The organism is Streptococcus sp. DAT741 (assembly GCF_009866825.1).
Classification (GTDB): domain Bacteria; phylum Bacillota; class Bacilli; order Lactobacillales; family Streptococcaceae; genus Streptococcus; species Streptococcus ruminantium.
The window spans coordinates 171,992-633,364 of the sequence record NZ_CP019557.1; the positions used below are offsets into that span (position 1 = coordinate 171,992).

The following is a 461,373-nucleotide window of genomic DNA, read 5'->3' on the forward strand; positions in this document are numbered from 1 at the left end:
TTGCCATGAGTCTCTTCGGTTCTTGGAATTTAGCTGGCTTCACTGCAAATGACTATATTCGCAAAAATGCGGATGTAGCTGTCTTGCCGAAGGGACCAGATGGAACTCGTGCAACTATCTTTAATGGTTTGGGGCATGCTATTTCTGCTAAAACGAAGAATCCAGAAGCGGCTTGGAAGTGGGTTGAATATCTCAGCTCAAAAGAAGCTCAAGAAATGCAAGCGACCTTGGGTGTAGCTATCTCAGCTTACAAAGGCGCAGCCAACACTTGGGTAGAGTCAAATAAAAATTTTGCGATTAAGAACTACGTGGATATGGTGGAATATGCACAGATCCGTCCGTATTCACAATCAACCATCAAGTGGGAAGATAAGGCTTATGAACTATTGAAACCAGCCTACCTTGGTGAAAAAACAACAGAAGCTGCTGCCAAGGAAACAGCAGATATGATGAATGCAGAATTAGCAACTGAGAAATAGCCAGGAGGTCTAGGGAAGTAAATCTCTTCCCCGGACCTTCTTATACTCTATGAAAAGCAAATGGAGAGCACAGCTTATGTTTTCTATCGAAGTCGGTCTGACGATTTGCTTGGGTCATCTCTGGTGGTGTTTTACACTTAATATTGATGTTCATTGAGTATGCTGATAAAAAATAGAAGGATGGGTAGTATGTTTCGGAAAAAGGGAAGTTTAAACGAGGCAATTTGGGGCTGGGCGATGGTTGCACCGACAATTGTTGGTTTAATAGTGCTCAACATTATTCCCATTTTTCAAACCATGAAGATGAGTTTCCACAAGAGTGGGGATTTTGGGAAGAATGATATGTTTGTTGGTCTAGCAAATTACCAGCGGATGCTAGGAGATGCACAGGTGTGGCAGGCGACATGGAATACCATGAAGTACACGATTTTGGTCGTTCCAGCTACGGTTGCATTGGCCATGTTGTTGGCGGTCCTACTCAATTCCAAAATAAAAGGTAAGCATGTTTATCGGACCATTTTTTTCCTACCTATGGTTGCGGCGCCAGCTGCTGTAACCATGGTTTGGAGATGGTTGTATAATACTGATTTTGGTTTGATTAACTATGTTTTACGCCGCTTGGGGTTTGGAGCTGTTAACTGGATTGAGGACCCTAAGATTGCTCTGTATTCCATTGCTCTTATCGGAATTTGGAGTACAGTCGGGTACAGTATGATTTTGATTTTAGCAGGTTTACAAGAGATTCCTACGGATTTCTACGAGGCGGCTCGTATCGACGGTGCCAGTCCAATCAAGCAATTCTTCTCCATCACCCTGCCACTTGTTTCTCCGACTCTTTTCTTTGTAGTAGTGACTAGTGTCATTCAATCCATGCAAGTATTTGATGTGATTTATATGATGGAGGACATTCGTAGTCCAGCTTATGATAAGACGGTGTCTTTGGTTTATCTGTTTTACAATAATTCCTTCAAGTATTCAGACAAGGGATATGGATCCACTATCGTCATGCTCTTACTATTGATTATTCTTGTGATTACCTTTGTTCAGATGAAGGTACAGAAAAAATGGGTACATTACCAGTAAGGAGGTTCATGTGAAACACTCGGCTTTTAAATCAACTATCTGGATGCATGTCTTTCTGATTATGGTGGCATTGGGAATGCTTATCCCCTTTATCTGGATGGTATTGACATCTTTTAAAACAGTAACAGAATCCACTCAGATGAATCCCTTCCAAATTTTACCAAGCAAGTGGATGGTTAATAACTATACGGAAGCTATTCGAACCAATAACTTTCCTATTCTTTATGTTAATACGATTTTGATGATGTTGTGGCGAATTTTCAGCTCGGTCATGTTTTCTGCTATGGCAGCCTACGCTTTTGCACGACTGGAATTTCCGGGACGAGATTTTTTGTTTGGTCTGGTCCTTTTCCAAATGATGGTACCGCCGCAATTATTTGTCATTCCGCAGTATTTGATGATTGACCAACTCGGTATGCGCAATACGATTTTTGCTTTAGTCTTTCCGGGACTGGTCAGTGCATTTGGAACGTTCCTGTTACGTCAATTTTTCATGGGACTTCCAAAAGAATTGGAAGAATCTGCTAAGTTGGATGGCTGTAATATTGGACAAACTTTTTTCAAGGTGATGTTACCCTTGGCTAAGTCTGGTCTGATTGCCTTGGCGATTTTCACAGCTCTGTTTGCTTTTAAGGATTTGTTGTGGCCATTGATTATCAACTCAGAAGCAGATAAAGCAACTCTGTCCAGTGCTCTTTCTAAAATTCAAGGTGCTTATGCGGTTAATTATCCTCAACTAATGGCAGCAAGTGTCTTGGCTATTTGGCCTATGCTTGTTCTTTACGTGGTATTTCAGAAGCAATTTATTCAAGGGATTGCCACATCTGGTGGAAAATTATAGGAGGCTACAATGGGAATTATCTTTCATCAAGAGACAAGGGAATTCCATCTTTACAATGATTTTATCAGCTATGTATTAACGGTATTGCCAAATGGTCATATTGGGAATCTGTACTACGGAAAACGGGTGACAGAGACAGTTTCCTATCAGTATGTCCGCGAGGATGAATATCGGGCGCTAACATCATTTCTAGTTGATGATGGCTCGTCCTTCTCACTCCAGTATGCCAATCCAGAATTTGCTTGCTATGGGACGACAGATTATTTTTCGCCGGCCTTTGAATTAGTGCAAAAAGATGGTAGTGCCTTGTCACATTTTGTCTATCAAGGGCATAACATCTATTCAGGCCGATCGGTTTTGCAGGGCCTTCCTTATCTTTATTTAGACGAGGATAGTCAGGCAGAGAGTTTAGACATTTATTTGGTGGATAAGAAATCTCAAACTCGTCTAGTCCTGTCCTATACGATTTTTAGAGATTATCCAGCGGTTACACGTTCAGCTCGTTTTGAGCAGCTAGGAGAGGAATCTATTCGTTTAAATCGTGCTCTGAGCCTGACTCTTTGTCTACCAGATATGGACTATGACTGGATTCATCTGGATGGAGCTTGGGGGAGGGAACGACACGTACAAGTATCTCCTCTGCATCAGGGCTGCCAATCTATTTATAGTCTGAAAGGGGCAAGCAGTGCTGAGCACAATCCCTTTATGGCCCTAAAACGCCCAACTGCTGACGAACATCAAGGAGAGGTGCTTGGTTTTGCTCTGGTTTACAGCGGAAATTTCTTAGCCCAAGTTGATGTCAGTTCCTTCCGAAAGGTTCGTGTCAGTATGGGGATTCATCCAGAGAGATTTTCTTGGAAACTAGAGCAGGGAGAGGTTTTTCAGACTCCTGAAGTCGTCATGGTTTACAGTGACCAAGGTTTGAATGGTATGAGTCAAACTTATCATGGTCTCTTCCAAAAGCACTTGGTAAGAGGTTACTGGCGTGATCAGGAACGACCTGTCCTACTGAATAATTGGGAAGCCATGAATTTTGATTTTGATGAAGAAAAGATTATTTCTTTGGCCAAGGCAGCTTCAGATTTGGGTGTTGAATTATTCGTCATGGATGATGGATGGTTTGGGAAACGCAACCATGATCGAGCGGGTTTAGGGGATTGGATAGTCAATCGGGAAAAGCTGCCGAGTGGCTTAACGGGAATCATTGAGCAGATACATGCTATGGGGATGCAGTTTGGGCTGTGGATTGAACCTGAAATGGTAAATAAGGATAGTAATCTATATCAGGAGCATCCAGATTGGATTCTTCATCATCCTTGCCACAGTCCGTCACATGGTCGCCATCAGTATACCTTGGATTTATCAAGAGAAGAAGTTTATCAAAATATCTACAGCCAACTCCATCGCCTCTTATCAGAGCATGAGATTGATTACATCAAATGGGATATGAATCGTTATATGACAGAAGTTTATAGTTGTACACGAGAAGCAGACCGTCAAGGCGAGATATTCCATCGTTATATCCTCAATTTGTATCGTTTGTACGATAATTTGCTTGAAGCCTTTCCAAAAGTTCTCTTCGAGTCTTGTTCCAGCGGTGGAGCAAGATTTGATCCAGGAATGCTTTATTATGCACCACAAACTTGGACCAGTGATGATACGGATGCTATGGAACGCTTGAAAATTCAATATGGCACTAGTATGGTTTATCCCTTGAATAGCATGGGATGTCATGTTTCGGCCTGTCCCAACCAGCAACTAGGACGCTCTACTCCTTTAGCTACTCGTGCGAATGTTGCCTTTTTTGGCAGTTTTGGTTACGAACTTGATTTGTTTGAATGCAATCAAGAGGAACTAGAAGCTATACGAGAGCAAATCACCTTTTATAAAACCTATAGAGAAGTTTTCCAACAAGGGCTTTTCACACGACTTAAAAGTCCATTTGAAGGAGAGGTAACAGCGTGGCAGGTTCAATCCTCAGACGAGAAACAAGTGATCGTCGGCTACTATCGTCGTTTAACGACAGCAAACCTTGCCTATGACCGGCTTCGCTTGTGTGATCTAGATGCGGAAGCTCGTTACCAAGTAGATGGGGTTACCTACACCGGCAGCCAACTGATGTATACCGGATTGTCTATTCAACACGGAGACCATGTTGGAGAAAATAAGGATTTTACTTCTTGGATTAAGGTTCTTGAGAAACAATCTTAGTCTCCCTATCCGCAGACTCAGCATCCCTGCTGGGTCTGTTTTCTAGAAGACGATTTGATGTATAGGCACCTATTTTTCCCTAGCCGATATGAGTGGAATCATGGTATGAGTTGAAAAACAGTTATCATTATGAGAGAATGAGAAGATGGTTTCTCAGTGCATGCATGAAATAACCATACTCAATGAAAATCAAAAACAGATGAGTAAGTGTGTACTGGTTCTAGAAGGGAGTTATTGATGAAAGAAAATACCAAAGGTGTCGGACTTTGCTTCTTACTGGCTTTGTTGGGGCAATGGTTAGGTGGACTATTGCCGTTAGTGGGTGGTTCTGTCTTAGCTCTCCTAATCGGCCTGTTCTTAAACCCCTATATACCTAGAGAAAGTACCTTTCAGTCAGGCTTGACTTTTACTTCCAAGAAGCTCCTACAATATGCAGTAGTTTTCTTAGGATTTGGACTAAATTTGTCAGTAGTCTTTGCAGTCGGACAACAATCGCTTCCGATTATTCTTTCTACTATCAGTCTAGCCTTGTGTTTGGCTTTTCTGATGTGGAAATACTTACCAATCTCAGCGCATTTAGCAACGCTGATTGGTGTAGGGACTTCTATTTGTGGAGGCTCAGCTATTGCGGCGACCGCACCGATTATCAAGGCAGATGATGAGGAAGTAGCTCAGGCCATTTCCGTTATCTTCTTGTTTAACATCCTAGCTGCCTTGCTTTTTCCCAGCTTGGCAACCTGGCTCGGTTTCTCGACAGATTCAGGTCAGGCCTTTGGGATGTTCGCTGGAACAGCGGTCAATGATACGTCCTCGGTGACAGCAGCAGCTTCTACTTGGGATGGGCTGCATGGACTGGGGAGTCAGACTCTGGATACTGCGGTGATGGTCAAGTTGACACGCACCTTAGCGATTATTCCTATTACGACAGGCTTGGCCATCTGGCAAACCCGTGGCAAGACGGTAAACGCAGACAGGAAGTCGCTCTTGGCAAACTTTCCGACTTTTATCCTATATTTTATTTTAGCTAGTTTGGTGACAACAGTGGCAAGTGCATGTGGTGTCGGTCCCGAGGTATTTGCCCCTCTCAAACACCTATCCAAGTTTTTCATCTGTATGGCTATGGCAGCAATCGGCTTGCGAACCAATCTCATCAACCTACTGAAAAAAGGTCGCTCAGCTCTCCTAGTTGGTCTAGCCTGCTGGATTGGAATTACGGTACTAACCTTGGGATTACAAGCAGCATTGGGAATATGGTAATAGTCTACGAAAATTGAATAGAAATAAAGAGGTTGGGACAATAGTCCAATCTCATATATAAAAAGCGAACAAACCAAGATTCTGATTGTCAGAAAACTAGTTTTGTTCGCTTTTTTTGTTCAATTCTAGATCTAAAGGATGATAATTGAGATTTTCAAAATTGAAAAACTTTTTGTCCCACGCTCTTTTACCATTATGTTTTCAGTCGGAAGGTTTTTGGTGCTTTCTTTAGCAGTAGCCAGTATCCAATGGCTACATAGGCAAGCATCCCCAGAGAAACCAATAAAATGTAGGTCTGGCTGCTGATTCTTAGCCGGGTATTGAGATAGGCGATCCAGTAGAGAGCACCACTGAGGAAACGATAGACAGGGTTGACCACTTCCATGTCCTTGGTAAAGGGTTGGAGGATGTAATAAATAAACAAATCATGGAAGGAAAAGAGTGCGGTCAGGCTGGTGAGAAGAAGCGCTGTCAACAGGTAGCTTGAGAGAGGAAGACTGGCGCGAGTCAAGATAAGCAGACTCAGCAATAAACTTCCAGAAAAACAAGCATTCCATTTTGCAGTCTGAGCAAAACGATAGTTAAAACCAGCGATAATGGTCTTTGGCTCACGATAAAATGGATAATGAAGCATAGAAATGTCGCAGTTAACAAAGACCATTTGGGCAACAGCCTTCCCCATAGAGGCAACGTACATAATCATAAAAGCAAATGGAAGAGCCGCAATATAGTCAGTATTTGCTATCTTAAAATCAGCCTTGAAAAACCAGATAATAGCTTCCAAACTAAGTAGAATAGCTAGAAGCAAAACCAGACGAAACCGCAATTTTTTGAATAGGATGGAGTGGTAGCGGTCAAATAGCAGAGCATTTAAGTAAGTCATGCCAGACAGATGGGATAGATCTTTTCCTTTGTCTAAGCTCAGCTTATCTTGCATTTGCAGTCCTTGACGAGTATAATCATTGCCCTTTGTTAATTCCGCAATTTTCTTGTCCATCTGCAACGATTCGTCCATACAATGTTGAAGATAATCTAGATGATTGGTCTGCTTCTTCAAATAACGATAGCCAGCCCAGATTAAAAAAGCTTGACATGCTAGAGCTAGCAAAAGGAATTTGCTAGAGAGTTGATTTTTAAAGAAGAACAGAAGTCCAAGAATAAGGAAAGCACTAATCATAATCCCCCATGACTGCCAAGAATTTTGACGGACCAGTATGCGACGATTAAATAATAAGCGATTAGCAGCGTGTCCAGCAAAATGCCCAGCTGGAATCGTTAATAGTCCCACAGGGAAATAAATCCATTCCCCTGTAGAAAAGCAGTATACCAAAAGAGCAGGAAGATAGTAAAGGCTTGTCAGGATAGGCTCTACAAAGAGCTGACTTTGGAGAAAACTAGAGTGAGATAGATCGAAATTCTGCATAAATTCCCGGTCGGCTTTGGCGATAAAAGGCTCAAAACCCTTGCTAAAGCGATAGCCGTAGCCGACAAAAATCATCCAGGAAGTAAAGCCCAAAAGCCAGACAGTTTCTTGATGGTGGAGTGGAGCAGAATTTTTTTGTAATAGGTTGACCACAAAGGTGGCAATGCCAAAATAAATAGCCAACCAAATTCCTTTTACAAAGAGCCGACTAGGAATGGTCAGAAAGTGGAGAACAAAGAAAAGACCAGACTTGAAATCGTAAGCTTTAAAAATTGTTGCTGGAATCTTCTTGCCCAGTAACGGGAGTTTTCTTAAGTAATAGAAAAATCCATTTATAGACCGAAAAAGATTGTACTTTTCTCGATACCAAAAATAACGCAGTATAGTTTTCATATCAACCTCCTATTCAGCTGTCAGAAGGTCCACGATTTCCTTTTCAAAGTCAGGATCGTGCAATTTATCACTCGAAACAGCCTGCAATTCTCTATGATGAAGAAGAACAATCTCGTCGCAGAGGTCTTGGGCTAATTGTAGAACATGGGTGGAGAAAATGATAACAGAATCCTTTTTTGCCTCGCGGATTAACTGCTTAAACTCATGTGCAGCTACCGGATCAAAGGAAGTCAATGGCTCATCTAACAAGAGAACGGTAGGCTGGACAATCAAGGATAGGAGCAACTGAACCTTATTTTGCATTCCATGGGAAAAATCTTTTAGCAAGCGGTGTTGGTCATTTTCTTCAATACCAACCAAGCTCAGCCATTCCTCGGGGCTAAGATGCGATTTAAGCTGGTTTTTGTGAATATCCATGTAAAAACGAATAAACTCAAAAGCTGTCATAAAAGCAGGCAACTGAGGATGGGTTTGTGTAAAACCGATGTCTGTATTCTCATAGTCATGAGTCTGCCCGTCTTCAAAAAAGTAAATACTGCCACTGTCCAAGGTCAAATTACGGGCGATACAGTTAAAAAGCGTTGTTTTACCAGCTCCATTCCTTCCCAACAAGCCATAAATTTTCCCTTTTTCAAACTGAAAAGAAGCACCTTCTAGAATAATCTTATGATCAAATTTTTTTGAAACAGATGATAAATGTAGCTGCATGGGGATCCTCCTTGTTACATTGTTATAAATCTATCATACAACAAAAAACAAAAAAATTCAAGCAAAGTTTGCTTGAATATCTAGTAATAGGCACGAAAATAGCCAGCCGAATGAGGACACATAATTATGGGATGGAAACTTGAATAACCAAACCTAAAAGTAGCTTATCCAAGCTATGAACTGCCCGCTACCCAGCCGGTTGCCAAACAGTAGGTGATGTTGAACCCACCTGTGTGAGCATTGATATCCAGAACTTCCCCCGCAAAGTGCAGACCGGGAACTTTTTTACTCTCCAGAGTTTTAGGGTTGATTTCTTTGAGATCAATGCCTCCCTTAGTAACAAAGGATTTTGCCAAAGACATTTTACCGCTAATTTGAATCGGTAAGGTTTTGAGGTGCTTGAGGAGGCTGGCTAATTCTTTATGAGTCACCTGCTTGACCTTACAATCATGAGACTCTGCGAAAAAATCGGCCAACCGCTCCGGCATGAGCTCCCGGAGTGCATTCTTAACGGATTTTTCCCGATTTTTTTCCAAATGCTCAGCCAAATCTTGCTCAGAATAAGCTGGCAATATGTCTAAAAAGACGGTTTCTCCACCCTTAATAAAACTTGACAAGCGAAGGGCAGCAGGACCGGACAAACCAAAGTGGGTAAAAAGTAAGTCATGAGTGATGATATGTTTGCCATAGGTAAGAGTGACATCGTCCAAAGAAATGCCCTGGAGTTTTTTGTGGGGGAAATCGGTCAAAATCGGACTTTCAGCAGCTTCAATATCCGTAACCTCAAGGTTAAAATGCCGAGCGATGTCGTGACCGAAACCAGTCGATCCAGTAGAAGGATAGGTTTTACCACCAGTAGTGACAATCAGCTGAGGAGCAGTAAAGGTTTCTGTAGCAGTCTTGACATGAAAGAGCTCACCCACCTTGCGGACGGAGACAACTTCCGTCCCTGTGTGAATCTCCACTCCATTTTCTAGCATCTTCATCTCAAGGCACTTGATAATCGTTTGGGAACGATCAGTAGTCGGAAAGACACGACCGTGGTCTTCTACCTTGAGTTGGACTCCATTTTCTTGGAAAAAATGAATAATATCATGATTGTCAAATTGAGAAAAAACGCTGTATAAAAACCGACCATTACCAGGAATACCAGCTAACAGGTCTTCTAGTGTCCCATTGTTGGTGACATTGCACCGTCCACCACCGGTTCCGGCCAATTTCTTACCCAATCGCTTATTTTTCTCAAGGAGCAAGGTTTTTTTACCATAAAAACTCGCAGCAATCGCCGCCATCATACCAGCGGGTCCTGCTCCGATAATAATTGTATCTACTGTATTCATGCCTTTATTGTACCATAAAATACCAGAGGTGACAGCTGATCCTTTTTTGGTGTCAGAAATGCCTTGATTATTCCCATAAATTTGACAGGGATAGGCTTCTGTGGTAATATTTTAGTGATATAAACTAGAGGAATACAAGTACCGAGGATATTATGGGAATCGAAAAGACAGTCAGCGAGTTAGCTGAGATTTTGGGAGTGAGCCGTCAGGCTATGAACAACCGAGTAAAATCACTTCCGGAAGAGTTTGTAGAAAAAAATGACAAGGGGGTGACCGTTGTCAATCGTGCTGGCTTGATTAAGTTGGAGGAAATCTACAAAACAACCATTTTTGAAGATGAGCCGATTAGTGATGAAGTCAAGCACCGTGAACTAATGGAGATTTTAGTTGACGAGAAGAATGCTGAAATCATTCGCCTCTACAGCCAATTAAAAGCTAAGGATAAGCAGCTTGCAGAAAAAGATGAACAGTTGCGCGTGAAAGATGTGCAAATTGCAGAAAAAGACAAGCAACTAGATCAGCAACAACAACTGACGCTTAAAGCCATGGCAGATAAGGAAGTTCTCAAGCTGGAGCTAGATGAAGTCAAGGCACAAGCAGAGGAAGGGCAGCAAGCTAAGAGTTTTTTTGCTCGTTTGTTTGGAAAATAAAATCAATTCGTTACAAAAAAAGTTGAAGTTGGATGATAATCTATCCAGCTTCAACTTTTTTGTTGCCTTTTTTCAATCTGTAAAGTCCACTCTTCCCTCAATATACCATATTTGACAGAATCCCAGTAATGTCCTTGCCAGTAGCGAACTTTTCGGATTTGAGCCTCCTTCACCATCCCAATTTTTTCAGCAGCTCGCATCATACGGTGGTTCCCAGACCAAGTGGTGAGGCCAATATGCTCCAAGTTGATAGTCGTTTTGAAAATCTGTCCCACCCACATATCAAGAGCTTTTGTACCGTAGCCACCATTCCAATATTGCTCATCGTAGATGACGATACCGATTTCTAGCCAACGGGTCTTTTCATCCTCCCAATGCTGGGTAACGATCCCTATTGGTTGCTGGTCAATGAAGATTCCCCAAACGTTGTGTGCTAAGTGGAAGTCATACATCCTACTCATCCGAAAAGCCTCGAAGTCAGGATACATCTGGTAATCTTCAAAATAGGGGCCATCCCATTTTTTCCATTCAGGTTGGGACTGGCTATAACCGATTTGCCAAATCTGATACAACTGAGTCTCTATCAGCGGAGCAATTGTCACTACTTGGGTCATAATTTTTCCTCCTATGTCAATACCGTACCATTGTAACATAGATAAATAAGGCTTGCAATTCCTACCAAAATGTGGGACACTAGAATCATGAATAAATTACAACGAGAATTTCAAAAAATGTATTACAATCTGGACAAGATTCTCCTTCTTTTTTGTACTCTCTTCACCGTGATGGAGTTTGTCTGGATACCACTCAACTCTTGGATTTCTGAAGGATTATTGGCTATGACGGGCTATGCCTATCTCTCCCCGACCAATCTACTATCAGTTCTTTCGGAAAATCTTTTTGTGACAGGGCTCTTTCTGCTCCTATTTCTTATAAACATAGCCATTGCTTACTTGGAGTTAGCTCTGTTATTTACAGGGGTCTGGCACCTATTGGATGAAAAAGTGAAGCACCTACCGGACTATATGCGAGATGTACGAGATAGTATGTTAGCAATTATCCGTCATAGCAGCGTTGCAAAGGTACTATTTCTCCTTTTATATTCAGTCATTCTCCTACCGTTTTTACGACGAATTTTAAATATTTACTATTTTAACAAAATTGTCGTGCCACAATTTATCCTAGACTACCTGTTAGATACACCTTGGGTAGCAGCAGTCATTGTGATTACCCTCCTCGTTTTTTTCTGGCTAGCGACCCGGTTTATGTATGCCTTGCCGGAAATTTATTTTACACACAGAAGTGTCAAGGAGTCCATTGCCTACTCATGGGAGAAGACCAAGGGATGGCAACAAGTGGAATCATTGGTTAACCTTATCTGGCTAATCACCTTTCCTGTCCTCCTCTTTACAGGAGTGGGCTTTCTCCTCTATGTTGTACAGGTCTTATTTGATAACTATTTACCAAGCATTTCCATTGGTCTAGTAGTCATTTCCTACACGCTACTAAAGTTGCTCTATTATGGCATAATCGCCCTGTTTATGATTGGATTTGTCAGCCTCTTGACAGGAAAACAGTTACCTATCTATCGCCGCAAACGCCTGCGCCACGGACTGCGTTTAGTCATCTTATTGCTCTCTGGCCTATTTTTTGGAATTCAAGGTGTCCTGACCCTCTATTATCCATTCCACACCCTACCAGTCACCATTTCTCATAGAGGAGTGGATGATGGCAATGCTGTGCAGAACTCTGTGGAAGGACTGGAAAAAACATCTAGACTCAAACCAGATTATATCGAGATGGATGTTCAGGAGACCAAGGATGGTCAATTTGTTGTCATGCATGATACAGATCTATTGGCTTTAACGGGCAATCCCGGAGGGACACACGATTATACCCTAGCAGAGTTGACAGCAATGACTGCATCAGAAAATGGCTTGACAGCTCCGGTTCCTTCTTTTGACACCTATCTAGACAAAGCCGATGAGCTGGGGCAAAAATTATTAGTGGAAATCAAGGTGACCAAGGCCGATTCGCCAAACCTAACACGAAACTTTCTGAAAAAATACGGGAGTCGCTTGCTTGCCAAGGGGCATCAAATGCAGTCCTTAGATTATCAGACGATTGCTGACATCAAGCAGTATGACGAACAACTTGTTTCTTTATTTATATTACCTTTTAACTCCATTTATCCAACAACGGTTGCAGATGGTTACACCATGGAATACACTTCCTTGGACAAACACTTTATGCTAAAATCTTGGTTCCGTGGTAAATCAGTCTATGCTTGGACACCCAATAATCGAGAAACGATGACGAAGATGGTCTTGTTACAAGTTGACGGTATTATTACAGATAAAATGACCGAGTTGAAAAAACTGATGGAAGAACTTCAGACCGAATATCACTATGCTGACCTTTTCTTCCTACAATTCCAGTCTTTACTATACAACTTTGAATAAACACAATAAAAGACGCGAAGGTTGGACCCAATCGCGTCTTTTGGCATTAGAATGGCAATTTACCAGCAAAAGCACCAAGTTTTTTCTGTGTTTCATCATCAATTTTTGCAAGAGCAGCATTGACGGCTTGTAGTGTCATATCCTGCAAGGTTTCAAGATCGTCTGCATCAACGACTTCCGGTTTAAAGTCGATAGAAACCAACTTTTTATCACCAGAAAAGGTCGCTCTTACCAAGTCTTGAGCAGATGTACCTGTAAATTGAGCAGCAGCCAATTCAGCTTGGCTCTTCTCCATTTGCTTTTGCATTTTTTGAGCCTGTTTCATCAGATTTTGCATATTCATCATAAGCCAATAGTCTCCTTAAAGTAACTTGTCAAGCTATTATACACTATTTCTAGGAAGTTTGGTAGTTTTGTGAGAAAGAAGGTTAGCCTGTCTTAATATATTAACCTATTTTTTGATTGACTTTAAAGGATACATTCGCTATAATAAAAGAAAAAGTGGTTATAACCAGATACCAAGGAGAAGTTATGTTTCGTTTAGAAAAAGAAGAACTCGAACGATTGGGCGCTATTATTACAGCAAAAGAGATTTTCCAGCAGCCCAGTCTGTGGAAGGAAGTCTATCAGTTGTACGTAGAGAAGTTGGAAGTCATTGAACGCTTTCTTGCTGACCTCAAGGAAAAACATGATAGTCTCCATGTTATATTTACCGGTGCAGGAACTTCTGATTTCGTAGGTCAAAGTATTGTCAATTATCTTAATCAAGTCAACGATCTGAAGCACATTCGCTTTTCTGCTATCGGGACGGTTGAACTAGTTGGACGTCCCCATGATTACCTTCAAGCAGATCTTCCGACTGTCTTGGTATCCTTTGCTCGTTCTGGCAATTCACCTGAGAGCTTGGCAGCCGTAGAAGTAGCAAAACAACTCATCAATCAACTCTACCAAGTCACCATTACCTGCGCTCCAGAAGGAAAGCTTGCTCTTGTAGCTAAAGGAGATGCAGAAAATCTCCTACTCTTGCAGCCATCAGGCTCTAACGATAAAGGTTTTGCCATGACAGGGAGCTATAGTTGCATGGCACTAACAGCACTTTTGGTCTTTTCACCAGCTAGTCAGGCAGAAAAGGCAGACTGGGTAGAGACGATTGTCCGTCTGGGTCAGGATGTTTTAGATCGTGAAGACTATGTGCAGGAATTGATAAACCTTGACTTTGAGCGCGTGATTTATCTGGGTGCCGGTGGTTTTTATGGACTTGCCCATGAGGCTCAGTTGAAAATCCTTGAGCTAACAGCAGGTAAAATTGCGACCCTGTACGAATCACCACTTGGCTTTCGCCATGGACCAAAATCCTTCATCAACGATAAAACCCTCGTCTTCTTATTTGTCTCAAATGATGCCTATACCCGCCAGTACGATATTGACTTGCTCAATGAAGTTCATGGAGATGGTATAGCAACTCGGACAGTTGCTCTTTCAGCAAGTCCATTAGAAGGAACGACAGCTCCAAGCTTTGTTTTGGCAGAAGGCGGTGCAAATCTACCAGATGTGTGCTTAACCTTCCCCTATATCATCTTTGCCCAAACCGTATCCATCATGGCGGCTATCAAATGTGAAAACTTACCAGATACACCATCACCGACCGGCACAGTCAATCGTGTGGTACAAGGAGTTATCATCCACCCGCTAGAAAACTAGAAGAAAATGAGTCATAACCCACTTTAGATTGAAGAAAAAGTCCAGTTTGGACAAACTCTTCAATCTTTTTTTGCAGTCGGCAGTAAAAAACTCCCAGAAATGTTGGAATAATAACATTTCTGAGAGTTTAATGACGAACCATAACTGAAAACTTCAAAATGATAAGAATAGCTGTTTTGATAAATCGGAATCAGGAAAAACACCTACAAACGCTCTTAGAGTATGACAGTTTGTTTTGCTGGTAAGCTAGAATCACTGTAGTGACAAGCATTGACTTACCAACAGTTAGCTATAGGGCAGTACCATGTGTGATTGGTTCAAATCAACACTGATTTGCCAGTCGTGATTATCCCGAATGGTGCATTCAAAATCAGTGGTATAGAGGATAAGGCGGAGTTTGTCGCCTTTTTTCAATTTGTAGATTGTCGGTTGCAAGTCCCAACCAATCGTCATCCACTGGTCTGGGACAACTGCTTCGACAGTCATGAGGTTAGATCGGTTTTGAAGGTTGATAAAGCCCTTAGTAATGACTCGATGAGGAGTATCTACAAAAGGAAGTTCGACCAGGTTTTCTTGGGCGTAGTAACGACCATTGTCCACGCTAGCCCGAGCTATCGGGCTAGGAATAGGTGTCAGTCGCTTCGTAGACCCCACATCCAACAGATGGGCAGACAGGAGTCCCTTGGAAAGACTAGATTTGACCTGTAACTGAAGATGAACCCTACCATTGAGATGGATGTCTCGGTCCACCTCTATATCGACAGTGATCTGATTGGCCTTATCCGTAAAGAGATCTTGATGGAAGGTAGGATAGGATTTGCAGTATGTTTCAAAGGTTTTCTCATCGTATCGGTTTTGAATAACCGCCTCCTCCTGTCCAAGTGGGAAGCGATGTTGATGGTTTCCGCCAAAAGTCTCCAAGCTGATCCAATTTTGCTCGGCTTGGTTGTCCTGCCAGATGACAGAAGGTAGTTGATAGCCATTGTCATAGCCCAGCAATTTCTGGCTGAGCAGGGCATTCATGGACTCGCGGAAGTCGATGGATTGCCAGTTGTTCATATAGACATGGGCACCATTGTGGAAAAAAAGGTGTTTCTTGACATGAGCAGGTAGGGCATGAAACATATTCCAGACATGAATCGGCTTGACGTTCCAGTCCTGTGATCCGTGGGTGAAGACCACCTCACATCTGACCTTGTCAGCTTGGAGCAAGTAGTTGCGATCCTGCCAGTATTGATTGTAGTCGCCGGTGGTACGGTCGAGAGAGTCTCGTTCGGCAGCAAGCCCCTTTTCGTAGTTCTTGCGATTGCGGAGAAAGTCGCCAGCTTGCAGGCTCTTAGAGTAGGTCAGAGCGGTCAAACTATCCAAATCTTCACCGGGATAGCCACCGGGACTGGTCACGAGACCATTTTCACGATAGTAGTCATACCAAGAAGAAATACCAGCTTCTGCGATGATAACTTCTAGCCCCTTGACACCCGTTGTCGCTAAAGCATTGGACATAGTACCTAGATAGGATAGTCCCGTTGTCGCTACCTTGCTATTTGCCCAATCAGCCTTGACCTCTAGCGAGCGCGTGTGATCTGTATAGGCTTTGCTACGACCGCCCAACCAGTCAATGACTGCCTTGTAGCCTTCTACCTGCTGATAGTCACCGGAGGTCATGTAGCCAGTGGAGCCGAGTGTCCCCACGCCTGAGACATGAAGACTGGCAAAACCACGAGCCAGGAAGTAATCATTGAGGGAGTAAGAGCTGATGTGCCCCAGTTTCTCAGTAGCAGAGCTGATAGGCAACTTGCGCTGGTCTAGTGCAAGCCTTGTAAAGCTAGGTTCCTTGACGAGGATGTCTCCAACAGGTTTTTCAGCCAACTCCCCTTCCATCTTGTGGAGAGCCTTGTCACTAGCAACTTCATTGACCCCTTGATGATAGGGACTGTTGGTAATGACAGCAGGAATTTTTCCAGCAAAATGAGGACGAAGGATCGAGACCTTAACCAAGTCGGTCTGCCCGCTCCCTGCCGTATCAATAGGTGCTTCAACATAGACCACTTCACGAATGAGATGATTGGTCGAAAAAGTTGCCAGGGATTTTCCATTGAAAAAATGATAGGTGTTCTCCTCCGGGATAAAATTATCGCTGACCAGGCGGTCAATCAAGGTATTTCCAGATTTTGTCCGAGTATTGAGCAGTTGATAGAGGTTTTCAATCAAGTGACCATAGACGATTGGAAAGTTTGTCTTCTCCACAAATTCCATCACATCGGTATAATCAAAATGAGGAACAAAACCAAGCAGTTGTAAAGCAACCTGATAAAATACCTGCTCTGTCAAATCGCAGTCCGACTGGAAAAACGTCAGCAAGTCCATATCCCAATCCGCAATCATATTGGACAAGGCAAAATCCGTATTTTCCGTCAAAAAATGACATCTTCTAACAAACGTTTCTAGATTTTTTTTACCGCTTGCCTCTGCATCCAAAGGAAAACCAACCGCAGCCAGTTCCTGTAGGCAAGTAGCACCATCTTGTTTGATGAAAGAAAATTGATTAAAACGCATACCCTCTCCTTCTTTCTTAAAATTCATCTGTATTAGCTATTATATCCGATAAGACTCCATTTGTCTAAAATTTATCAGTATTAACTACCGTTGAAAGATGAAACCATAGCCTAGGAAACTTGATACTTAGACGAGTAAAAATGGCTGTCATAAAACTAAAAAATATTAGTGAGGCAAAAAGTCCCATCAGCCAAAACTCAGCCAATTTGAGATGATTTTGACAGTAGCTTAGACTATTTTGATAGGATTTTAGTCCACTTTGTTTTTCCGCCTACCATTTCTCAGACTATCGGAGCTAAAAGTAGCCCGAAATACTATAATTATTTGTAAAATAGTGAAAATTTTTATACAATACAATATTGTAGAGTGATTGAGGAGAAAAACATATCGTGTTGAGAAAGAATGAAGCGATAGTTCCTGTTTTGCGTATCAATAACAGAGCTATCAACCTAGTATTTTTAGAAGAACATCTAGGAATGAAAAACAAATTGGAAGATGGTCCCTTTGCTGAGTTGGGGGACAGTTCAGAAGTCAAGCTCGTCTTGATGGAGTCACCAGGAACAAGGACACGTGCTGTTAGAGGGATTAAAAAACTAAACAAAATCGTGATAAAAGTAGATAATGCCTCAGAAATTGAGACCTTATTAGCCCAAGGAACTCCCTTTAGCAAACTCTATCAAGGGCAAAATGGCTATGCATTTGAAGCGGTATCTCCCGAAGGAGATACTTTCTTACTCTATGCTGAGGACTCAGTTGCTGACTTGAAAGAGATACTACCTCCTGTTCCCTTTATTGCTCAGGAAGAATTTTCAGGTCTGACTACTTTTACTGTAGAATCCATCTGGATCAATACCCCACAACCAAGTACCAGTCAAGCCTTTTATCAAGCCATCCTGCCCAACCAGACCTTCTTACGCTTTGTTCAAGCAGAAGGAGTAGACTTGCTGGCACCTGCAGAACAGGTCTGGGATTTGGACAGCGTGCGTTTCCCAGTAGAACAGAGCTTTGCTTGGACAGATTTGGAAAGTCGCTTGGGAGGTTCATTCTTTAAAGACAGGAAAGAAACCTTTATCCAGACAGTAGACCCTAGCGGTATCGAATGTTGGTTTGAAAAATGAGACAGGTGATTATTGACAACATTCTAGAGCAGATTGAACAAGGAGTCTATCCCGGAGCCAGTCTGGCTCTTTTTTCTAAGGGAAAGTGGCAGGAATATTATCTAGGGACTCTGGATGGCCAACAACCAGTCAAACCGAGCTTGACCTATGACCTAGCCTCTGTTTCCAAAGTGGTTGGGGTAGGGACTCTTGCGATTTTTTTGGTAAATAGCGGAGCTTTGGAGCTAGATAGGACCTTGCAGTCGTACTATCCAGCCTTTGCTGATAGCCGAGTAACCATCCGACAACTCCTGACCCATACTAGTGGCATTGATCCCTTTATCCCCCACCGAGATAGCCTGACTGCCGATCAACTCAAAGAAGCCATTTTACAAATCAAGGTGACCGACGATAGGCATTTTTTCTATACCGACCTCAATTTTCTCCTGCTAGGCTTTTTGTTGGAAGAGCTGACAGGCGAGTCGCTAGACAAGCTGTTTCAGCGGCATATTTTTCAGCCCTTTGGCATGATGCAAACTTCCTTTGGTCCAGTTTCAGAAGCTGTACCAACTGTTCGAGGAGCAAAGGCTGGCGTGGTTCATGATCCCAAGGCACGAGTCTTGGGACGTCATGCAGGTAGTGCGGGACTGTTTTCAACGATTGAGGACTTGCAAATCTTTTTGGAGCAGTACCTGACAGAAGATTTTGCGGCTGAGTTGACCCGAGACTATGGTTTTGATGAAAAACGTGAGCGTTCGCTAGCTTGGGATAAGAAGGGGAGTTGGTTATCGCATACAGGCTATACAGGGACCTTTATCATGTACAATCGCCCCCTACAACAAGCAGTCATCTTCCTATCCAATCGAACCTTTGAAAGGGATGAACGAACCCAATGGAAACAAGATAGAAATCAAATTATGGCTCTGATTCGTCAGACATTGGAAAAAGAAGCAGCAGAAGATTGTTAGCTCTCCTCTCAGCAGAGATGATTGTCCGATCAATCAGTCGAAAAAAGCCCCCAACTACAGCGATAGTTGGGGTACAGCATTGCTATAAGAATCTGACAATCAAAAACTAAAAAGCTGATAGGATTTGAAGTAAGCGTCGTAGACTTTGCTAGTTTTTCTAAAATTTTTTTCTCTCCTCCAAAATTAGATCACTTAACATATCTAAATCTTCAAGCGTAGCTCTTTTTTTAATGAAACTCTTGGCTTGACTGCGACCTGATATGTATAGCTTTCGTTGTCTATTCTCTTCGCTGGCATGATAGTAGCGTCTGTCCGCTTTCTTCTGCTGTTCAAGCGTAGCGTAGCCTCTCCGCTTTTTCTCTTGCATTCCCTCACCTCCGTCCTTGATTGGCATAGGAGGTGCAGAGGTCTTTCAACCTTCTACATTTAATGGTATGTCATAGAGTTAAACCTATGCCAAGGGAGAAATCAATTTTACTGTGATGTATTATATCAAAGACAACAACAAAAAAATAACCGTCCTAACTTTGGCAGGTTGACGGTTATTTTCTAATCAAAACCAGCCGCCGTCTTAACGGCTCTGCTAGGGCAGTTGTTAGCGCAACTGCTTTTTTCTATCTCCATTATACTTCAGATAAGGGAAATAGTCAAATAGTGATCGTCAAAGTTTATCAGATCTGTTTGTCTAAAAAGTATGTTAATACCCTCCAACTACAGCGATAGTTGAGGGCTTTTTTGATGGGTCAATGTGACCATAGGAAGAGGGAAGATGACGGTGGTTGACTCCGAAAATATACCCACTGTCATCAGGCAAAAAGCCAATATTTTTATGAATAGATAAAAAATAGACAAAGAATAGAAAGACGATAGAATGCGCTTTCTTAATTGGTGTATACTAGAGTTGTAAAATTTGCTATCACTATCGCCTTTTTGTGATCGTGATTGGATAGGAGGTACTCGATTCAAGTAATGAAATACAAAAAGCACCGGCGTTATAGTATTCGGAAGCTACATGTAGGAGCTGGCTCGGTCATTATCGGGACAATTCTACTTGCGGGAACACCGATGCAAAGCGTTCAAGCTCAAGAACAAGGGATGCCAACAACCTCCTCCTTGAGTGAACAAAATGGATCAGGGCACCCCTCTGATTCTAGCGGGAAAGGAGGAGATGCAGAGGCTAATTCTAGTGCCTCATCAAAAGACAATCAGTCACTTTCGGCAGGAACTTCCACTCTGCCAGCAGGAGCACTGGATACCTCAGCATCCACATCAGAAAGAACACCTTCTTCAGGGTTGGGGCTGGGTCACCAGTCATCTGCTTCTTCTACTTCCCTGCTCAGCGAAGCTAGAAGTACGTCACTGACGAATAGTCAAGCCGGTAAGCAAAATTCTCTACCTAGCAGTAAGCAATCAACTACGGTCAGCATGGCTTATCGGGAAGATGTCAAAGAGGTGGAAGGCAGTGTTGATTATGAACTGTCCTATGATAGGGATGCAGAGAATAAGGCAACCATCGTCAAGTGGGCGGTGACAATCAATAAGAACGTGGCGGTAATGGCGAAGACCAGAGTTACTGGAAATCTGAAAGAAGCAAAGACTTAAATGACTATAATGCTGAATGGTATCGGCATGTATACTGGTCGGGAGCAGAGAATCATAAACTGACCTCTGACAAGTTTGAAACACTACTCAACATAACAATCGCATCAGGTATCATAAATGTTATCAAAGGAGAAGGAACATTTACTTTTAAGATAAAAGTTCCGGATAATAGTGATGTAAATCCTTTCAACATGCCCTTACTGGCAGGAATTAACCAGTTTAGTTGGTCACATTGGTACCGCTTCAAAGGAGAAGTTCCGAAAGAGGGTGTTCAAAAGCCGAAATTCCCAGATAAAGATATAAATGGTCTAGGTGACGGTACAGCCAAGATTTTCCCAGGACCAAGGCCAGAGCCATCTGTACCTAAGGTGCCAGAGATACCGAAGAAACCGACACCTACTCCTCCGGAACAACCACGAGTGACACCGCCGGCACCATCTCAGCCGAAAGGCGAGATGATACCAATGCCAACTCCACCGATGAAGCCGGAAGGAAGACCTGAGGAAAATAGACCGAAAGGTGAGGAACCACGAGTAGAACTCCCACCAGCAGAGAAGCCACGAGGCGAAATGAAGCCAGCTCCGGTTCCGCCAATGAATCCGGACTCAAGCCCATCTCTGCCAGAGGCACCGAAGAGGGACAACCCACAGAATGAACAACCTCAGATGGAAGTGCCACAGCCAGAGGTAACACCGAAACCACAGGATGAAATAATACCTATACCGGAGTTACCTATGAAACCAGACCCAACACCACCGGCGCCGGATAAATCTCCTGCCCTACCAAGGAAACCGGAGCAACCGAAAGGCGAAATAATGCCGTCACCGGTATTACCGCTGAAACCGGACTCATCTGCACCGGAGTCGCCAAAAATGGACAAACCAAAAGCTGAGAAGCCGAAGTTAGGACAACAACCAGAGGTGACACCGAAACGACAAGATGAGATCAAACCTCTGCCAGTGGAACCAATAAAACCAAGCCCGGTACCATCTGTATCAGCGCAACCAAAAGTAGAAGCACCGAAGGTTGAACAGCCACGAGCTGAGCAACCACAAGCAACGCAATCAAGTCCTAAAGCCAAAGCTGGTGTCAAAGAGCTGCCAAATACAGGTGATGGATTATCCATTCTCCCATGGTTAGGTAGTGGTTTGTTGGGAATGCTAGGAGTTGTCTATATGAGAAAGAGAAAGAAATAACCCATTTCTGACGAGCGGGGTAGAGGAAACATCAGGTTAATCACCATATTTTCTCTATCCTGAACTCCAAGCAAGAAATGTATGAAAGTATATCAAAGATAGTATAAGAGAGGAATTATTCATAATGGATAAGTCAACAAAGAAACAACGTTACAGTCTTCGTAAGACACAGATGGGAGTCGGCTCGGTATTGCTAGCGACTGTCCTTTTGACCGCAGGAACTGCGAAAGCAGAATTGGGGCTTACAGGTGAGCATGGGAGTGGTTTTGGACTTACTGAAAGCATCCAAGGTGGTAATGGTAGTGCAAGGATTATAGATAAAGACAAAAACGATAAATTTCCGAAAAAACCAGAACAGCCAGAACCACCTCAAAAACAAGAACTTGGTTTAGGACTTGGAGGTAGTGGGACAGAGATTAACTCACTAGTTGGTCCAAGCGGTTCTGGTCATGAGGGACAACGTTTAGGTCAAGGACTCGGTGACGGTAATGTACAAATCCAATCAGGTAATGGTACACAAGGTGAGTCAAGAGTAAACGTCCCAGAGAAAACAGAAGAGCCAAAGGAAAAACTCCCTGAAACACCAACACCACAGCCGCGTGTAGCGCCAAAAGAAAATCCTAAACAAGAGGATAAAAACCAGAAGACACCTGCCCCTGTCCAAAAGCCTGCTGATCAGACACCTAAGAAAGGAACCGAGCAAAAGCCTGAGGCAGAAGATCCATTCTTGCTCTACTATACCAAAGAAACTGCAAAACCTGGAGGTAATGTTCCTAAAGAAGGTTTTAAGAGTGAGGAAGAGAAAGAAGCTGGGATCAAAAAGGTTGTTGATAAATATACAAAAGAGGGTTACCCACATAATGATAGATTTGACAACGGGAACAAGACCTTGCTCGTTTTCCACAGTTACAAGACTGTCATCATTTTAGAAACTACTGGTAACCACAGCAGCAAGCACACTTCCGTAATCTATGGTAAGAATAAAGATAGTGAAGTTGACGAAAAAGTTAAAAACTTGATCGGTGAGTTAGGTAAAACTTATACAGTGGAGAAAATGGATCAGAAAAATGACAAGGAAAGAACCATTACTCTAACACTGAGACCGAAAACTGATACAGTACCAGAAGTTCCTAAGAAACCAGATGTACCTAAGAAACCAGACATGCCTCAACCTCCGGTACCAGAAGTTCCTAAGAAACCAGATGTGCCTAAGAAACCAGACATGCCTGAGCAACCGGATACACCTAAGAAACCAGATGTACCTAAGAAACCAGATGTGGCACCAAAACCAGGTGACAAACCATCTGTACCATCTATACCAGAAATGGTACCAGAACCAGAAAAACTTGAGATGGATAAATCAATGAAAGTGGTACCAGGCAAGCCGAAGAAAGCAACGCCAGAAGCACAAGTACCAGAAGCACAAGTGCCACAAGTACCACAAGTACAAGTACCACAGTCTCAAGCACCACAGCTTCCATCACCTAAGGAAGAAGTAGCTAAGGTTCAACAACAACCAAGAGCTATTCAATCAAGCGCTCCAGCTAAATCTGGTGGCAAGCAGTTACCAAATACAGGTGAAGCAGCATCTATCCTCACCTTGGTAGGAAGCGGAATGCTTGGATTGCTAGGCTTGGCTTTCACAAAAAAGAGAAAAACTAAATAGTTTTTTTAAAAAAAATAGGGTATAGAAAAAACCTATACCTGTGATCGTATCTTTCCACTTTTCTACAGTTTCTCTCTAACGAGTTAGATTAGGATTGTAAGCTATTCTATCTACCTAACTTTTCACGGAAAAGATACGATTACAAATGATAGATTTTATAGGGCATAGGGATACACTTATGCCCTAAATCTATTCGAGTCTACTCTAGGGGCTCATTTTACAAAAGGAGTTGTTTATATAAGATAATGATAATGCCGAGGAGTCAAGGGTGACTCCAGTGCTAAGCGAGTTGCTTGGGCTTTGGCAGTAGCGAACTGCACTAAAATACGATATGAGGAGGTAGTTATATGATGAAACGTGCAAGAAAACAATGTTACAGTATCAGGAAGCTGCAGGTAGGAGTCGGCTCAGTTATGCTTGGGACGATTTTGTTAGCGATAACATCCGCGCAGAATGTACAGGCTCAAGAGACTTCCCCTTCCAGTGGGACGGACGGAGCGACACAAGTAACTTCTGGTCTCGGAGTTGCAGGAAGTGACACAACGACTGTTCACAGTATCTCTCAAGATACTTCATCCCAATCTTCAACCCCATCATCCACACCCTCTTCAACAATCAGTTCTGCTGCGGCACCCACCTCAAGCAGCCAGCAATTCCCTCTCAGCGAGGCTAAGAATACCTCAGAAGCTGTGAGTACCTCAGTAGTGGCTGACAGCCTAACAATCAGTGAAAACTCTACCCCCACTACTAAGCAATCCAAGACGGTCAATATGGCCTATCGGGAAGATACTAAATATGTAGATGATAGTGTTTACTATACAACCAGCTATGCAAGAGATAAAGAAAAGAAGGAAACCATAGTTACTTGGGCAGTAACAATGCCTAAAGATGGTGCTTATTGGTATGGTCCAAGATTTGTCTTTGCCTTTCCTAAAGATGTAGAGGTTCTAGATGAGGTTAAAAGTACTTCAAATGCGTTTAAAGACTTTAAATTTTCAGACATCGAGAAAGCGGGCGGACACTCAGGATATTACTGGCTAGCGGATAGTTCAAAAAATTCAGAGCATTTTCGGAAGGAGTGGGACTTACATGTTTCTCCTGCGGCGCCACAAAGAGCAGAACTTTCTTCTGATAAATTTAAAAAGCTCATAGTCATGGATACCGGACTCGCTTATGCTATAAGTGGAGCAGCCACCTTTACCTTTATGATGAAGGTTCCAGATAATAGCAAGGTCAATCCTTACAATATCCCCTTGTTGGCAGGACTTAATCGTTTTGGACGTTGGACATCAAACTATTACCGTTTCAAGGGAGAGGTGCCAAAGGGGAATATTCCAAATCCACATTTCCCAGGGGCAGCCGGGGGGAACGGTGGCTTGACAAATGGCGAAGCCATCATTACTCCCGCACCAAAACAACCAACCCCTCAGCTGCCAACACCTTCAGAAAAACCTAAGGTCGAGGCACCAAGCAATGAGATAAAACCAAAACCAGCCTTGCCAATGCAGTCGACCCCTCCAGCAACAGGTGAGCAAAAACGCCAGTTGGAATCAATCAAAGTCTTACCATTGGTGCCAGAGACATCGCCAGCAATTCCCGAACAACCGAAACCTGACAGACAAAAAGATGAGCTGAAACCAGCACCGGTCTTACCATTGGTGCCAAATGTAACCCCACCGAAAGCTGATCAGTTGAAACCTGAACAGTCAGAGCGCAGGATTATGCCAGCACCAGTTCTGCCGATGAATCCGGACACAGCCCCAGTAGTACCTGAGCAACCGAAGCCTGATAAGCCAAAGACCCAAGGCGAGCTGATAGCAGTACCGATAGTTCCTATAAAACCTGAGGTTGACGCACCGAAAAATACTCCTAAGCTCAATAGACCACAGCTCAGAATTCCGCACATTGAATTGCCTAAGGACGAGAAACCAAAAGGAATGCCGAAGCCACAAGGTGAGCTAAAACCTATCGAAGTGTTGCCACTACGACCAGAATCAGCACCAAGCACATCAGAAAAAATCAAAGCGGCAGTACCACAAGTAGGAGCAAGTCAGGCTGCAAGACCGCACGTGGATTCATCCAAAGTTTCACAATCAACGACAATGCAAACAAGCAAACCAGCCAAGTCTACTACCAAGCACCTACCAGATACAGGCGAAGCACCATCTGTATTCCCATGGCTGGGCGCTGGTTTGATTGGATTGATGGGAGTAGCTTATATCAGAAAAAATAAAAAATAAAGCACCACTTATCAAATGAGATACACAACGATCTCTCTCCCATCAATTATAATAATCCTATAAAGACAAGTACCAAGAGAGGACAACTCGTCCTCTCTTTCTTGTCCTTCTTAAAGAATATCGCCTATCAATTCCAATAATCAGCCCTCCTCTATGAGAAAAACGCTGTAGACTCTTCATAAGAGCGGAAAAGATACGGAGTAATACCCCCATACCTACTGCCTCTCAAAAACCGTAAGAAAGGCAATAACAGACGTATAGACCATAAACTTTACCAGTTATATATTTTTTTACGAACATTTAGTGATTTTTTTAACAGACGACTAGTAAGGTTTATCATTTTAGGGTATAATTGTTGACATAGAGTAAACTTTTTAGTAGAAGGAGAAATTTATGACACGTATTTTAATAGTTGAAGATGATGCCGTTATCAACCAAGTTCTCGCTGAGTTTCTAAAAGAGCATCAGTACGAAATTGTTTCCTGTCTTGACGGACAAAAAGCTTTGGAGTATTTTGAGACTGAAAAATTTGATCTAATCATCTTGGATATTATGGTTCCAAATGTTAGCGGCTTGGATATACTGAAAAAGATCCGTAAAACTTCTCAAGTGCCTGTCATAATGCTAACAGCTATGGATGATGAGTATACTCAGCTTGTTAGCTTCAACCACCTCATTAGTGATTATGTCGTTAAACCCTTTTCCCCTCTTATTTTGATGAAGAGAATCGAAAATGTTTTTCGTCAAAGTGAAACCGCTAACATTATCGAAATCAGTGGCGTTGTCATTGATTTGGAAGCATCGGAAGTCTACGTTGATAATGAAACGCTTCCACTCACTAAAACAGAGTACGAAGTTTTGGAAATGCTAGCAAAACACAAGGGGAAATTAGTAACTCGTGACCAGCTTATGAATGCTATCTGGGGCTATACCGAATTGGAAGGACGTATTCTAGACAATCATATCAAAAACATCCGCAAGAAAGTGCCTCAAATTCCTCTAGTAACCCTAGTTGGAAGAGGTTACAAGATCGAGGAAGAAGAAAATGAACATGAACATAGCTAGAAAACAGTTTATAGGCTTAAGTATCACCTTAGTCTTGACCGCTCTATTCCTACTAGGAATCTCTTATTACACCTTACCAATCTATTACAATCAAACCCAAAAGCAAGTACTTGAAATCCAATACGACCAAGTTGTCCAAGAGTTGAACAATCAATCGAAAGAGGAGATGATTGCCACTCTAGAAAGGCTAGATAAAAAGTACGACGCTCTTTTTTTCTCCCTATCTAGTAGAAATGGAAATCCTGTTTATCCTAGCAGAGAAGCCCTAAGTCTTTACAAGGCAGAGGTTGAAGATAAAGTAGAAGCAGATATGAACGAAATCGGTGTTTGGACAGAAACAGTTACAGCGAAGGATGGTGAGCTATTTATCCTGAGCGGTCAATATATCTTTCCCTCTCTAACCAATATCACTCAGTTCCTCTTGACGCTCTATCCATTTGTCACCCTGATTTTCCTCGTCCTTGCAGGTCTTGCGGCCTTTATCTACAGTCGTTTATCCACCAAGCGAATTCAAATCCTTTCCACACAAACTCGGCGCATGCAATCCTTAGAACCTGGTCTAGCCTGTGACAGTCGTGGCCGGGACGAGGTTTCCAACTTGGCAAAAGATATTAACAGTCTGTATAACAATCTACTCACCAGTATTGAGCATCTAGAGATTGAAAAACAACAAGTGATTGAGCGAGAAAAGCAAAAGTCGGAGTTCTTTCGCATGACCTCTCACGAACTCAAAACCCCTATCGCCAGTATGATGGGGATTGTTGAAGGAATGATGTATGGAGTGGGTGATTTTAAGGACAGGGATAAATATTTAAGAAAATGCCACGATATCTTGCAAGAACAGTCCAAACTAGTTCAGTCTATTTTAGAAGTTTCCAAGGTAACCATGCTCCTCCAATCAGATGGCGCTACTTTCTCCCTAAAAGAAATGTTGGAAGGATTTTTGCCCGCCTACGAGACATTAGCCCTTATCAAGCAACATCAATTTGCTGTTTCGCTAGAAGAATTATCCGTCACAGCAGATAAGATTTACTTGGAAAAAGCCTTAAAAAATCTCCTAGACAATGCCTTTCGCTATACACCTGAGGGAGGAAAAATTGACCTAACCCTTACAGGCAACCAGTTGACCATCCGCAATGAAATTGCTCAAGTCCTTACAGAAGAACAAATGAAGCAAATTTTTCAACTGTTCTATCGACCAGATTTTAGCCGCAATCGCCAAGATGGCGGTACAGGCTTAGGACTTTATATTGTTGACCGCATCCTGACAAGACATCAGTTCGAATACGAGATGTATCAGGAAAATCATTGCATGATTTTCTGTATCCGATTCTCAGAGCAAGGTGCTCAAGAATAGTCACCTAATCCTCTAAGAAAGAGCAGACAATAGCCTTACCTTACGTAAGACAAGAATTTACATTTAATGTAACTCGTAGTGTCAGTCGGAGAAAGAGGTGCAAGGCACGGGAATGGTAGTAGTGAGATGTTGCCAAGCCACCCTACTATACCCGTCCTCAACTCGACTAGCACCCAGTGTCAGCTATTGCAAAAGTAAATACCTATACAAGAATATCAAATCCCCCAACCACGATAGTTGAGGGATTTTTTAGATGAACGGTGTAATTTGTGGTCTATCCAACCATTTGCAGAAGCCGTGTCAGAAGAATATCAACTCATCAGCAGCCATCTTAAAGCATTGATGTTATGGCCTGCTTGAATAAAAAGGGAAGAAAATACTGGTCTTTCAAGCTGTTGACCCAAGTTGCCCAACCATTTTTAACGCCTCAAAATTATGAAAGATGTCCATCATCCAACGCCAAAAAGCACCCAAGGGTGCTTTTTGCGATTATTCATGATACAAGAAGTGATAGTACATCACCCTATGCAGAAACTTTATTTTTTGTTTCTTCTGTTCATGCGGCTTACGCCTAGGAGTCCTAGCAAGCCACTTCCCAGCCATGCAAGCATAGATGGTGCATCACCTGTATTTGGCAAGGTCTTAGCTTGGGCTTTAGAAGCCATTTGTCTTGGTGCTGGACGTTTGGTCTCTCCCTGCACTTTTTCAGTTGCCTCTGGATGTCTCTTATGGCTTGGTACTGGAAGGATTTCAGTTTTCTTACCACCTGGTTTTGGTGTACCTTCAGGTTTTACCATTGGCTTATCTTCACGTGGAGGCATTTCTTCTTTTGATTTTGGTGAGCGTTGTGGATCAGTGTCCGGTACATGAGGACGACTTGGGTCAGTGTCTGGCGCTTGAGGGCGTTGAGGTTTCACCTCTGGTACTTTAGGCGATTGTGGGTCAGTGTCTGGCACTTGAGGGCGTTGAGGTTTCACCTCTGGCACTTGAGGACGACTTGGGTCAGTATCTGGAGTCTGAGGTTTTCTCTCTGCCAACTGTTTCTTAAGGTCTTCAACTTGTTTGTTGAGTTTTTCCTTATCTGCTTCAAGTGTCTTAACTTTACCTTCAGACTCTGCCAGTTGTTTCTTAAGGTCTTCAACTTGTTTGCTGAGGGCTTCCTTATCCGCTTCGAGTGTCTTAATCTTGTCTTCCAAGTCTGCCAACTGTTTCTTAAGATCTTCAATTTGCTTGCTGAGAGCTTCCTTATCCGCTTCGAGTTTATTGGCTTTTTCTTGGCTCTCTGCGAGTTGTTGAGCTCTTTCAGTGAGTTTATTCTCTTTGTCAGTCAGTTCCTTCGTGAGACGTTGTACCTCAGCTTCTAGCTGTTTCTCTTTCTCAGACTGATCTTCTTGTTTGCCTTGGCGCAATTTTTCTAGCTCTTGCTTAGCTTTGGCCAACTCTTGATCCAGATTCGCTTTCTCTTTCTTCAAGTGTTCAACTTCCTCTGTCAATTCAAGGTTTTTCTTGATAAGGTCGGATTTGTCGCTTTCTTTTAAGAGTTCTTGAAGGCGATCTTTCTCTTTGGCAAGTTTATCTTTATCTTGGTTGAGGCGCTCAATTTCCCGCTCTTGATCGACTATTTTCTTGAGGTGTTCTTCATTGTCTTTAATCAGTGTTTGAAGTTTTTGGTTTTCTTCAGTAGTGGAGTCAAGTTTTTTCTGCAGCTCTTGCAATTTTTTCTCTAGTTCTTGCTTTTCTGCTCCTAATTTATCTTTTTCTTGGTGGATTTCTTGTTCTTTTTGCTGAGATTCTTCAAGTTGCTTCTCTAACTCTTTTTCTTTGTCAGTCTGAGTAGAACCTTTTTTCTTCAAATCTTCTAACTCCGTACGTAAGTCTTCCAAGCGTTTTGCAATCTCCTCTTTATCTCCTTTTTTAAGTGTTTTTAAATCCTCTCTTAAATTCTCTACTAGGTGTTCTGCTTGTTTTTTCTCATCTTCAAGTTGCTTAGTTTTGCGTTCAATCTCTCCTTTTTCTTTTTGTGATTCTTCTAATTCTCTTAGGAAGCCCTCTTTTAACTTATCAAATTCCTCTATTTGTTTCTCAAGTTCCTTCAGTTTCTGTTTAAGTTGCTCGTAGTCTTTAGGTATTTCGCCGAATTGACCTTTAGCAAACTTATCACCTATGTCCTCAAGAACAAGTTGTCTAAATCTCTTCGCTGCCTCAGGATCACTGTCTAGAAAAGTGAGAAAATAATCGGCACCATTATCTTTATAGGTGACACGTAATGTTTCTGGTTTTAATTTAGAAATGACATCTCTAATCTTTTGTTTTTGCTCTTCAGTTTTATCGAACTCTTTACCTGTTAGCACTCCAGGTAACTTTTTAACTCCTTCATCATCACGAATAATTTTATTTCGTTCATCATTGTTTATTTCTGTTCTCGAATTCGCCAACACGGTTGGTGTTGAGACATAAAAAGAACCTGCCATTAGGGAGGTGAGCAGAGCTGCTCTACATGACAGCTTTATAATACTTCTAGAGTTCATACGTTGTACCTTTATTCTTTCGTAATATATCCATATTGTATCATAAAAACCGAACTTTTATAGGAGTTTGATCCTGTTATATCTGTTTTTTTTGTGTAGACTATCTGTAGATAATCTGTAGATTATATTGTTGTATATGTCTTTACACCCTGCACAAAACCTTTAAACAAGCATTGTTATCGGTATCATTACGCATTTATTACCTAGTATGTCACCCCTATTTCAAGCGTAGTCCTAGCCAGAAAAGCCATTTGACAAAGAGTTAGAAATAGAGTAAACTATTAGCCCCTGCGCTCTGTCTGTCACAATTTCAGCGTATTTATCATCCTTATGGCTGGGGGCTACAAGAGCGTTTGATACAGACGATCCATCTATGTACAGTAGAAAAGTACAACTGATAAGAGAAGCTTGCCTCACAAGCCCATCTCCCACCTTTCAACAACTCAGTGGTTAATGTCATATTTGACTATTTTTCCCCCATGGAGTATAATGGGGATAGAAAAAGCAGTTGCGTAAACAACTGCTCTAGCAGAACCGTTTAAGACGGTGGCTGTTTGATGATTATAAAAAATAACCGTTAACTGGCCAAAGTTTAGACGGTTATTTTTTGTTGTCGTCTTTGAAAATTTTGTAGCACAGACTGACTAGGGCGACAGTAAAACTGGCAAAACCTAGGATAAGCTGTGTTACTTCAAAGCCTGTCAACTTAAAGCTCCTCCTTTCCGTCAGATTTTGATGAATCGCCCATGGGCATCACCTACCTTTCAGAAATCAGAGCACCGTCTTTATGAGGTTGTATTGCTGTAACAGCTATCTCCTCACATCCCTATAGATGGGAAACTTTTCTGCGATACTTATTATAGCATGTTTTCATGAAAATATTGTTTTTACATTTAAATTTTTTATCATTTGACTATTTTTCCCCCATGGAGTATAATGGAGATAGAAAAAGCAGTTGCGCAAACAACTGCTCTAGCAGAACCGATTAAGGCGGTGGCTTTCTAATAGTTATTCAAAAAATAACCGTTAACTCGCCAAAGTTTAGACGGTTATTTTTTGTTGTCGTCTTTGAAAATTTTGTAGCACAGACTGACTAGGGCGACAGTAAAACTGGCAAAACCTAGGATAAGCTGCGTTACTTCAAAGCCTGTCAACTTAAAGCTCCTCCTTTCCGTCAGATTTTGATGAATCGCCCATGGGCATCACCTACCTTTCAGAAGTTAGAGCCACCGTCTTTATGAGGTTATATTGCTGTAACAGCTATCTCCTCACATCCCTATAGATGGGAAACTTTTCTGCGATACTTATTATAGCATGTTTTCATGAAAAATATTTGTTTTTACATTTAAATTTTTTATCATTTGACTATTTTTCCCCCATGGAGTATAATGGGGATAGAAAAAGCAGTTGCGCAAACAACTGCTCTAGCAGAACCGATTAAGACGGTGGCTGTTTTGTTGTTATTAAAAAATAACCGTTAACCTGCCAAAGCTTAGACGGTTATTTTTTGTTGTCGTCTTTGAAAATTTTGTAGCACAGACTGACTAGGGCGACAGTAAAACTGGCAAAACCTAGGATAAGCTGCGTTACTTCAAAGCCTGTCAACTTAAAGCTCCTCCTTTCCGTCAGATTTTGATGAATCGCCCATGGGCATCACCTACCTTTCAGAAGTTAGAGCCACCGTCTTTATGAGGCTGTATTGCTGTAATAGCTATCTCCTCACATCCCTATAGATGGGAAACTTTTCTGCACTTCAATTATACCATAAGTTGTATGAAAAATCAGATGGTTTTCAGTAAATAAGCTCATATACTAGTGGTTTTTCAACTTATAGATGTTGAGAAAGTAGGTGGCATTACCGATATGATGGTGCTGTCCGTTTGCGATTGATGTAATCTGAGGATAAAAAAGAACTCACAGTTTTAAACTGCGAGTTCTTTTGTGATATTAAGCTTGACCTGACACTTCGGCAGCGTGGTCATCCATTGAAAGAACTTCGTGGAAGACACGTTGTGTCAATTCAGTTTTTTGTTCTTTAGTGAGGTATTTAGTATTTACGCAGTATCCAGAGATACGTACGATTACATCCTCGCCAGCCATAATCTTGTCATACACATCATTCAAGTCCATAACGTTCAAGTTAACGTGCTGGCCACCTTGTTCAAAGTAACCGTCAAGAATGGTTACTAGGTTGTTGACTTGCTCATCAAAGGTCTTACCAAGTGCTTTTGGAGAAACCTGAGTTGTCAAGGAGATACCGTCATTAGCGTGCTTGAAGTTGAGCTTAGAAAGGGTATTCAAGTTTTGCAACCAACCGCCACGTGATTTAGAAGTTGGGTTTGCACCTGGTGGGAAGAATTCTACCTTAGAAGTATTGACAGAGCCATCTTCGTTGAGGAATACGCCGCGGTGAACTGGTGAGTTCGCAGTTTGTTTGGAGTAGGCAACGTTTGAAGTAATGGTCAAGATAGACACAGTTGCTTCAGCATTCTTGTAGAGTTTATGCTTGTTCAAGCGTGAGAAGAATGCTTCCATAAGCCATTTTGCGATGTCATCTACACGGTCATCATCTTCACCGTAACGTGGGAAGTCACCTGTTACTTCGTAGTCGTAGATAAAGCCATCCTCGTCACGGATTGGTTTTACTTGTGCGTATTTGATTGCTGACAATGAGTCAACAGTATTGGCAAAACCACAGATACCGAAGCCCATGTTTGCACGGAGGTGCGTTGGTAAGAAGGCCATTTGTACAGCTTCGTAGTTGTACTTATCTGTCATGTAGTGGATGATGTTCATGGCATCGACATAGGTATCTGTCAACCAATCAAGAGCTTTTTCAAAGTTGGCAATAACTTGATCGTAGTCGAAGATTTCAGAAGTGTTTGGCTCAACACCGTCAAATACTTTGTAGTCTTTGTGAACATCGTCATAACCGTTGTTCCAGCTTGAAAGAAGGGCTTTAAGGACGTTTACACGCGCACCGAAGTACTGGATGTTGTGGCGTTGGTCTTCACTTTCTGGATCAAGTGGTGATACACAGCAAGAGATACATGACATTTCACCGTAGCCGTCTTTTGCCATTGTCGTTACACCTTCATACTGGATAGAAGAGTGTTTGTGGCTCATGGCCATACAGTAGCGGCGGAATGCGTACGGAAGTTGGTCTGACCAGAGAACTGTCAAGTTTGGCTCTGGAGAGTTGCCGATGTTGTCAAGGGTGTTGAGGAAGCGATAGTCCATCTTAGTCACACGGTGACGACCATCGTTACCCATACCAGCCATAGATGTTGTCAGGAAGGTTGGATCACCAGAGTAGATTTCGTCGAAGGCTTTTGTACGAGCGAATTTCACTGTACGAAGTTTTAATACGAAGTCGTCAACGAATTCTTGAATTTCTGACTCTGTAAATGTACCACGAGCCAAGTCACGTTCTGCGTAGATGTCAAGAACGATTGGCACACGACCGAGTGAAGTTGCTGCACCGTTGATCACACGACATACTGCCATAAAGGCGATGTTTGTCCATTGGATCGCTTCTTTGGTGTTCATCGCAGGCTTGCGAACATCAACGCCGTAGAGGTCACCCAAGCGAACAACTTGTTGGAGCGCCTGATATTGGAGGTTGATTTCTTCACGGAGGCGGATAGACTCTTCGTCAATCTCAGTGATGCCATTCCAATCGGCTACTTTTTCTTCCATCAAGTAGTCTGCACCATAGAGAGCCAAGCGAGCGTACATACCAATGATACGACCACGTGAGTAAGCGTCTGGAAGACCAGAAACGTGGTGTGAGTGGCGAGCTCGGCGAATATCAGCAGTGTAGGCGCGGAAGATACCGTCGTTTACAGTTGTTGCATGTTTTGTGTAAATTTCATGGAGTAGCGGGTCTGGAGTATAACCGTTTTCAACAAGCGTTGTTTCAGCCATACGGATACCACCACGTGGCATGAAGTTTAGTTTGAAGAGTTCGTCGTTTTGGATACCAAAGATGAGCTCGTTTTCTTTGTCAATGAAACCAGCAGGGATGTCAGCGATAGAAGTTGCACGATCTACGTCCATTGGGAAGCGAGTGTCTTCGTAGCCTGCTTTTGTTTCTTCGATGATTTTTTTGATATGAAGTGAACGCTCAGTTGGGCCTGTGAGGAAGCTTTCGTCTCCATCGTATGGAGTGTAGTTAGCTTGTACAAAGCGTGTTACGCTTGCTTTGTCTTGCCAGTCTGTACCTTTAAAGCCTTCCCAGGCTTGGGCGAAAATGTCTTCAGTAACATTTTTTGTTTTAACGTTTGTTGACATGAGGGTTCTCCTTTTATACATTTTGGTATCAATACCAACATGCTATTATTATACCATTTGAAAACACTTTCTACAAGATAAAAATGCTTGAAAATAAATGAAAAAACTTTCAAGCAAATATGAAAAGGCATGAAAATGTTTGTTGATATTTTCACAGAAAATTTCTTGTACAGCCTGCGAAAACAGATGGAGCAAGGAATATTTTAGGGATTGCTAGTCTGTAATCTTGGTTGATAAAGGAATCTCAAATGCTGAAACTTCCTATAGAATATAGTATAATGGAACCAGTTGAAGCACTGGGGGAGAAAAGGTAGTCATGTTAATTTTTCCATTGATCAATGATTTATCTCGCAAGATTATTCATGTGGACATGGATGCTTTTTTTGCTGCGATTGAAGTGAGAGACCATCCTGATTTAAAAGGAAAGCCGGTCGTCATCGGTGCAGATCCTAGGTTATCTGGTGGTCGAGGAGTGGTGTCAACTTGCAATTATGAGGCGCGTGCCTTTGGGATTCATTCGGCCATGTCCTCCAAAGAGGCTTATGAGCGCTGTCCTCAGGCTATTTTTATCTCAGGCAATTATGAAAAATATCAGGAGGTTGGAGGGCAGGTACGAGATATTTTCTATCGCTATACGGACTTGGTGGAGCCTATGTCGATTGATGAGGCTTATCTAGATGTGACCGATAATAAGCTCGGCATTCGCTCGGCAGTGAAGATTGCTAAGCTCATCCAGTACGATATTTGGAACGAGCTGCATTTGACTGCTTCGGCAGGGGTATCTTATAATAAATTTTTGGCTAAGATCGCTTCTGATATGAAAAAGCCACATGGCTTAACCTTGATTTTGCCAGAAGAGGCGGTTAGTGTTTTGGCTACTTTACCTGTTGAAAAGTTTCATGGAGTCGGCAAGAAAACGGTTGAACGCTTACATGCTATGGAAGTTTATACAGGAGCTGATCTATTGAAACTACCTGAGATGGAGTTGATTGACCGTTTTGGTCGTTTTGGATATGACCTCTATCGGAGGGCTAGAGGGATTTCTAATGCTCCTGTCAGGGTCAATCGTGTTCGCAAGTCCATCGGTAAAGAAAAGACTTACCGTAAGCTACTTTACCGAGAAAAAGATGCACAAAAGGAGCTAGCCAGCCTTTGTCAACGTGTGGTTGCTAGTCTTGTGAGAAATGGTAAAAAGGGAAAAACCATCGTTCTTAAAATTCGTTATGGAGATTTTTCAACCTTGACCAAACGCCATAGTTTGGAAGATGCGACAGATCAGATGGAAGTGATTGAACATCAGATTCGTCAGCTATTTGAAGAGGTTGGGCAAGCAGAAAGAGGGATTCGTTTGCTGGGAGTGACGGTGACAAATTTTCAAGCTTGAAAGGTATGGGGGATTGAGTTGATTTGTCACTTTTTTATTTCTCATTGGGAGTCTGCTAGTTTATTGAGCCGGAAGTAGAAAGTTCTCGGTTTTTTGTCGATTTTAGAATTGTTAAGAATTTGTTCAGAATCTGGTAAGATTTGAGGGGTAGAATAGAAGTATCAAAAATCTAATCTATTTTTGGTAGTGGGTCTTTCTAGATTGACAGATATAATTGATAGGGGGATGATGGACTTATCCTATATTTCTAGTCAGTCAAGAGTCTCAACATTTTTATCTTTATCACTATCATAGAAAAACTAATGAATCAAAGGAGGATTTCAAATGAAATCAACAACTTTCGGCAAAAAAATGATGGCTTTAGGAATGATTGCAGCGCTTGCTACTACAATGGTTGCGTGTGGTGCTAAGAACAATAAAAAAACGGATTCTAGTTCTCAAAAAACAGAGCAGTCCAGTACTAAAAAAGATATGAAGAAGGATACAAAATCATCAAGTACTGAGAAAAGTACTACCAGCTCATCCACTAAAAAATCTGGTAGCAACTAATTAGTCCACTCCCTCTCGTATATTGCTATAAAATGTAAATTTGCTGAGTCCAGTTGAGTTCTGGGTTCAGTTTTTTCTTTACGTTGAGGGGGAGGTATGCTATTCTAACTATTGAAAAGACCATAGAGACAAGTGGGGGTAAAAGATGCAAGATACCATTTTACTCATAGAAGATGATGCTAGTATTCGTGAAGGTGTTAGGATATTATTAGAAAGTGAGGGGTTCTCAGTAAAAGAGGCTGCCAGTGGTGAAGAAGGGTTAGACTATCTGACACCAACGATTGATTTGGTGATTTTGGATGTGATGATGCCAGGCATGTCTGGTTTGCGGACTTGCGAACAAATTAGAAAGCAGTCAACGGTTCCAATTCTTTTTCTATCCGCTAAGGCTCAGGAGTCTGATAAGTTAATTGGGTTGATGGTTGGTGGTGATAGCTATTTGACAAAACCATTTTCTTATTCGGAACTTTTGGGACAGGTCAAGGCTTTGATACGACGGTTTAAGGTCTATCAGGGTCAGGGGGGAGTGGAAAGCGAAGAACTTCCCTATATTGAATTGAGCGGTGTCAGGGTTCATAAGCGTTTCAATGAGGTTTTTGTGGATGGAAAAGAGATAGAGCTGTCAGAAATTGAGTACCAGATTCTTCTATTGCTAATGTCTCATCCTCGCAAGATCTTCTCGACGCAGAATATTTACGAGAGTGTATGGGATGATCTGTATTTTTACAACTGCAATAGTACGGTCATGGTGCATATTCGTAAGCTAAGGGTTAAAATGGAGCAAGATCCTAAGAATCCAAAGTGGATTAAGACTGTTTGGGGGAAAGGGTACAAGTTTGAAACGGGAGAATAAGGGGCATACGTCGATTTATGTGCAACTCGGGCGCTTATTATTGCTGAGTTCGGTATTGGCAGCAATCTGTTATGTTGTGCTAGATCGGATTGGAATGAGCGTGATAGATTATTATATCTATGATGGGAGATATGTTGAGGAACAAAATGCCCACTACATTTCCAAACTAGTAGAATTTGTAGATAAGGAAAAAATAGCGACAAGTGATAGCAAGAAGTTGGATGCCTGGGTAAAGGAGCAGGAAATCTTAACCTTGGAGATTTACAAGGACAATATTCAGGTATTCACCTCCAATGATCCTAACAAGGAGGAGTCAGCCAACAGGATAGAAATGTCTGAGGAATCTTGGATTGGTTACGCCCAAGTCCAATTTGCGGATGGGGCGGCTGATGTGATGGTGACAGGGATATATAGTTACCAACTGCGTCTCTATACTAGGATTTTTGTGATTATATTATCCTTTATCTTCCTAATAGTCGTTGTTTTGTTGGGAATTCGTCGAAAGGTAGAGGATATTCGTCGTCTGAGTCATGATTTGGAGATTTTAGAAGGTGGAAATCTTGACTACCAGATCCATGTGAAGGGCGGGGACGAACTGGCTGATTTGGCTCAGGGGGTTGAGAGTATGCGACTGTCTTTCCGAAATCTTGTGCAGACAGAGGCTGATATTGTGAAGAAAAATCAGAAGGTGATTACAGAGATGTCTCACGATCTTCGTACACCGGTCACCTCAATCTTACTCTATCTTGAAATCATCAAGAATAAACCAAACATGGAGCCTGATTTGCTCCAACATTATCTGGGGATTATTGAGCAGAAAGCGCAACAGATGCGTCAGGTTTCAGAAAATCTTTTTTCTTATTCCTTGGTTGCTGAGGAAATGACTCTTACACATCTTCTTCCTCTTTCTCATGCGGTGGAAGTGATGTGTGAAGGATTGACTCTTCAAGGATTGAGTGTTGAGGTAGTGGCTGAGGAAGAACTGATGGACATTGAGTTGCCATCAGATAGTATCCTTCGGATTATGGATAATCTTCAATCAAATATTATCAAATATGGAGATCCTGCTTTTCCTGTCCGAATTGGCTTAAAAGAAGACGAGAAATGGCTGGAGCTATCTGTTTCAAATAAAATTGGGGAGCGTTCTCTATCTGCAAGTAATGGAATTGGTTTGCAGAGTATCGAACGGATGGTGGTCCAACTGGGGGGAGATTATGCTGTTCATGAAGAGCAGGGGTGGTTCTGTGTTTGCATTCATTTTAGTAAGTCGCAAGGAGAACTTCAACATCTTTCCTAGGTGGGACAAAAATAAAAAGGAGGCAGGTGCTTCCGATGATTGTAGTATAGAAGTATTTTTAAGTACTGTATGAAACCTAGCAAAGTGCGTTCTCAAATTACGAGAACGCACTCTTTTTTATATTCGCAGGATGTAACGGGTTATTTTAGGGCTTTCAGGCCTGCTTCTAGGGTTTCTTGATTTAATTCGCCGGCAAATACTTTGTTAACAGTTCCATCGCTATTGATGAATACGTGGCTAGGGAAGGCACGCAGAGAGTAGCTATTCAGAGCGCCATTATTTTGGTCATAAAGAACTGGATAAGTGATACCTGCTGCTTTTGCTGTTTCAAGGATTTTTTGTTCGCTGCTATCTGTTGATGAGGTGTTGCCATACTTGGCATCATTTGGTGCTACTACACTCAAAAAGGCGTAGTTTGGATCATTTTTGTATTTTTGATACACTTTTTCTAGGTGAGGCATTTCATCCTTACAAGGTTCACACCAGCTAGCCCAAAAGTTTAGGTAGATTTTCTTGCCTGCATAGTCTGCTAGGCTAACGTCTTTTCCATCTTTATCCTTTAGTTTTAATTCGGGTGCTTTCTGTCCTTCAACAACAGATTGTAAACCATTGTCGTTGCTATCACTTTGCGCATGTTGCTCGTGAGATTTTTCTGTTTTTTCCGTCTTCTGTTGGCTCATGTTAGTATCTTTGTTTTTACTGTTGGCATTGTTGACAGAGCATGCGGTTAATAAGCATAAGCAAGTTCCTAGGGTGAGGTATTTTTTTAACATAATATTGGGTTCTCCTTATATTGTAAATAGTGTTTGATGGTTATCTTCTGATTTTAAACAGGGTGCCGAAGCTTCCTGTTAGGATAGAAATACCGATAATGATGAGTATAACTGCTGAGATGGTCTTGGTGTACTGTAAGAAACGAGTCTGTTTTTTGAAGTAATCCAAGAGTTTTTGAGAAAAGATGGCAACCAGGATGAATGGCAGGATAAAGCCGATGCAATAAACGGACAGTAGGGCAATGCTCCAGATGCCTGATTGGCTACTTGCGTAGAAAAATACGCTGGCTAGGATAGGGCCGATACATGGAGTCCAAGAGAAACTGAAAGTAAAGCCCATCAGAAAGGCGATGATAGGTGTCACCGTTTTTCCAGCTTGGTAAACTTTTGTTTTAGCTGAAAGTTCTTTTGACAACATTGGTAGGCGAATCCAGCCCAATTGAAACAATCCCATAGCGATAATCAAAATACCGCTGATAATCTGAACAACTCGGATGTGTTGGTTCAGTAGACGACTGAGGAAACTACTGGTAAAGGCCAGTAGAAAGAAGGTCATTGCAATTCCCAAGACAAACATGGAAGTGTTAATCACGGTACGCATACGGTTGTTTTGAGAATGTTCACCATTATTCCCTCCTAGAACACCTATGTACACTGGTAAAATAGGAAGGATACAGGGGGAGAAAAATGACAGTAGCCCTTCTAGGAATAAAGCAAATAGCTTGAACACAATAATGTCCCCTTTCTTTGTTATTGATTAACTGTTAGGGTTATGATACAGTTAAAAGCTTAAAAAAGTCTAAATTGTAAATAGCTATTTTTGCTATGCCTAAAAACAGGCTATGTTTAGCTGTTTATTCAAACGGTAAAGAATGGTAAAAAGAAGTGTTCAGTCGCTATTTTGTGAGGACAATCTATATTTTTTCAGATCTTTATGATAGAAAAAAAGCCTTGCTTATGCAAGACTTGGGTTTGTGATTCGCTTCAAGAAGCTTATCAATATCTCTGTATATTTGCTGTGTTACGTTCTGTTAGAATACATGGCACAAGGTCTGCCTGTGACAAGTGGTATCAATGATGTCGGTTCTTTATTTCTACTTTTATTCCTTTGTCAACTCTGTTTGATTGGTTGTGTGTTGTTCTTGCAATAGTTGTTTTACACGGCGAGCCATGAGCAAGACTAGCACGATTTCCAATATATTCTGAAGAAAGAGTAGTCCAGAGAAGAGGGGGTGGAATTGTTTAGAAACACTAATTGCGATATAATCCCATAATCCATGGCTGACGATACACCAGGAAATCTTTCTTGTAAAAATATAAAGATAACCGTACAGCATTCCCATGATGCTGGTTAGGATGACTTGGTACACTACTTGTCCGAATCCACTACCTGCAAAAATATTGATTGCATGAAATCCACCGAAGCACAAGCCAGATAGGACAACTGCCTTTTGAAGGGGCATTTTTTCTAAAAAATAGACGAGTAAGATGCGTCTAAATAGCAGTTCTTCACCGATTCCAACTAGGAGGGTTGCAAAAAGTGTTATAAAAAAGGTCTCATTGAGCTGGAAGTGCTCGAACCAGTAAGCTATGATCACTAGCAGTAAGGGGATAAAAAGGGCTAAGAAATAGCGTTTATCAATGGGAAGGAAGGTTTTCAACTGCAATGTTGCTCGATTTTTGATAACGTAAGCGATTGTTATTCCTGCTAAAACGAGTAGAAAGGGGAATTCTGAGGCTAAAAAACCATCGGATCCATAGCGAATCCCTCGCATGTAGTAGGTGTAGATGTAGCTTAGTAGCATGATTCCTACATAAAGTCCTGTGATAGTGTAAACTGATTTTGCTTTCATGTTGTCTCCGTTGCTTTGTATTTAACAGTGATAAAAAGGAAATAAATTAAAAAGTGTCTTTGTTACAGTGTGTGTTGATAACTGCGTGAGTATTGTGTGAAAGATGGAAGCTACTTATTCAGCTATCTATTTTGAAAAAAGTGGCGAGATCTGTCTGACTGATTCCGATCATAGGGTCAATGGTCAGGATATTCTCTGCGGTCAGGATGAATTCTTTGGGCTGGGAAGTGGTTGTTTCTGGTTGTTCTTCCTCAAGAAGGGAGAGTTGATGATGGGTTTGTTGTGGACGACTTGATTCTTCTTGAGTGACTGGTTGAGCAGGTGTTGGAGTCGAGTTTGCTTGAGCAGTTTTGCTGAATTGACCGTCTGAGGGTGTTGTTTCGTTTTCCTGCTCAGCCATTTCCCCTTGGAAACGTGGGACTAGGTAAGTCTTGCGACTAGTTCCGGTGTTTTTGACGGCATAGTCAAAGGCGGCAATCTCACCTAGTAAAATGAGCTTGCTCCTAGAACGGGTGATGGCTGTGTAGATGAGGTTGCGTTGGAGCATACGGTGGCTGGAGCGAGTGATGGGGAGGATAACCACCTGAAACTCACTTCCTTGTGATTTGTGAATAGACATGGCGTAGGCCAGTGTGATTTTGTACCACTCATTTCGAGGATAGGTGACTTCACTTCCGTCAAAGTCAATAGTGATTTCGTCCTGCTTGGAATCGGTATACTTGGCTGGAAGGAGATCCGTGATATATCCTAAGTCTCCATTGAAGACATTGGCTTCGGCATCGTTGACTAAATGGATGATTCGATCTCCACAGCGAAAGACCAGTTCATTGTGAGTAAATTCCAATTCTCCTTCTTCTAAGGGATTTAGTAGAGTCTGTGTCATGGTATTGAGCTGGTCGATACCTGCTGCTCCACGGTACATGGGTGCAAGGATTTGCACCTCATTGGCTGGAATGCCGGACTTGATGGCAGCTCCGACAATTCGTTCAATCATAGCTGGGATTTGCTCGTTTTGGGCTTCAAAGTAGGATCGGTCGGCCTTTTTTTCTCGGAAGTCATCAGGCAAATTTCCTTGACGGATCTGGCTGGCTAGTGTGACAATGGTTGAGTCATCTGACTGGCGATAAATACGTTCTAGGGTAATGCTTGGGAGTTTGTCAATCTTTAATAGATCGGCAAGGACTTGGCCGGGACTGACTGATGGGAGCTGTTCGGCATCTCCGACAATGAGAACCTGAGTCTGGGAGGAGATATTCTGGAAGAGCTGGTTGGCTAGCCAGGTATCTACCATAGAAAATTCATCAATGATGACAAAATCAGCTTCCAGATAGTCATCTCGGTAAGAGTCTTCCTGTCCTTCGACCAAACCTAGGTGGCGATGGATGGTCGCAGCTGGTAGACCTGTCAATTCGTTCATCCGTCTGGCGGCTCGTCCGGTCGGAGCGGCTAGGAGGACAGGGCATTCTTCGCGACTGCGGGTGAGGTCAATCTTGTGTAAGATAGCATAGACAGCGATAATTCCATTGATAACAGTAGTTTTTCCGGTTCCGGGTCCACCAGTTAGGATAAAGATGGGATTGGTAATGGCTTGAACAATGGCCTCTTTCTGAATAGTATCGTAGGTCAGGTCAGACATGGTTTCTAGTTCTGCTATGGCCGCTTCAACCTCCTTTCGTGGAAAGGGTTTGAAACCATTTTTTCCCATCAGGCGGGTAAGGTTTTTATGGATGCCATGTTCGGCAAAGTAGAGGCTGTTGTCAAAAATTTTCGTTCCTTCTTGCTGGACTTTTTCATCTACAATCAGACCTGTCAATTCTTTGGCAACGGCGGCAGGGTCCAGTTCAATATGGCGGGATTTTTCTAGTAATTCCAGGGTTGCTTCCAATAAATCTCTAGCCTCAACATAGGTATCACCTGTTTCCATGGAGCGATGGATGAGGCTAAAGAGCATACCCGCTCGAAAGCGTTGAGGGGAGTCGCTGGCAATGCCCAGATTCTCCGCGATTTTGTCGGCAATGGTAAAGCCTAAACCTTGCACATCCTCGACGAGCTGATAAGGATTTTCTTCAATGATTTTTAGTGTTTTTTCCTTATACTGGTCTTGGATTTGGAAGGCTAGTTTATTCGGGATGCCGTATTCTGCCAGTTTGGCTAAGATCATTTCGGTGCCGTAATTGAGACGGAGCTTTTCAATAAAGGCCTGCTTATTCTTACTGGAAAGCCCTGTAATCTGGGTCAGTTTTTCTGGTTCGGCTAGTATCTTGTCGATGGTATCCTCACCGTAGAGTTGGACGATTTTCTCTGCTGTCTTGCGACCAATTCCTTTAAAATGCTCGCTAGAGAAATATTTGACTAGACCGGATGCAGTTGGTTTGCTGCGTTCGTAGCGTGTGATTTGAAGTTGTTGACCGTATTTTGGATGGATGATTAGATTGCCATAGAAGCGGTAATCTTCTCCTTCAATAATATCTGCAATGGTTCCTGTAACAATAATTTCATAATCGTCATATTCGGTATTGGTTTCTTCAATTTCGAGGAGGAGAATTTTGTAAAAATTGCTAGGATTTTCAAATATAATCCGGTCAATAGTTCCGGTGAAATAGATTTCATCCATAGTTTATTTTCCTTGTGAAAGGTGTTTCACCTTTATTGAGTATCTGTGCAGTGCTATTTGATTGTTCCGATTCGGTTGAGTGGCCACATACGAAAGACGACTTCACCTTTAATGTTTTCCCGTGTAAATGATCCAACACTTCGGCTATCGAGGGATACGAGGCGATCATCTCCCATTAGGAAGTAATGACCTTCTGGGACAGTGACTGTAAAGCTCGCATAGCCTTTAGCATCTCTGGTAAAGGCATTGGCAGACTGAGCGATAGCTTGGAATTGTTTGTTGTAGGAGTAGATGGTTTGTAGCTTGTCTTTTTTAAAGGCAGTCAGATATTCAGCTAAATAAGGCTCATCCACTTGTTTATCATTGACATAGAGGACATCGTTTTCGTAGCGGATGGTGTCTCCTGGCATGCCGATCACTCGTTTGACAATCAGTTTTTCACTGCCATTTTGATCGGTTTCGCCAGCTACGACAATATCAAAACGGTTGATAGAAGTTGTTTTTAGCATAATCAGTTTTTCTTGGTGCTGAAGGGTTGGATCCATGGAATGACCGTCAACCGACACAGGACTCCAGATAAAGTAGCGGCTAGCAAAAAATACCAACATGAAACATATAAAAAAGCCCCAGTCTGCTAAAAAATTCATCAATGGTGAGCGATTGGTCTGTTTTTTTCTCATAAATTTGGTTTTCCTCATTTCAGTAGTTTTTGTGCTTTTTTTGTGTTGGCAAAGTGGAGTTTTGCGGTTTCGTTTAAACCTGTCATGCCATATTTGTCCAAGATACGGGCAGCTACTTGATCAGATTTGCTACCAGCACCGGACGGTAGGTTGATACCAAGTTTTTGGCTTAGTTGAGCAAGGTTTTCCAAAAACATGGCTCTGGCGATGATGGATGAAACAGCTACTGCCAGATACTTGCCTTCGGCCTTTTCTTCTAAAGTGACTGGCTTGGTAACATGATTGGCTTCATTCTTTAGATATTTGTTATAGTTCTTGTTGGTTGTAAAGGCATCAATGACAATCTTCTCGGGTTTGACTCCCTTTTGCAGGAGTAGGTAGATGGCCTGATTGTGCAGAGCCACCTTGACGGATACGGCATTGTAGCCTTGCTCAATGACCTCGTTGTATTTTTTCGGGGACAATAGCAGAGCCTGGTGGGGAATTTTTTCTTTTAAGAGCGGGGCGATCTGGCAGATTTTTTGATCTGTCATTTTCTTGGAATCATCTACGCCAAGTGACTTCAAAAAAGCATGGTCTTCTGGACAGACAAAACTAGCAACCACCGCTAGTCCTCCAAAATAAGAACCATTACCAACTTCGTCTGTTCCGATCATAGGCATATTTTGACCCATTGGTACTTGTTCGGACTGTTCTGGCTCGTAGCCCCAGAGTCTTGCTTCCTGCTCTGCCATTTCCCCTTGAAAGACGACTTTACCAGAGGTATAGATTGACAAGCTGGTGGTAGCAAGTTTGAAAAATGCTTGGATATAAGGATTTTTGCTGGTCTGCCGATAACAAGCATAATGGTTTATCATAGCTTCTCTTTGTTGGGCAGATACCTTTAGTACGACAGTATTCATGTTCTTATTGTATCACAAATGTTAGTGGGAGTGTGCAGAAAAGACTGTCCTTACTATAACAGTAGAAGAAAATGAGAAAGTCTGTAGAATAGTACGTATTATAAGTAGTTGACGGTAGGGATATTGGTCGTTGTGTGCAGTGGGGAAGGATTATGACAGGCCTGTGACAATTGTATTAGTTGCATGACAGAAATCATCTAAGATTACATGGTGGAGTCAGTTTGTTTAAAAGATGAATTAGGTCCTTGTTTTTCAGTTTTGTTTCAGCTAAGATAGAACCATCTCAAAAGAAAAAGGAATAGGCATCATGAAGCGCAAGCGAACAAACAAACCAACTCACATGAGACGGAAGAGAAAAACACCGATCATAAAGACAAATAAGAAGATACTTTATACATCTTCACTGGCTCTCTTCTTGCTTACTACTGGCATGGTATCACCAAATGTATTGGCTATTGAATGGACTCCGCGTACGGTAGCTGACATCAGTCCAGAAATTATTCGAGAAGATGGGAAAGTAACCTATACTGTAAAGTATGGGGATACCTTGTCTGTAATTGCCACTGCGATGAATGTTGATATGAATCTACTGGCAAAAATCAATCAAATTGCGGATGTCAATCTGATTTTCCCCAACACAGTCTTAACAACGATTGTTGACCAAAATAATCAGGTAAGGCAGGTAGAGGTTGAGGCACCTGTTCAGGGTGGCGCAAGCGAACCCGTTCAAGCAAGGGTTGATTTGACGACTAATCAAATGACTGTTGATGACACCGTTATTCAACTGGACCAAGTACCATCAGTTGATGCTACTTCAACATCGACGGAGCCTTTAGTCCCTGAAGCCGATTCACCGGTTTCGGCTCCTGCGGTAATTACCGATCCGACCTCAGAAGAGTCGTCGGTAGAGTCATCAGTCGATTCATCGGTTTCAGCTCCTGCGGCACCTACCAGTCCAACCCCAGAAGAGTCATCGGTAGAGTCATCAGCCGATTCACCGGTTTCAGCTCCTGCGGCACTTACCAGTCCAACCCCAGAAGAGTCATCGGTAGAGTCATCAGCCGATTCACCGGTTTCAGCTCCTGCGGCACTTACCAGTCCAACCTCAGAAGAGTCGTCGGTAGAGTCATCAGCCGATTCACCGGTTTCAGCTCCTGTGGCACTTACCGATCCGACCCCAGAAGATTCACCGGTGGAGCAACCAAAGAATCACGTAGCAGTACCTTCGACTGAAGCAGAGCTACCGTCTGAGAAGGCCGAGGAAGCGCTCGTTGAAACATCGAGTCAAGAATCCCCAGTGTTGGCTGTTGCTCCTGCTGTAGCAACGAACACCAGTCCGTATGATATTGGTTTACAACCACAAGTTGCTGCCTTTCGTTCAGAAGTAGCAAATGCTTTCAATATTACTTCTTTCTCAGGTTATCGTCCAAATGATCCTGGTGATCATGGTAAGGGATTAGCTATTGACTTTATGGTGCCAGAACGTTCCATCCTAGGCGATCAAGTCGCTGCTTATGCGATTGATCGTCTTCATGCCAAGAATATCAATTATGTCATTTGGAAACAACGTTTCTATGCACCCTATGATAATATCTATGGACCGGCCTATACTTGGAATCTGATGCCAGACCGAGGCAGTGTGACGGAAAATCACTATGACCATGTACATGTATCCTTTAAATAAAGCCGAAAAAAGCCATTTCAGTTTCATCTGAAATGGTCTTTTTGTGTGATTATGTGATTCGTGCAGGCAAAATTCGTGTTCTCTTATAACCAAATTAGCCTGTTATATTATTTTAAAAGATAGATTAGGAACTTTTCCTAAAGGGTTCCCTAGTAAGGTTTGTCGCGACTATGTATGTATAAAACAGTCAGTGCAGGTAGGCTAAGATAAGGCTACCTTTTTTCAGCGAATTAGTCCAAACTCACCAAAATCGCTAATGATTGATAGGGGTTCAAGGTAATTTTTTTACCGAGCTTATCAATGGGATAATTGCTGATGAGAGGTTGTCCATGAGCATAGTCGTCTGCTAATTCTAACTCGACTTTGTCTGCGAAGAAGTTGTTGAGGACGAGGAGTTTTTCATTCTGCAATAAGCGTTCAAAGGCATAGACTTTATCGCTATCATGATAGGCGGCTCTGTAGTCACCTTCAGCAATGATAGGCATTTCTTTACGGAGTTGGATGAGCTTTTGATAGAAGGTAAAGATGGGACCGGTCTTTTCCTTTTCAACATTGATCGTTTGGTAAGATTTTCCGACTTTCAACCAAGGTGTGACCGTTGAAAATCCTGCGTTCTGACTGGAGTCCCATTGCATTGGTGTGCGGGAATTATCACGGGACTTTGCTCGGATAATCTGGAAGGCTTCATTAGGTGTGTGACCTTGATTGAGAAGCATTTGGTAGGCATTGAGTGATTCAACATCAACATAATCGTCCATAGAGTCGTAGTCGGGATCAATCATCCCAATTTCTTCCCCCATGTAAATGTAAGGAGTCCCACGTGAAAGGTGGATGGAAGCTGCTAGCATGGTCGCACCTTCCTTACGGAAATTCTCCACATCAACAAAGCGATTAAGGGCGCGTGGTTGGTCGTGGTTGTTATAGAAAAGGGCATTCCATCCATTGCCAACCGCCATTTCTTCTCCCCAGGTATGGAAGAGGCGTTTGAGTTCCTCAAAATCAAAGTTCATAATGGTCCATTTTTGACCATCCTTATAATCCACCTTTAGGTGATGGAAGTTGAAAGCCATGGACAATTCTTCTCGTTCAGGTGCTGTATAAAGGATGCAGTTTTCAATGGTTGTAGCAGACATTTCGCCAACGGTCATGAAGCCTTCCTCAGTACCAAAGGTCGCATTGTTCATCATTTTGAGATAGTCATGTGTAATTGGTCGGTCGGTGTAGGCTGGCTTTCCATCGTTGATAGGGCAGTCTTCTAGCACCTCGTCTTTACCAATCAGGTTAATCACGTCAAAGCGAAACCCTGTTACTCCCTTGTCTTTCCAGAAGTTAACGATTTTGAAAAGTTCCCTGCGAACGTGGGGATTGCGCCAATTGAGGTCAGCTTGGGTTACATCAAAGAGGTGAAGATAATATTTTCCAGTGTCTCCAAAGGGGGCCCAAGCATTTCCACCAAACTTGGAAACCCAGTCAGTGGGCTGATCGCGCAGGATAAAGAATTCTTGGTAGTATGGATCGCCAGCCAGCGCTTTTTGGAACCATTCGTGGTCGGTAGAGCAGTGATTGAGAACCATATCCAGCATAAATTCAATACCCAGTTCTTTTCCTGTAGCAACCATTTCTTCAAAGTCGGTCATCGTTCCAAAATCAGGATTGATAGCTGTGTAGTTCGCAATATCATAACCATTGTCTCGTTGAGGACTTGGATAGAAAGGATTGAGCCAGATCATATCAATGCCCAGTTCTTTCAAATAGGGAAGTTTCTCGATAATTCCTCGTAGATCTCCTATACCATTTCCAGTTGTGTCTTTATAGGACTTTGGGTAAATTTGATAAACGACTTTTCGTTTGTCTATTGTCATGATGTAAGATACCAAGAACGTTGAGCCAGATCCGGTGAATGGACCATAACGTTCTGTTCCTTTCTTATAATGAAGTTACACAAGGATAGGAGGTGCAAGCTATCTTGCGCCCTCCTATGTCACTAATTCTTTTTGATTGTTAGAATCGTTTCACCTTGTGAAGTGGTACGTGGGAGACTTCCAACTATTTGAATATCAAAATCAGCTTGGTTTGTCACGATGACAGGTGTTTCAACTAGTAGACCAGCTTCTTTAATCATGGCAATGTCAAAGCTGATAAGTTGATCGCCTGCCTTAACTTGATCGCCTTGCTTAACATGAGCTGTAAAGCCTTTTCCCTCCAAGTTAACAGTATCCATGCCGATGTGCATGAGGATTTCTGAACCATTTGTAGCTGTAATACCGACAGCGTGGTGAGTTGGGAAGAGAACAGAGATTTCACCATCTACTGGAGCTACTAGGCTGCCTTCACTTGGGTTGATAAGGCTGCCTTTTCCCATTACACCTTGTGCAAAAACAGGGTCTTGTGCCTGACTCAATTCTTTGATGTCGCCAGCCAAAGGACTAAGGAGGGAAATAGTGGTGGGAGTTGCTGTATTTTCTTTAACAGGAGGAGTATTATCAAGGTCGGCTTTGGTTTCATCTTCAGTCTTGGTTAAGATGCCAGCTTTGCGGAAGATGAAGGTCAGAATAAATGGAATAATAATTGCAACCATTGCAACCAAAGCAAATTGAATCATGTATTGCGCTTTGATGGCCAAGATTCCCGGTAGACCACCAACACCGATGGCATTTGCAGTGATGTTTAAGGTTGTTGATAGGAGACCAGCAATACCTGAACCAATCAAACCAGCGACAAATGGATAGATATATTTGACATTGACCCCGAAGAGGGCAGGTTCTGTAACACCTAGGTAGGCTGAAATTGCGGCAGGAAGGGAGATTTGGGCTTCTTTTTCACTGTGGCGGTTCATGAAGTAGTAGGCCAAAACTGCTGAGCCTTGTGCAATGTTTGAAAGGGCAATCATTGGCCAAAGCCCTGTTCCTCCAGCATCAGCAATCAACTGTGTATCAATGGCATTGGTCATATGGTGGAGACCAGTGATAACAAAGGGAGCGTAGAGAGAGCCAAAGATAGCACCGAAGAGCCATTTGAATGAACCAGTTAAACCAGCTAGCACAATGGATGAGAGTCCTTGACCCAACCACCAACCAAATGGACCAAGCACAGTATGTGCTAGGATAAGGGCTGGAAGCAGAGATAGGAAAGGTACAAAAATCATGGAGACAACTTCTGGAATACGTTTGCGCCAGAAGATCTCGAGATAGGACAAGCTGAGACCGGCTAAGAGTGCTGGGATAACCTGAGCCTGGTAGCCAATTCGGTTAATGGTGAAACTGCCGAAGTTCCATACCCAGTCGCTGGCTATTACCTCAGGAGCTGTGCCCGGTACTGCATAGGCATTGAGTAACTGTGGGGACACCAAGCAGATACCAAGGACGATACCTAGAATTTGTGTGGTTCCCATCTTACGAGAAACAGACCAGGTAATGCCGACTGGCAAGAAGTGGAAAATAGCTTCACCCGGTAACCAAAGGAAGTGGTTCACTCCACTCCAGAATTGAGAAACATCTACAATTGTATTATAACGTGGTGTCCCGTCAGGCATGAATTGTTTTACACCGTCAACAATCTTTTGTCCTAACCATTCCATTTGAACGCCTTCTAAAACATTACGGAAACCGAGGATCAATCCTCCTACAATGATGGCTGGAATGATAGGAGTGAAGATTTCTGCCAACATGGTCATCACGCGCTGAATGGCATTTTGATTGCTTTTGGCAGCAGATTTGGCAGCTTCCTTGGAAACTCCTTCAATACCAGACACAGCAGTGAAGTCGTTGTAGAAAATCGGTACTTCGTTTCCGATGATAACTTGGAACTGGCCTGCATTGGTGAAGGTTCCCTTGACAGGCTTTAGTTTCTCGATTGTTTTAATATCTGCCTTTTTTTCGTCAACTAGGACAAAGCGCATACGTGTCGCACAGTGAGTGACTGCGGTAATATTATCTTTTCCACCGATAGCATCTAAGAGCTGCTGGGCTTCTTGTTTAAATTTTCCCATATATTTTTCCTTCTAGACGGTTACCCATCATTGTAATAGTTGATAGACATGTATAAAAAACATGTTTTCTGCAATTTGTACGTACAAATTGAAGTTTATAATTATTGTATCCGATTTCAAAAAATATTGCAAGCGCTTTTTCTTACTTTTTTTATTTTTTTACAATTTTTGTTATAATTAGAATAGTCATAAGCTATTGAACAGATGGAATTGTGAGGAAAAGATGAAAAAGTATCAAGAAATTTATAATGACTTAAAAGAAAAAATACGGACAAATGTTTACCTAGCGGAAACTTCCTTGCCTACAGAACAAGAACTTCAGAAAATTTACGGTGTCAGTCGCGATACTGTTCGTAAGGCCTTAGCCATTTTGACAGAGGGTGGTCTGATTCAAAAGGTTCAGGGACGTGGCTCCATGGTTCTCAAGCAGGAAATTCTTAACTTTCCTATCTCAGGTCTGACTTCCTATCAGGAATTAACAGATTCTCTTCAATTATCTACACAGACGAAGGTTGTTCACTTGGATATGATAACGGTTGATTCTAGCCTTTCCAGCCTGACAGGTTTTGAGACTTACAGTAAGGTATGGAAAGTTATCCGTACACGTTCTATTGATGGAAAAGTCTCTGTTGTGGATACAGATTATCTTTCTGTAGATGTGGTACCAAAGTTGACGGTGGATGTTGCTGAGAAGTCTATTTACGAATATCTGGAAAATGAGCTAGGCCTAGACATAGCATATGCACAAAAGGAAATCACCGTAGAGCCAACCAATCGAGAAGAACGCAGATTGTTGAAGGCGCAGGATGACTATTTGGTCTTAATCAAGTCGCGTGTCTATCTCGGTGATACCAGGCAGTTCCAATACACAGAAAGTAGACACAAGATTGATAAATTCCGCTTTGTGGATTTTGCCCGCAGAAAGCGAACTTTATAGGTATAGATTAGCAAAATGAACCATTTTGCGGTATAATGATAAGCGAGGTAATGTTATGGCAAACTTAAATCGATATAAATTTACATTTGGTGAGAGACAGCTGACACTGACGACAGAGCATGATAATCTTTTCATGGAAGAAATCGAGCGGATAGCTCAAGAAAAATACCAGGCTATTAGAGAAAAGATGCCAACAGCCGATCCTGAAACCTTAGCGCTCTTATTGGCAATCAATACCCTATCAGTCCAATTAACTCGTGAAATGGCCTTTGAGCAAAAAGAGCAGGAGTTAGCGGCTGTTAAGGAAGGCGCTCTAAAGAAAAATGTGACCTTGGTTGATTTGGATGAGCTTGAGGAGAATGTATGATTTCATTAGCAATTATCCTCATTTTGGCATGGAGTTTCTATATTGGCTATAGCCGTGGTCTGGTGTTACAGGTCTTTTACAGTCTAGGGAGTGTGATAGCGCTGGTGGTTGCGACAGCCACCCACAAACAGTTGGCTGGAGTTTTCCATACTTGGGTCCCCTTTGCTAATGCCACTCAGGGAAGCAAACTCTATTACTTCGATGAGAAGTATCTATTTGATTTGGATAAGATTTTTTATGCAGGTCTATCCTTTCTCTTGATTTATATTTTGGTCTATGCCTTTTTCCGTTTTCTGGGAATTTTTGTCCATTTACTAGAAGGGTTTAATCCAGGCACGCAAACAACCAATCTGATTAGCGGTGGGCTGGCGGTTTTGGTGACTTTTCTGTCCGTACAGATTGTTATGGTCTTACTGTCAACCATCCCACTAGCGGTGGTTCAGGACAAGCTCCATAGTAGCCTTCTTGCCAATATTATGATTCAGTACACACCATTCACCAGTGGTTTCCTTAAATCGCTCTGGTTGAGCAATATAGCAGGGTAGGGTTTTCCTACTCTTTTCTAATCAGTTATATCGTATCCTTTGCTTCATTGTTGGATGGATATGGGTAATTTTGATCTACCCAAACTTAAAAGCAAGTTGCAATCCTAGAATAAACATCGTAAAAATATGAACAATAAAATTATTGAAACCCTTGAATTTCACAAGGTAAGACAGAAAATTGCCCCTTACCTCCTGACAGAACAGGGGGAGGAAGAGTTGCGAAAGCTAGAGCCGATGATAGAGGCACGACGTATTCAGCAAGCCTTTGATGAACTGACAGATATGGCGCAGATTTTCGTGGAAGCTCCTCATTTTAGTCTATCTGCAACCTCTGACATCAATCCAGCTCTGCGTCGTTTGGAATTGGACACCGATCTCAATATCGCTGAGCTGTTGGGAATCAAAAAAGTCTTGGAAGTTTCTAAAACTCTTTTAGATTTTTATGATAATTTGGAAAATGTTCGTCTGACTCAGCTAGATAAACTTTTTGAGAAAATTGAACTCTTTCCACACTTACAGGGGTCTCTCCAATCTGTCAATGATGCTGGTTTTATAGAAGATTTTGCTTCTGAAAAGTTGGCTCGTATCCGCAGAAAAATCCGTGAAGCAGAAGATCAGGTTCGTCAAGTTATGCAAGATGTTTTAAAGAACAAGAGCGACCTGTTATCTGACACCATCTTAGCTAGCAGAAATGGCCGCAATGTTCTTCCTGTAAAAAATACCTATCGCAATAAAATTGCAGGTGTTGTTCATGACATTTCTGCCTCTGGCTCTACGGTTTATATTGAACCACGTGCAGTGGTGAGCTTAAATGAAGACATCAGTCACTTGCGTGCAGAGGAACGCCATGAGCTGAACCGTATCCTGCAGGAATTGTCTGGCATGATTCGCCCACATAGTGGGGTCATCCGCAATAATGCTTGGGTGATAGGACATATTGATTTTGTCCGTGCCAAGCATCTCTTTGCTAGGGATTATAAGGCGATTGTGCCGACTCTATCGGAGGACCAGGATATTGCCTTACTCAATGTCCGTCATCCTTTGATCGTTCAAGCTGTCCCCAATGACCTTTACTTTGGTCATCACCTGACCGCTATTGTTATCACAGGTCCTAATACGGGTGGTAAGACCATCATGCTCAAAACATTGGGTTTGACACATTTGATGGCACAGTCTGGTCTGCCTATTTTGGCTGACAAAGGCAGCAGAGTGGCGATTTTCAAAGAAATCTTTGCAGATATTGGTGATGAACAATCTATTGAGCAAAGTTTATCAACTTTCTCTAGCCACATGACCCATACGGTGCAAATTTTAGCAGACGCTGATCAGGATTCTTTGATTCTCTTTGATGAGCTGGGAGCAGGTACAGATCCGCAGGAGGGGGCTTCGCTAGCAATGGCGATCTTGGATGATTTGCGTTTGCGAGGAATTAAGACCATGGCAACCACTCACTATCCTGAACTCAAGGCTTATGGTATAGAAACCTCAGGCATTGAAAATGCTAGCATGGAATTTGACAGTAGTAGCTTGCGTCCAACTTATAAGTTTATGCAAGGCGTTCCGGGACGATCAAATGCCTTTGAAATTGCCCGCCGTTTGGGACTGTCAGATTGCATCATCCAATCGGCTCAATCCTGGACAGATACGGATAGTGATGTCAATCACATTATTGAGAAGTTAGAAAGTCAAACAGTCGAGAGTCGCCGGCGTTTGGATACTATTCGTGAGGTGGAGCAGGAAAACTTCAAGATGAACCGAGCTTTGCGCAAACTTTACGATGAGTTGAACCGCGAGCGAGAAAATGAACTCAATAAGGCACGCTTGGAAGCTCAAGAAATTGTGGATAGTGCTCTTTCTGAAAGCGAAAGTATTCTTAAAAATCTTCACGAACAGGCTAGTCTTAAACCGCACCAGATTATTGAAGCCAAGGCTCAGTTGAGAAAATTAGCTCCAGAAGTGGTTGATTTATCTAAAAACAAGGTTTTAAAAAAGGCTAAAATGCAACGAGCGGCCCAAATAGGTGATGATATTATTGTCACCGCCTATGGTCAAAGAGGCACACTTATCAACCAGCTTAAGGATGGACGCTGGGAGGCTCAAGTTGGTCTGATTAAGATGACCTTGTCCAAGGAAGAATTTGAGCTAGTGAAGGCAGAAAAGACTGAGCCGATTAAGAAACGTCACGTTCATACTGTCAAACGAGCAAACATCCGTGGACCGAAAGCTAGATTGGATCTTCGAGGGAAACGCTACGAAGAAGCTATGATGGAGCTAGATGAATTTATTGATCAAGCCCTGCTCAACAATCTTGCCCAAGTAGACATTGTTCACGGCATTGGTACAGGTGTTATTCGTGAAGGAGTTACCAAATACCTCCGCCGCAACAAGCAGGTTAAAGAATTTGGTTATGCTCCACAAAATGCAGGTGGATCTGGCTGTACTATTGTGACCTTTCAGTAAGAAAAAAAAGTCTTTTGTCAGGTTACAGTAAAGCAAGGGAGAATGATATGATAATCAGAAAATACCAATCCGGTGATGAAAAAGGCTGGGTTTATTGCAAAGCACTCAGCTATCTCTTTTCCCCATTTTTCGATGATAGAGAGACGGAAAAACCTAAGCTCTTAGACGATATCTATGATTATCGAGTGGAGTGGGTGGCAGAAGTAGACGGACAGATTGTCGGCCTAATTGATATTGATATTTATAATGAAAAAAACAGTCGGTCCTATCTTTATGCTTCCAGCAAGCGTACTGCTTACTTTACGAACTTAGCAGTTCATCCAGATTATCAGGGACAGGGTATTGCTCAAGCTCTTTATAAAAAAGCAGAACAGGAATTGAAAGAGCAGGGTGTAGAGAAGTTAGCTATCTTTACTAGAGAGGGGGATGTAACCTGTCATTTATATCAAAAATGGGGCGGGCAGCTGGTCTGCTCAGATTATTTGATTATCGGTATCCCCAAAAACACTCCGAGTTTTCGATTCAATGTTGAACTCGATACTGCTCGATTAGTCTTTACAGATGAAGCAAACCAATCAGTTTCTTATTATCTGAGGGAGGGTGTTTATATAGTAAGTGAGGAGGCTGGTTTGGAATTGTTTGACATTGAGGCTTGTTATCGGGAATTGACTTATGTGATAGAGTTAACCTAAAAAATGAAATCCTTTTTTTATGGATTTCATTTTTTCTTAATTAGGAGTAGAGAGGATATGAGGTAGCCGTTAGCGTGAATAGAATGCATAGTCGGTATCGGAAATAGCGTACTTAGAGTTCCAACGATGATTGTTCATCATAAATTTATTTCCTCTTAGTGTGTACATACGATTCCTGTTGGAAGAGTCCATTGCATCATTCCAAGTTAAATCAATATGGTAGAATTGCCCATCTACTTTTACAATATTCCAACTGTGAAAACTATTTGTACCCATATAAGGGTCACCATATCCTTGGATGTAGTAGGCTTCCAAACCTGCTAATTGTCCCATGTCTTTGAACATCTGAGAATACGCCTGACAAACTCCTTCCTTATCTGCAATAAAAGCATAAGGAGTATAAATGGATAGTCCTGACTTGGTAACTGGTGTATGTGCGTAAGTAAAGTTGGTCATAATGTAAGATTGAATTTTATCAATTTTGGTTACCTCATTGTCGCTACTATGTATATTTTTACTGACCCATTCTTTGATATGTCGATAGTAAATGCGATGTTGGTCATCGCTCATATGGTATTGGGGAGTTATCATAACATAAGTATCTCTTCCACTTTTGGAGCCTACGATATTCCAATCCAATCCTTTTCGAACCCCTCTAATGTTGGGCATGTCAGATAATTGTGTCTTGATATGGTCTACTATCACCGCTGCTTGTTCTTTACCTTGAAACATGTCTCTATCCAATTTAAATAAAATCTGTTTTGCTCTCAACAAATAGGCTTGATCCATTTTATTTTTAAGCTCAGCAAGATTGGTTGTAGCGCTTAAATCAACAAAGGATGGATTAAACTCTTGCTCTGAAATGGTGCGATGGTCACGATGGTTAAAACCTTCGTTTCCAAAAGCTGGTGTGTAGGGGGTATTTGAGCTAAAAGAAGTCTGTGCGCGTGGTCGCATTTGGGCAATTACTGGTTGAGCATTCTGTAATTGATCTATTAAATTCCTCGATTTCTGCTGTAAAGTCTGGCATAGTGTGGTGCTTTGTACCTCAAATTCTTGAAGCTTAGTAGCTAGATAGTGGGACCAAGATCGTAAGACATCCTTATTCAACTGTTGAAGCTGTAAAGAAGCAGCGGACTCTTCGACTGCTTTGACTGCAATTAACAGTTCACGGCAACGGTTCAATTCGTTGTTAAAAGCATTGATCTGACCTTGCCATAGACTATGCTGTTGTGCCCCGTAGACTGTTTGCTTTCTACTGGCTAACAAATGGTTAATGGTTGTTTCTTGTTGGGCCAATTGTTTTACCTGTTGCTCAAGGGCTTCCCATGTTCTCTGATGGTCTAGTCTCAAGTTCTGTACTTGTTTCTCTAGACGTGCACGTTCAACATCTAAGATAATTGGTTCATCCTCATAGTAACTGTTTGCATCCAGATGATCCTCTGAGGTAATCGCCCTTGAAGGCATCACACTAGTCTCGTCAATATCGTACAAGGTTTGATGTGATTGATAAGAACCATAGTAAATCTGCTCTGCAGAAACGCCATCTGTAGTTCCGAATAACATCCCCAATAGTACCAAACCTACCAAACAGTAATCTTTTTGCTCCATGTCTGTTCTCCTTATGACTCTGTTGCTGGTATCACTTCGTAAAAAACAACCACTGTCTGAATTTATCAAAATAATACCCCTTTATCATAAACGAAAAAAGCTAGCGTTGTCAATTTTGTGGAGATTTAGTCTATATAATCTATATAATTATCAGATAATGGTAGACGTTGCTTCTAACTTTCGTTCTCCAGAAGAGAAAGATATATCTTCTTTTCTTTGAGTTCATAGACCAATCCTTCAGGACCGTTGAACTTTAGTTGATTATTTGGCAACTGCTGAAGTCTAGCAAATCCACCCGGAAGAAAACGATGTAATCACCAACATGATACTCCTGCATATTCCCTCCTAGTAGTAAAAATTTGGATCATAGTCAACATAGATTTCTTTTCATCAGAATTGCCTCCTTATTTTTGCATATGCTACGAGATTTAAACTATTCTGTCTATTGTCCATTTTTTGATAGTTCGTTTACAGTTTGGCAACAATTAACCCATACTATCTCAATTTCCAACCGTAGCAAATATTCGCATTCTATGTCTTTTTGTTGTAGAATGAAGGTATCAAAAACAGAAACGGAGAATTCTATGGTTCAAGTTATTACAGATGCAAACTTTGAAGCCGAAACTCAAGAAGGCGTAGTTATTGTTGATTTTTGGGCGCCTTGGTGTGGTCCATGTCGTATGCAGGCACCAATCTTGGAACAATTGGCGGAAGAAGTAAGCGAAGATGAACTTCGTATCTACAAAATGGATATAGATGAAAATCCTAATATAGCTAGTCAATTCGGTATCCTCTCTATCCCAACCCTCTTGTTCAAGAAAGATGGACAAGTAGTGAAGCAGGTGGCAGGTGTCCACACGAAAGAACAAATCAAAGCGATTCTAGCTGAGATTGGCTAATGGAAAATGATAGCGCTCAGTTTATTTTGTTAGCCCGTAACTTGAGTAGCTACAAAAGTAAACTGGGAGATTATGAAGCAAGTGGTGCAAGACTGCTTGCTTTTTTTCAAATAATATAGATAGAAGCAATGAGCCATTACAAGATAAGATTGTGAAGTATCATCCAAGATGATATAATAAACCTATATCTATTGTCTTTTAGAAAGGTAGTTTTATGTCAACAATTAGCTATAAACCGCTCAATCTTTATCGTCAATTTAAAGAAGCTGCCGAGACATTTCCAGACGTGGCGATTTACTTTGATCAGCCGTACACTTCCTTTCCTGAATTAGGATTAGAAAATACCTATCAAACTGTCTTTGAGGCCATTCAGAAAAGAGCTGCACAGCTCGCAGCAACAGGTATTGGCCGTGGGGATAAGGTCATTCTCTACAAAAGTCCAACCTTTGATACCTATTTATTAGCTGTGGCTGTAACTGCCTTGGGAGCTGTCCCAGTAATGATTTCCTACCATTTACCATCTTCTAATTTGGATGTCTTTGCAGAACGTCTAGAAGGCTCCTATATCGTTTATGATGAGGAAACAAAAGGGCGTGTTGTTGGAATGAAACGGGTCGACCTAGTGACGAAACTGTCAGTATCTCAAGTTCTGTCTCAGGTTGTAGAAGCTGTCGAAGAAAATCTTCTACCAGAAGATGTCATTCAGTATATGACCCATACTTCAGGTACAACGGGTGTTCCAAAACTCATCTGTCACACTGCTCAAACCATGGGGTGGCGGGTTGCTTGGCAACAGACCATTTTTGACAAGATGGTGGAACGTGGACTTTTGGCCTTTCATATCTCACCCGTTCATTCCCGTTACAATATTGGTGTATCTTCGGCGATTGGTCTAGGTTTTCCCCTTTACCCGCTCTCGTCTGCTAAAAAAGATGATGTGGAGCTTGCTCTGCGAGTTCACCGTCCAAGCGCTTTAGAAACTCATCCCAATAACTTTGTCCAATGGTCTCGTTTGGCCAAGGAAAAGCCAGAAATTTTTAGTAGTATCCGTTATTACCACTCGACCTTTGATGCTATCAATATTGGTACATTGCGTACTTTTTTGGAAGCCTCTAAGGAACAAAATCCTGTCTTTATGCAGGTGTATGGTCAAAGTGAATGCGGTCCAATGATTTTACGTTATCATCGATTGGAAAATCTAGGAACTGTTAGTGGACGAGATATGGGAATTGGTTTAGAAGGATATACCGAAGCGCGGATTACAGATGTTGAGGGAAATCCAGTACCAGCAGGAGAAAATGGTCACATCCAATTCTTATCAAGAGGACGGGCTATTACATACTATAAAGAAGAAAATCGTTTCCGAGACAATGTTCATGGTGCATGGTGGGATAGTGGTGATTATGGCTGCATGACTTCTGAGGGGACTCTTCTTTTGAAGGACCGTCAAGTTGATTTGATTAAAAATATTGATAGCAATCTAGCCCTAGAGGATCTCTTGTTGGATAAATTAGACTTCTTATCAGAAGTTGTGATTATTCGTGACGTCAATGGGGCACCGCAGCCGATTGTTGCAGTAGCAGAAAATGCAGAGATGAATTGGGAAGCATGGTGGGAGGCAGTTGCAGATCTACCACTCTTGAAAGAACCAATCTTAATGGCCTACGACGATATCCCACGAACCGCTACCATGAAGGTTCAACGTCTTAAGATGGAAGCTGATATGAAAGAAAAAAATCTATAACTTGCTTTCAGCATGTTTTGCTATATTGGTTCAATTTTGGTATTGTTTGTAGCTTTTAATGGAAGTAGGAAAGAACTTGGTTGAAAAAAGTTTGTTGCAAGGTCTGTTTTTGTTGGCAAGCCAAGGCGGGTCATTCCTAGATTGTAATCTATGTAAACTGATTTCTGATCGTCTTGAATTTTAGCTATCCATCTTCTAGCAGTCTATCTTAGACTGCTATATTGGCATGAGCTGCGTTTGCTTTATCTCTTGTCTCTACGGTTTATTCCTAGGCTAGTGGAGCTAAAAGACCTATGCTTATGAATTGTACAAAATTATCTATGTTGACTTTCTTTGAGACAAACTGAGGAGTCAATGCTTTGGCTTACTATAGATACAAAGGAGTAAGAAAATGAAAGAAATTTACTTAGCAGGCGGTTGTTTCTGGGGAATGGAAGGCTACTTTTCTCAGATTGACGGCATTTTAGAAACCAGTGTTGGTTATGCCAATGGGCAGGTGGAGGCGACTAACTATCAGCTCCTCAAGCAAACTGACCATGCAGAGACAGTCTATCTGGCCTATGATGAGACGACTATCAGCTTGCGGGAGATTCTCCTCTACTATTTTCGTGTCATTGACCCACTTTCTGTCAATAAGCAGGGACCTGATAAGGGACGTCAATACCGGACAGGTATCTACTATACTGATGAGGTGGATCTACCGGTTATCGAGCAGGTGATGACCGAGCAATCTAGCTTTCTTGGCGGTCGTCCCCTAGCAGTTGAGGTAGAACCCTTGGCTCACTATATTCCTGCCGAGGATTATCATCAAGATTATCTCAAGAAAAATCCCCAAGGATACTGTCATATTGACCTTGAACAGGCGAAAATCCCTCTTATTGATATTGCAGATTATCAAAAACCAGACCAACAAGTTTTGAAAGATAACTTGACGGAGCTCCAGTATCGTGTCACACAAGAGGCTGCGACCGAAAGACCCTTTGAAAACGAGTTTTGGAATAGCGATCAGGCGGGAATTTACGTTGATATTACGACCGGTGAACCCCTCTTTCTTTCCACAGATAAATTTGATTCAGGCTGTGGCTGGCCCTCTTTTACCAAGCCAATCAGTAAAGAAGTCGCAAGCTACTATCAGGACCGATCTCATGGTATGAATCGCATTGAAGTAAAAAGTCGAGCAGGTCAGGCCCATCTCGGTCATGTTTTTGATGACGGACCACTGGATAAAGGAGGACTTCGTTATTGCATCAATTCAGCTGCTCTTCGTTTCATCCCCAAGGAAGAAATGGAAGCCGCAGGTTATGGGGTGTTTTTAGAACTTCTTAGATAATTTTCAGAAACTATTCTTGATTTTTTCGGGGAAATAGTCTACAATGAAAGCAAGATAAAACTGAATAACCGGTTGATATTGGGTAGGAGGGAGACTGACTGTCCAAGGGACGGAACTCTGGAGAGACCATTATGGCACCGAAGGGGCAAGGCAGTATATTCTTTGAAAATCTAACTCAAACATCGTCAAGGGATCATTTCTCAGATAAGGAGTGGGTTGATTTTCATCGAGCATACTTGCTGAAACTCTCAGGTAAAAGGACAGAGCGAAGAAAGATAGGAACTCCTTGTATTTTTCGCATCGTTTCTAGAGGTTGAACAATTCAGCCTCTTTTTGTTTTCCAGCAGCTTTATCGGAAAATAAAGTTTTTTCAAAGTCAAATAGGATGTTTCTTTTGATGTTTGAAGACAGGTCACAAATCTGCTTATTAGGAGGAATATATGTTAGGAGTGATACAAAATATCAATAATATTATCTGGGGACCGCCTCTTTTGGTACTCTTAGTCGGAACGGGAGTTTATTTTACAGTCCGCTTGAGCTGGTTTCAGATGGGGAAATTGCCGACAGCATTTCGCTTAATCTTCTCAAGCAATCAATCCGGTCACGGAGATGTATCCAGCTTTGCAGCTCTTTGTACTGCTCTTGCGGCTACAGTTGGTACGGGAAATATTGTTGGGGTGGCAACAGCTATTACAACGGGAGGTCCTGGTGCCCTTTTCTGGATGTGGGTCGCAGCTTTTTTTGGCATGGCGACCAAGTATGCAGAAGGTTTCTTGGCCATTAAGTATCGGACAAAAGATAGTAACGGACAAGCAGCTGGCGGTCCTATGCACTATATTACTTTGGGGATGGGACATAGATGGAAACCCTTGGCAATTTTCTTTGCGGGTTCAGGAGTTCTTGTTGCTCTTCTAGGAATTGGAACATTCTCACAGGTCAATGCAATTACTTCTGCTTTGGAAGCAAGCTTTGGTCTGTCTCCTCGATTGATTAGTCTACTATTAGCTGTGCTAGTAGCCTGTATCATCTTTGGTGGGATTGAAACGATTTCAAAAGTGTCGACCAAGGTTGTTCCTTTCATGGCTATCCTCTATATTGTGGCTACCATTTGGATTTTGATGGTTCATATTGAACAGATTATTCCAACCTTGCAACTGGTTTTTCAGTCTGCTTTTTCTCCTGTGGCAGCCTTGGGTGGTTTTGCCGGTACAACAGTCAAAGAAGCCATTCAACGAGGAATTGCTCGTGGAGTATTCTCTAATGAATCCGGCCTTGGCTCAGCACCGATTGCAGCGGCAGCTGCTAAGTCGGATAATGCAGTAGAGCAGGGCTTAATTTCTATGATAGGTCCCTTTATTGATACGATTATCATTTGTAGTTTGACAGGTCTTTCTATCTTAGTGACAGGTCAGTGGACGGTAGAGGGCTTGGCTGGTGCTTCTCTGACTCAGGTAGCTTTTGCGACTGTTTTTGGGAATCCCGGTGCGGTTGCATTGGCAGTCAGTCTAGTTCTCTTTGCTTTTACAACTATCTTGGGGTGGTCATACTACGGTGAGCGCTGTATCGCCTTCCTTTTTGGCACCAAGTCCATCTTGCCTTATCGTTTAGTATTTGTAGTAATGGTTGCTTTGGGTGGTTTTCTCAAATTAGACTTAATTTGGACTTTGGCAGATATTGTAAATGGACTGATGGCTCTTCCCAATCTGATTGCCTTATTAGCTCTCTCTCCTGTTATCATCAAGGAAACACGTCAATATTTTAAAAAGAAGTAACTTAAGAGGTTGAAAAAATAGACTTACTGCTGAGATGGTTCTTTCTTGTCTCAGTGCGGTATTTGATTTGCAGTAGACTTTAAAGGTTGAAGATGGAAGTTTGTCGAGCAAATCTTGGTAATACACATTTCCTACTCCCTTTTCAGTTTTTTTGATAGGATTTCTGCTATAATGATTACATGAACAATTTTATCATGAAATATTTATCCCAATTTGACCTTGAAGTCATTGTTGTGTCTATTTTGAATAAAGTCTTATCCCTCCTTTTACTTTTTTGTGTTTTTTATATCATTAAGAAAATCACCAAGGCATCGGTCAAAAGACTTCTTGTGCCGTCTCTCAAGGTTTCCACTCAGGAAATAGGACGTCAAAAGACCATTAGCCGTTTGGTAGAGAGCATCCTCAATTATCTGCTCTATTTCATTCTCATTTATTGTATTTTGAGTGTTTTAGGTTTGCCAGTATCTAGCTTACTGGCAGGTGCAGGAATTGCGGGTGTGGCCATTGGTTTGGGAGCGCAAGGTTTTCTTTCAGATTTGGTCAATGGCTTCTTTATTTTGATTGAACGCCAGTTCAATGTTGGCGATGTAGTAAAGCTGACTAACGGTCCAATCACTATTTCAGGTACTATTATCAGCATGGGGATTCGGACGACACAGATACGGGATGCAGATGGAACCTTGCACTTTATTCCCAATCGGAATATCTTGGTCGTTAGCAACCACTCTCGTGGAGATATGCGGGCGCAAGTGGATATTCCGCTTAAGTTTAACACAGATTTAGAGCAGGTCTACCGAGTGGTAGAAGAGGTCAATAGTAGGGAGGTCACTCGGTTTGATCAGATTACGGGTGTGACAATTTTGGGACCTCAAAATACTCCTTCGGGTCAATTCGTCTTCCGAGTCAATCTTTTTGTAGCCAATGGTCAGCAGACAAAGGTTTATCATCAATTCTTTTGCTTTTATCAAGAGGCTCTGCGTCAGGCAGGCATAGATTTGCCTGCTGTGTCAAGATAAGTCGTTGTGTCATTTTGTCCATGAGGATGTTTGTGGACAGGTTTGATTGTAGAAGATATTTTGTAAGATAAAAAAATCCCGAATTGGTATGTCAATTCGGGATTTCGTATGAATATAATGTTGGAGGCTATTTAGTAGTTTACACCAAACCTTGAGTAATCATTGCATTAGCGATTTGTTCAAAAGCAGCAATGTTGGCACCTGCAAGATAATCTGTACCAAGGTCATATTTTTCTGCAGTTTCTTTGGCGGTGTTGAAGATATTAGCCATAATATTTTTGAGACGACCATCAACTTCTTCACGAGTCCATGAAAGGCGTAGGCTATTCTGACTCATTTCAAGAGCAGATACAGCTACACCACCAGCGTTGGCAGCTTTGGCAAGACCATAGAGAACGCCATTTTCTTTGTACACTTTGATCGCTTCAAGGTCTGATGGCATGTTAGCACCTTCAGCTACACAGTAAACACCATTTCTAATCAAGGTAGCAGCCTGTTCCCCATTGATTTCGTTTTGGGTGGCACATGGTAGGGCAATATCTGCTTTTCCATCGTAATTCCATACGGAACCTTCAAAGTATTTAGCAGTTGGTTTTTCAGCAGCGTATGCTGTCAAGCGTGCGCGGCGTTTTTCCTTAACATCCACCAAGAGATCAAAGTCAATACCTGTTTCGTCAATGATATAGCCATTTGAATCAGAAACAGAAATCACTTTTGCACCGAGCTCGGTTGCTTTCTGGACAGCGTACTGGGCAACATTACCTGAACCAGAGATCAAAACCGTTTGATCTTTGAAAGACTTACCATTGGCGGAGAGCATGTTGTCTGTGAAGTAAACCAAGCCATAGCCCGTTGCTTCTGGGCGGATGAGGGAACCACCAAAACCAAGTGGCTTACCAGTCAAGACACCCGCATCGAATTGGCGAAGGCGCTTGTATTGACCATACATATAGCCAATCTCACGTCCACCGACACCGATGTCACCAGCAGGGACATCCAAAGAAGGACCGATATGCTTTTGCAGCTCTGTCATAAAACTTTGACAAAAACGCATGATTTCAGCGTCTGTTTTGCCCTTAGGGTCAAAATCGGAGCCACCTTTACCACCGCCTATTGGAAGCCCGGTCAAGGCATTTTTGAAAATCTGTTCAAAACCAAGAAATTTGAGGATGGATTGGTTAACCGTTGGATGGAATCGAAGACCACCTTTGTAAGGACCTACCGCTGAGTTGAACTGAACACGGTAGCCACGGTTGACCTGAACTTTACCATCTTTGTCAGTCCAAGGTACACGGAAGCTGATAACCCGTTCAGGTTCAACAATACGTGCCAAGATGTTTTCTTCGATGTATTCTGGATGGGCTTCAAACACCGGTTCAAGAGAATTGAAGAGTTCTTCTACTGCTTGAAGGAATTCTGTCTCATGTGGATTGCGAGCCTTCACGGCCTCGAAAGATGTTTGGATATATGTTTTTACATTTGACATAAAGGAACCTGATTTCTTTCTATTTCTTTACTCTAAAAAATCGGTCATCGGTTACTCTAAGACAGTTTATTGAACTCCAATACCGTTCTCACGGTCTTATTGTCGTGCCGATTACTGATTTTCTAGGACTTGATTAAATTATCAGACAATTTAATTTATCTGATAATATTATAACACCAAGATTTTTAATTGTAAAGAGAAACCTATCAAATTTTCTACACAAGAAGATGGCTACTATTGTAAAGACGAACGTTGACAGTCATTCGACCGAAATAGAAGAGAGGCTATGCTATAATGTAAGAAAATGATGGAAAAGGAGAAAAGATGGTTTCAACAGCGACAAGATTAGGTGGATTTGATTTTGACAACTGCTTGATGAATGCAGCAGGGGTTTGGTGCATGACTAGAGAGGAATTGGCAGCAGTCAAGGATTCTGCGGCAGGAACTTTTGTGACGAAGACAGCGACCTTGGAATGTCGTTCTGGTAATCCAGAACCTCGTTATCAGAATGTTCCGCTCGGTTCCATCAATTCTATGGGGCTACCAAACCATGGTTTGGCCTACTATCTGGATTACCTTTTAGAATTGCAAGAAGCTGAGCCAGAGAAACGCTTCATCTTGTCTTTGGTCGGGATGTCGCCCGATGAGACCCATAAGATTTTGAAAAGAGTTCAAGACAGCAACTTTAAAGGTTTGATTGAGCTGAATCTTTCTTGTCCAAATGTCCCTGGAAAACCTCAGATTGCCTATGATTTTGAAATGACAGAGAAGCTCTTGTATACGGTATTTACCTACTTTACCAAGCCGCTGGGAATCAAATTGCCACCCTATTTTGACATCGTTCATTTTGATCAAGCAGCTACTATTTTTAATCAATTCCCTCTTGCTTTCATCAATTGTGTTAATTCGATTGGCAATGGGCTTTACATAGAGGATGAGTCAGTTGTTATCAAGCCGAAAAATGGCTTTGGTGGTATTGGTGGTGAGTACATTAAGCCAACTGCTCTGGCTAATGTACATGCCTTCTATCAGCGCCTAAGACCTAATATTCAGATTGTAGGAACAGGTGGTATCTTGACAGGACGTGATGCCTTTGAGCATATTCTTTGTGGCGCTAGTATGGTCCAAATCGGGACAACTCTTCAAAAAGAAGGGATCGTTGCCTTTGGACGTATTACTGCTGAATTACAAGCAATCATGACAGAAAAGGGTTATGAAACGATTGAAGATTTTCGTGGGAAATTGCAGTATATTGACTGAGATAACAGGGGATCTGCCCTCTAGCCTTTGTACTTTTCAGAAAGATCAAGCTATAAGATAGTAATGTGGCTGATTTTCAACTTCTAAAGGTTTCCCAAACCTTTGGAGCTCTCTACAGCATCAACTTTTGCCTGTCTTTGATTTAAAAAGTTCCAAAGTTTTTATTAACTCTGGAACTTTTTGTTGCAATCTTTTGTATCTTTTTTGATCATGTTTATAGGTCTTTAAAATTTCTTCTTTATAAAATCTACCTTTGCTTCACTTCAGTAGCTCTTTCAGATGATATGCACAGGTTAGCTTCCTGCCTTCGGTTCTCATCAGAAAAGTTTCCTGATCTTTTTAGTTGCCTACACTTGTGAATTTCGTCATTCCATAGCGGAAGAGCTTATAGTTAATTGCAAAGATTAGAGCTACTACGATTGGTAATGCCAAGCCCCACATAGATAGGTCGAAGAAGTAGAGAGCTGGGAGATAGGCTGTAAATGCGTAAGGGAAGATAAAAATTAACAGAAACTGGATAAGTCTTGGGTAAATATTAAGAGGATATTGAGCCATCTGGTTGAGGGAAAAAATTCCCATCGTCAGAGGGAAGGACTCTACAATCCAAAAGGCAAGCGCTGTTGGTCCAAGTTGAATAGCTGCGTAGAGTAGACCGATACAAATGGTAATGAAAATCAGTAACAATAATTTCCAGAAGGACCACTCCATACTAAGTTCATTGGAAGCCTGAATAAGGGCTAGAATACCGATGAGAGTCGTTCCGATTCCTTGGGGCTGGATTCGTTCGCAAATGAGCTGAAATAAGGGATTGACAGGCATGAGGAGCAGTCGTTCAAATTCTCCCTTCCGAATATAGCGACTGCCAAACAACCAAAGATTATCAAAGAAAATCAAATGAATGGATCGTCCTGCTGTTGCAATACCGTAGATAAAGAGCATTTGTCCATAGTTAAAGCCAGCAATTTCCTTGATATTACCAAATAGAATATTGAGGAAAACCAGGTAAACAATTTGTTCAATCAAAGAGGAGAATAGTCCGATAAAAAAATCCATCCGAAAGGACATTTGAGCCATCATAAAGACTTTGAGATTATAGAAATAGAGGTTGATGTACTTCTTCATAATTAACCTCCAAAGATGACGATGCGGCGTTTGGCTTGGGACCAAAGCAAAGCGATAAAGCCAGATAAGATAGGAATCCATAAAGCCTGTAAACCAAGTGCAGTTAAGTTGCTTTCTTTTCCTAATAGGATAGAAACTGGGACGTTGACTGCATAATTGTAGGGCAGGAACCGAAGGATGTTTTCTACAGCCTGTGGATAAAAGCTAAGAGGCAAAAGTGCCCCCGAAGCTAGGTTGAAGAGACCATTTCTAAGTAGCATGACACCCCAAGCATTGACCGTAAAGAAAGCTAGAAAACCAAAAGCCATATCCAACAACTGAACGATGAACATACCTAGTAGCGAGCTGAGGAGGAAAATCAGAATGGTTCGGCCATCGGGCAGATAGAAATCTTGGTGGATCAGCACTATTCCGATAAATATAAAGGAGAACTTAAAGAGTTCTAAAAGTTTGTCGCCTAGGTCTTTGAAAAAAAGAGATACAATGAAGGAGTAGGGTCTCAGAAATTCTCCAGCGATACTTCCGTCTAAAATACGATAGGAAAGTTCTTTGCCTAGTGAAAAGGAGTTGAGACTGGCTAAAAGGTTGGCAAAGATGATGTAGGTGGTAAAGGTCTGCAATGTAAAACCGTTCACTTCTGGTTGAGTAAAGAAAATAGTTTTCCAAACATAGAGAGCCACTAAAATTTTCACCGCCAGAGAAACAAAGCTTGCCACAAAGAATGCCTTATACTGCAAGGCGGTCATCATCATGAGTCGAGTCAAGTAAAAATACTTACGCATGAATACCCTCCTCATAGATTTGTCGGATCATGGTCTCGATCTCTAGTTCTTTCATTGTTACATCTTCAATGACGAAATGATTGAATACCTGCTCAATGACTTGAGCGCTGGTCCATATCTTACTCTGGTAGCGAATTTCAAAGTGAAAATCATCTTTACGCTCAAATTCCAAACCTTCCAGCTTCAATTCTTTCTCAACTGGTTTCTCGGTAGAAAAGAGAATAGTTTTTATAGTTGAAAAGCGTTCTTTGAGGGCTGTGAGCGAACCATCATAGACCTTTTTACCCTCGTCAATAATGAAAATTCGCTCGCAGAGGCTTTCAATATCCTTCATATCGTGAGAGGTAATCAAGAAAGTCGTCTGATAGCGTTGGTTCATATAGCGGATAAAGGAACGAATGGTTTCCTTGACACTGGCATCTAAGCCAATGGTTGGTTCATCTAGAAAGACAACAGCAGGTTGATGGATGAAGATAGCTGCAAATTCACAGCGAACGCGTTGGCCTAAGGAGAGGTTGCGAACCGGCTGTTTCATGATGTCTGCTAAGTCTAGTAGTTCAATTAAGCTAGCCAGTCTTTCCTTGAAGACTGCATCTGGAACATCATAGATTTTGGCATGAAGGATAAAGGATTCCTGTACGGGCAAATTCCAATCCAGATGAGATTTTTGACCGAATAGAACACCGATTTGCTTGTTGACAGTTTTGCGATTTTCCTGAGGGTTGAGTCCATTGATGTAGACCTGTCCTTGGTCAGGATGGAGAACACCCGTCAGCATTTTGATAGTGGTTGATTTTCCAGAGCCATTAGATCCGATATAGCCGATGATTTCTCCCTTTTTTACTTGTAAAGAAATGTCTTGGACAGCCGGAATGGATTTTTTCTTAGGTTTAAAAAAAGCCTTAATAGAACCCTTTAGTCCGACTTCTTTGTCAACGACAGAATAGGTTTTTGAAAGATGTTCTGCTTGAATCATATTTGTTCCTCTTTTTTTATGGAAAACGTTTGCGCGTGTATTATAACAGAAAAAAGCTATAGATGCAAGAGGAGTTTGTATCAAAAATAAATAGAACCAACTGTTCAATTTGAGCAGTTGGTCTTTCATGTTATTTCTGATTGGTGATGGCACTCTTTTCCGGATCGTTATGTGCAATGCGACTGGCAGCCGCAGCTGCAATGGCACAGATGATGTCGTCAAGGAAGGTGTGGCAATGCGGACTATCTTTTCTGTTGAGCTTGGCAATAATACCTGGCTTGGATTTGTCTAAATATCCATAGTTGGTAAAACCAATCGTCCCATAGAGGTTGACAATAGATAGTCCAAGAATTTCATCAATACCATATAGGCCTTCATCATTTATCAAGATTGACTGGAGAGGTTGAGAAATGAATCCCTGCTCAGCTAGTTTATCAATCTCAACTCCAGTCATAATGGCATTTTGTACTTCTCGCTTGGCAAGAACAGCTTCGACATTTTCTAAGCATTCTGCTAGAGTCAAATCGGAGATGTATTTATTTTGTAAGTGCATAACTAAGGTAGCAATATCTTCAAGTTGAATCCCTCTTTCTTCCAACAGGTCACGGGAGTAGTTTTGTAGGTTATCGCTTGTCATCTCCGGACGTCTCCTTTCTCATAATGAAATCTATTGTACCAGAAAAATGTCCCCTTCGCGAATGATTGTATTGTAATATAGCATAATGCTCTAATTATCAAAGAAAACCAGCCTAGTTCATACACATTAAGCTGGTTTTTATCATACTGCAATACTAAAAATCAGTCATGGACAGGCCTTCTAGGAGGGGAATGAAATAAAGCAGTTTGTGTTTTTATTGTTTTTGATAGCAGATTGGAAGGCTCTACCATTTTTTCACATGACAAGGTATTGTCTCGATTTATTAGTTTGGTGTTCGTAGGTTGATGGTAGCATTTGTTGCTCCAAGAGTCAGCTTGTTTTTACTACCTTTTTTTTCAAGGGTTAAGGTCTGCTTATCACCTTCTTGTTTTACAGTGAGTTTTTCGTACTTGTCTTTAGTAAAAATACCAACATGTTCAGCCTGTTCTTTGAAGTAACTCGTATTCCCAACAATGTCCTTCAATTCTTCTTCTGTATTGTAGTGATAACCTAGGTGTTTTGCTAAACTCTTCATATCTGTTTTCGTGCTGATATCGAGATTAAGATCTTGTAAACTCTTATCGGTCAAGTCGAGATTGGTGACGGTCAGAGCTTGATTTGTTGTCGGAGTAAAGATGTTTTCACCTAGTAAGGTTGCATTGGACACGTGTAGATTTTGGTAGCCTTGGATTTTCACATTTTCCAAGCTAGTATCAGAAAGTTTGGCGCTTTCTTCGGAGTTTGAGACTGAGACGCTAATGTTTTTCAGTTTTGATTGATCTACGGAAACATAAGAGGTGTCAATTGTGCCACCATCCATTTGAACATTATTGAGATGCAGTCTAGCTGATAGGTTAACTTCTTTGATATGAACATTTTCAATTGTCAAGGGGCTAGAACCATAATAGTAGGGATAGTGATTTCCTTCTAATTTTGCTAATCCCTTGTTCTTAGGGACTCGAATGATAACGGTCTGTGCATCTGTCCTGTTGGAGGCCAGATGTTCTCCAAAAAATTGCATGATTCCTGTGATAGAAAGTTCCCGATCTTTTGCTGTCAGAGTTAGGACGCCGTCTTTTTCAGAAATTTTGAGTGACGGAAAGATATGGTTTTTAGAGTTGGTATAGGTTATGTGGTAGTTATCATCGGTAGATTCCCGGATGGTAATATTGCGGTGGATAAAATCAAGCTTGAGTGTATGTAGATTCGTATAAGTTTGATGGATTTGTTTAGGTGTAGCGATTTTTTCCAAGCTGGTGATGCCGCCAGAGAAAAATCCGATTCCTGCTAAAATTAAACCCGTAATTAAGCTAACAAAACCGGCAATAATTGCCATTGTCAATTTCTTTTTCATGCTCGTTTACCTCGTTTCAATATCCATTTAAAGCAAGCCTTAACCAGCCACCAAGACCAGTAAGCGAAAAATCCTGTTAGGATATAAAGAAGAATGGAACCACCGATGAGAGAGAGGCCGGAACCCAAACCCATGAGGAAGACATTAAAATCTTGAGAAAGCAGACTAAAACCTTCCCAAATCAAGTAGGCTCCGCCAATGAAAAGTCCTATGCCTAACGCTAGCCCACCAATCAGAAAGCCTAGAACTAGGAAAATGAGAAAAATCAAGGCTCCGCCTAAAAGAAGTGTAGCTGGAATAGCGATTGGAAGAGATAGAATGGCTAAGAAAGCTAACCAGACAGTCTTTTTGACCGCTCGAAATTCCTGTAAGTTTTTCCCAAGGTAGAAAGCTCCACAAATCGCACCAATGAAAATACCAAATATTCCTAGAACAGATCCAGAGGAGAGAAAGAACCAGGACAACAGAAAAGTGAACGCAAGGGCAACAAAGACATAGATCGGATGGTTATTTGGCTTCGTGCTATCCATCAGCTTGTCGCCATCCTTTGTTTCTCCTTCAATATGTCGACTGAGCATGTTATTGATTAGCTCACTGGCAGCCTCTTTAGGAGAGCCTAATTCTTCTATGATAGCTGATTCTTTTTCTGGACCAGCTTCATCAAAATATTCGTTGAAAAAAGTAATAGCTTCTTGGAATTCCTTGTGTGGTAATTTTTTCAAGTATTTTTCCAACTGAGCCATGTATTCAGATCTTGTCATGACGGATGCTCCCTTCTATGATGCCGTTTATTGTATTGGTATAGGTATCCCAGTCATCTTTGAGGCGAATCAATTCTTCGTGACCTAACTGGGTCAGACTATAGTATTTCCTCATCCTTCCCTGATATTCACGGGAATAGGTAGTCAAAAAGTCATTTTGTTCTAATCGTTTTAGAATGGGATAAAGGGCTGATTCCTTTATATTGGAAATCAGTTTGATTGTCTGGCAAATTTCATACCCATAGGAATCATCAGATTCCAATATGGCCATGATGAGAAATTCTGTCAGCACCGCAGGAACTGGAAAATGCATGGCAGTCACTCCTTTCTCTCGTTTTGTTAGCAGTGGATATAGAATTGACATATATATAAAACAACTATATATCAAAAAATACTATATATAAAATATACACCTACAAGAAGAAATTGTCAAGCAGATATATAAAATAAATAAAAAAATACGGTCGAAGTTCCGACCGTAGGGATATATTTTGTTTTGGTAGCCTTCAAGGCTATGCTTGGAGTTCCAGCGGTTAACAGTAAAGAAAAGCTAGGAAATTAGTCAACGTATAATTTTGACTTATTGCTTAGCCAACTATAAAGAAGACCAATCAAGAGACCACCGCCGGCATAGTTTCCAAGTCCGGAGAAGAGGAAGTTGCTTAGGATACTGAGGACGTTCATCCCTTCAACAGGACCGCCATTTGAAAAGAAGGCGAGTGAGAAAGTAGAGAAGTTGGCGATAACGTGTTCAAAACCAAGGAAGGCAAAGATAAAGATGATGAAAATCAACGAAATAACACGACCAGCGTCATCCTTCATACGCATAGTAACAAATACGGCGATGTTCACGACAATATTGGCGAAAATCCCTTCAACAAATTGAGTCAATGGTGTTTTTGCCAATTTAGCCACAGTAGCCTCGAAAAGGTAACTATGCTGGTCAATATGCTGATATGGTGAGGTTAGTGATAAGAGGAAGCAGACAAGTACTGCACCGACAAAGTTGAAGAAGATACAGGTTGCCAAGATTTTCAAAGCTGTTTTTGTAGGAATGACCTTGCGGTGAATGGCAGAAGTCATATACATCATGTTGGATGTACCAAGCTCAGCGTTCATGTATAAAATCATTACCAAGCACCAGCCGAACATGAGTCCATAGCTGAATTTTCCAAGACCATCAACGATATGGTTCAGTTTATCGGCTGTATAAACCGAAATGGCTAAACCAATCGCCAGATAAACACTTGCCATGATGGAGCGAACGGCATAAGCAAAATAATTATTTTCAATCAAGTCTGCTTTTTTCCTGATGCTTTTGTCGATATTATAAATCAGCGTGTCTTGTTGTGCTGCCATAATAATCCCCTTTTACTATATTTATTAAAACGTATTTGCGAAAGTTCTCACAATAAGAGAGTATAACAGAAAAAGTCTGAAAATGTAAGTGTTTTTCGGCAAAAAAAAACAAGTAATCGCTACCAATTTGCAGATATTGAGGAAATGTTTACAGAAGTCCAGAAAGTTAGAGTTTTTTTGCCCATATAATATGAAAAGTATGAACTATCATTTTTAGGGTTCTGCTCTGCTATTTTCTAGAAACTGTGCTATAATAAAGTTAGAAATAATCGGAAAAGAGGATAGACTATGTCAGAAGTAATCGCTTTTGGTTATGGACGTAATCGAGCGGAAATGCAGCTCAAACGTCTCAACCGTCACGGGATTATCGCAGGAGCTACTGGTACAGGAAAAACAGTGACATTGAAGGTTTTGGCAGAACAGCTGAGTGATGCTGGGATTCCCGTATTTTTATCGGATATTAAGGGAGATTTAAATAGTTTAGTGCAGGCTAATAGGAAGGAAATTGACCCTAGTCGCCTTGAAAAAACTCAGTACCTAGACTACACACCGACAAGTTATCCAGTTGAGTTGTGGGATGTTTTTGGAGAAAATGGTACACCGGTTCGCATGACTATTTCAGAATTAGGTCCTGTCTTGTTGACCCGTTTGTTGGGATTGAATGATACGCAAGAATCTATTCTTAATATCGTGTTCAGTGTGGCAGATGAGCGTGGTCTCTTGCTCATTGATTTGATGGACTTGAGGGCTATGCTCAATTTTGTGGCAGAGAATGCAGCAGAGCTGAGTCAGTATTATGGCAATATTCCTTCTCGTTCGATTGGTGCTATCTTGCGTAGTCTGGTCGTTCTAGAGCAACAGGGTGGAAAAATTTTCTTTGGCGAGCCTAGCCTAGAGATTGCAGACCTTATGCGAACAACCACAGATGGGCGAGGTGTGATAAATGTACTTCAAGCGACAGAACTCTTCAATCAACCAACTCTTTATTCCACAGTTTTGCTCAGTCTTTTATCAGAACTCTATGAGGTCCTCCCTGAAGTGGGCGACCTTGATAAGCCTAAGATGGTCTTTTTCTTTGATGAAGCCCATATACTCTTTAAAGATGCTCCTAAAGTTTTGCTCGAAAAAATTGAGTTAATTGTCCGCCTGATTCGCTCCAAAGGAGTTGGTATTTTCTTTGTTACACAGAATCCGACTGATATTCCAGATAGCGTGGCGTCTCAACTAGGGAATCGTATCCAGCATGGTCTACGAGCCTTTACTCCAAAAGAACTCAAGACGGTTACTACAGTCGCTGAAACCTTCCGTCAAGAAGGGAGCGAAAACCTAGCCAAGGTTATTCAAGAATTGGAGGTCGGCGAGGCTGTCGTTTCAACCCTTCAAACAGATGGAACACCAAGTTTTGCGGATCGGGTCATGATTTACCCACCAAAGAGTCAGCTGGGAACTGTGGAGTCTAGTCTTATCCTTTCAGCTATCAACAGTTCTTCTTTGATGGAAAAATACGCTGACGCAGTGAATCGGGAGTCAGCCCATGAGCAGATTTTGGCTATGACGCAGGAAAAAGAAGCCGAACTAATCAAAAAAGCTGAACAGGCCGAGGCAGAAAAACAAGCTGAAAAAGCTGCAAGAATGGAAGAAAAAGCTCAAAAAGAGACCTCTAAAACTGCTCAGAAAGCTAACCAATCAGTTGGTCGGAAAACAGATTCCATAATGGATCGCTTTGCTAAAAATTTAATGAGCCAAGTTGGACGAGAAGTTGGACGTGTGGTGACACGAGGCATTATGGGCATGTTAAAAGGAAAATAAGAAACTCAACGCCCTAGCAACTTGTTTGACTGGACATCAGTTTTCTGGTCTGATAGATCTTTGATTTTCGTTGAATATATAGACAAACTGAGAACGAAACTCTCAGTTTGTTTTCAATCAAAGCTCTTGCCATTTTCATAAAAATTCGATAGGATGAGAAAAAAGAAATCACTAGTTAGCAAGGAGTTGTCATGACAAAGAGGGTACGGGCATTATTGGAACACTACCACCCCCAGCCTTTGGGAGAAAAATATACTTATGCAGTCTGTCTGCCCTTGGTTTGGACTGATGGGCAATGGCAGGTTCTTTATGAAATTCGTAGTGAGTTCATTTCCCAGCCAGGTGAAGTTTCTTTCCCTGGAGGAGGAATTGAAAATGAAGAGACAGCCGAGATGGCTGCTATTCGTGAGTTAGTAGAGGAGCTTAATATTCATCACAGTCAAGTAGAGTTACTGGGAGAAATTGATTATCTGGTCTTGGCTGGCTCAACCATTCGTTGTTTTGTGGGGTGTCTACATCTAGATTGGCATGCCATCCAGCCCAATGAAGAAGTAGAGCGACTTTTTACGGTTCCTTTGACTGCCCTGTTAGAGACAGATCCAGTTTACTATCAATTAGACTCAAAAGTTGTTCCTGATTGTGACTTTCCCTTTGAACGCCTGAGGGCTGGGATCGGTTATTCTTTCAGCCATCATAAGCGTTCTATTCCCTTTTACGAAAATCTTCCGGAGAATATCTGGGGCATGACCGCTCAGTTCACTCATCGCTTCGTCGAAATTCTCAGAAGTGAAGGACAGAGTGAGTGATTTTTCTTAGATTGGCAGGATGTTTCCTCGTCAAATAAAAAACTAAGTACCTTTTACGTATGAAGATAAGATATTAGATTGGTGAAACACATGAAATGAGTCTAATCTGAAAATTCTAGATTTAGAGGAACGGATAAAACAAATCGTTTATCATATCAGATTGTGGAATAGTATGGATTAATGTACGGATAGCATGAACAACTTGTAAAAGGGGAGATTGGGGCTAAAAAATATATTTAAAAAGCTCTCCTAGAATTCTCACCTTCCTGAACCGTGTAAAGGCAGGAATTTTAAATTGGTGTAGAAGAATTAGTCTTCTCTTTTTTGTCCATAAGGATTTAGAAAATACTTTAAAAGTCACCTTAGCTAGAAAGAGTTATTTAATAGAGAAGTTATGAAGTATATCAATTCTTTTGTAATAATGCCCTGCTTTCTTTTGCATGTATATTTTTGTAGTGTGATTAAACTTTGCAATACAACTAGGGTATAAATAAAAGATAAGGATGTAAACTAATGAAATATGTAAAGCTGGATATGGGGTCTCCATTTAATATCAATAGATTTGAAGATAAAACGAACAAAAACTATCCTTGTTACCAAAATGGGAAAAAGTATGCGTTGTGTCCAAGTTGTGGTTCCTCCGTTCAAATCATTGGTGGAAAAAATAATTCAACGCAAAATAGGGCAAGGAGGATGTATGCAGCTCACACACGAAGTAAAATCAGTGGTTTAAGCTTTAATGAAGACTCCAAATTTAACTGCGCAAACTATGAAGGGAATGATAATAACTGGCAAAGAATTTACGAAGTAAGACCTAATACACCAGAAAATTAAGAAGTTCTAAACTTTATTGAGGAACATATTGATGATATAGCCCAAGAAGTTGAAAACATCATTGATTTTAAATGTAAATATGCAAAAGGCAGAAGCAAATTGTTTGAGGCTTTATATCAATCTTTTAGAGCAAATGGAGGTTTGCGTATAGCGCCTAACCAGTTTGTTCCAGAATACATACCTAGAATGATTGTTGAGCGAGCGGAGCCAATAAAGTGTTGGGGAGCGATTCCTCTAGAAAGAACTAGAAATTATATTACACGAAATCAGAGGTTCGATGATTCGCTGATTGGTGTCCAATTTAAACCGGAAATGGATGTTAGAATTGTTGGAACCTTAGATAATGATGTACACCCCACTCAGCTTAATATAAAGCTAATCTTTGGAGATGAGGAGTTGGAATTACATCATATTCCTGCAAGAATAGGTTAGCAGGAGGTAGAAGGTACTTTGTGTGGATAGCAATATATAGAAGAATTAGAATTATTGGTCTAAGAGAATGACTAATGACAGTTGAAATATTTATCAAGCTATGATTTGGAAAGTTTCTTACTAGATTCAATATCAATTGAAAAATTAGAATCATCAGATATTGGGGGCACCTGATAATCCCAAAAGTTTTATCTATACAAAAATAAAAAACATAAGGTTTGATATAATTATAATAAATGAACTATTCCAAATTGTAGAGTTTTGGTTATATAAAAGGAACACCTCATACGAAGTGTTCCTTTTATTATCTGCATGTTCTACTTAAATTTTAATCTTAAAAAGTGTAGAGATTCGATTGATTTATATTGCAATCTACTGAATTTCAAAAAATTAGAAATCGCATAAAATCAAGGTTTTCAGTATGCACTGAAATGTAATGAAACCCTACTTCACTTCAGTAAGGGTTAAATATTTCCTATTTCAGCATCTTATAAACGCTGTTATATCAACGTTTACAGTTATTTGCTTTTGAATTTTCAAGAAAAGGTAGTGATGAAGGTAGTGATAGGCGACCTAACTGGTTAACTTAGTAATCTTTTCAAGATATAGGTCAACTGCTTGAAATTGCTTTTGTGGAGCTAATTCTGCATAGGTATCCATTGTAGTCTTGATTGATTTATGTCCCATTCTGGTTTGTAGCTCTTTCCAGTTTGCCCCAGCATTCAGCATTAAACTTGCATGGGTATGTCTAAATAGATGGAAACCATAGTCAGGAAGACCGAGACTCATCAATCGTTTTTTGAGCGTAGCACGCTCATTTCTATCACACATATAATTCCCGTAAATGGTTGGGAAAATGAGATTCGATTTCGGTAAGTTATGCTTTTCAAAATAAGTATTCATTTCCTCGTGAAAAGTTTCTAATTCAAGAAGAACATCCTCAGGGACAGGTACTTTTCGATTTCCCGCATCTGTTTTTGGTGTCGATTTACAGATAACTTCTCCTTTTGTATGGTGCTTCTTATTAGCATTTTTCCACATCAATGTTTTACTGACTTTAATTACGTTGCTTTCAAAGTCTAAATCGTCAATTTCTAACGCTAGTAATTCATTGATTCGTAAGGCAGAAGCTAGAAGTGTCTGACAGATAATTTTAAATCGGCGATTAGCTCGTGTATTTTGCAAGCTGTCTAAATAGTCTAGCCAAACAGATAACTCTTCATCATGAAGCACCATTACTCTTTTCTTTGGTGATTTTGGTTTAGGTGGAATTTTGACAGATTTTGCAGGATTATAAGTTAATCCTGCATTCGTGATGCCATAATCGAAAATATCACTTAGTTTGTGAACCATTGCCCCGAAATCCTTAGCGCTACCTTTTTTAGCCCTAAGCACTCCTGACTCAGCAGATTTCTTGGCTCTCTTAGCTAGTTTATTCACCCAAAGTTGGATATCAGAAGCTTCGATTTGGTCTACTCTATAGTCCCCAAATTGCGGGATAATGTAGTTGTCTAGGTACCCACGAACACGGTTAATTGTGTTTTGTGAAGTAACCCAGTTGATGAAATTCAAGAACCATTCTTCTGCTAATTCTTCAAAAGTAGTTACTTTTAAAATGTCTTTGACAGTTGAGCCATTTTCTTCAAACTCAATCTTTGCTTTGATAATTTTTCTATCTAATTGTCGTAAAGTTTTTGCTGATAGTGAAGCAGTAACTCGTTTTCCTGTCTTCACATCAGTCCCTATATAGACACCTTTTAGGGAATAGCTGACTTGTCCATTAAATTTTATCTTCTTAGTGACTTTCTTACCGTTGTAATCGATAATTTCGGTTTGCATTTTCTTTTGCATTTTTTGCCTTTCGTATTCGGATAATCAAAAGGCTAAAATAGTACCCTCACATTCCTAGTTGATAATACTATTTTAGCACACTTTACTTTATTTTGGACTTAGAAACTTGATGACGTCTTCTAATTGATAGAAGACTATTCGTGTCCCTTCAATCGGAGGCTCAAGACGTTTTAATCCCTTGTTTTCCCAAGACTTCAAGGTATTGGGAGAAATATTTAAGAGTTGTATAAGCTCCTTTTGGGTCAACAAAGAACTTTGCTTGCGTTGAGTTTGATTATTAATAACTTCAATCAAGGTTATCAGTAAAGACTCGATTTTGTGTAGTTTTAAATCAATCATGTTAGTTAGTTTCCTCTTCTTCTGTAGTTTTCGCTTGTTGGAGGGCTTTTCGGTTGGGGTTGCATCGTCGTGAATCAAGATACTTGGCAAAGAAGTAGGTACGCTCAATGATAAGTCCAAGAAGTGGTGTGTGATTAGCACGAGCATACCATACCAGTTCTTCAAACTCAGTAAAGTCATTCTGCTCAATGATGTCCACGACTTCTTGCATGAAGTCATCTGTGTTCATCTCTACAAGAAACTTATCAAGATTGAAGCCACAGCCCACCTCAACATCATTTACATCATACTGGCTTTTATCCTTATTTTCAGCGTGTGTAAAATAATCGAAGAGTCCTTTTGGAGATTGAACAACCTCCACATGAGCAGGACCATTCAATTTATCTTTGATTAGCTCAGATACCTGTTTGTAACTTTTGAGTGAATCGAAGAAGAAAGCCCCATGCTTGTGACTTTTTTTCAACTCACCTGTTTGTCTGTTAATGTCCTTATCATGCCATGGACTCAAGATGAATGGCACGTGTAATTCTTCAAGAATCTCAAAGTAGTCAGCAGGGGCACTCTCTTTGTAGAAAAGGAATGTCCATTTGCTTGAGCGTTGCTCTTTTGTCATAGAGTGTTATACCTTTCTGATTATTGATTATTGGATAATTGGGGGGGTCGTAGTAACCCCCAATTATCTTGTTCAATGGAAAAGAGGGAGCTATTTGGCTACTGCTTAACGCAATCCATAGCCCCCTCTTTTACCGTCTTTTCCCAACTAACCAAAGGCTATTGCGAACCCGATTAGGTGCAGAGAAATAGTAGTCAGGATGCTGGCTAGAGACTTCTTCTTTCAACTGGGAAGTCATATCTCCCAAGACTTTTTGCCCTTGCTGGTCTCTAGGGACTTTGATAAATACGATAACTTCATCTTTTCGGATGTCTACCACGCTCTTATGAGCACAGCGATTGAAACTACCATTGATTGGATTGTAGGTGGTAATAGTCTGGTTGTCTATGGTGGTGACCTTCTCTGACTTTTCTCGTTGAGTCAGGAAGTTACGGAGCTTGAAGGTGTGGTAGATAGATTTGAAATAGTTGAAAAGATTATCAAATCGGATACGATTCAAGACTTCAAGCGTAACGGCTGCAAACAAGGTACCGAATAAGTAACTCATAGCCATATAAGCGTAATGGCTACCTATTGCTAGATAGCTATTGACTTGAGAGAGGTCAAGTGCGATAGGAAGTGTTAAGTCAAGATTGCTTGCTAGAAAGCTTAATGACCATCCAAGGAAACCTGTTAGGAGTGAAAACAGCATCAAGTAGATATTGAAGTTGTAAGTCCTCATAAAGAATGATTTTTTCATCATTAGTGAATGCCCTCCGTTGTGTAGTATGTTGGACAAAGTAAAGGAAGCACTTGATAGGGATGTTCATTATCAATCACCTGAATCAACCCAGTGCCGTGTCCAGTAGGAATGACAATGCCTTCGGGGTCGAGGTCAGGGAATAAGAATTGGGTTGTTTTCTTATTGATATTGCCAATCTGGATGAGAACATTGAGTTGCTCACGAACAGAAATTGGGATAGTTGTGTGGTCGAAACGCTGGCTAACAAGGAGTAAGTGAATCTTGGTAGCCCGTCCCAGTAGAGCAATTTGCGATAAGAGGGAGAAGAAGGACTCTTTTATGGTCTTATTGACACCCTCTGAGAGAGCCAGTACCTCGTCCATGACGATAGTGAGATGGGTGAATTTATGGCGGGGGTTGTCATATAGAATTGCCTGACGCTGTTGAATCAGATTTAGGCATTGACTCAAACGCTCATTGACTTCTGAAACGAAGTCAGATTTAGAGCGATTCTCCACGGGATGGATGACGGCAATTTTATGTTCACGAGCCCAACGGCTTGGACTATCGAATTTTGGGTCTACGATAATTAAATCAGATTGATTTTTTAGCACAGACAGCAGATAGGTGAGTGTGTAAGACTTACCTGAGCCCGAGTTTCCACAAATAGCCATGTGGTTCACCTTATCAAGATTGAGAGAAAAGTTTTCCATAATTGGAATGTGATTCTTGGGAAGACTTGCTGTGTATTTGTCGAGGTCAGGGATGATTAAGCGTTTTGAGATGCCTACCTTCCACGGAAAGAAGAGCCCACGTTGAACATGAATATCATCTGTCTTGAGTGGAACAAAGTAAGTTGCGTTCTGCTTCAAAAGCGTATAGTGGGGGTACAAGGATGCGTTGGCAATCAAGAAGATTTTGTTATAGAGTTCATCATCTAGGATATAGGCACAAGGAAGCCTAGGGATGAAGATGAAGCCATCCTCTTGAATGACGATATTGAAGCTATTAGTATAGCTCGTCTCCCCCTGCATCAGAGCCCCAAGAGCCATATTTAGGCTCTGGAGCAAGTAGGATTGCAGGACGGTGTCTGCTTTCGTTGCCATTATTTGACCTCCTTGATGCCGTCAGCTTTGAAGTAGACGTTGTAGCGAACCTCAACAGCTTGCAGGTTGTCAAATTCAACCAATCTAAGAAATTCAGGGAGTTTGACCTTATCTTCAAACTTGACTTGGAAGGGTTCGAGCCCTTCTTGGACAAAGGTTGCTTTGTAGGCGATAATCTCACCAGTTGGCTTTCCATCTTCAAAGAGTTGTTGGGGTTCTAGTTCAATGCTAAGGCTGTGAATCGGCTTCGTAGGGTTCACATATTCCGTTGCGGTTGTGGCTGAGTAGCCACCTTTTTTGTGTTTGGTTTTAATTGCCATATCTTTTACCTCCATATGGTCTTGGAATTTGTTAAAGTGATATGCTCGGTTTGAGTCGTGAGCTAGACTGTCTTAGCTAAGTACACCACTATGATAATTGATTTAGCCTTACCTTGATTTCAAGAATTTTGAAAGTATCGCACTTAAAGTTGTGATACGAGTGTCACGAATTCGATTAGCCATTCAGATAAGCTATCAGCGATTTGATAAGAAGTTTCTTCCTCGGGAAAATCAGGGAAGAAATTATATAATGCAGTTGCCAAGGTTGAAAGATTTTGTTGGATGTCTTTCTCTTTTTCTTGAAAGAGTTGTTTTGTGGAATTGAATCCACTAGTGAGAATTAGCTCTGTAAGTTGGATAATGAGTAACTCACAAAAGTCAAGATTAGGAAAAAAGACACTTTTTACATTGGGAAGACCTAGCGTTTCTTGTAGGGCATCCACAGTATCTAAGGTGATGTTGCGTTTCCCTTTTAGAATTTGGCTAATTGCAGGGGCAGAAATCAATCGGATGTCATCATCAAAATAGTAAGACACTTCGTTTTGAGGGATTTCTTGTTCAATCAATTGTTGCTTGATAGATTCTCCGAGCAATTCACAATAGAGGGTTTTAACTTTAGCTTTTAGCATGAGCTGTCCTTTCCAGCCCTCAGACGGAAAGAAACAAATGAGTTATTACAGTTACCGAGTGGATGCAAAAAGGCACAACAAAGAAACGGTGAAACAGTAATATGCAGAGTTAGCCTGTTAGTGACAACTCATCATATTGCTTCAATCCGTCCTTTGGTGCACCTTTGGGACTTCATAAATTTAGTACAAGAATCATCTTGTATTTACATTCTAAATGAAGGAGTAGAAAATGCCCATGAACTGAGAGTTCATATCTGTAAAGCTTGATTTTATGCATTTTTACTCAATTTATGGTTGGAAAAACTATTAAAAATCCCGTGAAAAATGCACTGAGAGTGCAAAAAACACGCAACTTTTTTCAAAGATGCTTTGAAATGGTATAATAGTAAGTAATGAATTGACTAGGAGATTTAATGTGATACAATCTATCAACACAGTACAACACAGCACAGCACAAGGTGGTTTCTACCTTTTTTCAGCAAGCGAAAAAACACCTTCATTTTGTGAGAATGGAGGTGTTTTGTAATGGCTAAGAAAGCAGTTGCGAAAGAAACAACCCTTGAACAGATTCTCTTTAATTGCCGAAATGCTCTTCGTGGTGCGGGTGGGATTGAAAAGAACCGTGATGCAGTCATCGGTTTAGTTTTTATCAAGTTTGCCAGTGATAAGTTCGAGAAACGTCGTTTAGAAATTATTGAACAATATGGAGAGAACGATGTTTTCCTAAACAATAAGAACTTCTACACAGCTGAGAATATCTTTTACCTTAAAGAAGAAAGTCGTTGGTCATATATTGTTCAGGAAGCAAGTTCGAATGATATTGCCGTAAAGATTGATAAGGCCATGTCTGAACTTGAGAAAGAAAATAAGTCTCTAGAAGGAGCTTTGTTGAATGGCTTCTATGCTAATTTAGGAGCTGAAATTCGCACCCTTAAAAATCTAATTGATGAAATCAATAAGATTGACCCTGAAAAGTTCCATGAAGAAGATTTGATTGGTCGAGTTTATGAGTATTTCATGCAGTCTTACGCTGTAGCCAGTACCAAGGAAGAAGGAGAATTCTATACTCCACCTTCAGCAGTTAAGTTGATTGCAGAGTTGATTGAACCTTACTCTGGACGTGTTTATGACCCTGCCTGTGGTTCTGGTGGGATGTTTGTTCAATCAATGAAATTCATTGAACAGCATCATGGTAACAAGAAAAATATCTCTATTATTGGTCAAGAGAAAAACCCTGATACCCGTCGCCTTGCTAAGATGAACCTAGCAATTCGAGGGATTTCATATAATTTGGGTAGTAAACCTTATGGTGAATCTTCTAGCTTTACGGATGACCAGCATAAAGATATGAAAGTCGACTATATCATGGCTAATCCGCCGTTTAATTTGAAAAATTGGCGTAGCGATAATGAGTTGTTAGATGATGCTCGTTGGGAAGGTTATCAAGTTCCTCCTGTCTCCAATGCCAACTATGCTTGGATTCTTCACATGCTTTCAAAACTTGATGTGACAGATGGCGTTGCAGGTTTTCTATTGGCAAACGGCGCCCTGAATGCTGATGGTGTGGAATATGAAATTCGGAAGCAGCTGATTGAAAATGACAAGGTGGAAGCTATCATCGTTTTGCCACGAGATATGTTTTACACTGTGGACTTGTCTTGTACACTTTGGATTCTCAATAATAATAAAAAAGGTGGCGATAAAGAGGGACGTCAACTTCGTAATCGTGAACATGAAATTCTTTTCTGTGATTTGAGGCAATGGAATGAAAACTCAGCTCAATATGTAATTCCAGGGACAAAAACAACACGCAAAACAAAGGTTGTCTTGACTGATGGACAAATAGCTGAGGTTAAAAAGATTTACCATGCTTGGCAAACAGGTCAAGGCTATGAAGATGTGGCAGAACTCTGTCAGTCAGCAACGCTTGAGGATATCCGAGAAGCCAACTACTCTCTTGCTCCATCTAAGTATGTAGAATTTATCGACCATGATTTGGATATTGATTATGATGCGGAAATGGCACGCATCCAAACCGAGATGAAAGAGGTCTTATCGTTAGAAAAAGCCTCTCAAGCAAGCCTGGAAGAAGCCTTTAAGGGGATTGGTTATGACGTTAACTAAACTAGGAAAATATCTAGAGACTTATGATGAGAGAAATCAAGATAGACTGGATGCTGGTCATGTTGTAGGAATTTCCACAAGTAAAGAGTTCATTACGACTAAGGCGAAATTGGACGGTGTTAGTTTGAAATCTTACAAGGTTGTTCCACCGAAACATTTTGCCTATGTGTCTGACACCTCAAGACGTGGAGAAAGGATTTCTCTTTCATACAATGCTTCTAATGAAGAATATCTAGTGTCATCTATTTCAACTGTCTTCAAAGTTAAAGATATCGAAGAATTATCGTCTGAGTTCCTCTTCATGTATTTTAACCGTCCAGAATTTGACCGTTTTGCACGATACAATTCATGGGGCTCTGCTCGTGAAACTTTCTCATGGGATGATATGTGTGACATCGAAATTGACCTTCCTCCTCTTCATATCCAAGAAAAATATGTTGCTGTCTATCAAGCCATGCTCGATAATCAAAAAGCCTACGAGAATGGACTGGAAGATTTGAAGCTGGTGTGTGATGGATATTTTGATAAGTTAAATAAAGACCTTTCATTATATAAAAGATTAGGTACTTTCATTGAAAAAAATGAGCTACGTAATATCGACAAAGAGTTTGGGAAAGAGCATGTGAGAGGGATTTCTAATAAGAAGGAGTTTATACTTACAAAAGCAGATATATCTAAAACGGATTTATCAAAATTTTTGATTGTTCCTCAAAATTTCTTTGCTTATAATAGTCGAACCGATGGACGGGATATGCTAGTTCTAGCTATAAATAAGTTAGATGAGCCAGTAATAGTTACATGGAACTATAATTCATTCAATATTATTGATACCATGCTTCAGCAACTCAACCCAGACTACTTATATGCATTTTTCAAAAGGGAAGAATTTGATAGATTGGTAAGATTTATGTCATGGGGCTCCTCTCAAGAGTTATTTTCATGGGACAGCTTGTGTGATGTAAAAATTCCAGTACCCGATATAAAAATCCAAAATTCTATTGCTCAATTATATAATGTTTATCTTGAACGTAAGGAAATTAATGAGAAACTTAAGCAGCAAATCAAAGACCTTTGTCCAATTTTGATTGCAGGAGCTATTAAGGAGGCGAGAGCCAATGGCTAAATTTACTGAAGCACAGCTTGAAATGGCAATTATCGAGCTTTTCCAAGAAATGGGATATGCCTACATTGATGGACAAAAGCTGAATCGAAAATATGATGAGGTTTTACTTGAGGAAGATTTGAAAGCTTTCTTGAATCGTTGCTACTCTGATTTAACAGGTGTCGAGCTTGATAAAGTCATCAATAAGCTAAAATATCTTCCAAGCAAGCCTATCTATACAGCCAATAGGCAAGCCTTTTATCTCATCAATGAGGGATTCAATTTAATTCGAGAGGATTCTCAAAAAGAGACTCTTCATATTGACTATATTGATTATGATAACCCAGAAAACAATATCTTTAAGGTCGTTAATCAATTTACTGTTCAAGATGAGCGTGAACGCCGTCCTGATATGCTCCTGTTTATCAATGGAATTCCCGTCTCTATTTTTGAATTTAAGACAGCTATTCAAGAAACGACAACGATTTATGATGCTTGGAAGCAGGTATGTATTCGTTACAAACGTGATATCCCTAGTCTCTTGAAGTATTCTCTCCTATCTGTCATTTCAGATGGTGCAAATACGAAATTAGGGTCTATTTTTACCCCGTATGAATACTATTATTCATGGAATAAAGTCAATGATAATGAAAAAGTAGCCAATGGTATTTCAGCTCTATTGACGATGATTCATGGTGCTTTTGCAAAGGATAGAGTTATTTCTATCTTACGTGATTTTATTTACTATCCTGATTCAGATAAAAAAGAGACCGCCATTGTTACTCGTTACCCTCAGTTTTTCGCTTCTATCAAGATGTTAGAGAGCATCAGAGAGCACATGAAACCTCATGGCGATGGGAAGGGGGGCACCTATTTTGGTGCAACTGGTTCTGGGAAGACAAATACAATGCTTTTCCTTTCACGTTTGCTTGGTACTCACGATAGAGAAACTTTTAAATCTCCCACGGTCATCATCCTTGTTGACCGTGAGGATTTGAGCTCTCAGACCAGCGCTTTATTTGAAAACTCAAAGCGGTATTTGAAGACTGATAATGTTAAAACTATTGGTAGTCGTGCAGAGTTGAAGGAAGAGCTGTCGCTTAATCAAAGTGGTGGTATATATATAACAACTATCCAGAAATTTGAGGAAGCTACAGGCTTGCTTTCAGAGCGAACCAATATTATCTGTATCTCGGATGAGGCACACCGTACACAGACCAATGTTGGAGCAAAACTCAAATATACGGATAAAGGTGTAGAGACTACTTACGGCTTTGCTAAGTATTTACGTGATAGCTTCCCTAATGCGACATATACAGGATTTACTGGTACTCCTATTGATGAAACTATCCATGTATTTGGTAAGGTAGTAGAGCAGTATACGATGAGGGAAGCTACAGATGACGGTATCACAGTAAAAATCTCTTATGAACCTCGCCTAGCTCGTGTTATCACGAATCAACAGCAAGTAGATGAAATTGATAATTACTATAAAACTGTTGAAGAAGAAGGTGCAAATACGGAGCAAATCGAAGCTAGTAAACGAGCCATGGCTAATATGACTCAAATTTTAAGCCACCCTGACCGTATACGAAAGGTTGTCCAAGACATCGCAGAGCACTATGAAAAAGTAGTTAGTGAGAAGCCTGATATTGTTCAAAAAGCAATGATTGTATGCTCAAATCGTGAACATGCCTATAAAGTTTACAAAGAGCTCGAAAAAGTTCGTCCTGAATGGTTTGTTGCTAAGAAAACAGAACGTGATGACTTATCTGAAAAAGAGCTTGAAAAATTGACCGCCCTTCCTAAAGTCAATATAGTTGCAACTCGTGGCAAGGATGACGAAGAAGATATGTACAATCTTCTCGGAGATGCCGAACATCGTAAAAGCTTGGATAAAGCCTTTAAGAATACTGATTCAAATTTCCAAATCGTAATTGTGGTTGATATGTGGATTACAGGTTTTGACGTTCCGTCTCTTGCTGTGATGTATATTGATAAACCTTTGAAGCAACATACCTTGATTCAGACAATTTCCCGTGTTAACCGTGTTTTTGAAGGTAAAGACCATGGTTTGGTTGTTGACTATATTGGTATCAAGCGCTCTATGATGGAAGCCATCAGGATGTACGGAGGGGAACAAGAAAGTCCGGTTGATGAACTAGGGGTTAGTTTAAAAGTATTTAGAAATCAATTGAGTCTAATTGATGAATTGGTGGGGAAATTTGATGCAACGGATTTCTTCAAAGGAACGCCTGCAGAACGTCTTCTGTGCTTGAACCGAGCTGCCGAATACGTTCAGATGCTTAAAGATATGGAAACCCGTTTCATGTATCTTTCCCGTAGAATGAAGAGTGCTTATGAAATAGTTTATCCATCTGGTGAACTAATTGATAATGAGGTGGAAAAGGCTCAATTTTACCTTGCTATTCGCTCAATCATTTACAAGCTGACTAAGGGAACCGCTCCTGATGCTGAGACGATGAACAAGCATGTTCAGAAAATGATTGAAGATGCTATCGCTTCTACAGGTGTTGAGGATATTGTCAATAACGATAAGTTAGAACTATTTGACGAGAAATTCCTCGAACAATTGGATGAATTAGAAATGCCAATCACAAAATTCAATGCTTTGTTGAAACTCCTAAAACGTGCTATTGACCAATACGGAGCAACTAACTTGGTTAAAGCTATTGAATTCTCAAAACGCTTGTCCAAAGTTGTTGATAGCTATAATAACCGTGATGAATTGGTATTCTCATCTGAGGAAATGGCTCAATTTGTTGATGGCTTATCAGATGAAGTGATGAAAATCTTGCAAGACCTTCAAGCTGACATGAATTCCTTCCAAGATATGGGTGTCTCTTATGAAGAGAAGGTTTTCTATGATATCTTGGTGAAAGTTCGTGATGAGCATGAATTTGAATATGCAGATGAAAAATGCATAGAACTTGCAAAAGCTATCAAAGAGATGGTAGATGATAAGTCACAATATGCTGATTGGTCGAGTCGTGAAGATATAAAGGCACAGTTAAATGTAGATTTAACAATATTGCTCTATGAGAATGGTTATCCACCACAATGGAATGAAGAAGTCTTTGAACAAGTTTTAGGACAAGCTTCAAATTTTAAAAAATCAATAGACTAGAAAGGGTATATGGCATCACTTAAGCAGTATATAAATGACCATTATTTTTCTGAACTCGAAAAAGTAGGTGGAACATATCTTGTCGAGCATGCTAGTGAATTAGGAATTGATGTTGATTGGGTTACGGGTAGCCTTATTGTTCAATATTCTAAAATTCAGTATGTTTATGCAGGTCAAAGAGACGATAATTTGATTGATATTGATGTTCTGCTAGATGTCTATGCTGAAAATAGTTGGCTAGATGGGCATCCTGACAATTATACTAGTCTCCACAATAGATGGTTTCGTATATCGTGTACAGCCCTAGTTGAAAATGGTCTAAAATATTTTACGATTCATAATATAGCACCTTATCAACGAGGTACAAATAGCCTTTTTGAATATAAGCTAGATGATTCACTCCTTCCATATCTGAGGGACACTTTTGAAAAAGAGACTGATATTATTGCAGAAGGGATTCTAAACAAATATTTCCCTAACTTTTTGAATGAAGCTCAAGCAATCAATCCATATGAGTTTGCTTCTCTTCTAGGTTTAACAATCGAGTATAGGAAGATAACCGAGGATTTCTCTGTATATGGTCGCATTTATTTTGAGGATGATATTTTCAATAACATACCTGCCAAAACCATTGTGATTGATAGTGAGTTAGCTGACAAAAGAAATCAGTCAACTGTAAATATTGCCATTGTTCATGAGTGTATCCATTGGATTTTACACCGCTTGGCTATCGAACTTGAAAAAGGAAGTAATGCTATTTCAGACGATAATAACCTTATCAAATGGGTGGAACAGCAGGCTTGGACGATTGTCCCAAAAGTGATGATGCCAAAGATTGCGACACAAAAGCTAGTCAAAAATTATTTTGAAGAGTGGAGACGTGAAGAACCAGGAATTCAAGTTTCAGATATAGTAGACAGGTTAATTAGAAGAATAGCATCTACTTTTGGAGTTCCTGCTGTTTCTGCTAAGAAACGATTAGCAGAGCTTGGGATTGAGGAAGCTCGGGGAGCATTGGAATATGTAGATGGTCGTTATATTCCTAAACATAGTTGGTCTCAAGGGTTCTTAGGGATAAATCAGACATTTACGATTGGTACTTATGACCTGGCTAAATTGTTAAGGCATAACGAAACCCTACGAAGCCGTCTTGAAAATGGTAGCCTTGTCTATGTTGAGTCACATGTTTGCTTGAATGATGCACGATATGTAGATGAGACGGGAACTAAAATTCAACTAACTTCTTATGCTAGAACCCATATGGATGAATGCTGTTTAGTTTTTGACAAGAACAGGGGGATAACAAGCAGTCAACAACGTTTCACCTTGGTCAAGTTGTTGAATAATGCTCTTGAGCCTAGGCTATCTCCTCAATATCAATATCAGAGCAATCCTTCAAACTTAGGAATTGAAGAAGAAGCGAGTTTGTTAATGAAACAAGGAAAAGTGATTCGAAAAATTAAAGCTGAATTACCTAAAACAAGTTTCGGGGATTGTCTGAAATATTTGAGAAAATGGCGAAAAGTTAACAATGAAGAATTAGCAAAAGATGCCCTTTTGTCAGCTACTTATATCTCTCGTTTACAAAATAATAAGGTGAAGGATATAACGCTGAGAACAGTTGTGGCTCTATGTATTGCAATGTCTTTACCTTATGAAGTTTGTGTAGAGTTCATTTCCCTTTCAGGTCGAAGTCTTCGCACACTTTCAGAAGATGAAGATATGCTTTATAACCTATTCTTGATGGCGACTGAAAATTATACAGTTGAACATTGTAATAACATTTTGATAGAGTGCAAACTACCTAATCTAACAGAAAAAAATGAAATACATTGATTAAATCAGACTAGAGAGCGGATGTGCTATGCTTTATAAATTATTTTCAGATGATTCAGAACGGGATATTTTTCAAAATATTCTTGCTACGGAAGGTGCTATATTTGCTAAGTCAAATGAGGAGAAGTTACTATTTCAAGATTTGAAAAGTACAGAGTGGACTGATAATACTAGTACTAGACCTGATTTTATTTCAGATAAATTCATGATTGAGCTATTTGAAGTTGATGATATTGTCAGTAAGAAAAAAGGGAAAGATAATCCTCAAAGAAAAGCTGATGCGAGGGCATTAAGAACAATCGAAGATTATATGAAACAGTTTCCTGAGGGAACTTTTCATGAAGATGTAAAGATTATTGCTCATGGGGATACTAGATATAACCCAGTCAGCGATACATATACCCCTGATGATTCAATAAGTCATCACAATTATCGAGCTTATCATAATAACTTCACTAGAATTGTTCAAAAGCATCTTGATAGCATTCCAGCATATCGAGATAGCTTCCCAAATAAGAAATTAGGGTTTATGATTTTAGATGATTCAACATATTATATACCTGAGACTTACCTTAAAAGTAAGGTAAAAGTAAAACAAATGCTACAACAGATGCCTTTCTTTGATAAACATTTCATGAAGTTACTCATAAAATCTGATGTTGATTTTTTGATTTGGGCATTTAACAATAAACATGTGTATACAGACAAAAATAAGTTCGGTTCACAACCACTAGTCCCACGGCTGGCAATCATAAGCAAAGAAAACTTTTATACTAAACAATCAAGATACTTCTTTTTGGATAACATGGTCTCCTTAGAAGAATAATTAAAAATAAGAAAAAAGTCAGGTGAGAACACCTGACTTTTGGATTCCTCTGCTCAATCGAAAAGATTTCACTATTTCGACAGTTTAGAGGAATGAAATTTACTTTGGTAATGATGGGTAAATATAAAAAGCCTGACATTGCTGTCAGGCTCTTGATTATCCGAATATATCTTATTTCAAAAAGGTAGTGAAAAAGGTAGTGATTCGGATGATTTGTACTGCAATCTACTGAAATTCAAAATTTCAAAAATCGCATAAAATCAAGGTTTCTCACGTCTATTGACGTGTAGTGAATCCCTATTTCACCTCAGTAAAAATCACGTGCTTACGCAATTTTGGTGAGTATTTTTTCAATTGAAGACGGTCTGGAGTGTTGCGTTTGTTTTTTGAAGTAAGGTACAAGCGTTCACCAGATTCTTTGTGTTCAAGTGTAATGTTTACGCGCATGGTATCTCCCTTCTATTATTCAGCTGAAGCAGCTTTAGCGATTTTACGTCCCTTGTAGTATCCTTTCAAAGATACACGGTGAGAACGTGAGTAATCTCCAGTAGTTTCATCAAATTTCACAGTTGGAGCTGCTACTTTATAGTGAGTACGACGTTTATTTTTCTTCGCTTTTGAAGTGCGACGTGCAGGTACTGCCATTTTTTTCTTCCTCCATTGAGATATAAGGGCATGAAAAAGCGAAGAAAAAAATAGGGAGCCGATGCTGTACAACTTGCGTATAAGTCGGATCATTTCTTTTCTGAACTTTTGGCCCAAATTCGATTTAATTTAATATGACATTCGTCAACTTCAATAGTATATCAAAAGTTTTTTGTAAAGTAAAGTTACTTGACAGATTTTTTTGAAAAAATTAGTGACATTACCACAAAATAAGTATAGCTCGGTTGATTTCAGTGAATTTAGTGGAAAGAAACAAACAGGGTGACTGCAAAACTCAAAAGCCTGACAAAGTTCAATTTATCGGAAGGCTTTTTTGAGAAATAGCGGAGCTTTTATGGTAGAATAAGGGAGATTGCAAGTTATGTTTGGGCAACGTCTTCACCTGTATACTTAAGAAAAGTAGTTCGTCTATTTTCTGGAGAATACAAGCTTCAACCTTCACAAAGTGAGCTATTTGCCAAAAGATTATCTTAACCTAGAAAGGAATGAGCGCAGGCTAAACACTATATAAGAAAGATAAATTACTTTTACAATCGATATTTTCAGCGATTTATCCCTCTTATTTTGTCTTTGAGCCTTCTGCATCTTTTATATTATGAAACTTCAAAAACCTAAAGGGACCCAAGACTTATTACCACAGGATACAGTCAAGTGGCAGTACGTGGAAAATTTTGCTCGTACCATTTTCAAACAATACAATTACGCAGAGATTCGCACGCCGATTTTCGAGCATTATGAGGTTATCAGCCGTTCAGTTGGTGATACCACTGACATTGTTACTAAGGAGATGTACGACTTTTACGATAAAGGGGAACGCCACATTACCCTGCGCCCAGAAGGAACAGCGCCGGTTGTGCGCTCTTATGTAGAAAATAAGCTTTTTGCTCCGGAAGTGCAAAAACCAGCCAAATTCTACTATATGGGACCAATGTTTCGCTATGAACGTCCACAGGCAGGACGTCTGCGTCAATTCCATCAAATTGGTGTAGAGTGCTTTGGTTCCAATAATCCAGCCACAGATGTAGAAACGATTGCTATGGCTTATCATTTTTTTGAGGAGCTTGGTATCAAGGGAACACGCCTCCATCTCAATAGTTTAGGGAATCCGGAGAGTCGTGCAGCCTATCGTCAGGCCTTGATTGACTATCTAACACCACTCAAATGCCAGTTGTCTAAGGATAGTCAGCGACGCTTGGAAGAAAATCCTCTCCGAGTCCTTGACTCCAAAGAAAAAGAAGATAAGCAAGCGGTGGAAAATGCGCCATCCATTTTGGATTACTTGGATGAGAAGAGCATAGCACACTTTGAGACAGTCAAGTCTATGCTGGATAGTTTGGGAATTTCTTATGTCATTGATACCAATATGGTACGGGGATTAGACTATTATAATCACACCATTTTTGAGTTCATGACCGAAGTGGGAGGGAATGAACTGACTATTTGCGCCGGCGGTCGTTACGATGGCTTGGTCACTTATTTTGGAGGACCTGAAACACCAGCATTTGGTTTTGGCATGGGGATTGAGCGTCTCATTCTCGTCCTTGATAAGCAAGGTATTGAGTTGCCTCTTGACACTCGATTGGATGTCTATATCGCTGTTCTTGGTTCGGAGGCCAATAGCGGAGCACTTGAGTTGGTTCAAGCCCTGCGCAAGCAAGGTTTCCGTGCGGAGCGTGATTACTTGGACCGCAAGCTCAAAGCCCAATTTAAGTCAGCGGATGCGTTTGGGGCCAAGGCTATTATCACCTTAGGTGGTAGCGAGATTGAGTCAGGTCAATTGATTGTCAAGCACAATCAGACTCGTAACCAAGTAGAAACAAGCTTTGAAACAGTCCAGACAGACTTTGCAAATATTTTAGAAGAATTAGAAAAGTAGTGGCAAAATGAAAAGACCTACCTATAAGGAACAGTGCAAAAGTAAGCTCCTGTTCTTAGTAGCAAGGTTTTTTTATTATTGCTCTTTTCAGTTATACTACTCATTATCCTAACCGAATTTACTATCATGTAGAGCAACTCTATAAAGGTATGAAAATAAGGGGTTATGTTTGCATCTATAGTGAGAGTACCTGAGAGCGATCCACGTTCTTTTTTTGAGGATGACAGCAACAGCTTACCAAAAGTTTTTGTCTGAATCCGGAAAGATAAAAGCAGTAGAGATAGTCTATAGAAAAACGTTGTACATCATGATGTTTGACTTCAGTGAGGTTAGTCCTAGGAGTGATATTCTTCTAGGTTTTTTAAGATATTTTCTGGTAAGTGTGTCTGAGGTTGCTATTGCTGTGCTGAGATGGTGATATGAACGTTGGAGGGGATGCTGGATCTTTTCTTGACTGCATTAAAGGTTTGCTAATGGTAAATCTGCCCAATACTACTTGTCATCAGTGAGGCGATAAAAAACGAGCTTGGGACAAAAGTCTCTCCGGTTCAACCAAAAAAGCAACGGATTTGGTGCCGTTGCTTTTTGCATTAACGAGATAGACTTGGCAAAATAAAGTTGTCCAATCCTATTTAGAAAGGCTATCTCATGCACATTAACTATAACACAAATCAGACGACATTGCCACTAGAACTTTCTGCTTGTCTGCTCCAAAACCACGTTGTCTTTACGATTGAGCAGGTGGTCAATGAGTTGAGCGATGACCACTATCAAGCCTTCTATCATGACTTTGGTCGTCCATCCTATCACCCTAAAATGCTCTTATCTGCGCTGCTGTACTAAAACAGAGACTCACAGCAAGGTGAATCTCTGTTTTATTTTGGAGCTGAGAACGACTTTTGTCCCAAGCTCTTGGAATTAGTGGGACATATCAGTGAGAATAACAGAAGTCTAACACCATACGACCTTGGATAGTGCCAGCTTCCATTTCCTCAAATACTGCCTCAGCATCTTCAACAGGACGTTTTTGGACAACTGGAACAACTAAACCAATCGCACCGAAGTGGAAGGCTTCTTCCAAATCTTTTCGTGTACCAACTAGAGATCCAACGACCTTGATACCATCTAGGACAGTTTTTACGATACTGAGATCCATATATTCAGACGGCAGACCGACAGCAACTACGTAACCACCAGCACGAACGCTATCAATTGCTTGGTTGAAAGCAACTTTTGAAACAGCAGTTACAACAGTTGAATGGACACCGCCTCCGGTGATTTCCTTGATAAAAGCAGGGACATCTTCTACCTCAAGGCCGTTAATAGCAACATCTGCACCAACTTCTTTTGCTAGTTCTAGTTTATCATTGTTGATATCAACAGCGATAACATGAGCATTGAAAACTTTCTTGGCATACTGAATAGCGAGATTTCCTAGTCCACCAGCACCGTAGATAGCAATCCACTGACCTGGCGCAAGATGAGCTTCTTTAATAGCCTTGTAGCAGGTGACCCCAGCACAGGTGATGGAGCTTGCTTGAGCAGGATCAAGTCCTTCAGGAACTTTTACAGCATAGTCTGCAGTTACAATGCATTGCTCAGCCATACCACCATCGACAGAATAACCCGCGTTTTTCACTGAGCGACAAAGAGTTTCCCGACCGGTAGTGCAATATTCACACATGCCACATCCTTGGAAGAACCAAGCGACACTGACACGGTCACCAATCTTGAGACTTGTCACATCTGGTGCAATTTGGGTAACAATCCCGATGCCTTCATGTCCGAGGATCCGACCAGGAACTTTTCCGAAGTCACCATTGGCAACATGAAGGTCAGTGTGGCAGACACCACAGTACTCAATCTGGACCAGAGCTTCACCAGCTTCGAGTGGACGAAGTTCTTTTTCAACAACGATAACACCAGTAGATTCTGGATTTACTACGACTGCTTTCATAGCAGACCTCCTGTTTCATATGTTTATCATTCACTTATTGAATGTGTTAATATAATATATTTTATATTGTTAATAATATCACAAAAAAAGCAAAAATGCAAGAGGAAATGGAAGCGCTATAATGAATGAAAAATTGAAAATTATCATGTAATTATTATATTTTTTCAAGAAAGTTCGTTGATTGGAAGTGTTATTTTGATAAAAAAATAAGCATTGAGGAAGGAAAAAAGAATTGAAGGGCTGACATGTCTCTTCGTCTGTACTTTTATTGTTTCAGTTTCAGGGATAAATCACAATATTTTCTGAAAACGAGAAAAAAGAGAACGTTTTCAAAAATAAAACAGAAAAAATGTGAAAAAATTAACAATTTCTCTTTACAAATGAAATAAAAAATAGTAGAATAACATTGTGAAAAAGTTAACAAATGTTGACAAATATATTTGGAGGAACACAATGGCTGATAAAAAAGTAGTATCACCAGAAGAAAAGTTGGTAGAAGCACGCAAGCATGTTGACGAGCTTGTTCAAAAAGGTTTGGTTGCTCTTGATGAGTTTCGTAAACTCGGTCAAGAAGAAGTGGATTATATTGTTGCGAAAGCTTCTGTAGCAGCACTTGACAAACACGGTGAGTTGGCAATGCATGCTTTTGAAGAAACCAAACGTGGAGTGTTTGAAGATAAGGCAACCAAAAATCTATTTGCCTGTGAACATGTTGTCAACAATATGCGCCATACCAAAACGGTTGGTGTTATTGAAGAAGATGAAGTAACTGGTTTGACCTTGATTGCAGAGCCAGTAGGTGTTGTCTGTGGTATTACACCAACGACTAACCCAACATCTACAGCGATCTTTAAATCATTGATTGCCTTGAAGACACGTAATCCAATCGTCTTTGCCTTCCACCCATCTGCTCAAGAATCCTCAGCTCATGCAGCGCGTGTTGTGTATGAGGCGGCTGTGGCAGCAGGTGCTCCAGAAAACTGTATCCAGTGGATAACAAAACCATCTATGGAAGCGACATCTGAATTGATGAAACATGATGGTATTGCAACCATTCTTGCGACCGGTGGGAATGCCATGGTTCGTGCAGCTTATTCTTGCGGTAAACCAGCGCTTGGTGTAGGTGCAGGTAACGTTCCAGCCTACGTTGAAAAATCAGCAAACATCCGCCAAGCCGCTCATGATATTGTGATGTCAAAATCATTTGATAACGGTATGGTCTGTGCATCTGAACAAGCAGTTATCATTGATAAGGAAGTGTATGACGAATTTGTAGCAGAATTTAAGTCCTACAAAACTTACTTCGTTAATAAGAAAGAAAAAGCTCTTCTGGAAGCATATTGCTTCGGTGTGAAAGCTAATAGCAAAAATTGCGCAGAGGGCAAGTTAAATGCGGATATCGTTGGTCGCCCAGCAGCATGGATTGCTGAGCAAGCTGGTTTCTCAGTGCCAGAAGGTACCAACATTTTAGCGGCTGAGGTAGCTGAAATCGGTGAAAAAGAGCCATTGACTCGTGAGAAATTGTCACCAGTTATCGCAGTTTTGAAAGTTGATGGTCGTGCAGAAGGTTTGGAAGCCGCTCGTCAAATGGTTGAGTTCCACGGTCTTGGTCACTCAGCAGCTATCCATACTGAAGATGCAGAACTGGCTAAAGAATTCGGAACAATTGTGCGCGCTATCCGTGTTATCTGGAACTCTCCATCTACTTTCGGTGGTATTGGTGATGTTTACAATGCCTTCTTACCATCATTGACACTTGGTTGTGGTTCTTATGGACGCAACTCAATCAGTGATAACGTAAGTGCTATGAACTTGCTCAATATCAAGAAAGTAGGAAGACGTAGAAATAATATGCAATGGTTTAAAGTTCCTTCTAAAACATACTTCGAACGTGACTCTATCCAGTACCTCCAAAAATGTCGTGACGTTGAACGCGTTATGATTGTTACAGACCGTGCTATGGTAGAACTTGGATTCTTGGATCGGATTATTGAACAATTGGATCTCCGTCGTAACAAGGTTGTTTATCAAATCTTCTCAGACGTTGAGCCAGATCCAGACATTACTACAGTTTATAAGGGTACAGAACTCATGCGTACCTTCAAACCAGATACTATTATTGCCCTCGGTGGTGGTTCACCAATGGATGCTGCCAAAGTAATGTGGCTCTTCTACGAACAACCGACTGTTGACTTCCATGACCTTGTTCAAAAATTCATGGATATTCGTAAGCGTGCCTTCAAGTTCCCAGAACTTGGTAAGAAATCTAAGTTTATTGCGATTCCAACAACATCTGGTACAGGTTCAGAAGTAACACCATTTGCTGTTATCTCTGATAAGGCAAACAACCGTAAGTATCCAATTGCTGACTATTCATTGACACCTACTGTGGCAATTGTTGACCCTGCGCTTGTATTGACAGTACCTGCACATGTTACAGCAGATACTGGTATGGACGTATTGACTCATGCAACTGAGGCGTATGTATCAACAGTTGCTAATGACTTTACAGATGGTCTTGCTCTTCAAGCTATCAAGTTGGTCTTTGAAAATCTTGAAAGTTCAGTAAAGAATGCAGACTTTGTATCACGCGAAAAAATGCACAATGCTTCTACAATGGCAGGTATGGCCTTCGCTAACGCCTTCCTAGGTATTTCTCACTCAATGGCGCATAAGATTGGTGGACGATTCCATACAGTTCATGGTCGTACAAATGCTATCTTGCTTCCGTACGTTATTCGTTACAACGGAACTCGTCCAGCTAAGACTGCTACATGGCCAAAATATAACTACTATAGAGCAGATGAAAAGTACCAAGACATTGCTCGCCTTCTGGGCTTGCCATGCTCAACGCCAGAAGAAGCTGTAGCAGCTTATGCTCAGGCTGTTTATGATTTGGGTGAGCGTATCGGTATTCAAATGAACTTGAAAGCACAAGGTATTGACGAGAAAGAACTCAAAGAGCATTCTCGTGAATTAGCTCTTCTTGCCTACGAAGATCAATGTACACCTGCAAACCCACGTTTGGCGATGGTGGATCACATGCAAGAAATTATTGAAGATGCTTACTATGGTTACAAGGAACGTCCAGGGCGTTTGAAATAATTTCTTGGTTGGCTAGGTTCGTTTAGAAAACTATGGCAAGAATATAATTGGAAGAGCCTCCAAAATGTTCTCAAATATCAGCTTATGTGATATTCATTGTGTGATAGATTAAATGGACCCAAGAAAAGATTGAAAACTAATACTCTGTGAAAAGTGAATTCAGATATTGTCGGTTTGATGCACTTCAGTTTTATCAGTATCTGTATCACTTAGTCCGATTTTAAGCATTAGCCTTGTTAAGAAGGAAATGAGAATTGAGAACAGATATATTCTCCTTATAGTGGAAAATCAACGAATAAAACGATCTCAACAAAAACGTATTACCTGTATTCTCGATAAATTTACTTAACTGATAACATCCACTTTTTGAGGGATTATCAGGAGATAAAGGCAATAGGAGTTGTCAATTGAAAAAATTATCCAATTTGATTTTTCAATTGCGTTTTGCTATAATTATAAATGCCTATAAGACTGTGCTTATAGTAGTTGAGATTTTACTGTAATTTGTGGTATGATATTCTTGTTGAGGTATATTCATGCGCAGACTTCCTCTGCCGATAGACTTTCCAAGAATGTTGCGTTCAAATCTCTGGACGTCCAGAGGTTGCAACCTCTTTACCCAAAGATGAACGTTTTGTATTTTATACTTAAAGCTGGAGGGATAATGATGTTACAATCTATGTTTGACATTAGTTTTCAACTAAAGCTAACTACGAACGTGAATTTTATACTCGGTGTTTAAGGGAAGAAGTGTGCAATACGATGTCAAGAAGTTAGGATCACCGACCTAAGGACTCGTATTGCTCCTTTTGTTTTATAGATATGCCTAAATTATTCACATATACTTCTAAGCAGTATAAACACATTGATAAAAAAATTTCTTTTAGTAAAGTAAGAAACTATGTCTTAAATCCTTTGTGCGTGGCAAGACATAGTTTTTTACCATTTATCCATTATGATCTCATATTCGAAAAATATGCTAGGCAATCAAGGAATGGAGAGATAAAAGCTGTTGTAAAGGAAAAGAAGCGCTCTATTTACTATGCGGGACATTTAGACAGTTATATCTATCGCTATTATAGTGACATGTTAAATGAAAAATATGATATCTGGGCGAACGAAAATAATATTGATGATTTATCGGTCGCCTATAGAGCAAATAAGCATTCACAATCAAGTATCCACTTTGCAGCAAATGCTATTTCAAAGATTTTTGAGAGTACAACTAGTCTCATTGTCATTGGTGATTTTGAAAGTTATTTTGATATGCTTGATCATTTTTTGCTAAAGCAACGATTGACAAAAGTATTGAAAGTAAATTATCTTTCTGAAGACTGGTACAATATTTTTAAATCAGTTACAAAGTTTGGTTATCTTTCTAAAAAAGAACTTGAACAAGAGACTACTGGAGCAAAAGGTGCCTACTTTAATAATCTGCAAGAGTTTAGAAGCTATCGAAAAGTTCACAAAGTCCAGCATAATACAAATTTATTTGGCATTCCTCAAGGAAGTCCTATCAGTGGTGTTTTAGCTAATATTTATGCGATTGATTTTGATATGGAAATGAATCAAGTAGCAATCCAGTATGGTGGTTTTTACCAACGATATTCTGATGATTTTATATTGGTTTTACCCTTGAAAAGAGTTAATTCATCGAGAATTATCGATTTTACCAACACTATTCTGGAAAAAATTGAAGAATTATCTAATGGGAATAAAATTAGAATTCAGAAAGAAAAGCTAGAATGTAAATTGTACCATCAGAGACAAATAATGGATATTGCTCAATTTGAGACAAGTCAAATAGATTACCTGGGATTTACATTTGATGGACTCAATGTTAAGATACGTGAAAAAAGTATCGGTAAATTTTATCGTAGCGCAAGAAAATTGATCCATAAGTCGCACGTAATAAAACAGAGAAAGGCTCTAAAAAAATTACCAAATAGACATAAAATATATTCCCTTTATACTGACTTTGGGGTTTCAAAATTATATAGGAGTAACTTTATTGATTATGCTAAACGGGCGCAGAGAATTTTTGATGATATTTCTCCCAGCACTCATAACAGAATGATGGAACAGATTAAAAACAGAAAAAAGATTATTGAAAAAGCGCTGGGATATAAAATACATTCTAAGATTTGAACCAAGGAATTAAAATAAAAATATGTCTTGGGCGTGAAGAACTTAGTACTCTAGGATAGTAAGTCAAAATGAAGGTAACCATGTCTGGAGTTATTCAAATCCTTTATTGTTGAGCCAAATAACTTAAACTCACCAAACTGTAGTAGCTTAGTTCCTCCCAGGGCGAAGGAGATCTGGAGTGGGAGTTGGTTGTGGATTTATAGCAGTAAGGCTATGCATATTTGAATGGTGTTACCACTACAGCGGTATTGTCAGCTAATCTTCATATCGTAGGTGGAGACGCTATTGTCTAGCCTTTATTGATACGGAATGGGAGTATTCGCTGAATGAATATCTGAATAAGTCGAGTAAAAGTCTGGTTGGTCGGATATGAAGGTTCCATGGTATCGTATTTATGATTTTATCTAGCATATCCAGAGCATCTACTTTAGGGAGAAAAACATACTGATAGTCATCGCTGAATCCCCCGTTTTTCGACAAGAAACAGACGATTCCTCAGCAGACTGATACTCTAGCTGAAGAATTGTAAGGATATTGGTGAGAGGTTTGATGCAGTTGCATCAAATTAGTATCACTTTTGTTTATCTCGCCAATTTTCTGTCAATTTATGATAGAATGGAAAAAATAGATTTTTATGAGGGATACCATGACAGTAGTTTATCAATCAACGCGCGATGCTAAAAATAGAGTTTCAGCAAGTCAGGCGATTTTGCAGGGGCTGGCAACGGACGGCGGACTTTTCACACCGATTTCCTTTCCAAAGGTGGATTTAGATTTTTCATTTCTGAAAGACGCCTCTTATCAGGAAGTGGCAAAGCTAATTTTGTCGGCCTTCTTGGATGATTTCACAGCAGATGAGCTAGATTACTGTATCAACAATGCCTATGATAGCAAGTTTGATACGCCAGTTGTTGCCCCGGTAGTCAAGTTAAAGGGACAATATAATCTGGAACTTTTTCATGGCTCAACTATTGCCTTTAAGGATATGGCTTTGTCAATCCTACCTTATTTGATGACAACGGCTGCAAAAAAACATGGTTTGGAAAATGAAATTGTTATTTTGACAGCGACATCTGGCGATACAGGTAAGGCGGCTATGGCAGGCTTTGCAGATGTGGCTGGTACGCAAATCATCGTCTTTTATCCACGCGATGGTGTGTCTAAGGTACAAGAATTGCAGATGACTACACAGGTGGGAGAGAATACACATGTAGTAGCCATTGATGGAAACTTTGATGATGCCCAGACCAATGTTAAACAAATGTTCAACGATGAGGGACTCCGTGCAAAATTGGCTGCAAAAAAACTCCAGTTTTCATCCGCCAATTCTATGAATATCGGCCGTCTGGTGCCACAGATTGTTTACTATGTCTACGCTTATGCCCAGCTAGTTAAGACTGGCGAGATTGAGGCAGGTGATAGGGTCAACTTCACCGTCCCAACAGGTAATTTCGGAAATATCTTGGCGGCTTACTATGCTAAACAAATCGGTCTGCCTGTCGGTAAGCTCATCTGTGCTTCAAACGATAACAATGTTTTGACGGACTTTTTTAAAACAGGTATTTACGATAAGAATCGTCCTTTCCGTGTGACGACTAGTCCATCCATGGACATCCTTGTATCTTCTAATTTGGAGCGTTTGATTTTTCATCTCTTTGGGAATGATGCTGAAAAAACGACTGAGCTGATGGCAGCTCTGAATACTGCTGGACAGTATGACATTCAAGGGGCTGACGCGGATGGTTTGTCTTTCTTTACTGCTGCCTTTGCTACAGAAGAAGAAACTGCTGCGGAAATCAAACGAGTCTATGAAGAATCAGCCTATATTGAAGATCCACATACGGCTGTTGCCTCGTCTGTCTATAAACAGTATGTTGAACAGACAGGAGATCAGACTCCAACAATCATTGCCTCCACAGCCAGTCCTTATAAATTCCCAGTGGTTGTTGTGGAAGCTGTAGCTGGTCAATCGGGTCAATCAGATTTTGAAGCTCTTGCTAAATTACATGAAATTTCAGGTTTAGCCTTGCCACCAGCAGTGGAAGGTTTGGAGACTGCATTCGTTCGCCACACGACAGTTGTTGCGGCTGAGCAGATGCAAGCAGAAGTGGAACGGTATTTGGGTGTTTAAATCAGATTCCGATAAATTGGAAGTTGTATCAAGTATGATTTTTAAACTGAACAAACTGCTCACGAGAGTAGTTTGTTTTATTTTTTAATTAAAATTCACAGATAATTCAAAGAATGATATAATAGGATACAGAAATAGTCGTTGCAACGAATTATTTTAAACAAAATAGTAGGATGAGGGATGGATATGACAGATAAACAGGATCGCATATCTCGTGAGAAGAAAAAGGCCTTGTTGGGTCGTCTAAAAGAACAGATAAGACCCAAGATGTCAATAATGTATCTGGCTGCTTTTTTGGCTTGGATCCAGTTTTTGATGAGGATTATTTCTTTTTATCTGATTGCTCAAGGTGTTGCTGGTTTGTATGCTGGTAAGAACTTAGATATGTTCCGCTTTATGAGTTGGCTGGTGGGATTGAATGCCTTTGGTTTTGCAGTATCATTTCTAGCTAAAAAATTGCAGGGGGTAGGCTCTCAATATGCTAGAGATTCGTTGAAACAGACCTTTTTCCAAGCTCTAGTCACTCGAGATGGACAGTTTGCTTCTCAGGCAACGGCTGCTGATGTTTTCAATATTGCATCGCAGGGAATAGATAGCCTAGATACGTATTATTCCTACTATTTGTCAATGGCTTTGCGAACTCGTCTCAACTGCTTGACAGTTCTCGGGTTGGTTTTTGCCATTTTTCCTCTGGGAGCTGTGATATTTATCCTAGCTTTACCTCTCGTTCCGGTATCAATCATGGCCATGCAGAAACGTTCCAGACGGATTATGAATCGTTACTGGGGTTCCTATATGGATGTGGGTAATCTCTTCTTGGATGATCTCAAAGGACTCAATACCCTCTACTCTTATCAAGCAGATGCCTTATATGAACGTTCCTTTAATGAACAAGCAGAGGATTTCCGTGATGCGACTATGGAATTACTCGGTTTTCAATTGCAGTCCGTTGGTTATATGGATGCGGTCATGTACCTAGGAATTGGTCTGTCTGGTTTTGTGGCTGTCAACAGTCTAGCAGCAGGTAATCTATCACTCTTGAATATGATTTTCTTTATTCTCATTGCGACAGAGTTTTTTGCACCGATTCGTGAGCAAGGTTATGGTATGCACTTGGTTATGATGAATACCAAGATGGCGGATCGCATTTTTGGCTTTTTGGACAGCATAGTAGCCGAACAAGAGAATTATCTTGGTCATCTATCTGCTTTTGATAAGTTAGAACTTGAAAATTTAACCTTTGCCTATGATGAAAAAAGAATTTTTGAGAATCTATCAATGACCATGACTGCTGGTCATATTTATGCGTTGGCAGGTGAGTCTGGTCAAGGGAAAACGACCTTGGCTCAGCTACTGTTGAAACGTTTAGTACCTAGCGAAGGACGGATTTTGCTGGGAAATCAAGATAGTACGAAACTTAGTCAAGCGGCTATTAATCAACAGGTGCTTTATGTATCTGGACAGTCATATTTGTTCAATCAGTCCATCTATGACAATCTTCGTATGACTTGTAGTTGGACCAAAGAAGAGATATTGGGATGGATGGCAGAGCATGGTGTTTTGCAGTTTGTTCATCAATTGCCAGAAGGTTTGGATACGCTAGTGGGTGAGGATGGAGCTTTCTTATCACCGGGTCAACGTCAACAAATTATCTGTGCTCGTGCAATTCTAGCTAAGCGTTCGCTCTATATTTTTGATGAGGTGACATCAAGTGTAGATCAGGATAATGAAGCGGTAATTTATAGCCTGATTGAATTGGTATCTAAAGACGCCATCGTTATTGTGATTACCCACAAAATGAAACAGGTTCAAGGAGCAAAGCAAGTTCTCTTCTTGGCTCAAGGAGAGAAGCCTAGAATTGGAGAGTCCGAACGTTTGTATGCGGAAAGTTCAGCTTATCGCTCTCTGGTGGATCAACAAAGAGAATTGGAGGAAGCGGTCTATGGATAAGGAACAAGAACAATACTCAACTGGAATGCTCATTTTACGACTTTTGAAATCGATGAAGCATCTCCTATCTTGGATTGGTCTGGCAGTTTGTTTTGCTGTTCTTGGACAGGTTGTGACAGTGGCAATTCCAGTTATTTTGGTTTCCCTAGCATTTGCTGGTCTTGCTGGGCAGAAAATTTCCATGATGTGGCTAGTCTTGCTCCTAGTCTTGGCTCTCCTACGAGGAGCCTTTCGCTATGGGGAACATTATTTTGGACACTACGTAGCTTTTCATACCTTAGCCACCTATCGTAAGACGGTATTTGCCAAATTACGCCGTCTAGCACCTGCTAAGTTGGATAGACAGGATGGTGGTCAGCTACTCAAAATGATTAGTGAAGACATTGAGGCTTTGGAGGTCTTTTTTGCCCATACCCTCGCTCCTATTTGTACAGGAGTATTAGCAGCAGTTGGCTTGGCTATCTATTTTGGTGTAGCCGACTGGAAATTAGCCCTTCTTGCTCTGCTAACATATGTTTTTTTAGCTATTTTTATTCCAGTTTGGTTTGCCAAGGGATTGGAATCTTTACTTTATCAACAAAGTATGAGCCGTCAACAGTACGTTTCTTACTTTATCGAAGGTTTGAAGGGGATGAAAGACTTGCTCCAGTTTCAGCAAACAGAACAACATTTTTCGGTCTTAGCTACTAAGAGTCAGCAGGTCAATCAGCAAGAGCGGGAGGTAGCGCAGACCAACTTTATGCAATACACACTATCTTTTTTGGTAGTAGGACTGTCGGTTTTAGGTTTTGCAGGACTTATATTTGACTTGGTGGGAAGAGGTCAGTTGGACTTAGGTAGAGGGGTGGAACTTCTCTTGGCTTTTACGAGTTCTTTTGCACCTTTCTTGGAACTTAGTCGGCTCCCACTTGGTTTTAAGCGAGCTATGAATGCAGGGCGTCATGTTTATGGGCTGCTGGATGAACCTGAAGCTGAGCAGACGGGGCAGCAAGTTTCGGTGACGGTGGATGAAATTGTGATCTCCGACTTGGATTTTGACTACGATGAGCGTGAGACAGGCCTTTTTCGAGAGCTGTCTGTAATTTTTTGCCAGCCAGGAATTATTGGTCTGGTTGGCAAATCTGGAGCAGGAAAATCAACGCTGATGAAACTCATCATGCGCTGGTATGATTGGCAATCAGGCCAGATTTGCTTATCGGGAATAGATAGTCGTCAAATAGACAAGCGACACTTACAAGGTTCCTTTGCCTACGTGCCACAAGTGCCACAGATTTTTAAACAAACTATTCGGGAAAATCTTATCTTGGGTCGAACAGATGTGTCGGATGAGGAAATCTTGGAACTGGCTGAAAAATGTTATATGAAGGAACGTATTTTGGCGGCACCACAAGGCTTGGATACGGTGGTTCAATCGGCTGGGGATTTTTCTGCCGGTGAGGGTCAGCGATTGGAACTCATGCGAGCTCTTTTAAAAGGAGCGGATTGTTATATTTTTGACGAGCCAACCAGTAACCTAGATTCCTTGAACGAGGCACGTTTTATCCAGTTGATCAAGGAATATTGTGAGGGCATGGTATTCTTGATTTCTCATAGAAGTTCAACCATGGCTTGTGCGGATCATATCTTGCGCTTGGAAGATGGACAGTTATTCTCGTCAAAAGAGGAAATGGTGTGTCGTTAATTTGACCTGATAAGAAAAATCTTTTTTAAATATTTTTAGTTTGCACTTTAACACAGGGGAGGGATAGGAGAGTTCTTGTATTTTTTAACAGGACTTTATCTGCTTCATTTTCCCGTCTTCGATACCCCGCTTTTTCATTTCTTAACGATGACTTTTCTGACGTGACAGTCGAAACTAGTTTAATTGTATAGAGTATTTGGTAAAGGAAAGATATATGAACAAGTTAAAAGTAAAAGATTTGATGGTAACAGGGGCATTTTCCGCCCTCTACTTTGTTTGTGTTGGTTTAGGAACCTTGCTAAGTCTAGTTTTTGACCAAACAGGTAATATGATGTATGCTCCTGCTGGAGCTGCCCTTTTGGCGGGGCCGGTCTATATATTATTGGTAGCTAAGGTTAATAAGTTTGGAGCCATTAGCTTGGTCGGAGCTGTAATGGCAACCTTTTTCTTCCTGTCTGGCTATATGACTGCTGCTTTTTTACCTAGTTTGACTTTTGGTTTACTAGCTGAATTGGTGGCAAAATGCGGGCACTACAAACAGAGATGGAGCAACCTTCTAAGCTATATCATTTTCTCCTTTGGTAATTTAGGTCCGATTTTTCTCATGTGGTTTATGAGAGAAGCTTATGAGGCCAATCTCTTAGCACGTGGGAAATCTGCTGAGTATGTGGCCCGTGTGATGTTAGATTTTACCCCGACAAATGTCCTCTGGTTATCCACTACGATTGTTTTAACTGCGGTTGTTGGTGGTCTATTCGGTCAGTATCTCCTCCAACGCTATTTCAAGCAATCAGGTCTGGTATCATGAAACTAGATGCTCGTACCAAAATCATATTGGTCATTTTTGCTAGTTTTACCTATAGTATGCGTTTGACCATCTTAGTAAATACCTTGCTGGTCCTTGGGTTTAGCCTACTTTTCTGGTTTTCAGGAAAGAAAAAAATAGCAGTTATCAGTCCAATAACTTATATTAGCTTGTGGAATCTATCCTATCTACCTTTTTTACCAGCTTGGTTGGCGCACTTGTTGGTGGTATTGACATATATATGGCCTCCCCTCTTAGCCGGTCATCTGCTTTTGATGACCACCAGTAGTTATGAACTTATCCATGGCTTACGAAAGTGGCATTTGCCTGAGGTTTTTCTTTTAACACTAGGAGTCATGTTTCGTTTTCTGCCAGCCATTAAGCAAGATGCTCGTATCATTCATGCTTCCTTGAGGAGTAGGGGAATTTTTTTGCGAAAAAGGGATATTTTTTACCGTCCCCATCAATACCTAGAATACTTCTTTGTCCCTTTGATGATGTCACTGTTGCGAACGGCTCAGGAACTTACTATAGCCAGTCTTACCAAAGGTTTGGCGATGTCTAGAAAGCCACACGAATTTGTCACATCATCTTGGACTGTGCTAGATTGGAGTCTTTGCCTATGTTGTCTCGGTTTTCTTATTCTTGTCCGGCTCTAACTGTGAGGAATCTGGAATTGACCTATCTAGGCTCTTGCAAATCTGCTCTGTCTATTTCTGAATTGACCATCCCCAAAGGAGAATGTGTTGTCTTATGTGGTCAGAGCGGATCTGGGAAGTCCAGTTTTCTAAAAGTGCTGAATGGTTTGGTACCTGAATATTCTCCAGCAACCCTGTCCGGTCAAATCACCTTAAACCAAACTCCGCTCGGTCAATTGGGAGTGGAAGAACTCTCCTATCATGTGGCTTCGGTTTTTCAAAATCCTTCCACTCAGTTCTTTCATAGTCATGTCCTTCAGGAGTTGGTGTTTCCCTGTGAAAATCAGGGGATGGCTAGGGCAGATATTGAGAAGCGATTGGCTTGGGTCAATCGCCTATTTCAGCTAGAATCTTTTTATACCCGAAAAATTTCTAGCCTATCGGGTGGTCAACAGCAGCGTTTAGCCTTGGCTGTTGCAGCTATGCAAGGGGCGGATTTATTGGTTTTAGATGAGCCGACCGCCAATCTGGATAAAGCAGGCATCGCCATGGTTCAGGAAGCCTTACAGGCATTGAAAGAGCAAGGAAAAACGATTATGATTGCGGAGCATCGATTGTCCTATTTGAACCAATTAGCGGATCGCTATTTGTATTTTCATGATGGTTGCTTGGCTTTGGATATGAGGGGAGAGGAGTTTCTGTCCCAGTCAGATGAAGAGAGACAGAAACGCGGATTACGTCGTCTTATGCCAACTACTTTTCATTGGGAGACACCAATACAGTCTAGTCAGAGTCGTTCAGTGGGCACTGGCTTGTCCATCCAGCAATTATCTGTCCGACAAGGACAAAAAGAGTTATTCTACATTGAACAGTTGGAGATGACTGCAGGTCAGATAGTTGGTTTGATTGGCCCAAATGGTTCGGGGAAAACGAGCTTGGCTCGTTATCTGGTTGGGCTCCTTGAAGAGAAATCATCTACGATTAAGTGGCAGGGTCAAGCCTTAACCGCTCACCAAAGGTTGGAGAAGACATCCTTGGTCATGCAGGATGTTCGACTTCAGCTTTTTGCAGAAAGCGTAGACCGAGAGCTTATGCTCGGAAAGAAGGTCCGGTCTATTGATGAAAACTTGGTGACTCGATTTGGTTTGGTTGATTTGCTGGATAGACACCCAGTAAGTTTATCAGGTGGTGAGCAGCAACGAGTCATGTTAGTTGCCAGCTTATTGGCGGATAAAGATATTTTTATTTTTGATGAACCAACCAGTGGATTGGATTTAAAACAGATGGAACAAGTAGCTCAGGCCTTGTTGGACTTGAAAAAAGAAAATAAGCTGGTCTTGCTTATTTCTCATGATGAGGAATTATTGGAGTTAGTTTGTGATAAAATAGTGGATATTAAACAGTTGAAGTCTAGATAATGAAAAAACAAACCTACAAAGAAATTTTAACGATTGCCTTGCCGAGTATGGCTGAAAATATTCTTCAGACATCTATGGGAATGGCAGATTCCTATCTGGTCGCTATTTTAGGGACAGTTGCTTTATCAGGAGTTGCTCTTGCCAATAATATTCTTGCTGTTTATCAGGCGGTTTTTATTGCCCTAGCAGCGGCTGTGTCCTCTTGCTTGGCTCAGACTGTGGGGCAAAATAAGCTGGAAGAGGTCGGCCGTGTTATTGGCGAGAGTTTGAAGGTGACACTATTTATCAGCCTTTTGCTAGGCCTTCTGTCAATTCTTGCTGGTCCCAGTCTGCTTGCAATCTTGGGAGCAGATCTTGAGGTGGGACGGACTGGCGGTCTTTACTTGATATTGGTCGGTGGAGGCATTGTTTTCCTTGCCTTATCAACCACTCTTAGTGCTATTCTGCGGTCGTTAGGTCAACCTCGCCTGCCTATGTATATTGGTTTGTTGACGAATCTTCTTAATATTCTCTTATCGGCTGTTTCAGTTTTTATTTTCCATGCAGGTGTAGCAGGAGTTGCTATTGGGACAATTCTATCACGATTGCTTGCCTGTTTACTTCTTTGGATGCGGTTGCCAGTCTTTCCAACAGACTGGACCTGGTCCATAGATAGAACATTACTAGAACTTGCCTTACCTGCAACCAGTGAACGCTTGATGATGCGAGCAGGAGATGTGATGGTTGTGTCTCTCATCACCAGCTTGGGAACAACTGTTTTAGCGGGAAATGCTATTGGAGAAACCTTGACTCAATTTAATTATATGCCTGCTTTGGGGGTTGCTACTGCAACTCTTATCTTGGTAGCCCGGCACAGAGAGGACAAAGAGACGATTCATCATATTTATCGAACCAGTCTCAGTCTAGCCCTTGTTTTAATGTTTTTAATAGCTGGGTTAATTTACCTAGTCGGTCCCTCTTTGATTGGATTTTATACCAAGAATAGTCAGGTTAGTCTAGTTAGCCAAACGGTCTTATTATATTCCTTTCTGGGAGTTCCTTTCACTGCAGGCACTCTTATTTTAACTGCTCTTTGGCAAGGTCTTGGAAATGCACGTCTTCCTTTTTATTCAACTAGCTGTGGAATGTGGTTGATCAGAATTGGTATAGCTTATATCTTAATGACAGTTTTTCAGATTGGATTTCATGCCATCTGGATAGGGACCAATTTAGATAATGCTTTTCGAGCAGGATTTTTATATTTTCGATATAGGCGAAAAAATAGATAATGGATTTAGTTTTCTTTAAGTTACAGGTTGTATACTATACCCAAGCTAGAGATAGCGAACAATTTTCTTTTTCATAATAAATCTCCTAGAAAACAGTTGGTTGCGGCCAACTGTTTTCGTGTCTTCTATTCTTTTGTAAAAATGGTATAATAGAATTGATTGTATAAGGAGAAGATTATGACAGCAGTAGGAAAATCGACAGGAAAGATTATTTTAATGGGGGAGCATTCGGTGGTCTATGGACAGCCGGCTATTGCTATGCCTTTTTCTGCTGTGGAGATTACTGCAAGGGTCACTGCTCAAGGAGATGCTCTGAGCGTTACATGTGACTTTTACAAGGGCCTGGTTCATAAGATGCCCAAAATTTGGGAAGGGCTTAAGCATGCCATTCGTTTTTCTCTCTACCGTATTGGAGCACCGACAGATCCGGCGATTCATATTGAAATCACCTCAACGATTCCAGCGGAGCGAGGAATGGGTTCCAGTGCAGCGGTAGCTGTTGCGGTTGCCCGTGCCCTCTTTGCTTATTATAAAAAAGAACTGACGGACAGCGAATTATGGGATATTGTCCAGTCATCGGAAAAGATTGCGCATGGGAATCCCTCAGGCATTGATGCAGCAACAACTAGCGGAAACTCTCCTATCTTTTTTATCAAACATCAATCCATCGAGCCTCTCCATCTTCATCTCCACGCATACTTAGTTGTGGCGGATACGGGAGTGACTGGTAATACCCTAGAAGCAATTTCAGATGTCGCAGTTTTATTGAAGGAAAAGCCAGAGGCCATACAGTTGATTGACGAATTGGGGAGCTTAGCTAAAGATGCCAAAGAGGCTTTGGCCAAAGATCAAGCAGAGCTTCTAGGTAGAAAGATGAGTCGAGCCCATGTGCTTTTACAAGAATTAGGTGTGTCTGATCCCAGCCTGGATCAACTAGTGACTCTGGCTCAACAAGCAGGTGCGCTCGGTGCTAAATTAACAGGTGGTGGACGTGGCGGCTGTATGATTGCTCTTGCTAGGACAATAGAAGATGCTCAGTTTATTGTTCAAGCCTTGTCACAAGCAGGTGCACGCCAGACATGGATACAATATTTAGGAGAATAAGATGAATCAGAAAATCGGTATCGCCCGTGCCCATACCAACATTGCTTTGATAAAATATTGGGGTAAACGAGACAAGGAATTGTTTCTTCCAAAGAATTCAAGCTTGTCCCTGACTCTGGCTGCCTTTTATACAGATACCAAAGTTATCTTTGATACAGCATTGACAGCAGATGAGTTTTATCTCAATGAAAAATTACAAAATGAAAAAGAAATTTTTAAAATTTCTCGATTTTTGGATTTGTTTCGCGAATATATAGGTGAGAGGACTTTTGCCCGAGTGGAGAGTCTGAATTTTGTTCCAACAGCAGCAGGTTTAGCTAGCTCAGCATCAGCTTTTGCGGCTTTAGCATTGGCGACTACCACAGCCTTAGGCATCAATTTGTCACCTGCCCAGCTCTCAACCTTTGCCCGTAGAGGCTCAGGGTCTAGCACCCGTAGCTTGTTTGGTGGATTTGTTGAATGGGATATGGGAACAAGTTCAGAAGATTCTATGGCTCATCCGATTGATGATGCAGATTGGGATATTGGTATGTTGGTACTTGCTGTTGATACTGGTCCTAAAAAAATTGCTAGCCGAGAAGGAATGGAGCATACGGTAGCTAGTTCTCCCTTTTATCAAGCTTGGGTGGAGACGGCCCGGTCTGACCTAGAAGATATAAAAAAGGCTATTGCATCCCGAGATTTTGAGAAAGTTGGTCAAATTACAGAGCATAATGGCATGAAGATGCATGCCACAACCCTATCTGCCAACCCACCTTTTACCTATTGGTCAGCCGACAGTCTGCTTGCCCAAGAAGCTGTCCGTCAGGTCCGTGAGGAAAGAGGACTATCCGCCTATATGACTATGGATGCCGGGCCTAACGTCAAAGTTCTCTGTCGAGCAAGTCAGATGGATGAGTTGGTGGAAGCTCTGTCTCATGTATTTCCTAAAGAAAAAATCATTACCAGCTTACCAGGTCCTGCTGCTCATGTCTTGACGGAGAAAGCTTGGCAGGCTTCCCAAGCCACATTTAAAAAAGGATTCTAGTATGAGAGTTCAAGTAAGTGTACCGGGCAAGCTCTTTCTGGCCGGAGAGTATGCAGTAGTGGAGGCAGGTTACCCAGCTATTATTGCAGCGGTTAATCAATACCTGACTGTCAGTGTTGAAGAAGCAATGCAAGGGACGATTCATTCTAGCCAGCAGCCAGATGTCTATCTGGCTTGGAATCGTCAGGATCAGAAAATCCATGTCCAAGGAGATAATCCCTACCAACTAATTACGATGGCTGTTCAAGTAACGGAGGCCTATCTGTACACTAAAGGAGTCGCTTGTCAAGGTTTTTACGCCCTGGATATACAGTCTGAGCTAGATAACCAAAGCTCAGGCACCAAATACGGTCTAGGTTCATCCGGTGCAGTAACGGTAGCAACAGTCAAGGCAATCCTTGCCTATTATGGCTACAGACCAGATAAGCTCCTAGTTTATAAATTAGCAGCTCTAACTCAAGCTAAATTAGGAATGAAAGGATCCTTTGGGGATTTGGCAGCTTCAAGCTTTGGTGGCTTGGTTGCCTATCATTCTTTGGATCGTTCGTGGCTTTTTAAGAAAATGGCAGAGCTATCTGTGGTAGATTTGGTTGAGCTAGACTGGAAGGATCTATCTATTTGCCCTATTTATCTACCTAAGGAGTTGGACCTTGTAGTAGGCTGGACAGGTTCGGCTGCCTCGACAGACCATCTGATTTCGCAGATGGAAGACCAAAAGAATCAAACTGAAAAAGAAGCTATTTATAGTCGGTTTTTGGTCGCTTCTAAGGAATGTGTTGAACAGTTTATTTTTGCCTGTCAGACAGAAAATCAAGCACTTGTTTGTCAGGCGATAACAGAGAACCGTAAGTTGCTACGAGAATTTTCTACAAGTATGGGATTGGTGATTGAAACACCTAAACTAAGCCAACTATGTAACTTGGCTCAAGCTTATGGGGCGGTAGCCAAATCATCAGGTGCAGGCGGTGGCGATTGTGGCATTAGCTTGGTGAATAGTCAGAAACAAAAAGCAGCAATAGAGGAAGCTTGGCGACAAGTCGGTATTTTGCCACTCCCTCTAAGAATTTCAAATGAAGAATAAGGAGAAACGATGTTTTATTTAGAAAAATTTGGTGCCAATCGCAAGGATCAGCATCTTGGCCTAGCCCATCAACAATATAGTTCTCAACCAGCCACGGATTTTACGGAAACCTTATTTGTCCATCATTCTTTACCACAGACAAAGGTGGATGAGGTGGATATTTCGACCCGTGTCGTTGGTTTGGATTTCCAATTTCCATTTTTCATCAATGCGATGACAGGTGGTAGTAAAAAAACGGGAGATATTAACCGCCTTTTGGGGATTATGGGACATTTTGGAAAGATCGCCCTTGCTTCTGGGTCGGTTAGTGCAGCCATTAAGGATCCGTCTGTTGCCAAGACCTTTTCGGTCATGCGTCGAGAAAATCCCTACGGCATCATTTTTGCTAATCTCGGTGCCCACCATGATGTGGATGATGCCAAACGAGCGGTCGATTTACTAGAGGCCAATGCGATTCAAATTCATGTCAATGCTCCGCAAGAGATTATAATGCCGGAGGGAGACCGTGATTTTAGTATGTGGTTGAAAAATATCGAAGCCTTGGTGCGTGAGTTGAAAGTGCCAGTTATTGCAAAAGAGGTTGGTTTTGGTATGAGTCGAGAAACAGTTGCTCAACTGGCTTCTGTCGGGGTTGAAACGATTGATGTTTCCGGAACTGGCGGTACCAATTTTGCCAAGATTGAAAATGTTCGTCGAACGTTCAATGATTACGATTATTTGGAAGATTGGGGGCAGTCAACGGTTATTTCCTTGGTGGAGGCTATGAGTGTTTCTGAAAAAGAGCGTCCAGCTTTGATTGCTTCAGGTGGAATAAAAACGCCTTTAGATATTGTTAAGTCCTTGGCTCTGGGAGCAGATTTGGTCGGTATGTCCAATCGCTTCCTCCAATATGTTAAAGATGTCAGAGGTAATCGCTTTGATGAAGGCTTGCAGGCAATCTCTTCTTTCCAGCGGCAGATAGCTGAAATTATGACCATGTTGGGGGCTAAGAATATTGCAGACCTCCGTAAGAAAGATTTGATTCTAGCACCGAATGTGCAAAACTGGTGTGAGGCACGTGGCATTGATTGGAAAGCTTATGCCAACCGATCACGGAATTAAAATCTATCGAAACCTCCCTTTATAGTGAATCATGATTTCTTCTTTTTCACGATAAGGGGAGCATTTGTGTGTGCGAATGATATTAACAGTTACTGAAAAACAATTCTAGCTTCTCTGGTCTTATTGGTAGGATTGAGGAGGACTTCATCATCACAAAAGATTGTTAGAATAAGCATCCGACTGTCAACTATGGTGATTTTGTAAAACAAAAAGAGACTTGTTCATTTTCATCTATTTATAAAGTTATAAATAAGATGCGAACAGTCTCTTTTCTTTTTATTAACAGCTAATTGTCCTCACTGGAGTCAGTACTTTTTACCTACTCAGCAACAGAAACAGAGATTCCGTTTCGATCAAATAGTTTAGACTTCATATCCATCGTGAATGGAGTGATTGTTGCCTTGCTACACATCGGTACGTCTTGACAATCTGTTACGTTTGCAGCACCCGTAACAATGCCGATCATTTTACCATTGTAGTAAACAGGAGATCCCGAATTTTGTTCAGCAATATAAAAATCAACGGTTAAAGTTCCGTCCTCTTCTACATTCAGTACAGTTCCTTGAGTCTTAGTCATGTCTCCTTTAAAATAACGTGAGTAACCTATGGTACTGACTGTTTTGCCGACAAGAGACTGTAAATTCTTATGAACAGTGAGAGGAGTAGTGCTTGTATCAAGAGGGATAGAGCTAGGTTCTGTCACTTTGATTAGTCCAACATCATTCTTAAAGTCATGGAAACCTGCATAATTCTGCATTGGTTTGAATGGCTTTTTATGGAAAATCGTTTTTTTATACATCTTGAAAGCTACAGTGTGGCTATCAGCGTTTGTTTCCACAGTGGCGCTTTTTGTTGAATTGATGCGACCATTGCGATCTGTCATACAGTGACCTGCAGTTAAGAAGTGATTATTTCCAATGTAGGTTCCTGTACATCTCATTGATCCATTTTCTGACTTATCAATGGTTAATGGATAGATTAAATGATGAGGAGCAACAAGTCTTTCTTCATTCGTAAGTGGTTCCCGTACAGATGCAGTCACGATCGTAACAGGGGCTCTAGATGAAACGCAAAACAATAGAAATGCAACAATAGCTGCTACTTTTTTGGACATACTTTTCTCCTTTTAATTATATGACGGACTCCTTTCAGTTGTGAGCATTAGCTGTTCGTATGCCTTCGTTCAAGTTTATTATATTGCTAATATAGCGCTTTGTCAAAGAAAGATAGGGTTTGGATAAATATGTATATATGGAATGTGATGAATAGTGCTTTTCGGATTCGCTCGGCCTCATAGCATTAAAGAAAAAAATGGAACGAGATATGATTCATCAAGTCTATGTGCCTATTCAGTTTTTTAGAAGAGATAGCATAGTGAACCAAAAGAAAAAGGAGATTCAGACATCAGCGGAGGAAACATAACAGGCTATCAGGTTGATTTCAGAACAATTAGACGATAGTATAAAGGGGCAATGGTCTGTTGCGATTGATAGAGAAATTTCTAAGCAATCCAATAAGTATAATGAATTGTAATCTATGGAACAACAAGTTAAACTTGTTGTCAGATTGCGTAAGCAATCGGTTTTTTCTGTATGGAAAGTAGTTCATTTGTTTCTACTATTGTAGTAAAAATGACATTTCTTAGATGATTGTCGAGATAAATAATTCTAGAGACTGCTTCGTTTTGGATAGCCGATAAGATCAATGGGGGGTAGGTGATTAGCTATCGGATAATAGGGAAAATCAAGAGGTAAACTACATGTGTCGGCTGCGACAAGAGGTCAAATTTTTGTTATACTAATATATAGTAAGAAAATGACAAGGAGTAACGTATGTCGGAAATAAGATTGTATATTTCGCGTCATGGAAAAACCATGTTCAACACTATTGGCCGTGTGCAAGGTTGGTGTGACACCCCTCTCACTCAAAAAGGAGAAGAAGGTATCCGTGAACTTGGTTTAGGTTTAAAAGAAGCAAACATTGATTTTAAGTTGGCAGTGTCTAGTGATTTGGGACGGACGGTACAAACCATGACAATCGCCCTTCGAGAATTAGGAGAACTAGGGAAAATTCCATATTATCAAGACAAACGAATTCGAGAGTGGTGTTTTGGCAGTTTTGAGGGAATGTATGATGCAGAACTTTTTCAAGGCGTTCTTCCGCGTTTGAAAGGAACAGTGGATACGAGTGGCATGTCTTTTGCGGAGATTGCAACAGGTATTCAAGAAGCGGATACTGCTGGTTGGACGGAATCTTGGGAAGTTTTGAGTAATCGAATTTTGGCAGGCTTCGAGTCCATTGCTCAAGATTTGGAAAAACAGGGTGGTGGTAATGCGCTCGTTGTCAGTCACGGTATGACCATCGCTACCCTGGCTCATCTCTTGGAACCTGAGCGTGGAGCTAATGTCTTTCTAGATAATGGTTCCATTACCGTTTTAAAATACGAAGATGGTGAATTGAAAATTGAAGCTTTCGGCGACTTGTCTTATCGTCAAAGAGGAGCTGAATTGATTGCACAGGGAAAATAGTATTCTACGAAGACTAGAACGATATAGATTAGCGTGTTTTGATGGGTAGGATGTTTTTTAGCCTGTTATCTAAAATCTGAGAAGTAGCAAAGTAACTTTTTGTTTCAAAAATAGGAATTTCCTATCTTGCTTTCGTTATCTTCAAACTCCAATGGTTCGTTCGCTCGATGTAGTTAGCCTGCTTTTGATTTTCATTGAGTATAAAGTATCAAAACCAGAGGTGAAAATCTTTGGTTTTTTTTGATAGATATATCGAAGTGCGATATAATTTTTATATATTGAGGCTCGATGCACATTGGAAGGGAGGAGGTAAACAATGAATGATAAACTAAAGCGAATCTATGTTCCTATGACAGAAACAGCCTTTTATATCCTCTTTCATTTGCAGAAAGAGCGACATGGTTATGACATTGCCCAACAGACAAAGGCTATAACAGCAGGTCAAGTTGTCATTAGTCCAGGAACTATGTATGGTACTCTTTTCAAAATGGAAAAGGATGGCTTGATTGATTTTGTACGAGAAGAAGACAAGCGAAAGTTGTATCGGATAACAGAAGTAGGGCAGGAGATTTTGGAAATAGAATTGGTCAGAATTGAACGCCTCTATCGCAATAGCAAGGGGAGAGACTATGGAAACTAAGAAAGAAATTTGTTTCTTTTTCCTACCTGATTTTGAAAAGGAAGAAAGATATTTAGCTGAACAGCACCTTCAGGGCTGGAAGCTTATTCAAAATAAATTTGGCCTTTTATTTATCTTTGAAAAGTGTCAACCAGAACACGTAGTCTATCGGTTGGATTTCAAAACTAAAACTCAAGATAATCTTGAATATTTGCAGTTGTTCAAAGATTACGGCTGGGAGTATGTTGGTCGTTGTAACCATTTTTCCTGCTTTAGAAAGAGTAAGGTATTAGGGGAGATTGAACTTTATAGTGATCGTCAGAGCAAGTTTGAGATGATTGGTAGAATCATTGGCAGACAATTTCTAATGGATTTATCCTTGCTTATCTTGTTTACCTTCCTATTCTATTTTTTGGATATGCCTGCGGCTGTTATTGGTATGGCTACCCTTGCTATTCCGGGATTGCTGTATTGTTTGGTTGGTTTGCTGCGCTTGCGCCAGAAATATGAGGAGGTTGGATAATGAAAAAACAGAAGTATATCGCAACTGTAATCAACTCACTTTGTATCTTCGCAGTTATTTTTCTAAATAAACATCGTTTGGCTACTCTTGTTTTTATATGTCTGATTATGCTCCTAAATTTTTGGAATCTAATGGATTTAAAGAAAAAGTGTAAATAGTCTAGCCATTTTCGTTTTTAGGGTGGAAATGACCGGTATGGATAAGATGCAATAGAATAGTACTAGGTCCTTAGACTGATTTTTAGCACTCTTGTAAAAAGAGTGCTAATTTTTTGTCTTTTTCCCTTGACTTTGCTTCTCTAAAGAGTATAATAGAGATAGAAACGCTAGCACTCTATGCATGAAAGTGCTAAAGATAATTTGAAGTCATCAAAGTACTGGCTATCACTCATGAAAGGAGCGAGCATGATTACACAACGTCAAAATGATATTTTGAATCGAATCGTTGAATTGTTTACACAGCATCATGAGCCAGTTGGTTCCAAAACTTTGCAGGAAATGATAGCTTCTAGTTCTGCCACCATCCGTAATGATATGGCTAAGCTTGAGCAGCTGGGACTGCTTGAAAAAGCCCATACTTCCAGTGGTCGTATGCCCAGTCGAGCAGGTTTTCAATATTTTGTCAGCCACTCGCTCAACCTAGAGCATATTGATGAAGATGATATTTATCAGGTGGTTAAGGCTTTTGACTTTGAAGCCTTCAAGTTGGAAGATATTTTGGAGCGGGCTAGTCAGGTCTTGGCTGATTTGACAAGCTACACTTCTGTCATTCTTGATGTGGAACCAACTAGTCAGCGACTGACTTCCTTTGATATCGTTCGATTGAGTAATCATGATGCCTTGGCAGTTCTGACCCTAGACCAATCTAAACCGGTCACTGTTCAATTTGCCATTCCTAAGAACTTTTTAACAAGGGAGTTGGAAGTGTTCAAACGCTTGGTAGATGAACGGTTTGTGGGACAGACAGTCCTGTCTATCCATTACAAGTTGCGGACAGAAATTCCGCAGGTGGTACAGCGTTATTTTACACCGACAGATAATGTTTTGGACTTGATGGATTATATCTTTTCAAATCTTTTCCAAGAACTTGTTTTCATTGGTGGTAAGGTTGCCTCTCTTACCTATGGCAATCTTGCGACCTATCAGTTATTGGATAGTCCGCAGGTACTTGCTGCTGAGTTACGAGAAGGTTTGGCACCGGGACAGTCGACTAGGATTGTGGTTGCAGAGCATAGAGATCCAGCTCTTTCGGATGTGACGGTCATTCATCATCGCTTTCCAATTCCTTATCGTGGGGAGGCACAGATGAGCCTACTAGGTCCTGTTGATATGGATTATCGGAGGCAGATGAGTCTGATTAACATCATTAGTCGTGTCTTATTCATGAAACTGACGGATTACTATAGATATTTGAGTAGTAATCACTATGAAGTAAACTAAGATATGAAAGTGCGAAGGAAACGATAGAAAAATAGGAGAGTGACGCTGTGTCATCAGATACAAGATAGTCTATCTTTTTTCTAGGTTTTTAGCCTGAACTCAGTTGGTTAAGATGTGAAGCGTTAACGAAACAAAAAAGAAGAGGTGAGACATTTGTCAGAAGAAGTTAAAGATGAAGAAATGTTAGGGAAAGCAGAAGCTACGCAAACAGAAGAAGTTGTCGAAGTTCCTGAAAAATCTGAATTGGAATTAGCCAATGAGCGTGCAGAGGAATTTGAAAATAAATACCTTCGAGCTCATGCCGAAATGCAAAATATTCAACGTCGTGCTAACGAGGAACGCCAAACCTTGCAACGTTACCGTTCGCAGGACTTGGCGAAGAAAATCTTACCAAGTTTGGATAACTTGGAGCGTGCGCTTGCTGTTGAAGGTTTGACAGATGATGTGAAAAAAGGAATCGAGATGGTACAAGAAAGCTTGATCCAAGCATTGAAGGAAGAAGGTGTTGAAGAAGTTGAAACAACAACCTTTGACCCGAATCTTCACATGGCGGTTCAAACGGTTCCTGCAGATGACGATCACTCAGCTGACAGTATTGCTCAGGTTTTCCAAAAAGGTTATAAACTCCATGAAAGGTTGTTAAGACCAGCGATGGTGGTGGTTTATAATTAGCCACTGGTGATTGGTGCTTCAGCACCAATCACCAGATGGCAACCGCTATGGCGGCTTGCTTAGGATCCACACTAGCTCCACTTGTTCGGCTAGATTATTTTTGTCAGCTTAGAATAAATTATGAGTTTTTTTAGCTCTGCTTTGGGAATAACTTTGTCCGCAATGACGGTAAACTAGGCGGTAAGTTAGATATCTTTGATGTCGTTGACGCACCCCAGCAGGGCTGATTAGGTCTTTCATAGCCCAAAGGTGAAGAAAGACCTAATCAGCTACTGCCAACTAAATTGTTAAAAAAGAAAAAATAAACGAGGTAATTATTATGTCTAAAATCATCGGTATTGACTTAGGTACAACTAACTCAGCAGTTGCAGTTCTTGAAGGAACTGAATCAAAAATTATTGCCAACCCGGAAGGAAATCGCACAACTCCGTCTGTTGTATCTTTCAAAAATGGAGAAATTATCGTTGGTGATGCAGCAAAACGCCAAGCAGTAACTAATCCAGATACAATTATCTCTATCAAGTCAAAAATGGGAACTTCTGAAAAAGTCTCAGCAAACGGCAAGGAGTACACTCCGCAGGAAATCTCTGCAATGATCCTTCAGTATTTGAAAGGCTATGCAGAGGAGTACCTCGGTGAAAAAGTAACCAAAGCAGTTATTACAGTTCCTGCCTACTTCAATGATGCACAGCGTCAAGCAACGAAAGATGCAGGTAAAATTGCAGGTCTTGAAGTAGAACGTATTGTCAATGAACCAACTGCGGCAGCTCTTGCTTACGGTTTGGATAAAACAGATAAAGACGAGAAAATCTTGGTATTTGACCTTGGTGGTGGTACTTTTGACGTATCCATTCTTGAACTTGGTGATGGTGTATTTGATGTACTCGCAACAGCGGGTGATAATAAGCTCGGTGGTGACGACTTTGACCAGAAGATTATTGACCACATGGTTGCGGAGTTCAAAAAAGAAAATGGCATTGACTTGTCAGCTGACAAAATGGCCCTCCAACGCTTGAAAGATGCGGCAGAAAAAGCTAAAAAAGATCTTTCAGGTGTGACCTCAACTCAAATCAGCTTGCCGTTCATCACAGCAGGTGCAGCCGGTCCTCTTCACTTGGAAATGACACTTACTCGCGCTAAATTTGATGAATTGACTTATGACCTCGTAGAACGTACGAAAGTTCCTGTTCGTCAAGCACTTTCAGATGCTGGTTTGAGCTTGTCAGAAATTGATGAAGTGATTCTTGTTGGTGGTTCAACTCGTATTCCTGCTGTTGTAGAAGCAGTGAAGGCTGAAACAGGTAAAGAGCCAAACAAATCTGTGAACCCTGACGAAGTAGTGGCGATGGGGGCAGCAATTCAAGGTGGTGTGATTACCGGTGATGTCAAAGATGTTGTTCTACTTGATGTGACACCATTATCACTCGGTATTGAAACGATGGGTGGTGTCTTCACCAAGCTTATCGATCGCAACACAACTATCCCAACATCTAAATCACAAGTCTTCTCAACTGCGGCTGATAACCAACCTGCGGTAGATATTCACGTTCTTCAAGGTGAACGTCCAATGGCAGTAGATAATAAGACACTTGGTCGTTTCCAATTGACAGACATTCCTGCGGCACCTCGTGGTATCCCACAAATTGAAGTAACATTCGACATTGATAAGAACGGTATTGTTTCTGTAAAAGCCAAAGATTTGGGTACTCAAAAAGAGCAGACTATTGTGATTCAGTCAAATTCAGGTCTGACAGACGAAGAAATCGACCGTATGATGAAAGATGCAGAAGCAAATGCAGAAGCAGATAAGAAACGGAAAGAGGAAGTAGACCTTCGTAATAATGTTGATCAGGCCATCTTTGCGACTGAGAAAACAATTAAAGAAACAGAAGGTAAAGGCTTTGATGCTGAGCGTGATCAAGCTCAAGCAGCTTTGGATGAGTTGAAAGCAGCCCAAGAAGCTGGCAACTTGGACGACATGAAAGCGAAACTTGAAAATCTCAATGAAAAAGCTCAAGCACTTGCAATGAAGCTTTATGAGCAAGCGGCGGCAGCCCAACAAGCAGCAGCTGGACAAGAAGGCGCAAGCCAAGCAGGTTCATCAAACTCTGGTGATGACGTCGTGGATGGAGAATTTACGGAAAAATAAAAAGGTTCGGGGAACCTTTTTATCCCGAGCTAAGAAACCCGAAAGCGAGGTAGGTTCGGGGAACCTTTTTATCCCGAGCCAAGAAACCCGAAAGCGAGGTAAGGTAAAGACCGTTTAAAAATCCGTATGAAAATAGGGAACTGACACAGTGTGCTTACACACAAGGAAGTTCATCTCTTTTTTAGGTTGCACTCAGTTAAAACAGGATGTGTAACTGCTTTATCTCGAGCTCGAATGTCATAAATAATAAAATCCAAATCCAGAGGTTGAACCCCAGCCTCTGTTTTTGGGTAATGGAACAAAATTGTCAACTAGGGTGGTGGCTAGCTCTAAAAGGAAATCCTTTAATATTATAGATAGGAAGAGACACACTGTTTAGAGTTGTTCTTTTCAGAAGTTTAGCTCAGTTGATATGCCTACAACTCTGTGAAAAAATAAATGTTACTTAGGTGTTAAACTTTATCAGACTGTTTCCAAATTTTCTTGAGTTTCTTAGGAGCTTGTCCACAGAAAACCTTTTATAGAAAGGAATATAGGTGTTCTTAGTTGAACCCAGGCTCCTTATAAAATTATTGAAAGAAACTGAACGCGTCCTAAAAGCTGTGTGAAAAGTCAAAAAGCCTGGGGATAGACTTTTTGAGGAATGCCTGTCGCTCATTGTTTTTTACAACGGGGCTGAAAGTGTCCACTGGACACTTTTACTCCCTATTTTCACTTTGCTTAAACTTTTACAGAAAGGAAGTGTTCGTAACTGAACCCGAGCTATTTTCTACATTTTAAAGAAAGGAATACAAGTTCGGTAATTTAAACACGGGCTTCTTTCTGAGTTTCGTCTATTATTTAACGAAAGGAAATGAACCCGCCCTAAAAGCTGTGTGAAAAAGATAAATCGTCTAGAAAATCAGGATTTTCTGCCGATTTCCTATTTTCACTTTGCTTTTAACGGGCTTGGTATCTTATATGAACAATACTGAATATTACGATCGTCTGGGGGTTTCAAAAAATGCCTCTCAGGACGAAATAAAAAAGGCTTATCGTAAGCTGTCTAAAAAATATCATCCAGATATTAACAAGGATCCGGGTGCGGAGGATAAGTACAAGGAAGTTCAAGAGGCCTATGAGACCTTGAGTGATCCTCAGAAGCGTTCTGCCTACGACCAATATGGTCCAGCTGGAGCTAACGGTGGCTTCGGTGGCGGTGCTGGTGGTTTTAGTGGCTTTGATGGAGCAGGCTTTGGTGGCTTTGAGGATATTTTTTCTAGCTTCTTTGGCGGTGGCGGTGCGACTCGCAACCCAAATGCTCCTCGTCAAGGCGACGATCTTCAATATGCTATCAATCTTAAGTTTGAAGAGGCTATTTTCGGTGTGGAGAAAGAAGTTTCTTATCATCGTGAGGCGGTTTGTCGCACCTGTACAGGTTCTGGTGCTAAGCCGGGAACTAGTCCTGTAACCTGTGGGCGCTGTCACGGTACGGGTGTCATCAACGTTGATACACAAACTCCTCTTGGAACTATGCGTCGTCAGATGACCTGTGATGTCTGTCATGGTCGTGGCAAGCAGATCAAGGAACCGTGTCAAATTTGTCGTGGAACTGGTCATGAAAAACAAGCTCACACGGTAACAGTTAAAGTTCCCGCCGGTGTTGAAACAGGGCAACGGATTCGCTTGGCTGGCCAAGGTGAGGCTGGTTTCAATGGAGGGCCGTACGGTGATCTCTATGTAGTTGTTCAAGTGCAGGCATCTGATAAATTTGAGCGTGAAGGAACGACAATTCTCTACAAACTGGATCTCAACTTTGTTCAGGCTGCGTTGGGAGATACGGTCCATGTGCCAACTGTTCATGGAGATGTTGATATGGTGATTCCTGAAGGTACGCAGACAGGCAAGACCTTCCGACTCAAAGGAAAAGGTGCGCCAAGCATTCGTGGCGGTGCCATGGGTGACCAGTATGTGACGGTCAATGTTGTGACTCCAACAGGTTTGAACGAACGTCAGAAAACAGCCTTAAAAGAGTTTGCAGCGGCTGGTAATATCTCCGTAAATCCACATAAAAAGGGATTCTTTGACAAAGTTAAGGATGCTTTTGAGGATTTGTAAATACTGAAATAAAGACCGGGGACAATCAGTCTCACTGAAAGAGTCATCATTTTGATGACTTTTTTGCGTATGACAGGCATATTGTACATCTGAAGTGCAAGTCTTCTGCGGATACTCGCTACCAGTGGGCTAAATAACGCTGGTTATCGTGGGGGGTAGATTAGATGGTCTAGGGAGAGACCATTTTAAGTCTGATGTTAGAAACCATGACCGTCAGGGGAAGGGATAGCAAAATCATGGTTCTATGGATGGAAATGTAATATTAAGGCGTATATAGCGGATGAGAGGACTCAGGATTCTAAGTCCAAAAAGATCATCGTAATCTATAGGTGTCAATCACGAGAGTAATTGAATTGGGACTATGGTCTTTGTGAAAAAGATAATTTTTCCTAGAGTCTCAGGATTCTTCGTCAGAGCTCCTATTTTCACTTGAACCTTTTAATGTCCTCATATCTTGAGTAAACGAGGAAAACTAAAAACATAAATGATGGCTATTGTGCACAAATGGCTAGTACAAAATAGAATAGGAGTGAGGGAGCCTATGTCTTCTCATTAACAGTTAGTTGAACCACCGTGTGCTAGATTAGCATGCATGGTGGTGTGAGAGGGGATAGAAATTAGTGCCTACTCGATGATGCTAGAGTTGATATGAAACTTCCCTGATGCTTCGTTGACTTTAGGTGTCGGACTCTACTTTAGTTTATATGATGTTTGTGGTATCAAAAAGGTGATTTTTACGCTAACTAACAGTTCTGTAAGATGTTCATTTTGTTTTTTAGAAAATATAGGGGATGTATAAAATCAAGGCAAAGGACGTAGACCAAAAATAAAGACAGAGCTTTGTTATCGTTGTGGATCGGAACTTTTCAATATAGAGCTACAAGCAGCGATGATTTTATCGCTCTGAAAAAAATAGAAGCATTTTTTCGATCGCTATAAATAGTCTATGTTACAATAAGGGTAGAAAATGAAAGAGAATCTTACTTGATGAAATCTTGGTTAGCAGATATGAATATAAAGAAGTATGAAGACAGGTCTGGACTTGCAGTTTCCAAGCAGGGACCGCTAGTTTGGACCGAGGTCTTTTTGCGTGAGGTTAATCGCCAACCTGAATCAGGAATTTTACATTTTTGGCCGATGGAGAAGACACTGATTCTTGGAATGATGGATCGTCAGGTTTCTCAATTTACAAATGGTTTAGATTTTATCCGCCAGGCAGGTTATACTCCTATTATCCGCAGTTTGGGTGGTTTAGCGGTTGTAGCAGACCGAGGAGTTTTAAATATAACCCTCATTTTACCCAACCCTCTGGGCTATAGGCTGGATTTGCAGCAGTCCTATCAGGTGATGGTAGATGTGATTAGACAAGCATTAGCAGATTTTCCTGTTGAGGTAGTCAGTGGAGAGATTCGTGCTTCCTACTGTCCGGGGACCTATGATCTGAGCATTAACGGTCGGAAATTTGCTGGCTTGGCTCAGCGAATTTACCAGAATGCCATTGCTATTTCGGCTTATATCAGCGTATTTGGTAACCAAGATAGCAGAGGTCGATTGGTGGCCGGCTTTTATCAAGCCAGTTTTGTATCTCAAGCAGTACCGGAACGATTCCCACAGATTGATCCTGCTTCTATGGCGACCTTGTCTGAATTAGTAGGAAAAGAGTTGACCATAGAAGGCATGAAAGAACGGATAGAAAGCGTTTTGACAGATCAGGGAGCTATCTTATCAACCTTTTATCCCTCGTCGGAAAATATGTCTGATTTTATGAGTCTAGCTCAAACAATGAAGCAGACGATGGAGAAGGTAGGGATTTAGGAGAAGAGATGCTTTTTTATCAGTCTTTATTTGAAGCTTTGCCCTTAAAACAATCGGTCCTGAGCAATCGTTTTGTCTTGTCCCCTATGGTGACGAATTCTTCCACTGCGGAGGGATTTGTGACCCAAGATGATCTGGATTACGCTCTTCGTAGGGCTGATGCGGCTCCCTTGCAGATTACAGGTGCAGCCTATGTAGATCCAAGGGGGCAGTTGTTTGAATATGGCTTTAGTGTATCCAAGGATGAGGATGTGGCGGGCTTGAGCTGCCTAGCCCGGACCATGCAGTCCAAGGGAGCCAAAGCCGTTTTGCAGTTGACTCATGCAGGACGTTTTGCCAGTCATGCCTTGAATCGAGATAGACTTGTCTACGGTCCTAGTCCTATGAAACTCCACTCTCCATTTTTTCATGAAGTTAAGGAGTTGACAGTGGTAGATCTAGAGGAAATTGTAGAGGCTTATGGTCAGGCAACTCGACGTGCGATAGAGGCGGGCTTTGCGGGGGTAGAAATTTCCTCTGCTCAGAGACTTCTTATCCAGACTTTTTTTTCTACGTTTTCCAATCAGCGGAAGGATCAGTATGGCTGTCAGAGCTTAGACAATCGCTCTCGCTTGGGTTTGGAAGTCTTGAAAAGGGTTCAGGAAGTCATTGATGAGTATGCGCCGAAAGAGTTTATCCTCGGTTTTCGGGCAACGCCAGAAGAAACCAGAGGTGCCAGTGTCGGTTATTCCATAGAAGAATTTTTAAACTTTATGGATCGAGCCTTGGAACTTGTCAAGCTTGATTACCTAGCGATCGCCTCTTGGGGGCATGATGTTTTTCGTAATCGAGTTCGAGGTGCTGGTTGCTACCGGGGAAGGTTAGTCAATCAAGTGGTTCACAATGCCTTAAAGGGACGGTTATTGATCATGGCAACGGGAGGAATCAATTCGGTAGAGAAAGCTGTAGAAGCCTTGAAACATGCGGATATGGTTGGTTTATCCACTCCTTTCATCACCGATCCTGAGTTTGTTCATAAGATTAAGGCAGGCAGACCGGAGGATATTCAGTTACGGATTCGACCGCAGGATTTATCCCAATTAGCCATACCACATGCTTCTTTTAAGGATATTGTCCCTTTGATGGATTATGGAGAATCCCTTCCGAAGGAGTCTCGCGAACTCTTTCGGAGCTTAGAGAAACATTACGAGGAAAATCAACATGAAAATTAGTCTTTTGGACTATGGTCTACTTGATGAGGGGCGGACTCATCACCAAGCGTGGCAGGATAGTCTGGCTTTGATACAGGCAGCAGAGATGCTAGGGTATCATCGTTTTTGGCTAGCAGAACACCATAATGTTCAGGCTCTGAGCATTGGTAGTCCCGAGGTGGTTATTCCTTATCTAGCTAGTCAGACCCAGCGAATCCATTTGGGATCGGGTGGGATCATGGGGCTTCACTATTCACCATATAAAATAGCAGAGCTAGCAGCCAGCTTGGAAAATCTATTTCCAGGGCGTGTAGACATTGGCTTGGGGAACTCTATCGGTACACCGCTAGTGAAGCAGCATATGAAGAGTCTCTTCCAACCTAACCAGTTTGAGGAATGGCTTCAGCAGTTTACGGGCTATCTGACAGGACAAGATGATAGTATTGGAGTCTCGCCTCGACTGTCGATTTATCCAGAAGTATTTACGCTAGGAATGGGTGGACACTCCCTTTCTTTCTCTGCCCGGCTGGGGTTGGGATATGTCTTTGGTAGTTTTCCTTATATAGACCATGATCCTGTGGAGCAGGCTGGTCGTTTGTCACAGATTTATCGACAGAATTTCCAGCCTTCCAATGTGATGAAGCGACCGTATTTTGCCCTAGCTCTTTTTGTAGTGATTGCACCAACTAGTCAGGAAGCGGAAGACTTAGCCAAATCGTTGGATATTTGGATGTTAGGTAAAAGAGAGTTTAATGAGTTTTCCCATTTTCCTAGTCTGAAAACCTACCAGTCCTATCCATTAACGGAAGAGGATAGGAAAAAGATTGCCCAACATCGCAGCCGTATGATTGTTGGGAATCCAGTTGAGGTAAAGACTCAGGTTGATCGTTTGATTGCAGCGAGCCAGCCAGATGAAATTCTCTTTATTCCCCTGCTTGCAGGGATTGATAATCGCTTAAAAGCAATCGAATTGCTAGCAGATAGTATAGAAAGTGAGTAATTGTATGAAAAAATTTGCCAACTACCTTTGGGTAGAAAAAGAAGATGAAGTGTATACCATTCGCATGACTGCTGAGTTGCAAGACGATGTGGGAACACTTGGTTTTGTTAGTTTCACAGACAAGGATGTATTAGAAGTTCATGATGAAATCTTAAATCTGGAAGCATCTAAAACAGTCATGGCGATTTTGACACCGTTGGCTGGTCGAGTGGTAGAGTACAATATTGCAGCCATCAACCAGCCAACCTTGCTCAATTCAGAAAAACCTGAGGAGAATTGGTTGGTTCGCCTGACAGATGTTTCAGAAGAAGCTTTTCTAGCACTCGAAGATGCCTAGAAAAGAGCAGCAGCAACTCCTTCTCATGATTGGTTTATTAAAGACCGAGAAGGGAGAGGAGCAGGATGAACAACTAAAAAACGTAAGCTTGAATGAACTGATGCAGACATGGAGAGGACTGGTGAATCAGCGTCCGGCTGGTCCTGTCTCTAAGGCTTATATGGAAGCAGAAGCTCAGTTCTTAACTGCTTATAAGCAGGCACACCGAGTAGGGTTGGAAGAGTGCTTACCGACGAGAGAGGAGCAGATGTTTCTCTATGAAGGTAATCTGTGTCATTTGCAGGTTGATGCTATTGTCAATGCAGCCAATAGTCGATTGTTAGGGTGTTTTATTCCGAATCATGCTTGTTTGGATAATGCAATCCATACTTTTTCAGGTATAGAGTTACGTCAGTACTGTGCCAAGCTGATGGAGCAAAATAGTGGTCCAGAGGCTGTTGGAAGGGTCAAGGTGACTCCCGCCTTTTATTTGCCAGCAGACTGGATTTTCCACACGGTCGGCCCCTTTATTGCTCCTGGTAAGCCTGTATCACCCATTCGTCGCTCTCTTTTGGAACAATGTTACCGTTCCTGTTTAGATGAGGCCAAGGCGCGTGGCTTGCATAGCATCGCTTTTCCAGCTCTAGCAACTGGAGAGTTTGGCTATCCAAAGGAACAGGCGGCTGAGCTGGCTGTTTCAATTACTCGAAAATGGTTGAGAGATACAGGCTATCGACTAGATATAATTTTTTCAGTCTTCTCATCAGAAGATAGGCTATATTACAAGCAATTATTAGGGAAAAGAGAGGAAGATGTCCATGTGGCAGACGCTTAAACAGAGAAATCGGAGTCAGGCAGAACAGTTGGCTAGTTTGCTGGAAGAAGCAGATGCTGTTGTAGTGGGAATTGGTGCAGGGATGTCTGCGGCAGATGGCTTCACTTATATTGGCCCTCGCTTTGAGAATGTTTTTCCAGATTTTATTGCAAAATATGGCTTTTTGGATATGTTGCAAGCTAGTTTGTTTCATTTTGAAAGTACAGAGGAGTACTGGGCCTTCCAGAGTCGCTTTGTGGCATTGAATTATCTGGATCAGCCAGTCGGACTCTCTTATGTCCGTTTAAAAGAACTGTTAGCAGACAAACCTTATCACATCATAACGACCAATGCAGACAATGCTTTTGGGGTAGTAAATTATGATATGGACAAGGTCTTTCACATCCAAGGGGAATATGGACTATGGCAGTGTAGTCGTCATTGTCACGACCAAACCTATCGTGATGACTCCCTTATTCGTCAAATGATAGCAGAGCAGGCTGATATGAAGATTCCTTATGAGTTGATTCCGAGATGTCCCCTTTGCGATGCTCCGTTTGAAATCAATAAACGCAACGCAGAAAAAGGCATGGTCGAATCGCCAGATTTTTTTGCTCAAAAAGCGCGCTATGATGCCTTTTTAGATCATTATCAAACAGGTAAGGTTCTTTATCTGGAAATTGGTGTCGGCTTCATCACCCCTCAGTTTATCAAACTTCCCTTTCAAACTAGGGTCCAACAAAATCCACAGTCTCTATTTGTCAGTCTCAATCAAAAACATTACCGCCTTCCTCTTCCTATCAGGGAACGCAGTTTGACATTGTCACAAGATATTGCTCAGCTGCTTGAGGATACTCATACAATCTATTTTAAAGGAGAAAAACGTGTACCTTATTGAACCAATTCGTGATGGACAATATGTCCGTGATGGGGCTGTCGCTCTTGCTATGCAGGTTTACGTCCAGCAGAATATCTTTTTGGATGATGACATCCTCTTCCCTTACTATTGCGATCCAAAAGTTGAAATTGGCAAGTTCCAAAATGCCTTGGTTGAAGTGAATGAGGCGTATTTAAAAGAAAAGAATATCTTACTGGTTCGCAGAGATACAGGTGGTGGAGCAGTTTATGTAGATCAGGGTGCAGTCAATGTTTGCTACCTTATCCAAGACAATGGACTGTTTGGTGATTTTAAGCGAGCCTATCAACCAGCTATCCAAGCTCTGCACGAATTGGGGGCTGTTCAGGTGGAGCAGACTGGACGAAATGACCTTGTGATTGAAGGGAAGAAGGTATCCGGTGCAGCTATGACGATCAGTAACAATCGTATTTACGGTGGCTATTCCCTGCTGTTGGATGTGGATGAAGAAGCTATGTCAAAGGTTCTCAACCCAAACAAGAAAAAAATTGAATCCAAAGGAATCAAATCAGTCAAAAGCCGAGTAGGAACCATCCGTCCTTATCTGGCAAAAGAATACCAAGCTGTCACTACTGAGGAATTTAAAAATCTCATGACCTGTAAGCTATTGGGTATCGATTCAATTGATCAAGCCAAACGTTATGAACTGACAGCAAAAGATTGGGCAGCTATAGATCAATTAGTAAGGGATAAGTACAAGAATTGGGAGTGGAATTATGGTAATTCACCACAATATAGCTACCGTAGAGATGGGCGCTTTACTGGCGGAACAGTTGATATTCACTTAGAAGTAGAAAAAGGACGTATCGCTAAATGTCGTATCTATGGGGATTTCTTTGCCAAAGGCAATATCAATGAAGTAGAAGCCAAGTTAATTGGTACTCGTCTGTTGGAAGAGGATCTTCTGGCAGCTCTGGCTAATCTGGATATGGAACATTATTTTGGAAAGATTAGTGCAGAAGAGTTGGTTGGTCTTATTCTGAGTGAAGGATGAAATAGAAAGGGAGATCCAGATGGAATGGAAAGATGCAACAGCCATTGCTCGGGCTGTTAACCAAAAAGAAGTATCAGCTAAGGAACTTGTCCTTGAGACCATTGATAAGATAGAAAAGCTCAATCCTCAGTTAAACGCAGTCATTATTAAGCAATACGAACAGGCTCTGGCGGAGTCTGAAAAGGAAGATTATCTGGGTAAGCCTTTTGCAGGGGTGCCGTTTTTACTGAAAGATTTGGGGCAAAATGAAGCTGGACAGCCATCTTCTTTGGGTTCGAGATTGTTTGTTGGGCAACCAGCAGGTCATACCGATACTTATGTTCAGCGCCTGAAAAACTTGGGATTCATCATCCTTGGTCGGACCAATACTCCTGAATTTGGCTTTAAAAATATTTCGGATGCTACAATTCACGGACCTGTTAATCTTCCGGCAGATAAAAGTCGTAATGCTGGCGGATCAAGCGGTGGAGCAGCAGCAGCGCTCGCATCTGGCATGGTTTCTATTGCAGCAGCATCAGATGGGGGTGGCTCTATCCGTATCCCTGCCTCTTTCAATGGCTTGATTGGACTCAAAACTAGTAGGGGACGGATTCCGGTCGGACCAAAAGCCTATCGAAGCTGGCAGGGTGCTGCTGTAAGTTTTGCCTTAACCAAGTCTATTCGTGATACCCAGAGACTGCTCTATCATTTACAAGATTACCAAGTCGAAGCTCCTTTTCCCCTAGCAAAATTGAGAGAGGAAGAGATATTTGGTCAATTGCAGCGTCCTCTAAGAATTGCCTACTATACGCAGTCGCCAGTCGGAAGTCAGGTTAGCTCAGACGCCAAACAAGCGGTAGTGGACATCTGTCAGATTTTGTCGGATATGGGGCATGAAGTGGCAGAATTGGCTACCTATCCTCTTGATGGGATTGAAGTCATGAAGTCTTATTATTTGATGAATAGTGTTGAAACAGCCCAAATGTTTGATGACATCGAAGGAACTCTCGGACGAAAGATGACTTTGGATGATATGGAGCTTATGACTTGGACCATTTATCAAAGTGGGCAGACCATCCCGGCTAAGCTATACTCGAAGGCCTTGAAAGCTTGGGATCAGTATGGAGTAGCTATGTCAGCCTTTCATCAGACCTATGATGTGTTTCTAACGCCGACAGTAGCAGATGTAGCTCCTAAGCATGGACAATTTACTTTGTCTGTTGATCTGCGTGACCGTCTCAGACACACTCAAGAATATTCCATGGAAGAGCAGCAAGCACTCATATGGGAGATGTTTGAGGACAGTCTCGCTTTGACTCCCTTTACGCAGGTAGCCAATATTTGTGGACAACCAGCCATTTCACTTCCGACCTATGTACGAGCAGATGGTCTGCCAATAGGTGTTCAACTCACCGCTGCCAAGGGTCGTGAAGATCTTCTCTTGCAGCTAGCTAGCCAGTTAGAGCAAGCAGGTCTATTTTCCTCGTAAGAGCTTGTAGTTTCCGGTTCAATTATTTGCCAAAACGCTTTTAAAATGTTACCTTGTAAAAGTTGGTGGGTTAACACCAGAAAAGAAAAAATAGAAGTAACGGACTTCTAAAGGAGATGACGATGTTGAAAAAAGTTTTGGCCTCAGCGTTTTTGGTTTCGACCTTGGCCTTGGCAGCATGTTCTAGTTCAAACTCAAACACAGGTAGTTCTTCTACTGGGCAAAATCAGTGGAAAAAAGTGGAGGAAGCAGGTGTTTTGAAGGTGGCGACACCCGGTACCTTATTCCCAACTTCTTACCACAATGATGCTAAAGAATTGGTCGGCTACGAAGTTGATATGATGAATGAAATCGGCAAACGTTTGAAGCTGAAAATTGATTTCCAAGAGATTGGTGTAGCAGAAGCATTCACCGCCGTAGATAGTGGTAAGGTTGACCTTTCTGTAAATAATTTTGACATGACACCAACTCGCAAAGAAAAATACAATTTCTCTATCCCTTATAAGTATTCTGTTGGTGGGTACATTGTTCGTGAAGATGGTTCGTCAGGTATCCAAGCGGCAGACTTGAGTGACTGGACCGGCAAAAAAGCTGGTGGTGGTGCAGGCACGCAGTACATGAAGATTGCTGAAAAGCAGGGAGCAGAACCAGTCATTTATGACAATGTTACCAATGATGTTTACTTGCGAGATGTATCAACAGGTCGTACAGACTTTATTCCCAATGATTACTTCACACAGGTCATGGCGGTCAAATGGGCTAAAGCCAACTTCCCAGATATTAAGGTAAAAATGGGAGATGCCAAGTATAACCCAACCGAGCAGGGAATTGTGATGAGCAAGATAGATGATAGCTTGAAGTTGAAAATTGACGAAGCTTTAGAAGCCATGAAGGCAGATGGAACTTTAAAGACCATTTCAGAGAAATACTATGCAGGTCAAGACCTGACAGTTCCAATTGCAAACGCAGATAAGTTGCCAGTTATTGAAGTAAAATAGAGTTGGTCTTTGAACTGGCAAAATATCTTTTGAACACCAACAGATAACAGCGGTGATTTAATTTGTTGATGTTGATTGAGTACAAGAGATGAGAAAGGAAATGGATGAATATCAATTGGCAGGCGGTATTGAATATAAATATTGCAAGAGAAGCTATTCCTCAAATATTGGAAGGCTTACCCTATACTCTCGCCCTTTCCTTAATTGGTTTTTCTCTTGGGACTTTCTGCGGTTTCTTTGTAGCGTTGATGCGGATGTCCAAGTTTTTACCATTTCGCTGGTTGGCTATGGTCCATATCTCGTTGATGCGGGGAATTCCGCTCATGGTTTTACTTTTTTTCATCTATTTTGGTTTGCCATTTATGGGTCTCCAACTAGATGCGTTTGCCGCTTCCATTATCGCCTTTACTTCCATGTCCAGCGCCTATATTTCTGAAATTATTCGTGCCTCCCTTTCAGCGATTGATAAAGGACAATGGGAGGCGGCGCAATCTTTGGGGTTGCGGACCAGTGTGGTTTACCGCAAAATTATCATTCCTCAGGCCTTTCGGATTGCTCTTCCCCCGCTCAGCAATGTTCTTTTGGATATGGTCAAAAGCACTTCTCTGACAGCCATGATTACTGTGCCAGAGATTTTCAATAAGGCTAAGATTGTCGGTGGTGCCAAGTCAGACTACATGACAGTTTATATCTGTGTTGCCTTCATTTATTGGGTCATCTGTACTCTTTACGCAGTTGGGCAGGTTCATCTGGAAAAACGCTTGTCTACTTACTAGGTCAATATCCAGAAAAAAAGCTGGGAAAATCCAGCTTCATTCTTCAGAATTTGTGTCACCATCTCAGTGTAGTGATCGCTTGGTTTTAACAAATAGGGGTCGGAGATAGAATTTACAGAACCTATCTTACCAATGGACGTTTCTCATTCCAAATCTGATTTATACGAATGTTGCAAAACTTGTCCGCTCCATCTCCAAAGGTTTCCCAAACCTTCGGAGTTATGTGAAGGGAGTAACACGTTCTGGATTTAGTTTGATAACCCAAAATGAAGGCTTGTCAACGAACTTTTCTTTTATACAAAAACTAAAAAGAGAACAAGCATTCTTCCCTATGACACAATCAAGGAGAAAATATTTATTTAGGCTACGTGCTCATTGCTAGTAGCCTTTTTTTGGTTCTTTGTCAACTGTAGTGGGTGACTTATAGCTAAGCGCGAGAGGAGACGAACTTCGTCTTCTCATTTTTGATGTTCAAGGCGATTAAGATACGTTTCTTGAAATTGTCAAAGTTCTTGTAACCAAAGGCATTGCGCTTGATGTCTTTGATGAGTTTGTTAGTGGCCTCAAGTTTAGCGTTAGAGTAAGGCAATTCAATGGCGTTAGTGATGTAGTTTTTATAGCGAATAAATGTGCTCAAAGCGGTTTTAAAGGTGCGATTGAGATGAGGTAAAGCGTCTTGAATTAAGCCCCAAAACTGCTCAGTATTCTTCTCTTGCAGGTGGAAAAGGAGTAACTGGTACAGGTCATAGTAATCTTTAAGCTCAGGGACTAGTTTGAAAATCTTATTGAGACATTCTCTAGGAGTTAATGTTTCTCTAAAGGTTCGAGCATAGAACGCCTTAAGAGACAGTTTCCGACTATCTTTTTGAACAAGTTTCCAGTAGTACTTAAGAGCTCTGTATTCAAGAGATTTATCGTCAAATTGCTTCATGATTTCAATACGTGTTTGCTTGAGAGCTCTATTGATGTGCTGGACAATGTGGAAACGATCGAGAACAATTTTAGCTTGAGGAAATAGAACCTTGATGAGAGGAATATAACTTCCAGACATATCGACAGTGACGACTTTAACTTTTTTTCTAGCTTCTTTCGAGTACTTGAAGAAATGATTTCGGATGGTTGTTTGACGTCTGTCATCAAGGATGGTAATGATTTTCTTGGTGTTAAAATCCTGAGCAATGAAGGCCAGTTTTCCCTTCTGGTAGGAGAACTCATCCCAGGAAAGCACTTCTGGCAAAGTAGTGTACTCCTCTTGGAAATGAAATTGCTTGAACTTGCGATAGACAGTAGAGGTAGAGATAGCGAGCTTAGCAGCGATATGGGTAAGAGCCTCTCTGTTGAGCAATAGGTGAGCGATTTTCTGTCTCACTATTTCAGAAATTTGGCAATTTTTCTGAACGAGAGATGTTTCAGAAACAGTTACTTTTCGACAGGACTTGCACTGAAATCGTCTCTTTTTCAAACGAATGAGGCTAGGGAAACCGGCGATTTCAATAAAAGGAATTTTAGAAGGTTTCTGGAAGTCGTATTTGATTTGTTTTCCTTTACAGTGTTTACATTTGGGAGGGTGATAATCAAGTGTAGCGGTGACTTCGATATGGGTATCGTGTTGAATGGCTTTATTTAAGATGATATTTTTGTCTTTAATTCCGATGAGTAATGTGGTATTATTGATGTGTTCCATAAGATACTTTCTAATGAGTTGTTTAAGCGCTTTTCATTATAAGTCTTATGGGACTTTTTTGATACTCAAAAAGCCCTATAATCTCCACAGCGGGTTTACCCACTACAGAAATTATAGAGCCCTTTTTTTGTGCTAAAAATTCAGACAGCTTGTACATTTAAGGAGATAGGAGCTATTTTTTAGCTGATGTGTAAGTGCAATAGTCATATTTTGCGAACCATATCTATTTAAAATTTGATAGGCTTATTCAGCTACTGGTCCTCATTTTATTATCTAGTATCGTAGATAATCAGATAGAGGCAGGGCTTATCGTACTGGATATTGCCTCCTGACCATAAACAAAATAATCCCCTCACTAAGATTACTCCTAATGAGGGCTTTATGTCTATTTTTTTATTATTCTGCGATTGAGGAAGAAACTATCTAGGTGGCCTGTTTCCACTTCCTTTTTCGATAGATCAATATAAATGCAAAAGTCTACCAATTCCTAATGTTCTCACTCGCTGTTTTTACTTATTTAAAGTACAGCAATCTTAATCCGTTTAAAATGACAAGAATTGTCGAACCTTCGTGGCCAATCACGCCGAGAGGAAGGTTGATTGCTTGAGAAAGATTAGAGATGAGAAGAAGAGTGATGACAGAAAGAGCAAAGATAATATTTTGCTTGATGATTGTACGCATTTTTTTGGATAAGCGGACAGAGTAAGGAATACGTGTTAAATCTTCCATGAGGACAATATCAGCAGACTCCATGGCGATAGCTGTTCCGCTTCCCATAGCATAGCTGATATTGGCCTGAGCCAAGGCGGGGGCATCATTGACACCGTCACCGACCATCCCTACATAAGAAAACTCTTTTTGCAGCTCCTGAATAACAGCGGCCTTATCTGTTGGCAAACAGTTGGCAATCACTCGCTCAATACCAATTTGGTTTGCCACATAGCGAGCTGTTTTCTCTTGATCGCCAGTCAAAAGAATTGGGGTGATCCCCATTTTTTTAAGCTGGCTAATCAGTAATTTACTCTCAGGTTTCAGGCTGTCCTCCACTAAAAAGATTGCCATAAGTACATCATTTTGACTGACATAAACCAAGGTTTTTCCAGTGCCCTCGGCAGTATGAATATCCTTTTGTAATTCGGTAGATAGAGCCCTCATGAGACTGGTTGTCACAAAATCTGATTTCCCAATTTTCCATTCTTGTCCCTGATAGCGAGCTATCATCCCCTCTCCAGTTAAATCATAACTTTCCTCTAGGGAAATGACAGAGCTAGCAGCAGTATAGGCCAAGAGAGCCTGAGCGATTGGATGACTAGATTGTTTTTCGACAGCTTGAACGACTTCCTTAATGATTACTTCATCGCCAAAATACATAGCGCCTACCACCTCGGGTTTCCCCTTGGTCAATGTACCGGTTTTATCAAATACAATAGCATCCAAATTGGCGATACGATCTGCAATGTCCCCTCCTTTGATGATCATCCCCTTTCTAGCTGCTCGACTAATAGCAGAAAGTGTCGCCGGTGAAGAGCTGGCTACGAGCGCACATGGAGAGGCAATTGTTAAAAGAATCATGCTACGATAAAAAGAGGTTAACCAATCCCAGCCGAGAACAAAATGTACAAAAAGATTGAAAAGAGGCACAGCAATAAGAACAACCTTCACATAGGTATCTTCCATATTCTCAATGAAAGTGGTCGTTTTTGATTTGGACTCCTGTGCTTGCTGTACCATCTGGATAATCTTGTCAAAAAGAGCATCTCCTTTTTCAGCGGTTACTTGAACAGTAACAGTAGGACCTTGGTTAATAGTACCACCAATAATAGTATCCCCAGCTTCTTTTTCAGCCGGCAAAGGTTCTCCCGTAATCATAGACTCATCAAAAATGGATTGTCCACTGATGAGAGTAGCATCTAAGGGAACAGTGTCTCCCTTGCGGACCTGTAAAAAATCACCGACACGGATGTCAGTTGTATCCAGAGTCGTTATATCCCCGTTTAACTCGATTTTACGGGCGGTTGGTGGAGTCATTTTCATAAGAGTTGCGATAGCGTTTTTACTCTTTTCCATAGCTAACTCTTCAAGGGTAGAAGAAAGAGAGAAGATAAAGATGAGTAAGGCCCCTTCCAACCAATAACCGATAATGCCAGAACCAACGGCTGCTAAAATCATCAGTACATCAACAGACAAATGCTTATTGAAGACGAGTTCGGTAAGTCCTTCCTTGGCAGACTGGTAGCCACCGATGATAAAGGCTGTTATGAATAGTAGCGCTGTGACAGCTTTTTGACCCGTATGGATGAGAAGAAGGCCGATAAGGATAAAAAATAAGCAGAAAGCAGTTGCTAAGATTGGCCTACCCTTTTTTAAAGTGAGTACAAGGTTCATGGCTTTGCTCCTTATTTAGAATAATTATTATCTTTTTTATTTAATTATATCAATTCTAAATAAAGAAGTCAAGATTAATTATAATTGTTCTAAATAACAAAAGTCAGATCATTCTTAGGAAAAAACAAAAAAGCGACGGTCCAAGTCGCTTCGGTGCTAAGTTTTTAAGTTCTGACAATCAGGGCAGATACCGTAGATGGATAAAACCTCTTTGGTAATTTTATACCCTGTTTGGTTGTGGGCTTCTTTTTTTAGGCTAGGGATTTCAACATCCATAAAATCAGTGATTTTACCACAGACCTCGCAGATAACATTTAAATGTTCGTGGCCCATAAAGTCGTAATAGGTCGTGTTATCATTGGTTCGTTTAATCTCTGTCACAAACCCCTCTTCCAGAAGAAGCTTGAGATTGTTATAAACCGTTGCAAGACTCATATTTGGATAATCAGGCAATAAATTTTGGTAAATCATTTCAGCGCTAGGGTGGTCATCACTTTCGATAATATAGGTTATGACGGCTTTCCGAGTTTCAGTGATACGAACCCCTTTTTCTTTTAAATGCTGAATAACATGTTCAAAAGCGGTCTGATTTTCAGCATTGAGGTGGGAATGAAGTTCCATAGCTCCCTCCTTTCATTTGTTCTTTCATAATAATTCTCAGTTACAATACTCGGTTTCATTATAGTTTATTTAAAAAGGTGTGTCAATATAGGAGTAAATCAGCATCTGTGCTAGCACAGAATAGCTTTATTAGCCTTGTTTCCCTCCTTTTCCTATGCTACAATCAAAACATGGCAAGATATAAAGCAATTATTTCCTACGATGGTTATGGGTTTTCGGGTTTTCAGCGCCAGCCCCACGCCCGTACGGTTCAAGAAGAGATTGAAAAAACTCTCAAGCGCTTGAATAGCGGTCGGGAGGTTATTGTTCATGGAGCAGGTCGTACGGATTCGGGCGTCCATGCCTACGGTCAGGTTATTCACTTTGACCTATTTGGCAGTCGAGATGCTGAGAAGCTACGCTTTGCCCTCGATACCCAAACTCCAGAGGATATTGATGTGGTTAAGGTAGAGCAGGTGGCGGACGATTTTCATTGTCGTTATGCCAAACACAGCAAGACTTACGAGTTTTTAGTAGATATTGGACGCCCTAAAAACCCTATGATGAGACATTATGCTACCTTCTATCCCTATGACCTAGACCTGTCTTTGATAGAGCAGGCCATCAAAGACTTGGAAGGGACACATGACTTCACTGGTTTTACCGCTTCTGGAACCTCTGTAGAAAATAAGGTGCGAACGATTACGACAGCAACCGTTGAATATGACCCGCAGCGGCAATTTTTGATTTTTACTTTTTCGGGCAATGGTTTTCTCTACAAGCAGGTCCGAAATATGGTCGGTACCCTGCTCAAGATTGGCAATGGTCGGATGCCAGTTGGACAAATCAAGCAGATTTTGGAGGAAAAGAATCGAGACTTGGCAGGACCAACAGCAGCAGGCAATGGTTTATACTTAAAGGAGATTATTTATGAAGACTAACTATGTTTTGGCTCTTTCAGGCAATGATATTTTCAGTGGTGGTGGTCTCTACGCAGATTTGACTACTTATACTGTTCATCAGTTGCATGGTTTTGTGGCAGTGACTTGTCTGACAGCTATGACGGATAAAGGGTTTGAGGTCATTCCGACTGATTCCCATGTTTTTGCTCAGCAGCTTGTTAGCTTGAAGGACGTTCCTTTTTCAGCGATTAAAATTGGTCTGTTGCCTAATGTAGAAATAGCAGAGCAGGCTTTGGAAGTTATTAAGTTGCATCAAGATATTCCTGTGGTGTTGGATCCAGTTTTGGTCTGCAAGGAAACGCATGATACAGAAGTCAGCCAATTACGTGATGAGCTCTTGAAATTTTTCTCTTATGTAACCATTATCACTCCAAACTTGGCAGAAGCTCAGCTATTGACTAATAGAGACATCAAAACAGTGGAGGAGATGAAGCAGGCAGCTCTTATCTTACATGAGTTGGGTGCCAAACATGTCGTAATCAAAGGTGGCAATCGCTTGAGTAAGGAGAAGGCGATTGATGTTTATTATGATGGTCAAGATTTTATCGTATTGGAGTCACCGATTCTTTCTAGCAACAATGTCGGAGCAGGCTGTACTTTCGCCTCTAGTATTGCAAGTCAGCTACTGCTGGGAAGAAGCCCACTTGAGGCAGTTCGTTTATCAAAGGACTTTGTTTTCCGTGCCATCGAAACTTCAGATGACTATGGAGTGGTGCAGTATGAGAAGTAAAAAGATAAGGATAATGGTCTTGCTATCTCTTTTGATAGCCCTAAGTTTAGCTCTGGCACATGTTTATATGCCGACACCAAATGGTTTCACTTCACTTTTAGATGTAGGAATCTACTTCACAGCCTTCTATCTCGGTAAGAAGGAAGGAGTCATTGTAGGCAGCTTATCAGGACTATTGATTGATTTCTTGTTAGGCTATCCTCAATGGGCCTTCTTCAGCTTGCTTTTTCACGGAGCGCAAGGCTATTTTGCGGGATGGACAGGCAAGCAACGCTATCTTGGTGTTTTCTTAGCTAGTCTCTCCATGGTTGGAGGGTATTTTGCAGCCTCAAGTCTTCTGTATAATGTAGCCACTGCAATAAAAGACGTTCCAGCTAACTTCTTGCAAAACACAGTCGGTCTAGTGCTTGGCTACATCTTGGCTCAAGCGGTAGAGAGAATAGGAGTGATCCGTCATGTCACTAAAGGAAATTAAAGCTCAAACTAAGCAACTTGTCGAGGAAGTATTAGGACTCAGCAATCTTCAAAAGGGACAGATTTTTATCCTCGGCTTGTCATCAAGTGAGGTTATCGGTGGATATATCGGGAAAAATTCTAACCTAGAAGTTGGCGAAGCAGTCGTGGAAACGACTCTAAGCATCCTAGAGCCCAAAGGAATTTATCTGGCTGTTCAAGGTTGTGAACACCTCAATCGTGCCTTGGTGGTCGAGCGAGAATTGGCCATCCAGAAAGACTTGGAGATTGTCAATGTTCTACCGACCCTTCATGCAGGAGGATCTGGACAACTAGCGGCTTTCAAGTATATGAAGGATCCTGTCGAAGTGGAATTTATCACTGCTCAGGCAGGTATCGATATTGGGGATACAGCTATCGGCATGCATGTCAAACATGTTCAAGTTCCCATTCGGACAAGCCTGCGAGAAATCGGGCAGGCTCATGTCACAGCCCTCGCTAGTCGGCCAAAACTCATTGGTGGAGCGCGTGCAGCCTATCAGGAAGATGGAATTCGTAAGCAATAAAGATTCTATAATAGATAAAAGGAGTAGATGATGAGAGCTTTCTTGACAAAGGATTTACAGTGGACACGTCCACCCCAGACATTTACTATCACAGAAACAGAGATTTCCATAACAACAGAGCCGTACACCGATCTTTGGCAAAAAACTTACTACCATTTTGTAAATGACAATGCACCGGTTTTACAGATGGAGACGGAGGAGGAATATTTTTCATTTACTGTCAAGACAGATTTTTCTGCTAGCCATACCCGCTTTGACCAATGTGGAATCGTGGTTTATCAGGACTCCGAAAATTGGCTAAAATGCTCTATTGAGTACGAAAATGAAGACTTCCAGCACCTAGGTAGTGTGGTGACTAATCATGGCTATTCAGATTGGGCTACCACTGAGATTTCAGCAACTGTCAAGTCCATGTGGTTCCGCCTCAGCCGCAGAGGGGCGGACTACTGCTTTGAAAATTCTGAGGATGGAATCCATTTTAGACAAATGCGTATATGTCATTTTTATGAGGGAAGAGGAAAGATTTCCTTTGGACTATACGCCTGCTCACCAGAAGACTCTAGCTTTACAGCTACATTCTCAAATATGAAGCTGACAGATTGTCAATGGCAGCCTCATGATGGACAACAGCCTGATGATGAATTGTGAGAGACAACCATCTTCAAAACAAATATTTCAGTAGGTTTGTTTGGTTTGTAAGCAGTAAGGATACAAGGGCGGTTGCTAGGTAAAGAAACATGGCATTACCCAAAGCAGGTTATAAAATCGTTGAAATCCCTGTCATTTGTGTTATAATGAAGAGTATGCAATAAAATTTTAAGGAGAATGACAGAATGTCTGTATCATTTGAAGCAAAAGAAACAAACCGCGGTGTTTTGACGTTTACAATTAGTCAAGAAGTAATCAAACCAGAATTGGATCGCGTTTTCAACAAAGTAAAAAAAGATATCAATCTTCCAGGTTTCCGTAAAGGTCACTTACCACGTGCTGTTTTCAATCAAAAATTTGGTGAAGAGGCTCTTTACCAAGACGCTGTTAATGCGCTTTTACCAACTGCTTATGAGGCAGCGGTTGCTGAAGCAGGACTTGAGGTGGTTGCACAACCAAAAATTGATGTTGTGTCAATGGAGAAAGGTCAAGACTGGACAATTACTGCAGAAGTTGTTACAAAACCTGAAGTGAAATTGGGTGATTACAAAAATTTGGTAGTTTCAGTAGAAGCTACTAAAGAGGTAACTGATGAAGAAGTAGATGCTAAGATTGAACGCGAGCGTAACAACTTAGCTGAGTTGGTGATTAAAGAAGGCCCAGCAGCCGAAGGCGATACAGTTGTTATTGATTTTGTTGGATCAATTGATGGTGTTGAGTTTGATGGTGGCAAGGGTGAAAACTTCTCACTTGGACTTGGATCAGGTCAATTCATCCCAGGTTTTGAAGCCCAGTTGGTTGGTCACTCGGCTGGAGAAGAGGTAAATGTCGAAGTTACTTTCCCTGAAGATTACCAAGCGACTGATCTTGCAGGCAAACCAGCTCTCTTTGTAACAAAAATCCACGAAGTAAAAGCAAAAGAAGTTCCTGCCTTGGATGATGAATTAGCAAAAGACATTGACGAAGAAGTAGAAACACTTGATGAATTGAAGGCAAAATACCGCAAAGAATTAGAGGCTAGCAAAGAAGTTGCCTTTGACGATGCGGTTGAAGCAGCGGCTCTTGATTTAGCAGTAGAAAATGCTGAAATTGTTGATTTGCCAGAAGAAATGATTCACGAAGAAGTTCATCGCTCTATCAATGAATTCTTGGGTGGTATGCAACAGCAGGGTATTTCACCAGATATGTACTTCCAAATTACTGGTACAACTCGCGAAGATCTCCACAAACAACACGAAGTTGATGCTGAAAAGCGTACAAAAACAAACTTGGTTGTCGAGGCAGTAGCTAAAGCAGAAGGTTTTGAAGCAACTGAAGAAGAAATCAACAAGGAAATTGAAGAGTTGGCAACAACCTATAAGATGGATGTTGCGCAAGTTCGCAGCCTACTTTCACCAGAAATGTTAAAACATGACATTGCCGTTAAGAAGGCAGTAGAACTAATCACTAGCACAGCAACTGTAAAATAATAGCCTGATAAAAGCTCGACTGCGGTCGAGTTTTTTCTTTGGAGAAAAATATTCTCGTAGCATTTTATCTATGTTTGCGCATGCGATTTTGAATATGACCAAGATAGGAAATTCTATCTTCAAAAATGACGTTCCAACAATTTTATATAAAAAAGTTATTGGGATTTTTGATTAGTGTTAGTACACTCTTGAGGAACTCGCATTTTTCAAAATGGATATATATATAAAATAATCTATAAGTGTTTTTCATTTGTGTAGTGTACATTTTCTGGAAATAACTTGACTGGTTAACTTCCTTGTGATATAGTTAACTGATTAACAAGAGGAGGAAAATATGTTAAAGAAAATTATAAAGACATTCTTATTGACCTTGTTGGGTTTGGTTTTAGCATCATGCTCAGTTCAAAAAGGAGCAAATCAAACTCAAACTGGCTTAAAGATTGTCACCTCGTTTTATCCTATTTATTCGTTGGTTAAGGAAGTATCTGGTGATAAGAATGACGTTCGTATGATTGGCTCACGGAGCGGAATTCATTCTTATGAACCTTCTGCTGCTGACATAAAAGCAATACATGATGCAGATGTATTCATCTATCATTCTAGAATTTTAGAGTCATGGGCAGGACGACTAGGGTCGAATCTGCAAGGTTCATCTGTCAAGGTTCTGGAAGCTTCGACAAATTTACCTTTAGCTAAAGTTCCAGGTTTAGAGGATATGGAAGCAGGGCAGGGGATTGATGAAGCGACGTTATATGATCCTCATACTTGGCTAGACCCCATTTTAGCAGGACAGGAAGCCCTTGAGATAGGAGACCTACTTGCCAAAAGTGACCCTACTAATGCTGAGTATTATAAAAAAAATGCCGAAAAACTGAAGGAAGCTGCACAAAAATTAGCTGATAAATATAGCCCTATTTTTGCTAAAGCCAAATCAAAGACTTTTGTAACACAACATACAGCTTTTTCTTATACAGCTCAACGATTTGGACTTAAGCAGTTGGGGATTGCTGGGGTATCCGAGGAAGAACCTAGTCCGAGAAAGCTAGCAGAAATAAAAGAATTTGTTGATACCTATAAGGTTAAAACGATTTTTACAGAAAAAGGTTCGTCAGACAAATTGGCTAAAGCTTTAGCCAGTTCAACTGGGGTTAGCTTGAAGATATTAGATCCTCTAGAAGCTGATCCAGAAAATAATCTATCTTACTTGGAAAATCTAGAAAAAGTCTTAGAAACTTTAGCCCAAGAATTAAAGTGAGGGATTAGAGGTCAGTTCAGATGAAGACAATATCCAAAATGATTTGTTCTTAGAAATTCCTTTTTTCTACTTTGAGCTTTAGTAAGAATGCTCATCTTATCTTTGACTATTTAGCCATTTTAGCGTAAAATAGGAAGGAAAGACAAAAAAGGAGAAAAACCTTGGAACTTAATGTATTTGCAGGACAAGAAAAAAGTGAACTTTCCATGATTGAAGTAGCTCGTGCTATTTTGGAAGAGCGTGGACGTGACAATGAAATGTATTTTAATGACTTAGTTAATGAAATACAAAATTATCTTGAAAAGTCAAATAGTGAGATTCGTGCAGCGCTCCCAATCTTCTATTCTGATTTAAATGTAGATGGCAGCTTTATCCCTCTTGGTGAGAATAAATGGGGACTTCGTTCGTGGTATGCCATCGATGAGATTGATGAGGAAGTTATCACACTCGAAGAGGATGATGAAGACGCACCAAAACGTAAGAAAAAGCGTGTGAATGCTTTTATGGATGGTGATGAAGACGCAATTGACTACGGAAACGATGATCCGGAGGATGAAGACAACTATTCTGGGGATTCATCATCAGAATACGATGATGAATCTCCAGATGATGAGAAGGATGAAGTCGAATCATACGACTCAGAAATTAACGAGATTATTCCAGATGCTGATTTGGAAGATGAAGACGTTGATTTAGGAGAAGACGATGATGAATACTCGGATGAAGAAGTGGCTGACGAGTAGATTTTGATTTGACAAGATTATCAAACTGCGATAAGATATTATCGGGCGCCTCTTTTTGAGGTCGGAGCTCCCTAGTGATTAGGGAGCTGTTTTTGTTTTTTCCTCATGGTACTGAGGGTAAACCCAAGCCTGCTTTCGGTTAACATGAATCATAGAAAAGGAGTTTGCATGACAAAATATATTTTTGTAACAGGTGGTGTTGTTTCTTCCATTGGAAAAGGTATTGTAGCAGCCAGCCTTGGGCGCTTATTGAAAAACCGTGGTTTAAAAGTTACCATTCAGAAATTTGATCCCTATATAAATATAGATCCTGGAACGATGAGTCCCTACCAACACGGAGAAGTTTTTGTGACAGATGATGGTGCAGAAACAGATCTGGATCTTGGACACTATGAACGCTTTATTGACATCAACCTTAATAAATATTCCAATGTTACAACAGGAAAAATTTATAGCGAAGTTCTCCGTAAAGAACGTAAGGGAGAGTACCTTGGTGCGACTGTTCAGGTTATTCCTCATATCACAGATGCTTTGAAAGATAAAATCAAGCGTGCCGCTTATACAACGGATGCAGATGTTATTATTACAGAAGTGGGCGGAACAGTTGGTGATATAGAAAGTTTGCCATTTCTTGAAGCTCTCCGTCAGATGAAAGCGGATGTAGGCTCAGATAATGTTATGTATATCCATACTACGCTTTTGCCATATCTCAAAGTAGCAGGTGAAATGAAGACAAAACCGACTCAGCATTCTGTAAAAGAGCTGCGAGGTTTAGGCATTCAACCCAATATGCTTGTTATTCGCACAGAGCAACCAGCAGGTCAGAACATCAAAAATAAATTGGCTCAATTTTGCGATGTGGCTCCAGAAGCGGTTATTGAGTCCTTGGATGTAGAACATCTCTATCAAATTCCACTCAATATGCAGGCGCAAAATATGGATCAAATCGTTTGTGATCACTTGAAATTAGATGTACCTCCTGCAGATATGACGGAATGGTCAGCTATGGTGGATAAGGTTCTTGCTCTCAAGAAAAAAGTCAAAATTGCTTTGGTTGGCAAATATGTAGAGTTGCAAGATGCCTACATATCAGTCGTTGAGGCTCTCAAGCATTCTGGCTATGCCAATGATACAGCCATTGACCTAGACTGGGTTAATGCCAATGATTTGACAGCTGAAAATGTAGCGGAACATCTTGGACGAGCCCAAGGGATTATCGTTCCTGGTGGTTTTGGACAACGTGGTACAGAAGGGAAAATTCAAGCCATTCGCTATGCCCGTGAAAATGATGTTCCCATGTTAGGAGTTTGCCTTGGTATGCAGCTTACCTGCGTAGAATTTGCTCGTCATGTTCTCGGCTTAGAAGGAGCCAATAGCTTTGAATTAGATCCAGATACCAAGTACCCAATCATTGACATTATGCGCGATCAAATTGGAGTGGAAGATTTGGGTGGAACTTTGCGCGTAGGTTTATATCCAAGCAAGCTTAAACAAGGTTCAAAAGCTGCTGCTGCCTACGATAATCAAGAAGTAGTGCAGCGTCGCCACCGTCACCGCTATGAGTTTAATAATGATTTCCGTCAACAATTTGAGCAAGCTGGTTTTGTTTTTTCAGGAGTATCGCCAGATAACCGATTGGTAGAAATTGTAGAAATTCCAGAAAATAAATTTTTTGTAGCTTGTCAATACCATCCAGAACTCCAATCTCGCCCTAACCGTCCGGAAGGTCTTTACACCGCCTTTGTAACAGCTGCCATCAAGAATGAAAAATAAGCTACTACTCAAATAAGAACAATATAAAAAATAGAAGAGGTGGGAATACACTTAAATTGCCCCAAATGGTAGACAGAAAAACTAACTTTTGGGAGCGATATACAGAATCCTGCCTCTTTGTAATTACTGTAAATGTAAGTAAGAGGGAAAAGACCTCTATTTTCAATGGAATATCTTACTGCTTTGAAGTCTCGTTGCTCATGTTTATCAAGAAAATATTTTAAAAGGCTATCATTGATAGAACTAAAAATGAATAACTAAGTTTTAATTTTAGAGTAGCCCTCTAAAATTGAAAATAATGATTTTTTAAGTATTTTTCAAAAAAGTATTGACAAGAGGATATTCCCGTGGTATACTGTTTCTTGTGTTAAGCGGGGATGGCGGAATTGGCAGACGCGCAGGACTAAGGATCCTGTGACCGCTTTAGGTCGTGTGGGTTCAAGTCCCACTCTCCGCATGGTGGACTAGCTCAGGCTAGTCTTTTTTTGTTGTGACGAAAAGAGTTAATCATAATCCCTAACCTTTGTTAAAATATCATTGCTTTTCTTTTTAATGAAAAGATATGTGAAAATTTTCTCAAAACTAGATGATTTCAGCTAGCATTTTCAAAATAAAAATGGTAGAATAGAAAGGTATGAGGTGTAACCTCAAAAAATATTAGGAGGCTATCGAAATGCCATTAGTTTCAGCAGAAAAATTTGTCCAAGCGGCGCGTGACAACGGTTATGCAGTTGGCGGATTTAACACAAACAACCTTGAGTGGACTCAAGCTATCTTGCGTGCAGCAGAAGCAAAACAAGCTCCAGTGCTTATCCAAACTTCTATGGGTGCAGCTAAGTATATGGGTGGTTACAAAGTAGCTCGTAACTTGATTGCAAATTTGATTGAATCAATGAATATCACAGTTCCTGTCGCAATTCATCTTGACCATGGTCACTACGAAGATGCACTTGAATGTATTGAAGTTGGTTATACTTCTATCATGTTTGATGGTTCGCACCTTCCAGTGGAAGAAAACCTTGCAAAAGCTAAGGAAGTTGTTGAATTAGCACACGCTAAAGGAATCTCAGTTGAAGCTGAAGTAGGTACTATCGGTGGTGAAGAAGACGGTATCGTAGGTAGCGGTGAGTTGGCTCCAATTGAAGATGCAGTAGCAATGGTTGCGACTGGTATTGACTTCTTGGCAGCTGGTATTGGTAACATCCATGGTCCATATCCAGCAAATTGGGAAGGTCTAGATCTTGATCACTTGCGTAAACTGACTGAAGCAGTTCCAGGTTTCCCAATCGTATTGCACGGTGGCTCAGGTATTCCAGATGAGCAAATCCAAGAAGCTATCAAGTTGGGTGTTGCTAAGGTTAACGTTAATACAGAGTGCCAAATTGCTTTTGCAAATGCAACACGTAAATTTGCAGCTGCTTATGAAGCAAACGAAGCAGAGTACGACAAGAAAAAACTTTTCGATCCACGTAAATTCTTGGCAGATGGTGTGAAAGCTATCCAAGCTTCTGTTGAAGAGCGTATTGATGTATTCGGTTCAGCAAACAAAGCATAACAAACCAATTAAAGTCCTTCAAAATGAGGGACTTTTCTCTATTTAAATAATAGAATAAATAGGAAACGTCCTAATGGAAAGTATCATTGCTTGATCCAAAATAATTGTAAATAATTTTAGAGATTAGTATTGATTCCTTTTTCAATGTTTACGTGCAACATTTGGCAGAGCAAAAAGAATGCTTGCCAGAGAGCGACTCAGTATGATTAGCAATTACGAACTTATTAGAAGAGTAACACAGGTGTGGGCTATCTAGACAGTTTTCCCAAGTGAGCTAACAAAAGACACTTGAACTTTGGTGGTTTTGTAATCAAAGGATTCTTAACTCCTTAAAATACAATCGCTTCGTTGTGCCATATCCATAATCTATAATACAAAAAAATGAAAATAATCCTTGCCAAGAACAAAAGATTCTGTTAGAATGTTATGGTATGTGGTGCTAGCACATCCGATATATTTGATCAAATGAGGAGGAAGACATAAATGGCTAAAGTATGTTATTTTACTGGTCGTAAGACTGTATCAGGTAACAACCGCTCACACGCTATGAACCAGACTAAACGCGCAGTTAAACCAAATCTTCAAAAAGTTACTGTTTTGATTGATGGTAAACCTAAAAAAGTTTGGGCTTCAGCTCGTGCTCTTAAATCAGGCAAAGTTGAGCGTGTATAAATATTGTAGAAGTCGTTAGTCTAAACTAGCGACTTTTATAGTATCCCTAAAAAGAATTTTACTTAAATCTCTTTAACATTCTTTCCTCCATTTTGAAGATAGTAGCGAGTCGTAGGTTAGAATTTTAAAGGAAAGGATAAAAAAAGGTATTGACAGTAGCTTAATAAGGTGATAGAATGAATGAGTTGTCACGAGGAGTAATTCATAGTGTCAGATATCAAAAATGAAAAAAAGCAAAAAAAAGTAAAAAAAGATATTGACAAAGTTAAGTAGACGTGATAAACTAAGATAGTTGTCTCGTGAGAAGCGAGGACAAGTAATAAGACCTTTGAAAATTGAAGAAGACGAACCAAACGTGCAGGGTGGACTTTTAAAGATAGAAGTCCGTCAATGAACAAAAACAATAAGTCAGTAGAGACTGACCAGAAAAAAACTTTATATGAGAGTTTGATCCTGGCTCAGGACGAACGCTGGCGGCGTGCCTAATACATGCAAGTGGAACGCAACTTTTCATCCGTTTCTTCGGAAACATCTGAGAAGTTGAGTCGCGAACGGGTGAGTAACGCGTAGGTAACCTGCCTGATAGCGGGGGATAACTATTGGAAACGATAGCTAATACCGCATAAGAGCTTTAGTGGCATCATTGGAGCTTAAAAGGAGCAACTGCTTCACTATCAGATGGACCTGCGTTGTATTAGCTAGTTGGTGGGGTAAAGGCCTACCAAGGCAACGATACATAGCCGACCTGAGAGGGTGATCGGCCACACTGGGACTGAGACACGGCCCAGACTCCTACGGGAGGCAGCAGTAGGGAATCTTCGGCAATGGGGGGAACCCTGACCGAGCAACGCCGCGTGAGTGAAGAAGGTTTTCGGATCGTAAAGCTCTGTTGTAAGAGAAGAACGTGTGAGAGAGTGGAAAGTTCTCACAGTGACGGTATCTTACCAGAAAGGGACGGCTAACTACGTGCCAGCAGCCGCGGTAATACGTAGGTCCCGAGCGTTGTCCGGATTTATTGGGCGTAAAGCGAGCGCAGGCGGTTTCGTAAGTCTGAAGTAAAAGGCTGTGGCTTAACCATAGTACGCTTTGGAAACTGCGGAACTTGAGTGCAGAAGGGGAGAGTGGAATTCCATGTGTAGCGGTGAAATGCGTAGATATATGGAGGAACACCGGTGGCGAAAGCGGCTCTCTGGTCTGTAACTGACGCTGAGGCTCGAAAGCGTGGGTAGCGAACAGGATTAGATACCCTGGTAGTCCACGCCGTAAACGATGAGTGCTAGGTGTTGGGTCCTTTCCGGGACTCAGTGCCGCAGCTAACGCATTAAGCACTCCGCCTGGGGAGTACGGCCGCAAGGCTGAAACTCAAAGGAATTGACGGGGGCCCGCACAAGCGGTGGAGCATGTGGTTTAATTCGAAGCAACGCGAAGAACCTTACCAGGTCTTGACATCCCAGTGACCGCCCTAGAGATAGGGTTTCTCTTCGGAGCACTGGAGACAGGTGGTGCATGGTTGTCGTCAGCTCGTGTCGTGAGATGTTGGGTTAAGTCCCGCAACGAGCGCAACCCCTATTGTTAGTTGCCATCATTCAGTTGGGCACTCTAGCGAGACTGCCGGTAATAAACCGGAGGAAGGTGGGGATGACGTCAAATCATCATGCCCCTTATGACCTGGGCTACACACGTGCTACAATGGCTGGTACAACGAGTCGCAAGTCGGTGACGGCAAGCTAATCTCTTAAAGCCAGTCTCAGTTCGGATTGTAGGCTGCAACTCGCCTACATGAAGTCGGAATCGCTAGTAATCGCGGATCAGCACGCCGCGGTGAATACGTTCCCGGGCCTTGTACACACCGCCCGTCACACCACGAGAGTTTGTAACACCCGAAGTCGGTGAGGTAACCGTTAAGGAGCCAGCCGCCTAAGGTGGGATAGATGATTGGGGTGAAGTCGTAACAAGGTAGCCGTATCGGAAGGTGCGGCTGGATCACCTCCTTTCTAAGGATAAGCAAGTAATGAGAACGTTACGAAATCCGTATGAAGATAGGAAATTCGTATAGAAGTCAGTAGACTTCAAGGGAATTTATCATTTTCACTAGGAATTTAGTTCGAATACACTTGCTCGGAATCCTGTACGTAGTCTTCTTCAATTTTGAGAGGTCTGTGGGGCCTTAGCTCAGCTGGGAGAGCGCCTGCTTTGCACGCAGGAGGTCAGCGGTTCGATCCCGCTAGGCTCCATCGGTAACGAAAGTTACCAAACAGAATACAAAAGTTCAAGTAGTTGAACACGACCTCATTTTCTAGGAAAAGAGATAAACTTCCTAGTGTGCAAGGCACACTTCGTCAGTTTCCTATTTTTCTACAAAAATGTCCCATTGTGGGAACGGTCTTTGTATCCTATCTTTGTCCATTGAAAATTGAATATCTATATCAAATTCCATTTATTTTAAGAAATAAATGAATAGTAACAAGAAAATAAACCGAAACGCTGTGAATTAATGAGAATTCTAGTTAAAAGAACTAGGTTAATAAGGTTAAGTTAATAAGGGCGCACGGTGGATGCCTTGGCACTAGAAGCCGAAGAAGGACGTGACAAACGACGAAATGCCTTGGGGAGCTGTAAGTAAGCATTGATCCATGGATGTCCGAATGGGGGAACCCACTAGCTAGATGGCTAGTATCCACATCTGTTAAGGGTGTAGGAGGGAAGACGCAGTGAACTGAAACATCTAAGTAGCTGCAGGAAGAGAAAGCAAAAGCGATTGCCTTAGTAGCGGCGAGCGAACCGGCAGGAGGGCAAACCAGAGAGTTTACTCTCTGGGGTTGTAGGACTGCAATGTGGACTTATGATTGATAGACGAATGACTTGGGAAGGTCAGCCAGAGGAGGTAATAGCCCTGTAGTCGAAATCGATGATATACCTAGCAGTATCCTGAGTACGGCGAGACACGCGAAATCTCGTCGGAATCCGGGAGGACCATCTCCCAACCCTAAATACTCTCTAGTGACCGATAGTGAACCAGTACCGTGAGGGAAAGGTGAAAAGTACCCCGGAAGGGGAGTGAAATAGAACCTGAAACCGTGTGCCTACAAGAAGTTCGAGCCCGTTAATGGGTGAGAGCGTGCCTTTTGTAGAATGAACCGGCGAGTTACGTTATGATGCGAGGTTAAGTTGAAGAGACGGAGCCGAAGGGAAACCGAGTCTGAAAAGGGCGCATTAGTATTATGACGTAGACCCGAAACCATGTGACCTACCCATGAGCAGGTTGAAGGTGCGGTAAGACGCACTGGAGGACCGAACCAGGGCACGTTGAAAAGTGCTTGGATGACTTGTGGGTAGCGGAGAAATTCCAAACGAACTTGGAGATAGCTGGTTCTCTCCGAAATAGCTTTAGGGCTAGCGTTGACATAAAGATTCTTGGAGGTAGAGCACTGTTTGGATGAGGGGGCCATCTCGGTTTACTGATTTCAGATAAACTCCGAATGCCAAGTAATTATGGTCGGCAGTCAGACTGCGAGTGCTAAGATCCGTAGTCGAAAGGGAAACAGCCCAGACCACCAGCTAAGGTCCCAAAATAACTATTAAGTGGAAAAGGATGTGGGGTTGCACAGACAACTAGGATGTTAGCTTAGAAGCAGCTATTCATTCAAAGAGTGCGTAATAGCTCACTAGTCGAGTGACCCTGCGCCGAAAATGTACCGGGGCTAAAATAGTTTACCGAAGCTGTGGATGACCTTTGAGGTCATGGTAGGAGAGCGTTCTATATGCGGTGAAGGCATACCGTGAGGAGTGCTGGAGCGTATAGAAGTGAGAATGCCGGTATGAGTAGCGAAAGATGGGTGAGAATCCCATCCACCGTAAGACTAAGGTTTCCAGGGGAAGGCTCGTCCGCCCTGGGTTAGTCGGGACCTAAGGAGAGACCGAAGGGTGTATCCGATGGCCAACAGGTTGATATTCCTGTACTAGAGTATGAAGTGATGGAGGGACGCAGTAGGCTAACTAAAGCGGGCGAATGGAAGAGCCCGTCTAAGCAGTGAGGCTTGGTATGAGTTAAATGCTTGTATCTTTAAGGTTGAGCTGTGATGGGGAGCGAAGTTTAGTAGCGAAGTTAGTGACGTCACACTGCCAAGAAAAGCTTCTAGCGATGTATCATACTCTACCCGTACCGCAAACCGACACAGGTAGTCGAGGCGAGTAGCCTCAGGTGATCGAGAGAACTCTCGTTAAGGAACTCGGCAAAATGACCCCGTAACTTCGGGAGAAGGGGTGCTGTCTTATGGACAGCCGCAGTGAATAGGCCCAAGCAACTGTTTATCAAAAACACAGCTCTCTGCTAAATCGTAAGATGATGTATAGGGGGTGACGCCTGCCCGGTGCTGGAAGGTTAAGAGGAGTGCTTAGCGTAAGCGAAGGTATGAATTGAAGCCCCAGTAAACGGCGGCCGTAACTATAACGGTCCTAAGGTAGCGAAATTCCTTGTCGGGTAAGTTCCGACCCGCACGAAAGGCGTAATGATTTGGGCACTGTCTCAACGAGAGACTCGGTGAAATTTTAGTACCTGTGAAGATGCAGGTTACCCGCGACAGGACGGAAAGACCCCATGGAGCTTTACTGCAGTTTGATATTGAGTATCTGTACCACATGTACAGGATAGGTAGGAGCCTAAGAGAACGGGACGCCAGTTTCGTTTGAGGCGCTGTTGGGATACTACCCTTGTGTTATGGCTACTCTAACCCAGATAGGTAATCCCTATCGGAGACAGTGTCTGACGGGCAGTTTGACTGGGGCGGTCGCCTCCTAAAAGGTAACGGAGGCGCCCAAAGGTTCCCTCAGATTGGTTGGAAATCAATCGCAGAGTGTAAAGGTATAAGGGAGCTTGACTGCGAGAGCTACAACTCGAGCAGGGACGAAAGTCGGGCTTAGTGATCCGGTGGTTCCGTATGGAAGGGCCATCGCTCAACGGATAAAAGCTACCCTGGGGATAACAGGCTTATCTCCCCCAAGAGTTCACATCGACGGGGAGGTTTGGCACCTCGATGTCGGCTCGTCGCATCCTGGGGCTGTAGTCGGTCCCAAGGGTTGGGCTGTTCGCCCATTAAAGCGGCACGCGAGCTGGGTTCAGAACGTCGTGAGACAGTTCGGTCCCTATCCGTCGCGGGCGTAGGAAATTTGAGAGGATCTGCTCCTAGTACGAGAGGACCAGAGTGGACTTACCGCTGGTGTACCAGTTGTCTTGCCAAAGGCATCGCTGGGTAGCTATGTAGGGACGGGATAAACGCTGAAAGCATCTAAGTGTGAAACCCACCTCAAGATGAGATTTCCCATGATTTTGAATCAGTAAGGACCCTTAGAGAAGATGAGGTAGATAGGTTGGGAGTGGAAGTGCTGTGAGGCATGTAGCGGACCAATACTAATCGTCCGAGGACTTATCCAAACTAAGTAACGAGGGCGTCAAATCCGCTTGAAAAATAGGAACCTAACGCAGTATGCTTGCATACAAGGCAGGTTATCTTTTTTCCAAGGATTTAGCCCGAGTACAATTACTCACGAGTCAATATTGACAGCAAGAGGTTTTCTTGTTAGAATATAGATATTCAATTTTGAATGGACAATATGAGTAATGAGGAATTTTTTCTCATACGAATTCATTCACAGTTAAGTGACGATAGCCTAGGAGATACACCTGTACCCATGCCGAACACAGAAGTTAAGCCCTAGAACGCCTGAAGTAGTTGGGGGTTGCCCCCTGTGAGATACGGTAGTTGCTTAGCTGGATTCCGCCATAGCTCAGTTGGTAGAGCGCATGACTGTTAATCATGATGTCACAGGTTCGAGCCCTGTTGGCGGAGTAGAAATTATATGGTCCGTTGGTCAAGGGGTTAAGACACCGCCTTTTCACGGCGGTAACACGGGTTCGAATCCCGTACGGACTATATCAGAGCTTCGGCTCTTTTTTATTTTGTATATGTGAACTGCACCCTAAAAGTTGGACAGAAAATCTAACGATTGGGGTGCTTTTCTTATGACATTAAACGCTAACGATAAAGTTGAAATCTATCACTTAAAACAATTAGGTTGGACTTGGCCACAACTCAGCCAAAAATTTGATGTGAATAAAGCTCATCTCCAATACTTGGTCCGACTGATTGACAAACATGGCTTAGACTGTGCCCAAAAAGGGAAAAACAACTACTATTCACCAGAGCTGAAAGAGGAAATCATAAATGAAGTTCTACTAAGAGGCCGTTCTCAACTAGACGTTTCACTGGATTACGCACTGCCAAATATAGGGACACTACCTAATTGGATAGCGCAATACAAGAAAAACGGGTATGCTATTCTTGAGAAACCTAGAGGAAGGATACCTAAAATGGGACGTAAACCAAAGAAAACTTGGGAAGAAATGACAGAGCTGGAGCGACTTCAGGAAGAAAATGAACGTCTACAAATTGAGGTGGCCTATCTAAAAAAGTTGAGGGAACTGCGCCTCAGGGATGAAGCCTTAGCGAGAGAAAGGCAGAAACAATTAGAGAAATGGTTGAGGGAGGATTCCGACTAGATATCCTCCTAACAACAGCTCAATTAGCCCGTGCTACCTATTATTATCAGCTGAAGTAAGCTGAGAAAGATGATAAGGATAGCGAATTAAAGCAGATGATTCAAGGCATCTACACTGAGCACAAGGGAAATTATGGCTATCGTCGGATTCACTTAGAACTTCGTAATCGTGGGTGAGGAAAAAGAAATGGCTAAAACCAGTTACAGTTTATCACATACTAAATGGATGTGCCAATATTATATAGTTTTCACACCTAAGTATCGTAGAAAATCTATTTACTACAAAATAGGACAAGACTTGATTGATATTTTCCGTCATCTATGCAAATATAAAGGTGTTGAAATTATTGAGGGACACATGATGTCAGATCATGTTCATATGCTTGTGCTCATTCCGCCCAAACTTTCGATTTCCGATTTCATGGGATATTTGAAAAGCAAAAGTGCCTTGATGATTTTCGATAAACATGCAAATCTAAAGGTATGGAAATCGAAAGTTTGGGGCAAGGGGTTACTACGTCAGTACAGTCGGATTAAATGAAAAAACTGTTGCGAAGTACATTCGCGAACAGGAGAAAGACGACATTGTACTTGATAAGTTGAGTGTTAAAGAATATGAAGATCCGTTTTCGGGTGGCGGATTCAGAACACGATAAAAGCCCGTTGTTACGGGCATTAGTCAAGTAATAAAAGTACTAACCTGAACGAAGTTCAGCGAACGCCTTTAGGCGTTGCTGGAGGAAAACGGCTTATAGTCGGTGTACAAGCCACCCGTTTTCACGGGTGGTTATGACTGTATTGATTCATGATTTACTGGTATAATAGGATTATGAAAAAATTATCTGATGAATTGTCGGTTTTACCGGGAATTGGTCCTAAATCAGCCGAAAAATTTTTTAAATTAGCCATTTATACAGTTGGTGATTTATTGACTTACTATCCTTTTCGTTATGAAGATTTTGAAAGTAAGTCTATTTTTGATTTGCAAGATGGTGAGAAGGCGGTAATAGTGGGGGTGGTGGTTTCACCAGCTAATCTCCAGTACTATGGTCATAAAAAAAACCGTCTTCGCTTTTCTGTCAAACAAGGTGAAGTTGTTATAGCAGTTTCGTTTTTTAATCAACCTTATTTGGTGGATAAGATTGAATTGGGACAAGAATTGGCTATTTGGGGGAAGTGGGATAAGAGGAAGGCGAGTCTAACGGGTATGAAAATTCTTTCTCAAGCAACGGATGACTTGCAGCCTGTATACCATGTAGCTCAGGGAATTTCACAGCTCAATTTGGTTAAAGCTATCAAAGCTGCAATTAGTCAGAGGTATTTGGATTTGTTAGATGAAAATCTACCTGCTGTCTTGTTGGAGCGCTACAGACTTTTAGGACGTAAGGCAGCTGTGTATGCTATGCATTTTCCAACGAATTTTGATGAATATAAGCAAGCTTTACGCCGTGTAAAGTTTGAGGAGTTATTGTATTTTCAATTGCAATTACAGCAGTTAAAATCAGCTAATCGTCAGGTTTCTAGTGGTTTGCAGATTCATTATGTACCGGAAGCCTTGGATGCTAAAATTAGGAATTTACCCTTTATTCTGACAGAAGCACAGTCACAGGCTCTTAAAGAAATACTTGCAGATATGAAATCTTCTGGACATATGAATCGTTTATTGCAGGGGGATGTTGGATCCGGAAAAACAGTGGTTGCAAGCCTAGCTATGTTTGCAACTGTGACTGCTGGTATGCAGGCAGCTATTATGGTTCCAACTGAAATCTTGGCAGAGCAACATTACGAGAGTCTGTGTCAGTTGTTCCCAGATTTGTCTATTGTCCTATTGACAGGAGGGATGAAGGTTGCAGCACGTCGGACAGCTTTGGAGATGATAGCTAATGGTCAGGTGGATATGATTGTTGGGACACATGCTTTAATTCAAGAGGGAGTCATCTATCATCGGTTGGGGTTGGTGGTGACAGATGAGCAGCATCGTTTTGGTGTGAAACAACGTCGTTTGTTCCGAGAAAAAGGAGATAATCCTGATGTGCTAATGATGACTGCAACGCCTATTCCTAGAACATTGGCTATTACAGCTTTTGGAGATATGGAAGTATCGGTTATCAATCAATTGCCAGCTGGTCGTAAGCCGATTATAACACGTTGGGTGAAGCATCAGCAGTTACCTGTCGTTTTGGAATGGCTAAAAAGGGAATTACCCAATGGAGCGCAGGTTTATTTCATTTCCCCTTTGATTGAAGAATCTGAGACGTTGGATTTGAAGAATGCGGTGGATTTACAGACTGATTTGCAGGCTTATTTTGGTGAACGGGTCATTATTGATCTACTGCATGGGAAAATGAAAAATGAAGAGAAGGATGCGATTATGCAAGCCTTTAAGGAAAGAAAAACAGACATTCTTGTTTCTACAACGGTGATTGAAGTAGGAGTCAATGTCCCTAATGCTACAGTCATGGTTATTATGGATGCGGATCGTTTTGGTTTAAGTCAGTTACATCAATTAAGAGGGCGAGTGGGACGCGGTCATAAGCAATCCTATGCTGTTTTAGTTGCAAATCCGAAAACAGAATCTGGTAAGGAACGGATGAAGATTATGACGGAAACAACGGATGGTTTTGTGTTGGCAGAAGCAGACTTAAAGATGCGTGGTGCGGGAGAAATTTTTGGCACGCGTCAATCTGGTTTACCCGAGTTTCAAGTAGCTAATATTATGGAGGATTATGCTATTTTAGAGGAAGCTAGGCGAGTCGCTAGTCAAATTGTTAATGAAAAAGACTGGCAAGAAAATCCAGCTTGGTCTGTGTTGCTTCCCTATCTAAAAGATAGAGAAGAACTGGATTAGATATGAAAAAGAAAATGGGATAGTTTTTTCTTGTACAAAATAGTTCTAATATGATTTGTCACTGGTTTTTAATGAGCTGTCAAAATTTTCTATGCAATGAAGGGATTAAGAAATTAAAAACGAATGAAAAATAGTCAGTGGTTTTCTACTTGCTATTATCATTCGTTTTTTTGCTATTCAAAAGAGATAAACCTAAAAGTCTAAGAATGGAGTATTTGAAAAAGGAAAGGTGTAGGAGGATAAAGTATTTTCTATTGTCTTGATTTCAAGAGGCTTAGCCTTGGATATAGTCAGCTAATTCCTGATTTTTAAGCCCTGCGCTGAGGGCAATGAGGAGTTTGAGGCGAGCTTTTTGGGCATTTAGTTCTTTGACAAAGAGAATACCACTTTGTTTCAGTTGACTTCCTCCTCCTTCGTAGGCATAGACAGGTTCAGCAATGCCATTGAAGCAGCGGGAAACTAGTATAATTGGGATTTGCTGTTCAAGGAGGTGCTTGATGGCAGGTAAGATGGTTGGAGGAAGATTACCTGCTCCGAGTGCTTCGATGACCAGTCCAGAAATGCTGTTGGTAGATAGTGAATCTAGGAGGATCGACTCCATTCCTGCATAGGCTTTAATAATAGGAACAGTTCCAGACACTTGAGAGAGGTCAAAACGAACTCTGGGTTCCGCAGTTTTAAAGTAGAGGATTTCCTGCTTTGTAGCTAGACCAAGCGGTCCATGGGTTGGTGTTTGGAAAGTCGAGACATTGGTTGTATGAGTCTTTGTCACATACTTTGCGGCATGAATTTCATCATTCATGACGATCAGGACTCCTTTGTCAGCAGATTTTTCATCGGCTGCTACACGAAGGGCTGTGTGATAGTTGTAAATACCATCGCTACCCAACTCATTTAAAGAACGCATGGCACCTGTTAGGACGATAGGTTTTTCTGGGATGGCCATAGTGTCGAGAAAATAGGCTGTCTCCTCTAAAGTATCAGTTCCGTGTGTGATGATAAAGCCATCAAAATGGTTAGCCTCTTTCTTTATCTTTTGGTAGAGCGCCATCATGTGTTCGAGGTTGATGTGGGGGCTAGGAACATTGAAAAAATCCAAGGAAGTAATTTGGATTTCTTCTATCGGTGTATCTATTTTTGTCATAGGATTGACTGGGTTTGAGACGACCTCTCCTTGTTGATTGGCTTGCATAGAGATTGTTCCGCCTGTATGCAATACTAGAATTCTTTTCATAAATTTTCTGATTCTTTCAAAATATGATATACTAATTGTATCATAATTTCCGAGAAAGAAGGTGAGATGGGTTGACAATAAAGGCTGTATTTTTCGATATTGATGGTACTTTATTGACAGATAGTCGTATGGTCAGTAAGTCAACAATTCTTGCTATCAATGCTTTGAAAGAAAAAGGTATTTTAGTTGGTTTGGCTACTGGTCGAGGTCCGCGTTTTATTTTACAATATATGGCTAGTCTTGGCTTGGATTTGGCAATTGCTTATAATGGTCAATATATTTTTTCAAGGGAGGAAGTTATTTATAGTCAGGTTCTAGAGTCGAAACAGATTGAACAGATTATAGAATATGCTCAGCTGCACCGTAAGGAGCTATCTTTCGGGACTGCTAGGGGTGTATTTGGAAGTAAGATTATGAGTGCTGGGATGGGAAATTTTGCCTACCGAGTCACTCGCATGATTCCTGAGTCTTGGGCTACTTTTGTTCATTTTATTTTTAATCGTATTGTACGTTGGATTAGTCCTCAGCAACAGAACGATCTAAAAAATTTTCTACTTCAGCCTATCTATCAGCTAATGTTGTTGGTTAGTGAGGAAGAAACGCAGATGCTGGAAGAACGGTTTTCTGATGTATCTTTTACGCGTTCAAGTCCCTATGCTACAGATATCATCAGTAAGGGGAACTCGAAACTGACGGGTATTTTAAGGATAGCCAAGCAATATCAATTTAGTTTAGATAATGTCATGGTATTTGGTGATTCTGATAATGATTTTGAGATGCTGCAAGAAATCAAGTACTCGGTTGCTATGGGAAATGGGACTGTAAAAGCTAAACAAGTAGCTTCTTTTGTTACGGATACAAACAATCAAGATGGGATTTGCAAGGCGCTAATTCATTTTGGAGTGATTGAGGAGAAAGATGTTTCAGAGCAAGGATAACAATTTTAATAGAGTGAGAGATTTCCATATCTTAATGGATGGACAAATTCAGGAAGTGCCACAGGAATATGATGGGGAGACTGCTGTGCACCGTGTTGGTTTTAAGCTTGAAGAATTGGTAGAATTTTTGTATGCAGCTTCTGAAAGTGAAGAGGATTTTCATGGACGGATTGCCCAGCTTCACCAGCAGTTAGATAAAGCAGTTGAGAAGGTGTGCAGCAAACGGTTAGTGGGTGTCTCTATGCGAGATCAGGTAGATGCTCTTTTGGATATTCTGTATTTTACCTATGGTTCGTTTGTTTTAATGGGGGTTGATCCAGAGCCGATTTTCCATTTGGTTCATGCAGCCAATATGGGGAAGATATTCCCAGATGGTAGGGCACATTTTGATCCGGTTACTCATAAAATTTTAAAACCAGATGATTGGGAAGAACGCTTTGCGCCAGAGGGAAAGATTCAAGAAGAACTGAAGAGACAAATGAAAAGACTTGATCACTAAATCAAGTCTTTCACTTTATAAACTTTTCTCTCCATCTCGCACAATAAGTAAATCAATATTGGCATGGCGCATGATGTATTCAGATGAAGAACCGATAAGGAGTCGCTCGAAGGCGTTGAGACCGGTTGCTCCTAACAACATGAGATCGGCTCCTGTTTCCTTAGGAATATCTACAGCTAACAAGGTTTTTGGATTGCCAAATTCAACGCGAATTTGAACATCAATTAGCCCAGCATTCAGTGCTTCTTGCTTGTATTCTTCAAGAAGAAGTTCTGCCTCTCTTTCTAAAGACTCATAGACAGAGGCATCAAAAGCGATAACATTATGAAGAGAACGTGTATCAATAACATGAGCAATAATCAAGCGAGCTTGGTTGCGCATAGCGACATGTATAGCCTTGTGGAGAGCTAATTCGGCTCCTTTTGAACCGTCTACAGCAACAAGAATTGTTTTATATGATTGGGTCATTACCATCACTCCTTTCAGAAGGCCGGTCTATGATAGACAGTATAGGTTACGCCCTCATTATAAGCCTTTTGAGATAAATTGTAAAGGATTCTTGTACTTTTTAACCTTTTAAAGTACAATAGAACAGATAGAAAGTTGAGGTAACGGCATGAAGCAGTTTAATAAATCAACAAAATTGGATGATGTAGCTTATGACATTCGTGGTCCTGTCTTGGAAGAAGCCATGCGCATGCGTGCCAATGGTGAGCAGATTTTGCGCTTGAATACAGGTAATCCTGCTGAATTTGGTTTTACGGCGCCAGATGAGGTAATCCGTGATTTGATTCATAATGCTCGAAAATCAGAGGGGTACTCTAATAGTAAAGGTATTTTTTCAGCTCGCAAGGCGATTATGCAATATTGTCAGTTGAAGAAGTTTCCAAATGTTGATATTGAAGATATTTACCTTGGAAATGGTGTTAGTGAGCTGATTGTTATGTCTATGCAAGGTTTGCTAGATAATGGTGATGAGGTTTTGGTACCTATGCCAGACTATCCATTGTGGACAGCAGCTATTAGTTTAGCAGGTGGGAAGGCTGTCCATTATATCTGTGACGAGGCGGCTGATTGGTATCCGGATTTGGAGGATATGGAGTCTAAGATTACTTCACGAACCAAGGCTATCGTACTGATCAATCCTAACAACCCAACAGGTGCTCTATATCCTAAAGAAATTTTAGAGGGGATTATTGATATTGCTCGGCGGCATGAGCTTATTATCTTTTCTGATGAAATTTATGATCGAATGGTCTTTGATGGCGCGGTTCATATTCCGATTGCTACCCTGGCTCCAGATTTGTTTGTCGTGACGATGAATGGTTTGTCCAAGTCTCATCGGATTTGTGGTTTCCGGGTAGGCTGGATGGTCTTGTCAGGTCCCAAGAAGCATGTTAAGGGGTACATTGAAGGATTGAATATGTTGTCTAACATGCGACTTTGTTCCAATGTTTTAGCTCAACAAGTGGTACAAACTTCTCTTGGAGGACATCAATCTGTGGATAAATTATTGATTCCTGGGGGGCGTTTGTACGAACAGAGGGAGTTTATAACAAAAGCTATCAATGATATTCCAGGACTTTCTACTATCAAGCCTAAAGCAGGGCTGTATGTGTTTCCAAAAATTGATCGGGAGATGTACCGGATAGATGATGATGAGCAATTTGTCTTGGATTTCCTCAAGCAGGAGAAGGTACTTTTAGTACATGGACGTGGCTTTAACTGGAAAGATCCTGACCATTTCCGTATTGTGTATCTACCACGTGTTGATGAATTGGCAGAGATTCAGGAGAAGATGACACGATTCTTGCGTCAATATCGTAGGTAATCTGGTTTTGAAGGGTGTAAATGGGTTCTACAGCCTTCTTTTCATTTGATTAGAATGATTTTTGTTTTCTAATAACGGTAAATTTTCTGATAATTATTGAAATTTTGTGTATTTTTTGCTATACTGAAAGCAATTACAGAGTAAAGAGGAAAGTATGACAACATTATTAGAAAAGACACGGGATATTACTTCTATTTTGAAGCGTTCCGAAGAGCAATTGGCGGAAGAATTGCCCTACAATGCCATTGCTGATCATTTATCAGCCATCATTGATTGTAACTCTTGCATTATCAATAGTGAGGGTGAGGTTTTGGGGTACCACATGAACTATAAAACAAACAATGATCGTGTGGAAGAATTTTTTCAAAATAAGCAGTTTCCCGAAGAATACGTGAGATCTGTTGCTCGGGTTTATGATACTCAGGTTAATTTGCCTGTAGAAAGTGAGTTGACTGCTATACCAGTTGAGTTGCGTTCTACCTATCCCAATGGTTTGACAACGATTGCTCCTATCCATGTAACGGGGATTCGATTTGGTTCCCTCATTATTTGGCGTAATGATGAGCAGTTCCATGACGATGATTTGATTCTAGTGGAGATTGCAGCAACAGTAGTTGGGATTCAATTACTCAATTTCCAAAGGGAAGAAGATGAAAAGAATATTCGTCGTCGTGCTGCAGTCAATATGGCTGTCAATACCCTTTCTTATTCAGAAATGAAGGCTGTTGCAGCTATTTTAGGTGAGTTGACTGGCAATGAGGGGCAGTTGATGGCCTCAGTTATTGCTGATCGTATTGGTATTACTCGATCTGTTATTGTTAATGCACTTCGTAAATTGGAAAGTGCTGGTATTATTGAAAGTCGTTCTCTGGGAATGAAAGGAACCTATCTGAAGGTTCTTATTCCGGCGATTTTTGATGAGATTAAGAAACGTGATTATTAAGGTGACTAAGGCGCTTATCTCAATTGACTACGTAGTAGATATGGTTGCAGCGAGTGGTAAGTTAACGGTTGGATCGCCAGCGCAGGCTATTTCTGATCGTATTGCGCAAGTCACAAGGGAGTCTTTCGAAAATGGAGACTATATTTTCTTTGCAATTGATGCCCATAGGGAAGAGGATCATTTTCATCCAGAGATGAAGTTATTTCCTCCTCATAATATTATAGGAACACAAGGGCGTAATTTATATGGCCCTCTGGCAGATTTTTATCAGGTATATAAGCATCATGCACGTGTGCATTGGATCGATAAGCGGTATTACTCAGCTTTTTCGGGGACAGATTTGGATGTTCGTTTGAGGGAGCGTAGAGTAGATACGGTGGTTCTAACAGGGGTTCTGTCAGACATCTGTGTCCTTCATACAGCTATTGATGCCTACAATAAAGGTTATCAGATTGAAGTGGTAGCATCAGCGATTGCTACCTTAACGGAGGAGCGTCATCAATTTGCGCTTAATCATCTGCGCTATGTACTCGGTGCAACGATATTAGACTAGTTTTCGTTGAGTATATGCATTGGAGACCAGCCTTTTGGGCTGGTTTTTTGATAGAGAATGGTGGTATACGAGGTGATTTCTACCTTTTTTCAAGTCTAGAAATATGGTATAATGAAAAATAGATTTCCATAGGAGGAAAGTAAGAATGAAGATTTCTGAAGCTGAAGTCCGTCACGTTGCTAAGCTATCTAAGCTGGAATTTTCGGACCAAGAGACAGCCGTGTTTGCAACGACCTTGAGCAAGATTGTTGATATGGTTGAATTGCTCAATGAAGTGGATACAACAGGTGTTTCTGTGACGACAACCATGGCTGATCGTAAGAACGTTTTGCGGGAAGATATTGCCCAAAAAGGCGAGAGTTGTGAGGCTTTGTTTAAAAATGTACCTGAGTCTCAAAATAACTTTATCAAGGTACCAGCGATTTTAGATGGAGGAGGAGAAGCCGAATGACATTTAATCATAAGACCATTGATGAGTTGCATGACCTTCTTGTCAAAAAGGAGATTTCTGTGCTTGAGTTGACTAAGGCAACGTTAGCAGACATCAAGAGTCGTGAGAATGCTGTGGATGCCTTCTTGACGATTACGGAAGATGAGGCTTTGGCTCAAGCTGCTGCTCTTGATAAAAAAGGGATCGATGCAGATAATGTTATGGCAGGTATTCCATTTGCCGTTAAGGATAATATCTCTACTAAGGGAATTCTAACGACAGCAGCTTCTAAAATGCTCTACAACTATGAGCCAATTTTTGATGCGACTGCTGTTTCTCAAGCCTATGATGCAGGGATGATTGTCATCGGTAAGACCAATATGGACGAGTTTGCTATGGGTGGATCTAACGAAAATTCTGCCTTTAAGCCAACAAAGAATGCTTGGGATCAAGCCAAGGTTCCTGGTGGTTCATCGGGTGGTTCAGCAGCAGCTGTTGCTTCTGGGCAAGTTCGTTTATCTTTGGGATCAGATACGGGTGGTTCTATCCGTCAACCAGCAGCTTTTAATGGTATTGTTGGAATGAAACCGACCTATGGAACGGTATCACGTTTTGGGTTGATTGCTTTTGGTTCTTCTCTTGATCAGATTGGTCCATTTTCACAGACGGTTAAGGAAAATGCTCAATTGCTCAATGTTATCTCAGGACATGATGCGAAAGATGCAACCTCAATCCTCAATGGGATTGCCGACTTTACTAGCAAGATTGGTCAAGACATCAAAGGACTTAAAATTGCACTTCCTAAGGAATATATAGGGAAAGGGATTGATCCGCAGGTCAAAGAAACAATTCTCAAGGCTGCTAAGCATTTGGAAAGTTTGGGAGCTATTATTGAGGAAGTGAGCCTGCCGCATTCTAAGTATGGAGTCGCTGTTTATTATATTATTGCTTCGTCAGAGGCTTCTTCAAATTTGCAGCGCTTTGATGGTATTCGTTATGGTTTCCGCGCACCAGATGCGACCAATTTGGAAGAAATTTATGTAAAAACGCGTAGCCAAGGTTTCGGTGAGGAGGTTAAGCGCCGTATTATGTTGGGAACCTTTAGCTTATCATCTGGTTATTACGATGCCTACTTCAAGAAGGCTGGTCAAGTACGAACCTTGATTATCCAAGACTTTGAAAAAGTTTTTGCGAATTATGATTTGATTTTGGGACCGACAGCTCCGACAGTGGCCTTTGATTTGGATACCCTGAACCATGATCCTGTAGCTATGTACTTGGCGGATCTCTTAACCATTCCTGTTAACTTGGCTGGTCTTCCAGGACTATCTATCCCTGCTGGTTTTGTAGAGGGTCTGCCAGTTGGTTTGCAGTTGATTGGTCCAAAATATTCAGAAGAAACGATTTATCAAGTAGCTGCTGCTTTTGAGGCAACGACAGATTACCATAAGCAACAACCAGTGATTTTTGGAGGTGCTAACAAATGAACTTTGAAACGATAATTGGTCTAGAAGTCCATGTGGAGTTGAATACCAATTCTAAGATTTTCTCACCTTCATCCGCTCATTTTGGCGAGGATCCAAATGCCAATACCAATGTGATTGATTGGTCGTTCCCAGGGGTTCTTCCTGTTTTGAATAAAGGAGTTGTGGATGCAGGTATCAAGGCGGCTTTGGCCTTAAATATGGCTATTCACAAGGAAATGCACTTTGACCGAAAGAATTATTTCTATCCCGATAATCCAAAAGCCTATCAGATTTCCCAGTTTGATGAGCCAATTGGCTACGATGGCTGGATTGAGATTGAGCTAGAAGATGGTACGACTAAGAAAATCCGTATCGAACGTGCTCATTTGGAAGAGGATGCAGGGAAAAATACGCATGGTACAGATGGTTATTCCTATGTGGATCTTAACCGTCAGGGTGTACCTTTGATTGAGATTGTATCAGAAGCAGATATGCGCTCGCCTGAGGAAGCCTATGCTTATTTGACAGCTCTCAAGGAAATTATCCAGTATACAGGTATTTCTGATGTCAAAATGGAAGAAGGCTCTATGCGGGTCGATGCCAATATTTCTTTGCGTCCTTATGGTCAGGAGAAGTTTGGTACCAAGACCGAGTTGAAGAATTTGAACTCCTTTAACTATGTCCGCAAGGGCTTACAGTACGAGGTAGAGCGTCAGACTAAGATTCTGCGTTCCGGTGGTCAAATTCAGCAAGAGACCCGTCGCTATGATGAGTCAACTGGTGAAACCATTCTGATGCGTGTCAAAGAAGGTTCGTCTGACTATCGGTATTTTCCAGAACCAGACTTGCCACTCTATGAGATTGATGATGACTGGATTGAGGAAGTGCGAAAAGACCTACCAGTCTTTCCAAAAGTTCGTCGTGCCAATTATGTAGATAAGCTTGGTTTGACGACCTATGATGCAGGGCAACTGACTGCGACCAAGGCGCTTTCTGACTTCTTTGAGGCAGCGGTGGCACTAGGTGGTGATGCTAAACAGGTTTCTAACTGGCTACAGGGTGAAGTCGCTCAATTCCTCAATGCGGAAGGCAGGACCATTGAACAAATCGCTCTGACTCCAGAAAATCTGGTGGAAATGCTTGCTCTAATTGCTGATGGTACCATCTCTTCTAAGATTGCCAAGAAGGTCTTTGTCCATCTGGCTAAGGAAGGTGGTTCTGCCAAAGTTTTCGTTGAGAAGGCTGGTTTGGTGCAGATTTCAGATCCGGCAGTTTTGATTCCGATTATCCATCAGGTCTTTGCCGACAACGAAGCAGCGGTGGCAGACTTCAAGTCTGGTAAGCGGAATGCGGATAAGGCCTTTACAGGTTTCCTCATGAAGGCAACCAAGGGACAAGCCAACCCACAAGTTGCTCAACAATTATTAGCACAGGAATTGGCTAAGTTGTTGGATTAAAAAGAATATGATAAAACCGAGAACTCGTCTTTAGGGCTCTCGGTTTTTACTACATTCATATAAAGTTTTAATAACTACTATCTCGAATGACCAGCCGAGTTCCTAGTTTTATCTTTCGTGGGTGATAGATGCCTGAAGTTGCTATCATGCGATCGAGGAGTTGTGCAGCTTCTTGCCCCATTTCTTCGGTGAAGACGCTGATAGAAGAGAGGGCTGGATAGACTTGACGGGTGATGGCTGTATCGTTAAAGGTAATCAGTTGAACTCGTTCTGGAACGGCAATCTGTCGTTCTTGTAGCGCACGGAGAGCTCCGACAGCTAAGGTATCATTAGCAATAAAGAAGGCAGGAGGGAGTTGCTCGCCCAAGTCCTCTATGGCTTGACTCATCAGTTCGTAGCCTGACTGGGTAGAAAAGTTTCCTTGATAGATGTAGTTCTCTTGAAAAATACCCAAGGTTCCTAGGTAGTTTCTAAAGGCAATTAGGCGAGGGTCTGTCGGGAGTTGGTAGCCGTCTGTTGTTTTTTCTTGACCAACTAGCAAGCCGATGTCTATTATGTTTTGCGAACGGAAGTGGTCGATTACAATCTGAACAGAGTGTTCAAAGTCAGTTGTGATACAGGAAAATCCTTCAGGCAGCGTATCAGAGTCAACAAAAATTAACTGAGGAGATAGACTAGCCAGCTCTGCTATTTGCTCAGAAGAAAATTTACCGACTGCAATGATGCCATCTAGGTTGTGGAGGAGTGGATTTGTCAAATCGTTGAAGGAGCGGACAATCTGATAACCTAATTGACTGGCTGTCTGTTCAATACTAACCCGAATAGAATAATAGTAGAGATCTGCTAACTCTTCACTTTCGGTGTACCATTGGACGATGCCGATGGTACCTTTTTGCTGAGGAGCCTGCTTTTTTAAGTGTTTGATGTAACCAAGTTTCTGTGCCAGAGCTAAAATTTTTTGACGCGTTTCTTGGCTGACAGAGAGACTTGTATCCCCATTCAAAACTCTGGAAATAGTGGCAGGGGATAGCTCTGCTTTTTTAGCGATGTCTTTTATAGTAACCATGATATTCTCCTGTTTATTTATGCTTAGTATAGCATAAAAAATAAAATTAGTAAATTTTTAGTAAAAAATTGACAATTTAACTAGTGAATTGTACAATAAAAGAAAACGATTACAACACACAGGAGGTTCTCATGGAAAAAGAACAACTAAGACGGTCCTTTTTGGATATTTTTGGTCAAGAGGCTGATGCGACTTTCTTCTCACCGGGACGGATCAATTTGATTGGCGAGCATACGGACTACAATGGAGGGCATGTTTTTCCGGCTGCTATCACCTTGGGAACTTATGGTGCAGCTCGTAAGCGTGAGGATCGCCTTTTGCGTTTTTATTCTGCCAACTTTGGAGAAGTGGGGATTATTGAGGTTGGCTTAGACAATCTTGTCTTTGATAAGGCAGATAACTGGGCCAACTATGCCAAGGGGGTACTTAAGTTCTTGCAGGAAGCAGGTCACAGGATTGATACAGGTATGGAAATTTTCATTTATGGTAATATTCCAAATGGATCGGGTTTGTCTTCATCTGCTTCTCTGGAACTCTTGATTGGGATTATTGCTGAGAACTTATATGACTTAGATTTAACTCGCTTGGACTTGGTGAAAATTGGAAAACAAACGGAAAATCATTTTATCGGAGTTAACTCTGGAATTATGGATCAATTTGCTATCGGTATGGGGGCAGACAATAGAGCCATTTATCTGGATACCAATACCCTGAACTATGACCTGGTTCCACTTGATTTAGGAGATTATGTCATTGTTATTATGAATACCAACAAACGTCGTGAATTGGCGGATTCAAAATATAATGAACGCCGTGCTGAGTGTGAAAAGGCGGTTGAGGAACTTAATAGTCTCCTTACGATTCAAACCTTAGGTGAGCTAGATGAGTGGACCTTTGACCAGTATAGCTACCTGATTAAGGACAAAAATCGGATTAAGCGGGCTCGTCATGCTGTCTTAGAAAATCAACGAACTTTACAGGCTAGAAAAGCTTTGGAAGAAGGGGATTTGAAAATGTTTGGCCGTCTAATCAATGCTTCTCATGTTTCTTTGGAACATGATTATGAGGTGACAGGCTTGGAATTAGATACTCTTGTTCACACTGCTTGGGAACAAGAGGGAGTCTTGGGAGCTCGTATGACAGGTGCAGGTTTTGGTGGTTGCGGTATCGCCATCGTACATAGAGATCAGGTTGAGGTTTTTACAGGAAATGTTGGCAAAATTTACACAGAGGTTGTTGGCTATGAGCCAAGCTTCTATGTCGCCGAAATTGCTGGTGGATCCTGTATTCTCTAGCTATTTCTTGTATTTTATTCTGTTGGTTACATCTGTACCTTGTTGAGGGGATGAAGCTCTATCTCTGTTTGATTTTTAGCACTTAATATGCTGTAAAGTAATAACAAGAATGATTAAACTTACTAGATATTGGAGAAATAATGATAAATCTTGTGGATAAATTTGTGGAGCAGGTCATTGCCCATAGTAGCTTTGAAGAAATGGATGCTCTCTATCTGCGCAATAGAGTTATCGCTTTGGTTGGAGAGCAGGTGCTGACTGTAGAGACGAACTTGGAAAATCTGATTGAACTCAAAGATGCTCTCTTAGCTCAGGCTGTCCAAACAGGCTTTATCGGAGAACTGGTAGAAGAGCAAGAAGTGGTTGGCGCTAGCCTCATGGACTTGATAACTCCAAGTCCTAGTCAGGTCAATCGTCAGTTCTGGGAGACCTATGCAACTGCTCCTGAACAGGCTATTGCTGATTTTTATAGCCTTAGCAAGAAAAATGATTATATCAAAGTAGCTGCTGTAGCCAAAAATATCTATTATCAAGTGCCTACAGAATATGGTGATTTGGAAATTACCATCAATCTGTCCAAACCTGAAAAGGATCCCAAAGCTATCGCAGCAGCAACGAAGGCAGAAAGTTCTAACTATCCCAAGTGTCTACTTTGTATGGAAAATGAAGGGTACCAAGGGCGAATTAACCACCCTGCGCGTGCAAACCACCGCATCATTCGTATGGATTTGGGGAAAGAGTGTTGGGGGTTCCAATATTCTCCTTATGCCTACTTTGATGAGCATGCGATTTTCCTCAATACTCAACACGTCCCAATGTCAATCACTTCACAGACTTTTGTACAATTATTGGAACTAATTGACATGTTGCCAGGCTATTTTATTGGATCCAACTCGGATTTGCCGATTTCAGGTGGCTCCATTTTGACTCACAATCATTATCAGGGGGGGCGTCATCATTTTGCTATGGATCAAGCTCCTATTGAGAAAAAATTGACTTTTGCAGGATTTGAAACCGTGCAGGCAGGAATTGTTAAATGGCCGATGTCTGTAATTCGTTTGACTGCCAGTGATAAAGAGCCTCTCCTTGGTTTGGCTATAAAGATTTTGGAAAAATGGCGGAGCTATTCAGATGATTTAGTACAGATAAAGGCTGAGACGGACGGTATTCCTCATCATACAATTACTCCAATTGCTCGGAAACGAGCTGATTTGTATGAGCTGGATTTAGTTCTCCGTGATAATCAGACATCAGAAGAATTTCCAGATGGTATTTACCATCCTCATCCAGATGTCCAACATATCAAGAAAGAAAATATTGGATTGATTGAGGTTATGGGGTTGGCTATTTTACCACCAAGACTCAAGACGGAATTAGCTGAGGTGGAAAAATTCTTACTAGGACAGAGAAGCCAAGTAGCTGATTGCCATCAGGTTTGGGCAGAACGTCTGAAGACTGAAAATCCAGATCTCACTGAAAGTAATGTAGGTCAACTTGTTCGTGAATCTGTTGGGAAAATTTTTTCCCAGGTTTTAGAAGATGCAGGTGTTTACAAACGTACTCCAGAAGGTCAAGCAGCTTTCATGCGATTTTTAGAGACTGTCGGTTTATCTTTGTAAGAGGATTAGAAAGAGTAGGATGATGTACTGCACCCCGAAAGTTAGACACAAAATCTAACGATTGGGGTGCTTTTCTTATAAAATTAAACGCTAACGATAAAGTTGAAATCTATCACTTAAAACAATTAGGTTGGACGTGGCTACAACTCAGCCAAAAATTTGATGTGAATAAAGCTCATCTCCAATACTTGGTCCGACTGATTGACAAATATGGTTTAGACTGTGTTCAAAATGCCGTACTAAAAAAGCTGAGAGAATACGGTCTGATGGACGAAGCAAGGCTCAAAAATATTTCTTGTTCAACTTTCGGGGGGCAGTACACGAAGCCTACTCTTTTTGTTATAATAATAATCAGCTCAAATCAAATATAGGTGTAGTAATAAAGCCAATGCTTGGCTAGAGTCTATTAAAGTGGATTGATTTGAAAATAAGTCGGGGAGGTAATATGAAAGATTCTAAAGCTGGAACGGTCATTACTCTGATTGCTGGGATTGCTTGGGGTCTATCAGGAGTAAGTGGACAATATCTAATGATACGAGGAGTATCAGTTGATGTGATTACTTCTTTTCGTTTGCTAATATCAGGAGTGTTTTTACTAAGTCTAGCTTATGCGACCGCTAGGGAGCGGCTTATAGCTGTGCTGAAAAGTAAGTCTGCCTTGTTAGGAATCTTTATATTTGCTATGTTAGGTCTAGTATTGAATCAGACCGCCTACCTACAGGCTATTTACCACACTAATGCTGGGACAGCTACTGTTCTTCAATATCTCTGTCCCATTCTGGTTTTAGCCTATACTTGTTTGAAGGACCGCCAGAGACCAACTGGTATCGAACTTATTTCGATTGGTTTGGCTATTGCGGGAACCTTTTTGATTGCTACACATGGACAATTGGATCAACTGGCTGTGACTCCTATTGGTTTCTTTTGGGGAATTTTTTCTGCCTTTACCTATGCCCTTTATATCATACTTCCAACTAAATTGATTCGTGAATATGGTAGCACAGTTGTGATTGGACTTGGCATGTTGATGGGAGGCTTTGTGGTGACTGTTGGTTTACAGACTTGGCAATATAGCCTGCCCTTTGATGGTGGAAGTCTGCTTGGCTTGCTGGGGATTGTTGGTGTCGGAACAATTTTTGCCTACACTGCCTTTCTCAAGGGAGTTAGCCTAGTCGGTCCTGTTAAGGGAAGTCTTTTGGCTTCCATCGAGCCTGTAGCATCCGTGTTTTTTGCGGTTTGGCTGGTTAACGAACGCTTCTATTTGATTGATTTTGTTGGAATGTTCTTGATTTTAATGGCGGTTCTCTTGGTTTCCTTAAAAGATTTGCTTGTTTTGGAGAGTGGGAAAATAAACTCTAAAAAGTGAGGGTGGACTTTTGTTCCAACCTCTTTTTTGCTATACTAAAAGAAAAGATTGAAATGGAATTAGCAATGATAAAAGAATTTTGTTCAGAAAATCATGTAGACCTAGTAAGGGCATTGTCAAGTGGTGCTCAGCGTATCGAACTCTGTGACAATTTAGCTGTGGGAGGAACGACTCCAAGTTACGCAGTGATTGACTATGTTTGTCAGCTAGCTCACACATACGATGCAACCGTGATGACCATGATTCGTCCTCGTGGTGGAAATTTTTGCTACGACGAAGCAGAACTTGAGATGATGGTAGAGGATTGTAAGGTCGCTAAAAGGCTGGGTTCAGATGGTCTGGTCTACGGTCTGCTAACGGAGGAGAATTGGTTAGATGAAGTAGCTATGGAAAAGCTCTTGGCAGTATCAAAAGGTTGTCAAATAGTCTTTCACATGGCTTTTGATCACATTCCTCGCAATCGCCAGTTTGAAGCGATTGATTGGCTGGCAGAACGTGGTGTTACGCGGATCTTGACCAGAGGAAGCCTGACAGGGTGTGCTCTGGATAACCTTGCTTGGTTGCGGGAAATCGTTAACTATGCAGTAGGAAGAATTGAAATTTTGGTCGGTGGTGGCTTGACAGTAGATAATGTCCCACAATTACTGGATAAATTACCTCTTGATCAAGTACATGGGACGAGATTATTTTGGTAAGAATGACTTTAGTTTACTTTAAGCTAAGAAAGTTATACTATGTTTAATCTTTTTCATATAATCTCCTTGAAAGCACTTGGTTTATCCAAGTGTTTTTGTCTGTATCTTGCTGGTTAGGCTTGATATTAGACTTGATGACTAAATTAAAGTGAATAACGGTATTTAGTTTACTTTAAGCTAAGAAAGTTATACTACGTTTAATCTTTTTCATATAATCTCCTTGAAAGCACTTGGTTTATCCAAGTGTTTTTGTCTGTATTTTGCTGGTTAGGCTTAATATTCGACTTGACGATTAAACTAAAATGAATAAAGGTATTTAGATTTCTTTAAGATAGTCACGTTATAATACAGTTATTCTTTTTCATAACCCTCCTAAGAGCACCTATAAAATAGGTGTTTCTTTTTTATGTCGAAGGAGTAAAGGTAAAAAAGAATTTTTTTAAAGTGAATATCTTATTGGGAGGACAATACTTTGTATCACTGTGTGGAGAGAGACTGTCAGCTTAAGTAAAAAATAATATTATGAGATTCAGGCAAACGAGACTCGTTTATCCAAGAGTTTTTATTATAAGTAGCTCGCATTTTTTATAGAAAAATGGTATAATTATCTGATAAAAACTTTTGGAGACGATAGTGAGTTTAGAAAATTACATGCCGGATTTTTGCTTGGAAAAAGTCTATGATGTGACGGTTGAAGGGTTAAAAAAACATGGTATCAAGGTAGTTTTTGTTGATTTAGATAACACCTTGATTGCTTGGAATAATCCTGATGGAACGCCAGAGATGCGCCAGTGGTTACACGATTTGCGAGAAGCAGGCATTCCTGTTGTGGTGGTTTCTAATAATAAGTACGAACGTGTCAAACGGGCGGTTGAGAAGTTTGGGGTTGAGTTTGAAGCCTTTGCCCTCAAGCCTTTCACCTTTGGCATGAACCGAGCTTTAAAACGCTTTGATGTCAAGCCAAGTGAAGTGGTCATGATTGGAGACCAATTGATGACAGACATTCGGGCGGCTAAGCGAGTTGGTCTCAAGTCTGTATTGGTTAAACCACTGATCAAGACTGACTCAATCAATACACAGATTAACCGTTGGCGCGAACGAAGAACTATGAAAAAAATCATCGCTAAATACGGGGCGATAGACCATAAGAGGGAAATGTAAGTGGAAGAATTATTTTGTATCGGCTGCGGTGCTAAGATTCAGACGGTAGACAAGTCCGTTGCAGGCTTTACGCCACAATCAGCCTTAGAAAAAGGTTTGGAAACAGGGCAGCTTTACTGTCAACGTTGTTTCCGCCTTCGCCATTATAATGAGATTTCAGATGTCAATATTTCTGATGATGACTTTCTGAGCCTCCTCCATAGTGTTGGTGAAAGCGATGCCTTAGTAGTTAATGTGATTGATATTTTTGATTTTAATGGTTCCATTATCCCTGGCTTATCACGTTTTACTTCTGGCAACGATATTCTTTTAGTGGGAAATAAGAAAGATATTCTGCCCAAGTCTGTCAAGACGGGGAAAGTGACTCAATGGCTGACAGAGAGAGCGAATGAAACTGGTATGCGACCGGTAGATGTGGTCCTAACTTCTGCTCAAAACAAGCAGGCAATCAAGGACTTGATTGAGAAAATTGAAGAACATCGCAAGGGACGAGATGTCTATGTGGTCGGTGTAACTAATGTGGGTAAGTCAACCCTAATTAACGCCATTATTCAGGAAATTACAGGAGATAAGGATGTTATTACCACTTCTCGTTTTCCGGGAACGACTCTAGATAAGATTGAAATTCCTCTGGATGATGGTTCATTTATTTACGATACTCCAGGAATTATCCATCGCCATCAGATGGCTCACTATCTGACAGCTAAGAATCTTAAATATATCAGTCCTCGCAAGGAAATTAAGCCAAAAACTTACCAGCTCAACCCAGAGCAAACCCTTTTCTTGGCAGGTCTTGGTCGTTTTGACTTTGTGGCTGGTGAACGTCAGGGCTTTACAGCTTTTTTTGACAATGAGCTTCAACTTCATCGCACTAAACTCGAAGGAGCTAGCGATTTTTATAAGAAACATGCAGGCAGTCTCTTGGTACCGCCAACCAGCAAGGAACTGAAAGAGTTTCCAGAACTAGTCCGCCATGAATTTACTATTACTGAAAAGACGGATGTGGTCTTTTCAGGTCTTGGCTGGATTCGGATTAACGAGAAAGCTAAAATTGCTGCTTGGGCACCTAAGGGAGTGGATGTGGTGGTTCGCAAGGCTATCATTTAAAACCCTGCCCCCATGAATGCCAAGATGATCCGTTGTCAATCTACCTTGATAGGCTTCATTTTTGCATTGCAGTTACTTTTTCATCTATTTTTGATGTTCATCGGGTAGCATTTTATCTTATTTGCTTGCCTCCAATTGTATCTACGACACTGCATCTTGCTATGTATGAGATTCAGGTCTGTATCAGATTATACTAAAATATTAAGGAAATATTATGCTTACATCTAAACAACGTGCCTTTTTGAATAGTCAGGCACATGCACTCAAGCCTATTATCCAAATCGGGAAAAATGGTCTTAATGACCAGATTAAGACGAGCGTTCGTCAAGCACTTGATGCGCGTGAGTTGATTAAGGTGACTCTACTGCAAAATACGGACGAGAATATTTATGAAGTCGCAGAAATTCTGGAAGAAGAAATCGGCGTTGATACGGTTCAAAAAATCGGTCGTATCCTGATTTTGTTCAAACAATCCAGTAAGAAAGAGAACCGAAAAATTTCTAAAAAGGTCAAAGAAATCTAAGAAGGAGAGCCCATGGCTATTGAACTCTTAACACCCTTTACCAAGGTTGAATTAGAGGTTGAAAAAAAAGAAACCAATCGCAAGCAGGTAGGAATTTTGGGAGGCAATTTTAACCCTGTCCACAATGCTCACTTGATTGTGGCAGATCAGGTTCGTCAGCAGTTGCAGCTGGACGAGGTCTTATTTATGCCAGAATGTGTTCCCCCCCATGTGGATAAGAAAGAAACCATTGATGAATACCATCGCTACTCCATGCTCAAGATGGCGATTGCGGGTATTGCGGGTTTGGGGATAGAAACGATTGAGTTGGAGCGTCGAGGTATCAGTTATACCTACGATACCATGAAATTGTTGAAGGAAAAAAATCCTGAGACCGACTATTATTTCATTATCGGTGCAGATATGGTAGATTACCTACCAAAATGGCATAAGATTGATGAGTTAATTAAACTAGTTCAATTTGTCGGTGTGCAGCGTCCGCGCTATAAGGCAGGGACTTCCTATCCCGTTATTTGGGTAGATGTTCCACTCATGGATATTTCTTCCAGCATGGTACGTGATTTTATCAAGCAAGGACGTGTGCCTAATTTTATGGTGCCCCACGAGGTCCTGGACTATATTGAAGAAAAAGGACTTTATAGATGATTGCAGCAGATTTAAGCTTTGATCGCAAGGCTCTTTTAGAAAAAATTAGTGTAGCTATGACTCCAAAACGGTTTCAGCACGTTCTCGGTGTGGAGCAGGCCGCGATTGAGTTAGCAGAGCGATATGGCTGTGATATGAAAAAAGCCAGCTTAGCTGCGCTCTTACATGATTATGCCAAGGAAGTGGCGGATCAGATTTTTGAGGACTTAATCGTCAAGTATGATCTGGATAGAGAACTGCTTAATTGGGATAATAATATTTGGCATGGAGTAGTCGGTGCCTATAAAGTCTCAGAAGATTTTGGTTTGAAAGATGCAGAGATTTTCCAAGCTATTCAACGCCATACGGTTGGAGCAGGACAAATGACTTTGCTGGATAAGGTTCTTTATGTAGCAGACTACATCGAGCCTAATCGTGATTTTCCTGGAGTCGAGATAGCTCGTGAGTTAGCCAGACAGAATTTAGATAAAGCTGTTGCTTACGAAACAGCACAGACCATTTCCTACCTGGCTAAACAGCGTATTCCCATCTATCCACAAACACTCGAAACCTATAATAGTTATGTTCGCCACTTGAGAGACTTAGATAAAAATTGTCAAGTTTGCAGTGACACAAAGAGAAAGTGAACTTTTTGACCAAGCTACAAAGTTGGTCATTATGAAGATAGAACAACGGCAACTTTTTCAGAAAAGCTGCGTGCTAAAGAGTTAATTGACCATTACCAAACTATCTGGCTTGGTCAATCTGCTCAAAAGAAATACACTAATAAACAATTTGAAAGGATAAGATGAAAGAATTAGATTTAGTAAAACTTGTGGTTCAGGCTGCAGATGACAAGCGGGCTGAGGACCTTGTTGTGATTGATGTACAGGGCGTTACGAGTTTGACAGATTATTTTGTTATTGCAAGCTCAATGAACAGCCGTCAGTTGGAAGCTATTGCGGAAAACATTCGTGAAAAGGTAGTTGATGCTGGTTTCAAAGGGATTCGTATGGAAGGCGACAGCAACGGTGGCTGGATCCTTTTAGACCTTGGAGGTGTGGTCGTCCATATCTTCTCAGAAGAAATGCGTGAACTTTATAACTTAGAGAAGCTCTGGCATGAGGGAAGCTTTGTAGAGCTTGATTCTCTCTTAGGAGTGAAATAATAAAGCAGTCTGAGGACTGCTTTTTGCAAAAGTTTGGCTTTGTTCAAGCCAGCAAAGTGATAGAATCTATCAAAGCAAGAGAGGAGACTAATATGGCAACTTATGAAACCTTTGCGGCAGTCTATGATGAAATCATGGACGATAGCCTTTACGACCAATGGACCGATTTTAGCCTACGGCATTTGCCAAAGAATGCAAAGACAATTTTAGAATTAGCTTGTGGAACCGGAGTTCAAGCTGTTCGTTTTGCTCAAGCAGGTTATGATGTAACCGGCTTGGATCTTAGTTATGAGATGCTTGAATTAGCTCAGAAAAGGGCAGAGATTGCTGGAGTTATGCTTGAATTGGCTCAGGCAGATATGATGGCCTTGGAAGGTGTTGGTGACTTTGATGCGGTGACCTGCTACTCCGATAGTCTTTGCTATATGGGAAATGAGGCGGCGGTTTTGCGTGTTTTTGAAGGTGTTCATTCTGTTCTCAACCATGGTGGTGTTTTCATTTTTGATGTGCATTCCATTTATCAAATGGAGGAAGTCTTTGCAGGTTATAGCTATCATGAAAATTATGAGGAGTTTGCCTTCGTTTGGGATACCTATAAGGGAGAACATGAGTACTCTGTTGTTCACGAGTTGACCTTTTTTGTCAAAGATGAAACTGGTGAACCTGAGAGATTTATCCGTCGTGATGAGGTTCATGAAGAGCGGACCTATCCGATTGAAACTTATGTTGACTTGTTGAAACAAGCTGGTTTTGGTTCTGTAGAAATCTTTGCAGATTTTGAGGACGAGTTTCCAACTGAAACCAGTCAGCGTTGGTTCTTTAAGGCGGTCAAGGCATGATTTCTGGTATCGTAGCAGAATACAATCCATTTCACACAGGACACAAGTACCTGTTGGAACAAGCAGAAGGCGTAAAAATTGTCGTTATGTCTGGTAATTTTGTACAGCGTGGGGAACCGGCCATTGTGGATAAGTGGACGCGGGCTCAGATGGCTTTGGAGCATGGGGCAGATCTTGTGGTTGAAATGCCCTTTTTAGTATCTGTTCAGTCGGCAGATCATTTTGCTAAAGGAGCTATAGATATTTTATATAGACTAGGTGTGGAAAAGCTGGTTTTTGGTACAGAAGAAATGTTGGATTATCAGAGGATTGCTGATATTTATGTGGAAAAATCAGAGAAAATAGAGATGTTTGTGAAGAATTTGCCAGAGAATCTGTCTTATCCACAGAAAACTCAGATTATGTGGCAGGAATTTGCTGGTCTGAACTTCACAGGCGATACTCCCAATCATATCCTAGCCCTAGCCTACGCAAAGGCGGTGGCTGGGACTGGAATTCAACTAAGTCCTGTACAGCGGCAGGGAGCAGGTTTTCACTCGGAAGAAGTTGAGACGAGCTATGCTTCGGCTACGGCTATCCGAAAAGGAGTCGACCAATTACATTTGGTACGTGATTTTTTACCTTCGGCAGCTCTTTTTGAAAAGGCAACTAAAGTCGGTTGGAATCATTATTTTTCTCTGCTTCGTTATCAAATTACGACCCATCAAGACCTGAGTCAGATTTTTCAGGTTAACGATGAACTAGCCAGTCGTATCCGCTCTGCCATTGGTAGTGTGACGAATGTAGAAGAATTGGTAAATGCTGTTGCGACCAAGCGCTACACTAAGGCGCGAGTACGACGGATTTTGACCTACATCTTGGTCAATGCAGTGGAGACCCCGCTACCAAAAGCTATTCATGTGCTGGGCTTTACATCGATAGGTCAAGCCTATCTCAAACAGGTTAAGGACAAGGTGGATCTGGTGACACGAATTGGCAAGGAGCCTTGGGACAGCTTGACCCAGCAGGCAGATAGTGTCTATCAACTTGGTGCGAAAGGCATAGCAGAGCAGACCTACGGACGTGTGCCGGTGAGAAGAAACATTACGGACGTTTTGGTATAGAATAGGATTTTGGAGGTGAGAGTTTGCAACAAGTGGTGTCTCATTTTTATCAGTTGATAGTGAAAGAAATAAAGCATAGAAAGCTTAGGGAAACCTACTATCTTTGGTTTCCTTGGTTGAATCTTTTGTTTGCTTTTATCGCTAGAATGTTAGTTGGGAAACTGCCTTTTGAAGACTTGTTACAATTTGAAAAATTTGAATATAGTTTAGTTTTTTGGCTATTGTTTGCATGTGTTTTACTGAAGTGCGCTGCTATTGTCCGCTATAGCTCAGTTGTGGGAAAAGAAATGTCAAAAGTTTCTCATGTCTGGCTGTTTTTATATCATATTATTCCATCGTTTTTCCTTATTTGGCTTTTTTATCAGGCTTGGAATACGTGGAATATAGTTCCATTTTTTATTTTAGATATATGTGTGTCTTTTTTTGGCGATAAGGTACTCAAATTTAAAGTGTACGCTCATATCTTGACTGATATAATTAGCATCATTTTGCTATTATTTGTTGATTTTGAGTTTGATCGTATCGGTCTGGAGTTTCGCACGGACTTTCTGGGAATCTTTTTTTGTATCTTATTTGTAACATTCCGCTACCTTCTAGTATCTAATTTTTATAGGGGATTTAAACAATTCAAGTTGTTTTCGCTGCGGTGGAACAATGGAAAAATTTATTGGTTTTCTGAGCTAGTATCTTCGATGCTGTTTTTGGTTGTGTTCCATGCAGGATTGGAAACAATTGATCAAGACTTTTCATTCATCTCTATAGCCCTAAGTCTGTTTGTGTACCATATATTTTTATATATACGGTTGTTTATGTATAGGCAATATGGCGCTTCTTACAAAGAAGTTTACTATTTTGTCAATGCTGGAAGTGCATTGGTGCTCTATATCTTCTTTGTCAACTTCATTGCGATTGATATTGTTGTCTGGTTTTTGCCAGCAGTAATCATACTTGTGTTAGATAATTTTCTATATCTGGCTTATCAACAACGAACGAAGCAACCGCAAGAATTTAGTTTAGGTGGAAAACAATTATTTGCAAAATTAAAATTGTTTTCTATTACCACTTTATTCTTCTATCATGTATTTGATAAAAATAGAGAGACTTTGTTTGCTTACAGAATATTTGGTTATTCGTTGAATGATCTAAATAGTGTATTTCTTAGAGAATATGCCAGTTTACCCTTTTTATCATTGATTCTTTCAGTAGTTGTTTCTACCGTTATTTTCAAACTAATTGGTAGTGTTTTATATGCTAACGATTACTTGTTAAAGAAAGGTAATTCCAAAAAGCTTAAGTATAAGAAGCGCTTACGTAGGAGAAAATAAAAATGTTTTTGTTATACCTGAACGTTACGACAGACATTATTTGGAGAAACAACAGGGGGAGTTTGATTGTTGTCAATTTATAAAGGTGCGATAAGGTATGGCAGATCTATAGGTATATACTGGTAAAGGAGAATGATGAGAAGAGGTTTATATAATATCTTAGAAAATAGCCAAGATAGTTTGTTATCACGATTTTATAATCTGATAATGTTGGTGGCAATAGTGGTTAGTATCCTTCCATTGATGTTTAAAAAGAACGAACCATTTCATTTGTTGATAGAATATGTCACAGCAGCTATTTTCTGTTTAGACTATCTTTTTCGGGTGATAACTGCTGATTTTAAACTTCAAAAAGGGAGAGTGTCGTTTTTTCTTTCCCCATTTACATTATTAGCAGTAATAGATTTAATCTGTATATTGCCAACTTTTTTGATGTTTTATAGTAGTTTAAAGCTATTAAAGATGGTAAGGATAGGACGAGTACTAAGGGTTTTCAAAGTCATTCGATATTCAAAAAATATACAAATTTTGACGAATGTTATGCAAAGACAAAAAGAGGCACTTTTACTGGTGGCAAGTCTTGCAATAGGGTACATTTTTTTAACCGCCCTATTGATATTTTCAGTCGAGCCTGATACGTTTGAAACTTTTTTGATGCGGTTTACTGGGCGACCATTTCGCTAACTACGGTTGGATATGGTGATATATTTGCGACTTCAGTATTGGGTAAAGTAATAACGATGATTTCTTCAATTATAGGAATTGCAATCGTTGCCCTACCTGCGGGAATCATTACAGCAGGTTATATGAATGAGATTACAAAGGACGGATAGAAAATAGTTATTTTCTTCTTGACTCTTACCTTACGTTATCCTTTATACTCTTCATAGAGAGGAGATTTCTATGTCAGAAATATTTACGGTTAAGCAGGTTAGTCAGTTTTCCGGATTAACAGTGCGCACTTTACATCATTACGACCAAATTAACTTGCTCAAACCAGCTTTTGTGGCGGATAATGGTTACCGATATTATAATCGGGATAGTCTGCTTCATCTGCAAGAGATAATGCTCTTTCGAGAACTGGATTTTCCTCTCAAAGATATTCGGCAGATTCTGGAAAATACTGATGTTGATCGCCAGCAAGTGTTGCAAGACCACATTGCTCTTTTAGAGTTCAAAAGAAAGCGTCTGGATCATATCATCGGTCATGCCAGATTACTCATAGAAAAAGGGGGAGAAGTCATGGACTTTCACGCATTCGATACAAGTAAACTAGAGAGCTACAGGACTGAGGCCAAGAACCGCTGGGGAAAAACGTCAGCTTATACTGAATTTGACCAGCGCTACGATACTAGCAAGGATGAGATTTTTGTCCGAGAGATGCAGGTGATTTTTGAGGCCTTTGGAAAAATGCAGGGCTTAGAATGCAGTCATCCAGATGTACAGGATCAAGTAGCAATATTGCAGACATATATCACAGATAATTTTTATACCTGCACAAAGAAAATCTTGCAAGGCTTAGGTCTCATGTACGTAGAAGATGAACGTTTTGCAACCAATATTGATCAGGTAGGAGGTGTAGGCACTTCCAAATTTGTCAGTCAGGCTATTGCAGCTTACTGTCAAGAATAAAAAGAACAAGTCTAGTGGAAACTAGGCTTTTTTGATATACTGGAATTAGTTTGAAAGTAAGGAGTTTTTCATGATCCAACCTATTATGAAAGATATTTTTTTCCTCCAGCAGCAATCTGAGGCTGCTACACCGGCAGACTTGCAAGTTGGTAAGGATTTACAGGATACACTTGCAGCAAATAGCCATGCCTGTGTGGGAATGGCGGCCAATATGATCGGGGTCAAAAAGCGGGTTATCGTTGTCAATATAGGTTTTACTAATCTAGTTATGTATAATCCCGTTCTCATTAGTAAGACAAAACCCTACCAGGCAGAGGAGGGATGTCTGTCATTAGAAGGTATTCGCCCTACAACCCGTTATCAGGAAATTGAGGTGGAATTTTGGGATTCTTCTTGGAAAAAGCAGAGTTTACGGCTGACAGATTTTCAAGCTCAGATTGTTCAGCATGAGTTAGATCATTTAGAAGGTATTATCATTTGAAAATCAGTAAAACCGTACTGAAAGTTGGATTTTTTAGATAAAGGTCAAAAAAAAAAGTCAAAAAGGATATTGACCTTTACTGACTAATGGTATATAATAATTTCATAAGGTTATAGAAAAACCTTATGATTTATTGATTAAAAGGTCAGATAAGGTCAAATGAATCTAGTTTGATTTTTATCTTAAATAATTGGTCAGTAAAAGACAATTTTTTGAGGGGGTCAGCATGAAAAAGAGGATGGTTCCTTATTAGTGGTTTTTTATCTAATAAAGGTCAGTAATAGTCAATTTTCTTTAGCAAACAAAAAATAAGATAAACGAGGTAAACAGTATGAATAACAATTTTAACAGTATGGACGATATTTTCAATCAACTAATGGGCAATATGGGGGGGTATAGCACAGAGCGTCGCCGTTACTCCATCAACGGTCGCGAGGTTACTCCAGAGGAATTTGCTCATTATCGCCAAACAGGCCAACTACCAGCGGCAGAAGGTGCAGTTCAATCTCACTCTAAAGGTCAGATAAAGTCAGATGGTGTTTTGGCAAAACTAGGTCGTAATTTGACTGGGGATGCGCGTGAAGGCAAGTTAGATCCGGTCATTGGTCGCAATAAAGAAATCCAAGATACTTCGGAAATTCTGGCTCGTCGTACCAAGAATAATCCTGTCCTGGTTGGTGATGCTGGTGTTGGTAAAACAACAGTAGTAGAAGGCTTGGCTCAGGCAATTGTCAATGGTGATGTACCGGCAGCCATCAAAAACAAGGAAATTATTTCTATTGATATTTCTGGTTTGGAAGCGGGTACTCAGTACCGTGGAGCTTTTGAGGAGAATGTTCAACAGTTGGTTGATGAGGTCAAGCAAGCAGGAAATATCATTCTTTTCTTTGATGAAATTCATCAGATTTTGGGGGCAGGCAGTACAGGTGGCGATTCAGGTTCCAAGGGATTAGCGGATATTCTTAAACCAGCCCTTTCACGTGGCGAATTGACCGTTATTGGTGCTACTACTCAGGATGAGTACCGCAATACCATTCATAAAAATGCAGCCTTGGCTCGTCGCTTCAACGAAGTGAAGGTCAATGCTCCATCGGCAGAAAATACTTACCAAATTTTGAAGGGAATTAAACCACTTTATGAGGCTCACCACAATATTGAATTACCAGATGAGGTCTTGCATGCTGCTGTTGACTATTCTGTTCAATATATTCCTCAACGCAGTTTACCAGATAAAGCCATTGACTTGATTGACGTAACAGCTGCTCATTTAGCAGCACAGCATTCCGTTACGGATATTAAGACATTAGAAGCTGAGATGGCGGATGCGAAACGCTTGCAATTAGAAGCCGCAGAAAAAGAGGACTATGAAAAAGCTTTGAATGAAAAAATCCGGATTGATAAGCTGCAAGAACAGATTAACAACCATACGGAAAGCCAAAAAGTTGTAGCAACGGTCAATGATGTGGCTCAAGCAGTTGAACGGATGACAGGTATTCCTGTATCGCAAATGGGGGCTTCTGATATTGAACGACTCAAGGGCCTCAAACATCGTCTAGCTGCAAATGTTATCGGTCAAGGTGACGCAGTAGAAGCTGTATCCCGTGCGATTCGTCGTAATCGTGCAGGTTTTGATGAGGGCAATCGTCCTATCGGCTCCTTCCTCTTTGTCGGACCAACAGGTGTCGGTAAGACAGAGTTAGCAAAGCAGCTAGCGCTGGATTTATTTGGAAATAAGGAGGCAATTATCCGCCTTGATATGTCAGAGTATAGCGATCGAACAGCCGTTTCCAAGTTGATTGGTACAACAGCGGGGTATGTTGGCTACGACGATAATTCGCATACCCTAACCGAGCGAGTTCGCCGCAATCCTTATTCTATCGTATTACTAGATGAGATTGAAAAAGCTGATGCACAAGTCATCACTTTGCTCTTACAGGTTCTTGATGATGGACATTTAACAGATGGTCAAGGCAACCAAGTCAACTTTAAAAATACGATTATTATTGCAACCTCTAATGCTGGATTTGGCTATGACTTGCCAGAAGGCGAAGAGAGACAGGACATTATGGAACGCATTGTTCCATACTTCCGTCCGGAGTTCCTCAACCGTTTCAATGCAGTGATTGAGTTTAAACATTTAGAGAGGGAAGATCTAAGAGCTATCGTAGACCTGCTCCTGTCTCAGGTCAATAATACGCTGGCTAAAAAAGGCATTAGTCTACATGTTACAGATGCTGCCAAAGAGTTTCTCATGGAAGAAGGTTACGACAAGGCAATGGGGGCTCGTCCGCTTCGTCGTGTTATTGAAAACCAGATTCGTGATAAAGTTACAGATTTTTACTTGGATAATAGTAATGTCAAGTACTTGGAAGCTGATGTGATTGGCGGAACAATTCAAATAAAAGAGCAAAACTTAGCTTAACAATATAGAGTCAGATAAAAATTCGGGTGATGTCATCCGAATTTTCTTTTTCTACTTGTTACCAGTTCATGCTGAAACAGTTTTTTTAGGGCATTCAAAACTTTTTTAGTAAAATCCTTGACAAGTGCAAACGTTTGCGCTAAACTATATTCGTAACCGACAGAAAGGAAAACGTTTTTATGACAAATCGTACCAGTGGAATTTTGATGCATATTACCTCACTTCCTGGGAAGTTTGGTATTGGTACTTTTGGACAGTCTGCCTATGATTTTGTAGATTTCTTGGTAGAGACCAAGCAAACCTACTGGCAGATTTTACCCCTAACAACAACTAGCTACGGAGACTCACCTTATCAATCTTTCTCTGCTATTGCAGGGAATACTCACTTGATCGACTTCGACCTCTTGGTAGAAGATGGCTTGTTGGCAAATGAAGAGTTTCAAGATGTGAATTTTGGAGATAATCCTGCAAAAGTAGATTATGCTCTGATTTATCAAGTGCGTCGGCCAATTTTGGAAAAGGCAGTACAGGCATTTTTGCAAGATGATAAGAAAAAAGCGGCTTTTCTGGAATTTGAAAAGGCCAACTCTTCTTGGCTGATAGACTATGCTGAGTTTATGGCTATCAAGGAGTACTTTGGAAATAAAGCTCTCCAAGAGTGGGAAGACAAGAAAGTAGTTGCTCGCAATGAGGAAGCTCTGGATAAGTATCGTTTGGAGTTGGCAAACCAAATTGATTATCACAAAGTTACTCAGTACTTCTTCTTTAGCCAGTGGAAACAATTGAAAGAATATGCCAACAAAAATCACATTAAGATTATCGGAGATATGCCTATTTATGTTTCTGCTGACAGTGTGGAAGTTTGGACCAAACCTCAACTGTTCAAATTAGATAGTGAGCGTAAGCCACTCTACGTAGCAGGAGTACCAGCGGACAACTTCTCTGCGGACGGTCAGTTGTGGGGCAATCCAATTTATGACTGGCCGGAACATGAAAAAACAGGCTATAACTGGTGGATTTACCGCATTCATGAAAGTTTCAAGCTCTATGATGTCCTTCGAATTGATCACTTTAAAGGTTTCTCCGACTTCTGGCAGGTGGATGGCAAGGCTGAGGTAGCTAAGGTTGGTACATGGGAACCAGGTCCGGGCTACAGTCTTTTCAAGGCAGTAAAAGAAACCCTTGGTGACCTTCCAATTATTGCAGAGGATCTTGGAAATATTGATGCGAAAGCTCGTAAGCTGCTAGCAGACTGTGGCTATCCGGGGATGAAAATCTTGGAATTTGGTTTCTTTGATGTGACAGGTAAAAGTATTGATGCCCCGCACCGCTGCATTCCAAATTCTGTTGCCTATACAGGGACTCATGATAATGAAGTCATCAACGGTTGGTACAATAATCTTGATCCCGAGCAACAAGAGTACGTAGATGCTTACAGCAATCGTAAGCCGATTGAGAAAGTCAGTCAAGCCATGCTTCGAATGCTTTTTGCGACAGTTAGTGATACAGCTATTGCAACTATGCAAGATGTCTTGGATTTGGATGAAGACAGCCGTATGAATATGCCATCAACCATCGGCGGAAATTGGGAATGGCGGATGAAGACGGAAGACTTGACAAAAGAACACAAGGATTTCTTGACAAAAATGACAAACTTATATCAACGAGGAAATGAACAACATGATTAAATTTACAACATTTGCTGAAAACAATACTTCAAAGAAATTAGCTGATTTAACAAACGAAGAAATCTATCTTCAGTTATTGAACTACGTGAAAGAAGCTGCAGCAGCTAAATCAAAAAATACTGGTAAACGTAAAGTTTATTATATTTCTGCGGAGTTCCTTATCGGTAAGCTCTTATCAAACAATTTGATTAACCTAGGTGTTTATAAAGACATTCAAGCAGAGTTGGCGGCAGCTGGCAAGTCATTGGCACAAGTTGAAGACGTTGAGCCAGAACCATCACTCGGTAACGGTGGTCTTGGACGTTTGGCATCCTGTTTTGTAGATTCCATGTCAACACTTGCTATCAATGGTGAAGGTGTTGGTCTGAATTACCACTGTGGTCTTTTCCGCCAAGTCTTTAAGAAAAATGAGCAAGAAGCAGAGCCAAACTTCTGGATTGAAAATGATTCTTGGTTGATTCCAACGGATATTAGTTATGATGTTCCATTTAAAAACTTTACCTTGAAGTCGAAATTGGATCGTCTTGACATTCTTGGTTACAAAAAGGAAACGAAGAATTACCTCAACTTGTTCGATATTGAATCTGTCAACTATCACTTGATTACAGATGGTATTTCGTTTGATAAGACAGCTATCAAAGAAAACTTGACTCTTTTCTTGTATCCAGACGATTCGGATAAAAATGGTGAATTGCTTCGTATCTACCAACAATACTTTATGGTGTCAAATGCTGCTCAGTTATTGATTGATGAAGCGATTGAACGTGGTTCAAACCTACATGATCTTCCTGATTATGCTTACGTACAAATCAACGATACACACCCATCAATGGTTATTCCTGAGTTGATTCGTCTTTTGACAGAGAAACACGATATCGAATTTGCAGAAGCAGTAGCGATTGTCAAGAATATGACTGGTTACACTAACCATACTATCTTGGCAGAAGCACTTGAAAAATGGCCACTTGAGTTTCTTGGAGAAGTGGTGCCACATTTGGTTGATATTATCAAAGAATTGGATGCCCTTATTCGTGCAGAACTTAAAGACCCAGCAGTCCAAATCATTGATGAATCAGGCCGTGTACACATGGCTCACATGGACATCCACTTCTCTAACTCAGTGAACGGTGTAGCTGCACTTCACACAGAAATCCTTAAAACTTCTGAATTGAAAGTTTTCTATGAGCTCTATCCAGAGAAATTCAATAATAAAACAAACGGTATCACTTTCCGTCGCTGGTTGGAGTTTGCAAACCAAGATTTGGCGGATTGCATCAAAGAATTGATTGGTGACGAATACCTGACAGATGCTACTAAGCTTGAAAAATTACTTGCTTTTGCTGATGATAAAGAAGTTCATGCTAAATTGGCCGAAATCAAATTTAACAACAAATTGGCACTGAAACGTTACCTTAAAGATAATAAGGGTATCGAATTAGATGAACATTCTATCATTGATACGCAAATTAAACGTTTCCACGAGTACAAGCGCCAGCAAATGAATGCATTATATGTCATCCACAAGTATCTTGAAATTAAGAGTGGAAATCTTCCAAAACGTAAAATTACCGTTATCTTTGGTGGTAAGGCGGCTCCTGCCTACATCATTGCCCAAGATATTATCCACTTGATTCTATGCTTGTCAGAGTTGATTAACAACGATCCAGAGGTCAATCAATATCTCAACGTTCACTTAGTAGAAAACTACAATGTAACGGTTGCTGAAAAATTGATTCCTGCGACAGATATTTCTGAGCAAATTTCTCTAGCTTCTAAAGAGGCATCAGGTACAGGGAACATGAAGTTCATGTTAAATGGTGCACTGACACTTGGCACGATGGACGGTGCCAATGTTGAGATTGCAGAACTTGCAGGTAGTGAAAATATTTACACATTTGGTAAGGATTCTGATACCATCATTGATCTTTACGACAAAGCAGGCTACGTTTCAGCTGATTACTATAATGGTGATGCTAATATTAAACGTGCAGTTGACTTTATCGTTAGTGATGAAGTGAAAGCTCTTGGGAATGACGAGCGTCTTGGCCGTCTTCACCATGAACTTATCTCTAAGGACTGGTTCATGACCCTAATTGATCTGGCTGAGTACATAGAGGTGAAAGAACAAGTCTTTGCAGATTACGAAGATCAAGAATCTTGGAATAGAAAAGTTGTTCACAACATTGCTAAAGCAGGTTTCTTCTCATCTGACCGTACAATTCAGCAGTACAATGACGAAATTTGGCATAGCAACTAATGCACAAAGAAAAGAATGTTTCCTGTTGTGTGTCAAGCCCCGTCTAAAATAGACAGTGTAAAAAAGAATATTAGTTAGTAAGGTATGACTCCCTGAATTCCATAGGGGTCATACCTTTTAATATTTCTTGTGGTCTATCATAGTTATACCAGTCCATGTATTCTTTAATTTGTTGGCTGAGTTCATCTCTGCTATTAGGAGGAAAGAGCCGTAAGGACTCACTCTTGAGATGGGAAAAGAAATTTTCACAAGAAGCATTGTCATAACAATTCCCTTTTCCAGAATGGGAAATCGTAACACCATACTGATCTAATTTTCTGAGATAAAGTTGGTTGGTGTACTGAAAACCTTGATCAGAATGCAAGACACAAATGTGTGCGGCATCCCAATTTTCATTGAAGACGAGGTCTAAATTTTCAAAAACGAGCTGATTATCGTTATAATCTGAAAGAGTATATGCTAGAATAGAGTTGTCATAACAATCTTTTATGACGCTAAGGAATATCCTTCCCTGTTTGTGGTAAACATAACTGACATCCGTTGTTAGTTTCTGGAGAGGACGTTCTGCTTTAAAGTTTCGGGCAAGCACGTTGTAGTGGACGTGTCTTGCCTTTTCATTTATCTCACGCTGTGTGCAAGAATGATAGCGTTTCTTTCGAATTGGCGACTTCAAACCCAGAATACGCATATAGCGTAGGACAGTTTTAGGATGACAGAAAATATCGTATTTTCTTCTCAGTTGATAACAAATGAAACGATAACCTTTCTGAGTCTCATTAAAAATAGCTGTAATGACCTGTGCTAGGTCAGGGTTAAACCGCTTGTGTTCAGGTTTTCCATTGCTTAACCAGAGGTAGTATGATGACCTAGGGAAACCCAAATAGGCACATAAATGGGAGATGGAATAACGTTCTTTCAATTGTTCAACGACTTGATAAAGGTGGACTCTTCTCACTTTCTGAGGAGAGTCCTTAAGGTTTTTAAAATGTCATTCTCCATACGAAGAAAGGCATTCTGTTCCTCTATTGTCATTTCATCAAGATTGGTTGATTTTGGGCGACCAGTTGATTTAGCACCTCTTAAATCTTGGTGGAGCAATTGTGGATTTTCGCGATATTTTCTAGTCCATGTGAGGACTTGATTGTTTGATTTCAAGCCATACTTTTTTACAATTGAGTCCATACCACCACTTTTCCCACTAAGACAGTTCTTGACTACTTGTATTTTGAATTCAGGTGGATACTTTGTAAATTTACTTCCTTTTTTAGCCATGAGAAAAGAACCTCCTTATAAGAACAGTATAGTACTTTTTATACTGTCCATTATAAGGGGTTCTTTTCAGTGGAGACATTCTTTTTTGGTTAGAGAAATATTGATGAACAAAGAGTATTATCGCTTTGCCATTGATACAAAGCTCACTTTATCAGGCCGGTAGCTGATGGTTCCGTATTGGAAGGGTTGTCCATTTGAAAGATAGGTGACACTGGTGACAACAACGACCATATCATAATTCCCCAAATCCATTAGCTGTCTTTCTTCCTCATTTGCAAAGCGGAAGGAGATTTCTCGCCGTGAATGAGAAATGGTTAATTTTAGTTCTTCTTCCAAGTAGCGGTAAATAGAACTCTCAGCAATTTCCTTGCTGAGATAAGAAACAATTCTACGATCGAAGTAAGAGATTTCATACTCCAAGCGTTCGCCATCAATAGTTCGGATCCGACTAATCCGATAGAAATCTACCCTGTCATCAACTTCAAAGGTTGCCATCAAGTCTTCTTGGCCTTGAACGATATAGAGTGAGGTCAATGTAGTTTGAATCTGGTGTTGAGACTGTTTATTTAGTTCGCCAACTGTTTTGATTTCAGATAGGTACTGCTCCTTCATCAGACCATGTTCCATCACAATAGAAGACTTGCCTTGCCGCTTTTGAATGTAGCCATCCATTTCGAGGAGAGATAGGGCTTTTCGGATGGTGTCCTTGGAATAGGTGTAGATGTCCATCAACTCATTCTCAGTTGGTAAGGTTTGCCCCGCTGGCCAAATCTGGTCTTGAATTTTTTGTTTAATATCTTGATAAACTTTTTTATACTTGCTCATTATTTTTCCATCTCCCTTATCACTAGTGTACCATAAATATGCTTGAAAAGGGAAAACTAGCCAGTATATTTATTTTAACAACCCAACTTTTACGTAAAAGTTAAAGATATTACGTAAAAGATATTGACTAATGCAAACGGTTACGGTATACTATCCTTGTAAAGAAAACGGTTACGTATTTTAATAGGGAAGGAGGAGACTTTAAAAGTTATGAAATTGCTCACAGTGAATGTCCATGCCTGGTTGGAAGAAAGACAGGATGAGAAGCTGGATATTCTAGCGGAAACAATAGTTGAAAAGGGCTATGATCTTATTGCTCTTCAGGAAGTAAATCAGTTAATCGCCAGCGACTTGGTAACGAGAGACCTGCGAACGGATAACTATGGGCTGGTTTTATTAGAAAAATTGCGAAACAAAGGGGAGTCTAGCTACTCCTATTATTGGAGTCATTCCCATATTGGTTACGACAGGTACGAAGAAGGAATAGCATTTTTAACGCGTTTACCTGTTTATGAAGTAGATCCATTTTATTGTAGTCAGAACAAATCCATCGATTCGATCTTATCTCGGAAGATTATGGGATTGACTGTTTCTTATCAAAATCAGCTAATTGACTGTTATTCTTGCCACATAAATTTACCAGGAAATACGAGGGAAAACCAACTGGACAATGTTCGAACGATTGTTGAGCGAACGGGGGACCATCGTCTAAAAATCCTGATGGGTGATTTTAATACAGATGCCTTTTCTGAACAGGCAGTTTATGAAGCAATTAAGGAACTTGGTCTCTATGATACGTACGATCTAGCCCTAAAAAAGGATAGTGGCGTGACGGTGGAAAAAGCGATTGATGGATGGGCTACCCACAGTCAAGCCAAACGTTTGGACTACATCTTTTTGAATCAAAAAATGGACGTTTTAACCAGTCGTGCTATCTTCAATGGAGATAACCATCCTATCATTTCAGACCATTTTGGTGTGGAAGTTGAACTCAGTCTATAAAATGGCTTAAAGCCGAAAAAATAAAGGAGGAAATATGAAAAAATTTCTTAGTTTCGAATTTTGGCAAAAATTTGGAAAGTGCTTGATGGTCGTGATTGCAGTTATGCCTGCGGCAGGTCTGATGGTTTCTATCGGTAACTCGATTCCTTTGATTAGTCCGGAATCAGAGCTTTTGATTCGTATCGGGAATATTGTTGCTCAGATCGGTTGGGGGATCATCGGTAATCTTCATTTGCTCTTTGCTCTAGCAATCGGTGGTAGCTGGGCGAAAGAAAAGGCAGGAGGAGCCTTCTCGGCAGGCCTTGCCTTCGTTCTTATCAATTTGATTACTGGTCATTTCTTCGGTGTGAAAACAGATATGTTGACGGATGCAACAGCAACAGTTAGTACAGTATTTGGTACACAAATCCCTGTTTCTGGTTATTTTGTAAATATCTTGGGGCAACCGGCTCTCAATATGGGTGTTTTTGTGGGGATTATTGCAGGTTTTGTTGGTGCAACGACCTATAACAAATATTACAACTACCGCAAACTACCAGATGTATTGACTTTCTTTAACGGGAAACGCTTTGTACCATTCGTTGTCATCTATCGCTCCATTTTGGTTGCTCTTGGTTTGGCAATTTTTTGGCCGGTTATCCAAACCGGCATCAATAGCTTTGGGAAATGGATTGCTTCTTCACAGGAAACAGCCCCTGTTTTGGCTCCTTTTGTATACGGTACTTTGGAACGTTTGCTCTTGCCATTTGGTCTTCACCACATGTTAACGATTCCGATGAATTATACTTCATTGGGAGGTACATATGATATCTTGACAGGTGCTCAAGCAGGAACACAGGTATTTGGACAAGACCCGCTCTGGTTGGCTTGGATTACAGATTTGATCAACCTTAAAGATGCTGGTGACATGACTCAGTACAATGACCTTCTTTCCACTATCACCCCGGCACGTTTCAAGGTTGGGCAAATGATCGGTTCATCAGGTATTCTCATGGGCTTGACCTATGCGATGTATCGCAATGTGGACGCAGACAAGAAGAAAAAATATAAGGGGATGTTCCTTTCTTCTGCACTTGCGGTATTTTTGACGGGTGTGACAGAGCCGATTGAATTTATGTTCATGTTTGCAGCTATGCCACTCTACGCTGTTTATGCCTTGGTACAAGGTGCTGCCTTTGCTATGGCAGATTTAGTAAATTTGCGAATGCACTCATTTGGTAATATCGAGTTTCTCACTCGTACACCGATGGCTATTAAAGCTGGTATCGGTATGGATGTAGTTAACTTTATTTGGGTGACTGCTCTCTTTGCGATTGGTATGTACTTCATTGCCAACTTTATGATTAAAAAATTCAATCTGGCAACGGCTGGCCGTAATGGCAACTATGATACAGAGACAACAGACATTGCTTCGCATTCAAATGTCGATACAGCAGATGCCAATTCTCAAGTGGTACACATCATCAATCTGCTTGGTGGTCGTGATAATATTGTGGATGTAGATGCCTGTATGACTCGGCTTCGTGTCAGCGTTAAGGAGGTGGCACAAGTCAGTGATGAACACGCTTGGAAACAAGCAGGTGCTATGGGCTTGATTATCAAAGATTCCGGTGTTCAAGCAGTCTACGGACCAAAAGCAGATGTCCTCAAATCAGATATTCAAGATCTCTTAGAATCAGGTGTAGCCATTCCTCGTACAGAGGTAGTTGTTAGTAAAGAAGCAGGAGTCAACACTCAATTCAAAGGTGTGACAGAAACGATCTTTTCAGTTGCGGCAGGTCAAGCTATTGCTATCACAGAAGTAAAAGATCCAGTCTTCTCACAAAAGATGATGGGAGATGGCTATGCAGTAGAACCGGCAAACGGCAATGTTTACGCACCAGTTTCAGGTATTGTGACGAGCGTATTCCCAACTAAACATGCGGTTGGTATTCTATCTGACAAGGGTGTGGAAGTTTTAATTCACGTTGGCTTAGACACAGTAGCTCTTAATGGTGTACCATTCTCTGCCAAGGTGACAGATGGTCAACGCGTTGAAGCTGGAGACCTACTCCTTGTAGCAGACTTAGATGCTATCCGTTCAGCGGAACGTGAAACAACTATTATTGTTGCTTTTACAAACACAGCAGAAATCAAATCTGTTGACCTTGAAAACCTTGGTCAAGTAAGTAAAGAAAGCCAAGTTGCCAGGGTGGAGTTGTAGGCATCCATGAAAAATGGAATATATAAAAAAGATTGAAAAGATGAATTGTCGTCATAACTTTTCAATCTTTTTATTTTGAGGATTCAGGTGTAGGATACCCTGCTTACTCCCCTAAGTTTTTTATTTCCCTTTTTACTTTTTCAGCAATGCATAGGAAATAAATAGACCAAGCAAGTAAAAACAAGGGAATAATACCGCTTCTGAAGATGATAGCAAATGGGGTTTCAAATAGGAAGCCAAACCAAAAGGCAGTACCTTCTCGCTCCCAAAGTCCTGGTGTTAGGTACCACGTTTTGGGTTGCCAGAGATTATATTCATGTTGCGCTGAAGAGAGGGTAAAATATAGACAAAGAAAGATAAAAAAATAACAATAGGCAAATTTTTGATAGCGCAGGTAGAATGCTTTTTTCGATTCCTTATCTGAGAAAATGTTTGTGTCTGAAGTTGCATTCATTTTTTGAAAATAATGGACTCCATTTCGTTTACTACCTTGGATCGGTTCCCAGCCATAATCACTGAAGAGAGATAGGTAATTGGGGTATTCTTCTTTTAAAATTTGCTCACGAAAATCAAGGCGTACTGGCTTGGGGGCTGCTGTACATTTCTCAAAATGATAAGTCGCAAGTAAGGGATTGACCTTCGTTAACTGGTATCCTTGAGATTGAATCATGTTAATCCAATTTTCTTCGTCTTGTAAACTTGTGAATAATTTGCGTTTTTTCATGTGGTTCTCCTTAAAAATCAAATGTTTGTGCAAGATGACTGAGCTTTCGGATTCGCTCGGTTTCCAGTCTAACTATTTCTCGACCTGCTGGTGTGATTTGATAGACCTTTCTTCGTTTATCAGAAGTTGGAACAGAACAAATCCATTTCAGTTTCACTAAATTTTCAATCGCTCCGTACATGGTTCCGGCAGCAATTTTAACATCTCCGTTGCTCATTTCCTCTACCTTCTGCATGATAAGATAGCCATGAGCAGGTTCTGCAAGAGCTAATAAAATGTAGTAAGTCGTTTCAGTTAGTGGAAGGTGTTTATTTCGTTTCATTTGATCCCTCTCAAATAGATAGTCAAACTATATAGTTACACTTTATATTATATATCGTGAAACTATACATGTCAACTGTATAGTGAAATGAACTGAAAAATCTTCTCAATCCACCTCATTTATGGTATAATAAGGCGATTTTATAAAATGTAGGAGGTTCCCCATGGGACGTAAATGGGCCAATATTGTAGCCAAAAAAACTGCCAAAGACGGTGCTAACTCAAAAGTTTACGCCAAGTTTGGTGTTGAAATCTATGTAGCAGCGAAAAAGGGTGACCCCGATCCGGAAACAAACTCATCCCTAAAGTTTGTTATTGATCGTGCTAAGCAAGCACAGGTTCCAAAACACATCATTGATAAGGCTATTGACAAGGCAAAAGGAAATACAGATGAAACATTCGTAGAAGGTCGGTACGAAGGCTTTGGACCAAACGGTTCTATGTTGATTGTGGATACGCTGACATCAAATGTTAACCGTACTGCAGCCAATGTTCGTTCTGCTTTTGGTAAAAATGGTGGAAATATGGGAGCATCTGGTTCGGTATCTTACTTGTTTGATAACAAGGGAGTTGTTGTTTTTGCTGGAGATGATGCAGATGCTATTTTTGAATTGCTTTTGGAAGCAGATGTAGAAGTAGATGATGTGGAAGCAGAAGGTGGCGCAATCACTGTTTACACAGCTCCAACAGACCTTCACAAAGCAATCGTAGCCCTCAAAGAATCAGGCATTGAAGAGTTTAATGTAACTGAACTCGAAATGATTCCACAGTCAGAAGTAATCCTTGAAGGAGATGATTTCACAACTTTTGAGAAGCTCTACGATGCCCTCGAAGATGATGAAGACGTACAAAAAATCTATACAAATGTAGATGGCTTCTAGGACAGCATCCTAGAAGGTTGGAAATGGGAACTGTTAGGGTGTAAACTAAACTCTATAAATGCTTAAAAACAGTCTCTTAATATCGATAAATTCTCTTAGAAATGTTGATGTAGCAGCATTCTAAGAGTTTTTTTGAGATCAAAATTAAAGACATTGTTCAAAATAGATTTTTTCCTCAATCTGGATCATCACAGATGATTTACCTTATATATAGGTTCTTCTTGGAAAGTTGGCAATAGAAAACTGACAGGGGAGTCATTGCTATTGAGATAGGCGATAGAGAGACAACTGAACTGATAGGATAATTGCCTAAAAACATTACAACGTTACAAATTTAAGCTGGAAGAATGAAAATTCCAGTTCAGATTTTTGTTTTTTAGAGAGGCAAACGATATAATTTTAGAGACTCGTTTATTAGAAATGACAGAGTTTTATCATCTATTGTAAAGATTGAGAAGGAGAAATTATGTCAAAAGACATTCGTGTATTGCTTTACTATAAATATGTTCCCATTGAAAATGCAGAAGCTTATGCGGCTGAGCATCTGGCCTTTTGTAAATCCATCGGATTGAAAGGACGTATTTTGATTGCAGACGAAGGGATTAACGGTACCGTTTCTGGTGACTATGAAACGACACAAAAATACATGGACTATGTACATGCTAATCCATTGTTCAGTGATCTATGGTTCAAAATTGATGAAGAAAATGAGCAGGCCTTTAAGAAAATGTTTGTTCGTTACAAGAAGGAAATTGTTCACTTGGGTCTTGAAGACAATGACTTTGACGATGATATTGACCCACTTGTGACAACAGGTGCCTACCTATCACCAAAAGAATTTAAGGAAGCTCTACTTGATGAAAACACAGTCGTACTCGACACCCGTAATGACTATGAGTACGATCTTGGTCACTTCCGTGGAGCCATTCGCCCAGACATCCGCAATTTCCGCGAGTTACCACAGTGGGTTCGTGACAACAAGGAGAAGTTCATGGACAAGCGCGTAGTCGTTTATTGTACCGGTGGTGTCCGCTGTGAGAAGTTTTCTGGCTGGATGGTGCGTGAGGGCTACAAGGATGTTGGTCAGCTTCATGGCGGTATTGCGACCTATGGGAAAGATCCAGAGGTTCGCGGTGAGTTATGGGATGGTAAGATGTATGTCTTTGACGAACGCATTGCCGTTGACATCAATCATGTTGACCCAGTTATTGTCGGGAAAGACTGGTTTGACGGTACGCCTTGCGAGCGCTATGTCAACTGTGGAAACCCCTTCTGTAACCGTCGTATTTTGACTTCGGAAGAAAATGAGCACAAATATGTTCGTGGTTGTTCTGCAAAATGTCGTGCCCATGAGCGCAACCGCTATATCATTGAAAACAACTTGACCCGTGAAGACTGGCTAGAGCGCTTGTCTGAGATTGGCGAAGCATTGCCTGTCATGGCGTAAAGTAGAAGACTGCTAGAGTTTTCATGAGAAGATAAAAACGAGTTTCCGTAATGAAACTCGTTTTATAGTGGTCTCTTGTTGGGAATACCAGCCTTGCGTGGAAACTTATTAGGAGTTTCCTTTTTCTTTTCGACAATAGTTAATGTTCGCGGGTCACCATTTGGTAAACAGTAGTCATGGTTTTCAACAACTTTTGCAAAGAGGAGATTCAAAGCATTTTGAGCCTGTGCCAGTTCATCTTCGGCACTTGAAGCCTTTAGGGCAATGAGTTTACCGTTGAGCTTTAAGTATGGGATGGTTAACTCAGATAGAATCTGCATGCGAGCAACTGCTCGTGCTGTAACAAGGTCAAATTGGGCACGGAATTCCTTGTTCTGTGCAAAATCCTCCGCACGCCCATGATGAAAATGAACATTCTTCAAGCCCAACTCTTCAGCCAGCAAATGTAAGAAGTTGATTCGCTTATTGAGGGAGTCAATGATCGTTACATCCAGTTGGGGATAGAGAATTTTCATGGGTAAGCTAGGAAATCCTGCCCCAGCTCCAATATCTAGGAGACGCAAGGGCTTGTTTGGAATGTGGTCTTGAAGGATGGGGGCGATAGAATCATAAAAATGTTTGAGATAGACCTCATGTTCTTCGGTGATAGCTGTCAGATTGATTTTGTCATTCCATTCCACTAGAAGTTGGAAGTAGCGGTGAAATTGGTTCTTCTGTTGTTCGGTCAATTGGAGGCCTTGTTCTGCCAAAATTTTGTAAAATGTTTCAGGTTTCATGGTTTTATCTTATCATAATTTTGAAAAAAGAAAAACCCAGAAGAGTCTGGGAATTTCATTATTGACCATTGATTTGTTCGGCTGGGGGATTGTTATCAGTGGTTGTTGTATCATTTGAGGCACTAGCTGTTTCGGTTGAGGTTCCAGCAGTAGAATCGCTAGAATTGGTTGTACCGTTTTCTTCAGTCGTTTCTGTTGAGCTGGAAGAACTTGTGCTTGGGGTAGTGTATGTATTGTAGGCATTGTAAAGAGATTGGCTACCTCTAAGGTAGTAATTCGCTCCATAACGTACTAAGCCGCTAGGGACTTCCCAATCTGCTGCAGTATAATCAGAATGCATGAAGAGCATCATGTTGTGATAGACATCTGTTGCAATTCGCATACCACGATCGAGGATAGGTGTCATGCGATTGGTGTAGCCAGTCCAGACAGCCATAGCATACTGACTAGAGTAGCCTACAAAGTTTTCATCTGGAACAACCATGTAACTATTTCTAGCTTCTGGAGTATTAGCTAAGATAGTATCTGTTTCGCTATCTGTATAGTTTGAAGTACCCGTTTTACCAGCCATAGGAACACCGCTGACAGAAGCGTTGAGACCGTAACCATAAGAGAGGACAGCCTTCATCATATCTGTCATCATGTAAGCTGTTTCTTTGGTCATGACTCGAGTTCCCTTAGGAGCATACTCCGTTACTGTTCCATCACTAAAGACAATTTTGTTGACATATTGAGGGGCATAGTACGTGCCTCCATTCGCAAATGCTGCGTAGGCAGCGGCCATTTTTTCGCTACTCACACCATATTTTCTGCTAGTATCTGAAGTGTTACTTGAGATTGCGTTGGAGTAATGAATTTCTGGATAATCGATTCCGATACTATTGAGGAATTTCAAGGCATTTTCCAAACCAGTAGCTTCCAGCGCTTTTACAGCTGGGACATTTCGAGAATACTGTATGGCAGTTTTTATCGAGATGTTACCAAAATACCTCTTGTCCCAGTTGTTTACAGGAATTGTGGATGATGGATAGTTATAAGGACCATCTAGTATTGAATCAGCAGTCGAAGTATATATGCCATTTTCAAAGGCGGGGGCATAGTCCGTGATTGGTTTCATGGTTGAACCAAAGTCACGATTAGTTTCAACAGCCTGATTGAGACCAAATGAAACATTGCTTTCTTGTTTTCGTCCCCCTAATTGTGCAACAACTTTACCATTTGATACGTCCACCACAGTTGAGGCAACCTGCATAAGGTCATCTGGATAGTTGACATAGGTATCTGTATTGTAGATATTCCATAGTCTCTGTTGAGCCTCGGGGTCAACATTGGTGTAGACATCCATACCTGTTGTGAGCAGATTATAGCCGGTCTTGCTTTCAACCTCTTCAACGACTTGCTTGAGATAATTATCCATATAAGCTGGATAGGCAGTAGTATTCAGTAACGGTTGTAATCCTTCTGTTATAGGTGTTAGGACGGCTTGCTCATACCTTGCGCTATCAATATATTTTTCTTCTAGCATTTTTTTCAACACCAAATCGCGACGTGCCTTAGCATCTGCTGGGTTGGTGTAGGGATCATATTGGTTTGGTGCCTGAGGCATTCCTGCAAGGAGGGCCAGTTGAGGGAGAGTCAAATCTTTTAGTTCTTTTCTGTAAAAAGCCAAAGAAGCGGTTCTCATACCATAGTTACTGTTTGACATATAAACCTTATTGATATAATAGGTCAAAATTTCTTGTTTGGTATTGCGACGCTCTAATTGCATCGCTAACCAGGCTTCTTGGATTTTTCGTTTTAGATTTTGATCTTCTACAGATGTCGAGAAATAGGTCAATTTAATGAACTGCTGGTCAAGAGTGGAACCACCCTGAAGAGGCCTACCTCTCAGGTTGTTGATGAGTGAACCGGCAATACGGATGACATCAATTCCCCTATGATTGAAGAAACGTTGGTCCTCAATCGCAACAATCGCATTTACCAAATCTGTTGGAATATCCTCGGTCTTAGCACTTGAACGTTTTTCAGACCCCAAATCTGCAATCAGTTTACCATTTTTATCGTAAATCTTACTAGATGCAGTTGCCGTTAAAGTTTCTTCCGTCAGTTGAGGAGCGCTTTGGATATAATAGACAACCAAGGCAGCTCCGGCTAGACAGACAATAATAGCTCCTGCAAGCAAGATGTTAGCAGTCATTAGAAGCGCTTTTTTAATTGTTGTAGTTTTCAAAAGAGTCACCACCTAATAAGTTTTTTTCAACGATTTCAAGATAAGGAATACTAGGAGAGTATCCCATTTGAATCTCAAAGCCATGTTGTCGGATAAAAGCTAAGGGCATTGATTTACTACCCAGATCTACCTGATAAAAATCAATCAAGTGAATGGCTGGTAAGAGATAGGTTTCTTTCAATGTTGAAAAGTGAAGAAGGACAAAACAAATGCCACCTTGTTTTACAACCTGTTTCATGTGTTCAATCTGATGCGCATGGAAATTCTTCATGGGCATAGCTGTTTTTTGGCGTGTCTCTTTTGCCTCAAAATCAATATAGCATTTTTTAAAAACACCAGAGTAGTCAGTCGTAGAAGCCTGTCGAAAGTAGGCCTCAACAATCTTGGCCCGACTCCGTCTCGGATAGTCAACTTTTACAATTTGCACGGGAGTTGGTTTTTTGTGTATGACAGCTATTCCATGCGTTAGATAATATTGATTGCTATCGTTGATAGCAGCTTCAAAAGACATTCCGCGATTTGCAAAATTTACTCGCTGGGATGAAATAGGACTGGTTCTATTGATTTTTTTTGACACCTTGTGGGGGTAATTGACCATAGAACTCCTTCTTGATAAAATAGATATCACTACATTATATCACAAATAGCGAAAAGAGTACAAGAAATGGATATTAAGAGCCTTTTAGTGACAGGCTATAGACACATGGATTTAGGAATTTTTTCAGAAAAAGATACTCGTTTACTGATTATTAAATCTGTTATTCGACGAGATTTCATTCGTTTTTTGGAAGATGGGACCAATTGGTTTATTCTGACAGGTCAATTGGGATTTGAATACTGGTGTTTAGAAGTTTTGGAGGAATTAAAAGAGGAAGGTTATGATTTTTATGTCGCAACGATATTTATGTTAGAGAACCACGGAGAACAGTGGAATGATGCCAATCAGTTGAAATTGATTCGGTTTAAGCAAGTTGATTTTGTCAAATTTGCCTATCCAAGGTATGAGAATCCTAGCCAATTCAGAGATTATAATCAGTTTTTATTGGATAATACAATGGGAATCTATCTATTTTACGACCCCGAAAATGAAACAAATTTGAAATATTTATATCATGCGGTCTTAAAAAAGGAAGGGTATAATAAGAAAGTGCTTACCTTTGAAGAACTGAATGAGGCTGCTGAAAAATTTTCAAATTCTGAGTGATTTGACTTGATTTTTCCCTATATTTTTTAATATAATAGGAGTAGTGACGTTTTAGATTAGGGAGAGAAAAATGGCAAGTATTAAATTTACGACAAAAGATATTTTAGAGCAAGATTTTAAAATTGGTTTTCGTGGATATGACTCAGATGAGGTTAATGATTTTCTTGATGACATCATGAAGGACTATGATGCTTACGAAGCGATTATCAAGGAGTTAAAAGGTGAAATTGCTCGTTTGAAAGCACAGGTGGCTAACGCTTCTAAGGCGGCTCTTCCTACTGAAGAATCTAATGATGTACTCCGCACAGAACGTCAATCTTCAGCAACAAATTTTGATATTCTCCGTCGCCTCAATCGTTTGGAGAAAGAAGTATTCGGAAAACAAATCGTTCAGGACTAAGAGAAATAATGTGCAATTTTTGGATAATCGCGTGGTAGCATGCTATCATGAGGAAAGTCCATGCTAGCACTGGCTGTGATGCCGGTAGTGTTTGTGCTAGGCGAACAAATAAGCCTAGGGACGTCTTTGACGTTACGGCGGCTAAAATGGCTACGTCCTTCGGATATGCCAAAGTAGGTCTGAAAGTGCCACAGTGACGAAGTTTTTATGGAAACGTAAAAAATGGAACGCGGTAAACCCCTCAAGCTAGCAACCCAAACTTTGGTCGGGGCATGGGATGGATGGAATCGAACAGAAATCCTGACTGCAATGCAGTAGACAGATGATTATCGAAGGTGGTAGAACCTAGTATCACCGGAACAAAACATGGCTTATAGAAAATTGCATAGAATAGGTGGCTAGCTCTGCTAGCTTTTATTGTAGAGGAAAAAAATGAAAAAACAATTTGAATTGATTGCGACAGCGGCTGCTGGTTTAGAAGCAGTTGTTGGTCGTGAGATTCGTAACCTTGGTTATGATTGTCAGGTGGAAAATGGACGTGTTCGATTTGTAGGAGATGTAAAATCTATCATCGAGACCAATCTTTGGTTGCGTTCGGCTGATAGAGTTAAAATTGTTGTCGGGCAATTTCCAGCAAAAACCTTTGAAGAATTGTTTCAAGGGGTCTTTAGGCTAGATTGGGAGCATTACTTGCCGCTAGGCTGTAAATTTCCCATATCAAAGGCTAAATGTGTCAAGTCTGCCTTACACAATGAACCCAGTGTGCAAGCCATTTCTAAGAAGGCTGTTGTTAGGAAATTGCAGAAGCATTTTTCGCGTCCAGAAGATGTCCCTTTGCAAGAAGTTGGTGCAGAGTTTAGGATAGAAGTATCTATTTTAAAGGATGTAGCAACGGTCATGATGGATACGACAGGTTCAAGTTTGTTCAAACGCGGCTACCGAGTGGAAAAAGGCGGAGCTCCGATTAAAGAAAACATGGCAGCAGCAATTTTGCAACTGTCTAACTGGTATCCTGACAAACCGTTTATTGATCCCACTTGTGGTTCAGGAACTTTTTGCATTGAGGCAGCCATGTTGGCAAAAAATATTGCCCCCGGATTGCAGCGCAGCTTTGCTTTTGAAGAATGGCCGTGGGTTGATTCCCAGTTGGTAGCAGAGTTACGAAAAGAAGCACAGGCCATGATTAAGACGGACTTGGTGTTGGATATTGCTGGATCTGATATTGATGCTCGCATGATTGAGATTGCTAAGAAAAATGCTCTTGCAGCAGGAGTTGATCAAGATATTGTCTTCAAACAGATGCGGGTTCAAGATTTGCGAACAGATAAGATAAATGGTGTTATTGTTTCTAATCCCCCTTACGGGGAGCGTTTGTTGGATGATGAAGCGATTGTTGCTTTATATCGAGAAATGGGACAAACATTTGAACCACTTAAGACCTGGTCCAAGTTTATCCTAACAAGTGACGAACAGTTTGAGACTCGCTTTGGATGCCAAGCTGATAAGAAACGGAAATTATATAACGGTACCTTGAGAGTCGATCTTTATCAATTCTTTGGACAACGTGTCAAGCGTCAAACACCAGAAGTACAAGTATAGGAGGACTATTGTGGCAGAAAGTAAAAAGCAACTTCCTTTGGATGAGGAAAAAGTTTTAGATTTTGAAGTAGCAAAAGATTTGACGATCGGAGAGGCAGTCAAAAAACATAAGGAAATTGAAGCTGGTGTAACAGAAGATGATAGTCTTTTAGACCGTTATATCAAGCAGCACCGTGAAGAGATTGAATCGCAAAAGTTTGAAACCAAGGCCAACCATTTACCTTTGATTGAGACAATGGCGGATGAAGAATCAAGTCTTTCTGAAGAGTTGACTGAGGAACTCGTTTCTGCAAATGAGGAAGTCAATCCGGTTGTAGAAGAGCTTTCCGAAGCATCATTGGAAACTTTGGAGGAAACAGTAGTTGCTAGTGTAGTTGCAATGGACGAATTAACCACTTTTTCGGATTCTTCTGATGGAGAACTAGAAGAAGAGGTTTCTTGGGAACAGGAGGAGACGGCAGAGGAAGAACGCAAGAAAAAAGTTTACTTCTGGTCTGCGGCAAGTCTTCTATTTGTGGGTGTAGTAGCTACTGCTTTTATGTGGATGAACTCTGTAAATAAATTAACAACGACTGGCACATCAACCAGCTCAACTAGCACCAGTCAGACTTCATCAAGTGTATCAAGTTCCTCAGATACTAATAGAACAGCTTTTGAGCAACTCTATAAGAGCTTCTTTACAGATAGCAGTCTTGCAAAATTAAAGAACTCAGAATTTGGTAAGCTCGCAGAATTAAAGACTTTATTGGACAAAATAGATAAAAATTCTGATAGCTACAAAAAAGCAAAGGAGCAGTATGATCGTCTTGAAAAAGCAATTGCTGCTATTCAAGCTATCAATACTCAGTTTGATAAAGAAGTGATTGTGAACGGTGAAATTGATACGACGGCTACTGCTAAAGCTGGAGCTAACTTTTCTGCGACAACGACAGGAATTAGTTCAGTAGATAGTTTATTGACCTCGGTTGTGAATTTTGGGCGTTCACAGCTGGAAAAAGCTTCAGCTACGGTAGCAAGTAGTCAAAGCGTCAATACAGGAGAATCTACAAGTGTTCCAGCGACAACAGGCGGAACCAGTGTAGCGGAGAACTCTGCGGTAGCTGCGGCAGGTACGGTATCACATTTTGGCATTCCAACTCCGGCAGGTGTAGCCTTGCAGCGTGATCGCAGTCGTGTACCCTACAATCAGGCCTTGATTGATGATGCAGCCAACACTGCTTGGGTGTTTGGTTCAGGAATACTTGAGAATATCGTTGCTATTTCACAACAGCGTGGCTACATCACTGGTCATCAGTATATCTTAGAAAAAGTCAATATTATCAATGGCAATGGTTACTACAATATGTTCAAACCTGACGGTACCTACCTGTTTTCTATCAACTGCAAGACAGGCTACTTTGTAGGAAATGGTGCGGGTTACTCAGATGCATTAGACTATTGAGAATCATAACCACCTGTCAAGTAGATGGTTTGAACAAGGGCTATAAGCCCATATTACCAGAGCTTGGGACAATCGTCCAATCTCATATATAAAAAGCGAACAAGCCAAGATTCTGATTGTCAGAAAACTAGTTTTGTTCGTTTTTTTCTTCAATTATTGATCTAAAGGCCTTGATAATTAAGATTTTCAAAAATGAAAATCTTTTTGTCCCAGACTCTTTCACTTTGTTCAAGCCTTATCGCTCTTGAGTTGTCACAAACCTCTTAAAGAGGTATTCACATTACTTACCATTATCCCTAAGGGGATCTTTATACTCTTTCACACTCAGCTTGTCGAGTGCAATGTCATTTTTTTCTGTTCTTGAATGTATTTTTGATAGTGGCTTCGTTAAGTCCTACCGGGCTTACGTAGTACCCTTCTGCCTAAAAATGGTGATTGCCAAATTTGTACTTGAGATTGGTGTGTTTATTGAACATCATAAGAGCATTCTTACTCTTTAGATATCCCATGAGACTTGAAACACTAATTCTTGGCAGAATACTTACCAACATGTGTACGTGGTCGGGCATGAGATGACCTTCTATGACATCAACTCTCTTGTAACTACATAGTCTGTGGAATATCTCACCTAAGCTACTTCGATATTGATTATAAATGATTTTTCATCTATACCTGGGGTGAACATAATGTAATGTTTACAACTCCACTTTGTGTGCGATAAACTATGTGTCTTTTGTGCCATATTTTTCTCCTTTTGCTTTACAATTGGCTTGAACCCCTTTATTGTGACGCGTTTGGAGATTTTTTGTATAACATCCAATGCACACCCGCATAGCGGTGGTTTATTGTTTCGCACCTACGGAGTGAAACGGACTAAAATCACATAAAATAAAAAAACGGCTCTTGCCGCTTCAGAACGTAGACAACCCCTTAAGTATAACTTTTGGAAACCTACGATAATGTTGTTCATCTTTCAGCTTTTAGAAACGCTATTATTTCGACGTTTCTGGGAGTTTTTGCTGTCAGCTGTAAAGAAAAAGATTGAAGATTTTGACCAAAATGAACTTTCTCTTTAACCTGAAGTGGCAAGAGCCGCTTTTTGTCTTGCATGATGCTATTCTTTAAAACTAAATTGGTTTTCTTTCAAAAGCATCTGTCGAAATTCCCTGAGCTAAAATCAATTTTGCCCATTCTTTGGCTGAATGAAGACTATGGTCTTTGTAATTTCCGCATGATTCGATAGTTGTTCCGGGGACATCTTCCCAAGTGATACCTTCTGCGATTTCTTCTAAACTTGATTTAATAGCTTGAGCAATGTCACGAGAATCTTGTTTTCCCCACATAATCATGTGAAAGCCTGTTCGACAACCGAATGGAGAACAATCAATTAGCCCATCAGTGCGCTGGCGAATGAGTTTGGCTAATAGGTGTTCAATAGTATGTAAACCAGCAGTATCCATAGCATTTTCATTAGGTTGAATGAGACGAATATCAAAGTTCGTGATAGTGTCTCCTTTTGGTCCCATTTCCTCGGAAATAAGGCGAACATACGGGGCTTTAACACTGGTGTGGTCCAGTTCAAAACTTTCCACAGTGACTTCTTTTTTCATAGCTTCCTCCAATATTGTGATGAACTTATTATATCATATTTGTCAATTTGGAATTGAGAAATCATTTCAAATATGGTAAAATGAATATAGATTTTGTGAAAAATCGAATGATAAAAAAGAGGTAGAAATATGAATATCATTACAGCAGTAGTGACCCTTGTTTCTGCTCTCGCTGGTTTAGTATTAGGTTACTTTGCCATTTCTTTGAAGATGAAGTCTGCAAAAGAAACTGCAGAATTGACCCTTTTAAATGCAGAACAAGAAGCTAGTAATGTTCGTGGTCGAGCGGAGGAACAAGCTGAGGTTATTTTAAAGACAGCCGAGCGTGACCGCCAGACTTTGAAAAAAGAATTACTCTTGGAAGCTAAAGAAGAAGCTCGTAAATACCGAGAAGAAATTGCAGAAGAATTTAAGTCAGAACGTCAAGAGTTGAAACAAATTGAATCACGCTTGACAGAGCGTGCCACTAATTTGGATCGCAAGGACGATAATTTGACCAACAAGGAAAAGACTTTAGAACAAAAGGAACAAAGTCTATCCGACAAATCTAAACACATTGATGAGCGTGAGCAGGAAGTTGCTAAGTTAGAAGAGCAAAAAGCTCAAGAATTAGAACGTGTTGCAGCCCTTAGCCAGGAAGAGGCCAAAGAAATCATCTTGGCAGATACACGAGATAAGCTAACACACGAAATTGCAACCCGTATCAAGGAAGCTGAGCGAGAAGTCAAAGAGCGATCTGATAAGATGGCTAAAGATTTACTAGCTCAAGCTATGCAACGGATTTCAGGTGAATATGTAGCAGAGCAGACAGTTACCTCTGTTCATTTACCAGATGATGCCATGAAGGGACGAATCATTGGACGTGAAGGGCGTAATATTAGAACTTTTGAGAGTTTGACTGGTATTGATGTTATCATTGATGACACACCAGAAGTGGTCGTACTTTCCGGTTTTGATCCGATTCGTCGTGAGATTGCTCGAGTGACTATGGAGACCCTTCTTCAGGACGGTCGGATTCACCCCGCTCGTATCGAAGAGTTGGTTGAGAAACATCGTGTGGAGATGGATAGTCGTATTCGTGAGTACGGAGAGGCAGCAGCTTATGAGGTCGGTGCCCCAAATCTTCACCCAGATTTAATCAAGATTATGGGACGGCTACATTTCCGTACCTCTTATGGACAAAACGTTCTGCGTCACTCTATTGAAGTTGCTAAATTGGCAGGTATTTTAGCGGCAGAGTTGGGTGAAAATGTCAACTTGGCTCGTCGTGCCGGTTTCTTACACGATGTTGGTAAGGCACTTGACCGAGAAGTGGATGGAAGCCACGTTGAGATTGGAACAGAATTAGCTAAGAAGTATAAGGAAAATCCAGTTGTTATCAATGCTATTGCAAGTCATCACGGTGATGTAGAAGCAACAAGTACGATCGCAGTAATCGTAGCAGCAGCGGATGCCCTAAGTGCAGCTCGTCCGGGATCTCGTCGTGAGTCCATGGAAGCATACATCAAACGCCTACAAGACTTAGAAGAAATAGCTAATAGTTTTGAGGGGATTAAGCAATCCTATGCAATCCAAGCTGGTCGTGAAATTCGTATTATCGTTCATCCAAATAAGATTAGCGATGATCAAATCACCATCTTAGCCCACGATGTACGTGAAAAAATCGAAAGCAATTTAGATTATCCAGGAAATATCAAAATCACAGTTATTCGTGAAACAAGAGCAACAGACGTTGCCAAATAAAGCAAAGGAGTCCAGAGGGCTCTTTTTTCGATTAACCTATGATAGAAAATATTCGCACCATATCCAAAATCAGTTGAAATTCGTGCTAAATTTTGGTACACTAGGATGAAAGATTTTAAAGGAGATATCATGCAAGAGCGAGGCTTACTTATCGTCTTTTCCGGACCGTCGGGAGTTGGGAAAGGAACTGTTCGAAAGGAAATTTTTGAAAGCTCTGATAATAAATTTGAATATTCTGTATCCATGACTACACGTCCACAGAGACCGGGAGAAGTTGATGGAGTAGATTATTTTTTCCGTAGTCGTGAAGAGTTTGAGGATTTGATTCGCCAAGGCCAGATGTTGGAATATGCTGAGTATGTTGGGAACTATTATGGCACACCCTTAACCTACGTAAATGAAACGCTAGATAAAGGGATTGATGTTTTCTTGGAAATTGAAGTACAAGGTGCTCTTCAAGTTAAGAAAAAAGTTCCGGATGGAGTTTTTATTTTCTTAACGCCACCAGACTTAGAGGAGTTGCAGGAGCGTCTAGTGGGACGCGGAACGGACAGTGAAGAAGTGATTTGCCAGCGGATTGAACGTGCCAAGGAGGAAATAGCCTTGATGCGTGAATATGATTACGCAGTGGTCAATGATGAAGTGCCATTAGCCGCTGAGCGTGTCAAACGGATTATTGAAGCCGAACACTTTCGCGTAGATCGAGTAATTGGTAGATATAATGAAATTATTAGTTAACTAATAATTGTTGCAGTTGCACAAGTTATAACTGTCGTGAAAAGTGGTAATATGTAAAATAAAAATATCCATTGGTCTTTGAACAACCAACGGATAAAATAAAAAAATCTCATCTAGATTGGCAAGTCAATCTGAGTAAGTACCACCTTTTCAAACGAAGCCGTTATAACAAATTTAGCTAATCCGGTCAAGAGTGATAATTCTTGAACAGGTATATAGAACGATAAAAAGAAAGAAGAGTGAAACTCACATGATGTTAAAACCATCTATTGATACTTTGTTGGACAGGGTACCATCCAAGTACTCCTTGGTTATTCTTGAGGCAAAACGTGCCCACGAATTGGAAGCAGGAGCGAATCCTACTCAGGAATTTACCTCTGTAAAGTCAACCCTTCGAGCCCTAGAAGAGATTGAGTCTGGCAATGTGGTTATCCACCCAGATCCAGAGGCTAAGCGTGAAGCTGTACGTCGCCGTGCAGAAGAAGCAAAGCGCTTGGCAGAAGAAGAAGAGCGTAAAATTAAGGCGCAAATCGCTAAGGAAAAAGAAGAAGGTGAAAAAATTTAAGATTAAAACTCGGTTGGCTTACCATCCGGGTTTCTTTTCACTTTTTGGTATGTAATAGAAATAAAAAATCCGATACTATTGTAAATGAGAACACATATCATTTTGAATGTTACAAAGAGTATAGGAGGATTGAAAGGAGGTCGTATGTTAGCTCAGGTCATCGTAGATGTCCCCTTGATGCAGACAGATCAAGCCTATTCCTATCTTGTTCCTAAAGAATTAGAAAATGGCATCCTAGTTGGTGTTCGTGTCCATGTCCCCTTTGGAAGGGGAAATCGTTTGATCCAAGGGATTGTGGTTGATCTAATAGAGGGAGATGCTCAGCCACCTCAGGTAGGCTTGAAGGCCATTGCAGAGGTTTTAGATTATAGCCCCGTCCTTAATCGTGAACAATTTTGGCTGGCTGACCAGATGAGGAAATCGGTTTTTTCCTATAAGGTTACTCTTTTAAAATCCATGTTACCTAGCCTGCTCAATTCCACTTATGAAAAATTGCTTCGTCCGGGACCAGGATTGGAAACAGCAGAGCTAAACAAACTCTTCAGGGGAAGCACCCAGATTCGATTTTCTGATTTAGGCTTGGGAGAGCAGGGGAAAATCATGCGTTTGGCTCAGTCTGGAAAGGTGTTAGTTGATTATGTTGCTAAAGATAAAAAGCAAATCAAGACTGAAAAATGGTACCGTGTTTGCTTGGAAAAACTAACAGCTGCAGAGATTGGTAACCGAGCCAAGAAACGCCAGCAGTTGAAGGAGTTTTTATTAGCCAACCCTGAACAGCAGCCTCTCTCAAGCTTAAAAGCAGATTATTCAGCAGATACGCTCCGCTATTTTCAAGAGAATGGCTACCTAGAAGTTTGGGAGGTGGAAGTTTCTCGAACTCAAGGAGTGTTTGATAGGGTAGAGAAAACGCAGGCTTTAATGTTAAATGCAGAGCAGGCAATTGCAGTAAGAGAGATTGTCTCTTCGCTTGGTCAAGAAAGCCAGACCTATCTCTTACAGGGGGTTACGGGTTCTGGGAAAACAGAAGTGTATTTACAAGTGATCGATAAGGTGTTGCAGATGGGAAAAACAGCGATCATGTTGGTTCCTGAGATTTCTTTGACACCTCAGGTGACCAATCGCTTTATTTCTCGTTTTGGTCAACAGGTAGCTATTCTCCACTCCGGCTTATCGGATGGTGAGAAATATGATGAGTGGCGAAAGATTGAAAGAGGAGATGCTCAGGTTGTTGTTGGAGCGAGATCGGCTATTTTTGCTCCCTTAACCAATCTGGGGGTTATCATCATTGACGAAGAGCATGAGGTGACTTATAAACAAGATAGCAATCCTCGCTATCACGCGAGAGATGTGGCAAGATTGCGAGCGGACTATAATCAAGCAACTCTTGTTTTAGGATCGGCTACTCCAAGTCTTGAATCACGGGCTAGAGCAAGTCGTGGAGTGTATGGTAGATTAACCCTTAATCGGAGAGCTAATCCCTTAGCGACTATACCTGAAGTTCAGGTTGTGGATTTTCGTGATTATATCGGTCAGCAGGAAGCCAGCAATTTTACCCCGATTATGATTGACAAGATAAAGGAAAGATTGGCGCGAAATGAGCAAGTCGTTCTCATGTTGAATCGGAGGGGATACTCCTCCTTTGTGATGTGCCGAGATTGTGGCAGTGTTGACCAATGCCCGAATTGTGATATTTCTCTTACTCTGCATATGGATACACGAACGATGAACTGCCATTACTGTGGTTTTCAAAAAGGAATTCCCCAAGTCTGTCCAAATTGTCAAAGTTCATCTATCCGTTATTATGGAACGGGAACGCAAAAGGCATACGATGAATTGCAGGAGCTTTTGCCTCAAGCGCGGATTTTGAGGATGGATGTAGATACAACGAAGAAAAAAGGTGCTCATGAGGATTTGCTAGATCGGTTTGGACGAGGAGAAGCAGATATTCTACTAGGAACCCAAATGATTGCCAAAGGGCTAGACTTTCCAAATGTAACTTTGGTAGGGGTTCTAAATGCTGATACGGCCCTCAATCTGCCAGATTTTCGCTCTTCGGAACGTACTTTCCAGTTATTGACCCAAGTAGCAGGACGAGCAGGGCGCGCAGATAAGAAAGGGGAGGTTCTGATCCAGACCTATAATCCCAACCACTATGCCATTGTGTTTGCTCAACAGCAAGATTATGAAGGTTTTTATCGATATGAGATGGGAATCAGAAAAAATCTTGGCTATCCACCTTATTATTTTACTGTTGGCTTGACTTTTTCACACAAGTCCGAGGAATTTGTGGTGAAAAAAGCTTATGAAGCAGTAGCCTTTCTCAAAGAGCAGTTGACGGAAGCTATCCAGATTTTGGGACCAACTCCAAAACCAATCGCCAGAACCCATAATCTCTATCACTATCAGATTATCCTCAAGTACCGTAGGGAAGAACATTTGGAAGTTGTTCTCAACCAGATTCTGGATTGGACACAGGATCGGGATAATCAGGCTTTGCGACTAATTATTGATCATGAACCGCAGAACATGATGTGAGGTCTCTATGACCTTGCATTTTTTATTAGATTGACTACAATTCTAATAATTGGTAACCCGAAAGAGCTTATTGGGAGTTGAAAAGTAAGATGGAAATTGTGTCAAAAGTTGCTAGCAAGGGCAATATTTCTTCTAACTTAAACTTATCTGATAAGGCGAGGTTAGTCGATTTAATTCTTGAAGGTGAATGTGAGGAAGTACTTTTACAGTTATCTCATAGTGGTAGGAGGAAATTTACTGGAATAATAAAAGATAAACCGAATAGATATAAAGTGATAGTTCGCAATTCTGTACCAAGCTGTGCTTGCCTAATTCGATCTTTATTTTTCTATTTTTTGATTTTCATCGGGATGTGTAAGTAAGCAACCTTGAATTAAGGCAAACATAAGTAAAAATGATATAATTAAGAGATAATGTAGTCAGAAATAACTGTGGAATGTAAAGGAGATGAGAAAGCAAGTATGACAAAGTTGATTTTTATGGGGACACCAGATTTTTCAGCGACAGTTTTAAAAGGTATGTTGTCTGATAAAAGATATGAAATTCTAGCGGTTGTGACTCAGCCAGATCGTGCGGTTGGGCGCAAAAAGCTTATTCAAATGACACCAGTGAAGGAAGTCGCTTTGGCCTACAATCTCCCAGTCTATCAGCCAGAAAAATTATCTGGTAGCCAAGAGATGGCTGATTTGATGGATTTAGGAGCAGATGGTATTGTAACTGCTGCTTTCGGTCAATTCTTACCGACCAAATTGTTGGCTTCTGTCGACTTTGCAGTTAATGTCCATGCTTCCCTTCTTCCCAAATACCGCGGCGGTGCTCCGATTCATTACGCCCTCATCAATGGTGATGAACGTGCTGGTGTGACGATTATGGAAATGGTGAAGGAGATGGATGCTGGGGATATGATTTCAAGCGACAGCATTGCCATTGAAGAAACCGACAATGTTGGTAGCCTATTTGAAAAATTAGCCGTTGTTGGTCGTGATTTATTGTTGAAAACTTTACCGGATTATATTGCTGGTAACATTCAGCCAGTCGCTCAAAATCCAGAAGAAGTAACCTTCTCACCTAATATTCAACCAGAAGAAGAAATCCTTGATTGGAATAAGACTGCTCGCCAGCTCTTCAATCACATTCGTGGCATGTACCCTTGGCCTGTGGCTCATACTTATTGGCAGGGAGAGCGTTTTAAAATTCAAGAAGCTATCGCAGTAGAGGGTTCAGGACCGGTTGGTCATGTAATTGCTCGGACTAAGAAAGAACTTATAGTTGCAGCAGGTCAAGGAGCGATTTCCTTGAAGACAGTTCAGCCAGCAGGCAAGCCAAAGATGCCAATAGCGGATTTTTTAAATGGAGCTGGGCGAGATATTGTAGTAGGAGATCAATTTGGTGACAAGTAAGCAAGAAACTGCTAGAAAGTTAGCCTTATCAGTGCTTGAACAGGTATTTGATCAGGGAGCTTATTCCAATATCGCCCTTCATAAAGTTTTGGAAGGCTGCCATCTGTCAGTACCAGACAAGGCACTCGTTACAGAGTTGGTCTATGGAACGGTATCACATAAGATTACTCTGGAATGGTACCTGGCTCATTTTATTGAAGATAGAGAGAAGTTAGACTCTTGGGTCTACTATCTCCTTATGCTTAGCCTTTATCAGATGGTTTATTTGGATAAATTACCTGTCCATGCTGTGGTGAATGAGGCTGTTACGATTGCTAAAAGAGGCAGAGGGACAGATAAGTATGTCAATGCAATCTTGCGTAAAATCAGTCAAACAGCTCTGCCAAAACCAGCGACTATTAAGCGAAAGAACAAACGTTTATCCATTCAGTATTCCCTTCCGGTTTGGTTGGTTCAAACCTTGATAATAGAATATGGTGTTGAGCGAGCCGAACACATTTTCCAAAGTTTGCAGGTTCGCAATAAAGCTAGCGTTCGTGTGACTGCTCCCGAACAATTAGAAACCCTGGCAGCGAAATTGGAAGCGACTCCTTCACTCCTTTCTCCGGTTGGTCTGGTGAAATCACATGGTCACTTTGCTGGTACTGATTACTTTAAAACTGGGCTTTTGACAATTCAAGATGAGACCAGCCAATTGGTAGCGCCAACCTTAAAAGTTGAAGGGACTGAGATTATTTTGGACGCTTGTGCAGCTCCTGGAGGTAAGACTTGCCATATCGCATCACAGTTGACTAGTGGCAAAGTCGTTGCATTAGATTTGTATGACCATAAACTTTCCTTGATTGAGGAAAATGCCCATCGTTTGGGAGTGGCAAATAAGATTGAAACCAAGCGTTTGGATGCTAGCCGAGTTCATGAAGTGTTTGCTGCTGATACTTTTGATAAAATCTTGGTTGATGCTCCATGTTCAGGTATCGGTTTGATACGTCGTAAACCAGATATTCGCTATAACAAGGCAGCAATAGATTTTGATTCTTTAAAACAGATTCAGCTTCAAATACTGGATAGCGTTTGCCAAAGCCTGAAAATAGGTGGTATAATAACCTATAGTACCTGTACAATCATTGCAAAGGAAAATCAAGAGGTCGTTCAAGAGTTTTTACGAGCCCATCCGAATTTTGAGCAAGTGATACTTGAGCATCCACAAGCAAATATTATGGTGGATGGCTGCTTATTGATTACACCAGAGTTATATGAGACAGATGGATTTTTCATCGGTCAATTTAGACGAAAATCCTAGAATAAGAGGAGGAAGTTGCTTAGCAACGATAAAAATTATGGAAATTGCATTACTTACTGACGTTGGGCAAAAACGTTCAAATAACCAAGATTACATCAGTCGTTATAAAAACCGAGCAGGAATTGATTTAGTGGTGTTGGCAGATGGATTAGGTGGCCACCGTGCAGGTCATATTGCCAGTGAAATGGCCGCTACAGATATGGGGGCAGCCTGGGTTGATACACAGTTGGTTACCTTGAGTGATGTTCGTGAGTGGTTGATTACCATCATTGATGAGGAAAATCAAAAAATTCATTCTTTAGGACTAACAGATGAATACAAAGGGATGGGAACAACGCTTGAGGCAGTTGTTGTCATTGATAATCAAATGATTTATGCTCATATTGGAGATTCACGAGTTGGTTTGATTCGCGATGGGGAATATACATGTTTGACCAACGATCACTCATTGGTCGGAGCCTTGGTTCGAGCTGGTCAGCTTACAGAAGAAGAAGCTCAACGTCATCCCCAAAAAAACTTTGTGACACAATCTATTGGACAAGCTGAACCGATTGAACCAGACATTGCTTTGAAAACTCTTGAGGTTGGCGACTATGTCCTGATTAACAGTGATGGTCTAACCAATATGGTATCCATAGAAGATATTCGTGACATTATATTGAGTGAAGTTTCTCTTGAAAGCAAGGCAGAAACTCTCGTACGTTTCGCTAATAATGCAGGAGGTTTGGATAATATTACAGTAGGTCTGCTTCATATTACAGAGGAGGCTAGGTAATGATTCAAATCGGTAAGATCTTTGCTGGGCGCTATCGGATTGTCCGGCAAATTGGTCGAGGCGGTATGGCGGATGTTTATCTGGCTAGAGATTTGATTTTGGATGGTGAAGAAGTGGCGGTTAAGGTACTTCGCACTAACTATCAGACGGATCAAATTGCTATCCAGCGCTTCCAGCGTGAGGCGCGTGCCATGGCGGAGCTTGACCATCCCAATATTGTTCGTATTTCGGATATTGGTGAAGAAGATGGTCAGCAATACCTTGCAATGGAGTACGTCAACGGTCTCGATTTAAAACGCTATATCAAGGAAAATGCACCACTATCAAATGATGTGGCAGTACGAATCGTAGGACAAATTCTTCTTGCTATGCGGATAGCTCATACACGGGGAATTGTTCACAGGGATTTGAAACCTCAAAATGTTCTTTTGACATCAAACGGTGTAGCTAAGGTAACGGACTTTGGTATCGCAGTAGCTTTTGCAGAAACAAGCCTGACACAGACAAATTCTATGTTAGGATCTGTTCACTACCTTTCGCCAGAACAGGCACGTGGTTCAAAAGCGACCATTCAAAGCGATATTTACGCTATGGGGATTATTCTCTTTGAAATGTTGACTGGTCGAATTCCTTACGATGGAGATAGTGCTGTTACGATTGCATTGCAACATTTTCAAAAGCCATTACCATCTGTTAGAGAAGAAAATGCGAATGTGCCACAAGCATTAGAAAATGTAGTTCTGAAGGCAACTGCTAAAAAGTTGAATGAACGCTATAAATCTGTTGCGGAAATGTATGCAGACTTAGCTTCAGCCTTGTCTGTGGAACGTCGCAATGAACCGCGGGTTGAGTTGGAGGGCAATAAGGTTGACACAAAGACCTTGCCTAAACTTTCTCAGGCAAATGTAGATACTAAGTCTCCTATGGCGAATGATTCTGTTCAAAATGTAGCGACAGATAAATCTGTTGGAAAGAAAGAGGGAATTAAAAAGCCAACCAAGCCTGCTTCTAAGCCTAGACCAGGTATGCGCACACGTTATAAGGTTCTAATAGGAGCTATTCTTTTGACTGCATTGGCAGCAGGGTTGATGTTTTTCAATACACCTAAAACAGTTATAGTCCCAGATGTAGCAGGCCAAACGGTTGAAAAAGCCACTGAGATGATTGAAGTGGCAGGATTAGAAGTCGGAAATGTCATCAAGGAAACGACCAAAGAAGTGGGTGAAGGTTTAGTTATACGGACATCACCAGCAGCAAAAACCACCAAACGTCAAGGGAGCAAAGTGGATATTGTGGTAGCGATAGCTGCCTTGGTCACTATTCCGGATGTTAGTAATAAATCAGCGGACCTTGCTCGTCAAGAATTGGAAGCTTTAGGTTTCCAAGTGAGTGTCAAAGAGGAGTATAGTGATAAGGTTGCTCAAGGATTAGTAATAAAGACAAGTCCTGAAGCGAATAGTTCTGCTGAACAAGGAGGCAAGGTTGTTCTTTCTGTTTCCAAAGGTGTAGCACCCCAACTAGTGCCTGATGTCGTTGGAAAAACGCAAGAAAATGCCACCCAGATTCTTCAGACAGCAGGTTTTTCTATTGGAACGATTACCAAGGAGCATCATCCTTCAATTGAAGCGGGACACGTCATCAGTACAGATCCTGTTGCGAATACGGAATTAACCAAAGGTTCACCGGTCAATATCGTAGTTTCTAAAGGAAAAGAGCTAATCATGCCTGACTTGGTCTCTGGGAATTACACCTATTCACAAGCTCGTAGACAATTACAGGCTCTGGGTGTTAACATAGAAAATATTGAAAGGCAAGAAGATAGAAGCTATTACTCAACCACCAGTGATATTGTAATTGGACAATATCCGGCTGCTGGAGCAGTTATTGATGGAACGGTTACTCTGTATGTTTCTGTTGCTGCGAGTGGAACAAACAGCAACTCCTCTACGGGGACACCATCTAGTACCAGTACTTCAACTAGTGGAACGAGTAATGGACAGTAGCAATAAAAGAGGTTGGACGATTCAAGTCCAGCCTTTTTACTAACAGGCAAGTTGTAAATCTGGAGAAGAAGTTCGTCAAGGCAAATAGGCTAATCTAATTTTTACTGTTGAAAAATGGCTCATTGTCAACTGTAGTGGGTGACTTATAGCTAAACGCGAGAGGAGACGAACTTCGTCTTCTCATTTTTGATGTTCAAAGCGATTAAGATACGTTTCTTGAACTTGTCAAAGTTCTTGTAACCAAAGGCATTGCGCTTGATGTCTTTGATGAGTTTGTTAGTGGCCTCAAGTTTAGCGTTAGAGTAAGGCAATTCAATGGCGTTAGTGATGTAGTTTTTATAGCGAATAAATGTGCTCAAAGCGGTTTTAAAGGTGCGATTGAGATGAGGTAAAGCGTCTTGAATTAAGCCCCAAAACTGCTCAGTATTCTTCTCTTGCAGGTGGAAAAGGAGTAACTGGTACAGGTCATAGTAATCTTTAAGCTCAGGGACTAGTTTGAAAATCTTATTGAGACATTCTCTAGGAGTTAATGTTTCTCTAAAGGTTCGAGCATAGAACGCCTTAAGAGACAGTTTCCGACTATCTTTTTGAACAAGTTTCCAGTAGTACTTAAGAGCTCTGTATTCAAGAGATTTATCGTCAAATTGCTTCATGATTTCAATACGTGTTTGCTTGAGAACTCTATTGATGTGCTGGACAATGTGGAAACGATCGAGAACAATTTTAGCTTGAGGAAATAGAACCTTGATGAGAGGAATATAACTTCCAGACATATCGACAGTGACGACTTTAACTTTTTTTCTAGCTTCTTTCGAGTACTTGAAGAAATGATTTCGGATGGTTGTTTGACGTCTGTCATCAAGGATGGTAATGATTTTCTTGGTGTTAAAATCCTGAGCAATGAAGGCCAGTTTTCCCTTCTGGTAGGAGAACTCATCCCAGGAAAGCACTTCTGGCAAAGTAGTGTACTCCTCTTGGAAATGAAATTGCTTGAACTTGCGATAGACAGTAGAGGTAGAGATAGCGAGCTTAGCAGCGATATGGGTAAGAGCCTCTCTGTTGAGCAATAGGTGAGCGATTTTCTGTCTCACTATTTCAGAAATTTGGCAATTTTTCTGAACGAGAGATGTTTCAGAAACAGTTACTTTTCGACAGGACTTGCACTGAAATCGTCTCTTTTTCAAACGAATGAGGCTAGGGAAACCGGCGATTTCAATAAAAGGAATTTTAGAAGGTTTCTGGAAGTCGTATTTGATTTGTTTTCCTTTACAGTGTTTACATTTGGGAGGGTGATAATCAAGTGTAGCGGTGACTTCGATATGGGTATCGTGTTGAATGGCTTTATTTAAGATGATATTTTTGTCTTTAATTCCGATGAGTAATGTGGTATTATTGATGTGTTCCATAAGATACTTTCTAATGAGTTGTTTAAGCGCTTTTCATTATAAGTCTTATGGGACTTTTTTGATACTCAAAAAGCCCTATAATCTCCACAGCGGGTTTACCCACTACAGAAATTATAGAGCCTGAAAAATAGAAGTTTTTCTCTGCTTTTTTCCAACTCTGGATGGAGGCCTTTTTACTAAAATTTGTTACAATAGTTATAGAAAGGATGGAGGACATGAGGAAGGTTCAATTTTTTCTACTAATAGAGAGCATGATTTTTACGATGGCAGCATTTGATGTGGTCGCCAATGAAGCCAGTCGGACCCTGCTACTTTTCTCAGCCTTATTACTGCTAATCTGGTATTTTGGGGGAAGGAGACAACATAGTGTTCTATTGGCTAGCTCTCTTTCCTTAATATTCTTGGTTTTTGTTTTGAACCCCTTCTTCATCATAGGGATTATGTTGCTGGTTGTCTATATGTTAATTAACTTTTTCTCGCGTTATGAAAAGAAAAACCAGTACACCCATATCGTGTTCAGCGATTATCCGTTACAAGTCCAAAAGGAAAAAAATAGATGGTTTGGGAATCACGATCATTCGCAGGACAGGTTTGGCTTTGAAGACATCAATATAGTTCACTTATTTGGAAATGATGTTGTTGATTTGGATAAAACTGTCTTAGTTGGACGAGATAATATCGTTGTCATTCGTAAAACCTTTGGTAGGACAAAAATTATCGTTCCGATTGATGTAGAAGTCTCGCTGTCTGCCACCAGTATTTATGGACGGGTAAATTTTCTAGGAGATTCGCAATGGGATTTGCGAAATGAAAGCATAGCAGTCAATACTGCAGACTATCAAGAAGCACATAAACGGGTGAAGGTTGTTACCAACAGCATCCTAGGGGATGTGGAGGTGATCCGCGTATGAGAAAACGGACGTACCTACTCTTAGCTTGGTTTGCTAGCTTGATTGTTTTTGTTGTCATTGCTTCCATTCTTCCGCTCTTGAATTATTCCCTTTTAGATATAAAATTATGGATTTCAACAGAGCAATTGATTTTCACTTTGATTCTCTTAGTGATTGTTTTGACATTATTTTTAGCAGTTGTCGTGCAAACCGTCAGTTTAATTTCAACTCAAGTTATGAGAGCCAAGATACAGGCTATATTGAAGAATAAAAGTATCCGTACCGACACCGAACATGATCAACTGCTACTCCAATTATCTGATAAGGTAAGAAATCTGACTCGACAAGTGCAGTTAGTAGACAATCAAGATTTGGTTAAGAAAGAGGAAATCGTTGAAGGTGAGCGAAAACGAATTGCCAGAGATTTACACGATACTGTCAGTCAAGAATTATTTGCAACCAGTATGATTTTATCTGGTCTCTCAACCAATCTCATGGCTCTTCCACAGGAAACCCTACAAGAACAATTGATTTTGGTAAAAGATATGATTGAGTCTGCCCAGAGGGATTTGCGTATCCTCCTCCTCCATCTTCGGCCAAGTGAACTTGAAGGAAAGACACTGGTTGAGGGCTTTGAGGTGATTTTACGTGAAGTGAGTGACAAGAGCAATGTTATTGTTCACTTCCAACATGAAGTGGAAGAGCTACCAAAATTAATTGAAGAACATCTTTTTCGCATTGCTCAGGAGATTATTAGCAATACCTTGCGGCATGCTAAAGCCAAACATTTAGATGTATATTTGATTCAAAAAGAAACCGAACTACAGTTGAAAATGACAGACGATGGAGTTGGTTTCCAGCAAGAAATGGATGAAGAATTAAGTTATGGTCTACAAAATATCCGAGAGAGGGTTGAGGATATGGCAGGGACCATTAGCATCCGCACAGCACCAAATAAGGGGGTAGCAATTGATATTCGTATCCCACTATTGAAAGGAAAAGAAGATGAAGACGATTCGAGTGATGTTGGTTGATGATCATGAAATGGTTCGCTTAGGCTTAAAAAGCTATTTAAATTTACAGGCCGATGTTGATGTTGTAGCGGAAGCTAGCGATGGAGAAGAAGGGTTAAGTAAGGCCTTGGAGGTCAAACCGGATGTTGTGGTGATGGATTTGGTCATGCCAAAGATGACGGGGGTAGAAGCAACCTTGGCCCTACTAAAAGAATGGCCTCAGGCGCAGATTCTCATTTTGACTTCTTATCTAGATAATGAAAAGATTTATCCAGTCCTTGAAGCTGGGGCGCGTGGTTATATGCTAAAAACTTCCAGTGCAGATGAAATTTTAGCAGCCATTCGGAAAGTTGCACAGGGAGAATTTGCCATCGAAACAGAAGTAGAGAAAAAGGTGGAATACCACAAACACCATCCTGAGTTACATGATGATTTGACAGTGCGTGAGCGGGAAATTTTGACACTCCTAGCCAAGGGATATGATAACCAACGCATTGCAGATGAGTCCTTTATCTCGTTGAAAACAGTCAAAACCCACGTTTCAAATATTCTCTCTAAACTCGCAGTTAGTGACCGGACTCAGGCAGTAGTTTATGCCTTTCAACATGGCTTGGTGGCACAAGACGATCAATAATGGTATAATGGACAATGGTTAATTTTTGACAAAGGATTATTGGGGATATGGACGCAAAACTAAAGTATAAAGCTAAAAAAATTAAGATTGTCTTTTTTGATATTGATGATACCTTACGTGTTAAGCATACGGGATATATCCCTGCCTCTATTCAGCAAGTTTTTAAATCTTTGAAAGACAGGGGGATTTTGACGGGGATTGCGTCAGGGCGTACACCTTATGGTTTGGTTCCTGAAATTAAGGCGCTTCACCCCGATTATTTTGTCATGATCAATGGCTCCTACGTAGAAGATGCTAAAAGTAAGGTAGTCTACCATCGACCGATGCCTCAGAACTTGGTAGAAGCAGTCTTAAACTGGGCCCAAGGTATTGGGATAGAGTATGGTATGCTTGGTAGTCAGAAAGGGACTCTTTCGGCACGAACCGATCGGATCAACCAAGTGATTGATCTCATTTATGAAGGGTTAGAAATAGCACCGGATTTTTATAGAGAAAATGACATCTATCAACTATTGACATTTGAACGGGATGGAGAAGAAGTTGAACTTCCAGAAGCATTGCAGGCAGATTTACGTAGTGTTCGCTGGGATGCCATTTCGTCAGATATTGTTTTAAAAGACTCCTCGAAAGCAACCGGTGTAGCCAAGATTGTTGAAAAACTTGGTTTAAAACCTGAAAATGTTCTCGTATTCGGAGATGGGCTCAACGATATTGAGCTATTCGATTATGCTGGAATCAGCATCGCTATGGGACATTCTCATCCAGAATTGCAAAAACATGCAGATTACATCACAAAAAAAGTAGAAGAAGATGGCATTTTTGATGCCTTGGAGAAATTAGGTATGGCAGAAAAAGAAAAGTATTTTCCACAATTAGACTTAGCAAACGTTGATGGACCAGTAGCTCATATTAGAACCAATCATGGGACAATGACCCTAAAGCTATTTCCAGAAATTGCTCCAAAGACGGTAGCGAATTTTATTGCTCTTTCTAAAGATGGTTACTATGACGGGATTATTTTTCACCGTATTATTAAAGATTTTATGATCCAAGGTGGAGACCCAACTGGAACTGGTATGGGCGGTGAATCTATCTATGGTTCGGCTTTTGAAGATGAATTTTCAATGGAAGCCTTCAATCTCCGCGGTGCTTTGTCAATGGCTAATGCAGGCCCTAATACCAATGGAAGCCAATTTTTCATCGTTCAAAATCAAAACTTCCCCTACAACGCAAAGGAATTAGAACGTGGTGGATGGCCAAAAGAAATTGCGGCAGTCTATGCTGAAAATGGTGGTACTCCACATCTAGACCAACGTCATACCGTATTTGGTCATCTAGCAGATGAAGCCTCCTTTGCTGTATTGGATACAATTGCGGCAGTTGATACCAATTCTGCTGACCGTCCGAATGAAGATGTTGTGATTGAAACAATTGAAATAGAGGATTAACATGAAGATTGGAGATAAAATCAAGGGTACGGTAACAGGTATCCAGCCCTACGGTGCCTTTGTACAATTGGAAAATGGAAGGACGGGACTGATTCATATCTCGGAAATCAAAACAGGCTTTGTTGACAATGTCTATGATCACCTAAAAATAGGGAAAGAAGTGTTAGTACAGGTTGTTGATTTTGACGAGTACACTGGAAAAATTAGTTTGTCCATTCGTACTCTTGAAGAAGAACAACACAAACTACCACGCCACCACCGTTTTACAAATGATCGTAATAAAATTGGTTTCTCCCCTCTGGCTAAAAACTTACCAAGATGGATTAAGGAAGCAAAAGATTATCTCAAAGAACAAAAAGAAAAGAAGGATTAGGAGTGTGAAAAGAACCCCTTATAATGGACAGTATAAAAAGTACTATACTGTTCTTATAAGGAGGTTCTTTTCTCATGGCCAAAAAAGGAAGTAAATTTACAAAGTATCCACCTGAATTCAAAATACAAGTAGTTGAGGACTATCTTAGTGGGAAAAGTGGTGGTATGGACTCAATTGTAAAAAAGTATGGCTTGAAATCAAACAATCAAGTCCTCACATGGACTAGAAAATATCACGAAAATCCACAATTGCTCCACCAAGATTTAAGAGGTGCTAAATCAACTGGTCGCCCAAAATCAACCAATCTTGATGAAATGACAATAGAGGAACAGAATGCCTTTCTTCGTATGGAGAATGACATTTTAAAAACCTTAAGGACTCTCCTCAGAAAGTGAGAAGAGTCCACCTTTATCAAGTCGTTGAACAATTGAAAGAACGTTATTCCATCTCCCGTTTATGTGCCTATTTGGGTTTCCCTAGGTCATCATACTACCTCTGGTTAAGCAATGGAAAACCTGAACACAAGCGGTTTAACCCTGACCTAGCACAGGACATTACAGCTATTTTTAATGAGACTCAGAAAGGTTATCGTTTCATTTGTTATCAACTGAGAAGAAAATACGATATTTTCTGTCATCCTAAAACTGTCCTACGCTATATGCGTATTCTGGGTTTGAAGTCGCCAATTCGAAAGAAACGCTATCATTCTTGCACACAGCGTGAGATAAATGAAAAGGCAAGACACGTCCACTACAACGTGCTTGCCCGAAACTTTAAAGCAGAACGTCCTCTCCAGAAACTAACAACGGATGTCAGTTATGTTTACCACAAACAGGGAAGGATGTTCCTTAGCGTCATAAAAGATTGTTATGACAACTCTATTCTAGCATATACTCTTTCAGATTATAACGATAATCAGCTCGTTTTTGAAAATTTAGACCTCGTCTTCAATGAAAATTGGGATGCCACACACATTTGTGTCTTGCATTCTAATCAAGGTTTTCAGTACACCAACCAACTTTATCTCAGAAAACTAGATCAGTATGGTGTTACGATTTCCCATTCTGGAAAAGGGAATTGTTATGACAATGCTTCTTGTGAAAATTTCTTTTCCCATCTCAAGAGTGAGTCCTTACGACTCTTTCCTCCTAATAACAGAGATGAACTCAGCCAACAAATTAAAGAATACATGGACTGGTATAACTATGATAGACCACAAGAAATATTAAAAGGTATGACTCCCTTAGAATTCAGGGAGTCATACCTTACTAACTAATATTCTTTTTTACACTGTCTATTTTAGACGGGGCTTGACAGTGAGGCCTACCCTTCTTTTTAGTTTATATTACTCCCATATTCAATGACAGTCAACAAGCATTAGTTGTCAGATTCGTATAGTGTAGTGGATAAATAACGCTCGCCATTGTCTGCTAAGATAGCCAAGACTTTTTTGCCGGCTCCTAATTCTTTTGCAACCTTGATTGCTGCATGAATAGCAGCGCCAGAAGAAATACCAACAAGGAACCCTTCCTGACCACCGATCGCACGTCCCGTAGCCAAAGCATCATCTGATTTTACACGGATAACACCATCATAGGCCTGAGTATCTAAGGTATCAGGGATGAAACCAGCTGAAATTCCCTGAATTTTATGAGGACCAGGCATTTCTCCAGAAAGTACAGCGGACTCATCGGCCTCAACAGCGTAGATAGCAATAGCGGGGTTTGCCTCTTTGAGGACATGAGATACTCCGCTAACAGTCCCACCAGTGCCTACACCTGATATAAAGGCATCCAAACCAGTAGGACCAAAGTCCTCCAAAATTTCTTGTCCTGTTGTATTTTCATGAACTTTTGGATTGGACGGATTGGCAAATTGAAGAGGAACCCAAGCATTTTGTTCTTCAGCAATTTCTTGAGCTTTAGCAATAGCTCCATTCATCCCTTCACTTCCAGGAGTTAAGACCAATTCCGCACCGTAAGCCTGGATGATTTTACGGCGCTCGATACTCATGGTTTCAGGCATAACAATGATAACCTTATATCCTTTTGCCGCTCCGACCCAAGCTAAACCAATGCCTGTATTTCCGCTTGTTGGTTCTACGATTGTATCACCAGGCTTGATGATTCCAGCTTTTTCAGCATCTTCAATCATAGCTAGAGCAATCCGATCTTTCACAGAAGAGCCAGGATTGAAAGCTTCTAGCTTGACATAGACTTCTGCTGCATCTTTGGGAACAACATTATTTAATTTGATAATCGGTGTTTTTCCGACTAGTTGAGTAATATTTTGATAAATTGCCATAGGCACCTCCAAATCATTCTAGTACATGGATAGTATATAGTAGAAAAACTAAAAAGTGTAATATAAAAAAACTATCATCATGATAGTTTTTTTCAATGGATAGGAACTTCAACAACCCTAGAATCCGCTTGTTCTACCAAAACTTTTCCATGGTAAAATTCCGTGAGACTTGCCACAGTTTGTCCAACATCTTTCATGTCAACAAAAATCATTGTAGAAACATCAGTAGTGAATTGAGTTTCATGTTCTTCCAAGCCATGTCCGGATCTCCAATTAGCAAATTCTTGGTATTGAGCATAGGACATGGAAATGAACAATCCTTCTTGTTCCTTGACCTGTACCATACCGATTTCTTTTACCGCTTTAGCAACTGCTCCAGCATAAGCACGAATCAGTCCCCCAGCTCCCAGCTTGACTCCACCAAAATAGCGAGTAACGACAGTCGCTACATTGGTTAGCTCGTGATTTTCTAGGACAGTTAACATAGGTATTCCAGCTGTTCCAGAAGGTTCACCATCATCAGATGAGCGTTTTATTTCCATGTTTTCTCCAAGAATAAAGGCAGAGCAGTTATGGGTAGCCTTGTAGTGTTCTTTTTTTATCTTATTGATAAACTCGCGAGCCTCTTCTTCGTTTGTCACTCGTTTCATAAAGCAGATAAAGCGAGATTTTTTTATCTCTTCCTCAACAATACCATCTTCTTTAATCGTTTTAAATTCTTTCATACCAAGATTGTACTAATTTTTTTCAAAACTGACAAGAAATTCCGAATAAATAAGTGATGAATGAATTACAAGATTACTATGGAAGACTATTTACCAGGAATCAACTAACAGCAGTTGAGAGGGAAAGAGCGCAGATAATTCCAAGTATTACAGAGAAAAAAACTTGTTTCAGATGCGGAACTCCCTTTGAAGAAGAATACCAGTTGCCAAATGGAGCTTTTTATTGTCGAACCTGTTTGCTTTTAGGAAGGGTACGCTCGGACGAAAAACTTTACTATTTTCCACAGAGAGATTTTCCTAAAAATACCTGCTTACAGTGGAAAGGACGACTGACCAATTGGCAACAAACCATTTCTGATGCTCTTTGCGCCAATGTTGAGAAAAGGCAAGCTACGCTGGTTCATGCAGTAACAGGAGCTGGAAAAACAGAGATGATATATCATACAGTAGCTTCTGTTATTGATAGTGGTGGAGCAGTTTGTTTAGCTAGTCCACGAATTGATGTTTGTATCGAACTCTATAAACGCTTGCAGCAGGATTTTTCAGTTCCAATTAGTCTCTTGCACGGAGAATCAGAGGCCTACTTTAGAACCCCCATGGTCATTGCTACAACTCATCAGCTCTTAAAATTTTATCGTGCTTTTGATTTGCTTTTGATTGATGAAGTAGATGCCTTTCCATACGCAGATAATCCTGTTCTTTATCGGGCAGTAGACAATGCAGTAAAACCAGATGGTGTACAGGTATTTTTGACAGCTACTTCAACAGATCAACTTGAGAAAAAGATAAAAGCAGGAAAACTAGAACGCCTTAGTTTGCCCAGACGATTTCATGGCAATCCACTAGTAGTACCACAAAAAATTTGGTTCAGCCAATTTGAACAGTATCTAAAGAAAGGTAGATTGACCCCTAAGCTGGCAAAGGTTATCCAGCATCAGCGAAAGACAGGCTATCCCTTGCTAATATTTGTTCCAGAAATCGGAAAAGGGATGGAATTTACAAAGGTAGTCAAAAAAGCATTTCCTAATGAAAACATTGGTTTTGTTTCCAGTCAGACAGAAAATCGCCTGGAGATAGTAGAAGGATTTCGCAATAAAAACATCACCATTTTAATCTCAACCACCATTCTTGAACGCGGTGTAACCTTCCCTTGTGTTGATGTCTTTGTTATTCAGGCCAATCATTATCTCTATAGTTCATCTAGTTTAGTTCAAATAGCAGGTCGAGTTGGTCGCAGCCAAGAACGACCAACAGGGCTTCTACATTTTTTTCACGAAGGAAGCACGCGGGCGATTGAAAAGTCCATCGCTGAAATCAAACAAATGAATAAGGAGGCAGGTTATGTCTAACTGTTTACTATGCGCTCAGCCCCTTAAAACGAAAACGAGATTTACCGAATCCATATTTTTTAGCAAGCCCCCGTCGGCTGTCTGTTCAGACTGTTTTGCATCTTTTGTAGAAATAGCAGAGCACCACTGTCTGTACTGTTATAAAAGTAATTGTTCAAATACCTGTAGGGATTGTCAGTACTGGCAGGCCCAAGGAAGAACTGTTTCACATACGGCACTTTATGAATATAATGAAGCTATGGCAAGTTACTTTAGTCAATATAAATTCCAAGGCGACTATATTTTAAGAAAAGTTTTTGCTAAAAAGCTTAAAATGGCGCTAAGTCAATATCCGGATTATACTATTGTACCCATTCCTCTCAGCTCAGATCGTCTAGCAGAGCGTGGTTTTAACCAAGTAGAAGGTCTTCTAGAAGCAGCTAATATTCCTTACCAGTCGTTTTTAGGAAAAGATGATAGCGAAAGACAGTCTTCCAAAAGTAGGATAGAACGCCTGAAAACTGATCAGGTTTTCTATCTTCTGAAAGAAAGTGAGGTGCCAGATAAAATATTATTATTTGATGATATTTATACAACAGGGGCTACACTTCAGCTAGCCATAAGCCTTTTCCTGAAAATAGGAAGGAAAGAAATCAAAACATTTTCATTAACTCGGTAAGAAAACGGTTGCAATATTCTTGTAATGTGTTATAATAATAGTGAAGAAAGGCGAAAGCCAAGAAAGAGGTACTAATATGATTAAATTCAGTATTCGTGGAGAAAACCTTGAAGTAACAGATGCGCTTCGTACATATGTTGAAGATAAAGTAGCAAAGATTGAGAAATATTTCAGTGAAAATCAAGACTTGAATGCGAAAGTAAATCTGAAAGTTTATCGTGATAAGCGTGCGAAAGTGGAAGTAACGATTCCGGTTGGTGCTGTGACACTGCGTGCAGAAGATATTTCACAAGAGATGTACGGTTCTATTGATCTCGTAGTTGATAAGATTGAACGTCAGATTCGTCGCAATAAGACAAAGATTGAAAGAAAGCATCGTCAAAAAGTTGCTACAGGTCAAGTTTTCACGGATGAATTAGTTGAACAGACTGGTGAAGAAGTAAAAGTAGTCCGTACAAAACAGGTTGACTTGAAGCCGATGGATATGGAAGAAGCAATTCTTCAATTAGAATTACTCGGACATGATTTCTTTATCTATACAGATGCTAATGATGGTACAACAAATGTACTATATAAGCGCGAAGATGGAGACCTAGGACTCTTAGAAGTGCGCCAATAAGTGTCTGAAATAAACGCCCGATAGGATGATTGTATCTGAATCACTTACAAAAAGGTAAAATCAAAATACAGCCCTCATTGAGAATTATAGTCTTGGTGGGGGCTGTATGATTGAGGGTAAATGGAGTGCACAATCGGTAGAAAAATCAATGCCTCTTTTGAAGATAGTAGTGAGTCGTAGGTTAGAATTTTAAAGGAAAGGATAAAAAAAGGTATTGACAGTAACTTAATAAGGTGATAGAATGAATGAGTTGTCACGAGGAGTAATTCATAGTGTCAGATATCAAAAATGAAAAAAAGCAAAAAAAAGTAAAAAAAGATATTGACAAAGTTAAGTAGACGTGATAAACTAAGATAGTTGTCTCGTGAGAAGCGAGGACAAGTAATAAGACCTTTGAAAATTGAAGAAGACGAACCAAACGTGCAGGGTGGACTTTTAAAGATAGAAGTCCGTCAATGAACAAAAACAATAAGTCAGTAGAGACTGACCAGAAAAAAACTTTATATGAGAGTTTGATCCTGGCTCAGGACGAACGCTGGCGGCGTGCCTAATACATGCAAGTGGAACGCAACTTTTCATCCGTTTCTTCGGAAACATCTGAGAAGTTGAGTCGCGAACGGGTGAGTAACGCGTAGGTAACCTGCCTGATAGCGGGGGATAACTATTGGAAACGATAGCTAATACCGCATAAGAGCTTTAGTGGCATCATTGGAGCTTAAAAGGAGCAACTGCTTCACTATCAGATGGACCTGCGTTGTATTAGCTAGTTGGTGGGGTAAAGGCCTACCAAGGCAACGATACATAGCCGACCTGAGAGGGTGATCGGCCACACTGGGACTGAGACACGGCCCAGACTCCTACGGGAGGCAGCAGTAGGGAATCTTCGGCAATGGGGGGAACCCTGACCGAGCAACGCCGCGTGAGTGAAGAAGGTTTTCGGATCGTAAAGCTCTGTTGTAAGAGAAGAACGTGTGAGAGAGTGGAAAGTTCTCACAGTGACGGTATCTTACCAGAAAGGGACGGCTAACTACGTGCCAGCAGCCGCGGTAATACGTAGGTCCCGAGCGTTGTCCGGATTTATTGGGCGTAAAGCGAGCGCAGGCGGTTTCGTAAGTCTGAAGTAAAAGGCTGTGGCTTAACCATAGTACGCTTTGGAAACTGCGGAACTTGAGTGCAGAAGGGGAGAGTGGAATTCCATGTGTAGCGGTGAAATGCGTAGATATATGGAGGAACACCGGTGGCGAAAGCGGCTCTCTGGTCTGTAACTGACGCTGAGGCTCGAAAGCGTGGGTAGCGAACAGGATTAGATACCCTGGTAGTCCACGCCGTAAACGATGAGTGCTAGGTGTTGGGTCCTTTCCGGGACTCAGTGCCGCAGCTAACGCATTAAGCACTCCGCCTGGGGAGTACGGCCGCAAGGCTGAAACTCAAAGGAATTGACGGGGGCCCGCACAAGCGGTGGAGCATGTGGTTTAATTCGAAGCAACGCGAAGAACCTTACCAGGTCTTGACATCCCAGTGACCGCCCTAGAGATAGGGTTTCTCTTCGGAGCACTGGAGACAGGTGGTGCATGGTTGTCGTCAGCTCGTGTCGTGAGATGTTGGGTTAAGTCCCGCAACGAGCGCAACCCCTATTGTTAGTTGCCATCATTCAGTTGGGCACTCTAGCGAGACTGCCGGTAATAAACCGGAGGAAGGTGGGGATGACGTCAAATCATCATGCCCCTTATGACCTGGGCTACACACGTGCTACAATGGCTGGTACAACGAGTCGCAAGTCGGTGACGGCAAGCTAATCTCTTAAAGCCAGTCTCAGTTCGGATTGTAGGCTGCAACTCGCCTACATGAAGTCGGAATCGCTAGTAATCGCGGATCAGCACGCCGCGGTGAATACGTTCCCGGGCCTTGTACACACCGCCCGTCACACCACGAGAGTTTGTAACACCCGAAGTCGGTGAGGTAACCGTTAAGGAGCCAGCCGCCTAAGGTGGGATAGATGATTGGGGTGAAGTCGTAACAAGGTAGCCGTATCGGAAGGTGCGGCTGGATCACCTCCTTTCTAAGGATAAGCAAGTAATGAGAACGTTACGAAATCCGTATGAAGATAGGAAATTCGTATAGAAGTCAGTAGACTTCAAGGGAATTTATCATTTTCACTAGGAATTTAGTTCGAATACACTTGCTCGGAATCCTGTACGTAGTCTTCTTCAATTTTGAGAGGTCTGTGGGGCCTTAGCTCAGCTGGGAGAGCGCCTGCTTTGCACGCAGGAGGTCAGCGGTTCGATCCCGCTAGGCTCCATCGGTAACGAAAGTTACCAAACAGAATACAAAAGTTCAAGTAGTTGAACACGACCTCATTTTCTAGGAAAAGAGATAAACTTCCTAGTGTGCAAGGCACACTTCGTCAGTTTCCTATTTTTCTACAAAAATGTCCCATTGTGGGAACGGTCTTTGTATCCTATCTTTGTCCATTGAAAATTGAATATCTATATCAAATTCCATTTATTTTAAGAAATAAATGAATAGTAACAAGAAAATAAACCGAAACGCTGTGAATTAATGAGAATTCTAGTTAAAAGAACTAGGTTAATAAGGTTAAGTTAATAAGGGCGCACGGTGGATGCCTTGGCACTAGAAGCCGAAGAAGGACGTGACAAACGACGAAATGCCTTGGGGAGCTGTAAGTAAGCATTGATCCATGGATGTCCGAATGGGGGAACCCACTAGCTAGATGGCTAGTATCCACATCTGTTAAGGGTGTAGGAGGGAAGACGCAGTGAACTGAAACATCTAAGTAGCTGCAGGAAGAGAAAGCAAAAGCGATTGCCTTAGTAGCGGCGAGCGAACCGGCAGGAGGGCAAACCAGAGAGTTTACTCTCTGGGGTTGTAGGACTGCAATGTGGACTTATGATTGATAGACGAATGACTTGGGAAGGTCAGCCAGAGGAGGTAATAGCCCTGTAGTCGAAATCGATGATATACCTAGCAGTATCCTGAGTACGGCGAGACACGCGAAATCTCGTCGGAATCCGGGAGGACCATCTCCCAACCCTAAATACTCTCTAGTGACCGATAGTGAACCAGTACCGTGAGGGAAAGGTGAAAAGTACCCCGGAAGGGGAGTGAAATAGAACCTGAAACCGTGTGCCTACAAGAAGTTCGAGCCCGTTAATGGGTGAGAGCGTGCCTTTTGTAGAATGAACCGGCGAGTTACGTTATGATGCGAGGTTAAGTTGAAGAGACGGAGCCGAAGGGAAACCGAGTCTGAAAAGGGCGCATTAGTATTATGACGTAGACCCGAAACCATGTGACCTACCCATGAGCAGGTTGAAGGTGCGGTAAGACGCACTGGAGGACCGAACCAGGGCACGTTGAAAAGTGCTTGGATGACTTGTGGGTAGCGGAGAAATTCCAAACGAACTTGGAGATAGCTGGTTCTCTCCGAAATAGCTTTAGGGCTAGCGTTGACATAAAGATTCTTGGAGGTAGAGCACTGTTTGGATGAGGGGGCCATCTCGGTTTACTGATTTCAGATAAACTCCGAATGCCAAGTAATTATGGTCGGCAGTCAGACTGCGAGTGCTAAGATCCGTAGTCGAAAGGGAAACAGCCCAGACCACCAGCTAAGGTCCCAAAATAACTATTAAGTGGAAAAGGATGTGGGGTTGCACAGACAACTAGGATGTTAGCTTAGAAGCAGCTATTCATTCAAAGAGTGCGTAATAGCTCACTAGTCGAGTGACCCTGCGCCGAAAATGTACCGGGGCTAAAATAGTTTACCGAAGCTGTGGATGACCTTTGAGGTCATGGTAGGAGAGCGTTCTATATGCGGTGAAGGCATACCGTGAGGAGTGCTGGAGCGTATAGAAGTGAGAATGCCGGTATGAGTAGCGAAAGATGGGTGAGAATCCCATCCACCGTAAGACTAAGGTTTCCAGGGGAAGGCTCGTCCGCCCTGGGTTAGTCGGGACCTAAGGAGAGACCGAAGGGTGTATCCGATGGCCAACAGGTTGATATTCCTGTACTAGAGTATGAAGTGATGGAGGGACGCAGTAGGCTAACTAAAGCGGGCGAATGGAAGAGCCCGTCTAAGCAGTGAGGCTTGGTATGAGTTAAATGCTTGTATCTTTAAGGTTGAGCTGTGATGGGGAGCGAAGTTTAGTAGCGAAGTTAGTGACGTCACACTGCCAAGAAAAGCTTCTAGCGATGTATCATACTCTACCCGTACCGCAAACCGACACAGGTAGTCGAGGCGAGTAGCCTCAGGTGATCGAGAGAACTCTCGTTAAGGAACTCGGCAAAATGACCCCGTAACTTCGGGAGAAGGGGTGCTGTCTTATGGACAGCCGCAGTGAATAGGCCCAAGCAACTGTTTATCAAAAACACAGCTCTCTGCTAAATCGTAAGATGATGTATAGGGGGTGACGCCTGCCCGGTGCTGGAAGGTTAAGAGGAGTGCTTAGCGTAAGCGAAGGTATGAATTGAAGCCCCAGTAAACGGCGGCCGTAACTATAACGGTCCTAAGGTAGCGAAATTCCTTGTCGGGTAAGTTCCGACCCGCACGAAAGGCGTAATGATTTGGGCACTGTCTCAACGAGAGACTCGGTGAAATTTTAGTACCTGTGAAGATGCAGGTTACCCGCGACAGGACGGAAAGACCCCATGGAGCTTTACTGCAGTTTGATATTGAGTATCTGTACCACATGTACAGGATAGGTAGGAGCCTAAGAGAACGGGACGCCAGTTTCGTTTGAGGCGCTGTTGGGATACTACCCTTGTGTTATGGCTACTCTAACCCAGATAGGTAATCCCTATCGGAGACAGTGTCTGACGGGCAGTTTGACTGGGGCGGTCGCCTCCTAAAAGGTAACGGAGGCGCCCAAAGGTTCCCTCAGATTGGTTGGAAATCAATCGCAGAGTGTAAAGGTATAAGGGAGCTTGACTGCGAGAGCTACAACTCGAGCAGGGACGAAAGTCGGGCTTAGTGATCCGGTGGTTCCGTATGGAAGGGCCATCGCTCAACGGATAAAAGCTACCCTGGGGATAACAGGCTTATCTCCCCCAAGAGTTCACATCGACGGGGAGGTTTGGCACCTCGATGTCGGCTCGTCGCATCCTGGGGCTGTAGTCGGTCCCAAGGGTTGGGCTGTTCGCCCATTAAAGCGGCACGCGAGCTGGGTTCAGAACGTCGTGAGACAGTTCGGTCCCTATCCGTCGCGGGCGTAGGAAATTTGAGAGGATCTGCTCCTAGTACGAGAGGACCAGAGTGGACTTACCGCTGGTGTACCAGTTGTCTTGCCAAAGGCATCGCTGGGTAGCTATGTAGGGACGGGATAAACGCTGAAAGCATCTAAGTGTGAAACCCACCTCAAGATGAGATTTCCCATGATTTTGAATCAGTAAGGACCCTTAGAGAAGATGAGGTAGATAGGTTGGGAGTGGAAGTGCTGTGAGGCATGTAGCGGACCAATACTAATCGTCCGAGGACTTATCCAAACTAAGTAACGAGGGCGTCAAATCCGCTTGAAAAATAGGAACCTAACGCAGTATGCTTGCATACAAGGCAGGTTATCTTTTTTCCAAGGATTTAGCCCGAGTACAATTACTCACGAGTCAATATTGACAGCAAGAGGTTTTCTTGTTAGAATATAGATATTCAATTTTGAATGGACAATATGAGTAATGAGGAATTTTTTCTCATACGAATTCATTCACAGTTAAGTGACGATAGCCTAGGAGATACACCTGTACCCATGCCGAACACAGAAGTTAAGCCCTAGAACGCCTGAAGTAGTTGGGGGTTGCCCCCTGTGAGATACGGTAGTTGCTTAGCACTATTGGAGAGAGATCTCCAGAAGGGAGTTTAGCTCAGCTAAGGAGGATTTTATCCGACTTTGTCGAAGCGTTAGCGCACGACAGGGGAACCCACTGAGTTAAGCTGCCAGATATGGGAGTTTAGCTCAGCTGGGAGAGCATCTGCCTTACAAGCAGAGGGTCAGCGGTTCGATCCCGTTAACTCCCATTTTTGTAGAAATACAATAGGTCCCGTAGTGTAGCGGTTATCACGTCGCCCTGTCACGGCGAAGATCGCGGGTTCGATTCCCGTCGGGACCGTTTGTTCAAGGATGCAAGAGTTGTGTTTTTGGATTGAAGAATTAACAGACTCGTTAGCTCAGTTGGTAGAGCAATTGACTTTTAATCAATGGGTCGCTGGTTCGAGCCCAGCACGAGTCATATGCGGGTTTGGCGGAATTGGCAGACGCACCAGATTTAGGATCTGGCGCTTTCGGGCGTGGGGGTTCAAGTCCCTTAACCCGCATAGGAATATATTAGGCCGGCTTAGCTCAGTTGGTAGAGCATCTGATTTGTAATCAGAGGGTCGCGTGTTCAAGTCATGTAGCCGGCATAGTGAAAGGATGCGAACGTAGTTCAGTGGTAGAACACCACCTTGCCAAGGTGGGGGTCGCGGGTTCGAATCCCGTCGTTCGCTTAGGAGAGGCCGGGGTGGCGGAACAGGCAGACGCACAGGACTTAAAATCCTGCGATGGCAACATCGTACCGGTTCGATTCCGGTCCTCGGCATGTAGGATATGATAGAGCACCCTTAGCTCAACTGGATAGAGTACCTGACTACGAATCAGGCGGTTAGAGGTTCGAATCCTCTAGGGTGCATCACTCGCTTAATGGAGACGTTAGGGGAGCTTTATTTTTAATGATAACGGGAAGTAGCTCAGCTTGGTAGAGTACTTGGTTTGGGACCAAGGTGTCGCAGGTTCGAATCCTGTCTTCCCGATTATGATTTATTTTTATTTAGTTGTGTAATCAGATTGAAGAATTGTTCTTTAATCTTTTTTCTTTGTTTCTTTAGCAGCTGTGATTGGTAAATTTTGCTGAAATAGGGTAGGAAATTAAGCCGTTTCTTCTTTACTTGATATTCAAAGGGATGAATAAGTTTAAATTCTTGCAGTTTTTTAAATCGAATGTAAGTTCATTTATGGCTTCCAGTTTTGTATTTGAGTAGGATGGTTTCGATGCTTATGATCGCTGATAAGTTATTCTGTATTCTTCTGCTGAAAATAGAAGACCAGTAGTGATATAGGTTGTAGTAATAGTGAGGGTTATCGGAAAACAAGAAGGACTTTTCCGTATTTGTTGGCTTCAGGGGATGTCTAGATGTCTGTGAGTAGAAGTGTTTGTCAGATGGTTGTAGTATCGCCGGTGAGTTTTCATAGTGTGATTAGGGAAGAGAAGCTTTGATTGTCAAGCCCCGTCTAAAATAGACAGTGTAAAAAAGAATATTAGTTAGTAAGGTATGACTCCCTGAATTCCATAGGGGTCATACCTTTTAATATTTCTTGTGGTCTATCATAGTTATACCAGTCCATGTATTCTTTAATTTGTTGGCTGAGTTCATCTCTGTTATTAGGAGGAAAGAGCCGTAAGGACTCACTCTTGAGATGGGAAAAGAAATTTTCACAAGAAGCATTGTCATAACAATTCCCTTTTCCAGAATGGGAAATCGTAACACCATACTGGTCTAGTTTTCTGAGATAAAGTTGGTTGGTGTACTGAAAACCTTGATCAGAATGCAAGATACAAATGTGTGTGGCATCCCAATTTTCATTGAAGACGAGGTCTAAATTTTCAAAAACGAGCTAATTATCGCTATAATCTGAAAGAGTATATGCTAGAATAGAGTTGTCATAACAATCTTTTATGACGCTAAGGAACATCCTTCCCTGTTTGTGGTAAACATAACTGACATCCGTTGTTAGCTTCTGGAGAGGACGTTCTGCTTTAAAGTTTCGGGCAAGCACGTTGTAGTGGACGTGTCTTGCCTTTTCATTTATCTCACGCTGTGTGCAAGAATGATAGCGTTTCTTTCGAATTGGCGACTTCAAACCCAGAATACGCATATAGCGTAGGACAGTTTTAGGATGACAGAAAATATCGTATTTTCTTCTCAGTTGATAACAAATGAAACGATAACCTTTCTGAGTCTCATTAAAAATAGCTGTAATGACCTGTGCTAGGTCAGGGTTAAACCGCTTGTGTTCAGGTTTTCCATTGCTTAACCAGAGGTAGTATGATGACCTATGGAAACCCAAATAGGCACATAAACGGGAGATGGAATAACGTTCTTTCAATTGTTCAACGACTTGATAAAGGTGGACTCTTCTCACTTTCTGAGGAGAGTCCTTAAGGTTTTTAAAATATCATTCTCCATACGAAGAAAGGCATTCTGTTCCTCTATTGTCATTTCATCAAGATTGGTTGATTTTGGGCAACCAGTTGATTTAGCACCTCTTAAATCTTGGTGGAGCAATTGTGGATTTTCGTGATATTTTCTAGTCCATGTGAGGACTTGATTGTTTGATTTCAAGCCATACTTTTTTACAATTGAGTCCATACCACCACTTTTCCCACTAAGATAGTCCTCGACTACTTGTATTTTGAATTCAGGTGGATACTTTGTAAATTTACTTCCTTTTTTAGCCATGAGAAAAGAACCTCCTTATAAGAACAGTATAGTACTTTTTATACTGTCCATTATAAGGGGTTCTTTTCAGATAAGACTCTTCTTTATGGTGATGTGATATGATAAAGGTTCTGTAGGATGAAAAAATAATCAAGGACAATCTCACCTTTAGGATTAAGAATGAGAATGTAGTCAGCTGACATGTTGCTGGTATTCAATATAATTATAGGAAATCAATAAAAGTTGTCTTTAACCAAAGTGAAAAAGGTTTCAAATTTGATATTTTTTCTCTTTTAACCTGATGAATGCTACAATGTTTTTTATGTGTTCTGTAGGTACTTTTTAATGGGGTGTTTAGTTGCTTTTCATTATAAGTCTCATGGATTTTTTTGATACAGAAAAAAGACTCTATAATCTCGCAGTGGATTTGTCCACTATAGAAATTATAGAGCCTTTTTATTGTTGTAAAGAAGTCAGAAAACTCATCACAGCTATCTTTTTAGGCTCTTTGTCAACTGTAGTGGGTGACTTATAGCTAAACACGAGAGGAGAAACTGTACTGCCCCCAAAAAGTTGGACAAGAAATATTATTGAAAGGATTTAGTTCTGTATTGCACAGGACTAAGTCCTTTTCTACCATTTGTCAAGGATATCAAGGTTTTAAACAAAAAAACAAGTCAAGATGGTAACTTTTGTAAGGTTGCTATCTTATTTTTGTCAGTTATTCAGCTAAAAAAGTGTACAGTGAAAAGGCAACCCTTTTCTGTACAATTTTTATAAAGTGTTTTTTGTTAAGCGGTAACTCGCTTAGCCATGGGTGTTTGGTACTCAAGACTACCGTGGATGCGATGATGATTCCACCAGTGGATATAGTCCTTGGTTTTAAGGGTTAGTTCTTCAAGTGAATCAAAGATTTCTTGATTAATAAACTCCAGTTTGAAGGAACGATAGGTGCTCTCAGCGACGGCATTGTCATAAGGATAACCTGCCTGACTTAGCGAGCGGGTAATGCCAAACGCTTTTAACATCTCGTCAATTAGCCGATTGTCAAACTCCTTGCCACGATCAGAATGGAAAAGATTGACCTTGGTTAAAGCATAAGGAATGCTTTGAATGGCTTGTTTGACGAGTTCTGCGTTCTTATGCCATCCAACTGATAGACCAAATAATTTCACGATTAAAGAGGTCAATGATAAAGCAAACATAAGCCCAGCGCTTACCCGCACGGACATAGGTCAAATCTGTCACAATCGCTTCCAGTGGTTTTTCTTGGTTGAATTGTCTCGCTAAGAGATTTGGAATGGGGGCTTCGTTTTTCCCTTTAGAATATAGCTTGAAGCTAGTCTGCTGGTAAACAGATACGAGATTCAAACGCTTCATTATCCGACGAATGCGACGACGAGATAGAATAATCCCGTCTGAGGCCAGACATTGCTTGATCTTTCGAGCACCGTATCTTGATTGGCTTTCAAGGAAAATTTGTTTCACCTTTTCTTCAAGGTCAGCTTCGGATACTGGTTCGGAGGCTTTGTAGTAGTAGCTGGAATGAGGGAGATTCAACCAACGACACATGGCTGAAATGCTGTATTTATCCTTGTTAGCAGTGACTATTTCTCTTTTTGTGCCATAATCACTGCCGCTTGCTTTAGGATGTCTAGCTGCATTTCAAGTTCTTTGTTTCACTTCCTAAGAGCTATAAGTTCCCGTTGTTCATCGGTAAGATTATCAACCGATTTGAACGATCCCGTTGTTTTAGCTTGTCTCACCCACTTATCAAAGGTAGAGGGGGTTAAGTCATATTCTTTAATCAGCGCACTTCGTTTCATACCTGCAGTGTGAAGGTCAACGATTTGTTGTTTAAAGTCATCTGTAAAATAACGGCGTATTTTTCTAGACATAAAATTCTCTTGTTTTCTTTAGTGTAAAACACTTTATAAACTCTGTCTAGTTTAGTGTAACCGATTCAATAGTTCACTATATGCGAAGTGAGTATATTTTATCATGTTCTAAACAAAGGAGAAACTTATTTTAAATATCCATAAAACGGTTTTGAGTGGTAATAGATGGAGATATAATTTGGTTAAGTATATAAGTTGAGCTGGAGTAAAAAAGGGAGTGAGGAACGTTTACTTACGGGTGAGTTTCACGACAGCTTCGGTCCTGGCTGTGTGAGGAAACATGTCAACAGATTGGATGTAGTCAACAGTGTAGACTTTGCTTAGTTCTACCAGATCACGAGCGAGGGTTGAGACGTTACAAGAGACATAGACCATTTTTGCTGGTTTGTATTTGAGAATGGTTTGCAGCAGTTTGGGGTCTAAGCCTGTCCGAGGCGGATCAACAACGAGCGCATCTGCACGATAGCCTTGGGCATACCACTTTGGGATAATATCTTCGGCTTTGCCGGTTTCGTAGTGAGTGTTGGTCAGTCCTAGTTTTTGAGCATTTTTCCTTGCATCTTCGATGGCTTCAGGAATAATATCCATCCCGCGGATAGATTTTACTTTTTTTGCGAAAGCAAAGCCGATGGTTCCGACACCGCAGTAAGCATCAATCAAATGTTCATTGCCCTCAATGTTGAGTGCCTTTACAGCTTCGCTATAGAGAACCTGGGTTTGCTGGGGATTTAACTGATAGAATGCTCGTGGAGATAGTGAAAATTCATAGTCTAAAACAGCTTCTTCAATAGTTTGGTTTCCCCAGAGAATCTCAGTTTTTTCGCCATAAATGTCGCTGGTCTTTTGCTTGTTCCAGTTGAGTGCGACTGTCACAATAATTGGAAATCGCTTGATTAGTTCTGTAATTAGATGTGTGAGATTGACCTGACAAGATGTAACAAAAATAATCTGGGTCTGTCCTGTTTGGCGCGCTTTTCGGACCATAACAGTTCGGATACCCTGTTCTTTGCGCTCATTATAGATAGGAATCCGGTGTTTGGTTAATAAGTCGGCTACGTAGTTAATAATTTTTTGTGTTTCTTGATCTTGTACGAGACATTCTGTAATTTCAACCAGGTGGTGAGAATTTTCAGCGTAAAGTCCTGCTCTGACTCGTCCTTTAAAGGATCGGGTTTGGAATTGTAACTTAGCTCGGTAGTGGCTAGGCTTCGTCATACCAATTGTTGGATGGATGGTATAGTTTTCGTATCCTGTAGGTTTAAATTTTTTCAGTGCTTGAAGCAGTAAATCCTGCTTGAAGTCCAACTGTTTATCATAGCGAAGGTGCATAATTTGGCAACCGCCACATGTTTCGTACAGACCACAGGCGGGAGTGACTCGAAATTTAGAATGTTTACTGATGTTAAGTAACTTTGCTTGGACAAAATTTTGTTTGACGGAGGTGATTTGGCAGTATACTTCTTCGCCTTTTAGAGCTCCAGGGACAAAGACAAGTGTCTTTTGGTAGAAGCCAATGCCTTCTCCATTGATTCCCATTCGCTTTATTTTTAAAGGAATTCGTTGATTGACTTGTAGATTCATATTTCTATTTTACCGAAAAATCCTGTATAATGAAAGAATGAGAATTACAAAAATTGAAAAGAAGAAGCGGTTTTATTTACTAGAATTAGATAGTCAAGAAAATCTGTACATTACAGAAGATACCATTGTCCGTTTTATGCTTAGTAGAGGAAAGGAAATTTCTGAGAAAGAATTGGTAGCTATTCGTGATTTTGCTCAGTTTTCCTATGGTAAAAACTTAGCTCTTTATTTTTTATCCTTCAAACAGAGGACCAAAAAAGAGGTGACCGATTACCTGAGAAAGTATGAGGTTGATGAGGTGAAGTCGGCTAGGATTTTACAGGTTTTAGAGGAAGAAAAATGGATTGATGATCGGCAATATGTTGAGTCTTATCTGAGACAAAATGTTTTGTCTGGCGATAAGGGACCGGCTCTTATCCATCAGAAATTGGTAGCTAAGGGAATTTCAAAAAATATGATTGAGACTGAATTAGCTGGTTTTGATTTTTCAGACCTGGCTAAAAGAGTTGCTGAAAAGTTGGTTCGCAGGTATCAGGATCGGCTTCCTTTTCGTGCTTTACAGGATAAGCTTATTCAAGGATTGATGAATAAGGGATTTTCTTATGAACTTGCTAAGTCAACAGTGGGAATGTTAGCTATTTCATCGGATGAGGAAATGGAAGATGAACTGATTGCCAAGGAATTGGATAAGCAGTATCGAAAGTACAGTCGAAAATATGATGGTTATGAACTGGAACAGCGTCTCATACAAGTTTTAGCTAGAAAAGGATATGATTTTGATCGCATTCGGACAGTACTTCGCGATTATCTGTGAAAAAAAAGTCGCTTAGGTTAGAAAAATATGGTATAATAATCAGGATAAATTGTAATTGTAGAAAGTTGGTAACAAAGTGAAATTACCAAAAGAAGGCGACTTTATTACAATTCAAAGTTATAAACATGACGGTGGAATTCATCGCACTTGGCGTGACACCATGGTATTAAAGACAACGGAGAATGCAATCATTGGGGTGAATAACCATACTTTGGTGACTGAAAATGATGGTAGACGTTGGGTAACGAGAGAGCCAGCAATCGTTTATTTTCATAAAAAATACTGGTTCAATATCATAGCAATGATTCGTGAAAATGGGGTTTCCTATTATTGCAATCTTGCTAGTCCTTATACTTTAGATAATGAAGCACTCAAGTATATTGACTATGATCTTGATGTTAAGGTCTTTGCCGATGGTGAAAAAAAATTGCTTGATGTCGATGAGTATGAGCGTCATCGCAAGGCTATGAACTATTCGGACGATATTGATTTTATTTTGAAGGAAAGTGTAAAGATACTGGTTGATTGGATCAATCATCAGCGTGGTCCTTTCTCTCCTGCCTATGTCAATATCTGGTATAAGCGCTATTTAGAACTGAGAAGTAGATAAAGTTAGAGAAGAAAATCCTGTTTTACAGGCTTTTTTCTTACTGTGAAAAGGAGGGGCTTATGGCCTTTGAGCAAACAAATGGACGCTATGCAAGTTTTGGTGTGGTTACATCGCTTCCAGGAGAAGTGATTGATAGTTTTTGGTACATCATTGATCACTATTTAAAAGGAGTTATTCCTTTAAAAAATGTTATCCGGTTCACCATTAAAAATCGTCAGGGAAAGATTACCTTGGTTTTCTCTCAAGAGGGGTATAAAAATGCGATTGCTGTTGACTTGAGTAGTCGATTTGATCCCTTCTATCCATCAACGATTTTGGTGATGGACAAGCAGGGAAAAGAGACAATTACTTTACCTGATGAGGTCACTTTGCTATAAAAATAGAGTTAAGAAGTAATGTTAATTTCGAGACATTGTTAATATGTAAAATGTGGTGTAAAATAAACCTATAAGTTTATATAGGCTAGAAGGGAGGACTTATGGTGCGTCAAGTTGTTGAAAAACCTCTTTATTTACAGTTAGTAGATGAATTAGAAGTGGCTATTCGTGATAAAATGGCTCCGAATGATAAGTTATTTTCAGAGCGTGAGCTGACGCAGGTTTATGGTGTTAGTCGAATTACGGTCCGTTTGGCTTTGCAGGAACTAGAAAAACGTGGACTAGTCTATAAGAAACATGGTAAGGGAACTTATGTATCTGAAATTTCAAAAGCCGCGGTTGATCTATCTCAGGCTTATAGTTTTACTGAGCAGATGAAAGAGATTGGTAAGGTGCCGCGGACATCGATTTTATCTTTTGAATTGGTCAAGGCTACGGACTATATTGCACAACATCTACAGGTCAGTTTTGGGGAAGAGGTTCTTGAAATTGAAAGATTAAGACTTGCGGATGAGGTTCCAATGATGCTGGAACGAACCTATGTGCCGGTGTCACTATTTTCTGGATTAACAGCTCAACGAATGAAGGAAAAGCCTTTGTATGAGATTTTTTCGGAGGATTATGGACAGACCATTCGCCTGGCGGAGGAGGAGTTTTATGCTAGTATTGCGCTAGATAATGAAGCTAAAATATTAGGAATTCCTAGTAACGCTCCTGTACTTCATTTGGTTCGGAAAACCTACAATGATAAGAATAGGATGATAGAATTTACATTTAGTATAGCTAGAGCTGATCAGTTTCGTTATAAAATTATCCATCAAAGAGGCTATTAGACAATAAAAAAACGCAGATGGGTCTGCGTTTTTTGTTTAGCGGCGATTAGCTATAATCTCAAATTTATAGTATTTCCAATGCTTATAGGTCTCAGTATATTCCATCACTTCGCCACTGGCATTGTTTGTCGTTGTCTTGTTTTGGAGGACAACAGGTTCTGTCGATTTCAAGTTTAAGTATTGAGCAACTTCTTTCGGACAGGGATTGATAATTTCATTTGTTTCTATAAATGGTTCTTCGGACATATGAATATTATAGTCTAGCTTAAAGCGTTGGTAGATGGATTGGTAGTGTTCAAGTGGGGCATCTGGATTTTGGATATATCGTTGTGGGATATATGAGTTATGGAGGATATAGGGAGTGTTTTCTGTCGAGCGGATACGAATAATTTTGTAGTAAAAATCATTTTTGTCCAGATTGAGTTTTTCGAGAATATCAGATTTATTGCCTTTTTCGCATGAAAGGACAAGGACGGTATCTTTGTTCATTGAGAAGATTTCAATGTCAGAAAATTCCACAAGACGTCCTTTGCGTGAGCGTGATACAAAGGTTCCTTTACCTTGTTGGCGAACGAGGTAGCCGTCTTTAACCAACTCATTTACCGCACGGATAACAGTGATGGAGCTAACGTTAAATAATCTGGTTAACTCAGCTTCTGTATAAAATTTGTCACCATTTTCAAATTTACCAGAGATAATCTGTTGTCGTAAGTCATTTTGTACAAGTTGATACTTAGGTACTTTCATTATTTATTCCTTCCTTCCCAGGAATTATTATACTAAATTTGCTAGTGAAAATCAAAAAATATAGTAAAAAATAAATAAGAAAGCGATTATAAGTCCTTTGTATATAAGAGTGGAAGATAAAATAGTAAAAAAATAAAAAATTTTAAAGAAACAACTGGACATAACCACAAAATAATGTTAATATATTAACAGAAAGTAAGCGGTTGCACAGGAGGGGGAATGAAAGAATTCTGTATTAAAGAACAATTCTATTTAAATGGTGAAGCCTTTAAGATTTTATCTGGAGCAATTCATTATTTTCGAGTTCATCCTGATGATTGGTACCATTCTTTGTATAATTTAAAAGCCTTGGGGTTTAACACAGTTGAAACCTATATTCCTTGGAACATGCACGAACCACGGAAAGGAGAATTTCATTATGAAGGGATACTGGATGTTGAGCGATTTTTAAAATTAGCTCAAGAACTGGGACTTTATGCAATTGTACGTCCTTCTCCTTATATCTGTGCAGAATGGGAATGGGGAGGTCTTCCTGCTTGGTTGATGAAGGAAGAAGTAAGAGTACGTTCGAGTGACTCTGCGTACTTACAGCACGTGGATGAATATTACGCTTCTCTACTTCCTAAGTTAGCTAAACTTCAGCTTGCACAGGGTGGAAATATTCTCATGTTTCAAGTGGAAAATGAATATGGTTCTTACGGTGAGGAGAAGGAGTATCTGCGAGCCGTTAACAACTTGATGAGAAAATATGGCTTGACAGCTCCCTTTTTTACCTCAGATGGTTCTTGGCATGCCACACTTCGAGCTGGGAACTTGATAGAGGACGATGTCTTTGTCTCTGGAAACTTTGGTTCTAAGGCTAAGGAAAATTTTGCTGTCTTGCAAGCATTTTTTGCTGAACACGGAAAAAGGTGGCCGCTCATGTGTATGGAATTTTGGGATGGGTGGTTCAATCGTTGGGGTGAGGAGATTATTCGGCGAGATCCTGATGAGATGGTTGATTCGGTTATGGAATGCCTTGAATTGGGTTCATTGAATCTTTATATGTTCCACGGTGGAACAAATTTTGGCTTTATGAATGGTTGTTCAGCTCGTGGTCAAATTGATTTGCCGCAAGTGACTTCTTATGATTATGATGCTATTCTGGATGAAGCTGGAAATCCGACTAAGAAATTCTTTGTCTTACAGTCTCGTTTGAAGACAGTCTTTCCGGAGTTAGAATATGCCGAACCACTTGTTAAAGAAATGACAGCTTTTCCGAAGGTAACTCTTAAAGATAAAGTAAGTTTGTTTGCTGCGCTAGATTATGTAAGCGATTGCAAAATGGGTTTTTATCCTCAAAACATGGAGAAACTTGGTCAATCAACAGGTTATATTCTGTATAGGACAAAATTAGAACGGGATAAAGTTGGAACAGAAATTCTCCGCGTGATAGATGCGCGTGATCGTATTCAAGTTTATGCAGATGGTCGATGGATTACGACTCAGTGTCAGTCCGAAATTGGCGAAAATATTGAGTTGGAATTTGAGAAAGATCAGCTAGAATTGGCCATTTTGGTGGAAAATATGGGACGTGTCAACTATGGTCATAAGCTGACAGCTCCAACACAATCGAAAGGATTAGGTCGAGGAGCCATGGTGGACTTGCATTTCATTGGTCACTGGGAGACCTACTTATTGCCATTTGATTCCATCGAAAATCTTGATTTCAGTCGGGGATGGGAGAAAGGTCAACCTGCTTTTTATCTATATGAGTTTGAGTTGGATGATTTGACTGATACTTACCTAGACATGACAGGTTTTGGTAAGGGAGCTGTATTTGTTAATAATATAAATATTGGACGTTTTTGGGAAAAAGGACCGATCCTCTATCTCTATATTCCAAAAGGATACCTAAAGAAAGGAGTGAATGAGATAATCGTCTTCGAGACGGAGGGAAGATATAGAGAGAGTATTACTTTTTCGCAGAAACCTGTTTATAAAGATGTAGAGACACTTTAAAAGTGGATATCTAGTACAAAATTTATAAAGATTTATGAAGAAAAGGAGAACATTGTATGGCAATTATTGCTACACGTATTGATGGTCGTTTAATTCATGGTCAGGTTGCTAACTTGTGGACAACGAAATTAAATATTAGTCGTATCATGGTTATTGACGATGTGGTTGCTCAAAATGATATTGAAAAGCAAGGTTTGAAATTAGCTTGCCCACCGGGAGTAAAATTATCTGTTTTACCTATCGAAAAAGCAGCTAATAATATTAGGGAAGGCAAGTATGATAGTCAACGTCTCTTGATTGTTGCTCGTCGTCCAGAAAATTTTCTCCGCTTAATAGAGTACGGAGTGGCTCTTCCAGAATTGAATGTAGGAAATATGTCTCAATCTCCAGAGACTCGTTCAGTCACTCGTTCCATCAATGTCGTGGATAAAGATATTGCAGATTTTGATGCCTTGGCTGCTAGGGGTGTAAAATTATTTGCACAAATGGTACCAGGTGACTCACCCAGAGACTTTATGCCACTTTTGGATAAGGTTAGATAACATTTGGATATTTTTGAAAAATTTTAAAGGAGGATCACTATTATGCAATGGTGGCAAATATTACTTCTAACGCTCTACTCTGCTTACCAGATTTGTGATGAGTTGACAATTGTATCGTCAGCAGGTTCACCGATTTTTGCGGGTTTTATCACTGGTTTGGTTATGGGAGACATGGCAACAGGGTTGGCGATTGGTGCTTCTCTCCAGTTACTGGTATTGGGAGTTGGGACTTTCGGAGGAGCTTCTCGCATAGATGCGACTTCTGGTGCGGTATTGGCAACAGCATTTTCGGTATCACAAGGAATTGACCCTGAACTTGCGATTGCAACAATTGGCGTACCGGTGGCGGGATTATTGGTTTATACAGATATTCTTGGTCGTTTTACAACCACATTCTTTGCACATCGTGTAGACGCGGCTATTGAACGTTTTGACTATGCTAGTATTGAACGTAACTACCTTCTTGGTGCGATTCCTTGGGCTCTGTCTCGTGCCCTTCCAGTCTTTCTAGCTCTCCAATTTGGTGGTGGGCTTGTTGAAACCCTTGTTGCTACAATTGAGCAACCGGATTATAAATGGATTGTGGCAGGCTTAACTCTTGCATCTCGTATGCTTCCAGGTCTTGGTTTTGCAATCTTGTTGCACTACCTTCCTCTTAAACGTAATCTTCATTACTTGGCTGTTGGTTTTGCCCTCACAGCTATGTTGACGGTGCTTTATGGTAATGTTTCAGCCTTGGGAGGTGCAGTTACTGGTATTATTGGTGCTCTCCCTAAGGATGCAGGTGTCGCATTTGTGAACAACTTCAAAGGTCTATCAATGATTGGTATTGCCATTGTTGGAGCCTTTCTTTCAGTACTTCATTTTAAAAATAGTCAAAAAGTAACTATGGTAGCTCCATCAAATGCAGAAAGTGGGGAAATTGAAGATGACGAACTCTAATTATAAACTGACAAAAGAAGATTTTAATCAAATTAACAAACGTAGCTTATTTACTTTCCAACTTGGTTGGAACTATGAGCGTATGCAGGCTTCAGGCTACCTTTATATGATTTTGCCACAATTGCGTAAAATGTATGGAGATGGTACACCGGAGTTGAAAGAGATGATGAAACTTCATACGCAGTTCTTTAATACCTCCAATTTTTTCCATACGATTATCACAGGTATTGATCTTGCTTTGGAAGAAAGTGACGGTGTAGCTTCTAAGGATGCGGTTAACGGTATTAAGACTGGTTTGATGGGACCGTTTGCGCCTATTGGGGATTCCATCTTCGGTTCATTGGTGCCAGCTATTATGGGAACGATTGCAGCTACTATGGGTAAAGAAGGATCTCCGATAGGGATTTTCCTTTGGGTGGCAGTGGCCATTGGTTATGATATTTTCCGTTGGAAACAACTAGAGATTGCCTATAAAGAAGGTACCAAGCTTATTACTACCATGCGTGATCGTTTGACAGCTCTTGTTGATGCAGCATCTGTAATGGGAGTCTTTATGATGGGAGCTTTGATTGCAACAATGATTAACTTTGAAGTGACCTGGGCTCCGGCCATTGGTGAAAAAACGATTGACATTCAAGACTTGCTCAATCAGATTTTTCCACGTCTGGTTCCAGCGCTCTTCACAGGTTTTGTCTTCTGGTTGCTCGGTCGTCGTGGGATGACCTCAACTAAAGCAATCTTGCTTATCATTGTTCTTGCGCTTGCGTTTTCAGCAATTGGACATTTTGGATTTGGTATGGCATAATGACTAAAAGTTTAGTATTAGTAAGCCACGGTCTCTTCTGTGAAGAGCTAAAAAAATCTACTGAGATGATAATGGGACCTCAAGAGGATATCTATACAGTAGCTCTTTTACCCGAAGAGGGTCCAGAGGACTTCCAGAGAAAATTTGAAGAGACCATTGCAAGGCTAGAAGAATTTGTTGTATTCGCAGATTTGTTAGGGGGTACTCCTGCAAATGTTGTATCTCGTAAGTTGCTGGAAGGTGAGCAGTTCGATCTCTATGCCGGAATGAATATGCCGATGGTTATCGGTTTCTTGAATGGCGTTCTTCTTGGTGAGTCTGTAGACTATGTGGACTTTGGTACAAGTAACCTTATCCATGTCAATAGCCTCTTGATGACTAGCGATGAAGAGGAGTAAAAAGCTCCTGTGGAGCTTTTTAGCCCGAGCCTAGAAACAAGAGAGCGAGGTAGCTCCTGTGGAGCGACTCTCTAAATTTATAGAATAGCTGCTGTGGGGCAGACTTTAAGTATCCTGAGGGAGTTACAATAGTGGCTCCCTCATTTGGTCTATGGAGGAGGATATATGATTGAAGTAAAAGAATTTGGCGAAAAAGCTAGGCTCTATTGCTTGAAAAATAAGAATGGTATGTATGTTACACTGACGGATTTTGGTGCTAGGGTGGTAGAGGTGCTTCTGCCGGTTGAGGATAATGGAGGTTTGCGCAATGTTAGTCTAGCCGCTAGCTCAGCTAGGCATTATCGTGAGACAGACTTGTATCCCGGATCGACCATTGTTCCGGTAGCGGGACGAATTTCAGGTGCACGAGCTGATATAAATGGAACAATCTACCACTTTACAGAAAATGAACCAGGTCGCACCCTGCATGGTGGGATTGACACAGCTAATCAACAATACTGGGATGTTGAACTAGATCATGACAAAAATCAAGTAACCTTTGGGATTGTCCTGAAAGATGGCTTTAATGGCTTTCCAGGTGATGTGAGAGTGAAAGCGATCTATACTTTAACAAATCAGAATGAAGTGAAAATTGATTATAAAGCAGTGGCAGACAAGGATACAATTTTTAATCCGACCAATCATATCTATTTTAATCTGACGGGAGATTTTCAGCAGTCTGTAGCCGAACACCGTATTAAAATTGCTGCGAATCATTATGCTCCACTTGGGGAGGATAACCTACCAATGGGTGTCTTAGAAGGTGTGACGGGAACTCCGTTTGACTTTAGAGATTTTGCGCCTTTTGCTCAGGGATTTGATAGCCAATATCCCCAAAATGAGTTGGTAAAAGGTTATGACCACCCATGGTTATTGGAAGAGGTGGATATTCCGGTAGAAGTTTTGAGTCCAGATGGGAAAATTGGGCTTAGCGTTAGAACCAATCAATCATCGGTTGTTATCTATACCTACAATTTTCCTGTTACGGCTTTGGCGGCTTATCACGGTGCCTTTAGTCTAGAATGTCAAGCTTTGCCAAATGCTTGTAATCAGGAAGGATTTGGTTCTATTTTGCTGAAAAAGGATGAGCCTTTTTTATCTCAGACTGTTTATCGCTTTATTTGGTAATTTTGGAAACTCTAGCTGCATGGTGGCTAGGGTTTTCTTTCTATTTTCTTCGGGGAAGTCTTTTATTTTTTAGAATTTATGGTATAATGTACCGGTGTGCTTCTATATGAAGCAGAGATAGTCATTCGGTTTATATGTTATTCCTTTGGTGAACGGGGAAGCTTTGTTTTTTAGATTAACTTCGAGTCATTTGATATGATTTGAAATCGTCTTGCTTGACTGAAACAGTTCGTTCAGTCGATTGTTTTAGATCAATACTTGGGAATGCGATGAGATACCAAGTTAGGTCTATTTTTAATGCGAATGTTTCCCTCTATCTCTAACTTCCAAAAGCAAATTATGAAGACTACAAAAGAGGATGAAAATGACAAAAGAACACGAATTTTTAAAAGAATTTGAAGCTTGGGTCAACACTCAGGTCATGGTTAATGAGATGGCGGTGGAAGAAAGTCGGCGTGTGTTGGAAGAAGATGGAGATGAGCGAGCTGCGGATGCTTATATCCGTTACGAGAGCAAACTGGATGCCTATCGTTTCATTCAAGGGAAGTTTGCCAATTACCATGCAGGTAAAGGATTTCATGATCTACCAGATGGGTTAGTTGGTCAGAAACATTATTAAGGAGCGAGGATAGAAAATTTGACAAAGAAAAAAGTAAATCGTAAGAAGCAATTGAAAAAGCAGTTGGCAGATCTGAAGCGTGTAGGTCGTACAGGTCTGGAAGCTGCGCGTGGAGTTGTAGAAACTGTGGCTCACAAGGCTGAAGCTGTTGTGGAACAAGCCGTTGAACAAGTGAAAGAAGTGATAGCAGAGGTAAGCTCCTCTCCTCATTCTTTGGGGGAATTCTTGGCTCTTCCTGAGTTAGAAGGGATAGCAGCTACACGTTTGGAGACTTTCTATGAAGCTGGTATCCAATCAGTGGCAGATTTTTCTGACCATACAGAAAAAGAATTGCTAGCTCTTAAAGGGATTGGTCCTGCAACGATTAAGCAACTAAAAGAATTAGGAATTAAGTTGAAAAAATAATCTCAATCTGTTTGCTTTGCACGAAGAAATCTGCTAAAATAAATACATTCAGAGGTGTTTTGGGCTTCATTTGTCACAGAAAGCGGTGTTGCTGAGAAATCCGCACAAATGTCAAAACTGGTTGCTGATGATGTGAATCAAATAAGCAAAGTGCAGATAATTTATCTGAACAAGGGTGGTACCGCGGAATAACTTCGTCCCTGTCTAGCAAGTCTAGGCAGGGATTTTCATTTGGAAAGGAGAAGATATGTTACATCATGTTGAAATATATGTTTCAGACTTGGAAACCTCACGTGCATTTTACGATTTTCTCCTGACCAAGCTAGGCTACTCGCTCTATCAGGAGTGGGATAAAGGGCTGTCTTATAAAAAAGCAGAGCAATACCTGGTCTTTGTCCAAACACCAGAGGACTTCCTAGAGGCAGGTTATCACCGGTGCCGTACAGGTCTCAATCATCTAGCTTTTCATGCGGGAACACCGGATGAGATTGACCAATGGCGGAAGGAATTTTTGAGCAGACGAGTCAAACTGCTCTACGATGACCGCTATCCACATGCAGGAGGACCAGACCACTATGCCCTCTATTTGGAAGACCCAGATGGGATTAAGATAGAGTTGGTGGGGGAGGGAAGATGAATCTAATTATTATTGGAGCACAAGCTTCTGGTAAGATGACCATTGGGCAGGAGGTTGCGAAATTGACAGGGATGACCCTCTTTCATAATCACGATTCGATTGATTTTAGCCTACGTTTTATTCCTGAATTTTCTGAGGATATGTTTGACCTCAATACACGTATTACATTTGCTGTTTATGATGTGTTTGCTAGGTCAGGCCGCCCACTAATCGGAACTGCCTTGATTAATTTTAAAAATCTCATAGATGTTCAATTCCTTACAACTGTTCAGACGATTTTTCATCATCATGGTCAGGAAATTTTATTTGTTGAGTTGGAAACTGCTTTGGAAGAACGTCTGCGGCGTAATCGGACAGAAAATCGACTTACCCATAAACCTTTGAAACGACACATTGAAGTTTCAGAGGCTGAGATTCTCTCTACAGCTGATACATGTCGATATACCTCATTAGGCATTCCAGAGGGGATTCAGCATTATCTCAAAATTAATAATACTCATCTTTCTGCCAATGACGTAGCTCAACTGATTATCCAAAAAATGGAGGAGCTTGAGCAAGAACAAACGAAATAGCCAGCCCAAAGGACTGACTATTTCTAGGAGATTATATGAAAAAGAATTGGGCTATTTCTAGCTTGAGGATAGTATAAGCCAATTTTCTTAAAAAATACTAAAGGAGAAATGATGAATTTACTTTTTTTAATTTTAGTCACCTGTTTAATACTTTTGGGAGTCGGAGTAATGTTTTATAGTTGGCATAAGAAGAAGTTGGCATCATCGGATCCATCAATTCCATCAGACATAACAGATAATTCTAATAACAATCTGTCGGTTGAAGAAGATGGAGAATTCTTAGAATTACTTCCAAAAGTTATAACCTTATCCAACCGTGAAGTATTAGATTTCGAAAAAATGCATGAGATTAAGGATAGAGGAGTTCTTTCAAAAGTAAATGCAATCATTCCTCAATTTGCTAATAATGTTTATGACAGCATCAATAAAAAGAAACTTCAGAATATCAATGAATTATTACAAAATGATAAGTTATATAAGGTTGTTATTCCACCCGGTGCAGAACTTTACAAGGCAAAAGATAAAATAGGAGCTTTTAGAGGTGGTTATCATGTTAATGGACAGCTGGCAGGTCAAGCTCATTTAGTAAAGGTGAGTCCAACTGCTCAAAAAGTTGCTAGAACAGGAGAGATAGTTGCAAATGCAATGAATGTAGCCTCTATGGTTGTCGGACAGTATTATATGGCAGAAGTGGATGCTAAACTGGAACAGTTACAAGCTGGTGTTGATAAAGTTATAGAGTTTCAAGAAACACAATTTAAGTCTAAGATTTTATCACTGATTCCAAAAGTGGGGAAGATTACCAAATTTAATATAGAAATCATGGAAAATGATGAGATTAGGCAGAGGAGTTTAGGTAGTCTGGTTCGTTATGAAGATGAGGCAATAGAGCTACTACAACAAGTAAATTCTTTACTTGAAAATTTAATAACATCTAATTTAAATACGAGCTATGCTAAGTATAAAGAGGTTATTTTTGAAGTTGAGAAATTAACAATATTTCAACAGTATTTGATATCAATAATGGAAGAAATTGCCCAACTAACTTATTTACTGAATGGAGGGAAAGTGTCTTCAGAATATTGCTATTCAAGTTTGGGTAATTATTTGGAACAGTCGAATACTGTGAGAGATAAACTTGCTCAATGGCACAATAACCAGTCAAGTCAACTTGGAATTCAGATTCAAAAATCTAGGATAACGAAAAAGGGATTTGAAGGAGCTGTTTTTTACTTACCTGGAATGGTTCAAAACGATTTGAAATATAAGAAAATGAACAAGGATATTGTAGACCGAATAAAGAAACAATCAGTAGACAAGTTGCATTTTAGCAATACAACAGACAATGTGTTCGAAAGGGAGCTGCAGATACTTGTTCATAATGGAAAATATTATTATCTAAATGACTAAAGGAGCAAAACTAATGTCAAAAGAATTATCCCCTAAATACAACCCAGCTGAAGTAGAAGCTGGGCGTTACCAATCTTGGATTGACCAAGATGTTTTTAAGCCGTCAGGCGACAAGAAGGCTAAGCCTTATTCTATCGTGATTCCACCGCCAAACGTTACCGGTAAACTTCACCTTGGTCACGCCTGGGACACGACCTTGCAAGATATTATCATCCGTCAGAAGCGGATGCAGGGCTTCGACACCCTCTGGTTGCCTGGTATGGATCACGCAGGGATTGCTACCCAAGCTAAGGTTGAGGAGCGCTTGCGTGAGCAAGGCATTACCCGTTATGACCTCGGTCGTGAAAAATTCCTAGAGAAGGTCTGGGAGTGGAAGGACGAGTATGCTGCGACAATCAAGGAGCAGTGGGGCAAGCTGGGCTTGTCGCTGGACTATCCGCGTGAACGCTTTACCCTTGATGAGGGGCTTTCTAAGGCAGTGCGCAAGGTCTTTGTAGAACTCTACAAAAAAGGTTGGATCTACCGTGGTGAATTTATCATCAACTGGGACCCAGCGGCTCGTACAGCTCTTTCAGATATTGAAGTTATCCACAAGGACGTAGAAGGTGCCTTCTACCACATGAATTACATGTTGGAAGATGGTTCTCGTGCCCTTCAAGTTGCGACCACCCGTCCTGAAACCATGTTCGGTGACGTTGCGGTTGCGGTTAACCCAGAAGACCCACGTTACAAGGACTTGATTGGTAAAAATGTTATCCTGCCAATCGTAAACAAGGCTATTCCAATTGTAGCTGACGAGCACGCTGATCCAGAATTTGGAACAGGGGTTGTTAAAATCACACCAGCCCATGACCCTAATGACTTTGAGGTCGGCCAACGCCACAACTTACCACAAGTAAATGTCATGAACGATGACGGTACCATGAATGAGCTAGCTGGTGAATTTGCTGGTATGGATCGCTTCGAAGCGCGTAAAGCAACTGTTGCTAAATTGGAAGAAATCGGTGCCCTTGTTGACATTGAAAAACGTGTCCACTCAGTAGGTCACTCAGAGCGTACAGGTGTACCAGTCGAGCCACGTTTGTCAACTCAGTGGTTCGTGAAAATGGACGAATTGGCGAAAAATGCTATTGCCAACCAAGACACAGATGACAAGGTGGAATTTTACCCACCACGTTTCAACGATACCTTCCTCCAATGGATGGAAAACGTTCACGACTGGGTTATCTCACGTCAGCTTTGGTGGGGCCACCAAATCCCTGCTTGGTACAATGAAGAAGGTGAGATGTACGTTGGTGAAGAAGCACCAGAAGGTGATGGTTGGATTCAAGACGAAGATGTTCTTGACACCTGGTTCAGCTCTGCCCTTTGGCCATTCTCAACCATGGGCTGGCCTGATGTCGATGCGGAAGACTTCAAACGTTACTTCCCAACTTCAACCTTGGTGACTGGTTACGACATCATTTTCTTCTGGGTGTCACGTATGATTTTCCAATCTCTTGAATTTACTGGGCGCCAGCCATTCCAAAACGTCCTTATCCACGGACTCATTCGTGATGAGGAAGGGCGCAAGATGTCTAAATCTCTTGGAAATGGTATCGACCCAATGGATGTTATTGAGAAATATGGAGCAGATAGTTTGCGCTGGTTCTTGTCTAACGGCTCTGCCCCAGGACAGGATGTCCGTTTCTCCTACGAGAAGATGGATGCCTCATGGAACTTCATCAACAAAATCTGGAACATTTCTCGCTATATCCTCATGAACAATGAAGGTTTGACGCTGGATGTGGCGCATGACAATGTCACAAAAGTTGCAACAGGCGAGGCTGGTAATGTGACGGACCGCTGGATTCTCCACAATCTCAACGAAACCATTGCAAAAGTTACTGAAAACTTTGATAAGTTTGAGTTTGGTGTGGCAGGTCACATCCTTTACAACTTCATCTGGGAAGAATTTGCCAACTGGTATGTTGAGTTGACCAAGGAAGTCCTTTACAGCGACAATGAAGACGAAAAAGTCGTCACTCGCTCCGTTCTTCTTTACACGCTTGATAAGATTCTTCGCCTCCTCCACCCAATCATGCCATTCGTTACAGAAGAAATCTTTGGACAATACGCTGAAGGCTCTATCGTAACAGCGGTCTACCCAACGGTGAATCCTGCCTTTGAAAATGAAGCTGCTCATAAAGGTGTGGAAAGTTTGAAAGACTTGATTCGTACCGTGCGAAATGCGCGTGCGGAAGTGAACGTTGCGCCAAGCAAACCAATCACCATCCTTGTGAAAACAAGCGATAGTGATTTAGAAAACTTCTTTAATAACAACGTCAACTACATCAAACGTTTCACAAATCCAGAAATTCTGGAAATTTCATCAAGTCTTGCAACACCAGAATTGGCCATGTCAGCTGTTATCACAGGCGCAGAAATCTTCCTTCCACTAGCAGACCTCCTCAACGTGGAAGAAGAATTGGCTCGCCTTAATAAAGAACTCGCCAAATGGCAAAAAGAACTCGACATGGTCGGCAAAAAACTCAGCAACGAACGCTTTGTCGCCAACGCCAAACCAGAAGTCGTCGAAAAAGAAAAAGCCAAACAAACCGACTACCAAGCCAAATACGATGCCACAGTAGAACGCATCAAAGAGATGGAGAAGTTGGGGAGATAATTTACTATAGGCAAGTTTTTTAGAAATACATAAAAATATATTCATTCTTTGTGAAGCGACTTAAGCTTTTTAAATGAACTCTTTTAGGTTGATTTAAGCTATCATCTGTATACTATAGCTATCTTAAAACTTTTTTCTTTTTCATATATCTCCTGAAACACAGTCGGAAGGCTGTGTTTTTTTGAGAAAGGACAATAAAACGTTTTCTGTTGGCACTGTGTCATACTGGTTACTGGTAATTTGAAAAGAAAATTATTTAAAGTGTATTTTTTAGGACTAGGAGGGAAAAGGCAGTAAAATTTTTAGTTTTTGAAACTTGAAATATCTAGTATAATTCCCAAAGATTATCTATTGTAAATATTATAAAATGAATGATTTGTCACTGAGTAGCCACAATCAAATAGAAGTAATTCAAACCTCAATGCTTTTTTATAATTTGCATGAGGAACAAAGAATAAATTATTCAAAATTTGAAGTAGCTGAGCCGATAAATGTAATTCAACGAATATACGATGACATTTCATTTGTTCATCAGATAGCTGATCAAGCAAGTTTATTGCGATTGGAAGGTCAATCTATTGCTACTGAATTATTTGAAAGATTTGCTGCTTCAAAGTAATATTTTAAATAGCATAAATTTTGAAACTCAAGTTATTGTAGGAGTTTTCTTTAAGAATTTACTCTATTTTGTAGTGAAATTTTAAGTTTTTTATAAAAATGTGATAGAATAGAAGAAAATGGAGGTATTTTATGGATCAAGTGATTTTTTCTCCTATTCAAAGTCAAACAATTGTAGATGCTATTTTAAAGGGATATAAGTCCTATCTTGATGAACGCATTGAAAAGCGTAATGCCATGCAGGTTTCTGGTGGTTATGCTTGGACCAAAGCTAATCATATTGACGATGCCCTTGCAAAAGCAAAGTTACCATTCATTGAAAAATTTGAGTTGAAACATGCGGGACAGTCTTGGGAATTTTTAGAATTTAATTCAGACAATCCATTGCTGGGGCGCGTCTGCTTTGTCTTGAAAGGCCTTACGAGATTGCAACAGATTTTTCCTACTGCTGTAAATAGAGGAAAAGGCTATCTATTTGACTATGCTAAAGTCAATACTCCATACCTTGAGAGTCTTTCGAGTAGAGCAAGCGAAGCTGTCTCTTTTCCAGTTCAAATGGAGTTGTTTGATGATGAGCTATTTGAGGCTCTAGGGCAATCTGAAAACTCTGTAAATAACTTTTTCTTTATCACTTATCAAGCTGATGGATCACACCATTTGACGAATATTCAAGTTGTCATGCCAGATTCTAGAACTGGAAAATTGATTCCGCTTCAGGATCTATCGGGCTATATTGCTAAAAGTAGCATTGATTTTAATGATGAAAAGTATAATCAATTAGAAGGATTGTCAGAGGTCAATGATGTAGCTGATTTCGAGATTTTACCTCGTCTCGCTTCAGAAAAAGAGGCTTAGAAAGGTCTAGAAATGTTTAATGGTCGAAGGTTAGAAGACTTGAGGGTTCTAAAAGGTTTAACACGTGCAGAATTAGCTGTAAAACTAGAGGTGAGTGAGCAAGCTATTTGGCAATTTGAAACTGGAGTTACTCTTCCAAAACTGAAAAACAAGGTAGCCATAGCTAGGTTTTTTCAGGTTGATGTAGACTATTTTGATAGTTTGGAAGAACCTGCCGCCTTTTCCCTTAGTCGCATAGCATTTCGCAATGCAGACCTTGAAGTAAAGAAGACCATTCGAATCCAGATGGTCTATTTGGAAAAAATGAATCAGATGATTGATTATTTGGAGAACTTTGTATCCATTCCAAACCAAATTATTTATCATCTAGTTGATACTATCCATCAAAAATTTCGACAGGGAGAATCACTTGAGAGCATTGCAAGTCAGGCTCGCGAGATGCTTGCTATTTCAGTTGATAATGGTGATTTACTTTACTGTTTAGAGAAGTCGGGGATTTATATATCAGAACGACTGATAAACGGGAATGCAGATGCCTACAGTGCATGGTCACGCAACGGTCGTCCCTTCATTGTTTTAGGAGTTGGAAAATCTGCTGTTCGTCGAAACTTTGATTTAGCTCATGAACTAGGTCATTTGCTCTTGCATAGACATGTAGATTTTGAAGAACTATCAAAAGAAGAATTAGAGGAAAAGGAGAGAGAAGCAAATCAATTTGCCTCTTATTTCTTACTACCTCATGAGCAATTTTTAAAGGATTTCGAGAATATTGTAGGTAAACGAGTCAGCAATCCGGATCAGTATGTTTTGCTAAAAAAACGATATAATGTTTCAATTCAAGCTTTGGAATATAGAGCCTATAAACTGGGTTTATTAACTCCGCAACAAAACTCTTATTTTTATCGTCAGATTTCAAAAAAAGATTATAAAATTGTTGAACCCTTGGATTTAGATATTCCCTTAAAGAAACCGAGCAAGATTAGAAGTATATTGGACATCATCCTATCGCACAATATTTTAACGGTGTCAGATATTGAAAGAAGTCAGAAAGTATCAAGACATTTTATTAGCCAATTATTCGCATTTGATTCTCAATTTTTTGAGAAGTATCTATTAACACCGGATAAATTTGATAACGTTATTCCCTTATTTTCTAGGAAACAGGGATAAGGCAACTATTTTGTGAAAGGCATGTATGAATAAAAACACTTCTTATCAGATTCACCTCCCCTCTCTCCTCCCTTTTGGTTTTACATTCTCTGACAATCGTTACACCTATCGTGAGTTTTTCATGGATGGTCAATTTGAAGCAGTTGTCGAGGTTGATGAAGCTGGTCAATTGTCGTCTTTTGTTTGGGATTGTGAAATGGAGGAGGTTTATACTGCTCATCAAGTAACCGCACCATCAGGAGCTTTTGTCCATCAGGTACGTGAAGGCTATCAGGCGATTTTGACTAGAGTGGTCGAAACTTGCTGTATCGCTCTGCCATTTTCCCAGCAACAAAGCAATCGTATCGCCCAGCAAGTCAAAGATAAGTGGGGTGATCTACCTGATTATCCCTTTGTAAAATCACCCGAAATAGGCAGTTTTCGTCATCCAGCCAATCAGAAGTGGTATGCACTGGTGATTCAGGTCAAGCGGGGGCGACTGGACGGGAGCGATGACCAAGAGGTGGTGGAGATTGTCAATCTTAAGGTTGATGCGAGGGAAATAGCAGAGCTACTGAGCCAGTCGGGCATCTATCCAGCTTATCACATGTCTAAGAAGTCTTGGGTATCCGTCTTGCTAGATGGGACGGTGGAGGATCAAACTATTTTTGCCCTCCTTGAAAAAAGTCGGGACCTTGTGGGTCCAAAATCCTATAAGGCAGAGGAAGGTCCTGATTATTGGGTAATTCCAGCCAATCCCAAGGTCTATGATATTGATACGGAGTTTGCGGAGAATAAGATTATCTATTGGACCCAGAAATCAACTATTCAAGCTGACGATATAGTCGCCATCTATGTAACAGCACCTGTACAAGCTGTCCGCTATGTCTGTCGTGTTTTGAAGGCCAATATAGTCAGAGAGGAAAAGTCCGATCAGTCATCTTCAAAGAAACTCATGCAAGTAGAATTGCTTGCTACACTGTCAGATTGTGTCTTATCGAGGGAACGGATGATAGAGCTAGGAGTTAAAGCTGTACGTGGTCCAAGAAGAATGACGAAGGAAATGATTGATTTTCTAATGTCAAAGATGGAAGAGGTTCATTAAATTATCAGAATATTTAATAAGCAGTCTTTACAAGTCGATAAAAAAGAGTATAATAGTTTTATAAATTTTAAGGAGGTAAGGTGTGAAGAAAAGCTTCATTCATCAGCAAGAGGAGATTTCTTTTGTCAAAAATACATTCACTCAGTATTTAAAAGACAAACTAGAAATCGTAGAAGTGCAAGGACCGATTTTGAGTCGTGTCGGGGATGGTATGCAGGATAACTTGTCCGGTGTGGAGAATGCGGTAACTGTTAATGTGAAGCTGATTCCAGAGGCGACTTATGAGGTTGTTCACTCGCTTGCTAAGTGGAAGCGTCATACCTTGGCTCGTTTCGGTTTTAATGAAGGTGAGGGTCTCTTTGTTCACATGAAGGCGCTTCGTCCGGATGAGGATTCATTGGATCCGATTCACTCAGTTTATGTAGATCAATGGGACTGGGAAAAGGTTATTCCAGATGGTCGCCGCAATTTGGCATACTTGAAAGAGACAGTTGAGCAGATTTATAAGGCTATTCGTCTGACAGAACTAGCTGTTGAGGCACGCTACGACATTGAATCCGTCTTGCCTAAGAAAATTACCTTTATCCATACAGAAGATTTAGTGAAAAACTTCCCTGATTTGACACCCAAAGAGCGTGAAAACGTGGTTGCCAAGGAATACGGAGCAGTTTTTCTAATTGGCATCGGTGGCGAACTGGCAGATGGAAAACCGCATGATGGTCGTGCACCTGACTATGATGATTGGACCAGTCCGTCAGAGGCTGGTTATAAAGGTCTTAATGGTGATATTTTGGTTTGGAATGATATGCTTGGTGCAGCTTTTGAATTGTCATCCATGGGTATCCGTGTGGATGAAGATGCTCTCAAACGCCAAGTTGCTATCACAGGTGATGAAGATCGTCTAACCTTTGACTGGCATCGTGCTCTCTTGAATGGACTTTTTCCGTTATCTATTGGCGGTGGTATAGGTCAATCTCGTCTGGCGATGTTCTTGCTTCGCAAGAAACATATCGGTGAGGTTCAGTCTAGCGTTTGGCCTCAGGATGTTCGTGACACTTTTGAGAATATTTTATAAGAGATTGGGTTCAATCTCTTTTCTTTTGCTTTCAATCTGTATACTGAAAACATTTACAACAAGATTATCTGTGATTTTTGAGCTAATATATGTTATACTTTCTTAGTTATAACTCAATGAAAAGAAATCAGACGAGACTGTAATGGTATTGGTAGAGCTGAAATTCGCCAAATCAAGTTGATATCATCTGGGTTTGATTTGCAAAGAGTATAAATTAAATGATAATAGAGGATACCATGACAAAACTTAGAGAAGACATCCGTAACGTTGCTATTATTGCCCACGTTGACCATGGGAAAACAACTCTCGTTGATGAATTATTGAAACAATCCCAAACACTTGATGAACGTACGCAATTAGATGAGCGTGCTATGGACTCAAATGATATTGAAAAAGAGCGTGGGATCACAATCCTTGCCAAGAACACTGCTGTTTCTTACAATGGCACTCGTATCAATATCATGGATACACCAGGGCACGCGGATTTTGGAGGCGAGGTTGAGCGTATCATGAAAATGGTGGATGGTGTCGTTCTGGTCGTGGATGCCTACGAAGGAACTATGCCACAGACTCGCTTCGTATTGAAAAAAGCTCTTGAACAAAACTTGACACCGATTGTCGTTGTTAATAAAATCGACAAACCATCTGCTCGTCCAGAAGAGGTAGTGGATGAGGTTTTAGAACTCTTTATTGAGCTTGGTGCTGATGATGACCAGCTAGAGTTCCCAGTAGTTTACGCTTCAGCTATCAACGGTACGTCTTCACTTTCTGATAATCCAGCTGATCAAGAAGAAACGATGGCACCGATCTTTGACACGATTATTGAGCATATTCCGGCTCCAGTTGACAACTCAGATGAGCCATTACAGTTCCAGGTTTCTCTTCTGGACTACAATGATTTTGTGGGGCGTATCGGTATCGGTCGTATTTTCCGTGGTACTGTGAAAGTTGGTGACCAAGTCACCTTATCTAAATTGGACGGTACAACGAAGAACTTCCGTGTCACCAAGCTATTTGGTTTCTTTGGTCTGGAACGTAAGGAAATCCAAGAAGCAAAAGCTGGTGATTTGATTGCTGTTTCAGGTATGGAGGACATCTTTGTTGGTGAGACAGTGACACCGACAGATGCAGTCGAGGCTCTTCCAGTTCTTCATATTGATGAGCCGACTCTTCAAATGACCTTTTTGGTGAATAATTCCCCATTTGCAGGTCGTGAAGGAAAATGGGTGACATCTCGTAAGATTGAAGAACGTCTGTTGGCTGAGTTGCAGACTGACGTTTCGCTTCGTGTAGAGGCGACAGATTCGCCAGATAAATGGACTGTTTCAGGTCGTGGTGAGTTGCATCTGTCTATTTTGATTGAAACTATGCGTCGTGAGGGTTACGAACTTCAGGTATCGCGTCCAGAGGTTATTATCAAAGAAATCGATGGTGTGAAGATGGAGCCATTTGAGCGCGTGCAAATTGATACACCGGAAGAGTATCAAGGTTCTATCATCCAAGCTCTGTCTGAGCGCAAGGGGGATATGCTGGATATGCAAATGGTTGGTAATGGTCAGACTCGTCTGATTTTCCTTGTACCAGCCCGTGGCTTGATTGGTTTTTCAACTGAGTTCTTGTCCATGACCCGTGGCTACGGTATCATGAACCATACCTTTGATCAATATCTTCCAGTCGTTCAAGGTGAAATCGGTGGCCGTCATCGTGGGGCACTTGTCTCTATCGATCAAGGAAAGGCAACGACTTATTCCATCATGCGGATTGAAGAGCGGGGGACGATTTTTGTCAATCCGGGTACAGAAGTGTATGAAGGGATGATTATTGGTGAAAATTCTCGTGAGAATGATTTGACTGTGAACATTACGACTGCTAAGCAGATGACCAACGTTCGTTCTGCTACTAAAGACCAAACTGCGGTTATTAAAACACCACGTATCTTGACGCTTGAAGAATCGCTTGAGTTCTTGAACGATGACGAATATATGGAAGTAACACCAGAATCCATTCGCCTGCGCAAGCAAATCTTGAACAAGGCAGAACGTGATAAGGCTGCTAAGAAGAAAAAATTAGCTACTGAAGAAGGATAGTTCCAAGGAGAGATAGCATGTTTTATTTAATCCTCGCTATTATGTTAGTGCTCTTTTATGTCTTCGTGGCTCCTCGCAATGTTCGAGGAACCATGAATTTGATTGCAGCAGTTTTTCTACTGGTAGCCCTAGCTACCGCATTGATACTTGGATTTTTAAAAATTATGCAATTTCCAAGAGAGGTTTGGGTAAGTCTGATACTGATTATTATTGGCTTTTGGGCTATGAGAGATATTTATTATCTGGATAGGGAACCTAGAGCTAGACAGAAGAGATCTGCACGAAACCGTCCCTATAGATATAGATGAAAGAAACCGACCTTTGCGTCGGTTTTTCTGTCCTCTGGCTTGAAAAAGACTCTCTGAAAAGGTAAAATAAGGTGTTAGAAAGTATAGGTAATTGCGATGAAGATGGTTAACGTAGTAAAAAATAAAAAGGTATTGGTTCTAGGATTGGCTAAATCTGGTGAATCTGCAGCTCGACTCCTTGACACATTGGGAGCGATTGTGACAGTGAATGATGGAAAGCCTTTGGAAGAGAATCCAACTGCTCAAGACTTGTTGGAAGACGGTATCCGTGTGATTTGTGGTAGCCATCCTCTGGAGTTATTGGATGAAGATTTTGCTTTGGTGGTAAAAAATCCAGGTATTCGATATGATAATCCGATGGTCGAAAAGGCGCTGCACAAAGGAATACCGGTGTGGACAGAAATTGAGTTGGCTTACTTAATTTCTGAAGCGTTGATCGTAGGCATTACCGGTTCCAACGGTAAAACAACAACGACAACAATGATTGCTGAGGTTCTTAATGCAGGAGATAAACCTGCAAAACTATGTGGAAATATTGGCTATCCAGCTTCTTCTATTGCTCAGGCAGCTACGACTGAAGATACCTTAGTTATGGAATTATCTTCCTTCCAATTGATGGGAACTAAGTCCTTCCGTCCTCATATTGCAGTTATCACTAATTTGATTGCCAGTCACATTGATTACCATGGAACTTTTGAAGACTATGTAGCAGCCAAATGGATGATTCAAAATCAGATGACAAAAGAAGATGTTTTGATTCTTAATTTCAATCAAGAATTGGCTAAGGAATTGGCCTGTCGCACGCAGGCAACGGTTGTCCCATTTTCAACGACAGAAGTAGTAGATGGAGCCTATTTGACAGGCGGTAAGCTCTATTTTAAGGATGAATATATCATGGATGCGCTACAGCTTGGTGTACCTGGTACTCATAACATTGAAAATGCTCTTGCGACCATTGCTGTTGCCAAGCTACTTGGAGTAGATAATCAGGTTATTCGTGAGACTCTGTCTGCTTTTGGTGGAGTGAAACACCGCCTACAATTTGTTGGAACAATTGATGGTGTTGCTTTTTATAATGATAGCAAATCCACTAATATATTAGCGACCCAAAAGGCTTTATCTGGGTTTGATAACAGTAAGGTTATCTTGATTGCTGGAGGATTGGATCGTGGCAATGATTTTGATGAACTAGTTCCGGATTTGGTCGGTTTGAAGAAAATGATCCTTCTTGGACAGTCTGCACCACGTCTTCAATGTGCTGCGCAGCAAGCTGGTGTTATGACCGTAACTGCTACTGATATTGCTGATGCTACACGCAAGGCTTTTCAAGAGGCTGAAAATAGCGATGTTGTTCTTCTTAGTCCAGCCAATGCAAGCTGGGACATGTATGCGAACTTTGAGGTTCGAGGGGATGTCTTCTTACAGACATACGAGGAGTTGAAACAATCATGAAAAAAATTGTCTTTACAGGCGGTGGGACGGTAGGACACGTGACTCTTAACCTTCTTTTGATTCCGAGATTTTTGGAAGAAGGCTGGGAAGTCCATTATATCGGTGATAAGAACGGGATTGAGCATGAACAAATTGCAGCATCCGGCTTAGCGATTCATTTTCATTCGATTGCCACAGGAAAATTGCGCCGGTATTTTTCCCTCCAAAATATGTTGGATGTTTTTAAAGTTGGCTTCGGTGTGCTTCAGTCCTTGACCATTATTGCTAAGATTCGTCCACAAGCTCTTTTCTCAAAAGGTGGTTTTGTATCCGTTCCACCGGTTATTGCTGCAAAATTATTAAGAGTTCCTGTCTTCATACACGAATCAGATCTATCCATGGGTTTGGCTAATAAAATTGCCTATAAATTTGCGACAACCATGTATAGTACTTTTGAGCAGCCTGCTAGTCTGGCAAAAGTAAAACACGTTGGAGCTGTTACCAAAGTTGGACAGTCTAATGCTAAAGTAACGCCGATTCAATTGCCAGAAATTCTAAGTCATTTTGATAAACGATTGCCAACTCTCTTGTTTATCGGTGGATCAGGTGGCGCCAAAGTCTTTAACGATTTGATTAGTCAGAATCGTTCGGCGTTGACGGATCGATTTAATATCATCAATCTGACTGGTGATGCCAGTCTCAATCAGTTGGGTACTAATCTCTATCGAGTAGATTATGTAACTGAACTCTATCAACCCCTGATGGATTTGGCAGATGTTGTTATCACTCGTGGAGGGTCCAATACTCTCTTTGAGTTAATTGCCATGCAGCAGCTTCATTTGATTGTTCCTCTGAGCCGTCAGGCGAGCCGTGGGGATCAGATTGAGAATGCTCTTTATACTGAGAAAAAAGGGTATTCAAAGCAGATTGAGGAAAGCCGGCTTACACTGGATAGTCTACTGGTAGAAGTTGAAGATTTGCTTGAAAATAAGGAGTTCTATATTCAAAACATGGCCAATTCTAACGAAATTCAGTCTGTCGATAGTTTTTACAACTTACTCAGAAAAGATATGGGGAGGTAGGGTTGATGACTGAACAAGAGTCTAAAATTGAACAAGAGTCAGCGACTGAACAAGAGTCTAAGGTAGACCAAGAACAGCTATCTCAGCAAGAACAAACTGCTGAAATTACGACTGAAACGATAGAGGAAGACAAGACTGAGTTGGAGAACGAAATCGATTCAGAAGAACTTTCGGTCTCTGATCTACCAAATGCAGATGATGCAACTGAAGAAACAAGTGCCTTTTTTGAGCAATGGAAAGCACGGCATGAAGCCTATTTAGCCAGCCAAGATGAGCCAAAAGAATCTGACATCAGCGAAGAGCCTCAGGAACCCCAAATAACCAAACAACCTATTTTCAAAGGAATCAAGAGGATAAAAAAGGCTCCTGAATCTGAAACAGAAGCTGTAGAAACTGTTAAGAAGCTGAAACTGGATATTCCATCAAAAGTTATTTGGAAAGCAGTTCCTGTTCTCACCGTCAGCTTATTGTTAGCGGCATTGGCGCTTTATTTTATTTCACCAACAAGTAAGAAGAAGCAAATTGAAGTGATTGGAAATGAGCGATTGACAGCTGAACAAGTGGAAAATTATAGCTTAATATCACCGGATGATTATGTTATGACAATCGCTTTGCATGCGAATGCCTATGCTAACAATATCAAAAAGAATAGTTCAACAGTTGAGTCGGCAAAGATTCGTTTTCAGCTACCAGATAAGTTTACCATTCATATTAAGGAATACGCTATTATAGGCTATATCGAACAGCAAAATCGGTTGTATCCTGTGCTGTCCAGCGGTGAGATAAGTGGAGCACCTGTCTCACAAGAAACCTTTCCTGAAAGTTATACAAAAATCCAACTATCGGATAGGGAATTGGTCAAAAAACTTGCTGTAGAACTGGGAAAGATAGATGCAGGGATTCGTGCTAGGATTCAGACGATAAATCTGACACCGAGTAAGGTAACGGCAGATCTTCTCACGTTTAGTATGGCTGATGGAAACACTGTTTTGGTACCATTGAGTGAGATAAGTCAGAAGATGCCTTATTATGCTAAAATTGCATCAGAAGTAAACATTCCAACAACGATAGACATGGAAGTCGGCATTTATAGATATGCAAGTTAAAATAGATAATTTTGTAAAGAAAAAGTAACAAAAAAGACCTTAAAAATCACCATAATTCGATATAATATGGTATAATGAAGGATGACTAATTGTACTATTTTTTTAAATGGACGATGAATTGTTAAAGTTGGAAGTAAGAGAGGACTGATAGAATGGCTAGAAGCGGCTTTTTTACGGGATTAGATATTGGTACAAGCTCCGTTAAAGTCTTGGTTGCAGAATATATTGATAATGAAATGAATGTGATTGGCGTCAGCAATGTCAAAAGTGCGGGTGTCAAAGATGGAATTATTGTAAACATTGAGGTTGCTGCTGGAGCAATAAAAAAAGCTATAGAGCAGGCAGAAGAAAAATCAGGTATTCGTATCGAAAAAGTAAATGTCGGGCTACCTGCAAACCTTCTTCAAATTGAACCGACTCAGGGAATGATTCCTGTCACAACTGATTCGCAAGAAATTACAGACTTGGATGTTGAAAATGTTGTAAGATCAGCATTGACAAAGAGCATGACTCCAGAACGTGAAGTTATCTCCTTTATTCCAGAAGAGTTCACCGTTGATGGTTTCCAAGGAATTAAAGATCCTCGTGGAATGATGGGGATTCGTTTGGAAATGCGTGGTATGTTGTACACAGGACCACGTACCATTCTTCACAATCTTCGTAAGACAGTAGAGCGTGCGGGTGTCCAGGTTGAAAACATTGTAATTTCTCCACTAGCCTTAACTCGTTCTGTACTGAATGAAGGTGAGCGCGAATTTGGTGCTACTGTGATTGATCTTGGTGGAGGCCAAACCACGGTAGCAGTTATGCGCGGTCAAGAATTACAGTACACCAACATCTATCAAGAAGGTGGAGACTATATCACAAATGATATTTCGAAAGTGTTGACAACTTCAAAGAGTATCGCAGAAAACTTGAAGTATAACTACGGTGTTGCCTATCCGCAAGATGCTAGCGACAAAGAGAAGTTTACCGTTGAGGTGATCGGCGAAAGTGCACCGGTTGAAGTAACAGAACGCTATCTTTCAGAAGTCATCGCCGCTCGGCTCCGTCAGATTTTTGATCGTGTGAAACAAGATTTGGAAAGGACACGTGCTCTTGATTTACCAGGAGGTATCGTTCTCGTTGGTGGAGGCGCAATTCTACCAGGGATTACAGAATTGGCTCAGGAAGTACTTGGAGTCAATACCAAGATTTTTGTGCCGAACCAAATCGGTATTCGCAATCCAGCTTTTGCAAGCGTGATTAGCTTTGTGGAGTATGTTGGTGAATTGGAGGAAGTTGAAAATATTGCACAACATGCAGTAAATGGTGAGACTGTTTTGAGACACAAACCGGTTGATATCCCTATCGCTCGTCCACGTGTTAGCCAACCAATCCAAAAAGAAATTGTGAACGAATTGAATACAGTTGATCATGAAGAGGAGCAGGCAGTCCCTGTTTACCATGATGAGGAAGAAATTCGTCCGGCTGCTAAGAGCAACATCACAGACCGCATTCGTGGTTTGTTTGGCAGCATGTTTGAATAAATAGAAAAGAAAAGGTGATTTAAACTATGGCATTTTCATTTGAAGCAGCAGCTAGTCATGGTGCTGTCATTAAGGTGATCGGTGTTGGTGGAGGCGGTGGTAACGCTATTAACCGCATGATTGAAGAAGGTGTGGCTGGTGTTGAGTTTATCGCAGCTAACACGGATGTACAAGCATTGAGCAGTTCTAAAGCTGAGACAGTTATTCAGTTGGGACCGAAGTTAACTCGTGGCTTGGGTGCTGGGGGTCAACCTGAAGTTGGTCGCAAGGCTGCTGAAGAGAGCGAAGAGGCACTGACGAATGTTTTGACTGGTGCAGATATGGTCTTTATTACTGCCGGTATGGGTGGTGGATCTGGTACAGGTGCAGCTCCTGTTATTGCTCGTATTGCAAAAAATCTAGGTGCTTTGACTGTTGCTGTTGTCACTCGTCCATTTGGTTTTGAAGGAAATAAACGCGGCAATTTTGCTATTGAAGGTATTGAAGGTCTTCGTGAACAGGTTGATACCCTCTTGATTATTTCAAATAACAACCTTCTAGAAATCGTTGATAAGAAGACTCCGCTTTTAGAAGCTTTGAGTGAAGCAGACAATGTTCTTCGTCAAGGTGTTCAAGGGATTACAGATTTGATCACTAATCCTGGTTTAATCAACTTGGACTTTGCTGACGTGAAGACAGTGATGGAGAATAAGGGGAATGCTTTGATGGGGATCGGTATCGGTACAGGTGAGGATCGCGTAATTGAAGCAGCTCGTAAGGCTATCTACTCTCCGCTTCTCGAAACAACTATTGATGGTGCAGAAGATGTCATTGTTAACGTTACAGGTGGCTATGATATGACTTTGACAGAAGCTGAAGATGCTTCAGAAATTGTCCACCAAGCTGCTGGCCAGGGTGTGAATATCTGGTTGGGTACTTCTATTGATGAAACAATGAAGGATGAAATCCGTGTAACTGTCGTTGCAACAGGTGTTCGTCAGGATTCTGCTGAAAAACCAGCTCGTCATCGTACAGAAGCTGTTGCACCACGTCACTCCCAACGTTTTGATTATTCGGTAGCATCTGCGACAGCTCCGACTCGTGGGGGCATTCAACAGACAGAGGCATCGAAAGCATCTGCATTTGGTGAGTGGGATTTACGCCGTGAGAACTTAATTCGTCCAACAGATACAGAGACACCATCGGGCGTTTCTGTTGAGAAGTTTACAATGGATCAGGATGAAGATGAGTTGGATACCCCACCTTTCTTCCGCAATCGCTAGGATGAGTATTCAAAAGAATAAGGAGGCTGTCTTTTCAGCAGTTCAATCAGCTGCTAAGAAGGCAGGCCGTCCCAGTGAATCAGTAGAGGTAATAGCTGTCACAAAATATGTTGACAGCTCTATTGCTAATGAGCTAGTGAAAACTGGAATTACTCATATCGGTGAAAATCGTGTTGAGCAGTTTTTAGAAAAATATAACGCTTTGGCGCATCACCAATTAACTTGGCACTTAATCGGTAGCTTGCAGAGGCGTAAGGTTAAGGATGTTATCCATCTTGTGGATTATTTTCATGCTTTGGATTCTGTCAGACTAGCTAAAGAAATTGATAAACGTGCTAGTAAGCCGATTAAATGTTTCCTTCAGGTTAATGTTTCTGGTGAGGAGAGTAAGCATGGTTTTGCTTTGTCAGAAATTGAAAGTGCACTGATTGACATCAGCTCACTAGAGAAGATTGAGTTAGTCGGCTTGATGACAATGGCTCCTTTGGGAGCGAGTGACAAGGAATTGGATAGCATTTTTTCTAAGATGAAGCAGATCCAGAAAGAACTAGCTGCCCGTAATTTACCGCGAATGTCCTTTACCGAATTAAGTATGGGGATGAGTGGAGACTTTGAACGCGCCATCGCTCACGGTGCTACATACGTGAGAATTGGCTCAATATTCTTTGAATGTGGGAGAGAGTGAATACATGGCATTAAAAGATACATTTAAAAACTTATTTAATTACTTTGAAGTTGACGATGTCAATGAAGTGGAAGAGCAGGAAGATGCCTACTCAATGCCTAACGATCGTCCTAAAATGCGTGTTGCCAATACTACAACTTCACCGGTGCGTGAGCAGCAACCAAGAGTAGAAACACGTCGGGAGACACGTTCAGAAAATCAACTTCAACGCCTACACGAAAGGCAGCAAGAATTGATGAGCAATAACAAAGAAAGAGAAATTATCAAGACAACCATTGATATAAAGTTTCCTAAGCGGTATGAAGATGCACCAGAGATGGTGAACCTTCTACTTGATAATGCGAGTATTCTGATCGATTTTCAATATATGTCAGAACAGCAAGCGAGACGTTGTCTAGATTATTTGGATGGTGCTCGTTCTGTATTGTCTGGCAACTTAAAAAAGGTGTCACATACGATGTGGTTGTTGACCCCGGTCAACGTTACAGTCAACATTGAAGAATTGCGCAATGCTAACACTAGCCAAGTAGCGGATTCACATTTTGATTTTGATATAAAACGGTAACGCTATGCAATTGTTGATTTTTCTAATTTTAAAAATTGTAGAAATCTATTCTTATCTTTTATTGGCTTATGCTTTATTAAGTTGGTTTCCAAATTTATATGCGACCTCGCTTGGACGTTTGATTCAATGGTTAGTGACACCAGTGTTAAAGCCTTTTAGACGTCTTAATTTGCAGTTTATGGGGTTAGATTGGACCGTCATGGCTGCAATGATTGCATTAAATATTGGAACTCGTCTTCTACTTCGACTACTGATTTTACTAGTTTAGTCATGAGGAATGAGAAAAACTTGTTGCAGCATTTTGCCAAGGAAGAAAGGGAATTTGTAGAGAAAATTATGGATATGTGCCAGCAGGTCGAAGAGACATATTCCTATAGATTAACACCCTTTCTGCATCCCAGACAAGATGACATTGCATGTAAAATTGCTAACTATTATCAGTTACAAACTTTTTCCAGTCGAGATTTTGTGCCAACGGAACATTCACGGGTTATTATTGCTCCAAGTTATTATGAATTAGATATTCAGGACTTTGAGCTAACAGCTCTGGAATTATCCTATGCTAGAAAATTTCACAATTTGTCACACTCTCAAGTTCTTGGAACTTTTCTCAATCAGTTGGGAATAAAAAGAGAATACTTGGGTGATATTTTAGTAAGCGATGACCAACTGGTTGTTTTTCTAGATCAAAAGTTTGGGAAAATTGCCTTGCAATCCATTACGAAAATTGCTCGAGTTCCTGTAAAGGGAATGGAGAAAGACTGGATGACTATTCGAATGACAGTGAAACAAGACTGGCATTCAAAAGATGTACTTGTTCCCAGTTTGAGACTAGACAAGTTGATTTCAGTAGCTTTTAACCTTTCGAGATCAACTGCTCACAAGCTGATAGAAGGAGGGCATGTCAAGCTGGATTATGTACAAATAGAACATCCCAGCAAACCAGTTGAAAGCGGTCAGTTAATCAGTGTGAGGAAATACGGTAGAATCCGACTAAATGAATTTTTAGGTTTTTCTAAGCAAGGAAAGATAAAATTAAAGTTAGACATTGTTAAAACTTAGGAGGAAAGATGGCACTTACAGCATTAGAATTAAAAGATAAAACTTTTGCGACAAAATTCAGAGGATATGATGCGGATGAAGTTGATGATTTTTTGGATATTGTAACACGCGACTATGAAGATTTGATTCGTAAAAATCATGAGCAAGAATTGGAATTGAAAAATTTACGTGAGCGTTTAGCTTACTTTGATGAGATGAAAGAATCTCTGAGTCAATCAGTTCTATTGGCTCAAGATACAGCCGAAAAAGTAAAGCATGCTGCTGAAGATCAGGCCACCAATATTATCAAGCAAGCCGACTATGATGCAGCGACCTTGCTACATGAAGCGAGAGATAGAGCAAATGAAATTCTTCGCAGTGCAACTGATAATGCAAAAAAAGTTGTTATTGAAACAGAGGAATTGAAAAATAACACGCGTATTTTTCATCAGCGCTTAAAATCAACGATAGAAAGTCAGCTCTCATTGGTTAATTCGTCTGAATGGGAGGAGATTCTTCGCCCAACAGCTAGCTATATCCAAACAAGCGATGAAGCGTTCCGAGATGTCCTTCGTAAAGCGTTGGATGAAGAAGTAGTCGTTGAAGAAGAGAGTTTGGATTACACGCGCCAATTAACACCGGAAGAAATTGCAGAATTAACCCGTCAGGCTGCTACGCTGGAGATGGATGGGACTGTAGAATTTCCGACTGAAGAATAACGATCATCAGCAAAGACACTGTTAATAGAAATATTTTTAGCGAGTAGGAGATGGTGGAAGTCCTACAATCCCTTTCTAGAGATAATCCCTTTGCATGATTTTTCCTGAAAAATAGTAGGGGAAGACGTCTGTTCACGTTACGAACATAGAGGGATAGGGGAGACTCTATCTAAACTAAGGTGGTACCACGAACTTTCGTCCTTATTGGCGGGAGTTTTTTAATTTTCTATGATTATTAGTAATGCTGATAGTATAGAGCTGTGAAAAATAATAAAATAGAATGTAAAAAGGAGTTATGATGAAGTTAAAAGAAACGCTTAATTTGGGGAAAACAGCTTTTCCTATGCGTGCTGGATTGCCAACACGTGAACCTGAATGGCAAAAGGCATGGGATGAAGCAAAATTATATCAAAAACGTCAGGAGTTGAATGCAGGAAAACCTGCCTTTCATCTGCACGATGGACCTCCTTATGCAAATGGGAATATTCACGTTGGTCATGCCCTGAACAAAATTTCCAAAGATATTATTGTTCGTTCCAAATCAATGATGGGCTTCCGTGCACCATTCGTGCCAGGTTGGGATACGCATGGACTACCAATTGAGCAAGTTTTGGCCAAGCAAGGTGTTAAACGCAAGGAAATGGATTTGGTGGAATACCTAGAAATGTGTCGCGATTACGCCCTTAGTCAGGTTGATAAACAGCGAGATGACTTTAAGCGTTTGGGTATTTCTGCTGACTGGGAAAATCCTTATATTACATTGACAAAGGACTACGAAGCTGCTCAGATTCGTGTCTTCGGTGCGATGGCAAACAAGGGCTATATCTATCGGGGAGCTAAGCCTGTTTATTGGTCTTGGTCTTCTGAGTCGGCTCTTGCAGAAGCTGAGATTGAGTACCATGATATTGATTCGACTTCTCTTTACTATGCCAACAAGGTCAAGGATGGCAAGGGAGTATTGGATACAGATAGCTATATCGTAGTGTGGACAACAACTCCATTTACAGTGACAGCTTCACGTGGTTTGACAGTCGGTGCAACTATTGACTATGTTCTTGTTCAACCTGTTGGTTCAGAACGTAAGTATGTTTTGGCAGAGGCTTTGATAGATACCTTAGCTCCTAAGTTTGGTTGGGAAAGTTTTGAAGTCATCTCAAAACATAAAGGAGCTGAATTTGAATACATTGTAACAGAACATCCATGGGATACAGCAGTTGATGAGCTGGTTATTTTGGGTGATCACGTAACGACAGACTCTGGTACAGGTATCGTCCACACAGCTCCTGGCTTCGGTGAAGATGACTATAATGTCGGTGTAAAATATAATCTTGAAGTAGCGGTGACTGTCAATGAACGCGGATTGATGATGGAAAATGCCGGTCCTGATTTTGAAGGTCAGTTCTACGATAAGGTAGTACCGACTGTCATGGAAAAATTGGGGGATCTGCTTCTTGCTAGTGAAGTTATCAATCACTCCTACCCATTTGACTGGCGAACTAAGAAGCCAATTATCTGGCGGGCAGTACCACAATGGTTTGCTTCTGTGTCTCAGTTCCGTCAAGATATTTTGGATCAAATTGAAGCGACAACATTTATCCCGTCTTGGGGCAAAACACGTCTCTATAATATGATCCGTGATCGTGGTGACTGGGTTATCTCTCGTCAGCGTGCTTGGGGTGTGCCCCTCCCTATCTTCTACGCAGAAGATGGAACAGCCATCATGACTAAGGAAGTAACAGATCACGTTGCTCAACTCTTTGAAGAACATGGCTCCATTATCTGGTGGAAATCTGAAGCGAAAGACCTCTTGCCGACCGATTTTAGCCATCCAGGGTCCCCAAATGGTATTTTTACTAAAGAAACCGACATCATGGATGTATGGTTTGACTCAGGTTCTTCCTGGAATGGTGTCATGAATGCTCGTGAGTCCCTTGCTTATCCGGCTGATCTTTACTTGGAAGGATCTGACCAATACCGTGGTTGGTTTAACTCATCCTTGATTACGTCTGTCGCAGTCAACGGACATGCACCTTATAAATCAGTCTTATCACAAGGCTTTGTCCTGGATGGAAAAGGTCTTAAAATGTCTAAGTCTCTTGGAAATGTTATCGTACCAAATGATGTTGCCAAGCAATACGGTGCAGAAATCCTACGCCTATGGGTAACGTCTGTTGATACCTCAAATGATGTTCGTGTGTCTATGGATATTCTAGGTCAAGTTTCTGAAACTTACCGTAAGATTCGGAATACCCTCCGTTTCTTGATTGCTAACACTTCTGATTTTAATCCTGCAACAGATACAGTAGTCTATGAGGAACTCCGTTCTGTTGACCAGTATCTCCTTGTGAAATTTAATAAGCTGGTGGCTCAGATTCGCCAAGCTTATGAAAATTACGATTTTATGGCAATCTACAAGTCTGTTGTAAACTTTGTAACTCTTGATTTATCAGCCTTCTATCTAGATTTTGCCAAGGATGTGGTTTATATTGATAGTGCAAAATCCCTTTCCCGTCGTCAAATGCAGACTGTTTTCTATGATATTTTAGTTAATATTACTAAGCTTTTGACACCAATTTTGCCACATACAGCAGAAGAAATTTGGGCATATTTGGAACATGAAGAAGAAGAGTTTGTTCAGTTGGCGGAAATGCCAGAGGTAACAACTTTTGCAAATGAAGCGCAGCTACTGGCTGACTGGGAAGCCTTTATGAACTTCCGTACACAGGCACAGAAAGCATTGGAAGAAGCGCGTAATGAGAAAATCATTGGTAAATCTCTTGAGGCGCATCTGACAGCCTATGTTTCAGCAGAAACCCAGTCATTCTTGGAAAGTTTGAATGCTGATCTTGCTCAGCTTTTGATTGTTTCTGGTTTGACAGTGACGAGAGAAACTGCTCCAGCAACAGCAGTGGTGGTGGACGAGGTTGCCTTTACTGTTGAGCGAGCGGCAGGTGAAGTCTGTGAGCGTTGCCGCCGCATTGATACAAGTGTTGTCAAGCGTAGTTATGGTGTGACAATTTGTGATCATTGTGCGAGTGTAGTAGAGGAAAACTTTGCTGAGGCAGTCGCTCAGGGGTTTGAGGCATAGAACGAATTTATCAAGTCTATCTCTAAGTGGGATAGACTTTTTCAGTTTCCTTCGGTTTTTTTTAAAATAAACAAGCAAGCTCCAATCGAACTTGCTTGTCTATTTTATATTTTAAACTTTAATTTATATGGTAGAGGTGATGGTTAAGTGATGGGGTTATCCGATCACGATTATTTCTTTTTTATTTTTTTCGTCTCTTGATTTGAGACATTCCCAAGAATCCTAATAATCCACTTCCCAGTACTGCAAGGATAGATGGTACCTCACCTGTATTTGGCAAGACTTTCTTAGGTTTAGATGGCATAGCTTTCTCTGTTTTCTTAGGAGCAGGAGCTGGCTTCTTATCCTTAGGTTGCTCAGGTTTCTTGCCTTCAGGTTGAGTTTGTTTCTCATCCTTAGGTTTCTCAGGTTTCTTGCCTTCAGGTTGAGTTTGTTTCTCATCCTTAGGTTTCTCAGCTTTCTTGCCTTCAGGTTGAGTTTGTTTCTCGTCCTTAGGTTTCTCAGCTTTCTTGTCTTCAGGTTGAGTTTGTTTCTCGTCCTTAGGTGGAGTTGGCTTGTCTTCTTTCTTAGGAGCAGGAGTTTCTTTAGGTGTATCTGACAATTTTGTCAAGACGAGAGTAATTGTCTTAACGGTAGGGTCTAGTTTGTCGTAACCTTCTTTTTTCTCAATCTTGTATGTATCAGATAGACTTTCTGTCAGCTTCTTGATTTCTGCTTCAAGCTCTTGAGGAGTTCCGTAGAACGGACGACTTTGTCGGCTACCGCCATCACCGTTTGTTTCTAATACAATAATGCTCTTATGCTGATTGAAGACCAGTAGGATTCGATTTTCTCTTTCAAATCGGTCAACATAAGGATAACCATTTTGTTTGTATTTCTCTATTGCTTTATCCAAGGTTGCTTTCAGCTCTTCTGGCGTACCTTTGAAGTTCACTTCTTCTGTCTTATCTTTTGTTTGATAGAAGAGTTTGTAGTCTTTCTTCATGCTATCATCTTGCTTAGGCTGAGATGGAGCAGGTTTCTCTGTATCCTTCTTAGGTTCTGGAGTAGGAGCAGGTATTTCGTCTTTCTTAGGTGCTTTCTGTTCAGGAGTTGCTTCCGGAGCTTTGTCAGATTTTGGTGTTAATGTTAAAGTGATTGTTTTTTCATGTTCTTTCTTTTCCTCAGAACGTTTTACATCATAGGTTTTCTCCAGTTCAGAGGCCCACTCTTTAATTTTTTTCTCCACATCTTGCTCTCTATTCTCGCCGTAGAACACAGAGGTTTGTTTGCTTCCATCTTTACCGGTTGTTTCTAGGATAATGTAAGTTTTATAGCGATGGAAGATGAGCAACGTATTGTTTCCGTTATCAAATTGATCATAGTGTGGGTAGCCAAGTTCAGTATATTTGGCAGCGGCTTTTTTAATCTTATCTGCTTTCTCTTCTTCTTTGTCAAAACCTTCTTTTTCAGTCTCACCAAGAGGTCTTGCTTGTCCATTTAGCTCTCCTCTTTCAGAAAGTCCTTTTCGATAGTAGAGCCAGTATTTGTGATCCTTCTCCTGTGTTCCTTCTTTAGATGTTGGTTCCGTAGAAGTGGTTTCTCCGCTCGTAGTTGCAGCAGTTGGTTCTTCACTAGTGACAGTAGCTTTACCGGTTGAAGCAGTCGTGTTATCTGCTGGAGTGTTTGCCTGAACAGCTTGTGTTGAAAGTCCGAATAGCAACGTTGTTCCAATGAGAATCGAGCCGGCACCAGCTTGCAATTTGCGAATACTGTAATGCCTTTTCTTCTGTGGAGTCATAAAAAAAATATCTCTCTTTCTTTATTCATTTTATGTATGTCATTATAACATATTAAAAGATATAATTTCCTTTCTTATGGTCATTGTTATGGAAAAATTATCTTTAAGAATATACTGAAAATTTAATATTTATTGATTTTTTATGCTTTTTATCGATTTATAATCCAGAAAAAAAGAAGCCGCTGGCTCCTTAAATTTCTGCAATAATGGGAATAGACATCTCAATCAACCGATCCGTATGAATCGTCTGAATGGTTGCCGTATTGATGGTTCTTTCATCGATTTTACGATGAAGAAAGAAGTCACGGATCTGCTCGATTTCGGACTGTTGTACTGCACGGTATTTGTTGCTAATCAAGAGTTCGTAGTGACGGGGGGCCTGGGTAAAAATAACGTCCGTATTGCCAGCAGAATACGTCTCTACTAGAAAAGCATCAGTATTAGCTAACTGATTTTGGACAAGGTGGGGATGGCTATTTGTCGTGTTTATAATCTTCATGAGGAACCTCCTCGTAATATAATTGTGGGGATTTTTCAATCCCAAGCTCTATATCTCTGGCTACATTATAGCATGCTGAGAGCATTTTTACTAGCTATTGAGTGAATTTTCTTGCAATTTCCATTGCTCAACACCCCATTTGTGGCTTCCACGTTTGAGTTTTTTTATCGCTTCATCAACCGGAAACCAAGCGATATGGTTAAAATCTTCAAGAGGCTGTCCGATTTGATGGTAACTGGTGACTTGGTAGATATGAGCTGGATTGTAAAAGTGAGTATCACGGTGACTAGAGTAGAAATACTCATCAGCCTGTCCGTAGTAGTGTCCGATTTCGGCGGTAAATCCGAGTTCTTCCATCAGTTCACGCTCTAGAGCAATGAGGTGGTTTTCTCCTTTTTCAATTTCCCCACCGGGGAGGAACCAGGCACCATTTGGTGCTTGAATGAGGATGAGGTGCTCTTTTGTTTCATCGGGAATCACCGCATAGACACCAAAGCGGCTCTGGTAGTCAATACCAGCTTTCTTTTCTCCAAAAACAGTAATATTATCCATAGACAGTTCCATCCTTTTTCATGATTGGAATGAGTTTTCTACATTATACCACTTTTTTACCATTTTTCCTTGTGATAACCTTTACAAAGGAGATATTTTCAAAGTTCTTAGCTGACTTGATTCGATTTTGGTCATTGTGTAAAGGGAGTTTTTGAGAAAAATAGAACCGCTCGATGAGCGGATTCTATCTTTGTTATGTGACTTTAAGTCCGTCACGCTCCGAAGGTGCGTGACCAATAAACCACCCGCTATGCGGGTGCGCATCGAAGGTTATACCAAAAAAACTCCAAACGCGATACAATAAAGGTGTTCAAGCCTATTGTAGAGCGAAAGGAGAAAAATATGGCTCAAAAAGCACATAGTTTATCACACACAAAGTGGAATTGTAAATATCACATTGTGTTCACCCCTAAGTATAGACGAAAAGTCATCTATAATCAATATCGAAGCAGTTTAGGAGAGCTATTCCGCCGTTTATGTAGCTATAAAGGTGTTGAAATTATAGAAGGACATTTAATGCTAGATCATGTTCACATGCTAGTTAGTATTCCACCAAGAATCAGCGTTTCCAGTTTCATGGGCTATTTAAAAGGTAAGAGTGCTCTTATGATGTTTGATAAACACGCCAATTTGAAATATAAATTTGGCAATCGCCATTTTGGGGCAGAGGGTTATTATGTAAGCACAGTAGGACTTAACGAAGCCACGATTAAAAAATATATACAGGAGCAAGAGAAACATGATATCGCACTTGATAAATTGAGTGTGAAAGAATACGAAGATCCCTTTAGGGATAATGGCAAGTAATACTAACGCCTCTTAAAGAGGCGAGTGACGAGTCAAAAGCGGTTAGGCTTGAACAAAGTGAAAGCCAGCGTCTTTAGGCGCTGGCTGGTGATGTGGGCTTATAGCCCCTGTTCAAACCACCCGTTAGACGGGTGGTTATGATTATTTGGTTTTTGTTTGAGCCTTGATTTGGATAGTTCCCTTGCTCGTCATGACTGCTCGCAGGTTCTTTTCACTTGGATTTTCCAGATAAAAATCAGTAATAGCGTCCTCAATTTGATCTTGGATAGTTCGGCGAAGCGGACGAGCTCCCATTTTTGGGTCGTAGCCCAAGTCAACCAATTTTTCCTTGACCTTATCTGTGACATGTAGGTTGATACCGTTGTGAGAAAGCCGCTGGTTGACATCCTCCAACATGAGGCTGACGATTTCTAGTAGATTTTCCTTGCTGAGCGGTTGGAATTCGATAATTCCATCAAAACGATTCATGAACTCTGGGGTAAAGAAGTTGCTGAGTTGACCGAGGACAGATTGTGTCCGTCCTTCTATGCTGGCACCAAAACCAACGCTGGCTTCAACCTTACCTGTTCCCGCATTGGACGTCATGATGATGATGGTGTCTTTAAAGCTGACTGTCCGCCCTTGTCCGTCTGTCAAACGCCCATCATCCAAGACTTGGAGGAACATGTGTAAGACATCCGGATGGGCCTTTTCTATCTCATCTAAGAGGATGAGTGAATAAGGATTGCGGCGAACTTTTTCTGTTAGTTGTCCTGCTTCTTCATAACCGACATAGCCTGGGGGTGCCCCGACTAACTTGGCAATAGCGTGTTTTTCCATGTATTCGGACATATCAAAGCGAATCATACTGTCCGCCGATCCAAAGAGTTCAATGGCGAGTTGTTTGGACAATTCTGTTTTTCCGACGCCAGTCGGACCAACAAAGAGGAAGGAGCCGATTGGGCGATTTGGTGCTCCCAGACCGACACGATTACGGCGGATAGCCTTTGCAATCTTATCAACGGCCTCATCTTGACCGATAACATGCGCTTTTAGATCGCTTGCTAGATTGATGAGCTGTGATTGTTCTTTTTCTTTCAAATCACCAACGGGGATATTGGTCTTTTGCTCGACAATGGCTTCGATTTCTTTTTCGGTAATGAGCGGTGTATCCTCTTCGCTGATGGTAGCCTTTTGCATTTCCTTATACTTTGCAATCTGATCGCGGAAATAAGCTGCTTTTTCATAATCTTCGTCACGTGTGGCTTGAGCCTTACGATTCTCAGCGTCAAGCAAGCGCTGATCAATTTCCCTTGGGTCAACAAAGTTGAGGGTCAGGTTCATTTTGGAGCCGGCTTCGTCCAGTAGGTCAATGGCCTTGTCTGGTAGAAAGCGGTCTTGAATATAGCGATTGGAAAGAACAGCTGCAGCTTCAATGGCCGTATCTGAATACTTAACGTGGTGATAATCTTGGTATTTGCTTTGAATACCCTTGAGAATGGTGATTGTTTCTTCAACGCTAGGTTCTTCTACTTTTACTGGTTGCATGCGTCGTTCAAGAGCAGCATCCTTCTCAATGATGCGGTATTCGTTGAGGGTGGTTGCCCCTACTAATTGCATTTCCCCACGAGCCAAAGCTGGCTTGAGAATGTTTCCTGCATCCATATTACCATCACCGGCAGAACCAGCTCCGACGATTTCATGGATCTCATCAATAAAGAGGATGATTTCCCGGCGGTTGCGGATTTCTTCCATCAGTTTTTGCATCCGTTCTTCAAATTGCCCGCGAATGCCTGTCCCTTGGACCAAACTTACCACATCGAGTCGGATAACCTCTTTTCCTCGCAGTTTTTGTGGAACATCACCATCAACGATTTTTTGAGCTAGACCTTCAACAACCGCAGTCTTACCCACACCTGGCTCTCCGATGAGGACGGGATTGTTTTTGGTCCTGCGGTTGAGAATCTCAATGACCCGTGTAATTTCTTGATCGCGACCAATTACTGGGTCAATGTCGCCTCGGCGAGCAATATCGGTCACATTGATTCCAAATTCTTCCAAGAGACCATTGGGCTGTTGTGGAGGAGGCGTCTGCCCACCACGACCATTGTGACTTCCGCCAGACTGAGTTGGAGGGGTCTGTTCACGTTTTTTGCCAGCAGGTGTATTACCTGGATAGCCTCCCAGATGATTGAAGAACTCGCTAAATGGATCCATATTATTAGGATTTACCATGTCACCTAAGCCGCGTAGGATAGCATTATTTGGATCTGTTTTCATGATTTGATAACAATTGTGACAGAGGTCAACCTGTTGCTGTTTACCGTTTAGATTGGTATAGAGATGGATCGTTGCGTCGTTGATATTACAATTTTTGCAGAGCATGTTTCTACCTCTTTCTGTGAAAAAGTATGACCTATTCCTGAATAGTCAAAAAAGGTCAGTTCTATTTTTATTATAACAAGATTCAGAGAAAAATCAAGAAACTGCTACGTTTTGAAAGGTAAGATTTAGCGTGAAAACACGGACGTCAGTAGGAAAAGGGTGAAAAATTAAGACTTTTTTAGTAAGATGTGGTAAAATATTCCTATAAAAATGATTAGGAGAATGAATATGGAATCACATTTGGTGAGAATTATCAATCGTCTTGAGGCTATGGCTAATGACGGTGGTACCTTGAAACGCAATTTTGAGCGTGAAGGTGTTGTCGTTGCAGAAGTGGCTTATAGCTATGACGAGGAAAATGGTTCAGTCTTTACCTTGCGTGATGTTGCTGCTCGTGAAACGTATACGTTTGACAGCATTGACTTAATCGCCATGGAAATCTATGAACTACTATACTAATAACAAGTGTGAGGCACCCAAGGGTGCTTTTTCTTGTGAAAAGATGAGTGATACCAAACAAAACGGTTGCATAAATATTCAAAAATGGTATAATAGTCCCTAAATGAAAAAATTGGAGTGAGTGGATGAATTTTTCTTTTTTGCCCGATTATTGGGCTTATTTTAATTATGGTGCAATAGTTACTCTTATTATTGCAGTTTTTTCGGTTTTTTTGGGCAGTATATTAGGTGTTTTATTGGCTTTTGCACAAAGAAGTAAGTATAGTGTTTTGGTTTGGGCTGCTAATATCTATGTTTGGATTTTCCGTGGAACGCCGATGATTGTGCAGATTATGATTGCTTTTGCCATGACTCATTTCACAGCACCGACATTTCAACTGGGAATATTGACGGTAGATTTGACTCGCTTGATTCCAGGGATTATTGTGATTTCTATGAACTCAGGAGCTTATGTGTCTGAGACCGTACGTGCTGGGATCAATGCGGTTCCTAAAGGTCAGTTAGAAGCAGCCTACTCACTGGGAATTCGTCCCAAACAAGCTATGCGCTACGTTATCATGCCACAGGCAATTAAAAATATTTTACCAGCCCTAGGGAATGAGTTTATAACTATTGTTAAAGATAGCTCGCTCTTGTCTACCATCGGTGTGATGGAGTTGTGGAACGGTGCCCAAACAGTACAGTCAACTTCCTACATTCCCCTAACGCCACTGATATTGGCGGCTAGTTACTATCTCGTCATGACCACTGTTTTGACAATGATGATTCAAGCATTTGAGAAGAAGCTGAGCAAGGGAGGGCAGATACATGGCTAACGCGATTATTTCGATTAAGGATTTGCACAAATATTATGGTGAAAATGAAGTTTTGAAAGGGATTGATTTGGAGATCCAGCAAGGGCAGGTAGTTGTGATTATTGGCCCTTCTGGTTCAGGAAAGTCAACCTTTCTGCGAACGATGAATCTGTTGGAAGTTCCTACCAAGGGAACGGTGACATTTGAGGGTGTTGATATTACAGACAAGTCCAATGATATTTTTAAAATGCGAGAAAAGATGGGGATGGTTTTTCAGCAGTTTAATCTGTTTCCCAATATGACCGTTTTAGAAAATATTACTCTTTCGCCTATTAAAACCAAAGGGATTGCTAGGGAGGAGGCAGAGAAGAAAGCTTTGGCCTTGCTTGAAAAGGTCGGTTTGCCTGATAAGGCTGATGCCTATCCACAGAGTTTGTCAGGAGGGCAGCAACAACGGATTGCTATTGCACGTGGTCTAGCCATGGATCCAGATGTCTTGCTTTTTGATGAGCCTACTTCTGCCTTGGATCCTGAGATGGTTGGAGAAGTATTGGCAGTTATGCAGGATTTGGCTAGATCAGGTATGACAATGGTCATTGTAACGCACGAAATGGGCTTTGCTCGTGAAGTGGCAGACCGAGTGATTTTCATGGATGGTGGTGTTATTGTGGAAGACGGCACACCGGCAGAGGTTTTTGAATATGCCAAGGAAGAGCGAACCAAGGACTTTCTATCCAAGATCCTGTAGTCTGTTAGGCAGCGATTATCTGGATGGTAAAAAAATTTTTCTGCTTGCTTTTGTGCTTGATTGAGTATATGTTGCTTAAAACTCCGACAATGTTCGGAGTTTTTGCATTTGGAAGCTTTTGGTTGAAAGTAATGTAGTCAGACAGGCAGAATTAAGGTATAATGGAAAAAACTAGAGGAGAGTAAAGCATGAAGACGATTGATGGTAAGGCTTTGGCGGTTAAAATGCAGACTGCTTTGGCGGAAAAAACAGCTAGACTGAAGGCAGAACGGAACTTGGTGCCAGGGCTTGTCGTTATTTTGGTAGGTGAAAATCCAGCCAGTCAGGTTTATGTGCGTAATAAGGAGCGTTCAGCTCTAGCTGCGGGTTTTAAGAGCGAAGTTGTACGTGTGCCAGAAACCATTTCAGAAGTAGCCTTATTGGACTTAATTGCTAAATATAATCAAGATGAGACGTGGCATGGCATTTTGGTTCAGCTACCTTTACCGGATCACATTGATGAGGAAAAAGTACTCTTGGCGATTGCTCCCGAGAAAGATGTGGATGGTTTTCATCCGATGAATATGGGGCGTTTGTGGAGTGGTCATCCTGTAATGGTGCCTTGCACACCAGCAGGGATTATGGAGATGTTCAAAGAATATCAGATTGATTTAGCGGGTAAGTCAGCTCTGGTAATTGGACGTTCTAATATCGTTGGTAAGCCTATGGCTCAACTGCTGTTGGATGCCAATGCGACAGTAACGCTTGCCCATTCTCGAACAAAAAATTTACCAGAACTAGCTCGCCAAGCGGATATTCTAGTGGTAGCTATCGGCCGTGGACATTTTGTGACAAAGGACTTTGTTAAGCCAGGAGCAGTCGTGATTGATGTTGGGATGAATCGGGATGAAAATGGAAAACTAATTGGTGATGTTCAGTACGATGAAGTAGCAGAGGTAGCCAGCTTTATCACACCGGTTCCTGGAGGTGTCGGTCCAATGACTATTACCATGTTGTTAGAACAGACTTATGAAGCTTGTCTGAGGGCGCAACCATAGCTGTTTGTACACAATATTGATAGCTAGAGTCATCACTACTGTAGATGTCTACTTGCTGGGGTGTTGTGGAAGTTACCTTATTTAAGATAAAGGATTTTTATTTTGTTGATTAGAAGTGAGAAAATCAGAGTAGGAGCGTTTAAGGAGACATCCTATCACCTATACCATAGTTTTTTATCTCACCTTCTTCTCCCCCTTATCATTTCTTGAAAGTCTATGCCGACCAGATTAGTGGTCGGTATTTTTATTATCGTTATTTAGTTTACTGTATTCTTCTAAGGACTGAGAAAACGTTGTTTTATTATACTAGCTTTGACTAGTGTATCCCTTCTCCAGAATGAGACTCTAGTTTCTTTGCTTCAACCTCCATCAGTTCATTCCACAGTGCTGGGTTTAAAAGTCAATGAGGCTTTAGTAGTCGCAGTTGGAAAGAAGGATTTTATCCTCTTATGAGATAAAAATTCCCCAGCCATGATGGCTGAGGAGAGGGTGAGAGTTTACGGATTTGGCACAGAGAAGGTGTCACCATGTGCTAAGTCACCATAGGTATAGCCTCGATAAAACCAGCGCTTGCGTTGTTCGGAGGTACCATGGGTGAAGCTATCTGGAACGGTATGGCCGTAAGATTCTTTTTGAAGAGTATCATCACCAACAGCGTGGGCAGCATTCATGGCTTCGTCAATGTCTCCTGCGTCTAGTAGCCCTTGGCCATCAACATATTTAGCCCAGGCCCCTGCATAGTAGTCTGCTTGTAATTCTAGACGGACAGTGAGTGCATTGGCCTCTTTGGTTGATACTGTAGCTCGTTTCTGGTGATAGGCACTAAGGATGTTCAATTCATTTTGTACATGGTGACCGACTTCATGAGCAATGACATAAGCCATTGCAAAGTCACCAGAAGCCTTATATTTACGTGATAATTCCTGATAGAAGGAAGTATCAATATAGATTTTTCGGTCTGCTCCACAGTAGAAAGGTCCAGCTTGAGCAGAACCAAGACCACAACCGGTTCTGGTTTGATTCGTGTAGAAAACGAGTGTTGGTGCTTTGTAGTTCAATCCATTCTTCTTAAATTCTTGTGTCCAAAAATCTTCCGTAGAGGCAAGAACTTTACTCATAAAGGTGGCATCTTGGTCAGAAATCGTGGTACCAGTAGTTGATACTTGACTAGATTGATAAGGATTGCTTCCCGTTGATGGAGATAGTAGTCCCCCAAGGTTGGATAGACCGCCAAAGGCTACTAGTAGGACAAGGACGACTAACTTTCCTCTCCACCCGAGACGAGAAAAGAGTAGACCTAATAACGCATTTCCACCTGAAGAACCAGTCGAGTAAGCTCTTCCGGTACTGGGTTGCCCTCTACGATCTTCGATATTGGAACTTTTTCTCAAATCATCTGTTTTCATAAAAATCTCCTTAGAAGTTGTATTTACCAGCAAAATACCTCAGCTTTTCGCTTACAAGTAAGTTTTTAAAGGATCGCCTCAAAAATGTGACGAGGAATGTGGTATGAAAGCTGTCGAGTTGAGCGCTTTTGCTGTAAATACGGATTCTTGTAATCTTTTAAAACTATTATATAGTAAAACTTCGAAAAAAAACACAGGAAAGCGATCCGAATATATGTGTATCTTCTGTATAATAGTGCAAAATTTGGTATAATGGTAAGGAAGCAGACGGAAGGAGTAGGCATGGTTGAATATTTATCGGTTAGTCATCTAACGAAGTATTTGAAATTAAAATTTGACCGAGATCCCTATTTAGAGAGGGTGTACTTGACAGGGCAAGTATCCAATTTCCGCAAGCGGCCGACCCATCAATACTTTTCGCTCAAGGATGATAAGGCGGTTATTCAGGCTACTGTGTGGGCTGGAGTTTACAAGGGATTGGGTTTTGACTTAGAAGAAGGAATGAAGGTCAATGTTGTTGGTCGTGTCCAACTCTACGAGCCGAGCGGATCTTACTCCATTGTGATTGAAAAAGCTGAGCCAGACGGCATCGGTGCCTTAGCAATTAAGTTTGAGCAGCTCAAGCAGTCCTTGACACAGGAAGGGGTGTTTAAGCAAGAATTTAAGCAAGCTCTGCCTCGATTTACAAAGAAAATTGGAGTTATTACCAGTCCGAGTGGTGCAGTCATTCAAGATATTATCACAACGGTCAAACGTCGTTTTCCGGGGGTAGAAATTGTTCTTTATCCGACCAAGGTGCAAGGAGAAGGAGCAGCCCAAGAGGTTGTTGCAAATATCCAAAGAGCTAATGAACGCGGTGACTTGGATGTACTCATCGTTGGTCGTGGAGGAGGTTCTATTGAGGACCTTTGGGCTTTCAATGAGGAAGTGGTGGTTCGAGCTATTTTTGAATCCCGCATTCCTATTATCTCTAGTGTGGGGCATGAAACGGATACGACCTTAGCAGACTTTGTGGCAGATAGGCGGGCAGCAACACCGACTGCTGCGGCAGAAATGGCTACTCCGATTACAAAGGCAGATTTGTTGGGCTATTTAGGTCAACAGGAAAATCGAGCTTATCAAGCTATGACGAATCGGATAAAATTTCGGAGAAGTCAGTTGGAAAAGATTTGTCAATCGGTTATCTTTCGTCAACCAGAGCGACTCTATGATGGCTATTTGCAGAAATTGGATCGTCTAAGCCATCAACTTCAGATGCGGACGAAGGAAGTATTTCATCAGCAAAAGCAAGCGAGCCTCTTGTTGAACCAACGCTTACGGGGCGTACAACTAAGGCAAAAAGTAGCGGTTTTTCAGGAGAAAATTCGTCAGCAAGAACGGCTGCTGAAAAGCAATATGGCCAATATTTATGATAATAAAATGTCCAGAGCAGACAAGTTGATTGAAGCCTTGACCATGCTGGATACCAGTCGGATTATTGCTCGTGGTTATGCCATTGTCATACAAAATGGCTGTGTGTTAGATAGTGTGGAAACAATTAAAACAGGTGAGAGTGCAATCATCCAAATGAAGGATGGACAGTTGAATGTGGAGGTAAATCATGTCCAAAAAAACGAAGACATTTGAAGAAAATTTAGCAGAACTGGAAGAAATCGTGACCAAATTGGAGCAGGGTGATGTGGCTTTGGAAGAAGCGCTAGCCGAGTTTCAAAAAGGAATGGTTCTATCAAAAGACCTACAAAAAACATTGGCCGAAGCAGAAAAAACGTTGGTAAAAGTTATGCAAGCGGATGGCACCGAAACGGAGTTGGCATAATGGTTGCAGATAAATTGCACCTTTTAGAGAAGACTATGGCAGCCTTTTATCAACCTCAATTGGCTGAGCAGCTTAATCAGTCGGTTCTCTATTCGCTTCAAGCGGGAGGAAAGCGGATTCGTCCTTTGCTTTTGCTGACCATTTTAGAAGCCTTTGGTGTAGAATTGTTACCCGCTCACTATCAGGTGGCAGCCTGTGTGGAGCTGATTCATACAGGTAGTCTTATCCACGATGATCTTCCTGCTATGGACAATGATGATTATCGGCGTGGCTGTCTGACCAACCATAAAGTCTATGGTGAGGCAATAGCAATCTTAGCTGGTGATAGTCTGTTTTTAGATGCATTTGGTTTTCTAGCACAGGTAGATTTGCCGGATGCAATCCTTGTCTCCCTTATCAAGGAACTATCCCAGGCTTCAGGAACTTTCGGAATGGTTGCAGGGCAGGCCTTGGATATGGCTGGTGAAGGTCAGAGTTTATCGTTGGAACAATTACAGGCAATCCATGCCAATAAAACGGGTAAATTGCTGGCTTTTCCATTTGTTGCAGCGGGATTGATTGCAGAAAAAAATGGGCAAGTGTTGCAGCATTTGCGCCAGATAGGTCAATTAGTTGGTTTAGCTTTTCAGGTGCGGGATGATATTTTGGATGTGACAGCAACTTTTGAGGAGATTGGTAAGACACCTCAGAAAGATTTGTTGGTGGAAAAATCCACCTACCCAGCCTTACTGGGCTTAGAACCTTCAAAAGTTTTTCTAGAAGAAACTCTGAACCAAGCAGTTAGTGAGCTAGATAAGGTGGCAAATCTGGTTCCATTTTCAACCGAAAAAATAAAAGAAATGATAGAAAGTTTACGGATCAATGCCTAAGGAAAGAGTAGATGTATTGGCTTTTAAACAAGGACTTTTTGAGACTAGAGAGCAGGCCAAGCGCGGTGTAATGGCAGGTTTGGTCATTTCTGTTGTAAATGGCGAACGCTATGACAAGCCGGGTGAAAAGATTGATGAAGGAGTTGAACTCAAACTAAAAGGAGAAAAACTCAAGTATGTTAGTCGTGGTGGTCTAAAATTGGAAAAAGCCTTGCAGGTATTTAGCATTTCAGTTGAAGGGCAGACAACGATTGACATTGGTGCATCAACCGGTGGATTTACAGATGTTATGTTGCAATCTGGTGCTAAGCAGGTCTATGCTGTTGATGTAGGAACCAATCAGCTCGCTTGGAAATTGCGTCAAGATGAACGCGTCATCAGCATGGAGCAGTATAATTTTCGGTATGCTGAGCTGAAAGATTTTTCTGCTGGTCAACCTAGTTTTGCTTCAATTGATGTTAGTTTTATTTCGTTGAGTCTTATTTTACCAACCTTACACGGAATCTTGATGGACGGTGGTCAAGTCGTTGCTTTGGTAAAACCGCAGTTTGAGGCAGGGCGTGAGCAGATTGGTAAGAATGGAATTGTCAAAGATAAGGCTGTTCACTTGAAAGTTTTGGAATATGTAGCAGTCATAGCAGTTGAAAACGGCTTTTCAGTCAAAGCGTTCAGCTTTTCGCCAGTCCAAGGTGGACATGGCAATATCGAATTTTTAGCTCATTTAGAAAAATCACCTCAGCCCAGTCAGATTGAAAAACAAAAACTAATAGATACAGTTTATCAAGCGCATAAGGAATTAAAAAAAGATGAATAAACGAGAACGCTTAGAAATAATTAAGGATTTAGTGGTTCGCTTTCCCATTGATAGACAAGAAGAGATTGTCGAACGCTTGGAGGCAATGGGAGTCACTGCGACACAGGCAACGGTTTCACGTGATATTAAGGAGTTGGGGATTATTAAAATTCCATCAGCAGATAAGGGATATATTTACGGTTTGCCAAAGACAGGGCGTGTTAAAGCCAAAACACAGAATGTTTTGGACGTATCGGTGATGGACAAGATGATTCATCTCCGTCTGGTTCCAGGGAGTTCGGCAGTTGTAAAGCGTCAGATTTGGGAACAGTTTCAGACGCATATTTTTTCCATCATTGCTGACGACGATAGTATCTTGCTCATCGTTGCAGAAGAGCAGATTGTTCCGCAGATAGAGCGAACCGTTAGAAGGTGGTAAGCATGTTATTGGAAGTGTCCATAAAAAATTTCGCCATCATTGAGCAGGTGTCGCTAAATTTTGAGAATGGAATGACGATTCTGTCGGGTGAAACTGGTGCGGGTAAGTCCATTATCATTGATGCTATGAATCTGATGCTAGGTGCACGGGCAACGACAGATGTGATTCGTCATGGAGCGCCCAAGGCTGAGATTGAAGGGCTTTTCTCTTTTGAGAATAGCAGAGCGATAGAGCAGATTTTGGCTGAGCAGGGAATTGAAGTTACAGAAGAGTTGATTATTCGAAGGGAGATCCTCCCTAATGGTCGTTCTGTTAGTCGAGTTAATGGACAGATGGTCAATCTGTCTGTCTTAAAACAAATTGGCCAGCACTTGGTGGATATTCATGGTCAGCACGACCAAGAAGAGTTGATGAAGTCTCAACATCATATCCGGCTTCTAGATAGTTTTGGGGAAGATGAGTTTTGGATGCTCAAAGATCGTTATCAGGAGGTATTTGAGGCCTATCGTAACCTCCGCAAACGAGTTTTTGAAAAACAAAAAAATGAGCAGGAACACAAGGCTCGAATTGAGATGTTAGAGTATCAGATTGCTGAAATTGAAGCAGCAGATTTAAAAGCTGGTGAGGATGTTCAGCTCCAACAAGAACGAGATAAACTCCTCAATCACAAGCAAATTGCTGACACCCTGACGAATGCTTATGCTCTTTTAGATAATGAAGACTTTTCAAGCCTAAATAATCTACGCTCAGCCATGAGCGATTTGCAGAGTCTGGAAGAATTTGACCCTGATTATAAATTTTTATCAACCAGCCTTACGGAAGCCTATTACGTGGTCGAAGATGTGACCAAACGTCTGGGAGATGTCGTTGATAACTTAGACTTTGATGGTCATCGTCTGCTACAGTTGGAGCATCGTCTTGATTTACTCGGGACAATTACTCAAAAATATGGAGGGACAGTTGATGATGTTCTAACCTATTTTGAAAAGATCACTGAGGAATACAATCATTTGACAGGGAATGACCTATCTGGGGATGACTTGGAAATCCAGCTTAAAATCTTGGAAAAAGAATTAGTTGATTTAGCCAGTCAACTTAGTCAGGCACGTCATGAATTGGCTCTAACCTTGGAAGATATTATTCGCCAAGAATTGCAAGACTTATACATGGAAAAGGCGCGCTTCCAAGTTCGTTTTTCCAAGGGGAAATTTAATCGTGAAGGCAATGAAACAGTTGAATTTTATATCTCAACCAACCCCGGTGAAGACTTTAAGCCTTTGGTAAAGGTAGCTTCAGGAGGGGAATTATCCCGATTGATGTTAGCTATCAAATCAGCCTTTGCTCGCAAGGAAGGAAAGACCTCCATCGTCTTTGATGAAGTGGATACGGGTGTATCTGGTCGAGTAGCCCAGGCTATTGCTCAGAAAATTTATAAAATAGGACAATACGGTCAAGTTTTGGCTATCTCTCATTTACCGCAGGTAATTGCCATTGCCGACTATCAGTTCTTTATTGAAAAAGTATCTGATGAGCATACGACAGTTTCTCATGTGCGTTTATTAGCTAAAGAAGAAAGAATTGAGGAAATTGCCAAGATGTTGGCTGGTGACAAGGTTACCGAAGCGGCCCGCAATCAGGCTAGAGAGTTAGTTGAAAAAGGTTAGGAGACTAGCCTTTTTTTAGTATACAATGGGGGAATAATTAAAGATACAGAAAAGTACTTATGGAAAATAAAATACGTTACTCTGTAAAAAATACCTTGATTACTTTTTTAGACGTATCATTCTCGAAATGACTATAATGGTAAAACTAAAAACTATTTAAGTACATTCTTAGCCGGCTTATTGGTATTTTCGACTGTTTCAATAAATATAAAGTGAAACAATAGTAATTGTATTCATGAGGAAAAAGTTTTAGTAAGATAATTGGGTAGAGAGTTGATGATAAGTAGGCGAAAATATATTTTATACATTAGTCATTGCTTTTTCTCAGTTTATTTTATCCCTTGATTCGCCTTTCTGAAACTGTAGTAACACTCTTTGAGTAGTCTATCCTATCTTCGCTATTGAATTCTTTTGTTCAACGGTGGTATGTTCCTCTTTAGTAGATGTTTGAAAATTTTAGTGCATTTTATCAGAGTATTTGCCACAGTTTCCTTGATTCTTATATGCGATAAACTCATTTTTTGCGAGAGAAGAGTCCTCTATGCAGGTTTTAATTTCCGTTGTTATTTACTGATTGTATAGATGTCTTTCTGATAGTCATTGTTTATGACTTGACTGTGTGCAAGTTTATTTTTCAGGTAGAATTTGTTATAATGGAAAACAAAGCTGAAAAGAGTTGAGGGTGAAGTATGACAAAGATTAAGATTGTTACAGATTCAAGTACAACCATTGAACCTCATTTGATAGAAGAACTGGACATTACGGTGGTTCCTTTATCCGTTATGGTTGATGGTGTCGTCTATTCTGACAGTGACTTAAAAGAAGGCGAATTTTTGAGGTTAATGCAAGAGGCAAAAAACCTACCTAAGACTAGTCAGCCACCTGTTGGGCTCTTTGCAGAGATGTTTGGTGAGTTATCCAGAGATGGTAGTCAAATTATAGCGATTTTACTTTCTCATGCCCTGTCCGGAACAGTGGAGGCGGCTCGTCAGGGAGCTATCTTATCGGGTGCTGATGTCACTATATTGGATTCTAGCTTTACAGATCAGGCAGAGAAATTTCAAGTTGTTGAAGCAGCTCGCTTGGCAAAAGCAGGGGCAGGTAAGGAAGAGATTCTTGCAAGCCTTGAAGCAATAAAAGATAAAACAGAGTTGTATATCGGTGTGTCAACTCTAGAAAATCTGGTTAAGGGAGGACGTATTGGCCGAGTTCAGGGAATGTTGAGTAGTTTGCTCAATATTCGAGTAATTATGGAGATGAAAGATCATCAGCTAACTCCTGTTGTGAAAGGCCGTGGACACAAAACCTTTAAAAAATGGTTGGAGGAGTTTGCAGTAAGTTTAGCGGATAAAAATGTTGTAGAAATAGGAATTTCCTACTCTGGAGTAGCTGATTTTGCAAATGAAATAAAGGGGCAGCTTCAAACATACGTAGCAAAAGATATTTCTGTTTTAGAAACAGGAGCGATTATTCAGACCCATACTGGTGAGGGAGCTTGGGCGATTTTAATCCGTTATGAGTGATAGGTAATTGAGTTAGGATACCTGATTTATCTTTCTATAGTTTAAAAATTAAAAACATTTACCTCCCTTTAAAAGAGTTGTAGATATTTTCTTTTGTAAAAATATTTGATTCTAAGCCAGTTCAGGTGTAGTTTTGGCTGGCAAATTTAGACGGTATAGAAAGATGGATCATTGACTAGTATAACAGCTCAGTTATGGAAAGTACTTATAGGAAAATAAAGTAAATTAGCATTAAAAACTTGACCAAATGCCTAAAATTCGGTACTATATAATAGTGAGTGATAACTCAGAAATTTATTGGAGGACTTAGCAAATGGCTAATAAACAAGACTTGATTGCAAAAGTTGCAGAAGCAACTTCATTAACAAAAAAGGATTCAGCAGCAGCTGTTGATGCTGTAGTTGCAGCGTTAACTGATTACCTTGTAGCTGGTGAAAAAGTGCAGTTGATTGGTTTTGGTAACTTTGAAGTTCGTGAGCGTTCAGCACGTAAAGGTCGCAACCCACAAACTGGTAAAGAAATTGAAATCGCAGCTTCAAAAGTTCCAGTATTCAAAGCTGGTAAAGCTCTTAAGGAAGCTGTTAAATAATCACAGCACAAAAAGCCTATTGTATCAACGTTTCTACGTTGTGCAATAGGCTTTTTTTGTGTTTAGGGGGCAAATAAGGGGCAAAACTTTAGTAGTTTTCCATGATTTCAGTCACATTTGCCTTGAGTTTCTTGGTGACATGGGTGTAAATTTGGGTTGTTGTCTTAGCGTCTGCATGCCCTACACGGTCCATGATAGCTTTCAAGGGAACTCTGTTTTCTGCTAGACGGCTGACAAGGGTATGACGGAAGATATGGCTTATTATTTGCTTTGAACTAACTTTTTAATATGCAACTGTTAGCAAACTGTAAATTGACTATAAATCAAAAATCGGAATCAATGGTTTGATTCGCAAGGCATTGAGGGTATCTTGTTGACTATTCTTATTCCTTTGTCTATACTTATACTATTACCAGAGCAGATAGAGAAGAGCGTTTCTCTATGTAATCGACATAGAGAAACGCTAGCTCTTAGGAGTTTGGTTAAGAATTACGAAAAGGCGAAAGGATATGCGAGCTTTTTCGACAACGTGATGACACTATTTGACAAATTGTTTATTAGAAGAGAGGAGAAAGATGGGGATTGATTTTGAAACATCTATCCGTTGGATGATGGATCGTGTAGGTCGTGTGACTTACTCCATGGACTATCGTAACGGTCCGGATAGCTATGATTGTTCTAGCGCAGTCTATTACGCTCTCACGGCTGGCGGGGCTATTTCTGCTGGTTGGGCAGTCAATACTGAATACGAGCATGACTGGCTAATGAATAACGGATTTGAGTTGGTTGCAGAAAATACAGCTTGGGATGCAAAATGTGGTGACATCTTCATCTGGGGTAGACGCGGGGAGTCAGCCGGAGCTGGTGGACATACGGGTATTTTTGTTGATGGTGATAACATCATTCATTGCAATTATGCTCATAACGGTATTAGCGTAAACGAACATGATGCGACTTGGTCTTATGCAGGACGTCCATATTACTATGTTTATCGCTTGAAAGACCAATCCGAAACTACCACATCCAATCAAGAGACAGATGAGGAACTAGCTCAAGAAGTCATCGCTGGTCTGCATGGATTTGGAGAAGAACGCAAATACTCGCTAGGATCTCGCTATGATGCAGTTCAGGCAAAGGTTAACGAAATACTCAATGGAGGTCCAAATGCGGCTGAGGAATCACCGGTGGTTCAACTTAAAGAAGATGGGGACTTAAGCTTTAATGGCGCTATCCTCAAAAAATCTATCCTAGATACCATTCTTAAAAAATGTGCTGAGTACGACATCCTGCCATCCTATGCCATCACAGTTTTACACTTTGAGGGTCTTTGGGGAGCTTCGGCTATTGGTAAAGCGGATAATAACTGGGGCGGTATGACCATGAACTCGGATGTGGACACCATTCAGCGCCCAAGTGGTGTAACAGTAACTAGAGGCATTGCTCGCCCATCAAATGAGGGAGGTTACTACATGCACTACGCAACGATTGAGGACTTCTTGACAGATTGGTTCTATCTGTTGCGTGCTGGTGGTTCTTACAAGGTATCAGGAGCTAAGACATTCTCAGAAGCTGTCAAGGGCATGTTCCAAGTTGGTGGTGCTGTCTACGACTATGCGGCAGCTGGTTATGATAACTATTTAGTCGGTATGGCCAGTCGTTTGAAAGCGATTGAGGCTGAGAATGGTTCACTTGAAAAGTTTGACACAGTTGCTGATATTGGGAACAGCAGTAGAGATCAGATCGATGTCAATATTGAAGGAATTGAGGTCATTATCAACGGTATAACCTATAAACTAGAAAAGAAACCTGTCTAATATAAAGTAAGTCCTTTGGAAAATATCCAGAGGACTTTTTGTTATCGAGAATCAAGTGTTCACTATATTGTTATCTGGACAATGAAAAAACCAGTCATAACAGACTGGCTTTCAGGAGATTTATGAAAAATTTTAGGATATATCTATAGTATAAAGGATTTTTCAGATTTTTCATCGGTCTTTAGACCTATTTTGTAAAAAAATAAATATGTGATATAATAGGAAAAACTCAGAAGGAGCCATAATATGACTATTCGTATAGCTAATCAGTCTGATATTCCAAGTCTTGTTGGCTTGTTACAAGATATTTTGCAGGTTCATCATCAGGCGCGTCCAGATATTTTTAAAAGTTCCGGTCAAAAATTTTCAGAAGCTGACTTGATTGACTTGCTAGAGCAGCCTAATAAGCCAGTTTTTGTCTACGAACTGGATGGACAAGTAGTAGGGCATCTTTTCTGTGAACTGTCCAGCGTAAAAAATGGTACGTTAGAGCCGATAAAAACTTTGTTTATTGATGATTTATGCGTGGCTAACTCAGTTCGTGGGCAAAGAATCGGAGAGCAACTATATGACTTTGCTTTTTCCTATGCCAAGGAACAAGGATGTTATAATGTCACTTTAGATGTTTGGGCAGATAATACTAGAGCAGTTCGCTTTTATGAACGGCTGGGAATGAAACCACAGAAGCTGCGCATGGAACAATTCTGTGACTAATACCTGCTGAAAATAAAAATAATAGATGTCGATTTAGTTGATTTCCAAACTTCAAAGGTCCTCAAGTCTTTGGAGCTAATTGTAGCTTTTTTTCGTTGAGTAGAAAAAAGGGGCACTAAGCCTCTTTTAATTCGTCCTCAATTTTACCAGTAAACGTTGAGCGGTTTCTAAGTTACTGTGCTTTTCCTTACGAAGAAGCTGGGCAAGAGTGTCTACTTCATGGTCTTCAGCTCCTGCTAAAAGAGCTAGGGATTTTGCATGTAATTTCATGTGACCTGCCTGGATACCAGATGTTACCAAAGCTCGTAAGGCAGCAAAATTTTGGCATAGCCCAACAGAAGCAATAATCGCAGCGAGTTGACGTGCTTTAGGTTGCTCCAGGAGTTCAAAAGCGACCGCTACCTTGGGGTTTAGTCCGATAGAACCACCGACAGAAGCAATCGGCAGGGGCAAAGTGATGGAACCAATCAAACTTTCCCCCTCAATCCGCCAGATGGATAGCCCACGGTATAGCCCATCACGGCAAGCATAGGCATGAGCTCCAGCTTCCATAGCCCGCCAGTCGTTACCTGTTGCTATGACTACTGCATCAATTCCATTGAAAATCCCCTTATTATGGGTTGCTGCACGATAAGGGTCAAGTTGCGCTAACTTACTGGCTAGGGCTATTTTTTTTGCAGTTTCTTGGGCAATAGCAGGGTTATTAGCAAGGCTGGAAATTGCTATGTGACACTCTGCAGTGATCAGGGATTCTGTTGCATAATTGGATAGGATTCCCATAAGCGCCTGTCCTTGGCTGAGTTTCTCTAAGTCATTCTTGATGGCCTCCAACATAGTATTGAGAATATTCGCTCCCATGGCTTCTTGAACATCCACTTGTAGGTAGACGATGAGAAACTCATCCTTACTTTCAATCGTTAGTTCACAAGCACCTCCACCACGCTGAACAATAGAAGGGTGGGCCTGATTGGCAGTTTCAAGAATGGTTGCCTTTTGCTCCAAAATGGCTTTTTTTGCTTGACCATGGTCTGAAACATCAAATAGAGCTACTTGCCCGATCATTATACGGTTGTGAATATAGGTTGAACATCCGCCTGACCTAGCAATCATTTTCGCTCCCAAAGATGCTGCAGCAACGACAGATGGCTCCTCTGTCACCATCGGAACGATATAAGAATGACCGTCCACAACTAGCTCTGGTAGGACAGAGAAAGGAAGAGAAAAGGTTCCTAGATGATTTTCCGTCATCTTTCCAGCAATCTGCTCGGAAAGATTGGTGTCATTTGTCAGACAGTCTAGACTTTTTCCTGAAAATGGTCTGTAGCTATGGAGGAGGTCGATACGCTCCTGACGTGTTTTTTTGTAGAATCCTGAGAAATGAGACATAGTTTCTTCTTTCTATAAAGATACAAAAAGCCCCTGGCTAGGCCAAGGTGCCAGAATAGTTAGTCTTAACGTTTATCTTTTACCGTATCAAAAATGAGGAAGCCTTGCTTCCTATTTTTTAGCTTCAGCCTTGTACAATTTATTGGCTGTGGAAGAGAGGTGATAAAATTACAATGAATCAAGAGGCTTTTCTGTAGAGAAAAAGCTAATTCCATCTAGTTTTTGCGATAAATTCTCTTATGCTTATCAACCTTGATAAGGGAAAAAGTGCTGTGATCTACCGGCAAATCACTAGAAGTTCCGGTCTCGTCTAGTGAAAGTTCTTCAAAGAAGATATTCTCGTACTCCTCAACACTGAGTTTTGTACGTTGGTTGAGTCTATGAAGACGATCTTGTTCTAATTGATTTAAGTAGCCCTCAACTAGATAGCCGCTAAAAATCTCACAGACAGCTCCACTACCGTAGCTGTAAAAGAGAATCTGGTCCTCTGCCTTTAAAACTCTGCTATTTTCCAAAAGAGAAAGGAGCGAGAGAAAGATAGAACCCGTGTAGATGTTACCAACTATTTTATTGTAAACGATTGCTTCTTGGAATCGCTCTGTTAGGTTGGTTAGAGTTTCCTGATCCTGTGCAATAGCTTGCAATCCTTTGAGTCCTTGTTTGGAGAAAGGAATGTGCAAGCACATAGCTGCAAAATCTTTGAGTTTCTTACTGGTTCTTTGTTGGTAATAATCAAAGGTTGTCGTGAGGCAATCCGTATATTGCTCAGTCGAAAACTTACCATCAACACGTGGATACTTATCGTAGTTTGGTCTCCAAAAGTCGTAGATATCGCGAGTTTGGCAGACATTGTCATTATTGAGTACTAGGATACGAGGATTGGCAGTAACCAGCATAGCCACGGCACCGGCTCCTTGAGTCGGTTCGCCACCAGAAGCAATACCATATTTGGCAATATCGCTAGCGATAACCAATACTTTGGACTTTGGGAATTGAGCAATATGACTTTTAGCTAAACTGAGACCAGCAGTTGCTCCATAGCAAGCTTCTTTCATCTCGATGGAGCGAGCAAAAGGCTGGATGCCCAACAGATTGTGAATGGAGACAGCTGCTGCCTTACTCTGATCTACACTTGACTCAGTTCCAACGATGACCATATCAATGGTTTTCTTGTCTTCTTCTGTCAAAATAGCTTCTGCAGCTTGGGCACCTAATGTGACAATATCTTGGGTGATGGGTGCTACAGCCATTTCAGACTGGAGAAGACCGATTTTAAATTTATTAGGGTCAATATTGCGGGCTAAGGCTAAGTCAGCCAAATCTAAAACATAATCGGGTGCCGCAAAACCGATTTTATCAATACCGATATTCATAATTTATCCTTTGTATAATAAGTTAGGGGTAGCTTATTTGTGCATTGGAGATGATAAGTGAGATACCTTGACCACCTCCAATGCAGAGGGCACAGAGACCGAGTTTCTTTTCTTGCTTGGTTAATTCATGAATCAAGGTGACCAAGATTCTACTTCCACTGGCTCCAATGGGATGACCAAGAGCAATAGCTCCGCCATTGACATTGACTTTTTCAGGGTTAACCCCTAGTTCAGCTATGATTGGGAGTGATTGGGCAGCGAAGGCTTCATTAAACTCAAATAGGTCAATCTCTTCAATTGATTTTCCAATTTTTTCAAGTGCTTTTTGACTCGCAGTAATGGGACCAAGTCCCATATAAGCAGGGTCTAAGCCACTGGTTGCATAAGATTCTATGTAAGCGAGAGGCTGTATGTTGAGTTCATTGGCCTTGTCCTCAGACATGAGAACCAAAACAGCACAACCATCGTTGATACCAGAAGCATTCCCGGCAGTGACTGTTCCGCCATCTTTAAAAGCAGGTCGTAGTGTTGCTAGTTTTTCAAGTGACGTTAGGCGAGGATATTCGTCTGTATCAAAAATTGTTTCTCCTTTTCTAGAGACTAGAGGGATAGGAACAATCTCATCCTTGAAGCGTCCTTCTGAAATAGCTTTGGCAGCTTTTTTCTGGCTAGCGTAGGCAAATGCATCTTGTTCCTTGCGACCAATGTGGTATTGTTCAGCAATATTCTCGGCAGTGATACCCATGTGATAGCGATGAAATGCATCAGTCAAACCATCTGTTAAAATGGAATCTTCCAAATTGAGATGTCCAAGCTTGCCACCGAAACGACTGTTTTTTGATAGGTAGGGAGCCTGACTCATGATCTCGATTCCGCCAGCCACTACGACATCATTATCGCCAACGAGGATGGACTGAGTTGCCAGTAAGATAGATTTTAGTCCAGATCCACAGACCTTATTGACTGCGTAAGCAGGAGTTGTTTGTGGAAGTCCGGCACGCAAAGCAATCTGTCGGGCGATATTTTGTCCTTGTCCAGATGAGAGAACATTTCCGAAGATAACTTCATCTACGCAATCTGTCGGTATATGTTTGTTTGTTAAGGCTGCCCTTAGGATCTGTGCACCTAACTCAGCAATTTCAATATCTTTCAGACTGCCTCCGAAGCTGCCAATGGCAGAACGGTAGGCAGACACGATAGCTACTTTCTTCATGATAACTCCTATGCTGGTTATCGTTTGAAAACGATCTCCTTCGTATTGTTAAACTCAGGCAGTAAATCCTTCAAACGATTGTTATGGGAACTGTCGTGTTCAGCCTTACTATTATACCATTATTTTGTCTTTTTTCTAAGAAGAAAGATAGGTCTGGAGACCGAATTTGTAGACGAGGATAATGAAAGCGTACACAGCTTGTGGAAAGACTGGCATTTTTTTACCTTTTCGTGTAAAATAGAAGGGTATCAGAGGGAAACCTCAAAATGTTAAAGGAGAATCCATAAATGGTAAAATTGGTTTTTGCTCGCCATGGTGAGTCTGAGTGGAACAAGGCTAACCTTTTCACTGGTTGGGCTGATGTTGATTTGTCTGAAAAAGGTACACAACAGGCGATTGATGCTGGTAAGTTAATTAAGGAAGCAGGTATTGAATTTGATCTTGCTTTCACATCAGTGTTGAAACGTGCAATTAAGACAACAAACTTGGCTCTTGAAGCAGCGGATCAATTGTGGGTGCCAGTTGAAAAATCATGGCGCTTAAACGAGCGTCACTATGGTGGTTTGACAGGTAAAAACAAAGCAGAAGCAGCAGAACAATTCGGTGATGAGCAAGTTCACATCTGGCGTCGTTCATACGATACATTGCCACCTGCAATGGCGAAAGACGATGAGCATTCAGCACACACTGACCGTCGCTATGCACACCTTGACGACTCAGTTATCCCAGATGCAGAAAACTTGAAAGTAACGCTTGAGCGTGCTCTTCCATTCTGGGAAGATAAGATTGCTCCTGCATTGAAAGATGGTAAGAATGTGTTTGTAGGTGCACACGGTAACTCTATTCGTGCTCTTGTTAAACACATCAAACAACTGTCTGATGACGAAATCATGGATGTAGAAATTCCAAACTTCCCACCACTGGTATTTGAATTGGATGACAAATTGAACATTGTTTCAGAATACTATCTTGGTAAGTAACATCCTTTTTGGAGGATGGTCCGCCTCGTTCTGCTTTGCAGACGAGGCTTTTGGTTTTCTTGGAGGCAACAAGTCAGTATTTTTTGCGATAGTATGCTATACTAATGGTAGTTTATGAAAAAATAAGGAGAAGGTTATGGCTAGCAAAAAAATGTTACATGCCTGTTTGCGTGTTGAAAATTTAGAAGCATCGCAACGATTTTATGAGGAAGCGTTTGGTTTTAAGGAGACCCGTCGCAAGGATTATCCAGAACATAAGTTTACCCTCGTTTACTTGGCGCTTGAGGGAGATGAATTTGAAGTCGAATTGACGTATAATTATGATCATGGACCTTATACAGTAGGGGATGGTTTCTCGCATCTAGCTCTTTCTTCGGATGATTTAGAAGGCGATAATGCTAGACATAAGGAATTGGGCTACCCAACAACAGATATTAAGGGATTGCCGGGAAGTCCAGGTCATTATTATTTTGTTACAGACCCAGATGGTTACCGTGTGGAAGTTATTCGAGCAGACTAATGTGAGAAAGATTGCTTAGGCAGTCTTTTTTTGTATGGGAAGAGTTCTTGTACAAATAGGGAGTATTTGGATTTTTCTAAGCAGGTAGACACGAACCTTTTATGGAGTATTCTTGACAATGGCTTGCAAATCATTTAGCATAGTTCTTATATATGTTTACGTGAGAGGTTATAGTATGAGAAAATTTTTTTGGCTGGGAGTAAATATTGCCCTTATTGGAATGATTGTTGGTCTAGGTTTTTGGCTATTTACAGAGGTTCAAGATAGACAAATAAGACAGTTTATTGAAGAGAAGCAAGAGACTATCCTTTCTGAGGGAAAGGTGAACGTTCAAGAGGGAAACATTGGTACCACACATGTTGTGATGGCCTTACCAACGGATAACTCTGGTCGGGTGATTGGTTCCGTTGAAAGTCGGATGCTTTCCTATGTTCAAAAGCGTTTTGGACATAAAAAACCAGTTGGAAAAATAGATGAGTTGGTATTTATATCTGCAAAAGAAGCAGAGACTAGCTTTACAGGTGTAAAGGCGCGTGATATTCAAGCAGAGCAGTATAAGGTGGAATATTTACAGATTAAAAAGCAAGAAAATCTGTCAGCAGAGTCGGTACTGTTAACAGAAGACAATCAGTTATTCACTCTGGAAAAGTTTTTGCCTGATTTATCAGCAGCAAGAAAAATTATGGTAGCACACTTGAAGGAAGACTTGCAGGCAAAAGGAATGACAAAAGCTGAGTCAGAAGGGATTATAGCTAAGTTCAATAATTTGGATTTGAATACCTTGTCCTTTACCTACAAGGAAAAACAACTGTTTCTACAATTTCCCGATCAGTCCTTTGGCATCGATCATTTAAAAGTACCAATTTCGGATTTATACCCCGTAGTAAAGAGTAACTACCTCGCAGAGTCAGATAAGACTGGTTATGATGAGTATGTCGCAAAGCAAGTTGATAAAAAACAATTACGTCAGATCGCTTTGACATTTGATGACGGTCCAAACTCCAATACGACGCCAGTTGTCTTGGATTTGTTGAAAAAATACAATGCTAAGGCGACCTTCTTTGTTATAGGTAGAGCTATTGCAGGCAATGAAGCCATTCTTCGCAGAATGGTAGCAGAGGGACATGTAATCGCCAACCATACTTGGAACCATCCTGATTTGGTGACACTTTCGCCGGAGCTAGTGCGCAAGGAAATTCAAGATACCCAAGCAGCTATTAAGGAAGCGGCTGGGGTTGTACCGACCATGGTTCGTCCTCCTTATGGTACAATCAACCAATCGGTCGTTGATCAGATAGGATTGCCATCTATCTATTGGTCAGTTGACTCAAAGGACTGGCAAAGTCGCAATCCGCAAGCAATTTTGAATGAGATAAAGGCTCAGACCCATCCAGGAAGTATCATTCTTATGCATGATATTCATCAGCCAACGGTTGATAGTCTGGAATCTGTCTTACAATTTCTAACAAGTGAGCGCTATAATATGGTGACGGTGCCAGATTTGCTCGGGTCTAACCTTAATCCTAAGCATATCTACTATTCCCAAGAATCATCTGGTCCAGTGCATTAAAAGGGAATAAGAGGAAAGAATACAAAAAGCGAATAACCTAGGATGCTGAGGAGTAGAAAACTAGGTTATTCGCTTTTTTACAATTGTATCCTTTCTTTTTATACATAACACATGACAAAAATTAAAATCACAGATGAGGATGAATCTGTGATTTATCAAAACATTACTTTTTAGTATTATACCTTATATAGCGTCTGATTTTTCAATATAACTTCTTGAACAGAAGCATATTTTTTCAATTGTTTGAGTTCACTAGGATTAGATACAAACGTGATGACAGTTCCTTCCTTCCCCATTCGACCGGTTCGACCTGCACGGTGAGTATAGGCTTCTTGATTGAAAGGAAGATCAAAGTTGAGGACGCATTCAAGGTTATCAATATCAATCCCACGCGCTACCATATCTGTAGCCAATAAGAGATTGAGTTCATGGTTTTTGAAGCGTTCAATGATGACCTTGCGGAACTTGACATTGACATCAGAGGCCAGAGAGACCGTATTGGTACCATTGTAGAGTAATTTGTCTTCGCTCGCTCCAAGATCAGACAGACTGTTAAAGAAAGCAAGGGCACGAAAATCAGGGATATTGGCAAACTTACGGAGCATCTCTAGCCGATCGCGCTTGTCTACCATCATATAACAATGCTGGATATGATTTAATTTTTGGTCAGATAAGTCGATGGTCCTGATGTCTTTCGCAATCCTTTCACGATCAAATTTAGCAGTTGCGCTCATGTAGATGAGCTGGTGATTACGTGGAACATAGCCTATAATTTTTTCTACAAAATGGTACTGAGAATCAGAGAATAGCTGATCAAATTCATCCAAAATAATGGTGTTAACAGCCATCATTTTGATTTTTTTTAGTTTCATCAATTCTAAAATACGGCCGGGTGTTCCAATCAAGATTTCAGGGCCTTTTTTTAGGCGTTCAATCTGACGCTTTTGGCTAGAACCCGACAGAAAGAGTTGGGCGTGCAATCCAAGCGCCTCGGACCAGGTCTTGCAAACATCAAAGATTTGACCTGCCAATTCAGTATTTGGTGCCAGAATGAGAAGTTGCTGAGATTTTTTGGGTATCAGAGACAGAAGGGTAGGCCAAAGGTAGGCGAGTGTTTTGCCAGTTCCCGTAGGACTGATAGCTAAAAGAGATTCACCGGTTGAGATTGGATCAAATGCTTGTTCTTGGATGGGTGTGAAGTTCTCAAACCCGAGTTGGCTTAGCTGGTCCTTCCAGCTAGTAGGGAATTTAGATTTCATGAGTATCCGCCTTAAAAGTTATTCCAGCGTCTTGGCGCATGGTATACAATGTGTGGTGAACAGCCTCAGCTACATCTAGCCACTGGTTGGCTAAATCATGGTTTTGTTGCTTGATGATCTGGGCAAAACGCTGAGCTTCTTCTAGCATAGCATGTTTTTCAGCTTGGATGGGGAGAATGATTTGTGTTCCATCATGCTTTGTAAAAATGGCAGAGCTGATATGCTGACAAGCATTGAGAGTAAGAGTTCCTTCATTGGTGTAGATTTCACTAGGTAGGTTGCTGGTGATATTTTTTCCAGCTTGGATACTAATGATATAGTCATCATAGATGAGTTGACCAGCACCGTTCAAATCAATGCTAGAGGGGAGTTGCTGAGCCACATAATGAGTTGATTTTGGAACACCCAATAATCCGATGGCAGCATAGAGTGTATAAACACCTAGGTCCATTAAAGCCCCACCTGAGAAATCTGGTGAAAAAACATTGGGTGTGTGACCATTTAGTAATTCAGGCATTTTAGATGAGTATTTTGCATATCCAAAATAGCCCCCCAGAATCGTCTTATCATTTAGGAAATCGCGAACAACCTCAAAAGCTTTCTCGTGGTAGTTCCTAGCAGCCTCGAACAGGAAGACCTGCTGTTCCTTGGCAATTTGGCGGAGGTGAGCCAGTTCTTGCGGAGTAGAAATCATCGGTTTTTCAACGATAGCGTGTTTCCCAGCAGAAAGGACAGCCTTGGCCTGCTCAAAATGTAAGGAATTGGGGCTAGCAATATAGATGACATCAAGAGGAGCAGAAAGGAAGTTTTCCCATTCTGTGTATAATCGAATGGTTTCATCATTTTTTGAAAAAGCCTGAGCAGTTTCTAATTTACGGGAAAAAACAGCCCGTAGTTGATAGTGTTCACTCAAGCAGGCTGCTTGGATAAATTGATGGGAGATGTCGGAAGTACCAACAATACCTAAATGAAGCATAGATTGAATTCTCATTTCTTTTGTATTCTCCTTTCCATTGTACCACGTTTCATGGTAAAATAGTATCGAAAATAGAAGGAGACAATGATGACTCAGAAACCCATTATTATTGGTGTCACCGGTGGATCGGGAGGTGGTAAGACAAGTGTGTCACGTGCCATTTTGGATAATTTTCCAAATGCTCGTATCTCAATGATTGAACACGATTCTTACTACAAGAATCAATCTCACCTGACTTTTGAAGAACGAATATTGACGAACTACGACCATCCGCTGGCCTTTGATACGGATCTAATGATTTACCATATCAGTGAGTTGTTAGCAGGGCGTTCGGTAGATATTCCGATTTATGACTACACGCAGCATACACGTTCAGACAAAACCTATCGTCAGGAACCGCAGGATGTATTTATTGTAGAAGGCATTTTAGTGCTGGAAGACAAACGCTTGCGGGATTTGATGGATATTAAGATTTTTGTGGATACGGATGATGATATTCGTATTATTCGTCGTATCAAACGAGATATGGAAGAGCGTGGACGTAGTTTGGATAGTATCATTGAGCAATATACTTCAGTGGTAAAACCAATGTATCACCAGTTTATCGAGCCGACGAAGCGCTATGCTGACATCGTTATTCCCGAAGGGGTCACCAATGTTGTAGCTATTGATCTACTCAATACTAAGGTAGAGAGCATCTTAAGAGAGCGCAGTTAAGATATTTGAGGTAGGAAATGCACAGTTGCTGACAATTAGTTGGTGGATATGTAATTGAAAAATCGTGTTAAACTTTAACTCTATTATTTGAGAAAGTGCCCTATTCTTTCTTAAACTTACATCAAATAAAAGTGTTTAGTTTTATTTAAGGTAGTTAGGTTATAATTTAACCATTCTTTTTCATAACCCTCCTAAGAGCACCTAGAGATAGGTGTTTTCTTTTTACGGTTCGGCTATTAAAATATAAGACTAAAGTAAGAAGAATACATCTTTTCTTTCAAAATCATATCTCAGCTATTTATGAATAAAGTGGATAGTGTTTCGTATCTCTATAGGATAAAGGTAGTAATGTTATTAGTCTTTAAGGTTCCTAAAAATATTTTTTGGGATGTTAAATATTTTATTGAAATATTGTTAAACATATTTAGATAGTTTCTATATCCGTAGAGGGATAGTTATAGAAAATACAAATAAAGGAATACGATTACAAAAAGTAGACATAAAATAGACTTACTACATGGGATGAATAGTCAGCAATGATACAATAGTCATATCAGGGAGAAAGGCAGAATGCTTCTCTTTCTAAAAAAATAATAAAGGAGTTACAATTACAAAATTAGTGAATATGTATCATACTATTCAAGGATTTTAGTTTTTCGAACAAGAGGTAAGTATATATGAAAAAATCAAAAATAATGTTCGTATTAGCAGCGAGTATTCTATTATCAACAACCCCAGTTATGGAAATAGGGGCAAATAAAGTGTATGCTAATCAGTCGATTCAAGAAAAGAAGTATAGTGTTGAGATTGTTGAAGAAGAAAAATTTGCTGAATTTTTAGAAGGAGCAAAAAAGGAAGCGAGTGGTCAAGATGTTTTTGTTTATATGTTGGGAAAAGATAATCTTCATAGAAGCTCTGCTGTAAATTTAAGCACCATCTCCGATTCGAAAGAACTATTTAAAGGTGATGATCAAGGGGGACAGGGAAATGAAAATTATGTATTTGTGAAAATAAATGGTAAATATTTAGCCGGCAATAGAGTAGTCATAATGAATGCAAGAGACGTTGTTGTATCTACTAAGCAAGAATATGAAGAAAAATTTAGTGAAAGAAAAAATAAATTAGATGAATTTTCTTATGATACACATCAAATACATAGTTTAGAAAAGATAGAAGACGATGAAAATCTCCTGATGCTATTGGATGCCCATGGAGTATGGATGGGTAAAGAAATAAAAGAAAACAACTTATTCAATGATGTTAAGGTCTATTCTAAAGCCTTAAAAATAGAAAATAAACTAACGGTAAATTATGGAGTTAAGGTACATCAGAATAATGACCAAGAATATACTAAAGAAGGATATACCGAAAATTTAAAGTTTGAAAATTTTAAACAAAATGACTATAAAATAAGAGAAATGATTGACTCTGCAGGTATAAAGGATAGTGATGAAGATCGTGAAAAAATCAAAAAATTCGCAATCCAGATGGGAGAAGTGGAATATGATTTCAGAGGATTGGAAAAAAATGCATCATCAGAATATAATTTAGCATCTGATTTATTTGCGGTGACCATGAGAAAAAATGCAAGGTGTGTAGGATTTAGTACGACTGCTGCTAGAGCTTTTAATCTCATGGGAATTCCAGCCTACGTTGCAGGTGCGAAAGTTGAAACGGGTCAACTCCATGCGGTTACCAGAGCATATTATGACGGTGCATGGCATACTGTTGATTTGACAAGTGATAAAAGAGCAGGCGATACAGGATCAGGCTATTCTGAGTTGATGTTTGACCGTAGTGAAGATAAGTATACAGAAATTGTTAAAAATTTTTCACCCAAAGAAGCTTTAGCACATATAGGGACATTGTCGAATGCCCAAGTTATGACTAATATGACATTTGAAAACTGGGCTAAAGACCAAAAAACAGAAGATTTGGTTTTAATCAATAAAGATGCTATTTACAACAATGCAAAAGGAAAAAGTGCTGTCGAAAGAGATCCCCAAGATCAGATCCAAGAACGATTAAAGAGAAGAGAAATTGAAAAACAAAAAGAAAGAGAGCAGTTCAAACAAAGAGAAGAACAAAACAGAATAGAATGGGAGAAAGCTGAAAAAGAGAAAATTGAAAATAAAAAAGCACAGGAAGAAGAGCTCAGAAGATTGCAAGAACAATTTTTAGAAGCGGAAAGACTAAAAGCTGAAAAACAGGCTGCCTCTAAAAAATAAATACAAGCAGAAAAGGAAAGTAGCAAAGCAAATAGAGCTAAAAACAAAACTATAACCATTGGTTGGACTAAAATGAATAACAAATGGTACTACCTACTAGAAGACGGTAAAATGGCTAAATCAAAATGGATTTACGATAAAAACTATTCTTCATGGTATTACTTGGATAAAAACGGTGAAATGCTGACCAATGGTTGGATAAAACATTCCAATGGTAAATGGTACTACCTACTAGAAGACGGTAAAATGGCTAAATCAAAATGGATTTACGACAAAAAACATTTTTCGTGGTATTACTTGGATAAAAACGGAGAGATGTTGACTAATGGTTGGATAAAACATTCCAATGGTAAATGGTATTATCTACTAGAAGATGGTAAAATGGCTAAATCAAAATGGATTTACGATAAAAACTATTCTTCATGGTATTACTTGGATAAAAACGGTGAAATGCTGACCAATGATTGGATAAAACATTCCGATAATAAATGGTATTATCTACTAGGAGACGGTAAAATGGCCAAGTCAAGATGGATCAATGGTTGGTATATAAACAAGGATGGTTTTTCAGAGAAAAAACAATGAAAATAAATCCTATAAATTTTGGTTCAAAAAATAATCCAGAATATATCAGTATCGGTAAAGTCTTGTAAAAAGTGGATATGCTAGCAGGAGGGAATATGTGAGTTGTGTGTTCTAGTTCGTTCCTTTCAGGCATATTTCCACCGAAAAATGATGACTTGTATACACTGTTTTTCTTGTTTCCTAGTCAGGATTGTGATAAAGTTATAGTATTATGTAGGATGCTCCTTACTGCCAACCTTGCTCAGACGTTAAGAAGGGAGCGAGGTTGGTAGGAGGTTAAAGATTAGGAGAATGTATGACAATCAAACAAATGGCTAGCATGATACTGATGATTTGGAATATGATCGTTTTTATCACCTATGGTATAGATAAAGGAAAAGCCAGAAAGAGTACCTATCGTATCTCGGAAAAAACCTTGTTATTCATGTCGTATTTGGGTGGTGGTCTAGGTGCCTGGGCCGGAGGAACACACTTTCGTCATAAAACACAGAAAAAATATTTTCAACTAGCTTGGGCAGTGGGACTCATGGTGGATGCGGTAATTATGTATTGGATTTGGAAATAGGCGAAAGCCTTTTTCTTTATCACTCAGACTATAAATGTCTGTCCATTTATGCTATAATGTTCCATATGAAGAAACAAGAAAAAATCTCAACTTATCAGCTATTATTAGCTCAACTGGAGGCTCTCTTAGAAGGAGAAAGAAATGCTCTGGCCAATCTGGCAAACGCTTCGGCCTTGCTCAATCAAACCCTACCAAATTCTGTTTTTACAGGTTTTTACCTCTTTAATGGCAAGGAATTGATTTTGGGTCCTTTTCAGGGTGGTGTTTCTTGTGTCCATATTGCACTTGGGAAAGGGGTCTGCGGAGAGGCAGCTGAAAAGCATCAGACTATTTTCGTAGACGATGTTCGAGTGCATGATAACTACATATCCTGCGATGCAGCAGCCTTGTCAGAAATCGTGGTCCCTATGGTGAAAAATGATCAATTATTGGGCGTTTTGGACTTAGACTCTAGGCTGGTTGCGGATTATGATGCCATTGACCAAGAATATCTAGAAAAGTTCGTTGCTCTCTTGGTTGAGAGAACGGATTGGAATTTTGCTATGTTTGGAGAAAAATGCTAATGTACCAAGCTTTGTATCGGAAGTACCGGAGCCAGACTTTTGGGGAAATGGTGGGGCAGGAGGTGGTTGCAACTACGCTCAAGCAAGCCATTGAGCAGGGAAAGATTAGCCATGCTTATCTTTTTTCTGGACCTCGTGGTACGGGGAAGACATCAGCAGCTAAGATTTTTGCCAAGGCTATGAACTGTCCGAATCAGGTTGGAGGTGAACCATGCAATGATTGTTATATCTGCCGAGCTATTACAGAAGGTAGTCTGGAGGATGTGATTGAGATTGATGCGGCATCTAATAATGGTGTAGATGAGATTCGTGACATCCGTGATAAGTCAACTTACGCACCTAGCCTTGCGACTTATAAGGTCTATATTATCGATGAGGTTCACATGCTGTCTACGGGAGCTTTCAATGCTCTTTTGAAGACTCTGGAAGAGCCAACAGAGAATGTGGTCTTTATTCTTGCGACAACGGAGTTGCATAAGATTCCTGCGACGATTCTTTCACGTGTTCAGCGGTTTGAATTTAAGTCCATCCAAGTGGCAGATATTCAAGCACATTTGGCGACTATTTTATCAAAGGAAGGGATTGCTTTTGATGAGCAGGCCTTGATGCTTATTGCACGTCGGGCAGAAGGTGGTATGCGGGATGCCTTGTCTATCTTGGATCAGGCTCTTAGTCTTAGCCAGAGTCAAGAAATAACACTAAGGATTGCAGAAGAAATCACAGGTTCGATTAGTCTGCTTGCTTTGGATGATTACGTGGCAAGTATCCGTCAGTTCGATAGTATTACTGCTATTAGGCATCTACAAACGCTATTTGATCAAGGAAAGAGTATGAGCCGGTTTGCAACGGATTTGTTGCATTACTTACGAGACTTGCTCATTGTACAGACAGGTGGGGAGAACACCCATCTGACAGCAGGTTTTATGGACAACCTCACCCTTCAACAAGATCGGATTTTTTCTATGATTGAGATGGTTACAAAGGGACTTGCGGATATTAAGTCCAGTCCCCAACCCAAGATTTATGCTGAAATGATGACAATTCGTTTGGCGGAAGACGGATCTAATTCAAGGGAAATAGCAGAGTTACCAGCAGATTTGACTCAGCAGTTGGCAACTTTGCAACAGCAGGTTGCTGAGCTGCAAAAACAATTAAGTCAATTATCTAGCAATCAACCAATGACGATTAAACCAGTCTCTCGAAAGCCGCAAGCGCAAAAGAAATACAGATTGGATACTAGTAAGATTCATGCAATTTTGCAGGAAGCGATGGAAAATCCAGTCTTGGCGCGCGAGAATTTGACCCGTCTGCAAAATGCTTGGGGAGAAATCATTGAAAGTTTGTCTGGGGCAGACCAAGCTTTGCTTGTCGGTTCTCAGCCAGTCGCAGCAAATGAGAATCATGCGATTTTGGCTTTTGACTCACCTCTCAATGCTGAGCAGACCATGAAACGGGATAACCTTAACACTATGTTTGGTAATATTCTTAGCAAAGCAGCGGGATTTTCACCGCAGATTTTAGCGATTGCTCAAGAGGATTGGATCCGTGTTCGAGCGGAGTTTTCAGCTAAAGCCAAAGGGAAAAAAATCCAAGAAACTGAAAAGGCAGAAAGTTCTCTTCCAGAAGAATTTAGCTTTTTAGCAGGTACAGTCGAAATAGTGGATGATTAAGAAGGTTGGTGCTAGTTCTTTTTAGCAAAGTGAGTGCTTAAAGAGAGGCGCCCTATCCACAGAGAAAGAAGTTTAACATGTTTTTAATTTTGGGAATTATATACTAGTTTACACTAACACAATATGGTCTAGACAATCCTCGGAATTTCTAGGTTTTAGCTACATCAGGTTGTGGTTAGTGTAAACAAATGTATAGTTCCCTTAATTTTTTGTTCATAGTATGTATCTACTGAGAAAGTGTATTATAAGGAATTTAAGATTCTTTTACGATACTTCTGTTATTCTTGTTACCTTCGTTATTCTCGGATTTATTAGGGAAATTTATCTAGGATACAAGATTTATGAAAAAATAGCCAATACAGCTAGAGAAAGAATTATACCCTACACTTGGAGCAAGCGGGTATAGTTTTTTTTTTTTTTTGAAAAAATTTCTTATAACTCAATGATTTCTGCTGTGAGTAGATCTATCGCTGAGATTGTGGAGTTCTATTTATTCGTAAAAAAAGTCTCATATACCCTATATGAGCTCAGTCACCAGAAAGAGTCACATGGAATAAAGTAACTGCCAAAGAATTAACAGTTATTAAAAGTGTGAGATGGGAATTGAAAGATTGATGTCAGTAGGTTCTATTTCATTCGCTAATTTCAGTCTACATGAACGCTGCAAACATTACTTGCCTCTTGTCAAGCATTTTAAATTCTTCCAATCGTATCTTAAAAAATTACTATCCAATTAAAGATTTATCATAAATTTTTAACTTTGTTTGACAATTTTAAAAAATAGTAGTATAGTTAACTTAAACGTTTAAGATAGCGGTTACAAAATAAAAAGGAGTTTCTAAAATGAAAAAATATCTTGTACTACTCGCTGCTACGGGGCTTACTTTGTCTTTAGGAGCTTGTCGTGCTTCCGAAAATAGTAAAAATGGAAGCCAAAATTATCCGGAAAAGGTTGCAGTAGCAAAAGTTGTTTATTATGATATGGATGGTAAAACAGAGTTAGAGAAAAAAGAGGCTAAATCCACTAAGGAAGCCTTGGAATATATGCCTCAAAAAGAAGGATACGAATTTGAAGGTTGGTATGTGAAGCCAGATTTATCTAAAAAGTTAGTTGAAGGAATAGAACTTCAATCGGACATGAAGCTATATGCAGGTTTTTCTAAGTATCAAGAAGATGTACGATCTTTTGTAATTTTGGGAAATGGGAAAAGCGAAGTGTTGAAGTCTTCTAATTGGGGTGCAGTGATCACTGATGCACATAAAATGATAAAAGAAGATGCAAAAAACTCAAATCTTTACAAATTAACGGTTAAATTGGAAGAAGGAGACGAGTTCCAATTTGCAATAAATGGTAAATGGGAAAATCAAAGAGGATATGGTTATTTAACGACAGCAGAAAAAGATGGGGTTTCCTACTTTAAAAATTCGGGAGGTCTAGGAGATGTGGCAATAAAACGCGCTAATATCAAAGTAGCCAAATCTGGTACCTATACATTTATCTTAAAAACTCATCCAGCGGAAGATACCTATGCGAAAGAAGATCCAAAGTATTCAGAGCTAAAAAAAGAGACATTTAATACAAATCCTTTTGACAGTATCACTTGGGAGTTTATAGAAAATTAAATTGGTAAAAAAGAGTAACTAGGGAAAATTTGATATTGCATAGCTTGGTTCCTACTTGTAGTTTAGCTTAATGAATATTGAATTGTAGGTAAATCAATCACTGGATTATATTGAAGCAAATCTATAACTAAATAAAAGGGAACAATCAATTTCTTTGAAATTACGATTGTTCCCACTCCCTTATACGAGAATATTATGATTATCCATTTCTTGACGTTGCATTGCCCATTCAATAGCTTGAAAAAGATGATTAAATTTTTCTTCGGAAATATTTGGTAGATACAGTTTTTGCTTTGTATCCATCAAGATTTCATTCAGTGTTTGATCAACAATCAAAATATTTCCTGATGGAATTGTTTGAATATCTTCTAAGCGATTTACGAAAAGGACATCAGAAAATACCTGAAGTAAATGCTCCCTTCTTTCGATATTATGAATAGGAATACTGACAAAGGTGAACGGCTCTCCCTTGAAAAAGTTTTCGGCTATGTGGCGCATGTGCAAATAGTCAGAGTTGACTTGAAAGAACAAAGGGTCATCAATAAAACTATCAAGTGTAATGAGGGGAGAAAAATTGGCATTTCCTATTTGATGGAATTCTTCTTTGCTCACATCTGAGGTAACGATGACATCTGCCATATCATATTTTTCAATGAATTGTTCATTTAAGCAGACTAAATGATACTCTTTAGAGTGTAAGTAGGCCGATAGGCTATCAATAAGATAAAATTGTTCTGCATTTTTTAAAAATGATTCGTGTTTATGATAATAGAGTGCGACAGTTTGATGCTTTTTTGTGACTAAGGACTTTGCAGCTCGATTCGGAGTATAGTTGAGTAGATTGATAGTGTGTAAAACTTTTTTCTTAGTTTCAGGACTAATTTTCTGGTCTTCTCGATTGTTGATAACATAAGATACTGTTGCAACAGAAACATTTGCTTCACGTGCAACATCTTTGATGGTTACTTTATTTTTCATAATTTTGTTATATAAAAAAAAGAGGGAAAAGTCAACCCATGAGACAGATGGGATAGATAGGAGAGATATATGAATGGAGCGGGTATATTACATATTCCTGATTCTAGGTATTGTTTTGCGATAGGAACAAAAGACTTAGTTATTAGGATTAGATTGGCAAAAGAGGATAAGAATACGAAGGTTTCCTTGATTTACGGTAAAAAGTATGACTATCATTTAAGTCGGCAAAGTAAGGAGCTATCTATTAGTTATGAAGACCAAATGTTCGTTTATTTTGAAACGACATTGTGTTTGAATGATACTCGGTTGGCTTATATTTTTTGTTTAGAAGACAAAAAAGAGACATTTTACTTTAGTGAAGATGGCTTGACTAAAGAGTATGATTTTGATGAGGGATTTTATAATTTTTTTCAAATGCCCTATATCAATCAAGCAGATGTCTTTCCCAGTTTGAGTTGGATGAAAGAAGCAATTTTTTATCAAATCTTTGTTGATCGTTTTGCTCAAGGAGATTTTAAAAAAGATCAATCTTACATTACAATGCAGTGGGGCGATGCACCGACTCCAAAGAATTTTGCAGGTGGAGACTTATTAGGTATTTTGGAACACTTGGACTATCTCTCAGATCTGGGCGTGACAGCTCTCTATCTGACGCCAATTTTTCAGTCTCCTTCTAATCATAAATACGATACTGTTAATTATTACAAAATTGATGAGCAATTTGGTTCAAAAGAACATCTGAAATTACTAATCGAAGCAGCACATCAAAAAGGAATTAGGATTATTTTAGACGCGGTGTTCAATCACTGTAGCGTACTATCTAAAGAATTTACAGATGTATTGCGTAAAGGTCGAAAGTCTAAATATTATGATTGGTTTTTAATTGAAGGCGATTTTCCTGATGTAGAGGAAGTAAATTATGAATGTTTTGCTTCATGTCATTACATGCCAAAATGGAACACTTCGAATCCTGCTGTCCAAGAACACTTGATACAAATTGGTTTATACTGGATTGGGGAATTTGATATTGATGGATGGCGTTTAGATGTATCCGATGAAGTATCGCATCAATTTTGGAGAAAATTTCGTATAGCTGTCAAAAATGAAAAAAAAGATTGTGTCCTAATTGGAGAAAATTGGCACGATGCTTACCCGTACCTGATGGGAGATCAGTATGATAGCATTATGAATTATGCTTTTACTAAAGCATGTTTGGACTGCTTTGCGACAGAGAGGTTTTCAGCGGAGGGAATGTCAAACCAGCTTAATCATATTTTGATGAGGAATATGGAACAGGTTAATCAAATGAATTTGAATCTGCTTGACTCACACGATACACATCGTATTTTTACACAGTTAGGTAAGTCTAAAGAGAAATTACTGGCAGCTTTATCGCTTACTTTCGTTTTTCCGGGTGTTCCGTGTCTCTATTATGGAACAGAAATTTGTATGGAAGGTGGCTATGACCCTGATTCGCGAAGAACTTTCGATTGGAATAAGGAAAACTGGGACAATGCTGTGTTAGAAAAAATAAAAGCGTTAACTTTTTTGAAACGAGATAAACGTATTCAGGACGGAAAGGTTAAAATTTACTCGAAAGGTCATTTGCTTATCATCGAAAGAACATTAAATAATGACAAATTAGTCTTTTATCTCAACCTTGGCAATCAACCACAAGAAATCCAACTAGGAGAGAAAGTTCTTATTGAAAATGAGCTAAAAAATTATAATTTGTTGATGCCATATGGTTTTGTGCTATTTGAACTAGAGGAGGGAAGTTATGAAATTCAAAACGACTAATAATCTACTAGCATTTGCTTTAATGACCATCTTTTGTCTAACTGGTTGTGGAAAATCTTCAGAGGGAGAACAAGTTAAGCGCAACGAAAATGCTATTTTTACAGGAAAAATAGAAAATGGTGTAACCATTAAGGTTTTGGAAAATGACACAGCTATCTCAAAAGGGTACTTTGCAGACTTGATAAAGGCCTTTAATGAAGAATATGCTGATAAGGGAATAAAAGCAGTTGATGCTAATACGGATCAGTATGTTGATTTGGCGAACGACGGTCCTTATGGTTACGGGCCAGATGTTCTCTACCAAGCGAATGATGTTATCATGAAGTATGCAGATAGTAAGCACATCTATCCTCTTCCGATAGATCAATTAGATGCTTATAAAACTACTTCCCCAAATGCTTGGTCGGCCTTTGAAATAAAAAAGGAAGGAAAAACCTACACCTGTGGAGTTCCTGTTAATGTTCAAGCGCCCGTTCTCTACTACCGCAAGGATTTATTGCCAAATGATTGGAGGGAAAACTGGGATGACAATAAAAACCAAATTCCAGATATGGTAGAGACATGGTCAAAATTAGTTGATTTTTCAAGACAGCGTCATGCAGTTAACCCTACTCAATATGGTTATATGGAATCTCTTTATGACACCTACTTTTCTAGCGGCTATTTATTCTCTTATGGTGCCTACATTTTTGGTCAAGGTAATACAGATACAAAAGATATTGGTTTTTCTAAAGGAGAAGCAGAAAAAGGAGCAAACATTATTCAACAGCTTGCCTCTGTTATGAATGAAGAGAGTATTGATAATACCATTAAGTCTAGTGCTTATAGTAAGTTGGGAGATGGTACTTATTTTGCAACGATGTCAACACCAGATGTATATTCAACTTTCTTAGATGAAATTGTAAAAAATTACGAAAGTCAAGGAAAAACAAAGGAAGAGGCTCAAAAACTGGCGAAAGAAAATCTTGTTGTGACAAGTCTTCCAAAACTGCCAAAGAGTGGTGATTTGAATGATGTCAACTCAGAATTGATAGACAACAAAATGATGGGAGGAATCAATGGTTATGCGATTAGTGCCTACACGAAAGCACCAAATGCTAGTCTTTCTTTTGTCAATTTTGCTACTCGATACCAAATGGTGATGAAACGTTATGAAAAATTAGGAATTGTACCAACTCAAAAAGATGTTGTTGATAAAATTGGGGGAATCTCAAAAGTGTTACACGCAAATCTTGAAAAGGGAAATATCATAACTATGCCCTCAATTTCTGCTGTTTCTCAAATTTGGACACCAACTCAGACATACTTTTCAGACATAACAAAAGATGTATTCCGTCCTGAAAATGAAAAGAAATATAAAACATTAGCAGATTTGAAGTCTGGCTTGAAAGATGTAGACAAGCAGATTAGTGATGCTATTCATACATTGGAGTAGGAGTTTATTATGTGGAGGAAAGGTTTAAAAAGGTTAAAAGAAGCTTATCCTAAAACCTGTCTATCCTTATTTTGTATGGGGTTGGGACAGTTTCTCTATGGACAAAAATTAAAGGGGATTACTTTTTTCTTAGCAGAAGTTGTTTATTTGACTTATTTCGTATCAAGAGGCTATAGAGATATGTGTGATTTCTTTACCTTGGGTACTCAAAAAGCAGATACATGGCTGGGCATTGTAGGAGATAACTCTATCGTTATTCTTTTGATGGGGATCTTAAGTTTTCTATTCATCATGGTATTTGTTTCTATTTACTGGATGAACATAAAAGATGTTTTTGCAGTAGAGGAGCAAATAAAAAGAGGAAAGAAGCTACCCGATTTTAAGCAAGAATGGGCGAGATTAGTAGATCAGAAATTTCCTATCTTCATTTTAACATTACCTGTTCTAGGTATTTTAGTATTTAGCGTGTTGCCTATTTTGTTTATGATTCTCATTGCCTTTACAAACTATGGTGGCAAAATTGTTCCTCCTGAATTAGTAGACTGGGTAGGAATAGATAATTTTATAAAGATTATTTCTCTTACTCAATTCGCTCCAACATTCTTTAAGGTGTTAAGTTGGAATGTATTATGGGCCGTTCTTTCTACAAGTTTAAATTACTTTGGTGGTTTGGCATTGGCACTTCTTTTTTCAAATAAAAGAGTGAGAGGAAAAACAATTTGGCGTGCATTTCCTATCCTTGCTTATGCAATTCCAGGTTTTATTAGCTTATTAGCCTTTAAATTTATGTTTTCATATGGTGGTCCGATTAATCAACTTATTCAAGATTTTGGTCATAAAGCAATAGGATTTTTGGATGTTGATGCAAAATGGTCGGCTAGATTAATTGGTTTATTTGTTAATGCATGGATCGGTATTCCATCTATCATGCTTCTTGCAACAGGGATGTTGTCTAACCGTGATGAGAGTCTTTATGAGGCTGCAAAAATAGATGGAGCTAGTCAATGGGTTCAATTTACAAAGATTACACTACCATATATTCTAACGGCGACTACACCTGTTTTAATTGGGCAGTTTGTCGGAAATTTTAATAATTTTGGCATATTCTATTTTTTAAGAGGAGGACTCTATTTAGATGATTATTTTCTTGCAAGTGACACAGACTTATTGATCAATTGGTTGTATAACTTATCCATTGACAATAACTATTACAGTATCGGCGCAAGCATTAGTTTGATTATTTTTATCATCACCTCTGTTATTTCCTTAGCGGTTTACGTTCGAACATCTTCATATAAGGAAGGAGGAAGATTCTCATGAGAAAATGGATTCGATTTTTTCAAAGTTCAGGTCTTTATTTAGCTTTGCTGATAGTGAGTTTCATTTTTCTTTTTCCCTGTTTGTGGCTGATTTTGGCTTCATTCTCTCGTTCAGGAACAATTTACTCTTTTAAAGGTTTCTTTCCGACTTCTTATAGTTTAAATAGTTTCATTACCTTATTTACAGATACAAATCTATATAATTATCCTAAATGGTTTATGAATACTCTATTTATTGCTAGTGCTAGTTGTATTTTGGGAACGATTTTGGTGATTCTAACAGCTTATACCATTTCGCGTTTTCAGTTTAAGGGAAAGAAAATTCTTATAAAAACAACAATGGTGTTGGGGATGTTTCCCTCTTTCATGGGTATGATTGCAGTCTATCTTTTGATGACACAATTTAATCTCATCAATCAATTATGGGGATTAGTATTAATTTATAGTGCTGCTGCTCCGTTAGGTTATCTAACTCAAAAAGGATTCTTTGATACGATTCCTCATAGCATTGATGAAGCTGCAAGAATAGACGGAGCAACAAGTTTTCAAATTTTTTGGCATGTGCACTTACCATTGTCAAGACCGATTATTACTTATACAGCCTTGACAACATTTGCTTGGCCGTGGAGTGATTTTATTTTGCCCAAATTATTGTTGAAGGAAAAAGATTTATACACAGTAGCTGTTGGTCTCATGAATCTTGATGAAACGCAGTTTGCTCGCTTTGCAGCAGGTAGTGTTTTTATCGCTATACCGATTATCTTGCTTTATTTTCTACTAATAAAAAATATGGTAAAAGGGTTGACAGCAGGAGCAGTGAAGTAAAAGGAGAATAATAATGAATAAAAAACTTCTATCTAAAAGTTTAATTGTTTTGGCAACAGGTTTATTAGCCATTATGTGCTGTACAACTAACTTGATGGCTGAGACATATCGATCTGTTGAGAATAGAGCAGATTTTTCTTCGGATGTTATCTATCAAATTATCACAGATAGATTTGCTGATGGGGATGAAACTAATAACCCCAAAGGAGAAATTTTTGATAAGGCTGATTTACGAAAATATCATGGTGGAGATTGGCGTGGTATTATCAATAAAATAGAGGATGGTTACCTAACAAACTTAGGAATCACAGCCATCTGGATATCCTCTCCCGTTGAAAATATTACAACCATTGATCCAACAAATCAAAGCGCTGCCTATCATGGGTATTGGGCTAGAGATTTTTTTAAAACGAATGCTGCTTTTGGAACAGAAGAAGATTTTAAAGAATTAGTAAGTACAGCACACAAACATGGAATAAAAATTGTTATTGATTTTGCACCTAATCATACCTCAACAGCCGAATATAATGGTTTGGTTTTTCCAGAGGATGGGGCTTTATACAAAAAAGGGGAGTTGTTAGGTAAGTTCTCTTCTGATACAGCCAAAATATTTAATCATGAGGGATGGACAAATTATAGCACGTATGAAAATGGTATTTATCATAGCTTGTACGGACTGGCTGATTTAAATAACTTAAATCCAACGGTTGATCAATATATGAAAGAGGCGATTGAAACCTGGATTGATTTAGGGATAGATGGTATTCGGGTTGATGCTGTTAAGCACATGTCTTTGGGATGGCAAAAAAATTGGTTGAGCTATATTTATGAGAAAAAAGGACTATTTGTCTTTGGCGAATGGTATACAGGAGGAACGGAGGCTGAACCGGAAATGACTCATTTTGCCAATGAAAGTGGGATGAGTCTATTAGATTTTCGATTTGCAAATTCCATTCGTAGTTTGTTTACAAATAGTAACTACACTATGACAGATTTTTACAATGTTATAAAGGCGACAGAAAAAGATTATGAGGAAGTTAATGATCAAGTAACGTTTATAGACAATCATGATATGAGTCGTTTTTCGTCCATAGTTAATGGAAATCAGGTTGCTGTTAATCAAGCTTATGCTTTATTATTGACTTCTCGTGGTGTTCCGACAATTTACTATGGAACAGAACAATATGATAAAGGTGATAGCGATCCACACAACAGGGGAGATATCAGTTCATTTGATACATCAAGTGATGCATATAAAATTATCAGTAAATTGTCCGTTTTAAGAAAGCAAAACAAGGCTCTTGCCTATGGTTCGACGGAAGAAAGATGGATCAATTCAGATGTTCTCGTTTTCGAAAGAAAATTTGGAGAGCATGTAGCATTGATAGCAGTCAATAAAGGAAGTAATAACTATCAAATTGAAAATTTAAAAACAAGTTTGCCACAAGGACAATACAACGATGAGTTATCATCATTATTATCTGGAAATTCTATTCAAGTGGGGGTAGAAGGGCAAGTTTCAAGTTTTTCGTTGGCACCCAATGCAGTGGGAGTATGGGTTTACAATAGCCAAAGCAATAAATTATTATTAGGAGATGTAGATCCATCTATGGGGAAAACTGGAAATGAATTAACTCTTACTGGTGAAGGATTTGGAGATCGCCAAGGAAAAGTTCACTTTGGTAATCATGAGGCACAAGTTACAACTTGGTCAGATACATTGATTAGGGTTACAATTCCTAGTATCACATCTGGAAAATATGATATTAAGGTTTCTAACACGAGTGGTGAGGAAGATGTTTATAAAAATTTTGAGGTGTTATCAGGTAGTCAGATTCCGTTTCGGATGATTGTGGATAATGCTATGACTATTCCGGGAGAGAACTTATATATAGTAGGGAATGTCGCTGAGTTAGGCAATTGGGACACGAATAAGGCCATTGGTCCGTTGTTTAATGCAACTGCTTCTATTGCTCAGTATCCATCATGGTTTTACGATTTGAGTTTGCCAATCAACAAAAATATTGAATATAAATTTATTAAGAAAAATCAATATGGACAAATTGTATGGGAGGGTGGTGAAAATCACTTGTTAGAGACAGGAAATGAAGCTATGATTGTTAGAACACAGTGGCAAAATTAATTTCCATTCCCAAGTTAAAAATTAAATCACACTATTTGTAAAAAGTTAGGTAAAGAAGACCAAAAGTAGTTCAGAGAGGCGTTTTAGATATGACTAGAAACTGGTTTATCTTATCATATAAAAATTGATGTGTGTTCTTAAAAATGTAAATTCAATTTTTTCTATGAAATAAAACGCCTTTGATGAACCTCTTTAAACGTCATTGAATAAAAAAGTTCACGGCTAATTTAGCTAATTTACAAGTTATCGTTTGTGGTAGATATAAATTTATTAAGAGACAAAAGGTTTTTTTGTGCTATATCGAGGCTCTTTATCAAGGAATATATAAGGACACTGTTCTCCACAATTTATAAGAGTTAAGCGTAATTTATATATATGTTATTCGATTTTATACTTTATGCTATAGATTTTCCTACCGAAATTACAAAGTTATTGTTATTGCGGATTGAATTGTGCATATAAAAAACAAAACAATATCAGTCTTGAGACGGATGGCAATTTCCTCAGATTGGTTTATACTGTAGTTAATCCTAAATATTTTTCATATCTCCTTACAAAAACACCAACTGAGTTGGTGTTTTTGTTGTAACTTTTGGGATTGATTAGTGGAGAATTTTAGCTACGTATCTGGAAATACCGTTCAGATTTTGATAGTAAAGTTTTGTCAAAAAAGTGAATAGATATGGAGAACATATTCTTTGAAAATCCAGTCCAGACTTTGTTGGATTCGTGTGATAAATATTGGCTATTCCCAAAATTGAGTCTGGTTTTCATTGAGGATAAAATTTTAGAGGAAAGCATATAAAAAATCAGCCAGTTGACTGATTTTTTGATATAATTTATTTTATGAAACTTCCACAATTTCTTTTTTTAGCCATTACAACAATCTTAGCCATTTATTTTATGAATGCTTCTATTTTGACAGGTGATTTTTTCATTGCGGGTCTCTATGCCTTTATAGCCTATCGAAACTTCCACTTTTCTTATAGAGTGACAAAATTTATCCGATTGATTGAGAAGCAGACCAAGAAGTCAAGCTGATTTCTCCGCTGGAGATGATTTTTGCCTTGCCATTATCCAGCTGGATGACGAGGTTACCTGTATCGGTGACAGCGATGGCTGTACCGTTAAATTTTATTTGATTTTCTACAAAGCTCACTTGTTGGCCAATAACAAGTGATTTTTCTTTATAGAGGGCGACCAGGTCTTTTTCATCTGTCTCAAAGAAGGCCCTCCAGATGGATGTGATGAGCTGGTTACGGGTAAATGGTGGTTGCTCTTCAAAGAGATTGCCTGCGGTATGTTGAAGTTCTTTTGGAAAATCATCAATAAAGACATTGATACCGACTCCGATAATGACATCTGTCACAGTTTGACTTTCCATAGAGGAGATAGCCTCAGTCAAGATACCTGCTACTTTTTTCTGACCGAGGTAGATGTCGTTGACCCACTTAATCTGAACATCTAAATCGCTCAATTCTTGAATGGCTTTTATGACAGCAGCGGCAGCAAGGATGGTATAGGGTTTGAATTCTAAGAAGGGGACATTTGGAGCAAGGCGGAGTGACATGTAGATACCACCTGCTTTGGAAGCATAAAATGGTCTGCCAAAACGCCCCTTGGCCTTATTTTGATGGGGAGATAGGTAGAGAGCAGGGGTGGTATGTCCCTGTTCAATCCCTTGCTTGGCATCCAGTTGGGTAGAGTCGCTATCTACTTTAAAATGAACTGGAATGTGAAGAGCCTGAGAAATCAGCTCAGGCAGAAGCAAATCACCATCCACAAGTTTATAGCCACGATTGCGGGCAGCTTCAATAGTTAACCCCTGCATCTCCAATTGACGAATAGCCTTCCAAACGGATGTTCGTGAAATACCTAATTCCTGAGCTAATTCTTCCCCGCTTATATAATCTTGTCGTTCTTCCAACAAGAGATAAATTTTTTGATAGGTTTTCATACAATCATTATAGCAAAATCTCTCCTAAAAAGTGATATAATAAACTATAAATCAAAATCAATCATAGATAGTTGGAACTTGGAAAATAGGTAGGACTAATGTGAAAAGTGGTAGCTTGGAAATAGATGCGTTTAGATCGTATGAGTCTGGTTTTGAAAGAGTATAAGGAGGTTGCTATGAAAACATTGGATTATATTGTAAAACTGACAAAGACCCCGTCGCCAACTGGTTTCACGACGGACATCATGAACTATATCAAGGAAGAAGTGGAATCTTTTGGGTATGAAGCTGTGAAGACGCCAAAGGGGGGAATTTTAGTTTCTGTCCAAGGGGAAAATAATCAAGAGCATCGCGTCTTGACTGCCCATTTGGATACCTTGGGGGCTATGGTGCGAGCTATCAAGCCAGATGGTCGATTGAAGATGGATTTGGTTGGTGGATTTGGTTATCCTTCTATCGAGGGAGAGAATTGCTTGATACATTGTGCTAAAAACGGTAAGACTTTTACAGGAACGATTCTGATGCACCAAACTTCTGTCCATGTCTATCGTGATGCTAACACAGCGGAGCGAAATCAAACCAATATGGAAATTCGTTTGGACGAAAAAGTGACCAGTGCAGAGCAAACGCGAGCCTTGGGGATTGAAGTTGGTGATTTTATCTCCTTTGATCCACGAACGATTGTGACGGAAACTGGATTTATCAAAAGTCGTCACCTTGATGATAAGGTATCTGCTGCAATTTTGATTCACTTGCTGAAAGTTTATAAAGAAGAAGGAGTGAACTTACCTTATACGACCCACTTCTATTTTTCAAACAATGAAGAAATTGGCTATGGAGCTAACTCTAGTCTGCCAGATAAGGTGGTAGAGTACCTTGCTGTTGATATGGGGGCTATGGGAGATGACCAGCAAACGGATGAGTATACGGTTTCCATCTGTGTCAAAGATGCCTCCGGTCCTTATCACTACGAACTTCGTCAGCATTTGGTGGCTTTGGCTGAAAAGGAAAAGATTCCCTACAAACTAGACATCTATCCCTACTATGGTTCAGATGCATCGGCTGCTATGCGGGCTGGAGCAGATGTCAAGCATGCTCTACTTGGGGCAGGGATTGAGTCCAGTCATTCTTATGAGCGAACTCATCTGGATTCTGTTCAAGCTACGGAGCGGATGGTAGACGTCTATTTGAGATCTTTTATGATTGACTAATATAAAATGAAAAGTCCAGTTGTGCTCTTTTGTTGCTTAGTATATTAGTCAAATACTTTATTCTGTACGAAATAATTCTCCATTCAAATTGTTTTAGATTGTCAAAAAGAGACTCACTGGATAAATCGGAGCAATTATTGAATAGTTACAGTGGTTAGGAGATTGGAAGGTAAGACAGAGAGGAGAAATACATGTCAACAAATCGTTTAGCTTGGGACGAGTATTTTGCGGCGCAGGCACTTTTGATTGCCAATCGAGCAACCTGCAAGAGAGCTAAGGTCGGTGCTGTTCTGGTGAAGGATAACAAGGTGATTGCTACAGGTTATAATGGATCTGTTTCGGGGACGGAACATTGTCTAGACCAAGAATGTTTGATGATTGATGGTCACTGTGCTCGAACGATTCATGCCGAAGTAAATGCTATTTTACAAGGAGCAGAACGCGGCATTCCCAAAGGTTTTACAGCCTATGTGACTCATTTTCCATGTTTGAATTGTTCTAAGCAACTTCTTCAAGTTGGATGCAAACGGGTAGTATATATCAATGAATACCGTATGGATGACTATGCGCAGTATCTGTATAAAGAAAAAGGATGTGAGTTGGTTCATCTTCCTTTAGAGGTTGTCAAACAGGCGATTGCGGATGCAGAGTTTATGTAATAGGAGAGGGAGTTATTCAGGGACTCCTTTTTCTTTCTGTTTATTAAAAAATACTAGGACAGTTTGCTAAATTATGCTATACTAGAGTCGTTATTAAGTCCCGAAAAGGCGACTGTAAGAAGTGGTTTGACAGGATAGGCAAGGAGCTATTTTATTTGTCCATTGGTGGGGCAGTCTTACACTAGTAAGACAAAAAATATGACTTATTTGCAACGACTATTGCTCGTAAATATACTGTAATCGCAAAACTCTTCCTTTCAGTCGGTGCTTTGTAACCTAGTAACTCGCCAAGGAAATCAATTGCCTTTCTATGGAAGCTGCTACTTAGCTGTTTTCCTAAGTGTCCTGTTTGATCACACTAAGTAAATAAATGTTGATTTGCTTGGTTTGGTATAGTAATGAGGATATTAGGTAAGGCAACTCATTTTCTGGTATCTATTTTATTATAAGGGGGACATGTTTATGTCAGAACGGAAATTATTTACGTCTGAGTCTGTATCGGAAGGACATCCAGATAAGATTGCAGACCAGATTTCAGATGCCATTTTGGATGCGATTTTAGCCCAAGATCCAGATGCCCATGTGGCAGCAGAAACGGCTGTTTACACTGGTAGTGTGCATGTTTTTGGTGAAATTTCAACCACTGCCTATGTGGATATTAACCGTGTAGTGCGGGATACGATTGCTGAGATTGGCTACACAAAAGGTGAGTACGGTTTTGCGGCAGAGTCGGTTGGGGTTCATCCTTCATTGGTTGAGCAGTCACCGGATATTGCTCAGGGGGTCAATGAGGCTTTAGAGGCCCGCCAAGATGCCAGTCAGGATCCATTGGATTTGATTGGTGCAGGAGACCAAGGGTTGATGTTTGGTTTTGCGGTGGATGAAACGCCTGAACTTATGCCCTTGCCAATTTCACTTAGCCATCAATTAGTTCGTCGTTTGGCTGAATTGAGAAAATCTGGAGAGATTACCTACCTTCGTCCAGATGCTAAGTCCCAAGTGACAGTTGAATACGATGAAAATAATCAGCCCGTTCGCGTGGATACCGTGATTATCTCCACCCAACATGATCCTGAAGTCAGTCAGGAACAAATTCGTCAAGATGTTATCGAACATGTTATCAAAAAAATCATTCCTGCTAGGTATTTGGATGATGAGACACACTATTTTGTTAATCCAACAGGTCGTTTTGTGATTGGAGGTCCGCAAGGAGATTCTGGCTTGACAGGTCGTAAGATTATCGTTGATACTTATGGCGGTTATTCACGTCATGGTGGCGGTGCTTTTTCTGGTAAAGATGCAACCAAGGTTGACCGTTCAGCTTCTTATGCCGCTCGTTATATCGCTAAAAATATCGTGGCAGCTGGGCTGGCTAGGAAAGCAGAGGTTCAGTTGGCTTATGCCATTGGTGTGGCCCATCCAGTTTCTGTTCGCATTGATACCTTTGGAACAAGTACTGTTGCGGAAAGTAAACTGGAAGCTGCTGTTCGTCAGATTTTTGACCTTCGCCCGGCTGGTATCATTCAGATGTTGGAGCTCAAACGTCCAATTTACAAACAAACAGCAGCCTATGGGCACATGGGGCGTACGGATCTTGACCTTCCATGGGAACGTTTAGACAAGGTTGAAGCACTTAAAAAGGCTTTGGTGTAGTCGGTATATTGAAATAAATGCTAGGACAGCAGCGCAAGCTGTTGTCCTTTTTGTCCATTAAATGGCTAGCTTTTTCTTTTCTATTATGGTAAAATGAAACGTATGCCTTTTTATACGCTTCAAAAACCAAAATGATAGATGTTCACTCGTCTGAGATATTCATGTGAGTTGAGACGGGTGTAAATAAAAATAAACTTCTGTTTATTTCTAGTCTCCTAGTCCGTTGATAGGCTATGTGAGCTATTTTTGAGTTTCATTGGGGATGGGGCAAATTAAGAAAGTGAATGTTAATATGAAAAAGATTGTAATTAGTGGTGGGAAGGCATTGAAAGGTGCCGTAACCGTTAGTGGTGCCAAAAACTCAGTTGTTGCCTTGATTCCAGCCATTATTTTAGCAGACGGTATTGTCACTTTAGATGGGGTGCCTGCTATTTCAGATGTGGATAGTTTGATTGATATCATGGAAACCATGGGGGCTACAGTAAAACGTGATGGTGAAACACTTGAAATTGATTCACGTGGCGTTCAAGATATGCCTATGCCTTTTGGCAAAATCAACAGCCTCCGTGCTTCTTATTATTTTTATGGTTCTCTTCTTGGACGTTTTGGTCAAGCCGTTGTCGGTTTGCCAGGGGGATGTGATTTAGGACCGCGTCCGATTGACTTGCATCTAAAAGCATTTGCTGCCATGGGAGCTACGACAACCTATGAAGGTCAAAATATGCGTCTATCAACGGATGGACGTCGTATGCAAGGGGCTCATATTTTTATGGATGTAGTGAGTGTAGGTGCTACCATCAATACTATTTTAGCTGCTGTTAAGGCTGAGGGGCGTACTGTCATTGAAAATGCGGCACGTGAACCTGAAATTATTGATGTTGCGACTCTTCTCAATAACATGGGAGCTCGTATACGAGGAGCTGGTACAGATATTATCACCATTGACGGTGTAGATTACTTGAAAGGAACTCGCCACCAAGTGATTCCAGACCGTATTGAAGCTGGGACTTATATTGCTCTTGCAGCGGCTGTCGGAGAAGGTGTTCGTATTGATAATGTTCTTTATGAGCATTTGGAGAGTTACATTGCTAAGCTGGAAGAAATGGGCGTGCGTATGACTGTTTCAGAAGATAGCATTTTTGTGGAAAAGCAGGATAAGTTAAAGGCTGTTAGCGTGAAAACTTCTCCATATCCAGGGTTTGCAACAGATTTGCAACAACCGCTTACTCCACTTTTACTCAAAGCGGAGGGAAGAGGTACAATTATTGATACCATTTATGAAAAACGTATCGGTCACGTACAAGAACTGGCCAATTTTGGTGCCAAGATTTCTACGCGAAACAATCACATTGTTTTTGAAGGCCCAAACCAATTAGCAGGAGCATCTGTAAAAGCAACAGACTTACGTGCTGGGGCTGCGATGATTATTGCTGGTTTGATGGCCGAAGGGCGTACCGAGATTACCAATGTTGAGTTTATCCTTCGCGGTTACTCAAATATTATTGAAAAATTAACAGAACTGGGTGCTGATATCCAGTTGGTTGAAGAATAAATACAATGTGGGGCTGAGAATTTTCTCAGCCCCTTGGGTACACTATGACGATTTGGATGCAGTTGGCAAGATTTGCTTGCTTTGAAACAGAGCGTCTGCTCTTAAGACCTTTTTCCTATGATGATAGAACTGGCTTCTATGAGATAGTGTCAAATTCAGAAAATCTTTCATTTATCTTTCCAAGCATTATGGAAGAAGAACTTGCTACAGCTACCATGGTGGAGAAATTTATGCGATCTCCCTTGGGGAATTGGGCCTTAGCCGATAAGGTTTCCGGGCAGATGATTGGAGCGCTTTGCTTTGAAAAAGTAGATGAACGAACATTGGATGCGGAGCTCAGCTATTTTCTTAGAAAAGATTATTGGGGTCAAGGGTTGATGACAGAAGCAGTGCGCAGTTTAGTCTTTTTCGCCTTTTATGAAATCAAGTTGAGGGAATTGTACATTGTCACCCACTTAGAAAATACAGCTAGTCAAATGGTGGCCAAAAAAGCTGGTTTTCAGCAGGTTGAGCAGTACCGTGGTAGTGACCGCTATGGGCACAAGATGAGAAATTATCTTAAATTTCGCTTGAAAAGAACAGATTTTAGTTTAGAAATGTATGAGGATAAATAGATAAATAATGATTACAATTAAATCGCAACGTGAAATTGATGCAATGAAACGAGCAGGAGATGTCTTGGCGGAAGTTCATATCGGACTTCGTGACCTCATCAAGCCGGGGGTGGACATGTGGGAAGTAGAAGAATATGTTCGTAAGACTTGTAGGGAAAAAAATGTTTTACCTCTTCAAATCGGCGTAGATGGTGAATTGATGGATTACCCTTACGCAACCTGTTGTGGGCTTAATGACGAGGTTGCTCATGCCTTCCCGCGTCATTACAAGTTGAAAGAAGGCGATTTGCTCAAGGTGGACATGGTTCTCAGTGAACCGCTGGATAAGGCGGTAGTAGACGTTTCTAAGCTCAATTTTAATAATGTTGCGGCTATGAAAAAAATCACTCAGAGCTATCGTGGTGGCGTTGCAGACTCTTGCTGGGCTTATGCAGTTGGTCAGGTTTCTGAAGAAGTTCAAAACTTGATGAATGTCACAAAAGAATGTCTCTATCGTGGCATTGAACAAGCTGTGGTTGGTAATCGTATTGGTGACATTGGTGCAGCTATTCAAGAGTATGCAGAAGGTCTTGGCTACGGTGTTGTTCGTGATCTGGTCGGTCATGGTGTTGGTCCAACCTTCCATGAAGATCCAATGGTTCCTCACTATGGTACAAAAGGACGAGGGATTCGCTTACGTGAAGGAATGGTTCTGACGATTGAACCAATGATCAATACTGGAACTTGGGAGATTGATACGGATGTGAAGACTGGATGGGCTCATAAGACGCTTGATGGAAGTTTGTCTTGTCAGTATGAGCATCAATTTGTGATTACCAAAGAAGGTCCGGTTATTTTGACGAGTCAAGGAGAAGAAGGAACGTACTAATCTTTTTGCAGTCTCTAGTCTTGTCGCAGGGATTGAACAGCTACACAAAGAAGGAGAAGAGGATGAAAAAAGCTAAGTTTTGGGAAGGATTAAAGACATTCTGTTCTACCTTCTTTTCCCTTTATCAATCTTCAGATATTGATGTGACCAGTGTGGCAGTAGCCTATTATTTATTGATTTCCATTTTTCCAGTCCTGTTAACCTTGGCCAATCTTTTGCCCTACTTCCCATTTGATATTGATTTGATTTTGACAGTACTGGCTGATTTTGTGCCTGAGCGTCTCTACCCTTCTGTTTCTGACTTTGTGGTTTCTGTTCTGACAAAACCGTCTACTTCATGGTTGGGGATTTCTATTGCTACAACGCTTTGGACCTTGTCGTGCAGTATGACGATTTTGCAAAAGGCGGTCAATAAGGCATACGGAATTAACAAACATAGGGATTTTATTATTGGGCGCTTGATTGGTATTTTTCTAGGGATTGGTTTACAAGTTATTATCATCTTGAGTATAACCCTATTGACCTTCGGTCAGGTCATCCTTTCTTCCATTGATAAATTATTTCATTTTGAAAATGGATGGTTAAGAGGGCTTCTTAGTCAAACGCAGCTAATTGGCTTCATGGGCTTGTTTGCTGCCTTGATTATGCTCTACTTTTTCCTGCCTAATGTTCGTATAAAGAAAGTGCGTTATGTGCTACCTGGGACTATTTTTGTCCTTGTGACCATGGCTTCTATTGGACAGTTTTTCTCTATTTATGTGGATAACTATGCCAATAAGCTACTGGATTTTCGAATGATGGCGGCTGTTATCTTTCTTGTCTTTATGCTTTGGTTTATTTTTATGGCACAGGTATTGATTATTGGTGCTATTATCAATGCCAGTGTTCAAAGTATGCAGGTAGAGGAATTTCATGCTAGAGATGGGGATATTGTTTCTATTTTGAATCGGATTAAGGCAAAATTTACCTCTATTGATAAAGAAGGATAGAAACTTGTTCACTGATTGTCAACCTGTTATACTTGGTCTAAGAAGCTCCGGTAGCTTCTTTTTTGTTTTTTCCATGAAAAAGGAGTATACTAAAGAGAGGAGGTGAGTTCAATGAAGTTGATCATTGACCAACATTTTTGGGAGGTTTTCCCAGCAGCACAAATTGCTATCCTGACTGTCAAGGGAATAGATAACCATTCAAAGGCTAGCAAAGAGTCTTATTTTGCAGATTTACTAAAAAAAGCATGTAAAGAAGCAGAAAAACATATTGAAGAAGAGCCTTTTACACAAAACCTTGTCATCAAGGAATGGCGCGAGGCTTTTACCCATTTCAAAACTAAAAAGGGTGCGCGCTCTTCTATTGAAGCCTTGTTGAAACGAGTTAGTCAGGGTAGAGAATTTTCCCCAATCAATCCGTTAGTTGATCTTTATAATAGCATTTCATTGCGCTACGGTCTTCCTTGTGGTGGAGAAGATCTGGAAAAGATTGTAGGGGATCTACATTTAGGAAAGGCTAAGGGAGGAGAATCTTTCTATCCATTGGGAGCAGAAGAGGATTCGCCGGCTTTAGCAGAAGAGATTATCTACTACGACCAGGAGGGTGCGGTTTGTAGAAACTTTAACTGGCGCGAGGCTCAAAGAACCATGTTGACGGAGGAAACTCAGGATGCAATTTTAGTGATTGAATCAATAACACAGGAACGGGCGTCTCTTGCTCAAGCTGCGATAGCAGAATTAAAACAGTTAATCGAGGATTATTTTGGTGTCACTGGAGAAATCCAACTTTTAACCATTGAGAATCCAGAAGTTGAACTTTAAGTAATTGAATAGAAAAAACGAATGATAATAATGAGTCAAAAAGACAGTAACTATGCTCATTCGTTTTTTAGTCATTTGGTTCATCTTGGACGGTATCAGTGGGAAACTCCGTTTTTCAAAATCAAGCTTTATGATATTTGTAATAATCATTTTAAACCGATGACTTCCAGATTATTTACTTTATTTCTGAGTAAGTTGACTTGTTTCAGCGAGCCTACGATCTCTCTAGTTTCATTGTTTATCCTTAAAGACAAACAATTTGCTCAATACATAGTTTAAAACGATAGCTGTGATCTGTGAGAAGAGAGTGGCAATAGCGTTGACCAGCCTGAGATCATTGTTAACAAATTGACCGATAAGGATTGGGAAGGCTTGAACGAGGATAAAGGCCAGCAGCATGTCTAGCCCCATGGTGACTAGGCGGGCAGAGATAAATTTGATGAAACGTGGAAACCAGCCCTGAGAACTTTGTTTAAAAACAATCCGATCATTGGTTACGAAGGCAAAAAGAATCGCAAAGATATTGGCAATCAGGGCGACAAGTACAATCTGATTGATGATTGCAAATAGTGCGATACGAGTTACCATATAAACAAGAGTCGTTGCCACACCAAAAATTAAATAGAGGACCACTTCATTTTCTAAGATTTTTTTCATAATATTTTTCATAGGATTAGTCTACCATTTTTATGTAAATTGTGCTATACTAAACAACGTTGTTGAATACATCCTTAAAAAATCAACAATCCTTGGGGCTTGCTCACTTTACCCAAGCATATTTTAAGCATCTTGCTAAAGGAGAATGGTATGAATACTTCTAAATGGACTGCCAAAGATATGGCAGAAATTGCTCTTGTTGCTGCGATCTATGTCGCTCTGACAATTACTCCCCCACTCAACGCTATTTCTTTTGGGGCTGTTCAGTTTCGTTTGTCTGAAATGTTGAACTTTTTGGCTTTTTACAACCGTAAGTATATTGTGGCTGTAACGATAGGCTGCATGATTTCTAATTTAATCGGTTTTGGAGTGATTGACCTCTTTGTAGGTGGATTCTCAACCTTGATTTTTGTTAGTCTAGGTGTTTTCTTGTTTGATAAATATAGGAAAGAGTATCTCTTTTCTGGTCTGTTTAATAAGGCTTTCTTTTATTTCTCATTCTTTTTTGCGGCAACCATGTTTACCATTGCTTTGGAATTGAAGTTTCTTTATGGGAACCCATTCTTTTTGACTTGGTTGACAACAGCGGCTGGAGAGTTGCTTTCTTTACTGGTAGGAGCCCTTATTATTGATGCATTGTCGAAAAAAATAAACTTTGAAAGATAGTTATAAATGTGAGTGAACACCTTCGGGTGTTTTTTGTTTGTGTTAAAAACTACGCTACTCACGGAAACCAAGATAGACTGAGGTTGGTAGTGAAGGATTTTCCCTTTTCAATGGGGAAGGGAAAATCCGGATATCAAATTTTATGGAGCATCATTTAGAGGTTCCTCGACACCATTAAAAGGCTCATTGTCAACTGTAGTGGGTGACTTATAGCTAAACGCGAGAGGAGACGAACTTCGTCTTCTCATTTTTGATGTTCAAAGCGATTAAGATACGTTTCTTGAACTTGTCAAAGTTCTTGTAACCAAAGGCATTGCGCTTGATGTCTTTGATGAGTTTGTTAGTGGCCTCAAGTTTAGCGTTAGAGTAAGGCAATTCAATGGCGTTAGTGATGTAGTTTTTATAGCGAATAAATGTGCTCAAAGCGGTTTTAAAGGTGCGATTGAGATGAGGTAAAGCGTCTTGAATTAAGCCCCAAAACTGCTCAGTATTCTTCTCTTGCAGGTGGAAAAGGAGTAACTGGTACAGGTCATAGTAATCTTTAAGCTCAGGGACTAGTTTGAAAATCTTATTGAGACATTCTCTAGGAGTTAATGTTTCTCTAAAGGTTCGAGCATAGAACGCCTTAAGAGACAGTTTCCGACTATCTTTTTGAACAAGTTTCCAGTAGTACTTAAGAGCTCTGTATTCAAGAGATTTATCGTCAAATTGCTTCATGATTTCAATACGTGTTTGCTTGAGAGCTCTATTGATGTGCTGGACAATGTGGAAACGATCGAGAACAATTTTAGCTTGAGGAAATAGAACCTTGATGAGAGGAATATAACTTCCAGACATATCGACAGTGACGACTTTAACTTTTTTTCTAGCTTCTTTCGAGTACTTGAAGAAATGATTTCGGATGGTTGTTTGACGTCTGTCAACAAGGATGGTAATGATTTTCTTGGTGTTAAAATCCTGAGCAATGAAGGCCAGTTTTCCCTTCTGGTAGGAGAACTCATCCCAGGAAAGCCCTTCTGGCAAAGTAGTGTACTCCTCTTGGAAATGAAATTGCTTGAACTTGCGATAGACAGTAGAGGTAGAGATAGCGAGCTTAGCAGCGATATGGGTAAGAGCCTCTCTGTTGAGCAATAGGTGAGCGATTTTCTGTCTCACTATTTCAGAAATTTGGCAATTTTTCTGAACGAGAGATGTTTCAGAAACAGTTACTTTTCGACAGGACTTGCACTGAAATCGTCTCTTTTTCAAACGAATGAGGCTAGGGAATCCAGCAATCTCAATAAAAGGAATTTTAGAAGGTTTCTGGAAGTCGTATTTGATTTGTTTTCCTTTACAGTGTTTACATTTGGGAGGGTGATAATCAAGTGTAGCGGTGACTTCGATATGGGTATCGTGTTGAATGGCTTTATTTAAGATGATATTTTTGTCTTTAATTCCGATGAGTAATGTGGTATTATTGATGTGTTCCATAAGATACTTTCTAATGAGTTGTTTAAGCGCTTTTCATTATAAGTCTTATGGGACTTTTTTGATACTCAAAAAGCCCTATAATCTCCACAGTGGGGTTTACCCACTACAGAAATTATAGAGCCCATTAAAATTGTAATCAGGTTATGCTTTTGTCTAGTGCTCCTCAAACTAAGTTGATAGGTTACTGTAAAGAAAAAGGTATTCTTTAGGAAGTGAAAGACTGTTTGTCTCAAATTGGTATGGTAGATGCTAATTTTTGAGGAGCATTATACCGCTTTCATGGTATAATAGGAACTATGGAAGAAAAATATATGAAGATTGCCCAAGAATTGGGTATTAGTTTAAAACAGATTGATACGGTCTTGTCCTTGACAGCCGAAGGGAATACCATTCCTTTTATTGCCCGTTATCGGAAGGAAGCAACTGGTAATTTGGACGAGGTAGTTATTAAGTCAATTATTGATCGGGACAAGGCTTTGACTGCTCTAGAGGAACGAAAGGCAACAGTTCTTGCTAAGATTGAAGAACAGGGTAAATTGACAGATCAGCTCCGTCAGGCAATTGAGGAGGCCGAAAAGCTAGCTGATGTCGAAGAACTTTACCTTCCTTACAAAGAAAAGCGTCGTACCAAGGCGACGGTAGCGCGTGAGGCAGGTCTCTTCCCATTGGCGCGTTTGATTTTGCAGAATGTGGTTGATTTGGAGGAACAAGCAACTGGTTTCATCTGTGAAGGTTTCGATACAGCCGAATCATGTCTAGCAGGAGCTGTAGATATTTTAGTAGAAGCCATTTCTGAAGACACCAAGCTCCGTTCGTGGACCTATCATGAAATTCAGTCCTATTCTAGCCTCTATTCGGAAGTAAAAGATCCAGAAGCTGATGAAAAATTGGTTTTCCAGATGTATTATGATTTTTCGGAAAAAGTAGCCAAGATGCAGGGCTATCGCACGCTAGCGCTCAACCGTGGCGAGAAACTCGGTGCTTTAAAGGTTGGCTTTGAGCATAATCTGGAAAAGGTTATCCGTTTCTTTGAAGTGCGTTTTCCGCAGAAAAATGCCTATATCAAAGAAGCCATTGGTCAAGCAGTCAAGAAAAAGATTATTCCAGCCATGGAGCGCCGCATTCGGACAGAATTGACAGAGAAAGCAGAAGAAGGGGCTATTGCACTCTTTTCAGATAATCTCCGTAGCCTGCTCCTTGTGCCACCGCTCAAAGGAAAAATAGTACTGGGATTTGACCCCGCTTTCCGGACAGGTGCTAAGCTGGCAGTAGTAGACCAGACAAGCAAGCTTCTAACCACGCAGGTCATCTATCCTGTTAAACCTGCTTCCCAGTCTCAAATATTGGAAGCTAAAAAAGAATTGGCTGCTCTGATCGGTCAATATCAGGTGGAAATCATTGCTATTGGAAACGGAACAGCAAGCAGGGAATCGGAAGCTTTTGTTGCCGATGTACTCAAGGATTTTCCGACTGTTTCCTATGTCATCGTCAATGAAAGCGGAGCTTCTGTCTACTCAGCTTCGGAGCTGGCACGTTCTGAATTCCCAGACCTGACTGTTGAGAAGCGCTCTGCTATTTCCATTGCTCGCCGTCTGCAAGATCCCCTAGCTGAGCTAGTTAAAATTGATCCAAAGTCCATCGGTGTTGGTCAGTACCAGCACGATGTCAACCAAAAACTTCTATCGGAGAGTTTGGATTTTGTAGTGGATACAGTGGTGAACCAAGTCGGTGTCAATGTCAATACAGCTAGTCCAGCTCTTCTCGCCCATGTAGCGGGACTTAACAAGACCATTTCTGAGAATATCGTCAAGTATCGTGAAGAAAATGGTGCTTTGACCTCTCGCCAGCAACTCAAGAAGGTACCTCGTTTGGGAGACAAGGCTTTTGAGCAAGCAGCAGGTTTCTTGCGGATTCCAGAAGCGGTCAACTTTTTGGACAATACTGGTGTTCACCCTGAGTCGTATGAGGCTGTAGAGAATTTGCTTGCGCTTTTAGAGATTGATCACTTAGATGTAGCTGCGCAGGAAAAATTAGCCAAGGTTGATATAGCAACTATGGCGGAAGGATTGACAATCGGTCAGGAAACCCTGAAAGATATTATTGCAGACTTACTTAAGCCGGGGCGTGATATGCGAGATGACTTTGCAGCTCCTGTTCTCCGACAGGATGTTCTAGATTTTAAAGATCTACAGATCGGACAGAAGTTAGAAGGTGTTGTTCGTAATGTGGTTGACTTTGGAGCCTTTGTTGATATTGGTATCCATGAAGATGGTCTCATTCACATTTCCAATATGAGCAAGAATTTTATCAAGCATCCGAGTCAAGTGGTGTCTGTCGGTGACTTGGTAACAGTTTGGGTTCACAAACTAGATCAACAACGTGAGAAGGTCAATCTGACCCTTGTGCCACCTCGTGAAGCTCACTGAGTATGTTCGGCAGGTCTCATTGGAGGACTTCGGTAAGGTATTTTGCCATGAAGCAGTTTGGAACAGGCGTTTGCGGTCAACAGGCGGACGCTTTTTTCCGACAGATGGACACCTAGATTTCAATCCCAGACACCTGGAGGAACAGGGATTGGATGTATTTCGGAAAATTGTTCGCCATGAACTTTGTCACTACCATCTCTATTTTGAGAAAAAAGGTTATCGACATAGAGATAGAGACTTTAAAGATTTATTAGAAGCGGTGGACGGTCTGCGCTATGCTCCCAGCTTAAAGCAGATTGCCAAACCGTCCCTACTGTATAGCTGCCAATCTTGCGGGCAAGTCTATCAGCGCAAGCGGCGCATTGACCTAACAAAATATCATTGTGGTAAGTGTCGTGGCCGCCTGATATTGCAGCAGTAGAGAATCAGTCCTTGGGCTGATTTTTTTGTACGCAAATATGGTATACTAGAAAGGAATTGAGGTGAGTGTATGACACAAAAGAAAGAAGAGCGCTTAATTGAGTTGTACGAAAAAGGAATCTTGACCAAGGAAGAGGCACGTGCCTGTTTCAAGGAAATGAATCAAGAGCCAGACTTTCTTTTTGTGGAAGAAAAAGCAAAATTGACGTTTACTTTGCCAAATTTTAAGGTATTTGCTTCTTCAAAGTTGAAACAGGCTTACAGCTTTGAAGGAATCGAATCACTTTTTCTCCAATTGTCAGAAGGTCGATTGATCTTGACAAAGTCAAAGACTGGTCGGGTTGATGTTGAAATTGTCTACAATCAAGGAACGCCAGAAGATAAACTCCCTCGGATTTATGTAGAAAATAAGGGGCTATATTTTACTAGTCCTCACTCCTGCCATTTGTTTATTTATTTGCCTCAGGAATGGATGTCGGTTCTAGATTTAGATTTAGGGCAGGCAGATGCGCGTATGGATTATCTGCCATTTGAGGATATTTCTATCCGTAGTTCAAGGGATAAAAAACAACAGGATATTCGCTTGACAACTTGTGGTGGTTATCCGCAGCATCTCTATGTCCAATTAGCTCAGGCTCCTCTAACTTTGCAGACCGGCAAAGATCAAGGTATCCGTGGTCAGATTGAATCTAGTTCTGGTCAGATCCTTGTTAATCGGAAAAGAAAGACTAGTCCTTATCGGTTTGAAAAGTCTGGTAGAGACCTGCTCTTTATAAAGGCACAAACAGGGGAGAGTGCGTTTTATGTGAAAGGAATAAAAGATGTTAATTGAATTGTATAAACTGAGGCAGGGTAAGGTCTTATCCGGTGTTTTTGCTGGACTAGCTCATAAGTTTGGTTGGGATGTTTGGTTGGCGAGGGTTATTTTTCTTGCCGGTCTTTTTCTAGGTAGAATCCCGCTCATATTGATTGGTCTTTACATTGCAGCAGCTTATTTTTTACCCTATAAAGAAGATCGGGATGCGGATCGCTACGGGACAGGTCCACGTAAGATCAAGAAAGCAGAAAAAATAGATAAATCATGGTTTGAATAGCAAAAAGTGAGGTTGGGTAATCCAGCCTCACTTTTAGAGTTCGTATTGCTATCCTAGCGCAGAGGTTGATTGGCTTTAAGAGTTTAGTCAACTATTAAAGGTTGGAGATAGGGACTGTAAAGCGTATCTCGGCAATTTGTGTTTTCCATCCCAAATCTGACCGAAGCAATGGTGTATATGGTTGAAAATACGAACTTTTTTCTATCTGTCAAATATTTTTCTATTTTCATGTTTTAGACGAATTGGGATGACTGACAATAAGCTCTAGCTCTCCCGTGAAAGTCCATTCAGTCACATCGGCCGGTAGGATAAAGTGGCTTCCTTTTTTCAGCGAGTAGCTAGTATCGCCAACTTGAATGAATCCTTGCCCCCCAATAACGCTGACCAATAAGTAAGGGACGGTCTGCTCCATGGTTACTCTATCCTTAATCAACCATTTATAAACGGTGAAAAATGGACTAGAAACCAAAAGAGTAGAGTCTAGGGTATCCAATGAGAGACGAGCTGGTGTCGCATTAGCGACGGAACCAATTGTCAAAACATCAATAGACTTGTCAATATGAAGCTCACGCAGATTGCCAGCTTCGTCACGACGGTCGAAGTCATAAACTCGATAGGTAGTATCGCTAGATTGCTGGGTCTCTAAAATCATAATCCCTTTACCGATAGCATGCATCGTACCGCTTGGAACAAAGAAGAAGTCACCCGTTTTTACTGGTATACGGGTCAAGAGTTGTTCCCAGTTCTCTTCATCAATAAGTTGTTTGAGTTCCTCTTTTGATTGAGCATTATGACCGTAGATAATTTCAGCTCCTTCATCGGCTTCTAGGATGTACCAACATTCTGTTTTTCCCAATTCTCCCTCATGGGTCAAGCCATAGGCATCATCCGGATGCACCTGAACACTGAGCCAGTCATTGGCATCAAGAATTTTCGTCAGTAAAGGAAAAACTGGATCACTTGGATGGCCGAACAAGTGTTTTTCATTTTTATAGAGGTCATCAAGCCCTCTTCCTTTATAGCAACCATTTGAAATAGTTGTCACACCGTTGGGATGGGCAGAGATTGCCCAGCACTCACCAGTCTTCTCACTTGGAATATCATAGTCATAATTGGTTTTTAAACGATTCCCACCCCAAATTTTTTCGTGCATGACAGGTGTTAGAAATAATGGTTCCATGGTCTTCTCCTTGCTCTATCTTTTATATATAGAGTATAACAGATTTACGAAAAATATGTAGGGAAAGAAAGTGCTTGTCTTGCATATTCAGAACATTTCTAACATTGAGAAGGTTGAGGTAAAGTTCCTTTTGCTAAAATAGGGACTTGTTTTTCCTTGAAGCCAAGGCTTGTGGTATAATAGAATAAAACGGAAAGTGAGGGAACAGATGACCGTTTACGTGAAAGATTTGGTCAATAATCTGCGTATTGAATGTGCCTACAGCACGGAAGAATTGCTTCAAAAGCAAATTACTACAGCAGATATTACACGACCAGGCTTGGAAATGACAGGTTATTTTGATTATTACGCTCCAGAGAGAATTCAGTTGATGGGGATGAAGGAGTGGTCCTACTTGATGGCCATGACAGCTCATAACCGCTATCAGGTTCTCTCTCAAATGTTTCAGCCAGAAACACCTGTCATCATTGTTGCGCGTGGCTTGGAAATACCAGAGGAGATGTATAAGGCTGCTAAGGAAAAGAAAATTGCCATCTGTCGCAGCAAGACAGCTACCAGTCGTCTATCGGGAGAATTGTCCTCTTATCTGGATAGTCGCTTGGCTCAACGAACCAGTGTTCATGGTGTTTTGATGGATATTTATGGTATGGGCGTCCTAATCCAAGGAGATTCCGGTATTGGTAAGAGTGAGACCGGTCTTGAATTAGTCAAGCGTGGCCATCGTTTGGTGGCAGATGACCGTGTAGATGTTTATGCTAAAGATGATGTGACGCTTTTGGGGGAGCCGGCAGAAATTCTGCGCCACTTGCTAGAAATCCGTGGAGTCGGTATCATCGACATCATGAGCTTGTATGGGGCTAGTGCTGTCAAGGATTCATCAGAAGTTCAATTAGCTGTCTATCTAGAAAACTTTGAAGCTGATAAGGTTTTTGACCGCTTAGGTAACTCAGGAGATACTATTGAAATTGCTGGTATTGTTGTTCCACAAATTCGCATTCCTGTAAAGACCGGTCGAAACATCTCAGTGGTTATTGAGGCAGCGGCTATGAACCATCGTGCCAAGCTGATGGGAGTTGACGCAACGAAAATTTTTGAAGAACGTCTATCTAATTTGATTGCACATAATAGGGGGGAAGGTTAGTATGAATCCTATTGCCATTAAATTAGGTCCAGTCGAAATTCGGTGGTATGCTATCTGTATTTTACTTGGTCTGATTTTAGGTATCTATTTAGCAGCAAAGGAAGCACCGCGTAAGAAGATCCGTCAAGATGACATTTTGGATTTTATCCTAATCGCCTTTCCTTTATCTATCGTTGGAGCTAGGCTTTATTATGTAGCCTTTTCATGGAGTGAATATAAGGACAATCTTTTATCTATCTTTGCTGTCTGGAACGGAGGCATTGCCATCTATGGTGGTTTGATTACAGGTGCCATCGTATTGTACTTTTTTTCCCGACATAGATTTATCGAAACGCTAGATTTTCTAGATGTCGTTGCACCTTCAGTAATGCTTGCTCAGGCGATTGGCCGTTGGGGAAATTTTTTCAATCAAGAGGCCTATGGTAAGGCAGTAGACAGTTTGAACTATTTGCCGGGTTTCATCAGGGATCAGATGTACATTGATGGGGCTTATCGCCAGCCGACCTTTTTGTTTGAGTCCTTATGGAATGTGTTCGGCTTTGCCTTAATCTGTATCTTACGCAGACGATCCAAGTTACTCAAACAGGGAGAAATTACAGCTTTTTATCTCATCTGGTATGGTTGCGGTCGCCTTTTGATTGAAGGCCTGCGGACAGATAGTCTGATGTTTTTAGGAGTTCGTGTTTCCCAGTGGGTATCAGGTCTTTTAATTCTGGTCGGTATTGTGATGGTTTTAGTGCGGAGGAGGAAGTCCTCCATCCCATTTTATCAACCTTAAAAGGAGAAGGATATGATTATTGAAGTTTCCATTTTGATGATTGCCTTGTCGATTGTGGCAGTGGCGGTTTACCTTGTTTCACTGTTGAAAAAGTTGGGAGCGGTGACAGATGAAGCGCAGCAAACACTGAAAGTCCTGACCAGCGATGTCAATGTTACGCTTTACCAAACCAACGAACTTCTAGCCAAAACCAATGTTCTGGTGGAAGATGTCAATGGTAAGGTGTCCACTTTAGATCCTCTTTTTGTAGCAGTGGCGGATTTGTCAACTTCTGTATCAGACTTGAATGCTTCGGCTCGTGATTTGACGGTAAAGGCTAAGTCTGCTGGTGCAAGTACAGTAAAAGCAGGCGGTGTTCTCTCTGTCCTGTCAACTCTCTCATCTCTCTTAGGTAAGAAAGGAGAAAAAAATGGTAAGAAAATCTAGTAGTGTATGGACCAGTCTTTTGTTAGGAGCAGCTGGTGGTGCAGCGGCTGCGGCTTTTCTAGCAACGAAAAGTGGTAAAGCAGTCAAAGAAAAAGTCGTCAATTTTGCCAATGTTTATAAAGAAAATCATGAAGAAATCAATGCTGATTTGGTCAGTAAGGCTCAGGACTTTGGCAAACAAGCGACAGAACGTTTTGCTGAAGTGAAGACCCAACTAGAAACTGGGGAATTGACATTAGAAGATTTAGTCAAGTCTGGCAAAGATAGAACGTTGGAAACTTTGGGACAACTCAAGGAAAAAATAACTGAACAAAATTTATCCACAACAGATATTTTAGAAGCTATCAAGACTAAAACAAAAGCCTCAGCAGTTGATGGAGCAGGAGATATTGAAGAGGCTATCGTAGTGTCAGAAGATATTGAAATTGCCATTGATGATGTGGTAGTGGCTCCTGTGCCTAAGGAAGCTCCAGAAACCAAGTCAGAAATTGTACTAGAAAAAAGTGAAGAGCTATAGGGCTTCCTGTTAGCTGAGAATTTCGAACAAAACTAGCTTAGAAAATGTATCTAGGCTAGTTTTTCTTATAATATTTTAGTTGGCATTAAAGATTGTAGTTTTTATGATCCAATATTATATTCAGTTTATTTTTTACCAGCAACAATGGTCAAGGGTATACTTCAACTTCAAGCAGGGTGAGTTAACGGAGTAATAAAAGGTAAAATGCAAATACCACAAAAGCCCATTAGAGTAAATCTAAGGGCTTTTGTCTATCTCAAGAGAGTATTATTCTCTCAAGTTGTTCTGTTTATGAAAGTTGTCATGCCTATTTCCTCTTTTGGTAAATCGCTCGAGCACTGATAGTCGCGGCAAGTGCTAGTCCGACAAACGTCAGTCCTAGTCCGCTGAGACTTCCTGTTGATGGCAGTGGAGTCGATTTTTTCTTCTTAGGAGGAGTGGTTGGCTTGTAGGTGTTGGTAATGGTGACATTTCCGTTTTCAACTTTTCCTACAGATGCTGTGTATCCATCAACCACTGAAACCTCTTTGACCGTATAGACAATATCTTTCTGGTTTGCTTTCTTGTCAAGTCCTGTCCAAGTATGCGTCCACTTGTTATCAGCAGTCAGGGTTACAGGTTCGCCCAACTTTTCACCGTTGGCATAGAGTTGAACTTGGATAGCTTCAGGACGTTTACCGTCTTGATTATTGTTATCCTTCCAGACCTTGGTAACAGTGAGACTCGTCTGACCAGGTGTGTAACTGTTGGTAATGTTGTGACCATCAATGGTTGTTGTATAGTTATCAACGGCATTCTCAGTTACAGTGTAGACGATTTCCTTCCCGTTAGCGTACTTCGGTAGGTTAGTAAAGGTATAAGTCCAATTCGTATCGGCAGAGACTTTCTGACTTTGAACGACTTCACCGTTAGCCAAGAGGTTTACGGTAATAGATTTCGGACGTTTACCGTCTTGGTCGTTGTTGTCATTCCAGGTCTTAGCACCTGAAACTTCCGTTGTTTCTGGAGTGTGGGTGTTAGTGATGGTGGTTCCTTCTACAGATGAGGTATACCCGTTTGGTGTGTTCGCCTCTTCCACAGTGTAGGTAATTTTCTTGCCATTTTTGTATTCAGGCAAGTCTGTGAATGTGTAGTTCCAATCACCGTTGGCATCTGGTTTGATGGTTGTTGTAGAAACTACCTGACCATCTGCCAGAAGGTTGACGATAATAGAAGTTGGGCGTAGACCATCTTGGTTGTCCTTATCTTTCCACACCTTGTTTACCTTGACAGAGGTTGTACTTGGTGTGTAACTGTTTGTGATATTGTAGCCATCCACCTTCATCTCATACCCGTCTACTTTTTCTTCTGAAACAGTGTAGACGATTTCCTTCCCGTTAGCGTACTTCGGTAGGTCGGTGAAGGTATACTTCCAGTCGTTTTCAGCAGTGACTTGTTGGCTCTTGATGACCTTACCATCCGCCAAGAGGTTTACGGTAATAGATTTCGGACGTTTACCGTCTTGGTCATTGTTGTCATTCCAGGTCTTAGCACCTGCAACTTGCGTTGTTTCTGGAGTATGGGTATTGGTGATGTTGGTTCCTTCCACCTTCATCTCATACCCGTCTACTTTTTCTTCTGAAACAGTGTAGACGATTTCCTTCCCGTTAGCGTATTTCGGTAGGTTAGTAAAGGTATAGGTCCAATTCGTATCGGCAGAGACTTTCTGACTTTGAACGACCTCACCGTTAGCCAAGAGGTTGACGGTGATAGATTTCGGACGTTTACCGTCTTGGTCATTGTTGTCATTCCAGGTCTTAGCACCTGCAACTTGCGTTGTTTCTGGAGTATGGGTGTTGGTGATGGTAAAGTTATTGGTTGATGTTTGAGTTACTTTTGAAGTATAGCCATCAATAGCAGAGACTTCTTTGATGGTGTAGACGATGTCCTTTTTGTTTGCTTTCTTGGCAAGCCCTGTCCAGGTTGCTTTCCAGTTGTTCTCTTCAGAAAGGGTTTGAACCTGTCCAGTGGCAACACCGTCTGCGTAGAGTTCTAGTTTGATTTCCCTGCGCAGTCCGTCTTGGTTGTTGTTGTCTTCCCAAACTTTTGTGGCAGTGACACTTGTTTCTCCCGGTGTGTAGCTGTTAGTGATATTGTAGCCATCATAGGTTGTAGTGTAATCTGCGACTGCTTTTTCACTAATCGTGTAGGTAATGGCAGCTCCATTTTTCTTAGCAGGTAGGTTTGAGAACTTGTAAGCCCAGTTGTCGTCTGCGGTGACGATTTTGCTTGCGACCGGTTGACCGTCTGCCAAGAGGTTTACGGTAATGGATTTCGGACGTTTACCATCTTGGTCGTTGTTATCGTTCCAAGTCTTGGTACCTGCAACTTCTGTTGTTTCTGGAGTATGGGTGTTGGTGATGGTAGTTCCTTCTACCGTTGTTTCGTATCCCTCTACCTTTTCTTCTGAAACGGTGTAAGTGATTTTCTTGCCATTTTTGTATTCAGGCAAGTCTGTGAAGGTGTGGCTCCAATCGCCATCAGCATTTGGTGTGATCGTTTCCGTCTTAACAACTTCACCATCCGCCAAGAGGTTGACGGTAATGGAAGTTGGGCGCAGACCATCTTGGTTGTCCTTATCTTTCCAGACCTTGTTTACCTTGATAGAGGTTGTACTTGGTTTATAGGTATTGGTAATGGTGACATTTCCATTTTCAACAGTTCCTACAGTAGTGGTGTATCCCTCTACTTTTGAGACTTCTTTGACGGTGTAGACGATGTCTTTTTTGTTTGCCTTCTTAGCAAGTCCTGTCCAAGTGTGTGTCCATTTGTTGGCTGCTGTTAGTGTCACGACCTCGCCAGATTTCTGGTCGTTAGCATAGAGTTGAACTTGGATAGCTTCAGGCCGTTTACCGTCTTGATTGTCCTTGTCATCCCAAGTCTTGGTTACTGTGAGGCTGGTTTGACCAGGTGTGTAGCTATTGGTGATATTGTACTTATCGTAGGTTGTAGTGTAGCCTTCAACAGCGTTTTCTGTCACGGTATAGACGATTTCTTTTCCGTTAGCGTATTTCGGTAGGTCGGTGAAGGTATACTTCCAGTCGTTTTCGGCAGTGACTTGTTGGCTCTTGATGACCTTACCATCAGCCAAGAGGTTTACGGTGATAGATTGTGGTCGTTTACCGTCTTGGTCGTTGTTATCGTTCCAGGTCTTGGTACCTGAAACTTGCGTTGTTTCTGGAGTATGGGTATTGGTGATGTTGGTTCCTTCCACCTTCATCTCATACCCGTCTACCTTTTCTTCTGAAACAGTGTAGATGATTTCTTTTCCGTTAGCGTACTTCGGTAGGTCAGTGAAGGTATAAGTCCAATTCGTATCGGCAGAGACTTTCTGACTTTGAACGACCTCACCGTTAGCCAAGAGGTTTACGGTGATAGATTTCGGACGTTTACCATCTTGGTCGTTGTTGTCGTTCCAAGTCTTAGTACCTGCAACTTGCGTTGTTTCTGGAGTATGGGTGTTGGTGATGTTAGTTCCTTCCACCTTCGTCTCATACCCATCTACCTTCACCTCTTCCACAGTATAGACGATTTCTTTTCCGTTAGCGTACTTCGGTAGGTCAGTGAAAGTATACTCCCAGTTGTTAGCTGCTGTTACCTCTTGGGATTGAACGACTTTGCCATCAGCCAAGAGGTTTACGGTGATAGATTTCGGACGTTTACCGTCTTGGTCGTTGTTGTCGTTCCAGGTCTTAGTTACTGGTACAGATACTTTTTCAATGTTGGTATTTGTCACAGTAAAGCCAGAAGCCATGTCGCCTGTCACTTCAGATTGGTAGTTTTCGATCGCATCTTCTTTGATGGTGTACTTGATCTCTTTGCCATCTGCATGAAATTTGCGTAGGTCATTAAATGTTGCTTTCCAACTGTTTGAAGCGTTGAGAGTAGCTGTTTTTCCGGTGTCTGTATCATCTGCGTAGAGACGGACTGTAGCGGAATCTTTTGCAGGGCCAATCCATTTCTTGTCAACGTTTACTGATGTTTTAATTGGCTTGTTTGTGATGGTCTTTATAACAGCTTGCCCATTTACGACATCAACAGTTATTTCTTCTGGATTTAGTTCAAATCCATTTGGTGCTGTCAGTTCTTTGATTTTGTACTGACCTGCGACTAATTTTTCTGTCACAGCTTCACCTTGAGCGTCTGTGGTGATTTCATACTCTTCACCATCAGAGATGCGGGTAATTTTAAACTTGGCATTGGCAAGTTTTGTCTCTTGATTTTCAGCATCGACTTTGATGATTTTAATCTTGTTGGTCAAGTCACCAGAACCTGTACCACCAGATGAGGAACTTTGATGACTAGCAATATATTCACTAATAATCTTTTCTTCAGAAATAAGTTGAGCTTTATTTTTTAAAACAGTATACGGTGTATAAGTTGTTTGATAAGTAAAAGAATACTGTTCACCATTTATATTACCCAATTTTATGGTAACGGTTTGGTCATTATCAGAAAAAGCTATCTTATCCTTTAAATCGATTGTTTCAAGTTTTTGTACCAAACGTCCCTTTGAATCGAACGTAACTTTTTCTAATTTAAAGCTATCTTTAATGAATTTTTCTGAGCTTCCTACTAAAGTATCGGTAAAAACAGCATTCGGATAAGTTCCTTTTTCATGGTTGATACGACCATCCCATTTTGCGCGATTCCCTATACCTTCAATTCCTAAGCCCCATTTATTTAATTTTTCGTTTACAATGTCCGTTGGACCATTTGGTCTGATTTTTACGTTAGTAACTTGTCCGCCTACAGTTATAGAAAATGTATTTTCTTCATCCAAACGGATTTTTGAGATAACAAAATTAGCTGCTAACTTCATTGAGCCTTTGACATCATATCTCTTTTCCACCCAATTTGTAAAAGTTACCTTGACACTTCCACCACCATCAGGATTTGGTGTTACATGTGCTTTGGCTACTACACTTGAGCCATCTGGAGACAGTAAATCAAAATTCGTTGCTGACGAATCCGAAGGGAATTTCATTTGGTCTGGTAGTGAGACAGTAAAGTAATCACCTTCTTTTAAATCAGCCCTATTTTGGCTAGCATCCCAATCCATTGTTAAATAGAATCTTTCAGTATAAAAGATACTATTAACTGCATCGCCGCTTCTTCTTTGAATATTTAGCGATGTAATGGTAGTTTTTACTTCTTTTGGTGTTCCTTCCGCCAAGGCAGTACTGGCAGGGGCAAAGACCTGAAACAGTAAGCAGAATAACATTACTATCGTCTTAAATCGACTTTTTAATCCTGTTTTCATCTTTAAATTTTCCTCTTTTCTTTGACGTTTATCTATCTCCAATTTGAGAATCAGCCCGAATACGAATCATGACCACCTCTTCCTTATTTTATTCAGGAAAAAATGCTTTTTTTTTTTTAGCATTTACGATAAAATTTTACCACTTAAACTACAGGAAGTTAAGAACAATCGGTTGACACTATGTGGACTTGTTTTGGGGTTTTAAAATTCTAAAAAAAAGGCTATATATGGTCTATTGAGGAAGGAAGATTATAGAAAAAGATTGAATGACTAAGGTGACTGGAGATAGTATCTGGAAAGGATTAAGGAGGGAAATATGGAAGAATATGAAAGCCTCAATATATTTGTACATGGTCAAAATAATTGACTATAGTTGTTTTTCTGTTAAAATAGTAAAAAATATTGACTAATGTGATAAGGAAATCCATGAGAGTTACCCTTATCTCAAGGATTGTAGCTTATAGCTGTTAGCAGTGTGGAAAAATATAAATCTTAGATTAGATCTATTACCTATAAAGGGTGGTAATTTGGGAGAGATGATTGTTTTTACAAGGAGAACAAGAATGATAAAATTACACAAGCGCAGTAAGACCTACGCTCGGATCTTCGATCAACAAATTGGGCTGTATGAAGGTTATGCCCGAAAGCATGGACTCCATGCCAAGTGCCTATCGATTCTCATGTGGATTTATTACAATCCTGAAGGTGTGACTCAGAATTGGGTTAGCAAGAAAACCTATTCCAGTAAGCAAGTTGTCAATGCAACCATCAAAAAGTTTCAGGAGAGAGGTTGGGTTTTCTTGGAGGAAAATCCGGCAGATAAGCGCCACAAGCGGGTTAAGCTGACAGAGGAGGGGCGAATGTTTGCCAATCAGATTTTACATCCGCTAGAAGAAGCCGAACAGCAGGCCTTGTCCAAACTCAGTCAAAAAGAGCAAGAACTTTTGCTTCAGTTGACACAATGCTATAGTCAGAATCTTGCTCAAATATTATTAGGAGGGGAAAATGATTGATTATCAAAATATATCTTTAGTTTGTAAAGCTAGTGGTCCAATCTTGAAAAACTTAACTTTCACTATCCAAGAGGGAGAATTTTTTGTCTTGATTGGTCCCAGTGGGAGTGGAAAGACAACAACTCTGAAATTGATTAACCGTTTGATTGAACAAACTGATGGTGATATTCTTTTTCAAGACAAGTCATTAAAAGATTATAATTTGCGAGATTTGCGTCTTGAGACAGGCTATGTCCTCCAGCAAATTGCCCTTTTTCCAAACATGACTGTGGCAGAAAATATTGCTCTTATTCCTGAAATGAAGGGAATGGACAAGACTGAAACCTTGGTTAAAATCAGAGAACTCTTGTCTAAGGTCGGCCTGGATCCGGGTAGCTATCTAAATCGTCTACCCAAGGATCTATCCGGAGGGGAGCGACAGCGAATTGGCATTTTGCGAGCTATTATTGCCAATCCTAAGGTTCTGCTTATGGACGAACCGTTTTCTGCTCTTGATCCCATTAGTAAGACCCAGTTGCAGGACTTGATTAAGGATCTACATGAGGAGTATAAGATGACGACTGTCTTTGTCACTCATGATATGGATGAGGCAATTAAGTTAGCTGATCGCATTTGCTTGATGCAGGATGGTCAAGTGGTGCAGTTGGGAACTCCTGATGAGTTAAGAAATCAACCAACTAACGACTTTGTCAAGGAATTTATCAAGACTAGAGGAGGTGCATGATGAATTTGGTTGAAACCTTTCTAGAGCGCAGGGAGGAGTGGCTATCAGCTCTCTTTGAACATTTGCGAATTTCCCTGTTAGCTTTGATTATCGCGATTGCGATTGCTGTTCCATTGGGTTTGATTTTGTCAAATAAGAAACGACTGACTGAATGGAGCTTGCAGATTACAGGGATTTTTCAAACGATTCCTTCGCTAGCTCTTCTTGGTCTTTTCATTCCTTTTATGGGAATTGGTACTCTGCCTGCGGTGGTTGCTCTAGTCATCTATGCTGTTTTCCCTATTTTGCAGGGAACTTTGACAGGTCTTGCTGAGATTGATCCTTACTTGGAAGAGGCTGCTACAGCTTTTGGAATGACGAAATGGGAGAAGTTGAAGAAGTTCAAACTAGCCTTGGCCATGCCCATTCTTATGTCAGGTATTCGGACAGCTTCCATTATGATTATCGGAACAGCAACCTTGGCAGCCTTGGTCGGTGCAGGTGGGCTGGGATCCTTTATTCTTCTGGGGATCGATCGTAATGATTCGGCTCTGATATTGATTGGTGCGATTTCGTCGGCTAGTTTGGCGGTTCTCTTTGGTTATGGAATTCGACTGTTGCAGGATAGAAGTCCAAAAACAATTTTGCTGGCTCTACTAGTAACGTTATTTGCTGTGGGCGCTAGCTATGTGCCTATGTTAAACAAACCATCTAAACAGATTGTGATTGCCGGAAAACTCGGTGCGGAGCCAGAAATTCTCATCAATATGTACAAGATATTGATCGAGAACCATACAGATATTGGTGTAGAGATTAAGCCTAATTTTGGAAAAACTAGCTTCCTCTATGAAGCTTTAAAGTCGGGGAGTATTGATATTTACCCCGAGTTTACAGGGACTATTACGACTACTCTTTTATCCACTCCGCCGACAGGTCTATCTAATAATCCTCAAGAGGTTTACGAATACGCTCGAGAGGCTATTTTAAAGCAAGATGGATTAGTTTACCTCAAACCAATGAATTTCCAAAATACCTATGCTTTGGCGGTGACGAAGGATTATGCCAAGGAAAATGGCATTGAGAAGATTTCTGATTTAGCAAAGGTTCAGCAGACAGCGCTTGCAGGATTTTCTCTAGAGTTTAATGACCGTAAAGATGGGAATGTTGGTCTGAAAAATTTATATGGTCTAAATTTGAATGTGAGGACCATGGAGCCAGCCTTGCGTTATCAAGCAATCGCCAATCAAAATGTACAAATTATAGATGTCTACTCAACGGACAGTCAGATTATCAGAAACAACCTCAAGGTATTGGAAGATGATAAACAACTCTTTCCGCCGTATCAGGTAGCTCCGCTATTATCAAAGGCGACTATGAAAAAATACCCTGAGTTGGCGAAGGTTCTTGGTCAGCTAGCAGGTAAAATTTCGACTGAAGAAATGACTCGGATGAATCATGCGGTTGATGTGGAGGGCAAGTCAGCAGCCCAAGTAGCGCGTGAATATTTGGAAAAAGAAAAGTTATTGAAGTAGGAAGAACAGTATATTCAGGCAACAAGAAAATGTGAGAAAGCTTTATCTGAGTTGTATTCATGACGGAGAAAATCAGAAGTTTTCAGATAATTATATGGCTACTAGTTATAGTACGGTGTTTCTGATGAAAAGGGAAGATTCGTAGTTTTCTTTGAAGACTTGTTCAAACGTAATCACAAGTGTGAAAATTACTAAAGATTTTCGTTGAGAATCTACATTTTATATGTTTTACTTTACAACAAATCTAATTTTTATCTGTATTCTTGTAAAGTAGCTGTTGTTCGTATTTACTGGAGCGAGCTTTTATGCTACGATAGTGTCGTGCTGATAGGCACTAATCTTTTTATTAGAATGAGGTATTATCGATGTCTAAATGTAAAATTGCAAGTGTAGCGATACTTGCTGCCCTTTCCCTATTTGCAACTGCTTCTGTCTCTGCTAATGAAGTTGGAAGCAATAAATTTATTAACATCGCACCGCCAGGAGGCAGAGGGTCAGAAGGATCAAGGCAGAGCAACAAGTGGCTTGATGAGTATATTGAGAAATTAGAACAAGCTGAACCTACAGAAACTCCAAAGACGCTAGGACTTGGGCAAAGCTTTAAAGGGACTGCACACATCTTTTAATTAAGATCATAATTTAAATTTAGATATAATTGTAATTATAAAGAGAGTCTAGGGTAAGAACTAGACATAAAACGAAAAAGCGAACAGATTGGGTTTTAGTTTGGTAAACTTCCCAATTTGATCGCTTTTTTATTTTATTCATTGCACTATGGAGTTTGAACATAAAAAAGTTCAAACGGTCATTTTTTTACTTCAAGCTCTGTAAAAATACCCTACTTCAATCACATTTATGTCTAGAATCTTCATCTAAAAGTCATGCTATTTGATTGTATTGGTTGTTTTTTGAAAAAGCTTCCGCCAATTTTGGAAACTCAATTCCGGATTGGGCAGGAGTTTACCGAGGCTGGCACGCCAAACCTGATAACGAGTGTCAAATAGGAGACGGATCATTCTATCTACCATTTCAGCTTGTTCTGGGGAAAGTGCTTTTCTCAGTCGATCTATTTCTTGCAATTTTTGTAGAGGATTGACGGTTATATCACTAAAACGTTCAATACCAGCCTGGATAAGAATACCAAAGAAAAGGTCGAAAAAATTCTGTAGTTCTTTGTCTGATAAGGTAGCTGTCCATGTTTTTAAAGTCTGGTTTATTTGTAGACTATCTTCTGTCAAGGATAGGTCTGATCTGAAGTCAAGCCCCTCGACTTCCCAAGTAAAGCTGATATGTTGAAGGAGACCGACAGCATTGCTTCGAATGACTTGGACATTTTCTGGTGTTTCAAGCATCATGCCGATGATAGAATTTTGTGGAATGATGGGATAGACACGATTTTTTATCGCCTGATAGTTAGGAGTTTCCAAGTATTTTTTATGGAGTCCAGGAGCATCGAAAGGGTAGATGGCCTGGATATTTTCTTGTAATTTAGAAGGGAGTTGACAAGCTGCGTAGAGTGCTAGATTTCCACCTTTTGAATGTCCTGCCAGATAATAGTTTCCAGATTGGCATGCCATGAGTTTTTTTAGATAGGCACTTGCTGCGCGTTGAGCAGGGATTTCATCCATATAGGTCATGTGAAAGTCTTCTTTCCAGCCAATAATGGTATCGTCTGTGCCTCGAAAGCAAGTCAAAATGATTTGCCGGTCCAGTCTATAACTGATAGCGGAGAATTGTTTTTCTTGATTCAACTGATAATCGTTAACGAAACCAAAAGCCTTGAGATGTTTGAAGCGTTTGGATTTGGCTAAGAGGGCAAACAGGGCTAGTCGGTTTTTAGTTACCATGGAAAAATATGGAAAATTATGTTGATAGGTTTCATCAAATATTTCTGCCAAATGGTCGAGTCGAATTCCTGACTCTTCAAAGGAAAAGGGAACTAGATTATCGAAAGGAAGGTAGGAAAGTTCTGCCAGAGCAAGAAGATCTAGTTTATTAACGGGCTGGTCATAAAAACTATCGTATTGGTTTTCTTCAATGTAGTTTAGTAAATTTGACATAGCATCCTCTTTTTCTTCGTTCATTTTTCGCTATTATAGCGAAATTGAAGCAAAATGACAAATTTGTAAGGGTTATTTTACTTATTTTTCCTCAAATTTTTCCTGTAATGAGCTATAATAATGATAGAGAAGGAGAAGATCATGCAGAAGATTTTAGTCGTTGAAGATGATCGAACCATTAGCCAGCTAGTAGCTAAGAATTTGGTTCATTGGGGCTATCAGGTCCAAGAAGTCAAAGATTTTCATACTGTTTTAGAGCAGATAAGCAATTTTCAGCCACATTTGATTGTGTTGGATATTGGTCTGCCTTTTTTCAATGGTTATTATTGGTGTCAAGAAATTCGGAAAACTTCTCGTGTACCCATTATGTTTCTTTCTTCTCACGATCAGCCCATGGATATCGTCATGGCAATCAATATGGGGGCTGATGATTATGTGACAAAGCCTTTTGAGATGACTGTGCTTCTTGCCAAGATACAAGGGCTACTCAGGAGAAGTTACGACTTTATCGGTGAACAAAGTTTGCTTTGGTTTGAGGAGGTTTCTCTGGATTTAAAAACCATGCAGGTGTACTTTAAGCAGGCTGTAGAAGATCTGACCAAAAATGAATTCCAAATTTTACGGGTACTTTTTGAACACAGTAGGGAAGTGGTCAGTCGTGAGGAATTGATGAGGGAGTTATGGAATAGCGATTTCTTTGTGGACGATAATACCCTATCGGTCAACATTGCACGGCTGCGCAAAAAATTGGCGGAATTAGGTTTGCCAGACTTGATTGCTACAAAGAAAGGAGTAGGCTACGGCTTAGTATGGACTCATGATTAAACAGGATTTTGGAAGAGTGCTGGTCTATTTTTTTAGGTCTTGGCTCTATTATCGTCTCGTCTTCATCATCGCTTACATTATTTTTTCTAGCACCATCTTAGGCTTTAGTTTTCTCTTTGAAGTTGAGAAGGATTTAACTATCTATGTTTTGACTCTCCTGACACTTTGTTGGTTTGGGGCTTTGTTTTGGGATTTGGTGGTAGATTTTTCACGTTTTAAGAAAATCTGGCGTGGACAGGAAGTTCAGTCAGGGACAGCTGGTGAACTTCATCTACAAGAGAAGGTAGAATATTTGAAAGTTCAAAATAAGTTTCTAATGGAAAAGCAACTACAAGAACAAGTGGAATTAGAAGATTATTACACGCTCTGGGCTCACCAGATGAAAACTCCCATTGCAGCAAGTCAACTGATGATTAAGGAAATGGAGGCAGGGAAAATTCGCCATCAGATAGAATCAGAACTTTTTAAAATTGAGCAGTATACAGGTTTGGTTTTGAACTATCTCCGCCTCCAATCTTTTCATGACGATTTGCTGATTGAAAGCGTCGACTTGTATGAGTTGATGAAGGAGCTTGTCAAGAAGTATTCTCTCTTTTTCATCCAGTCTAACACCAGCTTAGTATTAGGCTCTTTAGAGCGAACTCTAAAGACAGACAAACGCTGGCTGGGGCTTTTGGTAGAGCAACTTCTGTCCAATGCTCTCAAATATTGTCAGGGAGGAACCATATCAATTTTTTTAGACGGTGATGATTTAGTTATCCGAGATACAGGGATAGGGATTGCAGAAAGTGACTTAGAACGAGTCTTTGAACGAGGTTTTTCAGGTTTCAACGGTCGCAGAACCCAACAATCTTCGGGGCTGGGACTCTATTTATCACAAAAAATTGCTAGGGAGCTGGGCTATTCCCTAAAACTAACTTCTAAGGTAGGAGAAGGGACAGAGGTTCGGATTGGAATGAGAGAAGAAGTGCTGGTTTTGGATTAGAGTCCTTGAAAAGCCCATCTGTTTTTGTCTCTAAATGACCTGTTTCCTGGGTTATTGGTATTTGTTCAATCTGATTCATTGATATAGCTTACAAAATTGTCACCAAAATGAAAGCTAGAGCGATGGCAATCTTTTTCTAGAAGAGGTAGGATTAAAAGAGAAAAAGAAAAGGAGAGAGATTATGTCACTCTTAGATGTTCAGCATGTTCAAAAAATTTATAGTTCTCGTTTTAAAGTTGGTCAGGTTGAAGCCTTAAAAGATATTCATTTTACGGTGGAGGAGGGGGAATATGTAGCCATTATGGGAGAGTCTGGTTCGGGAAAAACGACTCTGCTCAATATTCTTGCGACTCTTGACAAACCAACGAGAGGAAAGGTTTTGCTCAATGGATTGGATACACAGTCTATCAGAAGTAAGGAAGCTTCGGCCTTTCGGCGGGAAAAGCTTGGTTTTGTCTTTCAGGATTTTAATCTTCTAGACACACTTTCTGTTAAGGATAATATTTTACTTCCTCTAGTCCTTTCACGTTATCCGATTGATGAGATGAACAAACGGTTAGTACATACACTTAATAGTCTAGAAATTGGAACTCTACAAGACAAAATGCCTTACGAGATTTCAGGTGGACAGCAGCAACGGGTAGCCGTAGCGCGTGCAATCATCACACGTCCTGAAATCCTCTTGGCTGATGAGCCAACAGGGGCATTGGATTCCAAATCTTCGGCAACTCTTTTAGATGTTTTCGAACAAATCAATCAGAAGGGACAAACTCTTCTGATGGTGACTCATTCAACCGCTGCTGCCAGTCGTGCTAAGCGTGTGATTTTTATCAAGGATGGTATTCTCTACAATCAAATCTATCGTGGAGAACGAAGTAGTCAGGAAATGTACCAGTTGATTTCTGATACCTTGACTGTTATGGCGAATCGAGGTGAGTAATATGCTAGGATTAACCTTCCGATTAGCTCTCACTAATCTAAGAAAGAACCGTCGTCTATATTACCCCTACATCTTAATGACTATGGTGTCAACAACTATTGCCTATATTTTTGCTTCCCTAGCCTTTCATCCCAATCTAGGTGAAGTCTGGGGAGCAAATCAAGTGACTCATGTATTAGGCCTTGGGATGATTGTGGTTATGATTACCGTTACCAGCATGATTTTTTATGCTAATAGTTTTATCATGAAACAACGTTCTAAAGAATTTGGGGTCTATAGTATTTTAGGATTAGAGAAGAAACACTTATTTCTCATGACTTGCTTTGAGCATCTAGTCTTTTTCATTGGAACTGTTGGGAGTGGATTGATACTAGGTATCGTACTGGATAGATTTTTCTACGCTCTCTTACTCAAAGTAATGCAAATGAAAGTCGTTCTGGCTTCCACTTTCCAGATGAAAAATGTTATTCTGGTAGCAACCTATCTTTTGGCAGTTTTTCTACTGGTTAGCATTTTTAATATCAGCAAATTGGGGCTGACGGATTCTCTCAAACTTGTTCAGGGAAAGAAGATTGGGGATAAGAAGGCAGTTTTTCTTCCATTACAAACTCTCACGAGCCTAATTTTGCTAGCTATAGCTTATACAATTGCTCAGTCAGGAGGAAATCCTTCTCTAGCTTTACCAAGTTTTTTTGGTGCGACTCTTTTAGTTATTTTAGCGACCTACTTACTCTTTCAGGCTGGTGTCATTACTTTTTTGAATTGGTTAAAAAATCGCCAAAGCTATTACTATAAACCAGCTAATTTTATCTCCATATCTAATTTGATTTTCCGTATGCGAAAAAACGCTATGGGACTTGCGACTATTACTATTTTGTCAGCTATGTTTTTAGTGACTATGATAGGTGGACTCAACATCTATATTGGTGGTAAAGATCATATTACCAATCAGAATCCCAATGATTTTTCCATTGACATCGGTCTCAGGCTAAATACTTCTCGTGAGCAGGTTCAGAAGTGGGCAGATGATATTTTGAAGAAAGCACAGATTCCGGTGAAAAGCCAAGTGACCTATGACTATCAGCGATTCTATTTTGCCAATGCAACAACCCAACGGATTAACTTTTTATCAGATGAAGAGTATTCAAATAGGAAATTTTCTAAGCCAGTCGGTATTGGTTATATTATTGACCAAAATACCTATCAGAAAATGACTGGACAAACCTTGGATTTGTCCGCGAATCAGTTGGCGATTTATGGCGATTATCAAAAGGGTCAAGAGGTTGAGATTGGCAGCAAACGTCTTCAAGTTGCTCAAGTATTACATAAGAATATTACCCTGGGACATTTACCAAAACATGCTATTTCTCTTACTCTCGGTCAGCATCTTGTTCTGGTGGTAAACAATTTGGATATGTTCACAGAGCGTGTAGACGCTAGGTATTATTTAGGCTATGAATCCAGCTTGCCAGAAGAAGAGCAAGTCAAGGCGCGGGAGCATTTCTTAACTAGAAACTTTGAAAGTGAATTGTGGGATAGGAGTCTACTGCCAAACGGTTTATCTGTTATCAGCTTGGGCTACCGTGCTTATGCTATGCGTTCCTTCTTCAGTTTGGCAGGTTCCTTGTTCTTTATTGGTTTGCTTCTCTCTCTGATTTTTCTCATGGCGGTCGTACTAGTCATTTACTTCAAACAAATTTCTGAAGGATTTGAAGATAGGAGCCGTTTTGTGATTATGACAAAGGTTGGCTTGGATGAACAACAAACCAGACAATCTATTCGTAAGCAATTACTGACAGTATTTTTCTTGCCAGTTCTTCTGGCCTTTGTCCATCTAGGATTTGCTTATAAGATGTTATCATCTATCCTATTTTCTATAGGGGTAGTCAATACAGAGCTGATATTTAAGGTAGCGGTGGGGCTGTGTTCTGGGTACTTCTTACTTTACTCACTGGTTTACATGATTACAACACGGTCTTATAAGAGAATCATTTCTTAAACTTGGGGGAACCCAAGTTTTTATTTTGCCATTGGCAACATTATTTGATCAATTATTAGTTTTTTATTTGCGCATATATTTTTTATCGTATCCATCTTATTTTAGCTAATATGCTTTACAAACTAGTTCAAATGTGCTATCATTCTATAGAACTAGTATGTAAAACAAGATAGTTGGAAAACTTTGGCTTTATCAAGTTTTTATTTTTAAAACACTAGTTGGTAAAACAAATTAGATAGGAAGGAGGGATAGCATGAAGGAGACACAAATGCTAAAAGGGATCTTAGACGGTTGTGTCCTGCAGATCATCGCCCGACAGGAAATTTATGGCTATGAATTGGTTCAAGAACTGAGGGCTAGTGGCTTTCAGAATATGGTCGGTGGAACAGTCTATCCTCTTCTACAAAAATTGGAAAAAAATAGTTTGATTGTGAGTCAAAATAAGCCTTCTCCAGATGGTCCAGACAGAAAGTATTTTTACCTAACAACTCAAGGACAGGCCTATTTAGAAGATTTTTGGCTCCAATGGAATGATTTGGTTAAAAAGGTAGATCGGTTGGCTACAAACCGTTGAAAAAAGATAACCGTCCTAAGTGTTTTTAGCCCACTTTGTCCGTTTCCTATTTTTATACGGATTTTTACGCTCTTTGTATCTTGGTTTAATCGAACACGAGCTAAAATCCTAGTAAAAAAGATAACCGTCCTAGTGTGCTTAGCCCACTTTGTCCGTTTCCTATTTTTATACGGATTTTTACGCTCTTTGTATCTTGGTTTAATCGAACACGAGCTAAAATCCTAGTAAAAAAGATAACCGTCCTAGTGTGCTTAGCCCACTTTGTCCGTTTCCTATTTTTATACGGATTTTTACGCTCTTTGTATCTTGGTTTAATCGAACACGAGCTAAAATCTTAGTAAAAAAGATAACCGTCCTAAGTGTTTTTAGCCCACTTTGTCCGTTTCCTATTTTTATACGGATTTTTACGCTCTTTGTATCTTGGTTTAATTGAACACGAGCTAAAATCCTAGTAAAAAAGATAACCGTCCTAAGTGTTTTTAGCCCACTTTGTCCGTTTCCTATTTTTATACGGATTTTTACGCTCTTTGTATCTTGGTGAAGGGAGAATGAAATGAATAAGCAACTGGAATATCGTAAACAGATTGAGATGATTGAGGAAAAACTAATCAGGAAAAATAAGGAATATATGGAACGTATCAGCAGTTATATGATGATTGCTTCTATTTTTTATCATCAAGAGGAGGTCGTGATGGAACAGCTTTTGTCCATCTATCAGGATGTTTTTGCTGCTCAGCAGGACGGTTGTTCCGCAGAGGAATTCCTCGGCAAAGATAGCAAACAGATGGCAGACGAACTCTTGTCCTACCTTCCACCTATTGGTCTTATGGAGGTGGCTCGTTTAAGTGTTCTTATTCTTAGTATCTATCTTGGCAGCCAGTTCTTAATGGATTTTGCAGGAACAGGAGTCATCTCTCTCAACTGGATTGGCTTGCTCTGCGATACCGTTCTCAGTCTACTGTTGCCAATAGGTATCTTTCTTACCCTTCGTAGACTGATTTACCAGACTGATAAAATCAAGATTTTAGGGATCTATATTGGTTTTTCTCTCGTCTTTTTAGGACTTTGTTTCTTGCGGCTTTGGTTAGTTCCAAAGAAGCTTGATTTCGTCTTGACTGGTTGGGGATTGGTGGTTCTACTTGCCCTACTAGGAGTAGCTCTGCTATTTTTCCAAGAGCAGAAGTTAGTTCGCTATGTCTTTCTGCCTACCTATGTTCTCACTCTGGCTTGTGGTAGCTTGACTAGCTATCTAAAGCAAGTGGGAGCCTCTGTTCCCATCTGGCTTAATCTCACTTTAATTTTCCTGCCGATTATAATCTTTTGGATAGGAAGTATGATATTCTTGATGAGAAAGGAAAAATGAGATGAATACATTTCAGCTACACTTAAAGCAGATGAACGATTTGCAACGAAAATTAAATAAGGAAAACAAGGCTTATATGAAGCGCCTTCGTACCTATATGACTCTGGCCTCTGGTTTTTACAATCAGGAGGAAAGAACCGTAAGGTTGCTGGTATCTATTTATCAAGATGTTTTGGAAGCACAGAAGGATGGTCAGTCGGCTGAAGATTTTCTTGGTAAGGATAGTCAGCAAATGGCAGATCAACTTCTGTCTGATTTACCTCCGTTGCGTTGGTATTATGGTTTGAGGTTAACAGGGAGTATTGCCTTGGTCTATATCGGTTGGCTGTTTCTAGGAACCTTTAGTTGTACGGGATATATGAAATTGGAATGGCGCTCCTTACTTTGTGATCTTCTCATCGGCTTCATGTTGCCAAGTTCTGCCTTTTTTATCCTAAAGAATCTCGTCTATGAGCCGTCTAAGGCCAAGGCGAGATTTGTGATAGGAATCTGGAGCATCTTAGTTCTTGGAATAATCGGTCTGCGGATATGGCTAAGTCGCCAGTTTTATGAGTTCATCCGTCTGCCATTTTGGGTTTCTGTTCTTATTTTGGTTGGGATTGCCGCAGGAATCTGGTACTATCGAAAGAAAACTTCTATTATTCATGTGTTTATGCCTTCTTACATTCTTACAGTGTTGAGTGGCTTTAGTCAGATTGTAGCTACACATTTCGGCTATGGGGAACGAGATTGGACAGGTTGGTTGCCTTTGGGCTTTATCAGTCTAGCCCTAATTTCCTCTCTTCTAGGTGCACTTTATATGTTGAAAAAAGATGAATTGAGCTAAACAAATTTGCAAGGATGGTGATAGACTAGCTTTTTGAGTGGTCTATCATTTTTTGGTATAATAAATAAAGGAGTTTTTTGTTATTATGGAATATGACAGTTACATAAGATTTCCGAATGACTAAGAAAGTCAATAAAGTTGTAGAATTTAGAGTTTGGAAAAATAGGGGATACATTATAGGTATGAGATTATGGCATGAAGAACTAATAAATAAATTACCACGTCAGCAATTACTAGGACAACATAGAGAATGCGCAGCCTTGAGAGGAGCTGGATGGGGACGTTTGCACGCAACTGTTAACTATGTTTTTGAATATTCTCCCTATAAGTTGTACCAATATCATTGCCTGATTCTTGCGGAAATGGAGCATCGGGGATATAAACCGGATGAAAAATGGAAAAATCCTTTGTATAGAGGAAAAGTTGTTTCTGAATATGAAAAACTATCTGAAGAGGTCATTACACACCCTATTTACCCCGAACACAACGAGGAGTATCTGGAAGAATGTTTGGATAATTTAAAAGCCAAAAATATACATCTGTCCTAATTATACTTGGGTTAGAAAGCCAAGAAGGTACGATGGGATATATCAAAAAAGAGGGCTTTTCCTATTGAAAAGATTGTAAGTCCATAACGATAGCAACAACTCATTATAAGGTTCAAGAAACCTTATTAAATCAACGTTTATAGGCAATAAAGGAGAAAATCATGACATTTGAAGAGATTTTACCGGGTTTAAAGGCAAAAAAGAAATATGTACGTACTGGATGGGGTGGAGCAGAGAACTATGTCCAACTCTTTGACACTATTGAAGTTGATGGTCAAAAACTAGTGGCCACACCCTATTTTCTTATCAATGTAACAGGTGAAGGCGAGGGATTTTCTATGTGGAGTCCGACACCTTGTGATGTGCTAGCAACTGACTGGGTAGAAGTTCATGACTAAGAGAGTCCTTGTCACAGGTGTATCCAGCGGCATAGGTCTTGCGCAGGCTCGGATTTTTTTGGAAAATGGCTGGCGTGTTTACGGACTGGATCGGACCAGCAAGCCTGATTTAACTGGTGATTTTCATTTTTTACAAATTGACCTGACAGATGATCTATCTCCGATTTTTTCATGGTGCCAGACAGTTGATGTCCTCTGTAATACCGCAGGTGTTCTGGATGATTATCGTCCTCACTTAGAGATAGAAGAGGCAGAATTGGAACATATCTTTGCAGTCAATTTTTTCTCAGTAACCAGATTGACCAGTCCCTATCTGCGCCAAATGGTAGAAAACAAGTCGGGCATGATAATCAATATGTGCTCTATTGCTTCTAGTTTAGCAGGTGGAGGAGGTTCAGCCTATACAGCTTCCAAGCATGCTCTAGCAGGCTTTACCAAGCAGCTCGCCCTTGACTATGCCAAATCAGGTATTCAAGTCTTCGGCATTGCCCCAGGTGCTGTTCAGACAGGGATGACCCAGGCCGACTTTGAACCAGGAGGCCTGGCTGATTGGGTAGCAGCTCAGACTCCTATCGGACGCTGGACACAGCCAGAAGAAATTGCAGAGTTGACCTTTATGTTAGCTACGGGAAAATTCTCGTCTATGCAAGGGCAGATTATTTCTATTGATGGTGGTTGGAGTTTGAAATAGATGGATTGTATGGTTGAGGAGCAACCACACAAATACATACGAAGCGGAAGATAAATCTTTCAATCTGGAGAGTTTAGACTCTCCTTTTTGTTTACAATATCAGCTCTTTGTTCTGCTATTTTCCAAAAATCCTAAAATTTGCTATAATGAGGTGATAAGATTGAAAAGAGAGATATTTATGAGTAATAATTATGCCATTATCCTAGCAGCGGGGAAGGGAACTCGCATGAAATCTGACTTGCCAAAGGTCTTACACAAGGTAGCAGGTATCACTATGCTGGAGCACGTTAAGCGTGCTGTAGATGCTGTGGAGCCAGCTAAGACAGTGACTATTGTTGGTCATAAGGCCGAATTGGTTCAGGCAGTTTTAGAAGGTAGCTCGGAATGTGCATTCCAGTCTGAGCAGTTGGGAACAGGTCATGCAGTAATGATGGCTGAGCCGGAACTGGCAGGGTTAGAAGGACAAACCTTGGTAATTGCAGGTGATACACCGCTGATTACAGGTGAAAGTTTGAACAATCTTATTAGTTTCCATGTTAGCCATAAAAATGTGGCGACCATTTTGACTGCTCAGGCAGATGATCCTTTTGGCTATGGTCGAATTATCCGAAATGCAGATGGTGAGGTACAAAAAATTGTTGAGCAAAAGGATGCTAACGATTTTGAAAAACAAGTCAGGGAAATCAATACTGGTACCTATCTCTTTGATAATAAACGCCTCTTTGAAGCCTTAAAGGACATCAATACGGACAACGCTCAAGGCGAATACTATCTGACAGATGTGATTGCAATCTTCCGTCAGGCGGGAGAAAAAGTGGGGGCTTATGTGTTGCGAGATTTTGACGAAAGTCTAGGCGTCAATGACCGTACTGCTCTTGCAAAAGCTGAAGCGGTGATGCGTAAACGGATCAATGAAAAACATATGGTCAATGGTGTTACATTTATCAATCCAGAAGCAACTTATATCGACATTGATGTTGAAATTGGTGCAGAGGTAGTTATTGAAGCCAATGTTGTACTGAAAGGTAGAACCAGCATAGGGGAGCGCACTGTTTTGACAAACGGCACTCGTATCCGCGATTCTAAAATTGCAGCAGATGTTGTGATTAGCAATTCAGACATTGAAGAATCCATCATTGATGAAGGTGTAACAGTTGGACCATACGCTCATATCCGTCCAGATAGTCTATTGAAAAAAGGGGTTCATGTCGGTAATTTTGTGGAAGTCAAGGCTTCTACGCTTGGAGAAGGAACTAAGTCAGGGCATTTGACCTATCTTGGAAATGCGACCATTGGAAGAAATGTCAATGTGGGAGCTGGTACCATCACTGTGAACTATGATGGAAAAAATAAGTTTAAGACCAGAGTAGGAGACAATGCCTTTGTTGGCTCAAATTCAACCATCATTGCACCGGTAACAATTAACGATAATGCTCTGCTGGCTGCTGGCTCTGTGATCACAAAGGATATTCCTAAAGATGCAATCGGTATTGGTCGTAGTCGCCAAGAAAATAAAGAAGGATATGCAACGCGTTTTCCTTTCCATCCAGATAAAAAATAGGTAGTTATATGAAATTTGAAGAAAAAACCATTAATCGGAAAGAGATTTTCAAGGGACATATCTTTGATGTCGTAGTTGATGATGTCCAATTACCAGATGGTAAAACTGGTAAGCGGGAATTGGTTTTCCATAAGGGAGCAGTTTGTGTTTTAGCTTTGACATCAGATGGTAAGATGATTTTAGTTAAACAATACCGTAAGGCAATTGAGCGTACCATCTACGAAATTCCAGCCGGTAAGTTGGAGCTGGGAGAAGAGGATACCTTGGAAGATGCAGCCTTGCGCGAATTGGAAGAGGAAACTGGGTACAGCAGTGATAAACTAACCTTACTGGCAGATTTTTATTCGGCCATTGGTTTTTGTAATGAGCGTATCCGTCTCTACCTAACTGACAATCTGATAAAGGTTGAGAACCCTCGTCCCATGGATGAAGACGAAGTTATTGAACTCTACGAGGTAACCTTGGAAGAAGCCTTGAGTTTAGTAGCAAGTGGAGATATTTGTGATGCCAAGACTATTATGGCTGTTCAATATTTACAACTCATGAGAAAGTAGGTTAAAGCATGGGGAAGCCCTTGTTAACAGATGATATTTTAGAGAAAGTGAAAAAGAAGCAGTATTCTGATGGATTTATGTTTGGGCATTACCGTCCCAATCAAGACGTCCCAATGGATGACTCTGTATTTGAACCCTATCTCGAAGAGGATTATCAGGGTTATGAGGAAGGGCAGACTATCCGTATTCCAGTCACCCCCACGGTGGTAAAAAGTCGCCGTATCGAAACCATCAAACGTGAAGAATTTCGTAGCAAGGTCAATAAAATCCTCTTTTGGGTTATCCTCTTGCTAGTGATATTTGTCTTGGCAGTATTATTTATTTAGGAGAGAAGATGAAGTTTGGAATAATCGCAGCCATGCCTCAAGAATTGAAGATTTTACTTGACCATCTTCAAGAGGGAATTGAGACTGAAGTTTTAGGTCGAACCTATTATCAGGGACGTATCGGTCAACACGAGGTTGTTCTTGTTCAATCAGGGATTGGGAAGGTCATGTCCGCCATGTCTGTAGCAATTTTGGTCGATCGTTTTGCGGTAGATGTCATCGTCAATACAGGTTCGGCAGGTGCAGTCGCTGAGGGCATTGCTGTTGGAGATGTTGTTGTGGCAGACCAATTAGCTTACCACGATGTCGATGTGACAGCTTTTGGTTATGCCTATGGGCAAATGGCAGGTCAGGAATTGTATTTTCCGGCAGATCAAACCTTGTTGAAGCAGCTAAGATCCGTATTGGAAGAGCAGGAAATGGCTAGTCATGTAGGTCTGATTGTGACAGGTGATAGCTTTATAGCAGGTCAGGACAAGATTGCAATCATCAAGGAACACTTTCCAGAGGTTCTTGCTGTGGAAATGGAAGGAGCAGCGATTGCTCAAGCCGCTATCAATGCAGGCAAACCATTCTTAGTCATCCGAGCCATGAGCGATACTGCCCAAGGAGATGCTAATATAACGTTTGATGAGTTCATCATTCAAGCAGGTAAACGTTCGGCACAGATCCTAATCTCCTTTTTAGACCAAATTTAGAGCGATGTCAGAATACAATGATAAAAAGCGAACAACTATGGCTTTCTAATATACTCCCTTTATAGTGGACAGTGAATAGATCAAACTATTTCACCAGAAACGATGAGGGGAGTTTTTCCATGCTTAAAAGAAGTCTCAAAACTGCTGGAGAAAAGTTAAAGGGCCTCATCCCTCTTGGAGTGAGGAGCAAGGCCACGATTTAAATTTTTTAGTTTCTAATTTCTTACTACTTTATATAAGTTACTCTTTAATTGTTTGTTTGAAAATATTCTCTTTTCTTTCCTTGTCAATAGCCAAAAAGTATGCATAAATAACATCTAGCATAATGAGGAGAGGAATTTGTGGAGAAATTCGGTTGCCATAGTTCAGATGCCTGACAGAAGCAACAGGGATGATTTGATCAAAGGGGGGATGGGAAAAGCATCTGGTAGTTAGCAGGGCTGTTGGGATGCCTTTTTGAGTAGCTAAATGTAAGTGTTCCATGACTTCTTCTGTTTGCCCGGATAAGGAAAGTCCAATGACCAAACAAGTTGCGTCCAAAATATTCGTTGTCCAAATGAGATTGTTTTTGTCCGTGATAGCATCGCATACCACACCTAAACGCATAAACCGAGATTTGATTTCTATGGCAACCAGCCCAGAACTTCCGATGCCGTAGAAGTACACTCTTTTGCTGGCATCTATTAGTTTAGCGATTTCCTCAAGTTTCTCCTCATCCACTAAATTATTGGTTGAAGTTAGGATTTCTTCATAATCAACGAGAACCTTCTTTGTTAGGCTACGCTGTAATTTTTCAAAATGTTTTTCTAGATATTGCTGGTTATTTTGAAAAGCAAAGACAAATTCTCGATAGCCAGAAAAACCACATTTTTTAGCGAAACGAGTAAGAGCAGATGGGGAAATGTGGAGATTTTTTATCGTAGTTTCTAAGCTTAGATCGGCCGTCGCAGGATCCAGTTGCGTGAAATAGCTACCGATATGTTTTTCGAGCCGTGTCATCTGATCCAGATGTGACTCAATAATTGCGGTGATGTGTTTTGGTGTTTGCAACATATTCGATTCCTTTAATAGGATGGTTTAAGGATATTATACCACTAAAACCTCCTCATGGATAGGATTTATGATATAATGGAGTCGTAAAAGGAACGTGAGACGATGTATATTGAAATGATTGATGAAACAGGGCAGGTTTCTGCTCAAATGCAAGAGCAAATTACGGATTTGCTCCAGTTTGCGGCCGAAAAAATTGGCAAGCAGAATAAGGAAATGGCTGTGACTTTTGTTGATAATGCCCGTGTCCACGAGGTGAATCTCAAGTATAGGGGGATTGATCGTCCCACTGATGTCGTCAGTCTGGAGTACAAGCCTGAATCTTTGATTGTGTTTAACGAAGAAGATTTATTGGATAATCCTGAGTTGGCAGAGATGATGGAAGACTTTGATGCTTATATCGGTGAATTGTATATCTCCATTGATAAGGCACGGGAACAGTCAGAAGATTACGGTCATAGTTATGAGCGTGAAATGGGCTTTTTGGCTGTTCATGGTTTTCTACATATCAATGGCTACGATCATTATACGCCGGAAGAAGAGGCGGAAATGTTTGGTTTACAAGAAGAAATTTTGACTGCTTATGGACTTACACGAGAATAATACAAAAAATCGGTGGAAAAACAGGGAATTGATTGCTAGTCTTGAGTTTGCGGTAACGGGTTTGTTAACTGCTTTCAAAGAAGAGCGTAATATGAAGAAGCATCTAGTCTCGGCCATCCTTGTGGTGCTGGCAGGGGTTGTTTTTCAAGTAACGGTAACGGAGTGGCTCTTTTTATTACTTAGCATCAGTTTGGTGATCGCTTTTGAAATTGTCAATTCAGCTATTGAAAATGTGGTAGATTTGGCATCGGGTTATCATTTTTCCATGCTGGCTAAAAATGCTAAAGATATGGCAGCAGGGGCGGTTCTATTTATCTCAGGTTTTGCTCTTTTAACAGGGCTTATTATCTTCTTGCCTAAGATTTGGAACCTTATTTTTTAGAACTTTAAGGAGAATACATGACATTTCGGTCAGGTTTTGTGGCGATTTTAGGTCGTCCAAATGTAGGGAAGTCGACCTTCCTAAACTATGTGATGGGGCAAAAAATTGCCATTATGAGCGATAAAGCTCAGACAACTCGGAATAAGATTATGGGGATCTATACAACCGATGAGGAGCAGATTGTTTTCATTGATACGCCGGGCATTCACAAGCCCAAGACAGCCTTGGGCGATTTCATGGTGGAATCTGCCTACAGCACTCTGCGTGAGGTGGATACAGTCCTCTTTATGGTGCCAGCTGATGAAAAGCGAGGCAAAGGTGATGATATGATTATGGAGCGACTCAAACAAGCAAACGTTCCAGTCATTTTGGTGGTCAACAAGATTGATAAAGTACACCCAGACCAGCTTCTGGAGCAGATTGAGGACTTTCGTCATCAGATGGATTTCAAGGAGATTGTGCCAATCTCTGCGACTCAGGGCAACAATGTTAACCGTCTCATGGAGATTCTCAAGGAAAATCTAGACGAAGGGTTCCAGTATTTCCCAGCAGATCAAATCACAGACCATCCGGAGCGTTTCTTAGTATCTGAGATGATTCGAGAAAAGGTTCTGCATCTGACCCGTGAAGAGATTCCGCATTCAGTAGCGGTGGTGATTGAGTCTATGAAACGTGATGAGTTTACAGACAAGGTACATATTCGAGCGACTATCATGGTGGAGCGTGATAGTCAAAAGGGCATTATCATCGGTAAGCAAGGTGCTATGCTCAAGAAGATTGGCTCTATGGCTCGTCGTGACATCGAACTGATGCTAGGTGATAAGGTCTTTTTGGAAACCTGGGTCAAAGTCAAAAAAAACTGGCGTGATAAGAAGTTAGATCTGGCCGACTTTGGCTATAATGAGAAGGAGTATTAACAGGAATACGAGAGCTAGGTTCTGATACTGAGTCGCCTAAGGACTTTTTATAGGAATTTTTGTAAATTTGAGTAGTTTTTTTAAAGGCATCAGCTTTAGCGAATCAAACTCGATCCAAGTCATCGAAAACTTCTATTTTACTTCAATTTAATAGGGATCTATATTCGTCAGGGAAGCCGCAAGGTTTTTACTGCGTTATAGGAGGCATTGATGATAAAACCTGTGACGAAAGAAGATGTTTGCATATGGAGTAGCTTTGCAAGTCAGGTATGGCAGAAAAAAGAAATAAACTTACTAGAGCAGTTCAGGGCTGGCGCCTTTCCAAATGAGTTTCTCTATTATGATGGGGAGAAAAAAGCCATAGCTTGGGTTAGTTTATCACTTCGTTCAGAATACGTTGAAGGGTGTTGTTCTAGTCCTGTTGCCTATCTGGAGGGAATTTGGGTTCGTCCGGATTATCGCCAACGAGGTATTGCTGGTCAATTGCTGATTTTTGCGGAAAAATGGGCACGAACAATGGGGGCAAGCCAGCTTGCTTCTGATGCGGATATTGATAATGTAATCAGTCAGGCTTTTCATATAAAAAACGGTTTTAAAGAAGTTAGCCGTACCGTTCACTATGTTCGAAATTTGGTAGTAGACAAAGAATAGCGGGGCTTGCTTTTCTGGCAAAATCAGATTAAGTAGTCAGTGTTGAACATGCCTACGACTCTTTGAAAAGGGGTGACCATTACCTTAGGTACTTTTTCACTGTCGGTAGGGTTACCATTTTTCTTTTATCTTGTAATTTTACTTAGAAAGGTAGAGTGTTTGCGTACTGGAACCCGAGCTAAAAGCTCAGAAAAATAGACAGAACTCTTCGTGTGTGAAGCACCGAGTGTTGCTCTCCTGATTTCAGTCGCTTTTTACGCTCTTGGTATCATAAATTGCCCGAACTTCCTGAAGTTGAGACAGTTCGTCGAGGTTTGAATAGATTGGTTAAGGGGAAGACTATCCAAAAAGTTGAGGTCATTTATGCTCCCATGGTGAAAACAGGAGTAGATCGTTTTTGTCAAGATTTGGTTGGTCAGGTGATTATGGATGTGCAGCGTCGCGGCAAATATCTTTTGATTTATCTGACAGACTTTGTATTGATTTCTCACTTGCGTATGGAAGGCAAGTATAATTTCTTTCAAAAACAGGTGCCGACAAACAAGCACTTTCATGCTTTTTTTACTTTTACTGATGATTCTACCTTGGTTTATCAGGATGTCCGTAAGTTTGGTACCATGGAATTATTACAGGAAAAGAATTTATCTGCTTATTTCGCTAGTCGAAAAATCGGTCCTGAACCAACAGAAGAAGATTTTCATTTAGCAGAATTTACTGCAAAATTAGCCAGATCCAAAAAGCCTATCAAGTCTCATCTCTTGGATCAGTCCTTGGTAGCAGGCTTGGGAAATATTTATGCTGATGAGGTTTTATTTAGAGCGCAAGTTCATCCTGCTCAAGTCAGTCACAGTCTATCAGCAAATCAGATAACTGCTCTTCGTCAGGCTACTATTGAGGTATTGCAACTGGGGATTGAAAAAGGTGGATCAACGATCCGAACTTATAAGAATGCCTTGGGGATGGATGGAAGTATGCAGGATTATTTACAAGTATATGGAAAGACAGGACAGGCTTGTCCTTGCTGCCAAGAGAAGATCGTTAAAATCCAATTGGGCGGTCGGGGTACGCATTTCTGTCCTCGGTGTCAGGTGTTAGATGATTAGAGTCATCGGAGTGACAGGCGGTATCGCCTCAGGAAAGTCAACTGTGTCGGCCTATCTGCGAGAAAATGGATACATAGTTATTGATGCTGATGCGGTGGTGCATGAATTGCAAGCCAAAGGTGGCAAGCTTTATCAGGTCTTACTGGCTGAATTTGGTGAAAAGATCTTATCCGCAGATGGAAATATAGACAGAGAAAAATTGGGGCAGGCTGTTTTTGCAGATAGCAGTTTTCGGCTTCGTTTATCTAAGTTGCAGGATCGGATTATTCGTCAGGAGCTTTTAAAGAGACGAGATGAACTGAAGCAGAAAGAGGAGATAATTTTCATGGATATTCCCCTGCTCTACGAGGCAGATTATAGCGGGGAAGTAGATGAAACCTGGCTAGTTTATGTCGATAAAGCGCAGCAATTGGACAGACTCATGAAGCGCAATGGGTTTTCCGTTCAAGATGCGGAACATCGGCTGGCAGCTCAGCTTTCTTTGGATGAAAAACGAGCGAAAGCTCCGGTGGTTATTGATAATAGTGGAGTAATTGAGAAGACTTTGATGCAGGTTCAAGGTCTTTTGGAGGGGTTAAAGGATGGATGACGGTAGTAGGTATTGGAAGCAGAACTTGAAGATAGCCTGGTTAGGAAATTTCCTGACAGGAACTAGTTTTACCTTGGTGATGCCTTTTATTTCGGTTTTTGTGGAAGAGCTGAAGGTGGCGCCGGGACAAGTGGAGTACTATGCTGGTCTGGCTGTGTCGGCTAATGCCTTGGCAGCGGCTCTGATGGCTCCTATCTGGGGGAGTTTAGCGGATCGTTATGGACGTAAACCCATGATGGTGCGGGCAGCTTTTGCTATGATTTTTACTATGGGGGGAATGGCTTTTGTACCTAACGTCTTCTGGTTGATCGTCCTGCGTGTTTTAAATGGTGTTTTTACAGGTTACATTCCAAATGCAACAGCCTTAATTGCTAGTCAGGTTCCTAAGGAAAAGACGGGCTATGCTCTTGGCACCTTATCAACGGGAGCCGTTGCCGGAAACTTAATCGGACCGACTCTTGGTGGTATCTTAGCAGAGATGTTTGGGGTTCATACGGTATTCTTGCTGGTTGGTCTTCTTTACGCCCTAGTGGTTATTTTGACAATTTTCTATATCCGAGAGGACTTTGTTCCGGTCAAAAAAGGTGAGGCGATGTCCATTCGGGAAGTTTTGGTGCAAGTGAGAGACCGACAAATGTTGGTTGGTCTTTTTATCGCTTCCATGATTATTATTGCGGCTGCTCAGGCAGTTGTACCCATTCTGACTCTCTATGTTCGGCATCTGGGACAAACGGATAATCTACTCTTTGTAGCAGGCTTCATTATTTCTTTGCCGGGGATGGCATCCTTGGTGACATCGGGGCATTTGGGGAAAATTGGGGATCGAATTGGCAATCACCGACTCTTGTTGCTGGCTTTAGCCTATAGTCTTTTAATCAACGTTTTCTGTGCTTTTGCGACTAGTCCTTTTCAGTTGGGTTTGCTTCGTTTTCTGTATGGTTTTGGAACAGGCGCCCTTTTGCCTTCTGTCAATTCGCTTCTAACGAAGTTGACTCCTAGGGAAGGTATCTCAAGAATTTTTTCCTACAATCAACTTTTTAACAATCTAGGCTCTGTTGTGGGACCAATGATGGGGTCAGCGGTGGCTGCTCACATGGGCTACAACTGGGTATTTTATCTATCTAGCGGCCTAGTCTTGTTCAATCTTATCTGGTCCTTGATCAATTTTAGAAACTACTTGAAAGTAAGGGATATTTAGTGAGAGTTAAAATCAATTTACAATGTTCAGAATGTGGTAGTAAGAATTACTTGACTAGTAAAAATGCTAAGACCCATCCACAGAAGATTGAGGTGCTAAAATACTGTCCAAAAGAGAGAAAAGTGACTCTTCACCTTGAATCTAAATAGTTTTTATGGTATAATGTCAGAAGTTATTGTAGAAAGTGAAAAAAATATGTATCAAGCATTATTAACAATTCTGTTGATTTTATCTGTTATTTTGATTGCAGTGATCTTTATCCAACCAGCTAAAAACCAGTCTAGCAATGTCTTTGACTCTTCTAGTGGTGCTTTGTTTGAGCGGACAAAGGCACGTGGTTTTGAGGCGGTTATGCAGCGTATTACAGCTATCCTTATTTTCCTTTGGATGTTGGATGCGCTCGCACTTGTTATCATTTCAAGTAAGTAGATAAATCAGACTGGGACTTGTTCTTGGTCTATTTTTTTAGTAAAGGTATCATGAAAAACGAAATTATTAACTATATCAAAGAAGTTGGTCCAGTGACCATGGGTCAGCTAGCTGATCAGTTCGGTGCTAGTTCCGCAAAGGATTTTACCGGTTTGGTTAAGCTGGTTTCCAGTATGGAAGGCCACCGTAAGTTGATCTTTGACAATGCAGGTCGGATTGCTTTGCCGATGCCAAAAAGAGTGAAAAATCAGGTGACCTTGCAGGGGATTTTCCGTGCACATAAATCAGGATTTGGATTTGTGACGATTGATGAGGAGGAAGATGATCTCTTTATTAGCCGCGATGATGTCCATTTTGCCATTGAGGGTGACCGAGTGGAAATTGCTATTAAGAAGGTAGCTGATCGGCTCAAAGGGACAGCTGCGGAAGCGGAGGTTATTGATATTCTGGAGCACAGCTTGAAAACAGCGGTGGGGCTAATCATCTTCGATGAGGATAAGCCTGAATATGCTGGCTATATCAAGTCTAAAAACCAAAAGATTACCCAGAAGATCTATATTAGGAAGTCACCTCTGGTATTGACCGGAACAGAAATCCTAAAGGTTGACATTGAAGCTTATCCAAGCAAAAAACGAGATTATTTTGTAGCAACCATTCGTGATGTGGTAGGGCACAAGGACGATGTAGGAATTGATGTGCTGGAAGTTTTGGAATCTATGGATATTGTCTCTGAGTTTCCAGATGAGGTATTAGCAGAGGCAGATCGTGTGCCAGAATGTCCATCAGAATCGGACTTTGTGGGGCGTTTGGACCTGCGTGATGAGGTGATTTTTACCATTGATGGTGCAGATGCTAAAGATTTGGACGATGCAGTTCATATCAAGCAACTCAAGAATGGTAATATGGAATTAGGTGTCCATATTGCTGATGTCAGCTATTATGTGACCGAGGGATCTGCTCTGGATCAAGAAGCCATCAAGCGAGGGACTTCTGTCTATGTGACTGACCGAGTGGTACCTATGTTGCCAGAGCGCCTGTCAAATGGAATCTGCTCACTCAATCCAAATGTAGATCGCTTAACCCAATCTGCCATTATGGAAATCGACCGTAAAGGTAAGATTGTGAAGCACTGGATCGGTCAGTCAGTTATCAAGACAAGTTTTCGCATGACCTACTCGGATGTTAATGACATGATTGCAGGGGATAGGGAAAAGTTAACCAAATATAAGGCTATCGCACCGAGTGTGGAACTTATGGTTAAACTTCATGAGACATTGGAAACGATGCGCTACAAGCGCGGTGCCCTTAATTTTGATACAGCAGAAGCCAAAATTATTGTCAATAAGGAAGGGTTACCTGTCGACATTCAGCTTCGTCAGCGTGGAATTGCCGAGCGAATGATTGAGTCTTTCATGTTAGCAGCTAATGAATGTGTTGCCGAGCACTTTGCTCAGTTGAATCTTCCTTTCATTTATCGGATTCATGAGGAGCCCAAGTCGGATAAATTGCAGAAGTTCATTGACTATGCAACCAGTTTTGGCTTGGCGGTTTACGGGACGGCTAATTCGATTAGTCGGGAGACTCTTCAGGAGTTGATGGAGCGAGTCAAAGACGAACCTTATGCGGATGTGCTGAACATGATGTTGCTTCGTTCCATGCAGCAGGCACGTTATTCGGAACACAACCACGGTCACTATGGTTTGGGAGCAGCGTTTTACACTCACTTCACTAGTCCCATTCGCCGTTATCCAGACTTATTGGTTCACCGTATGGTGCGAGAATATGGACAAAATCCTGCGGAGAAGGCTGAGCATTTTGAACAGGTCATTCCTGAGTTGGCTAAATCGTCTTCAAGTTTGGAACGTCGTGCTATTGATGCTGAACGAGAAGTTGAAGCAATGAAAAAAGCTGAGTTTATGCAGGAATTTGTCGGTCAGGAATTCGATGGTGTCGTATCAAGTGTGGTTAAATTTGGTCTTTTTGTCGAATTAACAAATACAGTTGAAGGACTGATTCATATTACCAATCTTAGTGAATACTACCAGTTTCATGAGCGAACCTTGACCTTGCAGGGTGAGAAGTCGGGTCGTGTCTTCCGTGTTGGTCAGCCGATTCGTATCAAGCTTATGCGGGCGGATAAGATGACTGGAGAGATTGATTTTGCTCACGTTCCGTCTGAGTTGGATAGTATCGAAAAAGCCTCAAAAGCTAAGCGGAGGGCAACTGGGCATTCCAACCGTGATCGTGATGATCGGTCAGGGAGAGGACGGGGGAAGAACCGCAAGAAAGAAGCTAGTGGTCGCGATAGCTCTCGTCATAAGTCAGCGAAAGACTACAAGTCTAAGAGCGGAAAGTCAGCTAGGAAAAAGAAACCATTTTACAAGGAAATTGTGAAAAAGAATAAGAAGACAAGGAGGTAGACATGGCTAAGGGTGAGGGCAATGTGATTGCACAGAATAAAAAAGCTCGTCACGACTATACCATTGTGGATACGGTAGAAGCGGGGATAGTGTTGACAGGAACGGAAATCAAATCCATTCGTGCAGGACGAATCAACCTTAAAGATGGTTTTGCTCAGATAAAGAATGGTGAAGCTTGGTTGGTCAATGTCCATATCGCTCCCTACGATGAGGGAAACATCTGGAATCAAGAACCGACTCGGACTCGAAAGCTCCTCTTGCGGAAGAAGCAGATTGAGTCACTAGGTAATGAGATTAAGGGGACAGGGATGACCCTTGTTCCTCTCAAAGTTTACATCAAGGATGGTTTTGCTAAGATCTTAATTGGCCTTGCTAAAGGTAAACACGATTATGACAAGCGAGAGTCCATCAAACGTCGTGAACAGGACCGGGACATCAAGCGAACGATGAAATCCATCAATAGTAGATAAAACTAAAAGAAGTTGGAGATGAAAAGAACCCCTTATAATGGACAGTATAAAAAGTACTATACTGTTCTTATAAGGAGGTTCTTTTCTCATGGCTAAAAAAGGAAGTAAATTTACAAAGTATCCACCTGAATTCAAAATACAAGTAGTCGAGGACTATCTTAGTGGGAAAAGTGGTGGTATGGACTCAATTGTAAAAAAGTATGGCTTGAAATCAAACAATCAAGTCCTCACATGGACTAGAAAATATCACGAAAATCCACAATTGCTCCACCAAGATTTAAGAGGTGCTAAATCAACTGGTCGCCCAAAATCAACCAATCTTGATGAAATGACAATAGAGGAACAGAATGCCTTTCTTCGTATGGAGAATGACATTTTAAAAACCTTAAGGACTCTCCTCAGAAAGTGAGAAGAGTCCACCTTTATCAAGTCGTTGAACAATTGAAAGAACGTTATTCCATCTCCCGTTTATGTGCCTATTTGGGTTTCCCTAGGTCATCATACTACCTCTGGTTAAGCAATGGAAAACCTGAACACAAGCGGTTTAACCCTGACCTAGCACAAGTCATTACAGCTATTTTTAATGAGACTCAGAAAGGTTATCGTTTCATTTGTTATCAACTGAGAAGAAAATACGATATTTTCTGTCATCCTAAAACTGTCCTACGCTATATGCGTATTCTGGGTTTGAAGTCGCCAATTCGAAAGAAACGCTATCATTCTTGCACGCAGCGTGAGATAAATGAAAAGGCAAGACACGTCCACTACAACGTGCTTGCCCGAAACTTTAAAGCAGAACGTCCTCTCCAGAAACTAACAACGGATGTCAGTTATGTTTACCACAAACAGGGAAGGATGTTCCTTAGCGTCATAAAAGATTGTTATGACAACTCTATTCTAGCATATACTCTTTCAGATTATAATGATAATCAGCTCGTTTTTGAAAATTTAGACCTCGTCTTCAATGAAAATTGGGATGCCACACACATTTGTGTCTTGCATTCTGATCGAGGTTTTCAGTACACCAACCAACTTTATCTCAGAAAACTAGACCAGTATGGTGTTACGATTTCCCATTCTGGAAAAGGGAATTGTTATGACAATGCTTCTTGTGAAAATTTCTTTTCCCATCTCAAGAGTGAGTCCTTACGGCTCTTTCCTCCTAATAACAGAGATGAACTCAGCCAACAAATTAAAGAATACATGGACTGGTATAACTATGATAGACCACAAGAAATATTAAAAGGTATGACCCCTATGGAATTCAGGGAGTCATACCTTACTAACTAATATTCTTTTTTACACTGTCTATTTTAGACGGGGCTTGACAAGATGGTTTTCTTTTTAGATGAAGATAAATGTTCTGATTCAAAAAAACTCTGTCTATGTAATATTTGACAAAGATTTTTCTTTGTGTTAAAAATGAGACGAGAAGATGAAGTACGGTAACAGTTGGGTTTGATTAAGAAGAGAAAGCGAATTTCTGGGCAGTGTCACATACAGGTCTGTAAAAAAGACTTGGGGTTCTGATGTGTCAGGTTTATTGACTCAAAAAGCTTAGAAATAAATCAAGAAATTAGACGAGCAAGTTTAATATATTTTACTCGCTTTAGATTGAAACATATTTGGATAGAGCGAACAGACTTAGATAACATAGCAGAGGCTAAAGGAACATAGGTTTTAAAAATAGTGTTATCGCATTGGCGAAATAGACTAATTTGTTATATTCAAGATAACAAAATGATTGTTTCTGGTTTTGAAGTTGCTCACTGTAAAGAAGCTTAAAAATAATAGTTCATGAATTTAACTATAAAATAATGAATAAATAATAGATTGGAGCCAGTATGACAGTTTTAGTCCCTTATAGACGAATGCCGGTTTGGAATCAAGAAACGGTTCCCCAACATTTTTTGACCAAGCACAATACTAAAGTTGGTACTTGGGCAAAAATTAGGGTTTTGAATGGACGGATCAAGTTTGAGTTAATGTCTAACGCTAATGAAGTCTTAGGCGAGTTTGTCTATGTCTCAACAGATGATATTCCAATGATAGAACCTCAGGTTTGGCACCGTGTGACATTGTTGACAGAGGATACAGAGTTTTTCTTAGAATTTTTCTGTAGTCCGGAGGATTATTTTGCCAAGAAGTATGACTATACTCGTACGCATTCGGAAGTCTTGGAGGCCTTGAATATTATTGAGCCTTGTAAGGTATTGGACCTGGGCTGTGGACGTGGTCGTAACAGTCTCTATCTTGCTCAGCGTGGTTTTGATGTGACAGCTGTGGATAAAGATGAGTCAAGCATTCAGACACTCTTACAGGTTAAAGAGTTGGAAGATTTGGATTTGCAGGTCGGTTTCTATGATATTAACTCCGCTAGTTTAGAGCAAGATTATGACTGGATTATTTCAACGGTCGTTTTCATGTCCTTAGAGCGTGGCCAGGTACCAGCTATTATCCAGAATATGCAGGAGCAAACACGAAGTGGTGGTTATAATCTGATTGTGGCAGCCATGGATACAGAGGATGCACCTTGTCCCGTGGATTTTTCTTTTACTTTTGGAACAGGCGAGCTGAAAGAGTACTATCGTGATTGGAAATTCATCAAATACAATGAAAATTTTGGTCACCTTCATAGACGGGATGAAAATGGGAATTTTCTCAAAATGCGTTTTGTGACCATGCTAGCTCAAAAAACGAAATAAAATATTTTTGAAAGCACTTGCATAGCAAGTGTTTTTGAGTTACAATGTAGGTGTAAATGGGTAAACACACTATAGGAAAGGAGAAGTCTATGAAAAAGACTTTTATTCGCATTGCAACATTTCTGATGTTGGTTTGCCTATTCCCTACCCAGATTGTCCAAGCCTGTGCGGGCTTTATCATTGGGAAAGGATTGACAACAGACGGTTCTGTCCTTTATGGTAGGACGGAGGATTATCCATATTCACCGGATAACGGGGCGCACAATAAAAACTATATTGTTGTCCCAGCAAAAACCTACGCAGAAGGTGAGATGTTAACGGATGAGGCATTTGGTTTTACTGCACCACATTTGGCAAATGAATTTAAATATACATCAACACCTGATGCGGCGCGTGGTGATGGTTCCAACGGTAATTTTGGTGCACATGGCTTTAATGAAAAAGGTGTCTCTATGTCAGCTACTGTGACAGCCATTCCAAATAAAAAAGTGTTGGCTGTGGATCCACTTGTAAAATCTGGGGGATTAGGAGAGTCCATTTTAGTTGACTATGTGCTGCCTCGTGTTTCAACCGCTCGTGAAGGAATTGAATTGATTGCTAAGACAATCGATGAAAAAGGTTCAGCGGAAGGTAATATTGTTGTGATCGCCGATAAGAACGAAGTCTGGTATATGGAAATTTTGTCAGGTCACCAATATGTTGCCATCAAATTCCCAGAAGACAAGTATGCTGTTTTTGCTAACACTTACTATTTAGGTCATGTTAATCTAGCAGATAAGGAAAATGTGATTGCTTCATCTAAAGTGGAAGAAGTAGCTAAGCAAGCTGATAGCTACGCTACCGTAGATGGTCAATTCCACATCGCCAAGTCCTATGGACCCGAAACTTATGCAGAAGGAGATCGTTCTAGGACGTATGCTGGTATCACACTGTTGGATCCACAAACTCCAGTAACCTATGGCGATGCAGTCTATGACTTACTGCGTCAGCCGACAGATCCAAGTCGTCGCTTTGGTCTACAGGATGTTTTTGCCTTGCAACGCAATCGCTTTGAGCATCTTCCTCAATTTCGTCCAGATGATGAAGTCGGGAAGAAAAAACAAGGCGATAATGGGGAAAATGATCAAGCAGCAGATGCAACCTACAAGTACGCTCTTGGTAATGAGAACGTCATCAATGCCCATGTCTACCAAATAAAAGACAGCTTACCATCAGCCTTTGGTGGCATTGTATGGCTAGGGTTAGGTCAGACTCGGAATACTCCTTATGTACCTTTCTATGGCATTGTAACAGATACTCACGAAGCTTTTAAACCGCGTACGGCGACTTATGACACAACTTCTTGGTACTGGACTGTTCAGAATATTGATAAGATGGCAATGGCTCACCCAGAGTTATTTGGCAAATCTATTCAAGAAAAGTGGATTGCTCTTGAAAAGGAATGGATTGCTCAACAAGCGGCTTTAGATGCCCAGTATGCAGGTTTATCTGATGAGGCAGCTCTTGCGCAGGCAGGAAGCATTACAGCAGATACCTTGGTACGGGCAGATGAAATTTTTAAACAGTTAAAAGCAGTAGAAGCTGAGATGAAGGCTAAAATTGAGTCAGCGACTACTCCATCATCTAGTACAGAATCATCGTCTAGCGCAGAATCATCATCCAGTACGGTGCCATCATCCAGTGTAGAATCATCAAGTACTACAGTGTCATCTACAAGCACTGGTACGAGTACAAACCAGTCTACTATAGTGAGCTCAGACAAAGGAGGAGTAACAACTTCGTCTAGTATTGGTGCAGGAACAAGTGTTCCTTCATCAAATAAGAAAGTGAGTACTACGACTAAAAAAGGAAAATCCATTCTTCCAAGCACGGGTGAGCAGGTCAGCATACTCTTAATTGCTCTAGGAGTGGTAGGTATCCTAGTAGTCATTTTCCTCAATCGTAAAAAATCTGACAAAGATTGAGTCATTCTTCTTTTGTGAGTAAATAGATTGGGAGCAAGAGAGTTTCAGTTTAGAAATTGAACCTAATCAGCTAATAAAGTAATTCAGAAAGCGAACAAATTTGGAATGTTTATCAAACTGAATTCCAATCTGTTCGCTTTTTACATTTTACTATCTTGCTTCTCAGTATTGCATTTTTTGGGGGCAATTATTGGGATCAGATTCATTCCCATTTTTTAATCAAAATCATTTACAAATGTAGTCAAAATATGTACAATATGATTACAAATGTAGTCAAAGGAGTTTAAAATGAAGAAAGCAAGCTACTCAGTTGAAGGAATGACTTGTGCTTCCTGCGCTATGACAGTAGAGAAAGCTGTAGGGAAGTTAACAGGGGTGGAGCAGGTTGGTGTGAATATAGCCACTGAGAAATTGACTCTTACCTATGATGAAAAACTCCTAAGTTTTGAAGATATTAGCCAGACGGTTGAAAAGGCAGGCTACCGTTTAGTTGATAATTTGGTAACAGAAACCTATCTGATAGAAGGAATGACCTGTGCTTCCTGTGCCATGATGGTAGAAAAGACCCTTAGAAAATTAGAAGGTGTAGAAGAAGTCAATGTTCATTTGGTTACAGAAAAAGTAAGAATCCGTTACGATCGAGACCAGCAAAATCTAGCTAGTTTAGAGGCTGCTGTCAAAAAAGCAGGTTATAAACTGGTCTGGCAAGCATCAGAGAGAGAGAAAGAAATGAAAAAAAAGCTGACTAAGCAAGAAATTCTGTGGAATCAATTTATCTGGTCAGCCTTATTTACCCTTCCTTTGCTTTATATATCTATGGGACCTATGTTGCCGTTTGGTGGACTTCCTTTGCCAATTTGGCTCCATCAGCCTTTATTCTATACCACCAGTCAATTGATCTTGCTTTTGCCAGTCCTTTATATCGGTCGCAGTTTTTTCAAAAAAGGCTTTAAAATGCTCTTTCAGGCCCATCCCAATATGGACTCTCTGATTGCCGCAGGGACCAGTGCAGCTCTTCTTCAAGGGATGTTGATGCTTGGTTTTCTTCTATCAGGCAGAGAAGTACCTATGCATGGTCAGCATCCGGACTTGTATTTTGAATCGGCCGCAGTTATATTGACTTTGATTACCCTAGGAAAATACTTTGAAGCTAGATCCAAGGGACAAACTTCTGAAGCTATAAAAAAACTGATGAATCTAATCCCTCAAACAGCTCAAGTTTTACGTGAAGGGCAAGAAATGCAGGTTTCGATTGATCAAGTCCTAGTAGGAGATAGATTGATTGTTCGACCAGGTCAGCAGGTTCCTGTGGATGGCAAAGTCCTAGAGGGACAGACCAGAGTGGACGAGTCCATGTTGACAGGGGAGAGTCTACCGGTCAAGAAAATGGTAGGAGATACTGTTTTTGGTGCTACTCTTAATCAACAGGGAGCCATTCAAATGCAGGCAACCAAGGTTGGTCGTGATACAACTTTGTCCCAGATTATTCGCTTGGTAGAGGAGGCACAGGGGTCTAAAGCTCCCATCGCCAAACTTGCTGACCAAGTATCAGCAGTCTTTGTTCCTATCGTTATGGGGTTGGCACTATTATCTGGTCTAACTTGGTATTTTCTAGGGCAAGAATCTTGGATATTCTCCCTGACTATTTCAATTTCTGTTCTGGTTATTGCCTGTCCCTGTGCTTTAGGCTTAGCAACGCCGACTGCCATCATGGTTGGTACGGGAAAGGGAGCAGAAAACGGGCTACTCTTCAAATCCAGCCAAGCTATAGAAGCCTTGCAGCAGGTGGACACCCTTATTTTTGACAAGACTGGCACCATTACCGAGGGGCAGCCTCAAGTGGTAGCCATTCAGCTTCTAGCGGATAAAAATCGAGAACAAGTCCTTCAACTTGCAGCAAGTAGCGAACAGTTTTCAGAACATCCCTTGGCTCAGGCTCTCCTTCAAACTGCAAAAGAGGAGTCTATTGCCTTGCTAGCGGCAACAAATTTTCAGGTACATGCTGGCCGTGGTCTTTCAGTGACAATAGCAGAGCAGACTATTCACTTGGGGAATGAACGTTTGATGAGTGAACAGGAAATTGAGCTTGGGGAAGGTCGTGCAGTAGCGGAACAATTTGCAAAAGAAGCTAAGACGCCAGTATTTTTAGCAGCTAATAAGGAACTCTTGGCGGTTATTGCAATCGCTGACCGAGTGAAGAAGACCAGTCAAGAGGCTATACAGACCCTAAAAGCTATGGGCTTAAAAGTGGTTATGTTAACAGGAGATCATAAAAAAACAGCACAAGCCATTGCCAAAGAAATAGGGATTGAGCAGGTTATTAGTCAAGTGTTACCTGATGATAAGGCCAATCAAGTTCGACTCTTGCAAAGTCAAGGAAAATGTGTAGCCATGGTGGGGGATGGCATCAATGATGCTCCAGCCCTAGCTCAGGCGCAGGTAGGCATCGCTATCGGTTCGGGCACGGATATTGCCATTGAATCCGCTGATGTAGTTCTCATGCATAGTGATATGTTGGATGTCATCAAAGCCATCAAGCTTAGTCAAGCAACCATGCGGACAATTAAACAAAATCTTTTTTGGGCCTTTGCCTATAATGTTGTCGGTATACCTATTGCTATGGGATTACTATACCTTTTCGATGGTCCTTTGCTAAATCCTATGCTTGCAGGTGCAGCAATGAGTCTGAGTTCCGTATCCGTAGTGCTTAATGCTCTGCGTTTGAGGAGTATGAGACTGGAGATTCAAGCTTTTAAGAAATAGTCACTTTCCCATTTCTGTCTTTTTTTAGTTAGCTACTGACTTTTATTTTCTGATGGATTTTAGAAATGAATCAAATTAGTGGATAATATTTTCAAAAACGCTTACAATGATTATTAAAAAAATAAGTTGTAAGGGAGAATTATATGACAACGTTTATTGGAAAAGCAGTGACCTTAGTAGGCCCCCGTTTGCAGGTGGGGGACAAGGCCCCAGATTTTGTCCTAATGGCTAATGATTTGAGTCTGAAAAGTTTGAACGATTTTGGCAAGCAAACAAAGGTTATCAGCGTTGTGCCTTCCATTGACACAGGGGTTTGTGATGCGCAAACCCGTCGCTTCAATCAGGATTTGGCAGAGCGTGACAATACAGTTGTCATTACTGTTTCGGTCGATCTTCCGTTTGCTCAAAAACGCTGGTGTGGAGCTGCAGGATTAGAAGATGCGGTGACTCTATCGGACTACTACGATCACGCTTTTGGTAAATCCTATGGTGTCCTCATGCAGGAATGGAACCTTCTAGCTAGAGCAGTTTTTGTCCTAAATGCGGCCAATGAAATCATCTATGTCGAATACTTGGACAATGTTAACGAACAACCAAACTACGAAGCAGCACTAGCCGTGTTGAACTGAGATAATTTTAAGAGATGATTATTGTCACCTTGCCTAATACGGAAATACTTCCGTCTGGCAGATTTGACTGGATTTTATGGAAAGTTCTTTGTAACACTTTTGTTTTATTGAAGAGGGGACACATCATCTCCTCTTTTTGTTACCTACAGGCATTTAAGGGGGAGCTTAACATTTATGAAGGGTTTGTTGTTTACCCAATATTGTCCTCACTTCTCTTTTTATTTTCTTCTTGATTTGTCATTGCCAACTTTCATAGTTTCTATACGGACGTTATTTGATTTTTGTCCCGTCTTCTAAAGCCTATTTTTTTCTAGGCTTTCAACTTGGGATTTAATGATCTTGAAATTCAATGAAAGAATGATAAGGTAGATGAGAAGAGGGGAGTCTTCTCTTTTATGGTATAATAAACCTAAGGAGAGAGGAGAAGGCCATGGCTTATATCGAAATCAAACAGTCTTCAAAATATTATCGAATGGGTGAGACAACCATTGTGGCGAACCAGGATGTCTCTTTTGAAATTGAAAAAGGAGAGCTGGTTGTTATTTTGGGTTCATCTGGTGCAGGAAAATCTACCTTGCTTAATATTCTTGGTGGGATGGATAGTAATGATGAAGGAGAAGTTTGGATTGATGGCATAGACATTGCTCGATTATCTAGTCATGAATTAACTAATTATCGCAGAGATGATGTTGGTTTTGTCTTCCAGTTTTACAATTTAGTAGCCAACCTCACAGCTAAGGAAAATGTTGAACTAGCAGCAGAGATTGTCAAAGATGCTCTAGATGCCGAGGAGATTCTTGAACAGGTGGGGCTAGGACACCGACTGAATAACTTTCCTGCCCAGCTTTCGGGCGGTGAACAGCAACGGGTTGCTATAGCTCGGGCGGTTGCCAAAAAGCCTAAAATCTTACTTTGTGATGAGCCGACCGGTGCTTTGGATTATCAGACGGGAAAACATGTTTTGCAAATCTTGCAGAACATGTCTCGCAAGGATGGGACAACAGTCATTATTGTAACGCACAATGCAGCCTTGGCTCCGATTGCAGATCGAGTTATTAAAATGCGAGATGCACATGTGTACTCGGTTGAGTTAAATTCGCATCCGCAGAATATCACCGATCTAGAGTATTAGTTGGAGAAAATATGAAAAAGAAAATCTATTGGAAGGATATGGGACAGTCCTTGATTTCTTCCAAAGGACGATTCCTATCTATTTTTAGTTTGATGATGCTAGGTGCTTTAGCCTTGACAGGTTTGAAAGTGACATCTCCCAATATGGAGAAAACAGCTCAGTCCTATCTTGTAGCTCATCAAACAATGGATTTGGCAGTTTTATCTGGTTTAGGGATCAGTCAAGATGACCTTGAAGAACTAAGAACCTTGAAAGGAGTCGCAGTCGAAGCAGGCTACTTTAAGGATGTGACTACAGAGAAAGAGCAGGAAGCCATTCGCTTATTTTCTGCACCAAGAACTATCTCAAACTATCATCTTTTAGAAGGTCAATTTCCTAGTAATAAGGATCAGATAGCCCTATCGCCTTCTTTGCGAACACATTACCAATTAGGTGACCAGTTTGTTGTGACAGAACCAGACAAGAATGGCAGGGTATTGACTCAGACTAGTTTTACGGTGGTTGGTTTTGTCGCTTCATCAGAAATATGGGACAATGAGACCATGGGACTGGCTGCCAGTGGAACTGGTCAACTAGCAGGGTATGGGGTAATCAGTGAAACAGCATTTCATTCAGATGCCTATATGATTGCTCGTTTACGCTATGATGATTTGGTAAATCTTCCTTATTATAGTCAAGCTTATCAAGAACAATTAAGCAAACATCAAAAAGAGGTAGAAAAGCTTTTAGAAGATAATGATGAAAAACGGTTAGCTGCTATTCAGTCAAATGGACAGGCTGAAATTTCTAAAAGTGAAGGAGAAATTTCTGCTACCCAATCACAGCTAAAGCAAGCTGAAGAAAGACTACAAACTAGCCAAAAACAATTGGATAATGGTCGCAGTGAATTTGCACGAGGTCGCGCTAAGATTGTTCAATCTGAAGCAGAATTGAAAAATGCTTTGACCGGTTTATTATCAAATAAGAGTGAATTAGAGCGGACCAAGAAAGAGCTAGATAATCGGAAATCGCAACTGGATCAGACCGGTTCTTTTTTAGAAGGAAACCGCATGGAACTAGAACAAGCAGCCCAACGTCTGGAGCAGGCCAAGCAAGAGTTGGATACTCAAAATACCAAACTTAGCCAGAATGCCTCAACTATCTCAACAGGACGTTTTAACTGGCATCGTGATCAACAAGAGTTGGATAAGCAAATTGCTAGTCAGGTGCAGGAAGGGCAAACTCTTTCAGATTATCCTGAATTGCTAGCAAAACAGGAACAATTGGATGCAGAAAAACAACGTCTAAACCAACTAGAGATAGAACATGAGCAAGCTAATCAGACTTATCTACAAGGGCATGATTATTACCAGTCTAAGGTAAAGGAACATGAGACAGCCTTAGCTCAGTATCAAAAATGGAATGAAGAACACCAAGCTAGTGTAGCACAGTATCAAGCTAGTCTTAGCCAATACGAACAAAGCGTTGCAGCTTATCATGCCGCAGTAGCAGATTATGAATGGAGTCTTAGCCAGTTAGAGTCTTCCAGTTTAAAACTCAATCAAGACGCCTTGCGTTTGGAAGAGGCTGATAAAGAATTGTCCCAAGTACAATCTGAGCTATCAACCAATAAAGCGAAGGCCGATAAACACCTTAGCCAAGCTCAGTCAGAAATTGAAGCTGCTAAGTCTGGTCTTAATAAACTTGAAAAATCACCCTATCAAATTTTGACACGTTCAAGTCTGCCTGGAGGAGATGGCTATACAACTTATAGCAATGCAACCAAGTCTATTGCTGCAGTAGGAAATGTCTTTCCTGTTGTTCTCCACTTGGTGGCAGCTCTCGTCACCTTCACCACTATGGCTCGCTTTGTGGATGAGGAACGGACACGTTCAGGCCTTTTCAAGTCTCTAGGTTATACCAATAGACAGATAATGGCCAAGTTTATCCTTTATGGATTAGGGGCAGGATTAGTAGGGACTTTGGTGGGAGTTGTAGTAGGAAATCTCATTCTATCACCTCTTATCTCCAGTATTATCACAAAAACAACCGTGATTGGTCCAGCAAAACTCCATTTTTACCCCCTTTGGACAGGGGTGGCTATCCTCTTGTCTTTGATTTCTTCTGTTTTACCAGCCTATCTGGTTGCACGACATGAACTAGCAGAAAAACCAGCTCAATTACTCTTACCTAAACCACCGGTAGTAGGATCTACCATCTGGTTAGAAAAATGGCCAGCTATCTGGTCCCGTCTCACTTTTACTCATAAAGTGACGGCTCGTAACATTTTTCGCTACAAACTCCGCATGCTGATGACTATTTTGGGAGTAGCAGGTACTGTTGCTCTCCTGTTTGGTGGATTGGGAATTCGGTCCTCCATATCAGGCGTAGTGAAACGACAGTTCACTGATTTGATTCATTATGATATGTTGGTAGTGGAAAATAGCAGAGCCGCCGAGAAAGACTTGAATAAACTGACAGATTTTCTCCAGTCCAATCAAGTTCGCCAGTCTCTTCCGGTGGTTTTTGACCAATTAAAAGAAGCAGTGCAGGAAAGAGACCAAAGAAAAAATCTTTCTATTAGCCTGTTTATCTCTAATCTGCAAGATTTAGGAAATCTTGTCAGCCTGAAAACTCAATCTGGGCAAACAATTAAATTGAGTGATAGGGGCATTATCTTAACTCAAAAATTAGCTCAAATCTATGGCGTAACAGCTGGTGATAAAATCCCTCTGACCTTGGAGGAGAAGGAAGTCCAAGTTAGGGTTGCTGCTGTAGTAGATATGTATGCAGGTCACTTCATTTACATGACGGATAGCTATTATAGACAGGTAACAGGAAAGCGTAGAACCGCTAACGCCTACCTAGTCCAGCTCAAAGAGGATAAGACAAATCATATAAAAAAGACTGCCCATCAACTTCTAGCCATGCCAGCAGTAAAAAGTGTGGTACAAAATACATCTCTCATGGCTATGTTGACCACCATTGCAGGTTCGCTCCAGACCATCATGACCATCTTAATCATTTTATCTATCTTACTAGGTCTTGTTATCCTTTATAACCTCACTATTATAAACATGTCGGAGCGGATTCGTGAATTGTCAACCATTCGGGTGCTGGGTTTCCACAATAAGGAAGTAACGATGTACATCTATAGAGAAACCATTGTCCTTTCATTGATTGGAATACTGGTCGGCCTAATTGGTGGAAGCTATCTTCATAGGCTTCTCTTAGTCATGATTAGTTCGGACAGTATCCGCTTTAATCCGAATGTTGGATTGGAAGTCTACCTTATTCCAATACTTGCTATCCTTGGCATTCTAGCAGCTCTCGGCTGGTATGTTCATCATCTCCTCCGAAAGGTCAATATGCTAGAAGCATTGAAGTCGGTTGAATAGATCTGCCTATCTAATTTATCTTTTATCACTTTGCTTGCCTTTGCGATTGCAAGTATCTGCAAGTTTAAACAGTCTATTTTTAGGTTAAGTTAGATTGCTTACAGCAATAGTATGATTCTGTTTAGTTATCGCTATTTTAACAGTTAAAACAAAAAATTAGATATTTTAGTTTTGAGGTCAGTAAGAATGGTTCTTTGTCAACTGTAGTGGGTGACTTATAGCTAAGCGCGAGAGGAGACGAACTTCGTCTTCTCATTTTTGATGTTCAAGGCGATTAAGATACGTTTCTTGAAATTGTCAAAGTTCTTGTAACCAAAGGCATTGCGCTTGATGTCTTTGATGAGTTTGTTAGTGGCCTCAAGTTTAGCGTTAGAGTAAGGCAATTCAATGGCGTTAGTGATGTAGTTTTTATAGCGAATAAATGTGCTCAAAGCGGTTTTAAAGGTGCGATTGAGATGAGGTAAAGCGTCTTGAATTAAGCCCCAAAACTGCTCAGTATTCTTCTCTTGCAGGTGGAAAAGGAGTAACTGGTACAGGTCATAATAAGATTTTAACTCAGGGACCAGTTTGAACATCTTATTGAGACATTCTCTAGGCGTTAGAGTCTCTCTAAAAGTTCTAGAGTAGAAAGCCTTAGGAGATAGTTTCCGACTATCTTTTTGAATAAGTCTCCAGTAGTACTTAAGAGCTCTGTATTCAAGAGATTTATCGTCAAATTGCTTCATGATTTCAATACGTGTTTGCTTGAGAGCTCTATTGATGTGCTGGACAATGTGGAAACGATCGAGGACAATTCTGGTATTTGGAAATAATTTCTTAATGAGAGGGATATAGCTCCCTGACATATCGACAGTGACGACTTTAACTTTTTTTCTAGCTTCTTTCGAGTACTTGAAGAAATGATTTCGGATGGTTGTTTGACGTCTGTCATCAAGGATGGTAATGATTTTCTTGGTGTTAAAATCCTGAGCAATAAAGGCCAGTTTTCCCTTCTGGTAGGAGAACTCATCCCAGGAAAGCACTTCTGGCAAAGTAGTGTACTCCTCTTGGAAATGAAATTGCTTGAACTTGCGATAGACAGTAGAGGTAGAGATAGCGAGCTTAGCAGCGATATGGGTAAGAGCCTCTCTGTTGAGCAATAGGTGAGCGATTTTCTGTCTCACTATTTCAGAAATTTGGCAATTTTTCTGAACGAGAGATGTTTCAGAAACAGTTACTTTTCGACAGGACTTGCACTGAAATCGTCTCTTTTTCAAACGAATGAGGCTAGGGAAACCGGCGATTTCAATAAAAGGAATTTTAGAAGGTTTCTGGAAGTCGTATTTGATTTGTTCTCCTTTACAGTGTTTACATTTGGGAGGGTGATAATCAAGTGTAGCGGTGACTTCGATATGGGTATCGTGTTGAATGGCTTTATTTAAGATGATATTTTTGTCTTTAATTCCGATGAGTAATGTGGTATTATTGATGTGTTCCATAAGATACTTTCTAATGAGTTGTTTAAGCGCTTTTCATTATAAGTCTTATGGGACTTTTTTGATACTCAAAAAGCCCTATAATCTCCACAGTGGGGTTTACCCACTACAGAAATTATAGAGCCGTAAGAATATTCTTGCTGGCTTTTTGTATTCTTTGATTAGGCTTTTCAATGTGTTATAATAGTCTCATGGATAAGAACAAATTATTATTGATTGATGGCTCCTCAGTAGCCTTCCGTGCTTTCTTTGCACTTTACAATCAAATCGACCGATTTAAAAGTCCGGCTGGACTTCATACAAATGCAATCTATGGTTTTAATCTCATGTTGGATCATATGATGAAGCGGATTGAACCCACCCATATCTTGGTGGCATTTGATGCTGGGAAAACGACATTTCGGACGGAGTTATATGCCGACTATAAGGCTGGTCGAGCTAAGACACCTGACGAGTTCCGCGAGCAGTTCCCTTTTATCCGCCAGATGCTTGATGCTATGGGGATTAAGCACTATGAGCTGGATCAGTACGAGGCCGACGATATTATCGGTACCTTGGACAAAATGGCAGAGCGAGCAGACCTTCCTTTCGAGGTGACTATTGTCAGTGGCGACAAGGACTTGATTCAACTAACGGACGAAAATACTGTAGTGGAAATCTCCAAAAAAGGTGTAGCAGAGTTTGAAGAATTTACACCGGCCTACCTCATGGAAAAGATGGGGATTACCCCTACTCAGTTTATTGACCTAAAAGCGCTGATGGGAGATAAATCGGATAATATTCCCGGTGTGACAAAAATTGGTGAAAAAACAGGTCTCAAACTCTTGACTGAATTTGGTTCTTTAGATGGTATTTATGAGAATATTGATCGCATGAAGCCCTCCAAGATGAAAGAAAACCTGATTGCAGATAAAGAAAGTGCCTTCTTGTCACGAACACTTGCTACGATTGATACACAAGCACCGATTGAGATTGGTTTGGATGATGTCCTCTATAGTGGTCCTAAGGTGGATGAACTTGGTCAGTTTTATGATGACATGGGGTTCAAGCAATTGCGTGCACAGCTAGGCTCATCAGTTGTTGAGGAGCAGATGCTGGAATTTCAGACTGTTTCAGAAGTTAGCTCTGCCATGCTAAAAAAAGACCAGTTCTTCTATTTTGAAATACTGGGAGAGAATTATCACCGTGAAGACTTGGTTGGACTGGCCTGGGGAGATAAAGACGGTATTTATGTTGGTGGACCAGAACTATTGGACAGCCCAATTCTCCGAGAGTTCTTGGAGAAGGAAACTATCAAGACCTATGATTTTAAGCGTGGTAAGGTCTTGTTAGCTCGAAAATCGCTCCATTTATGTCCAGCAACTTTTGATAGCCGTTTGGCAAAGTACCTCCTCTCAACAGTTGAAGATAATGCTCTGACAACCATTGCAAACCTATATGGACAGACTAGTCTCCTTCCAGACGAGGCTGTCTATGGTAAGGGCGCCAAGCTAGCCCTGCCAGAACGAGAAGAATTCTTCCCACATTTGGCGCGTAAAGTCCAAGTTCTAGTGGAAACAGAAGCCCCTATGCTGGCAAAATTAAAGGAAAACCAACAATTGGATTTACTATTTGAGATGGAATTACCACTGGCTAATGTTCTCGCCAAGATGGAAATTGCTGGTATCAAAGTAGAAGCCGATACCCTCAAGACCATGCAGGAAGAAAACGAAGTGTTGATTGACCAGTTGACTAAGGAAATTTATGAGTTGGCTGGTCGGGAATTTAACATCAATTCTCCCAAGCAATTGGGGAGCATCCTATTTGAAGAGATGGGCTTACCGCTCGAATACACCAAAAAAACCAAAACAGGCTACTCAACAGCAGTTGATGTCCTAGAACGCTTAGCTCCAATCGTTCCAGTTGTATCTAAGATCTTGGAGTATCGTCAGATTACCAAGCTTCAGTCTACCTATGTCATCGGTCTGCAAGATGCTATCCTAGAGGACGGAAAAATTCACACCCGTTATGTGCAAGATTTGACCCAGACAGGTCGTCTATCATCAACAGATCCAAACCTACAAAATATTCCGGTTCGTCTAGCACAAGGACGTTTGATTCGTAAGGCCTTTGTTCCATCTCTGGAAGATAGTGTTCTACTTGCTTCGGACTACTCACAGATTGAACTACGCGTGTTGGCTCATATCTCTCAAGATCAGCACTTGATAGAAGCCTTCCAACAAGGAGCAGACATTCATACCTCAACAGCTATGCGAGTCTTTGGTATCGAAAAGGTGGAAGACGTGACCGCAAATGACCGTCGAAACGCAAAAGCAGTAAACTTCGGTGTGGTCTATGGGATCTCAGACTTTGGACTGTCAAATAATCTAGGGATTAGTCGTAAAGAAGCTAAAGCTTATATTGATACCTATTTTGAACGTTTCCCTGGTATTAAAAATTATATGGAAACCATTGTACGCGAAGCACGTGATAAAGGCTTTGTAGAGACCCTCTATAAGCGACGTCGTGAATTACCAGACATCAATTCTCGCAATTTTAATGTACGAAATTTTGCTGAGCGCACCGCCATCAACTCACCAATCCAAGGATCAGCAGCGGACATTCTCAAGGTAGCCATGATTCGTTTGGATAGGGCATTGACCGAAACGGGACTTGCCACCCGCATGCTACTTCAGGTTCATGATGAAATCGTCTTGGAAGTTCCAAAATCGGAGTTGGAAGTAGTCAAAACAATGGTAAAAGAGATAATGGAGTCTGCTATTAACCTATCTGTTCCTCTAATTGTAGATGAAAATGAAGGACAGACTTGGTATGAAGCCAAATAAGAAAGGAAAACTATGAAAAGGATAATGCTATGTATCGGTTTAGCTAGTCTACTTCTCACGGGCTGTGGACAAGCAGCAAAAGAGACGAAGAAATCCACTAGCTCTTCGGGGGAAGAATTGTCAGCTACTCTGCCTGTTTTACAGGAAAAACAAGATACAACGAATGAACAGCTGAACGTTTTAGCCAATACAGAAAAAGTTGCTGCCAATAGCAATCCTCCTGCTGATGAAACGCAAAAAGGTCACAAAATTCATGCAGCCAATAACGGTGTTGCTGTAAAAGACCAAAATGGAAATGTCAAGGAGTTTTTCCGTTACTATGATGTACCATCCACTTGGACGATCAACAAGGAAAATACACAGGATGAAACAGTAGTAGCAGTCTATGATGTAAAAGAAGGTTCTAGCAACTATATGATTCAGCTTTATAACATCAATGCCTTCAACAAGTCCCCACTGGAAGAGGGACGGAATATGACTGCTGAGGAATTAGAGACGAGAATGACAGAAACGAATCATTCCTTCAATGAAAAGACGATTGTCACGATTGATGGACAGCAGTGGAATGTTGGGCGCCAGTTTATACCTGACAAAAAACTAGCTCGTTTGACCCTCTATCGTATGGAATCAACTGGTTCTTATGATGACTCGGTTGTGGTAGGTTCTATTTACTATTCCCTAGACCCAGGTTCTGATAAGGATCGTACCAACCTCAAAACAGTTATTGGACAGCTTAAAGATGTAGTTCATCAAATTTCTAAAAAATAAGTTCTGGTTCGGCAGAGAAATGCAGGATAGCAGCCTACTTTTAAAGAAACAATAATGAGGAGATGGGAATGACTTACACATTTGCAAACCCAAGTCAAGACCTTGTGTTTGACTATCTAAGAAATGCTAAAACTATTGCGGTAGTAGGTTTGTCGCATCGAGAAGAGACAGCAGCCTATCGTGTTTCTAAGTTTATGCAGGAAGCTGGTTATAAGATTTTACCAGTTAATCCAAGAGTTGCAGGGGAGACTATTTTGGGAGAGCCAGTCTATGCTCGTCTGGCGGATATTCCTCAACCAGTAGATATTGTGAATATCTTTCGTCGCAGTGAATATTTGCCGGAAGTAGCGCATGAGTTTATCCAGATAGATGCCAAGGTTTTTTGGGCTCAGCTAGGACTGGAAAATCAAGAAGCTGAAGAGATACTTCGCCAGGCAGGGCATAAGGCTATTATCATGAACAAGTGCATCAAGCTAGAATATCTTGATATGTAAGAAACATTATTTACTAACTATTGTTAGTGAATCAATATATCTGACTTTTTTATAAAAATGAAAAACTCCTAGAAACACAGCTACTAGCAAGATTTCTAAGAGTTTTCTTTTTTTAGTTTTTTGCTAGGTCAAATGTAACAGGATCGGTTATAAAAAAACTTGTCCAAGGCAACAATATTTGTCAACAAGTTTCTCTTTCTTGTTATTGAGCTAATGTGGTTTGAGAGAAACTGCCTTCCTTCCCTTTCCCCAGTCCGCTAAGGCAGTTAAAAGAAAAGGGCTACAATTAAAAAAGATTGAAGAATATAGTCCAACATGAACTTTTTCTTCAATCCGAACTGTATATAGCTATATGTTAAGTTTTTTAGCTTGTTCTTCCATTATCTCTTTATAGAAATGCACCTGTGCTGCATATTGGTAGGGCCACACGTACAAGCCTGCTAGACCAAATGTGATACCGATCAGGATATACCAGCCTAAGAAAGTTATATCGAGTACAAACCGTTTAAATTTATACCCTCTCATCAATTTTCTACTAGATTTGATAATAGAAAAAGCTCCTGCGTATTCTCCACGTTCCAATTGTTCAAGTAAGATATAGTCAACTTGGGAATAAGCGTAGACTTGAGGGATATAAAGAATCATTCCTACAAGAGTGATTATCAAACCAATAAGGAACACCGCTAAGATTACTGCTAATACATCTTGAGGCAACATAGTAAGATCAGTTACCCCACTTGCAACGACTAAGGCTGCTAGGAGAGTACTGGAACCGCTAACCATTGCTATACCTAAGTAGAAAAGCAATCCCCACAAAAATAATAGGAACTGTTTTAGGATAAAAGTAGAAAATATTTTTCCGAAATCTTTATGATTGAAAAGGGTCAAGACATCTCTAAAGGAAGTTGTTTTCTTTGAGCCTTTGATAACATGGAACACAGTAAAACTGACGGATAAATACAATAAACCTAGTAGTAATCCGTAAAATAGCGGAAACAAGGAGCTAGAAAAAAGATAGCTAGGGTTGATAAGCTCTGTTGTTGTCAATCCCACAAGACTATTGCGAGAAAAAGAAATAAGTTGAACGATGACAGAAATAAGAACAGGAATGCCTGCCAGTTGGTAGATACCAGGTGTTTCATTTAAGGTTTGGCGAGCTTTTTCACGAATACTAGAAATTGTGAACATCTTTAGACCTCCTTACCTCAATATTATAACACAATTCTAGGTGACAAGCTAGGCTTTTTTTGATAGACTGGAAGATGCTGTGGAAATCATTCTAACACGTAATGAAAATAAAAATAGGCTGCAGAAGTTGAAAATGAAGCCACTACAATGTGCACTCAGATAGTATCTCAGACGGATTGAACGCTATTTGCATCAGTAATCCGTAGGTAGGAGGTACTTGCCGTTCAGCGGATCGAAAAGCCAATTTCCATCAAGACGAGGGAATGATACAGGATTGTTTTCAGAAGGTAGAAATTGATTCGACCAGGCAAGAGTATATTCCTAGGACTGTTTTTCCTAGCGGGAGGTAAAAATGACAGATGTTCCAATCAAGTATCACTTGATAAAAAAAGAAAAGCACACAGGTGCTCGGTTAGGTGAGATTATTACGCCACACGGGACCTTTCCAACACCGATGTTTATGCCTGTTGGTACACAGGCAACAGTTAAAACCATGTCGCCCGAAGAATTGAAAGAGATGGGATCGGGTATTATTCTATCCAATACATATCATCTCTGGCTTCGTCCAGGGGATGAGTTGGTTGCACGCGCTGGTGGTTTGCATACATTCATGAATTGGGACCAGCCGATTTTGACAGACTCGGGTGGTTTTCAGGTTTACTCGCTAGCTGATAGCCGCAATATTTCAGAAGAAGGGGTGACCTTTAAAAATCACCTCAACGGTAGTAAGATGTTCCTGTCTCCTGAAAAGGCAATCTCTATCCAGAATAACCTTGGCTCAGACATCATGATGAGTTTTGATGAGTGTCCACAATTCTATCAACCATACGATTATGTGAAAAAATCTACCGAGCGAACCAGTCGCTGGGCAGAACGTGGTCTCAAAGCTCATCGTCGCCCTCATGATCAGGGGTTATTCGGTATTGTGCAGGGAGCAGGCTTTGAAGATCTCCGCCGCCAGTCTGCTCACGACTTGGTTAGCATGGATTTTCCAGGTTATTCTATCGGTGGTTTGGCTGTTGGAGAAACTCACGCTGAGATGAATGCTGTGCTGGACTTCACAACCCCACTGTTGCCAGAAAATAAACCCCGCTATCTGATGGGCGTAGGTGCTCCAGATAGTTTGATTGACGGTGTTATCCGCGGTGTTGACATGTTTGACTGTGTTCTTCCGACACGGATTGCAAGGAATGGTACTTGTATGACGAGTCGTGGTCGTCTGGTGGTTAAAAATGCCCAGTTTGCAGAAGATTTTACTCCACTTGATCCTGAATGTGACTGCTACACATGTAGAAATTATACCCGCGCTTACCTTCGCCATCTGCTCAAGGCTGACGAGACATTTGGTATTCGCCTGACAAGCTACCATAATCTCTACTTCCTCATCAACCTGATGAAAAATGTCCGCCAAGCCATCATGGATGATAACCTTTTAGAATTCCGTCAGGACTTTATGGACAAGTACGGTTATGGCAAAAATGGACGAAATTTTTGATATTCATTCCCTCCTACGAGTATGTGGGAGGGTTAACTGTTGTCTTGGGGACATAAAATACTAACGATAATCAAGATGAAGTACTATGGGGGAGAAAAAGGCTGGAGTAAAAGAAGGCGATGGTTGAGTCAATTAAATTGACGAAATTATGTGTTACAATGTATAATACTAACTAGGGATATTTACTCTGCCTATGAGTAAATAAACCAAATATTTTTATGGAGATTTTAGGAAAGATGTTTAGAAATAATTTGAAAGATATGCTCAAAAAACAAGAGTACTTTTCATTGCGTAAATTTAAAGGTGGTTTGGCTTCGGTTACGGTAGGAGCGGCACTATTCCTGGCTGGTGCGGCAGTTGAAACTATTGTATCACCACAAGCAGTAGTGGTATATGCAGAAGAAGCTACTTATTCAACTAATACAACTTGGACATTAGACAACAAAATTAGCTCGGAAAACACTTATGTTGACCCTGAGTTTAGCACGCCCTATGCAACAGCTGAAACAAGCGTTCAATTAGAAAACGGAAAGACAATTGATGTAGTTGCTAAGATTACTCCAGTTGGAGAATTTCCTGAAGGGATTGCATATCTGGTGGAAGGAGATGATCAATCTTCATACGGAGCCTTGCCTGAAATGTTTGTTGGGAACCCAGCTCCTGAAACCATTCCTGCCCTAGGTATTTATGTTCAACCAGCTCCGTATGATGATACTAAACAGTGGGATTTTAGTGGTGCGCGTGATGAAGCGATTGTAACCTTTACATTTAGTGAACCTGTAACAAATCCAATTATTGATCTATCTGGTATCGGTGGTTCGGCTGACAGTTATTCTGACACCGAAAAAACTGGTAGGGGTTCATTCAATAGTACAATTTTGACCTTATTGACGCAAGATGTGGTGCTAGAAGCAGCTAGTTCAGGGGCAAATCTGACGGTTACAGATAAAGTGATTGAAGCAACTGCAAAAAATACCTACCATCGTTCAGTCGTTCCAGCAGATGCAAGTGGTACAGGAAGCGAACGATACCCAGATATGGTTCCAGCAGGAACAGGATCTGTTCGAGCTGTAGGTACAGTTTCAGAACTTAGCTTTAAATTATCTCATAGTGCGACCCCATATTCAGTATTTCCAGGAGTAGGGAGTGACTATACAGTCAATGGTCGTGTCAATGGCTTCAATAAAGCATGGTCAGACCGCTTTGTTGTAAAGGGTGAGTCTTCAACCGTATCAAATGCAGATCTGTTCCGTCTATCAGTCCGTCTAAACAATACGAAGACCGGTTCAGTTGTTATCAATTATCTTGATACGGATGGTAATATTCTCCAACCACAATATACTGATACAACAAACGCACCTGTTGGAACGGAGTATGATACGACTGAAAATCAGGAAAAGCCGGCTGAAATTGTCAAAGATGGTAAAACGTATGTTCTTGCTCCAGAAGGTTTTTATAATGTTGGAGAGGTTACCTTAGATAACAACTTGCGCTCCTCTAACTTGGAGACATTCAAACTAGCTATAGATGCCGTATCAGGTCAAGTTCTACCTGGACAACGTGCAGTGACTTATGTATATAAATTGAAGGAACCTGTTGCTGAAACTGGTGATGTTGAAGTTAACTATTTTGCTGTAGATGACAATGGGAAGGTTACGCCACTTACAGGAGTAGTTGAAGGCCTGACGAATAAAGATGAAGTTGGGACGACAGAAGTTGATACAAAAGCTGGAAAAGATGGTAGTGAATACGATACTCAAGATCTTCGTCCAACTAGTATTACTGATAAAGATGGCGTCAAATGGGTCTTGTCTGAGGATAGAACCGATGGTGACGGAGAGACGGGCATTGTAAAGGCTGGTGAAATCAAGAAGGTTAACTACTATTATGTCAAAGAATCTGTTAAGACAGGTTCAGTTATTGCTCGCTATGTTGTCCAAGGTACAGAAACTGAAATTGCTACAGATAAGATTATCAAATCGGCTGAAACTCCAGTAGATGAGTCCTATACAGACACTCCACCAGTAAGCATCGAATTTGGTGATAAGAATTATACACTTGTTGGTACTCGTAATAATCCAGGCGATGCACCCAACGGTGGTAAGGTGATTGAGGGGCAACAAACAATCACTTATGAATATAAAGAAGTAGTTACTACTCCAACTCCAGAAGTTAAGACAGGTACAGTTCTTGTTCGTCATATCACAGATCAGGGTGAAATTCTTGCAGAATTAGCAGATGTTGTACGTGACGAAGAAGTTGGAACAAGTTATGTGACTAGTTCTGAAACATTTGAAGGCTATACATTCGTTAAGGTAGATGAAGCAGGAGCTCCAGCAACCGGCACTGTTGAAGAAGGCATTCAGACTGTAACTTATATCTACAAGAAAGTAGAGTCCCCAATTCCAACTCCAGAAGTTAAGACAGGTACAGTTCTCGTTCGTCATATCACAGATCAGGGTGAAATTCTTGCAGAATTAGCAGACGTTGTACGTGACGAAGAAATTGGAACAGGTTATGTGACTAGTTCTGAAACATTTGAAGGCTATACATTCGTTAAGGTAGCTGAAGCAGGAGCTCCAGCAACCGGCACTGTTGAAGAAGGCATTCAGACTGTAACTTATATCTACAAGAAAGCAGAGTCCCCAATTCCAACTCCAGAAGTTAAGACAGGTACAGTTCTTGTTCGTCATATCACAGATCAGGGTGAAATTCTTGCAGAATTAGCAGATGTTGTACGTGACGAAGAAGTTGGAACAAGTTATGTAACTAGTTCTGAAACATTTGAAGGCTATACATTCGTTAAGGTAGATGAAGCAGGAGCTCCAGCAACCGGCACTGTTGAAGAAGGCATTCAGACTGTAACTTATATCTACAAGAAAGCAGAGTCCCCAATTCCAACTCCAGAAGTTAAGAAGGGAAGCGTACAAGTTCGTTACATCACCGAGAAAGGCGAGGTTCTTGAGGATACGACTGTTGTTAAGACTGATGAGCCGGTAGGTACAGAGTATACGACTGAGCAGAAGGTATTTAGTGGTTACACATTCGTTAAGGTAGATGAAGCAGGAGCTCCAGCAATCGGCACTGTTGAAGAAGGTACGAAGACTGTAACTTACATTTACAAGGAAAGCGAGACTAAACCAACTCCTGGGACTACAATCTTGCCAGAGACAGGTGAGAGTGTATCAGTACTTTCTCTAATAGGCTTAGTCTTGTTAGGATCGACTGCATTTACTTCACGTCGTCGTCAGAAAAAATAATAAGCTTCGACATTGATATAGTGATTAGTAAAGTTCTAATGTAGATTTTATTGTGTTTTACTATGTAAAATAACATTGGATAACAGCTTAGCTTACTGGTCATGATGAAGAGTGGTGCCAACAGTTGAAGAAGACGAAATTCGGCTTTCTTCTAGTTTCAAAAAGTTCCAGAGTCAAGAAGACTCAGGAACTTTTTTATGTTATGGCTTCAAACTAGTTTTTCCTGAAGAGAAAAATGAAAAGAAGTAGAGGTGGTATAAGATTCTGTTTACATTCCACTAAATTTTGATTATCTGAAAAATAATAGTGTAGGGAAGGGGCTCACAAATGAGAAAATATTTCAAAATCTATTTGTAAGTGAGAGAGGGAGAATATTGCACTGGATAAGTTAAGTGTAGAAGAATACAAAGGATGGACTCAGAACAAGATAAAAGCCCGTTGTAACGGGCAATAATTAAGGAAACAAAGCATAACTTGAACGAAAGGTTAGATGCTACTGGAACTTGATGGCTTGGAGTCTGTGTATAACTCCCATTTTTTATAGACTTTTTCTTATCCTACTTTGAGGATGTTTATCCTTCAAAATACAATAATTCCTTTGGAGTTTTGGTGAAGAGTTCAAAGCCATTCTTGGTAACATAGCCACAATCTTCTATACGAACCCCTACCTTACCAGGAATATAGATACCCGGCTCAACAGAGAAGCACATGCCCTCTTTAATCACTAAGTCATTACCCTTCATGATAGATGGAAATTCATGTACATTCATCCCTAATCCATGTCCTAAACGATGGTTGAAGTACTCACCGTAGCCAGCTTTTTCAATGATTGAACGAGCTGCATCATCAATTTCCTCAGCTGTTACACCGGGCTTAATCATATTGACCGCAGCCATATGTGCCTCAAGAGTTAAATGATAAATATCCTTTTTAAATTGATCGGGCTGACCAACGGCAACCGTCCGTGTCATATCGGAAGTGTAGCCCAGAGCTTCTACTCCGAGATCAAACAATAGCAGAGCATCATTTTCAATCTTATTTGTAGATGGAATACCATGCGGATTGGCTGCATTGTTACCAGTTAAGACCATAGTGTCAAAGCTCATTTTTGAAATACCCTGTTTCTTCATTTCAAATTCAATCTGAGCGATAATATCTGTTTCTGTTACATTGAGCGAAATAGCATTGAACCCAATCTGCATAGCCTTGTCTGCGAATTCTCCAGCAACCAACATTTTCTCAATCTCATCGCGAGATTTGATGAGTTTCATGGTATTGATGAAGGGAGTGACATCTGAGAAAGATTGATTGAAAATAGATTGAAGACCATGATAACGTGTCAAATTAAGGTTATCAAATTCTGCACCGATGGCTGAAAAAGTTTTTTGCGGCAATTTGCTTTTGATAATCTGCCAAGGATTTTCAGAGTCTATATAGCCAGCTACAGGGAAGTCTACAGTAGCCATCGCACGCTCGACATCTAAAGCAGGTAGGAAAAGGAGAGGTGCGTGATCTGGCATGACAAAAAGCATCATGTGGCGCTCGTGTGGATCGCCATAATAGCCTGTCAGGTAATAGATACTGACTGGATCTGAGAAGATAGCTATATCCATTTTATTTGATTCAAGGTAGGATACGACCTGATTTAATTTCGACATAATGTAGGCCTTTCTGTGTTGAAGTTGGTAATAGAGATGAAAATTTCGTTTATTATATAGATTATTGTTCCAAAAAATGAAAAAAATTGCAAGCATTATCAAAAAAATCCGTTTTTTCTCTTGAAAGTGGTTTCAAAAAATGATAAACTATATATGAGTGAAAGCGTAATTTTCATAGAATAGAACTATTGAAAAGGAGTACATAAGGTATGTTAAACACTGACGATACGGTAACGATTTATGATGTTGCCCGCGAAGCTGGTGTATCCATGGCGACTGTGTCGCGCGTGGTAAACGGAAATAAGAATGTAAAGGAAAACACCCGTAAAAAGGTATTAGAAGTTATTGACCGTTTAGATTATCGTCCAAATGCTGTTGCGCGTGGTTTGGCCAGCAAGAAGACGACCACTGTTGGGGTCGTGATTCCAAATATTGCAAATGCCTATTTTGCGACTCTGGCTAAAGGTATTGATGATATTGCGGATATGTATAAGTACAATATTGTCCTTGCTAACAGTGATGAGAATGACGAAAAAGAAATCAACGTGGTCAATACTTTATTTTCAAAACAGGTGGACGGCATCATTTTCATGGGCTACCACTTGACAGACAAGATTCGTGCGGAATTCTCCCGTTCACGAACTCCGATTGTCCTAGCTGGTACCGTGGATTTGGAGCACCAGTTGCCAAGTGTCAATATTGACTATGCTGTTGCTAGTACGGATGCAGTGAACCTTCTTGCAAAGAATAATAAAAAAATCGCCTTTGTATCTGGTCCACTCGTTGATGACATCAATGGAAAAGTTCGTTTTGCTGGTTATAAGCAAGGACTAAAAGAAAATGGGATTGAGTTCAATGAAGGTTTAGTCTTTGAATCTAAGTATAAGTACGAAGAAGGCTATGCTCTTGCAGAGCGTGTCTTAAATGCTGGGGCTACCGCTGCCTATGTTGCCGAGGATGAAATTGCAGCAGGTCTATTGAACGGCATCAGTGATATGGGAATCAAAGTTCCTGAAGATTTTGAAATCATCACCAGTGATGACTCTCTCGTTACTAAATTTACCCGTCCAAACCTGATATCTATCAATCAACCACTTTATGATATTGGTGCTATTGCTATGCGCATGCTGACAAAAATCATGCACAAGGAAGAGTTGGAAAATCGTGAAGTGATTTTGAATCACGGTATAAAGGTTCGCAAATCAACGAAATAACAGAAGGCTGCCTTGGCAGCTTTTTCAATTTTATTGAGCTAAATAATGCAGGTCTGTGTTACAATAGTAGAAAGAATAGTTGACTGGAGATAGAATGAGTAAGAAAATTATCAATATGATGTCAAGCGCCACGAAGGTCTCAGGACAAGGAGTTGGTTCGGCCTATCTAGAGCAAGTTGACTTGGTAAAAAAAGGTTTGTCAGATAGGTTTGAAGTGACAATCAACCAGTATAAGCCAGCCCATATTACCCACTATCATACGATTGACCCACTGTTTTTTTTGACGGAGTTTTGGTTTACTCGTAAGGGAACATCTGTAGGATATGTACATATGCTGCCAGAAACGGTCGAACAGAGTTTGCAGTTACCTCGTTTTGCCAAGAATATTTTTTACAAGTATATGATTGCTTTTTATAAGAAGATGGACTATCTCGTAACGGTCAATCCTTATTTCATTGGAGAATTGGCTCGTTACGGCATTTCAAGAGAAAAGGTTACCTACATTCCTAATTTTGTATCTAGCCAGGCTTTTCACCCGCTGACAGTGCAGGAAAAAGCTACTAATCGAGCCCAGTATGGATTTTCTACAGAAGATTTTCTTATTGTGGGGGTTGGTCAAGTCCAGACGCGTAAGGGAATTTTTGATTTTTTGAAAATGGCAGAGCGCTTGCCTCAATATCGTTTTGTCTGGGCCGGAGGATTTTCTTTCGGGAAGATTACGGATGGTTACGAAGAGTTGAAAAAAGCAGTGGATAACCCACCAGCAAACGTAACTTTTCTAGGAATTGTTGAGCGCGAAAAAATGAATGCAATCTATAACCTAGCAGATGTGATGATTTTGCCATCCTTTGAGGAATTATTTCCCATGTCTATCTTGGAAGCTATGTGTACACACAAGCCCATCTTGTTGCGAGATTTGGAGATTTATGAGGACATTCTCTTTGATTTTTACCGCAAGGCAGATAATCTAGATGGTTTTGTCCATGAGATTGAACAGTTAGCGAGTCAGCCAGACTATTATGCTCAGGCAGTGGCAGATGCCAAGCGTGGTAATGAATTTTACTCGCGGGATCACGTTTTAAAAATGTGGCAAGAGTTTTACGAACAGGTTCTTCCTAAAGAAGACTAGAAGGGGGTTGGCGTGAGAATTGGATTGTTTACAGATACCTATTTTCCACAGGTGTCAGGAGTTGCGACCTCGATTCGCACACTAAAGACAGAATTGGAAAAATTGGGACACACGGTATTTATCTTTACAACGACAGATCAAGATGTGAACCGCTATGAAGATTGGGACATTATTCGTATTCCTAGTGTGCCCTTTTTTGCCTTTAAAGATCGTCGAATCGCTTATGCTGGTTTTAAAACGGCTCTAAAAATTGCCGGGCGTTATAAGCTGGATATGATTCATACTCATACAGAGTTCTCCTTAGGAATACTGGGGAAAATGATTGCAAAGGAATTGGATATTCCAGTGGTCCACACCTATCATACCCAATATGAGGACTATGTACACTACATTGCTAAGGGAAAGATTATTCGTCCAGGCATGGTCAAATATCTGGTAAGAGCGTTTTTAAGTGATTTAGATGGTGTTATCTGTCCAAGTGAGATTGTAGAGACTCTCCTAACCAGCTATAATGTTCCTATTTCTAAACGGGTTATTCCGACAGGGATTGATCTGGCTAAATTCGAGCGTCCAGAAATTGGAAGGGATGAGATAGATGACTTGCGGACCCAGCTTGGAATCGAGTCTGATGATACCATGTTGCTCAGTCTATCGCGCATCTCTCATGAGAAAAACATTCAGGCTATTGTTCAGGCTATGCCGCGCATTTTATCGGAAAATCAAAAAGTAAAGCTGGTGATTGTTGGTGGAGGTCCTTACCTAGGTAAGTTGCAATCAATGATAGCAGAGTTAGATCTCGCTGAACACGTTCAGTTGACCGGTATGATTGCACCTAGCGATACAGCCCTCTATTACAAAGCTGCGGATTTTTTCATCTCAGCCTCTACCAGTGAAACGCAGGGGTTAACCTTCCTAGAAAGTTTAGCCTCAGGAACTCCGATTCTAGCTCACACCAACCCTTATTTGAGAAATGTTGTGACAGATAAGATGTTCGGAACCCTCTATGTTCGAGAGCAGGAGTTAGCAGATGCAGTCATTGAGGCTATCGTTGCCACGCCACCTATGAATCCTTACGTACTTGATAAAAAATTGTACGAAATTTCGTCAACTAACTTTGGTCGTAAAGTTTTTGAATATTATTTGGATTTGAAAATTTCTTATGACTTCCGAAAAGAACATACAAACCAAGATAGCGTAGCAGAGTCACTCCTGAAAGAGGCCATTCATCTGCCCCAAAAAGTAGTTGTCAAGTCGACGAATACGACTGCTAGAATGTTGAAAAAATCTGTTGAGCAGGTTAAATCTATTCGCAATTTCTTTGAATAACCCCAAATTAGACCATCTTCATTTGTTTCTGTATCGTCAGTGTAGCCGAAAGACGGTCTATTGAAAAATATTTGACAGCGATAGAAAAATAAGAAAAATCTTTGAAAATCGAGGAAAAGATGATATAATGTGTCTTAGAGACTTATCAATTCTAGGAAATCTTTGAGAGAGTGCACGGTTGCTGTGAGTGCATAGAGGATAGGATTGACACTACTCGTTATAGATTTTATGCAAACATAAAAGGGTGGTTCCCTTATCGCCAATCTGAGGTAGTCAGGCTTTTTGTGGTGGCTACGAATGAAGGTGGAACCACGTTACGACGTCCTTTTACGAGGGCGTTTTTTGTTTTTGAAAGGAGGGAAAAAATGGATTCAGTGACAATCCAACGGTGTCAGGCTATTCGAAAAGCATATCATGATCTTGAAATCAAACACCATGGTCAAGAGTGGTCAATAGCTGAAGATTTACTAGCACTTTCTAATGACATAGGTAATCTTAACCGCTTGGTTATGACTAAACAAGGGCGGTATTACGATGAGACGCCTTATACTTTAGAACAAAAATTGGCTGAAAATATCTGGTGGTTGATTGAACTAGCGGAACGTTTGGATGTAGATATTGCTAAAGAAGTCGAGAACTTTTTAACCTTTAAAGAAAAACAACTTGGTATAAAATATAAATAGAAGAAAGGATTAGGGTTCTGCTAGCTAGTCTAACTGAACCCACCCTACAAGCTGTGCAAAAAAGATAGCTTTTCCTAGAAGTAACCTTCTACGTCAAATCTCCTATTTTTGCTTGGCTTGTTACGGGCTTGGTATCTTATTTATGATTAACATTACTTTCCCAGATGGCGCTGTGCGTCAATTTGAATCTGGTGTGACAACTTTTGAAATTGCTCAATCAATTAGCAGTTCTCTAGCAAAAAAAGCCCTTGCTGGTAAGTTCAATGGCCAGCTGGTTGACACGACTCGTGCCTTGACGACTGACGGTAGTCTTGAAATTGTGACACCAGACCATGAAGATGCATTTGCTGTTCTTCGTCATTCGGCTGCTCACCTTTTTGCTCAAGCGGCGCGTCGACTTTTCCCGGATATTAAATTGGGTGTAGGTCCTGCCATTCAGGATGGTTTTTACTACGATACTGACAATGCAGCGGGCCAGATTTCCAATGAGGATCTTGAGCGTATCGAAGCTGAGATGGCAAAAATTGTTAAGGAAAATCACATTTGTATCCGTGAGGAAGTCACGAAAGAGGAAGCTCTTGAAATCTTCGCTGATGATCCTTATAAGATTGAGCTGATTAGCGAGCATGCTGATGATGCGGCTGGTTTGACAGTTTATCGTCAGGGTGAGTTTGTGGACCTTTGTCGCGGTCCCCACGTGCCATCAACTGGTCGTATCCAAGTCTTTAAATTGTTGAATGTAGCAGGAGCTTACTGGCGAGGAAATTCTGATAATGCTATGATGCAACGTGTTTACGGTACTGCTTGGTTTGACAAGAAAGACCTTAAAGCCTATCTTCAAATGCGTGAAGAAGCAAAAGAGCGTGATCATCGCAAACTTGGTAAGGAACTTGATCTCTTCATGATTAGTCAAGAGGTGGGACAAGGGTTGCCATTCTGGTTGCCAAATGGAGCGACCATCCGCCGTACCTTGGAGCGCTATATTACGGATAAGGAATTGGCTTCAGGTTACCAGCATGTCTACACACCGCCATTAGCTTCCGTTGAGCTGTATAAAACTTCGGGTCACTGGGACCACTACCATGAAGATATGTTCCCAACGATGGATATGGGAGATGGTGAAGAATTTGTTCTTCGTCCGATGAACTGTCCGCACCATATTCAAGTCTATAAAAATCATGTACGTTCGTACCGTGAATTGCCAGTACGTATCGCTGAACTCGGTATGATGCACCGCTATGAAAAGTCTGGTGCCTTGACTGGTTTGCAGCGTGTACGTGAAATGACACTTAATGATGGGCATATCTTTGTCACCCCAGAGCAAATCCAAGAAGAGTTCAAGAAGGCTCTCCAGTTGATTATTGACGTTTATGCCGATTTCAATCTCAACGATTACCGTTTCCGCTTATCTTTGCGTGATCCAGAAGACAAGGAGAAATACTTCGATGACGATCAGATGTGGGAAAATGCCCAAAGTATGTTGAAGGCTGCCCTAGATGACATGGAAGTGTCTTATTTTGAGGCGGAAGGCGAGGCAGCTTTCTACGGACCAAAACTGGATATTCAGGTTAAGACTGCTCTTGGAAATGAAGAAACCTTGTCAACGATCCAACTTGATTTCCTGCTGCCAGAACGTTTCGGTTTGACCTATATCGGAGCTGATGGTGAAGAACACCGTCCGGTTATGATTCACCGGGGTATCATCTCAACCATGGAGCGTTTTACAGCCATCTTGATTGAAACTTACAAAGGTGCCTTCCCAACTTGGTTGGCTCCAACCCAAGTCACTATGATTCCTATTTCTGTAGAGGCACATTTGGATTATGCTTGGAAGGTTGCTAAAGAATTGCAAGACCGTGGTGTGCGTGTACATGTTGACGAGCGCAATGAGAAAATGCAGTACAAGATTCGTCAAAGTCAGACAAGCAAGATTCCATACCAGCTTATCGTTGGTGATAAGGAAATGGAAGACAATACAGTCAATGTTCGCCGTTACGGAAGCAAAGCGACACAAACCTTATCTATTACTGAGTTTGTAGAAGCGATTTTAGCTGATATTGAGCGTAAATCACGTCCAATCCAAGACTAATACTATTTAGACACGGTAGATTTGGGGAAAATAATTCTTTTTCTTCAACAAGTTAATTAGTCAGCTAATATTAAGGAATGGATAATAACTAACCTTACTTGATAAGAGTTCTAGCGATGTTGTCACATGAAAAAACCAACAAGGTCGTTAGCTCGGGACTCTTGGAACTTGGCATACAAGTTTTGCAGAGATAGGAAGAGGATAAAGCGCGCTCAGTTGTGGCTCAAAATCTGACTCTCTGCTTAGAAAACGAACAAAGATTGATTTCCAGAAAAAGGAATCAAATCTTTGCTCGTTTTTTATGTATACCAATTTATATAATGCAAATATATGCTGATTAGAGTTATTTTGTTCCAAGCTCTTTTTACTAAATATTACCGGAGTGAAATAAGAAGTAAGCGAACCCTGAATCATAATTTTGAAAATGTGAAAGTGAGCGAGACTGGAAGAAAAGTTTATCTCGGGTCAAACATCCTTGAAACGACCATTCTAAAAAGACTTAGAATCATCGGTAAAACCATTGATTCTAAGTCTTTTATGATTGGTGTCTAATTTTTTGTGACATCTCCTAAGTGATTTGGCTTGGTATTGTACACATAGATATAAAAGGTCGCGGAACTGAAATTTATTCAGTTGCGCTATTGACGTATGGATTTTTTAAGAGCATTATTCAATACTGTTTGCCCAAGATTTAGCTACATAGCGTGATAGGCTTGAGATAGCGAAGTTGATACTGAAGTAAATCAGAGCTACCATAAGATAGAGAGCGAAAACTTGCTCAGCTTCAAAGTAGCGACTCATAAGGATTTGGCTAGAACCAAAAAGTTCTTGAAGAGCGATAACAGAGTAGAGGAAACTAGTATCTTTGATGACTGTCACAGTTTGTGAGATGATGGCTGGCAGTATCTTGCGAATAGCTTGAGGCATAATGATGTAGACCATGATTTGAATAGAAGTAAAACCTTGTGACAAACCAGCTTCTATCTGACCTAATCCGACAGCATTGAGACCACCACGAATGATTTCGGCCATGGCTGCGGTGGTAAAAATAGTAAAGGCGGTGATACCCGCAGGTGTTGATTTCATTTGGAAAATCAAGAAAACTGTGAAAATCCATAATAAATTTGGCACATTTCGAACAAATTCAATGTAGATGGTCGCTATCCATTTTAAAAGTAGATTTTTTCCATTACGCATGATAGCTAAAACCATGCCAAATAGAACCGACAGAACTATGGAAATACTTGAAATATAGAGAGTGAGATTTAACCCGTTACAGAGTAGTTGAAAAGTTGAGGGTTTGAGCAATTCTAAAATATAATCCATTCTTCAACCTCCTTAGTGTGAAAAGGCAGTCTTGTTTTTTTCTTCAATGCGGCGTCCCCAGCTAGCAACAGGGAAGCACATGATGAAGTAGAGAAAGGCGGCGCCAGTAAATGCTGGGATATAGTTGGCATTCATAGCAGACCAAGATTTAGTCATAAACATAATATCTGCTCCAGAGATAATGGCAACCGTAGCAGTGTTCTTAATCAAGTTAACGACTTGGTTGGTCAATGGTGGTAAAATAGTGGGAATGGCCTGTGGCAAGATAATCATACGCATGGTTTCAGCAGGGGTGAAACCTTGAGAGAGAGCGGCTTCTGTCTGACCAAGCGGAACCGCTTCAATGCCTGCACGAATGACCTCTGCAATATAAGCACCATGGTATAATCCTACACAGATAACCGCCGTCCAGTAGATGGAGGGCATGAGGGTATAGTTAGAAATCAAAGGTAGACCGTAGTAGACAATCATAAATTGTACCAAAAGTGGTGTATTTTGGTAGTATTCAACATAGATACGGGCAATTAGTTTTCCGCATATATTTTTACTAGAAGACAGGCTACCGAATACAATACCAAGCAGCATAGCCATGATAAGAGCGCCGACGGAGATTGCTAGGGTAAAGAGAAATCCTTGGAAAAAAATAGGGAAATCATTGAAATAACGGATCCAATTTTCCCAAGCATATGGACTAGTTGTTAACACATTCATAACTTTCAACCTTTCTATTCATCCGTTTCTGTGATTGGTTGGAGACTATTGGCATTGTAAATAGTTTGAAGACTTCCATCAGTTGCCCATTCTTTGATTAAACCATTTAAATAGTTGTTGAGGTCCTTATTGGATAATTTGGTAACGATACCATAATCTGAAGCTGAGAAGCTGAAATCCATAAGTTCAGATTTGGAACTGATGTAGCCAGAAAGGATGGATTGGTCTACTGAGAAGGCATCTGTTCGTCGAGCACGAAGGGAGACAGATAATTCAGGGTAAGAGCCTAATTCTGCAAAGTTAACAGAAATTTTATATTTTTCTGCTAAATTTGTAATCAATTTGCGGGTAATGGAGCCTTGAGCGACACCGATTGTTTTACCATCTAAATCTCCAAAATTCTTAATGCCACTATCTTTGTTTACTAAAAAGCCAACGGCATCGGTGTAGTAGGGGGATGTAAAATTATAGAGGAGCTTGCGTTCTTCAGTGATGGTAAAAGTGGCGATGACGATATCAACTTGGCCATTATCTAAAAGCGGTCCACGGGTCTGAGCTGTTACGGGCGTAAATTCAATATCAACACCAAGTTTATCAGCAATTTTTTGGGCAATATCAATTTCCATCCCCTCAAATTTTCCAGTATCAGGGTTCTTGTAGCCGAAATTAGGGACATCCTGTTTCACTCCAACGCGGAGTACCCCTCTATCTATGATAGTTTGTACTTGATTATTGGCAGATAGATTGTCTGGTACCTCAGTCTGGGCGATAGGTTGTTTGGCAAAGAGACAACAAACAAAGCCGATGAGGAGAAGGGGAATGATAAAGAAGTTACATCTTTTCTTATTCATAGGTACCTCCTAAAGTTTAATCTTATCAGATTCATGGTTTATAATTTTGCTGAGGAACTGTTGGGCACGTGGTTCGGTGGGATGATCGAAAAATCCGTTGACATCGGTCGTGTCTACCAATACTTCACCTTCTGCCATGAAGATGATACGGTCTGCGACCTTGCGGGCAAAGCCCATTTCATGCGTTACGATAATCATATTCATACCATCACGAGCTAATTTTTGCATGACAGTAAGTACATCACCGATGGTTTCAGGGTCAAGTGCTGAAGTTGGTTCATCAAAGAGCAACAATTCAGGCTGCATGGCTAAGCCACGGGCAATGGCTACACGCTGTTTTTGTCCACCTGATAACATAGCAGGGTAAGAATCTTTTCTATCCCAGAGATTGACGAATTCTAGGTATTTTTGAGCAGTTTTTTCGGCGTTGACCTTGTCAATTCCTAAAACCTTAATAGGAGCAAACGTCACGTTTTCTAACACAGTTTTATGTGGGTAGAGGTTGAAATGCTGAAATACCATACCCACCTCCTTTCGAAGGGCAACTAATTCTTTGACTGTGGAGTTTGAAACTGTATGACCGTTCACAATAAGCGATCCCTTGTTAATCATTTCTAAACCGTTGATAGTACGAATAAGCGTTGACTTTCCAGAACCAGATGGTCCAAGGAGAACAACAACCTGTCCAGGTTTGAATTCTAAGTTAATGTTGCGTAAGGCATGGTAGTCACCATAATATTTATTGACATTTTTAAATTCTACTAAAGTCATAAGCTTCTCCTTGTGTAATCGTTTTTTATGTACTATCATCTTAGCATTGCCGATATGGAGTGTCAAGTAAATTCTGACAATTTAATCTATTTTATGTTATAAAATATAACATTATGATGTAAAGTGATTTTGAACTATGAATTTTTTAGGTAAGTTTGTTATAATAGAAGAAATAGAACGAAGGTAAGACACAAATGAAAAAAATACTAATTGTAGATGATGAAAAACCAATCTCAGATATTATCAAATTTAATATGACCCGTGAAGGATATGAAGTAGTGACAGCTTTTGACGGTCGTGAAGCACTGGAGACATTTGAGAAGGAATTTCCAGATGTTGTTATTTTGGATGTGATGTTGCCGGAGTTAGATGGACTAGAAGTGGCTCGAACAATCCGCAAGACTAGCAATGTTCCTATACTAATGCTATCAGCTAAGGATAGCGAGTTTGATAAGGTTATCGGTCTTGAACTTGGTGCGGATGACTATGTGACAAAGCCCTTCTCTAATCGTGAATTACAGGCGCGTGTCAAGGCTCTTCTTCGTCGCAGTGAATTGACAGAAACGCAAGTTAATCTTTCTTCCACAAGTACCTCAGAGTTAGTTATTGGGGACTTAGTTATCTTGCCAGATGCTTTTGTGGCTAAAAAACATGGTAGGGAATTGGAGTTGACTCATCGTGAGTTCGAATTGCTTCATCATCTAGCTAAGCATTTGGGTCAGGTGATGACTCGCGAGCATTTGCTGGAAACTGTGTGGGGCTACGATTATTTTGGTGATGTTCGTACAGTGGATGTGACCATTCGCCGTCTGCGGGAGAAGATTGAAGATACGCCAAGCAGACCTGAGTACATCCTGACCCGTCGAGGTGTAGGATATTTTATAAAGGGAAATGTTTAATCAATTACGGTATCTAATTACTACAGCAGAGTTTTGGTTTGTCGGAATTTTGATTGGTTTTCTGATTGCTTTGACGGTTCTCTTGATTGAAAACTACCGAGATAATAAGCAAATCAAACAACTGAATCAAAAAGTCAATGCTCTCATTGATGGAAATTATGCAGATATTTTAGATTTGAGAGGGAGTCCAGAAATTACTGATATGGCTAACTCTCTTAATGATTTGTCAGAAGTTATTCGGCTGACTCATGATCATTTAGAGCAGGAAAAAACACGCTTGACTTCCATTCTTTCCTATATGAGTGATGGGGTGGTTGCAACGGACAGGATTGGGCGAGTTATCATGATCAACGATATGGCCCAGAAGCAGTTGGGGTTATCGGGAAAAAAGCAGGAACAGTACCATCTGCTAGAGGTGTTAGATTTACCAGATCGGTATACTCTCAGAGATTTGTTTGCTCAGACACCAGAGATTATTATTGAGCACACCAATGAAAATGAGGAATTTCTCACTCTTCGTGCCAATTTTGCTACCATTCGTAGCGAGAGCGGCTTGATTTCAGGTCTAGTAGTCGTCTTGCACGATATGACCGAACAGGCCAAAGAAGAGCGAGAGCGGCGCTTATTCGTATCCAATGTCAGTCATGAATTGCGGACTCCTTTGACTTCTGTTAAGTCCTACTTAGAAGCCTTGGATGAAGGAGCTTTGACTGAGTCGGTTGCCCCGAGTTTTGTCAAAGTATCCTTGGATGAAACCAATCGAATGATACGGATGATTACAGACTTGTTAAGTCTCTCCCGAATCGACAATCAAGTTGGTCAGGTAGATGTGGAGCTGATCAATTTTACGGCTTTTGTAACCTTTATCCTCAACCGTTTTGACCAGATGAAAAATGCCGACTCTGATAAGGTTTACACCATTGTACGTGATTATCAGATTAGCCCAATTTGGGTGGAGATTGATACTGATAAGATGACGCAAGTTTTAGATAATATCCTGAACAATGCTATCAAATACTCACCTGATGGTGGTAGGATTACTTTTAGTATGAAAACGACAGACAGCCAGTTGATTGTGTCTATTTCCGATGAAGGCTTGGGGATTCCAAAGACAGACTTACCTAAGATTTTCGACCGTTTTTATCGGGTAGACAAGGCACGCTCAAGGGCACAAGGAGGCACTGGCTTAGGACTGGCCATTGCCAAAGAAATCATCAAGCAACACAGGGGCTTTATTTGGGCTAAGAGCGAGTATGGCCATGGTTCAACCTTTACCATTGTCTTACCATATAGTAAGGACATTGCTCTTGACGATTGGGATGAAGCTTCTGAGGAAGAATAGGAGAACATGATCGGAAAAGGTTTTAATTACAGTATTTTAGCTTCGGGCTCCAGTGGTAATTGCTTTTATTTGGAAACCGATAAGAAGAAAATTTTAGTGGATGCAGGTTTGTCTGGTAAAAAAATCACCAGTCTCCTTTCGGAAATTGACCGCAGACCAGAGGAGATTGATGCTATTTTTGTGACGCATGAGCATAGTGACCATATCCATGGTATCGGTGTCTTGGCTCGGAAATATGGCATGGATATATACGCTAACGAGTTAACCTGGCAGGCAATGGAAAGTAAGCTTGGTAAGATTGATGTTGCTCAGAAACATATCTTTGAGTTAGGGGCGATGAAGACATTTGGAGACTTGGACATTGAATCCTTCGGTGTCAGTCACGATGCAGCCTGCCCACAATTTTATCGTTTTATGAAGGACGATAAGTCTTTCGTTATGTTGACAGATACAGGTTATGTCAGTGATCGCATGGTTGGAATTGTGGAAAATGCAGATGCCTATTTGATTGAGGCGAACCATGATGTTGAAATTTTGCGAGCAGGTTCTTATTCTTGGAATTTGAAGCAACGTATCCTTTCAGATAAGGGGCACCTCTGTAATGAGGATGGAGCAGATGCTATGATTCGCTCGCTAGGAAATCGGACAAAAAAGATTTACCTTGGGCATTTGTCTAAGGAGAATAATATTAAAGAACTTGCTCATATGACGATGGTTAATCAGCTTGCGCAAGCTGACTTGGGAGTAGGAACTGATTTTCAAGTTTGTGATACGTCTCCGGATACAGCAACCGCTTTAACGAAGATTTGATAAAAAGGTCATGTTTAACATGGCTTTTTGTCTTTCTTACTTTGATGAATACGAGACTACATTTGGGCATGGATAGCTACAATATCAAGGCTTCAAAATAACTAGATATTGCGTTTTGTGACTGTCAGCACAATATGCCTGAAAAATGACTAGGTCAAAAAAATATTTTTTGCTCGTGATGTGATATAATGATGTAGAAACTTTCTAGAATGAGGTTTATGAATTGAAAAAAAAGCGACATCAACCATTTGAACATAGTGGGAATTTTATTGCTGTTCGTCTAAATATCTTATTTTCCATTGTGATTCTTTTGTTTATCATTCTCGTCTTGCGCTTAGCAGACATGCAGATTGTCAATCATGATTTTTATAGTAATAAATTGTCCACAGCTAGCCAAAAAATCATTAGTAATGGTTCTATACGTGGGCAAATCTATGATGCTAAGGGGAAACCTTTGGTTGAAAATCAAATCCAGCAGGTAGTGTCCTTTACACGGTCCAACAAAATGTCAACTCAAGACATGAAAGACGTAGCTAATAAACTCTTGCGGTGGGTTGGTGTTTCCAATGTAACTATCACTAGGAGAGATAAGGCAGACTATTATTTAGCCAATCAAGAGATTTATAAGAAAGTCGTTGCCAGTCTTCCTGATAATAAACGGTATGATACAGATGGAAACTACCTTAATGAGTCAACTATATACTCCAATGCTGTCGATAGCATTCCTGATGAGGCTTTGCAATATTCAGATGAAGAAAATAAGGCAGTCGAATTATTCAAGCAGATGAGTGGAGCTACCTATTTTTCGACAATCAATCTGGTGACAGATCCCCTCTCTGCGGAGCAAGTTGCGCATATCGTAGCGAACGAAAATCAGCTCCCAGGTATTTCAACAACCAACAACTGGCAGCGCAGGATTTTACAGACTTCCTTGAGTTCCATTATCGGTACGGTAACAAGTGAGCAAGCTGGTTTACCTGCGGAGGATGCAGATTATTACTTATCTAAGGGCTATTCTTCCAATGATCGAGTGGGGACAGCTTACCTCGAAAAACAATATGAAGAAGTGTTACAGGGACAACGTGAGAAAAAAGAGATCAATCTCGATCGAAATGGCAATGTCGAAAGTATGAAGACCATTCAAGAAGGTCAGCAAGGAAATAACATCAAATTGACGATTGATTTAACTTTCCAAGATGGAGTCAATGCTATTCTTAAGCGCCATTTTGAAAATGAACTAGCTACTGGTAGTGCCCTTTACTCAGAAGGAGTATACGCTGTCGCATTGAACCCTTCTACCGGTGCAGTACTTGCTATGTCTGGTTACAGCCATGAAAAAGGCTCCAGCAATATTACAGAGAATGCCCTTGGAACCATCACTAGTGTCTTTACACCAGGTTCCATTATCAAGGGGGGTACGATTAGTTCCGGTTGGGAAAATGGAGTCATTCATGGCAACCAAGTGCAGCTAGATGAACCCATTTACTTTGCAGGCTCAGCACCGATTACATCGTGGTATGGTACTTACGGTAGCTTTGATATTGATGCGACTCAAGCTTTAGAATATTCTTCCAACGTGTACATGGTGAAAATTGCCCTTGGGCTTCTTGGGCAGACGTATTCGGCTAATATGTTTCTAAATGATGGAGAGACCTTGAAAAACGCCATGACCAAACTTCGTTCAACTTTTGCTGAGTATGGTCTAGGCGCACAGACAGGTATTGACCTTCCCTTGGAGTCTACTGGTTTCTTGCCAAATGATTATACAACAGCCAATTTTATCACAAATGCGTTCGGTCAGTTTGATAACTATACGCCTATGCAGATGGCTCAATATGTAGCTACGATTGCAAATAAGGGAACCAGGGTTTCGCCGCATCTTGTTGAGGGGATTTATGCTAATAATGCTCAAGGTGGTCTGGGAGAATTGATTAAAACGGTATCAGGGAAGGAAATGAATCAGGTGAACATTTCGGCTGACAACATGGAGCTTCTCCGTCAAGGTTTTTATCAGGTTGTCAATGGTAACGGTCGCTTTAATACTGGTAGTGCCATCGGTCAAGGTGCTTCTGTGACGATTAGCGCCAAGACAGGTACAGCTGAAACTTACACAACGACCCCTTCTGGAGAAGTGATAACAGCAGTCAATACCAATGTAGTGGCCTATGCGCCGAGTGATCATCCAAAGATTGCTGTCGCAGTTGTGCTACCGAACTTGACAAACCAGAATTCAACGACAACCAAGACGATTACCCGAGAAATTATTAATCTGTATCAGTCACTTTCCCCAATGAACTAAGGAGGTCTATGCTTTACCCTACACCGATTGCTAAATTGATTGATAGCTATTCCAAATTGCCAGGTATTGGTATTAAGACAGCGACTCGCTTAGCTTTCTATACTATTGGTATGGAAGACGATGTTGTCAACGAATTTGCAAAGAATTTACTAGCAGCCAAGCGCGATTTATCCTATTGCTCCGTCTGTGGCAATTTAACAGATCAGGATCCCTGTGCTATCTGTCAAGATACAACGAGGGATCAATCGACAATTTTGATTGTAGAAGATAGTCGCGATGTGACTGCATTAGAGAATATTCAGGAATATCATGGTCTCTATCATGTTCTACATGGCTTGATTTCACCGATGAATGGTATTGGTCCAGATGACATCAATCTGAAAAGCCTCTTGACACGACTCATGGAAAATGAAGTAACAGAGGTTATTGTAGCTACTAATGCTACTGCAGATGGAGAGGCGACTTCTATGTATATTTCACGCGTCCTTAAACCAGCAGGGATTAAGGTAACCCGACTGGCACGAGGATTGGCAGTAGGTAGCGATATTGAATATGCAGATGAAGTAACCCTACTCAAAGCAATTGAAAATAGGACGGAGTTATGATGGATTGGGGTTAAAGGTTCCTAATCAATGATGCGAACAGCTTAAACTCTGCATAAGGATTGGAGAAGGAAAATATCGTTTTCCTTCTCCAATCGTTGTCAGCTATATTTTTAAGTCCTATAAGTGTTCAATGGATAATAGTTCTATGTGAACTTTTTGAAACAGTTACTAAATGGACGATTTTCCTATTTGATTTTGGTCAATTATGATATAATAAATCTAAGCAATGCTTAGAGATAAAGAAGGAATGTATATGTCAAAAGAAACCTTGATTTTATTATATGGTGGACGTTCAGCGGAGCGTGAAGTATCTGTCTTATCCGCAGAAAGTATCATGCGGGCTATCAATTACGATAAATTTTTCGTCAAAACCTACTTCATCACACAGACAGGTGATTTCATCAAAACTCAAGAATTTTCTCAGACACCGTCCGCTGATGAAAAGCTCATGACCAATGCGACTATCGTTGAAGCTCAGAAAGTTCATCTGAGCAATATTTATGAAGAGAATGCGATTGTTTTTCCAGTTCTCCATGGTCCAATGGGAGAGGATGGTTCTATCCAAGGTTTTCTGGAAGTTCTTCGTATGCCATACGTAGGAGCCAATATCCTAGCCTCAAGTGTAGCTATGGATAAGATTACTACCAAGCGAGTTTTGGAGTCGGCGGGAATTCCCCAAGTCCCTTATGTGGCGATAATTGAGGATGAGTCAATCGAAGAAAAGATTGTAGAGATTGAAGATAAGCTCACGTATCCAGTTTTTGTTAAGCCAGCCAATATGGGATCGAGTGTCGGCATTTCAAGAGCTGACGATAGAACAAGTCTACGTGCAGCCCTGAACCTAGCTTTTACGTATGATAGTCGTATTCTTGTGGAGCAAGGAGTAAATGCGCGCGAGATTGAAGTTGGTCTTTTGGGAAATGCTGATGTAAGAACAACCCTTCCGGGTGAAGTCATTAAAGATGTTGCCTTTTACGACTACGATGCCAAGTACATCGACAATAAGATTACAATGGAAATTCCAGCTAAGATTGAAAAAACAATCATGGATAGGATGCGAAAAAATGCCTCTAAGGCCTTTCGTGCGATTGGTGGTTGTGGCCTATCTCGCTGTGATTTCTTCCTGACAGAAGATGGAGAAATCTTCCTAAATGAGTTGAATACCATGCCTGGATTTACCCAGTGGTCTATGTATCCATTGCTTTGGGATAATATGGGGCTTACCTATCCAGACTTAATCGAAGAATTGGTTAGCTTGGCTAAGGAAATGTTTGAAAAACGCGAAAGTCACTTAATTTAAAAGCCTTGGAGACAAGGTTTTTTAGCTTGGGGTGGGGAAGTATCAGAGTAATTACCTCAGTTGAGGCGGCTGATATGCTGGTGTATTTTTAGATGATTTATTTCCTCAGACACATGGAGGGGACATGGGTAAAGGAGTATGAGGGAATAGACATCCCCCCTCTCTTAAGTCACCGATATGGTCGGTAGAAGTGAGTGTATAGAAATTGATACAATTTTATCGTTATGAACCCTTGAAATAGCTTGATTTCAAGGGTCTTATGATTATGGCCAGTTTTCCTTATGACTATCTTTTTTACCGATTAAGACAGTGAGTTTTTATTTGCACCCCCTGTGATTAAATCGTTAAAAAGTAGGGGTATTAAAAGTGTTAAATTTTTTGTGAATTTAGCAAAAAAATACTTGTAATAAGTTTCGTTTCATGATAGAATAAAACTATCAAATACAAAGGAGACCAACCTTATGTCAGGACAAATCCGTGTATCCCCGGAAACGCTTCAAAGTCGTGCTCGAGAGTATGGAAAAGCCTCAAATGATATCACAACAATTTTGAACAACTTGCAACGTCTTCAAGACACGCTTCGTAGCGAATGGGAAGGTGCTGCATTCCAAGGCTTTGACAACCAATTTAATGAATTGAAGCCAAAAGTTCAGAACTTTGCAGAGTTGATGCAACAAATCAATACTCAGCTTGATAAAACTGCTCAAGCCATGCAACAAAACGACCAAGATTTGTCTCGTAACTTTGGTCTTAATTAAGAAAAGACAAACACACGTGTTGGGTTGGGGAGGCTTCCTCAGCCCTTTTGTTATGTTATCCCCAAGGAGTAATGTGGTATGACCAGAAAAAATTTAATACTGATAGGCTTATTACTATCAATAGTCTCCATCGTTTCCTACTGGGGAATTATTAAGCCTAGTACCCTTTCAACGGAGTCATCAGAGCAGGTTGTGTCTAGAAATAACTCTCTTAAAATAGCGGTCGTTAATGAAGACGCTGGTATGGTTTACAATGGCCAGCAACTTAATATTGGTGAGTTGTTGACAACTTCCTTTGCTTCTAAGGGCGGTTACTCTGTCGAAGTGGTTAGCCGTTCCATCGCAGAGAGGGGACTTGAAAATAGTGTGTATCAGTTGATGGTTGTGTTACCCACTAAGTTTTCACAAGATTCACTTGCCTTGGAAAGTTCTTCTCCAGCTCAAGCAGAGTTCCAATATCAAATAAAGTCAGATAAAAACCATTTGGTGAAACAAGCTGAACAGGCAGTTGTCGATTTAAAACGTCTATTTAACCAAGATTTGATTCATATCTATTTCCTGAGTATTGTTGGTAACCTTCAAACGGCTCAAGGGCAGGTTGGGAATGTTGTCAGTGCAGATGGTAGAGTCCTGAATGCTTTTGATACTAATTTAATTAGCCCCTTAACCATGTACTCAAGGCAGTTTACAGGTGTCTCGTCATCTCCAACAGAATTGTTGTCTGCTTATACCAGTTTTCAAAAAAGTCTGCTCGAGTCCAATGATGCCTTTACATCAATTATCGATGTCAATAAGGTTTATACAGCAGAGCTGGAACAAATAAAGTCTCTGCAAGAGCAGTGGCAAGAGTCAATTCTTAATAGAGAAGACAGCCTCAAAGCATATGATGATGAATTTTCGAAGCTGAGTGTTGAGGAGCAGTTGAGTCAATTATCTGTTTTAAATGAACGGATGTCATCAGAAAATAGCAATCCTGAGATCTTGGCTGATACACAGGCTAAAGCAAACCAAATGAAGCAAGATGTTGAATCCTTTACGGCGAAACTAAGGGAATTAAATGGCACTATTGATACCGCTCTTTCAGACTATGATGCAAAAATACAGGCAGCTGTTAAAGAGTCTTTGAAGGAGAGTCCCTCTTTCGATATGGAGGCTCAAGCGGATACTTTAGGAAATTACTTAAAGTCAATTGAATCTTTATTAACAGAATCTTTTAAGATGGAGTTTAATCGTTTTTCTGGTTATAGTGATCAGGCGATTGAAGCCATGAATCTCTCTGAAGAGGATAAACGGTATTTGAAGGCACTTAATGCATTTGCGTTGTCTTATGCACAAACCTATGACCTTGCTTCTCCGCAGTTGGAATCCATTAGTAACCAGGAAACATATTTTAATACGGCCAAAAACATTGTCGGACAAGAAGTTGCGCAACCTCAGCAGTTAACACTTCCTTCCATTAAGGGAGAAGTTTCCGAAATCCTAATGAGAGTACCAGAAGGTTATGCACTAAATGTTTCTGGTATCTCCGCTACTCATCTTGGTGGAGGAGAATATAGCTTAGCTATTGGCTCTCCGCTCAAGGAAAGTATTGATATAAGGTATTCACTCATTCCGAATGACGATACTGCTATCAATCTATTTAGCCCTTTAGTTGTGGAATTAATGGTCTCGACAAAGGAAAATTTTGAGTATGATCGGGTAGTGAACCCGCCAGTTACCTTGCCACCGGCAACTGATGGACGATTGGATACTTTTGTCCCAGTTGAAAACTCAAGTACAGATTCTGGAACTGAGACACCAGATAGTAGTGATGTCACCAGTGGTTGGGTTCAAGAAGAGACAATCAGTCGTGAAAATATCGATCGTGTTAATAAGGTCTTTCATCGAACTTATCATGCGTCCTCTGTCTTTTACCCTTATGGCGAGTATGCTCGTACAAACCATCTTGAAAGAGCAGTGGTTGTAGATTTACGTTCTTATTATGAACTGGCAGGTCTTATTAAAGCATTCTATGGTGAACAATTTAGAGATGGCTCTGGAACATTAGAGCCAAGTCCAAGTTCTCTGTTTGGGCGTATTAAACAGAAATACGATAATAAAGAAGAACTTCAGACTATTGTGGTTAAGTTAATTCAAGATACAACTGTTACTGAATTAAAAAATACTTTAAAAACACCCGAAGAAACGATTGTTGAATTTGATGCCCTCATTCCAAAATCAGAAGAATTGTCAACTTATATCGACGAATTGCGGGCAAATACAACCAAACTCCTAGAGGGACTAGCTACAATAGTTGAACAAACTCAGTCAGTTAATGAGACCATTAAGAAAAAGCCAACGTTTGTGGAACAAGAAAAGCGTGACAATACGGACTTGGTTACAGTTTCCATGTCTATCAATAGTGACTTGGAGCGATTGAAAAATGCTAGTCAGACATTGATGGAAAATACGAAGGCTCATCAATTGGTTTCTGAGAGTATTCAGGGGCAAGTTGACCGTCTAGCCACAGATGTCAAAGCATTGGAGACTGAGGGGGCAAACCTATCTGGTCGTGTTGATGAACTTTATGGGGTGATGACCAAAGAGTATGGGGATAACGCAGAGTTTTTGAAATCCTTCTCAACCGTTTTGAGCAATACCAAAATCGGCAATAGTCAGAACAATGCTGTTTATGAATACTTATCTAACCCAGTTGATTCTTCAAAAATCGAATCTTTAGTGGGAACAGTGACTAAACAAGCTGATACCCGTCAAGATGAACGTTCAGGATTTCTTTTGATTTTGATGAGTTACCTTGTTGGCCTTGCGGCGTCCTATATTTTGCAACATAGCGACCGCTCTAAGTGGCCTAAGCTTGTTGATGTCGTGGCTCGTCGCCATTGGACCAACAGCCTTTACCCCTTTATCTTTTTGACAGGAGTAGCTTTCTTGGCAGCGGTTATCATCGGTGGTTTTGCAGGTTATCGTCTAACCCTTTCAGGAAGTCAGATGTTCTTGCTGATGATGCTGTTAGCTGTTCTGACACAGTTTTTTGCCCACGGTATTAGTCATCTTAATCAGTACTTGAAGAGCTATGGTTTCCTCATCAGCCTATTCCTAGTTATGATGTATTTAATTAGTGCGGGCCAGTTGCTCGATTCTCATTACATCAGCCATAGCAGTTGGGTGTCCTTCTTATCCCCGCTGACCTACTTAGAGGGAATGCTGACGGCATTTTTGAATAATAAAGAAGGGTGGACGGTAACCTTTATCCTAACGCTTCTCCTAGCAGGAGCAGTTAGTGGGTTAACCATCTACCATTATCAGGAGCTTGACGAATCAGGAGTTTAATATGAAACGCCATTTCAGTCGTCTCTTTGTCCTGTGTCTTAGTGTTATCGTTATGGAGCCATCATTTGTCTTTGCCAATGATGGCTCTCTCCAAATTAGTGACTTATCCACTGGAGAATATTGTTGAAAGTGAGAAAGAACGAGTTCAGAATTTTTAAAGTTTATTTAATTCGAGGAGTAGCAGACGATGAAAACATGGCAAAAATAGCTAGTTGGTCTTTTATCTAGCCTTATCATTATGATTGGAATAGGAGTGATATACCAAATGAATCAAGAAAAGCAGTTGCGAGAAGAAATGATAAGGATTGTTGAAAGTGAAGAGGTATGGCGGTTGCTCTGATGGAGGTATGTTTATGAAAATCAAGCAGGTTTTAGCAAGTTTGTTTATCCTTATCGGGATGATGAGTTTATTAGGAGGGTGCAAAATGGATAATAAAGATAAAATAAATATTGTAAAGGAACAAGAGAGAATGGCTCTATTTCTCAAGAACAATTATGAAGATATTAGGAGGATTGAGTTTACAAGTTTTTCAAAAAATCAATCGACACAAACATGGACTTCTAATGCTATTGTTAATAGTCAAGTATATGTTTCTTTTTCAATTCAAAGATTGTCAGATGATTCAGATATAGGATTTGGTCAGCATATTAAAAAGAGTAATAATGTTAAATTACAAAAAAAAATAGTTTCAACAACTTCAGACGATATAACTGATATAGAATTGATTTATTGGGAGAAATAAATGAGCACAGATAAGTTATATACTTTTCTTTCAAATCAAGTTTATGAGGTTGATGCAGGAAAGAATTCAACCCCTTGGCGTGCAGGTGATGAATTAAGCTTTGCTGGGGGTGATTATAGAATAATTGATGCTAAAGACAACCCCACCAACGGCATGCAGGCTATGGCGGTAGCACCAGTTGATAGTGAGGGGCGAGTTGACTATACCAATATCACCATCGCCTATGCTGGAACGAATTTTGGCGATCCGAAGGATAGGCAGACGGACTTAAATAGTGTCATAATGGGGCAGAACCAATTTAAGGCACATTCTCATTTGCCAAACACAGCTAGTCAGATTGACACAGCTCTTGAGTTTGCACAGGAAGTGAGAAACGACTATCCCCAAGCAACGATTCAAGTAACAGGTCATTCTCTAGGAGGTTACTTGGGACAGATTGTTGCAATTAAGAACCAATGGTCTGCCACAATTTTTAATGGTCCAGATCCGTCAAATATGTTGACGGCAGAGGAGATAGCTTGGGCAAAAGCGAACACAGACATTTTGGTTAATTACCGTAATGACCGAGACTGGATTGGCAATACTGGTGGGGAATTGGCAGCGACTGTTCGTTATGTTGAACCTTATAAACAGGTTGGAGTTGTAGGAACAGTGGTAAATATCCTGACTCATCATGGTTTGGCGACTTGGCAATTTGATAAAATAGGAGTAACAGAAGATGAAAGCATGGCAAAAATGGCTAGTTGGTCTTTTATCTAGCCTCATCATTATTATCGGAATAGGAGTTGCATACAAAATGAATCAAGAAAAGCAGTTGCGAGAAGAAATGATAAGGATTGTTGAAAGTGAAGAGGTCAAGAAACTTTTTGAAGAAGAATTGAAATCTCTAGATACTAAAGCCTTGACAGAACAAGGAAAGATTAAATCTTATGAAGTAGATTATGATAGTTTTAATAAAAATCCAATGGGTGGATTTTCGGTGGAGTTAATATTAAATAATGATTATGAATTGAGTTATAGATTAGGGATAAATCGTCGTCAACGAAATGATGAACTATATATTTATAGCTGGATTAAATCAGATAAATTAGTTGAAATATTTGGAGATTAAATATGGCTCACAATGAAACATATACAGATTATCAACGTGAACAAATCGCAAGACAACAATATGAAGCGTATAGTGTAGGGAAGAAAGTTACAATCAAGGAGTAACAGAAGATGAAGACATGGCAAAAATGGTTAGTGGGAATTTTATCTAGCCTCACTATTATTATCGGAATAGGAGTTGCATACAAAATGAATCAAGAAAAGCAGTTGCGAGAAGAAATGATAAAAATTGTTGAAAGTGAAGAAGCCAAGAAACTTTTTGAGGAAGAACTGAGATACCTAGATTCTCAGGCCCTGACTGGACAAGGTAAAATCCACTCTTACGAAGTGGATTATGATAGTTTTAACAAAAACCCGATGGGTGGATTTTCTATTAATTTGTATATTAATCAAGATAAAGATATGCGATATACAATCGGTATAAATCGAGATAATCGGACTAAAGAGCTTTATAATTATGGAGGTGGGATTAGTTCGAAGCTTCAAGAATTACTTGGGAGATAAGAAATGACTACTTTTACAGACTATCAGAGACAAATGATTGCTGAGGCAGAATATAATAATTACCAGCATGGTGATGAGGTTGTGATTCCAAATCAAGATAATAGCAAAACAACCATAGGCTATGTTGCCGAAATTGAAAAAACAGGATCTGGATTTAAAGCTTATGTCATCACGGATATTAAACTACCAGAGCATCCTACTCAAAAAGATTTTGACAGAGTCAATCAAGTGACGATGCTGTACGAAGGCTCAACGGCTTCTTTCGAGTCGGTAGAAAAAGGTTGGGATACGTTCCTTGATTGGGTTATTAATGATCTGCCAATGGCCGCAAGAGTCACTGTTCCTGATTGGGTACCAACAAGGGGAACGGTTCAATTACGAAAAGCGGCTGAATTTACAAATGATAGCATGGAAAAGTATCGTCATGCCTATTTTGATTTCTATGGGCACTCTCTGGGTTCAATGAATACCCAGTATGGTGTCACCTCGGTTAATAATGAGCACCTCGACCGTATTTCTGGAGTGTATCTTTATAATGGACCAAATACTTATAGAGTTCTTAGTTCAGAACAAAGACTTAAAGAAAAAATTCTTCATAGTCGAATTTATAATTACATAGATCCGTTAGATATTGTTGGGATAGGGTATGACCAGAAAGAAGGGGCGGTTGGTCAGGTTTTTAAAGTAATGACCACTAAGAATCCTGAAGGTTTTATAAAGCAACATATGTGGGGTGGTTATACATATGACGACTATGGTAATATGGTTGATAAATATGGTTTGATTGTGAGTCAGAAAAATTATGTTGGTCAGGTAGATATTGATGGTGATGGCACAGCAGATATTCGGATTAGTACTGCTAATACTGAGCCACGCAACTTGTTTCTATCGAGTGGCTCGTTGTCGTCATTTGGTAGTGAGACCATCACGATAAACCCAGATAGTTTACGCATGCTATCAAGCAATTTGAACATGCTATGCTTGACTGAAATTCCGATGCTGATTAACTTGTGTCGCTTGTGTCAAGAAAAAAATGCGAAAATTCAAGGTGATTTTGAGACTCGGAAGCAAAAAGTTGAAGAAAGTATTGTCCAACGGTTTAAGGAAACTCGGTTGACAGATGTCTTTTATCAGCTCCACGATTCCCTCGGGCAAGCTATTTCCAAGAAGCATATTTTTGATAACCTGGCTTCAATCAATCCAATCAGCTATAGTTCTGTTCCAAGTTCAGCCTGTCTTGCTTCAGGGGCTTACCTTGATATCAGTCCCTATAATAGTTTGATTACCACCCTCAAAACACAAAGTGGTAGCCTTTATCAACATAGTCAAGCAGAGCAGATTGGGACATCCAGTTCAGGGCTCTCGATTAACCCGACGCCATCTGCTCTCAAGTGTTCAGAAATTTTGGAACAGACTGCCAAGCACTTGAAAGAACAGGCTGAAAAAATCTTTGAAGGAAGAGGGTTGCGAGAAGGTAAGAAAGATGGGATTAGCGAAGCATTGACAGAAGTTCTGGCTGTTGAAGAGAGTAACTTATCACAACTGAATGCCAGTATTAGTAATGCTGCTCAACTAAGCTCGAGCTTAGCCAATCATTTCCAACAAATGGATGAGTGGTTGAGTGGACAGATTACCAGCGGCGGTAATATCGATTATTTAGCCCCATCAACTGTTCCGAGTAGCTACAAAGCCTATCTAGAAGAATCTAACATCTTTGATGATGTTAAGGATGTCCTACAGGCTTTTGATACTCAAGTTGAGCAAAATAGCGACAATTATGCAAGAATTGTAGGGACTGCATTCTCTGAAGCTTTTCGCTCAGTTCAAAGATCCCTAGAAGATTGGCGGTCGAGTATTGGCGTTTTTAACAGTACGGTGGAATTAATAAAAGATTCTTTCACTACTAATATCTATGTTGAAAGTTCCGAAAAAGTAAAGGATAAAATTGTCACAAAACAAATCTATTGGGGAACTCTATCTGAAGTATACGGTTCTCATATCACCACCAATATTAATGAAGCGAGAAGAGTGTTCAAGTCCCTACCTGACAAACTTGAAATTGCCCTTGAAATTTCCAGAACAGCATCTGCGGATATGCAGCACTTACTCCCTGCTTTAACAGCTATTATTGAAGAAGGGGTTTATACAGCTTTTGATTTAGATGAGATTGTTGCTAGCCAAAAAGCGGTCCAGAGTATTACTGACCGTATTATTAGAGAACTATCGTTTGCGGTTAGCACAATTTCAAGTCAAATGACCGGGCAGGCGGCTGGCACTTTGGTACGCCACCTAAGTAAAATCCAGCAGTTGATGACTTACTTTAATCGTTTAGTGGGTGATTGTTTTGGTAACCAAAGTCAAGCAGGTGATTCGCTTCCTGTCGGGATCATTAGTCCAGCGGCTAAGAATTTTAGTCTAAACTAATGGACGAATTACCTAGTCATATATTAGGGGAGTATTAATTATGAAACGCCATTTCAGTCGTCTCTTTGTCCTGTGGCTTAGTGTTATCGTTATGGAGCCATCATTTGTCTTTGCCAATGATGGCTCTCTCCAGATTAACACGGATATTAATCAGGGGAAAGAGACCAAAGAAGTTTATTACATTGAGCAGGAGACAGAACTCTCTAAGCTCTTTAATGCAGAAACTACAGCATTAATTGCTCATAAACAAGAACTTACTTTAAGTGAGGAAAAAAGTCTTAAAGAGGGCATTTTTCTTGAGGATTTGCCCTCAAATAATTGGTCAACGGATTATAGGGAATTGTTATTTAACCCTGAAACAGAGCTTGCGGTGTCAAGTGATTATGGTGTGCAGTTGACTGAGAAAAAGCCAGGTATTTCCTGGCAGATGTTAGCTTTATTTGGTTTGGGCATTGTGGTCATGAGCTGGTCGCTTGTTCAAACCAGACGACAGAAAGGAAACTAATCAAATGTCATCTTATGTCAATATCAGTCTGGACTTATCTCTTGTTGGTTGTCCTTTGCTGGATTTAAGAGTGCCGACAACGATGGCCCTACAGGAATTATTACAGACGGTATCGGAGTCCTATGGCCTGGGCTTGGTTTTTAACAACCCTCTGGCTCGCCAAGGAAAGAAGGGGCAAGTCTTGTCACGTTTTCAAGAGTTAACGGACTTAAGAGACGGTGACCTGCTTGTGATTGAAACATTATAGAATAAGGAGAAGAGGCGTGACAACAGTTATGAGAGAATTGCTTTTAGAAGAGGTTAAAGGGAATCAATCAGTGGCTTTCCAACTCTTGGAAGCTAAACAGCCCTTGTTTGTCAATCAGAAAGTAGCGATTGATGGCGAGAACCTCCAATTGGAATTGGTTCAGCCTGATGGGTGCTATGCCTGGGATAGGCTTGTTGATTTGACACGAGAAGAGCAGCTACGCCATTTTATCAATCTTGGTCAGGTGTTTGAACTTCTTAACCAAACCGTTTACACCTATGATTTCCACCCGAGTAAGGTCCTCTTTACCCTGAATGCTCTGCCGCTTTTAGTAGAGCGAGGGGTTAAAGGTCAAGTACCGCCTTATGAGGCACTGACGGTTGAAGAGTTTTTAACACGCTATCAGGCCATGATGGTGTCTGTATTGGACAAGAAGACCAGCTATGATACCTTAATCAATGGTAAGCTACCTTTTTACCGTGGCAATCTTTTCTGTGAGCAACTGGTGAAGGCAGACTCTTTAGTTGACGTCAGCACATTACTTCAAGCCGAGTATCAGACTGAGAAAGAGAAAAATAAGCAGACCATGACCGTGGTTACCAAGAGTCGCCTGGCTCGTTTGAAAGCAACTAGTATCTTAGCTAGTTTGGGGGCGGTGTTATTGGCGGCAGGTCTAGGCTATGTTCTCTTGTCTTCTCTACCAAAACAAGAGATGATTAGTCAAACCCGTTTAGCCTTTATTCAAAAAGATTATTCCAAAGTGATTACAACCGTTAAATCTGCGGATAGCAAGGCACTTAGTCAGGACGATAAGTACATCGTTGCCTTGTCGGTTATCATGACAGAGCCGTTGACGGAAATGCAACGTCAGGAGCTTAGTAAAATTTCAACGCAGTCAAACGAGGACTACCTTCGTTATTGGATTTTGATTGGTCAGTCTAAGATTGATGAGGCCATTGATATCGCTAGTTTCCTGGATGACCCCCAATTGCTCATGTATAGCATGACCAAGAAAATCGATGATATTCAACGCGATCCTGATTTAAGAGCAGAAGAGCGGACCAGTCAATTAAACACTTATAAAACCAAGCTGGATGAGTTGAAGAAAACCTACCTGACACCAGAAGAAACAGCTGGTGCTGCAAGTGAAAAGACTCCTGCTTCAAGCACTCAGGAATAAGGAGGTGGGCCATGTTATATGTCATTACTGAACACATTGCTTACCCCTTGTTTCCTGGCAGACCCTATGAGTTGAGTGAACTATTAAAGCATCACTTGCCCTTCTCCCAATCAGCAACTATCGAGGTGCTTGACGATGGGTTTCGTTTGGATGAGGAGACCTATTCACATGGTGTGCACCCGTTCAAATTGGATTCAGGGAAGCTGGTAACGGTGGTTTCATTTGCGGGGCGTCAGAGTGTTTACTTGCCAGATGGGATGCTTTACCTATCGTCCGATTACCATGCGACGATTCAAGTGTCGCTCCCGTCGCTGGAAGTTGTTCTCAGACCTCAGGCAGACGAGTGGCAGCTTGTTGCCAACCAAGCCTTTTATCACAATGGCCAGTTGGTGGCGGATAAAGCTTCACTCCAAGACCATGACACTGTTCTCTTTGCCTCAGGCTTATTCCTTTCGGTGATTAATGACCGCTTGGAGTTTGCGGCTGTGGGGGATTATCAGACGAACTTGTTGCCAGCAGAGTTGTCAGAACGAGATGATCGAGGGAAGGATTTCCATCGCTCTCCTCGAATTATTTTAAGAGAACCAGAGAACAAAATTTCAGTAGCGGCTGTTCCCACCCAATCGGAAGATACCAAGCAATCGCTGGTGAAGCTCTTGTTGACCCCAATCGCCATGATTGTATTCACAGGCTTAACAGCCTACTTTTCTAAAAGCGGCGGTATGGTTATCATGATGATGGGGATGTCGGTGATTACCATCGGGACCTCGATTCACTCTTATTTTGCAGATAAGAAGAAACACCGTGAAACGGAAGAGCAGAAGATTTCAGATTACCTGACTTATCTGGATGGTAAATACGAGGAGTTGGCCAGTAGTAAGGCAGAACAAGAAACCGCTCTGCTTTACCATTACCCAGCGACAACCGATTTGCTTGAGATGGCAGCGGCCATTGACCGCCGTATCTATGAGAAGACCCCTTATCACTTTGATTTTTTGACCTACCGTTTGGGGCTCGGTCAAATCAAGGCGAGCTTTAGCATTGATTACTCTGACTCAGAGATGACCAAGCACAATGAGGAGGCCAATCAAAAGGTTCAGGAACTCTTGGCTTACTATCGTCATTTGGACCAAATGCCTCTTCAAAACCAGCTTGGGTCGCCAATTGGCTATATTGGTTCTCGCCGAGTGGTGATTGAGCAAGTGCAACAACTCATGATGCAGGTGGCGACCTTCCAGAGCTACCACGATGTTCAGTTTGTGCCAATCTTCCGTGAGGAAGAGTTGCCACTTTGGAATTGGAGCCGTTGGTTACCGCACACCCAGTTGAAAGTGTTTAACAGCCGTGGGTTTGTCTACAGCCAGCGGACACGTGACCAGCTCTTGACTTCGCTCTACCAAATCATCAAGGAGAGAAAACTGGACAGTGAGCAGGAAAAATCCAGTGAGAAGCAGTATGCCCCACGCTATGTTCTTTTGATTACCGATTTGAGTCTGATGCTTGATCACAACATCATGGAGTACATCAATGAAGACCTGTCTCATTTGGGCATTCACTATGTCTTTGTGGAAGAGGTGATTGAGAGCTTGCCTGAACATGTGAAGACAGTTGTGGACTACCGTGGGGATAAGAAGGCAACCCTGATTTTGCAGGAGGATACCTACCTCAATCAGACTTTTGTGCCACTCCCAGTGATTTCTCTTGAGGATAAGGAAACCTTTGCCAGAAACATGGCAGGGATTACCCATGTTCAGACCATGCGGAACTCTATCCCTGATAGCATCACCTTCCTTGAAATGTATGGAGTGAGCAAGGTTGAGGAGCTAGACCTCTTGACTCGCTGGAAGGAAAATGAGACCTATCAGACCATGTCGGTGCCTCTTGGTGTTCGTGGTCGTGATGATATCCTTTACCTCAACCTGCACGAGAAGGCACATGGCCCTCACGGGTTGATTGCAGGGACGACGGGTTCTGGTAAGTCAGAGTTGGTGCAGTCCTATATTCTGTCTCTGGCAGTTAATTACCACCCTTACGAAGTGGCTTTCTTGCTCATTGACTACAAGGGTGGTGGGATGGCTAACCTCTTTGCCAAACTTCCTCACGTTGTGGGAACCATTACCAACTTGGATGGCAACCAGGCCAACCGAGCCCTGGTGTCTATCAAGGCCGAACTTAAGAAGCGTCAGCGTATTTTCCAAGAAAACAATGTCAACCACATCAACCAGTACACCAAACTCTTCAAGGAAGGCAAGGTGTCTGAACCTCTGCCGCATCTGCTCATCATTAGCGATGAGTTCGCAGAGCTCAAGGCCAACCAGCCAGACTTCATGGATGAATTGGTGTCAACGGCCCGTATCGGCCGTTCGTTGGGGGTTAAGTTAATCCTTGCGACTCAAAAGCCGAGTGGTGTGGTTAATGACCAGATTTGGTCTAACTCTAAGTTCAAGATTGCTCTTAAGGTGCAGGATGTGGCGGACTCTCGTGAGGTCATCAAGACGCCTGATGCGGCTGAGATTACCCAAACTGGTCGGGCCTACCTGCAAGTGGGTAACAATGAAATCTACGAGCTCTTCCAGTCAGCCTGGTCTGGTGCGGATTACAACCCAGACGGCAAGGCTGGTGTTCAGCGTGAGACGACGGTTTATGACATCACCGATAGCGGTCAGTATCGGGCCATTAACAAGGACCTGAGTGGTCTGTCCAAGCAGAAGGATGTCAAGAGCTTGCCGACGGAGCTAGATGCCATTGTGGAACAAGCTCATGAGATTTTTGAGAACCTCCATATTCCTAAGGTTGCTAGTCCTTGGTTACCACCTTTGGCTGACCGAGTCTTATCACAAGACTTGCAGGAAACGGACTTTAGCACCTACTGGCAAGAGTCATCTGGGCTTAAGCCTCTCTTGGTGGGTTATCAAGATATTCCAGAGAAACAGGAACAGTCGCCTCTCTACTTTGACATGGAACAGACAGGTCATATCCTCCTCGTTTCTAGCCCAGGCTTTGGTAAATCGACCTTCCTTCAGACCTTGGCTGTTGATGCCATGCGTAAGCACAGTCCAGGAGAAGTTCATTTCTACCTTTACGACTTCGGAACGAGTGGTTTGATTTCCCTGTCCGATTTCCCTCATGTGGCGGATTACTTCGCCTTGGATGAGACGGAGAAAATCCTCAAATCCATGCGTCGCCTCAAGCAGATGGTCAAGGAGCGTAAGAAGGCCTTGTCCAAGCTTAAGGCCACCAACCTTCGCCAGTACAACCAGCTGTCTGAGACCAGTTTTCCAACCCTATTTGTCATGATTGATGGGTTTGATAGTGTTATGGATGCCCCATTTGCGGATGCCTTCTACGATGTGCTTAACGTCATCGCTCGTGACGGGGCGTCACTTGGCATTTATCTGGTGACGACCTTATCTCGCCTCAATGCCATGCGTCTCCAGCTCCAGTCCAACTTTAAGACCAAAATTTCCCTCTTCTTGTTTGACAATAGTGACCTGTCAGGTGTTGTCGGTCGTTCCAACATTCCTCTGGATGAAATCAAGGGTCGGGCCATTACCAAGCTGGATGAGATTGTCCAGTTCCAAGTAACCCTGCCTTACACTAGTGAAGCCCATGCGGACTACATCATTGAGGTGGGCAATGAGGTTGAAGCTATGAGGACGGCCTACACAGGTGAGTTGCCAAGTGGTATTCCGATGTTGCCTGAGAAAGTGAAGGCAGAAGCCATTGATTTGTCAGCCAAGGACTTTGTCTTTGGTTTGGATAGGGAGTGGGTTCAGCCGGCAGGGTTTAGCTTTGAGAAACCTGTTTTGATGGCATCGGATAGTCCAATTTTTGTGAACAATTACTATAAGATTTTAGACTTTCATCTCAAACGACTTGAGGGTCAATACAATGCGGTGATTTTAGATTCTAGTCAGCGTATTGGTACAGGCTTATTTGCAGGTGTCCAACGCTTTGATAAATCCTTGGAAGTTGAAAATGTGATGAAGACCATTCTTGAGGATTTGAATAAGAGAATGACTGAACCTAGTCAATCTTATGCTAAGTGGTTACTCATTATCCCTGATGTAGCGGAATTAGCTAGAGTGTCTAATATAAGTGAGGCTGATTTTAAGCTTTTAATCTCAGAAGGTGCGACCTATGGCGTGGTTCCTGTTTTTGTAGGTACAGTTCAAGACTTGGTTAACAATACTTATGACAATTACGTTAAGATGATTGTCCACTTGGTGGGGCAAGTGTTCTTAGGTCAACGGATTAGTGATCAGAACCATACTCGTTACCCTTACATTAACAATGAACCGTCACTGAAATCAAATCAAGGCTATTTACTTTACCCAGATGGCTATGAATTTGTCCAGTTGCTGGAAGTATAGAAAGGAAAATCTATGTCTATTTTTGGTTGGTTTGGTGGTGGAACACCTACAGAACAAAAAAGAGACCAGTATCAACGCCTTTATAATAAGCTGTTGTCCTTATCACAAGACTTTGATAACAAAGAGAAACAGTTAAGTCAGCGTGTTGATACTTACTTATCGAATCGCCCTAATATGGAAGCGAGCTATATCCCAGAGGATGTTTTTTCAGATAGTGAATCAACTGCGAGGTCTAAGGTTGTGCTTCTTAAATCACATCAGACGAGTGATGGGGCCAAATTAGCTGAGGCGGTGTCGGCGGCTTACAGTAGGTATCAGTATTACCATCGTTTAGCGATTCAGGAAGCTGAGGAGCGTAGACGAGAAGTAGAGCGTCGCCGTCGTGAGGCTAAAGAAGCAGCGAAAAAGAATCGGGGGTAATTCATGGCAGAATTAAAAATAACTTATGCGGAACTCGAAACAGCTTTGCAATTATCTAAAGATATCAATAAAGAGCTAGCTTCTTCGTATCAAACGGTTGGCGAACTGCGCTCTTATTTGGAAAGTGCTGCGTGGAGTGGGCAAACGAAAAATGCCTTTATGACTTTTTTGAACCTTATCTATCAGTATCACAGTGATTTGATTGGTATCATGAAAGAACATGAAACAGCGGTAACGAGTTTGAAGCAATCCATTGATGACTATAACAGTTCATCGGAAGTTGCCTCAATTAGGGGGTAGGCTATGGCACGAACAGATTATTTTTCAATCCATGAGCTTTATTACCTTATTGGAGCTTTTGACGGTGATACCTTGCTTGGTCTGCCAGGGTTAGAAGAGCTTTCTCTACCGTCAGAAGCTGTTTGGGAGTTTGCCCATGAGTCCTTAAAGGCTAAAGGCCTTGTTGGAGACGATGATGCCTTAACTAAGGCTGGATTTGTGGTTGTGGAAACCTTGAAGGATTATTGCACAGGTTATTCTCTAACTGTTATTAATAATGCCTATGTCATGCTTACAGGTCATCAAGGGGAATCGGTTATGTTGCTTGATGGCCAAGAAGGGTATCAGTTATTGCGGATAGGCCCACTTGCTCGGTTAGCTTTCTTTCAAGAAAAATTACCGTCTCTTTTACTGAGAGAGCCTCAGGCGGATGAAGGTGATTTCTTAACCAAGGAAGAGGTTCTCTCTCCAGAAATCGAGGAGGCACTAGCTGGTGATGACACTGTTGTTATCCAGCACTATCCGCTTCGTCAGATGCTTGAGTCAAAGCATCGGGATGATTTGGTCGTGTCTTGGTTATTCCGAGAGATTGATGGGCAGTTGTATGGGGTTGAAACGTCTAAACAAGTGTTACAACGGTTTAGCCAATACTATTTTCTAGAACGGTGCTACACTTGGTTAGGAATTCCCTTTAGAGAGGAGGATTTTGCCTGATGGGTAAGGAATCAATTCATCATGATGGCGGTGGTGCATCCAGTCAACAGATTGTTATGAATGTTGATGAGATGCATGAGATTATGCGTTATCTGACTACTATAGAGCTATCCTTTCAACAGCATCTGGCTCCGAAACTCCAAGCCTTGTCCCAGACTAAATACTATGAGGGCGGGGAGGCCTCTAAGGCGATGGAGCATTACGCTAAGATGCTTAACAAGGTCAATGAGGTTGGTGATTTATACAGTCGAGCCAATGGTGAGGTTTTCTACCTGATGAACCAATGGCTGGAACAAGATGAGGTTCTGGCACAGAACTTCCGAGATAGTTTGCAGGGCGGTAGTCCCTTGGCTGATAATTTGAGGCAGTTGTTCCCACCAGAGGAAGGAGGAAGCTAATGACTAAAAATGTTGAGCTTCATCTTCACAAGTGGAGCAAAATGAAGGGTGCTTTAGGCTCTGTTACTGAGACTGGCTCCGGTGGTGGTTTTAGTGGTGGCAGTTACAGCAGCTGGGGCGGTCCAGCTATGTCCTCCTATAGTGGTATTGGCGGTAGTGGTAGTCAGGGCTTTGCGAATCGGATCAAGTCCCTGGTTGAGATTACGGAGAAGGCCAAACGGGCCATCAATGAGCTGGATGTGGATGGGGCTATTGGCAACCTTCACTTTCATGATGACCATGTGACGGCGATTACCTTACAGTCCAAACTGACCGCTCTAGAAACCTATGCGGGCAAGGTGCAACAGTACTTGAAGGATAAAATTGACCAGCCTTTCTATGAAAAGTTGGACAAGGTTGGGGATCGGCTAGAGGCCTTGAACATCAGCGACTACAAGACTAGTAACCAGATTGGGTTTAAGAAAACTGAGGTCATCTATAGCGAAGCTGGCCAGTACATGGGTACTCGGGAAGTCTTGGCCAAAGAAGTTGGCCTCAAGGAACTTTATCAGGTTGACAACCCTTATAAGAAACGGCTTCAAGCCATGTATGACTCTTATAAGTCTAGCGATGACTACAAAGAGAGCAAGCTGACCGAGGAGGATTACCTCTTTGCCAGTCATCAGACTAGAGCCTTTACTTATCATTCCCTTAATGATGAGAAGGCGGCTTTTGAGGGGAAACGAGACCTTCTTTTAGCGGCTGGTGTTGTTATTTTGAGCATTTTCTGTCCTCCTGCAGGAGCTGTGGCAGGTGTTGCCTTAGCGGCAGCGGATATGTACTCAGCGGCCTCTGGCAAGGACTGGATGACTGGTCGTGAGCTTGATGATGGTGAGCGTCTAATGCGTGGAGCCTTTGCCTTGTTTGACCTTGTGCCAGGTGTTGGCTACCTCAATGACCTGGCCAAGACAGGTAAGGTGGCAGGTATGGCTGGTATCAAGGCAAGCCTTAAAACCAGCTTCAAGGAAGGCATGGAGCAGGCGGCTAAGAATATTGATAACTTCAAGACTGTGCTCAAGAATGTCGATGACTTTGGGAAGCGGGTTGTCACTAAAATTGATGATTTTGGGAAACAGGCGGCAGATTTACTTCGTTCTGTTCGAGATGATGCCTACCAGTTGGCTGATGGTATATTTAATCCTGACTTCGGTAAACATAATGCCACAGTCATTATGCCAAGTTCACAGATTGATGAGGGATTGGAAGCCAGTAAGCGGTTTACGTTGAATGGTGGGGGAGTTTCCCAAAATTTATCTAAGTATAAATCTTTTGATGAGAATCTTATGGCAGATTACCTAAAGGATATTGAATCCTGGACTAGTCGAAATATCCCAAGTAATCAACTTGAAGAATTGGATAATGCATTAAAAAGTAATGAATATTCAAAACTTTCTCCCGTTGAAACGTCTAAGCATAGAGCGAAATTTAATGAAGTTAAAGATAATTTAATTTCAGAATGGGAGCAATATACTGGACAAGAGTGGCCAACATATACAGAAGATGTGTTAGGTAAGAATGGAAAGATTGTGCGTCGTGCAGGTGACAAATATGATGCTCACCATATTATAGAAAACTCATTTGGTGGCCAACATGAATGGTGGAATATACATCCTGCTAAGTTTCCAAATGAGCATCAAGCAGGTATTCATGGCGGAGATTCAATTTCTAGGAATTTGTTTAAATAGGAGGAATACATGAAATTTAGTAATATAAAAAATAATAAGAATAATCAGTTTTATCAGTTGAACACTCAAGAAATTATCTCATCTGAGAGTGAGCTGGGAATTTTATTTCCAGAGGATTTAAAATTATTCTATGAAAAAATAGGATATGGTTTTATTGGAAGCAATATTGGCAATATTAATCGTATTATGGATCCACAATCTGTTCGGGATTTTCGATATAAAGAAAATGATTTTGAATTCTATCAAGATATTGATATATACGATGAGTTCGCACAAGATAAGTTAGTCTTTTTTGAAGCTAATGAATCAACATTGTTATCAATCGGATTTTTAGATTATAATATGGGAAAAATTTATTATTATGACAAAGAGATTGCTCACAGTTTAATTGATTTTCTTGATAAGATTTCTGTCAATGAAAAATATTATTTCAATATGTATTAGTATTTTTGTAGTTTTAATTGGCAGAGCTTGTTTTTCAGCTCTGCTATTTTTCTAAAGTAAGAGCACTATCTTGCCTTAAAAATTGATGATTTTGGGAAACAACTTGACAATTTAGTGACTAATAAGGTATCATCACTAGCTGACAATGTTGCTGGTAAACTTCGTCATGCGGATGAGACAATCAGTACTGCTGCACAGAATTTCCGCCTTAACATTGGTTTAGAGCCACAATTGATTGATGGCTTTATGCCAACTCCACCTCCAGGGAAATTGTCTGGGCTAGCGGATAACATCCAAGCCTTTGCCAAGAATTTGGATGGCAGTGTGGATGAGGTGGTAATACCAGAGAGTATATTATCAACGAAAGTCCGCTTTGACGAGAGTTTAATAATAGATTATGCAGAAAATATGAGCAAAAAGTATACAGAAATAGATATAAATAGATTGACAGAGTTAACTACTCATAACTCTGATTCTAAAACAGCATTGTTAGGCTATTATGAATTCGAAAGTGTTAATTCATATGAACAGATAGCTTATGCTAATAAATTAACGTATTTTGATGCAGGTTCTAATGGGTGGAGTGCTATGGCGGATGTGGATCCTAGTTTAGCTTATAAAGTCAATGATGAATTTTTAATTAAACAAATTCAAAATAGTAAAGATTTTGTATTGATTTCTGATCCATATAAGGCAAGGCTAATAGCAGATACCACTGGTAGGGGAATATCATATGCAAATGAAATAGATATTCTGATAAACAATGGATATAGGATCGAGACGTTTGGAAATTATTGGAGGGCTATTAAATGACAGAGTTATATTTACCGATAGAAGATAGTTTGGGTTATAAAATCGTGAGAGAGGCTTTATTGAATGTTTTCTATAAAGATTTGGATAACATTGAAATAATTAGAGGAGAATATGAAAATTTTGGATTTAAATTTTCATATAAAAATTACGACACTATCATGTGGCTTGCCTCAACTCGTAAAAATGTACCGTTTGAATATGGAGAAGGTGGGAATTTTACCATTTCTGTACCTAATCCTAAGTATCCAAGTGAATCTTTTTTAGAAACTATCTATTTTCATAATCTATTGACAGATAGGCATCTAAGAGACCAAGTAAAGTATGCATTTGGTAAAAATAAAGGGACAATAGAGAATGCATTATTGATTTTTAAAAATTATGTAGATGTGAATAATATCAGTTGAAAAATAAACCTCTTGTAAACATTATAAAGATTATCTGATTTATCAAATAATCGTTCCTGATTACCTAAACTGTAGTTGTAGCTAATAAATCCTGTTTCTAGCTCTGCTATTTTCCCAAAATAACTACCATAGAACTCTCCTTCCACCATCATCTGGCACCGAAGCTCCAAGCCTTGTCCCAGACTAAATACTATGAGGGCGGGGAGGCTTCTAAGGCGATGGCCCACTACGCTAAGATGCTTAACAAGGTCAATGAGGTTGGTGATTTATACAGTCGAGCCAATGGTGAGGTTTTCTACCTGATGAACCAATGGCTGGAACAAGATGAGGTTCTGGCACAGAACTTCCGAGATAGTTTGCAGGGCGGTGGTCCCTTGGCTGATAATTTGAGGCAGTTGTTCCCACCAGAGGAAGGAGGAAGCTAATGACTAAAAATGTTGAGCTTCATCTTCACAAGTGGAGCAAAATGAAGGGTGCTTTAGGCTCTGTTACTGAGACTGGCTCCGGTGGTGGTTTTAGTGGTAGCAGTTACAGCAGCTGGGGCGGTCCAGCTATGTCCTCCTATAGTGGTATTGGCGGTAGTGGTAGTCAGGGCTTTGCGAATCGGATCAAGTCCCTGGTTGAGATTACGGAGAAGGCCAAACGGGCCATCAATGAGCTGGATGTGGATGGGACTATTGGCAACCTTCACTTTCATGATGACCATGTGACGGCGATTACCTTACAGTCCAAACTGACCGCTCTAGAAACCTATGCGGGCAAGGTGCAAGAGTATCTGAAGGATAAGATTGACCAGCCTTTCTATGAAAAGTTGGACAAGGTTGGGGATCGGCTAGAGGCCTTGAACATCAGCGACTACAAGACTAGTAACCAGATTGGGTTTAAGAAAACTGAGGTCATCTATAGTGATGCTGGCCAGTACATGGGCACTCGGGAAGTCTTGGCTAAAGAAGTTGGTCTCAAGGAACTTTATCAGGTTGACAATCCCTATAAGAAACGGCTTCAGGCCATGTATGACTCCTATAAGTCTAGCGATGACTATAAAGAGAGCAAGCTGAGCGAGGAAGATTACCTCTTTGCCAGTCATCAGACTAGAGCCTTTACTTATCATTCCCTCAATGATGAGAAGGCAGCTTTTGAGGGGAAACGAGACCTTGTTTTAGCTGCTGGTGTTGTCATTTTGAGCATTTTCTTTCCTCCTGCAGGAGCTGTGGCAGGCGTTGCCTTAGCGGCATCGGACATGTACTCAGCTGCCTCTGGCAAGGACTGGATGACTGGTCGTGAGCTTGATGATAGTGAACGGCTGATGCGAGGAGCTTTTGCCTTGTTTGACCTTGTGCCAGGTGTTGGTTACCTCAACGACCTGGCTAAGACAGGTAAGGTGGCAGGTTTTGCTGGCATCAAGGCAAGCCTTAAAACCAGCTTCAAGGAAGGCATGGAGCAGGCGGCGAAGAATGTGGATAATTTCAAGGTTGTTCTTAAGAACGTGGATGACTTTGGCAAGAAGGTTGTGACTAAAATCGATGATTTTGGGAAACAACTTGACAATTTAGTGGTTAATAAGGTATCATCACTAGCTGATAACGTTGCTGGTAAACTTCGTCATGCGGATGAGACAATCAGTACTGCTGCACAGAATTTCCGCCTCAACATTGGTTTAGAACCACAACTGATTGATGGTGTCATTCCACCCTCATCACCAGGGAAGTTGTCCAGCTTGGCGGATAATCTTCAAACTTTTGCAAAGAGTTTGGATGGTAGTGTGGATGAGGTGGTGGAATTTGGTGGTAGAGGTTCGGAAAAGTTAAAGAGCAGTTCATTAGTAGATGAACTACTAAAGAAATTAGATACATTGACTGCTCAAGATATTCCGACTGTTAAATCTGGAAATTTTGAAGAATTTTTTAATAGATTAACTGAAGAACAATTAGAAACGATTTGGCAAGATAAACATCTAAGAAGGAAGATTGAACGCCAGCTTAGATCTCCAGGTGGAATGCACGAGTGGCATTTGGTTTCTCGTGCTCCTCAATTTAAAAGATGGGGAGTTCAAGCAGAAGAAATTCGAAATTTAAGAACTGTAATATCAGAAGTAAAATTTATTAATCCAGCAGGAGTACATGGTGGATTAGGTTCGACAACTGCTCATAATGAATTATTGAGCATAATTGATAGTTCGTTAGATTATGATACTTTTATTAGGAGACTTAATAATTGGGCACATTATCGTTTGCAAGGTGGTATTGAAAAGCTCCCTAAAGGATTACAATTTACATTCAAATAGAAAGATGAGTAGATGATATGGAAACAGATAACACAGTATCCATTTGGATTGGTAATTTTAACTCTAAGAGTGACTTTGCAGATTATTTTGATTTGAAATATGATGATGATGGAGAGGTCAGGCCTTCAGAATTTTTTGAATCATATATCATTGATATTGATGATATTGATGATTATTTAATTGAAAGAGAAGTATTTGATGTTAGTTATTCAGATTTATTTAACATGTTGAGTGGTGCTTCGTATGAAAATAGAATTATTAATAATTTGAAGAGTTTGTCTGTTGGACCAGAAATTCCACCGAGTAATACAATAATATTGATTTATAATTACAGTTACTTAGGGAATGTTAGCTCAACATTAAAGTCACAGTTTTTAGGAACAGTGACTTACAAATAATGTGACCGGTAAGGACTGGGGAACAGGTCGATAATTATGGTAAGCAATTCACAACATTTGGTCTTGATTTAGTAGATGAATCAGTCCTAGGATTATCCAAGGCTGCTCAAGAAGGTTTGGAGAGAGCAAAGGCTTTTTCGTTAAATCTTCCTACGATTGGTGTTGTCGAAGATGCGATGACAGGTCAGCGCATGATGATGGCTGATGTTGTGGAAACAACAGTTGGAGATACTCATTTTGGTAGTAAGTTTCTCAACTCAGCTGAAGATATCGTAAGAAATATAGAATCTGAAAGTTTGATTCGGCTGAAGAATAGAGAATTTTCTATTCCAGAAATAATTAATAATTCTGACGATTATAAGCAGTTTATTTCAAAACTTGCAGAAACTAAATACTTATCATTAGAAGAGCAAGTCGAACAGCTTCAAAAGGCTTTTCAAAAAGTTATTGATAAGACAGATATTAATGTCCCAATAGATGCTAAGTATGTCAAAAAAGTTATGCCTGAAGGATGGGTGGATTATCATTGGCCTGATAAAATGGGGTTTCAAGAGGGAACTATTCAAGGTATTACGAAGCAGACTGGTTTACCAGAAAGGTGGGATAGATTTGGTTCAATGTACGGTGCTAATTTTTCTGATATTCCAGAAAGTGGAGTTTATACTTATAGCCAGCGTTCAATACCATATGTAGAGAATCAGTCAGCTTACCATAGTGGTGTGTTCAATAAATCAAGTTATTTTGATAAGATTGATGCTATTGCTGATGGAAATTTAGAAAAATTGAATTTAGTTCTAGAATCAGAGGGACTGGGCTCTTTAACTGATTTTGAATTTAATGATTATATATCCAATTATAAAAGGAATATAAAGAATATTCAGTCTGCATTGGGAGGCGATATAGAATACTACAAGTATGGTGTTCATGGAAAAGCTGCTCCATGGGAAGAATTAGTTGGAGGGGCTGAACAGATAGTTCCGCCACTTAATGGGATGGATATGATCAATTTAGGGATTATTAATTAGAAAGGATTGGATATGGATATTTCAATAGAAGTATTGCAAAAACAGCTTCCAATAGAGAGAAAGCTTTGTATTGGCGATAGTAATTTGCCACTTGCCTTGGGTTATAAATTCGATGAAATCAATCAAATTTGGTATATATATGAAAATGATGAAAAAGGTAAACAGATGATTCGATATAATAGTAAATCAGAGGAGGAGATTGTAGATATCTTTTATCAATTGGTTCAACTAGAGATAAAAAAATTTAAGAAGTATCTAGAGTGGAATAAGAAATAGTAGTTTCCAGAGACTCATATTTCTCCATTAGAATAAATTAAGGCTAGTGATTAGGATAGATACAAGTATTCTTTGGTTATCTGAAATCAGTTACGAAGGTAGCAGAGCTTGTTTTCAGCTCTGCTATTTTCCCAAAAGGTCATCCTAGAACTCTCCTTCCACCAGCATCTGGCACCGAAGCTCCAAGCCTTGTCCCAGACTAAATACTATGAGGGCGGGGAGGCTTCTAAGGCGATGGCCCACTACGCTAAGATGCTTAACAAGGTCAATGAGGTTGGTGATTTATACAGTCGAGCCAATGGTGAGGTTTTCTACCTGATGAACCAATGGCTGGAACAAGATGAGGTTCTGGCACAGAACTTCCGAGATAGTTTGCAGGGCGGTGGTCCCTTGGCTGATAATTTGAGGCAGTTGTTCCCACCAGAGGAAGGAGGAAGCTAATGACTAAAAATGTTGAGCTTCATCTTCACAAGTGGAGCAAAATGAAGGGTGCTTTAGGCTCTGTTACTGAGACTGGCTCCGGTGGTGGTTTTAGTGGTAGCAGTTACAGCAGCTGGGGCGGTCCAGCTATGTCCTCCTATAGTGGTATTGGCGGTAGTGGTAGTCAGGGCTTTGCGAATCGGATCAAGTCCCTGGTTGAGATTACGGAGAAGGCCAAACGGGCCATCAATGAGCTGGATGTGGATGGGACTATTGGCAACCTTCACTTTCATGATGACCATGTGACGGCGATTACCTTACAGTCCAAACTGACCGCTCTAGAAACCTATGCGGGCAAGGTGCAAGAGTATCTGAAGGATAAGATTGACCAGCCTTTCTATGAAAAGTTGGACAAGGTTGGGGATCGGCTAGAGGCCTTGAACATCAGCGACTACAAGACTAGTAACCAGATTGGGTTTAAGAAAACTGAGGTCATCTATAGTGATGCTGGCCAGTACATGGGCACTCGGGAAGTCTTGGCTAAAGAAGTTGGTCTCAAGGAACTTTATCAGGTTGACAATCCCTATAAGAAACGGCTTCAGGCCATGTATGACTCCTATAAGTCTAGCGATGACTATAAAGAGAGCAAGCTGACCGAAGAGGATTACCTCTTTGCCAGTCATCAGACCCGAGCTTTTACTTATCATTCGCTCAATGATGAGAAGGCGGCTTTTGAGGGGAAACGAGACCTTCTTTTAGCGGCTGGTGTTGTTATTTTGAGCATTTTCTGTCCTCCTGCAGGAGCTGTGGCAGGTGTTGCCTTAGCGGCAGCGGATATGTATTCAGCTGCTTCAGGTAAGGACTGGATGACTGGTCGTGAGCTTGATGATGGTGAGCGCTTGATGCGGGGAGCCTTTGCCTTGTTTGACCTTGTGCCAGGTGTTGGCTACCTCAATGACCTGGCCAAGACAGGTAAGGTGGCAGGTATGGCTGGTATCAAGGCAAGCCTTAAAACCAGCTTCAAGGAAGGCATGGAGCAGGCGGCTAAGAATATTGATAACTTCAAGACTGTGCTCAAGAATGTCGATGACTTTGGCAAGAAGGTTGTGACTAAAATCGATGATTTTGGGAAACAACTTGACAATTTAGTGGTTAATAAGGTATCATCACTAGCTGATAACGTTGCTGGTAAACTTCGTCATGCGGATGAGACAATCAGTACTGCTGCACAGAATTTCCGCCTTAACATTGGTTTAGAGCCACAATTGATTGATGGCTTTATGCCAACTCCACCTCCAGGGAAATTGTCTGGGCTAGCGGATAACATCCAAGCCTTTGCCAAGAATTTGGATGGCAGTGTGGATGAGGTGGTGGAGAGTGGAGGTAAACTGAGAGATAATATACTGCCGCTAGATTTATCAGATACAGGTATTTTGAATATTAAGCCTAAAAACTCTCCAGCACCACAAAAATGGTTGGATAAAGGTGGAAAAATTGAAATAGATTATAGTAAGCTTCCGCCTGAGTGGATTTACACGGACTGGGAAGGTAATATTATTAAATATACAGATGGCTTTCCTGATTTTAAAGGTGGAATTCCTCCTCAAGTTAAAAAGGAATTTATTCTAGAAGATGGTTTTGAAACCAGAGCTAAAGATTTTTCTAAGGCGGGTAAATCTGGCCCAGAGAATACATGGCATCATCATCAAGATGGAAAAACTTTACAATTGGTTGATAGAAAAATTCATAGACGCTTTACCCATCGCGGAGGTATTTCTATCAAGAGAAATGGAGGAAAATAATGAGTTTACAAATTGAAAAATTTGGACATGCTAAAATTGAGGATATTCATGAGTTAGAAAAGGGATTTAATATTGTTTTACCAAAAGACTATAAGCAATTTTTATTAGATTTTAATGGAGGTGAAACAATAGATTATGAATTAAACAAGATTAGTATTCCACATAGTGATGGTGAAATAAATTTAGATTTGTTATTCGGAGTTCGACCTGATGAACAAGGAACGGATATCGGAAAATGGACAGAAGAGTATATTGATGATATTTTGGAACATTCTCTCATTATAGGAGATACAGTCCAGCATGGCTTTATAATTATTTGGATTAGTGGAGATGAAAACGAGGGTGTATATTATTATGACGATACGTATACTTTAGCGTCGTCATCTGATGGAGGTAACACCTATTATCTTGCACCAACATTTACTGAATTTTTAGCATTATTGACGCCGTAGCTTATTCGGTAGTACTTAGTATGTGATAAGCAGAGCTTGTCTTTAGCTCTGCTATTTTCCCGTAAAAATAGGACCTAGGTCATCTATAGCGAAGCTGGCCAGTACATGGGTACTCGGGAAGTCTTGGCCAAAGAAGTTGGTCTCAAGGAACTTTATCAGGTTGACAATCCCTATAAGAAACGGCTTCAGGCCATGTATGAGGCCTATAAGTCTAGCGATGATTATAAAGAGAGCAAGTTGAGTGAGGAGGATTACCTCTTTGCCAGTCATCAGACTAGAGCCTTTACTTATCATTCCCTCAATGATGAGAAGGCAGCTTTTGAGGGGAAACGAGACCTTGTTTTAGCTGCTGGTGTTGTCATTTTGAGCATTTTCTTTCCTCCTGCAGGAGCTGTGGCAGGTGTTGCCTTAGCGGCAGCGGATATGTACTCAGCTGCCTCTGGCAAGGACTGGATGACTGGTCGTGAGCTTGATGATGGTGAGCGTCTGATGCGGGGAGCCTTTGCCTTGTTTGATTTGATACCAGGTGTTGGTTATTTGAATGACCTAGCCAAGACAGGTAAGGTGGCAGGTTTTGCAGGCATCAAGGCAAGCCTTAAAACCAGCTTCAAGGAAGGCATGGAGCAGGCGGCTAAGAATGTCGATAACTTCAAAGTTGTGCTCAAGAATGTGGATGACTTTGGGAAGAAGGTTGTGACTAAAATCGATGATTTTGGGAAACAACTTGACAATTTAGTGACTAATAAGGTATCATCACTAGCTGACAATGTTGCTGGTAAACTTCGTCATGCGGATGAGACAATCAGCACTGCAGCACAGAATTTCCGCCTTAATATTGGTTTAGAACCACAATTGATTGATGGCTTCATGCCAACTCCGCCTCCAGGGAAGTTGTCTGGACTAGCGGATAACATCCAAGCCTTTGCCAAGAATTTGGATGGCAGTGTGGATGAGGTGATGGAAAGTGGTGCTAAGACCAAAGTACCATATGGGGAGCATATTGTAAAAGGTAAATATGGTAAGAAACAACTTTTACCAGACATTCAGTATGTAAGTGAGCAGGGGTACAAATATACAACGGATTCATTAGGACGGATTGTATCGGTTGAAGCAGATGAACTTATATTAGATAGAGCTTCTCGAAATCTATATAGTCAGCGGACTATTGGTGGTGCAGACAGGCTAGCAGACGATGATGGAGGGCACTTAATTGCCTCGATGTTTAAAGGCTCTGGTGATATCGATAACTTAGTCGCCATGCATAAAGATATAAATCGTAGTGGTGGAGTATGGTTCGATATGGAGCAAGAATGGAAGAAAGCACTAAGTGAAGTTCCACCGAAAAAGGTGTCTGTTAATATTGAACCAATATACGCAAATGGTGGACTGAGACCTACTGAATTTAAGGTAAGATACTATATTGAAGGGAATGACCCTATGGTAAGGAGAATTATAAATCAACCAGGAGGCTAAAGTACAATGAGTAGTACAGAACAAAAGATTCAAGAAAAAATAATTGAAATTTTAAAGAGTGTTGACCAAACCATTCCAGTAGATTGGACAGAAGTTTATATAAATATTGAGATGTCTGAGGACGGTGGTGGTGTCTTTTTTGATTTTAAACCTAAAAATTCATCGTCATTTCACTATAGTGTTCTAATTCCTGAAGATTTTAATGTAGATAATAAATACGTTGAAAAATTATTGGATGAACAATTTGAGTTGGGATATGAATTATGGAAAATATTTAATGATAATGACTTGCCAGCTTGGTCTTCAGTAGTTATTTCGTATGTAAATCAGAAATTGAGTACAAACTTTGATTACGCTTCATGGGGGACTTCTGAATTTAGTCCTACGGATAGACGGAATTTTTATAAATATAAATATTTAAAAGTTCCCCCTAGAAGTACTCAGGAAAAAGAACTGTTTAATGAAATGGAACAGTTTCAAAAAGAGAACAATTGATAATCTAAAACTTAGAGTGGAAGCTCCCCCTAAAAAGGTGTCTGTTAATATTGAACCTGTTTATGGTTCAAGTTCAGTTAGACCAGATAGTTTCAATATCAGGTATAGAATTGAAGGCGAGCCTATTAGAATCCGTCAGGTTAATAATAAAGCAGGAGGTTAACTATGTTTGAAAATGAATTAAACCAGTTAATAAAGAAAATGGTTGAAGTTACAAATGCAATGATACCAATTAATTGGAAGGATTTATACATTTATACTGAATTACAAGATGGTGAAGGAGAAACGTTATTCTATTATAATAGTTCAGAGGAGGAAGAGAAATATAAATACTCTCATGATATTCCAGAGGAATATAACATTTCATTTTCAGAGTATATGAATGGGTTTAATGAGTTAATGTCTACTTCACGAGAAATACATAACCTGTTAGATAAGAATGGTCAAGAAAAATGGGTATGTATGACAATTATTGTACATAATCAATCAACATTAAAAGTTGAATTTGATTATGCAGATTGGCTAAATAGTTCTTATACATCCAATCAAAGATTAAAATATTTTCAATATACACATCTTGGGAAAATCCCTCAAAATGAATTAGAAATAAAATTGTTTGAAGAGATGGAAGAATTTCAGAAAAAAAATAACAGTTAAAATTCTATTTCTAGAGGAAGGAGGTATGGTAGCCTATAGATTTGATAAAATAAAGGGCTAATTGTCAACTGTAGTGGGTGACTTATAGCTAAGCGCGAGAGGAGACGAACTTCGTCTTCTCATTTTTGATGTTCAAAGCGATTAAGATACGTTTCTTGAACTTGTCAAAGTTCTTGTAACCAAAGGCATTGCGCTTGATGTCTTTGATGAGTTTGTTAGTGGCCTCAATTTTAGCGTTAGAGTAAGGCAATTCAATGGCGTTAGTGATGTAGTTTTTATAGCGAATAAATGTGCTCAAAGCGGTTTTAAAGGTGCGATTGAGATGAGGTAAAGCGTCTTGAATTAAGCCCCAAAACTGCTTAGTATTCTTCTCTTGCAGGTGGAAAAGGAGTAACTGGTACAGGTCATAATAAGATTTTAACTCAGGGACCAGTTTGAACATCTTATTGAGACATTCTCTAGGCGTTAGAGTCTCTCTAAAAGTTCTAGAGTAGAAAGCCTTAGGAGATAGTTTCCGACTATCTTTTTGAATAAGTCTCCAGTAGTACTTAAGAGCTCTGTATTCAAGAGATTTATCGTCAAATTGCTTCATGATTTCAATACGTGTTTGCTTGAGAGCTCTATTGATGTGCTGGACAATGTGGAAACGATCGAGGACAATTCTGGTATTTGGAAATAATTTCTTAATGAGAGGGATATAGCTCCCTGACATATCGACAGTGACGACTTTAACTTTTTTTCTAGCTTCTTTCGAGTACTTGAAGAAATGATTTCGGATGGTTGTTTGACGTCTGTCATCAAGGATGGTAATGATTTTCTTGGTGTTAAAATCCTGAGCAATAAAGGCCAGTTTTCCCTTCTGGTAGGAGAACTCATCCCAGGAAAGCACTTCTGGCAAAGTAGTGTACTCCTCTTGGAAATGAAATTGCTTGAACTTGCGATAGACAGTAGAGGTAGAGATAGCGAGCTTAGCAGCGATATGGGTAAGAGCCTCTCTGTTGAGCAATAGGTGAGCGATTTTCTGTCTCACTATTTCAGAAATTTGGCAATTTTTCTGAACAAGAGATGTTTCAGAAACAGTTACTTTTCGACAGGACTTGCACTGAAATCATCTCTTTTTCAAACGAATGAGGCTAGGGAAACCAGCAATCTCAATAAAAGGAATTTTAGAAGGTTTCTGGAAGTCGTATTTGATTTGTTTTCCTTTACAGTGTTTACATTTGGGAGGGTGATAATCAAGTGTAGCGGTGACTTCGATATGGGTATCGTGTTGAATGGCTTTATTTAAGATGATATTTTTGTCTTTAATTCCGATGAGTAATGTGGTATTATTGATGTGTTCCATAAGATACTTTCTAATGAGTTGTTTAAGCGCTTTTCATTATAAGTCTTATGGGACTTTTTTGATACTCAAAAAGCCCTATAATCTCTACAGTGGGGTTTACCCACTACAGAAATTATAGAGCCTCTTTTTGCACGTCGTAATCGAATAGCTACTTAATTTAATAGAAACCGAGATTGGAATCATTCCAATCTTTTTTCTTGCACAGTTGGATAAAAAGGAATAGAATGGAGTTTATTCTGGAGGTGTTTATGTATCAAACGATAGTAAAAGGAGAGCGATTGTTTCAAACGTCATCCCAAGGTTACGGGGATCCGATTACGACTTTTGGTGTAATAGATCAGGGAGAAACGCCAGTCAGTCTGGTCAATATCGCTCTGGCTGCCTGTGTAGCCATGTGTATCCAAGGCTACTATGCCAGTCAGGAAGGAAATAAGACTATGTCTGTCCAGGTGGAGAGTCAGTTGGAAAATCAACATTTCAGGCTAAACATTGGAATTGGTGAAGAGGTAGCACTAGAAAAGCAGAAAGAGATTCTTGCTTATATAGAGCAGAAGTGTAAGGTTAAGGCTCTTTTGAAAGAGGATGTGATGATTGAGACAAGATTTTTTGTTCTAGAAAGTGTGGAGTAAGATGTTTTTAGCAATAGAAGAAATGTGGCAGAATAAGTTACGTTATGGCTTGATTTTAGGTCTGTTGATCCTGATTTCTTATTTGGTTTTTTTCTTGACAGGTTTAGCTTATGGTCTGATGCAAGAAAATCGAGCAGCAGTGGATAAATGGCAAGCAGATTATATCTTGCTTCATCCAGATAGTAATCGCTTGATTCCTGCATCAAAGATAGATGTGGCCTTGATTAATCAAGTGAAGGGGGCTGATAAGGCTCTTATCCGCCAACAGGCTGGGGTTGCTTATGTAGATGAAAAGGCCAAGGAAAGGATCACTATTTTTGCAGTTGAGGCAGATAGTTTCATTGCTCCAAATGTTGTTGAAGGACGCTTATATGACAAAAACAGCGAAATTGTCGTAGACAAGACGCTATCAGAAGTAGATGGCTTTGGTTTAGGAGATCAAGTTTATCTATCAGGTGCTGATGAAAAAGCAACCATTGTAGGATATACAGATAATGCCTATTTTGGTGTAGCACCAGTTGTTTATATGAATTTTGCAGCTTTTTCAGAACGAATGCAAGCAGACAAACGACAGCCAACTAGCAGCAATCTTGCTAACGCTATTGTCGTTCGTGGAGAAATAAGGGATGTTCCAGATAATCTCGAAAAAATTGCGATTGCAGATTTTATTGAGAATTTACCGGGCTACAAGGCACAAAATATGACTTTCGGTTTTATGATTGGTTTCTTGATTGTTATTTCGGCTATTGTTATTGGAATTTTCATTTTTGTGTTAACAACTCAAAAATCACCGATTTTTGGTTTGATGAAAATTCAAGGTCTCTCCAATGCTTATATCTCTGGATCAGTGCTAGCTCAGACCTTCCTGTTGGCTGGCTTGGGAACAGTTACTGGGTTAGTTGGAACTTATCTATCATCTTTTATTTTGCCAAGTTCGGTGCCATTTGAAAATAACTGGCTCTTCTATACAGTGATCGGCCTGGCTTTGGTCTTGTTTGCTCTTTTAGGTGCCAGCTTTTCTGTGCGTTCTATCTTTAAGGTAGACCCATTGCAAAATCTATCTTAGGAGATTCACCATGAAAACACTTATTTTTGAAAATATTAGTAAGACCTTCCAAGACGGTAGTCAGACTATTACAGCTTTAAAGTCAACCAATTTTAGTATTGAGGAAGGCGATTTTGTTGCTATTATTGGACCATCAGGTTCTGGGAAATCTACTTTTCTAACAGTAGCTGGAGGTCTGCAAACACCATCGACAGGTCATGTCTTAATCAACCAATCAGACTATTCAGCTTTGTCTGAGAAGAAACGGGCTCAGCTTCGCTATAAGGATATTGGTTTTGTCTTACAGGCTTCAAACCTGATCCCTTTTTTGACGGTCGAAAAGCAGTTGACCTTGGTGGATAAAATCAATAAGAATGTCAATCCTAGCAAACGTCAGGAACTGCTAGCAGAATTGGGGGTTGACCACCTCAAAAATAAGTTTCCTAAGGACCTTTCAGGAGGTGAGCGACAGCGCGTGGCTATTGCACGGGCCCTTTACAATGATCCGAGCTTGATTCTGGTTGACGAGCCTACTGCTAGCTTAGACACCGAACGTGCCTATGAAGTAGTAGAACTTCTAGCCAAGGAGTCAAAAGAACGTAAGAAATCCATTATTATGGTGACGCATGATCAACGTATGATTGAAAAATGTGATAAAGTGTACGAGATGAAAGACGGTATGTTGACTCAAGTTCGGTAAAAAAGTGGTATAAGTGATATAATAGAAGGAGCGAAAGCTCTTTTGATTTTGGAGAAATACATGAAATTACATCTACACGAAATTGCTCAGGCATTGAGCGCAAAAAACGATATAAGTACCTACCCTGATAGGATTCTTAACAAGGTTGAATTTGATAGCCGCAAGATTGAAACAGGAGACCTTTTTGTTCCTCTTAAAGGTGTGCGTGACGGTCATGACTTTATTCCAGTTGCTTTTGATAATGGCTGCGCAGTTACTCTATCTGAGAAAAGCCTTGATGTTCCCCATATTCTAGTTGATGATTGCTTGGCTGCGCTACAAAAATTAGCTGCCTACTATCTAGAAAAAACAGGTGTTGAGGTCATAGCAGTCACTGGCTCAAACGGAAAAACAACGACTAAGGACATGATTCATGATGTTCTAGCAACAACTTACAAAACCTATAAGACCCAGGGCAACTACAACAATGAAATCGGCCTGCCTTATACCATCCTTCATATGCCAGATGAAACAGAGAAACTAGTTTTGGAAATGGGGCAGGATCATCTTGGCGATATTCATCTGTTATCTGAACTTGCCAAACCCAGCCTATCGGTTATCACGCTTTTTGGCGAGGCGCATTTAGAGTTCTTTGGCTCGCGCGAGCAGATTGCGCAAGGGAAATTACAGATTGCAGATGGCATGCCTGATGGAGGCGAATTGATTATTCCGGCTGATCCGGTCGCAGAAGCTCATTTACCTATCAATCAAAAAATCATCCGTTTTGGAGATGGTGCTGATCTGCAGCTAACAAGCCTAATCGAATCCAAAGATAGTTTGAGCTTTACGGTCAACTTTATCAACGGGGAGATTTTCCTTCCCGTGACGGGGAAATACAATGCAACGAATGCTATGATAGCCAGTTATGTTGGGAAGAGTTTAGGTGTGACAGAGGAAGCCATTAAATCCGCTTTGGCCAACCTCAATCTAACTCGCAATCGTACCGAGTGGAAAAAGGCAGCAAACGGTGCAGATATTCTCAGCGATGTTTACAATGCCAATCCAACAGCAATGCGCTTGATTTTGGAAACTTTTTCAACCATTCCAGCCAATGAAGGTGGTAAGAAAATTGCAGTTTTGGCGGATATGAAGGAGTTGGGACAGGAATCTGTTGCCCTCCATAATCAACTGATTTTGAGTCTGTCGCCAGATGTTTTAGATACGGTTATTTTCTACGGTCAAGATATTGAAGGCTTGGCTCAGCTAGCCAGTCAGATGTTTCCGATTGGTAAGGTTTATTTTTTCCGAAAAAATGCAGATCAGGATCAATTTGAGGATCTAGTCAGTCAAGTACAGACAGTTCTTGGTAAGCATGATCAGATTTTGCTCAAAGGCTCCAATTCGATGAATCTGGCGAAAGTGGTAGAGTTCTTAGCAGGTTAGAGAGGGATTGTCCAGTCCCTCTTCTTTTTACCCTTCTTGTCAAATGAACTAGGATTTGATATACTAAACTCAAGTTTTTGAAGGGAGTTTGATGCGTGACTGAATTTTTCACCAATCATATTTCTAAGGCACCATCTTTAAGTCTATCGGGATACCTCGCCCTTATTCTGATTTTTTTTGCCTTAATGTATCTTTCATGCTGTTTCTATCAAAAAAAGTGGTATCGTTCCTTGTTTTGGTGGCTACAGTTTTTCCAAATCGTGAGCTTGTATTCTTGGTACATAGCGGTATCTTGGCCCTTATCTGAAAGTTTACCTTTTTATCATTGTCGACTAGCGATGCTTTTTATTCTTTGGGCAAAACCAGGTCCATTGAAACGTTATTTTGCCTATCTGGGTCTCTTTGGTTCATTGGTCGCTTTTATCTACCCTGTCTTTGATCCCTTTGCTTTTCCTCATTTGACATTTTTCACCTTTGTGGTGGGGCATTATGCACTAGCTGTCAACTGTCTCCTTTACCTGCTATCTGATTCGCAAATGGAAGTCTTGGATAGGAAAGAGGTGGTAAGATATACGGTCACCATGAATACTTTTCTACTTTTTGTGAATGCACTACTTGGTGGAAATTACGGTTTCTTAAGTCATACACCTCTAGTTAATAGTCGAAATATTCCTTTGAATTTTCTATTGGTAACGGTTATATTTTGTTTTGCAATTTTGTCAGGTCAGTCTATGGTAGCCTACTTGAAGAAGAGAGACTGGTCAATCGTTCAGGACTGAGCGATTTTATGCACACCGAAGAAAGATTAGTTTGACAAAATGCATTCTGGCAGATAGCCAAACGAGCAGATTCAGTTTGAATTGCTCGTTTTTTCTTATCATGAGTGGAAATCTTATCACGATAGTCTTTAGAAAAGGACAAAAATAAAAAACACAGAAAATGTTGGCTTCCTGAATAGATCAATAGACCAAGTCAGCATTTCTGTGTTTTATTTATCAGCTAGTAATGATTCATCCCCACTTTTAGGCCTGTTTGAAAGCACCTTGTTTATAACTAATCCAGAAAAATACAGGTGTAAAGACGACCATCAATCCCAGATAGATCATCAGTGTGTAGTCACTAAGTGGACGGATTTCAACTAAATGATGGAGAAAATGTGAACCGATAAAAAAGCCGAATACAGAATAAACAATGAGAGCAAAACGTACCTTAGTGAGTGGCAAGCAGGCACGAATAACAGCTAACACTCCAGTCGACCCCAATATGTAATAAGACAGTGTTTGCATATCACTAGAAGTTAAGCCACCATAGACTTGCATCAGATGAAAAGCAAGAACGCTGATAACAACCATGAGTGCATTGGGTAAGGCTAACAAGAGAGATTTTCTAAGAAAATGTTTTTCAACAGGTCGGATATTTCGTTCAAAACTCAGGACGAAAGGAGGGAAACCTTCAACGAATTGACCGATCAAGGTCATCTG

The 461,373-nt window shown here is 40.7% G+C and carries 395 protein-coding genes, 14 tRNA genes, 6 rRNA genes, 1 other RNA gene, 9 pseudogenes and 2 riboswitches (2 of these 427 only partly in view); of the genes and pseudogenes, 331 read left to right on the forward strand and 94 right to left on the reverse strand.

Annotated features, from left to right (window positions below; genetic code table 11):
- The 5 genes from BZG42_RS01020 to BZG42_RS01040 form a co-directional block, all read left to right on the forward strand.
- Positions 1-479: the 3' portion of a sugar ABC transporter substrate-binding protein gene (locus BZG42_RS01020; RefSeq protein ID WP_120171233.1), read on the forward strand. It extends 796 nt beyond the left edge of the window; 479 of the gene's 1,275 nt are visible here — the last part of the coding sequence; its start codon lies beyond the left edge, outside the window; its stop codon occupies positions 477-479.
- A 189-nt stretch (positions 480-668) separates the two neighbouring features.
- Entirely contained in the window at positions 669-1,562 is an 894-nt protein-coding gene (locus BZG42_RS01025; RefSeq protein ID WP_120171234.1) for a carbohydrate ABC transporter permease, read from the forward strand.
- Between the two features lie 10 nt (positions 1,563-1,572).
- Positions 1,573-2,403 carry a carbohydrate ABC transporter permease gene (locus tag BZG42_RS01030; RefSeq protein WP_024531822.1) on the forward strand — a complete coding sequence of 277 codons (831 nt, stop codon included), beginning with the start codon at positions 1,573-1,575 and terminating at the stop codon, positions 2,401-2,403.
- A 9-nt stretch (positions 2,404-2,412) separates the two neighbouring features.
- Positions 2,413-4,614 carry an alpha-galactosidase gene (locus BZG42_RS01035; protein ID WP_120171236.1) on the forward strand — a complete coding sequence of 734 codons (2,202 nt, stop codon included), beginning with the start codon at positions 2,413-2,415 and terminating at the stop codon, positions 4,612-4,614.
- Positions 4,615-4,851: 237 nt separating this feature from the next.
- Positions 4,852-5,871, forward strand: a complete 1,020-nt coding sequence (locus tag BZG42_RS01040) for a YeiH family protein (protein WP_165437180.1) — start codon at positions 4,852-4,854, stop codon at positions 5,869-5,871.
- Positions 5,872-6,064: 193 nt separating this feature from the next.
- On the opposite strand, the gene BZG42_RS01045 is transcribed toward BZG42_RS01040, so the two are convergent.
- The 3 genes from BZG42_RS01045 to BZG42_RS01055 form a co-directional block, all read right to left on the reverse strand.
- Complete coding sequence (locus tag BZG42_RS01045) at positions 6,065-7,687, reverse strand: hypothetical protein (protein WP_155995553.1); 1,623 nt, start codon at positions 7,685-7,687, stop codon at positions 6,065-6,067.
- Positions 7,688-7,696: 9 nt separating this feature from the next.
- Positions 7,697-8,395 (reverse strand): ABC transporter ATP-binding protein, encoded by a 699-nt coding sequence (locus tag BZG42_RS01050; RefSeq protein WP_155962855.1) that lies wholly within the window; start codon positions 8,393-8,395, stop codon positions 7,697-7,699.
- Positions 8,396-8,568: 173 nt separating this feature from the next.
- Positions 8,569-9,735: an NAD(P)/FAD-dependent oxidoreductase gene (locus BZG42_RS01055; RefSeq protein WP_155995551.1), complete on the reverse strand. Its 1,167-nt coding sequence runs from the start codon at positions 9,733-9,735 to the stop codon at positions 8,569-8,571.
- Between the two features lie 152 nt (positions 9,736-9,887).
- Here BZG42_RS01055 and BZG42_RS01060 point away from each other — a divergent pair, with 152 nt between their 5' ends.
- Positions 9,888-10,385, forward strand: coding sequence for a DUF536 domain-containing protein (locus BZG42_RS01060; protein ID WP_024531435.1), 498 nt, complete (start codon positions 9,888-9,890; stop codon positions 10,383-10,385).
- Between the two features lie 50 nt (positions 10,386-10,435).
- Here the strand turns inward: BZG42_RS01060 and BZG42_RS01065 are convergent, their stop codons facing one another.
- Positions 10,436-10,999 carry a GNAT family N-acetyltransferase gene (locus BZG42_RS01065; protein ID WP_155995549.1) on the reverse strand — a complete coding sequence of 188 codons (564 nt, stop codon included), beginning with the start codon at positions 10,997-10,999 and terminating at the stop codon, positions 10,436-10,438.
- Between the two features lie 87 nt (positions 11,000-11,086).
- Here BZG42_RS01065 and BZG42_RS01070 point away from each other — a divergent pair, with 87 nt between their 5' ends.
- Positions 11,087-12,847 (forward strand): glycerophosphodiester phosphodiesterase, encoded by a 1,761-nt coding sequence (locus tag BZG42_RS01070; RefSeq protein WP_155971164.1) that lies wholly within the window; start codon positions 11,087-11,089, stop codon positions 12,845-12,847.
- A 46-nt stretch (positions 12,848-12,893) separates the two neighbouring features.
- Here BZG42_RS01070 and BZG42_RS01075 read toward each other — a convergent pair whose 3' ends face one another.
- Entirely contained in the window at positions 12,894-13,193 is a 300-nt protein-coding gene (locus BZG42_RS01075) for a YbaB/EbfC family nucleoid-associated protein (RefSeq protein ID WP_024531438.1), read from the reverse strand.
- A gap of 185 nt (positions 13,194-13,378) precedes the next feature.
- Between BZG42_RS01075 and BZG42_RS01080 the strand changes: the two genes are divergently transcribed.
- Positions 13,379-14,548 (forward strand): SIS domain-containing protein, encoded by a 1,170-nt coding sequence (locus tag BZG42_RS01080; RefSeq protein WP_155970271.1) that lies wholly within the window; start codon positions 13,379-13,381, stop codon positions 14,546-14,548.
- 285 nt (positions 14,549-14,833) lie between these two features.
- Here the strand turns inward: BZG42_RS01080 and BZG42_RS01085 are convergent, their stop codons facing one another.
- A complete protein-coding gene (locus tag BZG42_RS01085; RefSeq protein ID WP_155995547.1) occupies positions 14,834-17,104 on the reverse strand; it encodes a Xaa-Pro dipeptidyl-peptidase in 2,271 nt (756 codons plus the stop codon).
- A gap of 389 nt (positions 17,105-17,493) precedes the next feature.
- Here BZG42_RS01085 and BZG42_RS01090 point away from each other — a divergent pair, with 389 nt between their 5' ends.
- Together BZG42_RS01090 and BZG42_RS01095 are read left to right on the forward strand one after the other, a co-directional pair.
- Positions 17,494-18,222 (forward strand): CppA N-terminal domain-containing protein, encoded by a 729-nt coding sequence (locus BZG42_RS01090; RefSeq protein ID WP_155965160.1) that lies wholly within the window; start codon positions 17,494-17,496, stop codon positions 18,220-18,222.
- Entirely contained in the window at positions 18,219-19,169 is a 951-nt protein-coding gene (locus tag BZG42_RS01095; RefSeq protein ID WP_155995545.1) for a serine hydrolase domain-containing protein, read from the forward strand. Before BZG42_RS01090 ends, BZG42_RS01095 begins: the two co-directional genes overlap by 4 nt.
- A gap of 157 nt (positions 19,170-19,326) precedes the next feature.
- Here BZG42_RS01095 and BZG42_RS01100 read toward each other — a convergent pair whose 3' ends face one another.
- The gene (locus tag BZG42_RS01100) at positions 19,327-19,536 is read right to left on the reverse strand and encodes a hypothetical protein (RefSeq protein WP_155962845.1); all 210 of its coding nucleotides are present in this window, start codon (positions 19,534-19,536) and stop codon (positions 19,327-19,329) included.
- Between the two features lie 602 nt (positions 19,537-20,138).
- Between BZG42_RS01100 and BZG42_RS01105 the strand changes: the two genes are divergently transcribed.
- The 6 genes from BZG42_RS01105 to BZG42_RS01130 all read left to right on the forward strand — a co-directional run bounded on the left by BZG42_RS01105 (position 20,139) and on the right by BZG42_RS01130 (position 28,295).
- Positions 20,139-20,771, forward strand: a complete 633-nt coding sequence (locus tag BZG42_RS01105; protein ID WP_155995543.1) for a YSIRK-type signal peptide-containing protein — start codon at positions 20,139-20,141, stop codon at positions 20,769-20,771.
- A 191-nt stretch (positions 20,772-20,962) separates the two neighbouring features.
- A complete protein-coding gene (locus BZG42_RS01110; RefSeq protein ID WP_155995536.1) occupies positions 20,963-21,967 on the forward strand; it encodes an LPXTG cell wall anchor domain-containing protein in 1,005 nt (334 codons plus the stop codon).
- A 124-nt stretch (positions 21,968-22,091) separates the two neighbouring features.
- Positions 22,092-23,633 carry an LPXTG cell wall anchor domain-containing protein gene (locus BZG42_RS01115; RefSeq protein WP_155995534.1) on the forward strand — a complete coding sequence of 514 codons (1,542 nt, stop codon included), beginning with the start codon at positions 22,092-22,094 and terminating at the stop codon, positions 23,631-23,633.
- Positions 23,634-23,980: 347 nt separating this feature from the next.
- Positions 23,981-25,873 carry a YSIRK-type signal peptide-containing protein gene (locus BZG42_RS01120; protein ID WP_155995584.1) on the forward strand — a complete coding sequence of 631 codons (1,893 nt, stop codon included), beginning with the start codon at positions 23,981-23,983 and terminating at the stop codon, positions 25,871-25,873.
- A gap of 393 nt (positions 25,874-26,266) precedes the next feature.
- On the forward strand, positions 26,267-26,938 hold the full coding sequence (locus BZG42_RS01125; RefSeq protein ID WP_120171250.1) for a response regulator transcription factor: 672 nt from the start codon (positions 26,267-26,269) through the stop codon (positions 26,936-26,938).
- Positions 26,919-28,295: a sensor histidine kinase gene (locus BZG42_RS01130; RefSeq protein WP_120171251.1), complete on the forward strand. Its 1,377-nt coding sequence runs from the start codon at positions 26,919-26,921 to the stop codon at positions 28,293-28,295. The genes BZG42_RS01125 and BZG42_RS01130 overlap by 20 nt, the downstream gene beginning before the upstream one ends.
- Positions 28,296-28,831: 536 nt before the next feature.
- Here BZG42_RS01130 and BZG42_RS01135 read toward each other — a convergent pair.
- From BZG42_RS01135 to pflB, 5 genes are all read right to left on the reverse strand, one after another.
- A complete protein-coding gene (locus tag BZG42_RS01135; protein ID WP_155995532.1) occupies positions 28,832-30,823 on the reverse strand; it encodes an LPXTG cell wall anchor domain-containing protein in 1,992 nt (663 codons plus the stop codon).
- A gap of 600 nt (positions 30,824-31,423) precedes the next feature.
- Positions 31,424-31,528: a putative holin-like toxin gene (locus tag BZG42_RS01140; RefSeq protein ID WP_156010763.1), complete on the reverse strand. Its 105-nt coding sequence runs from the start codon at positions 31,526-31,528 to the stop codon at positions 31,424-31,426.
- Positions 31,529-31,872: 344 nt separating this feature from the next.
- Positions 31,873-31,977: a putative holin-like toxin gene (locus tag BZG42_RS01145; protein WP_156010763.1), complete on the reverse strand. Its 105-nt coding sequence runs from the start codon at positions 31,975-31,977 to the stop codon at positions 31,873-31,875.
- 346 nt (positions 31,978-32,323) lie between these two features.
- Positions 32,324-32,428 carry a putative holin-like toxin gene (locus BZG42_RS01150; RefSeq protein WP_156010763.1) on the reverse strand — a complete coding sequence of 35 codons (105 nt, stop codon included), beginning with the start codon at positions 32,426-32,428 and terminating at the stop codon, positions 32,324-32,326.
- Positions 32,429-32,770: 342 nt separating this feature from the next.
- Complete coding sequence (pflB, locus tag BZG42_RS01155; protein WP_024531581.1) at positions 32,771-35,116, reverse strand: formate C-acetyltransferase; 2,346 nt, start codon at positions 35,114-35,116, stop codon at positions 32,771-32,773.
- A gap of 316 nt (positions 35,117-35,432) precedes the next feature.
- On the opposite strand from pflB, the gene dinB reads away from it, so the two are divergent.
- The 4 genes from dinB (at position 35,433) to BZG42_RS01175 (ending at position 39,199) form a co-directional block, all read left to right on the forward strand.
- Entirely contained in the window at positions 35,433-36,500 is a 1,068-nt protein-coding gene (gene dinB / locus BZG42_RS01160; RefSeq protein ID WP_155995530.1) for a DNA polymerase IV, read from the forward strand.
- 324 nt (positions 36,501-36,824) lie between these two features.
- A complete protein-coding gene (locus tag BZG42_RS01165) occupies positions 36,825-37,049 on the forward strand; it encodes a hypothetical protein (RefSeq protein WP_024531583.1) in 225 nt (74 codons plus the stop codon).
- 145 nt (positions 37,050-37,194) lie between these two features.
- The gene (locus BZG42_RS01170; RefSeq protein ID WP_120171256.1) at positions 37,195-37,902 is read left to right on the forward strand and encodes a response regulator transcription factor; all 708 of its coding nucleotides are present in this window, start codon (positions 37,195-37,197) and stop codon (positions 37,900-37,902) included.
- A complete protein-coding gene (locus BZG42_RS01175; protein WP_155995528.1) occupies positions 37,886-39,199 on the forward strand; it encodes a HAMP domain-containing sensor histidine kinase in 1,314 nt (437 codons plus the stop codon). The genes BZG42_RS01170 and BZG42_RS01175 overlap by 17 nt, the downstream gene beginning before the upstream one ends.
- 140 nt (positions 39,200-39,339) lie before the next feature.
- Here BZG42_RS01175 and BZG42_RS01180 read toward each other — a convergent pair whose 3' ends face one another.
- The 6 genes from BZG42_RS01180 to rnhC form a co-directional block, all read right to left on the reverse strand.
- Positions 39,340-39,972: a TlpA family protein disulfide reductase gene (locus tag BZG42_RS01180; protein WP_120171258.1), complete on the reverse strand. Its 633-nt coding sequence runs from the start codon at positions 39,970-39,972 to the stop codon at positions 39,340-39,342.
- A gap of 40 nt (positions 39,973-40,012) precedes the next feature.
- Entirely contained in the window at positions 40,013-40,708 is a 696-nt protein-coding gene (locus tag BZG42_RS01185) for a cytochrome c biogenesis CcdA family protein (protein ID WP_024531587.1), read from the reverse strand.
- Positions 40,709-41,072: 364 nt separating this feature from the next.
- A complete protein-coding gene (locus tag BZG42_RS01190; RefSeq protein WP_120171259.1) occupies positions 41,073-41,825 on the reverse strand; it encodes a CPBP family intramembrane glutamic endopeptidase in 753 nt (250 codons plus the stop codon).
- A gap of 118 nt (positions 41,826-41,943) precedes the next feature.
- Positions 41,944-44,439: an SF1B family DNA helicase RecD2 gene (recD2, locus tag BZG42_RS01195; RefSeq protein WP_155995526.1), complete on the reverse strand. Its 2,496-nt coding sequence runs from the start codon at positions 44,437-44,439 to the stop codon at positions 41,944-41,946.
- Between the two features lie 53 nt (positions 44,440-44,492).
- Positions 44,493-45,119 (reverse strand): signal peptidase I, encoded by a 627-nt coding sequence (gene lepB / locus BZG42_RS01200; RefSeq protein WP_155995524.1) that lies wholly within the window; start codon positions 45,117-45,119, stop codon positions 44,493-44,495.
- Between the two features lie 14 nt (positions 45,120-45,133).
- Positions 45,134-46,021, reverse strand: a complete 888-nt coding sequence (gene rnhC, locus BZG42_RS01205) for a ribonuclease HIII (RefSeq protein ID WP_120171261.1) — start codon at positions 46,019-46,021, stop codon at positions 45,134-45,136.
- Positions 46,022-46,328: 307 nt separating this feature from the next.
- On the opposite strand from rnhC, the gene BZG42_RS01210 reads away from it, so the two are divergent.
- Positions 46,329-47,705: a LysM peptidoglycan-binding domain-containing protein gene (locus BZG42_RS01210; RefSeq protein WP_159780051.1), complete on the forward strand. Its 1,377-nt coding sequence runs from the start codon at positions 46,329-46,331 to the stop codon at positions 47,703-47,705.
- A gap of 230 nt (positions 47,706-47,935) precedes the next feature.
- Here the strand turns inward: BZG42_RS01210 and treC are convergent, their stop codons facing one another.
- Positions 47,936-49,567 carry an alpha,alpha-phosphotrehalase gene (treC, locus tag BZG42_RS01215; RefSeq protein ID WP_155995350.1) on the reverse strand — a complete coding sequence of 544 codons (1,632 nt, stop codon included), beginning with the start codon at positions 49,565-49,567 and terminating at the stop codon, positions 47,936-47,938.
- 122 nt (positions 49,568-49,689) lie between these two features.
- Positions 49,690-51,693, reverse strand: coding sequence for a PTS system trehalose-specific EIIBC component (treP, locus tag BZG42_RS01220; protein ID WP_155995348.1), 2,004 nt, complete (start codon positions 51,691-51,693; stop codon positions 49,690-49,692).
- 223 nt (positions 51,694-51,916) lie between these two features.
- Between treP and treR the strand changes: the two genes are divergently transcribed.
- The 5 genes from treR (at position 51,917) to BZG42_RS01245 (ending at position 56,694) form a co-directional block, all read left to right on the forward strand.
- The gene (treR, locus tag BZG42_RS01225; RefSeq protein ID WP_024531595.1) at positions 51,917-52,630 is read left to right on the forward strand and encodes a trehalose operon repressor; all 714 of its coding nucleotides are present in this window, start codon (positions 51,917-51,919) and stop codon (positions 52,628-52,630) included.
- A gap of 55 nt (positions 52,631-52,685) precedes the next feature.
- The gene (locus BZG42_RS01230; RefSeq protein ID WP_024531596.1) at positions 52,686-52,997 is read left to right on the forward strand and encodes a hypothetical protein; all 312 of its coding nucleotides are present in this window, start codon (positions 52,686-52,688) and stop codon (positions 52,995-52,997) included.
- Positions 52,994-53,542 (forward strand): CvpA family protein, encoded by a 549-nt coding sequence (locus tag BZG42_RS01235; RefSeq protein WP_024531597.1) that lies wholly within the window; start codon positions 52,994-52,996, stop codon positions 53,540-53,542. Before BZG42_RS01230 ends, BZG42_RS01235 begins: the two co-directional genes overlap by 4 nt.
- Before the next feature lie 126 nt (positions 53,543-53,668).
- Positions 53,669-56,002 (forward strand): endonuclease MutS2, encoded by a 2,334-nt coding sequence (locus BZG42_RS01240; protein WP_155995346.1) that lies wholly within the window; start codon positions 53,669-53,671, stop codon positions 56,000-56,002.
- A 47-nt stretch (positions 56,003-56,049) separates the two neighbouring features.
- Positions 56,050-56,694, forward strand: coding sequence for a GNAT family N-acetyltransferase (locus BZG42_RS01245; protein WP_024531599.1), 645 nt, complete (start codon positions 56,050-56,052; stop codon positions 56,692-56,694).
- Between the two features lie 69 nt (positions 56,695-56,763).
- Here BZG42_RS01245 and BZG42_RS10005 read toward each other — a convergent pair whose 3' ends face one another.
- Entirely contained in the window at positions 56,764-58,305 is a 1,542-nt protein-coding gene (locus BZG42_RS10005; protein ID WP_227985612.1) for a transglutaminase domain-containing protein, read from the reverse strand.
- Between the two features lie 584 nt (positions 58,306-58,889).
- On the opposite strand from BZG42_RS10005, the gene trxA reads away from it, so the two are divergent.
- The 5 genes from trxA to BZG42_RS01275 all read left to right on the forward strand — a co-directional run bounded on the left by trxA (position 58,890) and on the right by BZG42_RS01275 (position 65,066).
- A complete protein-coding gene (gene trxA / locus BZG42_RS01255; protein WP_024532380.1) occupies positions 58,890-59,204 on the forward strand; it encodes a thioredoxin in 315 nt (104 codons plus the stop codon).
- Positions 59,205-59,418: 214 nt separating this feature from the next.
- A complete protein-coding gene (locus BZG42_RS01260; protein WP_155995345.1) occupies positions 59,419-60,948 on the forward strand; it encodes an AMP-binding protein in 1,530 nt (509 codons plus the stop codon).
- A 391-nt stretch (positions 60,949-61,339) separates the two neighbouring features.
- Entirely contained in the window at positions 61,340-62,278 is a 939-nt protein-coding gene (msrB, locus tag BZG42_RS01265) for a peptide-methionine (R)-S-oxide reductase MsrB (protein WP_155995344.1), read from the forward strand.
- Positions 62,279-62,385: 107 nt separating this feature from the next.
- Positions 62,386-62,552: riboswitch (glycine riboswitch) on the forward strand.
- A gap of 166 nt (positions 62,553-62,718) precedes the next feature.
- Entirely contained in the window at positions 62,719-64,050 is a 1,332-nt protein-coding gene (locus BZG42_RS01270) for an alanine/glycine:cation symporter family protein (RefSeq protein ID WP_024532376.1), read from the forward strand.
- Between the two features lie 179 nt (positions 64,051-64,229).
- Positions 64,230-65,066: a mechanosensitive ion channel family protein gene (locus BZG42_RS01275; protein ID WP_120171271.1), complete on the forward strand. Its 837-nt coding sequence runs from the start codon at positions 64,230-64,232 to the stop codon at positions 65,064-65,066.
- A 139-nt stretch (positions 65,067-65,205) separates the two neighbouring features.
- Here BZG42_RS01275 and gdhA read toward each other — a convergent pair whose 3' ends face one another.
- The gene (gdhA, locus tag BZG42_RS01280) at positions 65,206-66,552 is read right to left on the reverse strand and encodes an NADP-specific glutamate dehydrogenase (protein WP_024532167.1); all 1,347 of its coding nucleotides are present in this window, start codon (positions 66,550-66,552) and stop codon (positions 65,206-65,208) included.
- 324 nt (positions 66,553-66,876) lie between these two features.
- Between gdhA and BZG42_RS01285 the strand changes: the two genes are divergently transcribed.
- Positions 66,877-67,812 (forward strand): dihydroorotate oxidase, encoded by a 936-nt coding sequence (locus BZG42_RS01285; protein ID WP_155995343.1) that lies wholly within the window; start codon positions 66,877-66,879, stop codon positions 67,810-67,812.
- A gap of 339 nt (positions 67,813-68,151) precedes the next feature.
- Here the strand turns inward: BZG42_RS01285 and BZG42_RS01290 are convergent, their stop codons facing one another.
- The 8 genes from BZG42_RS01290 to BZG42_RS01325 form a co-directional block, all read right to left on the reverse strand.
- Positions 68,152-68,934 carry an ABC transporter permease gene (locus tag BZG42_RS01290; RefSeq protein ID WP_155995342.1) on the reverse strand — a complete coding sequence of 261 codons (783 nt, stop codon included), beginning with the start codon at positions 68,932-68,934 and terminating at the stop codon, positions 68,152-68,154.
- Between the two features lie 2 nt (positions 68,935-68,936).
- A complete protein-coding gene (locus tag BZG42_RS01295; protein WP_155995341.1) occupies positions 68,937-69,716 on the reverse strand; it encodes an ABC transporter permease in 780 nt (259 codons plus the stop codon).
- The gene (locus BZG42_RS01300) at positions 69,709-70,692 is read right to left on the reverse strand and encodes an ABC transporter ATP-binding protein (RefSeq protein ID WP_155995340.1); all 984 of its coding nucleotides are present in this window, start codon (positions 70,690-70,692) and stop codon (positions 69,709-69,711) included. The genes BZG42_RS01295 and BZG42_RS01300 overlap by 8 nt, the downstream gene beginning before the upstream one ends.
- Before the next feature lie 130 nt (positions 70,693-70,822).
- On the reverse strand, positions 70,823-71,329 hold the full coding sequence (locus tag BZG42_RS01305; RefSeq protein WP_155962821.1) for a phosphatidylglycerophosphatase A family protein: 507 nt from the start codon (positions 71,327-71,329) through the stop codon (positions 70,823-70,825).
- 283 nt (positions 71,330-71,612) lie between these two features.
- Positions 71,613-72,683, reverse strand: coding sequence for a DUF4097 family beta strand repeat-containing protein (locus BZG42_RS01310; protein WP_155995339.1), 1,071 nt, complete (start codon positions 72,681-72,683; stop codon positions 71,613-71,615).
- Positions 72,680-73,444 (reverse strand): DUF1700 domain-containing protein, encoded by a 765-nt coding sequence (locus tag BZG42_RS01315; RefSeq protein WP_155995338.1) that lies wholly within the window; start codon positions 73,442-73,444, stop codon positions 72,680-72,682. The genes BZG42_RS01310 and BZG42_RS01315 overlap by 4 nt, the downstream gene beginning before the upstream one ends.
- Positions 73,431-73,757 carry a PadR family transcriptional regulator gene (locus tag BZG42_RS01320; protein ID WP_024532159.1) on the reverse strand — a complete coding sequence of 109 codons (327 nt, stop codon included), beginning with the start codon at positions 73,755-73,757 and terminating at the stop codon, positions 73,431-73,433. Before BZG42_RS01320 ends, BZG42_RS01315 begins: the two co-directional genes overlap by 14 nt.
- Positions 73,758-74,002: 245 nt before the next feature.
- Positions 74,003-74,803 carry a formate/nitrite transporter family protein gene (locus BZG42_RS01325; RefSeq protein ID WP_120171281.1) on the reverse strand — a complete coding sequence of 267 codons (801 nt, stop codon included), beginning with the start codon at positions 74,801-74,803 and terminating at the stop codon, positions 74,003-74,005.
- 288 nt (positions 74,804-75,091) lie between these two features.
- On the opposite strand from BZG42_RS01325, the gene BZG42_RS01330 reads away from it, so the two are divergent.
- From BZG42_RS01330 to BZG42_RS09930, 4 genes are all read left to right on the forward strand, one after another.
- Complete coding sequence (locus BZG42_RS01330; RefSeq protein ID WP_024532157.1) at positions 75,092-76,612, forward strand: helicase HerA-like domain-containing protein; 1,521 nt, start codon at positions 75,092-75,094, stop codon at positions 76,610-76,612.
- 191 nt (positions 76,613-76,803) lie between these two features.
- Positions 76,804-77,418 carry an NUDIX hydrolase gene (locus BZG42_RS01335; protein ID WP_155995408.1) on the forward strand — a complete coding sequence of 205 codons (615 nt, stop codon included), beginning with the start codon at positions 76,804-76,806 and terminating at the stop codon, positions 77,416-77,418.
- 513 nt (positions 77,419-77,931) lie between these two features.
- Positions 77,932-78,252, forward strand: coding sequence for a hypothetical protein (locus BZG42_RS09925; protein ID WP_201443299.1), 321 nt, complete (start codon positions 77,932-77,934; stop codon positions 78,250-78,252).
- Positions 78,253-78,351: 99 nt separating this feature from the next.
- A complete protein-coding gene (locus tag BZG42_RS09930) occupies positions 78,352-78,684 on the forward strand; it encodes a hypothetical protein (RefSeq protein ID WP_201443300.1) in 333 nt (110 codons plus the stop codon).
- Between the two features lie 573 nt (positions 78,685-79,257).
- Here the strand turns inward: BZG42_RS09930 and BZG42_RS01345 are convergent.
- The 7 genes from BZG42_RS01345 to BZG42_RS01375 all read right to left on the reverse strand — a co-directional run bounded on the left by BZG42_RS01345 (position 79,258) and on the right by BZG42_RS01375 (position 84,263).
- Complete coding sequence (locus BZG42_RS01345; RefSeq protein WP_155995412.1) at positions 79,258-80,523, reverse strand: tyrosine-type recombinase/integrase; 1,266 nt, start codon at positions 80,521-80,523, stop codon at positions 79,258-79,260.
- Positions 80,524-80,622: 99 nt separating this feature from the next.
- Entirely contained in the window at positions 80,623-80,874 is a 252-nt protein-coding gene (locus tag BZG42_RS01350) for a MerR family transcriptional regulator (protein WP_155995406.1), read from the reverse strand.
- A 1-nt stretch (position 80,875) separates the two neighbouring features.
- Entirely contained in the window at positions 80,876-81,487 is a 612-nt protein-coding gene (locus BZG42_RS01355) for a replication protein (RefSeq protein ID WP_155995404.1), read from the reverse strand.
- A 130-nt stretch (positions 81,488-81,617) separates the two neighbouring features.
- The gene (locus BZG42_RS01360; RefSeq protein ID WP_155995402.1) at positions 81,618-82,229 is read right to left on the reverse strand and encodes a hypothetical protein; all 612 of its coding nucleotides are present in this window, start codon (positions 82,227-82,229) and stop codon (positions 81,618-81,620) included.
- A complete protein-coding gene (locus BZG42_RS01365; protein ID WP_155995400.1) occupies positions 82,229-83,314 on the reverse strand; it encodes a helicase HerA domain-containing protein in 1,086 nt (361 codons plus the stop codon). The genes BZG42_RS01360 and BZG42_RS01365 overlap by 1 nt, the downstream gene beginning before the upstream one ends.
- Positions 83,314-83,634 carry a hypothetical protein gene (locus BZG42_RS01370; RefSeq protein WP_155995398.1) on the reverse strand — a complete coding sequence of 107 codons (321 nt, stop codon included), beginning with the start codon at positions 83,632-83,634 and terminating at the stop codon, positions 83,314-83,316. The genes BZG42_RS01365 and BZG42_RS01370 overlap by 1 nt, the downstream gene beginning before the upstream one ends.
- Positions 83,635-83,777: 143 nt before the next feature.
- Positions 83,778-84,263 (reverse strand): helix-turn-helix domain-containing protein, encoded by a 486-nt coding sequence (locus BZG42_RS01375; RefSeq protein ID WP_155995396.1) that lies wholly within the window; start codon positions 84,261-84,263, stop codon positions 83,778-83,780.
- A gap of 525 nt (positions 84,264-84,788) precedes the next feature.
- Here BZG42_RS01375 and BZG42_RS01380 point away from each other — a divergent pair.
- The 5 genes from BZG42_RS01380 (at position 84,789) to BZG42_RS01400 (ending at position 93,299) form a co-directional block, all read left to right on the forward strand.
- A complete protein-coding gene (locus BZG42_RS01380; RefSeq protein ID WP_155995394.1) occupies positions 84,789-86,387 on the forward strand; it encodes a type I restriction-modification system subunit M in 1,599 nt (532 codons plus the stop codon).
- On the forward strand, positions 86,374-87,510 hold the full coding sequence (locus BZG42_RS01385) for a restriction endonuclease subunit S (protein ID WP_155995392.1): 1,137 nt from the start codon (positions 86,374-86,376) through the stop codon (positions 87,508-87,510). The genes BZG42_RS01380 and BZG42_RS01385 overlap by 14 nt, the downstream gene beginning before the upstream one ends.
- Positions 87,503-90,637: a type I restriction endonuclease subunit R gene (locus BZG42_RS01390; RefSeq protein ID WP_155995390.1), complete on the forward strand. Its 3,135-nt coding sequence runs from the start codon at positions 87,503-87,505 to the stop codon at positions 90,635-90,637. The genes BZG42_RS01385 and BZG42_RS01390 overlap by 8 nt, the downstream gene beginning before the upstream one ends.
- A gap of 189 nt (positions 90,638-90,826) precedes the next feature.
- Positions 90,827-92,473 carry a helix-turn-helix domain-containing protein gene (locus BZG42_RS01395; RefSeq protein ID WP_155995388.1) on the forward strand — a complete coding sequence of 549 codons (1,647 nt, stop codon included), beginning with the start codon at positions 90,827-90,829 and terminating at the stop codon, positions 92,471-92,473.
- A gap of 28 nt (positions 92,474-92,501) precedes the next feature.
- Positions 92,502-93,299, forward strand: a complete 798-nt coding sequence (locus tag BZG42_RS01400) for a hypothetical protein (RefSeq protein ID WP_155995386.1) — start codon at positions 92,502-92,504, stop codon at positions 93,297-93,299.
- A gap of 297 nt (positions 93,300-93,596) precedes the next feature.
- Here the strand turns inward: BZG42_RS01400 and rpmG (BZG42_RS01405) are convergent, their stop codons facing one another.
- Together rpmG (BZG42_RS01405) and rpmF are read right to left on the reverse strand one after the other, a co-directional pair.
- Positions 93,597-93,746: a 50S ribosomal protein L33 gene (rpmG, locus tag BZG42_RS01405; RefSeq protein WP_002262412.1), complete on the reverse strand. Its 150-nt coding sequence runs from the start codon at positions 93,744-93,746 to the stop codon at positions 93,597-93,599.
- Between the two features lie 15 nt (positions 93,747-93,761).
- Positions 93,762-93,944: a 50S ribosomal protein L32 gene (gene rpmF / locus BZG42_RS01410; RefSeq protein ID WP_002937589.1), complete on the reverse strand. Its 183-nt coding sequence runs from the start codon at positions 93,942-93,944 to the stop codon at positions 93,762-93,764.
- A 616-nt stretch (positions 93,945-94,560) separates the two neighbouring features.
- Here rpmF and hisS point away from each other — a divergent pair.
- Together hisS and BZG42_RS01420 are read left to right on the forward strand one after the other, a co-directional pair.
- Positions 94,561-95,841: a histidine--tRNA ligase gene (gene hisS / locus BZG42_RS01415; RefSeq protein WP_155962811.1), complete on the forward strand. Its 1,281-nt coding sequence runs from the start codon at positions 94,561-94,563 to the stop codon at positions 95,839-95,841.
- 648 nt (positions 95,842-96,489) lie between these two features.
- Positions 96,490-96,681 (forward strand): annotated as a pseudogene (locus BZG42_RS01420) (IS1182 family transposase); the annotation flags it as partial.
- 91 nt (positions 96,682-96,772) lie between these two features.
- On the opposite strand, the gene adhP reads toward BZG42_RS01420, so the two are convergent.
- Positions 96,773-97,798, reverse strand: a complete 1,026-nt coding sequence (adhP, locus tag BZG42_RS01425; protein WP_024532149.1) for an alcohol dehydrogenase AdhP — start codon at positions 97,796-97,798, stop codon at positions 96,773-96,775.
- Positions 97,799-98,251: 453 nt separating this feature from the next.
- Here adhP and adhE point away from each other — a divergent pair, with 453 nt between their 5' ends.
- The 13 genes from adhE (at position 98,252) to fni (ending at position 117,255) form a co-directional block, all read left to right on the forward strand.
- Positions 98,252-100,903: a bifunctional acetaldehyde-CoA/alcohol dehydrogenase gene (adhE, locus tag BZG42_RS01430; RefSeq protein ID WP_120171290.1), complete on the forward strand. Its 2,652-nt coding sequence runs from the start codon at positions 98,252-98,254 to the stop codon at positions 100,901-100,903.
- Positions 100,904-101,725: 822 nt separating this feature from the next.
- Positions 101,726-103,051, forward strand: a complete 1,326-nt coding sequence (locus BZG42_RS01435) for a reverse transcriptase domain-containing protein (RefSeq protein ID WP_155965092.1) — start codon at positions 101,726-101,728, stop codon at positions 103,049-103,051.
- 646 nt (positions 103,052-103,697) lie between these two features.
- Positions 103,698-105,182 carry a threonine synthase gene (gene thrC / locus BZG42_RS01440; RefSeq protein WP_155995384.1) on the forward strand — a complete coding sequence of 495 codons (1,485 nt, stop codon included), beginning with the start codon at positions 103,698-103,700 and terminating at the stop codon, positions 105,180-105,182.
- A gap of 186 nt (positions 105,183-105,368) precedes the next feature.
- The gene (locus BZG42_RS01445; RefSeq protein ID WP_155995382.1) at positions 105,369-107,132 is read left to right on the forward strand and encodes an ABC transporter ATP-binding protein/permease; all 1,764 of its coding nucleotides are present in this window, start codon (positions 105,369-105,371) and stop codon (positions 107,130-107,132) included.
- On the forward strand, positions 107,125-108,813 hold the full coding sequence (locus BZG42_RS01450) for an amino acid ABC transporter ATP-binding/permease protein (RefSeq protein WP_155995380.1): 1,689 nt from the start codon (positions 107,125-107,127) through the stop codon (positions 108,811-108,813). Before BZG42_RS01445 ends, BZG42_RS01450 begins: the two co-directional genes overlap by 8 nt.
- A 214-nt stretch (positions 108,814-109,027) precedes the next feature.
- Positions 109,028-109,621: an MptD family putative ECF transporter S component gene (locus BZG42_RS01455; protein WP_155995378.1), complete on the forward strand. Its 594-nt coding sequence runs from the start codon at positions 109,028-109,030 to the stop codon at positions 109,619-109,621.
- A complete protein-coding gene (locus BZG42_RS01460) occupies positions 109,618-110,277 on the forward strand; it encodes an energy-coupling factor transporter transmembrane component T (protein WP_024532143.1) in 660 nt (219 codons plus the stop codon). Before BZG42_RS01455 ends, BZG42_RS01460 begins: the two co-directional genes overlap by 4 nt.
- Complete coding sequence (locus BZG42_RS01465; protein WP_155995376.1) at positions 110,241-111,674, forward strand: ABC transporter ATP-binding protein; 1,434 nt, start codon at positions 110,241-110,243, stop codon at positions 111,672-111,674. Before BZG42_RS01460 ends, BZG42_RS01465 begins: the two co-directional genes overlap by 37 nt.
- Positions 111,674-112,942 carry an MATE family efflux transporter gene (locus BZG42_RS01470; protein ID WP_024532141.1) on the forward strand — a complete coding sequence of 423 codons (1,269 nt, stop codon included), beginning with the start codon at positions 111,674-111,676 and terminating at the stop codon, positions 112,940-112,942. Before BZG42_RS01465 ends, BZG42_RS01470 begins: the two co-directional genes overlap by 1 nt.
- Positions 112,943-113,119: 177 nt before the next feature.
- Positions 113,120-114,046, forward strand: coding sequence for a mevalonate kinase (mvk, locus tag BZG42_RS01475; RefSeq protein ID WP_155964008.1), 927 nt, complete (start codon positions 113,120-113,122; stop codon positions 114,044-114,046).
- A gap of 1 nt (position 114,047) precedes the next feature.
- Positions 114,048-115,073 (forward strand): diphosphomevalonate decarboxylase, encoded by a 1,026-nt coding sequence (gene mvaD, locus BZG42_RS01480; protein ID WP_120171296.1) that lies wholly within the window; start codon positions 114,048-114,050, stop codon positions 115,071-115,073.
- A gap of 1 nt (position 115,074) precedes the next feature.
- Positions 115,075-116,154, forward strand: coding sequence for a phosphomevalonate kinase (locus tag BZG42_RS01485; protein WP_155995374.1), 1,080 nt, complete (start codon positions 115,075-115,077; stop codon positions 116,152-116,154).
- A gap of 9 nt (positions 116,155-116,163) precedes the next feature.
- A complete protein-coding gene (fni, locus tag BZG42_RS01490; protein ID WP_120171297.1) occupies positions 116,164-117,255 on the forward strand; it encodes a type 2 isopentenyl-diphosphate Delta-isomerase in 1,092 nt (363 codons plus the stop codon).
- Positions 117,256-117,574: 319 nt separating this feature from the next.
- Here fni and BZG42_RS01495 read toward each other — a convergent pair whose 3' ends face one another.
- Positions 117,575-118,369 carry a trypsin-like serine peptidase gene (locus tag BZG42_RS01495; RefSeq protein WP_155995372.1) on the reverse strand — a complete coding sequence of 265 codons (795 nt, stop codon included), beginning with the start codon at positions 118,367-118,369 and terminating at the stop codon, positions 117,575-117,577.
- Positions 118,370-119,087: 718 nt separating this feature from the next.
- Between BZG42_RS01495 and BZG42_RS01500 the strand changes: the two genes are divergently transcribed.
- The 17 genes from BZG42_RS01500 (at position 119,088) to BZG42_RS01580 (ending at position 137,569) form a co-directional block, all read left to right on the forward strand.
- On the forward strand, positions 119,088-119,783 hold the full coding sequence (locus tag BZG42_RS01500; RefSeq protein WP_024532134.1) for a histidine phosphatase family protein: 696 nt from the start codon (positions 119,088-119,090) through the stop codon (positions 119,781-119,783).
- A 316-nt stretch (positions 119,784-120,099) separates the two neighbouring features.
- Positions 120,100-120,423 (forward strand): PadR family transcriptional regulator, encoded by a 324-nt coding sequence (locus BZG42_RS01505; RefSeq protein WP_024532133.1) that lies wholly within the window; start codon positions 120,100-120,102, stop codon positions 120,421-120,423.
- A complete protein-coding gene (locus BZG42_RS01510; RefSeq protein WP_155995370.1) occupies positions 120,413-120,925 on the forward strand; it encodes a DUF2812 domain-containing protein in 513 nt (170 codons plus the stop codon). Before BZG42_RS01505 ends, BZG42_RS01510 begins: the two co-directional genes overlap by 11 nt.
- A 404-nt stretch (positions 120,926-121,329) precedes the next feature.
- A complete protein-coding gene (gene hrcA / locus BZG42_RS01515) occupies positions 121,330-122,364 on the forward strand; it encodes a heat-inducible transcriptional repressor HrcA (RefSeq protein ID WP_024532131.1) in 1,035 nt (344 codons plus the stop codon).
- A gap of 180 nt (positions 122,365-122,544) precedes the next feature.
- On the forward strand, positions 122,545-123,036 hold the full coding sequence (grpE, locus tag BZG42_RS01520; RefSeq protein WP_155995410.1) for a nucleotide exchange factor GrpE: 492 nt from the start codon (positions 122,545-122,547) through the stop codon (positions 123,034-123,036).
- A gap of 319 nt (positions 123,037-123,355) precedes the next feature.
- Positions 123,356-125,185 (forward strand): molecular chaperone DnaK, encoded by a 1,830-nt coding sequence (gene dnaK, locus BZG42_RS01525; RefSeq protein WP_024532129.1) that lies wholly within the window; start codon positions 123,356-123,358, stop codon positions 125,183-125,185.
- Between the two features lie 960 nt (positions 125,186-126,145).
- The gene (dnaJ, locus tag BZG42_RS01530) at positions 126,146-127,282 is read left to right on the forward strand and encodes a molecular chaperone DnaJ (protein WP_024531638.1); all 1,137 of its coding nucleotides are present in this window, start codon (positions 126,146-126,148) and stop codon (positions 127,280-127,282) included.
- Positions 127,283-128,269: 987 nt separating this feature from the next.
- The gene (locus BZG42_RS01535; RefSeq protein WP_155995368.1) at positions 128,270-129,097 is read left to right on the forward strand and encodes a lipoate--protein ligase family protein; all 828 of its coding nucleotides are present in this window, start codon (positions 128,270-128,272) and stop codon (positions 129,095-129,097) included.
- Between the two features lie 8 nt (positions 129,098-129,105).
- Positions 129,106-130,308, forward strand: a complete 1,203-nt coding sequence (locus tag BZG42_RS01540) for an NADH-dependent flavin oxidoreductase (RefSeq protein ID WP_155995366.1) — start codon at positions 129,106-129,108, stop codon at positions 130,306-130,308.
- Positions 130,298-131,287 carry an MsnO8 family LLM class oxidoreductase gene (locus BZG42_RS01545; protein ID WP_155995364.1) on the forward strand — a complete coding sequence of 330 codons (990 nt, stop codon included), beginning with the start codon at positions 130,298-130,300 and terminating at the stop codon, positions 131,285-131,287. Before BZG42_RS01540 ends, BZG42_RS01545 begins: the two co-directional genes overlap by 11 nt.
- Before the next feature lie 4 nt (positions 131,288-131,291).
- Positions 131,292-131,624 carry a glycine cleavage system protein H gene (locus BZG42_RS01550; RefSeq protein ID WP_024531634.1) on the forward strand — a complete coding sequence of 111 codons (333 nt, stop codon included), beginning with the start codon at positions 131,292-131,294 and terminating at the stop codon, positions 131,622-131,624.
- Positions 131,617-132,438: a protein-ADP-ribose hydrolase gene (locus BZG42_RS01555; protein ID WP_155995362.1), complete on the forward strand. Its 822-nt coding sequence runs from the start codon at positions 131,617-131,619 to the stop codon at positions 132,436-132,438. The genes BZG42_RS01550 and BZG42_RS01555 overlap by 8 nt, the downstream gene beginning before the upstream one ends.
- Positions 132,416-133,315, forward strand: a complete 900-nt coding sequence (locus BZG42_RS01560) for an SIR2 family NAD-dependent protein deacylase (RefSeq protein ID WP_155995360.1) — start codon at positions 132,416-132,418, stop codon at positions 133,313-133,315. The genes BZG42_RS01555 and BZG42_RS01560 overlap by 23 nt, the downstream gene beginning before the upstream one ends.
- Positions 133,302-134,327: a lipoate--protein ligase gene (locus BZG42_RS01565; RefSeq protein ID WP_155995358.1), complete on the forward strand. Its 1,026-nt coding sequence runs from the start codon at positions 133,302-133,304 to the stop codon at positions 134,325-134,327. Before BZG42_RS01560 ends, BZG42_RS01565 begins: the two co-directional genes overlap by 14 nt.
- A 19-nt stretch (positions 134,328-134,346) precedes the next feature.
- Positions 134,347-135,795, forward strand: coding sequence for an amidase (locus tag BZG42_RS01570; RefSeq protein ID WP_155995356.1), 1,449 nt, complete (start codon positions 134,347-134,349; stop codon positions 135,793-135,795).
- A gap of 122 nt (positions 135,796-135,917) precedes the next feature.
- Entirely contained in the window at positions 135,918-136,793 is an 876-nt protein-coding gene (locus BZG42_RS01575; RefSeq protein ID WP_155995354.1) for a transporter substrate-binding domain-containing protein, read from the forward strand.
- 104 nt (positions 136,794-136,897) lie between these two features.
- A complete protein-coding gene (locus BZG42_RS01580; RefSeq protein ID WP_155995352.1) occupies positions 136,898-137,569 on the forward strand; it encodes an amino acid ABC transporter permease in 672 nt (223 codons plus the stop codon).
- A gap of 427 nt (positions 137,570-137,996) precedes the next feature.
- On the opposite strand, the gene BZG42_RS01585 is transcribed toward BZG42_RS01580, so the two are convergent.
- The 3 genes from BZG42_RS01585 to BZG42_RS01595 all read right to left on the reverse strand — a co-directional run bounded on the left by BZG42_RS01585 (position 137,997) and on the right by BZG42_RS01595 (position 142,259).
- Positions 137,997-139,253, reverse strand: a complete 1,257-nt coding sequence (locus BZG42_RS01585) for an ISL3 family transposase (protein ID WP_159780053.1) — start codon at positions 139,251-139,253, stop codon at positions 137,997-137,999.
- 513 nt (positions 139,254-139,766) lie between these two features.
- Positions 139,767-141,638 carry a heavy metal translocating P-type ATPase gene (locus BZG42_RS01590; RefSeq protein WP_155995618.1) on the reverse strand — a complete coding sequence of 624 codons (1,872 nt, stop codon included), beginning with the start codon at positions 141,636-141,638 and terminating at the stop codon, positions 139,767-139,769.
- Positions 141,639-141,794: 156 nt separating this feature from the next.
- Complete coding sequence (locus BZG42_RS01595) at positions 141,795-142,259, reverse strand: Fur family transcriptional regulator (RefSeq protein WP_120171313.1); 465 nt, start codon at positions 142,257-142,259, stop codon at positions 141,795-141,797.
- Positions 142,260-142,429: 170 nt separating this feature from the next.
- On the opposite strand from BZG42_RS01595, the gene truA reads away from it, so the two are divergent.
- The 21 genes and pseudogenes from truA to recG all read left to right on the forward strand — a co-directional run bounded on the left by truA (position 142,430) and on the right by recG (position 162,467).
- Positions 142,430-143,179: a tRNA pseudouridine(38-40) synthase TruA gene (gene truA / locus BZG42_RS01600; protein ID WP_024531625.1), complete on the forward strand. Its 750-nt coding sequence runs from the start codon at positions 142,430-142,432 to the stop codon at positions 143,177-143,179.
- Complete coding sequence (locus tag BZG42_RS01605; RefSeq protein WP_155964025.1) at positions 143,169-143,930, forward strand: bifunctional hydroxymethylpyrimidine kinase/phosphomethylpyrimidine kinase; 762 nt, start codon at positions 143,169-143,171, stop codon at positions 143,928-143,930. The genes truA and BZG42_RS01605 overlap by 11 nt, the downstream gene beginning before the upstream one ends.
- The gene (locus tag BZG42_RS01610; RefSeq protein WP_024531623.1) at positions 143,920-144,405 is read left to right on the forward strand and encodes an ECF transporter S component; all 486 of its coding nucleotides are present in this window, start codon (positions 143,920-143,922) and stop codon (positions 144,403-144,405) included. Before BZG42_RS01605 ends, BZG42_RS01610 begins: the two co-directional genes overlap by 11 nt.
- Positions 144,386-144,949 carry a TIGR01440 family protein gene (locus BZG42_RS01615; protein ID WP_155995620.1) on the forward strand — a complete coding sequence of 188 codons (564 nt, stop codon included), beginning with the start codon at positions 144,386-144,388 and terminating at the stop codon, positions 144,947-144,949. Before BZG42_RS01610 ends, BZG42_RS01615 begins: the two co-directional genes overlap by 20 nt.
- A 30-nt stretch (positions 144,950-144,979) precedes the next feature.
- On the forward strand, positions 144,980-145,597 hold the full coding sequence (locus BZG42_RS01620; RefSeq protein ID WP_024531621.1) for a DUF1349 domain-containing protein: 618 nt from the start codon (positions 144,980-144,982) through the stop codon (positions 145,595-145,597).
- Between the two features lie 185 nt (positions 145,598-145,782).
- Complete coding sequence (tig, locus tag BZG42_RS01625; protein ID WP_155995622.1) at positions 145,783-147,066, forward strand: trigger factor; 1,284 nt, start codon at positions 145,783-145,785, stop codon at positions 147,064-147,066.
- Positions 147,067-147,400: 334 nt separating this feature from the next.
- Positions 147,401-148,321, forward strand: a complete 921-nt coding sequence (locus BZG42_RS01630) for a metal ABC transporter solute-binding protein, Zn/Mn family (RefSeq protein ID WP_155995624.1) — start codon at positions 147,401-147,403, stop codon at positions 148,319-148,321.
- Positions 148,322-148,482: 161 nt separating this feature from the next.
- Positions 148,483-149,064: a DNA-directed RNA polymerase subunit delta gene (gene rpoE, locus BZG42_RS01635; RefSeq protein ID WP_120171319.1), complete on the forward strand. Its 582-nt coding sequence runs from the start codon at positions 148,483-148,485 to the stop codon at positions 149,062-149,064.
- Between the two features lie 168 nt (positions 149,065-149,232).
- Entirely contained in the window at positions 149,233-150,837 is a 1,605-nt protein-coding gene (locus BZG42_RS01640; RefSeq protein ID WP_024531617.1) for a CTP synthase, read from the forward strand.
- A gap of 371 nt (positions 150,838-151,208) precedes the next feature.
- A tRNA-Leu gene (locus BZG42_RS01645) sits at positions 151,209-151,294 on the forward strand.
- Between the two features lie 216 nt (positions 151,295-151,510).
- Complete coding sequence (locus tag BZG42_RS01650; protein WP_024531616.1) at positions 151,511-152,392, forward strand: class II fructose-bisphosphate aldolase; 882 nt, start codon at positions 151,511-151,513, stop codon at positions 152,390-152,392.
- A gap of 483 nt (positions 152,393-152,875) precedes the next feature.
- Complete coding sequence (gene rpmB / locus BZG42_RS01655) at positions 152,876-153,064, forward strand: 50S ribosomal protein L28 (RefSeq protein WP_001140948.1); 189 nt, start codon at positions 152,876-152,878, stop codon at positions 153,062-153,064.
- A 435-nt stretch (positions 153,065-153,499) separates the two neighbouring features.
- Positions 153,500-155,058, forward strand: a 16S ribosomal RNA gene (locus BZG42_RS01660).
- A gap of 167 nt (positions 155,059-155,225) precedes the next feature.
- Positions 155,226-155,298 (forward strand) — tRNA-Ala (locus BZG42_RS01665).
- A gap of 294 nt (positions 155,299-155,592) precedes the next feature.
- A 23S ribosomal RNA gene (locus BZG42_RS01670) occupies positions 155,593-158,495 on the forward strand.
- Between the two features lie 221 nt (positions 158,496-158,716).
- A 5S ribosomal RNA gene (gene rrf, locus BZG42_RS01675) occupies positions 158,717-158,832 on the forward strand.
- Together the 16S, 23S and 5S rRNA genes with 3 tRNA genes alongside form the textbook arrangement of a ribosomal RNA operon.
- Before the next feature lie 5 nt (positions 158,833-158,837).
- A tRNA-Asn gene (locus BZG42_RS01680) sits at positions 158,838-158,910 on the forward strand.
- 12 nt (positions 158,911-158,922) lie between these two features.
- Positions 158,923-158,994: transfer RNA gene (locus BZG42_RS01685), tRNA-Glu, on the forward strand.
- Between the two features lie 89 nt (positions 158,995-159,083).
- Positions 159,084-159,793: pseudogene (locus tag BZG42_RS01695) on the forward strand (IS3 family transposase); the annotation flags it as partial.
- 13 nt (positions 159,794-159,806) lie between these two features.
- A pseudogene (gene tnpA, locus BZG42_RS01705) lies at positions 159,807-160,275 on the forward strand (IS200/IS605 family transposase).
- Between the two features lie 173 nt (positions 160,276-160,448).
- Positions 160,449-162,467: an ATP-dependent DNA helicase RecG gene (recG, locus tag BZG42_RS01710; protein WP_155995616.1), complete on the forward strand. Its 2,019-nt coding sequence runs from the start codon at positions 160,449-160,451 to the stop codon at positions 162,465-162,467.
- Positions 162,468-162,741: 274 nt separating this feature from the next.
- Here recG and BZG42_RS01715 read toward each other — a convergent pair whose 3' ends face one another.
- Positions 162,742-163,701: an asparaginase gene (locus tag BZG42_RS01715; protein ID WP_155995614.1), complete on the reverse strand. Its 960-nt coding sequence runs from the start codon at positions 163,699-163,701 to the stop codon at positions 162,742-162,744.
- A 71-nt stretch (positions 163,702-163,772) separates the two neighbouring features.
- Between BZG42_RS01715 and BZG42_RS10010 the strand changes: the two are divergent.
- A pseudogene (locus BZG42_RS10010) lies at positions 163,773-165,138 on the forward strand (Cof-type HAD-IIB family hydrolase).
- 15 nt (positions 165,139-165,153) lie between these two features.
- Here BZG42_RS10010 and BZG42_RS01730 read toward each other — a convergent pair.
- Positions 165,154-165,606 carry a universal stress protein gene (locus BZG42_RS01730; RefSeq protein ID WP_024532177.1) on the reverse strand — a complete coding sequence of 151 codons (453 nt, stop codon included), beginning with the start codon at positions 165,604-165,606 and terminating at the stop codon, positions 165,154-165,156.
- Positions 165,607-165,754: 148 nt separating this feature from the next.
- Between BZG42_RS01730 and BZG42_RS01735 the strand changes: the two genes are divergently transcribed.
- The 6 genes from BZG42_RS01735 (at position 165,755) to gatB (ending at position 171,818) form a co-directional block, all read left to right on the forward strand.
- Complete coding sequence (locus BZG42_RS01735) at positions 165,755-166,969, forward strand: pyridoxal phosphate-dependent aminotransferase (protein ID WP_120171323.1); 1,215 nt, start codon at positions 165,755-165,757, stop codon at positions 166,967-166,969.
- A gap of 154 nt (positions 166,970-167,123) precedes the next feature.
- Positions 167,124-167,912, forward strand: coding sequence for a GTP-sensing pleiotropic transcriptional regulator CodY (gene codY / locus BZG42_RS01740; RefSeq protein ID WP_155995610.1), 789 nt, complete (start codon positions 167,124-167,126; stop codon positions 167,910-167,912).
- A gap of 1 nt (position 167,913) precedes the next feature.
- A complete protein-coding gene (locus BZG42_RS01745; protein ID WP_155962514.1) occupies positions 167,914-168,465 on the forward strand; it encodes a cysteine hydrolase family protein in 552 nt (183 codons plus the stop codon).
- Between the two features lie 145 nt (positions 168,466-168,610).
- A complete protein-coding gene (gene gatC / locus BZG42_RS01750; protein WP_155995608.1) occupies positions 168,611-168,916 on the forward strand; it encodes an Asp-tRNA(Asn)/Glu-tRNA(Gln) amidotransferase subunit GatC in 306 nt (101 codons plus the stop codon).
- Complete coding sequence (gene gatA, locus BZG42_RS01755) at positions 168,913-170,382, forward strand: Asp-tRNA(Asn)/Glu-tRNA(Gln) amidotransferase subunit GatA (RefSeq protein ID WP_155995606.1); 1,470 nt, start codon at positions 168,913-168,915, stop codon at positions 170,380-170,382. Before gatC ends, gatA begins: the two co-directional genes overlap by 4 nt.
- Positions 170,379-171,818 carry an Asp-tRNA(Asn)/Glu-tRNA(Gln) amidotransferase subunit GatB gene (gene gatB, locus BZG42_RS01760; protein WP_155995604.1) on the forward strand — a complete coding sequence of 480 codons (1,440 nt, stop codon included), beginning with the start codon at positions 170,379-170,381 and terminating at the stop codon, positions 171,816-171,818. The genes gatA and gatB overlap by 4 nt, the downstream gene beginning before the upstream one ends.
- A 67-nt stretch (positions 171,819-171,885) precedes the next feature.
- On the opposite strand, the gene BZG42_RS01765 is transcribed toward gatB, so the two are convergent.
- Positions 171,886-172,884, reverse strand: a complete 999-nt coding sequence (locus BZG42_RS01765; protein ID WP_155995602.1) for a LacI family DNA-binding transcriptional regulator — start codon at positions 172,882-172,884, stop codon at positions 171,886-171,888.
- Between the two features lie 131 nt (positions 172,885-173,015).
- On the opposite strand from BZG42_RS01765, the gene BZG42_RS01770 reads away from it, so the two are divergent.
- The 19 genes and pseudogenes from BZG42_RS01770 (at position 173,016) to glgP (ending at position 194,189) form a co-directional block, all read left to right on the forward strand.
- The gene (locus BZG42_RS01770; protein WP_120171328.1) at positions 173,016-174,179 is read left to right on the forward strand and encodes a galactokinase; all 1,164 of its coding nucleotides are present in this window, start codon (positions 173,016-173,018) and stop codon (positions 174,177-174,179) included.
- Between the two features lie 140 nt (positions 174,180-174,319).
- Positions 174,320-175,798 carry a UDP-glucose--hexose-1-phosphate uridylyltransferase gene (gene galT / locus BZG42_RS01775; protein WP_024532186.1) on the forward strand — a complete coding sequence of 493 codons (1,479 nt, stop codon included), beginning with the start codon at positions 174,320-174,322 and terminating at the stop codon, positions 175,796-175,798.
- 445 nt (positions 175,799-176,243) lie between these two features.
- Positions 176,244-177,164 carry a DMT family transporter gene (locus BZG42_RS01780; protein WP_155962493.1) on the forward strand — a complete coding sequence of 307 codons (921 nt, stop codon included), beginning with the start codon at positions 176,244-176,246 and terminating at the stop codon, positions 177,162-177,164.
- A 65-nt stretch (positions 177,165-177,229) separates the two neighbouring features.
- Positions 177,230-177,859 (forward strand): copper homeostasis protein CutC, encoded by a 630-nt coding sequence (locus BZG42_RS01785; RefSeq protein WP_155995600.1) that lies wholly within the window; start codon positions 177,230-177,232, stop codon positions 177,857-177,859.
- Positions 177,860-178,492: 633 nt separating this feature from the next.
- Positions 178,493-179,020, forward strand: a complete 528-nt coding sequence (locus BZG42_RS01790; protein ID WP_024532190.1) for a YqeG family HAD IIIA-type phosphatase — start codon at positions 178,493-178,495, stop codon at positions 179,018-179,020.
- Positions 179,021-180,127 carry a ribosome biogenesis GTPase YqeH gene (yqeH, locus tag BZG42_RS01795; protein ID WP_024532191.1) on the forward strand — a complete coding sequence of 369 codons (1,107 nt, stop codon included), beginning with the start codon at positions 179,021-179,023 and terminating at the stop codon, positions 180,125-180,127.
- A 211-nt stretch (positions 180,128-180,338) separates the two neighbouring features.
- Entirely contained in the window at positions 180,339-180,650 is a 312-nt protein-coding gene (gene yhbY, locus BZG42_RS01800; RefSeq protein ID WP_155995598.1) for a ribosome assembly RNA-binding protein YhbY, read from the forward strand.
- 12 nt (positions 180,651-180,662) lie between these two features.
- Positions 180,663-181,295, forward strand: a complete 633-nt coding sequence (locus tag BZG42_RS01805; RefSeq protein WP_120171330.1) for a nicotinate-nucleotide adenylyltransferase — start codon at positions 180,663-180,665, stop codon at positions 181,293-181,295.
- A complete protein-coding gene (yqeK, locus tag BZG42_RS01810; protein WP_120171331.1) occupies positions 181,292-181,921 on the forward strand; it encodes a bis(5'-nucleosyl)-tetraphosphatase (symmetrical) YqeK in 630 nt (209 codons plus the stop codon). The genes BZG42_RS01805 and yqeK overlap by 4 nt, the downstream gene beginning before the upstream one ends.
- Positions 181,922-182,082: 161 nt before the next feature.
- Positions 182,083-182,442, forward strand: coding sequence for a ribosome silencing factor (gene rsfS, locus BZG42_RS01815; protein WP_120171332.1), 360 nt, complete (start codon positions 182,083-182,085; stop codon positions 182,440-182,442).
- Between the two features lie 92 nt (positions 182,443-182,534).
- The gene (locus BZG42_RS01820) at positions 182,535-183,281 is read left to right on the forward strand and encodes a class I SAM-dependent DNA methyltransferase (RefSeq protein ID WP_155995596.1); all 747 of its coding nucleotides are present in this window, start codon (positions 182,535-182,537) and stop codon (positions 183,279-183,281) included.
- Positions 183,278-184,384, forward strand: a complete 1,107-nt coding sequence (locus tag BZG42_RS01825) for a nucleotidyltransferase (RefSeq protein ID WP_155995594.1) — start codon at positions 183,278-183,280, stop codon at positions 184,382-184,384. The genes BZG42_RS01820 and BZG42_RS01825 overlap by 4 nt, the downstream gene beginning before the upstream one ends.
- A 32-nt stretch (positions 184,385-184,416) precedes the next feature.
- Positions 184,417-185,709, forward strand: a complete 1,293-nt coding sequence (locus BZG42_RS01830; protein WP_439709963.1) for an FtsX-like permease family protein — start codon at positions 184,417-184,419, stop codon at positions 185,707-185,709.
- Positions 185,710-185,844: 135 nt separating this feature from the next.
- Positions 185,845-186,542, forward strand: a pseudogene (locus tag BZG42_RS01835) (ion transporter).
- 79 nt (positions 186,543-186,621) lie between these two features.
- The gene (locus BZG42_RS01840; RefSeq protein ID WP_155974053.1) at positions 186,622-187,341 is read left to right on the forward strand and encodes a MerR family transcriptional regulator; all 720 of its coding nucleotides are present in this window, start codon (positions 186,622-186,624) and stop codon (positions 187,339-187,341) included.
- Between the two features lie 70 nt (positions 187,342-187,411).
- Positions 187,412-187,822: a peptide deformylase gene (locus BZG42_RS01845; protein WP_155995590.1), complete on the forward strand. Its 411-nt coding sequence runs from the start codon at positions 187,412-187,414 to the stop codon at positions 187,820-187,822.
- Positions 187,823-188,153: 331 nt separating this feature from the next.
- Positions 188,154-190,244, forward strand: coding sequence for an AAA family ATPase (locus BZG42_RS01850; RefSeq protein ID WP_155995588.1), 2,091 nt, complete (start codon positions 188,154-188,156; stop codon positions 190,242-190,244).
- Between the two features lie 179 nt (positions 190,245-190,423).
- Positions 190,424-191,932, forward strand: coding sequence for a 4-alpha-glucanotransferase (gene malQ / locus BZG42_RS01855; protein WP_155995586.1), 1,509 nt, complete (start codon positions 190,424-190,426; stop codon positions 191,930-191,932).
- Complete coding sequence (gene glgP, locus BZG42_RS01860) at positions 191,925-194,189, forward strand: glycogen/starch/alpha-glucan family phosphorylase (RefSeq protein WP_024532203.1); 2,265 nt, start codon at positions 191,925-191,927, stop codon at positions 194,187-194,189. The genes malQ and glgP overlap by 8 nt, the downstream gene beginning before the upstream one ends.
- 70 nt (positions 194,190-194,259) lie before the next feature.
- Here glgP and BZG42_RS01865 read toward each other — a convergent pair whose 3' ends face one another.
- From BZG42_RS01865 to BZG42_RS01875, 3 genes are all read right to left on the reverse strand, one after another.
- Positions 194,260-195,144: an IS3 family transposase gene (locus tag BZG42_RS01865; RefSeq protein WP_159780055.1), complete on the reverse strand. Its 885-nt coding sequence runs from the start codon at positions 195,142-195,144 to the stop codon at positions 194,260-194,262.
- Positions 195,141-195,461 carry a transposase gene (locus tag BZG42_RS01870; protein WP_159780057.1) on the reverse strand — a complete coding sequence of 107 codons (321 nt, stop codon included), beginning with the start codon at positions 195,459-195,461 and terminating at the stop codon, positions 195,141-195,143. Before BZG42_RS01870 ends, BZG42_RS01865 begins: the two co-directional genes overlap by 4 nt.
- A gap of 117 nt (positions 195,462-195,578) precedes the next feature.
- The gene (locus BZG42_RS01875) at positions 195,579-196,286 is read right to left on the reverse strand and encodes a UTRA domain-containing protein (protein ID WP_024532798.1); all 708 of its coding nucleotides are present in this window, start codon (positions 196,284-196,286) and stop codon (positions 195,579-195,581) included.
- Positions 196,287-196,496: 210 nt separating this feature from the next.
- On the opposite strand from BZG42_RS01875, the gene BZG42_RS01880 reads away from it, so the two are divergent.
- Both BZG42_RS01880 and BZG42_RS01885 read left to right on the forward strand, forming a co-directional pair.
- The gene (locus tag BZG42_RS01880; RefSeq protein WP_155995458.1) at positions 196,497-197,288 is read left to right on the forward strand and encodes an endonuclease/exonuclease/phosphatase family protein; all 792 of its coding nucleotides are present in this window, start codon (positions 196,497-196,499) and stop codon (positions 197,286-197,288) included.
- A 34-nt stretch (positions 197,289-197,322) separates the two neighbouring features.
- Positions 197,323-199,491: a PTS transporter subunit IIBC gene (locus BZG42_RS01885; RefSeq protein WP_155995460.1), complete on the forward strand. Its 2,169-nt coding sequence runs from the start codon at positions 197,323-197,325 to the stop codon at positions 199,489-199,491.
- 103 nt (positions 199,492-199,594) lie between these two features.
- On the opposite strand, the gene BZG42_RS01890 is transcribed toward BZG42_RS01885, so the two are convergent.
- Positions 199,595-200,215: a DUF2812 domain-containing protein gene (locus BZG42_RS01890; protein WP_155995462.1), complete on the reverse strand. Its 621-nt coding sequence runs from the start codon at positions 200,213-200,215 to the stop codon at positions 199,595-199,597.
- A gap of 10 nt (positions 200,216-200,225) precedes the next feature.
- Positions 200,226-200,537: a PadR family transcriptional regulator gene (locus tag BZG42_RS01895; protein WP_024532794.1), complete on the reverse strand. Its 312-nt coding sequence runs from the start codon at positions 200,535-200,537 to the stop codon at positions 200,226-200,228.
- Positions 200,538-200,700: 163 nt separating this feature from the next.
- Here BZG42_RS01895 and BZG42_RS01900 point away from each other — a divergent pair, with 163 nt between their 5' ends.
- Positions 200,701-201,417: a YebC/PmpR family DNA-binding transcriptional regulator gene (locus BZG42_RS01900; RefSeq protein ID WP_155995464.1), complete on the forward strand. Its 717-nt coding sequence runs from the start codon at positions 200,701-200,703 to the stop codon at positions 201,415-201,417.
- 466 nt (positions 201,418-201,883) lie between these two features.
- Entirely contained in the window at positions 201,884-202,864 is a 981-nt protein-coding gene (gene trhO / locus BZG42_RS01905; RefSeq protein ID WP_155971458.1) for an oxygen-dependent tRNA uridine(34) hydroxylase TrhO, read from the forward strand.
- Between the two features lie 62 nt (positions 202,865-202,926).
- Here trhO and rsmG read toward each other — a convergent pair whose 3' ends face one another.
- The 3 genes from rsmG to recU are packed head-to-tail and all read right to left on the reverse strand — an operon-like array spanning position 202,927 to position 206,468.
- Positions 202,927-203,640, reverse strand: a complete 714-nt coding sequence (gene rsmG / locus BZG42_RS01910; protein WP_120171344.1) for a 16S rRNA (guanine(527)-N(7))-methyltransferase RsmG — start codon at positions 203,638-203,640, stop codon at positions 202,927-202,929.
- A 58-nt stretch (positions 203,641-203,698) separates the two neighbouring features.
- Positions 203,699-205,870: a penicillin-binding protein PBP1A gene (pbp1a, locus tag BZG42_RS01915; protein WP_024532790.1), complete on the reverse strand. Its 2,172-nt coding sequence runs from the start codon at positions 205,868-205,870 to the stop codon at positions 203,699-203,701.
- Complete coding sequence (gene recU, locus BZG42_RS01920; protein ID WP_024532789.1) at positions 205,851-206,468, reverse strand: Holliday junction resolvase RecU; 618 nt, start codon at positions 206,466-206,468, stop codon at positions 205,851-205,853. The genes pbp1a and recU overlap by 20 nt, the downstream gene beginning before the upstream one ends.
- Positions 206,469-206,540: 72 nt before the next feature.
- Here recU and BZG42_RS01925 point away from each other — a divergent pair, with 72 nt between their 5' ends.
- The 5 genes from BZG42_RS01925 (at position 206,541) to BZG42_RS01945 (ending at position 210,514) form a co-directional block, all read left to right on the forward strand.
- Positions 206,541-207,074 (forward strand): SLOG family protein, encoded by a 534-nt coding sequence (locus tag BZG42_RS01925; RefSeq protein ID WP_032537921.1) that lies wholly within the window; start codon positions 206,541-206,543, stop codon positions 207,072-207,074.
- Positions 207,075-207,144: 70 nt separating this feature from the next.
- Positions 207,145-207,474 (forward strand): cell division regulator GpsB, encoded by a 330-nt coding sequence (gpsB, locus tag BZG42_RS01930; RefSeq protein ID WP_024532787.1) that lies wholly within the window; start codon positions 207,145-207,147, stop codon positions 207,472-207,474.
- Between the two features lie 15 nt (positions 207,475-207,489).
- An RNA gene (rnpB, locus tag BZG42_RS01935) (RNase P RNA component class B) lies at positions 207,490-207,853 on the forward strand.
- A gap of 53 nt (positions 207,854-207,906) precedes the next feature.
- A complete protein-coding gene (locus tag BZG42_RS01940) occupies positions 207,907-209,073 on the forward strand; it encodes a THUMP domain-containing class I SAM-dependent RNA methyltransferase (protein ID WP_155995466.1) in 1,167 nt (388 codons plus the stop codon).
- 10 nt (positions 209,074-209,083) lie between these two features.
- Entirely contained in the window at positions 209,084-210,514 is a 1,431-nt protein-coding gene (locus BZG42_RS01945; protein WP_024532785.1) for a cell division site-positioning protein MapZ family protein, read from the forward strand.
- 280 nt (positions 210,515-210,794) lie between these two features.
- Here the strand turns inward: BZG42_RS01945 and tnpA (BZG42_RS01950) are convergent.
- Positions 210,795-211,256, reverse strand: a pseudogene (tnpA, locus tag BZG42_RS01950) (IS200/IS605 family transposase).
- 385 nt (positions 211,257-211,641) lie between these two features.
- Positions 211,642-212,124, reverse strand: a complete 483-nt coding sequence (locus BZG42_RS01955) for an S-ribosylhomocysteine lyase (protein ID WP_024532784.1) — start codon at positions 212,122-212,124, stop codon at positions 211,642-211,644.
- Between the two features lie 129 nt (positions 212,125-212,253).
- Between BZG42_RS01955 and BZG42_RS01960 the strand changes: the two genes are divergently transcribed.
- The 8 genes from BZG42_RS01960 to pknB all read left to right on the forward strand — a co-directional run bounded on the left by BZG42_RS01960 (position 212,254) and on the right by pknB (position 223,183).
- A complete protein-coding gene (locus BZG42_RS01960) occupies positions 212,254-213,867 on the forward strand; it encodes a ribonuclease Y (RefSeq protein ID WP_024532783.1) in 1,614 nt (537 codons plus the stop codon).
- Positions 213,868-213,996: 129 nt separating this feature from the next.
- Complete coding sequence (gene gmk / locus BZG42_RS01965; RefSeq protein WP_029751435.1) at positions 213,997-214,605, forward strand: guanylate kinase; 609 nt, start codon at positions 213,997-213,999, stop codon at positions 214,603-214,605.
- Positions 214,606-214,855: 250 nt separating this feature from the next.
- Positions 214,856-215,170 (forward strand): DNA-directed RNA polymerase subunit omega, encoded by a 315-nt coding sequence (gene rpoZ, locus BZG42_RS01970; RefSeq protein ID WP_024532782.1) that lies wholly within the window; start codon positions 214,856-214,858, stop codon positions 215,168-215,170.
- 144 nt (positions 215,171-215,314) lie between these two features.
- On the forward strand, positions 215,315-217,705 hold the full coding sequence (locus BZG42_RS01975; RefSeq protein WP_155995468.1) for a primosomal protein N': 2,391 nt from the start codon (positions 215,315-215,317) through the stop codon (positions 217,703-217,705).
- A 461-nt stretch (positions 217,706-218,166) separates the two neighbouring features.
- Positions 218,167-219,105, forward strand: coding sequence for a methionyl-tRNA formyltransferase (gene fmt, locus BZG42_RS01980; protein WP_155964761.1), 939 nt, complete (start codon positions 218,167-218,169; stop codon positions 219,103-219,105).
- A complete protein-coding gene (gene rsmB, locus BZG42_RS01985) occupies positions 219,092-220,405 on the forward strand; it encodes a 16S rRNA (cytosine(967)-C(5))-methyltransferase RsmB (protein WP_155995470.1) in 1,314 nt (437 codons plus the stop codon). Before fmt ends, rsmB begins: the two co-directional genes overlap by 14 nt.
- Before the next feature lie 37 nt (positions 220,406-220,442).
- Positions 220,443-221,180, forward strand: a complete 738-nt coding sequence (locus tag BZG42_RS01990; protein ID WP_120171349.1) for a Stp1/IreP family PP2C-type Ser/Thr phosphatase — start codon at positions 220,443-220,445, stop codon at positions 221,178-221,180.
- Positions 221,180-223,183 carry a Stk1 family PASTA domain-containing Ser/Thr kinase gene (gene pknB, locus BZG42_RS01995; protein WP_155964760.1) on the forward strand — a complete coding sequence of 668 codons (2,004 nt, stop codon included), beginning with the start codon at positions 221,180-221,182 and terminating at the stop codon, positions 223,181-223,183. Before BZG42_RS01990 ends, pknB begins: the two co-directional genes overlap by 1 nt.
- A gap of 149 nt (positions 223,184-223,332) precedes the next feature.
- Here pknB and BZG42_RS02000 read toward each other — a convergent pair whose 3' ends face one another.
- On the reverse strand, positions 223,333-224,589 hold the full coding sequence (locus BZG42_RS02000; RefSeq protein ID WP_159780059.1) for an ISL3 family transposase: 1,257 nt from the start codon (positions 224,587-224,589) through the stop codon (positions 223,333-223,335).
- Between the two features lie 215 nt (positions 224,590-224,804).
- Here BZG42_RS02000 and liaF point away from each other — a divergent pair, with 215 nt between their 5' ends.
- The 7 genes from liaF to BZG42_RS02035 all read left to right on the forward strand — a co-directional run bounded on the left by liaF (position 224,805) and on the right by BZG42_RS02035 (position 230,223).
- Positions 224,805-225,500 (forward strand): cell wall-active antibiotics response protein LiaF, encoded by a 696-nt coding sequence (gene liaF / locus BZG42_RS02005; RefSeq protein ID WP_120172453.1) that lies wholly within the window; start codon positions 224,805-224,807, stop codon positions 225,498-225,500.
- Positions 225,497-226,513, forward strand: a complete 1,017-nt coding sequence (locus BZG42_RS02010; RefSeq protein ID WP_155996059.1) for a sensor histidine kinase — start codon at positions 225,497-225,499, stop codon at positions 226,511-226,513. Before liaF ends, BZG42_RS02010 begins: the two co-directional genes overlap by 4 nt.
- The gene (locus BZG42_RS02015; RefSeq protein WP_155996061.1) at positions 226,485-227,126 is read left to right on the forward strand and encodes a response regulator transcription factor; all 642 of its coding nucleotides are present in this window, start codon (positions 226,485-226,487) and stop codon (positions 227,124-227,126) included. The genes BZG42_RS02010 and BZG42_RS02015 overlap by 29 nt, the downstream gene beginning before the upstream one ends.
- Before the next feature lie 47 nt (positions 227,127-227,173).
- Positions 227,174-228,574, forward strand: coding sequence for a bifunctional Cof-type HAD-IIB family hydrolase/peptidylprolyl isomerase (locus BZG42_RS02020; protein WP_120171352.1), 1,401 nt, complete (start codon positions 227,174-227,176; stop codon positions 228,572-228,574).
- A gap of 1 nt (position 228,575) precedes the next feature.
- A complete protein-coding gene (locus BZG42_RS02025; RefSeq protein WP_024532771.1) occupies positions 228,576-228,947 on the forward strand; it encodes a S1 RNA-binding domain-containing protein in 372 nt (123 codons plus the stop codon).
- Between the two features lie 74 nt (positions 228,948-229,021).
- Positions 229,022-229,342 carry a transposase gene (locus BZG42_RS02030; RefSeq protein ID WP_120171198.1) on the forward strand — a complete coding sequence of 107 codons (321 nt, stop codon included), beginning with the start codon at positions 229,022-229,024 and terminating at the stop codon, positions 229,340-229,342.
- On the forward strand, positions 229,339-230,223 hold the full coding sequence (locus BZG42_RS02035) for an IS3 family transposase (protein ID WP_159780061.1): 885 nt from the start codon (positions 229,339-229,341) through the stop codon (positions 230,221-230,223). The genes BZG42_RS02030 and BZG42_RS02035 overlap by 4 nt, the downstream gene beginning before the upstream one ends.
- Positions 230,224-230,324: 101 nt before the next feature.
- On the opposite strand, the gene cysK is transcribed toward BZG42_RS02035, so the two are convergent.
- Together cysK and BZG42_RS02045 are read right to left on the reverse strand one after the other, a co-directional pair.
- Entirely contained in the window at positions 230,325-231,251 is a 927-nt protein-coding gene (gene cysK, locus BZG42_RS02040) for a cysteine synthase A (RefSeq protein ID WP_024533095.1), read from the reverse strand.
- A gap of 92 nt (positions 231,252-231,343) precedes the next feature.
- Positions 231,344-231,976: a YigZ family protein gene (locus BZG42_RS02045; protein WP_155996310.1), complete on the reverse strand. Its 633-nt coding sequence runs from the start codon at positions 231,974-231,976 to the stop codon at positions 231,344-231,346.
- A 56-nt stretch (positions 231,977-232,032) separates the two neighbouring features.
- Here BZG42_RS02045 and BZG42_RS02050 point away from each other — a divergent pair, with 56 nt between their 5' ends.
- From BZG42_RS02050 to BZG42_RS02125, 16 genes are all read left to right on the forward strand, one after another.
- Positions 232,033-233,325 carry a DEAD/DEAH box helicase gene (locus BZG42_RS02050; protein WP_155996311.1) on the forward strand — a complete coding sequence of 431 codons (1,293 nt, stop codon included), beginning with the start codon at positions 232,033-232,035 and terminating at the stop codon, positions 233,323-233,325.
- A complete protein-coding gene (locus BZG42_RS02055) occupies positions 233,318-233,983 on the forward strand; it encodes a ComF family protein (RefSeq protein WP_024533092.1) in 666 nt (221 codons plus the stop codon). Before BZG42_RS02050 ends, BZG42_RS02055 begins: the two co-directional genes overlap by 8 nt.
- 76 nt (positions 233,984-234,059) lie before the next feature.
- Entirely contained in the window at positions 234,060-234,602 is a 543-nt protein-coding gene (hpf, locus tag BZG42_RS02060) for a ribosome hibernation-promoting factor, HPF/YfiA family (RefSeq protein WP_155996312.1), read from the forward strand.
- A 500-nt stretch (positions 234,603-235,102) separates the two neighbouring features.
- A 16S ribosomal RNA gene (locus BZG42_RS02065) occupies positions 235,103-236,661 on the forward strand.
- Positions 236,662-236,828: 167 nt separating this feature from the next.
- Positions 236,829-236,901: transfer RNA gene (locus tag BZG42_RS02070), tRNA-Ala, on the forward strand.
- Between the two features lie 294 nt (positions 236,902-237,195).
- Positions 237,196-240,098 (forward strand): 23S ribosomal RNA (locus BZG42_RS02075).
- A gap of 221 nt (positions 240,099-240,319) precedes the next feature.
- Positions 240,320-240,435 (forward strand): 5S ribosomal RNA (rrf, locus tag BZG42_RS02080).
- 116 nt (positions 240,436-240,551) lie between these two features.
- Positions 240,552-240,624, forward strand: a tRNA-Val gene (locus BZG42_RS02085).
- A 19-nt stretch (positions 240,625-240,643) separates the two neighbouring features.
- Positions 240,644-240,716: transfer RNA gene (locus BZG42_RS02090), tRNA-Asp, on the forward strand.
- 47 nt (positions 240,717-240,763) lie between these two features.
- Positions 240,764-240,836, forward strand: a tRNA-Lys gene (locus tag BZG42_RS02095).
- A 3-nt stretch (positions 240,837-240,839) separates the two neighbouring features.
- A tRNA-Leu gene (locus BZG42_RS02100) sits at positions 240,840-240,921 on the forward strand.
- Between the two features lie 14 nt (positions 240,922-240,935).
- Positions 240,936-241,008: transfer RNA gene (locus tag BZG42_RS02105), tRNA-Thr, on the forward strand.
- A 12-nt stretch (positions 241,009-241,020) separates the two neighbouring features.
- Positions 241,021-241,092, forward strand: a tRNA-Gly gene (locus BZG42_RS02110).
- Positions 241,093-241,100: 8 nt separating this feature from the next.
- Positions 241,101-241,184 (forward strand) — tRNA-Leu (locus BZG42_RS02115).
- A gap of 16 nt (positions 241,185-241,200) precedes the next feature.
- Positions 241,201-241,274, forward strand: a tRNA-Arg gene (locus BZG42_RS02120).
- Positions 241,275-241,321: 47 nt separating this feature from the next.
- Positions 241,322-241,395: transfer RNA gene (locus BZG42_RS02125), tRNA-Pro, on the forward strand.
- 505 nt (positions 241,396-241,900) lie between these two features.
- Here BZG42_RS02125 and BZG42_RS10015 read toward each other — a convergent pair.
- The 5 genes and pseudogenes from BZG42_RS10015 to rlmD all read right to left on the reverse strand — a co-directional run bounded on the left by BZG42_RS10015 (position 241,901) and on the right by rlmD (position 246,560).
- The gene (locus BZG42_RS10015; protein WP_236563895.1) at positions 241,901-242,194 is read right to left on the reverse strand and encodes an IS3 family transposase; all 294 of its coding nucleotides are present in this window, start codon (positions 242,192-242,194) and stop codon (positions 241,901-241,903) included.
- A gap of 63 nt (positions 242,195-242,257) precedes the next feature.
- Positions 242,258-242,785 carry an IS3 family transposase gene (locus BZG42_RS10020; RefSeq protein WP_236563896.1) on the reverse strand — a complete coding sequence of 176 codons (528 nt, stop codon included), beginning with the start codon at positions 242,783-242,785 and terminating at the stop codon, positions 242,258-242,260.
- Positions 242,782-243,102, reverse strand: coding sequence for a transposase (locus BZG42_RS02135; protein WP_155996019.1), 321 nt, complete (start codon positions 243,100-243,102; stop codon positions 242,782-242,784). Before BZG42_RS02135 ends, BZG42_RS10020 begins: the two co-directional genes overlap by 4 nt.
- 770 nt (positions 243,103-243,872) lie before the next feature.
- Positions 243,873-244,979, reverse strand: a pseudogene (locus tag BZG42_RS02140) (IS3 family transposase).
- A gap of 228 nt (positions 244,980-245,207) precedes the next feature.
- Complete coding sequence (gene rlmD, locus BZG42_RS02145) at positions 245,208-246,560, reverse strand: 23S rRNA (uracil(1939)-C(5))-methyltransferase RlmD (RefSeq protein ID WP_159780063.1); 1,353 nt, start codon at positions 246,558-246,560, stop codon at positions 245,208-245,210.
- Between the two features lie 37 nt (positions 246,561-246,597).
- Here rlmD and recX point away from each other — a divergent pair, with 37 nt between their 5' ends.
- The 4 genes from recX to BZG42_RS02165 all read left to right on the forward strand — a co-directional run bounded on the left by recX (position 246,598) and on the right by BZG42_RS02165 (position 249,194).
- Complete coding sequence (gene recX / locus BZG42_RS02150) at positions 246,598-247,374, forward strand: recombination regulator RecX (RefSeq protein WP_024532095.1); 777 nt, start codon at positions 246,598-246,600, stop codon at positions 247,372-247,374.
- Positions 247,375-247,450: 76 nt separating this feature from the next.
- Positions 247,451-247,984: a nucleoside tri-diphosphate phosphatase gene (gene ntdP, locus BZG42_RS02155; protein WP_024532096.1), complete on the forward strand. Its 534-nt coding sequence runs from the start codon at positions 247,451-247,453 to the stop codon at positions 247,982-247,984.
- A gap of 59 nt (positions 247,985-248,043) precedes the next feature.
- Positions 248,044-248,361, forward strand: coding sequence for a DUF960 domain-containing protein (locus BZG42_RS02160; RefSeq protein WP_024532097.1), 318 nt, complete (start codon positions 248,044-248,046; stop codon positions 248,359-248,361).
- A gap of 101 nt (positions 248,362-248,462) precedes the next feature.
- Positions 248,463-249,194 carry a GntR family transcriptional regulator gene (locus tag BZG42_RS02165; protein WP_155996021.1) on the forward strand — a complete coding sequence of 244 codons (732 nt, stop codon included), beginning with the start codon at positions 248,463-248,465 and terminating at the stop codon, positions 249,192-249,194.
- A 36-nt stretch (positions 249,195-249,230) separates the two neighbouring features.
- On the opposite strand, the gene BZG42_RS02170 is transcribed toward BZG42_RS02165, so the two are convergent.
- Positions 249,231-249,941, reverse strand: a complete 711-nt coding sequence (locus tag BZG42_RS02170; RefSeq protein WP_024532099.1) for a GntR family transcriptional regulator — start codon at positions 249,939-249,941, stop codon at positions 249,231-249,233.
- 219 nt (positions 249,942-250,160) lie between these two features.
- On the opposite strand from BZG42_RS02170, the gene BZG42_RS02175 reads away from it, so the two are divergent.
- From BZG42_RS02175 to ileS, 30 genes are all read left to right on the forward strand, one after another.
- On the forward strand, positions 250,161-251,942 hold the full coding sequence (locus BZG42_RS02175; protein WP_156009181.1) for a glycoside hydrolase family 35 protein: 1,782 nt from the start codon (positions 250,161-250,163) through the stop codon (positions 251,940-251,942).
- A 56-nt stretch (positions 251,943-251,998) separates the two neighbouring features.
- Positions 251,999-252,484, forward strand: a complete 486-nt coding sequence (locus tag BZG42_RS02180; RefSeq protein WP_155964124.1) for a PTS system mannose/fructose/N-acetylgalactosamine-transporter subunit IIB — start codon at positions 251,999-252,001, stop codon at positions 252,482-252,484.
- Positions 252,485-252,523: 39 nt separating this feature from the next.
- Positions 252,524-253,426, forward strand: a complete 903-nt coding sequence (locus BZG42_RS02185) for a PTS mannose/fructose/sorbose/N-acetylgalactosamine transporter subunit IIC (protein ID WP_165437172.1) — start codon at positions 252,524-252,526, stop codon at positions 253,424-253,426.
- A complete protein-coding gene (locus BZG42_RS02190) occupies positions 253,413-254,231 on the forward strand; it encodes a PTS system mannose/fructose/sorbose family transporter subunit IID (RefSeq protein ID WP_024532103.1) in 819 nt (272 codons plus the stop codon). Before BZG42_RS02185 ends, BZG42_RS02190 begins: the two co-directional genes overlap by 14 nt.
- A complete protein-coding gene (locus BZG42_RS02195; RefSeq protein WP_024532104.1) occupies positions 254,231-254,629 on the forward strand; it encodes a PTS sugar transporter subunit IIA in 399 nt (132 codons plus the stop codon). The genes BZG42_RS02190 and BZG42_RS02195 overlap by 1 nt, the downstream gene beginning before the upstream one ends.
- 165 nt (positions 254,630-254,794) lie before the next feature.
- On the forward strand, positions 254,795-255,796 hold the full coding sequence (locus BZG42_RS02200; protein WP_155965041.1) for an aldose epimerase family protein: 1,002 nt from the start codon (positions 254,795-254,797) through the stop codon (positions 255,794-255,796).
- Positions 255,797-256,160: 364 nt separating this feature from the next.
- Positions 256,161-256,415, forward strand: coding sequence for a DUF1912 family protein (locus BZG42_RS02205; RefSeq protein ID WP_155965042.1), 255 nt, complete (start codon positions 256,161-256,163; stop codon positions 256,413-256,415).
- A gap of 18 nt (positions 256,416-256,433) precedes the next feature.
- A complete protein-coding gene (locus tag BZG42_RS02210) occupies positions 256,434-256,820 on the forward strand; it encodes a helix-hairpin-helix domain-containing protein (protein WP_155965043.1) in 387 nt (128 codons plus the stop codon).
- Between the two features lie 247 nt (positions 256,821-257,067).
- Positions 257,068-257,457 (forward strand): VOC family protein, encoded by a 390-nt coding sequence (locus tag BZG42_RS02215; protein WP_155996025.1) that lies wholly within the window; start codon positions 257,068-257,070, stop codon positions 257,455-257,457.
- A complete protein-coding gene (locus BZG42_RS02220) occupies positions 257,454-258,029 on the forward strand; it encodes a shikimate kinase (RefSeq protein ID WP_155963322.1) in 576 nt (191 codons plus the stop codon). The genes BZG42_RS02215 and BZG42_RS02220 overlap by 4 nt, the downstream gene beginning before the upstream one ends.
- A gap of 108 nt (positions 258,030-258,137) precedes the next feature.
- The gene (locus tag BZG42_RS02225) at positions 258,138-259,439 is read left to right on the forward strand and encodes a hypothetical protein (RefSeq protein ID WP_155996027.1); all 1,302 of its coding nucleotides are present in this window, start codon (positions 258,138-258,140) and stop codon (positions 259,437-259,439) included.
- A 13-nt stretch (positions 259,440-259,452) separates the two neighbouring features.
- Positions 259,453-262,104, forward strand: a complete 2,652-nt coding sequence (locus BZG42_RS02230; RefSeq protein ID WP_155996029.1) for a valine--tRNA ligase — start codon at positions 259,453-259,455, stop codon at positions 262,102-262,104.
- Positions 262,105-262,471: 367 nt separating this feature from the next.
- Complete coding sequence (locus BZG42_RS02235) at positions 262,472-262,723, forward strand: hypothetical protein (RefSeq protein WP_032537870.1); 252 nt, start codon at positions 262,472-262,474, stop codon at positions 262,721-262,723.
- Between the two features lie 131 nt (positions 262,724-262,854).
- The gene (locus BZG42_RS02240) at positions 262,855-263,577 is read left to right on the forward strand and encodes a spr1630 family ClpXP-sensitive toxin (RefSeq protein WP_024532111.1); all 723 of its coding nucleotides are present in this window, start codon (positions 262,855-262,857) and stop codon (positions 263,575-263,577) included.
- Between the two features lie 12 nt (positions 263,578-263,589).
- Positions 263,590-264,747, forward strand: coding sequence for a spr1629 family repressor/antitoxin (locus BZG42_RS02245; protein WP_155996031.1), 1,158 nt, complete (start codon positions 263,590-263,592; stop codon positions 264,745-264,747).
- 25 nt (positions 264,748-264,772) lie between these two features.
- Entirely contained in the window at positions 264,773-265,831 is a 1,059-nt protein-coding gene (locus tag BZG42_RS02250) for an MmcQ/YjbR family DNA-binding protein (protein WP_155996033.1), read from the forward strand.
- Between the two features lie 82 nt (positions 265,832-265,913).
- Positions 265,914-266,906 carry an aspartate--ammonia ligase gene (asnA, locus tag BZG42_RS02255; RefSeq protein WP_024532114.1) on the forward strand — a complete coding sequence of 331 codons (993 nt, stop codon included), beginning with the start codon at positions 265,914-265,916 and terminating at the stop codon, positions 266,904-266,906.
- A gap of 236 nt (positions 266,907-267,142) precedes the next feature.
- The gene (gene typA / locus BZG42_RS02260) at positions 267,143-268,993 is read left to right on the forward strand and encodes a translational GTPase TypA (protein WP_155996035.1); all 1,851 of its coding nucleotides are present in this window, start codon (positions 267,143-267,145) and stop codon (positions 268,991-268,993) included.
- 17 nt (positions 268,994-269,010) lie between these two features.
- Complete coding sequence (locus BZG42_RS02265) at positions 269,011-269,301, forward strand: DUF3165 family protein (RefSeq protein WP_024532116.1); 291 nt, start codon at positions 269,011-269,013, stop codon at positions 269,299-269,301.
- A gap of 96 nt (positions 269,302-269,397) precedes the next feature.
- Positions 269,398-270,753: a UDP-N-acetylmuramoyl-L-alanine--D-glutamate ligase gene (murD, locus tag BZG42_RS02270; RefSeq protein WP_155965053.1), complete on the forward strand. Its 1,356-nt coding sequence runs from the start codon at positions 269,398-269,400 to the stop codon at positions 270,751-270,753.
- The gene (locus BZG42_RS02275) at positions 270,750-271,814 is read left to right on the forward strand and encodes a UDP-N-acetylglucosamine--N-acetylmuramyl-(pentapeptide) pyrophosphoryl-undecaprenol N-acetylglucosamine transferase (RefSeq protein WP_155996037.1); all 1,065 of its coding nucleotides are present in this window, start codon (positions 270,750-270,752) and stop codon (positions 271,812-271,814) included. The genes murD and BZG42_RS02275 overlap by 4 nt, the downstream gene beginning before the upstream one ends.
- A gap of 5 nt (positions 271,815-271,819) precedes the next feature.
- On the forward strand, positions 271,820-272,920 hold the full coding sequence (locus tag BZG42_RS02280; protein WP_155996039.1) for a cell division protein FtsQ/DivIB: 1,101 nt from the start codon (positions 271,820-271,822) through the stop codon (positions 272,918-272,920).
- A gap of 152 nt (positions 272,921-273,072) precedes the next feature.
- Positions 273,073-274,449 (forward strand): cell division protein FtsA, encoded by a 1,377-nt coding sequence (gene ftsA / locus BZG42_RS02285; protein ID WP_120171379.1) that lies wholly within the window; start codon positions 273,073-273,075, stop codon positions 274,447-274,449.
- Between the two features lie 26 nt (positions 274,450-274,475).
- Positions 274,476-275,711, forward strand: coding sequence for a cell division protein FtsZ (gene ftsZ, locus BZG42_RS02290; RefSeq protein WP_024532121.1), 1,236 nt, complete (start codon positions 274,476-274,478; stop codon positions 275,709-275,711).
- Position 275,712: 1 nt separating this feature from the next.
- Entirely contained in the window at positions 275,713-276,396 is a 684-nt protein-coding gene (locus BZG42_RS02295; protein ID WP_155972633.1) for a YggS family pyridoxal phosphate-dependent enzyme, read from the forward strand.
- Positions 276,397-276,400: 4 nt separating this feature from the next.
- A complete protein-coding gene (locus tag BZG42_RS02300; RefSeq protein WP_120171381.1) occupies positions 276,401-276,961 on the forward strand; it encodes a cell division protein SepF in 561 nt (186 codons plus the stop codon).
- A gap of 4 nt (positions 276,962-276,965) precedes the next feature.
- Positions 276,966-277,229 carry a YggT family protein gene (locus BZG42_RS02305; RefSeq protein ID WP_024532124.1) on the forward strand — a complete coding sequence of 88 codons (264 nt, stop codon included), beginning with the start codon at positions 276,966-276,968 and terminating at the stop codon, positions 277,227-277,229.
- 2 nt (positions 277,230-277,231) lie between these two features.
- On the forward strand, positions 277,232-278,023 hold the full coding sequence (locus tag BZG42_RS02310; protein ID WP_120171382.1) for a YlmH family RNA-binding protein: 792 nt from the start codon (positions 277,232-277,234) through the stop codon (positions 278,021-278,023).
- A gap of 8 nt (positions 278,024-278,031) precedes the next feature.
- Positions 278,032-278,721, forward strand: a complete 690-nt coding sequence (locus BZG42_RS02315) for a DivIVA domain-containing protein (RefSeq protein WP_120171383.1) — start codon at positions 278,032-278,034, stop codon at positions 278,719-278,721.
- A 298-nt stretch (positions 278,722-279,019) separates the two neighbouring features.
- Positions 279,020-281,809, forward strand: coding sequence for an isoleucine--tRNA ligase (gene ileS / locus BZG42_RS02320; RefSeq protein WP_155964110.1), 2,790 nt, complete (start codon positions 279,020-279,022; stop codon positions 281,807-281,809).
- Between the two features lie 181 nt (positions 281,810-281,990).
- On the opposite strand, the gene BZG42_RS02325 is transcribed toward ileS, so the two are convergent.
- The 3 genes from BZG42_RS02325 to BZG42_RS02335 form a co-directional block, all read right to left on the reverse strand.
- Entirely contained in the window at positions 281,991-283,589 is a 1,599-nt protein-coding gene (locus tag BZG42_RS02325; RefSeq protein ID WP_159780138.1) for a YSIRK-type signal peptide-containing protein, read from the reverse strand.
- 190 nt (positions 283,590-283,779) lie between these two features.
- A complete protein-coding gene (locus BZG42_RS02330; RefSeq protein ID WP_024532451.1) occupies positions 283,780-284,088 on the reverse strand; it encodes a DUF1827 family protein in 309 nt (102 codons plus the stop codon).
- Positions 284,089-284,178: 90 nt separating this feature from the next.
- Complete coding sequence (locus BZG42_RS02335; RefSeq protein WP_024532452.1) at positions 284,179-284,640, reverse strand: NUDIX hydrolase; 462 nt, start codon at positions 284,638-284,640, stop codon at positions 284,179-284,181.
- 342 nt (positions 284,641-284,982) lie between these two features.
- Here BZG42_RS02335 and tnpA (BZG42_RS02340) point away from each other — a divergent pair, with 342 nt between their 5' ends.
- Positions 284,983-285,447 carry an IS200/IS605 family transposase gene (gene tnpA / locus BZG42_RS02340; protein ID WP_155996283.1) on the forward strand — a complete coding sequence of 155 codons (465 nt, stop codon included), beginning with the start codon at positions 284,983-284,985 and terminating at the stop codon, positions 285,445-285,447.
- Positions 285,448-285,588: 141 nt separating this feature from the next.
- On the opposite strand, the gene BZG42_RS02345 is transcribed toward tnpA (BZG42_RS02340), so the two are convergent.
- The gene (locus BZG42_RS02345; protein ID WP_155969646.1) at positions 285,589-287,811 is read right to left on the reverse strand and encodes an ATP-dependent Clp protease ATP-binding subunit; all 2,223 of its coding nucleotides are present in this window, start codon (positions 287,809-287,811) and stop codon (positions 285,589-285,591) included.
- Between the two features lie 228 nt (positions 287,812-288,039).
- Here BZG42_RS02345 and BZG42_RS02350 point away from each other — a divergent pair, with 228 nt between their 5' ends.
- From BZG42_RS02350 to BZG42_RS02365, 4 genes are all read left to right on the forward strand, one after another.
- Positions 288,040-288,270, forward strand: a complete 231-nt coding sequence (locus tag BZG42_RS02350; protein ID WP_024532454.1) for a DUF1797 family protein — start codon at positions 288,040-288,042, stop codon at positions 288,268-288,270.
- A gap of 125 nt (positions 288,271-288,395) precedes the next feature.
- A complete protein-coding gene (locus BZG42_RS02355; RefSeq protein ID WP_120171387.1) occupies positions 288,396-289,085 on the forward strand; it encodes an amino acid ABC transporter permease in 690 nt (229 codons plus the stop codon).
- Positions 289,078-289,812, forward strand: a complete 735-nt coding sequence (locus tag BZG42_RS02360; RefSeq protein ID WP_155965061.1) for an amino acid ABC transporter ATP-binding protein — start codon at positions 289,078-289,080, stop codon at positions 289,810-289,812. The genes BZG42_RS02355 and BZG42_RS02360 overlap by 8 nt, the downstream gene beginning before the upstream one ends.
- A 188-nt stretch (positions 289,813-290,000) precedes the next feature.
- Entirely contained in the window at positions 290,001-290,849 is an 849-nt protein-coding gene (locus tag BZG42_RS02365; RefSeq protein WP_120171389.1) for a bifunctional methylenetetrahydrofolate dehydrogenase/methenyltetrahydrofolate cyclohydrolase, read from the forward strand.
- 497 nt (positions 290,850-291,346) lie between these two features.
- Here the strand turns inward: BZG42_RS02365 and ypfJ are convergent, their stop codons facing one another.
- Positions 291,347-292,255, reverse strand: coding sequence for a KPN_02809 family neutral zinc metallopeptidase (gene ypfJ / locus BZG42_RS02370; protein ID WP_155964098.1), 909 nt, complete (start codon positions 292,253-292,255; stop codon positions 291,347-291,349).
- Positions 292,256-292,537: 282 nt separating this feature from the next.
- On the opposite strand from ypfJ, the gene xseA reads away from it, so the two are divergent.
- The 8 genes from xseA (at position 292,538) to BZG42_RS02410 (ending at position 299,948) form a co-directional block, all read left to right on the forward strand.
- Positions 292,538-293,881: an exodeoxyribonuclease VII large subunit gene (gene xseA, locus BZG42_RS02375; RefSeq protein WP_120171391.1), complete on the forward strand. Its 1,344-nt coding sequence runs from the start codon at positions 292,538-292,540 to the stop codon at positions 293,879-293,881.
- Positions 293,856-294,071: an exodeoxyribonuclease VII small subunit gene (locus BZG42_RS02380; RefSeq protein ID WP_024532460.1), complete on the forward strand. Its 216-nt coding sequence runs from the start codon at positions 293,856-293,858 to the stop codon at positions 294,069-294,071. Before xseA ends, BZG42_RS02380 begins: the two co-directional genes overlap by 26 nt.
- Entirely contained in the window at positions 294,071-294,940 is an 870-nt protein-coding gene (locus BZG42_RS02385) for a polyprenyl synthetase family protein (protein WP_155996284.1), read from the forward strand. The genes BZG42_RS02380 and BZG42_RS02385 overlap by 1 nt, the downstream gene beginning before the upstream one ends.
- Positions 294,933-295,754 carry a TlyA family RNA methyltransferase gene (locus BZG42_RS02390; RefSeq protein ID WP_024532462.1) on the forward strand — a complete coding sequence of 274 codons (822 nt, stop codon included), beginning with the start codon at positions 294,933-294,935 and terminating at the stop codon, positions 295,752-295,754. Before BZG42_RS02385 ends, BZG42_RS02390 begins: the two co-directional genes overlap by 8 nt.
- Entirely contained in the window at positions 295,747-296,172 is a 426-nt protein-coding gene (locus BZG42_RS02395) for an arginine repressor (protein ID WP_024532463.1), read from the forward strand. Before BZG42_RS02390 ends, BZG42_RS02395 begins: the two co-directional genes overlap by 8 nt.
- Before the next feature lie 2 nt (positions 296,173-296,174).
- Entirely contained in the window at positions 296,175-297,836 is a 1,662-nt protein-coding gene (gene recN / locus BZG42_RS02400) for a DNA repair protein RecN (RefSeq protein ID WP_120171394.1), read from the forward strand.
- A 689-nt stretch (positions 297,837-298,525) separates the two neighbouring features.
- Entirely contained in the window at positions 298,526-299,359 is an 834-nt protein-coding gene (locus BZG42_RS02405) for a DegV family protein (RefSeq protein WP_155963299.1), read from the forward strand.
- A 313-nt stretch (positions 299,360-299,672) separates the two neighbouring features.
- The gene (locus BZG42_RS02410; protein WP_024532466.1) at positions 299,673-299,948 is read left to right on the forward strand and encodes an HU family DNA-binding protein; all 276 of its coding nucleotides are present in this window, start codon (positions 299,673-299,675) and stop codon (positions 299,946-299,948) included.
- An 88-nt stretch (positions 299,949-300,036) separates the two neighbouring features.
- Here BZG42_RS02410 and BZG42_RS02415 read toward each other — a convergent pair.
- Positions 300,037-300,222, reverse strand: a pseudogene (locus BZG42_RS02415) (tyrosine-type recombinase/integrase); the annotation flags it as partial.
- A 301-nt stretch (positions 300,223-300,523) separates the two neighbouring features.
- Here BZG42_RS02415 and BZG42_RS02420 point away from each other — a divergent pair.
- Positions 300,524-301,762: a peptidoglycan amidohydrolase family protein gene (locus tag BZG42_RS02420; RefSeq protein ID WP_120171396.1), complete on the forward strand. Its 1,239-nt coding sequence runs from the start codon at positions 300,524-300,526 to the stop codon at positions 301,760-301,762.
- 246 nt (positions 301,763-302,008) lie between these two features.
- The gene (locus BZG42_RS02425; RefSeq protein WP_024532448.1) at positions 302,009-302,476 is read left to right on the forward strand and encodes a GNAT family N-acetyltransferase; all 468 of its coding nucleotides are present in this window, start codon (positions 302,009-302,011) and stop codon (positions 302,474-302,476) included.
- Positions 302,477-302,602: 126 nt separating this feature from the next.
- Here the strand turns inward: BZG42_RS02425 and BZG42_RS02430 are convergent, their stop codons facing one another.
- From BZG42_RS02430 to BZG42_RS02440, 3 genes are all read right to left on the reverse strand, one after another.
- Entirely contained in the window at positions 302,603-303,862 is a 1,260-nt protein-coding gene (locus BZG42_RS02430) for a hydroxymethylglutaryl-CoA reductase, degradative (protein ID WP_155996286.1), read from the reverse strand.
- A gap of 215 nt (positions 303,863-304,077) precedes the next feature.
- Positions 304,078-305,235 (reverse strand): hydroxymethylglutaryl-CoA synthase, encoded by a 1,158-nt coding sequence (locus BZG42_RS02435; RefSeq protein ID WP_120171398.1) that lies wholly within the window; start codon positions 305,233-305,235, stop codon positions 304,078-304,080.
- Between the two features lie 22 nt (positions 305,236-305,257).
- A complete protein-coding gene (locus BZG42_RS02440) occupies positions 305,258-306,448 on the reverse strand; it encodes an acetyl-CoA C-acetyltransferase (protein WP_155969639.1) in 1,191 nt (396 codons plus the stop codon).
- A 287-nt stretch (positions 306,449-306,735) separates the two neighbouring features.
- Here BZG42_RS02440 and BZG42_RS02445 point away from each other — a divergent pair, with 287 nt between their 5' ends.
- From BZG42_RS02445 to BZG42_RS02455, 3 genes are all read left to right on the forward strand, one after another.
- Positions 306,736-307,428, forward strand: a complete 693-nt coding sequence (locus BZG42_RS02445) for a phosphoglycerate mutase (protein WP_024532444.1) — start codon at positions 306,736-306,738, stop codon at positions 307,426-307,428.
- A gap of 136 nt (positions 307,429-307,564) precedes the next feature.
- A complete protein-coding gene (gloA, locus tag BZG42_RS02450) occupies positions 307,565-307,948 on the forward strand; it encodes a lactoylglutathione lyase (protein ID WP_024532443.1) in 384 nt (127 codons plus the stop codon).
- A gap of 175 nt (positions 307,949-308,123) precedes the next feature.
- Positions 308,124-309,518: a polysaccharide deacetylase family protein gene (locus BZG42_RS02455; protein WP_155965068.1), complete on the forward strand. Its 1,395-nt coding sequence runs from the start codon at positions 308,124-308,126 to the stop codon at positions 309,516-309,518.
- Between the two features lie 176 nt (positions 309,519-309,694).
- Here the strand turns inward: BZG42_RS02455 and BZG42_RS02460 are convergent, their stop codons facing one another.
- Entirely contained in the window at positions 309,695-310,777 is a 1,083-nt protein-coding gene (locus tag BZG42_RS02460) for a DEAD/DEAH box helicase (protein ID WP_155965069.1), read from the reverse strand.
- Positions 310,767-311,753, reverse strand: coding sequence for a Gfo/Idh/MocA family protein (locus BZG42_RS02465; protein WP_155963329.1), 987 nt, complete (start codon positions 311,751-311,753; stop codon positions 310,767-310,769). The genes BZG42_RS02460 and BZG42_RS02465 overlap by 11 nt, the downstream gene beginning before the upstream one ends.
- 87 nt (positions 311,754-311,840) lie before the next feature.
- Between BZG42_RS02465 and udk the strand changes: the two genes are divergently transcribed.
- The 7 genes from udk (at position 311,841) to BZG42_RS02500 (ending at position 319,704) form a co-directional block, all read left to right on the forward strand.
- The gene (gene udk / locus BZG42_RS02470; protein WP_155965070.1) at positions 311,841-312,470 is read left to right on the forward strand and encodes a uridine kinase; all 630 of its coding nucleotides are present in this window, start codon (positions 311,841-311,843) and stop codon (positions 312,468-312,470) included.
- Positions 312,471-313,147: 677 nt separating this feature from the next.
- Positions 313,148-314,698 (forward strand): hypothetical protein, encoded by a 1,551-nt coding sequence (locus BZG42_RS02475; RefSeq protein ID WP_155996287.1) that lies wholly within the window; start codon positions 313,148-313,150, stop codon positions 314,696-314,698.
- Between the two features lie 72 nt (positions 314,699-314,770).
- Complete coding sequence (locus tag BZG42_RS02480; protein ID WP_155996288.1) at positions 314,771-315,283, forward strand: hypothetical protein; 513 nt, start codon at positions 314,771-314,773, stop codon at positions 315,281-315,283.
- A 295-nt stretch (positions 315,284-315,578) separates the two neighbouring features.
- Complete coding sequence (locus BZG42_RS02485) at positions 315,579-315,848, forward strand: DUF1294 domain-containing protein (protein WP_024532435.1); 270 nt, start codon at positions 315,579-315,581, stop codon at positions 315,846-315,848.
- Positions 315,849-315,913: 65 nt separating this feature from the next.
- On the forward strand, positions 315,914-316,411 hold the full coding sequence (locus BZG42_RS02490) for a GAF domain-containing protein (RefSeq protein ID WP_155972579.1): 498 nt from the start codon (positions 315,914-315,916) through the stop codon (positions 316,409-316,411).
- Positions 316,411-318,081 (forward strand): DNA polymerase III subunit gamma/tau, encoded by a 1,671-nt coding sequence (dnaX, locus tag BZG42_RS02495; protein WP_155996289.1) that lies wholly within the window; start codon positions 316,411-316,413, stop codon positions 318,079-318,081. The genes BZG42_RS02490 and dnaX overlap by 1 nt, the downstream gene beginning before the upstream one ends.
- Positions 318,082-318,924: 843 nt before the next feature.
- Positions 318,925-319,704, forward strand: a complete 780-nt coding sequence (locus BZG42_RS02500; protein WP_024532346.1) for an InlB B-repeat-containing protein — start codon at positions 318,925-318,927, stop codon at positions 319,702-319,704.
- Between the two features lie 180 nt (positions 319,705-319,884).
- Here the strand turns inward: BZG42_RS02500 and BZG42_RS02505 are convergent, their stop codons facing one another.
- Positions 319,885-320,682: a LacI family DNA-binding transcriptional regulator gene (locus BZG42_RS02505; RefSeq protein ID WP_120171404.1), complete on the reverse strand. Its 798-nt coding sequence runs from the start codon at positions 320,680-320,682 to the stop codon at positions 319,885-319,887.
- 69 nt (positions 320,683-320,751) lie between these two features.
- Here BZG42_RS02505 and BZG42_RS02510 point away from each other — a divergent pair, with 69 nt between their 5' ends.
- The 6 genes from BZG42_RS02510 to BZG42_RS02535 all read left to right on the forward strand — a co-directional run bounded on the left by BZG42_RS02510 (position 320,752) and on the right by BZG42_RS02535 (position 329,245).
- Positions 320,752-322,482, forward strand: a complete 1,731-nt coding sequence (locus BZG42_RS02510; protein WP_155995856.1) for a glycoside hydrolase family 13 protein — start codon at positions 320,752-320,754, stop codon at positions 322,480-322,482.
- Positions 322,463-323,917 carry a sugar ABC transporter substrate-binding protein gene (locus BZG42_RS02515; protein WP_227984753.1) on the forward strand — a complete coding sequence of 485 codons (1,455 nt, stop codon included), beginning with the start codon at positions 322,463-322,465 and terminating at the stop codon, positions 323,915-323,917. Before BZG42_RS02510 ends, BZG42_RS02515 begins: the two co-directional genes overlap by 20 nt.
- A 9-nt stretch (positions 323,918-323,926) precedes the next feature.
- Positions 323,927-325,237, forward strand: a complete 1,311-nt coding sequence (locus tag BZG42_RS02520) for a carbohydrate ABC transporter permease (RefSeq protein WP_120171406.1) — start codon at positions 323,927-323,929, stop codon at positions 325,235-325,237.
- On the forward strand, positions 325,234-326,061 hold the full coding sequence (locus BZG42_RS02525; RefSeq protein WP_120171407.1) for a sugar ABC transporter permease: 828 nt from the start codon (positions 325,234-325,236) through the stop codon (positions 326,059-326,061). Before BZG42_RS02520 ends, BZG42_RS02525 begins: the two co-directional genes overlap by 4 nt.
- 13 nt (positions 326,062-326,074) lie before the next feature.
- Complete coding sequence (locus BZG42_RS02530) at positions 326,075-328,204, forward strand: alpha-amylase family glycosyl hydrolase (protein WP_155964084.1); 2,130 nt, start codon at positions 326,075-326,077, stop codon at positions 328,202-328,204.
- A gap of 846 nt (positions 328,205-329,050) precedes the next feature.
- On the forward strand, positions 329,051-329,245 hold the full coding sequence (locus BZG42_RS02535) for a DUF3272 family protein (protein WP_024532353.1): 195 nt from the start codon (positions 329,051-329,053) through the stop codon (positions 329,243-329,245).
- On the opposite strand, the gene birA is transcribed toward BZG42_RS02535, so the two are convergent.
- Positions 329,205-330,161 (reverse strand): bifunctional biotin--[acetyl-CoA-carboxylase] ligase/biotin operon repressor BirA, encoded by a 957-nt coding sequence (gene birA, locus BZG42_RS02540; protein ID WP_155995858.1) that lies wholly within the window; start codon positions 330,159-330,161, stop codon positions 329,205-329,207. The two genes, BZG42_RS02535 and birA, sit on opposite strands and share 41 nt — an antisense overlap.
- Before the next feature lie 176 nt (positions 330,162-330,337).
- Between birA and BZG42_RS02545 the strand changes: the two genes are divergently transcribed.
- The 8 genes from BZG42_RS02545 (at position 330,338) to BZG42_RS02580 (ending at position 338,526) form a co-directional block, all read left to right on the forward strand.
- Entirely contained in the window at positions 330,338-331,372 is a 1,035-nt protein-coding gene (locus BZG42_RS02545) for a M42 family metallopeptidase (RefSeq protein WP_024532355.1), read from the forward strand.
- A gap of 191 nt (positions 331,373-331,563) precedes the next feature.
- Positions 331,564-332,031, forward strand: coding sequence for a deoxycytidylate deaminase (locus BZG42_RS02550; RefSeq protein ID WP_155995860.1), 468 nt, complete (start codon positions 331,564-331,566; stop codon positions 332,029-332,031).
- 462 nt (positions 332,032-332,493) lie between these two features.
- On the forward strand, positions 332,494-333,684 hold the full coding sequence (gene metK, locus BZG42_RS02555) for a methionine adenosyltransferase (RefSeq protein ID WP_155995862.1): 1,191 nt from the start codon (positions 332,494-332,496) through the stop codon (positions 333,682-333,684).
- Positions 333,685-333,976: 292 nt separating this feature from the next.
- Positions 333,977-335,236, forward strand: a complete 1,260-nt coding sequence (locus BZG42_RS02560) for a UDP-N-acetylglucosamine 1-carboxyvinyltransferase (protein WP_155995864.1) — start codon at positions 333,977-333,979, stop codon at positions 335,234-335,236.
- 44 nt (positions 335,237-335,280) lie between these two features.
- Positions 335,281-335,850: a GNAT family N-acetyltransferase gene (locus tag BZG42_RS02565; protein WP_120171411.1), complete on the forward strand. Its 570-nt coding sequence runs from the start codon at positions 335,281-335,283 to the stop codon at positions 335,848-335,850.
- Between the two features lie 7 nt (positions 335,851-335,857).
- Positions 335,858-336,718 (forward strand): methionyl aminopeptidase, encoded by an 861-nt coding sequence (locus BZG42_RS02570; protein ID WP_024531602.1) that lies wholly within the window; start codon positions 335,858-335,860, stop codon positions 336,716-336,718.
- A gap of 62 nt (positions 336,719-336,780) precedes the next feature.
- Entirely contained in the window at positions 336,781-337,707 is a 927-nt protein-coding gene (locus BZG42_RS02575) for a YihY/virulence factor BrkB family protein (RefSeq protein WP_024531603.1), read from the forward strand.
- Positions 337,708-337,818: 111 nt separating this feature from the next.
- Positions 337,819-338,526 carry a B3/B4 domain-containing protein gene (locus BZG42_RS02580; RefSeq protein ID WP_024531604.1) on the forward strand — a complete coding sequence of 236 codons (708 nt, stop codon included), beginning with the start codon at positions 337,819-337,821 and terminating at the stop codon, positions 338,524-338,526.
- 231 nt (positions 338,527-338,757) lie between these two features.
- Here BZG42_RS02580 and BZG42_RS02585 read toward each other — a convergent pair whose 3' ends face one another.
- Complete coding sequence (locus tag BZG42_RS02585; protein ID WP_373428438.1) at positions 338,758-339,183, reverse strand: GtrA family protein; 426 nt, start codon at positions 339,181-339,183, stop codon at positions 338,758-338,760.
- A gap of 40 nt (positions 339,184-339,223) precedes the next feature.
- Positions 339,224-339,336, forward strand: a riboswitch (PreQ1 riboswitch).
- Between BZG42_RS02585 and BZG42_RS02590 the strand changes: the two genes are divergently transcribed.
- Positions 339,334-339,849: a QueT transporter family protein gene (locus tag BZG42_RS02590; protein ID WP_024531606.1), complete on the forward strand. Its 516-nt coding sequence runs from the start codon at positions 339,334-339,336 to the stop codon at positions 339,847-339,849. It overlaps the preceding riboswitch by 3 nt.
- Before the next feature lie 213 nt (positions 339,850-340,062).
- Here BZG42_RS02590 and BZG42_RS02595 read toward each other — a convergent pair whose 3' ends face one another.
- Positions 340,063-341,319 (reverse strand): ISL3 family transposase, encoded by a 1,257-nt coding sequence (locus BZG42_RS02595; RefSeq protein WP_159780065.1) that lies wholly within the window; start codon positions 341,317-341,319, stop codon positions 340,063-340,065.
- A gap of 296 nt (positions 341,320-341,615) precedes the next feature.
- On the opposite strand from BZG42_RS02595, the gene BZG42_RS02600 reads away from it, so the two are divergent.
- From BZG42_RS02600 to BZG42_RS02615, 4 genes are all read left to right on the forward strand, one after another.
- Complete coding sequence (locus BZG42_RS02600; RefSeq protein ID WP_120171414.1) at positions 341,616-343,745, forward strand: Tex family protein; 2,130 nt, start codon at positions 341,616-341,618, stop codon at positions 343,743-343,745.
- A complete protein-coding gene (locus BZG42_RS02605) occupies positions 343,732-344,166 on the forward strand; it encodes a SprT family protein (RefSeq protein WP_155963281.1) in 435 nt (144 codons plus the stop codon). Before BZG42_RS02600 ends, BZG42_RS02605 begins: the two co-directional genes overlap by 14 nt.
- A gap of 69 nt (positions 344,167-344,235) precedes the next feature.
- A complete protein-coding gene (locus BZG42_RS02610; RefSeq protein ID WP_024531609.1) occupies positions 344,236-344,997 on the forward strand; it encodes a hypothetical protein in 762 nt (253 codons plus the stop codon).
- Positions 344,987-345,259 (forward strand): PspC domain-containing protein, encoded by a 273-nt coding sequence (locus BZG42_RS02615; protein ID WP_024531610.1) that lies wholly within the window; start codon positions 344,987-344,989, stop codon positions 345,257-345,259. The genes BZG42_RS02610 and BZG42_RS02615 overlap by 11 nt, the downstream gene beginning before the upstream one ends.
- 226 nt (positions 345,260-345,485) lie before the next feature.
- Here the strand turns inward: BZG42_RS02615 and manA are convergent, their stop codons facing one another.
- On the reverse strand, positions 345,486-346,439 hold the full coding sequence (gene manA / locus BZG42_RS02620) for a mannose-6-phosphate isomerase, class I (RefSeq protein ID WP_155996063.1): 954 nt from the start codon (positions 346,437-346,439) through the stop codon (positions 345,486-345,488).
- Positions 346,440-346,647: 208 nt separating this feature from the next.
- On the opposite strand from manA, the gene hprK reads away from it, so the two are divergent.
- The 4 genes from hprK to BZG42_RS02640 are packed head-to-tail and all read left to right on the forward strand — an operon-like array spanning position 346,648 to position 349,301.
- On the forward strand, positions 346,648-347,580 hold the full coding sequence (gene hprK / locus BZG42_RS02625) for an HPr(Ser) kinase/phosphatase (protein WP_155996065.1): 933 nt from the start codon (positions 346,648-346,650) through the stop codon (positions 347,578-347,580).
- 1 nt (position 347,581) lies between these two features.
- On the forward strand, positions 347,582-348,358 hold the full coding sequence (gene lgt / locus BZG42_RS02630; protein ID WP_024531613.1) for a prolipoprotein diacylglyceryl transferase: 777 nt from the start codon (positions 347,582-347,584) through the stop codon (positions 348,356-348,358).
- Between the two features lie 12 nt (positions 348,359-348,370).
- Positions 348,371-348,784, forward strand: coding sequence for a DUF948 domain-containing protein (locus BZG42_RS02635; protein WP_079276121.1), 414 nt, complete (start codon positions 348,371-348,373; stop codon positions 348,782-348,784).
- On the forward strand, positions 348,768-349,301 hold the full coding sequence (locus tag BZG42_RS02640; protein ID WP_155964586.1) for a YtxH domain-containing protein: 534 nt from the start codon (positions 348,768-348,770) through the stop codon (positions 349,299-349,301). Before BZG42_RS02635 ends, BZG42_RS02640 begins: the two co-directional genes overlap by 17 nt.
- A gap of 307 nt (positions 349,302-349,608) precedes the next feature.
- On the opposite strand, the gene BZG42_RS02645 is transcribed toward BZG42_RS02640, so the two are convergent.
- Positions 349,609-354,603, reverse strand: coding sequence for a Cna B-type domain-containing protein (locus BZG42_RS02645; RefSeq protein WP_159780067.1), 4,995 nt, complete (start codon positions 354,601-354,603; stop codon positions 349,609-349,611).
- 563 nt (positions 354,604-355,166) lie between these two features.
- On the opposite strand from BZG42_RS02645, the gene BZG42_RS02650 reads away from it, so the two are divergent.
- From BZG42_RS02650 to BZG42_RS02665, 4 genes are all read left to right on the forward strand, one after another.
- Complete coding sequence (locus BZG42_RS02650) at positions 355,167-355,616, forward strand: MarR family winged helix-turn-helix transcriptional regulator (RefSeq protein ID WP_024531677.1); 450 nt, start codon at positions 355,167-355,169, stop codon at positions 355,614-355,616.
- Entirely contained in the window at positions 355,609-356,340 is a 732-nt protein-coding gene (locus BZG42_RS02655; RefSeq protein WP_024531676.1) for an ATP-binding cassette domain-containing protein, read from the forward strand. The genes BZG42_RS02650 and BZG42_RS02655 overlap by 8 nt, the downstream gene beginning before the upstream one ends.
- Positions 356,337-357,851 carry an ABC transporter permease/substrate-binding protein gene (locus BZG42_RS02660; protein ID WP_194210031.1) on the forward strand — a complete coding sequence of 505 codons (1,515 nt, stop codon included), beginning with the start codon at positions 356,337-356,339 and terminating at the stop codon, positions 357,849-357,851. The genes BZG42_RS02655 and BZG42_RS02660 overlap by 4 nt, the downstream gene beginning before the upstream one ends.
- 365 nt (positions 357,852-358,216) lie before the next feature.
- The gene (locus BZG42_RS02665; RefSeq protein WP_155995892.1) at positions 358,217-358,477 is read left to right on the forward strand and encodes a hypothetical protein; all 261 of its coding nucleotides are present in this window, start codon (positions 358,217-358,219) and stop codon (positions 358,475-358,477) included.
- A 258-nt stretch (positions 358,478-358,735) separates the two neighbouring features.
- Here the strand turns inward: BZG42_RS02665 and BZG42_RS02670 are convergent, their stop codons facing one another.
- Entirely contained in the window at positions 358,736-359,911 is a 1,176-nt protein-coding gene (locus BZG42_RS02670) for a DUF2974 domain-containing protein (RefSeq protein ID WP_155995894.1), read from the reverse strand.
- Positions 359,912-360,052: 141 nt separating this feature from the next.
- Here BZG42_RS02670 and BZG42_RS02675 point away from each other — a divergent pair, with 141 nt between their 5' ends.
- From BZG42_RS02675 to BZG42_RS02740, 14 genes are all read left to right on the forward strand, one after another.
- A complete protein-coding gene (locus BZG42_RS02675; RefSeq protein ID WP_024531672.1) occupies positions 360,053-360,736 on the forward strand; it encodes a response regulator transcription factor in 684 nt (227 codons plus the stop codon).
- Positions 360,729-361,721 (forward strand): sensor histidine kinase, encoded by a 993-nt coding sequence (locus tag BZG42_RS02680; protein WP_120171426.1) that lies wholly within the window; start codon positions 360,729-360,731, stop codon positions 361,719-361,721. Before BZG42_RS02675 ends, BZG42_RS02680 begins: the two co-directional genes overlap by 8 nt.
- A gap of 181 nt (positions 361,722-361,902) precedes the next feature.
- Positions 361,903-362,661: an ABC transporter ATP-binding protein gene (locus BZG42_RS02685; RefSeq protein ID WP_120171427.1), complete on the forward strand. Its 759-nt coding sequence runs from the start codon at positions 361,903-361,905 to the stop codon at positions 362,659-362,661.
- A 1-nt stretch (position 362,662) separates the two neighbouring features.
- On the forward strand, positions 362,663-364,660 hold the full coding sequence (locus BZG42_RS02690) for an FtsX-like permease family protein (RefSeq protein ID WP_155995896.1): 1,998 nt from the start codon (positions 362,663-362,665) through the stop codon (positions 364,658-364,660).
- A gap of 253 nt (positions 364,661-364,913) precedes the next feature.
- Positions 364,914-365,234: a PadR family transcriptional regulator gene (locus BZG42_RS02695; RefSeq protein WP_024531668.1), complete on the forward strand. Its 321-nt coding sequence runs from the start codon at positions 364,914-364,916 to the stop codon at positions 365,232-365,234.
- A 553-nt stretch (positions 365,235-365,787) separates the two neighbouring features.
- A complete protein-coding gene (locus BZG42_RS02700) occupies positions 365,788-366,597 on the forward strand; it encodes a hypothetical protein (protein ID WP_155995898.1) in 810 nt (269 codons plus the stop codon).
- 1 nt (position 366,598) lies between these two features.
- On the forward strand, positions 366,599-367,423 hold the full coding sequence (locus BZG42_RS02705; protein ID WP_227985523.1) for a hypothetical protein: 825 nt from the start codon (positions 366,599-366,601) through the stop codon (positions 367,421-367,423).
- A gap of 182 nt (positions 367,424-367,605) precedes the next feature.
- On the forward strand, positions 367,606-367,971 hold the full coding sequence (locus BZG42_RS02710) for a TIGR02328 family protein (protein WP_120172459.1): 366 nt from the start codon (positions 367,606-367,608) through the stop codon (positions 367,969-367,971).
- A 161-nt stretch (positions 367,972-368,132) separates the two neighbouring features.
- Entirely contained in the window at positions 368,133-368,369 is a 237-nt protein-coding gene (locus BZG42_RS02715) for a DUF2829 domain-containing protein (RefSeq protein WP_024531665.1), read from the forward strand.
- Positions 368,362-369,060, forward strand: a complete 699-nt coding sequence (locus BZG42_RS02720) for a 3-oxoacyl-ACP reductase (RefSeq protein ID WP_155995900.1) — start codon at positions 368,362-368,364, stop codon at positions 369,058-369,060. Before BZG42_RS02715 ends, BZG42_RS02720 begins: the two co-directional genes overlap by 8 nt.
- A gap of 178 nt (positions 369,061-369,238) precedes the next feature.
- On the forward strand, positions 369,239-370,621 hold the full coding sequence (gene glmU / locus BZG42_RS02725) for a bifunctional UDP-N-acetylglucosamine diphosphorylase/glucosamine-1-phosphate N-acetyltransferase GlmU (RefSeq protein ID WP_155995902.1): 1,383 nt from the start codon (positions 369,239-369,241) through the stop codon (positions 370,619-370,621).
- 8 nt (positions 370,622-370,629) lie between these two features.
- On the forward strand, positions 370,630-371,175 hold the full coding sequence (locus BZG42_RS02730; RefSeq protein ID WP_024531662.1) for an NUDIX hydrolase: 546 nt from the start codon (positions 370,630-370,632) through the stop codon (positions 371,173-371,175).
- Between the two features lie 8 nt (positions 371,176-371,183).
- Positions 371,184-371,501 (forward strand): cell wall synthase accessory phosphoprotein MacP, encoded by a 318-nt coding sequence (gene macP / locus BZG42_RS02735; RefSeq protein WP_155963526.1) that lies wholly within the window; start codon positions 371,184-371,186, stop codon positions 371,499-371,501.
- Between the two features lie 8 nt (positions 371,502-371,509).
- The gene (locus BZG42_RS02740; protein ID WP_155995904.1) at positions 371,510-372,199 is read left to right on the forward strand and encodes a 5'-methylthioadenosine/adenosylhomocysteine nucleosidase; all 690 of its coding nucleotides are present in this window, start codon (positions 371,510-371,512) and stop codon (positions 372,197-372,199) included.
- A gap of 240 nt (positions 372,200-372,439) precedes the next feature.
- On the opposite strand, the gene BZG42_RS02745 is transcribed toward BZG42_RS02740, so the two are convergent.
- Positions 372,440-373,252: a MurR/RpiR family transcriptional regulator gene (locus BZG42_RS02745; protein ID WP_024531659.1), complete on the reverse strand. Its 813-nt coding sequence runs from the start codon at positions 373,250-373,252 to the stop codon at positions 372,440-372,442.
- Between the two features lie 102 nt (positions 373,253-373,354).
- Between BZG42_RS02745 and ybeY the strand changes: the two genes are divergently transcribed.
- The 19 genes from ybeY (at position 373,355) to BZG42_RS02840 (ending at position 394,581) form a co-directional block, all read left to right on the forward strand.
- Positions 373,355-373,852, forward strand: a complete 498-nt coding sequence (gene ybeY / locus BZG42_RS02750) for an rRNA maturation RNase YbeY (RefSeq protein WP_120171435.1) — start codon at positions 373,355-373,357, stop codon at positions 373,850-373,852.
- Positions 373,833-374,234, forward strand: coding sequence for a diacylglycerol kinase family protein (locus BZG42_RS02755; protein ID WP_024531657.1), 402 nt, complete (start codon positions 373,833-373,835; stop codon positions 374,232-374,234). Before ybeY ends, BZG42_RS02755 begins: the two co-directional genes overlap by 20 nt.
- A gap of 17 nt (positions 374,235-374,251) precedes the next feature.
- Positions 374,252-375,151 (forward strand): GTPase Era, encoded by a 900-nt coding sequence (gene era, locus BZG42_RS02760; RefSeq protein WP_120171436.1) that lies wholly within the window; start codon positions 374,252-374,254, stop codon positions 375,149-375,151.
- A gap of 210 nt (positions 375,152-375,361) precedes the next feature.
- Positions 375,362-375,802, forward strand: a complete 441-nt coding sequence (locus BZG42_RS02765) for a GNAT family N-acetyltransferase (protein WP_120171437.1) — start codon at positions 375,362-375,364, stop codon at positions 375,800-375,802.
- Positions 375,803-376,077: 275 nt separating this feature from the next.
- Positions 376,078-376,905, forward strand: coding sequence for a DNA-formamidopyrimidine glycosylase (gene mutM, locus BZG42_RS02770; protein WP_155995906.1), 828 nt, complete (start codon positions 376,078-376,080; stop codon positions 376,903-376,905).
- Positions 376,898-377,494, forward strand: a complete 597-nt coding sequence (gene coaE, locus BZG42_RS02775) for a dephospho-CoA kinase (protein WP_155995908.1) — start codon at positions 376,898-376,900, stop codon at positions 377,492-377,494. The genes mutM and coaE overlap by 8 nt, the downstream gene beginning before the upstream one ends.
- Entirely contained in the window at positions 377,487-378,692 is a 1,206-nt protein-coding gene (locus BZG42_RS02780) for a multidrug efflux MFS transporter (RefSeq protein WP_155995910.1), read from the forward strand. The genes coaE and BZG42_RS02780 overlap by 8 nt, the downstream gene beginning before the upstream one ends.
- Positions 378,692-378,841, forward strand: a complete 150-nt coding sequence (gene rpmG, locus BZG42_RS02785) for a 50S ribosomal protein L33 (protein ID WP_032537847.1) — start codon at positions 378,692-378,694, stop codon at positions 378,839-378,841. Before BZG42_RS02780 ends, rpmG (BZG42_RS02785) begins: the two co-directional genes overlap by 1 nt.
- Before the next feature lie 46 nt (positions 378,842-378,887).
- On the forward strand, positions 378,888-379,121 hold the full coding sequence (secG, locus tag BZG42_RS02790; RefSeq protein ID WP_024531652.1) for a preprotein translocase subunit SecG: 234 nt from the start codon (positions 378,888-378,890) through the stop codon (positions 379,119-379,121).
- Between the two features lie 50 nt (positions 379,122-379,171).
- Positions 379,172-381,541 carry a ribonuclease R gene (rnr, locus tag BZG42_RS02795; protein ID WP_155995912.1) on the forward strand — a complete coding sequence of 790 codons (2,370 nt, stop codon included), beginning with the start codon at positions 379,172-379,174 and terminating at the stop codon, positions 381,539-381,541.
- 2 nt (positions 381,542-381,543) lie between these two features.
- Positions 381,544-382,011: an SsrA-binding protein SmpB gene (gene smpB, locus BZG42_RS02800; protein WP_155964722.1), complete on the forward strand. Its 468-nt coding sequence runs from the start codon at positions 381,544-381,546 to the stop codon at positions 382,009-382,011.
- 88 nt (positions 382,012-382,099) lie between these two features.
- A complete protein-coding gene (locus BZG42_RS02805) occupies positions 382,100-382,420 on the forward strand; it encodes a transposase (RefSeq protein WP_120171198.1) in 321 nt (106 codons plus the stop codon).
- The gene (locus BZG42_RS02810; protein ID WP_159780069.1) at positions 382,417-383,301 is read left to right on the forward strand and encodes an IS3 family transposase; all 885 of its coding nucleotides are present in this window, start codon (positions 382,417-382,419) and stop codon (positions 383,299-383,301) included. The genes BZG42_RS02805 and BZG42_RS02810 overlap by 4 nt, the downstream gene beginning before the upstream one ends.
- A gap of 554 nt (positions 383,302-383,855) precedes the next feature.
- Positions 383,856-384,716, forward strand: a complete 861-nt coding sequence (tehB, locus tag BZG42_RS02815; RefSeq protein ID WP_120171442.1) for an SAM-dependent methyltransferase TehB — start codon at positions 383,856-383,858, stop codon at positions 384,714-384,716.
- 89 nt (positions 384,717-384,805) lie between these two features.
- Entirely contained in the window at positions 384,806-386,680 is a 1,875-nt protein-coding gene (locus BZG42_RS02820; protein WP_155973363.1) for a C69 family dipeptidase, read from the forward strand.
- Between the two features lie 288 nt (positions 386,681-386,968).
- Positions 386,969-389,443 carry a heavy metal translocating P-type ATPase gene (locus BZG42_RS02825; protein ID WP_155996070.1) on the forward strand — a complete coding sequence of 825 codons (2,475 nt, stop codon included), beginning with the start codon at positions 386,969-386,971 and terminating at the stop codon, positions 389,441-389,443.
- 143 nt (positions 389,444-389,586) lie between these two features.
- Entirely contained in the window at positions 389,587-390,072 is a 486-nt protein-coding gene (gene tpx, locus BZG42_RS02830; RefSeq protein WP_120171445.1) for a thiol peroxidase, read from the forward strand.
- A gap of 430 nt (positions 390,073-390,502) precedes the next feature.
- Complete coding sequence (locus BZG42_RS02835) at positions 390,503-391,204, forward strand: ABC transporter ATP-binding protein (protein ID WP_120171446.1); 702 nt, start codon at positions 390,503-390,505, stop codon at positions 391,202-391,204.
- 11 nt (positions 391,205-391,215) lie between these two features.
- On the forward strand, positions 391,216-394,581 hold the full coding sequence (locus BZG42_RS02840) for an ABC transporter permease (RefSeq protein WP_155996067.1): 3,366 nt from the start codon (positions 391,216-391,218) through the stop codon (positions 394,579-394,581).
- A gap of 221 nt (positions 394,582-394,802) precedes the next feature.
- Here BZG42_RS02840 and BZG42_RS02845 read toward each other — a convergent pair whose 3' ends face one another.
- Positions 394,803-396,059: an ISL3 family transposase gene (locus BZG42_RS02845; protein WP_159780071.1), complete on the reverse strand. Its 1,257-nt coding sequence runs from the start codon at positions 396,057-396,059 to the stop codon at positions 394,803-394,805.
- Between the two features lie 188 nt (positions 396,060-396,247).
- Here BZG42_RS02845 and polA point away from each other — a divergent pair, with 188 nt between their 5' ends.
- The 3 genes from polA to BZG42_RS02860 all read left to right on the forward strand — a co-directional run bounded on the left by polA (position 396,248) and on the right by BZG42_RS02860 (position 400,143).
- Entirely contained in the window at positions 396,248-398,881 is a 2,634-nt protein-coding gene (gene polA / locus BZG42_RS02850) for a DNA polymerase I (protein ID WP_155995655.1), read from the forward strand.
- 12 nt (positions 398,882-398,893) lie between these two features.
- The gene (locus tag BZG42_RS02855) at positions 398,894-399,649 is read left to right on the forward strand and encodes a glucose-6-phosphate isomerase (protein ID WP_155964632.1); all 756 of its coding nucleotides are present in this window, start codon (positions 398,894-398,896) and stop codon (positions 399,647-399,649) included.
- A 68-nt stretch (positions 399,650-399,717) separates the two neighbouring features.
- Positions 399,718-400,143: a CoA-binding protein gene (locus BZG42_RS02860; RefSeq protein ID WP_024531642.1), complete on the forward strand. Its 426-nt coding sequence runs from the start codon at positions 399,718-399,720 to the stop codon at positions 400,141-400,143.
- Between the two features lie 348 nt (positions 400,144-400,491).
- Here BZG42_RS02860 and BZG42_RS02865 read toward each other — a convergent pair whose 3' ends face one another.
- Positions 400,492-401,331 carry a DUF975 family protein gene (locus BZG42_RS02865; RefSeq protein WP_155995657.1) on the reverse strand — a complete coding sequence of 280 codons (840 nt, stop codon included), beginning with the start codon at positions 401,329-401,331 and terminating at the stop codon, positions 400,492-400,494.
- 352 nt (positions 401,332-401,683) lie between these two features.
- Between BZG42_RS02865 and tgt the strand changes: the two genes are divergently transcribed.
- Together tgt and BZG42_RS02875 are read left to right on the forward strand one after the other, a co-directional pair.
- A complete protein-coding gene (gene tgt, locus BZG42_RS02870) occupies positions 401,684-402,826 on the forward strand; it encodes a tRNA guanosine(34) transglycosylase Tgt (RefSeq protein WP_155995659.1) in 1,143 nt (380 codons plus the stop codon).
- A gap of 236 nt (positions 402,827-403,062) precedes the next feature.
- A complete protein-coding gene (locus tag BZG42_RS02875) occupies positions 403,063-406,086 on the forward strand; it encodes a MucBP domain-containing protein (RefSeq protein ID WP_159780080.1) in 3,024 nt (1,007 codons plus the stop codon).
- A gap of 572 nt (positions 406,087-406,658) precedes the next feature.
- Here BZG42_RS02875 and BZG42_RS02880 read toward each other — a convergent pair.
- Positions 406,659-407,744 (reverse strand): M24 family metallopeptidase, encoded by a 1,086-nt coding sequence (locus BZG42_RS02880; protein ID WP_155961915.1) that lies wholly within the window; start codon positions 407,742-407,744, stop codon positions 406,659-406,661.
- 209 nt (positions 407,745-407,953) lie between these two features.
- On the opposite strand from BZG42_RS02880, the gene ccpA reads away from it, so the two are divergent.
- The 5 genes from ccpA (at position 407,954) to thrS (ending at position 414,185) form a co-directional block, all read left to right on the forward strand.
- Complete coding sequence (gene ccpA / locus BZG42_RS02885) at positions 407,954-408,958, forward strand: catabolite control protein A (RefSeq protein WP_155995666.1); 1,005 nt, start codon at positions 407,954-407,956, stop codon at positions 408,956-408,958.
- A gap of 94 nt (positions 408,959-409,052) precedes the next feature.
- Complete coding sequence (locus tag BZG42_RS02890; protein ID WP_120171452.1) at positions 409,053-410,087, forward strand: glycosyltransferase family 4 protein; 1,035 nt, start codon at positions 409,053-409,055, stop codon at positions 410,085-410,087.
- Positions 410,088-410,099: 12 nt separating this feature from the next.
- Positions 410,100-411,413: a glycosyltransferase family 4 protein gene (locus BZG42_RS02895; RefSeq protein ID WP_024532090.1), complete on the forward strand. Its 1,314-nt coding sequence runs from the start codon at positions 410,100-410,102 to the stop codon at positions 411,411-411,413.
- A gap of 365 nt (positions 411,414-411,778) precedes the next feature.
- The gene (locus BZG42_RS02900; RefSeq protein WP_120171453.1) at positions 411,779-412,096 is read left to right on the forward strand and encodes a MazG-like protein; all 318 of its coding nucleotides are present in this window, start codon (positions 411,779-411,781) and stop codon (positions 412,094-412,096) included.
- 142 nt (positions 412,097-412,238) lie between these two features.
- Positions 412,239-414,185, forward strand: coding sequence for a threonine--tRNA ligase (thrS, locus tag BZG42_RS02905; protein ID WP_155995669.1), 1,947 nt, complete (start codon positions 412,239-412,241; stop codon positions 414,183-414,185).
- Positions 414,186-414,851: 666 nt separating this feature from the next.
- On the opposite strand, the gene BZG42_RS02910 is transcribed toward thrS, so the two are convergent.
- Genes BZG42_RS02910 through BZG42_RS02925 form a run of 4 tightly spaced genes read right to left on the reverse strand, consistent with a single transcriptional unit; the run spans position 414,852 to position 417,844 of the window.
- Entirely contained in the window at positions 414,852-415,511 is a 660-nt protein-coding gene (locus BZG42_RS02910; protein ID WP_155995672.1) for an amino acid ABC transporter permease, read from the reverse strand.
- Positions 415,512-415,523: 12 nt separating this feature from the next.
- Positions 415,524-416,222 carry an amino acid ABC transporter permease gene (locus tag BZG42_RS02915; protein WP_120171456.1) on the reverse strand — a complete coding sequence of 233 codons (699 nt, stop codon included), beginning with the start codon at positions 416,220-416,222 and terminating at the stop codon, positions 415,524-415,526.
- 14 nt (positions 416,223-416,236) lie between these two features.
- Complete coding sequence (locus BZG42_RS02920) at positions 416,237-417,073, reverse strand: transporter substrate-binding domain-containing protein (protein ID WP_120171457.1); 837 nt, start codon at positions 417,071-417,073, stop codon at positions 416,237-416,239.
- A gap of 9 nt (positions 417,074-417,082) precedes the next feature.
- Positions 417,083-417,844, reverse strand: coding sequence for an amino acid ABC transporter ATP-binding protein (locus tag BZG42_RS02925; protein WP_155995675.1), 762 nt, complete (start codon positions 417,842-417,844; stop codon positions 417,083-417,085).
- 194 nt (positions 417,845-418,038) lie between these two features.
- Between BZG42_RS02925 and yycF the strand changes: the two genes are divergently transcribed.
- The 37 genes from yycF to BZG42_RS03105 all read left to right on the forward strand — a co-directional run bounded on the left by yycF (position 418,039) and on the right by BZG42_RS03105 (position 454,751).
- Entirely contained in the window at positions 418,039-418,743 is a 705-nt protein-coding gene (yycF, locus tag BZG42_RS02930) for a response regulator YycF (RefSeq protein ID WP_120171458.1), read from the forward strand.
- Positions 418,736-420,085 carry a cell wall metabolism sensor histidine kinase VicK gene (vicK, locus tag BZG42_RS02935; RefSeq protein WP_024532081.1) on the forward strand — a complete coding sequence of 450 codons (1,350 nt, stop codon included), beginning with the start codon at positions 418,736-418,738 and terminating at the stop codon, positions 420,083-420,085. The genes yycF and vicK overlap by 8 nt, the downstream gene beginning before the upstream one ends.
- Positions 420,086-420,091: 6 nt before the next feature.
- A complete protein-coding gene (locus tag BZG42_RS02940; RefSeq protein WP_024532080.1) occupies positions 420,092-420,895 on the forward strand; it encodes an MBL fold metallo-hydrolase in 804 nt (267 codons plus the stop codon).
- 223 nt (positions 420,896-421,118) lie between these two features.
- Entirely contained in the window at positions 421,119-423,194 is a 2,076-nt protein-coding gene (gene pbp2b / locus BZG42_RS02945; protein ID WP_024532079.1) for a penicillin-binding protein PBP2B, read from the forward strand.
- An 8-nt stretch (positions 423,195-423,202) separates the two neighbouring features.
- A complete protein-coding gene (recR, locus tag BZG42_RS02950; RefSeq protein ID WP_024532078.1) occupies positions 423,203-423,799 on the forward strand; it encodes a recombination mediator RecR in 597 nt (198 codons plus the stop codon).
- Between the two features lie 253 nt (positions 423,800-424,052).
- Positions 424,053-425,099: a D-alanine--D-alanine ligase gene (locus BZG42_RS02955; protein ID WP_155995678.1), complete on the forward strand. Its 1,047-nt coding sequence runs from the start codon at positions 424,053-424,055 to the stop codon at positions 425,097-425,099.
- Between the two features lie 461 nt (positions 425,100-425,560).
- Positions 425,561-425,857, forward strand: a complete 297-nt coding sequence (locus BZG42_RS02960) for a WXG100 family type VII secretion target (protein ID WP_120171819.1) — start codon at positions 425,561-425,563, stop codon at positions 425,855-425,857.
- Positions 425,858-425,935: 78 nt separating this feature from the next.
- Positions 425,936-429,187, forward strand: coding sequence for a type VII secretion protein EsaA (gene esaA, locus BZG42_RS02965; RefSeq protein ID WP_155995681.1), 3,252 nt, complete (start codon positions 425,936-425,938; stop codon positions 429,185-429,187).
- 1 nt (position 429,188) lies between these two features.
- The gene (locus tag BZG42_RS10185; RefSeq protein WP_265572930.1) at positions 429,189-429,314 is read left to right on the forward strand and encodes a hypothetical protein; all 126 of its coding nucleotides are present in this window, start codon (positions 429,189-429,191) and stop codon (positions 429,312-429,314) included.
- A gap of 226 nt (positions 429,315-429,540) precedes the next feature.
- Positions 429,541-429,930, forward strand: a complete 390-nt coding sequence (locus tag BZG42_RS02970; protein ID WP_155964647.1) for a DUF1433 domain-containing protein — start codon at positions 429,541-429,543, stop codon at positions 429,928-429,930.
- Positions 429,931-430,689, forward strand: coding sequence for a lipase (locus tag BZG42_RS02975; protein WP_155995684.1), 759 nt, complete (start codon positions 429,931-429,933; stop codon positions 430,687-430,689).
- Positions 430,649-431,041: a DUF1310 family protein gene (locus BZG42_RS02980; RefSeq protein ID WP_155995687.1), complete on the forward strand. Its 393-nt coding sequence runs from the start codon at positions 430,649-430,651 to the stop codon at positions 431,039-431,041. The genes BZG42_RS02975 and BZG42_RS02980 overlap by 41 nt, the downstream gene beginning before the upstream one ends.
- 110 nt (positions 431,042-431,151) lie before the next feature.
- Positions 431,152-431,544 carry a DUF1310 family protein gene (locus BZG42_RS02985; protein ID WP_155995689.1) on the forward strand — a complete coding sequence of 131 codons (393 nt, stop codon included), beginning with the start codon at positions 431,152-431,154 and terminating at the stop codon, positions 431,542-431,544.
- Between the two features lie 3 nt (positions 431,545-431,547).
- Positions 431,548-433,968, forward strand: a complete 2,421-nt coding sequence (locus BZG42_RS02990) for an SA1320 family protein (RefSeq protein ID WP_155995691.1) — start codon at positions 431,548-431,550, stop codon at positions 433,966-433,968.
- Between the two features lie 40 nt (positions 433,969-434,008).
- Positions 434,009-434,473 (forward strand): type VII secretion EssA family protein, encoded by a 465-nt coding sequence (locus tag BZG42_RS02995; RefSeq protein ID WP_155995693.1) that lies wholly within the window; start codon positions 434,009-434,011, stop codon positions 434,471-434,473.
- Between the two features lie 4 nt (positions 434,474-434,477).
- On the forward strand, positions 434,478-434,720 hold the full coding sequence (locus BZG42_RS03000) for a type VII secretion protein (RefSeq protein ID WP_120171813.1): 243 nt from the start codon (positions 434,478-434,480) through the stop codon (positions 434,718-434,720).
- Between the two features lie 16 nt (positions 434,721-434,736).
- A complete protein-coding gene (gene essB / locus BZG42_RS03005; RefSeq protein ID WP_328706710.1) occupies positions 434,737-435,900 on the forward strand; it encodes a type VII secretion protein EssB in 1,164 nt (387 codons plus the stop codon).
- Between the two features lie 11 nt (positions 435,901-435,911).
- Positions 435,912-440,273, forward strand: a complete 4,362-nt coding sequence (gene essC, locus BZG42_RS03010) for a type VII secretion protein EssC (RefSeq protein WP_155995695.1) — start codon at positions 435,912-435,914, stop codon at positions 440,271-440,273.
- 12 nt (positions 440,274-440,285) lie between these two features.
- Entirely contained in the window at positions 440,286-440,693 is a 408-nt protein-coding gene (locus BZG42_RS03015) for a hypothetical protein (protein WP_178085292.1), read from the forward strand.
- A 3-nt stretch (positions 440,694-440,696) separates the two neighbouring features.
- Entirely contained in the window at positions 440,697-440,993 is a 297-nt protein-coding gene (locus tag BZG42_RS03020) for a WXG100 family type VII secretion target (RefSeq protein WP_155995697.1), read from the forward strand.
- Positions 440,994-440,996: 3 nt separating this feature from the next.
- Positions 440,997-441,686, forward strand: coding sequence for a DUF5081 family protein (locus tag BZG42_RS03025; RefSeq protein WP_155995699.1), 690 nt, complete (start codon positions 440,997-440,999; stop codon positions 441,684-441,686).
- Entirely contained in the window at positions 441,686-442,084 is a 399-nt protein-coding gene (locus BZG42_RS10035) for a hypothetical protein (RefSeq protein ID WP_236563897.1), read from the forward strand. Before BZG42_RS03025 ends, BZG42_RS10035 begins: the two co-directional genes overlap by 1 nt.
- A complete protein-coding gene (locus tag BZG42_RS10235; RefSeq protein ID WP_159780082.1) occupies positions 442,084-443,808 on the forward strand; it encodes a pre-toxin TG domain-containing protein in 1,725 nt (574 codons plus the stop codon). Before BZG42_RS10035 ends, BZG42_RS10235 begins: the two co-directional genes overlap by 1 nt.
- A gap of 9 nt (positions 443,809-443,817) precedes the next feature.
- Positions 443,818-444,252, forward strand: a complete 435-nt coding sequence (locus BZG42_RS03040; RefSeq protein ID WP_155995703.1) for an SMI1/KNR4 family protein — start codon at positions 443,818-443,820, stop codon at positions 444,250-444,252.
- 114 nt (positions 444,253-444,366) lie between these two features.
- Positions 444,367-445,065 carry a hypothetical protein gene (locus tag BZG42_RS03045; RefSeq protein WP_227985603.1) on the forward strand — a complete coding sequence of 233 codons (699 nt, stop codon included), beginning with the start codon at positions 444,367-444,369 and terminating at the stop codon, positions 445,063-445,065.
- Positions 445,062-445,469 carry a hypothetical protein gene (locus BZG42_RS03050; RefSeq protein ID WP_156009207.1) on the forward strand — a complete coding sequence of 136 codons (408 nt, stop codon included), beginning with the start codon at positions 445,062-445,064 and terminating at the stop codon, positions 445,467-445,469. The genes BZG42_RS03045 and BZG42_RS03050 overlap by 4 nt, the downstream gene beginning before the upstream one ends.
- A gap of 218 nt (positions 445,470-445,687) precedes the next feature.
- On the forward strand, positions 445,688-445,894 hold the full coding sequence (locus tag BZG42_RS10050; RefSeq protein ID WP_227985601.1) for a hypothetical protein: 207 nt from the start codon (positions 445,688-445,690) through the stop codon (positions 445,892-445,894).
- Complete coding sequence (locus BZG42_RS03060; RefSeq protein ID WP_159780084.1) at positions 445,894-447,753, forward strand: pre-toxin TG domain-containing protein; 1,860 nt, start codon at positions 445,894-445,896, stop codon at positions 447,751-447,753. Before BZG42_RS10050 ends, BZG42_RS03060 begins: the two co-directional genes overlap by 1 nt.
- Positions 447,754-447,770: 17 nt before the next feature.
- On the forward strand, positions 447,771-448,151 hold the full coding sequence (locus tag BZG42_RS03065; RefSeq protein ID WP_155965037.1) for an immunity 22 family protein: 381 nt from the start codon (positions 447,771-447,773) through the stop codon (positions 448,149-448,151).
- 116 nt (positions 448,152-448,267) lie between these two features.
- On the forward strand, positions 448,268-449,176 hold the full coding sequence (locus BZG42_RS03070; protein ID WP_155965036.1) for a hypothetical protein: 909 nt from the start codon (positions 448,268-448,270) through the stop codon (positions 449,174-449,176).
- Between the two features lie 12 nt (positions 449,177-449,188).
- Positions 449,189-449,452, forward strand: a complete 264-nt coding sequence (locus BZG42_RS03075) for a hypothetical protein (protein WP_155965035.1) — start codon at positions 449,189-449,191, stop codon at positions 449,450-449,452.
- A gap of 108 nt (positions 449,453-449,560) precedes the next feature.
- Positions 449,561-449,893 (forward strand): hypothetical protein, encoded by a 333-nt coding sequence (locus tag BZG42_RS10055; protein ID WP_227990290.1) that lies wholly within the window; start codon positions 449,561-449,563, stop codon positions 449,891-449,893.
- Entirely contained in the window at positions 449,893-451,674 is a 1,782-nt protein-coding gene (locus BZG42_RS03085) for an HNH endonuclease (protein WP_159780086.1), read from the forward strand. The genes BZG42_RS10055 and BZG42_RS03085 overlap by 1 nt, the downstream gene beginning before the upstream one ends.
- Positions 451,674-452,126 carry an SMI1/KNR4 family protein gene (locus BZG42_RS03090; protein ID WP_155995705.1) on the forward strand — a complete coding sequence of 151 codons (453 nt, stop codon included), beginning with the start codon at positions 451,674-451,676 and terminating at the stop codon, positions 452,124-452,126. The genes BZG42_RS03085 and BZG42_RS03090 overlap by 1 nt, the downstream gene beginning before the upstream one ends.
- 105 nt (positions 452,127-452,231) lie before the next feature.
- A complete protein-coding gene (locus BZG42_RS03095) occupies positions 452,232-453,599 on the forward strand; it encodes a DNA/RNA non-specific endonuclease (protein WP_156009205.1) in 1,368 nt (455 codons plus the stop codon).
- Positions 453,600-453,605: 6 nt separating this feature from the next.
- Complete coding sequence (locus BZG42_RS03100) at positions 453,606-454,094, forward strand: immunity protein YezG family protein (RefSeq protein ID WP_155964658.1); 489 nt, start codon at positions 453,606-453,608, stop codon at positions 454,092-454,094.
- A 165-nt stretch (positions 454,095-454,259) separates the two neighbouring features.
- A complete protein-coding gene (locus BZG42_RS03105; protein ID WP_155964659.1) occupies positions 454,260-454,751 on the forward strand; it encodes an immunity protein YezG family protein in 492 nt (163 codons plus the stop codon).
- 88 nt (positions 454,752-454,839) lie between these two features.
- Here BZG42_RS03105 and BZG42_RS03110 read toward each other — a convergent pair.
- Positions 454,840-456,096, reverse strand: a pseudogene (locus tag BZG42_RS03110) (ISL3 family transposase).
- A gap of 248 nt (positions 456,097-456,344) precedes the next feature.
- Here BZG42_RS03110 and BZG42_RS03115 point away from each other — a divergent pair.
- The 5 genes from BZG42_RS03115 to BZG42_RS03135 all read left to right on the forward strand — a co-directional run bounded on the left by BZG42_RS03115 (position 456,345) and on the right by BZG42_RS03135 (position 460,671).
- Positions 456,345-456,725, forward strand: coding sequence for an OsmC family protein (locus BZG42_RS03115; protein WP_155973819.1), 381 nt, complete (start codon positions 456,345-456,347; stop codon positions 456,723-456,725).
- 1 nt (position 456,726) lies between these two features.
- On the forward strand, positions 456,727-457,791 hold the full coding sequence (locus BZG42_RS03120; protein WP_024532075.1) for an ABC transporter permease: 1,065 nt from the start codon (positions 456,727-456,729) through the stop codon (positions 457,789-457,791).
- Positions 457,792-457,801: 10 nt separating this feature from the next.
- Positions 457,802-458,470 (forward strand): ABC transporter ATP-binding protein, encoded by a 669-nt coding sequence (locus BZG42_RS03125; protein WP_120171461.1) that lies wholly within the window; start codon positions 457,802-457,804, stop codon positions 458,468-458,470.
- A 60-nt stretch (positions 458,471-458,530) separates the two neighbouring features.
- Entirely contained in the window at positions 458,531-459,892 is a 1,362-nt protein-coding gene (locus tag BZG42_RS03130; protein ID WP_155995711.1) for a UDP-N-acetylmuramoyl-tripeptide--D-alanyl-D-alanine ligase, read from the forward strand.
- A gap of 185 nt (positions 459,893-460,077) precedes the next feature.
- Positions 460,078-460,671 carry a YwaF family protein gene (locus tag BZG42_RS03135; protein WP_231996461.1) on the forward strand — a complete coding sequence of 198 codons (594 nt, stop codon included), beginning with the start codon at positions 460,078-460,080 and terminating at the stop codon, positions 460,669-460,671.
- Between the two features lie 243 nt (positions 460,672-460,914).
- Here the strand turns inward: BZG42_RS03135 and BZG42_RS03140 are convergent, their stop codons facing one another.
- On the reverse strand, positions 460,915-461,373 hold the final stretch of the coding sequence (locus BZG42_RS03140; protein ID WP_155995709.1) for a cation-translocating P-type ATPase. The gene runs 1,881 nt beyond the window's last position; the window shows 459 of its 2,340 coding nt (coding positions 1,882-2,340); its start codon lies beyond the right edge, outside the window; the stop codon is at positions 460,915-460,917.

Coding starts and splice junctions, on each gene's coding strand:
- BZG42_RS01025 (WP_120171234.1), top strand. CDS start 669: ATGTTTCGGAAAAAGGGAAGTTTAAACGAGGCAATTTGGGGCTGGGCG.
- BZG42_RS01035 (WP_120171236.1), top strand. CDS start 2,413: ATGGGAATTATCTTTCATCAAGAGACAAGGGAATTCCATCTTTACAAT.
- BZG42_RS01040 (WP_165437180.1), top strand. CDS start 4,852: ATGAAAGAAAATACCAAAGGTGTCGGACTTTGCTTCTTACTGGCTTTG.
- BZG42_RS01045 (WP_155995553.1), bottom strand. CDS start 7,687: ATGAAAACTATACTGCGTTATTTTTGGTATCGAGAAAAGTACAATCTT.
- BZG42_RS01050 (WP_155962855.1), bottom strand. CDS start 8,395: ATGCAGCTACATTTATCATCTGTTTCAAAAAAATTTGATCATAAGATT.
- BZG42_RS01055 (WP_155995551.1), bottom strand. CDS start 9,735: ATGAATACAGTAGATACAATTATTATCGGAGCAGGACCCGCTGGTATG.
- BZG42_RS01060 (WP_024531435.1), top strand. CDS start 9,888: ATGGGAATCGAAAAGACAGTCAGCGAGTTAGCTGAGATTTTGGGAGTG.
- BZG42_RS01065 (WP_155995549.1), bottom strand. CDS start 10,999: ATGACCCAAGTAGTGACAATTGCTCCGCTGATAGAGACTCAGTTGTAT.
- BZG42_RS01070 (WP_155971164.1), top strand. CDS start 11,087: ATGAATAAATTACAACGAGAATTTCAAAAAATGTATTACAATCTGGAC.
- BZG42_RS01075 (WP_024531438.1), bottom strand. CDS start 13,193: ATGATGAATATGCAAAATCTGATGAAACAGGCTCAAAAAATGCAAAAG.
- BZG42_RS01080 (WP_155970271.1), top strand. CDS start 13,379: ATGTTTCGTTTAGAAAAAGAAGAACTCGAACGATTGGGCGCTATTATT.
- BZG42_RS01085 (WP_155995547.1), bottom strand. CDS start 17,104: ATGCGTTTTAATCAATTTTCTTTCATCAAACAAGATGGTGCTACTTGC.
- BZG42_RS01095 (WP_155995545.1), top strand. CDS start 18,219: ATGAGACAGGTGATTATTGACAACATTCTAGAGCAGATTGAACAAGGA.
- BZG42_RS01100 (WP_155962845.1), bottom strand. CDS start 19,536: ATGCAAGAGAAAAAGCGGAGAGGCTACGCTACGCTTGAACAGCAGAAG.
- BZG42_RS01105 (WP_155995543.1), top strand. CDS start 20,139: ATGAAATACAAAAAGCACCGGCGTTATAGTATTCGGAAGCTACATGTA.
- BZG42_RS01110 (WP_155995536.1), top strand. CDS start 20,963: ATGCCCTTACTGGCAGGAATTAACCAGTTTAGTTGGTCACATTGGTAC.
- BZG42_RS01115 (WP_155995534.1), top strand. CDS start 22,092: ATGGATAAGTCAACAAAGAAACAACGTTACAGTCTTCGTAAGACACAG.
- BZG42_RS01120 (WP_155995584.1), top strand. CDS start 23,981: ATGATGAAACGTGCAAGAAAACAATGTTACAGTATCAGGAAGCTGCAG.
- BZG42_RS01125 (WP_120171250.1), top strand. CDS start 26,267: ATGACACGTATTTTAATAGTTGAAGATGATGCCGTTATCAACCAAGTT.
- BZG42_RS01130 (WP_120171251.1), top strand. CDS start 26,919: ATGAACATGAACATAGCTAGAAAACAGTTTATAGGCTTAAGTATCACC.
- BZG42_RS01135 (WP_155995532.1), bottom strand. CDS start 30,823: ATGAACTCTAGAAGTATTATAAAGCTGTCATGTAGAGCAGCTCTGCTC.
- pflB (WP_024531581.1), bottom strand. CDS start 35,116: ATGTCAACAAACGTTAAAACAAAAAATGTTACTGAAGACATTTTCGCC.
- dinB (WP_155995530.1), top strand. CDS start 35,433: ATGTTAATTTTTCCATTGATCAATGATTTATCTCGCAAGATTATTCAT.
- BZG42_RS01165 (WP_024531583.1), top strand. CDS start 36,825: ATGAAATCAACAACTTTCGGCAAAAAAATGATGGCTTTAGGAATGATT.
- BZG42_RS01170 (WP_120171256.1), top strand. CDS start 37,195: ATGCAAGATACCATTTTACTCATAGAAGATGATGCTAGTATTCGTGAA.
- BZG42_RS01180 (WP_120171258.1), bottom strand. CDS start 39,972: ATGTTAAAAAAATACCTCACCCTAGGAACTTGCTTATGCTTATTAACC.
- BZG42_RS01190 (WP_120171259.1), bottom strand. CDS start 41,825: ATGAAAGCAAAATCAGTTTACACTATCACAGGACTTTATGTAGGAATC.
- recD2 (WP_155995526.1), bottom strand. CDS start 44,439: ATGGATGAAATCTATTTCACCGGAACTATTGACCGGATTATATTTGAA.
- lepB (WP_155995524.1), bottom strand. CDS start 45,119: ATGAGAAAAAAACAGACCAATCGCTCACCATTGATGAATTTTTTAGCA.
- rnhC (WP_120171261.1), bottom strand. CDS start 46,021: ATGAATACTGTCGTACTAAAGGTATCTGCCCAACAAAGAGAAGCTATG.
- BZG42_RS01210 (WP_159780051.1), top strand. CDS start 46,329: ATGAAGCGCAAGCGAACAAACAAACCAACTCACATGAGACGGAAGAGA.
- treC (WP_155995350.1), bottom strand. CDS start 49,567: ATGACAATAGACAAACGAAAAGTCGTTTATCAAATTTACCCAAAGTCC.
- treP (WP_155995348.1), bottom strand. CDS start 51,693: ATGGGAAAATTTAAACAAGAAGCCCAGCAGCTCTTAGATGCTATCGGT.
- treR (WP_024531595.1), top strand. CDS start 51,917: ATGAAAAAGTATCAAGAAATTTATAATGACTTAAAAGAAAAAATACGG.
- BZG42_RS01230 (WP_024531596.1), top strand. CDS start 52,686: ATGGCAAACTTAAATCGATATAAATTTACATTTGGTGAGAGACAGCTG.
- BZG42_RS01235 (WP_024531597.1), top strand. CDS start 52,994: ATGATTTCATTAGCAATTATCCTCATTTTGGCATGGAGTTTCTATATT.
- BZG42_RS01240 (WP_155995346.1), top strand. CDS start 53,669: ATGAACAATAAAATTATTGAAACCCTTGAATTTCACAAGGTAAGACAG.
- BZG42_RS01245 (WP_024531599.1), top strand. CDS start 56,050: ATGATAATCAGAAAATACCAATCCGGTGATGAAAAAGGCTGGGTTTAT.
- BZG42_RS10005 (WP_227985612.1), bottom strand. CDS start 58,305: ATGGAGCAAAAAGATTACTGTTTGGTAGGTTTGGTACTATTGGGGATG.
- trxA (WP_024532380.1), top strand. CDS start 58,890: ATGGTTCAAGTTATTACAGATGCAAACTTTGAAGCCGAAACTCAAGAA.
- BZG42_RS01260 (WP_155995345.1), top strand. CDS start 59,419: ATGTCAACAATTAGCTATAAACCGCTCAATCTTTATCGTCAATTTAAA.
- msrB (WP_155995344.1), top strand. CDS start 61,340: ATGAAAGAAATTTACTTAGCAGGCGGTTGTTTCTGGGGAATGGAAGGC.
- BZG42_RS01270 (WP_024532376.1), top strand. CDS start 62,719: ATGTTAGGAGTGATACAAAATATCAATAATATTATCTGGGGACCGCCT.
- BZG42_RS01275 (WP_120171271.1), top strand. CDS start 64,230: ATGAACAATTTTATCATGAAATATTTATCCCAATTTGACCTTGAAGTC.
- gdhA (WP_024532167.1), bottom strand. CDS start 66,552: ATGTCAAATGTAAAAACATATATCCAAACATCTTTCGAGGCCGTGAAG.
- BZG42_RS01285 (WP_155995343.1), top strand. CDS start 66,877: ATGGTTTCAACAGCGACAAGATTAGGTGGATTTGATTTTGACAACTGC.
- BZG42_RS01290 (WP_155995342.1), bottom strand. CDS start 68,934: ATGAAGAAGTACATCAACCTCTATTTCTATAATCTCAAAGTCTTTATG.
- BZG42_RS01295 (WP_155995341.1), bottom strand. CDS start 69,716: ATGCGTAAGTATTTTTACTTGACTCGACTCATGATGATGACCGCCTTG.
- BZG42_RS01300 (WP_155995340.1), bottom strand. CDS start 70,692: ATGATTCAAGCAGAACATCTTTCAAAAACCTATTCTGTCGTTGACAAA.
- BZG42_RS01305 (WP_155962821.1), bottom strand. CDS start 71,329: ATGACAAGCGATAACCTACAAAACTACTCCCGTGACCTGTTGGAAGAA.
- BZG42_RS01310 (WP_155995339.1), bottom strand. CDS start 72,683: ATGAAAAAGAAATTGACAATGGCAATTATTGCCGGTTTTGTTAGCTTA.
- BZG42_RS01315 (WP_155995338.1), bottom strand. CDS start 73,444: ATGACAAGATCTGAATACATGGCTCAGTTGGAAAAATACTTGAAAAAA.
- BZG42_RS01320 (WP_024532159.1), bottom strand. CDS start 73,757: ATGCATTTTCCAGTTCCTGCGGTGCTGACAGAATTTCTCATCATGGCC.
- BZG42_RS01325 (WP_120171281.1), bottom strand. CDS start 74,803: ATGGCAGCACAACAAGACACGCTGATTTATAATATCGACAAAAGCATC.
- BZG42_RS01330 (WP_024532157.1), top strand. CDS start 75,092: ATGTCAGAAGTAATCGCTTTTGGTTATGGACGTAATCGAGCGGAAATG.
- BZG42_RS01335 (WP_155995408.1), top strand. CDS start 76,804: ATGACAAAGAGGGTACGGGCATTATTGGAACACTACCACCCCCAGCCT.
- BZG42_RS09925 (WP_201443299.1), top strand. CDS start 77,932: ATGAAATATGTAAAGCTGGATATGGGGTCTCCATTTAATATCAATAGA.
- BZG42_RS01345 (WP_155995412.1), bottom strand. CDS start 80,523: ATGCAAACCGAAATTATCGATTACAACGGTAAGAAAGTCACTAAGAAG.
- BZG42_RS01350 (WP_155995406.1), bottom strand. CDS start 80,874: ATGATTGATTTAAAACTACACAAAATCGAGTCTTTACTGATAACCTTG.
- BZG42_RS01355 (WP_155995404.1), bottom strand. CDS start 81,487: ATGACAAAAGAGCAACGCTCAAGCAAATGGACATTCCTTTTCTACAAA.
- BZG42_RS01360 (WP_155995402.1), bottom strand. CDS start 82,229: ATGATGAAAAAATCATTCTTTATGAGGACTTACAACTTCAATATCTAC.
- BZG42_RS01365 (WP_155995400.1), bottom strand. CDS start 83,314: ATGGCAACGAAAGCAGACACCGTCCTGCAATCCTACTTGCTCCAGAGC.
- BZG42_RS01370 (WP_155995398.1), bottom strand. CDS start 83,634: ATGGCAATTAAAACCAAACACAAAAAAGGTGGCTACTCAGCCACAACC.
- BZG42_RS01375 (WP_155995396.1), bottom strand. CDS start 84,263: ATGCTAAAAGCTAAAGTTAAAACCCTCTATTGTGAATTGCTCGGAGAA.
- BZG42_RS01380 (WP_155995394.1), top strand. CDS start 84,789: ATGGCTAAGAAAGCAGTTGCGAAAGAAACAACCCTTGAACAGATTCTC.
- BZG42_RS01385 (WP_155995392.1), top strand. CDS start 86,374: ATGACGTTAACTAAACTAGGAAAATATCTAGAGACTTATGATGAGAGA.
- BZG42_RS01390 (WP_155995390.1), top strand. CDS start 87,503: ATGGCTAAATTTACTGAAGCACAGCTTGAAATGGCAATTATCGAGCTT.
- BZG42_RS01400 (WP_155995386.1), top strand. CDS start 92,502: ATGCTTTATAAATTATTTTCAGATGATTCAGAACGGGATATTTTTCAA.
- rpmG (WP_002262412.1), bottom strand. CDS start 93,746: ATGCGCGTAAACATTACACTTGAACACAAAGAATCTGGTGAACGCTTG.
- rpmF (WP_002937589.1), bottom strand. CDS start 93,944: ATGGCAGTACCTGCACGTCGCACTTCAAAAGCGAAGAAAAATAAACGT.
- hisS (WP_155962811.1), top strand. CDS start 94,561: ATGAAACTTCAAAAACCTAAAGGGACCCAAGACTTATTACCACAGGAT.
- adhP (WP_024532149.1), bottom strand. CDS start 97,798: ATGAAAGCAGTCGTAGTAAATCCAGAATCTACTGGTGTTATCGTTGTT.
- adhE (WP_120171290.1), top strand. CDS start 98,252: ATGGCTGATAAAAAAGTAGTATCACCAGAAGAAAAGTTGGTAGAAGCA.
- BZG42_RS01435 (WP_155965092.1), top strand. CDS start 101,726: ATGCCTAAATTATTCACATATACTTCTAAGCAGTATAAACACATTGAT.
- thrC (WP_155995384.1), top strand. CDS start 103,698: ATGACAGTAGTTTATCAATCAACGCGCGATGCTAAAAATAGAGTTTCA.
- BZG42_RS01445 (WP_155995382.1), top strand. CDS start 105,369: ATGACAGATAAACAGGATCGCATATCTCGTGAGAAGAAAAAGGCCTTG.
- BZG42_RS01450 (WP_155995380.1), top strand. CDS start 107,125: ATGGATAAGGAACAAGAACAATACTCAACTGGAATGCTCATTTTACGA.
- BZG42_RS01455 (WP_155995378.1), top strand. CDS start 109,028: ATGAACAAGTTAAAAGTAAAAGATTTGATGGTAACAGGGGCATTTTCC.
- BZG42_RS01460 (WP_024532143.1), top strand. CDS start 109,618: ATGAAACTAGATGCTCGTACCAAAATCATATTGGTCATTTTTGCTAGT.
- BZG42_RS01465 (WP_155995376.1), top strand. CDS start 110,241: ATGTTGTCTCGGTTTTCTTATTCTTGTCCGGCTCTAACTGTGAGGAAT.
- BZG42_RS01470 (WP_024532141.1), top strand. CDS start 111,674: ATGAAAAAACAAACCTACAAAGAAATTTTAACGATTGCCTTGCCGAGT.
- mvk (WP_155964008.1), top strand. CDS start 113,120: ATGACAGCAGTAGGAAAATCGACAGGAAAGATTATTTTAATGGGGGAG.
- mvaD (WP_120171296.1), top strand. CDS start 114,048: ATGAATCAGAAAATCGGTATCGCCCGTGCCCATACCAACATTGCTTTG.
- BZG42_RS01485 (WP_155995374.1), top strand. CDS start 115,075: ATGAGAGTTCAAGTAAGTGTACCGGGCAAGCTCTTTCTGGCCGGAGAG.
- fni (WP_120171297.1), top strand. CDS start 116,164: ATGTTTTATTTAGAAAAATTTGGTGCCAATCGCAAGGATCAGCATCTT.
- BZG42_RS01495 (WP_155995372.1), bottom strand. CDS start 118,369: ATGTCCAAAAAAGTAGCAGCTATTGTTGCATTTCTATTGTTTTGCGTT.
- BZG42_RS01500 (WP_024532134.1), top strand. CDS start 119,088: ATGTCGGAAATAAGATTGTATATTTCGCGTCATGGAAAAACCATGTTC.
- BZG42_RS01505 (WP_024532133.1), top strand. CDS start 120,100: ATGAATGATAAACTAAAGCGAATCTATGTTCCTATGACAGAAACAGCC.
- BZG42_RS01510 (WP_155995370.1), top strand. CDS start 120,413: ATGGAAACTAAGAAAGAAATTTGTTTCTTTTTCCTACCTGATTTTGAA.
- hrcA (WP_024532131.1), top strand. CDS start 121,330: ATGATTACACAACGTCAAAATGATATTTTGAATCGAATCGTTGAATTG.
- grpE (WP_155995410.1), top strand. CDS start 122,545: ATGTTAGGGAAAGCAGAAGCTACGCAAACAGAAGAAGTTGTCGAAGTT.
- dnaK (WP_024532129.1), top strand. CDS start 123,356: ATGTCTAAAATCATCGGTATTGACTTAGGTACAACTAACTCAGCAGTT.
- dnaJ (WP_024531638.1), top strand. CDS start 126,146: ATGAACAATACTGAATATTACGATCGTCTGGGGGTTTCAAAAAATGCC.
- BZG42_RS01535 (WP_155995368.1), top strand. CDS start 128,270: ATGAAATCTTGGTTAGCAGATATGAATATAAAGAAGTATGAAGACAGG.
- BZG42_RS01540 (WP_155995366.1), top strand. CDS start 129,106: ATGCTTTTTTATCAGTCTTTATTTGAAGCTTTGCCCTTAAAACAATCG.
- BZG42_RS01545 (WP_155995364.1), top strand. CDS start 130,298: ATGAAAATTAGTCTTTTGGACTATGGTCTACTTGATGAGGGGCGGACT.
- BZG42_RS01550 (WP_024531634.1), top strand. CDS start 131,292: ATGAAAAAATTTGCCAACTACCTTTGGGTAGAAAAAGAAGATGAAGTG.
- BZG42_RS01555 (WP_155995362.1), top strand. CDS start 131,617: ATGCCTAGAAAAGAGCAGCAGCAACTCCTTCTCATGATTGGTTTATTA.
- BZG42_RS01560 (WP_155995360.1), top strand. CDS start 132,416: ATGTCCATGTGGCAGACGCTTAAACAGAGAAATCGGAGTCAGGCAGAA.
- BZG42_RS01570 (WP_155995356.1), top strand. CDS start 134,347: ATGGAATGGAAAGATGCAACAGCCATTGCTCGGGCTGTTAACCAAAAA.
- BZG42_RS01575 (WP_155995354.1), top strand. CDS start 135,918: ATGTTGAAAAAAGTTTTGGCCTCAGCGTTTTTGGTTTCGACCTTGGCC.
- BZG42_RS01580 (WP_155995352.1), top strand. CDS start 136,898: ATGAATATCAATTGGCAGGCGGTATTGAATATAAATATTGCAAGAGAA.
- BZG42_RS01585 (WP_159780053.1), bottom strand. CDS start 139,253: ATGGAACACATCAATAATACCACATTACTCATCGGAATTAAAGACAAA.
- BZG42_RS01590 (WP_155995618.1), bottom strand. CDS start 141,638: ATGAACCTTGTACTCACTTTAAAAAAGGGTAGGCCAATCTTAGCAACT.
- BZG42_RS01595 (WP_120171313.1), bottom strand. CDS start 142,259: ATGGAACTTCATTCCCACCTCAATGCTGAAAATCAGACCGCTTTTGAA.
- truA (WP_024531625.1), top strand. CDS start 142,430: ATGGCAAGATATAAAGCAATTATTTCCTACGATGGTTATGGGTTTTCG.
- BZG42_RS01605 (WP_155964025.1), top strand. CDS start 143,169: ATGAAGACTAACTATGTTTTGGCTCTTTCAGGCAATGATATTTTCAGT.
- BZG42_RS01610 (WP_024531623.1), top strand. CDS start 143,920: ATGAGAAGTAAAAAGATAAGGATAATGGTCTTGCTATCTCTTTTGATA.
- BZG42_RS01615 (WP_155995620.1), top strand. CDS start 144,386: ATGTCACTAAAGGAAATTAAAGCTCAAACTAAGCAACTTGTCGAGGAA.
- BZG42_RS01620 (WP_024531621.1), top strand. CDS start 144,980: ATGAGAGCTTTCTTGACAAAGGATTTACAGTGGACACGTCCACCCCAG.
- tig (WP_155995622.1), top strand. CDS start 145,783: ATGTCTGTATCATTTGAAGCAAAAGAAACAAACCGCGGTGTTTTGACG.
- BZG42_RS01630 (WP_155995624.1), top strand. CDS start 147,401: ATGTTAAAGAAAATTATAAAGACATTCTTATTGACCTTGTTGGGTTTG.
- BZG42_RS01640 (WP_024531617.1), top strand. CDS start 149,233: ATGACAAAATATATTTTTGTAACAGGTGGTGTTGTTTCTTCCATTGGA.
- BZG42_RS01650 (WP_024531616.1), top strand. CDS start 151,511: ATGCCATTAGTTTCAGCAGAAAAATTTGTCCAAGCGGCGCGTGACAAC.
- rpmB (WP_001140948.1), top strand. CDS start 152,876: ATGGCTAAAGTATGTTATTTTACTGGTCGTAAGACTGTATCAGGTAAC.
- recG (WP_155995616.1), top strand. CDS start 160,449: ATGAAAAAATTATCTGATGAATTGTCGGTTTTACCGGGAATTGGTCCT.
- BZG42_RS01715 (WP_155995614.1), bottom strand. CDS start 163,701: ATGAAAAGAATTCTAGTATTGCATACAGGCGGAACAATCTCTATGCAA.
- BZG42_RS01730 (WP_024532177.1), bottom strand. CDS start 165,606: ATGACCCAATCATATAAAACAATTCTTGTTGCTGTAGACGGTTCAAAA.
- BZG42_RS01735 (WP_120171323.1), top strand. CDS start 165,755: ATGAAGCAGTTTAATAAATCAACAAAATTGGATGATGTAGCTTATGAC.
- codY (WP_155995610.1), top strand. CDS start 167,124: ATGACAACATTATTAGAAAAGACACGGGATATTACTTCTATTTTGAAG.
- gatC (WP_155995608.1), top strand. CDS start 168,611: ATGAAGATTTCTGAAGCTGAAGTCCGTCACGTTGCTAAGCTATCTAAG.
- gatA (WP_155995606.1), top strand. CDS start 168,913: ATGACATTTAATCATAAGACCATTGATGAGTTGCATGACCTTCTTGTC.
- gatB (WP_155995604.1), top strand. CDS start 170,379: ATGAACTTTGAAACGATAATTGGTCTAGAAGTCCATGTGGAGTTGAAT.
- BZG42_RS01765 (WP_155995602.1), bottom strand. CDS start 172,884: ATGGTTACTATAAAAGACATCGCTAAAAAAGCAGAGCTATCCCCTGCC.
- BZG42_RS01770 (WP_120171328.1), top strand. CDS start 173,016: ATGGAAAAAGAACAACTAAGACGGTCCTTTTTGGATATTTTTGGTCAA.
- galT (WP_024532186.1), top strand. CDS start 174,320: ATGATAAATCTTGTGGATAAATTTGTGGAGCAGGTCATTGCCCATAGT.
- BZG42_RS01780 (WP_155962493.1), top strand. CDS start 176,244: ATGAAAGATTCTAAAGCTGGAACGGTCATTACTCTGATTGCTGGGATT.
- BZG42_RS01785 (WP_155995600.1), top strand. CDS start 177,230: ATGATAAAAGAATTTTGTTCAGAAAATCATGTAGACCTAGTAAGGGCA.
- BZG42_RS01805 (WP_120171330.1), top strand. CDS start 180,663: ATGGCTATTGAACTCTTAACACCCTTTACCAAGGTTGAATTAGAGGTT.
- yqeK (WP_120171331.1), top strand. CDS start 181,292: ATGATTGCAGCAGATTTAAGCTTTGATCGCAAGGCTCTTTTAGAAAAA.
- rsfS (WP_120171332.1), top strand. CDS start 182,083: ATGAAAGAATTAGATTTAGTAAAACTTGTGGTTCAGGCTGCAGATGAC.
- BZG42_RS01820 (WP_155995596.1), top strand. CDS start 182,535: ATGGCAACTTATGAAACCTTTGCGGCAGTCTATGATGAAATCATGGAC.
- BZG42_RS01825 (WP_155995594.1), top strand. CDS start 183,278: ATGATTTCTGGTATCGTAGCAGAATACAATCCATTTCACACAGGACAC.
- BZG42_RS01845 (WP_155995590.1), top strand. CDS start 187,412: ATGATCCAACCTATTATGAAAGATATTTTTTTCCTCCAGCAGCAATCT.
- BZG42_RS01850 (WP_155995588.1), top strand. CDS start 188,154: ATGAATAACAATTTTAACAGTATGGACGATATTTTCAATCAACTAATG.
- malQ (WP_155995586.1), top strand. CDS start 190,424: ATGACAAATCGTACCAGTGGAATTTTGATGCATATTACCTCACTTCCT.
- glgP (WP_024532203.1), top strand. CDS start 191,925: ATGATTAAATTTACAACATTTGCTGAAAACAATACTTCAAAGAAATTA.
- BZG42_RS01870 (WP_159780057.1), bottom strand. CDS start 195,461: ATGGCTAAAAAAGGAAGTAAATTTACAAAGTATCCACCTGAATTCAAA.
- BZG42_RS01875 (WP_024532798.1), bottom strand. CDS start 196,286: ATGAGCAAGTATAAAAAAGTTTATCAAGATATTAAACAAAAAATTCAA.
- BZG42_RS01880 (WP_155995458.1), top strand. CDS start 196,497: ATGAAATTGCTCACAGTGAATGTCCATGCCTGGTTGGAAGAAAGACAG.
- BZG42_RS01885 (WP_155995460.1), top strand. CDS start 197,323: ATGAAAAAATTTCTTAGTTTCGAATTTTGGCAAAAATTTGGAAAGTGC.
- BZG42_RS01890 (WP_155995462.1), bottom strand. CDS start 200,215: ATGAAAAAACGCAAATTATTCACAAGTTTACAAGACGAAGAAAATTGG.
- BZG42_RS01895 (WP_024532794.1), bottom strand. CDS start 200,537: ATGAAACGAAATAAACACCTTCCACTAACTGAAACGACTTACTACATT.
- BZG42_RS01900 (WP_155995464.1), top strand. CDS start 200,701: ATGGGACGTAAATGGGCCAATATTGTAGCCAAAAAAACTGCCAAAGAC.
- trhO (WP_155971458.1), top strand. CDS start 201,884: ATGTCAAAAGACATTCGTGTATTGCTTTACTATAAATATGTTCCCATT.
- rsmG (WP_120171344.1), bottom strand. CDS start 203,640: ATGAAACCTGAAACATTTTACAAAATTTTGGCAGAACAAGGCCTCCAA.
- recU (WP_024532789.1), bottom strand. CDS start 206,468: ATGGTCAATTACCCCCACAAGGTGTCAAAAAAAATCAATAGAACCAGT.
- gpsB (WP_024532787.1), top strand. CDS start 207,145: ATGGCAAGTATTAAATTTACGACAAAAGATATTTTAGAGCAAGATTTT.
- BZG42_RS01940 (WP_155995466.1), top strand. CDS start 207,907: ATGAAAAAACAATTTGAATTGATTGCGACAGCGGCTGCTGGTTTAGAA.
- BZG42_RS01955 (WP_024532784.1), bottom strand. CDS start 212,124: ATGAAAAAAGAAGTCACTGTGGAAAGTTTTGAACTGGACCACACCAGT.
- BZG42_RS01960 (WP_024532783.1), top strand. CDS start 212,254: ATGAATATCATTACAGCAGTAGTGACCCTTGTTTCTGCTCTCGCTGGT.
- gmk (WP_029751435.1), top strand. CDS start 213,997: ATGCAAGAGCGAGGCTTACTTATCGTCTTTTCCGGACCGTCGGGAGTT.
- rpoZ (WP_024532782.1), top strand. CDS start 214,856: ATGATGTTAAAACCATCTATTGATACTTTGTTGGACAGGGTACCATCC.
- BZG42_RS01975 (WP_155995468.1), top strand. CDS start 215,315: ATGTTAGCTCAGGTCATCGTAGATGTCCCCTTGATGCAGACAGATCAA.
- fmt (WP_155964761.1), top strand. CDS start 218,167: ATGACAAAGTTGATTTTTATGGGGACACCAGATTTTTCAGCGACAGTT.
- BZG42_RS01990 (WP_120171349.1), top strand. CDS start 220,443: ATGGAAATTGCATTACTTACTGACGTTGGGCAAAAACGTTCAAATAAC.
- pknB (WP_155964760.1), top strand. CDS start 221,180: ATGATTCAAATCGGTAAGATCTTTGCTGGGCGCTATCGGATTGTCCGG.
- BZG42_RS02000 (WP_159780059.1), bottom strand. CDS start 224,589: ATGGAACACATCAATAATACCACATTACTCATCGGAATTAAAGACAAA.
- liaF (WP_120172453.1), top strand. CDS start 224,805: ATGAGGAAGGTTCAATTTTTTCTACTAATAGAGAGCATGATTTTTACG.
- BZG42_RS02010 (WP_155996059.1), top strand. CDS start 225,497: ATGAGAAAACGGACGTACCTACTCTTAGCTTGGTTTGCTAGCTTGATT.
- BZG42_RS02015 (WP_155996061.1), top strand. CDS start 226,485: ATGAAGACGATTCGAGTGATGTTGGTTGATGATCATGAAATGGTTCGC.
- BZG42_RS02020 (WP_120171352.1), top strand. CDS start 227,174: ATGGACGCAAAACTAAAGTATAAAGCTAAAAAAATTAAGATTGTCTTT.
- BZG42_RS02025 (WP_024532771.1), top strand. CDS start 228,576: ATGAAGATTGGAGATAAAATCAAGGGTACGGTAACAGGTATCCAGCCC.
- BZG42_RS02030 (WP_120171198.1), top strand. CDS start 229,022: ATGGCCAAAAAAGGAAGTAAATTTACAAAGTATCCACCTGAATTCAAA.
- cysK (WP_024533095.1), bottom strand. CDS start 231,251: ATGGCAATTTATCAAAATATTACTCAACTAGTCGGAAAAACACCGATT.
- BZG42_RS02045 (WP_155996310.1), bottom strand. CDS start 231,976: ATGAAAGAATTTAAAACGATTAAAGAAGATGGTATTGTTGAGGAAGAG.
- BZG42_RS02050 (WP_155996311.1), top strand. CDS start 232,033: ATGAATGAATTACAAGATTACTATGGAAGACTATTTACCAGGAATCAA.
- BZG42_RS02055 (WP_024533092.1), top strand. CDS start 233,318: ATGTCTAACTGTTTACTATGCGCTCAGCCCCTTAAAACGAAAACGAGA.
- hpf (WP_155996312.1), top strand. CDS start 234,060: ATGATTAAATTCAGTATTCGTGGAGAAAACCTTGAAGTAACAGATGCG.
- BZG42_RS02135 (WP_155996019.1), bottom strand. CDS start 243,102: ATGGCTAAAAAAGGAAGTAAATTTACAAAGTATCCACCTGAATTCAAA.
- rlmD (WP_159780063.1), bottom strand. CDS start 246,560: ATGAATCTACAAGTCAATCAACGAATTCCTTTAAAAATAAAGCGAATG.
- recX (WP_024532095.1), top strand. CDS start 246,598: ATGAGAATTACAAAAATTGAAAAGAAGAAGCGGTTTTATTTACTAGAA.
- BZG42_RS02160 (WP_024532097.1), top strand. CDS start 248,044: ATGGCCTTTGAGCAAACAAATGGACGCTATGCAAGTTTTGGTGTGGTT.
- BZG42_RS02165 (WP_155996021.1), top strand. CDS start 248,463: ATGGTGCGTCAAGTTGTTGAAAAACCTCTTTATTTACAGTTAGTAGAT.
- BZG42_RS02170 (WP_024532099.1), bottom strand. CDS start 249,941: ATGAAAGTACCTAAGTATCAACTTGTACAAAATGACTTACGACAACAG.
- BZG42_RS02175 (WP_156009181.1), top strand. CDS start 250,161: ATGAAAGAATTCTGTATTAAAGAACAATTCTATTTAAATGGTGAAGCC.
- BZG42_RS02180 (WP_155964124.1), top strand. CDS start 251,999: ATGGCAATTATTGCTACACGTATTGATGGTCGTTTAATTCATGGTCAG.
- BZG42_RS02190 (WP_024532103.1), top strand. CDS start 253,413: ATGACGAACTCTAATTATAAACTGACAAAAGAAGATTTTAATCAAATT.
- BZG42_RS02195 (WP_024532104.1), top strand. CDS start 254,231: ATGACTAAAAGTTTAGTATTAGTAAGCCACGGTCTCTTCTGTGAAGAG.
- BZG42_RS02200 (WP_155965041.1), top strand. CDS start 254,795: ATGATTGAAGTAAAAGAATTTGGCGAAAAAGCTAGGCTCTATTGCTTG.
- BZG42_RS02205 (WP_155965042.1), top strand. CDS start 256,161: ATGACAAAAGAACACGAATTTTTAAAAGAATTTGAAGCTTGGGTCAAC.
- BZG42_RS02215 (WP_155996025.1), top strand. CDS start 257,068: ATGTTACATCATGTTGAAATATATGTTTCAGACTTGGAAACCTCACGT.
- BZG42_RS02220 (WP_155963322.1), top strand. CDS start 257,454: ATGAATCTAATTATTATTGGAGCACAAGCTTCTGGTAAGATGACCATT.
- BZG42_RS02225 (WP_155996027.1), top strand. CDS start 258,138: ATGATGAATTTACTTTTTTTAATTTTAGTCACCTGTTTAATACTTTTG.
- BZG42_RS02230 (WP_155996029.1), top strand. CDS start 259,453: ATGTCAAAAGAATTATCCCCTAAATACAACCCAGCTGAAGTAGAAGCT.
- BZG42_RS02235 (WP_032537870.1), top strand. CDS start 262,472: ATGAATGATTTGTCACTGAGTAGCCACAATCAAATAGAAGTAATTCAA.
- BZG42_RS02240 (WP_024532111.1), top strand. CDS start 262,855: ATGGATCAAGTGATTTTTTCTCCTATTCAAAGTCAAACAATTGTAGAT.
- BZG42_RS02245 (WP_155996031.1), top strand. CDS start 263,590: ATGTTTAATGGTCGAAGGTTAGAAGACTTGAGGGTTCTAAAAGGTTTA.
- BZG42_RS02250 (WP_155996033.1), top strand. CDS start 264,773: ATGAATAAAAACACTTCTTATCAGATTCACCTCCCCTCTCTCCTCCCT.
- typA (WP_155996035.1), top strand. CDS start 267,143: ATGACAAAACTTAGAGAAGACATCCGTAACGTTGCTATTATTGCCCAC.
- BZG42_RS02265 (WP_024532116.1), top strand. CDS start 269,011: ATGTTTTATTTAATCCTCGCTATTATGTTAGTGCTCTTTTATGTCTTC.
- murD (WP_155965053.1), top strand. CDS start 269,398: ATGAAGATGGTTAACGTAGTAAAAAATAAAAAGGTATTGGTTCTAGGA.
- BZG42_RS02275 (WP_155996037.1), top strand. CDS start 270,750: ATGAAAAAAATTGTCTTTACAGGCGGTGGGACGGTAGGACACGTGACT.
- BZG42_RS02280 (WP_155996039.1), top strand. CDS start 271,820: ATGACTGAACAAGAGTCTAAAATTGAACAAGAGTCAGCGACTGAACAA.
- ftsA (WP_120171379.1), top strand. CDS start 273,073: ATGGCTAGAAGCGGCTTTTTTACGGGATTAGATATTGGTACAAGCTCC.
- ftsZ (WP_024532121.1), top strand. CDS start 274,476: ATGGCATTTTCATTTGAAGCAGCAGCTAGTCATGGTGCTGTCATTAAG.
- BZG42_RS02295 (WP_155972633.1), top strand. CDS start 275,713: ATGAGTATTCAAAAGAATAAGGAGGCTGTCTTTTCAGCAGTTCAATCA.
- BZG42_RS02300 (WP_120171381.1), top strand. CDS start 276,401: ATGGCATTAAAAGATACATTTAAAAACTTATTTAATTACTTTGAAGTT.
- BZG42_RS02305 (WP_024532124.1), top strand. CDS start 276,966: ATGCAATTGTTGATTTTTCTAATTTTAAAAATTGTAGAAATCTATTCT.
- BZG42_RS02310 (WP_120171382.1), top strand. CDS start 277,232: ATGAGGAATGAGAAAAACTTGTTGCAGCATTTTGCCAAGGAAGAAAGG.
- BZG42_RS02315 (WP_120171383.1), top strand. CDS start 278,032: ATGGCACTTACAGCATTAGAATTAAAAGATAAAACTTTTGCGACAAAA.
- ileS (WP_155964110.1), top strand. CDS start 279,020: ATGAAGTTAAAAGAAACGCTTAATTTGGGGAAAACAGCTTTTCCTATG.
- BZG42_RS02325 (WP_159780138.1), bottom strand. CDS start 283,589: ATGACTCCACAGAAGAAAAGGCATTACAGTATTCGCAAATTGCAAGCT.
- BZG42_RS02330 (WP_024532451.1), bottom strand. CDS start 284,088: ATGAAGATTATAAACACGACAAATAGCCATCCCCACCTTGTCCAAAAT.
- BZG42_RS02335 (WP_024532452.1), bottom strand. CDS start 284,640: ATGGATAATATTACTGTTTTTGGAGAAAAGAAAGCTGGTATTGACTAC.
- tnpA (WP_155996283.1), top strand. CDS start 284,983: ATGGCTCAAAAAGCACATAGTTTATCACACACAAAGTGGAATTGTAAA.
- BZG42_RS02345 (WP_155969646.1), bottom strand. CDS start 287,811: ATGCTCTGCAAAAATTGTAATATCAACGACGCAACGATCCATCTCTAT.
- BZG42_RS02350 (WP_024532454.1), top strand. CDS start 288,040: ATGGAATCACATTTGGTGAGAATTATCAATCGTCTTGAGGCTATGGCT.
- BZG42_RS02355 (WP_120171387.1), top strand. CDS start 288,396: ATGAATTTTTCTTTTTTGCCCGATTATTGGGCTTATTTTAATTATGGT.
- BZG42_RS02360 (WP_155965061.1), top strand. CDS start 289,078: ATGGCTAACGCGATTATTTCGATTAAGGATTTGCACAAATATTATGGT.
- BZG42_RS02365 (WP_120171389.1), top strand. CDS start 290,001: ATGAAGACGATTGATGGTAAGGCTTTGGCGGTTAAAATGCAGACTGCT.
- ypfJ (WP_155964098.1), bottom strand. CDS start 292,255: ATGAAAACAGATGATTTGAGAAAAAGTTCCAATATCGAAGATCGTAGA.
- xseA (WP_120171391.1), top strand. CDS start 292,538: ATGGTTGAATATTTATCGGTTAGTCATCTAACGAAGTATTTGAAATTA.
- BZG42_RS02380 (WP_024532460.1), top strand. CDS start 293,856: ATGTCCAAAAAAACGAAGACATTTGAAGAAAATTTAGCAGAACTGGAA.
- BZG42_RS02385 (WP_155996284.1), top strand. CDS start 294,071: ATGGTTGCAGATAAATTGCACCTTTTAGAGAAGACTATGGCAGCCTTT.
- BZG42_RS02390 (WP_024532462.1), top strand. CDS start 294,933: ATGCCTAAGGAAAGAGTAGATGTATTGGCTTTTAAACAAGGACTTTTT.
- BZG42_RS02395 (WP_024532463.1), top strand. CDS start 295,747: ATGAATAAACGAGAACGCTTAGAAATAATTAAGGATTTAGTGGTTCGC.
- recN (WP_120171394.1), top strand. CDS start 296,175: ATGTTATTGGAAGTGTCCATAAAAAATTTCGCCATCATTGAGCAGGTG.
- BZG42_RS02405 (WP_155963299.1), top strand. CDS start 298,526: ATGACAAAGATTAAGATTGTTACAGATTCAAGTACAACCATTGAACCT.
- BZG42_RS02410 (WP_024532466.1), top strand. CDS start 299,673: ATGGCTAATAAACAAGACTTGATTGCAAAAGTTGCAGAAGCAACTTCA.
- BZG42_RS02420 (WP_120171396.1), top strand. CDS start 300,524: ATGGGGATTGATTTTGAAACATCTATCCGTTGGATGATGGATCGTGTA.
- BZG42_RS02425 (WP_024532448.1), top strand. CDS start 302,009: ATGACTATTCGTATAGCTAATCAGTCTGATATTCCAAGTCTTGTTGGC.
- BZG42_RS02430 (WP_155996286.1), bottom strand. CDS start 303,862: ATGTCTCATTTCTCAGGATTCTACAAAAAAACACGTCAGGAGCGTATC.
- BZG42_RS02435 (WP_120171398.1), bottom strand. CDS start 305,235: ATGAATATCGGTATTGATAAAATCGGTTTTGCGGCACCCGATTATGTT.
- BZG42_RS02440 (WP_155969639.1), bottom strand. CDS start 306,448: ATGAAGAAAGTAGCTATCGTGTCTGCCTACCGTTCTGCCATTGGCAGC.
- BZG42_RS02445 (WP_024532444.1), top strand. CDS start 306,736: ATGGTAAAATTGGTTTTTGCTCGCCATGGTGAGTCTGAGTGGAACAAG.
- gloA (WP_024532443.1), top strand. CDS start 307,565: ATGGCTAGCAAAAAAATGTTACATGCCTGTTTGCGTGTTGAAAATTTA.
- BZG42_RS02455 (WP_155965068.1), top strand. CDS start 308,124: ATGAGAAAATTTTTTTGGCTGGGAGTAAATATTGCCCTTATTGGAATG.
- BZG42_RS02460 (WP_155965069.1), bottom strand. CDS start 310,777: ATGAAATCTAAATTCCCTACTAGCTGGAAGGACCAGCTAAGCCAACTC.
- BZG42_RS02465 (WP_155963329.1), bottom strand. CDS start 311,753: ATGCTTCATTTAGGTATTGTTGGTACTTCCGACATCTCCCATCAATTT.
- udk (WP_155965070.1), top strand. CDS start 311,841: ATGACTCAGAAACCCATTATTATTGGTGTCACCGGTGGATCGGGAGGT.
- BZG42_RS02475 (WP_155996287.1), top strand. CDS start 313,148: ATGAAAAAATCAAAAATAATGTTCGTATTAGCAGCGAGTATTCTATTA.
- BZG42_RS02480 (WP_155996288.1), top strand. CDS start 314,771: ATGAATAACAAATGGTACTACCTACTAGAAGACGGTAAAATGGCTAAA.
- BZG42_RS02485 (WP_024532435.1), top strand. CDS start 315,579: ATGACAATCAAACAAATGGCTAGCATGATACTGATGATTTGGAATATG.
- BZG42_RS02490 (WP_155972579.1), top strand. CDS start 315,914: ATGAAGAAACAAGAAAAAATCTCAACTTATCAGCTATTATTAGCTCAA.
- dnaX (WP_155996289.1), top strand. CDS start 316,411: ATGTACCAAGCTTTGTATCGGAAGTACCGGAGCCAGACTTTTGGGGAA.
- BZG42_RS02500 (WP_024532346.1), top strand. CDS start 318,925: ATGAAAAAATATCTTGTACTACTCGCTGCTACGGGGCTTACTTTGTCT.
- BZG42_RS02505 (WP_120171404.1), bottom strand. CDS start 320,682: ATGAAAAATAAAGTAACCATCAAAGATGTTGCACGTGAAGCAAATGTT.
- BZG42_RS02510 (WP_155995856.1), top strand. CDS start 320,752: ATGAATGGAGCGGGTATATTACATATTCCTGATTCTAGGTATTGTTTT.
- BZG42_RS02515 (WP_227984753.1), top strand. CDS start 322,463: ATGAAATTCAAAACGACTAATAATCTACTAGCATTTGCTTTAATGACC.
- BZG42_RS02520 (WP_120171406.1), top strand. CDS start 323,927: ATGTGGAGGAAAGGTTTAAAAAGGTTAAAAGAAGCTTATCCTAAAACC.
- BZG42_RS02525 (WP_120171407.1), top strand. CDS start 325,234: ATGAGAAAATGGATTCGATTTTTTCAAAGTTCAGGTCTTTATTTAGCT.
- BZG42_RS02530 (WP_155964084.1), top strand. CDS start 326,075: ATGAATAAAAAACTTCTATCTAAAAGTTTAATTGTTTTGGCAACAGGT.
- BZG42_RS02535 (WP_024532353.1), top strand. CDS start 329,051: ATGAAACTTCCACAATTTCTTTTTTTAGCCATTACAACAATCTTAGCC.
- birA (WP_155995858.1), bottom strand. CDS start 330,161: ATGAAAACCTATCAAAAAATTTATCTCTTGTTGGAAGAACGACAAGAT.
- BZG42_RS02545 (WP_024532355.1), top strand. CDS start 330,338: ATGAAAACATTGGATTATATTGTAAAACTGACAAAGACCCCGTCGCCA.
- BZG42_RS02550 (WP_155995860.1), top strand. CDS start 331,564: ATGTCAACAAATCGTTTAGCTTGGGACGAGTATTTTGCGGCGCAGGCA.
- metK (WP_155995862.1), top strand. CDS start 332,494: ATGTCAGAACGGAAATTATTTACGTCTGAGTCTGTATCGGAAGGACAT.
- BZG42_RS02560 (WP_155995864.1), top strand. CDS start 333,977: ATGAAAAAGATTGTAATTAGTGGTGGGAAGGCATTGAAAGGTGCCGTA.
- BZG42_RS02565 (WP_120171411.1), top strand. CDS start 335,281: ATGACGATTTGGATGCAGTTGGCAAGATTTGCTTGCTTTGAAACAGAG.
- BZG42_RS02570 (WP_024531602.1), top strand. CDS start 335,858: ATGATTACAATTAAATCGCAACGTGAAATTGATGCAATGAAACGAGCA.
- BZG42_RS02575 (WP_024531603.1), top strand. CDS start 336,781: ATGAAAAAAGCTAAGTTTTGGGAAGGATTAAAGACATTCTGTTCTACC.
- BZG42_RS02580 (WP_024531604.1), top strand. CDS start 337,819: ATGAAGTTGATCATTGACCAACATTTTTGGGAGGTTTTCCCAGCAGCA.
- BZG42_RS02585 (WP_373428438.1), bottom strand. CDS start 339,183: ATGAAAAAAATCTTAGAAAATGAAGTGGTCCTCTATTTAATTTTTGGT.
- BZG42_RS02590 (WP_024531606.1), top strand. CDS start 339,334: ATGAATACTTCTAAATGGACTGCCAAAGATATGGCAGAAATTGCTCTT.
- BZG42_RS02595 (WP_159780065.1), bottom strand. CDS start 341,319: ATGGAACACATCAATAATACCACATTACTCATCGGAATTAAAGACAAA.
- BZG42_RS02600 (WP_120171414.1), top strand. CDS start 341,616: ATGGAAGAAAAATATATGAAGATTGCCCAAGAATTGGGTATTAGTTTA.
- BZG42_RS02610 (WP_024531609.1), top strand. CDS start 344,236: ATGACACAAAAGAAAGAAGAGCGCTTAATTGAGTTGTACGAAAAAGGA.
- BZG42_RS02615 (WP_024531610.1), top strand. CDS start 344,987: ATGTTAATTGAATTGTATAAACTGAGGCAGGGTAAGGTCTTATCCGGT.
- manA (WP_155996063.1), bottom strand. CDS start 346,439: ATGGAACCATTATTTCTAACACCTGTCATGCACGAAAAAATTTGGGGT.
- hprK (WP_155996065.1), top strand. CDS start 346,648: ATGACCGTTTACGTGAAAGATTTGGTCAATAATCTGCGTATTGAATGT.
- lgt (WP_024531613.1), top strand. CDS start 347,582: ATGAATCCTATTGCCATTAAATTAGGTCCAGTCGAAATTCGGTGGTAT.
- BZG42_RS02635 (WP_079276121.1), top strand. CDS start 348,371: ATGATTATTGAAGTTTCCATTTTGATGATTGCCTTGTCGATTGTGGCA.
- BZG42_RS02640 (WP_155964586.1), top strand. CDS start 348,768: ATGGTAAGAAAATCTAGTAGTGTATGGACCAGTCTTTTGTTAGGAGCA.
- BZG42_RS02645 (WP_159780067.1), bottom strand. CDS start 354,603: ATGAAAACAGGATTAAAAAGTCGATTTAAGACGATAGTAATGTTATTC.
- BZG42_RS02650 (WP_024531677.1), top strand. CDS start 355,167: ATGATAAAATTACACAAGCGCAGTAAGACCTACGCTCGGATCTTCGAT.
- BZG42_RS02655 (WP_024531676.1), top strand. CDS start 355,609: ATGATTGATTATCAAAATATATCTTTAGTTTGTAAAGCTAGTGGTCCA.
- BZG42_RS02660 (WP_194210031.1), top strand. CDS start 356,337: ATGATGAATTTGGTTGAAACCTTTCTAGAGCGCAGGGAGGAGTGGCTA.
- BZG42_RS02665 (WP_155995892.1), top strand. CDS start 358,217: ATGTCTAAATGTAAAATTGCAAGTGTAGCGATACTTGCTGCCCTTTCC.
- BZG42_RS02670 (WP_155995894.1), bottom strand. CDS start 359,911: ATGTCAAATTTACTAAACTACATTGAAGAAAACCAATACGATAGTTTT.
- BZG42_RS02675 (WP_024531672.1), top strand. CDS start 360,053: ATGCAGAAGATTTTAGTCGTTGAAGATGATCGAACCATTAGCCAGCTA.
- BZG42_RS02680 (WP_120171426.1), top strand. CDS start 360,729: ATGATTAAACAGGATTTTGGAAGAGTGCTGGTCTATTTTTTTAGGTCT.
- BZG42_RS02685 (WP_120171427.1), top strand. CDS start 361,903: ATGTCACTCTTAGATGTTCAGCATGTTCAAAAAATTTATAGTTCTCGT.
- BZG42_RS02690 (WP_155995896.1), top strand. CDS start 362,663: ATGCTAGGATTAACCTTCCGATTAGCTCTCACTAATCTAAGAAAGAAC.
- BZG42_RS02695 (WP_024531668.1), top strand. CDS start 364,914: ATGAAGGAGACACAAATGCTAAAAGGGATCTTAGACGGTTGTGTCCTG.
- BZG42_RS02700 (WP_155995898.1), top strand. CDS start 365,788: ATGAATAAGCAACTGGAATATCGTAAACAGATTGAGATGATTGAGGAA.
- BZG42_RS02705 (WP_227985523.1), top strand. CDS start 366,599: ATGAATACATTTCAGCTACACTTAAAGCAGATGAACGATTTGCAACGA.
- BZG42_RS02710 (WP_120172459.1), top strand. CDS start 367,606: ATGAGATTATGGCATGAAGAACTAATAAATAAATTACCACGTCAGCAA.
- BZG42_RS02715 (WP_024531665.1), top strand. CDS start 368,133: ATGACATTTGAAGAGATTTTACCGGGTTTAAAGGCAAAAAAGAAATAT.
- BZG42_RS02720 (WP_155995900.1), top strand. CDS start 368,362: ATGACTAAGAGAGTCCTTGTCACAGGTGTATCCAGCGGCATAGGTCTT.
- glmU (WP_155995902.1), top strand. CDS start 369,239: ATGAGTAATAATTATGCCATTATCCTAGCAGCGGGGAAGGGAACTCGC.
- BZG42_RS02730 (WP_024531662.1), top strand. CDS start 370,630: ATGAAATTTGAAGAAAAAACCATTAATCGGAAAGAGATTTTCAAGGGA.
- macP (WP_155963526.1), top strand. CDS start 371,184: ATGGGGAAGCCCTTGTTAACAGATGATATTTTAGAGAAAGTGAAAAAG.
- BZG42_RS02740 (WP_155995904.1), top strand. CDS start 371,510: ATGAAGTTTGGAATAATCGCAGCCATGCCTCAAGAATTGAAGATTTTA.
- BZG42_RS02745 (WP_024531659.1), bottom strand. CDS start 373,252: ATGTTGCAAACACCAAAACACATCACCGCAATTATTGAGTCACATCTG.
- ybeY (WP_120171435.1), top strand. CDS start 373,355: ATGTATATTGAAATGATTGATGAAACAGGGCAGGTTTCTGCTCAAATG.
- BZG42_RS02755 (WP_024531657.1), top strand. CDS start 373,833: ATGGACTTACACGAGAATAATACAAAAAATCGGTGGAAAAACAGGGAA.
- era (WP_120171436.1), top strand. CDS start 374,252: ATGACATTTCGGTCAGGTTTTGTGGCGATTTTAGGTCGTCCAAATGTA.
- BZG42_RS02765 (WP_120171437.1), top strand. CDS start 375,362: ATGATAAAACCTGTGACGAAAGAAGATGTTTGCATATGGAGTAGCTTT.
- coaE (WP_155995908.1), top strand. CDS start 376,898: ATGATTAGAGTCATCGGAGTGACAGGCGGTATCGCCTCAGGAAAGTCA.
- BZG42_RS02780 (WP_155995910.1), top strand. CDS start 377,487: ATGGATGACGGTAGTAGGTATTGGAAGCAGAACTTGAAGATAGCCTGG.
- secG (WP_024531652.1), top strand. CDS start 378,888: ATGTATCAAGCATTATTAACAATTCTGTTGATTTTATCTGTTATTTTG.
- rnr (WP_155995912.1), top strand. CDS start 379,172: ATGAAAAACGAAATTATTAACTATATCAAAGAAGTTGGTCCAGTGACC.
- smpB (WP_155964722.1), top strand. CDS start 381,544: ATGGCTAAGGGTGAGGGCAATGTGATTGCACAGAATAAAAAAGCTCGT.
- BZG42_RS02805 (WP_120171198.1), top strand. CDS start 382,100: ATGGCTAAAAAAGGAAGTAAATTTACAAAGTATCCACCTGAATTCAAA.
- tehB (WP_120171442.1), top strand. CDS start 383,856: ATGACAGTTTTAGTCCCTTATAGACGAATGCCGGTTTGGAATCAAGAA.
- BZG42_RS02820 (WP_155973363.1), top strand. CDS start 384,806: ATGAAAAAGACTTTTATTCGCATTGCAACATTTCTGATGTTGGTTTGC.
- BZG42_RS02825 (WP_155996070.1), top strand. CDS start 386,969: ATGAAGAAAGCAAGCTACTCAGTTGAAGGAATGACTTGTGCTTCCTGC.
- tpx (WP_120171445.1), top strand. CDS start 389,587: ATGACAACGTTTATTGGAAAAGCAGTGACCTTAGTAGGCCCCCGTTTG.
- BZG42_RS02835 (WP_120171446.1), top strand. CDS start 390,503: ATGGCTTATATCGAAATCAAACAGTCTTCAAAATATTATCGAATGGGT.
- BZG42_RS02840 (WP_155996067.1), top strand. CDS start 391,216: ATGAAAAAGAAAATCTATTGGAAGGATATGGGACAGTCCTTGATTTCT.
- BZG42_RS02845 (WP_159780071.1), bottom strand. CDS start 396,059: ATGGAACACATCAATAATACCACATTACTCATCGGAATTAAAGACAAA.
- polA (WP_155995655.1), top strand. CDS start 396,248: ATGGATAAGAACAAATTATTATTGATTGATGGCTCCTCAGTAGCCTTC.
- BZG42_RS02855 (WP_155964632.1), top strand. CDS start 398,894: ATGAAAAGGATAATGCTATGTATCGGTTTAGCTAGTCTACTTCTCACG.
- BZG42_RS02860 (WP_024531642.1), top strand. CDS start 399,718: ATGACTTACACATTTGCAAACCCAAGTCAAGACCTTGTGTTTGACTAT.
- BZG42_RS02865 (WP_155995657.1), bottom strand. CDS start 401,331: ATGTTCACAATTTCTAGTATTCGTGAAAAAGCTCGCCAAACCTTAAAT.
- tgt (WP_155995659.1), top strand. CDS start 401,684: ATGACAGATGTTCCAATCAAGTATCACTTGATAAAAAAAGAAAAGCAC.
- BZG42_RS02875 (WP_159780080.1), top strand. CDS start 403,063: ATGTTTAGAAATAATTTGAAAGATATGCTCAAAAAACAAGAGTACTTT.
- BZG42_RS02880 (WP_155961915.1), bottom strand. CDS start 407,744: ATGTCGAAATTAAATCAGGTCGTATCCTACCTTGAATCAAATAAAATG.
- ccpA (WP_155995666.1), top strand. CDS start 407,954: ATGTTAAACACTGACGATACGGTAACGATTTATGATGTTGCCCGCGAA.
- BZG42_RS02890 (WP_120171452.1), top strand. CDS start 409,053: ATGAGTAAGAAAATTATCAATATGATGTCAAGCGCCACGAAGGTCTCA.
- BZG42_RS02900 (WP_120171453.1), top strand. CDS start 411,779: ATGGATTCAGTGACAATCCAACGGTGTCAGGCTATTCGAAAAGCATAT.
- thrS (WP_155995669.1), top strand. CDS start 412,239: ATGATTAACATTACTTTCCCAGATGGCGCTGTGCGTCAATTTGAATCT.
- BZG42_RS02910 (WP_155995672.1), bottom strand. CDS start 415,511: ATGGATTATATTTTAGAATTGCTCAAACCCTCAACTTTTCAACTACTC.
- BZG42_RS02915 (WP_120171456.1), bottom strand. CDS start 416,222: ATGAATGTGTTAACAACTAGTCCATATGCTTGGGAAAATTGGATCCGT.
- BZG42_RS02920 (WP_120171457.1), bottom strand. CDS start 417,073: ATGAATAAGAAAAGATGTAACTTCTTTATCATTCCCCTTCTCCTCATC.
- BZG42_RS02925 (WP_155995675.1), bottom strand. CDS start 417,844: ATGACTTTAGTAGAATTTAAAAATGTCAATAAATATTATGGTGACTAC.
- yycF (WP_120171458.1), top strand. CDS start 418,039: ATGAAAAAAATACTAATTGTAGATGATGAAAAACCAATCTCAGATATT.
- vicK (WP_024532081.1), top strand. CDS start 418,736: ATGTTTAATCAATTACGGTATCTAATTACTACAGCAGAGTTTTGGTTT.
- BZG42_RS02940 (WP_024532080.1), top strand. CDS start 420,092: ATGATCGGAAAAGGTTTTAATTACAGTATTTTAGCTTCGGGCTCCAGT.
- recR (WP_024532078.1), top strand. CDS start 423,203: ATGCTTTACCCTACACCGATTGCTAAATTGATTGATAGCTATTCCAAA.
- BZG42_RS02955 (WP_155995678.1), top strand. CDS start 424,053: ATGTCAAAAGAAACCTTGATTTTATTATATGGTGGACGTTCAGCGGAG.
- BZG42_RS02960 (WP_120171819.1), top strand. CDS start 425,561: ATGTCAGGACAAATCCGTGTATCCCCGGAAACGCTTCAAAGTCGTGCT.
- esaA (WP_155995681.1), top strand. CDS start 425,936: ATGACCAGAAAAAATTTAATACTGATAGGCTTATTACTATCAATAGTC.
- BZG42_RS10185 (WP_265572930.1), top strand. CDS start 429,189: ATGAAACGCCATTTCAGTCGTCTCTTTGTCCTGTGTCTTAGTGTTATC.
- BZG42_RS02970 (WP_155964647.1), top strand. CDS start 429,541: ATGAAAATCAAGCAGGTTTTAGCAAGTTTGTTTATCCTTATCGGGATG.
- BZG42_RS02975 (WP_155995684.1), top strand. CDS start 429,931: ATGAGCACAGATAAGTTATATACTTTTCTTTCAAATCAAGTTTATGAG.
- BZG42_RS02980 (WP_155995687.1), top strand. CDS start 430,649: ATGAAAGCATGGCAAAAATGGCTAGTTGGTCTTTTATCTAGCCTCATC.
- BZG42_RS02985 (WP_155995689.1), top strand. CDS start 431,152: ATGAAGACATGGCAAAAATGGTTAGTGGGAATTTTATCTAGCCTCACT.
- BZG42_RS02990 (WP_155995691.1), top strand. CDS start 431,548: ATGACTACTTTTACAGACTATCAGAGACAAATGATTGCTGAGGCAGAA.
- BZG42_RS02995 (WP_155995693.1), top strand. CDS start 434,009: ATGAAACGCCATTTCAGTCGTCTCTTTGTCCTGTGGCTTAGTGTTATC.
- BZG42_RS03000 (WP_120171813.1), top strand. CDS start 434,478: ATGTCATCTTATGTCAATATCAGTCTGGACTTATCTCTTGTTGGTTGT.
- essC (WP_155995695.1), top strand. CDS start 435,912: ATGTTATATGTCATTACTGAACACATTGCTTACCCCTTGTTTCCTGGC.
- BZG42_RS03015 (WP_178085292.1), top strand. CDS start 440,286: ATGTCTATTTTTGGTTGGTTTGGTGGTGGAACACCTACAGAACAAAAA.
- BZG42_RS03020 (WP_155995697.1), top strand. CDS start 440,697: ATGGCAGAATTAAAAATAACTTATGCGGAACTCGAAACAGCTTTGCAA.
- BZG42_RS03025 (WP_155995699.1), top strand. CDS start 440,997: ATGGCACGAACAGATTATTTTTCAATCCATGAGCTTTATTACCTTATT.
- BZG42_RS10035 (WP_236563897.1), top strand. CDS start 441,686: ATGGGTAAGGAATCAATTCATCATGATGGCGGTGGTGCATCCAGTCAA.
- BZG42_RS10235 (WP_159780082.1), top strand. CDS start 442,084: ATGACTAAAAATGTTGAGCTTCATCTTCACAAGTGGAGCAAAATGAAG.
- BZG42_RS03040 (WP_155995703.1), top strand. CDS start 443,818: ATGAAATTTAGTAATATAAAAAATAATAAGAATAATCAGTTTTATCAG.
- BZG42_RS03050 (WP_156009207.1), top strand. CDS start 445,062: ATGACAGAGTTATATTTACCGATAGAAGATAGTTTGGGTTATAAAATC.
- BZG42_RS10050 (WP_227985601.1), top strand. CDS start 445,688: ATGGCCCACTACGCTAAGATGCTTAACAAGGTCAATGAGGTTGGTGAT.
- BZG42_RS03060 (WP_159780084.1), top strand. CDS start 445,894: ATGACTAAAAATGTTGAGCTTCATCTTCACAAGTGGAGCAAAATGAAG.
- BZG42_RS03065 (WP_155965037.1), top strand. CDS start 447,771: ATGGAAACAGATAACACAGTATCCATTTGGATTGGTAATTTTAACTCT.
- BZG42_RS03075 (WP_155965035.1), top strand. CDS start 449,189: ATGGATATTTCAATAGAAGTATTGCAAAAACAGCTTCCAATAGAGAGA.
- BZG42_RS03085 (WP_159780086.1), top strand. CDS start 449,893: ATGACTAAAAATGTTGAGCTTCATCTTCACAAGTGGAGCAAAATGAAG.
- BZG42_RS03090 (WP_155995705.1), top strand. CDS start 451,674: ATGAGTTTACAAATTGAAAAATTTGGACATGCTAAAATTGAGGATATT.
- BZG42_RS03095 (WP_156009205.1), top strand. CDS start 452,232: ATGGGTACTCGGGAAGTCTTGGCCAAAGAAGTTGGTCTCAAGGAACTT.
- BZG42_RS03100 (WP_155964658.1), top strand. CDS start 453,606: ATGAGTAGTACAGAACAAAAGATTCAAGAAAAAATAATTGAAATTTTA.
- BZG42_RS03105 (WP_155964659.1), top strand. CDS start 454,260: ATGTTTGAAAATGAATTAAACCAGTTAATAAAGAAAATGGTTGAAGTT.
- BZG42_RS03115 (WP_155973819.1), top strand. CDS start 456,345: ATGTATCAAACGATAGTAAAAGGAGAGCGATTGTTTCAAACGTCATCC.
- BZG42_RS03120 (WP_024532075.1), top strand. CDS start 456,727: ATGTTTTTAGCAATAGAAGAAATGTGGCAGAATAAGTTACGTTATGGC.
- BZG42_RS03125 (WP_120171461.1), top strand. CDS start 457,802: ATGAAAACACTTATTTTTGAAAATATTAGTAAGACCTTCCAAGACGGT.
- BZG42_RS03130 (WP_155995711.1), top strand. CDS start 458,531: ATGAAATTACATCTACACGAAATTGCTCAGGCATTGAGCGCAAAAAAC.
- BZG42_RS03135 (WP_231996461.1), top strand. CDS start 460,078: ATGTATCTTTCATGCTGTTTCTATCAAAAAAAGTGGTATCGTTCCTTG.